Genomic DNA, 461,373 nt, shown 5'->3' on the forward strand with positions numbered 1-461,373 from the left:
CGGATCGGGCGCGCCCTCGGCGTCCCAGGCGTCGGTCCAGCGGCTCTTGAGCAGCCGGGCCGGCTTGCCGGTGTAGATCTTGCGGCGGACGGTGTCGGCCGAGGTCGCGTTCAGCATCGCCTGCTGCACAACGGAAACGCCCGATTCCAAGCGCACACCGAGGTCGTATTCGGCCGAGGTCAGGAACGCCGAGCCCATCCAGACGCCCTGTGCGCCCAGCGCCAGCGCGGCGGCCAGCTGCCGTCCGGTGCCGATACCACCGGCGGCGAGCACCGGGGCCGAATCACCAAGCGCATCAACGATTTCCGGCCACAGCACCATGGAACCGATCTCACCGGTGTGGCCACCGGCCTCGTGTCCCTGGGCGACGACGATGTCGACGCCGTTCTCCACGTGCCGTGCCGCGTGCTTGGCCGAGCCGGCCAGGGCCGCGACCGGGACACCGGCGGCGTGCGCCTGATCGATGACGTCCTTCGGCGGCGAACCGAGCGCGTTGGCGATCAGCTTGATCGGGTGCTTGAGCGCGACCTCGACGTGGCTGCGGGCCACCGAGTGCAGCCAGCCCAGCACACCCTCGTTCTTCTCTTCGTCCGCCGGCAGCGGCGGCACCCCGAGATCGGCGAGGGTCTTCGCGACAAAGTCCTTGTGCCCCTGCGGGATCAGCTTGTTGATGTCGACACTGGTGCCCTCGGTCGGGACCTTGGCCGGCATCACGATGTCGACGCCGTAGGGCTTGCCGAGAGTGTTGGCGTCCATCCACTGCAGGACGTTCTCGAGATCATCGGCGTCGTTGAACCGGACACAACCCAGCACGCCCATGCCGCCGGCGCGGCTCACGGCCGCGGCCACCTTCTCCGACGGCGTGAAGACGAAGATCGGGTATTCGATCCCAAAACGTTCGCAGAGTTCGGTTTTCATTCTGTTGTCCCTAACTAGGCTTGTGCGCCAGCATGTTTCGCGTGTACCTCGTCCGCCGGACGCGCCTCGGTCTGGTCTTTGGCCCACCGGTAGTCGGGCTTGCCGGCCGGGGACCGCTTGACTTCGTCCACCAGCCAGAGGCTGCGCGGGACCTTGTAGCCGGCGATCTCGCTGCGCACGAACGCATCCAGGTCGGCCAGCGACGGCTTGGTGCCCTCACGCGGGTGCACGACGGCGGCGACGTGCTGACCGAACCGCGGGTCCGGGACGCCGACGACCAACGCGTCGAACACGTCCGGATGTCCCTTGAGCGCGGCCTCGACCTCTTCGGGGTAGATCTTCTCGCCACCGGAGTTGATCGACACCGAGCCGCGGCCCAGCATGGTCACGCTGCCGTCGGCCTCGACCTCGGCGTAGTCGCCCGGGATCGCGTACCGGACTCCGTTGTAGATGCGGAAGGTCTCGGCGGTTTTCTTCTCGTCCTTGAAGTAGCCGACCGGGATGTGCCCGCACTTGGCGATGATGCCACGCACGCCCGAACCCGGAACCACCTCGTTGCCGTCCTCGTCGAGGACCTTGGTGTTCTTGTCGATGGTCACACGCGGGCCACCGGTGTGCGACTGTCCCTTCGCCACGATGCTGGTGCCACCGAAGCCGGTTTCAGACGAGCCGATCGAGTCGGTGATGATCCGGTTCGGCAGCAGCTCGAGGAATTTCTCCTTGAGGCTGGTGGAGAACAGCGCCGCGGTACTCGCGAGCAGGAAAAGCGACGACAGGTCATATTCATTGCCGGCGTCCTGATGCGCGAGCAACGCGTCCAGCAGCGGCCGGGCCATCGCATCACCGGTGAAGAACAGCAGATTCACCTTGTGCTCGTGGATCATCCGCCACGCGGCGTCAGCGTCGAACTCCGGCATCAGCACCACGGTGTGGCCGGTGAACAGGGCCATCCAGGTGGCCGACTGCGTCGCGCCGTGGATCATCGGCGGGATGGGGAGCCGGATCATCGGCGGGTTGGCGGCGGCTTGCTTGGACAAGTCGTACTCGTCGGCGATCGGCTCGCCGGTGGCGAAGTCGGTGCCGCCGAACAGGACTCGGTAGATGTCCTCGTGCCGCCACATGACGCCCTTGGGGAATCCGGTGGTACCGCCGGTGTACAGCAAGTAGATGTCGTCTTCGCTACGCGGACCGAAGTCGCGCTCGGGCGAGCAGTCGGCGATGGCGGAGTAGAACTCGACGCCGCCGTACCGCTGGAAGTCACCGTCCGACCCGTCCTCCACGACCAGGATGGTCTTCAGCAGCGGCAGCTCCGGCAGCACGTTGGCGACGCGGTCCGAGTACTGGCGCTCGTGGATCAGCGCGACCATGTCCGAGTTGTCGAACAGGTACTTCAGCTCACCCTCGACGTACCGGAAGTTGACGTTGACCAGGATGGCGCCGGCTTTGATGATGCCGAGCATGCCGATCACGATCTCGATGCGGTTGCGGCAGTACAGCCCAACCTTGTCGTCCTTTTTGACGCCCTGCGACTGGAGGTAATGAGCCAGGCGGTTGGCCTTCTCCTCCAACTCGGCGTAGGTCAGCTTTTCGTCGCCACAAATCAGTGCGACGCGGTCCGGCACAGCATCAATGGCGTGCTCGGCAAGATCTGCAATATTCAGAGCCACGTTACATAAACTAGAACGTGTTACATTTTGTGACAAGTCTAACGATCTCAAGGCCGGAAGTTGGTACCCGTGAGCGAATCCGAAAAGAGCCCCGACGCCCTCATTGAGCAGCGCGGACACACGCTGATCGTCACATTGAACCGGCCCGAGGCCCGCAACGCCCTCTCAGGCGAGATGCTCTCGATAATGGTCGAAGCGTGGGACCGTGTCGACAGCGATCCGGAGATCCGCACCTGCATCCTGACCGGCGCGGGTGGCTACTTCTGCGCTGGCATGGACCTCAAGGGCGCCACCAAGAAGCCGCCGGGCGACTCGTTCAAGGACGGCAGCTACGACCCGTCGCGCATCGACGGTCTGCTCAAGGGCCGCCGCCTGACCAAGCCGCTGATCGCGGCGGTCGAGGGCCCGGCCATCGCCGGTGGCACCGAAATCCTGCAGGGGACCGACATTCGCATCGCCGGGGAAAGCGCCAAGTTCGGCATCTCCGAAGCGAAGTGGAGCCTGTACCCGATGGGTGGCTCGGCGGTACGCCTGGTGCGCCAGATTCCGTACACCATCGCGTGCGACATGCTGCTGACCGGCCGGCACATCACCGCGGCCGAGGCGCTGTCCTACGGCTTGATCGGCTACGTGGTCCCGGACGGCACAGCGCTGGACAAGGCCCTGGAGATCGCCGAGGTGATCAACAACAACGGCCCGCTGGCAGTGCAGGCCATCCTGAAGACCATCCGCGAGACCGAGGGCATGCACGAGCTCGACGCCTTCAAGCCCGACACCGCCAACGGCATCCCGGTGTTCCTCTCCGAGGACGCCAAGGAAGGCCCGCTCGCGTTCAAGGAGAAGCGCGCACCGCAGTTCAAGATGCGCTGATGCACATCGCGGTGACGGGTGGCACCGGCTACGTCGGTGCCCACACCGTCCGCGCGCTGCTGGCAGCCGGGCACACGGTCCGGCTGCTGGTAATTCCAGGTGGCGGTGACGGCGCCGCGCTCGAGGCGCTGGGCCGGCTGGGGCCGCTCGAGGTGCTGACCGGCGACATCCGTGATCCCGCAACGGTTTCCGAACTGCTGACCGGCTGCGACGCCGCGCTACATGCGGCCGGTGTCGTCGGCACCGACAGCCGCCGGACCCAGCTGATGTGGGACATCAACGCCTACGCCACCGAGGCCCTGCTGACCCAGGCTTGTGAGCTCGGGTTGGATCCCGTGGTCTCGGTGTCGTCCTACAGTTCGCTGTTCCCGCCGACCGACGGTGTCATCGGCCCCGATACTCCCCCGGCGCCCGGCCGCAGCGACTACGCCCGCACCAAGGCCTACGCCGACAACGCGGCGCGGCGGCTGCAGTCCGAGGGCGCACCCGTCGTCGTCACCTATCCGTCGTCAGTGGTCGGGCCGGCCTTCCACACGGCAGTCGGTGTGACGCAACGGGGTTGGGACCCGATCGTGCGGTACCGCGTCGCCCCGCGCCTGCGCGGCGGCATGCAGATGGTCGATGTCGGCGACGTGGCCCGGGTGCACGCGGCGCTCATGCAGCCCGGTCGCGGACCGAAGCGCTACGTCTGCGGCGGCGTGATGCTGACGTTCGACCAGATGGTCGACGCACTGCAGTCGGCGCTGGGACGGCCGATTCGGCGGATTCCACTGTCGCCCGGCCTGTTTCGCGGTGTCGGCCGCATTTCGGATTTCGCCGGACGCTGGCTGCCGCTGGCCGAGGGCCTGAGCTACGAAGCGGCCCTGCTCCTGACGGCCGCGGTGCCCACCGATGACAGCACGACCTTGTCCGACCTGAGCCTGACCTGGCGCGACCCCCGGGAATCGATCGTCGAATCTTTTGCGTAATTCGTGCACGTTTTTCCGCGGCCATCGCGGAAAATCGTGCACACATCACGAAAGAAGTGCGACATGCCTGAACGCAGCGGGTCGCCGGGATCCGCACCGGTTGCCGACGTGTCTCTGTTGCGGGGCCTGCTGCTGCAGTTCGCACTCCGCGCGCTCCTGGCGGTCTTCATCGGGTCCGGCCTGCTGCTGCAACCGCCGAACGCCAACCGCTGGCTGCACTGGGGCATCTTGGCGGGCTACGGCGCGTCGGTCACGGTGTGGGGGTTGTGGGCGCAGCGCTCCGCCGATCGCTCGGACCAGCGCACCCAGCGCGCGGTTTCGCTGCTCATGCTGTGCGCGGATCTGACGGTGGTGGCCATCATCTCGGCGGATACCGGGCTCAGCTCGCCGGAGACCTGGACATCCGATGTGTTGCAGCACGGCCTGTTCCTGATCCCGTTGATCGCGGCAGCCCAGCTCGATCCTGTTGTCAGCGCCATGATCGCGATCCCGACCGTAGGCACGTTCTTCGTCGTCAACTGGATCGACCGCGAAGCCAACGGCCACGAGCCCTGGGGCTCGATCCTGTTGCGGACCGCGATCGTATTCGGGCTGGCCGCCGGGTCGGTCGCGCTGTCGTGGATCCAGCAGTCGAAGACCAGGACCATCACGGATCTGGCCCTGGAGCGGACCCGCCTGCTCGAAGAAGTCATCAGCCTCGAGAAGCGGGAGCGCCAGTCGCTCTCCGAACGCCTGCACGACGGCGCGCTGCAATACGTCCTGGTGGCCCGCCACGACATGGAGGACGTCCGCGACGGGTCGGTCGAGGGCATGGACCGCGTCGACTTCGCCCTGGCCGAGTCCTCCCGGCTGCTGCGCGACGTGGTGCGTGAACTGCACCCCGAGGTGCTGGCCCGCGCCGGGCTCAAGGCCGCGATCACCGCACTGGCCGACAGCATCGCCGCCCGGACCAGCATCGCGGTCCAGCTGGATGCCGACGGCTGGCCCGACAACCTGCGTACCGACGCCGATTATCTGCTCTACAGCGCGGCCCGGGAGTTCTCGACGAACGCGATCAAACACGCGCACGCCGACAATCTGCGATTCACGCTGGCGCACAACGGCAATCGCGCCGAATTGCGTATCACCGACGACGGCGTCGGCATCCCGCCGAACCGCCTCGCGCAGAGCATCGAGAACGGTCACATCGGGTTCGCGTCGATATGCACCAAGGTGCTCGCCACCGGTGGCGAATTCGCGGTCACGGGGTCACCCGGGACCGTCATCTCGATCGCGGTGCCGACCTCGCGAGCGTGAACCTGCTGTCACGTTTGCCGCATCTGATCGCAATGGCTTCACACTGGCGGGCTTGTCAGTGCTCGGCGGCACACTCCCGGCATGGGGGAACCATTTATCGGCAGCGAAGCCGTGGCGGCGGGGAGGCTGTCACCGTACGCGCTGCGCAGCAAGTTCGTCGCTCTCGCGCCGGACGTCTACCTACCCGGCAATGCCGAGGTGGACGCGCGCATCCGGGCAAAGGTCGCGTGGCTGTGGTCCCGGCGGCAGGGCATCCTCGCGGGCCGATCGGCGGCGGCGCTGCACGGCGCGCGCTGGGTCGACAACGCTTCACCCGCGCAGATCATCTACGAAAACCGGCATCGTCCGAGGAGCATCGAGACCTGGGCTGACCGCATCGAACCGGACGAGATCGTCGTCGTCGACGGCATCGCGGTAACCACACCCGCGCGCACCGTCCTCGATCTCGGTTGCCGGAACAGGCTGACGGCAGCAGTTGCCGCCATCGATGCCCTGACTGCCGCGACTCACGTCCCGATCAGCGATGTCGAAGCCCTGGCGTCCAGATATCGGGGACGGCGCGGCATCAAGACGGCGCGGCGCGCGCTGTCTCTCGCCGATGCCGGCGCCGAGTCGCCGCGCGAGAGCTGGCTGCGAATGCTCATCGACCGCAACGGCTTTCCGCGTCCCCAGACGCAAATTCAGGTGTACGACGCATACGGCCAATTCATCGCCCGGCTGGACCTGGGGTGGGAAGAGCACATGATCGCCGTCGAATACGAGGGCGACCACCACCGCACCGACCGTCGGCAATTCAACAGGGACATCCGCAGGTACGACGACCTCGCCGAGCTCGGCTGGCTCGTCATTCGGGTCACCGCGGAGGACACCGAAGGGACGATCGTCCGCCGGATAGCGGCCGCATTCGACCGCCGGAGCCCGCGAGTGTGAATCTATTGCGCGCGTTCACGTCGACCGTGACAGCAGGTTCACACTCGCGGAAACGAAGTCAGAGCACGCGGGCGGTCGGGGTGAACACCACCGGCATGGCTTCGGGGCCGCTGACGAAGTTGGCGGCACGCAGTGGCACGTCCGCCCCCTCGGCCAAGCGCAGGTCGGGTAGGCGCTGCAACAGCCGCTCTGTCATCAGGCGCAGCTCCAGCCGGGCCAGCTGGTTCCCCATGCAGAAGTGGGTTCCGAAGCCGAAAGCCAAGTGGCTGTTGGGAGTTCGGTCGATGTGGAACTCGTTCGGGTTCTCGAACTGGTCGCCGTCGAAGTTCGCCGACTCGAACATCAGCATGACCTTCTCGTCCTTCTTCAGCTCGGTGCCGTAGAAGACGGTGTCCGCGGTCAGGGTGCGACACATGTTCTTGACCGGCGAGGTCCAACGCAGCATCTCCTCGATGGCACCGGGCAACAGCTCGGGATCGGCGACCAGCGCATCCCATTGATCGCGGTGCCGCAACAGCTGTTCGACGCCGCCCGACAGGGTGTGCCGGGTGGTCTCGTCGCCGCCGATCAGGATCAGCAGTGTCTCCATCACGATCTCGTTGTCATCCATCCGCTGCCCGTGGACCTCGGAGTTGACCAGGACGGAGAACAGGTCGTCGGTGGGCTCGGCGCGCCGCTTGGCGATCACGTCCATGGTGAAAGCGGTATATGCCGCAAAGGTTTCCATCAGCATCTGAATCGACGACTCGTCGAGATGCGACGACAGGCCGCACACCAGATCGTCGGACCACTTGAGCAGCATCTCGCGCTCGGTCGGCAGCACCCCGAGCATGTCTCCGATGACCGCCATTGGCAGCGGAGCGGCGATATCCCGGACGAAGTCCGCCGACCCCTTCTCACAGACGTTGTCGATCAGCGCGTCGCACAGCCGCCCGATGGAGGGCACCTTGTCCATGACGCGCTTGCGGGTGAAACCGGCGTTGACCAGCTTGCGCCGCACCAGGTGCGCCGGATCATCCATGTCGATCATGTACGGCATCCCCGGCTGGTCGGGACGGATGCCGCCGGCGTTGGAGAACAGCTCGGCGTTACGTTCGGCGTCGAGCAGGGACTGGTAGGTCGTCACCGCGGCCTGCCCGGTGCGGTCGCGGAACACCGGCTCGTTGGCCCGCATCCAGCGATAGGCCTCATGCGCGGCCTCGCGATCGGCGTAGAACCGGCCGTCGGCCAGGTCAACGTCGGGCCGGGTGATAACACTTGTCACTTGATCTCCTGAGCGTCGGCGAAGGTCATGTCTACGTTGTCGGCGGAGCCCGAGAGCATCGCGCGCTTCGGCAGTCCGAGGGCAGCCAGTTCCCGGGCGTACGGATGGTCGCCCAGTCGCACCGTCACTCCCCCGGGCCGGTATCGCACCCCGCTCGGCTTCATGACGCCGACGGTCTCCCGGGTGATGCCATCGAGATGCGAATAGGTCGGGTGCGCTTGGGGTTTGGTCGGCGCGGGCACCGGCAAGCCGGGCCGGAAGTCCATCCCGACGGCGAACTGGCCGTCGATCGTGACGTCGAAGCCGAAGTTCCTACCCTCACGAAGAGTGAAGTCCGCCATCACCTTCGGGTAGCCCCAGATGGTCCGGCCGGCCTCCAGCGTGAAGGCCTGATCGACGGGCAGGTGGTGAATGAACGCACCGGCCGACTGCAGCGCACGCAAACCCGACGCATTCGAGCCCGGCGGGTTCACCATGATGTTGGTGCCGTACTCGTAGTACTCGCCCAGGTCACTGTCGACGTAGTGCATGAGCATCAGGACGGCCACCGCGCGGCGCGGGCGGTACCGGCAGACCCGCAGGCCGCTGTAGTCGATCATGCGTTGGGCGGCGTCGGCATCGACCGAGAACATGGCCATGCGCTGCGCCGCCTTGCGGACGCGCACCGGCATGGTCAGCACGGTGCCGGCAATGGTGTGCTGCGAGGGCCCGGTGGCGTCGGTCACAGCACGAATCTAGAACACGTTATAGACACTCCGCAATAAGTGTCTACTGCCGCATTCGCGAACGGCCGCAAAACTGCACTTCGCCACGGCAAATGCGCAGTTTTGCGCGTGCTCGCGGGAGAACTAGACCAACTCAGCCAACTGTTTGATCTGCTCGACCGACTTGGCCCCGACGACCATCATGGTGACGCCGGAGGCCTCCCAGGCCTTGATCTGTTCCTTGACGTAGTCGAGGTTCCCGACGATCGCGGAGTCGTCGACCAGCTCGTCCGGAATGACCTTGGCGGCCTCGTCCTTGCGGTCACTGCGGAACAGCTTGGTGACGTCGTCGACCACCTCGGAGTAACCCATGCGGCGGTACACCTCGGCATGAAAGTTGGTGTCCTCCGAACCCATGCCGCCCATGTAGAGCGCGAGGTGCGGCTTCATCATCTCCATGACCATCGGCCGGTCGTCGGTGACGATGATCTGCGCGGTGGCACAGATTTCGAACGTCTCGCGGGTGCGACGGGCACCGGCGCGGGCGAAGCCCTCGTCGAGCCATTCGTTGTACATGCCGGAGATGCGGGGAGAGTAGAAGATCGGCAGCCAGCCATCGGCGATCTCGGCGGCCAGTGCGACGTTCTTGGGCCCTTCGGCGCCGAGCATCACCGGGATATCCGCGCGCAGCGGATGGGTGATGGGCTTGAGCGGCTTACCCAGCCCGGTGGTGCCCTCACCCGACAGCGGTAGCGGGTAGTGCGGGCCGTCGCTGGTGACCGGTGCTTCGCGGGCCCAGACCTTGCGCAGGATGTCGATGTACTCGCGGGTGCGGGCCAGCGGCTTGGGGAACTTCTGTCCGTACCAGCCCTCGACGACCTGCGGTCCCGAAACGCCCAGGCCCAGGATGTGCCGGCCACCGGACAGGTGATCGAGGGTCAGCGCCGCCATGGCACACGCCGTGGGCGTGCGGGCCGACATCTGGATCACCGAGGTGCCGAGCCGCATCCGCGTGGTTTCCCGACCCCACCAGGCCAGCGGCGTGTACGCATCCGAGCCCCAGGCCTCCGCGGTGAAGACGGTGTCGAATCCCGCTTCCTCCGCGGCGGCGACGAGTGTCGCGTGATCGGTGGGCGGCTTGGCGCCCCAGTATCCGAGCTGCAAACCGAGTTTCATGGGGTTGCCTTTCCGCACCTGCTTGCCACGATTGTTAGAACCTGTTCTACTCGATGCCGTGAGCGCTAGCCAAAGCAGCCCAGCCCAGATGGCAGGCCACGAGCCGCCTCTTTCGGCCCCGCTGAAACTGTCATTCGACTACACCCGTTCAGTAGGTCCGGTCCTGAGTCAGTTCTTCACCGCGCTGCGCGGACGACGCATCGTCGGCACCCGCGGATCGGACGGCCGGGTACACGTACCTCCCGCCGAGTATGACCCTGTCACGTACGAGGCCCTGACCGAGGTGGTTCCCGTCTCCAGCGTCGGCACCGTGGTCTCATGGACCTGGCAGCCCGAGCCCCTCGAAGGCCAGCCCTTGCAGCGCCCGTTCGCCTGGGCCCTGATCAAGCTCGACGGTGCCGATACTCCGCTGTTGCACGCCGTTGACCTAGGCGAAGGCGCGCCCGCCGCTTCTTTGAAGGCCGGTGACCGCGTCCGCGCGCACTGGGTCGACGAGCCCGTCGGCGCGATCACCGACATCGCGTACTTCGTGCCCGGCGAGGACGCAGAAGCCGAAGCGGAGGCCGATGATCGCGATCCCGTGACCATGCTCGTCGTGCCGACGTCCATCGAAATCCAGCACACCGCATCGCATCCCGAGACCGTGTTCCTGCGCGGCCTGCAAGAGGGCAAGCTGCTCGGTGCCCGCACCAAGGCCGGCCGCGACGGCAAACCCGGCCCGGTGCTGTTCCCGCCGAAGGAGGCCGACCCGGCCACCGGTCTGGGACTCGACGAGTTCGTCGAGCTGGTCGACCGCGGCACGGTGACGACGTTCGCGATCATCAACATCCCGTTTGCCGGGCAGCGGATCAAGCCGCCCTACGTCGCGGCCTACGTGCTGCTCGACGGCGCCGATATCCCGTTCCTGCACCTGGTCACCGAGATCGACGCGGCCGACGTCCGGATGGGTATGCGGGTGGAAGCGGTGTGGAAGCCCCGCGAGGAATGGGGTCTGGGCATCGACAACATCTCGCACTTCAAACCGTCCGGTGAACCCGACGCCGACTACGACTCGTACAAGCACCACCTGTAAAGGGGACCACCGATGAGCGCTTGCGCGAAGAGAGAGAGAACAAATGACTTCCAGTGACGTAGCGGTCGTCGGGTTCGCGCATGCCCCGCATGTGCGCCGCACCGACGGCACCACCAACGGCGTCGAGATGCTGATGCCGTGTTTCGCAAAGCTGTACGCCGAGTTGGGCCTGAAGCAGACCGACATCGGCTTCTGGTGCTCCGGTTCGTCGGATTACCTTGCCGGCCGGGCATTCTCGTTCATCTCGGCCATCGACTCGATCGGCGCCATCCCGCCCATCAACGAATCACACGTGGAGATGGACGCGGCCTGGGCGCTGTACGAGGCCTACATCAAAATCCTGACGGGCGAGGTCGACACCGCGCTGGTCTACGGCTTCGGCAAGGGCAGCGCCGGCACTCTGCGCCGGGTACTGGCCCTGCAGACCGATCCGTACACCGTCGCGCCGCTGTGGCCGGACGCCGTGTCGATGGCGGGCCTGCAGGCGCGCTTCGGCCTGGACGCCGGCAAGTGGACCGCCGAACAGATGGCACAGGTGGCGCTGGATTCCTTCGCCGCCGGCGGCCGCACCGACCGCGAAGAAGTCACGGGCAGCATCGACGACCTGTTGTCTCGGCCGTTCTTCGCCGACCCGCTGCGTCGCCACGACATCGCCCCGATCACCGACGGCGCCTCCGCGATCGTGCTGGCATCGGCCGACAAGGCCCGGGAACTGCGCGAAAACCCGGCGTGGATAACAGGTTTCGAGCATCGCATCGAGACCCCGATCCTGGGTGCGCGCGATCTGACCACCTCGCCCTCGACTGCCGCGTCGGCGCAGATCGCCACCGGCGGCGACGCCGGTTCGATCGAGATCGCCGAACTGCACGCGCCATTCAGCCACCAGCAGCTGATCCTTACCGAGGCCATCGGTCTCGGTGCGTCGACCAAGATCAATCCGTCCGGTGGCGCGCTGGCCGCCAACCCGATGTTCTCGGCAGGCCTGGAGCGCATCGGCTTCGCGGCCGAGCACATCTTCAACGGTTCGGCGGGCCGCGTGCTGGCCCACGCCACCAGCGGCCCTGCGCTGCAACAGAATTTGATTGCCGTCCTGGAGGGTAAGAACTGATGGCGAAAAATCTCGCTGCCGTCCTCGGCACCGGACAGACCAAGTACGTCGCCAAGCGTTCCGACGTCTCGATGAACGGCCTTGTGCGCGAAGCCATAGATAGAGCGCTAGCGGATGCGGGCGTGTCGATGGCCGACATCGACGCCGTCGTCGTCGGTAAGGCTCCGGACTTCTTCGAGGGCGTCATGATGCCCGAGCTGTTCATGGCCGACGCCACCGGCGCCACCAACAAGCCGCTGATTCGCGTGCACACCGCCGGTTCGGTGGGTGGCTCGACCGCGATCGTCGCCGCCAGCTTGGTCAAGTCCGGCAAGTACCGCCGGGTGCTGACCATGGCCTGGGAGAAGCAGTCGGAGTCGAACGCCATGTGGGCACTCTCGATTCCGGTGCCGTTCACCAAGCCCGTGGGGGCGGGCGCGGGCGGCTACTTCGCCCCGCACGTGCGGGCCTACATCCGCCGCTCGGGCGCGCCGGAGTACATCGGCGCCATGGTGGCGGTCAAGGACCGGCTCAACGGCGCCAAGAACCCGCTGGCCCACCTGCACCAGCCCGACATCACCCTCGAAAAGGTGATGGCCTCGCAGATGCTCTGGGACCCCATCCGTTTCGATGAGACGTGTCCGTCGTCGGACGGCGCGGCCGCCCTGGTCATCGGCAACGAGGAAGCAGCCGACGCCCGTGTCGCCGAGGGCCATCCGGTCGCCTGGATCCACGCCACCGCGCTGCGCACCGAACCGCTGGCCTACTCGGGCCGCGACCAGGTGAACCCGCAGGCCGGCCGCGACGCGGCGGCTGCCCTGTGGCGCGACGCCGGGATCACCAGCCCGATCGACGAGATCGATTGCGCGGAGGTCTATGTGCCGTTCTCGTGGTTCGAGCCGATGTGGCTGGAGAACCTGGGTTTCGCACCCGAAGGCGAGGGCTGGAAGCTGACCGAGGCCGGCGAGACGGCCATCGGCGGCCGGATTCCGTTCAACGCCTCCGGCGGTGTGCTCAGCTCGAACCCCATTGGTGCGTCCGGAATGATCCGGTTCGCCGAGTCGGCCATCCAGGTCATGGGCAAGGCCGGCGACCACCAGGTCGAAGGTGCCCGTAAGGCGCTGGGACACGCGTATGGCGGTGGCGCACAGTACTACTCGATGTGGGTGGTCTCGAGCGACAAGCCGGCCAAGTAGCGCCTGGGCGTACTCCGTGAGTGTCGCACCGGACCCGATCGACGAAGTCGGGTTCGGCGCGACCTTTGACGCACCGATCGAAAAGAAGAAGGATTCTTCGAGGCGGTACGCCGACACCCCACATCCACTCCGGCTGGCAGGACTGACATGACAGTTTCCGATCCGAACCATCCCGCGCACCTGGCCGGCAAGCGCTCGCGTGATGCGGTGGCCGCCCGCGACAAGGAAGCCTGGCTGGCGAACTTCGCCGACGACGCCATCGTCCAGGACCCGATCGGACCTTCGTTCCTCGATCCCGAGGGCAAGGGGCACCGCGGCAAGGAAGCCATCTCGGCCTTCTGGGACAAGGCGATCGCGCCCACCGACAAGCTCGTGTTCAACTTCCTGACCACCTACCAGTGCGGTGACGAGGAAGCCAACGTCGGCAGCATCGTGACCACCATCGCCGGTCACGACTTCACCACCGAAGGCGTCTTCACCTACCGGGTGAACGAGGTCGGCCAGATGTCGGCGCTACGCGCCTTCTGGGAAGCGCCGCGTTCGTCGTGAACGTTGTCTAGAACGTCCAGGAGCCCGTGGGCTGCAGGACAAAGCCGTGGCCGCCGTCGGCCGTGTCGAGGCAGGCGGTGACACCACCCGGGGCGACCCCGCACGTCATCGTCGTGAGAGTCACCTTCTCGCCTGGCGCCAATAACGCGGCGCCGGCGAGATCGGTCGGGTAGTCACCACGGAAGCTGCCGATCGTGCCCTCGTTGGCCGCATGCAACTGTGCGATCCCGAATTCCCGGGGCGCCTTGGCGGTGGGATCGGTGGTGACGGCCAGGCCTGCCGTGCCTGGCACCGGCCCGTAGCACCGCACGATCGGTGCCACCCCGCCCAGCGCGCTCATGAGGCATGCCAGCCCATCGGGTGTGGAGAACTTCACCACCTGCTGATCGGTGCGCTGATAGGTCGCCAGATGGGTGGAGGTGACAACGTTGAAACCCGCGAAATCGGGAAAATTGGGTGGCGGCGCGGCGTGGGCAAGCGGGGCCGTGAGCACCACCGAGATGCCAGCCAGGACGAAGAGCGGCAGCTTCATCCGCCCAGTCTTGGCCGAACGTCGGCCGCTGTGTCAGATTTCGCGAAATCCGGCCCGGAAGCCCTCAAGCTCTTCCAATCCCGCCAGGTAGCGCTCGGCCAGCTCGCGGTAGGCCTGCGGGTTGGTGTTGATCCACGTCTCGGCGCCGGTCCCGGCGATCGGGCCGCGAATCTTTGCCGGCGACCCCACGACCAGCACCTCGTCGGGGATCTTGGTTCCGGCGACCACCAGCGAGTGAGCCGCGACCAGACTCCGCCGGCCGATCACCGCGCCGTCGAGGATGGTGCTGTTGTTGGCGATCAGCGCTTCGGCACCGACGTGTGCACCGTGTACGACGCACAGGTGGGCGATGGTCGCGCCGGGCCCGATATCGACCGGGATGCCGGGAGGGGCGTGCAGTACGGACCCGTCCTGCACGTTTGCGCCATTGCGGATGACGACAGGCGCGTAATCGGCACGTAGAACCGCGTTGAACCACACCGACGCGCCGGCCTCGACGCGGACATCGCCGATCAGGACGGCGGTGGGAGCGATGAAGGCCGTTGGGTCGACGACCGGGCTTCGGCCCTCGAAGGAGTAAAGCGGCATGACATAGATATACCGCAGGTCGGGACGCTCGCATTGCGCTGCACCGTGGAAAAACTGTAACGTGTTCTAGTTACTAGGCACAGATTGGGAGGCCAAGGTGAGCACCGAAACCGCGGGGGTTCGCGAGATCGATACCGGCGCGCTGCCGGACCGCTTTGCCCGCGGGTGGCACTGCGTGGGTCCTGTGAAGAACTTCCTGGACGGCAAGCCGCACGCGTTCGAGGCATTCGGCACCAAGTTGGTGGTGTTCGCCGACTCGAAGGGTGACCTGAAGATTCTGGACGGCTACTGCCGCCACATGGGCGGTGACCTGTCCCAGGGCACCATCAAGGGTGACGCGGTCGCATGCCCGTTCCACGACTGGCGCTGGGGCGGCGACGGCAAGTGCCAGCTGGTGCCCTACGCCAAGCGCACCCCGCGCCTGGCCCGCACCCGCGCCTGGCACACCGACGTGCGTGGCGGCCTGCTGTTCGTCTGGCACGACCACGAGGGCAACGCGCCGACCGACGAGGTCCGGATCCCCGAGATCCCCGAATTCCAGAGTGACAACTGGACCGACTGGCAGTGGAACTCGATGCTGATCGAGGGCAGCAACTGCCGCGAGATCATCGACAACGTCACTGACATGGCGCACTTCTTCTATATCCACTACGGCCTGCCGACGTACTTCAAGAACGTCTTCGAGGGCCACATCGCCAGCCAGTACCTGCACAACGTGGGCCGGCCGGACATCGGTGGCATGGGCACCCAGTACGGCGAGGCACACCTCGACTCGGAGGCCTCGTACTTCGGGCCGTCGTTCATGATCAACTGGCTGCACAACAACTACGGCGGCTACAAGGCCGAGTCGATCCTGATCAACTGCCACTACCCGGTCAGTCAGGATGCCTTTGTGCTGCAGTGGGGCGTGATCGTCGAAAAGCCCAAGGGCATGGACGAGAAGACCACCCAGAAGCTGGCCGACGCGATGACCGACGGGGTCAGCAAGGGCTTCCTCCAGGACGTCGAGATCTGGAAGCACAAGACCCGCATCGACAATCCCCTGCTGGTCGAGGAAGACGGCGCGGTTTACCAGATGCGTCGTTGGTACCAGCAGTTCTACGTCGACGTCGCCGACATCACGCCGGACATGACGGACCGCTTCGAATTGGAGATCGACACCACCGTTGCCAACGAGAAGTGGCAGGGCGAGGTCGCCGAGAATCTGCGTCAGCAGGCCGAGGCCAAGTCGGCTGAAAAAGAGACAGCGCAGTCCAACTGATGGCCCAGCACGACGAACGGACCCAGGCGCCCGACGCAGAGCGCCTGGCCCGTTCGATGCTGCAGCTGATGGGTCACGGCGAAGAACATGAGACCGATGACCACCCTCCGTCCGGTGCGCCGGCGAGCGGTTCCTGGTCCAAGGCACCGGATTTCGCCGGTGACCCGGTGCGGCTGGCCGCGGTTCGCGAGGCCACCGCGGCTGATCGTCAGCGGTACCTGACCTCAGGATTGGTCCCGGTGGACTGCCGGTTCTGCCACTCGACGGTGTCGGTAAAGAAGCTGGGCCCGGAACACACCGCGGTGCAGTGGAATTCGGCGGCGACAGAGCGGTGCGCCTACTTCAGCGAAATTCGCGCCGGAGGCGGCGATCCCAGCCGCAGCCGCTCGTGCCCGAAGATGTCCGACAGCATCAAGCATGCGGTCGCCGAGGGGTGCCTGGAGGAGTTCTCCACCGCCCCCTCCCCCGGCGACGGCTAGGTTTTCTCGCGAATAGACGTGAAAAACCCCTGAATCAAGTGATTCAGGGGTTTTCCCGGCTGCAGAGTAGCTACAGGTTGGCGAAGCGCTCCTTGACCTGCTCCTCGGTCAGCCCGTAGTCGGACAGCGAGTAGGTGTGCTTCGGCGCCCGCGGGCCCTGCTGGGTCTTGGCGTGGCTCTCGGTCATCGCCTGCCGCGCGGCGTCGGTGAACTCGATGCCGAAGGTGCGGTAGATGCCCTCAACGGCGCCGACCGGGTCCTTGATGAACTCGAAGTAGTCGACGTCGCAGAACTGCTTGGGATCATGCTTGGCCCGTTCCGCATTGAACAGCTCGAGGCCGCGTGACCACGTTTCCATCGAGTCGTCGCCGATCACCTTGCCGGTGAACGTGTTCGACCAGCCGGCCGTGGTGTGCTGCGCCAGGGAGCACATCGACGCCATGATGGTCTCGGCCGGCCGGTGGCACTGCACGACGAGCGCGTCCGGGTAGACCTTGAGCAGTGCCTCCAGCGCGAACAAGTGACTGGGATTCTTGAGCACCCAGCGCTTTTCGGGTTCGTTCAAGCCGATCAACTGTAGGTTCTGTCGGTGCCGCTGGTAGGACTTGGTCCAGTCCTGCCGGGCCAGCCATTGCGCGTAGGTCGGCACATGCGCCAGCGTCTCGTAGGACACCGAATGCAGTGACTGGCGCAGCAACTGCCAGCACTCCTCGACCTCGTCTGCCGTCATGAAGTGCAGGCCGGTGTAGTCCGGATTCTCCTCGTGGGCCTGCTTGAACCGCGCATCGAGCGCACTGAAAACCGGGTTCTCCGACCAGGTTTCGCGCGGCGGCCGCGGCTGCGGGAATTCCGCCAGCCACATCTCCAGACCCTGATGCATGGGGTCCGCGGTCAGCAGCCGGTGGATCACCGTCGTGCCGGTGCGCGGCAGACCGGTGACGAAGATGGGCCGCTCGATCGGCACATCGGCATGCTGCGGGTACTGCTTGAACGCGGCGTTGGACACCAGCCGGGCCACCAGCGCGTTGCGGGTGAAGAACCGCTGCATCTTGCTGCCGAGCTCGGTCAGGTCGGCCTCGCGCTGGTACGAATCCAGCAGCACGCCAAGAGCTTCCAGGTAGTTGTCGTCGTCGCCGCCGAAGTCATCCAGGCCACAGGCCTTGACGGCCGAGGCATGCAGATCCTCGACGGTACCCACGTTGGTGCGCAGCGTGCTCATGCCTTGTACTCCCCGCAGTTGACATCGAGCGACTGGCCGGTGATACCGCTGGACAGATCGCTGGCCAGGAACAGGATGGCCGAGGCCACCTCATCCTCGGTCGGCAGCCGCTTCAGATCGGAACCGGCAGCCGACGCGGCGTAGATCTGCTCGACGGTGGTGCCGTACTTCTGCGCCTGGTGGTTGAAGTATCCCTCCAGGGTCTCGCCCCAGATGTAGCCCGGCATCACAGAGTTGACCCGGATGCCCTTCTCCCCCAGTTCTGTCGACAGGGTCTGAGACATGGCCAGCAGCGCCGACTTGGCCATCTTGTAGGCGCCGTACTTCGCCTGCGAGTGCCGCACGACCATCGAGTTCACGTTCACCACAGCACCTTTGGCGGCTTCCAGCGCCGGGGTGAAGCCCTGGGTCATGCGCAGCGCGCCGAACACCGTCAGCTCGATCGCATCGCGCATGTGCGCAAAAGTGGTGTTGGCGAACGGCTTCATGGACGGCACCCGGAAGGCGTTGTTGATCAACGCGTCGGCCTTACCGAACTCCGCCACGGTGCGGGCCACCACATTGGCGACCTGCTCCTCGTCGGTGATGTCGGTGCCCACCGCCAGTGCGCGGCGACCCAACGCCGTCACCTCTTTGGCGACGTCCTCGAGGCGCTCCACCGTGCGGGCGGCCAATACCAGGTCGGCGCCGTTCTCCGCACACCGCCGGGCCAGCGTCGTCCCGAGCCCCGGCCCGACCCCGCTGATCACCACTACCTTGCCATCGAGCAGTCCGCTCACGGTCAGCCCACCATCCTCTCGCCAATCAGCTTTTGCCGCAGCGCGATCCGTGCGCGCCAGTCGTCGTCGGAAATCTTGTTGCTCTCGTAGAACGGCAGCTTCGACGCCACCTCATCGAGGCCCACGACCTCGCACGTCGGGCCGTCCTCGGCCGTCAGCTCACGGGACACCCGCTGCCAGCGGAACTGCAGGTAGCCCTTGGCGTGGCCCAGCGTCTCGCACCAGTTGGTCACGCCGGGGTTGTTCTCGGACACCACGATCCGGATCTTGCCGTCCGGATCCGCCTGCGCCTGAGTGCCGTTCAGGGACGTCTGGTGGTTGATGTAGTCCAGCGAGATGTACCAGAGGCTGCCCAGCTGGAAGCCCAGGTACGGTGCGTCCGACACCGGCAGCGTGATGACCATGGCCTGGTCCGGCGTCATGTCGTAGTGCCCGACGGCCGAGTACTGGGTCGCCAGCCCGCCCGGGGTGAGCCGCGGCGCGGTGAGGGTGTTGACCGGCAGGTTGTCGTAGAACCACTTCGGGAACTGCAGCCAGGTCTTGACGCGCTGCACCAGTTGCTTGCCGGCAACCGCGTACCGCTTCTCGATCAACTCACGGGTCAGCGGCTCCGGCGCGGTGCCGGCGGTGTCGGTGCGGGAGATCGCGAACGAACCGCGCTGTGCCGACCAGTCGTTGTAGACCTCGCGGATCACCAACTGCGCCGGCGTGGCCGGGGTGAATCGCCACTCGAAGGTCCCGTCCGCGGCGATGTCGAGCTTGCGGTCGTCGAACGCGGTCTCGCTGTCCGGCACGTTGGCGTCGGTGTACTCGCCGCCGAGCAGCTGGAAGCTGACGTCGGTGGTGGTGCCCCGGCGCCCGGTGACGACGTATTCGTGGCCCGGCTGCACACGGGTGCCGAAGTACATGGTGTCCGGGTTGTCGAGGCCCATCTTCTCGAACGGACCGGTGCCGCTGTGCAGGAACGGGTGGTCCTTGTCGTAGTCGAAGGCCACATGCGTGCACGACGCGATACAGCCGGCGAGATATTGCAGGCCTTCGAGCAGGTCGGCCTCGGATTCGATGAACGGCGCCGCGGCAACGAGGCGCTCGGCCTCGGCGACGGCGTCGACGAACGACTGCGAGAACATTCGGTAACCATCCTTTCGTTCCAATATTGGAACGCATCGGTAGATATTCCGAATGAAGACTAGAACGCGTTGCAGTCGTCGTCAATGCCGTGAGGCGCGCGGCCAGCGCAGCGGCGATCACCACATGCGCCGGCGCCAGACACCCTGACGCGCCGACAACGGTCCATATTTGGACCGATGTCGTACATTCCTTGCCATGACTGACACCGGTCGCGCGTCGCCGCCCACCGCCCGCGTCGTGGCGGTGCTGGACTTCCTGGCCAGTCACCCCCATGAACAGTTCGGGTTGTCCGAGCTGGCACGCCGGCTCGATCTCAGCAAGCCCACCTGCCTGGGCATCGTCACCACGCTCGCCGATGCCGGCTATCTGGTGCGGGATGCGGCCGAAAAGACCTACCGGCTGGGGCCGCGGCTGATCACGCTTGGACACACCGCGCAGGAGTCCATGCGGATCAGTCCGGCTGCACGGGCAGAGCTGCGCCGGCTCTCCGAGGCGTTCAATGCCACGGCGGCGCTGTCCGCGGTCATCGACGACCGCATCACACTGCTGGAACTCGTTGCGCCGCACGGTAGTCCGGAGCCAGTGCAGGTCGGGCAGAGCTATCCGTTCGCCCCGCCGGTCGGCCTCATGTTCGTGCTGTGGGACGAGCGCGCGGTGCGCGACTGGCTGGCCAAGGAGCCGACGATTCCGCTGCGCACCGACAGCGCCCGGCTGGAGCGGGTGATCGCCGAGTGCCGCGAGTCCGGCTATCTGGTGGAACGACTGACGCCGGGCGGGCGGCGGCTGTACGCCATGATGGCCGGCATGTCGAGCAACCTGCCCGACGAATTGCGGGTCCTGCTGGGCGAACTCGTCTCTGACATCGGCGAGCGCGTGTACCTGCCGAGTGAATCCAGCGGACGGACCAAGCACGACATCAGCGTCATCGCCGCGCCGGTGTTCGACCATCACCAACGGCAGGTGCTGGTGCTGTCACTGCAGATCGGTCGTGCGCTGACCGACGCGGAGATCAGTAAGCGGGCGCGTGGGCTGGTGGCCGCGGCGGCGACGCTGACGGCGCAGCTCGGCGGCTCCCAACCCGGCCGAACGTGAGGTCGTGTGCGAAAACCTGTGCTGGATTGACACATTCGCTCACGTTCGGCGGGTGATGACTAGACGCCATTGAGCACGGCCAGCGCGTCGGTCGGCGCGACCTGCAGGCCGCAGCGGTCCTTGAACGCGGCCAGCGGAGCCTGGATTCCGCGCAGCGCGTCGGCCTGGTCCGGGTGCTCCTTGAAGTAATTGTCGAACTGGCTCATGGCAGTGAACGCCGGCTGGCGGGTGGCATCGAGCAGCGAGCTGTCGGCATCCGGGTGCGCGGCGAAGTAGTCCGACAGCTGCAGGGTCACCGAGCTGATGGTCTTGGCCAGCGTCGCGGTGCTGCAGTCGGCGACGGTGGCAGCCGGGGCCACGGTGGCCGAGGTGGTTGGCGCCGCCGTTGCGGAGGCGGACGGGGCGGCCGACGTGGGCGGCACGGTGGGCGTCACCGGCGTCGGATCTGCCGACGCACGCGGCACGACCAGCGCGGCGCAGGCAGCGCCCAGAGCGATGAAGCCGAGGGTGGAACGGCCGAACGTCACGGCACAAGTCATGGAGTCCTCCTTGGTCTTGGCCGCATCGTTGTTCCCCGGCCTCTGTGGATATTTCGCTCGTCGCGGTACTGCTGTTACACACGCGACCAAAGTTGCAGGTCAAGCCGGTTCACTACGGGCAATATTCGCTTTCGCCGATTAGCTCGGGTGTGTTGGTATTGGGCATGCAGCATTCGCCGTGGCCGCTGGCTGAACTGGAGGTGATCACCCCAGTCCTTCGGTTGTGCCACGTCACCGACGATCTCGCCGACCAGTTGGCGCGGCTGGCGGCCGAGGGCATCCATGATCCGGCCACCATGCCGTTCGCGGTCCCGTGGACCGACGCGGTCCCGCCCGAGCTGGAGCGCAACACCGTCAAGTACTTCCAGCAGACCCGCGCCGAGGTGTCGACGGAGCATTGGGACATACCGATGGCGGTGATGATCGACGGCAAACCCGTCGGCGTGTGCGCAGTGACCGCCGACGGTTTCCCGGCCCGACGGACCGTGTCCACCGGGTCCTGGCTGGGGCGTCGCCATCAGGGGCAGGGCCTCGGCCGGGAGATGCGTGCGGCCGCCCTGCACCTGATCTTCAGCGGATTGGACGCCGACCTGGCGCGCACCGCCGCATGGCACGACAACGCGGCATCGCTCGGGGTCACGCGGTCGCTGCCCTATACGCAGGCTGGGACGTCCCGGCAGTCGCGGCGCGGTGTCCTCGAGGCCATGCTGGAGTTCACCATGACGCGTGACCAGTGGGAAACGGTGCGCCGCGGCGATATCCGGTTGGTGGGCGTCGATGCGGCGATCGACCAGCTGGGGCTGCGCCGGAGCTAGCTGACCGACGCGATCGCGAACGGCAGCACCGCAGGCGCCCCGGCGCCGCGCAGCACCTGTGTCGCCATCGTCATGGTCCAGCCGGTGTCGACCAGATCGTCCACCAGCAGCACCGGACCGGTGACGTCCAACGTCGGCACCTCCCACGAATCCACCAGCGCCGCAACCCGATACGCCGAGTTGGCCGCTGTCACCGGCCGCCGCTGCGGCCGGTAGTGCAGCGTGCCCAGGTTCTGCAGCCGGCCCAGTTCAGCCAGCCGGGTCACCAACGAGCCGATCAGCTGAGGGCGGCGCTCGGAATCCAGGCCGATCACCGCCACGGGGCGCGTATCCCAGTCCCAGGCCTTCAGGACCCCAACAGCGGCCTGCACCACGGCGTCGGGCACCTCGCCGTCGGGGCTGTCGAGCAGCTGGCGCAGGCGCGCGCCCCAGCCGAGGTCGGTCAGCCGCCCGATGACGCGGCCCGGCTCGGCCCCGCCGGAAATCCGGCCTGAGAGCCCAATACCCAAGGAACTCAGGCCTGTTGGCCATTGCTTGCGCGCGGTGATCTCCACGCCGGGTCGCATCAGTTGGTCACGCACCGCCGACGCCGCCCCCGCGTCGACTTCGGCGGGGTAGCGCGCACCGGCACAATTGTCGCACCGGCCGCAGCCGCTGCCGTCGAGCTCGGGATCATCAAGTTGCCTGCGGAGGAACACCATTCGGCACTCGGTCGTCGACTGGTAGTCCAGCATGGCCTGCTGCTCACGCTGCCGGGCGGCGTCCAGGTTCCGGTAGCGCTCCTCGTCGTACGACCACGGTTCGCCGGTACTGATCCAGCCACCCTTGACCCGGCGCACCGCGCCGTCGACGTCGAGCACCTTGAGCACCATCTCCAACCGGGAGCGGTTCAGGTCGACCAACGGCTCCAACGCTGCGGTGGACAGCACCCGGTCCGGTTCGAGTTCACCGATCACCTTGCGCACCAAAGCTTCCGACGGGAAGGCGACGGAGGCGAAGTACCGCCAGATGTCGGCGTCCTCCTTCCCCGGCAGCAGGATCACCTCAGCGCTGGACGTGGCACGGCCGGCGCGGCCGACCTGCTGGTAGTACGCGATGGGCGACGACGGGGCACCCAGGTGCACGACGAAGCCCAGGTCCGGTTTGTCGAACCCCATGCCCAGCGCCGACGTCGCGATGAGCGCCTTGACCCGATTGCTCAGCAGGTCGGCTTCCAACTGTTCGCGTTCGGCGGCCTCGGTGGAACCGGTGTACGAGGCGACCGGGCGCCCCTGTTCGCGCAGGAGCGCGGCGATGTCGTGGGCCTGCGACACCGTCAGGGTGTAGACGATGCCGGAGCCGGGCAACGAATCCAGATGCGCCGCAAGCCATGCCGCACGTTGCGCCGGTCCCCCGGCGTGCACCACCGAGAGCCGCAGCGACTCGCGGTCCAGCCCGCCGCGCAGCACCAGCGTGTCGCCCCCGCCACCCGGTCCATTGTCGGCACCGCCGACGCCCAATTGCGCGGCGATGTCCTGCACCACCCGGTCGTTGGCGGTCGCGGTGGTGGCGAGCACCGGTATGCCCGAACCCAACTCGCCGATCAGCGTGCGGATGCGCCGGTAGTCCGGACGGAAGTCGTGGCCCCAGTCCGAGACGCAGTGCGCTTCGTCGACCACGACCAGCCCGGCGTCGGCGGCCAGTGCCGGCAACACGGCGTCCCGAAAGTCGGGATTGTTCAACCGTTCCGGACTGACCAACAGGACATCGAGGTCGCCGGCGGAGACGCGCTGGTGCACCTGGTCCCATTCGGTGACGTTGCTCGAGTTGATCGTGGCGGCTCGGACGCCCGCTCGTTCGGCAGCAGCCACCTGGTTTCGCATCAACGCCAATAGCGGCGAGACGATGACCGTCGGGCCGCGCCCGGCCGCCCGCAGCAGCTTGGCCGCGATGAAGTACACCGCGGACTTGCCCCACCCGGTGCGCTGCACCACCAGTGCCCGGCGGCCCTGCACCACCAGTGCCTCGATGGCCACCCACTGGTCGTCGCGCAGGACAGCGCCCGGACCGGCGAGCTGTTCGAGCAGGGCCTGCGCGTCAGTACGCGTAGGTGTTGCGGGGCTTGGGAATCGGGTCGGCACTGGTCACTTCCATGGTCGGGACGAAATTCGTGGACGGGCTGGACGACCCGGGTATCACCTTGCCCTGCACCTTCAGCCAGGTGTCATTCGGGTGCGGACCGACCGCGCCGGTCAGGTGGACGCGAGCCAGTTGCGCGTCGGCGGCACAACACACAATGACGACTCGGGCCAGATCGTCTCCCATGGTGAATCCGGTGACGGTGATGGTTCGGCCCTCAAGGCTTTTCGTGGAATCGGCCGCTGCCCGCAGCACCACCTCCGGCAGCGACACCACGCCGTCGGCCGGCAGTGGTGGGAAGGCCCGTTTCGGCGGCGCGACCGCCGCGGTGACCGTCTCGGCGCCGACGGCGCTCATCGGCGGCACAGTGACGAACGCGGTCAGCGCCACCGGGATGAGCAGCAGCCACGCCAGCGAACCCCGATGGTGATGGCCGCTCGGCGGCCCACGGCGCAGGTCGCGCACCAGGCACACCACAGCCAGCGCCACCAGCAGGACGGCCGCCACCAGCAGCCATGGGAGCAGCGCCGGTTTCACGAAGTTCAGGTAGGTGCCCTTGACCGCGATCAGCCCCGTGCTCAGCCCGACGAGCAGCATCAGGATGTTCTGTGTTTCGCGACTCACTGCGCGCCCCCCAGCAGCAGCAGTCCGATGGCCGTCGCACAGGCAGTGGCCACAACCAAGGTCACCGGCGCGAAGCGCACCGCGAACGGCCGGCCGAAAACCCCGGCCTGCATCGCGAACAACTTGATGTCCACCGCCGGACCGACCACCAGGAACACCAGCCGCGGCACCAGCGGGACCATGGTGAGGCTGGCCGCGACGAACGCGTCGGCCTCCGAACACAGCGCCAGCACCACCGCCAGCAGTGCCATGGTGACGACGCCGACCACCAGGTTGCCGGCGACGTGCTCGAACACCCACGGCGGGACAGCCGCGCGCAGTACAGCCGCGGCGCCGGCGCCGACCACCAGGTAGGCCGCGGACTGCAGGAAGTCATGTCGGGCCGCCTCGGTGAACACCGTGAACCGGGACGCGTCCTCATCGTGATGCGCGGGCAGCGTCCTGGTCACCCATTCGGTACGGCCCCAGCGCTGCCACAGCAGGCCCATCACCACCGCGGTCAGCAGCGACGCCGCGCAGCGTGCCACCACCATCCGCGGTTGCCCGGGGAACGCGACCGCGGTCGCCACCAGCACCACGGGGTTGATCGCGGGCGCCGATAACATGAAGGTCAGGGCCGCCCCGGCCGTCGCCCGGCTGAACAGCCGGCGCGCCACCGGCACCGACCCGCACTCACATCCAGGCAGCGCGGCACCGCCGACGCCCGCCACCGCCACCGCCAGCGCCGGGCGGCGCGGCAACCAGCGGGCGAGCCGTTCCGGGGTCAGATATGCAGCCACCAGGCCGCTTACGATGACGCCCAGCACCAGGAAGGGCAGGGCCTGCACGAACACCCCGCAGAACACCGTGGCCGCGGTGGCCAGGCGGGCGTGGTCGGTCAGCAGGCCGCTGACCCACGAACCGGACAGCGCCAGGCCGATGAGGCCGACGAGCAACAGCTCCATCGACCCGGCCCGGCGCCGGCGGTCCGGCGCCAGTGTGGATTCTTCCCCGGCCATGCGCCCATCTTGCCGGGGCAGTCTGACAATCCGGTGTCCAGGCGAAAGGCAGGGGCCCACACGGCGCCTCTGGCCAACGTGCCTGAGTACCCCTGAACGCCCGCGGCGCCGCGCCGCGGGCGGCCGACTGCCGGCTAGTTCAGCGAGTCCACCGCGGCCACGATGTCGGCCACCTCGGTGCGCGTGGTGTAGTTGGGATGCACGTCGATCCAGCGGATCGTTGACGCGCCGTCGACAATCACGACTGTCGGCATGGGTACTCCGAAGCCCCCATCGGCATTGACGGCGGTCAGATCGAGGCCCAGTGCGCGCTGCGCGGTCCGGGAGCCCTCCGTGGGTGCGGTGAGCACCCCGAGCGCGGTGGCCAGCTGATTCGCTGGATCGGACAACACCGTGAAGGTCAGCTCGTTCTTTTCCTGCGTCGACAGCGAACCATCAGGCTTCTGCGGGCTCAGCGCCAGCAGCGGGATACCCCGCTGCTGCAGCTGTGGGACGAGGTTCTCCTGGTATGCCCGCAAGGCGAGGTTGCAATACGGGCACCATGCTCCTCGATAAAGAACGATGACCGCCGGGCGACCGTCGAGCTGGGCCGCGAGAGTGGTTGGTGCGCCGTGCACGTCGAGCAGCTGCACGTCGGGCACTGTGTCGCCGGGAGCAGCGATGTTCGCGGGGATTCCGCGGGCGTCCAGGACGGCCTGCTCGGCAGCGAAGACTGCCGACACCTCCTCGGGGAGATGACCCGCCATGTCGCGACGCATCTGATCGACGCGATCGGCGATGGTGGCAGGCTGAGCATCAGCGGTGGTCATACGAGACCCTTTCAAGGCGTGCCAGCTTGTCGCGCAAGGACATTGGCAGCAATTCGAGTTGAGACTTCTCGAGCCTGATCCCGCAAAAATGGAGTGTCAACTCCAAAACGGAAGTTGCCGACCGCGGCCTCACGACGTTCCCCAGCACCGGCACTCTTGGGCCCGCACCACTCACCACGACAGTTTTGGAGTTGACACTCCATTTTCTCGGCGGTGGAATGACCTCGTGGCATCGGCGAGAGCCTCTCGCCGATGCCGAGCGCGTCTTCGTGATGCAACGAATCCACAATTGATGGAAGGTCACCCACATGCCGCCGACTTCCGTCGAGAAGCTCACCGCCAAAGGCCGCGCGACCCGCGAGCGCATCGTTTGCGCCGCTGCCGACCTGATGTATCAGCGCGGCGTCGTCCGCACCACCATCGAGGACATCCAGGAAGCCGCTGCGGTGAGTACCTCGCAGATGTATCACTATTTCGCCGACAAGGGCGAATTGGTCGCGGCCGTCATCGATTTCCAGACCGACCGGGTACTCGCCGTCCAGCATCTCGGGCTGGACCGGCTCGAAAGCCTGGATGATCTGTACCGGTGGCGCGACATTCTGGTGGAAACGGTGCGCCAAGCGGGCGGCGTCGGTGGCTGCCCGATCGGCACACTGGCCAACGAACTCTCCGAAATCGACCCGCTCGCCCGGGCTCACTTGGCGCGTTCATTCAATCAGTGGGAACACCTGATTCGCGACGGGCTGGCTGTCATCGCGGCCCGTGGCGAACTACCGGCAGGCACAGACACAGACCAGCTCGCGATGGCAATGCTGGCCGCAATTCAGGGTGGACTGCTGCTGAGTCAGATCCGCCGCGACGCCGCACCGTTCGAAGCGGCCATTGACACCATGATCGGGTACCTCGCCAGCTTGGGTGTGAAGTAGCCCGGTATCCAAGTACGGCCCGATCAGGCGCGGTCCGCGGTCAATCGCTGTCCTGGTCGATGCCCGTCAGCATGAGCTCCGAGACCCGGCGCGGAGTCTCCGTCAGGTAAGCCATCGCCGCGATGCGCTTGGGCAGGATGACGTGCTTCTTCTCTTTCTCGATGGCGTCGGCGATGGCCTCGGCGACCAGGTCGGCGTCCAGCGGCTCCTGCGGGATCATCCGGAACTTGAGCGACCGCTCGATGGTGCGGCGTGCCGGCCCGAACGACCGGATGTGGTCGATCATGTCGGTCTTGACCTCACCGATCTGCACCAGCGTGGTGTTCACCGGCTTGCCCCGCAACTCGGAGCGGATGCCCGCGGTGAAGTGGCTGAGCCCGGCCTTGGACGCGCCGTACAGGGTGACGCCCGGCCCGGTGGAAATGGCGCCCATCGACGACACGTTGACGATGTGGCCGTGGCCGCGCTTCATCATCAGCGGCATCACCTGGCGACACAGCTCCATGGGAGCAATCAGGTTGACCTGCAACAGGTCTCGCACATCCTGGGACGACGCCTCATAGAAACGGCCGACGCGGTCCACCCCGGCGTTGTTGACAATGACGTCGACCGGGCCGTCGGCCTCCACGCGGTCGATCAGCGCTTCGACCGCCGCCGGATCCATCAGGTCGGTGGGATATGCCTTGCCGCCCAGCTCTTTTGCCAACTCTTCGAGCTGCTCGGCGTTGCGGGCGACGAGCGCGACCGCGGCGCCGCGGCGGGCCATCGCCCGGGCGATGTACTTTCCCAGACCGCGGCTGGCGCCGGTGACCAGGACCCGGCTGTTCCTCAGTTGCATGTCCCTGCTCCATTCACAATCGTGCTGACCCGGACCGGCGGAGCCCCGTCAGACTCCACGTCGCGACGCCGAATCAGCTCATGGTGAGCACGCTAAACGGGGCGCGAGCCGAACTTCAGAGGTAGTTCCCGATGAACGAGACAACATGTCCACTGCCTCACATTTTTGGCCTCATAGTGATGTATGCGACGTTTATCGGGCGAGGACAACAGCTTCCTGGCATGGGAGAGCGCCGTCCAGCCGCAGCACACCATCAAGGCCGTCGTGCTCGATCCCGCACAGGGCCACGAACCCATCACCTTTGCGGCCGTGCGGGCCGCGCTGCCCGGCCTCGTCGACCGCGTCGAGCCCTTGCAGTGGCAGCTGATGTCCCCGCGATTCGGCGCCGGCCGGCCATGGTGGATCACCCGCGCCCGCGGCGATCTCAACTACCACCTGAAGCGCGCGACGGCCGTAGCTCCCGGCACCGACCGCGAGCTGGGCGCGGAGATCGCCAAACTCGCCGAAGCGCCACTCGATCGGGACCGTCCGGCCTGGCAGATGTGGTACGTCGACGGCCTGGCCGACGGCCGTGTCGCGCTCGTGCTGAAGATCCACCACGCGGTGGCCGACGGCATGGCGTCGCTGAACCTGCTCGAGCAGTTCTACAGCCAGGACCCCGCCGACCGGCTGCCCGAGCCCTCGGGCCACCCGCTGCCCGACGAGCACCGGCCACCGGCCGCGCAGTGGTTCCCGATGGTGGTGCGCCAGCAGGTCACGTCACTCACCAAGTTTCCCAAGGTCCTGGCCCGCACGGCCAAGGTGACCCGCACCATCCAGCACCGGCAGCAGGCGGGAAAGCCCGGCTATGCCGAGGCCTTCATTCCGCCGGCCCTGCCGTTCAACGAGCCGCTGACCGCCAGGCGCGGCTTCGCTTTCGTCAACGTCGAGATGGACCACATCAAGCAGGTGTCGAAGACGTTCGGCGTCAGCGTCAATGACGTTTTCCTGTCGCTGTGCAGCACCGCCCTTCGCGAATACCAGGCCTCCCGCGGGCCCGTCGGCGACGACACCATGACCGCCGTGGTGCCGGTGTCGATGCGCCCGCAGGACGGCGACCGCTGGGGCAACAAGGTGGCCCGGTGGAACGTCGAGCTCGCCACCAACATCGCCGACGCCGTGGAGCGGCTCACGGTCATCTCCGCGAACACGGCGACCGCCCGCGAGGTGCAGAGCGAGCGTGACGCCTGGCTACAGCACGACTGGATGGAGTACTGGCCGCTGTTCAAGGTCTACTCGCGGGTACTGCCGACCATCGGGGCGCAGGTGAAGAAGCGCCCGATGTTCAGCATGATCGCGTCGAACATGCGTGGCCCGCAGCAGAAGCTGTACTTCGGTGGCGCACCGGTCGAGAAGCTGATCTCGACCGGCCCCCTGGTGTTCCCGATGGGCATGAACATCACGGGCTGGAGCTACGCGGGCAGCATGCAGATCTGCGTGCTCACCTGCACCGACCAGGTGCGGGATCCGCAGGCCATCGCCGACCGCCTGCCGGTGGCGCTGGCCGAGCTGGTGGCACGTTGCGAGACCGCCGCGGATTCCGTCCACAGCTGATCCGGCTAGCCGGCATGAATAGCGTTGGCCGACAACATAAATAAACGTCGAACCCGTCCCACAAACGACTCTGGGATGCGATATCAGGGGTGATATCGCATCCCAGGTACGTGTAGACCTACACGGACGCAGGCGATTACGTCACCTTCGTCCGCCGCGACCGGCCTCTGAATGTACGCGAAACACGGTGTGTCGCTGTACAAACACGCACACTCGCGGGAAGCGGGTCAGGCCTTGCCCTCGGCCCGCTCCCGCTGGATCTCCAGCGCGATGTCGATCAGCTGGTCCTCCTGGCCACCGATCAGCTTGCGCTGGCCGACGCGCAGCAGCAGCTCGTGGGCGGGCACGCCGTAGCGCTCGCCCTGGCGCACCGCGTGCTTGAGGAAGCTGGAGTACACCCCCGCGTAGCCCATCACCAGGGCGTTGCGGTCCAGCAGGCACTCGGCCGGCATCGCCGGGGCGACAACCTCTTCCGCGGCATCGGCGATGTCGAAGAAGTCGATGCCGGTCTTGACACCGATCTTGTCGAACACGCCGACCAGCGCCTCCACCGGCGCGTTACCCGCACCGGCACCGAACCGGCGGCAGGAGCCGTCGATCTGCTTGGCGCCGGCCCGCACGGCCTCGACCGAATTGGCAACGCCCAGACCGAGATTCTCGTGTCCGTGGAAACCGACCTGCGCATCGTTACCGAGTTCGGCCACGAGAGCCGAGACCCGGTCGGCGACACCTTCGAGCACCAGCGCGCCCGCGGAGTCCACCACGTAGACGCACTGGCAGCCGGCGTCGGCCATGATGCGCGCCTGCGCGGCGAGCTTCTCCGGGGAAATGGTGTGGCTCATCATCAGGAAGCCGACGGTCTCCAGGCCCAGTTCGCGGGCCAGGCCGAAGTGCTGGATCGAGACGTCGGCCTCGGTGCAGTGGGTGGCGATGCGGCAGATCGAGCCGCCGTTGCCCTGGGCTTCCTTGATGTCCTCTTTGGTCCCGACACCGGGCAGCATCAGGAACGCAATCTTGGCATTCTTCGCGGTCTCGGCCGCGATCTTGATCAGTTCCTGCTCAGGCGTCTTGGAGAACCCGTAGTTGAAGCTCGAACCACCGAGCCCGTCGCCGTGCGTGACCTCGATGACCGGGACGCCGGCGTTGTCGAGCGCACCGACGATCGCACGCACCTCGTCACCGGTGAACTGGTGACGCTTGTGGTGTGAGCCGTCACGCAGCGAGGTGTCCGTCAACCGGACGTCCCAGGCGGCATCAAAAAAGACGTCGTTGGAGGAGATTCCTCCCGACTCAAGTGCGGTACTCATGCTTTCGCTCCCACGATTTCTTTGGCGATCTCCTCGCCCACCTTGGTGGCCGCGGCGGTCATGATGTCCAGATTTCCAGCGTAGGGCGGCAGGTAGTCGCCCGCACCCTCCACCTCGACGAAGATGCTGACGACGTGCTGGCCGCCGTTGACCATCGACGGCTCGTCGAACTGCGGCTCGTTGAGCAGCCGGTAACCGGGCACGTAGGTCTGCACCTCGGCGGCCACGTCCTTGATGGATTGGACGACGGCAGCTCGATCCGTATCGGGGGGAATGGCGCAGAAGATGGTGTCGCGCATGATCATTGGCGGGTCGGCCGGGTTCAGGATGATGATGGCCTTGCCGTCCCTGGCGCCGCCGATGTCGCGCACGCCGGCGCTGGTGGTCTTGGTGAATTCATCGATGTTGGCCCGGGTGCCGGGACCGGCCGAAGCCGACGACACCGACGCCACGATCTCGGCGTAGGGCACGTCGACGACGCGAGACACCGCGTACACCATCGGGATGGTGGCCTGGCCACCACAGGTGACCATGTTGACGTTCATCGAATCCAGATGCGCCCGCAGGTTGGCCGGCGGGATCACGCCCGGGCCCACGGCGGCCGGCGTCAGGTCGATGGCCCGGATGCCGGCTTCCTCGTACCGCGGCGCGTACGCCTTGTGCACGTAGGCGCTGGTGGCCTCGAAGACGAAGTCGGGCTTCTCGCTCTGGGCCAGCAGCCAGTCCGCGCCTTCGTGGCTGGTCTCCAGCCCGAGCTTGCGGGCGCGGGCCAGGCCCTCGCTCTCCGGGTCGATACCGATCATCCATCGGGGCTCGAGCCAGTCCGACCGCAGCAGCTTGTACAGCAGGTCAGTACTGATATTTCCCGAGCCGACGATCGCGACGCTCGCTTTGGAAGGCATGCTCACTCCTATTGACGAATATCTGTAGAAACTTCGGCCACTACGCGAAAGACAGGTGGACGGAGCCCAATCCGGCGAACTCGGCGACGAAGTCGTCACCCGGCTTGGCATCGAACGCCCGCATACAGGCGCCGGGCAGCACCACGTCACCGGCCTTGAGGCGAACGCCGAACTGGTCGACCTTGCGGGCCAGCCAGGCCACCGCCGTGACCGGGTTGCCGAGGACCGCGTCGCTGCGGCCCTCGCCGAGCACCTCACCGTTGCACTTGAGCACGGCGTCGATGGCGCGGATGTCGATGTCTTTCGGAGAAACGCGCTCCTTGCCCAGCACCCAGCCGGCCGAGGAAGCGTTGTCGGCGATGGTGTCGCACAACTTGACCTGCCAGTTGGTGATGCGGGTATCGATCAGCTCGATGGCCGGCGCAAACGCCGCGGTGGCGGCCAGCACGTCGTCCTCGGTGCAGCCGGCGCCGGGGAGATCGTCGGCCAGCACGAACCCGACCTCGACCTCGACCCGCGGCAACAGGTACTTCGAGGTCAGCACGGGCTTGTCCTCGAATACCTCCATGTCGTCCAGGAGATGCCCATAGTCGGGTTCGTCCACATTCATCATTTTCTGCATGGCCTCGCTGGACAGACCAACCTTGTGTCCCACCACGCGGGCACCTTCTGCGACACGCTGACGAATGTTGAGCAGCTGAATCTCGTACGCGTCGACGACGTCGATGTCGGCGTAGGTGTCGGTCATCGGCGACATCGCGACCCGGCTGCGCTCGGCCTGGGCCAGCGAGGCGGCGAGCTCGGCACGCACGTTGTCGGACAGCATTCGTGAATTCCCCTAACTTCATGGACCGGCGCAGTTGTCCACAGGCCGGGCAATTCTATAACGTGTTCTACATGACTGGACAGGAGTACGACGTTGTCGTCGTCGGCAGCGGCGCAGCCGGCATGGTCGCCGCCCTCACCGCAGCCCATCAGGGCCTTTCGACAGTAGTCGTTGAAAAGGCCCCACACTATGGAGGTTCCACTGCGCGGTCAGGTGGCGGCGTCTGGATCCCGAACAATGAGATTTTGCAGCGTGCGGGGGTCAAGGACACCCCCCAAGCGGCCCGCACCTACCTGCACAAGATCGTCGGCGACGTGGTCCCCGCAGAGAAGATCGACACGTATCTGCAGCGCGGCCCCGAGATGCTGTCCTTCGTGCTGAAGAACTCGCCACTGAAGCTGTGCTGGGTGCCGAACTACTCCGACTACTACCCGGAGACCGAGGGTGGCCGCGCCGGCGGACGGTCTGTGGAGCCCAAGCCGTTCAACGCCAAGAAGCTCGGTGCCGACATGGCCGGCCTGGAGCCGGCGTACGGCAAGGTGCCGCTGAACATGGTTGTGATGCAACAGGATTACGTCCGGCTCAACCAGCTCAAGCGCCATCCGCGCGGCGTGCTGCGCAGCCTCAAGGTCGGCATCCGCGCCACCTGGGCCGGCGTCACCGGCAAGAACCTGGTCGGCATGGGCCGCGCCCTGATCGCACCGCTGCGCATCGGCCTACAGAAGGCCGGCGTGCCGGTGCAGCTGAACACCGCGCTGACCGACCTCTACTACGAGGGCGGCGCCGTCCGCGGTATCTACGTCCGCGACATGAACGCACCGGAAAGTGCTGAGCCGCAATTGATCCGAGCCCGCCGCGCGGTGATCCTGGGTAGCGGAGGCTTCGAGCACAACCAAGAGATGCGCACCAAGTACCAGCGTCAGCCGATCACCACCGACTGGACCGTGGGCGCCAAGGCCAATACCGGCGACGGCATCCTGGCCGCCGAAAAGCTCGGCGCTGCAATGGAAATCATGGAAGACGCCTGGTGGGGTCCGACAGTGCCGCTGCCCGACAACCCGTGGTTCGCGCTGTCCGAGCGCAACTCCCCCGGCTCGATCATCGTCAACATGAACGGCAAGCGGTTCATGAACGAATCCATGCCGTACGTCGAGGCCTGCCACCACATGTACGGCGGGAAGTACGGCCAGGGCGACGGCCCGGGCGAGAACGTGCCGGCCTGGCTGCTGTTCGACCAGCAGTACCGCAACCGCTACATCTTCGCGGGCCTGCAGCCTGGACAACGCATTCCGAAGAAGTGGACCGAGGCCGGCGTCGTCGTCAAGGCCGACACCCTGGAAGAGCTGGCGGAGCTGACCAATCTGCCTACCGACGCATTGGCCCAGACCATCGAGCGCTTCAACGGCTTCGCCCGCAGCGGCGTCGACGAGGACTTCGGCCGCGGCAACAGCGCCTATGACCGCTACTACGGCGACCCGACCAACAAGCCGAACCCCAACCTCGGCGAGATCAAGCACGGTCCGTTCTACGCGGCCAAGATGGTGCCCGGCGACCTGGGTACCAAGGGCGGCATCGTCACCGACATCCACGGCCGCGCACTGCGCGAGGACGGCTCGGTCATCGAGGGCCTGTACGCCTCGGGCAACGCCAGCGGACCGGTGATGGGTCACACCTACCCCGGCCCCGGCGGGACCATCGGCCCCGCCATGACCTTCGGATACCTGGCGGCACTCCACGTGGCAGGAAAGGGCTGACATGCCGATCAATCTCGACGAAGCCATCGGAGCCGAACTCGCACCGGTCGAATTCTCGTGGAGCAGCAGCGATGTGCAGCTGTACCACCTGGGTCTGGGTGCCGGCGCCGACCCGATGAGCGAGCGCGAACTGCGCTATCTGATCGACGACAAGCCGCAGGTCCTGCCGACATTCGGCAACGTGGCGCAGAGCTTCCACGAGACCAAGGCGCCGTCGGTCAAGTTCCCGGGCATCGATATCGAGCTGAGCCGGGTGCTGCACGCCAGCGAGGCCATCTACACCGACGCTCCGATCCCGCCGTCGGGCACCGGCCGGGCCGTCACCAGGTTCACCGAGATCTGGGACAAGGGCAAGGCCGCGGTCATCTGGTCGGAGACCACCGTGACCAGCCTCGACGGAGCGCCGCTGTGGAAGCAGAAGCGGTCCATCTTCGCCCGTGGCGAGGGCGGCTTCGGCGGTGACCGGGGTCCGTCGACCTCGGCAGCCGAGCCCGACCGCGCCCCGGATCTGCAGATCGAACTGCCCACGCTGCCGCAGCAGGCGCTGCTATACCGGCTCTGCGGTGACCGCAACCCGCTGCACTCGGACCCGGCGTTCGCCAAGGCCGCCGGCTTCGACCGCCCGATCTTGCACGGCCTGTGCACTTACGGCATCGGCTGCAAGGCCATCGTGGACAACGTGCTCGACGGCGACACCGGCCGGGTCCGGTCCTACGGAGCCCGCTTCGCGGGCACCGTGATTCCGGGTGAAACCTTGCAGGCCAACCTTTGGCGTGACGGTGAACGAATCACCGGCGTGCTGACGGCGCCGAGCCGAGACAACGTCGTCGTGCTTGCTGGAATCGAGTTAACCGCGTCCTGACCAGGACATATCCGGAGTCGGCCGCATTTTCAGCGGCCGATTCCGGCAAACCAGGGCCAGCGGTCGGGTCGCCGCTGCGGCGTCTATCTGTATCCACAGCTGACGCTTAACCTGCTAGCTTTCGTAGTAGTCAGTAATTATCCGATTACTCGTGACTCAACTTCCGTGGGGGAAGCCGCCCGTCGGACGACTTGGAGACAAAGGAGCCACTTCGCCATGAGTACCCGCAAGATCACCATCGCTATCGGCGCAGCCGCCACATTCGGCCTGATCGCCACACCGTTCGCGCTGGCGGACTCGACCCAACCCGCAGGTGTCGCGCCCGCTCCCACCACCGTGGCGTTCGGCAAGGACGGCAAGCTCGTGACCGGCAACACCGTCGCCGAATGGGAAATCAGCAACCTCAAGCCCAGCACCGATGCGCTGTCCGAGCACATCAACGGCACGCTCTGGGAAGCGACGGCAGAATACTCGGCTGAGCGCGGTAGCTCGCAGCCGTTCGTGCCGAACCTGAACGCCCGCGCCGCCGACGGTGAGAACTACCGCGTGCTGTGGGGCGTTGCCACGGGGCAGGGCATCAACCCTGCCGGCCTCTCCGAAGGACAAGAGTCCAAGGGCAAGGTCTACTTCGACGTGACGGGTGCCGCGCCGACCAGCGTCGTGTACGCCGACGGTGACCGCGACCTGATCAAGTGGCAGGGCACTGAAGCCACCGGCGCCGCGCCGGTCGCTGCCCCGGTCCGCGGTGCTGCCCCGGCCGCGACCCCGTCCGCGGCCCCGGCTGCTGCGCCCGCAGCCGCTCCTGCCGCCGCCCCGGCAGCCGCTCCGGCCGGCCTCGGCAGCGCCGTGCCGGGCGCCACCCCGGCGGGCACCACCCCGGCGGGCGCCACTCCGGCCGCGACGGGTGCGCAGCCTCCGGCCGGCACCAGCACCGGTGCGGTCCCGGCGGCGACGCCGAACGGTGAGACCCCTGCTGGCACCCCGGCTCCGGCGGGCACCCCGGCGGTTGCCCCGGCCCCGGCCGGTACCCCGGCAAGCACCCCGGCTCCGGCAGGCACCCCGGCGGTTGCCCCGGCCCCGGCCGGTACCCCGGCCGCTGAGGCTCCGGCCCCGGCCGGCGCCCAGGTTCCGGCGGGCACTCCGGCCACGGCTCCGGTCGCCGGCCAGGCTCCGGAAGCCGCTCCGGTTCCCACCGCCGCCGAAAGCGGCCCGGGCACCGCTGCCACCGCCGGTGGCGCCGTCTCGCAGGCTCCGCTGACCCCGGCTCCGGCTCCGGCTCCGAGCCAGGCAATCGCCGGCCAGCCGGCGTCCAGCGCGGGTCAGGGCACCGCCGCCCCGGCCGGCAACCAGCAGGCTGCTCCGGCCGCCCCGGTCACCCCGACCCCGGTGCCGGCTTCCTAAGAAACAACGAATTGGGGCCAGTCGCGATCACCGCGACTGGCCCCAATTTCTTTGTCTGGCCTGTTGTTTCAGTAACTACATCTGACGGCCGATGTCACCGCCGCGCTGCGGCGGCGGGGAAACCGGAGCGACCGGCGCCGGACCGGCATTGTGCGAGCCGGCGCCGGGACCGGCCACCGGAGGCGCCGCCTGCGACGGCGCGGACGTGCGCTGGCGGGACTCGCGGGCATCCTGCTGGGACTGCCGCTGATCCTGCTGCTGCTGACGCGCGTCCTGCTGGGACTGCCGGTCGTTCTGCTGGTTCTCCCGGGCATCCTGCTGCGCCTGGCGCTGCTCCGGCGACATGGGCGCACCGCCGCCGCCGCCGGCGCCGGCCGGCCCGCCGGGCTGGCCCTCTGTGGGTTCGCCGCCCGGCATGCCGCCTTCCTTGCCGCCGCCCTTGCCCATGGCCTGCTGGATCATCTGGCCGAACTGGCCGGCCTGCTGACCCATCTGACCCAGGCCGCCGCCCTGGCCGGCCATCTGACCCGCCTGCTGACCCATCTGACCGAGTTGGCCCAGCATCTGACCCATCTGGCCGACGCCCTGCCCGCCCTTGTCGTCGGCATTGTCATACGCCGATTGGGCCATGCCGACCTTGCCGGAGAACATGCCCTCCTTGGCCTGCAACGAGGCCACATTGGCGGTCATGTCCGCGGCCATGGCCGGCAGCACGGCAGCGATGGTCGCGCTCATCGCATCCTCACCGGGCTGGATCATCGGCATCTCGGGCAGCTCGACCGAGGCTGCGTTCCAGCTGATGTTGCCCGGTGTCTGCAACGGTGAACTCATCAGATATCCCCCTAATCACCAGTCGTCGTCGACGTCTTCGTCGTATGAGCCGTGTTCCAGTGCTTCGGGCACCGCCAGCTGGGTGATGCGACCACCGCCGCCGCCACCTTCGCGGTGCCCCATGCCGCCCATGGCACCCATCGCACCACCGGCACCCGCGGCGGCCGCCACCGGAGCCAGGCCGCCGGCACCCATGCCACCGGCCGCGCTTGCCGGCATCATCCCGGGCCCACCCGCACCGGGGCCGACCATCTTGGCCAGCAGCGGCGTCTGCACGGAGGCCGCGCCCACGCCGCCACCGCCGCCGGGCATGCCGCCCTTCATCAGGCCGGCGCCGTGGGCCGCTCCAGAACCGCCTGCCAGTGGATGGTTGGAGAACGCGCCGAACGGCGAGGCACCGAGGCCGGCCTTGCCCTGACCGCCGCCGGAGAACAGGGAAGTCAACTGCTGCAACGGCTGCGAAAGTTGTTGCAGCGGTTGCATGGCCTGCTGCGGCAACTGACCGAGCATCTGCGGGAGCTGTCCGGCCATCTGCATCATCTGGCCCATCATCTGGCCCATCTGATCGCCGCTTTTGCCCGCCGACTCCGCCGTCTTCTGCGCCGTCTGCTCCACCTGCGGCGGCATACCGGCGGTCGGGATGCTCGGCGGCGCGCCGACGAAGTTGGCCACCTCGGTGGCACTGGCCGTCACCGCGGCGATGTTCTGCGACAGACCCATCTTGATCCGGCTCTGGATCAGTTCCTGCACGTTCGGGAACGGCGCCGCCTGCAGGGCCATGCACTCCGCCTGGACTTCCTCGGCGGTGGCATTGACCAGGTTCTTGGTCTTGATGACCGCGGCCACCATGGACTGCAGCTTGGCAGCGATGGCGGCCGCCTGCGCGCCGTTGGCCTCATGGCCGCCGATGATGGTGGTCGCCTCACCGGCGGCGGCAACCGAACCAGCACCGGTCCACTGACCGGTCAAGTTCATCAACTGGCTGGTCTGCTGTGGCACCACGTGACCGGTGATCTTCGTGGCCAGCTTCGTATAGTGCGCAGCAGCTTCTTCGAGCTGTTCCTCATTGACGTTGGGCCACCCCGGCCCCGTCACCGTCTGCGAACCGAACGGACTGCTGTCCGGCTGAATCCCCATAGACACGGCCCCCTTCCCCAGACATACCGCGTCGGATCCGAGCCTACCGCCCCGAGGGCTGGCCACCCGACGCAAACTGACGGCGCGGTCGGGGGTGCGTCCCGGCTACGAATTCGGTTGATCCTGCCGGGCCAGTAACCGGGCATAGCCGGTCCCCATGGCCAACAGCACCAGGCCAACGACGATGAAAACCGCCACCCGGAACATGCCGCTCAGAGTCCCGAGATCGAACAGGAACAGCTTGGCCATCGCCGCGGCCACCAGTGCCAGGCCACCGCCGATGGGCAGCGACCGCTGCGCCTTCGGCCGGCGCGCCGCGTACCCGAACAACGCGGCCGCCACGGCGATCCAGCCGATCGTCGCGACCATGTGGCCCGCGAGGAATCCGCCGTTCACGCCGCCGATCAGCACCCCTGCGGTGACGGTCAGCATCGTGGACGCATAGGCGGTGACGGCGACCGCGCCCGCCCACATCAGCCGAATTTCGTCATCGTCACGTCTGCCGGTCCAGGACCAGACGACGGCCACCACACTGGCCACCACCAGGACGCTGGAGATCATGGTGGAGACTGCGCTACCCGTACTCAGTTCCACCGCGCGGAACAGCAGTTCCGGCGGCGAGTAGCCGAGGTAGATCGCACCGCCGACGGCCCCGAAGCCGGCAGCCACCCAGCGGGCGATCGCATCGCGGCGGCCGGCGACCGCCACCACGACGGACATGGCGAGCAGCACCGCGCCTCCGGTTCTGCCGTCGAAGGCCACCATTACCGCGAACAGCGCGCACAAGGCCGACACAGCTGACCAGATCTGTTGCACCGCACCGACAACCCCCGGCAGCCGGCTGCCGAGCTGCGCGATTGCGAGGAACAGCGCCGCCACCGCGGCGATGATCGCCCCAGCGATCGTCGGCCGGACCACCGCTGACACGAACAACACCGGCAGCGCACCGCCCGCGGTCGCCACGGCGAGCAGCGAACGGTTGGTTGTCGTGGACAACAGGATCAGCGCGCCGGCGACGGCCAGGACGGCTGCCGCCACGCAGGCGCCCGCGAGCGCCGGATTCCGGTTGGTTCCGAAAGATGCCGACGCCAGCGCCACGAGCAGCGGAAGTGTGCAAACCCCGGTCCGCGCCACGTACATCCAGACCCAGTCCTTGCCCAGTTGCACCGGCAGCGACGCCGCAGACAGCGCCAGCATGAACCCGATGAGCAACAGCGAGACGCCGTCGGCCACCACCGGGGCCAGCACGGCCAACGGCACCAGCACCAACAGCGCGAGTTGTTGGGAGTCCCAGCGCCGGGCCAGCGTCAGGCCGCCGCCACCGATCACCGCAGCCAGCACCAAACCGACTGGCGCAGAGAGCCATTCATAGATCGTGGTGGCCGCGACGACGTCGATGTACGCCGCGGCGATACCGGTGGCGGCCAGGGCAACCGCTCCCACCGTGCCCCCGGGCCGGGTCTTCAGGCGCGTCGCCCCGACCACGAGACCCGCCGCCAGGATCGCCCCCGCGCCGACGCGGAATTCCGGGCGCAACAGACCGGCCTGTGCGGCCAGCACCAACAACAAAACGACGCCGATGAGCGTCACCGCGACACCGGCTGCGGCCAGCGCCTTGCCGATCCAGCCGTCCGAGCGCTCCGGCCGCGGTGGCTGTGTCTGTTGCGGTTGCGGCGCTGCCATCGGCGGAAGCTGCGGTGCCGCGCCCGGGGCAGTCTGAGACGGCTGCAGATACTGCTGCGGGGCAACGTATGCGGCCGGCTGCGGCGTCGGCTGCGGTGGCACCAACGACCGATCGAGTTCAGTGAGGCAGGCCGACACCCAGGCCAAGTGGTGGGATATCGCCGCGACATCCTGCGAGAGCCGGGCCACCATCGCCCGCTGCGGTTCGGTCATGCCGTCATCATCGCGCCGAGCGGGCGTAGTTCGGATGAGTAGGACTACCTGACTACATGCCGAACCAAGGGCACCTCCCGCAAGCGGGAGGTGCCCTTGGTTCGTGAGGAAATTCAGCCCAGGATCAGACCCGACGTCGGGACGCCGGTGCCGGCGGTGACGAGCACGTGCTCCACGCCCGGCACCTGGTTGACGGACGTTCCGCGCAGCTGGCGAACGCCCTCGGCGATGCCGTTCATGCCGTGGATGTACGCCTCACCGAGCTGGCCGCCGTGGGTATTGATCGGCAGCTTGCCGCCCAGCTCGATCGCACCGTTCGCGATGAAGTCCTTCGCCTCGCCCTTGCCGCAGAAGCCGAGCTCTTCGAGCTGCAGCAGGGTGTACGGGGTGAAGTGGTCGTACAGGATCGCGGTCTGGATGTCGTCCGGCGTCAGGCCACTCTGGCCCCACAACTGCCGGCCGACCAGCCCCATCTCGGGCAGGCCGAGTTCGTCGCGGTAGTACGAGTACATCGTGAACTGGTCAACACCTGCGCCCTGCGCGGCCGCCTCCACGATCACCGCACGCTGCTTGAGATCCTTGGCCCGTTCCGGGGTGGTGACGACGATCGCAACGCCACCGTCGGTCTCCTGGCAGCAGTCCAGCAGCCGCAACGGATCGGCAATGAAGCGCGAATTCTGGTGATCCTCGATGGTGATCGGCTTGCCGTAGAAGTGCGCCTTGGGGTTGGTGGCCGCGTGCTTACGGTCAGCGACCGAAACCACACCGAAATCGGCACTGGTGGCGCCGTATTCGTGCATATAGCGCTGCGCGACCATGGCGACCGACGCCGCGGGTGTGCTCAGCCCGTGCGGGTACGACCAGCTGTACTCGACGCCGCGGGAGTCGGCGTTGACGGTCAGGCCCGTCATCACCTGACCGAAGCGGTGCTCGGAGCGCTCGTTGAATGCCCGGTACGCCACAACGCATTCCGCGATGCCGGTCGCCACCGCCAGCACGGCCTGCTGAACGGTCGCGGCCGCGGCGCCGCCGCCGTAGCCGATCTGGCTGAAGAACTTCAGTTCGCCGATGCCGGTGGAGCGGGCCACCGCGGTCTCCAGGTTGGAGTCCATGGTGAAGGTCACCAGACCGTCGACGTCCGTGGGCGACAGGCCCGCGTCGTTCAGCGCATCGGTGACAGCCTCGGCCGCCAACCGGATTTCGCTGCGGCCGGAGTTCTTGGAGAAGTCGGTGGCGCCGATACCGGCGATGGCCGCCTTGCCGGAGATGCTCACTCTGCGGCTCCCATGGTCAGCGTTGAGGTGGCGATGACGTGATCGCCAAGGCTGTTGCTGCCCACCACTTTCAGCGTCACCAGGTCGCCGTCGATGGCGGTCACCTCACCGCGGAAGGTGATGGTGTCGTAGGCGTACCACGGCACCCCGAGGCGCAGCTTGATCGACTTGATGACGGCGTTCGGGCCCGCCCAGTCGGTGACATACCGCCCCACCAGGCCGGTGTCGGTCAGGATGTTGACGAAGATGTCCTTGGAGCCCTTGGCCTGTGCCTTGTCCCGGTCGTGGTGCACATCCTGGTAGTCCCGGGTGGCGATGGCCGTCGAGACGATGAACGTCGGGTCACCGTAGATCGAGAGTTCGGGCAGCTTGGTGCCGATAGTGGTCACTTGGCTGATCCTTCCACTGCCGACCATGCGTAGAGGGTCCACGCCGGACTGACGTCGCTGTCCGGGAAGTCGAGATATGTTGCCTGGACCGGCATTCCGATCTTCACGTCGTCGTGCTCGACACCGCGCAGCTCACCGAGCATGCGCACACCCTCTTCGAGCTCGACGAGTGCGATGACGAACGGCAGGCTGCGGCCCGGCACCTTCGGCGCGTGATGCACGACGTAACTGAACACCGTGCCCCGCCCCGACGAGACGACGTAGTCGATCGGAGCATCTTTGTCCTGCCAGATCGCCGGCACCGGCGGATGCTGCAGGGAGCCGTCGGGCCGCTTCTGGATCCGCAGCTCATGCGCGTTGACCCCGTCCCAGAAGAACTGGGTGTCCCGCGACGACGACGGCCGCATCAGCTTGTCGGGGTCCAGATCGGCTGGGACCGAACCGGTTTCCGCGGCTTGCTGCCCCTGCTTGCCCGCCGGCAGGAACTTCATGATCCGCCAGTCCATGTCGGCGACTTCTTCGTCACCGACATGCCAACGGATCTTCTGGTTGACGAAGTAGCCCTCGCCCAGCGCGGTCTGCTTGGGGCCGACCACGTCGGTGACCTCTGCGCTGATGCTGACCCGCTCCCCCGGCTGCAGATAGCGGTGGTAGGTCTGATCGCAGTTGGTGGCGACGACGCCGACGTACCCGGCGTCGTCGAACAACTTCATGATCCGAGCGAGCGGATCGTCGTCGGACCGGGTACGACCCAGACCCATCATGGTCCACACCTGGATCATGGCCGGCGGCGCCACGATGCCTGGGTGCCCGGCAGCCTTGGCGGCTTCCTCGTCGACGTAGATCGGGTTCTTATCGCCGATCGCGTCGGTCCAGTGGTGAATCATGGGCTGGTTCACCGGATCCCGGCTCAGCGTCGGCTTGCTGCGCCCGGCGGCGACGATCTCGTCGATGCCGGCCTGAAGGTCACTCATCGCTTCTCTCCCTTACCGCGAGACCCGCGGCACCTTGAGGCCGGATGCCGCGATCATCTCGCGCATGACCTCGTTGACCCCGCCGCCGAAGGTGATGACCAGATTGCGCTTGGTCATCGTGTCGAGCCACACCAGCAGTTGGGCGGTGTCCGCGTCAGCCGGGTTGCCGTAGCGGCCGACGATCTCCTCGGCCAGCCGCCCGACTTCCTGAATGCGTTCGGTGGAAAAGACTTTCGTCGCTGCGGCGTCCGCTACGGCGATGGTCTCGCCGGAGGACGCGACCTGCCAGTTGAGCAGCTCGTTGACCCGCCAGATCGACTTGATCTGGGCGAGCAACCGGCGTACCTCGTCATGGTCGATCGGCGTGACGCCGTTCGAACCGGGCTTGGCGGCCCAGGAGTGCACCTGATCGTAGATTCCCGCGACCCGGCCGGACGGTCCCAGCCCCACTCGCTCGTGGTTGAGCTGGGTGGTGATCAGCTTCCAGCCGCCGTTCTCCTCGCCGACCAGCATGTCGGCGGGCACCCGCACGTCGTTGTAGTACGTCGTGTTGGTGTGGTGGGCACCGTCGGACAGGATGATCGGGGTCCAGGAGTAGCCCGGGTCCTTGGTGTCGACGATCAGGATCGAGATGCCCTTGTGCTTGGCCGCGGTCGGATCGGTACGACAGGCCAGCCAGATGTAGTCGGCATCATGGGCACCGGTGGTCCACATCTTCTGGCCGTTAACGATGTACTCGTCACCATGGCGCACCGCGGTGGTCCGCAGCGAAGCGAGGTCGGTGCCGGCCTCGGGCTCGGAGTATCCGATCGCGAAATGCACTTCACCGGAAAGGATTCCGGGGAGGAACTTCTTCTTCTGTTCCTCGGTTCCATACACCTGCAGGGTCGGGCCGACGGTCTGCAGCGTGACCAGCGGCAACGGAACGTCGGCCTGATTGGCCTCGTTGATGAAGATCTGCTGCTCGATCGGGCCGAAGCCCAGGCCACCGTATTCCTTCGGCCAACCCACGCCGAGCTTGCCGTCGCTGCCCATCCGCTTGATGACGGCTCGGTAGGCGTCGTTGTGGCGATTGGTTTCCATCGCCGCCGCCTCTTCGGGCGTGATCAGCGTCGAAAAGTACTCGCGCAGTTCGGATTGCAGCTTGCGCTGTTCCGGGGTCAGTTCGATGTACATCAGATTCCCACCAAGTCGAGACGATGCGAAGGGCCACCGAGCAGCCGGTTGAGGTCCTTGATCGAGGAGTAGTAGCGGTCCATCGGGTAGGTGATGTCCATGCCCATTCCCCCGTGCAGGTGATGGCACAGCCGCATGGCCGGCGGGGCCTGCGATGTCAGCCAGTAGCCCAGGATCGCCAGGTCCTCGGCCGCGTCGAGTCCTTCGGACAGCCGCCACACCACCGAGGTGGAAACCAGACCGATTGTCCGCGAAGCGATGTAGACCTCGGACAGCTGCGCTGCCACGGTCTGGAAGGTGGACAGCGGACGGCCGAACTGCTCCCGGGTTGCGGTGTAGTCGGCAGTGAGCCGCAGCGCTCCGGCCACCAGACCGGCACCGAAGGCGCCGATCATGGCCAGCGCCAACTCGTTCACCCGAGCCACGGTGGCACCGGCCAGCACGTCGTCATCGGTCACCTCGACGTCGGCGAAAGTGACGACGTATTCGTCCGACCCGTTGGCGGTCGGCGTCTTCTCGACCGTCACACCGGCCGCCTTGGGCGATACGACGACCACACCGCTGTCGGTGGTGACCAGCAGCCATTGCGCCATTTCGGCATACGGCACACCGATTTTGGTGCCGTTGAGCTTGCCGCCGGTGTAACTGGTCGACGGCTTCTCCGGCAGCTGGTTGCCGGCCTCGTTGAGGGCGGCGGAGACCACCGCGCCCGCCGCGACGCCCGCCAGGTACCGGTCCTGCTGTGCGTCGGTGGCCAGGTCGACCAGCGGCACCAGAGCGAGCCCGATGGTGGCCAGCGCCGGTCCGGTGGTGCCGCGCCGGCCGATCTCGGTCAGCGCGGTGGCCGCCTCCAGCAGTCCCAGCCCGTCACCGCCCAGGCGGTCCGGCACCGCAAGCGCCGCGACGCCACCGGAAACCAGTGCGTCCCAAGTGTTTTCCCGCTCGAGCACAGATGTCACCACATCGGCGACAGCCTGCTGCTCCGGGCTCGGTGTGAAATCCACCCGAATCCTCCTTGATTCGTGTTACCGGGCTACTCGCTCAGTTGTCGTCAGGCTCAGGCCTGATTTGCCGGCTCGCCGGCGACGGCCGAAATTGCCGGCTCGCCGGCGACCGGGCACTTGCCCGTGTAATCAACCTGCCAGTGCTTGATGCCGTTGAGCCAGCCCGACATCAGCCGCTCGGGCTCACCGATCGAGGCCAGGTCCGGCATGTGGTCGGCGATCGCGTTGAACATCAGGTTGATGGTCATGCGCGCCAGGTTGGCGCCGATGCAGTAGTGCGCACCGGTGCCACCGAAACCGACATGCTGGTTCGGCGTCCGCATGATGTTGAAGGTGTGCGGGTTCTCGAACACCGCTTCGTCGAAGTTGGCCGAGCGGTAGGACATGACGACGCGCTCACCCTTCTTGATCTTCACGCCGCCGAGCTCCACGTCCTCGAGTGCAGTGCGCTGGAACGCGGAAACCGGTGTGGCCCAACGGACGATCTCGTCCGCGGCACTCTCCGGGCGCTCCTTCTTGTACAGCTCCCACTGCTCAGGGTTCTGCGCGAAGGCGATCATGCCGTGGGTGATGGAGTTACGGGTGGTCTCATTGCCGGCCACCGCGAGCATCACCACGAAGAAACCGAATTCATCGTCCGAGAGCTTCTCGCCCTCGATATCGGCCTGCACCAGCTGGGTGACGATGTCGTCGGTCGGGTTCTTCGAGCGCTCCGCGGCCATGCCCATGGCGTAGCTGATCAGCTCGAACGACGATGCCGCCGGATCGATGTGCGCGTACTCCGGGTCTTCACCGGCCGTCATCTCGTTGGACCAGTTGAACAGCTTGTCGCGGTCTTCCTGCGGCACGCCGAGCAGACCGGCGATGGCCTGCAGCGGCAGCTCGCACGAGACCTGCTCGACGAAGTCGCCGGTGCCGGAAGCGGCCGCGGTCTCGGCGATCTTCTGGGCGCGCTCGCTCAGCTCGGCCTGCAGCCGGCCGATGGCACGCGGGGTGAAACCGCGCGAGATGATCTTGCGCAGCCGGGTGTGCTGCGGGGCGTCCATGTTGAGCAGCACCGCGCGCTGCACGTCGACGGCATCGCGGGTCATGGCCTGCGGCCACACCGGAATCGCACCGTCGGGCGCGCTGCCGAAGATATCGTTGCGCTTCGAGACCTCTTTGACGTCCTCGTAGCGGGTGACGAGCCAGTACCCCTTGTCGCCGAAGCCACCGGTGCCACCGGGCACGTCCACCCAGTGCACCGGCTCGGAACGACGCAGCTCCGCCAACTCTTCAACGGGCAGGCCTTGGAGGTTGAGGTTCGCGTCCAGCAAGTCGAAATCGGACGGGATCGGGCAGGGCATGGTGTCTCCTTGGGGAATCCAACGCCTCAGAACAAGGTTCCGAGACAAATCCTTCTAGTTCGGCGTTGCGACCATTGAAACACGCCTTCACCGCAGAGAAAAGGCACGTCCTGATCGTTGCTTGTCAGAGTAATGAAACGTGTTCTAGCCTGAGCTCATGGGTAATCCTGTCATCGTTGAAGCCACTCGTAGCCCGATCGGCAAGCGAGGTGGCTGGCTGTCCGGCCTGCACGCGACCGAACTTCTGGGTGCGACGCAGAGAGCTCTCGTCGAGAAGGCCGGCCTGGACGCCGGCGAGGTCGAGCAGCTCATCGGTGGCTGCGTCACGCAGTACGGCGAGCAGGGCAACAACATCACCCGGCAGTCGTGGTTGGTCGCCGGATTGCCCGAGCATGTCGGCGCCACCACCATCGACTGCCAGTGCGGCAGCGCCCAGCAGGCCAACCACCTGATCGCCGGTCTGATCGCCACCGGCGCCATCGACATCGGCATCGCCTGCGGTATCGAGGCCATGAGCCGGGTGCCCCTGGGCGCCAACGGCGGTGGCGCCCGCGCCGCGTCGTGGGACATCGACCTGCCCAACCAGTTCGAGGCCGCCGAGCGCATTGCGGGCCGGCGCGGCATCACCCGCGCCGACATCGACGCGCTGGGCTTCGCCTCGCAGGCCAAGGCCAAGCAGGCCTGGGCCGAGGGTCGCTTCGACCGTGAGATCTCGCCCATCCAGGCGCCGGTCATCGACGAGAACAAGCAGCCGACCGCCGAGCTGAACCTGGTCAGCCGTGACCAGGGCCTGCGCGACACCACCCTGGAAGGCCTGGCCGCGCTGAAGCCGGTGATCGAGGGCGGCATCCACACCGCCGGCACCTCGTCGCAGATTTCGGACGGCGCGGCCGCAGTGCTGTGGATGGACGAGGACAAGGCCAAGGCGCTCGGCTATACCCCGCGCGCCCGGATCATCGCGCAAGCCAACGTCGGTGCCGAGACCTACTACCACCTGGACGGTCCGGTGCAGTCCACCGCCAAGGTGCTCGAGAAGGCGCGCATGTCGATGGCCGACATCGACCTGGTCGAGATCAACGAGGCGTTCGCGTCTGTCGTGCTGTCCTGGGCTCAGGTGCACAAGGCCGACATGGATAAGGTCAACGTCAACGGCGGCGCCATCGCGCTGGGCCACCCGGTCGGTTCCACCGGCTCGCGGCTCATCACGACCGCGCTGCACGAGTTGGAACGGACCGGCAAGTCGACCGCGCTGATCACGATGTGCGCCGGCGGCGCGTTGTCCACCGGCACCATCATCGAGCGGATCTAGGAGCGGGGTCGCCAATATGGCCGAAGGGCAGCTGAACGCCAAGCAGATCAAGGCACTGAACTCGAAGGCGATGCTCGTCGGCTTCAAGTGGATGTCGCGGATCAACACCTGGGCGTTTCGTGCCACCGACGGCCGGTTGGGCGCCAAGTGGCGTCTCGGCTCCAAGCCGGTCGCCACCCCGCCCCCGGTCGGCATCTTGACCACCATCGGACGCAAGTCGGGCGAGCCCCGCGACAGCCCGCTGCTCTACCTGCGCGAAGGCGACCGGATCGTCGTCGTCGCATCCCAGGGCGGCCGCAGCACCCACCCGATGTGGTACCTCAACCTGGTCGCCAACCCGAAGGTGAAGTTCCAGGTTCGCGGCGAAACGCTGCAGCTGACCGCCCGAGAAGCCACCGACGCCGAACGGGACGAGTACTGGCCGAAGCTCGACGCCATGTACCCCGACTTCGTCGACTACCGCTCGTACACCGAGCGGAAGATTCCGATCATTTTCCTCGATCCGGCCTGATCACAGGCTGAAAAGCTCCCCTGGAACGCGCGTCTTACCAGGGGAGCTTTTTCGTGCGCGAGAAAGTCGCACCGGCGAATTCTCTCCGAATAATTGACGACGCAGACTAGACAGATTTGCAGATATGTACATAGCGTGGCGTGGCACACCTGCCGAGCAACAAATGGAGCCGTCTATGTCATCAACGTTCCGTCGGGGGACTCCTCGCAGACGAACACTCACACGGGTACTGCAGGGGCTGGCCGTCCTGGTCACCGCCACCTTCATGTTCCTGACCTCGGCCTTTGCCGCGTGGGCCGCCAACAACATCACCATCACGTTTGTCCGGCACGGGGAGTCCGAAGGCAACGTGTCGTGCTGCATCGACACCACGATTCCCGGCCCGAACCTGACCGCCAATGGCCAGGCCCAGGCGCAGGCCCGCGCCCAGCAACTGGCCAATGACGGCATCGCCTACGACGGGATTTACTACTCCGACATGGTGCGGACCCAGCAGACGGCCGCACCCTTCGAGACGCTGACCGGCCTGCCGCAGACCGAGCTGAAAGGCCTGCACGAAGTCCAGGCCGGCATCTACGAAGGTGCACCGCAGAACTCCGGATTCGAGCGCATCCTCTACGCGCTGCCGGCGTTGGCCTGGGCAGCCGGTCTCTACTTCGTGCCCATGCCCGGCTCGCCCGACCTGACCGGCGCCAACTTCCAGAGCCGGTACAACGGCGCGGTCCAGGACATCTACAACTCCGGTGACCAGCACCCGGTGGCGTTCTCACACGGTCTGTCGATCATGGCGTGGACGCTGATGAACGTCGACAACCCGGACCTGAGCCTCCTGCTGGGCCACCCGTTGAACAACACCTCGGTCGTCACCGTCAACGGGAACCCGTCCGACGGCTGGACCCTGGTCAGTTGGGACGGCATGGCCGTCTCGCAGAACCCGGCGCTGCTCACCAAGCTGTTCGTCGACACCCGCAACGTGATCACCGCGCCGCAGATGGCCGTATACAACGTCATTCAGGCCATCGGTACCCGGAACATCGCGACCATTGCCACAGCGATCAGGGACGGCGTCTTCGACACCGTCAAGACCGTCGCCAACTACCCGCTCGCCGTCGCCAAGAGCATCGTGAAGTCCGTCCAGACCGGCACCGTGTTCACGGCGGCGCCGCCGCCGGCACCCGCGCCGACGACCACCGCCGCGGTCGACTCGAAAGCCACTGTCGGCACTGCAAACACCGACACCGCCGACAAGCCGACGCTCGCCAAGCAGACGTCCACGCTCAAGCCTGCGGTCACCGGCACCAAGGACAAGACGGTCAAGGCCGTCGAAGCTACCAAGGTCGACGCCACGAAGAACGTCGACACGAAGACCGGGGACGCAAAGGTCGGGGACACAAAGGGCGGGGACACAAAGGGCGGGGACGCGACAGCTACGGACACCAAAGCTGACGACAAGGGCGCCGAAGGCACGGGCAGCAAGGCCACCAAGACAAAGAAGGACAAGACCGAAAAGGCTGACATGCCAAAGGTGGAGAAGCCGAAGAAAGACAAGGCCCCGAAGGCAGACGCCGCCAAGTAGCCGCATCAAAGAAGCTCCCCCAGAACGACTTATGTTCTGGGGGAGCTGAACGGAATCAGGGCCACACCGGGGTCGTTGTCGCTGGTATGCCAACTGGAGTTGTGCTCGACCCCGACCGTAGTTCCGCCAATCATGTCGCTGCCGCGATCGACCAGGCCCGCCGCGCCTACAACGCCGGCGTCCGCCAGTTGTGGATAGCCCAGCAGTTCGACCATGACGCCATCTCGCTGGCCGGATACGTCGGTGCCGCGGTGCCGGGCCTTGCCGTCGGCACCTTCGTCGTACCGATCAACCCGCGCCACCCGCTGACGCTCGCCTCCCAAGCGCTGACCGCCCAAGCTGCCACCGGCGGGAACTTCAGCCTCGGCCTCGGTTTGGGAGCGCATGCTCCCGAGCAGGTGGCCTTCGGGACCGCGTGGCCGAACACCATCGGCCGGCTGCGCGAACACCTGCAGATACTCCGATCGATCCTGGATACCGGCACCGTCGACTTCCACGGCGAAGAATTCACCGCCGCCCCGCAATGGCCGGTGACGGTCGCCGGCGGCACTCCCCTGCCGGTCTACGTCGCGGCCATGGGACCCAAGGCATTACGCGTGACGGGGGAACTGGCGGACGGCACGCTGCCTTATCTCGCAGGGCCGCGCACCATCGAGGAATTCATCGTGCCGACCATCACCGCAGCAGCCACCGCGGCCGGCAGGCGCGCACCGAAGGTCATTGCCGCGGTACCCGTTCTGGTGACCGACGACGTCGATGAGGGCCGGGCCCGCGCCGCCGAGGCTCTCGAGTTCTACGCGACCATCCCGTCGTACGCGCGGGTGATCGAACGGGAGGGCGTGGACTCGATCATCGACCTCGCGGCGGTCGGTACCGCCGCCCAGGTATCTGCACACCTGCGCCGCTACCTCGCCGCGGGCGCGACAGATATCGTGCTCAGCCCCCTCGTGCGCACCGGCATCGCAGCGCTGGAACCGATCTGGGATGTCGCTGCGGCACTGTAGCCAGCCAAAAAAGTGCCCCCGCAACGTCATTCGTTGCGGGGGCATTTTTGGCGATCGTGCCGTTACGAGCCGTAAACCGGCACCGCCGGCCGCGCCTTGGCGAGCAGATCGGCGACCACCGGGCCCAGCTCGGCCGGGTCCCACTTGGCGCCCTTGTCGATCTCGGGGCCATGTGCCCAGCCCTCGGCGATGCGGATTTTGCCGCCCTCGAGTTCGAACATCTTGCCGGTGACCGCACGCGACTCGACGCTCCCCAGCCACACCACCAGCGGCGAGATGTTCTCCGCGGCCATGGTGTCGAAGGCGGCGTCCTGGGTAGCCATCATGTCGGCGAAGACGGTCTCGGTCATTCGGGTCCGAGCCGACGGCGCGATGGCGTTGGCGGTGACGCCGTAGCGGCCCATCTCGGCCGCGGCGACCAGCGTCAGCGCGGCGATGCCGGCCTTGGAGGCGCTGTAGGTGGCCTGGCCGACGCTGCCCTGCAGGCCGGCGCCCGAGCTGGTGTTGATGATGCGCGCATCGACGGTTTCGCCGGCCTTGGACTTCGCCCGCCAGTATGCGGCCGCGTGCTTCATGGTGGCGAAGTGCCCCTTGAGGTGCACCGCGGTCACGGCGTCGAATTCCTCTTCGGTGGCGTTGGCGAACATGCGGTCACGCACGATGCCGGCGTTGTTCACGAGAACGTGTAGGTCGCCATATGCATCAATGGCCTGCTGGATCAGGGCCGCGGCCTGGTTCCAGTCGGCGACGTTCGAGCCGTTGGCGACGGCCTCGCCACCGGCCGCGACGATCTCGTCGACGACGTTCTGTGCGGCGCTGCCGCCACCGGCGGGCGAACCGTCCAGGCCGACTCCGATGTCGTTGACCACGACGCGGGCACCTTCGGCGGCGAACGCGAGCGCGTGCTCACGCCCGATTCCGCCACCGGCACCCGTCACGATGACCACGCGGCCGTCGAGCAATCCCATTGATATCTCCCTTATTTGTTGGCGCTGGACGTTTCCAGGTACTGCGGCGGCTCGCCACCGCCATGCACTTCGAGGGACGCACCGCTGACGTACGACGCGGCCTCGGAGGCCAAGAATGCTGCGGCCCAGCCGATGTCGGCCGGCTTGGCCAACCGCTTGAGTGGCACCGTCGCGGCCACGGCGGCGACCGACTCGGCGTCGCCGTAGAACAATTCGGACTGCTCGGTCTCGACCATGCCGACGATGATCGAGTTGACCCGGACCTTGGGCGACCATTCGACGGCGAGCGTCGTGGTCAGGCTGTCGACGCCGGCCTTGGCGGCGCCGTAGGCACCGGTGCCCGGGGTTGGGCGGTGCGCGCTGACGCTGGAAATGTTGACGATCACGCCGCCGGAGTCCTGCTGCTGCATCACGGCGTTCGCGTGGGTCGAAACCAGCAGCGGCGCAATGAGGTTGAGCTCGATGATCTTGGTGCTGAACTTGGCCGACGCATCAGCGGCCAGCGCGAACGGGGAACCACCGGCGTTGTTGACCACGATGTCCAGCCGGCCGTGCTTGGCGACGATGGCGTCGATCATGGCCTTGACCGCGGCGTCGTCACGAACGTCGCAGGCATGGAACTCGTAGGGCAGCCCCTCCACCTCGCGCCGCGCGCAGGTGATCACGGTGGCGCCCTGCTCGGCGAACACCGCGCTGATGCCGGCTCCGACGCCGCGCACACCGCCGGTGACCAGCACCACGCGCCCGGCCAATTGCAGATTGATTCCAGCAGTCACTGTGCTAGCGTACCAAGCAAGTGCTTGCTTAGGTACCCGTCCCCCAGGAAGTGACTGATGACCATCACCACCAAGACAGTCGAACCGGGCATCGTCTCGGTCACCGTGAACTACCCGCCGGTCAACGCCATCCCGTCGGCAGGTTGGTTCGAATTGGCTGACCAGATCACCGCGGCCGGGCGCGACAAGAGCACCCACGTGGTGATCCTTCGTGCCGAGGGACGCGGCTTCAACGCCGGCGTCGACATCAAGGAAATGCAGAACACCGAGGGCTTCGGCGCGCTGATCGACGCCAACCGCGGCTGCTACGAGGCGTTCCGCGCGGTATACGAATGCCAGGTCCCGGTCATCGCGGCGGTCAACGGCTTCTGCGTCGGTGGCGGCATCGGCCTGGTCGGCAACGCCGACGTCATCGTCGCGTCTGACGACGCCAAGTTCGGCCTGCCCGAGGTCGAGCGCGGCGCCCTGGGCGCGGCCACCCACCTGTCCCGCCTGGTCCCGCAGCACATGATGCGCCGGATGTTCTTCACCGCCGCCACGGTGCCCGCCTCGACACTGCAGCACTTCGGTTCGGTGCACGAGGTCGTCCCGCGCGAAGAGCTCGACGAGGCCGCGCTGCGCGTGGCCCGTGACATCGCCAGCAAGGACACCCGCGTCATCCGCGCCGCCAAGGAGGCGCTGAACTTCATCGACGTGCAGCCCGTCAACGCGCGCTACCGCATGGAGCAGGGCTTCACTTTCGAACTGAATCTGGCCGGCGTGTCCGACGAGCACCGCGACGAGTTCGCGGGGACCAACAAGGGAGCCAAATAGAATGGCAGACAAGACAACAACTCTCGAAGCCGCGGTCGCTGAGATCGAAAGCGGCATGACCATCGGTATCGGCGGCTGGGGCTCTCGACGCAAGCCGATGGCGTTCATCCGCGCGCTGCTGCGCACCGACGTCACCGACCTGACGGTGGTCACCTATGGCGGCCCCGACCTCGGATTGCTTTGTGCCGCAGGCAAGGTCAAGCGCGTCTACTACGGCTTCGTGTCGCTGGACTCGCCGCCGTTCTACGACCCGTGGTTCGCCAAGGCCCGCACCTCGGGCGCCATCGAGGCCCGTGAGATGGACGAGGGCATGCTGCGCTGCGGCCTGCAGGCTGCCGCACAACGTCTTCCATTCCTGCCCATCCGTGCCGGCCTCGGCAGCGACGTCCGCACCTTCTGGGGTGACGAGCTCAAGACCGTCACCTCGCCGTACGAAACCGACGGCGCGCACGAGGAACTCATCGCCATGCCGGCGCTGAACCTCGACGCCGCGTTCGTGCACATGAACCTGGGCGATGTGAAGGGCAATGCCGCCTACACCGGCATCGACCCCTACTTCGACGACCTGTTCCTGATGTCGGCCAAGCGCCGGCACCTGTCGGTCGAGAAGATCGTCTCCACCGAAGAACTGGTGAAGTCCGTTGTGCCGCAGCAGCAGATCATCAACCGCATGATGGTCGACACGGTGGTCGAGGCTCCGAACGGCGCCCACTTCACCACCAACGAGCCGGACTACCGGCGCGACGAGAAGTTCCAGCGTCACTACGCCGAGGCCGCCGGCTCGGAAGAGACGTGGGCCGAGTTCGTCAAGACCTACCTGTCCGGAACCGAAGCCGATTACCAGGCCGCGGTCCGTAAGTTTGCCGAGGCTCAAGCAGCCCAGAAGGAGGCCGCCAAGTGAGTGACGCAACCCGCGCCGAGGTCTGTGCCGTCGCCTGCGCCGAATTGTTCCGTGACGCAGGGGAAATCATGGCCAGCCCCATGACGACCGTCGTGCAGATCGGTGCCCGCCTGGCCCGGCTGACCTTCTCCCCCGACATCGTGATCACCGACGGTGAGGCCCGCATGCTGGCCGACACCCCGGCGCTCGGCGCTCCGTTCGCCGTCGAGGGCTGGATGCCGTTCAACCGTGTCTTCGAGACCCTGGCCTGGGGCCGTCGCCATGTGGTCATGGGCGCCAACCAGATTGACCGCTATGGCAACCAGAACCTGTCGGCCTTCGGTCCGATCCAGCACCCGACCCGCCAGATGTTCGGTGTCCGCGGCGCTCCCGGCAACAGCATCAACCACCCCACCAGCTACTTCGTGGGCAACCACACCAAGCGCGTGTTCGCCGATTCGGTCGACATCATCTCCGGAATCGGTTGGGACAAGGTCGATCCGGCCAACCCCGCGTACCGCTTCCTGAACGTCTACCAGGTGGTGTCCAACCTGGGTGTGTTCGACTTCAACGGCCCCGAGCACCAGATGCGCGCGGTGTCGCTGCACCCGGGTGTGACGGCCGCAGAGGTTGCCGACAACACCTCCTTCGAGGTGCACGGCCTGGACGCCGCCGGCGAGACCCGCCTGCCGACCGCCGACGAACTGCAGCTGCTGCGCGAGGTCATCGACCCGAAGTCACTGCGGGACAAAGAGGTTAAGGCCTAGGCATGTCCAAGCTGAAGACCCCGCTGACCGAACTGGTCGGCATCGAGTACCCGGTCGTGCAGACCGGCATGGGCTGGGTGGCCGGCGCGCGACTGGTCGCGGCCACCTCCAACGCCGGCGGGCTCGGCATTCTGGCGTCGGCGACGATGACGCTGGAAGAGCTGCAGACCGCCGTCACCAAGGTCAAGGCGGCCACCGACAAGCCGTTCGGCATCAACATGCGTGCCGACGCCGGCGATGCGGATGCCCGCTGCGACCTCCTGATCCGCGAAGGAGTCAAAGTCGCCTCCTTCGCCCTGGCTCCCAAGCCCGAGCTGATCGCCAAGCTGAAAGATGCCGGCGTCGTGGTGATCCCGTCGGTCGGCCTGGCCAAGCACGCCAAGAAGGTGGCTAGCTGGGGTGCCGACGCGGTGATCGTGCAGGGCGGCGAGGGCGGTGGCCACACGGGCCCGATCGCCACCACGCTGCTGCTGCCGTCGGTGCTCGACGCGGTCGCCGGCACCGGGATGCCAGTGATCGCCGCGGGTGGCTTCTTCGACGGCCGGGGCCTGGCGGCCGCACTGTCCTACGGCGCCGCCGGTGTCGCGATGGGCACGCGGTTCCTGCTGACCTCGGACTCGACGGTGCCCGACGCCGTCAAGCAGCGCTACCTGGACGCCGCGCTGGACGGCACCGTGGTGTCGACCCGGGTCGACGGCATGCCGCACCGCGTGCTGCGCACGGGTCTGGTGGAGAAGCTCGAAAGCGGTTCGCCGGTGCGCGGTTTCGTCGCCGCCGTCGGTAACGCCCAGAAGTTCAAGAAGATGTCGGGCATGACCTGGCGGTCGATGGTCAAGGACGGCCTGGCTATGCGCCACGGTAAGGACCTGACCTGGTCGCAGGTCGTCATGGCCGCCAACACCCCGATGTTGCTGAAAGCCGGTCTGGTGGAAGGCAACACCGAAGCGGGCGTGCTGGCGTCGGGTCAGGTGGCGGGCATTATCGACAGTCTGCCGTCGTGCGCCGAGCTGGTGCCGAGGATCGCCGCCGAGGCCATCGAGCACCTACAGGCTGCGACCAGCTACATCCAATAATGCTTCCCCGTGGGCGGTGGCGTCCCTGCCGCCCACGGGTGAAACCCGTGTGGGTGCCAATCTGTGTCGTCAATGACCTCGAGGTTCTGGGCACTTGGCAAGCAATTGCCAAGTGTGCGATACCTTTGCGTGTACGCGCTGTCAACCGGCAACAACCTCAGCCTTCTCCGTAGCAACATTCCCTCGCATCGTCCCCCGAGGGGATCGGTGTTGGCTCCTCGCGACAACACATCCGCGGAAATGCCGCAGATTTTCGGCCGCTGAGGATGACGCGACCGCCCTCAAGCCTCCGTAACGTAGCCATCGACCGCAGCAGCAAGCTTTCTACCTGCCATTACAGGCTCGAAAACCTGCGTCAGAGAGGTACCGGTCGAATGACTGTCAGCGGCGGTGTGGCGTATATCGTCACCGCCTTGCTCCCTGTCCTGGCCCTTGCCGCGATCAACGCCATGGTCCGCGCGGTCGGTAGGCGCCGCGGACGGCCAGACACCGCAAACGAGGACTCATGACCACGCCGACAGCTGTCGCCAACCCGGTGGCCAAGCGCCGCAGCTCCCCCGTTCTCGGGTGACCCGCGTCCGGCGGCGCCTCGATAGGCGCCGCCGATCACCTGCTCGGAATCTCCACTTTGACCGTCACTCCCCGGGTGCGACAACCTGATTGAGTCAGTCGTTCATCGATCGGAGTCGGCCCATGCGCACCGTCTATGTGCGCGTGCGCGTGGCCATGACTCCACCGAGGGCAGACCACCGTCCGGCATTGCGGGTCGCGCTCGGTTTGGCTGTCCCCGGTATCGCACTGCTGGCAGCGGGACGGCCGGACCTGATCATCTATGCGGTGTTCGGTGCGATCACCGGCATGTACGGCCGCACCGAAAGCCGCGCCCGACGGTTCGCCCACCAGACCCAGGGCGCCGTGATCCTGGTGCTCGGCGTGGCCATCGGGGTGGCTCTGGCCAATTCCCATGTGCCACCGGCGGTCCTGGTGATCGCCGCGGTAACGTTCGCCGCCGTTGGCTCCGTCGTGACCGACTACCTCGCGCTCAAACCCGAGGGGCCCTTCTACGGCGTCTTCGCGCTCGGTGCCATCGCCACGGTGCCCGCCGGCCGGGTGACACCGTCGTCGGCGATATTGCTCTGTGCGGCAACGGCTTTGTTGTGCATTGTGCTCGGTCTGCTTGACGCACCCCGGGCTGCGGCAACGGCGAACCGGCTTCCGCTGCCGAACCGACACGACGTGTTGATTCATGCCGGGCGCTATGCGCTCTCCATCACCGCGGCCGGCACAGCTGGATTGGCGCTCGGTGTCGACCACGCCAACTGGGCCATCGCCGCGGCAGCAGGACCGTTGGCCGCCGCCGACGCCCTTGGCCGCATCAAACGCGGAATCCACCGCCTTGGTGGCACTTTCATCGGCCTGGCCGTGGCGGCCGCGTTGCTCGTGCCGCAACCGAGCGAGTACGTCCTCGCAGTCTGCGTGATGGCGCTGCTGTTCCCCACCGAACTGTTCATGTCCCACCACCACGCGGTCGCGCTGGGCTTCTTCACTCCGCTGATCATGCTGATGACCGATCTCGCCTCGCCGACCGAACCGCTGGTCCTACTGGCCTATCGCGGCATCGACACCGTCATCGGCGTCACCGCCGCGATCTCGGTGTCGATGCTGTTATCGGGCAGCCGCGAATAGAGGCCGGGACACCAGTTCTGTTGGCGCCCCGCTTAGTTGGTCGACGGTGCTGGTGGTGGTTGGAAGGGTTGGTACCACCACCATTGGGCGCGTTCCCCGGTTGGTCCGGGGCACGGCGGCACGTCAGGACGCGCTGTGGTGGGTGGTCGCGCGAGTGATCCACCGCTGAGCTGTCGGCCCGCGGCATCAGTGACGACCAACCGGTCAGCGGGTCCGGTGATGGTGATGACGCGCTGGTGGTGCAGCCGGTGGTGATACGGGCACACCAGGACCAGGTTGTGCAGTTCGGTGACCCCACCGTTCTCCCAATGAATGATGTGATGCGCATGCAAGCCCCGGGTGGCCCCGCACCCCGGTACCCGGCAGCAGCCATCACGGTGTTCCAACGCGCGGCGCAGCCGGCGGCTGATGGTGCGGGTGCTGCGGCCGGCGCCGATCGGCTGACCATGCTTCTCGAGCCACACCTCGCAGGTCGCGTCGCACAACAGCAGCCGGCGTTCCTCCTCGGTGAGCACCGACCCCAGATGCAATGCGGCAGTGTCGTGGTCGAGATCCACATGCACCACTACGGTGGTGTGCTGACCATGCGGACGGCGTTCCACATCGCTATCCCAGCCTGCCTCGACCAGGCTCATGAACCCATCCACCTGGTTCGGGAACGGCGGCACCTCATCCGGCACCGGCCCACCGTTTTCCCAAGCGTCGTGGTCACGTTTCCAGTCCGCGACCAACGCATCCTGATGCGATGCCATCGCGGCGTCGAACTTCGCCGCCTCCAGCTTCGACAACCGGATCTTGTACGTCGTGGAACCGTCATCGTGGGTGGTCTTGGAGATCGACCGCTCAGGCTCAGGTTTCTGCGCGGGGTCCGGGCGCGGTTCTAGCTTCACCGCATCACGCAGCTGGGTGACCGTGGCGCTTTCGGCGAACTGCACGTAGTGCTCATCCGAACCCTCGCCGGCATGTTCGGCGATCACCCCGACCTGATCCAGCGACAACCGGCCCTCGCACATCGCCTCGGCGCAGCGCGGGAACTCCTCCAACCGGTGCGCAACCGCCACCATCACTTCCGCATTCCGCGGCGACACCCCGGTTTTCCACGCCACCAACGACGTGAGCGACCGAGCACCCGTGGCGCCCCACAACCCGTCACGATCGATCTCGGCCACGATTTCCGCCAGGCGGCCGTCGATCGCGTTGCGCTGACCGGTCAGCTCACCGATCTCCGCGAAGAACGCATCAAGACGCTCACACGGCGACGGCTCAACATCGAAAGCCGTTGCGGTGGTGGACATAACACCATCAAAGCAGAGGACACCGACAAGTTTCCGACGCCTCGGACGCAGCAAGCGAGAGGCCGGACCTGCCCTAGTCCACCGACTTCGTCACGGTGACTTTGGCGTTCTTCATGATGGGCTGGTCACTCTGCGAACTGAAATCGCCGATGGCACAGAGCACGTTCATTTCCGGCATGTACCCGGCCGCATTGCCGCGCGGGATGCGTCGACTCGCTGCTCGGCGGAGGAGGCCTGTGTCCAAGGGCAATTTCCGTGAGCCTGATTAGCAATGCCTATCAACCGTGGTCGAATAGTCCATGCTGTTTCGCCAGCTCGAATACTTCGTGGCCCTCGCTCGCGAGAAGCACTTCGCCCGCGCGGCCGCGGCCTGTTACGTCTCGCAGCCGGCACTATCCGAGGCGATCCGCAAGCTGGAGAACGAGCTCAAGGTTCCGCTGGTGCGGAGGGGACAGAACTATGAGGGTCTGACGCCCGAAGGCGAACGCTTGGTGTTGTGGGCGCGCCGGATTCTGGCTGATCACGACGCGCTCATCCACGAGGTCACCGCGTTGCAAACCGGCTTGACGGGCGAGCTGCGGCTCGGCGTCATCCCAGCCGCGTCCGGCACCGTGGCACTCTTGACCGATCCGTTCTGCCTCGAACATCCTTTGGTGCGAGTGCAATTGGAGAGCAGCCTGCGCTCGGCGGGCATCGTCGAGCGGATCCGCCGGTTCGAGCTCGACGCGGGAATCATCTACCCCGACGGCGTCGATACCACGGGCTTGACGGTCACGCCGCTGTACGAGGAGCGGCAGGTCCTCATCGTCGGCACCGAACTGCTTGCCAGCCAGGCGAACCCGATCACCTGGGCCGATGCGCTGGAACTGCCGTTGTGTCTGTTGAACACCGGGATGCGGGGGCGGCAGCTGCTCGGCGACGCGCTGGCCGCGCACGGTCTGACCGCGACACCGCGGCTCGAAGCCGATTCGGTGGTGTCCCTACTGGCCCACGTCAGCAGTGGCCGCTGGGCGAGCATCGTCCCCCAAACTTGGCTGCATACGTTGCGTCTACCGACCGGTGTGCGAGTGGTGCCGTTGGAGAACCCCCAGGTGACGGCGACCATCGCACTGGTCACCAGTGCTGCCGAACCGGGATCGGTGCTGGCGCGCGCCTTGGTCGCGACCGCGCACCGCACGCCGATCAACCCAGGCTAGCGGTACCGGTCGGGCAGCAGGCCGATCAGGATCGAGCCGAGCGCGCCAGACTTGTTCTGCGACAACGCCTGCGAAGCTCTCGTTGCCCGAACCACTCATCCGCTGAACACTAGAACCCGTCAGTACTCGTCGCCGGGCTGCACCATCCGGACCGGGCCGCGACGCCGCGCCGCGGGCTGCGGCTCCTGCGCCCATTCCGCACCGCTGGCCTCCATCAGCGCACTGATCTCATCGATGTGCACGTCCGCCAGGTCCCACACGTCGGGCACCAGGTCGCGGTCGACGATGAAACCGAAGTCCAGGCGGTCCAGGTAGCTCACGACCGTGATGTTGAGCCCCTGCCCTTCCGTGACGATCGACACCGGGAACTGATGGACCAGTTGCGCTCCCGCAAAATACAGCGGCTTGCGCGGACCGGGCACATTCGAGATCACCAGGTTGAACGGGGTGGCCGCGATCCGGTGGGCAAGCCCGAAGCGGGACGCCAACCGCATCGCCGACGTCGACAGCACCGGTGCCGAAACCTGAGCCATGTCGCCGAGCTGGCTGGCGGGCACCAGATCCAGCAGGCGCTTCGCGTCGAGCATGGCCGCGCGGCAGCGGGCCACCCGTTCCAGCGGGTCCTCGCAGTCGGTCGGTAGCTCGGGGAAGATCGCCGACACCCGGTTGGTCCACGGATCTTCTTCGTCACCGGTACGGATGGACACCGGCACCATGGCCCGCAGCGGGCCGTCGGGCAACGCATCGTGCGTCAGCAGGTACCGGCGCAGTCCGCCGGCGCAGATCGCCATCACAATGTCGTTGACCGTGCCACCGGTGGCCGTCTTGAGCTGTTTGACGTTCTCCAACGACGCCGTGCGCATGGCGAACCGGCGGTGCCCGGTGATGGGCCTGTTCCACGGGGTGGGTGGTGCGGGCGAGGTCGGCAACGGAATCCTGGGTCCATCTTCCTTGCCAAGGCGCGCAAGGGATTTGATGGCGGAACTCGCCTTGCTGGCAGCGCTGCCGAGGCTGTCGATGCCGGCGGCGTCGGCGAGCTGGCCAACCAGCCTGGTTTGGAACCGCAGCGCCTTCGCGGGATGGCCGGCGAGGTTGACCACCGCCTTGCGCAGCAGTTCGATGTTGCCCGGCAACGGTTCGGCTTCCCAGGCCGGACTCGGTCCCGGCGGCGCGGCGTCCGGATCGGTGTCGGTCAGGATGTTGAGCATCAACTGCCCGGCGGCCCCGTCGATGGTGGCGTGGTGGTACTTCGTCAGCATCGCCCAATTGCCGTCGTCCAGACCGTCGATGACATAGACCTCCCACAGGGGCCGGCTCCGGTCCATCGGGCGGCCGACGATGCGGGATACCTGGTCGGCCAACTGGTCGACCATTCCCGGTCGGGCCAAATGGATTTCGCGGATGTGGAAGTCGAGATCGAAGTTCGGGTCATCCACCCAGTACGGGTGGTCGAGCCCCAGCGGCACCTCGACCAGTCGCCGCCGCAGCGGTTCGAGTTCACCGATCAGCGACGCGTACTTCGCGTAGACCGCGGTGTAGGGGTCGAACTCCTCGCTGGGCCGCTCGAAGATCATCAGCCCGGTGACGTGACCGAAGGTCGTCGCCGTCTCCAGGTAGAGGAAGGTGGCGTCCATACCGCTGAGCTGCTTCACGAGTGTTTTTCTCCTTGGTGAGTTCCGGCGCTCAACTGGTGAGCAAGCCGCCTTCGACGGGCAGGGTGATGCCGGTGACGTAGCTACTGGCATCGCTGGCCAGGAAGATCAGAGCGGCGCTGAGTTCCTCGGTGCGACCGAGCCTGCCGACCAGGGTCCGGGGCAGCACGGCGGTCTCGAAATAGCCGTCTTCGTACTGCTCGGTCATCTCCGAGGCGAAGAAGCCCGGCGCCAGGGCGTTGACGCGAATGCCCTTGCGTCCCGTCCACTGCTGGGCCAGGTCGCGGGTCAGTCCGATCAAGCCGGCCTTCGATGAGGCATAGGCCGCCTGGGGCAGTCCGGCGGTCGTCAGGCCGAGGATGCTGCTGACGTTGATGATCGAGCTGCCCGGGCGCATATGGGCGGCGCATGCCTGCGCCATCCAGTAACTCCCGTTCAGGTTCAGGTCGATGACGGACCGGAACTGCTCGGGCGTTTCGCGCGACGCCGGGACGGCAGTGCCCACTCCCGCATTGTTCACCAGAATGTCGACGCGTCCGAAGGAATCGACAGCGGCCTGAGCCAAGGCTTTGCAGTCATCGGGTTCGGTGACGTCGGTGCGTACGGCGACCGCCCTGCGACCCGCGGCTTCCACGAGCGCCTTGGTCTCGGCGAGACGGTCTTCACGTCGCGCGCCAAGCACGACGTCGGCGCCGGCTTGGGCCAGTGCCTGCGCGAATCCGACACCAAGGCCACTCGAAGCGCCGGTGACGACCGCGACACGGCCATGGAGACGGAAGAGATCAAGGATCGAAGAAGCGTCGTCCTGGGTCATTTGTGCATCATATTCAAATATGTTGCACACACGAGACCGATCGAGATATATCTCACTCGAACGTCGACGGCTACCATGATGCAAGGCCGTCAGCGACACACAGGAGGTGCGGCATCACCGAGACACCGTTGGGCCGCATGCTCGCGTCCACCGACCGGCGCCCCGATCCGTTGGCGGCATTCCGCATCGCGCGCCGCTGGTTCCTCGAGGGCCGCCGCATCGAAATGCAAGAACTGGCAACCGAACTCGGCATCAACCGGGCCACGTTGTTCCGCTGGGTCGGCAGCCGTGACGAACTGATCGCCGAGATCCTGTGGTCACTGGCCGAACCCACGCTCAAGGTTTCCATCGGCGCCGCGCCCGGCCACGGCGCCGAACACATCGCGCGGGCCGTCGGCCACTACACCACCGTGATCGACGAGTCCGACTTCTTTCAGACGTTCCTGCGCCGCGAGCCCGAACGCGCCCTCCGGATTCTGGCCGGCCGAGCCGGGACGGTACAGAGCCGCCTGGTCGCGGCAATCGAAGAGCTGCTCAACACCGAGATCGCCGCAGGTCAACTGGACCCGCCCCTGCCCCCGCGCGACCTCGCGTTCCTCATCGTGCGCATCGTCGAGTCATTCCTATACGCCGACATCATCACCGGCGAACCGCTGGCGGCCGCCAAAGCCGAACAGGCGATCGGCGCCCTGCTGGGTCATCGACCTGGGTAGTTCCGCTACCGCCCAGGACCCATGTCGCCCCTACCCGGAGGAACGGGGATGACCGGCATCGGTGCCGGAATGGGGACAGTTCCAGAGGACGGCGGCACCATGACGGTGACGGTGCTGGTGCTGGCCCGCGTCGAGGGCGTCGTCGGCGGCGTTGACGGACCTACCGGAACTCCAGGGATGATCTCCGTTGAAGTCACCGTCGTGCTCGTGCTCGACGTGGGCTTCGAGGGCGGCGGCGACTCATTCGAACAGGCGCTGGCGCCGACGGCAGCTGCGGAGACGGCCATGACGACGATGGACTTCAACATGATTGCCAAATGCCCGTTGATCTGAACCGGTAAACCCAGACAGACACAAAACTGCCCCTCTCCCAGGGGAAAGGGGCAGTTTCGGCGTGTTGATGTCAGAGGCGCTCGATGATGGTGACGTTGGCGGTGCCGCCGCCTTCGCACATCGTCAGCAGGCCGTAGCGACCCTTGATGCGCTCCAACTCGTTCAGCAGGGTGGCGAACAGCTTGGCGCCGGTGGCGCCGAGCGGGTGGCCCAGCGCGATGCCGCCACCGTTCGGGTTCACCTTGGACAGATCGGCCTTCAGGTCCTTGGCCCAGGCCAGGACGACCGGCGCGAACGCCTCGTTGATCTCGATGACGTCGATGTCCTCGATGCTCAGCCCGGTCTTCTCCAGCGCGTACTTGGTCGCGGGGATGGGACCGGTCAGCATCTTCACCGGATCGTCGCCACGGCAGCTGATGTGGTGGATGCGCGCCCGCGGCGTGAGGCCGTGAGTCTTGACCGCGGCCTCGGACGCCAGCAGCGTCGCCGACGACGCGTCGGAAATCTGGCTCGCCAGGGCCGCAGTCAGGCGGCCGCCCTCGACGAGCGGCTTCAGCGAGGCCAGCTTCTCCATGGTGCTCTCGCGCGGACCCTCGTCGACCTTGAAGTCACCCACGGGGATGATCTCGTTGTCGAAGCGGCCCTCGCGGATCGCGGTGAACGCGCGCTGATGGCTGTTGAACGCGAACTCTTCCATCTCCTCGCGAGAGATGTCCCACTGCTCGGCAATCATCTCGGCGCCGCGGAACTGCGAAATCTCTTGGTCGCCATAGCGTTCCACCCAGCGCTTCGACTCGTTGGTCGGCGAGGTGAAGCCGAACTGCTCGCCCACGATCATGGCCGAGCTGATCGGAACCTGGCTCATGTTCTGGATGCCGGCAGCCAGGATCAGGTCCGCGGTGCCGGACATGATGGCTTGTGCGCCAAAGGAAATGGCCTGCTGCGAGGAACCGCACTGCCGGTCGACGGTGGTGCCGGGGACGGCCTCATCGTAGCCGGCGGCCAGCCAGGTCAGGCGGCCGATGTTGCCGGCCTGCCCACCGATGGCGTCGACACAACCGACGATGACGTCATCGAAGGCGCCGGGGTCGATGTCGTTGCGGGCGAAGATTCCGCGGTACGCCTCCACACCGAGGTCGATCGGGTGGTAACCCGAGAGGGCACCACCCTTCTTGCCGACGGCGGTGCGCACGGCATCGATGACATACGCCTCAGATGCAGCCATTTCTCAACTCCTTTGTTTCAGAAATCTATTTGTTCGCAATGCTTTTGGCGGGATCGGCGATGCCCCCGAGCACAATGGCCAGGTACTGCTCACCGACCTCGCGCGCACTCAACGGCCCGCCTGGCTGATACCAACGAACAGATACCCAGGTGGTGTCGCGGATGAATCGGTAGACCAGATCGAAGTCCAGGTCGGGCCGGAAGGCTCCTTGCGCCACACCCTCGTTGAGGATGTCGACCCACATCTTGCGCTGCTCGCGATTGCGCTCATCGACGAAATCGAACTGCGGCAGCGAACCCAGCCGTTTCGCCTCGTCCTGGTAGATGACAACCTGGGCATGCCGGTGCTCGATGGCGTCGAAGGAGGCCATGAACAGACCCTTGAGCCGTTCCATCGGATCGGACTCGGTGTCGATGATCTGGCGGTACTTTTCGAACAGCCAGTCGAGGAAATCACGCATGATCTCCTCCACCATTTGTTCCTTCGATTTGAAGTGGTGGTAGAGACTTCCGGAGAGGATTCCCGCGGAGTCTGCGATGTCGCGGACTGTGGTTGCCTTCAGCCCGCGCTCAGCGAACATCGCCGCGGCGAGCTCCAGAAGCTCGTCGCGCCTGCTCGCGGGTTGGCCGGGCGATTCGGGCGCCATCGTCACAGCATAGCAACCAAGCGCTTGCTAGGGTAAGTCGGGCCGGTGTTGACTTGGCCACTACGTACACAAAGATCGAGTGCTCACCTGGGTCGCGCACGTTGAGGCGATCGCGGCCCCGAGGGCGGGCGAGGTCACGCGCGCGGTTCTCGACCGCGACCGATAGATGGGGCACGATGTGAAATGGATGAGTATCAGGAGATCATGAGCACGACACAGCTTGCCCTGGAGGGTATCCGGGTCATCGACATGACCCGCGTCTTCGCCGGCCCGATCAGCGCGCAGATACTGGGCGACCTCGGCGCTGACGTCATCAAGGTGGAGCGACCGGGCAGCGGTGACGAAGGGCGCGGTTACGGTCTTGCCTCGGTCGAGGGCAAGGATGGCAAGGACCTTCGCCAGTCCGGCTTCTTCACCGCGTCGAACCGCAACAAGCGGTCGATCACGGTCAACCACTCCAAGCCGGAGGGGCAGGACATCCTGCGTGCCCTAGTCAAGACCGCGGACATTCTAATCGAGAACTACAAGGTCGGCGACCTCAAGCGGTTCGGGCTGGACTACGAGAGCCTGAAGGCGATCAATCCCCGCCTCATCTATTGCTCGATCACCGGCTTTGGCCAGACCGGGCCGATGGCGGCGCGCGCGGGCTACGACGGGTTGTTCCAGGCGAGCGGCGGCATGATGGCCGTGACTGGAATCCCCGAAGGCCAGCCCGGCGCGGGTCCGGTGAAGGCCGGTCCCAGCCTGGTCGATTTCGTGACCGGCCACAACAGCGCCATCGCGATCCTCGCCGCGCTGAACCATCGCAACAGCACGGGCGAGGGCCAGCACATCGACATGGCGCTGCTTGATAGTTCCGTAGCGATGGTCTGCCACATCATGCAGGACTATCTGATCAACGGCGTCCAGGCGGAGCGTCTGGGCAATGGCGGCAACGGCGGCGGACCCGCCGACCTCATCCATGCGCGCGACGGCATGACGTACATTACGGCCGGCAGCGACGCCCACTGGCGGCGCATGTCGGAGTTGATGGGCCGGCCCGAGCTCTACGCCGACCCGCGCTTCGACACCAACGCCAAACGGGCCAAGATCAATCGCGCGGAGTTGATCGACATCATCAACGTGTGGAGCCGGCAGTTCACGACGGAGGAGCTTCAGGCGAAGTTCGACAGCGTGGGCATCCCGGCCGCGCGCTATAACGATCTAGCGGAGGTCTGGGATGATCCGCAGGTGCAGCACCGGGGCCTGCGCGCCACGACTCCGCACATGTGGGCCGCCGCCGGATCGGTCGACCTGATCGGCAGCCCGCTGGCGGGCATGGGCGCGACGCCTGCGACGATCCGCCGCCCGCCGCCGCTGATCGGCGAGCACAGCGCAGAGATACTGGGCGAACTGGGCTATGACGCGGCGGGGATCGCGAGCTTGCAGGAGCAGGCGATCATCTGATCGAGAGGGTCCGCCACCAGGTCAGGCTCGCGAGATCGCGATCCAGCCACACATGAAAATGCCCGCCTAATTGCGACAACGTTGTCGCAATTAGGCGGGTAAGTGCATACATCCGAACCTCGCGGCCGGATGAAAACTACGCCCGCTGGCTCGACACCGAAATGATCTCACCGGTCAGGTAACTGGAGTAGTCACTGGCCAAATACGCGATGGTGGTGGCGATTTCCCACGGCTCGGCGGCACGGCCGAATGCCTCGTCGGAGGACAGCCTGTCCAGCAGCGCGGCATCGGCCGACTTCTCCAGGAACTTGTGCCGCGCGATGCTCGGGGACACCGCGTTGATCCGCACCCCGTACTCGACGGCTTCGATTGCGCTGCAACGGGTCAGGGCCATCACCCCGGCCTTGGCGGCGGCGTAGTGCGACTGCGAGTGCTGGGCGCGCCAGCCCAGGACACTGGCGTTGTTGACGATCACACCACCGTGCTCAGCACTGCGGAAGTACCGCAGCGCCGCCCGGGTCGCGCGCATCACCGAGTTCAGCGTGACGTTCAGGACACGGTCCCACTCGTCGTCGGTCATGTCGACCAGCGGTGTCTCGCCACCGAGGCCGGCGTTGTTGACCAATACGTCCAGGCGGCCCATCTTTTCGACGGCCGACGCAATCAGCGCGTCAACGGCCTCGGTCGACGTCACATCACACACCACAGCCTCAACCCGGCCCAGGCCAAGCTCCGCCAGCTGATCACGGGTCTCATTCAGACGCCGCTCGTGGTAGTCCGACACCACAACATCGGCACCTTCGAGAAGCGCACGACGCGCGGTCGACGAACCGATGCCTGTACCGGCGGCGGCAGTCACCAGAACGACCTTGCCCTTGAGCAGGCCGTGGCCCTCAATCTCGTTGGGAGCTACAGAAAGGTCCATCAGCCCTTAGCCTCTCGGGGTAGGCCGAGCACCCGCTCGGCAATGATGTTGCGCTGAATTTCGTTCGACCCGCCGTAGATGGTGTCCGAACGCGAGAACAGGAACAGGCGCTGCCACTCGTCGAACTCGCCACCCGGCAGCGTCAGACCGGCCATGCCCTGAATCTCCATGGCGATCTCGCCGAGTTCACGATGCCAGTTGGCCCACAACAGCTTTGACACGTTGTCCTGGCCAGGCTGCTCGACGTCCATGGTCGCCATCGCGTAGGACCGCATGGCCTGCAGGCCGGTCCAGGACTCGGTCAGCTTCAGACGGATCAGCGGATCCTCGATGGCGCCGGTGCGCTTGGCCACGTCGATCAGGCCCTCAAGCTCACGCTTGTAACGGATCTGCTGGCCCAGCGTCGAAACACCACGCTCGAAGGTGAGGGTGGCCATCGCCACGCCCCAGCCCTGCCCGGGCTCACCGACCACCAGCGACGCGTCGGTACGGGCGTCGTCGAAGAACACCTCGTTGAACTCGGAGTCACCGGTCAGCTGAACGATCGGACGGATCTCGACGCCCGGCTGGTCCAGCGGCACCAACAGATACGACAGGCCGTGGTGGCGCTTGGAGCCCTTCTCGGAGCGGGCCACCACGAAGCACCACTGCGCCCAGTGCGCCAGTGAGGTCCAGACCTTCTGGCCGTTGATCACCCATTCGTCGCCGACCAGTTCAGCCGACGTCGAGACGTTGGCCAGGTCGCTACCGGCGCCGGGCTCGGAGTAACCCTGGGCCCACAGCTCGGTGACGTTGAGGATGTTCGGCAGGAAGCGCTTCTTCTGCTCTTCAGTGCCGTACGCGATGAGCGTCGGCCCGAGCAGTTCCTCACCGAGGTGGTTGACCTTGTCCGGGGCGTCCGCCTTGGCGTACTCCTCATAGAAGGCGACGCGGTGCGCGACCGACAGGCCGCGGCCACCATGCTCCTCCGGCCAGCCCAGGCAGGTCAGCCCCGCCGCAGCCAGATGCTGGTTCCACGCACGTCGTTCTTCATAAGCCTCGTGCTCACGACCGGGGCCACCCAGGCCCTTGAGAGCTGCGAATTCACCGACGAGATTGTCTGCGAGCCATTGCCGGACCTCAGCCCGGAACGTCTGGACCTCTATCACCCTTGTAGGCTAACCTACCAAGCACTTGCTTTGTTAGAGGGAGTTCCGATGAGTGGGTCCGACGGCACCCAGCAGCCCGGTCGGCAGACCCCACCGCAGACCTACACCAAAGAACATTTGGCTAACTTCAAGACGCCGCGGTCGGTGGCGTTCCTCGAGACGCTGCCACGTAACCCTGGAGGCAAAGTGGTCAAACCTGCACTCAGGGCGAGCGGAGCAACGGGAAAGACTTCCAGGGCGAGCGAAGCGACGGGGAAGACTTCCAGGGCGAGCGAAGCGACGGGGAAGACAAACGAGAGATGAATCGGTAAATGGATCTGACATTCGACGACGAAACCGAGGAATTCCGGGCCGAGGTCCGCGGCTTCCTGGCGACCAACCGGGACAAGTTCCCGACGAAGTCGTACGACACCCTCGAGGGCTTCGAGCAGCACCGCGTCTGGGACAAGGTGCTTTTCGACGCCGGCCTGTCGGTCATCGCCTGGCCCAAGGAGTACGGCGGCCGCGACGCCACCATGTTGCAGTGGGTGGTGTACGAGGAGGAGTACTTCAAAGCCGGCGCCCCCGGCCGGGCCTCCGCCAACGGCACCGCGATGCTGGCGCCGACGCTGTTCGCGCACGGCACCAAGGAGCAGCTGCAGCGCGTGCTGCCGAAAATGGCTTCCGGCGAGGAGATCTGGGCTCAGGCCTGGTCCGAGCCCGAGTCCGGCAGCGACCTGGCCTCGCTGCGCTCGACCGCGACCAAGGTCGACGGCGGCTGGAAGCTCAACGGCCAGAAGATCTGGAGCTCGCGTGCCCCGTTCGGTGAGCGCGGTTTCGGCCTGTTCCGCTCCGACCCGGAAGCGCAGCGCCACAAGGGCCTCACCTACTTCATGTTCGATCTCAAAGCCGAGGGCATCACGGTCCGCCCGATCGCCCAGCTGGGCGGTGAGACTGGCTTCGGCGAGATCTTCCTCGACGACGTGTTCGTCCCCGACGAGGACGTCATCGGTCAGGTGCATGGCGGCTGGACCGCCGCCATGAGCACCTCGAGCAACGAGCGCGGCATGTCGCTGCGCAGCCCGGCCCGCTTCGTCGCGCCGGCCGAACGCCTTGTCGCGCAATGGAAGGTCGACCAGAACCCGGCCTACGCCGAGCGCGTCGCCGACGCCTGGATCAAGGCCCAGGCCTACCGCCTACACACCTTCGGCACCGTCACCCGGCTCGCCAATGGTGGCGAACTGGGCGCCGAGTCCTCGGTGACCAAGGTGTTCTGGTCCGACCTCGACGTCGCCCTGCACCAGACCGCACTGGACCTGCGCGGCGCCGACGCCGAGCTGTACGACCACTGGACCGAAGGATTGTTGTTCGCCCTGGGCGGCCCGATCTACGCCGGTACCAACGAAATTCAGCGCAACATCATCGCCGAGCGCCTGCTGGGCCTGCCCCGCAAATAAGAGGGATTGTTCACGTGTTCTTTGAATTGGACGAATCGCAGCGCGATTTCGCTGCGAGCATCGACGCCGCGCTGGGCGCGGCAGACGTGCCCGCCGCTGTTCGGGCGTGGGGCGGGGTCGAGAAGGCGGCCGACGCCGCTCCCGGCCGGAAAATCTGGTCGACCCTGGCCGACCTCGGCGTCACTGCGCTGAACGTGCCGGAAGAGTTCGACGGCATCGGCGCACACCCGGTGGATCTGGTTGTCGCCCTTGAGCGTCTGGGCTACTGGGCCGTCCCCGGTCCGGTCACCGAATCCATCGCCGTGGCCCCCGTGCTACTGGCATCGGAAGCCGGAGCTAAGCGGTCCGCAGAATTGGCCTCGGGCGAGCTCATCGCCACCGTCGCGCAGCCGCCACTGGCCCCGCGAGCCGTCGACGCCGACACCGCCGGTCTGATCCTGCTGGCCGGAGATGGTCAGGTGCAGGACGCCACGATTGGGACTCAGCACCAGTCCGTCGACCCGGCCCGGCACCTGTTCGACGTCACCGCGACCGGCGAGGCCCAAACCGCCGACACTGCAAAGGCTTTCGAGTTCGGCGCACTGGCCACCGCCGCGCAGCTGGTCGGCGCCGGCCAGGCGATGCTCGACATGGCTGTCGCGTACGCCAAGCAGCGCACCCAGTTCGGCACCGTGATCGGCTCCTACCAGGCCATCAAGCACAAGCTGGCCGACGTGCACATCGCCGTCGAGCTGGCCCGCCCGCTGGTCTACGGCGCCGCCCTGGCGCTTGCCGACGGCTCGCCGACGCTGGCCCGCGACGTCAGCGCCGCCAAGGTGGCCGCGGGCGAGGCCGCGCTGCTGGCCGCCCGCTCGTCGCTGCAGACCCACGGCGCCATCGGGTTCACGCAGGAACACGACCTGTCGCTGTTGCTGCTGCGCACGCAGGCGCTGCGCTCGGCGTGGGGCGACTCGACGTGGCACCGGACCCGCGTACTGGAAGGGCTATGACTGTGAGCGAAGAACGGGAGATGCTGCGCGCCACCGTCGCAGCGCTGGTCGAGAGGCACGCGGGCCCGGAGGCCGTGCGAGCCGCCATCGAGTCCGAGAAGGGCTACGACGAGAAGCTCTGGCAAATGCTGTGCGAGCAGGTCGGCGCCGCGGCGCTGGTCGTTCCCGAAGAACTCGGCGGCGCCGGCGGCGAATTGGGCGACGCCGCAGTCGTTCTCGAGGAGCTGGCCAAGGGCCTGGTCCCGACGCCGCTGCTTGGCACCACGCTGGCCGAACTGGCTCTGCTCGCCGTCGGCGAGGAAGAGCCACTGGAAGGCCTGGCCGAGGGAACGTCCATCGGCACCGTTGTTTTCGACGCCGGTTACGTCATCAACGGCGACGTCGCCGACGTGGTCATCGCCGCGCAGGACGGCCAGCTGAGCCGCTGGACCGACAACACCGTCACCCCGGCCACCGCGATGGACCCGACCCGTCGGCTCGCCGCGGTCAGCCCGGGCAGCACTGCTGCCCTCGGCGCCGACCCCGGCCTGGCGGACACCGCGGCCATCCTGATGGCGGTCGAGCAGGTCGCCGCCGCGAGCCGCTGCCTGGACCTGACCGTGGCCTACTCCAAGGACCGTGTGCAGTTCGGCCGCCCGATCGGCAGTTTCCAGGCCCTCAAGCACCGGATGTCGGACCTGTACGTCAAGGTGTCGGCCGCCCGGGCCATCGTCAACGACGCCATCGCCGACCCGACGCCCACGAACGCGTCGCTGGCGCGGTACCTGGCCACCGAGGCGTTCAATGCCGTTGCCGGCGAAGCGATCCAGATGCACGGCGGCATCGCGATCACGTGGGAAAGCGACATCCAGTTCTACTTCAAGCGGGCGCACGGCAGTGCGCAGCTGCTCGGGTCGTCGCGGGAGCACCTGCGTCGCCTCGACGCCGAAGTGCTGCGCTGACTTCCACCTCGTCTAACGTCAGAGCATGACCAATCCGGTAGCGCTGCGCGCAGGCATTCCACCGTTCTATGTGATGGACGTGTGGCTGGCCGCGGCCGAACGCCAGCGCAGCCACGGCGACCTGGTGAACCTGTCGGCGGGACAACCCGCCGCCAAGGCGCCGGCACCCATCCGGGCTGCGGCGGCTGAGGCGCTGGCCAACGACAACCTCGGATACACCGTCGCCCTGGGCATTCCGGAGCTGCGAGAGGCGATCGCCAAGTCATACCTCGACCGGTACGGCGTCGAGGTCGAACCGGACGCGGTCGTGATCACCACCGGGTCGACCGGCGGCTTTCTGCTGGCGTTCCTGTCGTGCTTCGACGTCGGTGACCGGGTCGCGGTGGCCAGCCCGGGCTATCCCTGCTACCGAAACATCTTGTCGGCCCTGGGCTGCGAGGTCGTCGAGGTGCCGTGTGGCCCCGAAACCCGTTTCCACCCAACCATTTCCATGTTGGCGCAGCTGGACCCGCCGGTGAAGGGCCTGATCATCGCCAGCCCCAACAACCCGACCGGCACAGTGCTGCCCGCCGAGGATCTGGCTGCCATCGCCACCTGGTGCGACGACAACTCCGTGCAGTTGATCAGCGACGAGCTGTACCACGGCCTCATCTACGACGACGCGCCCGCAACCAGTTGCGCCTGGGAGACCTCGCGCAATGCCATCGTGGTCAACAGCTTTTCGAAGTACTTCGCCATGACCGGCTGGCGGCTGGGCTGGCTGCTGGTGCCCGAACCGCTGCGTCGCGCCGTGGATTGTCTGACCGGCAACTTCTCCATCTGCCCGCCGACGCTGCCGCAGTATGCGGCGGTCGCCGCGTTCACGCCGGAGGCCATCTCCGAAGCCGACTCGCTCGTGCACCACTATGCGGAGAACCGGGCGCTGCTGCTCGCCGGACTGGCCGAGGTGGGGCTGGACAAGCTGGCACCTGCCGATGGTGCGTTCTACGTGTACGCCGACATCTCCAACTACTCGACGGACTCGCTCGCGTTCTGCGAGAAACTCCTCGCCGATACGGGTCTGGCGATCGCGCCGGGCGTGGATTTCGACACCCGGCACGGCGGATCGTTCGTGCGCTTGTCGTTCGCCGGGCCGAAGTCCGATATCGAAGAAGCGCTGCGCCGGCTGGGTCCGTGGCTCGCCGCGGGCCGGCAGGGGTAGCTGTCGCGTTTGCCACACAACCGGCGAGAACGAACGGCCGACCGGTACCATCGGTCCGCAATGTCCGAGGAAACCGACAACCCAGAACCGGAAGTTACTGACGACTTACCGGTGAACCGCGAGGGTCTCGAACGGCACGGCATCAAGCTGTCCACGCCCATCGGTGAGATTGCCATTGCGATCTCGACGCCGCGCGGTGGTTTGGCGATCCCGAAGCGATTCGATCCGCTCGGCCTGGCCAACCGCGCCCTCGGTGTCGCGAAGTTCGGTTTCAAGCTGGCCGCCTGGGGTGGCGAGCAGATTGCGATCGCCACCAAGACCACCGTCGAAGCCATCGAGATGGCCCCCGAGCGCACGCCCGCTCCGGCACCGCAGAAACAGCCGGCCGCGCAGTCCCTGCACGGCAAGCTCGGCGGACTCCTCGACCGCGCGCTCGACCAGAGCACCGCCGACGGGCGCACCGAGCTCTATCACCGACTGCTCGATCAGCTGGTTGCCGACGAGGCCCGCATCATCGGTGCGCTGTCCGACAACGAGTCGTCACCGCTGGTGAACATCTACCCGCGAAACCGCAGTGCCGCGACCCTGGAGAACGCGTGCCTCATCGGCCGCACCGCCAACGTTGCGCTGCCGCAAATGGTGCCGCAATACGTCAGCCACCTGCTGGCCCTCGGGTTGGTCGAGACCGTCCCCGAAGACCCGGACCTGAAGGCCGACTACGAAATCCTCAGCGCGGAGTCGATGGTGTTGAAGGCCATCAAGGACGCGTCACGAGGCCCCTTTCCGGCACGCGTCGAGAAGCTTGCGCTGCAGCTGTCGGAACTGGGCCGCGGGCTGTGGGAAGCGGCGATGCAGGACGGCTCGTAGCGTCCGACCTGGTCGCTACGGCACGAAGGTTGCCGTTGCCGACGCGTGGGTGACACCACTGCCGGACACCACCGTGAGCTCGGCGCCGTCAGCGGTGGGGGTGCCCTCGACCCGTACCACGTCGCCCATGAACACCGGCCTCTGCAAGCGGAACGTAAGTGCCGCGACTGCTCGGTCAGCAGCCTTCGCACGCACCAGTTCTGCCATGTGCACTGCGAGCAGCGGGCCGTGGACCACGAGCGCGGGGAACCCCTCGACGGCGGTTGCGTACTCGGCGTCATAGTGGATGCGGTGTGCGTTTGCTGTGAGCGCACTGAACCGGAACAACAGCGGCGACGACAACCGCGGATTCGATACCCACGGAGTGCGGCTCTCCCCCAACGGATTTCGATTGACATCTCCGGACAGTGCGCCACCGGCAGCACTGCGGTAGAAGAGGTCCTGTTCCTCGACGATTCGCACCACCCCACGTTGGCGGTACTCGTGGCGGACAGTGACGAACAGCATCTCGCCGCTGCGACCGTTCTTCACGGCGACGTCAACGACCTCGGCCTGGCGGTGAACCGGCTCACCCACCGTCAGCGGCTCGGTGATGCCGAGACGTCCCCCCGCGAACATCCGGCGCCGGTGCGGAATCGGCGGAAGGAACGGCCCGTCAGCGGGGTGGCCGTCCTCCCCGAGGTCCGAGGACAGCGGCCAGGGCGACTGGCAGTACAGCCAGTGCCACAACGGTGGCACCGTCCCGGCCGGAGACACGGCAAGGTCCAAGGTGGCGGCGAGCGAGTGCAGCCGGGCCGGGTCGACATGGTCGTCCACCTCTTCCCGGCCGGGCTGCCAGTTCCCGATCCAGTCGTGCATCGTCGGCGTCATCGTTGTCAAACGTCTCACCTTCTCCATCGGTATCCAACACGGTGACTCGACAACCGTTGCGCCACAGCGGCTTGAGCGACAATCAGGCGAAGCGTATGAACAGCCCGATCAGAGCTGACGCGACAACGATGATCCATGCATCGAAGACGGCGACCAACCCGAACGGCGCATGGCGTAACTCCATGAAATAGCGGCCGACGAAGCGCACCTTGACGAACGCGATCAGCAGGATCACCACCCCGGCAAATTCTTGCCCCAGTCCGTGCCCGACGCCGACGAACCAGGACGTCAATGTCGCCGCAATCAGGCCGAACCACACCAACGTCGTCTTGCTGCGAAAGAGGTTGAAAGTCATCACTTCACCAAGTAGAGGAGCGGAAAGATGATGATCCAGAGCAGATCGACCATGTGCCAAAAACAGGCCGCTCCATCGAGATAGGAGTGCTGCCATTCGGTCAGCTCGGATCGCCGCGTCAGCGTCACCATGAACCACAGCAGTCCGATTCCGACGGCGACGTGGACCAGGTGCAGGCCCGTCATGACGTAGAAGTACGTGAAGAATTGATCAGTGGCGGGCCCGAAACCCTGAGATATCTTCTGCGCGTATTCAACACCCTTGTTCACCACAAACAACGCGCCGCACGCCATGGCGCCGATGATCAACCGTCCGGCCAGGGCATTCGCCCGCTGCCGCACGGCACGCACCGCCGTGACGACCAGTAGCGAACTAGTCAGCAGGATCAGCGTGTTGGCCACTCCGAACGTCGGGTTCAACCGGGCCTGCGAGCCGTCGAACAACACCGGGTCGGCACCTCGGTAATAGAGATACACGCCGAACAAAACGGCGAACACCGTCATATCGCCGAAGAGGAAGACCCAGGTTCCCTCTTCGCCGGGCAGTCTCCGCGCCTGCCGGTCGGCCCTTCCGACTACTGCCACCATGCCAAAGAATTTAACATAGAATAGATTTTTGTCTATGCTGCTCGCATGACCACGCTCAGCACTGAAGAGGCCTTCCTGATCCAGACGGTGCGGGAGTTCATCGACCGCGAGGTAAAGCCGAGCGTGCAGGAGGTCGAGCACGCCAATGAATACCCCGACAAATGGATCGAGCAGATGAAGGCGATCGGGATCTACGGCTTGGCCGTCCCCGAAGCCTATGGCGGCGCCCCGGTTTCGATGCCGTGTTATGCCCGCGTCACCCAGGAGTTGGCGCGGGGCTGGATGAGTCTGGCCGGGGCGATGGGCGGACACACCGTCGTCGCCAAGTTGCTGACCCTGTTCGGCACCGAGGAACAGAAACAGACCTATCTGCCGAAGATGGCGACCGGCGAGATCAGGGCCACCATGGCGCTCACCGAACCGGGCGGCGGATCGGACCTGCAGGCCATGACCACCGTCGCGAAGCGCGACGGCGATGAGCTGGTGATCACCGGCGCCAAGACCTGGATCTCGAACGCGCGGCGCTCACAGCTGATCGCCCTGTTGTGCAAGACCGATCCGGCGGCACAGCCCAAACACCAGGGCATCTCGATCGTGCTGGTCGAACACGGGCCGGGGCTGACGGTGTCGCGCGACCTGCCCAAGCTCGGCTACAAGGGCGTGGAATCCTGCGAACTGGCCTTCGACAACTACCGCACCAGCACCTCAGCGATCCTGGGCTGCGCACCGGGCAAAGGCTTCGGCCAGATGATGAAGGGCCTGGAGACCGGCCGTATCCAGGTGGCCGCCCGAGCCCTCGGCGTCGCCACCGCCGCATTGGAGGACGCGTTGGCGTACGCGCAGCAGCGCGAGAGTTTCGGCCAGCCCATCTGGAAGCACCAGTCGATCGGCAACTACCTGGCCGACATGGCAACCAAGCTGACGGCGGCCCGTCAACTCACCTGGTACGCCGCCGAGCGCTATGACAGCGGCGATCGCTGCGACATGGAGGCCGGGATGGCGAAATTGTTCGCCTCCGAAACCGCCATGGAAATCGCGCTCAACGCCGTCCGCATCCACGGTGGATATGGCTACTCCACCGAATACGACGTGGAACGGTATTTCCGGGATGCCCCACTCATGATCGTCGGCGAAGGCACCAACGAAATCCAGCGCAACGTCATCGCCGCCCAACTGGTGTCCCGCGGCGGCATGTGACAGCTCGCCCATATCATCGGACAATGGCCCGAAGCAGCGGCAACGCCCGAACCCCGGATGAGTCCGACAGCAAGTCACAGCGGACGCGCGCCCGCATCCTCGATGCCGCCGCACATGTCCTGAGCGCCAAGGGCTACGCCGGCACCCGACTGACGGACGTAGCGAAGTACGCCGAGCTGCAGGCTCCGGCCATCTACTACTACTTCCCCTCCCGTGAGGACCTCATCGAGGAGGTGATGTTTGCGGGTATCAGCGATATGCGCCGGTATCTGCAAGAGGAATTGGACAAGCTGCCCGACGGCACCGCGCCGATCGACCGGATCCTGGCCGCGGTCGAGGCGCACCTGCGACACGAACTCGAATTGTCCGACTACGCGACGGCATCCATCCGTAACTCTGGTCAGGTTCCCGAACATCTGCGCGCCCGCCAGGAGAAGGAAACGGCGGCATACAACCGAATCTGGTTGCGCCTTTTCACCAAAGCCGCCGACGAAGGGCAGATCAGGAGCGATCTCGACACCCGCGTCGCCATGAACCTCGTCCTCGGCGCGCTGAACTGGGCCGCGGAATGGTGGAACCCCAAGCGGACATCCATCGACACCGTGGTCACCAACGCCCAGAGCATCGTGCGCGCCGGCATCTGCCCACCGGCATCACCAGCATCACCGGTGAAGCCGCACCGCGAGCGCAGCCCCAAGGCGTAACCACCCATTCCGCAGGCTCAGCCTGACGGCTGTGCGCAGTTTTGATTCTATGTTAAATTAATTTCATGACTGAGGCTTACATTGTTGACGCTGTCCGCACCCCCGTCGGGCGTCGACGCGGTGGATTGTCCGGTGCGCATCCCGCCGACCTGGCGGCACACGTCATCAAGACTGTGGTGGGGCGCCAGGATATCGACCCCGCCGCGATCGATGACGTCATCCTGGGCTGCCTGGACAACATCGGCTCGCAGGCCGGCGATATCGCGCGCACCGCGGCACTCGCCGCGGGATTGCCCGAGTCGGTTCCCGGTGTCACGATCGACCGCCAGTGCGGATCAGCCCAGCAGGCAGTGCATTTCGCCGCGCAGGGCGTGATGAGCGGCACCGTCGACCTCGTCGTGGCCGGCGGGGTGCAGAAGATGAGCCAGTTCCCGATCCTGTCGGCCTTCGCCGCCGGCGAGCCGTACGGTTCGACGGATCCGTGGACCGGGTGCGAAGGATGGCACGCCCGGTACGGCGATCAGGAGATCTCGCAGTTCCGCGGGGCGGAGATGATCGCCGCCCAATGGAAGCTGTCCCGTGAAGACAACGAGCGGTTCGCGATGACCAGCCATGAGCGCGCGCTCGCCGCCATCGAGCAGGGCTACTTCGCCCGGGAGATCACCGAATACGCCGGAATCAGCACCGACGAAGGCCCCCGCGCGGACACGTCGCCCGAGAAGATGGCGGCGTTGCCCACCCTCGTCGACGGTGGCGTTCTCACCGCTGCAGTGGCCAGCCAAATCTCTGATGGCGCAGCGGCATTGCTCATCGCCTCCGCTGACGCCGTGGACCGGTTCAACCTGACCCCGCGCGCCCGTATCCACCACATGTCGGTGCGCGGCGCCGATCCGGTGATGATGCTCAGCGCGCCGATTCCGGCCACCCAGCACGCGTTGAAGCGGGCCGGAATGTCCATCGACGACATCGATGTCGTGGAGATCAACGAGGCCTTCGCGCCGGTCGTCCTGGCCTGGATCACCGAACTCGGTGCCGACCCGTCGAAGGTCAACCCCAACGGCGGCGCCATCGCACTGGGTCACCCCATCGGCTGCACCGGAGCCCGGCTGATGACCTCGATGCTGCACGAACTGGAACGCACCGGCGGACGCTACGGCCTGCAGACCATGTGTGAAGGCGGTGGCCAGGCCAACGTCACCATCATCGAACGGATCTGACCCGATGCGGCGCGACCTGTACTCCCCCGATCACGAGGCCTACCGCGAGACCGTCCGCGAGTTCCTCGCCCGGGAAGTCGTCCCCTATCAGCATGATTGGGACAGGGAACGGTGGATCGACCGTAGTGTTTTCTCCCGAGCCGCCAAGGCCGGTATCTACGCGCTGCAGGTCGGGGAACAGTACGGTGGCTCCGGCGAACCCGATTACCGCTATCGCATGGTGGTGTGCGAGGAGATCGCGCGGATCAACGCCTTGTCCTTCGGCCTGACCGTCAGCCTGCAGGACGACCTGGTGCTGCACTACCTGCTCGACCTCACCAACGACGAGCAGAAGCGGCGCTGGCTTCCCGGTTTCGCCACCGGTGAGATCATCGGCGCTCTGGCGATGACCGAGCCGGGTGCCGGCAGCGATCTGCGGGGCCTGCGCACCACCGCTCGACGCGACGGCGAGCAGTGGATTCTCAACGGGCAGAAGACATTCATCTCCAGTGGCATCATGGCCGATCTGGTGGTGGTGGCGGCGCGCACCGGGAGCAGCGGAGGTTCCGGCGATCTGAGTCTGTTCGTGGTGGAGCGCGACACCCCCGGATTCGACCGGGGCCGCAAGCTGGACAAGATCGGGCTGCCGGCCCAAGACACCTCCGAGCTGTATTTCCGCGATGCCCGGGTACCCGCGGCCAACTTACTCGGTGAAGAGGGCCGCGGTCTGCAGTACCTGATGAGTCATCTCCCCCGCGAGCGCCTCGGGGTGACCGCCAAAGCCATTGCCACCACCCGGGCCATCTTCGAGATGACGGTCGAATACTGCAAGGGGCGGCACGCCTTCGGCGCCCCGCTGTCGGACAAACAGCACGTCCGCTTCGAGCTCGCCGAGATGGCTACCGAGATCGACATCGCGCAGTCCTATGCCGATCGGTCGGTATTGGCCTACAACGCAGGCGAACTCACCGCGGTGGATGCGGCAAAGGGCAAGTGGTACGTCAGCGAACTGCAGAAGCGGGTCGTCGACCGCTGTCTACAACTTCATGGCGGCTACGGCTACATGACCGAGTATCCCGTTGCCCGGGCCTATCTCGATACCCGTATACAAACCATCTACGGTGGCACCACCGAGATCATGAAGGAGATCATCGGCCGCGACGTGGTCGCCTGATCGAGGACTTCCGGGAGAGGGCGATATGGGGACCGACCTTCAGCACATCGTGGCAACCCGCCGTTCGGCAGGGCTGCCGGCTGATGCTGCCGAAACGCTCGAGCACCTGCTGGCCATCCGGGTCAGCCACCGCGCCTTTACTCCAACTCCGGTGCCCCGCAGCACCATTGAGGTGATCTTGCGCACCGCTCAGCTCACTGCCTCGTGGTGTAACAGCCAGCCGTGGCAGGTGACGGTGACCAGTGGTGCGGGGACCGCGCGCCTGCGCGATGCGCTCGGTGCCGCGGTCGACAGCGGCCAGGTGGAGACACCTGACATCGCGTTCCCACGGGAATATCGTGGGGTCTACCGAGACCGCCGCCGCGAGAGCGGGTATCAGCTGTACACCGCGCTCGGCATCGAGCGCGGTGACCGTCAACGTCAACGGCAGCAGACGCAGCAGAACTTCGCGTTCTTCGGGGCGCCGCACGTCGCGATCATCCACACCGATGAAGCACTGGGACCGTACGGCGCCGTCGATTGCGGCGGGTACGTCAACAGCTTCCTACTCGCCGCGACGGCCCACGGCGTCGGTAGCGTCGCCCAGGCGGCGTTGGCCATGTACCCCAGCGTGTTACGCCGCGAGCTCGGGCTCGGCGACGACCGCAACATAGTCTGTGGGATCTCGTTCGGCTATCCCGACCTCGATCACCCGACCAACCGCTACCGGACCACCCGGGCACCGCTGGACCAGGTCGTCGAATGGGTCACCGCGTGATCACCGGTCGAAGAGCTCGGTGAGCAACGCACGCCGCTGAACCCAGTCCGCGTCACGGAGATCCACGTGCCCACGCTCGGTGACGATCACATCCACATCGTGCGCCGGGGTCGACGCCGGGCGGCTCAAGCGCTCCACGAGCGGAGAGCGGCCGCCGAATCGGCTCGTGACAGCGATGATCGACAACCCGTCAGGGCTCAATCGCCCCGCGGTGCAGTAATCGGGGTGCCCGCCGATGCCGCCGACGACACGATCGCCGATGCCTTCGACATTGACCTGGCCGTACGGATCGATCTCAACGGCGGTGTTGACCGACACGAACGGTCCGCCGGTCGCGAGCCGCGTCACGTCGTGGGTGTGTTCGATACCGTGCAGAATCTCGCGTCCGTCAGCCCACGCGAACAGTTCGGCGCCGCCGAACAGGTATGTGGCAGAGGGAACTCCGACGAGCAGGCCCCGGCGATCGAGATCCACCACGGCGTCGGTGAGCAATCCGGTATCGATTGCCAAAGGAATCTCCGCACGCTGCAGGATTGCCGTTCCCAGTTGTCCGGGCCCGTATTGCAATCGGGCCCCCGGCGGTACGAGCCGGAGCACGTTGTCGGCAAGTGCCTCATGCACCGGCTCCGGCGCGCGTCCCGGCATCGGCGTCGGCCCGTCACTGCACAGGCCGACCACATCGATGTCAGCACTCGCCACGCCGCCGTGTACTGCGCTCGCCGCGGGAGCCGAACCGTCCACGACCGCCCACACCGGGACGCCGGCGGCGATCAGCCCCTGCTGCCACGACACCTCGGTGGACAAGGACAGCTTTCCGCTGCGTGCGACCATTCGGGTGATCAACAGATCGGGCCGCAACGGACCAGCGACCAACGCGGGGATCGCCGACATGCTGGTGGGAATGGACCGGGTCACCGCTGATGCGGCGAGTGCCCGTGCTCCCCAGCCCGGCATCAGGGTGATCACCCGGGCGAAGCCGTCCGGACGCAGGTCCGCCAACGGCAGCGGCGACCAACCGAGGATCAGGTTCACACCACCTACTTCGGTTGCGGCGCAGCTGATCTCAGTCAGTACAGAGGTGCCGTCGCCGAGTGTCCAGAGGCCACCCACACCATCACCGAGGGCTATCGTCATGCCCGGGCGCAGCGTGTGCCGCAGCCGGGAGGCGAAGCCGACGGTCATGCGTCGTGCGCGTCGAGGTCGACGTTGCGCATCGTCACTCCCATCACGACGAGGAAGACCGCATAGGTCGTCAGCGCGAGCCAGAACACCAAGATGCCGTTCCAGGCGAGCGGTCCACGGTGAAAAAAGAACGCCAGCACATCGGGCACAAAGGACGCCGCAACCCAGAAATTCACGTAGCCGACCCATCGCGGAACCCGACTGAGCGGGTCACGCAGGATGGTCACGCCGATGACGATGTTCTGAATCATGAACGGCGCGATCGGGGTAAGGAACAACAGCCAGGCGATGTCATTGAGGGTCACGGTGACCTCGGGGTTTCGATCGGGACGGAAGGAGATCACCGCCATCAGCAGCATCGGAATCAGCAGCAGAACTCCGGTCGCCGCCCCGATGACGAGTTGTACGACGGCCAACAACGGCGTTCGGCCCTCGATGCGGGCCATCACCAGACCGATGAGCGCGATCAGCGGAAACACCAGAGCAACTCCCAGCGACGCGATCACCAGACCGGCGAGGACGCGGGTGTCGTGACTGTAGAAACCGACGACCTCTTCGGTTGTACTACTGGGCCCCAACGGAATCGGCAATACACCGGCGATCAGCCAACCGATGAGCGAGACCAGGACCGTCGCCGGGCCGGACCAGGCACAGATGTGCTGCAGTGTTCTGGACATGGGTCACCTTTCGTGTGGAGACGAGCATCAAGTCGTGGGCGGCGCTATTCGCTCGCTACGCGCTCAGCGCGAGACAGAAGTCTGCGGGCGTGTTCCAGAACCGGCCGGTCGACCATCTTGCCGTCGAGTAACCCGGCACCACCCGCACCGGCGGCCGCGACCACAGCGCGCGCATGCGCGACCTGAGCGTCGGACGGGCTGAACCCCTCGTTCACCACACTCACCTGGTTCGGGTGCACACACAGCTTGCCGCCGAAGCCCAGCCGGGCCGCGGCGACCGCGTCCTTCCGGACCGCAGCGGTGTCGCGGACATCAACCGTGACGCCGTCGATCGGTGCGGGCAGACCAGCTGCCGCGGATGCCAGGACCAACGCACTACGCGCGGTATTCAGCGCCACGTAATCGTCTGGCGGGGTCCCGATTTCGGCGCTCAGATCGATGCTCCCGAAAGCCACCCGCACCACACCGGGCACCCGACACACACCGGCGGCACCCAGCACTCCACGAGCCGTTTCGATCAAGGCGATGACGGGCACATCCAAGGCCAGCGAGCGCAGCGTTTCGGCATCCGCCTTCGGCAGCATCACCGGACAGCCATACTCGGCGACCATCGCCAGATCGTCTGTACACCAGCGAGTATCGAATCCGTTGACCCGCACGATGCCGGCCCCGCCGCCGGCCAGCCAATCGCGGACGTGCCTGCGCGCCAGGGCTTTGAGCGCGGGCGCAACCGCGTCCTCGAGATCGAGGATGATCTGGTCCGCACCGCAGCCCGCAGCCTTGGTGAACCGTTCCGGCCGGTCACCGGGAACGAACAGGAGACTGCGGGCCGCCGCGAGGTCGGGCGCCTTCAGTGCGACACCGCCGGCCGATACGCGGCAACGATCTTGTCCGCCACCAGTTTTGCGGTCTCGGCACAGGCGGTGGTGCCGCCGTTGGCGTACTCCTTGACTCCGTCGCCCACATTCCACAGCCCGGTGAACGGGGTGTCGTGCGACAGGTCGAACCCGGCGACCGCCCGCTGCGGCGGCCAGCCGTCGCGGGTGATCGCGACGTTCAGAATGCGCGCCCGGGTGTCGAAGCCTTCGATGGTGTCGCGCAGATCCTGTAGCAGGAACTCGGTTTCGGCGGCCTCATCGAAATCGCCCGTCGGATTCTCGGGCACCGAGGTGCCGACGTAGAGGTGCCAGCCCTCCGGGGCCATCTCCGGGCAGACGTCGGTGAAGTTGGCGATGTAGGCCAGCCGGCGTGATTTGGCGAAGCTCAGCATTCCGGGGGCCTCGATCAGCCGTTCCCGGCTGGCGAAGTTGACCGAGATCATCGACGTCGGACGGTCGGCCGCCTTGACCAGCTCCTGGTAGTCCGGCGGGACGTTCTCCTGTCCGACCAGAGCGACGGTGGCGGCAGGCCCGACGTCGCTGACGACGACCTGGGCGTCGATCCGCACGGGCTGACCGCCGCGCTGCACCTCGATCCCGGTCGCCCTGTCACCGTCGGTGAAGATCTTGGTCACCGGGGTCGACAACCAAATCTGACCACCGTCGCGCTCGGCGGCACCGGCCAGGGCCTGCCACAGCCCGATGGTGCCCTTGGGATGGAAGCCGAAGCGCTTGAACGCGCTCTTGCGGGTGAAGTAGGTGAGGAACACCCGGGCCGGCAGATCCTCGGAACCCACGGCGAACACCGAGGCACACATATTGCGGAAAATGCCGTGTACGCCTTCATTTTTGGTGTATTTGGACACCCACTCGGCGGTGGACAACTCGTCTTCGGGCAACCCGGAGTCGTTGCGGGCCGCGCCGATCCCCTTGACCAGCTTGGCGCCCTGACGGGTCAGCTTGCCGAGCAGGAACCCCCAGCCGCCGCCGGTGACGTCGACGTCCTTGCCGGCGATGCGGTACAGGATGGGCGGTTGCGGTTCCCGGATATCGAACGGTGCCCCCACCTCGTCGCAGGTCTGCTGGGTGATGCCGCCGACCTCGATGACGATGGCCCCGTTGTTGACCTTGAAACCCTCGATGTCGTCGGTGGAAGCGCGGCCGCCGACCTTGTCGAGGCGTTCGACCACCAACGTCCGGTAACCCTGGTGCGCGAGGCGGGCCGCGGTGAACAGGCCACCCGCCCCGGCGCCGATGACGATCACATCAAACTGATTGTCTGCCATGTATTTTCCTTCAGTAGGAGCGGGGCAGGCCCAGCGAGGTCTGCGCGATGAAGTTGAGAACCATCTCCCGGCTCACCGGCGCGGTGCGCATCAGCCGGGTGACGAACCACAGCTCCGAGAGCCCGTATTCGTGCGACAGCCCGTTGCCGCCGTGGGTTTGGATGGCCTGGTCGAGCGCCTTGAGCGCAGCCTCGGATGCGGCGAACTTCGCGATATTGGCTGCCTCGCCGGCGGATTCGCCGGCGTCGAACAGTTCGGCGCTGCGTACGGTGGCCAGCCGGCCCAGTTCGACGGCGATGTGGGATTCGGCCAGCGGATGCGCCACCCCCTGGTGCGCACCGATCGGGGTGGACCAGACGGTGCGCTCCTTGGCATAGTCGGCGGCTTTGCCGATGGCGTAGCGGCCGATGCCACTGCACAAGGCGCCGACCAGGATTCGTTCCGGGTTGAGTCCGTCGAACACCTGGCGCAGGCCGTTGCCCGCCGTCCCGATCAGGGCGTCCTCGCCCACCTCCACGTCGTCGAGGAAGACAGTGAACTGCTTGTCCGGCGACACGATCGCCGTATCGATCCGTTGGAGGGTGAGCCCGGGCGCATCGGTGGGGACCACGAACAACGACAGCCTGGGCTTGTCGGGCGTGGAGTGCTCGGCATCGCGGGTGACGACCAGGACGGCGTCGCATTGATCGATGGCCGAGATGTAGTACTTGGCGCCGGAGATTTTCCAGCCCGTCGCGGTGCGCTCCGCGGTGGTCTTGACGTTGTGGCTGTTGGACCCCGCGTCGGGCTCGGTGAGCCCGAAGGCCATCTTGCGGGTGCCGTCGGCGATGGCGGGCAGCCACTGCTGCTTCATCTCGTGCGAGCCATGGTGGGCCAGGATGCTGCCGCAGATGGCCGGGGAGATCACCCAGATCAACAACGGCATGCCGTGCGCGGCAAGCTCTTCGACCACGACGACGGCCTCAGACATGCCGCCACCACCGCCGCCGTACTCCTCGGGCAGGTGCAGGCCCAACAGGCCGGCGACACCGAGGTCCTTCCACAGCTCCTCGATGTCTCCGCCCGTACGTCCGCGTTCCAGGAAGTACTGCGAGCCATAACGTTCCGCGATGCCGGCCACGGTTTCCCGTATGGCGCGGTGCTCTGGACTGTCAGAGGTCAATCCGGGCATGTCTGTCTACCTTCCGGTGAATTCGGGTGTGCGCTTGTCGGCGAACGCGGCGATTGCCGCTGCGGCGTCCGCGCTGTCGCCGGTGAATCTGATACCGCGCGATTCGGCAGCGAATTGCGCGGGCAAGTCGTTGGCCCACGTCTCCCGTAGCAGCTGACGCATCCGGCCGAAGGCCGCCGTTGGTCCGTTTGCCAGCTCCCGGGCCAAAGCCGTTGCCCTGTCGCGCAGTTCGCTGCCCGGGACGACCTCGTTGATCAGTCCCCAGGTCAGCGCCTCGGCATCGGTGATCGGCTGGTTGCGCAGGTAGGCCTGCGCGGCCCGGCGCGGGCCGATCAGCCTTGGCAGGTGCCACGTGCCGCCACCGTCCCCGGACAGCCCGATGCCGGCGAAGGCAGTGACAAACCGCGTGCCTTCGGCCGCCAGCACCAGGTCAGCCGCGTACACGTAGCCCAGCCCGCCGCCGGCCACCACTCCGTGCGCCGCGGTGACGATCGGGACATTGACCCGGCTGAGGATCTCGAAGCCTTGGTGGAACGGATCGGTCATCTTCTGAAAGAGGTCGCCGAACGCCTCGGAGCGGCCCGCCAAGAAATAGCCGATGTCCCCACCGACCGTCAGTGCCGGACCGTTTCCGCAGATCAGCACCGCGCGGACGGTGTCGTCAGCCGCGATCCGCCGGGCGACTTCGAGGGTCTCCTGCCCCATCCGCAGGTCGATCGCGTTGCGAACCTCGGGTCGGTCGAGGCAGACGGTCGCCAGGCCGTCGGCGACGGTGTACTCGATGGTCTGCAACGGAACCGGCCCGTTGAGGGCGGCGTGCCAAGCCGCGGTGTCGGTGAGCTGGCGCAGACTGACGATCCGCCCGTCCGCCGCGAAACCGAGGACGTGGATGAATGCGGCATCGAGCGCCTTGCCGGTGCGCCGGGCCGTCCCGACGTAGCTGCCGCCGACCATCAGCCGCCCGTCTTCGAGTCCCTCGAAGTGCCTCGGCTCGGCGCGGACCCGGAAGTGCTCCCCGATGCGCCACCACAGATTGGTCTGCATGGCTTGCGGGCCGACGTGTTGACCGCCCATCCCCAGCGGCATGCCTTCGGCGGCGTGGCCGATGAAATCGGGGTGCAGCAACACGTTCAATGCGTCGCGATCACCGGTCGCCAACGCCGTGTACAGCTGCTGCGCGGCAGCTACCCGCGCGTCGCGCGAGGTCTCAACCGACATAACGGATGATCGATTCGATGACGGCGGCAGGCTTTTCGGCGCCGTCGATTTCGATGGTCGTGGTCATGATCGCTTGCGTACCGCCGCTCACGGCAGAGACGTCGCCGACGACGCCGCGTGCCCGGATCTTGGCGCCCACCGGGACCGGCGAGATGAAACGAACCTTGTTGAGCCCGTAGTTGATCGCCATCGCGATGCCGTCCACCAGGTACAGCTGGTGCATGAAATGCGGCAGCAACGACAAGGTGAGCAGCCCGTGGGCGATGGTGCCGCCGAACGGTCCGGTCGCGGCCCGGTCCGGATCGACGTGGATCCACTGGTGGTCCCCGGTGGCGTCGGCGAACAGATCAACCCGGTCTTGGGTGATCTCCAGCCAGTCGGTCGGTCCGAGCTCGCGGCCGGCCGCCGACGCAAATTCGTCAAGGCTGCCAAAAACTTCCATGCCGTCTCCCTGGTTGTGCGCGACTGTCATCTCGTGGACGTTATCGAATTTAATATTGATTCGATTTTTTTTCAACCATCGACCCATGTCGCATACGACACTGGCCGACTTTTTCTATCTCCTGTTAGATTGAAGGCAAGGAGGCGACGTGACATCGCAGGTATGGAACTCAGCACAGCGGTCAGGTGCGCCCGAGACGCTGGCGGCTGCCCCGACGTACACGGTCGCTCGGATTCCGCTACCGCTGCCACTGCCTGACCTGACAGTGGTCAACGCGTACGCGGTCGGTACCGACGCCGGCATCACGCTGATCGATCCCGGCTGGGCCACCGCCGAATCGGAAGCGGCGCTGATCGCCGGACTGCACGCCATGGGATGCGGCGTCAGGGACGTGCGCCAGATTCTGGTCACCCATGCCCATTGGGACCACTACACCCAGGCTCTGAAGTGGCGCGCCGCGTTGGACATCGAAGTCATGTTGGGAGCCGAAGAGCGGCACAGCATCTCAGCATTCGATGCGCAGGCCGGAGTCCACCCCAACCAGGTCCCCGTGCTGCGCCGAGCCGGAGCCCCTGCGCTGGCCGACGCCGTGGCCGCGCTGCGGTGGGAGCCGTACGAGCAGGGCATGCCGTTCGCCGCCCCGGATCGCTGGCTGCGGGACGGCGACGTGATCGACGCCGGTGGGGTGCCGATCACCGTACGCGCCACACCGGGTCACACCCGCGGGCACATGGTGTTCGAAATCTCCGATATGGCGTTCACGGGGGATCACCTCCTACCTCGCATCACGCCATCGGTCGCCTTCGAACGCGCCCCGGAGAAACTGCCACTGCGGTCGTTCCTCCGGTCACTCCAGCTGTTCCTGGAACTGCCCGACGCCCGGATGCTGCCCGCCCATGGCGAGACCGAGCACCACACCCGCCGCCGCGCCCAGGAGTTGCTCGACCATCACGACGAACGGTTGTCGATCATCGCCGAGCTGATCTCCTCAGGTGCGACAACGGCGTTCGAGGTCGCTACCCGGATGCGCTGGACCCGCCGGGAGCGCACCCTCACCGAGCTGGAGACCGTCCATCAGATGACCGCGGTACTGGAGGTGCGGGCGCACCTGGATCTGCTCGTCACCCAAGGGTTGCTGAGGGTCGACGAGTCCGCGGACGTCAGCACTTTCACGGTCAGCTGAGCGCCTGGACCAACCGGAACTTCTGCACTTTGCCCGTCGGCGTGGTCGGCAGCGCATCAGCGGCGTAGAACACCACGCGCTTGGGCACCTTGAATCGCGCCAGATTGGCGCGGCAGATATCCAGCACGTCGCCTTCGGTCAAGGCCGCGTCCGCAATGGGAACCACTACGACACAACCGATTTCACCCCATCTTTCGTCGGTGAGGCCGAACGCGAAGGCCTGGCTGATGGCGGGGTGGGCCGCCAGCAGATCCTCGATCTCCTTGGGCATCACCAGTTCACCGCCGCTCTTGTAGAGCTCCTTGCTGCGCCCCGTCACCTCCAGGTAGCCATCGGAGCGCACGAACCCCAGGTCACCGGAGAACAGCCGGCCATCGCGCAGGGCCGCGGCGGTCTCGGCGGGTCTGCACCAATAGCCGACCATGGTGGTCGGCCCGCTCGACACGAGTTCACCGTCCACGACCTCGTACCGGACCAACGCGTCGGTCCCCGGCACCGACGCTGAGCCCGCGAGTTTGGGCCGGCCCACCGTCTCGGAGGTCAGATACAGCGCGTCCTCGGGGAGCGTGAGGGTCATGGCGCCGCCGCATTCGGTCATCCCATAGCCGGTGACGATCTCACTGACCCCGAAGTCGCGTTCGAGCTTCTCCCACAACCAGATCGGCGCGGGCGCCGAACCGCACAGCACCGCCTCCAGGGAACTCAGGTCGTAGTCGCCGCGGGCCGGTGATTGCGCCATCGCGACCGCCATGGTCGGCACACAGAGGATATCGGTGGCCCGGTGCCGTTCGATGCCGGCGAGATAGCCGTCTGCCGAGAACGACGGTTGCGGGATGATGGCTCCGCCGACGAACATCACCGACAACACGCCTTCGACGTAGCCGAACATGTGATAACACGGCAGCGAGAACAGGATTCGGCGCCCACTCTGGTATCCCCGGGTCAGCGCCGAGGCGTAACCAGTGCGCAGCACGGCATCGTGGGTGACCAGCACCCCCTTGGGTGAGCCGGTGGTGCCCGACGTGTACAGCATGTCCCCCGGCGCGTCGGGTGCCACCGCAACGGGCTGCGTCGCCGCGGTGGTGGCGGCCAAGTCGGCCACGGTGTGCACGCCGCGGCGGGCCCGTCCGTCGGTGTCGAGCACCACGACGTGACGCAGGTCCGGAACGCTATCCAGCGGGCGGTGCGCAAAGCCGGCCGAATCCCATTGCGGAACAATCTCATCCAGCATGCTCTGGTAGTCCAGAGCGCCGAATCCCGACATCGTGATCAGGACCCGGCAACCGGAGTCGGCGAGCACGAAGCCGAGCTCGGCGGTCCGGTACAGGTAGTTGAACGGGACCGCGATGGCTCCGGTGCGAGCGATGGCGAACTTGACGGCGATGAACTCCGGGTAGTTGGCCATCAGCATGCCGACACGGTCACCCGGCTGCACCCCGAGTCCGATCAGGCCCGCGGCAATTCGGCGAGACTGTTCGCAGACCTCGGTATAGCTCAGCGTCAGCTCGTCGGTGATCACGAAAGGACTTGTCCCGTACTGTTCGGCACAGTCATCGAGCCAGTCGGCCAAAGTGCGAGGCCGCCACACCGGAAACCGATCGCGCAACGCTTGTCGGCAGGCCTCGATCTGCGCGGCGGTTCTCACAGCTCCCTGATCTCTCCGCGCCGGATGGCGTCGCGCAGCGCGAACTTGCGTACCTTGCCGGTTGGGGTCACCGGCAATTCGTCGGCCAGGAACCACCTGGACGGCACCTTGAACGGCGCCAGTGTCGACTGTGCCCGGGCGACAAGAACTGCCCTGATATGCGCCGGTTCTCCGTCGGCGCGGACGACGGCGGCGACGATCTCGCCCCATCGATCGTCGGGAAGGCCGAGCACCGCGACGTCGGTGACCGCCGGGTGGCCGGCCAACTGCCGCTCGACGTCTGCCGGGGAGATGTTCTCACCGCCGCGGATGATGATGTCCTTGAGCCGTCCCGTGACGGTGAGATAGCCGCGTTCGTCGATGGTGCCCACATCGCCGGTGTGCACGAATCCGTCAGCGTCGACGGTGGCCGCGGTGGCGGCCGGATCGTGAAGGTAGCCGACGAATTGCTGATACCCACGGGCGCAGATCTCCCCCAGCTCGCCGACCGCAATCACCGCGTGCGACACCGGGTCGACGATCTTGCACTCCACCTGCGGGAGCGGCCGGCCCACTGTCGCGAGCCGGTCCGCGCGCGAATCGCCGGGACGGGTCATCGACAGCACCGGCGCCAGTTCGGTCTGGCCGAACAGATTGAGCACAGTGGATCCGAAAACCTCTGCGGCGCCGTCGATCAACTCGGGTGCGACAAGCGCCGCACCACCCATGATGATCGGGATCCGTGGCGCGGAAGTGCCCTCCGCCCGCTGCAGCGCCAGCAGCGCGTCAAGGATCGCGGGCACATAGAACAGGACGTCGGGGCGCTCGGCGCGCAGCACCTCCAACGCGCCGGCCGGCGTGAATCGATCGATGAGCACGGCAGTGCCGCCCAGCCACAACGGTCCCAGCGTGGCGATGACGCACCCAGCGGTGTGGAACAGGGGTAATGGATTGACGCACACCGCACCCATCGGCGCATCGGCCGCTTCCAGGGTCAGTTTCGCGACGTTCACCAATGCGCGGTGGGTGAGCGCCACGCCCTTCGGGCGCCCGGTGGTCCCCGATGTGTACTGCAGCATGGCCACCGTGTCGGGACTGACCTCCGGCAGTGCCGTCAGATCAGTGCCCGCGGCTTGCCATCGACCATCCGACAACGAAATACGCGTGAGGCCGGCGATGCGGTCGCCGACCCGTGCGGCCACCTCTGCCATCGGATAATCCCGGCTGACGTCTGCGTGCAGCAGCACCGTGGCGCCCGAATGGGTGAGGGCGTACTCCAGTTCGTCGTCACGCAACACGGGGTTGAGCGCGACCAGCACCAGGCCCGCCAACGCAGCCGCATATTGAATGACGGTCCACTCCAGCACATTCGGCGCCCACACCGCGATGGACCCACCCGGTTCGGCGAGCCGAGACAGCGCCGATGCCGCGCGGGCGGCCTCGGCGTGCAGCTGCCCATACGTCAGCCGCACCCGCTCCCCGGTACCGTGCCGCGTCCCCACCAGCGCCACCCGGTCGGGATGCTCGGCACACCGGCGCGCCAGCAGCATCCCGACGGGCATTTCGACCAGCTCGGCACTCGTGTCCGCCGGCCGGTAGGACTGCTGGAGTCGGTGCCCGACGGTCATGGCCTAGACCGGGTTGCTGCCGAGCTTGGCGTTGGCCATGTCGCGGATCTCGTTCCACCGCCCGGCGATTTCGGGCAGCGTCGGGCGCGCGGTGAACCTGACGCCGTCGTTCTGGAACTGCGCGACCCGCTGCACCAGGCCGCCGCCGACAACGAAAACCGATGAGGTGTCGTGGTTTTCCTCGGACACCAGGTAGCCGACCGCGGGTGCGACCAATTCGGGGTCGAGCTTGTCCAGAACGTCCTGGGGGGCGATGTCGGCGGTCATCCGGGTGGCGGCCAACGGCGCGATGGCGTTGGCGGTGATGTTGTGCTTGGCACCCTCGATGGCCAGGGTGTTGATCAATCCGACCAGGCCGGCCTTGGCAGCGCCGTAGTTGGCCTGCCCGAAGTTGCCGTACAGCCCGCTGGTGGAGGTGGCCACCACGATCCTGCCGAACTGCTGCTCCCGCAGGTGCGGCCAGGCGGCCCGGATCACGTGGTAACCGCCGTACAGGTGCACCCGCAGCACCGAATCCCAGTTGTCGTCGGACATCTTGTGGAAGGCACCATCGCGCAGAATCCCGGCGTTGCTGACGATTCCGTGCACTGCCCCGAATTCGTCGAGGGCGGTGGCGACGATCTCCGCGGCACCTTCGGCGGTGGCCACCGAGGAGTAGTTGGCCACGGCGCGGCCGCCCGCGGAGCGGATCTCGTCGACGACGGCGTCGGCCATGCTGGTTCCCGAACCCGATCCGTCACGGGCACCACCGAGATCGTTGACCACGACGAGCGCGCCGTTGGCGGCGAGGAAGCGGGCGTACGAACGTCCCAACCCGCCGCCGGCTCCCGTGACGATGACGACCTTGTCTGCTACACCTGGCATGTATTCAGCTCCCTTGTCTGTTGGTGACGATCGATACGAAGGACACGCAGCCGCCGGGGCGGCCGCCGAGATTGTGGGTGAGGGCGGTATGCGGGCCGTCCAGTTGGCGGTCACCGGCTTCGCCCCGGAACTGCAGCCACGCTTCGTACAACATGCGCAATCCGCTGGCACCGACGGGATGTCCGAAGCTCTTCAGCCCGCCGTCCGGGTTGACGGGCAGCCGGCCGTCGGCATCGAATTCTCCTGCCACGACGTCTTTTACGGCCTGCCCGGCCCCGGTGAAGCCGAGATCCTCCATCAGCACGATCTCGGTGGGGGTGAAGCAGTCATGGACTTCGGCGAAGGACAATTGCGTGCGGGGATCGGAGATGCCGGCCTGGGTGTACGCGTCCTTGGCGGAGCGGACGACCTCGGGGAACGTGGTGTAGTCGTAGCCGGGATCCATTGCACCGCGCCCGGATCCGGCCGTCAGGGCCAACGCGGACACATACATCGGGGTATCGGTGTAGAGGTGGGCACGGTCGGCAGGGACGATGAGGGCACAGGCGGCTCCGTCGGAGACTCCGGAGCAGTCGAACACCCCGAGCCGCCCGGCCACTTTCGGGGCGCCGTCGATGGTGTCCTTGGCCACCGGAGACCGGAACTGTGCCTTCGGATTCCGTGCACCGTTGGCGTGATTCTTCCAGGCGACATGCGTCATCGCCGCGCGCATCTCGTCGGCGTGCACGCCGTACTTGGCGCAGTACGCGGGGTCCAGCAGGGAGAACGCGGCGGGCGCCGTCATCGAAATCTCCGATGCGGTGCCGTCGCCGGGCGGGTCCTGACGCAGCAGCCCGGAGAATCCGGAGTCCTTCAGCTTCTCCACGCCGACGGCCATCACGACGTCATAGGCGCCGGCGGCGACCGCGTAGCAGGCATTGCGGAACGCTTCCGAGCCGCTGGCGCACATGTTCTCCACGCGGGTGACCGGCTTGTCATCCGAGCCCAGGGGACGGCTCAGGGTCAGCCCCGACATGCCGGAACTGAGGGTGCCGAGCCAGTAGGCGTCGACGTCGTCACGTCCGATGCCTGCCGACGTCAGGCATTCGGTGTAGGCCTCCAAGATCAGATCCTCGGTCGACACCTCCCAGCGTTCACCGAATCGGCTGCAGCCCATGCCGATTACCGCGACACGGCCGGCGATACCGTGGCTCGCCATCAGATCAGCACCGCCTTCCAGAAGTAGTCGTGGATGCCACCGGCGGTGAAGAGCCGGCGGAAGCTGAACCGCACCCGGGCACCCACCTGCAGCCGCTCCGGTTCGGCATCGGCGATCTCCACGGTGACGCGCCCGCCACCGTCGACATCCACCACTGCCTGCACCATCGGCGGCGACGGTGAGTACGCAAGACGGTCGAAGGTGAAGGTGGCCACGGTGCCGGTCGAGCTCGCGACCGGGGCAGGGCTCATCCGGTCGACGACGCCGCACCCCCGGCATACCCGTGCCGGCGGCAGGTGCACGAAACCGCAATCATCGCAGCGCGTTCCGGTGAGACCGAACTTCCACGACGTGCCGCGCGATGCCGGCGGTGCCCCTACCCGATCAGGTTCGGGCCGCCGCGGTGGTTCCAGTTCGATCAGCCCACGCCAGGACAGATAGGTCACCGGCGCCACCGGCAGGCCGCCGGTGAGCTGCCCGGCCAGCGGTGTGCGCTGCCTACTGTGAGCGAGCCGGTCGGTGGTGCGCAGTACGAGGGCGTCGCAGCCGTCGGTGGCCGAGAGCACCAGGATGCTGTCCTCCGGGTCGGCGATGTCGAGGACGGCGCACAACGCCATCGCGGCATCGACGCTGCCGCTGAACCCGATCGGTGAAACCTGCACCGACTTCTGGCCTTTCACCAGGGCGCCGGCCCGCTTCACGACGGCCGCGTTGGGACAGGCCACCACGACGTGATCGGCATCGGCCACCCCGGCGGCGTCCAGTGCGTCGGCCGCGGCCGCCCGAAGGAGCGGGGCGTAGCGTTCGAAGCCGAAGCGTTCCTCCCACTGCTGACCGGTCACCGCGCCCGGCGCGCGCCACCGATCCAGGAATTCCTCGGTACGGGAGGCGGTGGCCAGCACCTCGGCGATCGCCGGGCCGGCACCGAAAACCAGTGCGGCCGCACCGTCGCCGCCCAGTTTCTCGTCTGATGAGCCGGGCCGGCCGACCCGTACGTCTGAGGCCACGGCAACACCGCCGGACTGTGCGGCCAACGCCATCGCGGCAAAGGCGCTGCGCCCGGTGCCGCACAGATCGGCCGCGAACGCGGTGTCCGGCAGGGCCAGCGCGGCATGGACGGCCGTGGCATTGGTCTTGTCCGCATAGGCCGGGGTACTGGTCGCGAAATAGACGGCTGTCGTGTCGGTCCCGTTCAGCGCGGCAGTGGCCGCCGCGACGGCCATGGTGGTCGAGTCCTCGTCATAACCGGCGACGACGCGCCGGCCCAACCGGTACCGGGGCAGGTAGGCGGCATAGCCGAGCAGGCCGCTCATGACGCACCCCGGAACACCGCGGCCAACCCCTGCCCGCCACCGATGCACATGGTCTCCAGCGCCAGACCGCCCCCGCGCCGGCGTAGTTCGTGCAGCATGGTGGTGAGAATCCGCACCCCGGTCGCGGCGATCGGGTGCCCCAGCGAGATCCCGGAGCCGTTGACGTTCAGGCGGTCCTCGACATCGGCGAGCTTGACCCCCCACCCGGAGAGCACCGCAAGCACCTGCACCGCGAATGCCTCGTTGACCTCGATGAGGTTCAGGTCATCAAACGTCAATCCTGTTCTACTGAAGAGCTTTTCCACTGCGCCGACAGGGCCGATGCCCATCCGGGACGGCTCGCAACCGTACGCTGCCCAGCCCTCCAGGTAGCCGATCGGTTCCAGACCGAGGTCGTCCAGCCGGTCCTCGGCAACCACGAGGCAGGCCGCGGCGGCGTCGTTCTGCTGGCTCGAATTGCCGGCGGTGACGGTGCCGCCGGCCACGATGGTGCGCAACGCGGCCAGACTCTCGGCGGTGCTGTCGGGCCGGACTCCTTCGTCACGCTCGAAATGAACTGTCGCACCGCGGCGTTGGGGTACGTCGACGGGGACGATCTCGTCGGCGAACAACCCGGAATCCTGCGCCGCGGCCGCCCGTTGATGACTACGCGCGGCGAAAGCGTCGGCCGCATCCCGGCCGATGCCATAGTCGTCGGCCAAATTCTCGGCGGTCTCGATCATGCCGCTGATCGCACCGAATCGCCATGCCGGCTGCGACATTTCGCGCCCGCGGTCGAGCCGGTCGTACAGGGTCTGGTTGCCGGCGCGGGCCCCCCAGCGAGCGGTGGTGGTGTAGTGCTCGATATTGCTCATCGACTCGACACCTCCGGCCAGGACCACGTCGGCGGCACCGGTCTGCACTGTCATCGCCGCCGTGATCACAGCCTGCAATCCGCCACCACAACGCCGGTCGATCTGCAGTCCGGGCACCGTCACCGGCAGTCCGGCGTGCAGCGCCACCCACCGTCCGATGCACGGCGCCTCGGAGTTGGCATACGACTGCGCGAACACCACGTCCTCGATGCGCTCGGGATCGATGGCGCTGCGCTCCACGACCGCTGTGACGACCCGGGCGGCCAAATCCTCTGCGCGCAACGGCATCAGCGCGCCGCCAAAGCCACCGACCGCGGTGCGCAGCGGCGCGACGATTGCGGCCCGTCTCACGACTCGCCCCGCCATCGGTCTGCGGACGGGTCGAGCAGGCTGCTGAGCCGCTCGTCCGGCAGCCAGGTGATGGTTTCCAGTTCCAGCGCGTCGAGGAAACGCACGCGGCCCGTGCGCATGTCCTCCAGGCGTAACCGCGGCGAGTTGCCCTGTACGTCGAAAGCCACCGCCACCTCCGCGAATTCGTTGCCGACGAGCGGGCCGTGGGCGGGATCGAAGTGAATTCCCATCTTCGGCCTCAAATCAGGAAACCCATGGTCGGGATGGCCTTTTCGTTGTCCACGAGGACCACCTTCTTGTACGCCAGGCGCAGCTCCGCGCCGTCGCGGCGCAACCGATAGGTGGTGCGCCCGCCCCACAATTCGTTACCGCGGGCCCGCGATTCGATCACCAGGAAGTTCGCGCCGATCTCCAGGTCGAGGCCACCGACGGGGTTGGGGCGGCCACCGAGAAATTCGATGTTGGAGATGAGCCGGCGCAGGTGCGACTGGGGGGCCTGCGCGTACCGCCGTCCGGTGCGGGCCTGTTTGAGCCGCGTCGAGATTCGGTTGCGGTTGTCATGGATGATCGACATCTGCCGGCCCGGGTCGATGTCGGCCCCACCGGCGGGCACCCAGTACAGGGCATCGTCGGTCCACAACGCCTCCCAGGCGTCGTAGTCGCTTTCGTCGGCGAACCTGGCCTCCCGGTACACGAACTGCTCGACCTCGTGGCGGTCGAATCCTTCTGGTACGGCGACGAGTTCATCGCTCAGCGTGGTGGTCACGGTGTCTCCATCAGGTTCTTGTAGTGCGACCAGAATCCCCGCATCCCGGTTTCGTCGGTCGCGCTGCCGACGGGATGGCCCCTCTCGTCGACTGTTTCCCGGTTGATGCCACGGCGGACGTCCAGCCATTCCGGGTTCAACGCCGCCAGGCCGTGCTGGTTGCGTTCGTACATCTCGGTGTCGTCGGCCAGTAGCATCCCGGCCGGACCGACCGATCCGACACATTGGGAAACCATGCGCCGGTTGAGTTCCGGTGCGCCGGCCAGCTGCACCGCGGTGGCGTACTGGACGCATTCATCGACCGACACCGGCTGGATGTTGAACACCTGAATCTCGGCGATGAAAAGGTTGGGGAAGATCATCACGTGCGGGGCGCCCTCGATGAGGATCCGTTCGGCATCCGCGCCGCGCGCGGCTCTGATGGCGGCGACGTAGTCCGGCACCCGCGACTCGGTGGTGCCGAACCAGCGCATGGGCTCGGCGAACTTGCGGAACTCCGGACGCAGGTCGTTCTCGCTGTGCCCGTTGCCGAGGTCGCGGGTGACCGCCGTCGACGAATCGCTGTAGAGCGGTCCGATGGTGCTTCCGGTCACCCCGAATATGGAGCCGTGCACGAATTGGGGGTGGTAGCCGTCGGTCTCGTTTTCGGCCAACAGCTTCCAGTTCGCCCGTGTCGTGTGCTGCAACCATCCGGCGGTGAGTTCGACCCTGCCCTCCGGTGAGAGCCGGGTCAGCCGGTCGATCTCGCCCGTGGCGTCACCCAGGTGCTCGACGAGGCTGGGACCGTCGGCCGCGAAGCTGCCGAAGACGAATCCGCCGTACGAGTCCACCCGCGGCACCCGGCCCATGGCCAGATCGAGTTTCCGTTCCCCGTAACCCTTGAAGAACGGGAACCCGATGAGCTCACCGGTATTGCGAAACGTCCAGCCGTGGTACGGACAACGGAAGGTGCCGGAGTTCCCCTTGGCGTCATCGCACACCTGATTGCCGCGATGGGCGCACCGGTTGAGCAGCAGATGGATCTGGCCTTCGCGGTCGCGGGTCATGATCACGTCCTGCGGCCCGAGCTTCTTGCGCACGTAGTCGTTGGGCTGGGCGACCTCGCTTTCGTGGCCGACGAAAACCCAAGTGCGGTACCAGATTTTCGCCAGCTCCTCAGCGAAGATCGAGGGGTCGGTGTACAGCGATCCGTGCACCCGGTCGCGGTGGATCAACCGGTCGTACCGGCTTCCGATGACCGATGTCATGAGCGTGCTCCTAGAGTTCCTCCGAATACGGGACGGCGCTTCTCTTGAAAGGCGCGGATGCCTTCGGCGAAGTCGTCGCTGTCGAACAGGCGGGCCTGGTGGGCGGCCTCCTGATCGAGGGCGTCCAGCGGATGCAGGCCCGGCGCTTCCATCAACATTTCCTTGATGACACCGAGCGCCTGGGCCGGACCGTCAGCCAGTCGCCTCGCATCGGCGAGCGCAGCGGCCAGCACCGCGCCGGGTTCGGCAACGGCGTCGACGAGTCCCCAGACATGGGCCTGTTCCGCCGTGACCGGGGTGCCGAGCGTCAGCATCTGCCGGGTCCTCGGAATACCGATACGGCGCGGCAGCGAGACGAAGGTACCCATATCCGCGGCGAGTCCGACGTTGGTGAACGTGGTGGCGAACCGCGCGTCGGTGGCCGCCACGACCCGGTCACAGGCGGCAGCCAGCGCAACCCCGGCCCCATACGCGGCGCCTTCGACGGCCGCGAGCACCGGCTTGGGCGTGACCCAGATGGCTCGAATCACGGCCTGCGCCAGCCGGGCCCGCGCCAGTGCCACGTCCGGCGCCATGCGGCACATGGTCGAAACGTCCCCGCCCGAGCAGAACACCGGGCCCGCGCCGGTGAGCACGATGACCCGCACCGCCGGGTCGCCGTCGGCCTCCTCGAGCGCCTCGCGCAGAGCCAGCCGCAGTGGAATGTCGATGGCGTTGCGTACCTCGGGCCGGTTCAGCGTGAGAATCCGCACCGCGCCGTCGTCGGTGATCAGTACGGTCATTTCCCGGTGAACCTCGGCGCCCGGCGTTCGATCACGGCCCGCAGTCCTTCCAACGCATCAGCGGTGCCGGACAACTCCGAGACGGTGCGGGCTTCCTCGGCCAGCCGGGCTTCGACGGGCGCCCCGAGCCCGGACCACACCAGCCGCTTGGTGGACGAAAGGGCCTGCGGCGGCAGGGCTGCCAACTGACCCGCGAGCTGGTCGGCGCGTTCGGCGAGCAGCTCGTCGTCGACCACCTCGGTGATCAGGCCGATGCCCGCGGCTTCGTCGGCGGTCAGCGTCGGATTGGTCAACAGGATGCGCAGAGCGTGGCGCAACCCGACCAACTGGGTGAGCGTCACCGAGGATCCGCCGTCGGGTGCCATACCGACGCGTACGGCGCCGGAGAAGAACTTCGCCGAGCGCGCCGCCACCACGATGTCCGAGGCGCACACCAGCCCGAGCCCGGCCCCGCCGGCCGCGAAGCCCTGCACCGACGTGATCACCGGGGCCTTCAGCTGGATCAGGGCCGCGCTGGCCAATTGCAGCCACGCCGTGGCCTCCCGCAGATAGTCGGGCAGGCCCGCGCCTTTCGATTCGAAGGTTTTGACGTCGCCGCCGGCACAGAAATGCGGTCCGGCCCCCGACAACCGCACCACCCGTACCCGCGGATCGGCGTGGCAGCGCAGTACGGCGTCGTGCAGCGCCTTGAGCAACTCGACATCTACCCCGTTGGCGGAATCCGGCCGGTTGAGTCGCAGCCACGCGACGCCGGCGTCGTCAACGTCGAGCAGTACGGGGGCATCGATGGTGGTCGTCACGATCTGACCTCTCTGGAGTCGAATGCCGCGGTGCCGGATGCGCCGCTGCCGATGATGTGCCGCACGACGGCATCCGTTTCACTCGTCAACGCCGCATCCAGAGAGCCCGCCAGCCCGGTGCCGACGAGCCGTTTGATGCTGACGACGGCCTGCCGGCTCCGGCCGGCCAGTTCCCGCACGAACGTGTCGACCTCGTGCTCGAAATCCGTTGCCGGGCAGGAACGGTAGGCCAGGCCGCGGGTGACCGCCTCACCCCCGGACAGCCGGTCTCCGGACAGCAGCAGGGCCAGCGCCTGCTGGCGACCGACGAGCCGGGGCAGTCGGGCGGTGCTACCGCCGCCCGGAATCATGCCGAACCGGATGTGGTTGTCGGCGATCCGGGCGGTGTCGCTGACCAGGACGATATCGGCGGCCTGCATGAGCTCGAAACCGCCGGCGGCAGCGACTCCGTCCACCGCGGCGACGACGGGCACGTCGATCTCGGCGATCGTGTCGCAGGCTCGCCTGAACTCCGTGAACAAGAACTTGAGCGCCGCCGGCCCCTGCGCGCGCAGCTGCTCAACCTCATCGAAATCGCCACCCGCACAGAAGTTTCCGCCGGAACCCCGCAACACGATGACGTTGAGGTCGCGACGCCGGCCGAGATCATGCAAGGCGGCGGCCAATTCGGATGCCAGCGCGACGGTGACGGCGTTCATCCGTTCGGGCCGGTTCAGCGTGATCCGGCCGATCGCTCCGTCGATCACCGCCGCCACGGTGCACTCCGCGCCACTCACAGGCGTCTCCCTTGTCCGGTGGTTGTGGACAAATCTAATCACAATTTCTAATCTAGGTTAAATCAACGATCGGCGTTTGATCAACCACGCCGAGCAAGGAGCAGGCGGCATGGATCTGGGACTGCGCAATGCGCGCGTGGTGGTGACCGGTGGGGCCTCGAACATCGGGCGCGGCATCGTGCACGAGTTCGCCGCAGAAGGGGCACGCATCGTGATCAGCGACATCGACGGACCGCAGGCCGAGAAGGTACGCGCCGAGGCGCTGGCCAAGGGCGCGGCGGAAGTCGAGGTCGCGATCGGCGATCTGACCACGGCGGAGGGGGCGGACGCCGCCATCGGCACCGCGCTACGGGCCTGGGATGGAATCGACGTGCTGGTCAACAATGCCGGTTGGAGCGTGCCCGGTTTCATCGCCACCGACACCGACCGCGACAAGTGGCAGCGCACCATCGAGATCAACCTGTTCAGCGCTATTGGCACCACGCAGGCCGCCATCGGGCCGATGCAGGAGGCCGGCGGCGGCGCGATCGTGTTCATCGCGAGCGACGCCGCGTTCGGGCAGATCCGCCAGGGCGTCTATGGCGCGTCGAAGGCCGCGATGGTGGCCTTGGCGCGTACCACCGCCCGCGAGCACGGCCGGCACGGCATCCGGTCCAACATCGTGTGTCCGGGCCTGGTCATCCCCGACGGTCCCGACGCCGTCGGGGCCGACAGCCTATGGTCGGTCGGTCAGGACAACGTCTTCAACCAGTCCCAGATCGACTTCATGATCAAGGACACCCCGACACGGCAGCTGACCACGGCTGCCGATGTCGGACGGGCGGTGCTGTTCTTCTCTTCGCCGAGGGCAGCCAAACAGGTGACGGGACAGATGATCTCGGTCAGCGGTGGCTACACCATGCCCTGAGCTGCGCTCACCCGATCGCAGCACGCTCCCTGTCGGCGCGATCCACGTCGGCCAGGTCGATCCCCTTGGTCTCGCGCGCGAAAGCCAATGCCACCAGCGTCACCACGCACGCCCCGGCCAGATAGATCGCGATCGGCACCGATGAGTGGTAGTCCTTCAGCAACCGCACCGCGATGATCGGCGCGAGTGATCCGGCGAAGATCGCCGTCACCTGATAGCCAAGGGACACACCGGAATAGCGCATGCGGGTCGGGAACATCTCCGACATCAGGGCGGGCTGCGGCGCGTACATGAACGCATGCGCCACCAGGCCGGCGGTGATCGCGCTCATGATGACGACGTACTGCTTGCTGTCCATCATCGGGAACGCCACGAAGCCCCAGACAGCGGTGAGCAGCGTGCCGATCAGATAGACGGGCCTGCGGCCGATCCGGTCAGAGAGCTTCCCCACCAACGGGATTGCCACCAGATGCGCCGCGTGGGCCACCAGCAGATACCACAGGATCAGCGAAGTGCTCACCCCCGCGTGCACTTTCAGATAAGTGATCGAGAACGTGACCACCAGGTAGTACATGATGTTCTCGGCGAACCGCAGGCCCATCGCGGTCAGCACCTTGCCGGGGTAACGCCGGAGCACCTCGACCACGCTCAGTGACGATGCCTTGAATGCCTCGGCTTCTTCTTGTGCTGCAACGAAAATCGGCGCATCGGTCACCTTGGTCCGGATGTAGTAGCCGATCAGCACCACCACTGCCGAAAGCCAGAACGCCACCCGCCAGCCCCAGGACAGGAACGCCGACTCCGGCAGCGTCCCCGTCAACGTCAGCAGTACGACGGTGGCCAGGATGTTGCCCACGGGCACCCCGGCCTGCGGCCAGCTGGACCAGAATCCGCGGCTGCGCGCGGGACTGTGCTCGGCCACCAGGAGCACCGCGCCGCCCCACTCGCCGCCGACCGCGAAGCCCTGGATGAACCGCAGCACCACCAGCAGGGCCGGCGCCCAGTAGCCGATCTGCGCATAGGTCGGCAGACAGCCCATCAGGAAAGTAGCCGAACCGACGAGGAGCAGCGAGAACTGCAGCAGCGTCTTGCGGCCGAACTTGTCGCCGAAGTGGCCGAACACCACGCCACCGAGGGGGCGCGCGACGAAGCCCACGGCGTACGTGACGAAGGCCGCGAAGATGGCGTCGAGGTCACTGCCACTCTGCGCGAAAAACACCTTGCTGAACACGATCGTGGCAGCGGTGCCGTACAGGAAGAACTCGTACCACTCGACGACGGTGCCGGCCATGGAGGCCAGGACGACCCGACGCAATCCGGACCGGATCGGCGCGCTCATGGCGCGACTATAGCCAGGTGTCCTCGGTTGTCGTGGTCAAGAACGCTTCCAAATCATCGCGCCAGTGCGCCGGGGTGTTCTTGTCCGGTTCGATGCCGGTGTACTCGCCGCGGTAGAACAAGAGAGGGCGGGGCTTCATGGCCTGTGGCTCCGACATCGACTGCACCCCGCCGAACACCACAAAGTGGTCGCCGCCGTCGTGCACCGAGTGCACCGTGCAGTCGATGTGCGCAAGCGTGCCCTCGAGCACCGGGGAACCTAATTCCGAAGGGCGCCAATCGATGCCGGCGAACTTGTCCTCAGCCTTCGAGCCGAACTGCGCCGAAACGTGTTGCTGGTTCTCGTGCAGCATGTTGACGCAGAACTTGCCGCTGGCCTCGATGGCCTTCCATGCCCGCGAATGCTTCGTCGGACAGAACAGGACCAGTGGCGGATCCAGCGACAGCGCGGCGAACGACTGGCAGGCGAAACCTACCGGCACACCGTCATTCACGGTGGTGATGACGGTGATGCCGGTACAGAACTGCCCGAGCACATTGCGGAATGTGCGGGGGTCGATCTGCGGTGTCTGGGTCATGCCGCGCGAGCCTACTTGAACCCGACGCTGAAGTCGTGGCCCCAGAGACTGATGCCGACGCTCTCGCGGGCGATCCAGCTCTCGTCCTCGACTTCGAGTCCCTCGCAACCGAATTCCATGTCGAAGCCACCCGGCGTCTTCATGTAGAAGGACAGCATCTTGTCGTTGATGTGCCGGCCGAGGGTGGCCGACATCTTGACCTTCTTGCGGTTGGCGCGGTCCAGGCAGAGGCCGACGTCGTCGGAGTTCTCCACCTCGACCATCAGGTGCACGATGCCGGTCGGGTTGGGCATCGGCATGAACGCCAGCGCGTGGTGCCGCGGGTTGCAGCCGTAGAAGCGCAGCCACACCGGGTCGCCATCGGCGGGACGGCCCGCGATCTGCGGAGGCAGCCGCATCGAGTCACGCAGCCGGAAGCCCAAGACGTCCTGGTAGAACGCCTGCGCGGCGGCATCGTCGTTACAGGTCAGGACGACGTGGCCCAGGCCCTGTTCAGCGGTGACGAACTTGTGGCCGTAAGGGCTGACGAAACGACGACCCAGGTACTGGATGCCGTAGAACACCTCAAGGGTGTTGCCGGCGGGATCCTGGAAGCTGATCATGCCCTCGACCTTGCGGTCGAGCAGCTCGTCCTTGGTGCCCTCGGTGAACGCGACGCCGTGGGCGGTGAGGTTTTCCTTCACCTGCTCGAGGGCAGGCGCATCAGCGACCTCCCAGCCCGAGGCCAGCAGCCGGTCCTTCTCGCCCGGCACGATCACCAGGCGAGCCGCGACGTCGTCCATCCGCAGGTAGAGAGCGTCAGGGTTCGTGCCCTCGCCCGCCATCATGCCGAGCACCTTGAGCCCGAACTCGCGCCACGCGGCCACGTCGGTGGCCTCGATGCGCATGTAGCCGAGGGCCTTGATGACAGTCATCGACCGGATATCCCCTTAGACCATGGTGTCTGCGGGCGGCAGACCGAATTCGTTGTTGCCGAAGATCAGGTAGGCGCGCTCGGGCTCGTTGGCGGCGTGCACGCGACCGGCATGGGCGTCACGCCAGAACCGCTGCAGCGGAGTGCCGTTGGCCAGGGCGGTGGCGCCGGCGGCCTCGAAGAGCCGGTCGACCGACGCGATGGCGCGCCCGGTGGCGCGCACCTGGTCACGACGGGCACGGGCCCGCAACTCGAACGGGATCTCCTTGCCCGCGACCAGCAGGGCGTACTCGTCACCGACATTGCCGATCAGCTGACGCCAGGCGGCGTCGATGTCGCTGGCCGCCTCGGCGATCCGAACCTTGGCGAACGGGTCGTCCTTGGACTTCTCACCGGCGAACGCGGCACGGACCCGCTTGCCCTGGTGCTCGACGTGCGCCTCGTAGGCGCCGTAGGCCATCCCGACGATCGGCGCCGAGATGGTGGTGGGGTGCACGGTGCCCCACGGCATCTTGTACACCGGGGCGGTGTTGGTCAGGTAGCCGCCGGCGGTGCCGTCGTTCATCGACTTGTAGGACAGGAACCGGTGCCGCGGCACGAACACGTCCTTGACCACGATCGTGTTGCTACCGGTACCACGCAGGCCGACCACGTTCCACACGTCATCGATGGTGTACTCGGTGCGCGGGATCAGGAAGCTGCCGAAGTCGACCGGGCGGCCGTCCTTGATCACCGGGCCGCCGAGGAACGCCCAGGTGGCGTGCTCCGAGCCGGAGGACCAGTTCCAGGCGCCGTTCACGATGTAGCCGTCAGCGGTTTCGGTCACCACACCGGCACCCATCGGCGCGTACGACGAGGAGATGCGGACGGTCGAGTCGTCGCCCCAGACGTCTTCCTGGGCCTGCTGATCGAACAGCGCCAGGTGCCAGTTGTGCACGCCGATGATCGACGCAACCCAGCCGGTGGAGCCGCAGGCGCTCGCGATGCGGCGGACCGCCTCGTAGAACAGCGTGGGGTCGGCCTCGAGGCCGTCCCACTGGGCGGGCTGCAGCAGTTTGAAGAAGCCGATTTCGTTCAGACTGTCGATGGACTCCTGCGGCACCTGACGCAGGTCCTCGGTTAACTGTGCGCGTTCACGCAGCACCGGCAACAGGTCGTCGATACCGGCCAGCACGGTCTGCACGTCGCGTTGTTCAATGGACGTCACGGGTTGCCTCCAGAGAGTGGTCGTCTAGACAGAAGATTAGAACACGTTACGATTTGTGTCGAGCACGGTAGTCCTGCAGCAGGTAGACCCACAAAAGTGGCCATCTATAACCTGTTCTAGTTACCGACCACTGGCCGGAGTGAAAGAAGGGTGATGGGTGTGGACGAGCCGCTGGGCAGCCACGTGCTGGAACTTGTGGTGGCCGACGTCGTCGCAGAGACCGCGGACGCACGCGTGTTGGTGTTCGCGGTGCCGAACGGCGCCGGCGACCCTGTGATCCCGCCCGACCGGCTGAAGTACTCCCCCGGTCAGTTCCTGACCCTGCGCGTCCCGAGTACCCGCACCGGGTCCGTGGCCCGCTGCTATTCGCTGTGCAGCTCGCCGTACGCCGACGAGGCGCTGACCGTCGCGGTCAAGCGCACCGCGGACGGCTACGCATCGAACTGGCTGTGCGACAACGCGCACGTCGGTATGCGCATCCACGTGTTGGCACCGTCCGGCACCTTCGTCCCCAAGAATCTGGACGCCGACTTCCTTCTGCTGGCCGGCGGCAGCGGCATCACCCCGATGCTGTCGATCCTCAAGTCCGCATTGTCGGAGGGCACCGGCAAGGTGACGCTGTTCTACGCCAACCGCGACGAGAAGTCGGTGATCTTCAGCAAGGCCCTGCGTGAGCTGACCTCGCTGTATCCCGACCGGCTGTCCGTCGTGCACTGGCTGGAGTCGGTGCAGGGACTGCCCAACCCGACCATCCTGGCCACGCAGCTGGCGCCCTATGTCGAGCGCGAGGCCTTCATCTGTGGCCCGGCGCCGTTCATGGCCGCCACCGAGGAAGCGCTGCTCAAATCCGGCGCCGACAAGAGCAATGTCCATCTCGAGGTGTTCCAGTCACTGGACTCCGACCCGTTCGCCGCCGTCGTGCTCGCCGAAGATGACAGCGATGAGGGCCCGGCGACCGCAATCGTCACGCTCGACGGCGAGACGCACGAACTGCGGTGGCCGCGCAATGCCGTGCTGCTCGACGTGCTGCTCGACAAGGGACTGGACGCACCGTTCTCCTGCCGAGAGGGGCACTGCGGCGCATGTGCGGTGCTGATGAAGAAGGGCGATGTCGACATGGCGATCAACGACGTGCTGGAGCCGTCCGACCTCGAAGAGGGCCTCATCCTCGGTTGCCAAGCGGTGCCGAAGACGGATTCCGTCGAAGTCACCTACGACGAGTAGCGAACGGATTAGTTTCTTGACTGTGAACCGGCTTACTGCAGCAAGTGCGGCCGCTGTGCTGACCGCAACCGCCCTGATGTCCCCCGTGACAGCTGCTGCCGCGGTCAATTCGGCCGACGCATTCGTGCCGGTCGACGACGGCACCAAGATCCAGATTCACGTCACCGCGAACTGCGCCGGTGGTGCGTGCACGTTCAACACCGCCACCAACCTGGTGGTCGGGGGCAACCCGGTCCCGCTGCCGCCGAACACCTGGGCGCGCGAGAACATCACGCTGCGCAGCTCCAACCGCGATGTGTACCAGGATGTCTCGTACAGCGCGCCGACCGGCGCCCCGCCCATCAACCGCGGCTCATGGAATGGCCCGGTGAATTCGCGGCAGCTCAAGTCACAGAACAGCGCGCTCGTGTCGGTCACTTTCAACGGCGGCGGCACGTTCGAGGAATTCGCAGTCGACGGCACCTCACTGCCGCTCGACGTGCGGACCGGTCGGCCGAACACCGATGCCAATTTCATTGCGTGCGCGGACATTCAGGTCACCTACCCCGGAGTGAACCTCACGACGCCGACCGCGTGCGCCACCACTCACTTCTGAGCCACCGAAAGTGAAGTAGATCGCGAACTTTCGCGATTTCTTCGGCATCTGGTTCACGTTCGGCGGTCGGTCGCGTCCAACAGATCACTGAGCCGCTGCAGCGCGTCGACGACGCCGTCGACTTCGTCGACCCCGAAGGCCTCGTCGATATAGCCGTTGACGGTGGTAAGCGCAGCATCAAGGCGCCGAAGGGCATCGGTACCGGATTCGGTTGGCCACAGCTCCCAGGCGCGGCCGTCACGGTCGCTGATTCTTCGTTCGACGAATCCCGCCTTCTCCAGGCGGGAGACCATCGCCGTGACGGCCGACTCACGCTGGCCGAGTTGGGCCGCGATGAGCGACTGGCGGCATCCGGCTTGGCTCTCGATCAGCATCAGCGCCGCGGCCTGCGCCGTGGAGATGCCCGCCCCGTCGATGAACAACCGGTCGGCGGTGGTGCGCAGCCGCTGGGCCGCGGCCTGCAGATGGAAATACGCGCGCCGCCGACCTGCCGGTGATCTGTTCTTCGAAGCCACCCTTGCATTATTACTTCACTAGTGAAGTAATGGAACGATGACACGAGTGATCGACGCGTGGTCCCAACACCCAAATGAGGTGTTCGTGCGCCAGCCCTGGCTACAGCCGTTGCTGCGCTGGACCCGCCAAGAAGACCTGCCGGCGTTGCCCATCGACGTCACGCTCAAAGCGATGGACGACGCCGGCGTCGAGAAGTCGTTGTTGTGCGCCTGGGTCGGGCCGTGCGGGCCGCTGATCGACAATGACGAGACGGCGGCGCACGTACGGGCGCACCCAGACCGTTTCGCGGGCGTCGCCTCCGTGGACTTGACGCGGCCCGTCGAAGCCGTGCGTGAATTACGCCGTGCGGTAACCGATCTCGGCATGGTGGCATTGCGTGTCGTGCCGTGGCTGTGGAACCTGCCACCCAACGACCGCCGTTACTATCCGCTGCTGCAGACCTGCGCCGAACTCGGTATCCCGTTCTGCACGCAGATCGGGCACGCCGGGCCGCTGTGCCCGTCCGAGCCCGGCCGGCCGATCCCCTACCTCGAGACGGTCCTTCTCGAATTCCCCGAACTGGTGGTCATCGGTGGTCATGTCGGCGCACCGTGGATAGACGAAGTGCTGTTCCTGGCCAAGAAGTTTCCGAACTTCTACATCGACACCTCGGCCTATGCCGTGCATCGCCTGCCCCCGGCGCTGGTGGATTACCTGCGCGGATCCGGCCGCACCCGAGTACTTTTCGGGACCAACTGGCCGATGCTGTCCGCACAGCGGTGCCTGGAAAGACTCGACGAGTTGAGCCTCGACACCGAGGCGCGCGAACTCTATCTCGGCGGGAATGCCGCCCGGGTTTTCGGCGTCTGACGCCCCGACTGTTCGCGAATCAGCTTGTGCCACCGGCGATGCCGGTACCGAAAGATGCCGGCCGCGCCGAGGGCGACCAGGCCGGTGAACCACCCGGCGTCGATCTCGATGGTGTCGGCGTAGCGGCAGCGCCCCGGGCCGGTGGGCTCGACATGGAGCGTGTGATTCCACGATTTGATCCGCCCGCCGTACTCATGCGTGCGAATGGTGTGTGTGGCATGGTCGACCGACAGCACCTCGATGGTGTGCCGATATGCGGGCAGCACGTGAAAAGCCAGGAGCCAGCCGGCCCCTCGTTCGCCTGCCTGCAACGGCTCAGTGCGGCCGGCGAGCGCCGGCACCCCGAACAGGCCGCGACACACGTACAGGAACGTCGCCGGCAGCTGCATGGCGTGCCATACGCGTTCGAGATCGGCATCCAGTTCGGACTCGATGTGCACCTTCTTCACGGCGACGCTCCTTTGAGTTAGGGTCACCTAATCATCGACCGGCGAGAAGCCGGTGACTACTCGCTTTTTCGCGCGGAGGTGACCGTGGCACCACCGGACCGGTTTCGCGCCCGCAAGCAGCCCAAACAACAACGGTCAGTCGAGACTCGGCAGCGAATCCTCGAAGCCGCTGCTCACGTTTTCGCGGAGTTCGGCTACCGCGGCGGCACCACCAATCGCATTGCCGAGGCGGCGAGTATGTCGATCGGCTCGCTCTACCAGTACTTTCCGAACAAAGACGCAATCCTTGTCGCGCTCACCGATGCTCACGTCGATGCCGGGACGACGCTATTGGCGGCCCGGGTGGCAGCGGGACTGCCGTCCACGCTGGAGGGCCAACTTCGGCTGTTCACGCGCGCGACCATCGACAACCACCGCGACAATCCGCAGCTGCACCAGGTGCTGTTCGCGGAGGCGCCGCGGTCACCGGCGCTACTGGCCCGGCTGCGCGACGCCGAGGAATCCGCGGTGGCGACGGCGCACGAGCTCTTGGCTCAGCATCCCGAAATTCGCGTCCCCGATCTGAAATTCGCCGCGCGGATGACGGTCGCGACCATCGAGTCGCTGACTCACCGCCTCATCGCCTGCGCGGATCCCGCCGATCCACAACTGCTGGAGGATTCGACCGTCTCGATGCTGGCGACATATCTGCGAGGCCAGTAGTTCAGCTCTGCGCGACCGCCAGCTCTTGTCGCTGTTCCTCGGCCGCGGCCTGCCGTCCCCAGCGCCCGGCCAACGTCGCGCAGGTAATCAGCTGGATCTGGTGAAAGATCATCAGCGGCAACACAATCAGGCCCACCGGGTGCCCGGCGAACAACACCGTGGCCATTGGCAGCCCGGTAGCGAGGCTCTTCTTCGATCCACAGAAGATGATCACGATGCGGTCAGCGCGGTCGAACTTCAATAGCCGCGCCACCCCTGCCGTAATACCCAGCACCACCGCCAGCAGCACCACACTGACGGCAATCACCGCGAGCACGTTGGTGACCTTCATGCCGGTCCAAATATGTTCGGCCATCCCCGCACTGAACGCTGCGTAGACCACCAGGTAGACCGAGCCACGGTCGACGACCTTGGTGAGGGTGGTGTGGGCCAGCACCCTGTGCAGCTTGGACCGCAGTAGCTGACCGGCGAGGAACGGCAGCAGCAGCTGCACGACGATCTCCAGGATCGAGTTCGCCGACACCGTGGCGGCGCCGGTGGTCGTCATGAGCAGGCCCACCAACAACGGGGTGAGGAAGATGCCCAACAGGTTCGACGCCGATGCGCTCACGACGGCCGCTGCGACGTTGCCGCGAGCGATCGAGGTGAACGCGATGGACGACTGCACCGTGGACGGCAGCAGACACAGATACAGCATGCCGGTGTAGAGCTCGTCGGTCAGCATCGACGGCACCAGCAGCTTCATGGCCAGTCCGAGCAGCGGGAACAGGACAAAGGTCGCGGCCAGCACCGTGGTGTGCAGCCGCCAGTGCTTGAGCCCCTCAAGCGCCTCACGCGGGTGCAGGCGGGTGCCGTACAGCAGGAACAGCACAGCGATCGCGACCTTGGTCGCCGTCTCGACGGCCTGACCGGCGTCGCCGCGGGCCGGAAGCAGCACACCGATGGCCATTGCGGCGAACAGGCCCAGCAGGAAGCCATCGATCCGGAGTTTGGCGAGCATGTTCACCGGACAAACGTACTGTCGCAGCCACTCATAGCGATAGGCGATGGATTCGATATATCTAAACGGATATCGTGATGAATATGTTGGATCCCGAACTGCTGCGGACCTTCCTCGCAGTCGAGCGCGCCGATGGATTCACGGCCGCCGGACGGCTGCTGGGGCTCCGCCAGTCAACCGTCAGCGGACATATCTCCCGCTTGGAGCAGGCCGTCGGCCGCGAGCTGTTCCGGCGCGACACCCGCAATCTGGCTCTCACTGCCGACGGCGCGGCGATGGTCGGCTTCGCCCGCGACATCCTGGACGCGCAAACCAAGGCCGACCGCTATTTCTCCGAATCCCAACCCACCGGCCTGATCCGCCTGGGCGCCTCCGACGATCTGGTCGGCCGGATGCTCTCCGACGTGCTGGTCGAGTTCAGGCGGTCCTATCCCGGCGTCGACCTGGAGCTGGTGGTGGGCCTGAGCGAGAACCTCAAAACCCGAATGGCTGCAGGCGAATTGGACCTCATGGTGGCCAAACGGCTGCCCGGCGAGCAACACGGCGAGCTGCTGTGGCGGGACCGCCTGGTGTGGGCCGGGCGGCCCGGGCTGACCGACATCCCCGACCCGGTACCGATCGTGACCTATCCACCGCCGAGCCTGACCCGACACATCGCGCTACGCGAACTGGAACGCGAGCGCCGCGCCTGGCGCATCGCGTGCGTCAGCGACAGCCTGCTCGGCCTGCAGGCCGCGGCACTCGCCGGGCTCGGCATCATCGCGCATTCCGAATCGGTTCTGCCGCAGGGCCTTCAACCGATCACCGACGGCCGACTTCCCCGTCTGGGGCACCTGGAATTCGTTCTGCTGCACCGGCGCAGTACGCCGTCCGACGCCGAAGTGGCCCTGCACGACGCGATCGTCGCCGGCGCACACCGTATGCGGCGTTGACGGAGCAGGGGCCGCTAGCGCGGCAGGCCCAGCAGTCGCTCGCCGGCCACGGTCAGCAGAATCTGCTCGGTACCACCGGCGATGGACAGGCAACGGGTGTTGAGGAAGTACCGGACGTCCGGAGAATCCTGGATGCCCGACCCGTCGTGGGCGTCCATGATGGTCTCGGCCAGCGCCTGGCGGTAGCGCACGCCGATGAGCTTGCGCACACTCGACGGAGCTCCCGGATCGTGGCCACCGACGGCCATCTGCGCCGTCAGCTGATCCAGCAGCGAACCCACCTGGGCCGCAACGATCAGCGCACCAAGGCGTTCCGCGTGAGCGGCGTCCAGTTCCCGGTCGCCGAGCACGTCCAGCAGGTGCTCCATGCCCTTGTCCAGTGCGCCACCGGCGGCCATGGCGACGCGCTCGTTGGCCAGTGTGGTGCGGGCCAGCGCCCAACCGCCGTCGACAGGGCCGATAACACAGTCGTCCGGCACGAACAGGTCGTCCAGGAACACCTCGTTGAACAGCGCCTCACCGGTGATCTCCCGGAGCGGGCGAATGTCGATGCCGGGCGAGCTCATGTCGACGACGAAATAAGTGATGCCCTTGTGCTTCGGCGCGTCAGGGTTGGTGCGCGCCAAGCAGATTCCCCAGTTGGCGCGATGCGCGTTGGAGGTCCACACCTTCTGGCCCGTCAGCTTCCAACCGCCGTCGACCTTGACGGCCTTGGTCCTCAGAGCCGCCAGGTCGGAGCCCGCGCCCGGCTCGGAGAACAGCTGGCACCAGTACACGTCGCCGGTCAGGGTGCCCGGGATGAAGCGGTCGATCTGCTCGGGCGTGCCGTGGCCCAGGATGGTCGGCGCGGCCCACCAGCCGATCGAAATGTCCGGGCGCACAACGCTTGCGGCGCTGAGCTCATCATCGATCACCAGCTGCTCACCCGGCGACGCGGAGCGACCGTACGGCGCGGGCCAGTGCGGAGCCATCAGTCCGGCCTCGGCCAATGCGGCCTGGTGCTTCTCGACGGGGAGCGCGGCGATCTGGGCGACCACGGCGGCGATCTCGGGACGGATCGTCTCCGCCTCGCCGGTATCGACATGCAGCTGACGGCGCAGCCCCGAACGGGTCAGCGCGGCCACCCGGCGCAACCAGCTGCCGTGGCCGCCGAGAATCTGGGCGGTGGCGTACGCGCGGCGCAGGTACAGGTGCGCGTCGTGCTCCCAGGTGAAGCCGATGCCACCGAGCACCTGAATGCAGTCGCGCCCATTGTGTTTCGCGGCATCGATGGCGGCGGCAGCAGCCACGGCGGCGGCGATGGAGAGTTGTTCGGCGTCACCGTCTGAGACAGCACAGACGGCGGCCTCGGCGACGTCGCTCGCGGCCACCGCAACCTGCTGCGAACGCAGCAACATCTCGGCGCACATGTGTTTGACGGCCTGGAAGCTGCCGATCGGCTTGCCGAACTGCTCACGCACCTTGGCGTAGTCGGCGGCTGTCTCCAGCTGCCAGCGGGCCAGGCCCGCGGCCTCGGCGGCCAGCACGGTCACGGCCAGGTCGGCGACCGGGGCATCGATGACGGTCGCCGCGGCGCCGCGGCATTCGACACGGGCCAACGGGCGAGAGAAGTCGGTGGCCTCGAGCGGCGTGACGGTGACGGCGGACGCGGTGGCGTCGACCAGCAGCCAGACGTCGCCTGCCGGCAGGATCAGCAGCCCGTCGGGCAAGGCACCCAGCACGAACTTGGCGGTGCCGGTGGCGGACTGGCCGTCGAAGACGATGTCTGAGCTCAGCGCCAGACCGGCGGTGCGCTGACCGGACACCAGCGCCTCGAGCAGCGCGGCGTCGGTGATCACCAGAGTTGCCAGGGCGGTCGTGGCGACCGGTCCGGGAACCAGCGCGGCAGCGGCTTCGTCGACCATCACGCAGAGATCAGCAATGGATCCGCCGGCTCCGCCGAGGTCCTCGGGGACCGCGACGCCGAAGGTCCCTAGTTCGACCAGACCGTCATACGGGCCGCGCCAAGAATCAGCGGAACCCCCCGCTCCGGCTTCCAAAGCCCGGACCGCGGCGATGGAACCCGACGCGAGGGCCCAGCTACGGACCATTTCGCGGACCTCGGCCCGCTCGGAGTCGATAGTTGTGGAAGTGATGGACACCATGCGCTCCTAGCGTTTGGGCGAGAAGAACACGCTTCTCACTAGAACGTGTTCTAATGGTGACAGCAATCAGACGTCAAGTCGATCGCCATTACAGCAGGACACTCGGGTGTCCCGGGGCGCCTGGAGGTGGGAAATTACCGATCACATTGCGTATCGTTTTCACCCACTGCGCTACCCGAAGGAGTTGATGGGCGCATGGCCCGCGAGACAACCCTGCCAGCAACACCCGACTCCGATTCCGCCGTCCGCCCTAGGGAGGTGACGACCATGGCTGTACTCGCCGAGTCCGAACTGGGCTCCGAAGCGCAACGCGAGCGTCGTAAGCGCATTCTGGACGCCACCCTCGCCATCGCCTCCAAGGGCGGCTACGAGGCAGTTCAGATGCGCGCTGTGGCAGAACGCGCCGATGTCGCCGTCGGCACGCTGTACCGCTACTTCCCGTCCAAGGTGCACCTACTGGTGTCCGCGCTGGGCCGCGAGTTCGAGCGCATCGACGCCAAGACCGATCGCGCCGCGCTGACCGGCGGTACGCCGTACCAGCGGCTCAATGCGATGGTCGGCAAGCTGAACCGGTCGATGCAGCGCAATCCGCTGCTGACCGAGGCCATGACGCGTGCTTTCGTGTTCGCCGACGCGTCCGCGGCCGGTGAGGTTGATCACGTCGGCAAGCTCATGGACTCGATGTTCGCCCGCGCCATGAGCGACGGTGAGCCCACAGAGGACCAGTACCACATCGCCCGCGTCATCTCCGATGTGTGGCTGTCGAACCTGCTGGCCTGGCTGACCCGGCGCGCTTCGGCCACGGACGTGAGCAAGCGGCTCGATCTGGCGGTCCGGCTGCTGATCGGCGACGGCGAGCACCCTAAAATCTGACCGGTGCTCCCGGCTGATCTGATCACGGCGCTCGACGCAGTCGCCGCCACACCCCGCCTGCTCGTCACCTCCGATTTCGACGGCACCCTGGCGCCGATCGTCAACAACCCTGCCGACGCGCGAGCGTTGCCCGCCGGATCTGCTGCCGTACTGAATCTGGCGGAGCTCCCTGACACGTTCGTCGCGCTGGTGTCCGGCCGCGCGCTGGAGGTCCTTCGCGCGCTTTCCGGCATGCCCGCGTCGGTGCAGCTGGTGGGTAGTCACGGCGCCGAGTTCGACGACGGATTCACGCAAACCGTCGACGGCGTTCTGCTGGCCCGCATCGTCGATTCGCTCACCGAGATCGCAAGTCGATACCCGGGCGTGAAAGTCGAGACCAAGCCCGCCAGCGTTGCCCTGCACGTCCGGAACGCCTCGGCTGACGACGGCGAGGCCGCTTTGGCGGCCGCGCGCAGGGCCGGGACGGCGTGGCCCGCCGAAACCACCGAGGGCAAGGCGGTACTGGAGTTCGCGGTGATCACCACCAGCAAGGGCTCGGCCATCGACCTACTGCGCGAGCGCGACGGCGCGACCGCGGTGGTGTACCTGGGCGACGACGTCACCGACGAGAAGGCCTTCGCCCGGCTGCGCGACGGCGACGTCGGCGTGAAGGTCGGCCCCGGGCCGTCGGCCGCGCGGTACCGCATCGACTCCCCCGAGGACGTCGCAGAGGCGTTGGCGTACCTGGCGGCGCGCCGGGCAGGTTAAGCGGGCGGACCCGAGGTGCGGCCGCGGACCAGTTCGGTGTCGAGCACCTCGATGACCGGGATGCCGGACCGCGGCGGATTGTTCAGCAGGTATCCGGCCCGCCGACCTTTCTCCAGACTCGGCTGGGCCACGGTGGTCAACCCGCGGGCCAGCGCCTCGGGGACGCCGTCGAATCCGGTCACGGTCATCTGGCCCGGCACGTAGATACCGCGCGACCGGAGGTGGTCCATGGCCGACAGAGCCAGGACGTCAGCGGTGCACATCAGCGCTGTGATGCGCGGATTGGCTTGCAGCGCAACAGCGGCCGCGGCCCCGCCGGAACTCGGCAGGTGCTCGAACGTCTCGACCACCGTGAGGGCATCGGGATTCAGCCCGGCACCGGACATCGCGTCACGTACCCCGAGAATGCGTTCGCACTGCACGTGAAAATGCTGCGAGGTGAGCCGCTCCGGGTCCGCGACGGCCGACTGTGCGTTGCCGTGCGGCCAGTCCCGGCCGAGCCGCATGGTCAGCAGGCCGATCTCCCGATGACCAAGGCCGACAACATATTCCGCGATGCCACGCATGGCCGCCCGGTCATCGATGCAGACCCGCGAGGCGCCCTGGACGTCCTTGGGCTGGTCGACGATGACGATCGGCACGCCACGCTGCTGCACCACCGGCAGGTAGGGATCGTCGTCGGAGGCGGCGTAGACCACGAACCCGTCGACCCCGGCGGACAGCACCGCCGCGGTGCCGTCCTCGACCGACCGGTTCGGCCCGGCTGCCACCAGCAGCAGGCCCTGCCCCGCCTCCTCACACGATTCGGCAAGTCCGGCAACGAAATCCAGCGCCGCAGGGTCACGGAACGAGTAGTTGAGCGACTCGGTGATGATGAGCCCGAAGGCGCCGGCCTTGCGGGTACGCAGAGAGCGCGCCACCGGGTCGGGCCCGGGGTAACCCATCTCCTTGGCCGCGGCGAGTACCCGCTCACGAAGCTCCGGGGAGAGTTGGTCCGGCCGGTTGTAGGCATTGGAGATCGTGGTGCGCGAGACCTTCAGCTCGGCAGCCAGTGAGGCCAGCGTGGCCCGACGCCTCGGGTTGGGACTCCTCGGCATGTTGTGACGCTAGCGCATCCGATTCGCGCTGCGGGGCAGCGGTGCACTAGATTTATTGCAAACGGTTTTCATTAACACTAATTCGCAGGAGCACACATGACCCGGACCAGGCTCATCGCACTGTCCGCCCTGACCGCGCTGACCATCGCCGGCTGCGGGTCGGAAGGCGACTCCGGTCACCAGGCCAAGGTGGTCGCCACCACCAACGTCTGGGGCAGCGTCGCCACCGCGGTGGCCGGCGGGCACGCCGACGTCACGTCGATCCTCACCAACCCCGCCGCCGACCCGCACTCTTACGAGGCCACCCCGGCAGACGCCGCCGCCATCGCCGACGCCACCCTGGTCGTCATCAACGGCGGCGGCTACGACCATTGGGCCGACGACGTGCTTGCGGACCACAAGAATGCCACCACCGTGAACGCCTATTCGCTACTGCCGCACAGCGCCGCAGGTGAGGCCAACGAGCACGTCTTCTACAACATGGCGGTGGCCAAGGCCGTCGCCGCGAAGATCGCCGACGACCTGGCCGGTGCCGACCCCGCGCATGCCGATGCCTACCGCGCCAACGCGACGGAATTCGGCAAGCAGACCGACGCCATCGCGGCCACCGAACGCGCCATCGGCCAGAAGCACCCCGGTGCCGCCGTGGTCGCCACCGAGCCCGTCGCGCACTACCTGCTGGCCGCCGCCGGCGTCACTGACAGCACTCCGCACGGGTTCGCGGCCGCCGCCGAAGACGGCCACGACCCGGCCCCGGCCGACGTGGCCGCGATGCTGGACCTGATCAACGGCCACAAGGTGGACGCGCTGGTGGTGAACAAGCAGACCGAGACGGCCGTGACCAGGCAGCTGCAGGACGCGGCCAACAAGGCCGCGCTGCCCATCGTCGAGGTCACCGAGACGCTGCCCGCCGGACAGGACTTCCTGACCTGGCAGCGCCAGACCGCCGAGGCACTGGCACACCAGTTGGACACCGCACCCGTAGCGGCCCGATAGGCCGGGATAATTTGTAGCCGTGCCTTCCGATCCCTCGTCCGCTACGGCGGTCGCCGAGCTGACCGGTGCGCGGTTGTCATTCGGCGACCGCGTGCTGTGGGACCGATTGGATCTGACGGTCCGCCGCGGCGAGTTCATCGCGGTGCTCGGCCCGAACGGCACCGGCAAGACCTCCCTGCTGAAGGTGCTGCTGCGCCAGCAGCCGTTGACCGCCGGCCGCATGACCACCACCGGCGCCATCGGCTACGTACCGCAACACCGCTCGCTGGACACCGGCCTGACGCTGCGCGGCCGTGATCTGGTCGGCCTCGGCTGCGACGGACACCGCTGGGGTTTCGCCGGACCGCGGAAGCGGGCCCAGCGTCGCGCCGTGGTGACCCAGGCCCTGAGCCAGGTCGACGGAGCCCGGCTGGCCGACGTCCCCGTGGCCGTGATGTCGGGCGGCGAACTGCAACGGGTCCGGATCGCGCAGGCCCTGGCCTCCGACCCCGCGCTGCTGCTGTGCGACGAACCGTTGCTCAACCTCGACCCGGCCAACGCGAAACTCGTGTCGAGCCTCATCGACCAGCGCCGCAAGGACGCCGGCACTGCCGTCCTGTTCGTCACCCACGAGGTCAATCCCGTGCTGCCGTACGTGGACCGGGTGCTGTACCTGGTGGACGGGCGCTTCCGGATCGGCACCGTCGACGAGGTCATGACGTCCGAGACGCTGTCGGCCCTGTACCGCGCCGACATCCAGGTCGCCCGGATCGGCGGTCAGTACGTCGTGGTCGGCCAGGACGGTGCCGGCGTGGACAACTCCGAGCACGCGAGCGGGCACTGCTGTGAATAACTTCTTCAACCCCACGCTGACCGCGGACCTGCTCAGCCGCGACTTCGTCCAGCAGGCCGTGCTCGCCGCGGCGCTGTTGGCGCTTCTGGGCGGACTGATCGGGCCGTTCATCGTGATGCGGCAGATGTCGTTCGCGGTGCACGGGTCCAGCGAGCTGTCGCTGACGGGCGCCGCGTTCGCACTACTGACCGGGCTCAACGTCGGACTCGGCGCTCTGGTCGGAAGTGCCCTGGCGGCAATAGTTTTCGGCATTCTCGGGCAGCGGTCGAGGGAGCGGGACTCGGCCATCGGCGTGGTGCTGGCCTTCGGCCTGGGCCTGGCGGTGTTGTTCATTCACCTGTATCCGGGCCGCACCGGCACCAGTTTCGCGTTGCTCACCGGGCAGATCGTCGGCGTCGGATACTCGGGGCTGACGGTGCTTGCGGTGGTGACGGTGCTGGTGGTCGCGGTCCTCGCGGCCTGCTACCGCCCGCTGCTCTTCGCCACCGCTGACCCGGAAGTGGCTGCGGCCCGCGGGGTTCCGGTGCGGGCGCTGGGGATCGTGTTCGCCACGCTGGTCGGTGTCGCGGCCGCGCAGGGCGTGCAGATCGTCGGGGCGCTGCTGGTGATGTCGCTGTTGATCACGCCCGCCGCCGCGGCGGGCCGGGTGTTCAACTCCCCCGTCACCACCTTGGTGGCCTCGGTGGTCTTCGCCGAGATCGCCGCGGTCGGCGGCATCGTGCTGTCGCTGGCCCCGGGTGTGCCGGTGTCCGTGTTCGTGACGTCGATCTCGTTCGGCATCTACCTGCTGTGCTGGGGCGCCGGGAAGCTCAGTCTCCGGTAGCGCGCTACGCTCGCCCCACTGGGCGTCCCGGCTCGTTGCTCCACTGCGACCACGAGCCGGGGAAGAGCGCCACCTGACGGCCCACCGACGCCAGTGCGGCCACCGCCACCGCGGCGGTGACGCCGGACCCGCAATACACGCCGGACACATCCGGGCCATCGAGATCGGTCCGCACCGTGCCGTCGGCGGCCAGCATGCTCGGCAGATTCACCGCGCCCGGAATGTGCCCGGCCACCGGGTCCATCGGTTCGACGTCCCCACGGAACCGTTCCGGCGCGCGGACGTCGCCCAGCCGCGGACCCAGCGCGGCGGCCTCGTCGGCCGTCAGGGTCGGCATGGCGCCCACGTAGAGGTCCTCATGGGTCACCGTGACGTCGCCAGGCTCCGGTTCGACGTCGCCGCGGTCCAGCGGCCCACCCGAGGCGGTCCACGCCGCCAGCCCACCGTCCAGAATGCGCACGTTCTCGACACCCGCGGCCCGCAGCACCCACCAGGCGCGGGACGAGCCCGCACGGTTCCAGTCGTCATAGATGACGGTCGGCACGCCGTTTCTCATTCCCCAGCGGCGCGCCGCCTCCTGCAATGCCGACCCCGATGGCAACGGATGCCGGCCCCGCCCCGTCACGGTGTGATCCGACAGGTCGTCGTCCAGCGAGACATACACCGCGTCCGGGATGTGCCCGGCCCGGTAGTCGTCGCGGCCGTCGGGCTTGGCCAGCTGCCAGCGCACATCGAGCAGCGTCACGTCGCCCGCGGCGATCAGCTGGGCGAGACCGAAGGCGGTGATCAGAATGTCGTCACGAGTGGACATAGCGGCAAGCCTAGGCTGGCAGACATGTCTGCTGTGGATCTCAATGCCGATCTCGGTGAGAGCTTCGGGGTATGGCAGCTGGGCGACGACGACGCGATGCTCGATCTGGTCACCAGCGCCAACATCGCCTGCGGCTTCCACGCCGGCGATCCCGCCGGGCTGCTGCGGGTGTGTCACGCGGCCGCCGAGCGCGGAGTGCGGATCGGCGCGCAGGTGGGCTACAGCGACCTGGCCGGCTTCGGCCGCCGCTACATCGACGTCGCCCCCGAGGACCTCACCGCCGACGTGATCTACCAGATCGGCGCACTACAGGCCCTCGCGCAAGTCGCCGGGTCGGCCGTCAGCTACGTCAAACCCCATGGCGCCCTGTACAACACGATCGCCACCGACCACGTCCAGGCCCGGGCGGTGGCCGCCGCGGTCCACGCCGTCGACCCGGCACTGCCGGTGCTGGGGCTGGCGGGTTCGGCGTTCTTCGCCGCCGCCGAGGACCTCGGACTGCGCACTGTGCCCGAGGCTTTCGCCGACCGCTCGTACCGCCCAGACGGACAACTGGTGCCGCGCACGCAACGCAATGCGGTGCTGCACAACGTTTCGACCATCGCCGATCGGGTGGCCTCCATGGTGACCGCCGGCCGGGTCGGCGCCGTCGACGGCTCCACCATCAAGATCAGCGTGAAATCGATTTGCGTACACGGCGATTCGCCCGGCGCCGTCGACATCGCCCGCGCGGTCCGCGAACGCCTGACCGCAGAGAACGTACAGATCGAGGCCTTCTGCTGATGCGATTGAAACCAGGCCGGCCCGACCTCGCCTCCTATGCCCATCACTTCGACCAGCCGGCGGCAACCGCCGACTCTCCAGTGACCGTCACCTGGGCCGGCGTCACCACCATGTTGGTCGCCGCGACCGATCCTGCCGGTTCGTCGTCAGCCTTGTTGACCGACGGCTTCTTCTCCCGGCCAAGCCTGCTGTCGGTGGGGCTGGGCCGGTTGAGCCCCGCACTACCACGTATTGATGGCTGCCTGCACCGGCTCGGCATCGACCGACTGGACGCCGTGCTGCCGGTGCACACGCATTTCGACCACGCCATGGACTCCGCGGCGGTCGCCGCGCGTACCGGGGCACAACTCGTGGGTGGCACGTCGGCCGCCTACATCGGCCGCGGCGGCGGCCTCACCGACTCGCAGTTGACAGTCGCCGTGCCTGGTGAGTCGATGACGTTGGGCGCCTTCGACGTAACCCTGTTCACCGGCCACCACTGCCCGCCGGACCGATTCCCCGGCACCATCACCGCGCCCGTGGTGCCCCCGGTGCGAGCGTCGGCCTACAAGTGCGGCGAGGCCTGGTCGACGCTCATCGCGCACCGCGCCAGTGGCCGCAGCCTGCTCGCCGTCGGCAGCGCCGGCTTCGTGCCCGGTGCCCTGGCCGGGCAGCGGGCCGAGGTGGTGTACCTCGGGATCGGGCAGCTCGGGCTGCAGCCCGAGAGGTACCTCGTCGACTACTGGAAGGAGACGGTCCGCATGGTGAATGCGCGGCGCGTCATCTTGACCCATTGGGACGACTTCTTCCGGCCGCTGCACGAGCCGCTGCGCGCTCTGCCCTACGCGGGCGACGACCTGAACGTCTCGATGCGGGTGCTGAGCCGCCTGGCCGACGAAGATGGCCTGCCGCTGCACCTTCCGACGCTCTGGCAACGCGCCGACCCCTGGCTGTGAACACCGCACTACACGAGATCGGCAGGCTGCTGCCGGTCGTCGGATTCCTGGCCGCGGTCCTGGTGCTCGCCAAACTGTGTGACGACGAGGGGCTCTTCCACGCCGCCGGCATCTACATGGCCCGGCACAGCTGGGGCGCCGGACCATCCGCGGCCCGACGGCTGCTGACCACCGTGTTCCTCATCGCAGCCGGGACCACCGCCGTGCTGAGCCTCGATGCCACCGTCGTGCTGCTGACGCCTGTCGTGCTCTCGACCGCACGGACACTGGGCGTGCCGGCGCGACCACACGGCTACGCCGCTGCCCACCTCGCCAACACCGCGTCGCTGCTGCTGCCGGTGTCGAATCTGACCAATCTGCTGGCCTTTTCGACCGCGGGCCTGAGTTTCACCAGGTTCACCGCGGCGATGACGCTGCCCTGGCTCTTGGCCGTCGCGGCCGAATATGTGCTGCTGCGCCTGCTGTTCCGGCGCGAACTGCGGATCGGCGCGGTGGACCGGGAGGCCCCTCCCCCGCCGGAGGTGCCCTACTTCGTGCTGACCGTGCTGGTGCTGACGCTCATCGGCTTCGGTGCGACATCCCTGCTCGGACTGGCTCCGGCGTGGGCGGCCTTCGCCGGTGCCGCAGTGCTCGCGGTTCGGGCGGTCGTGCGCGGCCGCGAGACAGTGATGGGCATCGTGCGGGCGGCCAACGTACCGTTCCTCCTGGCCGTGTTGGCGCTCGGCGTACTGGTGAGCGCGGTACTGGACCTCGGCCTGGGTCGCGCGGTGTCGCAGCTGCTGCCGCACGGCACCACGCTGCCCGCTCTGCTCGGCATCGCTGCCGTGGCGGCAGTGCTGTCGAATCTGATCAACAACCTGCCCGCGGTGCTGGTGCTGTTGCCACTCGTCGCGGCCGGCGGCCCGGTCGCGGTGCTGGCCGTACTCATCGGGGTGAACATCGGCCCCAACCTGACCTATCCTGGATCGCTGTCGAACCTGTTGTGGCGCAACGTGGTCCGAGATGAGGTGCCCGCACCGGCGCGAGAGTTCACCGCCGTCGGCCTGGCGACGGTGCCGGTCACCCTGGTTCTGGCCGTGACGGGATTATGGTTGGGCTGTTCGCTGCTGGGGCTGCGGTGAGCGCGGTTACCTGAACGAGAACAGCAATCGGACATCGCACGTCGATTTGTGGCCCGGCGGCGTTGCCGCCTGACGGACCGGCCGCATCGTAGGCAGGATGGCTGTCGTGGACGTGAGCCGCAGAACGCTGATCGTGGGAGGTACGTCGGCTCTCGTCGGCGCGGGCGTCGGAGCCGCCGCCGGCGGGTACGTCACGACCAAGCGCTCCAGTCCGATGCTGTGGCAGCGCGCCGACGGCAGGGGCGCACCACCGGTCACCGGATTGCACACCCAGTTCGGCGCCGACGCAGCCACCGAGGTCGTGGTGTCCTGGCATACCGCCGCGGCAATCAAGAATCCGCACGTCATGGTGGGCACTCCCGAAGCCGGGGTCGGTACCGCCGTTGCGGCCGAGACAGTCACCTACCGAGATGCGGCTTCCCGCAGCGAGATTCGTATCCACCATGCCCGGTTGACCGGACTCGCACCCGATACCGACTACGTCTACGCCGCCGTGCACGACGGCGCCAGTCCCGAGCTGGGCACAGTGCGTACCGCGCCGCGCGGCCGGGCGCCGATCCGCTTCACCAGCTTCGGCGATCAGTCGACCCCCATGCTGGACGCCAAGGTGGCGGCATCCTTTGGCAGCGACCACGTCGGGTCCCCGGCTGCCGGTGACATCACGACCGCAGTCGAGCGGGTGGCCCCGCTGTTTCACCTGGTCAACGGCGACCTCTGCTACGCCAACCTCGCTCACGACCGGGTCCGTACCTGGTCGGAATGGTTCGAGAACAACACCCGCTCCGCGCGGAATCGACCGTGGATGCCGGCGCCGGGAAATCATGAGAACGAGTTGGGCAACGGCCCGATCGGCTACGGCGCCTACCAGGCCTACTTCGGGTTGCCGGACTCCGGTTCCGATCCCGAACTCCGTGGCCTGTGGTACGCCTTTACCGCGGGCTCGGTTCGCGTGATCATCCTCGCCAACGACGACGTGTGCTACCAGGATGGCGGTAACTCATACGTGCGCGGCTATTCGGGTGGAGCCCAGAAGCGTTGGCTCGAACAAGAACTCGAGCATACCCGGAGCAACAAAGAGATCGACTGGGTTGTGGTGTGCATGCACCAGACGGCGGTTTCCACCGGCAACAAGACCAATGGCGCCGACCTCGGTATCCGGGAGAACTGGCTGCCCCTGTTCGACCGGTTCAACGTCGACCTCGTGGTCTGCGGGCACGAGCACCATTACGAACGCAGCCATGCGATTCGCGGCACCTTACCGACCGACACGCTGACGCCGAATCCGGTTGACGCACAGTCCGGTCCGATCGATACCAGCCGAGGGACGGTACATCTGGTCATCGGCGGCGGTGGCACGTCGATTCCGTCGAACGCGATGCTTTTTCCCGAGCCGCGATGCCGCGTTCTCATGTCCGTGGGAGGGGTGAACCCCAGCACCGGAAGGAAGACGCCGAACTACATCGAGGAAGCGGCGCCGTGGTCCGTCTTCCGGGATCGCGACAATCCCTGCGGCTTCGTGGCTTTCGATGTCGATCCCGGTCAGCCGGGTGGCAACACGTCGATGGCCGCCACCTACTACGCGGTGAACGGTCCGTTCGGCGAGATGACGGCGGTCGACAGATTCACCCTGACGCGGCCCCGCACCGACCGCTAGCGCCTTCTCTGCCGGGCGATCTCGGCCAGCACCACGCCGGCGGCCACCGACGCGTTGAGCGACTCGGTGGGCCCGGCCATCGGGATCGAGACGATGTGGTCGCAGTTCTCCCGCACCAGCCGCGAGAGTCCCTTGCCCTCGGAGCCGACCACGACCACCATCGGTCCGGACGCGTCCAGCTCGTCCAGGGCGGTATCTCCACCCGCGTCCAACCCGACGACCGTCAGCCCGGCATCAGCCCAATCCTTCAGTGTCCGATTGAGATTCGTGGCCCGCGACACCGGCAGCCGAGCAGCGGCACCGGCGCTGGTGCGCCAGGCCACCGCGCTGACCGACGCCGAGCGCCGCTGCGGGATCACCACACCGTGCCCGCCGAACGCCGCGACGGAACGCACGATGGCGCCCAGGTTGCGCGGGTCCGAGATGTTGTCGAGTGCGACCAGCAGCGCCGGGGTGGAGTCAGTGGTCGCGGACTTCAGCAGATCGTCCGGGTGCACGTACTGGTACGGCGGCACCTGCAGCGCGATGCCCTGGTGCATACCATTGCTGGTGATGCGGTCCAGGTCGTGGCGCTGCACCTCGAGGATCGCGATACCGGCATCGGCGGCCCGCGTGACGGATTCGGTCAGCCGCTCATCGGCTTCAGTACCCAGCACCACGTAGAGCGCGGTGGCGGGCACACCGGCCCGCAGGCATTCCACCACCGGGTTACGGCCGACCACCACCTCGACGTCGTCGGTCTTCTTGTGCCGCCCCTGATTCGAGCGCGCCGTCTTCGCGGCCTGCTTGTAGGCCTTGTGGTTGGGCCGCTGGCTCGCGGGCGGCGTCGCACCTCGGCCCTCGAGGCCCCGGCGGCGCTGGCCACCCGAACCCACCGTCGGGCCCTTCTTTGTGCCCTCTTTACGAATTGCGCCGCGGCGCTGGGAGTTTCCAGCCATCGTCAGGCCCCATCAGTCAAGGCCCATTGCGGGCCGTCAGCGGTATCGGTGACTTCGATGCCGGCCAGCTTCAGCTGGTCCCGGATCGCGTCGGCGGCGGCCCAGTCGCGGTTCTCGCGGGCCTCGGTGCGGCTCTTGAGCGCCCACTGCACCAGCGCGTCAACAGCATTCAGCGCTGCCGACGTCTCGTCGCGGGTTTCCCAGCGCTCGTCGAGCGGATCGCAGCCCAGGATGCCCATCATGGCCCGGATCGACGTCGCCGCAGCCATCGCGCCGGCGTGGTCGCCGGAGTCCAGTGCCCGGTTGCCGTCGGCCCGGGCGGCGTGCACCTCGGCCAGCGCCGCGGGCACCGCCAGATCGTCATCCAGTGCGGCGGCGAACTTCTCGGTCCAGGTGCCGACCTCGACGGCACCCACGCGAGTGCGGACCCGGTGCAGGAATTCCTCGATGCCCGTGTACGCATTGGCGGCGTCCTGCAGCGAGTTCTCGGAGAACTCCAGCATGGACCGGTAGTGGGCGCTGCCCAGGTAGTAGCGCAGCTCGGCGGCCCGAACTCGTTGCAGCACAGCCGGAATCGCCAGGACGTTGCCCAGCGACTTGCTCATCTTCTCGCCGCCCATGGTGACCCAGCCGTTGTGCAGCCAGAAGCGCGCGAACTCGTCACCGCAGGCGTTGGCCTGCGCCGTCTCGTTCTCGTGGTGCGGGAAGATCAGGTCCATGCCGCCGGCGTGGATGTCGAATTCGGAGCCCAGGTACTCCTGGCACATGGCCACACACTCGGTGTGCCAGCCGGGGCGGCCCCGGCCCCACGGCGTCGGCCACGACGGCTCACCGGGCTTGGCGCCTTTCCACAGGGTGAAGTCGCGCGGATCACGCTTGCCGGTCGCCACACCCTCGCCCTGGTGCACGTCGTCGATGCGGTGGCCGGAGAGCTTGCCGTAGTCGGGCTGGCTGAGCACGTCGAAGTAGACGTCGCCGTCGGCGGCATAGGCGTGGCCGCGCTCGATCAGCTTCTCGATGACCTCGACCATCTGGGTGATGTGCCCGGTCGCCCGCGGTTCGGCGGACGGCGGCAGGACGCCCAGGGCGTCGTACGCGGCCGTGAACGCGCGCTCGAACGTGGCGGCCCACTCCCACCACGGCCGACCGGCCTCGGCGGCCTTGCCCAGAATCTTGTCGTCGATGTCGGTGACGTTCCGGATGAACGCGACGTCGTAGCCCTTGGCCGTCAGCCAGCGCCGCAGCACGTCGAACGCGACGCCGCTGCGCACATGGCCGATGTGGGGCAGGCCCTGCACGGTTGCGCCACACAGGTAGATGGATGCGTGTCCGGGCCGCACCGGGGTGAAGTCCCGCACGGCACCGGTCATGGTGTCGTAGAGCCGCAGGCCCTCGAGACGGTGTTCGGTCACGACGGGCCAGCTTACCGGCCTAATCGAGCGAGACCACCAGCGCCGTCGCAATCGCGGCCAGACCCTCGCCCCGTCCGGTGAGCCCGAGGCCGTCCGTGGTGGTCGCCGAGACGGAGACAGGAGCGTCCAGAAGCGCCGACAGCACGCGCTGGGCCTCTTCCCTGCGGGGCGCGATTTTGGGGCGATTGCCGATCACCTGGACCGCCGCGTTGCCCACCCGGAAACCGGCAGCGGTAACCAGCGTGGAGATGTGTTTGAGCATGTCGGTGCCCGTCACGCCGCGCCATTCGGGACGATCGGTCCCGAACACGCTACCCAGGTCACCGAGGCCGGCCGCACTCAGCAGAGCATCACAGAGTGCGTGCGCGGCCACGTCGCCGTCGGAATGCCCGGCACAGCCGTCAGCATCGTCGAACGACAAGCACAGCAGCCAACATGGCCGCCCTGCCTCGATGGGATGTACATCGGTACCGAGACCGATACGGAAGTTCACTGCTTCGTTGGGGATGGCGTTCAGGACGCCGCGGCGAGAACCTCGTCCAGGATGGTGGCGGCCTTCGCGTCATCGGTGTTCTCGGCCAGGGCCAGTTCACCGACGAGGATCTGACGAGCCTTGGCCAGCATGCGCTTCTCGCCGGCGGACAGGCCACGCTCCTGGTCGCGACGCCACAGGTCGCGAACGACCTCAGCGACCTTGTTCACATCACCGGAGGCCAGCTTCTCCAGGTTCGCCTTGTAACGGCGAGACCAGTTGGTCGGCTCCTCGGTGTGCGGGGCGCGCAGCACCTGGAACACCTTGTCGAGGCCTTCCTGACCGACCACGTCGCGAACGCCGACGTATTCAGCGTTTTCTGCGGGTACTCGAACGGTCAGATCGCCCTGCGCAACCTTAAGGACGAGATATTCTTTCTGCTCGCCTTTGATGGTCCGGGTTTCAATCGCCTCGATCAATGCTGCACCGTGGTGTGGGTAAACGACGGTGTCTCCGACCTTGAAAATCATCAGATTCGGGCCCCTTTCACATAGCAATGTTAGCACGGGCGCCAGACACCCGGGGATCAACAATGCAGGTCAGGGGCCATGCAGATGCGCGAAAGGGGTTGACAGCGCGGCGTTTACGTGCAGTGGCGAGGGCCACAATAAGGCCGAATTGCGCCCGATTCACGTCCCATTCACCGGTCGTTCGCGGCCGGAAATACGCCCGAACCAGGCCGATAGCGGGCCTCCGCTACCGCCGCCCATCGCCACCTACTACTCTGCATAGTCGAACGCCGGACCAGTCCGGGGAGCACCGCAGGACATAGCTGCAGACATATCCGAGGCCGTCACGCGCATCGCCGCTGGCGCCCAAGCAGGAGGCTTGAGTGAACCGCATGAAATCGCGCACTTCTGCCGTCACGCTGGCCGCCTTCGGGCTGGCCACCGCGGTGACGCTCACCGGCTGCAGCAGCGGCCAGGTCTCACAGAGCGCGAACCAGCTGCCTGCGGTCAACGGCACCGCCACCACCATCGGCAACGAGAAGGCCGGCGTGGACCTGCGCAACGTGTACCTGCGCGCACCCCAGACCCGCGACTTCGTCAAGCCCGGCACCATGGTCGAGCTGCTGTTCGTCGCGACCAACAAGTCGCCCGACAATGCCGACAAGCTCGTCGGCATCAGCTCGGACGCCGGTGAGGTGCTGATCAACGGCGGCACCACGGTGCCCGCGGGCGGCGTCCTGCTGGTCGGCACCCCGGACGGCCAGAAGGAGACCCTGCCGCGGTCCGAGGACGCCACGACCTCCATCGCGATGGTGGCGCTGACCAAGCCCATCAGCAACGGCCTGAACTACAACTTCACGTTCAAGTTCCAGAACGCCGGCGAGAAGACCATCGCCATCCCGATCTCCGCGGGCGACGCTCCGCGGCGCGACGCCGGCGGTGCCGCGCCGGCACCTGCCGGCGGCGAGGGACACCACTAAGCCGCCCTCCGCTGCGCCTGCCGGATTCTGAGTTCCTAACGGATGTCAAGCGATGTGTTGGCTCGTAGGGTGATTGGTGGCGGGCCTGGATGTTGGAGCGCTTGGCGACTCCTGTGACTCCTGGCCCGCCCCTTGGTTGCGGCGGTCGCGCATACGTTGGTGCCGGATGTTGTCTCGGCGGCGCGGCTCAATCTGGTAGCGCTCTTTAACGAGCACGCGGCCCTGAGCTTCGGTGATCGGGGTGCCGTCGATATCGCGTAGGGCGTAGGGCTGGCCGGTGCGCATGCACGTGGTGATCCTGGTGACCAGCAGGGTGGCCAGGTGGCATATCGCGGAGTCGTGGTGGCGGTCGCCGGCCATCAGTCGCTGGTATTTCGCCGCGATTTGCGGGTCGATCTTGCGGGCTTGATCGGCTGCGGTGCAGAGCATTTCGCGCAGCAGCGGGTCGCCGGCCTTGGTGATCGAGGATTCGACCTTGCTCACCCCGGACTGGCTGACCTTGGGGACCAGTCCGGTGTAGGCGCGGACCGCCGCCAGTGAGGTGAATCGGTGCGGATCACCGATCCGCCCAGCGATCACGGCGCTGATGACCGGTCCGACGCCGGGAGCAGAGGCAACGATGCCATCGGGGTCGGCCTCGGCGTAAAGGTTCGCGACTCGTTCGTCGATCTGCTTGATTTGCCGAGTTAAAAACAGCGCCTGTTCGGCTTCATGTGCGATGTCTTCGGACAATTCCGCGAAGTTCATCCCGTCCGAACCCCACAGCACGAGGGTTTCCTTGGCCGCGGCGATAAGGCCGGCGGCGTGGTCGCTGCGCCACGCGCCACGGGACCGGGCGATCAAGAACCTGCTCAGACGTCCGCGACCCAGCCGGAGCACCGCATGCGGATCGGCGTAACGGGCCAGGAACTCCAACGCCGCGATGCCGTAATTCGAACCGAGCACCGCATACCAATCCGGCCCGAGGAGCTCGACGAGTGCATCGAGTCGGGCGTAGACGGCGACCCGTCGTTTGACCATGGTGGAGCGCTGTTTGACCAAGCGCCGCAACGGGTCTGCTGGTCCCTGGCCGGAATACTCACGCAGGCCTTCGGGATGTAAAAGTGGCAGCCGGGCCAGCAACTCGGAGTCGATCCGATCGTTCTTGGTGTGCTTGGAGTAGTACTTGCGCAGATCCGCTGATTGGGTGGTGGGAACCATCACCACTCGGGCCCCGCGGCGGCGGAACCACTCCGCCACCACGATCCACGCGTTGCGGGTCGGCTCAACCACGACCGTCAGATCACCCGGATCAGCGAGGTTCAGGTCATCCCACAACCGTTCCAGCTCCGCCGGTCGGGTTGAGAACTTGCGGCCACGCCACACCGTGATTCCGTCGCGGGCCAGCGTCCCTTGGTGCGCCGCCCGCACTGCCACGTCGATACCCAACGTCAATGCCATCGTCGTTTTGCTCCTGTCAGCCCGATCCTGTCTTCCCAGGTGACTGACCATCGCGGCCACGGCCCAGACATTCTCTAAGCAGGAGTCCCACCCTCAGGCTGGCTCCAAGTTCCCGAACAAGGACACCGCTCGACCAGGCACCGAGCCCGCGGGCGGCCACTCAGACGTCAGGGATCACCGGGTGTCCCGGTCGGTGCCTCGACCTGCCCACGGACTCACTCAAAGGCTAAATGTCGGTGCCTGCGGCTAAGTTCGCCCCATGGCCAGAACCGGTTCGAAAGTACGTTCGCAGTTTCGGTGCTCGGAATGCCAGCACACGACGGCCAAATGGGTGGGCCGCTGCCCCGACTGCGGCACCTGGGGCACGGTCAATGAAGTCGCGGTTCTGAACTCACTGACGCCGGCAACGCACCGGGCCGTCGCACCCGCCTCCCCTGCCGTGCCGATCAGCTCGATCGATCCGGGCACCACCAGGCACTTCCATACCGGGATCAGCGAATTGGACCGCGTGCTGGGCGGCGGGGTGGTGCCGGGGTCGGTGACGCTGCTGGCCGGTGATCCCGGCGTCGGCAAATCGACGCTGCTGCTCGAAGTCGCACACCGCTGGGCCATGTCCGGCCGTCGTGCGCTCTATCTGTCCGGCGAGGAGTCTGCCGGACAGATCCGGCTGCGTGCCGAACGCACCGGCTGCACGCACGACGACGTCTACCTGGCCGCCGAATCCGACCTGCAGACCGCGCTCGGCCACATCGAAGCGGTCCAGCCCACGTTGGTCGTGGTGGATTCGGTGCAGACCATGTCGACCGCCGAGGCCGAAGGCGTCACCGGCGGCGTGACGCAGGTCCGCGCCGTCACCACCGCGCTCACCATGGCCGCCAAAACCACGGGCATCGCCATGGTCCTCGTCGGCCACGTCACCAAGGACGGCGCCATCGCCGGGCCGCGCTCGCTGGAACACCTGGTGGATGTGGTGCTGCACTTCGAAGGCGACCGCGCCTCCGCGTTGCGCATGGTCCGCGGCGTGAAGAACCGCTTCGGCGCGGCCGACGAGGTCGGTTGTTTCATGTTGCACGACAACGGAATCGAATGCGTCGCCGATCCGTCGGGCCTCTTCCTCGACCAGCGGCCGGCTCCGGTGTCCGGCACCGCGGTGACGGTCAGCCTGGACGGCAAGCGGCCACTGATCGGCGAGGTGCAGGCGCTGATCGGCTCACCGTCGGCCGGATCGCCGCGCCGCGCGGTCAGCGGCATCGACTCAGCCCGCGCGGCCATGATCACCGCGGTGCTGGAGAAGCGGGCCCGGCTGCCGGTCGGCACCAACGACATCTACCTGTCCACGGTGGGTGGTATGCGGTTGACCGATCCCTCGTCGGATCTGGCGGTCGCATTGGCCATCGCGTCGGCGTACACCGACCTGCCGCTGCCGGCCACCGCGATCGCCATCGGCGAGGTGGGTCTGGCGGGTGATCTGCGCCGGGTCACCGGCATGGACCGCCGGCTTGCCGAGGCCGCCCGACTCGGCTTCACGACAGCGGTGGTGCCCACCGGAACCGAGTCGCCGTCGCGAGGTCTTCGGGTGCTGCCGGCGGAGAACATCACCGCGGCGTTGCGGGTGTTACGCAAGATCACAGAGAATATGAACCGGACCGGGTAGAGCCCGGCCAGAACACCACCGAGGAGTACACCGATGTCGGTGAAAGCGGCGAATCGCGCCGAGCGGGGCAACGTCGTGCACCTGGCCCGACCGACATTGCGCGAGACGTTGGGCAAGCTGGCGCCCGGCACTCCCCTGCGGGACGGGCTGGAGCGCATCCTGCGCGGCCGTACCGGTGGGCTGATCGTGCTGGGCTACGACGACAGTGTCGAGGCCATCTGTGACGGCGGCTTCCCGCTGGACGTCCGCTTCGCGCCGACCCGGCTGCGAGAGCTGTCGAAGATGGACGGCGCCGTGGTGCTCTCCAGCGACCTCACCCGAATCCTGCGGGCAAACGTCCAGCTGGTGCCCGATCCCTCCATCCCCACCGATGAATCCGGCACCCGGCACCGGTCCGCCGAGCGCGCGGCCATCCAGACCGGTTTCCCCGTCGTGTCGGTCAGCCACTCGATGAGCATCGTGACGGTGTACGTGGCCGGTGAGCGGCACGTCGTCCCGGAATCGGCGACCATCCTGTCCCGTGCCAACCAGACCATCGCCACGCTGGAGCGGTACAAGTTCCGCCTCGACGAAGTCAGCAAGCAGCTGTCGATGGCCGAGATCGAGGACTTCGTGACGCTGCGGGACGTCATGACCGTCGTGCAGCGCATGGAGATGGTCCGCCGGATCAGCCTCGAGATCGACGCCGACGTCGTCGAGCTCGGTACCGACGGGCGTCAGCTCAAGCTGCAGCTCGACGAACTCGTCGGCGACAACGATGTCGCTCGCGAACTGATCGTGCGCGACTACCACGCCAACCCCGACCCGCCGGCCGCTGATCAGGTGACCGCCACGCTCGAGGAGCTCGACGCGTTGAGCGACAACGAACTGCTCGACTTCACCACGCTCGCAAGGGTTTTCGGTTATCCTTCGACTCCCGAGGCGCAAGATTCAGCGATGAGTTCGCGTGGCTACCGGGCCATGGCCGGCATCCCGCGCCTGCAGTTCGCGCACGTGGATCTGCTGGTGCGCTCGTTCGGATCGTTGCAGGGCCTGCTGGCCGCGAGCGCCGACGACCTGCAGTCGGTGGAAGGCATCGGGTCCATGTGGGCCCGCCACATCCGCGAGGGCTTGTCGTTGCTCGCCGAGTCGACTATCGCCGACCGCTTGGCCTGAGCTCAGTTGGCGGGGCCGGGCAGCGTCGGCTCGCCGGGCGCAGGTGCGGCCGGAGCAGGAGCCGGCGCCGGGGCCTCACCGGCCGGTGGCTCACCCGGCCCGGGCTGGTGCGCCTCTGATAGGACGAACGGCACCGGAGCCGACCGCAGGTTGCCAAGCTGGACGACCAGGTTGTACGTACCCGGGCCGATCGCCTGACGCGGCAGCGGGCAGTTGGGCGCCGAGCCCATGCCGGTCCACGTCACCTCGGTGGTCACCTGCTCGCCGGGCTTGAAGCTGCGGACAAGGGTCTCGTTCGACGGCGCGCAGTCCAGGTTGGACCACAGCCGGTTGTTGTCCAGCGAGTAGACGTAGGCGGCCAGCACCGCGGCACCGACGTCCCGCTTGCACTCGACCAAGCCGATGTTGGTGACCACCATGGTGAACTTCGGCTGGTCGCCGATCACGTAGGTGGGCTGGTTGGTAATGCCCTTGGCCGCGAGCGTGCTGTCCGGGCAGTCGTCACCGGCCTTGAGCACGGGCGGCGGGGTGACCGCCGTGGTCGGCGTGGGCGTCGGGGCCGGTGGCGCGTTCCCGGGCGGCGGCACGATCGGGCTCTTCACCCCGGGCGTCTCGCCCGGCAGCGGGGTCGCGGACGTCGACGTCTTCGCGGTGGACTGAGACTGTGTGGAATCGCCCGTGCTGTTGCTGAAGACCACAACGCCGATGATCACGACCAGCAGCAGGACGACCGCGCCGACACCGATGGCCAGCATCCGCCGTCGCCAATAGATTTGGGATGGCAGCGGGCCATGTGGTTCTAGATCCGGCACATTGTCACGGTAAGGGCACGAAACGTGGTGCGCCCTGACCCGGTGCGGCGTGTCGTCTGTGAACTGGGCCTCTGGCAATTCGCCACGTCGGGCCGACTACTCCCCGATGTCGCCGATGTGGTCGCGCTTGGTCACGCGGCCCTCGGCCAGGTGGTAGGTGGCGCCGACGATCGCGACCTTGCCCGACGCCAGCCGTTCGGCGATGACGTTGGACCGCTCGCTCAGCAGCCGCACGGTCTCGTTGACGTGCTTGGCCTCGAGCTCGTCGACCTCGAAGAGTCCTTCGCGCCGGCCGACGAGGATCGACGGCGTGACGCGCTCGACGATGTCGCGCACGTAGCCGCCGGGCACCGCGCCGTCGTCCAGTGCCGTAATCGTGGCCTGCACCGCGCCACAGCTGTCGTGGCCGAGCACGACGATCAGCGGTACTTCGAGGACCGCGACGGCGTATTCGATGGACCCGATCACCGCGGAATCGAGGACGTGGCCCGCGGTGCGCACCACGAACATGTCGCCGAGGCCCTGATCGAAGATGATCTCGGCGGCGACGCGGCTGTCTGCGCAACCGAACATCACTGCCGTCGGCTTCTGCCCACCGGCCAGCTGGGTCCGGCGTTCGATGCTCTGGCTGGGATGCGCTGGTTCACCGGCAACGAAACGCTCGTTACCCTCTTTCAGTGCTTTCCAGGCGCTTATCGGGTTCGAGTTGGGCATGCCGCCCATTGTGCCCTGCTCGCATAGTGGATGTGCAATGAGTTCAGGGCAAATTCTCATACCCGCCGGCGAGCTTCTGGGTTGGTATCGCACCGCGCAACGCGACTTACCGTGGCGCGCCCCGGATGTGACCGCGTGGCAAATCCTGGTCAGCGAGTTCATGTTGCAGCAGACCCCGGTTTCGCGGGTCGAACCGATCTGGCGGGACTGGATCGCCCGCTGGCCCACCCCGTCCGCGACCGCCGCAGCCGGCGCCGCGGACGTGCTGCGCGCCTGGGGCAAATTGGGTTATCCGCGCCGCGCCAAGCGTTTACACGAATGCGCCGAAGTCATCGCCACCGAGCACGACGACGAAGTGCCCCGCGACGTCGAGACCCTGCTGACACTGCCGGGCATCGGCGCCTACACCGCACGGGCCGTCGCCTGTTTCGCCTACCAGCAGGACGTTCCAGTGGTCGATACCAACGTGCGCCGGGTGGTCGCGCGCGCGGTGCGTGGCGTGGCCGACACCCCGGCGCGCACCCGCGATCTGGACGACGTCGCCGCGCTGCTGCCGAAAGATGGCACCGCACATGTGTTTTCGGCTGCGCTGATGGAACTCGGCGCAATCGTCTGCACTGCCCGCACACCGAAATGCGGGATATGTCCGCTGACCACGTGCGCCTGGCGGAGCGCCGGCCATCCCGAGATGTCCACACCAACGCGTCCCGTCCAGAAATACGCCGGCACCGACCGTCAGGTGCGCGGCCGGCTGTTGGATGTGTTGCGCGGCAGCGTGTCACCGGTGACCCGTGCCCAGTTGGACGTGGCGTGGCTGACCGACCCCGCGCAGCGGGACCGGGCTTTGGACTCACTGCTGGTCGACGGCCTGGTCGAGCAGACCGCCGACGACCGGTACGCCCTGGCCGGCGAGGGTGAGCGCACGGACTGACCGCCCGTTTACGTGAGAACGGTATGAAACCGGGTCCGTTCCAATGAGAACGGCATGAGTCCTTACCACATGCCAGAATCCTCGGATAGAACGGAAGCATGACCGCATACCGAATTTCAGGTGAACAGAACGTTAACAACCGTCGTCGCGGCCTCGTCATCGCCGGAGCCGCAGCAGCCGCTTTTGCCGCAGTGACCATCGCTCCGGCCGCGGCATCCGCGCTGCCGACCGGCGGCGGCTCGGCCGTCGACACCATCAACGAGCTGCAGGCCCGCGGCTACCACGTCCAGGTCAACACCAGCACCTCCGGACCGCTGTCCGCCTGCTCGGTGACCGACGTGCACGGGTTGTCTGGCAGCAACGTTGACGGCAGGGGCCAGCGGATCAACTCCGGCCAGTTCGACACCGTGTACGTCAACGTGCAGTGCAGGCCGCAGGGCTAGTCAACCGGTTGCGGCGCAACCAAATTAGGACAGGAGAAGCGCCGCCGGTAATCGGACGGATTGACGCCGACAACGCGCCGGAAATGGTGCCGCAGTAGCGTTGCGGTACCAAATCCGGCCCTGTCGGCCACCCGGTCCACATCGAGATCCGTCTCCTCCAGCAGCCTGCGTGCGTAGAGCACGCGCTGGTCGGTAACCCACTGCATCGGGGTCCGGCCGGTCTCCTCGACGAAGCGCCGCGCGAACGTCCGGCCGGACATGCTGGCCCGCTTGGCCAGGCTGTCCACCGTGTGCGGGTGACGCAGGTTGGTCAGAATCCAATCCAGGTGTGGCGCAAAGCCTTCCGAGCACCGCACCGGGATCGGCTGCTCGATGAACTGCCGCTGACCGCCGTCCCGCTGCGGCGGCACCACCATGCGGCGGGCGATCTTGTTGGTGATCTCGCTGCCCAGTTCGCGCCGCACCAGATGCAGGCAGGCGTCGATGCCCGCAGCCGTCCCCGCGCTCGTGATGAGATTCCCGTCGTCGACGAAGAGCACGTTGCGATCGACCCGGGCCGTTGGAAAGCGCCGGGCCAGCTTGTCGGCGTGCATCCAGTGCGTGGTGCATGCCCGCCCGTCGAGTAGGCCGGCCGCGCCCGCGACGAAGGCACCGGAGCAGATGGTCAAGACGATCGAGCCGGAGTCGGAAGCGTTCCGAACGGCTGCCAGCGCCTCCTGTGGATAGTCAGGACCCGCCACCGCCGGGATGGCGACGAGGTCAGCTCCCTGAAGTTGGTCGATGCCGTGATCGGGAACCAGTGCGGCGCCGACCGAGGTCCGCACCGGCCGCCCGGCCGCCGGCCCACACACCTTGAAATCGAAATTCGGCACGCCGTCGCCGGATCGGTCGATACCGAACACTTCGCACACCACGCCGAACTCGAACGGCGCCACCCCGTCCATCACCAGGACCGAGACACTCTTGATCATGGCAGCATTTTATCGATTGCCGTCCGAACTGCCACTGTTTATTCGGTTGCCGCCAATCCGAGAATTATCGATATGAACACTGTCCTGACCATGATCGCGATGGTCGCAATCATGGTCGCCCCATTCGCACTCGGCGCCGCGCTGAGCGCCATCACCCGAAATCCCGGTGCGCGCAATGGTTTCGGCAACTTCGACTGGACCGACGTCGGCGACAGCCGGGACCTGGCCCGCGCCGAGCATGACCTCGCCGCGGTGCGCTCCCGATTCGAATAGTCAGACGGACGCGAGAAAATCCTCGACCGCGCGGCGATAGACGTCAGGAGCGTCGTCGTGCACGAGGTGGCCGGCCCCTGGAACTTTCAAATATGTTGTCTGGTAACCGATCTCGGCCATCTTGCGCATCTGCCCCGGCGGTGCGACCGAGTTCCCCGCCTCGATGAGCAAGGTCGGCACCCGCACCGCCGCCCACTGCTGCCAGTAGTCCCGGGTGCCCCATTCCGCGGCGATGGCCACCCAGCGCCCGGCCTCGCCGTGCAGCCGCCAGCCGGTCTCGGTGCGGTCGAACGCGTCCAGGAAGTACTGGCCGGCAATGGGGCCGAACAGTTCCAGAACCTGTTGCGCCGAATCGAATTCGACCGGAAGCGAGTGCGCCCACGGGTCCCAGGCACCGATGGTGAAGCCGACGAAATCGGCTGCCATGTCCTCGACCACCAGCGCGGTGACCAGCTCCGGATGGGCCGCGGCCAGACACCAGCTGTGCAACCCGCCCATCGAGTGCCCGATCAACCGCGCCGGGCGCCCCAGTGAGCCGACCGCGTCGGCCAGATCGGCGACGAACCGCTCGGTGCTGATCGGCTCGCAGTCGTGGACGCCCCGGCCGCGGTGCCACGGCGCGTCGTAGGTGTACACCTCGCCCAGATCCGTCAACCACGGCAACTGCCGGTCCCAGGTGGTGCCGCGGCCCATCAATCCGTGCACCAGCACAATGGGCTCGCCGGTGCCACCTCGGGCGGTGAGCAGGTCCGTCGTCATAGCCCTATATTGCCTGCGAGGGCGGCCCTCCCGCACTGCGCCCATTGCGGGCCTCCGGCACGGCTGGGCAGCGCGGTAACCTGAACCACATGCCTGTGGTCAAGATCAACGCGATCGAAGTTCCGCCCAACGCCGGCCCCGAATTGGAGAAGCGGTTCGCGAACCGCGCCCACGCCGTGGACGGCCAGCCCGGCTTCCTCGGGTTCCAGCTGCTGCGCCCGGTCAAGGGCGAGAACCGCTACTTCGTGGTGACGCAGTGGGAGTCCGACGAGGCGTTCCAGGCCTGGGCCACCGGCCCGGCCGTCGAGGCCCATGCCGGGCAGCGGGCCAACCCCGTCGCCACCGGCGCATCCCTTCTCGAGTTCGAGGTTGTGTTGGACGTTGCGGGTTCCGGCCAGCACGCATAAGGCCCGTACTGCGCTGGCCACGGCCGGCACAGTGATCGTCGTCTTGGGTGGCTGCAGCACGCCTGCAGCCACCCCGCCACCATCGAGCGCCGCCTACGGCGCGCTGATAGACATGAGCACCCCGCAGGGCATGCGGTCCAGACAGACGATGGACATGCTCAACTCCGACTGGTCCATCGAGCCCGCCGGGGTCAAGACCCTTGCGGCGCCCGACCAGGTGGACGACATCACCTACCGGATGAAGTGGATCTGGTGGGACCGCCCGTTCAAGCTCACAGGCATCGACATCGGCGCCGGGCGGTCCACCCTGCACGTCACCAACTCCTATGGCGTGAACCAGGACATCCAGCTACATGTCGACGGCAAGGGCACCGTCGACCGCATGGAGGTCTCGCTGCGTCCGCCACCCGTCAAGTCATGGGCCGACGTCGACGCGCAGATCGCGAAGTCCGGCGCCCGCTACTCGTATCAGGTCGCCAAGGTCGTCGACGGCAAGTGCGTCAAGGTCGCCGGCACCAACGTCGACGAACCGATGCCGCTGGCGTCGATCATGAAGATCTACGTGCTGCTTGCCGTCGCCCGAGCGGTGTCTGCCGGCACCCTCAGCTGGGACGACAAGGTCACCGTCACCGCTGAGGGCAAGAAGCTCGGTTCGGCCGGCATGGACAACCTGGCGCCGGGCACGCAGGTGACGGTCCGCGAGGCCGCCCAGCAGATGATCTCGGTCAGCGACAACATGGCCACCGACATGCTGATCAACAAGGTAGGGCAGACCGCGGTCGATGAGGCTCTGGTCGTCGCCGGGCATCACGATCCGGCGAGCCTCACGCCCTACCCGACCATGCACGAGCTGTTCTCCATCGGCTGGGGCAAACCCGATGTCCGCGACGATTGGAAGAACGGCACCAAGGCGCAGCGCACAGCACTGCTGCAGCAGGTGAGCGCGCGTCCGTACGATCCGGACCCCTACCGCACCCGCACGCCGGCATCGAGCATCGGCGCCGAGTGGTACGGCAGCGCCGCCGATATCTGCCGCGAGCACGTCGCGGTGCAGACGGCCGCTGTCGGGGCCGCCGCGCCGGTACGCGACATCATGTCCAAGGTCTCCGGCATCGACCTGGACCGCACCAAGTGGCCCTACCTCGGCGCCAAGGGCGGCAACCTGCCCGGTGATCTGGGCTTCAGCTGGTATGCGGTCGACCACACCGGCCAGCCGTGGGTGGTGAACTTCCAGCTGACCTGGCCGACGTTCAAGGGTCAGACCGCGGCGCAGTGGCTGCTGAGCATCATCAAGCAGGCGTTCGACCTGATTCCGGTGCGGTGAGGACACAGTCGCCACAGCAGGCCGCGCGACCACCGGCCAGCCGGTAGATCAGACAGCAGCTGTTCCGCCGGAACGACGGCCCTGAGCGCAGTACTCCCCCGTCGACGCGTTGGTCCGCGAGCACCGCGTCTGCTGCTTCTCGGGCTTGCGTGGCCAAGTCGGATCGTGCCCGGACTATCTGCTGAGCCGCACTGTTGGCGGCCGATCCCACGTTGCCCCACAACACTTTTCGGCCGACGCCAAATCGCTCGAACGACTCGGTGAGCACCTCGACGGCGGGTGCACCGCCGACGGGTTCCGTCGAGACCGAAAGTGGGTACGGACCACCCAACCGGTCCTGCCAGGCCACGTCGGCCAACGACCACGTCACGGGTGCCCCGAGCGCCGCGGAGCCGATCATCGGCGCAATCAACCGCGCCACCAGCCCGAGGTGCGCGACCGACGCGGCGACCCGAATCTCCGGTTCCCCGTTGCCCATCAGCGCAGACCGCACCTTGTGCACGCGGGCGGTCAAGGCGTCCGGATCGCCGATCAGTTCGGCCATCGGCCGCCACGGCGCCGCCGGTGAATCATCGTGCCGCTCAACGGCAAAGAACGGACCGAAGGCGGCGAGCTCAGTCACTGCCGGGCCGTTGCACCAACCGGCGGGCAGCTTCCACGGCCGCCGCCCGACGCTCGGCGATGGTCTCCGCGGACATCGGCTGGTCGACGATGCGGTCGATACCGAACCCTCCAGCCGCCAGCGCGTACGTCATGTCATTGAGCAGCACCAGCAGGTCCATCGGGCGCCACGACGGATCGATGATCCCCTGCTCCTGAGCCTCGGCGATCCGGTCGAGCTTCGACTGGAAGATGCGTCGCAGCACGTGGTCGCCGAACATACCGTCGGCCGCTTCCAGTTCGATCCAGCGCTGCAACCGGGCACCGGCCGGATCGGCCACCATGTAGTCGAAGAGCGCGACGGTGTATCCGGGGACGTCGTCAGCTTTGAAGATCGCGTCGTACGGAGCGTCCTGAATCCACTGCTCCACCACCGCCTCGAACAGCTTCTGCTTGCTCGGAAAGTAGCTGTACAACCGCTCCTTGCTGGCATTGGCTTCGGCGGCAATACGATTCAACCGCGCACCGGCAAACCCGAGGGCAGAGAACTCCGCTTTCGCGGCAAACATGATGCGCTCACGTGTTGCATGTCCGGCCGCCCTCATAGCACCCGCCAGGGTAACAGCCAGCTACCTCACTGGTCGCGTTCGAGAAGAAAGTAGAACAGCTTGTCGGCGGTGCGCTGCCGCTTGCCATTCATGATGCCCATCAGGGTGTTGCCGTCGACCCTCTTGAAGTGATCGAAGATCGGCTGGCCGTCGTAGACCATGGTCGCCGTGGTCTCGCCGCGGAACTCGATGTCCCACAGTGATGCCCCACCGCGGCTGAGTTGGTGGTTGGAAAACAGCTGCCCCTCATCGTCATAACAGACGATCGGCTCGACATCGTTGAGCGAGTCGAAGAACTTTCCGTACCAGCGTGCCGCCTGGAGCTGACCGTTCATCTTGTGCCCGGTATGGAACTCGTCACCTTTCCAATGCCCAACCACATCCTCGGCACGGACGGTGTCCAGCGCCGACCAGATCTCGTCGAGTTCCGCGGTATCGACATCCGACTGACCCCGAAGTTCGGCAAAACGGCTCCGCGCGGTTTCGATGTTCACGAGCACTCCCGAGTCAGTTGGTTTGGATAACCAACCGTACTGCCAAACCAACTGGTTCGGCAAGACCCCGGACGGCCACGCAGTTCAGCCGAACGCGCGAGCTACATCAGTTGGCATCTGGTGAGTGGTTACGGCCGTCCGGCAGGCGAGTACGGCAGGTCGCTGCTGTTGTGCGGATCGACGTGCACCGGCCGGCCAATGTACGGAAACGCGCGCTGCGGGCACGCCGGGCGGTCGCAGATCTTGCAACCCGCCCCGATCGGCACCGCCGCGTCAGGATCGGCCAAATCGATCCCCGCCGCGTAGATCAGCTTCTCGGCATGAACCAGGTCACAGCCCAGCCCGATGGCAAAACGCTTACGCGGGCCGCGATATCGACTCGGGGCGGACGACGTGGTGCGGGCAATCCAGAAGTACGACCGGCCGTCCGGCATCTGCGCGACCTGGGTGATGAATTCGCCGGGCCGCTCGACGGCACGGTGGACCACCCACAGCGGACAGTTGCCACCCACTCGGGAGAAGTGAAAAGCCGTGGCGGACTGGCGCTTCGAGATATTTCCGGCACTGTCGGTGCGGACGAAGATAAAGGGCACGCCACGTGCGTCCGGCCGCTGCAGCGTCGAGAGGCGATGGCAGATGGTCTCGAACCCGACTTCGAACCGGCGCGCCAGTTGATCGATGTCGTAGCGCAGCTCCTCGGCCGCATCCAGAAACATCCGGTACGGCAGCAGCAGCGCACCGGCGAAATAGTTTGCCAGCCCGATGCGTGCGACTTCCCTTGCCTCGGAACTGAGTTGGTCAGCGGTGGCCACGATCGCGGAGATCAGTTCGGAGTGCCGAAGCAACGCCACCTGGGTGGCCATCTGGAACGCTCGCTGCCCGGGATGCAGCCAGCGCGCGACGTACAACACCCCGGTATCCGGCCGGTAGGACCGCTGCGCGTTGGGACCCAACACATCACCGTCGTCGATCACCACGGTGACGCCGAACTCGTCGGACAACAGGTCCGCGAGTTGCGCATCAAGCCCGCCCAGCCGCATCCGATGCTCCGCGAACAGCGCTTCCGCCGCCTCGTCCAGCTCACCGATGTAGTTCTTACGGTCGTAGAAGAAGTCCCGCACTTCCTCGAACGGCATCGGCTGTTGCCCGGGCACCGAGGCATCGACATTGGCCCGCGTATGCATCGCATCGAGTTCCGTTGTGGCGTCGAACAATCGGCGGTTCATGCTGACCAGCATCTGACCCACGGCCGGCATCCTGGCCACCAATTCCTCGATCTGGCCGGCGGTGGCCGGGGTGTCAGCCAGGATCTCGCGCAAGTCGGAAACCAGCCGCGCATCGGAATCGGGCGCGAAGTAATTGGTCGGCAGGTTGAACCGCTCAGCCAATGCCAGCAGTACCGGCACGGTCACGGGCCGCTGATCGTTTTCCAGCTGGTTGACATAGCTCGTCGACAGATCCAGGGCGCGCGCCAGCGCGACCTGGGTCAGGCCTTGTTCCTCGCGCAGCCGTCGCAGACGGGCGCCCACGAATGTCTTTGCCACTGCGGCCAGCGTAACCCGTAGCGCTTACACAAAGTTCGCAAACATCCGCGGCGAAGGACACAACATTACGCATTTACAGGGGGTTTCGGGCGAACATCGCGCTGCGTAGCGTGCGAATCATGCAGACACACGAGGTACGCACCCGACGCAGCGCCGAAGAGTTCCCCCGCTCGGAACACCTGGCCTGGAAGATCGCCGAAGTCGCCGCCGACCCGGTCGAGGTCACCCCCGAGGTCGAGGCGATGGTCATCAACCGCATCATCGACAACGCTTCGGTGTCTGCTGCGTCGGTGATCCGCCGCCCGGTGACTGTCGCCCGTACTCAAGCCCAGGCCCATCGCACCCCGCGCGGAGCGACCGTGTTCGGCATCGACGGCACCTACTCACCCGAATGGGCCGCCTGGGCCAACGGTGTGGCCGTGCGCGAACTCGACTTCCACGACACGTTCCTCGCTGCCGAGTACTCCCACCCGGGTGACAACATCCCGGCGCTGGTCGCGGTGGCCCAGCAGCTCGACGTCCGCGGCAGCGACCTGATCCGCGGCATCGCCACCGCCTACGAAGTCCAGATGGACCTGGTCCGCGGAATCTGCCTGCACGAGCACAAGATCGACCACGTCGCACACCTCGGCCCGTCCGTCGCGGCCGGCCTCGGCACCATGCTGCGCCTGGACCCCGACACCATCTACGCCGCCGTCGGCCAGGCGCTCCACCTGACCACCGCCACCCGGCAGTCCCGCAAGGGCCTGATCTCCAGCTGGAAGGCCTACGCCCCGGCGCTGGCCGGCAAGGTCGCCATCGAGGCCGTCGACCGCGCCATGCGCGGCGAGGGCTCCCCCGCTCCCATCTGGGAAGGCGAGGACGGCGTCATCGCCTGGCTGTTGTCCGGACCCGAGCACACCTACCAGGTGCCGCTGCCTGGTCCCGACGAGCCCAAGCTGGCCATCCTCGACAGCTACACCAAGGAGCACAGCGCCGAGTATCAGAGCCAGGCCCCGATCGACCTCGCCCGCCGGATGCGTTCGCGGATCGGTGATCTCGATCAGATCGCCACCATCGTGCTGCACACCAGCCACCACACCCACGTGGTCATCGGGACGGGCTCGAACGATCCGCAGAAGTTCGATCCGGACGCGTCCCGCGAGACGCTCGACCACTCGGTGATGTACATCTTCGCGGTGGCGCTGCAGGACGGCGAATGGCACCACGAACGGTCCTACGCGCCGGAGCGGGCACACCGGCCCGACACCATCGAGCTGTGGCACAAGATCTCCACCGTCGAGGACCCCGAGTGGACCCGGCGCTACCACTCGAATGACCCGGCCGAGAGGGCCTTCGGCGCTCGTGCCGTGGTGACGCTCAAGAGCGGCGAAGTGCTCGTCGACGAGCTGGCCGTGGCGGACGCCCACCCACTGGGTGCGCGCCCATTCGGGCGTGAGCAGTACCGCAACAAGTTCACGGTGCTCGCCGACGGTGTCATCGCCCAGGTCGAGCAGGAGCGGTTCCTGAACGTCGTGGACGGACTCGCCGGCCTGAAGCCCGGCAGCCTCGATGCGCTCAACCTGCGAGTCGAGCAGGTTGTCTTGGACAAGGCGCCGACGATCCCGAGCGGAATTTTCCGATGAGCGCCGGCCTGCTGGGCTCGACGGTCTCGGCCGCCGACAAGCGCGTCAACTTCCGGTCCGCACTGAATTCCGGCCGGCTGCAACGCTATCCGGGCGCATTCTCACCGCTGGTGGCAAAGCTCGTGTCGGAGATCGGATTCGAGGGGGTCTACGTCTCGGGCGCGGTGCTGTCGGCCGACCTCGGCCTGCCCGATATCGGATTGACCACCCTCAGCGAGGTCGCCGGCCGCAGCGCCCAGATCGCCGCGGCCACCGACCTGCCCACACTGGTCGACGCCGACACCGGTTTCGGTGAACCGATGAGCGCCGCCCGCACCATCACCATCCTGGAGGATGCCGGCCTGGCCGGCTGCCACCTCGAGGATCAGGTGAACCCGAAGCGGTGCGGCCACCTGGATGGCAAGGCCGTGGTACCCGCGGGCGAGATGATCAAGCGGTTGCGCGCGGCGGTGGCCGCGCGCCGGGACCCCAATTTCATCATCTGTGCCAGAACTGACGCGGCGGGCATCGAGGGCATCGACTCCGCCATCAACCGGGCGAAGGCCTATGCGGACGCCGGCGCCGATCTGATCTTCACCGAGGCGCTTTCCACCCCAGGTGAATTCGAGCGCTTCCGGGCAGCGGTCGATACGCCATTGCTGGCCAACATGACCGAGTTCGGCAAGTCCGAACTCGTCACGGCTCAGCAGCTGTCCGACATCGGATACAACATGGTGATCTACCCGGTCACCACGCTGCGCCTGGCGATGTACGCGGTCGAGGTGGGCTTGCGCGAAATCCACTCGGCTGGAACGCAAGCCGGGCTACTGGACCAGATGCAGCATCGCAGCCGGCTCTACGAGTTGCTGCGCTACGCCGAATACAACGAATTCGATTCAGACATCTTCAATTTCACCCTCCAGGACGGGACAGCATGACCACCACCGCACCGGATACACCGCGCATCCACAAGGGCCTGGCCGGCGTCGTCGTCGACACCACCGCCATCTCCAAGGTCGTGCCCGAGACCAACAGCCTGACCTACCGGGGTTACCCGGTACAGGATCTGGCGATGCGGTGCTCTTTCGAGCAGGTCGCCTACCTGCTGTGGCACGGCGAGCTGCCGTCCGACCAGGAGCTGGCCATGTTCAGCCAGCGCGAACGCGCATCCCGGCGGGTCGACCGGTCGATGTACTCGCTGCTGGCGAAGCTGCCCGAGAGCTGCCACCCGATGGACGTGGTGCGCACCGCGATCAGCTATCTGGGCGCCGAGGACCCTGAAGAGGACAACAGCACCGCGACAGCTAATTACGCCAAGTCGCTGCGGATGTTCGCCGTCCTGCCGACCATCGTCGCCGCCGACATCCGGCGTCGGCAGGGTCTGCCGCCCATCGCACCGCACAGCCACCTGGGCTACGCGGAGAACTTCCTGAACATGTGTTTCGGCGACGTGCCGGAGCCGGCGATCGTCGAGGCGTTCAGCCAGTCGATGGTGCTGTACGCCGAACACAGCTTCAACGCGTCGACCTTTGCCGCCCGCGTGGTGACCTCCACCCAGTCGGACATCTACAGCGCCGTCACCGCGGCCATCGGAGCCCTCAAAGGTTGTCTGCACGGCGGTGCGAACGAAGCCGTCATGCACGACATGCTGGAGATCGGCTCCGCCGACAATGCCGCGAAGTGGTTGCACGGCAAGCTGTCCCGCAAGGACAAGGTGATGGGCTTCGGCCACCGTGTCTACAAGAACGGCGACTCACGGGTCCCCACGATGAAGGCAGCCTTCGAGCGGGTGGTGGCGGCGCGGGGTGGGCAACAGTGGCTGGACATCTACCACGTGCTGGAGCGGGACATGTTCGCCGCCACCGGCATCAAGCCGAACCTCGACTTCCCCACCGGGCCCGCCTACTACCTGATGGGCTTCGACATCCCGGTCTTCACACCGCTTTTCGTGATGTCCCGGATCACCGGCTGGACGGCACACATCATGGAGCAGGCGGCGTCGAACGCATTGATCCGTCCCCTGAGCGAATACTCGGGCCAACCACAACGTTCCATTGCCTGAGCGCGCAATCCGCAAAGTCCTCGTCGCCAACCGCGGCGAGATCGCGATCCGGGCCTTCCGGGCGGCCTATGAAATGGGCATCGCGACGGTGGCGGTGTACGCACACGAGGACCGGAACTCCCCGCACCGATTGAAGGCCGACGAGTCCTATCAGATCGGCGAACCCGGGCACCCGGTCCGGGCCTACCTGTCCGTGGAAGAGATCATCCGGGTGGCCCAGCTGTCCGGTTCCGACGCCGTCTACCCCGGGTACGGATTCCTTTCGGAAAACCCGGAATTGGCGTCGGCCTGTGCGGCCGCCGGCATCACCTTCGTCGGCCCCGGCGCCGACGTGTTGGAGCTCACCGGCAACAAGGCCAGTGCCATCGCGGCGGCCCGGGCCGCCGGCCTGCCAGTGCTCGCCTCATCCGACCCATCGTCCTCGGTCGGCGATCTGCTCACGGCCGCAGCCGATATGGAATTCCCGCTGTTCGTCAAGGCGGTCTCCGGCGGCGGTGGCCGCGGCATGCGACGGGTGGCCGCACCCGCCGATCTGGCCGAGGCCATCGAAGCGGCTTCACGGGAAGCGGAATCGGCATTCGGTGACCCGATGGTCTACCTCGAGCAGGCGGTCCTCAATCCGCGCCATATCGAGGTGCAGATCCTGGCTGACGGCACCGGCGAGGTGATCCATCTCTTCGAGCGGGACTGCAGTGTGCAGCGTCGGCACCAGAAGGTGATCGAGCTGGCGCCGGCGCCCAATCTCACCGACGAACTACGGGCCCGTATCTGTTCTGACGCAGTGACATTCGCCCGCCACATCCGGTACTTCTGTGCCGGCACCATCGAGTTCCTTCTCGACGAGCGCGGGCACCACGTGTTCATCGAGTGCAATCCCCGCATTCAGGTCGAGCACACGGTCACCGAGGAGATCACCGATGTGGACCTGGTGGCTTCCCAGTTGCGGCTTGCTTCCGGCGAGTCGTTGACCGATCTCGGACTGAGCCAGGACACGCTCCGGATCCGCGGCGCCGCAATGCAATGCCGGATCACCACCGAGGATCCCGCCAACGGGTTCCGGCCGGACACCGGCCGCATCACCGCCTACCGCAGTCCCGGCGGCGCCGGAGTCCGATTGGACGGCGGCACCAACGTCGGTGCCGAGATCAGTGCGCATTTCGACTCCATGCTGGTCAAGCTCAGCTGCCGGGGCCATGACTTCGCCACCGCGGTCACGCGAGCCCGCCGGGCCCTTGCCGAGTTCCGCATCCGCGGGGTGTCGACGAACATCCCGTTCCTGCAGGCGGTTCTGGACGACCCGGACTTCGCTGCGGGCAACGTGTCCACCGCATTCATCGACCAACGGCCACAGCTGCTGACCGCCCATACCCCGAGCGACCGCGGCACCCGCATCCTCAACTACCTCGCCGATGTCACGGTCAACAAGCCGCACGGTGTGCGGCGGTCAACGGTGTATCCGCGCGACAAGCTGCCGGACATCGATCTGTCCATCCCGGCACCGGCGGGCAGCAAGCAGCTGCTGACCGAGTTGGGGCCAGCGGGCTTTGCGGCTGCGCTGCTGGAATCGCCGCGACTGTGGGTCACCGACACCACGTTCCGCGATGCCCACCAGTCGCTGCTGGCCACCCGGGTGCGGACGTCGGGCCTGGTGAAGGTGGCCCCATATGTCGCCCGCATGATGCCGCAGCTGCTGTCCGTCGAATGCTGGGGTGGCGCGACTTACGACGTGGCCCTTCGCTTCCTGAAGGAAGACCCGTGGGAGCGACTCGCCGCACTGCGGGAGGCGATGCCCAACATCTGCCTGCAGATGTTGCTACGCGGACGCAACACCGTCGGCTATACCCCGTATCCGGTGTCGGTCACGTCGGCGTTCGTGCAGGAAGCCACGGCCACCGGTGTCGATATCTTCCGGATCTTCGACGCGCTCAACAACGTCGAATCGATGCGCCCAGCCATCGATGCGGTACGCGAAACCGGTTCCGCGGTAGCCGAAGTGGCCATGTCGTACACCGGTGACCTGACCGACCCGAGCGAGACGCTGTACACGCTGGATCACTGGCTCAAGGTGGCCGAGCAGATCGTCGACGCCGGCGCGCATGTGCTGGCGATCAAGGATATGGCGGGGCTGTTGCGGCCACCTGCCGCGGCAGCCCTGGTGTCAGCGTTGCGGTCCCGGTTCGATCTGCCGGTGCACGTTCATACCCACGACACCCCGGGTGGCCAGTTGGCGACCTACCTTGCCGCCTGGCAGGCAGGCGCCTCAGCGGTCGACGGTGCCGCGGCTCCCCTGGCCGGGACCACCAGCCAGCCGGCGCTGTCGTCCATCGTCGCAGCCGCGGCTCACACCGAGCACGACACCGGCCTCTCGCTGACCAACGTCTGTGAGCTCGAGCCGTACTGGGAGGCGCTGCGCCGGGTGTACGCCCCGTTCGAGGCCGGGCTGCCGGCGCCGACCGGCCGCGTCTACACCCATGAGATACCGGGCGGTCAGCTCAGCAACCTCCGCACCCAGGCCGTTGCCCTCGGGCTGGGCGGCCGGTTCGAGGACATCGAGAACGCTTATGCCGGAGCGGATCACGTCCTGGGCCGGCTGGTGAAGGTGACCCCGTCGAGCAAGGTGGTCGGCGACCTGGCGCTGGCGCTGGTCGGTGCCGGGATAAGTGCCGAGGAGTTCGCGGCCGATCCCGATCGTTACGACATCCCGGACTCGGTGATCGGCTTCTTCCGTGGCGAACTCGGCGACCCGGCCGGTGGCTGGCCGGAGCCGCTGCGTACCAAGGCGCTTCGGGGCCGGGCGCAACAAAGGTCGAGTGCCGCACTCACCGTCGAGGACTACGCCGAACTCGCCGCGCCGGGACCCCGCCGCCGCGCCGCGCTGAACCGGCTACTCTTTCCCGGGCCGACCCGCGAATTCGTCTCGCACAGGGAGCAATTCGGCGATACCTCGAGCCTGAGCGCCAACCAGTTCTTCTACGGGCTGCGCCACGGCGAGGAGCACCGGGTCAGGTTGAAGAAGGGTGTCGAGCTGCTGATCGGGCTGGAGGCCATCTCCGAACCCGACGATCGCGGCATGCGCACAGTACTGTGCCTGTTGAACGGTCAGCTGCGCCCGATCCTGGTGCGCGACAGGCTGATCGACAGCGCCGTCCCGGCCGCCGAGAAAGCGGACCGGGGCAACCCAGATCATGTCGCCGCACCCTTCGCGGGCGTGGTCACCATCGGAGTGGCAGTCGGGGACGCCGTAGCGGCCGGTCAGACGGTGGCAACCATCGAAGCGATGAAGATGGAGGCCGCGATCACTTCACCGAAGGCCGGCACCGTCAAGCGGATCGCGGTGGCTCCTACCGCAAGCGTCGAGGGTAGTGACCTACTTGTCGTGGTGAGCTGACCGAGGCCATGGTCACGGCACGACGGCAAGCTTGCCGTGACCATGGCCCGTGGTGCTCGCGGACAGTGCGGCGGCAGCTTCGGTGAGTGGATAGGTCCGACTGATCGAGACGACGAGTCGGTCCTGCGCTGCGAGTGCGGCGAGTTCCCTGAGGGCGGAACCCAATTCGCTGCCCGCACCACCGGCATGTACTTGGATGCCGGTGCCGGCCGCGTCAAAGGCGACCAGCGTGAGAACGCGCGCCGGATTGCCCGTGAGTTCGATCGACAACGGAATCTCCCCGCGGCCAGAGGCATCGAGCACGGCGTCGACGCCCTCGGGCGCGACGGCCCGGACCCTTTCGAGCAGACCGTCGCCATAGGTGACCGGCGTCGCGCCGAGCGAACGCAAGTATTCGTGGTTGGATTCGCTCGCCGTACCAATGACATTGACGCCTTGCGCCTTGGCGATTTGGACGGCAAACGTGCCCACTCCACCCGCTGCCGCATGGATGAGCAGCGTCTCACCTGGCTTGACGTCAAGCTTCTTCAGCACGGCGTACGCGGTGCCCCCGGCGCCCGCCAGCGAGCCCGCCACCTCCCAGGCGACACCGGCGGGCTTGCGGACGATATCGGCAGATTCTGCCAGCGCATGATCGGCGAACGACCCGGTCGTCGACCGGCCCAGGACCTCGTCGCCAACCGCCCATTCGGTGACCTCAGATCCGACGGCATCAACGACACCAGCCACGTCGGACCCCACGCCTGCGGGTAGCTCAAGAGGCATCAGTTCACGCATGTAGCCGGCGACGATCTTCCAGTCGATCGGGTTGACCCCGGCGGCGCGTACCGCGATACGCACCTGAGTCGGTCCAGGCACCGGAGGCAGCACATCGACCACTCGCAGGACCCCGGGCGTGCCGTATTCGGCGAACTGCACAATTCTCGACATCTCTCCGTCTCCGATCAGGTTCCGATACCAGCCTATGAAGCAGAAGGCGTCGACCGTGAGATGTATTTCTGGTCATGCAGTAAACGGCAGTGCCCCGGAATCCGAATCAGATTCCGGGGCACTGTGTTTGAACTACCCCGTAGCGCGCACCAACCGCGCGGCCTGCACCATGTGCCGCAACGACTCGGTCACCTCATCGGTCTTACGGGTCTTCAGACCGCAGTCCGGGTTGACCCACAGCCGTTCCGCCGGAACGGCACCGAGCGCATGGCGCAACGACGTCACCATCTCGTCTGCGGTCGGAACGCGTGGCGAGTGGATGTCGTACACACCCGGACCGACGCTGTTCGCGAACCCGATCCCGTTGAGGTCGTCGAGCACCTCCATGTGCGAACGCGCCGCTTCGATGGACGTGACGTCGGCATCGAGGTCGGCGATGGCACCGATGACCTCACCGAACTCCGAGTAGCACAGGTGGGTATGGATCTGGGTGGCATCACTGACTCCCGAGGTGGAGAGACGAAACGCATCCACCGCCCACTTGAGGTAGGCCGCCTTGTCGGCGTCCCGCAGCGGCAGCAGCTCACGCAGTGCCGGCTCGTCGACCTGGATGATCGCGATACCCGCGGACTGCAGATCGACCGTTTCGTCGCGGATGGCCAGTGCCACCTGATTGGCAGAGTCGGCCAGCGGCTGATCATCGCGGACGAACGACCAGGCCAGGATGGTCACCGGACCGGTGAGCATGCCCTTGACGGGCTTGTCGGTCAGCGTCTGTGCATACGTCGCCCAGTCCACCGTCATCGGCTGCCTGCGGGTGACGTCGCCGAACAGGACCGGCGGGCGCACGCAACGACTGCCATAAGACTGCACCCAACCGTTCTTGGTGGCGAAGAAGCCGTCCAGCTGCTCGGCGAAGTACTGCACCATGTCGTTGCGCTCGGGCTCGCCGTGCACCAGCACGTCCAGGCCCAGGTCCTCCTGCAACCGGATGACGGTCTCGACCTCTGCCTTCATCCGGTTGGTGTACTCGGTCTCGTCGATCTCGCCGCCCACCAGTGCGGCTCGCGCCTTGCGGATCTCGACGGTCTGCGGGAACGAGCCGATGGTGGTGGTCGGCAGCGACGGCAGATCGAGCCGCGCGTCCTGCGCCTTACGCCGCTCGACTGCGGGGCCGCGGCCGAGACCGCCGGCCAGCACCGCATCCAGCCGGGTCCGGACCTCGTCGTTGTGCAGACGGGGGTCCCGCACCCGCGATGCGACTGCCCGGCTGGACGCCTCCAGCTCAGCGGCAACCGAGTCGCGGCCCGAGCGCAGCGCCGTCGCCAACGTCGCGACCTCTTCGACCTTCTCGGCACCGAATGCCAACCAGCTGCGCAGCGCATCGTCCAGTTCTGTCTCCGACTCGAGGGAGTACGGCACATGCAGCGTCGAGCACGACGTCGAAACCGCGACCGCCGCAGCACTTCCGACCAACCCATCCAGCCGGGCGAGGGCCGCGTGCAGGTCGGTGCGCCAGATGTTGCGACCATCGACGACACCTGCCACCAACAGTTTGTCCGCCAGGCCCGATATCGACTGGTCCCCACCGGCGACGAAATCGACTGCAACACCCTCGATCTGGGTACGGGCCAGCGCCGGCAGGACGGCGCCCGGTTCACCGAAGTACGTCGCCACCAGGATCGCCGGGCGCTTGGCTGCACCCGCGAGCGCGGTATAGACCTGCTCGGCCAGTTCAGGACCATTGTCGAGGATGTCGGTGACCAGCACCGGTTCGTCGACCTGGACCCACTCGGCTCCGGCATCGGCCAGCCGGCCCAACAAATCGGTGTACAACGGCAGCAGCTCACCGAGGCGCTCGATGGGCGCACCCGCGCCGTCGACCGCTTTACTCAGCGCCAGGAAGGTGATCGGCCCGATGATTACCGGGCGGGCCGGAACCCCTTGCGATCGGGCTTCTTTGAGTTCGGACAGCACCTTCTCCGGATGCAGCGTGAACGCGGTGTCGGGACCGATCTCCGGGACCAGGTAGTGGTAATTGGTGTCGAACCACTTGGTCATCTCCAGTGGGGCGATATCCGCGGTGCCGCGTGCCGCGGCGAAGTAGCGGTCCAGGTCGTCGGCAACGCCGCGCACCCGGTTCGGCAGAGCACCGAGCAGCGCCGCAGTATCGAGGAATTGGTCGTAGTACGAAAAGGTGTTGACGGGAACGGAATCCAGGCCGGCTCGAGTCAGCTCCGAGAGGGCATCGCGACGCAGTCCTGCGGCGATCTCTTCGAGCGCGGCCCGATCTATCCGGCCCGCCCAGTACCGTTCGACGGCCCGCTTCAGCTCCCGGTTCGGGCCGATGCGAGGCGCACCGAGAATGGTTGCGGTGAATGGTGTTGACAACTGACGTCCTTCACATGCGACGGAAGTGCGCACCGCCCAAGGACATCCATCGAGGGCAGCCGAGACCGCCCTCGGCGATCAGCCCATTCCACGAGGCGATGCACCGCCGGACGCGGCGCATCCGGCACAGCTGGCAGGTCTTCGGACTCGCAGGCGCGCACCCTCGGGTGCACCTAATGGCCGTCGCTTCCCAGTTCGGGGTGAACCAGTGCGGTTGACGGCGGTCGTTCCTGCATACCGCTGCGGGACAGTCCCGGATTCTCACCGGGTTCCCTCTCATGGCGATTACCCGCCATTCGATGCCTCAAACGCCGAAGCGCTGTTGGCAAACCAGCTGCGCTCCGGAGATTACCTTGTCACCTCGGACGACGACAGCCAGCTGCGTGACGGCGCCAGGCACAGCGCCGACACCCCTATGGCCGTGGCCCTTTCTGGGGGTCGGCTGTCAGTTTGAACGCACGGATTCCCATGCGGCAGGTCGAGTGCTACCTTGCGTATCGCAAATGACAATCATTTTCACATATCGGAGGCGTAGCCATGCACGGTTCGCGAAACCTTGGTCTTTCCATAGCTGCGGCCGGTGCGGTGGCGGCGATGCTCATGGTGTCGGGCTGTGGTGGTGGGAGCAGCCCCGCCACCTCGACCTCGAACTCGGCGGGCAGCAGCACCGCATCGCCGGTCAAGTTGGCGGTGGTGGCGACGATCAACGCGTGGGGCAGTATCGCCGCTCAGCTCGGTGGCGACCATGTCCAGGAGACGTCGCTCATCACGAATCCCGCTACCGACCCACATGATTACGAGCCCTCGGCCGCCGACGGTCGGGCGGTGGCAACTGCCGCCGTGGTGATCAACAACGGAATCGGTTACGACAGTTGGGCGGACAAGCTGGTGGCCGCCAATCCCAATCCCCAGCGGGCCCAAGTGACCGTCGGCCAGGTGGTCGGGGTGGCCGACGGCGGCAACCCCCATCAGTGGTACTCGCCCGCTTCGGTCGTCAAGGTCGTCGATGCCATCACAGCTGCCTACAAGAAGGCCGACCCGAACGACGCCGGCTACTTCGACCAGCAGCATGACCAGTTTCTGAACCAGGGTCTGGCCAACTACCACAACCAGATCGCGTCGATCAAGGCCAAGTACGCGGGCACGCCCGTCGGGGCCAGCGAATCGATCTTCGCACCACTGTCAGATGCGTTGGGCCTGAACCTCATTACCCCGCCGGATTTCCTCAAGGCGATCAGCGAGGGCACCGATCCCTCCCCGGCGGATAAGGCGACCGTTGATCAGCAGATCGCATCCAAGGCGATCAAGACGTACGTCTACAACACCCAGAACAGCACGCCGGACATCGCGGCCCAGGTGGACGCCGCACGCAAGCAGAACATCCCGGTCGCGACGGTGACCGAAACGCTTGCGCCGGCCAACGCGTCGTTCCAGGACTGGCAGACCGCACAGTTGTCTGGGCTCGCCGACGCATTGCACGCCGCCACCGGCAAGTAGAAATGGAACCGGCCACCGCTCGATTAGACGACGAATTGTCCACCGCACCAAAACAATCCGTACGCAGAGTCGTACAAATGCGCGGTGCGTCGGCGACCCTGGGTGGCCGCACCATCTGGTCCGATGTCAACATCGACATCGCTGCAGGCGAATTCGTCGCCGTGCTGGGACCCAACGGGTCCGGTAAGTCGACGCTCCTGCGAACACTGCTCGGGCTGACGCCCGTGGGCGGCCAGCTCGAGGTGCTGGATGAACGCCCCGGCCGTGCCAATCGTCGGATCGCGTATGTGGCGCAACGCCGTGCGTTCGATGCCAACCTGCGGATCCGGGGCGTGGACATCGTGCGGTTTGGACTGGACGGCACTCGCTGGGGAGTTCCGATTCCGTGGCTCACCCGATTGGTGCGGCCCCGGCAGTTTCAGCTGCAGCAGCGGCTGGTGGCCGAGGCGATCGAGCGGGTCGGCGGGGGTGACTACGCCCGCCGGCCCATCGGACAGTGCTCGGGTGGCCAACAACAACGGCTCTTGATCGCCCAAGCTCTGCTGCGCCGTCCGCAACTGATGCTGCTCGACGAACCACTCGACAGCCTCGACGTGCCCAGTCAGGCGGGCATCAGCGCGCTGGTGCGGGACATCTGCCGCGAGCAGGGCGTCGCGGTCATCATGGTGGCGCACGACGTCAACCCGATCCTGCCGTATCTGGACCGGGTGATCTATTTCGCCGGAGGCACGGCGGTCAGCGGCACACCTCAACAGGTGATCACCGCCGAGCAACTCAGCGCGCTGTACGGAATGCCGATTGAAGTGCTCCGGGACAGTTCGGGCCGGGTATTCGTCGTCGGCCAACCAGACGTGCCGCCGGAACACCGCGGAAGCATGACGTGAACAGCGTGGAACCGACCTGGGACCTGCTCGCCGACCTCCGACAGATGCTGGCGTACCCGTTCATCGTCACCGCATTGCAAGCCGGCACCATCGTGGCGATCGTGGCCGGGGTCATCGGCTGGATGATGGTGCTGCGTCGGGAGAGCTTCGCCGGACACACCTTGGCCATGGTGGGTTTTCCAGGGGCGGCGGCAGCGGCGTGGCTCGGCGTGGCGACCGGATACGGCTATTTCGTCGCGTGTATCGCGGCGGCGATTGCGATCGTCGCGTTCTCACCCGCGAACCGCGCCGGCGGTCTGGGCGGGTTCACCGAGGAATCCGCCGTGATCGGCACCGTTCAGGCCTTTGCGCTGGCCACCGGATTATTGTTTGTCAGTTTGTATCACGGCTTTTTGAGCGGGCTGACAAGTCTGCTGTTCGGCACGATCGCCGGGGTTACCGGGCAGCAGGTTGTGGTGTTGCTGGCCGCCGCGGTGGTGTGCCTGACGCTGATGGCGATCATCGGGCGGCCACTGTTGTGGTCCTCGATCGACCCGGACACTGCGGCCGCCGGCGGGGTCAGGACCAGGCTGCTGTCGGTGATGTTCATGGTGGTACTGGGCACCGCAGCGGCCGGCGCAAGCCAAATCACCGGCAGCCTGTTGGTTTTCGCGCTGCTGGTGGCCCCGGCGGCGGCAGCGTTCAGCATCACGGCCCACCCGGGGTACGGGATTGCGCTCTCGGTGGTGATCGCCTTGACCGTGACGTGGCTGGGTATCGGGTGCGCGTTCTTCTGGCCGTATCCGATCGGTTTCTGGGTCTCCACCTTTGCGTTCGCGATTTATCTGGCCGCAGCAGCCACCCGGGCGCTGGTGGATCGTAGTCGACAGCGCGCTGATCGATGCAGCACAACCATTGCCCCACAGCGGGTTTCAACCACAAAGTCGGCGGGAGACACGGCAACGTGCTGAGCCATCCGTTCATTGTTTATGCACTGGTCGCCGGGACAGCTGTCGCCGCACTGTGTGGTCTGGCCGGATATTTTCTGGTGCTCCGCGGGCAGGTGTTCGCCGGTGACGCGCTCGGCCACGTGTCCTATGCCGGTGCGATGGCCGCGCTGGTGGCGGGCGTGGACCTGCGGACCGGTCTCTTCGTGGCAACGATCGCCGTGGGAATCGCGCTGGGCATCGGCGGCGCGCGTGGTGCGGACGACGTCGCGATCGGTTCGTTCTTCTCGTGGATTCTCGGTCTCGGCGCATTGCTGCTGACGTATTACACCACCCACGCCAGCACCGGCAACGGTGCGGCCAACGTCAATGTGTTGTTCGGCAGCATCTTTGGACTCAATTACCGGTCGACGGCGGTGGCGGTGGCGGTAGCTGTAGCCCTGGTTCTACTCCTCATCGCGATCTCCCGGCCGCTGTTGTTCGCCACGGTCGACCCGGCCATCGCCGCGGCCGCCGGGGTCCCAACACGACTGCTCGCGGCAGTGTTTCTGGCGATCGTCGGCGCGACCGTCGCCGAAGCCACCCAAGTCGTCGGGGCGCTTCTGGTACTGGGGCTACTGGCCGCACCGGCGGCGGCCGCCGCCCGATTGACCACCCATCCATGGCGGGGTTTCTGGCTGGCCGGCGGACTGGCGGTCGCCTCGATCTGGATCGGCGTGACGCTGGCGTACGTCATCCCGAAAGCCCCGGCCAGCTTCACGATCATGACCACAGCCGCCGTCCTCTACGTCGCCGCGGCGGCCTGGCGGCGCGCCAGCACGTCGCGGCATGAGGTCGGTGTCGTTGCTGCCGGCCAGCGGTGAGCACGGTGGCGATGGGTGCCGAATCGACGCCGCGCAGGCGGCAGAGTTCGAAACGCGAAGCGGTCGTGGACCAACTCGGGCGCAGCGAGCGGTTCCGCAGCGCTCAGCAGCTGTTCCACGACATGTATCACGGTGAGCGTGGCTGCGACAGTGGCAAGATGGCCTTGACCACGATCTACCGGATCTTGCGCGCGCTGTCCGAGGACAACATCGCCGAAACTCAGCGTGCTGAGGACGGTGAGACCCTGTACCGCCTTCGGCGCGCCGATGGGCATCACCACTATCTGCTGTGCCGGCAGTGCGGCCGCGCGGTCGCATTCGCGGTGGAGGACGTTGAAAGCCATACCCGCCAATTGGCGCAAGCGCACGACTACACCGACATCACGCACTATCTTGACCTGTACGGCACGTGCCCACGATGTCGACCCGGTCCGCTGTGATCATCGCCGAGCAGCAGGCGTCGCCACCGAGCTGCGAGTGAAAACCACAACTGCACAACACATCACACGATGGAAGGGAACGCACTGATGTCCATACACCCCACACTGGTCAAAGCCGCACAGACCGTGGTCACCGGAGTCGTCGGCGTCGCCGCATACGATATGTTGCGTAAAGCGTTGCGCACAGCCCCAATTCACGAGGCGAGCGTCACGACCGCGTCATGGGCGTTGCGGGGCACCCGAAAAGCCGAGGAAGCCGCGGAGAGCGCCAGACTGAAGGTCGCGGATGTGATGGCCGAGGCCCGCGAACGCATCGGCGAGGAGGTCACCCCTCCCGCGGTGGCCGACACCGACCATGCGCATGAGCACTGACGTCCTGGTGGTGGCGGCCGACGCCCCGGCCACTGATGTCGCGTCAGAGCTGATGATGATATCCGTTGCAGCGGGACGTATTCGGGTCCACATGCCGTGGCTGCGGGGCGACGCGGTCCGGGCCGTCGCGGTCGAGGACACCGTCGACAAGATCACCGGTGTCCGCACCGTGCACGCCTATCCACGTACCGCATCGGTAGTGATCTGGTACGCACCGAAGCGCTGTGACACCGCCGCGCTCCTGCAAGCCATCGCGGCCGCACAGGCCATCCCGGCCCAGCTGGTGCCTACCCGTTCGCCGCGCTCGGCCGACATTCACAACGCCGACGTCCTGCGCATGGCGCTCGGCGCTGTGGCGTTGGGGCTCCTGGGAATCCGCCGCTACGGACTTTCCCGACCCCGGATCCTCGGGCCGACCAGCCGGACCTTCGCCACCGGTGCGACCATCATCACCGGATACCCGTTCCTGCGCGGCGCCCTTCGGTCGCTGCGGGGCGGGCGGTCGCCGGGGACCGACCTGCTGGTTTCGGCCGCCACCATCGCCAGCCTGATCCTGCGCGAGAACGTCGTCGCCCTCACCGTGCTCTGGCTGCTGAATATCGGTGAGTACCTGCAGGATCTGACGTTGCGCCGGACCCGCCGAGCCATCGCCGACTTGCTGCGCGGTGCCCAGGACACGGCATGGCTGCAACTCGACGACGGCAGTGAAGTCCAGGTCAGCACCGACTCGCTGCGCGTGGGCGACGTCGTCATCATCCACGAGCAGGTTGCCATCCCCATCGACGGCGACGTCCTGTCCGGAGACGCCGTCATCGATCAGTCGGCGATCACGGGAGAGAACCTCCCGGTGGCGGTGACAACCGGTGCGACCGTGCATGCCGGCTCCGTGGTGGTACGCGGCCGCGTGGTGGTCCGCGCCCGCGCCGTCGGCCACCACACGGTGCTCGGCCGGATCGTGGCCAGAGTCGAAGAGGCACAACGTGATCGGGCACCGATCCAAACCGTGGGCGAGAATTTCTCCCGCAGATTCGTGCCCGCTTCGTTCCTCCTGGCCACGGCGACGTTCCTGGCCACGGGGGACGTGCGCCGAGCGATGACCATGCTCTTGGTGGCCTGCCCATGTGCGGTGGGGCTGTCCACCCCGACGGCGATCAGCGCGGCGATCGGCAACGGGGCCCGCCGCGGCATTCTCATCAAAGGTGGCTCCCACCTCGAGGCGGCCGGCCGCGCGAACGCGGTGGTCTTCGACAAGACCGGCACACTCACCCTCGGCCGGCACATCGTCACCAATGTCGTGTCATTCCATGATGACTGGGCACCCGAAACCATCCTCGCCTACGCCGCGAGCTCGGAGATCCACTCACGACATCCGCTGGCGGAAGCGGTGATTCGCTCGACCGAAGCCAAACACATCGTGATTCCGCCACACGAGGAGTGCGAAGTTCTCGTCGGACTGGGCATGCGGACGCGCGCCGACGGCCGCACCCTGCTGCTCGGCAATCCGTCACTCCTCGCACGTGAGAACGTGGCCATGGACGGCGAAGCCGACCAGTGGGTGCGGCGGCTGCGGCGACAAGCCGAGACGCCGCTGCTGCTGGCCGTCGACGGTGAGCTCGTCGGATTGCTCAGCCTGCGCGACGAAGTGCGGCCGGAAGCGGCGAAAGTGCTTGCGCACCTGCGGTCCTCGGGCGTGGAACGAATAGTGATGCTCACCGGCGACCACGCGGATACCGCGCAGGCAGTTGCCGCGGAGCTGGGTATCACCGAGTGGAAAGCCAACGCGCTGCCCGAGGACAAGCTCGCGCTGGTGCAGGACTTACACGAGGCGGGCTATACCGTCGCGGTCGTCGGCGACGGCGTCAACGACGCCCCCGCACTCGCCGCCGCGGACATCGGCATCGCCATGGGGTTGGCCGGTACCGACGTCGCCGTCGAGACCGCCGACGTCGCCCTCGCCACCGACGATCTACGTCGCCTGCTCGAAGTTCGCGCTCTCAGCGACTGTGCCGTGGCGGTGATCCGGCAGAACTACGCCATGTCGATTGCGGTCAACGCCTTCGGGTTACTCCTCGGCGCATTCGGCGGCCTCTCCCCGGTTTTGGCCGCCATCTTGCACAACGCCTCATCCGTCGCCGTCGTCACCAACAGTTCCAGGCTGATTCAGCACGAGCTGGCCCAATCTGGCTGTCCCGACCGATAGTCCTGTGAATCGGCGCAATGGTCCACGCGCCTCCCCGGGGTACGGTCCAGCGGTGACACGATGGGCACCGTGACGGTCACCAGGTCGACCACAGCCGTGCGCGTCGCATCGGGGCGCGGGCCGCGGCCGATGCATGTGTTGGTGTTCAGCATCGTTGTGTTCGCGGCGACGAGCCGGTGGATGCACACCTTCGCTTCCAGCCATCCGAATCTCGCGACTGCCGGGACAGTGTTTTCGGGTGTGTTCGTCCAAGCCGTGCCGTTTCTGGTATTCGGCGTGGTGGTCAGTGGCCTGATCGCGGCATTCGTTCCAACGGAACGTCTTTCGCGGTGGCTGCCGAAGCATGAAGGTGCCGCTGTGCTGGTGGCGGCTGCCGGTGGCGCCATGCTCCCCGGCTGCGAATGTGGTTCGGTGCCGGTGGCCCGGCGGGTGTTCGGCGAGGGCGCCCTCGGCGCCGCGGCATTGACATTCATGCTGGCGGCACCGGCGATCAATCCGGTGGTGCTGGTGGCAACAGCGGTGGCCTTTCCCGGACAACCGATGATGGTGGTGGCCCGGGGTGCGGCGTCGCTGCTGACCGCACTGACAATGGGCGCGCTGTGGATACGTCTCGGCCGCCCAGAATGGGTCACGCGCGGGTTGTTCCATGAGCACGCAGCGGCCGGGGAATCACGCTGGGTCGCCTTCACCGAGGCGGCCCGCCACGATTTCCTGCACGCCGCTGGGTATCTGACCGTCGGCGCCACCGCTGCCGCGGTGCTGCACGTCGTGGTGCCGCCATGGGTTTTCGAGGGTCTGGCCGGTCACCTGGCGCTGGGCATCGTCACGATGGCCCTGCTCGCCGTTGTGCTGGCATTGTGTTCGGAGGCGGACGCTTTTCGTCGCCTCCAGCCTCAGCATGGTGCCGCTGTTGCCCAGGCTCGTATTTCTGGTCGTCGGCCCGGTCGTCGATGTCAAGCTGATCGCCATGCACGTGGGCATGTTCGGGCGGAGTTTCGCAATTCGGTTCGCGCCGTTGGCCTTTCTCGTGGCAGTGGCCAGCGCCAGTGTTGTCGGTGGAGCACTGATCGGAGGCGTGCGGTGAACCGCGAAGTCGAGAACACGGTGTTGCTGCTGGTGGGGATCAGCATGGCGACGGTGACGTTCACCGGCAGCTTCACCCGGTATGTCAAACCGTCGCTATATCCATGGTTGGCGGTGTCGGCGGTGCTGCTGGTGGGGCTCGCCCTTGTCGCGATCGCCCGGGACTGGCGGATGTCTCGTGTGGCCGTCGGCATCGACGACCACGAACACCATCACCACGAACACGGCCACCAGTCCACCGTGGTCTGGATGCTGGTACTTCCGGTCGTGGTACTGGCTTTCGTGGTGCCGCCCGCACTGTCGGCGCGTGCGGCAGCGCCGACTTCCGTTGTCGTGTCGAATGATGTGCTGCGGCGGGCCTATCCGCCGTTGCCGTCGGGCGTGACACCTGAGATGTCATTGCCGGACGTCGTGGCACGGGCCGACTATGACAGCACCGGTTCGCTGGTCAACCGCACGATCACCGTCGTCGGCTTCATTTTTCGGGACCACGACGTCTCGGATTTGGCCCGGGGAACCATCACCTGTTGTGCTGCCGATGCCCGCCTGTCCCGGCTCCATCTGACCGGGGCGCTTGCGAAACAGGCAGATACGTTGCCCGACGAGAGCTGGTTGCGGGTGCGGGGCGTGGTGACCACCACCGGCGATTCGACCGACCACGGTATTCCGACGCTGGCGGTGGCTGCCCTCGATCGGGTCGCCGCGCCGGCAGACGAGTACGCCTATCTGACCCGCTAGCACCCGAGCAAAAAGTCGGCTCAGCCGCCGTACCCCAGTTGCTGCGCGGTGTAGCGGGCGGCGTCGGTGACCGGGACCGCCTGCACCGCAGTGCCATACGCGCAGATCTCGGTCCACACATCGCCGATCTCGGTGGTGTCGAACCGCATCGCGATGATGGCGTTGCCGCCGCGGGCCTGACATTCCTGGATGAGCCGGCCCATGGCCTCGTTGCGGCTCTCTGCCAGGTTCTTGGTCATGCCCTGCAGCTCCCCGCCGAACATCGCCTTGAAGCCGGCGCCCATCTGCGCGAAGGCGTTCCGGGAGCGCACGGTCAGGCCGAACACCTCACCGCAGACGCGCTGAATCTCCCAGCCGGGCAAGTCATTCGTCGTGACAACCAGCATGTTGCAGCCTTTCTCCGTCGGTACGCGTCGAACTGTAGTGCGCAACGACCCGAATCGTCAGACGGCGGGTGCGACGTCCCGTGCCGTCGCGGCCTTCCTGCCGCCCCCGAGGTAACGCTCGACGAGCCCACCGAACACCAGCCCGATGACCGTCCAGATCAACGCCTGGTCGATCAACGAGTACCACCGGAACTTCCACAACAGGTCGGCGTCGAAGCCCGGGTAGACGAGCTGGCCGGGGGCGTAGACCTTGCCGTCGACCGTCACCGGAGTGGGGAACGTGTTGGTGATCGGCTGCGGCGTCTCGGTTGCGGCGCGCGCGAAGCCGAACTCGCCGGAGTGCTCGATGTTGGCCGACAGCTCACCCAGCGACGGCAGCGCCGCCAACAGCCCGCCGTACACCACGAAGAACCCGACCACCGCGATCGCGACCGAACGCGCCCAGCCGACCTTGCGGGACAGCTTGCGCGCCGTGAACACCGCGAGCCCCAGTAGGGTCAACGACCCCCACACCATGCCCAGGTACAGGAAGCCGCGGGCCTCCATGGTGAACTCGTGGCCGACTGCCGGCGGGTTCGACGGATATTTCACGAACGGCAGCAGGTATACGCCGAGAAAGCCGAAACCTGCGACGCTCCAGCCCAGCACCTTCGGCCGGACCTCGAACCGGCCGTGCAGCACCAGATACGCGACGGCGACCAAGGCACCCATCGCGACCGAGAAAGCGATGATTCCGGTGGCCGCGCCGATACCCGACTGAATGGATCGGCTGAACAACTCCGGCCCGTCCGGCTCGACGGGGTGCCCCATGGCCGCGTGGACAGTCGACAGCACATTCATGCGGCCGGACTCGTAGTCGATGGCCTTGTCGATGATGGGTTCGGCAAAAATCCAGGCGAACAGGAACCCCAAGATGCCGGCGAACAGGCCGGCGAGGGCTCCGCGCCCGATGACGCGGATTTCCACAAAAGTCCCCTGGATCAGTGGCAGGGGAAGCCGAGGAAGTGCCGCGAGTCATGCACCCACTCGTGGACCACGACGGTCTTGCCGAACATCGACATCATGCCCTCGTCGACACCGACGAGGTAGTACGCCAGCACCGCCAAGAAGATGGTGATCCCGAGCAGCACCGCCACCCGCGTGGCCGACAGTGCCCGGTGGGATTCGGCGGATATACCCGGCTTGGAAGAAACCGAAATGCTCGTCATGGTCAAACCTCCTATGGGGTCATGCGCCCCTACGTGTTCGGTTCTGTACGACGGCGAAAGATCTGACTCACCCCCGGGGGGGTTCACAGTGGCGCAACCGTGCCGGATTCTCACCGACTTCCATGCACCGCCATACCGGGATCAACATACACCCCACCGAAAAATACCCTCCCCGATGTTCGGGGAGGGTATTTTTCGCGATCCGTTATTCGGCAGCAGTAGTCGCCGCGGCCTCGGCCAAGTCGGCCGATTCCTTGCGACGGCCGGCGAAGGTGAACACCGCATCCTCGGTGTTGTTGCTCTCGCCGTCCCAGTTGTCGACGTCGACGGTGACCAACTGACCCGGGCCGACCTCTTCGAAGAGGATCTTCTCCGACAGCTGATCCTCGATCTCACGCTGGATGGTGCGACGCAGCGGCCGCGCCCCCAGCACCGGATCGAAACCACGACGGGCCAACAGCGCCTTGGCCTTCGGCGTCAGCTCCATGGCCATGTCCTTGGCCTTGAGCTGCTTGCCGACCCGACCGATCATCAGTTCCACCATCTGGACGATCTCGTCCTGCGTCAGCTGGTGGAACACGATGATGTCGTCGATACGGTTCAGGAACTCCGGGCGGAAGTGCTTCTTCAGCTCGTCGTGCACCTTGAGCTTCATCCGCTCGTAGTTGTTCTCGCCGCCACCCTGGGTGAAGCCGAGACCAACCGCCTTGCTGATGTCGCTGGTGCCGAGGTTCGAGGTGAAGATCAGCACGGTGTTCTTGAAGTCGACGGTGCGACCCTGACCGTCGGTCAGGCGGCCATCTTCGAGGACCTGCAGGAGGCTGTTGTAGATCTCCTGGTGGGCCTTCTCGATCTCGTCGAACAGCACCACGCTGAACGGCTTGCGGCGCACCTTCTCGGTGAGCTGGCCGCCCTCTTCGTAGCCGACGTAGCCCGGAGGGGCACCGAACAGCCGCGACGCGGTGAAGCGGTCGTGGAACTCGCCCATGTCGATCTGGATGAGCGCGTCGTCGTCGCCGAACAGGAATTCCGCCAACGCCTTGGACAGTTCGGTCTTACCGACGCCGGACGGGCCGGCGAAGATGAACGAGCCCGACGGACGCTTCGGGTCTTTCAGGCCGGCGCGGGTACGCCGGATGGCCTTCGAGACTGCCTTGACGGCGTCGACCTGCCCGATGATCCGCTTGTGCAGTTCGTCTTCCATGCGCAGCAGACGCGTGGTCTCGGCCTCGGTCAGCTTGAACACCGGGATGCCGGTCCAGTTGCCCAGAACCTCGGCGATCTGCTCGTCGTCGACCTCGGCGACCACGTCGAGATCGCCCGAACGCCACTGCTTCTCGCGCTCGGCGCGCTGGGCGACCAGCGTCTTCTCCGAGTCGCGCAGCCGGGCTGCCTTCTCGAAGTCCTGCGCGTCGATGGCCGATTCCTTCTCCCGGCGGGCGTCGGCGATCTTCTCGTCGAACTCGCGCAGGTCTGGCGGAGCGGTCATCCGGCGGATACGCATGCGGGCGCCGGCCTCGTCGATCAGGTCGATGGCCTTGTCCGGCAGGAACCGGTCGTTGATGTACCGGTCGGCCAGCGTCGCGGCAGCGACCAGCGCACCGTCGGTGATGGACACGCGGTGGTGCGCCTCGTACCGGTCGCGCAGACCCTTGAGGATCTCGATGGTGTGCTCGACTGTCGGCTCGCCCACCTGCACCGGCTGGAACCGGCGCTCCAGCGCGGCGTCCTTCTCGATGTACTTGCGGTACTCGTCGAGGGTGGTCGCACCGATGGTCTGCAGCTCGCCACGGGCCAGCTTCGGCTTCAGGATGCTCGCCGCGTCGATGGCGCCCTCGGCGGCACCCGCACCGACGAGCGTGTGCAGCTCGTCGATGAACAGGATGATGTCGCCGCGGGTGTTGATCTCCTTGAGCACCTTCTTCAGGCGCTCTTCGAAGTCACCGCGGTAGCGGCTGCCGGCGACCAGCGAACCCAGGTCGAGCGTGTAGAGCTGCTTGTCCTTGAGCGTCTCGGGGACCTCGCCGTGCACGATGGCCTGGGCCAGGCCCTCGACGACGGCGGTCTTACCGACGCCGGGCTCACCGATCAGCACCGGGTTGTTCTTGGTGCGGCGGCTCAGCACCTGCATGACCCGCTCGATTTCCTTCTCCCGGCCGATGACCGGGTCGAGCTTGCCCTCGGCGGCGGCGGCGGTCAGGTTACGGCCGAACTGGTCGAGCACGAGCGACGTCGACGGGTTGCCCGTCTCGCCACCGCGGCCACCGGTACCGGCTTCGGCGGTCTCCTTGCCCTGGTAGCCCGACAGCAGCTGGATGACCTGCTGACGCACGCGGGTCAGCTCGGCACCCAGCTTCACGAGCACCTGCGCGGCGACGCCCTCACCCTCACGGATCAGGCCGAGCAGAATGTGCTCGGTGCCGATGTAGTTGTGGCCGAGCTGCAGCGCCTCGCGCAGAGACAGCTCCAGCACCTTCTTGGCACGCGGCGTGAACGGAATGTGGCCGGACGGGGCCTGCTGCCCCTGGCCGATGATCTCTTCGACCTGGCTCCGCACACCCTCGAGCGAGATGCCCAGCGATTCCAGCGACTTGGCGGCTACGCCCTCGCCCTCATGAATGAGGCCAAGCAGGATGTGCTCGGTGCCGATGTAATTGTGGTTGAGCATCCGGGCTTCTTCTTGCGCCAGGACGACGACCCGACGGGCCCGGTCGGTGAATCTCTCAAACATCGGTGGTTACCTGCTCTCCCTCGTAGCCGCAGCTCCTGCCGCGTCACTTCGCGTGTCGCGACGCTGTGCGCCTACCGTCCACTCTAATGGGCGGCGAGCCTGCGTGCCCTGCGGTATCCCCTACTCGCAAGGCCGATCAGCGCTGCGAAAAGGCCAACGCGCAGCGGATATGAAACGTTTCCCGGATCGGCTCGCCGACGCTACGCCGAAAGCGAACAGAAGATCCGGGGGCAACACTGAATTGCGTTGCCCGGAGACCTACGTCGCGGCGTGGAACGCGTCGATGATCTCGGCCGGAATACGACCGCGGCTGGAGACATTGTGGCCGTTGCGACGAGCCCATTCCCGGATGGCGGCACTCTGCTCACGGTCGATCGAGGCCCGACCACGACCCGAAGCACCGGCGCTGGCGCGGCCACGACGGCGGCCACCGACGCGACGGCCGGCCTCCACCCATTTCTTCAAATCATTCCGAAGCTTGGCGGCGTTCTTGGTGGTGAGGTCGATCTCGTAGTTCACCCCGTCGAGCGCAAATTCGACCGTCTCATCCGCCGCACCTTCACCGTCGAAATCATCGACGAGCGTGACAGTCACTTTCTTTGCCATCGGCCCACACTAACCCTTCTGCCTCGATAAAACCGCAGAATCGATTCTGCCAGAACAATGCTGGCATAGGTCTGGAATTCCTTCAACAAGTTCCGGGTTACTACACCGTTCAGTCGGCCTGGCGGCGAACAATCGGGAACAAAACCGTGTCCCTAATCGTCAACCCCGTCAATGCCATCAGCAAGCGGTCGAGCCCCATTCCCGTTCCGGTCGTCGGCGGCATCGCATACTCCAATGCGATAAGGAAATCCTCATCAAGTCGCATTGCCTCGTCGTCACCGGCAGCGGCGGCACGAGCCTGGGCCTCGAAACGCTCACGCTGAATGACCGGATCGATCAACTCCGAATATCCCGTGGCCAGCTCGAACTTCCGGACATACAGATCCCATTTTTCTGTAACGCCCGGAATAGTGCGGTGGGCCCGAGTCAGCGGCGTGGTCTCCACCGGGAAATCCCGGACGAAGGTCGGCGCCCAAAGACGATCACCGACGGTGTGCTCCCACAGTTCCTCGATCAATTTCCCGTGGCCGTATCCGCGGTCCCGCGGAATCTCGGCACCGAGTCGTTCGGCGACCTTCCACAGGTACTCGGCAGAAGTATCGGGAGTGATCTCCTCACCCAGGGCTTCGGACAACGACGGATACATTTCGATGGTCGCCCATTCACCATCGAGGTCATAGGTGGAGCCGTCCGGCAGCGGCACCATTCGAGTGCCAATGGCCTCGTCTGCGACCTCCTGAATAAGCTCACGCGTCACAATGGCGGAATCGTCATATGTGCCATAGGCCTGATATGTCTCCAACATCGCGAATTCCGGGGAATGCGTGGAATCGGCGCCCTCGTTGCGAAAGTTCCGATTAAGCTCGAAAACCTTCTCGAAACCACCGACCAGGCAGCGCTTCAGGAACAACTCCGGCGCGATGCGCAGGTACAGATCCGCGTCGAGCGCGTTGGAGTGCGTGATGAACGGGCGCGCCGCGGCGCCACCGGGCAGCGTCTGCAGCATCGGAGTCTCGACTTCCAGAAAGCCGCGGCGCTCCAGTGCCGAACGCAACGCCCGCACGACCGCAATACGCTGCCGGGCGACAGTGCGGGCTTCCGGGCGCACGATCAGGTCGACGTACCGCTGCCGGACCCGGGTCTCTTCATTCAATTCCTTGTGCGCGACAGGAAGCGGCCGCAGCGCCTTCGACACAATTTGCCAGTTCTGGGCAAGCACAGACAATTCCCCGCGCCGGGAACTGATGACCTCGCCCTCGACGAAGACGATGTCGCCCAGGTCCACGTCGGACTTCCAGGCGTCGAGCGACTCCTGTCCCACCTTGTCCAGGCTCAGCATGGCCTGCAGCTGGGTGCCGTCGCCCTCCTGGAGCGTGGCGAAGCACAGCTTGCCCGAGTTCCGGGCGAACACAACACGGCCGGCCACGCCGACGATGTCGCCGGTGGCGGTGTCCGCGGCGAGCTCCGGATAGGCCGCCCTCAGCTCGGCGAGGGTGTGGGTGCGCGGCACCTCGACCGGATACGGGTCGCGCCCCTCGGCCAGCAGCCGCTCACGCTTGGCCTGGCGGATGCGGAACTGCTCGGGAATGTCGGGGCTGTCGGCTTCGCTCACGAAATGCCAGCTTAAATGAAGGCCATGGCCACCAGTTTGGAGCAGTCCACCGTCGATGCCCTGGACCACGAGCCGATCGACTGGAAATACAAGGGCCTGCCGTCCTCGTGGTGGGGCCAGACCCCTGCCCAGGTGTGCCGTCGGCGGCCCAGCCTGTTCGACGACGGCGCCGTGTCGCCGGTGTGCACGCTGCGCACGCAGCCGCTGGTGCACAACATGGTCACCATGGCGCGTTGGTGCCGACGGCGGGGCGTGCAACTCGCGCCACACGGCAAGACCCATATGTCCCCGCAGCTGCTGGCCCGTCAGCTCGGCGCCGGTGCGGTGGCCGTCACGGCCGCCACCATCAGCCAGGTCCGGGTATTCCGGGCCTTCGGGGTCCGCCGGATCATCCTGGCCAACGAACTTGTCGACGTCACCGGGCTGCGCTGGCTGGCCGCCGAGCTGGACGCCAATCCCGATTTCGAGCTGACGTGCTGGGTGGACTCGGTCCGGGGCGTGCAGCTGATGACATCCGCACTGACGGGCCGGCGCCGCCAGGTGGACGTCTGCGTCGAAGTCGGCCAGCCGGGTGGCCGCACGGGCTGCCGCTACGCCGAGACCGTGGACGCGGTGGCACGCGCGGTGGTGGACTCGGACCGGCTGCGGCTGGTCGGCGTCGCCGGATATGAGGCGGCCACCGGCCATGAGATCGGCGAGTCGGCGGTCGCTGCGGTGACCGCGTATTTGAACACCGTGCGCGACGCGGCAATTCGGCTGCGCCCGCTGTTCGAGACCGATGAGATTCTGGTGACCGCCGGTGGCAGCACCTACTTCGACCTGGTCGCCGACATCTTGACCGGCTGGCCCGACGGCATGTCCGTGCACACCGTGGTGCGCAGCGGCTGCTACCTGACCCACGACGACGGCCTCTACGCCCGGACGTCGCCGCTGGGCCGCACCGAAGGCGGCCACCTGCAACCCGCGCTGAGCGTATGGGCGCAGGTGCTCTCCCGGCCCGAACCCGACCTCGCCATCGTGGGGATGGGCCGCCGGGACGTGTCATTCGACCAGGACCTGCCCATGCCCTACGGACGGCCCGACAGCCGCGTCGAGAAGCTCAACGACCAGCACGCCTACCTGCGGCTGGCGCCGGCCGACCGGAGCCTGGATGTCGGTGACTGGCTCGAGTTCGGGATCTCCCACCCCTGCACGGTGTTCGACAAGTGGCAGCTCATCCCGGTGCTGGACGCCGACCACCGGGTGGTGGAACTGGTGCGGACCTTCTTCTAGGAGCGGCGCGAGTTGCGCTGGTTGCGCTCGAAGACCATGCGCAGGCCGTCGAGCGTGAGGTGCTTGTCGTAGTGCTGCACGGTCCGCAGGTCGGGCAGCACCAACTGCGCGGTGTGCCCGGTGGCCACCACGGTCACGTTGTGGCCGTCGGAACCGCGCAAGTCCTCGAGGTCCTCACGTACCCGGTTCACCAAGCCGTCCACCAGGGCGGCGAAGCCGAACACCGCACCGGCCTGCATGCACTCGACGGTGTTCTTGCCGATCACCGACCGGGGCCGGGTCAGCTCGACCCGGCGCAGTGCCGCCGAACGGGCCGCCGCGGCATCCGAGGACACCTGGACACCCGGAGCGATGGCGCCGCCGAGAAACTCACCCTTGGCCGAGACGACGTCGACGCAGATCGATGACCCGAAGTCGACGACGATGGCCGCCGTGCCGTACTTCTGGTACGCCGCAAGGCAATTGACGATCCGGTCGGCCCCGACCTCTTTGGGGTTGTCGACCAGCAGCGGGATGCCGGTGCGCACACCCGGCTCGATCAGGACGTGCGGCACCTTCGGCCAGTACTGGTCCAGCATCACCCGGATTTCGTGCAGCACCGACGGCACCGTCGACAAACCGGTTGCGCCGAGCAGGTTTTCGGCATCGTCACCGATCAGTCCGTCGATGGTCAACGCGAGCTCGTCGGCCGTCACTTCCGACTCAGTGCGAATCCGCCAGTTCTGCACCACTTTTGCGTGATCCCCGGAGCCGGAGATCAACCCGACGACGGTGTGGGTATTGCGGACATCGATTGCCAGCAGCACCGGCGTTACCGCGGCGAGAGCAGGCCGTCGACGCCGTCCGGGACGTGCGCGGCGTCGTGCGAGAAGTCGAGCTGCCGGTTCTGCGCGTCGACGAAGATCACGTTCGGCTGGTACGTGCGGGCCTCGGCGTCGTCCATGGTGGCGTAGGCGATCAGGATCACCAGGTCACCCGGGTGGATGAGATGCGCTGCGGCACCGTTGATCCCGATGATGCCGGTCCCGCGCTCACCGGTGATGGCGTAGGTGACCAGCCGGTTGCCGTTGTCGATGTCGACGATGGTGACCTGCTCGCCCTCGAGGATGTCTGCGGCGTCCATCAGATCGGCGTCGATGGTCACCGAGCCGACGTAGTGCAGGTCCGCCTGCGTCACTGTGGCGCGGTGAATCTTGGACTTCAACATGGTGCGAAACATCAATTCCTCCAAGGTAATTCGTGGCTCCCGTCCTGGTCGGCGGCAGACCCCACAGTGGGGTGACCGTCGATCCCTGCGGATGCGCCGATATCGATGGCGATGTTGTCCAACAATCTGGTCTTGCCGAGCCGGCCCACCACCAGCATCCGGGCCGGGCCCGAGGCCGGTGCCGGACCCAGCCAGGGGTCCCGGACCTCCAGATAGTCGACGTCGATGGCGGGTACCTCATCGAGGACCGCCCGGGCCGCATCGAGTGCGGCGGCCGCGCCGTGCGGCGCGGAGTACTTGCCGGCGAGTAGCGCCGCGGACAACGCCCCGGCCTGCTCGCGCTGTTCGGCGTCCAGGTAGCGGTTGCGCGACGACATGGCCAGACCGTCGTTCTCGCGCACGATCGGCACCGCCTGGACACGCACGTCGAGGTCGAGATCGTCGACCATCTGGCGCACCAGAACCAGCTGCTGATAGTCCTTTTCACCGAAGAACGCGCGATCGGGGCGCACGATGTTCAGCAGCTTGAGCACCACGGTCAGCATCCCGGAGAAATGCGTCGGGCGGGAACCGCCCTCCAGCTCGGCGCCCAGCGGCCCCGGCATCACCGTGGTGCGCTGACCGCCCGGGTACATGTCGGCCGCGCTGGGCGCGAAGACGATGTCGACGTCCTCACCCCGCAGCAGCTCGACGTCGGAATCCAGGGTGCGCGGGTAGGCGTCCAGGTCCTCGCCCGCACCGAACTGCAAGGGGTTGACGAAGATCGACACCACCACGACAGCTCCGGGCACCTTCTTGGCGGACCGCACCAGCTCCAGGTGACCGTCGTGCAGCGCACCCATGGTCGGCACGAGCATCACCCGGCGCCCGGTGGAGCGCAGCACCCGCGACACGTCCGACACGTCGGTCGGATTGGTGTAGAGGTTCAGCTCGCCGGCGGTGAACTTCGGCGGCCTGCGATCAGTCACTGCGCTCTCCCTGAGTCGTTCAACACGGCGAAAACCTCATCGGGCGCGTGGGCCCGTTGCGCGGTACGCAGCGACATGGCCCGATATGCCTGCGCCAGTTCAGGATTCGTTTCTACGAGGGCACCCAGATGTGCAGCGACGGCGGCGCCGTCACCGCGGGCCACCGGGCCCGTCAGCGCACTCTGCCCACGCTGCAGCGCGTTCTCCAGGGAAGCCCGGGCCAGCGGCGCGAGAATGCGTTCGGCGATGCCGGCCGGGTCACCCGTGACCAGCTCCTGGCCGAGCAGTTCCTGACCCGCCAGCGCACCGCGCAGGGCTTCGACGGCGTCGAGAACGACGGTGATGACGTGATTGCCGGCGTGCGCCAAAGCCGCGTGATAGAGCGTGCGGGCGTCTTCGCGAACCCGGAACGGTTCGCCGCCGATCTCGAGAACAAGAGACTGGGCGACGGCGTAGCCGATGTCGTCGGCCGCGGTGATCCCGAAACAGGTCTCCGACAGCCGGGTGATGTCCTCGTCCGAGCCGGTGAACGTCATGGCGGGGTGGATGGCCAGCGGGATACAGCCCTGCTCGGTCAGCGGGGCCAGCACCGCGATGCCGTTGGCGCCCGAGGTGTGTACGACGATGGTGCCCGGGCGGACCGATCCGGTGGCCGCCAGGCCGGCGACGACGGACGTCAGCTCCGCGTCCGGCACGGCCAGCAACAGGAGTTCGGCCTTGGCGGCGACGTCGTGGGCGGGCAGCACCTGGGTGTCGGGCAGTCGCCGTTCAGCACGGCCGCGGGACGCATGGGAGATCGCGCTACAGGCGACGACGACGTGGTCGGCGCGCTCCAGCGCAACACCCAGCGCACTGCCGACCCGCCCTGCGGAAATGATTCCGACAGTGAGCCGGGCCGGACGCAGTCCGTCGAGCTGCTTCATTGCAGCGACCTCACAATTGGTGGTTTCTCCTCGTTCCGGTCCTGCCTGGCAGGTACCGGACGGTCACCGCAGAGCGTAGCTCAGTCCTCGCGGCGACGTCGACGGCCACCGCCGCTGGTGTTGGCCTGCAGACGCGCCAGCAATTCGGCCGCCGGCTGCCCGCCAACGTGCTGACCTGCGGGTTCATCCTCGGGCTCGGCACGGCGCCGACGACCGGATGTGACAGGGGTCTCTGCCGCCGGCGGTTCCACGGGAGCGCCGTGGCGGCCCCGGCGCGGCGGTTCGGAGGCCGGCTCGGGCGCCGGCGGGACGACCGGCAGGGTCATGGTCGGTTCGGGGCCACGGTCCTGGACCGGCGGGACCGGCGGCTGCACCGGTTCGGGCGTCGCGGCTGCTGCCCAGTTGCTGCCCGGGTGACCTGCCGGGATCCACTGCCCCTCGGCCGGGGACGGTTGCCAGTCCGACGGTGCCGGCTGCGGGGGACGACGGTGCGCGCCGCCGAATGGCGGCTGCGGCGGCGGGGGCGGCGGTGCCCACGGGTCCGGCGGCACATGCGGCTCGGCCGCCACGTCGATGATCGGGCTCTCTTCGGTGTTCGGCTCCGACATCAGGTCCGGCCGGTCCTCGGTGTCGATTCGGCTGGCGACCACGCGGCCGACCGGCGCGGCCTGCCCGCTGCGGTCGGTCTCGAGCGCGGGGCGGTGCGCCAGATCGGTATCGAAGTAGAACTCGAGGTTGGCGCGGAGCGCGGCGAGCTCCGCGCGCAGCGCCGCGACCTCGTCGGACGACTGGGCACGCAGCTCGGAGGCCAGCTCACGGCGCAGGTGCGATTCCAGCGACAGTTCGTATTCGCGACGCGCCGCGATCTCGCGGTCCAGCTGCAGGTCGTAGACGAGCTTGAGGTCGCGGGCCCGGGCCTGGTCCAGATCGGCCTGGCGCCGGTACACGAACGACGCGAACGCCGCCGCCACCGCGGCCCACAAGGCAATGACGACAGCCAGTTTCAGCAACTCGACCTGATCGGTGAACACGAGTGCGGAGCTGGCGACGATGGCCAGCACCAGCAGTGCCGTCAGCAGCAACCAACCCGGCCTGCGGTTTGCGCGCCTGCCGCGCGCCGCCCGGGTCGGATCGATCATGGGCTGACTGTACCGTTTTGCGTTCCCATCGCAGGTCGCCCACGGCGGCGATTCCCCACATCCCCGCCGGATCGTTACTCATTCGGTTGCGCCGTCAGACTTCTCCGGCGGCTCCAGCGGGGCACGGCAGCAATGCTGCAACCACATGCCTGCCACCAGGAGAGCCAGCGCACTGACGGCCGCGGTCGTGGCGCCCGGGAAATCGGCTGCGGCCACCCGCAGCACACCCCGCCGCGGGATCACGTAGCCGAGTACGCCGAGCCACCAGCCGAGGGCCAGCGCACCGACCCAGGCCGACGCCTTGGCCACGACCACCGACCGGGCGACGGCCAGCGGATGGATCCGGCCGGCTCCCACCCCGACGGCGCCATCCCTGATCTTGGCCCGTAGGTAGAAGGCCCACCCTGCTTCGGCGGCGGCAAAAGCCAACAGCGACAACCCCGTCCACACCGTGATCGGGGGAAACCAGCGGTACACCAGGGTCACCAGCAGATAGGCGGCGATGGTGGCCAGCAGCGTGCCGATGGCGAGATCGCGTTTGCGGGTCGGTCCCATCAGGGCACCAGCGCCAGGTCGGTGCGGCGCACTCCATTGCGTTCCCCGGCATCGAGCACGGCCAGCAGATCAGTGACCGGCACCGGTCGCCCGTCCACGGTCAGCGCCGCATCGGGATCGGCAGCCAGCCACGGCACCAGCACGAAGGCGCGTTGATGAGCCAGTGGGTGCGGCAGCGTCAGGGTCGGATCGGCAGAGCGCACCTCGACCTCGCCGTCGTGACAGCTGACGATGTCGACGTCGAGAGTGCGTGGACCCCAACGCTGTTCGCGGACCCGGTCCGCGGCGTTCTCGAACTCGTGGGCCCGGCGCAACCAGCCCGGGCCGTCGAGGACGGGATCGTCGGCCAGCAGCACGGCGTTCAGGAACGGCCCCTGCTCGACGCCGCCCCAGGCATCGGTCTCGTAGACCGGCGAGATCGCCCGCACGGCATCACCCAGTCCGGAGACCACCGACTGCAGCTGGGCCAGCCGGTCGCCCAGGTTTGAGCCGATGGAGAGGACCACGCTAGCCACGGCCGCCCCGTCTGGACCTGCGCGCCACCACCGCAACGTCGTTGAACGCCAACGGGATCGGCGCACTGGGCTTGTGCAGCACCACCTCGACGGCATGCACGCGCTGGTCGTTCATCACCGAATCGGCGATCTCGCCGGACACCGTCTCGATCAGATTCCGCGGCGGCCCGGCGATGATGTCCGCGGCCTGCTGAGCCAGCGCACCGTAATCGAGGGTGTCCGACAACTCGTCGCTCAGCGCGGCGGCGGCCAAGTCGATCCACACGGTGATGTCGACGACGAAGTCCTGTCCGTCGCGACGCTCATGGTCGAAGACCCCGTGGTGCCCACGAACGGTCAAGCCCCGCAATTCGATTCGATCAGCCATGCCAGGCCTCCACCACTTTCAACGCGTCCACTGAGGCCTGCACATCATGCACCCGAACCCCCCAGACACCGTGCTGCGCGGCCAGCGCCGAGATGACCGCCGTCGCCGTCTCGCGGCCGTCGGGCTCGCGCGGTTTGCCGTCGGCATCCGCGAGGAGGGTGCCGAGGAATCGCTTCCGCGACGCCCCGACCAACACCGGGATCCCGGTGGCGACCAGCTCGGGCAGGGCCCGCAACAGCGCCCAATTGTGCCCCGCCGACTTGGCGAAGCCCAGACCCGGATCGATGATCAGGTTGCCCGGCTCCACCCCCGCCGCGACGGCGTCGTCGACCGCGGCGAGCAGCTCGGCCCGCACGTCCGCCACCACATCGGAGTACTCCGGGATCCGGTGCGGCTGGTCGGCATCGACCTCCCGCCAGTGCATCAGCACCCACGGCACCCGCGCGTCGGCCAGCAGCGGGGCCATGTTCGGGTCGGCCCGTCCGCCGGACACGTCGTTGACGATATGGGCGCCGCATGCCAGGGCGGCCTCGGCCACGTCGGCGTGCATGGTGTCGACGCTGACCGTGATGCCGTGCGCGACAAGCTCTCTGATCACCGGCAGGATCCGGCCGCGTTCGACCTCCGGGTCCACCCGGGCCGCACCCGGCCGGGTCGATTCCCCGCCGACGTCGATGATCTGGGCCCCCTGGGACGCCAACGTCAGACCGTGCGCGATCGCTCGATCGTGGTCCAGGAAACGTCCACCGTCGGAGAACGAGTCGGCGGTGACGTTGACGACGCCCATCACCTGAACTGGCAGTGCGCTCACTTCCGCAGGATCAGATCCAGCGCCTCGGCGCGCGACGACGCGCAGGTCTTGAACTGGCCGCGTACCGCCGACGTGGTGGTCACCGCGCCGGGCTTGCGGACCCCGCGCATCGCCATGCACAGGTGTTCGGCCTCGACCACCACGATGGCGCCCCGCGGGTTCAGCTTGCGCATCAGGGCGTCGGCGATCTGGCCGGTCAGCCGCTCCTGCACCTGCGGCCGCTTGGCGTACAGATCGACCAGCCGCGCGATCTTGGACAGACCGGTCACCCGGCCGTCCTCGCCCGGGATGTAGCCGACGTGTGCGACACCGTGGAACGACACCAGATGGTGCTCGCAGGTCGAGTACATCGGGATGTCCTTGACCAGCACCAGTTCTTCGTGGCCCTCGTCGAAGGTGGTGTCGAGGACGGCGTCGGGGTCGGTGTACAGCCCGCCGAAGATCTCCTCGAAGGCGCGCGCGACGCGGCCTGGCGTGTCCCGCAACCCGTCGCGGTCCGGGTCCTCGCCCACTGCGAGTAGCAGCTCACGCACCGCGGCTTCGGCTCGATCGTGATCGAACGTCGGCGGGGTGAGCCTGGCCGAGTGGATCTGCGACCGCGTCATCTGTGCGCCTACTCGTCGTTGGGCTGGGCCGGCGGCTGCGCCGGTTGCTGGGGGTAGGGCTGGTAGCCCTGCGGCGGACCGGGCTGACCCCATCCCGGCTGCGGGTACCACTGGCCCTGCGGCGCGTGGTGGCCGTGCTGAGGCGGTCCCTGCGGCGGCCAGCCCGGGGCCTGCCAGCCCGCGGGTGCGCCGTAGTTCGGCTGGGTCTGGCCGTGCGGCGGCTGACCATTCGGCACGCCGTGCGCACCGTTGGTGCCGTTCACCCCGGCCGCGGCCTGGCTGGCCGCGGCGATCGCCGCCTTGAACGCCGGCTCCTCGACCGGCGGGGGCCACGGCTCGCCGCGCTCGATGGCCAGCTCGCCGGGCGTCTTGATGGGTGGCTTCTCCGACGGAATCCGGCCGCCGAAGTCGTCGAACAAGGTCAGCCGGGGGCGTTTCTCGACGCCGGCCAGGATGACCTCGAGATCGGCGCGGTGCAGCGTCTCCTTCTCCAGCAGCTCACCGGCCAGTTTGTCGAGCACATCGCGGTAGTGGGTGAGCACATCCCAGGCCTCGGTGTGAGCGGCCTCGATGAGCTTGCGCACCTCGTCATCGATGAGCTGTGCGACCTCATGGCTGTAATCGGCCTGAGTGCCCATGGTGCGCCCGAGGAACGGGTCACCATGCTCGGTTCCGTAGCGGACCGCGCCCAGCCTGGCGCTCATGCCGAACTCGGTGACCATGGCACGGGCGATCTTGGTGGCGTTCTCGATATCGGACACCGCACCGGTGGTGGGCTCGCGGAAGATCAGTTCTTCAGCGGCGCGTCCGCCGATCGCCATCACCAGACGGGCGATCAGTTCGGAGCGCGTCTGCATGCCCTTGTCGTCTTCGGGCACCGCGACAGCGTGGCCGCCGGTGCGGCCGCGCGCCAGGATCGTGACCTTGTACACCGGGTCCAGGTGCGGCATGGCCCAGCCGGCCAGGGTGTGCCCGGCCTCGTGGTAGGCGGTGATCTTCTTCTCGTGCTCGCTGATGATGCGGCCCTTGCGGCGGGGCCCGCCGATCACCCGGTCGACGGCCTCTTCCAGCGCCGGCCCGGTGATGACCGAGGCGTTCTCGCGGGCGGTCAGCAGTGCGGCCTCGTTGATGACGTTGGCCAGGTCGGCACCGGACATGCCGACCGTGCGCTTGGCCAGGCCCTCGAGGTCCGCGTCGGGCGCGATGGGCTTGCCTGCCGAGTGCACCCGCAGCACGGCCCTGCGACCGGCCAGGTCCGGCGCTGACACCGGGATCTGCCGGTCGAAGCGGCCAGGCCGGAGCAGCGCCGGGTCGAGGATGTCGGGCCGGTTGGTGGCGGCGATCAGGATGACGCCCTGGCGGTCGCCGAAGCCGTCCATTTCCACCAGCAGCTGGTTCAGGGTCTGCTCGCGTTCGTCGTGCCCGCCGCCCAGGCCGGCACCGCGCTGACGGCCGACGGCGTCGATCTCGTCGACGAAGATGATGCACGGGCTGTTCTGCTTGGCCTGTTCGAACAGGTCGCGCACGCGGGAAGCACCGACGCCGACGAACATCTCGACGAAGTCCGAGCCGGAAATGGTGAAGAACGGCACGCCGGCCTCACCGGCGACAGCACGCGCGAGCAGGGTCTTGCCCGTACCAGGCGGCCCGTACAGCAGCACGCCCTTGGGAATCTTGGCGCCGAGGGCCTGGTAGCGGCTCGGGTTCTGCAGGAAGTCCTTGATCTCGTAGAGCTCTTCGACGGCCTCGTCGACGCCCGCGACGTCCGCGAACGTCGTCTTGGGCATGTCCTTGCCGAGCAGCTTCGCTTTCGACTTGCCGAAGCCGAAGCCCATCCGGCCGCCGCCCTGCATCCGGGAGAACATGAAGAACAGGCCGACGAGCAGCAGCAGCGGCAGCAGGTAGATCAGCAGCGAGCTGAGGATGCTGCCCTGGTTGACGACCGTCTTGGTCTTGACGTTCTTACCGTTGAGCACGTCGAACAGCGGCACCGCATAACCCGTCGGGAACGACGTGATGATCTTGTTGCTGTTGTCGGTGTCCGGGGTGACGCTCTTCAGGTCCAACCGGACCTGCTGTTCCCGGTCGTCGATCTGGGCGCCGGTGACGTTCCCGGCGTTGATCTGGGCGACGGCCACTGAGGTGTCTACCTGGTGATAACCGCGGGTGTCATCACTGAAATAGAAGAAAGACCAACCCAGCAGCAACACGACCGCGACGACGGTCAGGGTGCGGATGACATTTTTACGCTTCATCGACATATTTCGGCCGGCGAATACTCGTCGGCCAGGTCCTTCCGAGACACAGATGCGGGATAGTTCACAGGTTACCGCTATGCAAACGATCGGCAGTTCCCGGCAGTGGTACCTCCTTCCCGCCGGACGGCCGCTGTGCTTTGGTGAGACCGTGATCACGTCCACCAAGCGGTTAGTCGAGACAGGCGGCGTGCGGCTGCAGGTCACCGAAGCCGGGGACCGCGGCGCGCCCGTCGTCGTCCTCGCGCACGGCTTCCCCGAACTCGCGTACTCGTGGCGGCACCAGATTCCGGCGCTGGCCGCAGCCGGCTACCACGTGCTGGCTCCCGACCAACGGGGCTACGGCGGCTCGTCGCGCCCGCCGGCGATCGAGGACTACGACATCGTCCACCTCACCGCAGACCTGGCCGGGCTCCTCGACGACGTCGGAGCCGAGCGCGCGGTGGTCGTCGGGCACGACTGGGGCTCGCCGGTGGTGTGCAACTTCGCGTTGCTGCACCCCGACCGAGTGGCGGCCGTCGCCGCGCTGAGCGTGCCGCCGGTGCCGCGGGCGTCGGCCCCACCGACGCAGATCTGGCGCCGGCGGGTCGGCGACAACTACTTCTACATGCTGTATTTCCAGGAACCCGGGGTCGCCGACGCGGCCCTCGGGCGCGACCCGCGGAGCACGATGCGCCGGATGATCGCGGAGGAAGGCTTCGCCGCACCACCGGACTCGCTCGTCGGCACCCCACTGCCGGCATTGCCGGACTGGCTCACCGAAGACGAATTCGAGCCGTACGTAACGGCTTTCACCGAAACAGGCTTCACCGGTCCGCTGAACTGGTACCGCAACTTCGACCGGAACTGGGAGCTGACGGCGACCACCCCCGCCCCGACCATCACGGTGCCGACCCTGTTCCTGGCCGGCAGCGCCGACCCCGTGCTGAGTTTCACCCCGCGCGACCGGGTCCGCGACGTCGTCACCGGCGACTACCGGGAGGTCATGATCCCCGGCGCCGGGCACTGGCTGCAGCAAGAGCGCCCCGACGAGGTCAACGCCGCCCTCATCGACTTCATCGAAGGACTGAAATGACGGGTCGGCCGTTGAATTTCGGAGCTTTCCTCACGCCGTTCCACCCGGTCGGCCAATCCCCCACCACCGCACTGGAATACGACCTGGAATGCACCGTGCGCCTGGACCAGCTGGGCTACGACGAGGTGTGGTTCGGCGAACACCATTCCGGCGGTTACGAATTGATCGCCTGCCCCGAGGTGTTCATCGCGACCGCGGCCGAGCGCACGAAGAACATCCGATTCGGCACCGGCGTGGTGTCGCTGCCGTATCACCATCCACTGATGGTCGCCGACCGCTGGGTGCTGCTCGACCACCTGACCCGCGGCCGGGTCATGTTCGGCACCGGCCCCGGCGCGCTGCCGTCGGACGCCTACATGATGGGCATCGACCCCGTGAACCAGCGGCCGATGATGCAGCAGTCCCTGGAGGCCATCCTGGCCCTGTTCCGGGCCGGTCCCGATGAACGGATCTCCCGAGAGACCGACTGGTTCACCCTGCGCGACGCCGCACTGCACATCCGGCCGTACACCTGGCCCTATCCCGAGATATCCACGGCCGCAATGGTTTCCCCGTCAGGGCCCCGGCTGGCCGGGCAGTTGGGCACGTCGCTGCTGTCGCTGTCGATGTCGGTGCCCGGCGGCTACGCCGCCCTCGAGACCACCTGGGACATCGTGTCCGACCAGGCCGCGAAAGCCGGGCGTCCCGAACCGGACCGGCGGAGCTGGCGGGTCCTCGGCGTCATACACCTCGCCGACACCCGCGAGCAGGCCATCGAGGACTGCACGTACGGCCTGGAGGACTTCTCGAACTACTTCGGCGCGGCCGGCTTCGTCCCGCTCGGCAGCCAGACCGGTCCGGCACCGACGTCGCGGCAATTCGTCGAAGACTATGCGGCCAAAGGCAATTGCTGCATCGGCACGCCCGCCGATGCCATCGGCTACCTCCAGGACATGCTGGACCGGTCAGGCGGCTTCGGCACGTTCCTGATGCTCGGCCACGACTGGGCGCCGCCGGCCGCGACTATGCACTCGTACGAGTTGTTCGCCCGCGAGGTGATCCCCCATTTCAAGGGCCAGCTCACCGCGCCGCACGCCTCGCACGAGTGGGCCAAGGGCATGCGCGACCAGTTGTTCGGCCGGGTCGGCGAAGCCGTCGTGAACGCGATCGCCGAGCACACCAACGAGTCCTGAGCGATCGGTACGGTGGACGACATGCCATTTGTGACCCGACGTACCGCAGCCCTGACCCTCGCCGGACTCGCGATCGCCGGAGCCGTCGGCGTCGCCGGCTGCGGTTCCGACGGGAGCTCCGACGCAGCCAAGCCGGAGAACCGCCAGGTCACCGTCGTCGGCACCGGCAAGGTCCAGGGCACGCCGGACACCCTGAACGTCACGGCCTCCATCGAAGCCATCGCGCCGGACGTCACCGCCGCGATGAACCAGACCAGCAGCCGTCAGCAGGCGGTGATCGATGCACTGGCCGGGGCCGGCATCGACAAGAAGGACATCGCCACCAAGCAGGTCGAGCTGCAGCCCGACTACCGCGACTCCGTCATCACCGGCTACCGGGCCAGCAACACCATCGACATCAAGGTCCGCAAGCTCGACACCGCGTCGCAGGTGCTGGCGAAGATCGTCACTGCCGGCGGTAATTCCACCCGGATCAGCAATGTCGCCTACTCCATCGACGACGACTCGCAGCTGGTCAAGGACGCCCGCACCCGCGCCTTCAACGACGCGAAGGACCGCGCCCAGCAGTACGCCCAGTTGTCCGGCCTGAACCTCGGCAAGGTGGTTTCGATCTCCGAAGCGACCGGCGGCACTACTCCGACACCCATGCCCGCGCCGAGGATGGCCATGGCCGAGGCCGTGCCCCTGTCCCCGGGCCAGCAGACGGTCAACTTCTCGGTGACCGTGATCTGGGAGCTGGGCAGCTAGCCGGCGGGCGCAATTTCAACGGGAATGCCGTTCAGCACCGCGGTACCGGACAACCGGTCCAGGTGAGTGCCGTCGTTGAGCTGGTTGACGTTGACGCCCGGGTGGCTGCTCGCGAGCCGCTGACCGGTGCCGCCACGGTTGTGGCCCCAGCCGTGCGGCAGCGACACCACGCCGCGCCGCATCACATCGGTCACCTCGATCGGGGCCAGTAGTTCACCACCGGGCCCCTTGATGATGGCAACGTCGGTGAGACCCAGATCCGCGGCATCGTCGGGGTGAATCTGCAAGGTGCACCGATTGGTTCCGCCGGACAGCGCGGGCAGGTTGTGCATCCAGCTGTTGTTCGAGCGCAGGTGACGGCGGCCGATGAGCAGGAAGCCGCCGGCCGAGCGGCTCAGCGCCTCTCGCAGCCGCGCCACGTCGGCGATGATCGGCTCCGGCGCGAGTTCGATTCGCCCACTTGGGGTTCGGAGTACTTCGGGAATCCGCGGCCGCATCGCCCCCAGGTCGATGCCGTGCGGATTGGCCTTGACCTTTTCGAGGGTCAGCCCGTCGGGCTTGGTGCCGAATGCGTCGCCGTAAGGCCCGAGCCGCAGCATCAGGTCCAGCCGGCGCTCATAGCCGGGGCCCGCGGGGAGCATGCCGGTCAGTTCGTCGACGTCGCGCCCGGCGACCGGCGAATCGGGGTCCTGCGTTTCCTTGGCCAGCGTCGCGGCGATCACCTGGGCGTCGACGAGGGCCGGATCGGCTTGCGTCCCAACGCCGTACAACACCAACGCAATACGAGACAAAATCTCGGCCTCGTCCGGGCGGTTGTCGCGCGGCAGCACCGGTGGCGAGTAGCGGACGTTGTTGCGCACCGCGAGATTGTTCAGCAGGACATCGAAGTGCGGGCTCTGCGCGGGCGGTGGCGGCGGCAGGATCACGTCGGCGTGCCGCGTGGTCTCGTTCAGGTACGGGTCGACGGACAGCATGAATTCGACACTGTCCAAAGCCTTGTCGAGCCGGTCACCGTCCGGCGCCGACAGCACCGGGTTGCCGGCGATGGTGATCATCGCCTTGATCTGGCCGTCGCCCGCGGTGTCGATCTCCTCCGCCAGCGCGGCGGCCGGCAACTCGGACATCACTTCGGGGTAACCGGAGACCCGACTGGCCCACCGTCCGGTTCGGAACCCGCGGCCGGGCTGCCCGGCCTTCCGAGGCCGCGGCGCCGGGACGGCCGCACCGAGCGGGAACATCACGCCACCGGGCCGGTCCAGGTTGCCGGTGAGGACGTTGATCACGTCGACTAGCCAGCTGCCGATCGTGCCGAATTCGACTGTGGAGGTACCGATCCGGCCGTACACCGCGGCCGTCGGTGCCGCCGCGAGCTCACGGGCCAGTTGGCGAATCTCGCCGGCATCGATCCCGCAGGCCTGTTCGACCGCTTCCGGTGCGAAGTCGTCGGCCAGCGCCCGAACCTGTTCGACGCCGATGACGTGCTCGGCGTTCGCTCCGAGGTCGACCAGCCCTTCATCGAACAGCACGTGCACGACGGCGAGCAGTAGCGCCGCGTCGGTGCCCGGGCGCGGCGCCAGGTGCCGGTCGGCGAGTTTGGCGGTCTGGGTGCGGGCCGGGTCGATCACCACGAGCTTGCCGCCGCGCTTCTTGAGCGCCCGCAGCTTGCCGGGGAAGTCGGCAGCGGTGGTCACGCTGCCGTTGGACACCAGCGGATTCGCGCCGATGATCACCAGGTAGTCCGTGCGATCGAGGTCGGGCACCGTGAACGCGCCCGGGCTGCCGAACATCAGACCCAGCGCAACGTGTTTGGGCATCTGGTCGAGGGTGCTGGCGCTGAACACCTGGCGGGTGCCCAGGCCTTTGATGATCAGCGGGGCATAGAGCGCGCCCGCGATGGTGTGCGCGTTCGGGTTACCCAGGTACACGCCCACCGAGGCACCCCCGTGCGCGGCGATCACCGCGCCGAGCCGCTCGGCGACGACGGCGTAGGCCTCGTCCCAGTCGACCTCGGTCAGCACGCCGTCGCGGCGCACGAGCGGGCGCGTCAGCCGGTCGGGATCGTTGTCGAGCTCACCGAAGCTGGCGCCCTTGGGACAGATGAATCCCGCGCTGAAGACGTCGTCGTGGTCACCGCGCGCGCCGGTCACGCGACCGTCGTCGATGGTGAGGGTCAGGCCGCAGGTGGCTTCACAGAAGGGGCAGATCCGGAGTGCGGTGCTCATGCACGCGATTCTGCTCCGGCTACTGCTGTTCGTACACCTTCGGGTCGAGCGTGCCGATGTACGGCAGGTCGCGGTAGCGCTCGTCGTAGTCCAGGCCGTAGCCGACCACGAACTCATCGGGGATGTCGAACCCGATGTGGGCGACGTCGATGTCGGCGCGCATGGCGTCGGGCTTGCGCAGCAGCGTGCACACCCGCAGCGAGCGCGGTCCCCGGGTCGCCAGGTTGCGCAGCAGCCACGACAGGGTCAGGCCGGAGTCGATGATGTCCTCGACTATCAGCACGTCGCGGCCGCTGATGTCGCGGTCGAGGTCCTTGAGGATGCGCACTACGCCCGAGGACGAGGTCGACGACCCGTAGGAGCTGACGGCCATGAACTCCAGCTGCGTCGGCAGCGGGATCGCGCGCGCCAGGTCGGTCACGAACATGACCGCGCCCTTGAGCACGGTGATCAGCAGCAGGTCCTGATCGCCGGAGTCGGCGCGATAGTCCTCGGCGATCAGCTCGGCCATCTCGGCGATGCGCGCCTGAACCTGCTCCTGGGACAGGAGAACCGACTTGATGTCACCCGGGTACAGATCCACGGCAACAGCGTGCCACGCCTGCTCGCCCAGTACCAAGACCGTCCCGCTGCGTGGTCGCTCACACGGGCCGGGCGGCGACTGTGAGCATTCCGGCGCGGCGGGTGACCACGAGCCGCTGATACCGCAGCGACGAGGGCACCGCGGCGCCGCCCTGCCCGTGCCAGTCCCCGACCAGCGCGTCGACGGCGCGCAGCTGCCCGTCGGTGAGCGCCGTCGCTCCGACGTCCAGCAGCCATCCGCGGATGACCCGGCGCCGCAGGGCAGCGGGGAGTTCCTCGAGTCCGGCGACGGTCAGGCCGGCAGCGGTGCCATGTACCGAGTCGCTGCGCAGTGCGGCCAGATGGGTGGCGGCCAAGGCGTCGAGGGCATCGTTGTCCTCCCGCAGGGCGGCGGCGGTACGGGCCAGCGCCCGCGCGACCCCGCCGGACAACACCTCCTCGAGCAGCGGCAGCACCTCGGTGCGCAGCCGCACTCGGGTGTAGCGCGGGTCGGTGTTGTGCGGATCCCGCCACGGCGTGAGCCCCAGCTCGGCGCAGGCGGCCTCGGTGTCGGCACGCCGTACCTCAAGCAGGGGCCGGCCCCACGGCGGGTCCCAAACCCGCATGCCGGCAATGGATCTCGGACCCGAGCCCCGACCCAACCCGAGAAGTACCGTCTCGGCCTGATCGTCGAGCGTGTGCGCGAGTAGCACCGGCGCCCCGGCGCGGGCCTGGTTCAATGCGTCATACCGCGCGGTGCGGGCGGCAGCTTCCGGGCCGCCATCGGTGCCAACGTTGACGGAAATCACTTGGGCGTCAACACAACCCAGTTTCCTGGCTTGAGCTGCCGCCGTGGCCGCCACCTCCGCCGATCCGGGTTGCAGACCGTGGTCGACGATCAAAGCGGTGGTCGGCTTGAGGGCAGCGGCGACGGCCGTCAGCGCGAGCGAGTCGGCGCCACCGGAAAGCCCGACGCACCAGCGGTCGGCCGGATGCCGGCGCGCGAACGCCATGACCGCAGGGCGCAGTCTGCTCAAAGCACTCGATCGATCCATCGCCGCGGCTCGTCGATTTCGGTTGGCAGCGGCAGGGTTTCGGCGTCGGTCCAGATCGCGTTGAACCGCGTCATACCGACCGTCGACACCACCTCGTCGACGAACTTCTTGCCGCGGGTGTACTGCGCCACCTTGGCATCGACGCCGAGCAGGGCGCGGACGATCCGTTGCAGCGGCGAATGTTTGCGGTGCCGACGGTGGTCGAACCGGCTGCGGATGGTGACCACCGAAGGCACCACCGCCGGCCCGACGGCGTCCATCACGTGGTCGGCGTGACCTTCCAGCAAGGTCCCCAGCACCAGCAGCTGGTCCAGCGCGCGCTGCTGCTCATCGGACTGCACGATGCGCAGGACGCCCAGGATGCCTTGCGAATTCGGGTCGGCCTCGCCGCTGCGCTGGGTCCGCACGTACTCGGCCACCCGGCCGGCGATGTCACCGGCATCGAGACCGGATTCGTCCGTCAGAACCGCCAGCGCCTGCGACATGTGGCCGGCGAGCCACGGGTTGGCGCGGAACTGCACGCGGTGCGTCACTTCGTGCAGGCACACCCAGAGCCGGAAGTCGGCGGGATCGACCTTCAAGTGTCGTTCTGCGGCAAGCACATTCGGCGCGACCAGGAGGAGCTGACCCCCATTTGCCGCGAACGGGTCGTACTGCCCCAGGATGCCCGACGACACGAACGCCAGCACCGCACCCGTCTGCGCACCGGCGATGCGGCCGCCCAGTTTGGCGGCAAGACCTGTGGGACGTGATGTTTCGCCACCCGTCATCACCCGCATGGACTCCGTGGCGGCCCGCACCCAGTCCTGGCGGTCGACGACACGCGCTTCGGGCACCTCGGCACCCTCATTGAGCAGAGTCACTTCCCGCACCGGGAGCTCGGCGCGCCGAGCCGAGTCGGCGAGCTGCTCATACACCTGATTGCGGGTGTAGTCGGTGGTCGCCGGTTCCTGGCGGGTCAGCTTGGCACCGACCGTGGCGGCGAAGCTCCAGTCGACGGCCCGGCCGACGGTCGGCGTCTGGCTCACGAGCCGCACCCGCAGGACCGGAACGCCGCAGCCAGGGCGTCCAGTGCGGTGCGTCCTTCCGGACCGGCGTTGTTGGAGATCAGTGCGAAGGTCAGGACCCGTCCGCTCTGGTCGGTGACGATGCCCGCCAGCGCGTTGGTACCCGTCAGCGAGCCGGTCTTGGCCCGCAGATATCCGGCGGACGGGGTGTCGGCGTAGCGGTCCCACAGCGTGCCGCTGCCGCCGGCGATCGGCAGGACGTCCAGCAGCGGACGCAGGCGGGGCTCGCTGGTGCCCGCGGCGGCGTTGACCACGTCGTCCAGGACGGTCGCGGTGAGCCGGTCATTCACCGATAGGCCGCTGGCATCGAACAGCGTCGCACCCGAAGTCGTCAGTCCCGCCTTCGCCAGCTGGCCGAGGACAGCGCGGACCCCGCCGTCGAAACTCTGTGGCTGGTTCACCGCGGCGGCGACCTCGCGGCCGATCGATTCGGCCATGACGTTGTCGGAGGCGCCCATCATCTCGCGCAGGCGCTCGATCAGCGGCGGGGATTGCACCGCCGCGAGCTGCTGGCCGGCGGCCGGCGTGGTGCGGACCGTGACATTGGCGGGGTCGACCCGCAACGCCGCGGCCAGGGCCCGTCCGGCATCGAGCGCCGGGGTGGTCGACCGCCTGGATTCCACGGTGGTGGGCTGGATGCGGCCGGCATCGATCATCGCCGATTGGATCGGGGCCCAGTCACCGCCCTCGATGTCGGCGAGGTCCCAGCCTGGCGCCATCGTGGGACCCGAGTAGAGGCTGATGTCGACCTGCACGGCCGTCGGTGTGACGCCGGCCTTGCGGACCTGGTCGGCCAGGTCTGAGATGCGGGCCGCGTCGCCGTACCAGGTGTCGGTGCCGGGCGCCGCCGCGGACAGTGTCGGGTCGCCGCCACCCTTGAGCACCACGACGTCCGGGGTGTCACCCGACACGACCGTCGTGGTCAGCCTGGCGTTGCGATCGAGCGTGAGCAACGCCGCCGCAGCCGTCAGCGTCTTGTTCGTGGACGCGGGCTGCAGCGGGACGTTCGCGCCCTGTGCCCACAGCTGGGTACCGGTGACGGCATCGGTGACCCGGGCCCCCAGCATGCCGAGATTCGGGTTCGCCGCCAGCGGCGCCAGCACGGCGGCCAGCTGCCCGGGCACCGGTTGCGCGGCAGAGTCGGAGACGGGCTGCACCCCTGGTCGGGGTGTGACGAGCGCGGGTTGTGGCTTGACGGCGGTCCCGGCCGCGGGGGCGGCATCGTGATGCGTCAGCACTGCGGCCGCTGCCACCAGCGCGGCGACCAGCACCAGAACTGCCACACCGATCACCACGTGGGTCGATCGGCGCCACCGGGTGGGCCGCATGCTGCTCCTGAACTGCTCTGGGTCCGCTCTGGGTCCGCGTATGTCACTGAGCAGGGTATCGCTCGTCTAAGGTGTACCCGGTTATCAGCACAGAGCTAAGGAGCCTCCCGGTGGAGCACGAAGTCGTCATCGAGATCCCCAAGGGTTCGCGCAACAAGTACGAAGTGGACCACGAGACCGGCCGAGTGAAGCTCGACCGCTACCTGTTCACCCCCATGGGCTACCCCACCGACTACGGGTTCTTCGAGAACACCCTCGGCGAAGACGGCGACCCGCTGGACGCGCTGGTGCTACTGACCGAGTCGGTCTTCCCGGGCTGCATCGTCGACGCCCGCCCGGTCGCCATGTTCAAGATGACCGACGAGGCCGGCGGCGACGACAAGCTGCTGTGCGTGCCCGCCGGTGACCCGCGGTGGGACCACATCCAGGACGTCAGCGACATCTCGCAGTTCGAGCTGGACGCCATCAAGCACTTCTTCGTGCACTACAAGGACCTGGAACCGGGCAAGTTCGTCAAGGCCGCCGACTGGGTCGGTCGCAAAGAGGCCGAAGAAGAGCTGGCCCGCTCGATCGCCCGGTTCGAAGAACAAGAGCACTGACCCGCGGAGCCCTGTCGCCCGCCGTACCCTGAAGAGGTACAGCGGGGTCAGGTCGCCAGATGGAATGGTTCTCAGCGCCCGAGTACTGGTTCAGCCGGCTGGTGCTGGAGCGGGGCATCGCCGGCGTCTACCTGATCGCGTTCATCTGCGCCGCAAGGCAATTCCGCGCATTGCTCGGCGAACACGGCATGCTGCCGATTCCGCGCTATCTGGCAGCGGTGTCATTCCGGCAGGCGCCCAGCATCTTCCACTGGCACTACTCCGATAGGTTCTTCGCCACCGTCGCCTGGTTCGGGGCCGCACTCAGCGTTGCGCTGGTCGCGGGCGCCGGCGATCTCGTGCCGCTGTGGGTGGCGATGCTCATGTGGCTCCTGCTGTGGGTGCTGTACCTGTCGATCGTCAACGTCGGGCAGCGGTGGTACGCCTTCGGGTGGGAGTCCCTGCTGCTGGAGGCCGGGTTTCTGGCGGTGTTCCTCGGAAACGACGCCGTCGCGCCACCAGTGCTGGTGATCTGGCTGGCCCGATGGCTGGTTTTCCGCGCCGAGTTCGGTGCGGGACTGATCAAGCTGCGCGGTGACCGGTGCTGGCGCGATCTGACCTGCCTCTACTACCACCACGAGACGCAGCCGATGCCGGGTCCGCTGAGCTGGTTCTTCCATCACCTGCCCCGGCCACTGCACCGGGTCGAGGTGGCGGTCAACCACGTCACCCAACTCGTGGTTCCGTTCGGATTGTTCGCGCCGCAACCCGTGGCCACTGTCGCGGGCGGCATCGTGGTGATCACCCAGCTGTGGCTCGTGATCTCCGGCAACTACGCATGGCTGAATTGGTTGACGATGGTGTTGGCCTTCAGCGCGATAGCCGGGCCGGTGCCGGCGCCGTCCGCGCAGCCGGCAGCCCCGGCCTGGTTCATGGCGCTCGTCATCGCGTTCGGTGTGCTGGTCGTGGTGTTGAGCTACTGGCCGGTGCGAAATCTGATTTCGCCGCGACAGCGCATGAACGCCTCATTCAACTCGCTGCACCTGGTGAACACGTACGGCGCATTCGGCTCGATCGGCCGCATCCGGCGGGAGGTGGTGATCGAGGGCACCGACGAACCCGAAATCACCGATCACACGCTATGGAAGGAATACGAGTTCAACGGCAAGCCTGGCGCCGTCGGCCACTTGCCGCGCCAGTGGGCGCCCTACCACCTGCGTCTCGACTGGATGATGTGGTTCGCCGCCATCTCACCGACCTACGGGCGCCAGTGGTTCGCCGGCCTCCTGGAGCGGCTGCTACTGGGCGACCCGGCGACGCTGAAGCTACTGCGGCACAATCCTTTTCCCGATTCACCGCCCCGCTACGTGCGCGCGCAGACGTTTCGCTACCGCTACACCACTCCCCGCGAGCTCCGGCAGGACCGCGTGTGGTGGCGCCGCACCCTGGAAGGTCAGTACTTCCCGCCGGTTGCGCTCCCGACTTGATGCGGGGTCAGCGCGCCGCTTCGATCCGGCCCGCCAGCATCGCGGTCCAGTCCGCGATGTACTCCTCGTCAGGCGTATCCGACTGCGGGGCATGAAAGACGACGCGTGTGGCCTGCTTGCCCAGCAGCGCGTTGACCCCGACCACCGCGATCCGCCTGGCCTCGGCCGGATCGAGGCCAGGAGCACAGCCGCCGATCCAGTCCGCCAGTTCGCTGTAGAGGCCGTCGACCAAAGCGGCGTAGGCGGCGCCCGGCCGGTCCGATTGATCAGCCGGCGTGCGGGCCGCGACCTGCAGGAACTGGCTTTCCTGGTTCAGCACGCTCAGCACGTACCGGCCGAGCAGCGTGAGTTCAGTCCGCAGTTCCCCCTCACCGGCGAACAGGGCGCTGATGTCGTGCATCGCGCGGCGCCGGTCCAGTTGCCGGTCGATCCCCGCCGCGAGCAGGGCCTCTTTGGTCTTGAAGTGGTTGTAGAGGGCGCCGCAGCCGGGCACGAGGCCGGCCGCCTTCTCGATCTGAGTGATGCTGGTGGCTTTGTAGCCCTGCTCACCGAACAGCCGCATGGCCTCGGTGACCAGCCGTTCCTTGGTTGATGTCTCCACCGCCAACTCCCCGCCATTGACCTCATATAAGAAGGGACATATATTTCGTACTAGGTCACCATACAACGCTGGGAGGCGAAATGACCGGGAATGTGCCGCGCGGACGTATCCGCCGCACCATGCCGGTCGCCGGCTTCACCGCACGCGCCGCGGGTGGACGGATGGTCGCGGCCCTGAGGGAGAAGGCCGGCAACGCCGGCGCCGTCGAGCGTTTCCACGAGCGCACCGCCGAGCAGTACGCCGAACTTCTGGGTCACTCCAAGGGCGTGTTGATGAAAGCCGGCCAGTTGATGTCCATGGTCGACGCCAATGCCATTGGCGCCGGCGAACTCTCGCCGTACCAGCGGGCGCTCACCCGGCTGCAGGCCGACGCGCCGCCGATGGAGTCGGCCCTGGCCCGGCAGGTCGCCGAGGACGATCTCGGGCGCCCGATCTCGGCGGTGTTCGCGTCGTTCTCCGACGAACCGATCGCCGCGGCGTCCATCGGACAGGTCCACCGGGCCGTCCTGCACGACGGCCGCGACGTCGCGGTGAAAATCCAGTATCCCGGTGTGGCACAGGCCATTCGCGATGACCTGTCGAACACCGAACTGCTGGCGACGATGTTCCGGTTCGCAGCCGGTGCGGCGAGCACGATCGGCACCATACTGCCGGACGTCGCACCCATCGCCGCCGAGATTTCCGAACGCATCTCCGAGGAGATCGACTATCGCCGGGAAGCCGCCCACATCACCGCGTTCAGCGAGCTGTGGCGCGATCACCCGCACATCCGGGTGCCCGAGCTGGTCGGCGAGGCATCCGGCGACCGCGTCCTCACCATGACATACCTCGATGGATTAGACTGGGCCGCAGCACAAGACGCCGACCAGGAACTGAAGGACGCTTGGGCCGAGGTGATCACCCGATTCATTGCGGGCTCATATCGGCACGGCAATCTGTTCCACGCCGACCCGCACCCGGGTAACTATCGATTCGGCCTCGACGGCACAGTCGGCTTCGTCGATTTCGGCTGCGTGAAGGTGCTCACCGAAGCTCAGCGCCGGCTGATCGTGCGCATGATGCGGTCCGCCGTCGACGGACGTAAACACGACCTCCGGGCAATCATGATCGAAAGTGGCTTCTTCACAGCCGATTCCGTGTTGACAGCAGACGACGCGTACCAGTGGTATGAGGGCATCATCTACGAGATCCTGGCGCCTCAACCGGCGACCTACACCGAAGAGACGTCGCGGCGCGCGATCGCGTCATTCCTTGATGTACGAGACGCCGATCATCCGATGCGGCACATCACGGTGCCGCCCGACCTCGTCTTCTTCTCCCGGCTGAACCTATCGATGAATGCCATCTTCACCGCGCTGCGCGCGACGTTCCATGCCCGCGCCGCGGTGGACGACATGGATGGTGCCGCCGCACCGATTACCGACCTCGGCCAGGCACACGTTGCGTGGGTTCGCCAGCGCGGGTTGCCCTTTGGAATGGACGCCCATGTCTATCAATGACGTCGCAGCAGCCCGGCTGCCGTGGGACGCCGCTGACCCCTACCCGTTCTACGAGGCCCGGCGGCGCGCCGGAGATATCGTGTGGGACAACGTCGCCCAAGGTTGGCTGGTGCTCGGCTACGACGCGGCCCGACAGGTACTCGGCGGGTCCGACTGGACCAGCGATCCGCTGGCGAACCCGGTGGCACGCGCTTCCATGACCATGATGGCGCCGGAATTCGCCAAGGCCTCAATGCTTTTCACCGACGGCGCCGACCACGACCGCCTGCGCGGCGCGGTGCGGGACGCGTTCACGCGCAGCACGATTGCCGGATTGACCGAGGGCGTGGAGACGATTGCCACCGAGGTCATCGCGCAGGCGCCCACCGGTGAGCCGTTCGATTTCATGTCGCAGATCGCGCTGCCGTTGCCGATCGCGGTGGTCGGTGAGTGGCTTGATCTCGACCCGGGCCACGCGGCGTCGCTGCGCGAGCTGTCGCCGTCGATCATCCGCATGCTGGGCACCCTGGCCGATCCCGTCGAGGTGGCCGAGGGGTTCGGTGCCGCCGCCGCATTGATGGCGGAGTTCCTGCCACTTGCCGCCGATCGGCGGGCCCATCCCGGCGACGACCTGTTCAGCTTCATCGCCACCGATCCCGAACTGTCTCTCGATGATGTCGTGGTGACGGCCATCCTGATCGCGGTCGCCGGGCACGAGACCACGGCGAATCTCCTTGGCACAGGGCTGATTCGACTGGTCGGGGAACAGATCGAAACCGTCGACGGAGCCGTGATCACCGAGCTGCTGCGGCTCGACGGACCGGTGCAGTCGACGGTCCGGACCGCTACCGAGAACCACCGGCTGGCCGGCGTCGACATCGCCGCCGGAGACAGCGTTGTCGTCGCGGTGGCGGCCGCCAACCGCGACCCGTCGGTGTTCGACGAGCCCGACCGGTTCCGGTTGGGCCGCACCGGCCCCGCTCCCCTGGCCTTCGGTTACGGGGCCCACTACTGCCTGGGTTCAGCCCTGGCCCAACTGGAGTTGACGGTCGCGCTGCGGGAAGTCGTTGCCCGCCAACCTACTGTCAGTGGCCCTGTTGCCTGGCGTGATACCCCGGCCATTCGGGGGCCACAGACCTTGCCGGTGGTGTTCAACTGATGCGGTGTTCGTCACCGAGTTGCGAGCGCCGCCGAGGGATACCGCGCGATGGCGCAGCTACGCTGAAACACATTCCGACGGTGCGGATTCGCACCACGGCGTGACGCCGCGGAAGCGGTAACGGTGCGTCGCCACCCACCGGTAGACGTGCTCCTGCACCGCACCGACTCCTGGAACGCCGTAGACCCACAACGGCAATCGAGTGCCGAGCGCCGCGGACAACGCCGCGTTGGCCGCCTTTGCCGCGCCGAACACTTCGCCCGAGGAGTCCAGCCACCACACCGACTCCATGAGGTGTTCCGGTGCCACGCCAAGGCGCTCGGCGGTGCCGGGTTTCTGCAGCGGTTCGGTGCGGAGCCGACCAGTCCGGTTCATTCGCAGCAGCGCGTTACGCGCGCGGGTACACATCCCACACTTGCCGTCGAAGAACAGCACACCGTCCATGACTTCATCATGCGCCTAGTCACGCAGAACGCGAGGGCGCGACCCCTCATCGATGATCGCGAGGTGGACCCTGCGGGTCAGGATCTGCAGTCCCGTCGGCATCGGCGGCGCGGTGGAGGTATAGACGGCGCCTGTCGGGGTGGTGAATTCGGTCGTGTGACGGCCGTACCGGTCATAGGTGGTGCGAGAGCGCCAGCCGGGCTCTTCTTTGACGTAGTTGCAGTGCTCGCACAGGCCTTGGCCGTTAGCGCCGGCGGTGGGTCCATGGTGCGCATGCGGCGTGATGTGGTCGAGATGCCGGACCGGGGCGTTGCAGTACGGGGTCCGGCAGGTTTGGTCGCGGGTGGCGATGAACCGGGCCAGGCCCTTCGGGAAGGTCCGGGACTTCGATTCCATCGCCACCAGATTGCCCGTGGCCGGTTGCGCGTACAGCCGCCGCAATGACGCTTCGGCTTGCGTGTCGAGCACGGCGCGTTCGATGAGTTGGCGAGCCAAGATCGCAGGGATAGGACCATGGCCCTCCAGGTGCGCCGGTTCAGAGCCGCCGGCGAGCAGGGTCTCGTCAGAGAGCACCAGGTTGACTGCCACCGACGCCGGCGTGGCGAGGGGGTTGCGACCCGTGACACGTTCGACGACGGTGTCGGCCATGATCTGACTGCAGGTCCGCCCGTCGGCACGGCCATCGCGTGCGGCCTCGCCGGCGGCGGCCTTCAACGCCCCGTGCGTCTCGTAGGCCTCGACCACCGGCAGCACCACCGTCAGGTATGCCATCCCGTCGGGAGCGGGTCGGATGGTCGCCCGCCTCCCACTCGGGGCCTGCCGAATCTTGTCCAGCACGGCTTCCCGGTCGAGCCGATAGGCGATGCGCTTTGCCCGGGCCGCGATCTTCTTGTCGCCCAGCCCCTCCAGTTCCCCAGGCTCGGCGCACATCTGGGCATCTAACTTCGCTCGATCAGCCGGCGATAGGCAGGCCGCTTCGCGGCAGATCAACCCGGCCCGCCATTCCGAGAGCGCTCCAGATTCGAGCGCGGCCAGGGTGTGCGGCATGCCAGAGGTCAGCATTCGTGCCGTGGCCAGGTACTGCTTGCCCTGATGGGGCGACTGACGCCGGGCCAGCCCGACCTCGGTCCCCAGACCCCGCCGAGACGCCTTGCCGTCGGCCTGCCGGATCGCGTCCCACGCCGCGGTCACGCGCACCTGCTGCGCGGCGACCAGACCTTTGAGCCGTTCGAGTTCAACGAGCTGATCCCGCAGTGCCGCCTCCCCGGCGTCGGGATCGATCTCCGTCAAACTGTCGAACACATGTTCGATGTTATCGGATGCAGGTGATGCGCGCCAGACCCCAGATGAATGAATTTGCTCCGCTGTAACACGAGGAAATCTGCCTGTACCGTGCGGATTCGATGATGTCTGTGTGTTGATGCATCAGGGAATCGGTCTCGACGCGTTCAACGCCATGCCGAAGCAGCGGGCGGTGCACGCACTGTACGAATGCTGCTACAGCGTGCCCCTGGCCGGCAGCCTGGCCGACGGACGCGACTACGACGACCATGACCACCTGTTCCGGCGCGCCGACGACCTCCTGTTCGCGCTCGCCGACTCCTCGGTGGACGCGATCCTGCAGGCATACCCGCAGGTCGGCCGTCGGCCCGGCAGCGCCCGATCGCAGTTCGAACAGTGTGCGGTGTGCGACCGCGACCCCGATCTCATGGCGACGCTGACGATGAATGCGTCCACCTACCGCGACCACTTCGGCTTCGACTTCGTGATGTTCGTCGGCGCCATGGGCGCCGACGAGGTGCTGGCCCACATGGCCGACCGTATGCACAACGACCACGAGACCGAGCGCAAAGTGGTCCGTAATGAGCTGGCCCGCATCAACCGGACCCGGCTGGAGCGCATGCTCGGACCCGAGGGCGGCTACAACAACTGGTAACGAAGCCGCCACGGCGCGCCCGCCGTCAGGAACCGTTCGCCAAGCCTGAGTAGTTTGTACCCGTGCATCAGGAGATCCCCCCGCAGTACGTGCGTTCGGCAAACGCACCGCAGGCCCGGACACTCATCGACATCCTCTACGCCACGGCCGACCAGTATCCCGATGCGCCCGCCATCGACGACGGCACCGTTCAGCTCACCTATGCCGAGCTGATCGCCGACGTCGAGGAAAGCGTGGCCTGGCTGGCGGCGCGGGGTATCGGTCGCGGTGACCGCATCGGCATCCGCATGCCGTCCGGCAGCTACGCGCTCTATGTGTCGATTCTGGCGACCCTCGCAACCGGAGCGGCCTACGTCCCGGTTGACGCCGACGATCCAGAGGAACGCGCCGCGCTCGTCTTCGGCGAGGCCGGCGTCGTCGGCATCATCACCGAAGAAGGCCTGGTCCGCGGACCCGGCTCGACCCGCGGCTGGCAGGCCGGCAGGCCGCTGACCCGCGACGACGCCTGGATCATCTTCACCTCCGGCTCCACCGGTACCCCGAAGGGTGTCGCGGTGACGCACCGCAACGCCGCCGCGTTCGTGGACGCGGAGGCCGAGATCTTCCTGACGGACAACCCGCTGGGCCCGGGCGACCGGGTGCTGGCCGGCCTGTCCGTGGCGTTCGACGCGTCCTGCGAGGAGATGTGGCTGGCCTGGCGCTACGGCGCCTGCCTCGTCCCGGCACCGCGCTCGCTGGTACGCAGCGGCATGGACCTGGGCCCCTGGCTCGTCTCCCGCGACATCACCGTCGTCTCGACGGTCCCGACGCTGGCCTCACTGTGGCCGGCCGAGGCGCTGGAGGCAGTACGCCTGCTGATCTTCGGCGGCGAAGCCTGCCCGCCAGAACTCGCCGAGCGGCTGGCCGTCGAGGGCCGCGAAGTGTGGAACACCTACGGTCCTACCGAAGCCACGGTCGTCGCCTGCCTCGCGCCGCTCGGTGGTGGTCCGGTCAGTATCGGGCTGCCCCTGCCCGGCTGGGACCTTGCGGTCGTCGACAAGGACGGCCAGCAGGTCGGCTACGGCGATGTCGGCGAGCTGGTGATCGGCGGCGTCGGCCTGGCCCGCTATCTCGATCCGGAGAAGGACGCCGAGAAGTACGCGCCGATGGAGACCCTCGGCTGGAGCCGGGCCTACCGAAGCGGTGACCTGGTCCGGCTCGAGCCCGACGGCCTCTACTTCCAGGGCCGCGCCGACGATCAGGTCAAGGTCGGCGGCCGCCGCATTGAGCTCGGCGAGGTCGACGCGGCACTGGTCAACCTGCCCGGCGTCAGCGGCGGCGCCGCCGCGGTGCGCAAGACGGCCACCGGCACTCCCCTGCTGGTCGGGTACATCGCCAGCGCAGACCCCGAATTCGACGTCGCGAAGGCCCGCAAGGAACTGGCACAGTCGCTGCCCGCCGCGCTGGTGCCGCGGCTCGTGCTGGTCGACGAATTGCCCACGCGCACATCCGGGAAGGTCGACCGCAACGCGCTGCCCTGGCCCGTCGACTCGGCGGGCGACGACAGCCCCGACCTGGACGGCACCATGGGCTGGCTCGCCGGACTGTGGCGCGACGTCCTGGCCTCCCCTGTCGATGGCCCCGGCGCCGATTTCTTCGCCCTCGGCGGCGGATCGTTGTCCGCGGCGCAACTCGTCTCACTGCTGCGCGAGAAGTACCCGCAGGTCACCGTCGCCGACCTCTACGACCACCCGCGGCTGGGCTCACTGGCCGGGTACCTCGATGAGCTCGACCCGCCACCGGTGGTCGAAACCCGAAGCGTCACACCGGTCCCGCTGACAACCCAGTTGATCCAGACGCTCGCCGCAGTCCCGCTCGCCACCCTGGCCGGCATGCAATGGGTCGTCTGGCTGGCGCTGTTGAACAACGTCGCTGCCACGCTGCACCTGCTGCCCTGGGCCCACACCGTGAACTGGTGGGTGATCCTGGTCGGGTTCGGAGTGTTCGTCACGCCGATCGGCCGGATGGGGATCGCCGTGTCCTGCGCCCGGGCACTGTTGTCCGGGCTGGAACCGGGCACCTACAAGCGCGGCGGCTCCGAGCACCTGCGGGTGTGGCTCGCCGAACGCCTCGGCGAGGCCAGCGGCGCCGAAAACCAGGCCGGCGCACCGTGGTTGGTGTACTACGCCCGAGCGCTGGGCAACCAGGTCGGCGACGGCGTCGACCTGCACTCGGCCCCGCCGGTCACCGGCATGCTCACCCTCGGTGACCGCTGCTCGGTCGAACCCGAAGTCGACCTCACCGGGCACTGGATCGACGGCGACCTCTTCCACGTCGGACCCATCAGCATCGGCAACGACGCCACCATCGGCGCCCGGACCACGCTGCTGCCGGGTGCCGTGGTGGGCAAGAACGCCGATGTCGCACCGGGTTCCGGTGTGATCGGCAAGGTCAAGGCCGGGCAGTACTGGAAGGGTTCACCGGCGGTCAAGTCCGGCAAGGCCCATCACCCGTGGCCCGACGAGCGGCCGGGCCGCGCGCCGATCTGGGTGGCCATGTACGGGCTGACGTCGGTGCTATTGGGCGGGCTGCCGATCCTGGCCCTCGCCGCCGGACTGGCGGTGCTGATTCTGCCGGTGCGCCATACGCATTCACTGCCGGAGGCGATCGTGCCGGTCGCCTTGTGGACGCCCGTCGCTGCGGTGGTCGCCATGGCGGTGTACGCGGTACTGACCGTGATCGGGGTGCGCCTGCTTGCCCTCGGCCTGACCGAGGGGTACCACCCCGTGCGCAGCCGGGTCGGCTGGCAGCTGTGGGCCACCGAACGGCTCATGGACGCCGCCCGCAACTACCTGTTCCCCATCTACGCCAGCCTGTTGACGCCGTGGTGGCTGCGCATCCTCGGCGCGAAAGTCGGTAAGGACACCGAGATTTCGACGGCGCTGCTCACACCCAAATTCACCGAGGTGCTCGACGGCGCGTTCCTGGCCGACGACACCATGGTGGCGTCGTACGAACTCGGCGGCGGCTGGATCCACGTGGCAAAGGCGACCGTCGGACGCCGTGCGTTCCTGGGCAACTCCGGCATCACGCAGCCGGGACGTCGGGTCCCCGACGACGGTCTCGTGGCCGTGCTGTCGGCGACCCCGTACAAGGCCAAGGCCGGCTCGTCATGGTTGGGCAGCCCGCCGATCCGGTTGCGCCGCCAGCCAACTGAAGCCGACGCACTGCGCACCTTCCACCCGTCGATGCGCCTCAAGATCATGCGGTCGACGGTCGAGACGCTGCGGATCGTCCCGGTGATGGTGACATTCGGCATCGGTGTCGCGGTCCTCGGCGTCCTGCAGGCGCTGGCCGGCGAATTGGGCTGGCTGTGGGCATCATTGGGCGCCGGGCTCGTGCTGCTGAACGCCGGCGCTATCGCGGGGGCCATCGCGGTCGTGGCGAAATGGTTGATGGTCGGGCGGATTCGCGCCGTCGAGCATCCGTTGTGGTCGCCGTTCGTGTGGCGCAACGAGGTGTCCGACACATTCGTCGAGACCGTCGCCGGACCGTGGTTCGCCCGTGCCGCCAGCGGCACCCCGGTGATGAACCTGTGGCTGCGGGCCCTCGGCGCCGTGATCGGCCGTGGCGTGTGGTGCGAAACCTATTGGTTGCCAGAGGCGGATCTGGTGACGCTCGGCCGGGGCGCGACGGTGAACCGGGGCTGCGTCGTGCAGACCCACCTGTTTCACGACCGCATCATGCAGTTGGACACCGTGGTGCTGGAAGCGGGCGCCACCCTCGGCACCCACTGCGTGGCGCTGCCCGCGGCCAGCATCGGTGCCGGCGCAACGGTCGGTCCGGCCTCACTGGTGATGCGCGGCGACGCGGTGCCGGCCTCGACTCGCTGGCAGGGCAACCCGATTGCGCCGTGGATCGGCAAGAAGCGCAAGTCGGGCAACCGACAGAAAGCGCAGGCAGCGTGACCCGGACGAACAAGAAAGACCGCAAAGACGTTGCGCCGGTGATCGATCCGTACCTGCCGAACAACGGCAACTTCGGATACCGGGTGTCCCGTTACGAGCTGGACCTCGAATACCGGGTGGAGAGCAACCGGCTGACCGGTACCGCCAGCATCACCGCGGTCACCCTGGCGTCGCTGCACTGGTTCACCCTCGATCTGTCCGACGCCCTGTCGGTGGCCAAGGTGGAGGTCAACGGCCGCAGGCCGGCCAAGTACCGCACCGTCAACGGCAAGCTCCACATCACGCTGGCCAACCCGCTGCCCGCCGGGGCCGCGATGAAGGTGACGGTGCGTTACGGAGGCAACCCGCGCCCGATCAAATCCATCTGGGGCGCAGTCGGTTTCGAAGAGCTGACGGAGGGCGCCCTGGTCGCCGGGCAACCCAACGGCGCCGCGTCCTGGTTCCCGTGCGACGACCACCCGAGCAGCAAGGCCAGTTACCGCATCGCGGTCAGCACCGACAGCCCGTACCGCGTCGTCGCCAACGGCGAACTGACGAGCCGCAAAACCCGTGCGACACAGACCACTTGGGTGTACGAGCTCGCCGAGCCGACGTCGACCTACCTCATCACGCTGCAGATCGGCCGGTACGAGTCGATCCGGCTGCCCAGGTCTCCCGTGCCGATGTCCGCTGCCCTGCCGCAGCGGCTGATCCGCAACTTCGAATACGACTTCGGCCGCCAGCCGCAGATGATGCAGCTGTTCATCCGCCTGTTCGGGCCGTATCCACTGTCCAGCGGGTACAGCGTGGTGGTCACCGACGACGATCTGGAAATCCCGCTAGAGGCACAAGGTGTTTCCATCTTCGGGGCCAACCACTGCGACGGACGCCGCAGCGCAGAGCGACTGATCGCGCACGAGATGGCACACCAGTGGTTCGGCAACTCGGTGACGGTGCGACGCTGGCGCGACATCTGGCTGCACGAGGGATTCGCCTGTTACGCCGAATGGTTGTGGGCCGAGGAATCGGGCTGGCGCACCGCCGACCAACTGGCCGCGCACAATCTGCAGAAGCTCCGTAACCTGCCACAGAACCTGCTGCTGGCCGATCCGGGTCCCGAGGACATGTTCGACGATCGCGTATACAAGCGCGGCGCACTGACCCTGCATGCCCTGCGACGCGCCATCGGCGACGCGAATTTCTTTGCCCTACTGCGCGATTGGACCACCCGGTACCGGCACTCGACTGCCGTGACCGACGACTTCACCGGCCTGGCCGCGAATTACACCGACCAGTCCCTGCGCGGACTGTGGACCGCGTGGCTCTACACGACGGAGCTGCCGGCGCTGTGAACCCCAGCAGTGTGGCGAGGGTCGGAGTCGCGACGGTGCTCACCGCCCTCTGCGGCTACGCGATCCTGTACCTCGCCGCGCGCGACCTGGCCCCCGCGGGGTTCTCGGTGTTCAGTGTCTTCTGGGGCGCGTTCGGGTTGTTCACCGGCGCGGCCAACGGGCTGCTGCAGGAGGCCACCCGCGAGGTCCGCATCGCACGGGGCGCCGAGCCCCAGCCGGGACCGCACCTGCAGCCGATCCGGGTGGCCGCAGGGGTGGCCGTCGCCGCGGCGCTGCTGATCGCCGGCACCGCCCCACTGTGGGCGCCTCACGTGTTCGTCGAGTCCACCCCGCTGAGCGTGACGCTGCTGAGCGTCGGCCTGGCCGGTTTCTGCCTGCACGCCACCCTGCTGGGCGTGCTGGCCGGGGCCGACGGGTGGACCCAATACGGCACGCTGATGGTGACCGACGCGGGCATCCGGGTCGCCGTGGCGGTCGCCGCATTCGTCCTGGGCTGGGGACTGGACGGCTACCTGTGGGCCACCGTCGCCGGCTCGATGTCGTGGCTGATCCTGCTGCTGGCCTCCCACGTGGCCCGGTCCGCGGCGGCCATCCACACCCCCGGGACACCCCGGGCCTTCCTGACCGGCTCGGCGCATTCGATCGCTGCCGCCGGCGCCAGTGCCGTCCTGGTGATGGGCTTCCCCGTGCTGCTGCAGGCCACGTCGCGGGATCTCGGTGCCACCGGCGGCGTCATCATCCTCGCTGTGACGCTGACCCGCGCCCCGCTGCTGGTGCCGCTGACCGCGATGCAGGGCAATTTGATCGCGCATTTCGTCGACAACCGGCGGCTGCGGGCCCTACTCACCCCCGCGCTGGTGCTCGCCGGATTGGGCGCGCTGGCGGTGCTGGCCGCCGGGCTGGTCGGGCCGTGGCTGTTGCGCACGCTCTTCGGGTCCGAGTACGCCGCGAGCGGTGCGCTGCTGGCCTGGTTGACGGCCGGCGCCGTCGCCATCGCCTTCCTGACCCTCACCGGCGCCGCGACGGTCGCCGCCGCGCTGCACCGCGCCTACGCCGTGGGCTGGGTGAGCGCCACGGTGGCCGCGGCGCTGTTGCTGCTGCTGCCGTTGGACCTGCAGACCCGCACCATCGTGGCGTTGATGTGCGGTCCGCTGGTCGGAATAGTGGTCCATCTGGCCGCGCTGGGCGCGATCAGGCGCCGCTGAGCGTGTATTTTCGGCAGCAACATGTCCCTTTATCACGACGTCTGGATCGTCATCCCCGCCTACAACGAGGCGAGCGTCATCGCCGACGTCGTCGCTGATGTGCGCGCCGTCTTCCCCAACGTCGTCTGTGTCGACGACGGCGGACGTGACGACACCGGCGACCGCGCCTTCGCCGCCGGGGCTCACGTGGTGCGTCACCCGGTGAATCTCGGTCAGGGAGCGGCCATCCAGACCGGCGTCGAGTACGCCCGATCCCGTCCGGGGGCAAGGATTTTCGCGACGTTCGACGCCGACGGCCAGCACCGGGTCAAGGACGTCGTGCGGATGATCGACCGACTGCAGACCGAGGACCTGGACATCGTCATCGGCACCCGGTTCGCCGACCAGCCGCCCGACCGCATGCCGGTCCTCAAGCGGCTGCTGCTGCCGTTCGTCGCCAAAGTCAGTCCATCCAGCCGCAAGCTGCACCTGACCGACGCGCACAACGGACTGCGGGTGTTCAACAAGACGGTGGCCGACGGGCTGAACCTCACCATGAATGGCATGAGCCACGCCAGCGAGTTCGTCACCCTGATCGTGGAGAACCACTGGCGCGTCGCCGAACAGCCGGTACAAATCCTGTACACCGACTACTCGATGTCGAAAGGTCAGCCGCTGGTCAACGGCGTCAACATCATCGTCGACGGACTGCTGCGCGGGAGGTTGCGCCGATGATCTGGAGTCGCTCATGATTTGGACGAAAGCACTACTGATCGGCGCGGTCGTCCTGCTGCTGGTGTATCTGTTCCGCTCCCGGCGCAACGCGCAATCCCGGGCCTGGGTGAAGGTCGGCTACGTCTTTTTCGTGGTGGGCGCCATCTACGCCATCGTGCGGCCCAACGACACCACCGTGGTGGCGCACTGGCTCGGCATCGGGCGTGGCGCTGATCTGCTGCTGTACGCGCTGGTCATCGCGTTCCTGTTCACAACGATCAGCGCCTACACGCGCTTCAAGGACCTCGAACTGCGCTACGCGCAGCTGGCCCGTGCGGTGGCGTTGGAAGGCGCGCGGGTTCCTGAACCCGACCCGCCGACCCGTCAGGTCTGAGTCTGAACGCCCAGGCTGCCCAACATCGTGGCCAGCAGCTGGATGCGGCCGTCCTCGAGTTCAGGCTGCGGCAGCACGGCACGGACCAAGGCGGCGCCGTCGAACGTGTTGACCATGACGGCGACGATCAGCATCAGAAGTTCCGGCGGCAACTGATCCGCCCCGGGCATCTCCTGCGCGGTCTCGTAGATGTTGCGGCTGTACTCGACGAGTGCGCCCTGCAGCGTGCCCCGCAGCTTCTCGTCGGTGCGCGCCGCCACCATCAGCTCATACATCACCGCGTTGGTGGCGTTGCCGCTGATGTCCCGTAGCGCGATCAAGGCGCCTTCCAGGGCGGGCCGGTCCGACGGGATTTCGGCGATCTGCTTGCTGAACTGCTCCAGCTGCCGCCGCATGACTTCCAGCGCGGTCGCTGCCATGAAGTCGCCCATGGTGGCGAAATGCTTGAACAGCGCGCCGTCGGAGACCTCGGCCCGACGCGCGATCACCGCCGCCGAGGCGCGGGCATAGCCGACCTCGACGATGGTCGCGATCGCGGCGTCGAGCAGCCGAGCCCGCGTCTCTTCCCTGCGTTGCTGTTGCGTTCTGGCCATCTCAGACCGCTTGCGCCACCGGCAGTTTCGCCCCGCGTGCCGGCAGGTAATGGCCGGACTTCACGGTCTCGCCGTAGCCCTCGACGAACTCGCCGTCGCGGAACACCACCCGGCCTCCGACGCCGGTCGCGACGACAGCGGAGTCGCTGCGGTTGACCATGCGGCTCAGCCCGCCGTAGAACTCAACCGAATTCTCGTGGTACGCCTCGAGTTCGGCGTTCAGCCCGGCCGGGTCGATCACCACGAAGTCGGCGCGCTCACCCTGACGCAGCGTGCCGGCCTCCAGGCCGAACCAGTCGGCGACCTCGCCGGTGAGCCGGTGCACGGCGTGCTCGGTGGTCATGAACGGACGGCCGCCCTTGTCGGCGTCGTGCACGCGACGCAGCATCCGCAGCGCGTAGTTGTAGAACGCCATATTGCGAAGGTGCGCACCGGCATCCGAGAAGCCCATGTGGACCGACGGTTCCTTGGCCAGCTTGTCCAGCTGCTTGGGCCGGTGGTTGGCCACGATGGTGGTCCAGCGGGTGTTGCGCTCGCCGTGCTCCACCAGGACGTCCAAGAAAGCGTCGAGCGGGTGGCTACCGCGTTCGTCGGCGATCTGACCAAAGCTCTTGCCCACCAACGATTTATCCGGGCATTCGACGATGGTCGAGTCATGGAAGTCGCGGTGCCACAGGGTCGGGCCCAGCACCTTCTTGTCGAACGACTTGCGGAACCGGCGCCGGTATTCCGGGTCGGCCATCAGCTTGTTGCGTTCCAGCTGATCACGCAGGTGCAGCGCCGCGGTGCCCGCACCGAACTCCTCGAAAACCGGGAGATCGATTCCGTCCGAATACAATTCGAACGGCACCGGCAGGTGCTGGAAACGCACCTTCGAGTTCAGGAACTTGTTGGCCAGGCGGGTCACCGGGCCCAGCACGTACACGGCCGCAGGCGACGACTTCGCATCGGCCGACACCAGCAGGCTCATCCGCACACCGGGACGACGGCCGAACCAGCCGCTGCTCTCCAGGAAGAAGTTCAGCGCCTCTTGCAATTTGGCGACGTTGGGTGCGCTCTGCAGAATGCGGCCGCGTCCCCGCAGCACCTTGATCAAGCGGCGGCGTTCGCGCCAGGTGGCGAAGGTCGACGGCAGCGCGCGGGAGCGGAAGCGGTCACCGTCGAGCTTGTCGATGGCCGCGTCCATGCCGGACATGCCGAGCATGCCGGCGTCCAGCGCCGCCTCGAGCCGCGACGCCATGGTCTCCAGCTCGGCGTTGGTCGGGGTGACGTTCCGGGTCGTCGCGCGCTCCAGACCCAGCACCGAGGTGCGCAGATCGGAGTGGCCCAGCAGCGAGCTGACGTTGGGGCCGAGCGGCAACGCCTCGAGCGCCTGCACGTACTCCGCGGGCCCGGACCAGGACCGGTTCTGCTCCAGCGCACCCACGACGAACTGGCGCGGCACGGCCTCGACGCGGCTGAACAGGTCGGCGGCGTCGTCGTTCTCGGCATACACCGTCGACAGCGAACACATGCCGAGCAGCACGGTCGTCACGCCGTGCCGGACCGACTCGCGCAGGCCCGGATCGAGGAGCACCTCGGCGTCGTAGTGCGTGTGGACGTCGATGAAGCCCGGCGTCACCCACTTGCCCTTGGCGTCGATGACGTCGGGGCAGCCCGCCTCGTCGAGCGGCTGTGCCGACACCGTCGCGACGACGCCGTCGCGGATACCCAGATTGCGCAGTTGCGGCGTGCGGCCGGTGCCGTCGAACCACAGGCCGTCTTTGACGATCACGTCGTAGGTCATGACCTGAGACTAGGACAGAAAGTGAGTACTCACAATCTTTTTCTGCATATTCGCAGGTCAAACGCGGAAGAAGTCCACCGTCCGGGCCACGCCCTCGGCCAGCGCCACCTTGGGACTCCAGCCCAGCACCTGCTGTGCACGGGCGATGTCGAGCTGCGAACGGCGCAGGTCACCGAGGCGCGGCGGGTGGAACTCAGGGGCGTCCGGCACGCCGACCGCCGCGGCGATGGCAGTGTGCAGCTGCGCCACCGACGTCTCCACCCCGGTGCCGACGTTGAACCGCTGCCCGCCGCCCGCTTCCCCGCCGGCGCGCACGAAGGCGTCGACGACGTCGTCGACGAAGACGTAGTCGCGGGTGTCGGTACCGTCACCGAAAATCTTGGTGGGCCGGCCGGCCAGCAGAGCCTGGCTGAAGATCGCCACCACACCGGCTTCACCATGCGGGTCCTGACGCGGGCCGTAGACGTTGGCCGGCGCGATGTGCGAGCAGTCCAGGCCGTACAGGTTGCGGAACATGTTGAGGTACACCTCGCCGCACACCTTGCTCGCGGCATACGGCGACGACGGATCCACCGGCATGTCCTCATTGGTCGGGTAACCCGGCGGGACGCCGTAGATGGACCCGCCCGACGAGGTGTGCACGACCTTGCGCACGCCGTTGCTGCGCGCGGCTTCGGCCAGTCGCACGGTGCCGACGACGTTGACGCCGGCATCGAACGGCGCGTCGTTCACCGACCGTGCGACGGAGATCTGCGCGGCCAGGTGGAAGATCACCTCCGGCCGTTCTTCGGCCACGATGGCGTGCAGATCAGCGTCGACGATGTCGGCTTTGACGAACTCGAATCGCTCGTTCTGTTCGGCTTGGGCGAGGTTGTCGACCTTGCCGCTACTCAGGTCGTCGAGCCCGACGACATCGTGTCCTTCGGAGAGGAGCCGGTCGACGAGCGTCGACCCGATGAACCCGGCAGCACCAGTGACAAGTGTTCGCACGGGGCAACCATACCGACGGCCGCTGCCAAGCGGCCCGTACAGTCGACAAGAGTGAACTGGGTCGCCCGAACTGCCGCCACACTGGTGGTGTTGCAGCTGATACTGCGGGCAGTCCTGGCATTCGGCGGCTATTTCTACTGGGACGACCTGATCCTGATCGGCCAGGCGGGCACCCACTCCCTGCTGTCGCCCGACTTTCTCTTCAACGACCACGACGGGCATGTCATGCCCGCGGGATTCCTGTTCGCCGGGGTCCTGACCCGGCTGGCACCCCTGAACTGGTTCTGGCCGGCACTGAGTCTGGTGCTGTTGCAACTGGTCGCATCGCTGGCGTTGGTGCGGGCACTACGGGTGATCCTCGGCTGGCGTCCCGTGCTGCTGGTGCCGCTGACCTTCGCCCTCTTCACCCCGCTGGGCGTGCCGGCGTTCGCGTGGTGGTCGGCCGGGCTGAACGCGCTACCGATGGCGGCGGCCATGGCGTGGGTCTGCGCCGACGCCATCCTGCTGGTGCGCACCGGGAATCCGCGGTACGTGTGGACCGGCTGCCTGGGCTACCTGGGCGGGCTGCTGTTCTTCGAGAAGTCCGCGGTGATCCCGTTCACGGCGTTCGCGGTGTGCTGGCTGCTCTCGTACGTGACGGGCACGGGCGGGCTGAAGTCCGTGTGGCGTACCGGCCTGCGGCTGTGGCTCGGCCTGTTGACCATCACGATCGGCTGGGTCGGGGTCTACCTGCTGGTGGTCAACCAGAAGCGCTGGACTCTGGACTTGCCGATGACATGGGAGCTGCTGACGCGGTCCGTCACGCACGGTCTGGTGCCGACGCTGGCCGGCGGCCCGTGGGACTGGCAGCGCTGGGCGCCGGCTTCGCCATGGGCGACGCCCGGTCCGGTGGTCATGATGTTGGGCTGGCTGGTGCTGGCCGCGGTGGTTGCGGTGTCGCTGCTGCGGAAACAACGGCTCGGCCCGGTGTGGCTGGCCGCGGTGGGGTACGTGGTGGCGTGCCAGGTGCCGATCTATCTCATGCGGTCGTCGAAGTTCACCGCGCTGGAGTTGGCGCAGACGTTGCGCTACCTGTCCGACCTCGTCGTCGTGCTGGCATTGCTTGCGGCCGTCGCGTTCTGCGCGCCGAACCGCAGTGCGCGGTTCGACGACTCTGCCCGCCGGCGCATCGTGGTTGCTTCTGCCGCAACACTATTCGTGGCCAGCAGCCTGTACTCGTGGGCGACCTTCCTGCCCAGCTGGCGCGACAACCCGACCCGCGCGTATCTCGTCAACGCCGAGGCCGCGCTCGCGGCGGCGCCCCGCGACGTGCCACTACTGGATCAGGAAGTCGATCCCCTCGTGCTGCAACGGGTGGCCTGGCCGCAGAACCTGGCCAGCCACATGTTCGCTCTCTTGCGGGCACGGCCTGAATTCTCTTCCAGCACAACCTCTTTGCAGATGCTCACCGCGACCGGCCAGCTGGTGCCTGCCCAGGTGACGTGGACCCGCACCATCAAACCCGGCCCCGCGCCCAACTGCGGCTACCTGGTGCAGACCGACGCGCCGGTCACCATGCCGCTCGACGGCCCGCTGCTGCCGGCCGACTGGACCACCGAGCTCAACTACCTCGCCAACAGCGACGGCTCGCTGACCATGTCGCTGCCCGAGGGCCGCGAAGCGCGGGTTCCCGTGCACCCCGGCCTGAACCGGGTGTTCGTCCGGCTGCCCGGCGCCGGGGCTTCGATTCAGGTGAAGGCCAACACGTCAGCGCTGTCGGTGTGCGTGGCATCCGGGCCGGTGGGGTTCCTGGCGCCGCGATGAACAGTCGGGTCGCCACTCAAGGGCGACGTTGAGAGTGCAACCACGCAGACAAAGTGCGAGTGACGGTGTGCGTAGTCGCACGGCCAACGAAAGATGTGGAGCCACTGTCGGGCTTCGGTTGATGGGTGACGGATCTGTGTCGGTTGATCCTTGACACTCGTGTTGTTGGTCAGGCCTGTTCGCGGTTGCGGCAGGCCTTCTTGTTTCGTACCTCGCCGGTGCTGTTGCGGGCGGCGGTTTTGACTAATTGCTCACCGACCCAGAACCGCAGCAGGTCCCCGTCGACATGCACGTCGCAGCGTTGCCCGGCCCAGTGCCTGCCAATGCTGACCTGCTGCCACGACACGCACACCACTCCGTTGGTGGTGACTCGCCGCGAGACCCAATCCGAGCCGTGACGCTGGTGTTCACGCGCCGCCTTGGAGGTCGACGGCGCCGCTGCCGGCGCTGCCGCGGTGAACCGCGCAGCCGGGGTGGCCATCTTCAGCGACTGGTGCGGCCGGGTGGTGTTGTACTCGAGCACCCACGCATCCAAGGCCCGCTGCGCCGCGTTCAGATTGGGGAAAGGCGCTGCAGTGGAAAGGAATTCGGCCCGCAGGCTGCGGTGGAACCGTTCGATCTTGCCGGTCGTGGTGGGTGAGCGTGGCTGGGTCAACAAGTGCTCGATGCCGTGCTCGCGGCAGATTGCGTCAAAGAGCACTTCCACCGGTGGGTGATTGAACCGGCCGGTGAACACCTTGCCGTTGTCGGTCAAGATCTGCTCCGGAGACCCATACCTGGCCAACGCATCGCGCAGCCCGTCGCACACCGCGCGGGTGCGTTCGCGGGCCATCAACCGAGCGCACACACATCCGGGAGTGGTCGTCGATCCCGGTCAGCGCCTTCGCGCTGGTCCCGTCGGCCAGCGGGAATCCGCCCACGACATCCATCTGCCACAACTCCATCGGCGCGCCCCGTTCCCAACGTTTCCACTTGCGCGAACGCCGATCCCGCAGCGCCGGGTCGATCAAACCGGCCCGCACCAACGCCCGGTAGACCGCCGATTCCGACGGCACCGGGGACACCTTGCGTTTGGTCAGCTCGAACACCAACCGCCGCGGCCCCCAATACGGGCGTGAGCGCCGCAACTCCAGGACGGCCGCCTCAACCTGTGCCGGCATCTGATGCGGACACGACACCGGCCGATGCGACCGATCAACCAACCCGTCCAAACCCTCGGCCTCATACCGGGCCAACCAGCCATGCACCGTCTGGCGCGACACCCCAGCCTTCTCGGCCGCCTGCGTCACCGACAACCCATCACTGATCACCGCCAGCACCGTCTGATACCGCTGCTCAGCCACGCTCAACTCCCTCATCTAGGGAGTGTCAAGGATCAACCGACACAGGCGTAAAGCATCAGCCGAAACACTGTCAGCCATCAACCGAAGACGAAACGTCAACCATCAACCGACGTCATACAAAGATGTGGAGCCACCCAGGGGAATCGAACCCCTGACCTATTCATTACGAGTGAATTGCTCTACCGACTGAGCTAGGGTGGCGTGCCCCACCGAGGCGGGGCGGGACGAGTCTACGGGACAGGCCCTGAGCCGCCAAAGTCAGCTCCGCTGTCCGGCCCGCAGCGCCTGTCCCACCGTGGCCACCATGGCGTCGACGGCGAACTTCGGCTTGACGTTGGTGGCCAGCGCCTCACGGCACGCCAGCACCGCCTCGATGCAACGCAGCAGCTGATCAGCGGGCACGTGCGCGGCCATCGCGGCGGCTTTGTCGGCCATGTCCGGATGGTTGGCCGAGGCCATACCCGCCGCCCCCGAGGACACCAGCAGCGCGTCGCGGAAGTACGTGGCCAGGTCGATCAACGCCCGGTCCAGCGCGTCGCGCGACGCGCGGGTCTGCCGCGACTTCTGCCGCTTCTCCAGGTCTTTCAGCGCGCCCGCGGCGCCCCGCAGCGCGCCCGCCGCGCCCTTACCGGTGCCGCCGCCGCCCAACGCTGTCTTGAGCTCCTCGGTCTCGGCCTCGTTGCGGCCGGCCGTCAGGGCCACCGCCTCGGCTTCCGCCGAGGCGACGAGCTCCTCGACCGCCGCGTATGCCCGCGCGGGTGTCGCGGCGTCGCGGGCCAGGCCCAGGGCCCGTTCCCGGCGCGACCGGGCCTGCTCGTCGGTCGCCAACCGGCGAGCCCGTCCGACGTGTCCCCCACTGACCGACGCCGCCCAGCGCGCGTCGGACTCGGACAGGCCGTCGTTGTCGATCAACACCTGCGCGATGGCGTCGACCCGTGGCGTCGTCAGGGCCACGTGCCGGCACCGCGACCGCAGGGTCACCGCGATGTCCTCAGGATCGACGGACGGCGCGCACAGCAGGAACACCGTGGATGGCGGCGGTTCCTCGACGACCTTCAGCAGCGCATTGGCCGCGCCTTCGGTGAGCCGGTCGGCATCTTCGACCACGACGATCTGCCAGCGCCCGGTTCCGGGCCGCCGCGACGCGGTCTGCACGATGGCGCGCATCTCGTCGACGCCGATGGACAGCCCCTCGGGAATGACGCGGCGCACATCGGCGTGGGTGCCCGCCATCGTCGTCGTGCACGCCCTGCAGGCCCCGCACCCCGGACCGCCCTCAGCGGCCTCCGCAGTGCACTGCAGCGCCGCTGCAAAGCACACCGCGGCGATGGACCGGCCCGAACCGGGCGGACCCGTGATCAACCAGGCATGCGTCATGCTGCCGGTGGTGACACCGCTGTGAGCCGAATCACCCCGGGCCGCCCGCGCTGCGGCCACCAACTCGGCTTCCACGGCATCCTGGCCGACCAAACGCGAGAAAACTCCGCTCATCGGGCCCCACAGTAGCCGTCGCCGACGACACGAACCTGCGCGCAGCGGCAATGTCCGTCGGCCCGGCCGGATACGGTTAGCGGGTGGCCACCGATGTAAAGCACATCGGGCGAATCAGGGGGTTCGTCCGATGGGTGGCGCGCACGCCCTGGCCGGTGTTCACGCTGAGCCTCTTGCAGGCCGACATCATCGGCGCGCTGTTCGTGCTGGGCTTCCTCCGGTTCGGCCTCCCCACCGAAGACCGCATCCAGCTGCAGGACCTGCCGGCGGTCAACCTGGCGGTGTTCCTCACCGTCCTGTTCGTCTCGTTCGTGGTGGCCGCGTGGCTCAGTCTGCGGCTGCTGATTCCGGTGATCCGCTGGCAGCGGCGCGACACCCTGCACCCCGGCGCCGACGACCCCGCCTTCACCGAGCTGGCCCGGACCCGGGCCCTCAAGATGCCGTACTACCGGACCCTGATCAGTGTCGGTAACTGGTTTCTGGGTTCGGTGGTGTTCATCATCGCCAGCTGGCCGGTGGCCAGCCGCTCGGCTCCCTTCGTCTTGGTGGCCAGCGCGCTCGGGGCCACCGCGACCGCGATCATCGGCTATCTGCAGTCCGAACGGGTGCTGCGGCCTGTGGCCGTCGCCGCCCTGCGCGACGGCGTGCCCGAGAACTTCAAGGCGCCCGGCGTCATCCAACGTCAGGTGCTGACCTGGGTGCTGTCGACCGGCGTGCCGCTGCTGGCCATCATCGTGGCCCGGCTTGCCGGCCAGTACTCGATCCTGGTCACCGCGAACGACAGGCTCAACACCCCGATCCTGTTGCTGGCGATCACCGCCCTCGCGATCGGCCTGGCCGGCAACGTGCTGGTGGCCATGTCCATCGCCGACCCGCTGCGGCAGCTGCGGTGGGCCCTGGGTGAGGTGCAGCGCGGTAACTACAACGCGCACATGCAGATCTACGACGCCAGTGAGCTGGGCCTGCTGCAGGCAGGGTTCAACGACATGGTGCGGGACCTGTCGGAACGGCAACGTCTGCGCGATCTGTTCGGCCGCTACGTCGGCGAGGACGTCGCCCGCCGGGCGCTGGAGCGCGGCACCGAGCTGGGCGGCCAGGAACGCGATGTCGCGGTGCTGTTCATCGACCTCATCGGGTCGACGCAGCTGGCGTCCACCCGGCCCGCGGCCGAGGTCGTGTCGATCCTCAACGAGTTCTTCCGGATCATCGTCGACACCGTGAACCGGCACGGCGGCTTCGTGAACAAGTTCCAGGGTGACGCCGCGCTGGCCATCTTCGGCGCGCCCATCGAGCACCCCGATGCCTCGGGCGCAGCGCTGGCCGCCTCCCGCGAGCTGCACGACGAACTCGTGACGGTGCTGGGCACCACGGAATTCGGTATCGGCGTGTCCGCGGGCCGGGCCATTGCCGGCCATATCGGTGCGCTGGCCCGCTTCGAATACACCGTGATCGGCGATCCGGTGAACGAGGCCGCCCGCCTGACCGAGCTCGCCAAGCTCGAGGAGGGCCACGTGCTGGCGTCGGCGATCGCCGTCAGTGGTGCGCTGGACGCCGAGGCGCTGTGCTGGGACGTCGGCGAGACCGTCGAACTCCGCGGCAGGTCCGCGCCGACGCAGCTGGCGCGCCCGCTGTCGCTGGCCTCACCGCGGCCGGCTGCGGACCGGGAAGCCGAAGCCGCCAGCTAGTCCGGCCTAAGCCTTTTTCGCCTAGGCCTTCTTCGCGGCGGCCTTCTTCGCCGGCGCCTTCTTGGCAGCGGTCTTCTTGGCCACCGTCTTCTTGGCAGCGGTCTTCTTCGCGGCCTTCTTCACCGGGCCACGAGCACGCCGGTCGGACAACAACTCCGAGGCCCGCGCATCGGTGATCGACATGACGTCGTCACCCTTGCGCAGGCTCGCGTTGGTCTCACCGTCGGTGACGTACGGGCCGAACCGGCCGTCCTTGATCACCATCGGCTTGTTCGACACCGGGTCGGTACCCAGCTCGCGCAGCGGCGGGGTCGCCGCGCCCTGGCGCCCTCGACGTTTCGGCTCGGCGTAGATCTTCAGCGCCTCTTCGAGCGTGACGGTGAACATCTGCTCCTCGGTGGCCAGCGAACGAGAGTCGGTGCCGCGCTTGAGGTACGGACCGTAGCGGCCGTTCTGCGCGGTGATCTCCTCGTTGTTCTCCGGATCGACGCCGACGACGCGCGGCAACGACAGCAGCTTCAGTGCGTCATCGAGCGTCACCGTTTCCAAATCCATTGAGCGCAACAAGGATCCGGTGCGCGGCTTGGGTCCGGTCGGTTTCTTGGTCTTCTTCGCGCCGGTACCGGCGTCAGGCTCCTCCGGCGGCGCCGGCAGCACCTCGGTGACGTAGGGCCCGTAGCGCCCGTCCCTGGCGACGATCTCGTGCCCGGTCGCCGGATCGACACCCAGGACGCGGCCCTCTTGCGGTGTGGCGAAAAGCTTTTCGGCCAGCTCGAGGGTGAGCTCGTCGGGCGTCAGATCGTCATTCAGGTTGGCGCGCTGCGGCTTCAACTCGCCCGGGTTCTCGTCGTCGGCGATCATCCGCTCCAGGTACGGCCCGTTACGGCCGACACGGACGTTGATGGCGCGACCTTCGGCGTCATCGAACAGCTTGATGGAGTTGACTTCTCGCGCGTCGATACCTTCAAGGTTGACGCCGACGAGCTTCTTCAGGCCACCCTCACGGGCCACCGAGCCTTCGACGCCGTGCTCGCCGCCGAAGTAGAAATTCGACAACCAGTTGGTGCGCTGCTCGTTTCCGGCGGCGATCTCGTCGAGCTCATCTTCCATGGCAGCGGTGAAGTCGTAGTCGACCAGTCGCCCGAAGTGCTGTTCCAGCAGCCCGATGACGGCGAACGCCACCCACGCCGGCACCAGCGCGCTGCCCTTTTTATAGATGTAGCCACGGTCCTGGATGGTCTTGATGATCGACGAGTACGTCGACGGGCGACCGATGCCCAGGTCTTCCAGCGCCTTGATCAGCGAGGCCTCGGTGTACCGGGCCGGCGGGTTGGTGGTGTGCCCGTCGGCGGTGAGCTCGGCGGCATCCACGCGCTGACCCTGGGTCAGGTTCGGCAACCGGCTCTCGGCGTCGTCGGCCTCGCCGCCGGCCTGCTCGTCCAGGCTCTCCACGTAGGCCTTCAGGAAGCCCGCGAAGGTGATGGTGCGGCCGGAAGCGCTGAAGACGACCTGCTCGCCCGTCCGAGCTGTACCCGAGATCCGCAGCGACAGCGTCGTGCCACGGGCATCGGCCATCTGGGAGGCGACGGTGCGCTGCCAGATCAGCTCGTACAACCGGAACTCGTCGGTGTCCAGGGCGCCGTGCAGCTGGCCCGGGGTCTGGAAGACGTCACCGGCGGGGCGGATGGCCTCGTGCGCCTCCTGGGCGTTCTTGACCTTGCGGGTGTACTGCCGCGGCGTCGGGTGGACGTACTCCGGGCCGTAGAGCTGCCCGGCCTGGGTGCGCGCGGCGTTGATGGCCGACTCCGACAGCGTCGTGGAGTCGGTACGCATGTAGGTGATGTAGCCGTTTTCGTACAGTCGCTGCGCGATGCTCATGGTGCGCTCGGAGGAGAACCGCAGCTTGCGGCCGGCTTCCTGCTGCAGCGTCGATGTCATGAACGGCGCGTAGGGCTTGCGGGTATACGGCTTCTGCTCCACCGAGCTGACGGTCAGCGACTCGCCACGCAGCCCCGCGGCCAGCGCACCTGCGGCCGCCTCGTCGAGCACCAGCACCTCGTCGGGCTTCTTGACCGCGCCGAGGGAGTCGAAATCACGACCGGTGGCGACCCGGCGGCCGTCGACGGTGTTGAGCTTGGCGGTGAATCTGGGCGGAGACGCTTCGGGGTCGGACACGCTGGCGTCCAGCTCAGCGCTGACGTCCCAGTAGCCGGCGCTACGGAACGCCATGCGTTCGCGCTCGCGCTGGACGATGATCCGGGTCGCGACGGACTGCACCCGGCCCGCTGACAGCTTCGGCGCGACCTTCTTCCACAGCACCGGGCTGACTTCGTAGCCGTAGAGGCGGTCGAGGATGCGGCGGGTCTCCTGGGCATCGACCAGGGCAATGTCCAGGTCGCGCGGGTTCTCGGCGGCCGCGCGGATCGCCGGCTCGGTGATCTCGTGGAACACCATGCGCCGGACCGGCACCTTGGGTTTGAGCGTCTCGAGCAGATGCCACGCGATGGCCTCGCCCTCGCGGTCACCGTCCGTCGCGAGATAGAGCTCGTCGACGCCCTTGAGCAGGTCCTTGAGCTCGGTGACCGTGCTCTTCTTATCCGGGCTGACGATGTACAGCGGCTCGAAGTTGTCGTCGACGTTCACGCCGAGGCGGGCCCAGGCCTCACCTTTATATTTGGCCGGCACGTCCGCGGCGTTGCGCGGGAGGTCGCGAATGTGTCCGCGCGACGATTCAACGACATAGTTGGAGCCGAGGTAACCGGCAATCTTGCGCGCCTTGGTAGGCGACTCGACTATGACGAGTCGCCGGACCCGGCTGCCGCTACCGGCACCATCGAGGTCAGCCACCGTATCTATCCGCTCCACTTCTTAGGTCTGCGTTACGACACCGAATGAATGCCTAACGGTCATCCGGTTCTAAGGCAAGTCACAATTTGACACTCCGCGCAAGCCTACGCAAACCGGATGCGGCCAAAATATACGGTGTGCACCCGCTAAATCCGGGGCCATCGGAGAAACGCCTCGGTGAACCCGGGTGGCTCCCCCACGTTCTCTACCAGGCGCATCAACCTCCGGCGACCACTGATCCGCAGGGCCGGGTGATGGCCTCGGGTCCCGATCAGGGTCGGCGCGAGACCGACCCGCATCAGCGCCGACGCCAACGTCGAATGGGTATCCGGTGCGTGGGGATCCAAACCCAACAAGTAGCCGTTCGGCTCCGCGGTACCCGCGGCCAGCACCCAGGCTCGCAGCTCCCGCGGGCCCGGCAACCACCCTTCGGGCACGGTTTTGACCGCTCCGCGGGTCCAATCACGTGCCATCGGCGCCAGCCTGGCGTCGGCTTCGGTGCGCACCAGCGGGGTCTTCTCGTCGGTGTGGGTGATTTCCGGCTCCAGGCCCACTTCGGCGATCATCTCGGCCAGCGCCTCGGCCCGCCACAGCGCGTCGACGACGACCGACAACCGGACTCTTCTGCCGTCCGCCACATCGCCGGTCTGCACGACCTGTCCCGGCGCAGCGAGCAGCCCGGTCAGGTCGGTGACCGCGGGCGGCACCGACTCGGCCGAGAAGAAGGACAGCTGGCTCACCCTGCCGACAGTAGGCCAGCCCACAGAGAAAGACGTGGAGGCAGACCCACGCACCATGCAAGACGCCCCCACTTCGTCGCGGACGATGCGGGGGCGTTATGCGAGTCTCAGTACCTCAGATGGGGCGCACGTTGAGAGCCTGCGGGCCCTTGGCGCCCTGCTCGACCTCGAAGTCGACCTTCTGATTTTCCTCAAGGGTGCGGAACCCGTTGGACTGAATCTGCTTGTAGTGGACGAAGACGTCGCCTCCGCCGCCTTCCTGCTCAATGAAGCCGTAACCCTTTTCCGGGTTGAACCACTTCACGGTCCCCTGTGGCATTGTCCTTCATTTCCTTCTGTCACTGCGGGTGCGATCCACCGAGTCTTCCGGTGTACCGGGAACGCAGGCGACGCTCGCGGGTGTTGACACACGAACACAGAAGCTGCGACCAAGATCAGTCAACCATGTCGGGCGCAGTCGCAACAGTCACCCGGCGAACTGTGGTTAACAATTCATCTTGGCCGCTTTCAGCAGGCGGCGGCCAAGGCCGAGAAGGGATCACAGTGACGCACGCGGAATCCGATGACGCTGCAGCGCAGCCGAACTTCGGGCGTGAGCTGTTGGCCTCCGCGCTGGACGGTACCCCGGCCGACGAGCAACCGCTGCGGCATGTCGCTGATCTGGCCCCGCGTCAGGCTCGCCGAATGCCCTGGCCCGCTTGGGTTGGCGACGACGTGGTGCGGGCGTTCACCGATCGTGGTGTGGCGCAGCCGTGGTCGCATCAGGTATCCGCGGCCGAGTTGGCGTACGCCGGCCGGCACGTGGTGATCGCGACGGGCACCGCATCCGGCAAATCCCTGGCCTACCAATTGCCGATCCTGCACGCGCTGCAAACCGATGTGCACGCCCGGGCGTTGTATCTGTCTCCGACCAAGGCGCTGGGCCACGACCAGCTCCGCGCCGCGCAGTCGCTGTGCGACGCCATTCCCGGCCTCGTCAACATCGCCCCATCTGCCTACGACGGGGACAGCTCAACCGAGGCAAGGCAATTCGCCCGGGAACGGTCCCGGTGGATTTTTTCCAATCCGGACATGACGCACCTGTCGTTGCTGCGCAACCATTCCCGATGGGCCGTGTTCCTGCGTCAGCTGAAGTTTGTGGTGATCGACGAATGCCATTACTACCGAGGTATTTTCGGTTCGAACGTGGCGATGGTGCTGCGCCGGCTGATGCGGCTGTGCGACCGTTACGGGTCGACGCCCACGGTGGTGTTCGCCAGCGCCACCACCGCCGCCCCGGCGCAGACGGCATCCGAGTTGCTGGGCCAGACGGTCACCGCGATCACCGAAGACGGGTCGCCGCACGGTGGCCGCACGGTGGCGCTGTGGGAGCCGGCGCTGCTCACCGATCTGATCGGCGAGAACGGCGCCCCGGTCCGCCGGTCCGCGGGCACCGAGGCCTCTCGGGTGATGGCCGATCTGATCGCAGAGGGCGCCCGCACGCTGACCTTCGTCCGATCACGCATCGGCGCCGAGTTGACGGCGCTCGGGGCACGGGCCCGGCTCGAGAACGTCGCGCCCGAACTGGCCCCGCTGGTGGCGTCCTACCGTGCCGGATACCTGGCCGAGGACCGCCGGGCTCTGGAACACGCTCTGACGGAAGGGGAATTGCGGGGCCTGGCGACCACGAACGCACTGGAGCTCGGCGTCGACATCGCCGGACTGGACGCGGTGGTGCTGGCGGGGTTCCCCGGTACCGTGGCCTCGTTCTGGCAGCAGGCCGGCCGGGCCGGGCGGCGCGGCCAGAGCGCGCTGATCGTGCTGATCGCCCGTGACGACCCACTGGACACCTACCTGGTGCATCACCCCGCCGCGCTGCTCGACAAGCCCATCGAGCGGATCGTGATCGATCCCGGCAACCCGTACGTGCTCTCGCCGCAATTGCTCTGCGCGGCAACCGAACTCCCGCTGACACCAGCCGAGGTGCGGATGTGGGACGCCGAAGCGGTAGCCGAATCCCTCGTGGATGACGGCCTGCTGCGCAAGCGTCCCGCCGGCTACTTCCCGGCACCCGGCGTGGATCCGCATCCCGCCGTGGACATCCGGGGTTCATCGGGTGGGCAGATCGCCATCCTGGAGTCCGGCACCGGACGCATGCTGGGCAGCACCGGCGCCGGCCAGGCGCCGGCTTCGGTCCATCCGGGGGCGGTTCACCTGCATCAGGGCGAGACCTTTCTGGTCGACGCGCTGGACTTCGAAGCCGGCGTCGCCTTCGTGCACGCCGACAATCCCGGCTACACGACATCGGCCCGGGAGGTCACCGACATCTCGCTCCGTGGCACCGGTGAGATTCACCGCTTCGGGCCGGTCGCCATCGGCCTGGTCCCGGTGTCGGTATCCAACACCGTGGTCGGGTTCCTGCGCCGCGCAATGGACGGCGCGGTGCTCGACTTCGTCGACCTCGACATGCCGACCCGCACCCTGGACACCATGGCGGTCATGTGCACCATGACACCGGAGATACTGCTGGACAAGGGAATTGATCCACTGCGAGTCCCTGGATCTCTGCACGCGGCCGAGCACGCCGCGATAGGTCTGCTGCCGCTGGTGGCCAGTTGCGACCGGGGGGACATCGGCGGCGTGTCCACCGCGTCCGGACCGGCACCCGGCGACTTGTCCGGCCTGCCAACGATTTTCGTGTACGACGGCTATCCGGGTGGTGCCGGGTTCGCCGACCGCGGGTTCCGGCAGCTGTCCACCTGGTGGTCAGCCACGGCCGCGGCCATCGAAGCATGTGAGTGCCGTCACGGTTGCCCGTCCTGTGTGCAATCGCCCAAGTGCGGCAATGCGAACGATCCGCTGGACAAAGCCGGTGCTGTGCAGGTACTTCGCCTGGTCGTCGATACCGTGGCGGCCCACGGAAAGTAGTCCGCGGGCCGGTTCCGGGCGGGGCAAAGCGCACCGAAACGGATAAACTACGGCCATGGCAGACGACTGGCTTCTCGTCGAGACCCTCGGCGCCGAACCTGCCGTCGTCGCGCAAGGGCAGCAAACCCAAGACATGGTTCCCATCAGTGCTTTCCTGCGGCGCAACTCCAGTTTGATGGCGATCCAGTCGGCGATCGGCGAAACCGTGCGCGCCGGGCTGCCGCTGACGAGCATCACACCCAAGAGCGACCGGGTGATCCGGACCGAAGTGGTGCAGATGAACGACGGACGCATCCATGGCGTCCACGTATGGGTCGGCACGCCCGAGGCCGATCCGCCCGACCGGATGATCCCGGGTCCACTGAAGTGGGATCTGACCAACGGTATCGCGACCGACACCATGGAGTCGCTGGCCAACAGCGGACTCAACCCGGCGGCCGAGGCCACCCACGGCCGCGCATTCGCCGACGACCTGCAGACCCGCAAGCTCAACCCGAACGAGGCGCGGGTCATCTCGGCCGTCATCAAGCCGAAACCTGGTCAAACCTTCACCAGCACTTGGGAAATGACCGATTTCCGGGGCCGGCCCATCACCGTCGGATTCGCCGCGCGGGTACTCAACGAACCCGACGAGGATGGCCGCGACCGACTGGTCTGCCGGGCCATGAACTGGCGGGGCATCCGGGACCACTCGTCGGCCACACCACTCGACCGGGCGCAGCAGATCGCGGGCGGCCCGCCCGTGCCCGGGGTCTACCGGGCCATGGTGGATCTGAACAGCTGGACGCTCATCAAGTGGATCGGCGAACCATGTCCGCTCTTCGACTGGAGCGCCGACGCGTCGCGCGAGGTGGTGCACCCGAACGAGATCGCCGAGATGGCAGCCATGACGATCGAGTTCGGCAGCGGGCCGACCTCGCGGGTGCTGCGGTTGCGCGCGCACGACGGCGGGTGGGTCCCGATTCACGTCACCGCGCACCGGCTCCAGGTGGCCGACGACACCTTCGCCGGCCTGCTGTCCTTGCGCCTGCCCACCTACGGTGAGCTCATGGCCGCCGGGGACCGGCTGGGCGACGACGCAGCCGAGTCCTGATTACGAATCCCGTTCGGCGTCTGCCGGATTCGCTTCGTCGAAGGGAAGCAGCCGCCGCGCACCGGGCCCTTCGGCCGCGAGCTCGTCGCCGGGGTTGATGACCAGGCAGTGGTTGAGGGAAATACACCCGCACCCGATGCACTGGTCCATCTCCGACTGAAGCCGCGCCAATTCGAGCTGCCGTTCGCGGAGTTGCGCACGCCACCTCTTGTTGAGCCTGGTCCAGTCCCGCAATGACGGCATCCGATCATCGGGAAGCGTCCGAAAGTGCTCGGCGACCTCGCTGAGAGGAATGCCGAGCCGCTTCGCCACCTGGATGACGGCAATACGCCGCTCCAGGTGACGTGGATACAACCGCGTCCCGCCGGCCGTGCGTTCGGGGTGGATCAGCCCCTTCCGCTCGTAGAAGTGCAACGCTGACGCAGCGACGCCGGTCCGTTTCACGATCTCCCCGATGGTGAGGAGATCGGTCGGGCCCATTCGCTTGATCTCAACCATAGTTGAGATTCTACGGTAGCGATATGCCAAGTGACGCAGGGCGGCTCGCGGCCGCTCAGATCATCGTCGCGGTCGGACTACCCCTCGCCTGGTCCGGCGCGGGCCTGACCGTGCGCGACGCCGAGATTCCACCGGCCGAACCGCACCGGCACCTCCACGTCGACCACCACGTCCAACTGCCGCACCGAACACTGACCAACCCGGCTGCCCATGGCTTCGGCAACAGCGGCGGCGCGGCTACAGGACCGGCCGGGCCCTGAGGCCAACGCGCCGGCACCCGCCAGCGCGGCAAGATCGGCCGCCGACTGCGCGCGGTGGCGGCCGACCACCGCGGCGCCGATCGCGGCCGCCCCGGTCAGGAGCCCGATGAGCACCACGATCAGGGTGACGGCGAACACCGTCGCGGCACCACGCTCGTCACGCACCAGGTTCGGGCGCCGCCACCGCCTCCGCCCCCACCGTGATGCCGGGTAGCAGCGGTGACGGAGCACGGACCCGCGCGACGACCCGTCCGCCGTCGCGCCGCACCTCGACCGTGGCGCCGTCGGGTCCGGCACGACGGGCGGTTTCGATGGCGGCACGGTCATCGCCGCGGGCCGCGAGCCGGGCCGCTTCCCGGGCCGCGTCGATGCAGCGGACCTGTATCGAGACCGCCGCGAGGCCACCGATACCGAGGATGGTGACCGCGATGAGCGCGGCAACCGCGAATGCCGCCTCGACGGTGACGCCGCCTCTGTCATCCCCTGGTGGTGAGGGCACGAGAGATGATGTTGGTCAGCGCACTGACGATCGAGTCCCCGGTGACCACGGTGTACAGGATGGCGCCGAACGCGGCAGCGGCCACCGTGCCGATGGCATATTCGACGGTGGACATCCCGCTCTCATCGGTGAGCAGCATGGTCGCTCGGGCTTCGAGTGTGCGAAAGCTGTTCAATGTCATGGTTTTTCCTCCCTTGTCGCGACGCCGGCCGGCGTCGGAAATCGTCGTCCGTCACAGCAGCCCGGACCGGAACACGTCACCCGCCAGACCAGCGACGACGGGCACGATGCCGAGACAGACGAATGCCGGCAGGTAGCAGAGCCCCAGCGGACCGGCGATCAGGACATTGGCCCGCTCGGCGGCAGCGTCCGCCGCGTCACCGGCGTCAGCCCTGGCCTGCTCGGCCAGTTCGGCGACGCCCTGAGCCATCGCAGCGCCCGAGGACGCCGACCGGCGGGCCAACCGCAGCAGCGCGATCACGTGCGGATCAGTACCCCCACCCCGATCCGACCAGGCCGTCGCCGGACTTGCCCCCAAAGCCAGCAGTTCGGCCGCGCGACGCAGCACACCGGCCAATCCGGCCGGCGCCGACGGCACCGCAGCCGAGGCCGCGGCGCTGGTCGCCATGCCCGCCGACAGACAGGCCGCCAGCACGTCCAAGCTCGACGGCACCGCCAGCGCGTCGTCGTTCGACATCGCCGGGGGCGACGACCGGTCCGGCACCCGCGGCCGGATTCGGTGCGCCGGCGTGGCCGGGATCAGCAGAATGGCCAACGCGAGCAGAAGCAGCGACGCCGCGCTCATCGCTGCGCCCGCGCGATGATCCGGTCCGACCACAACAGCCCGAGGCAGCACAGCATCACGCCGACCGCCAGCACAGCCGCCCCGTCGCCGAGCAGGAAGCGCACGGGATGCGCACCGATCAACTGCCCCAAGACAATTCCGAGCGCAGGCAAGGCGGACAGCACCGCCGCCGTCGTCCGGGCTCCGGCCATACCCGCTCTGATCCGCGACGCGAAGCGTTCGCGCGCAACGACGTCCCGCTCCGCGGCACGCATGAGCGGGGCGATGGCCAGGCCGTGGTCGAGCGCCAGTTGCCAGTACACGGCCAGCCGCTGCCAGTGCGCCGGCAGCGCCGACGACCCCGCGACGGCGCGCAGCCCGGCCGCGACATCGGCACCCAGCCGGGCGCGTGCCGCGACCTCCCCCAGCGCCGCAGAGACCGGTCCGTCCACCTCATGAGCCGCGGCGTCGAACGCCGCCACCGGATGTGCCCCGGCACGCAGTTCTCCGACCAGAATGCCGAGCGCACCCTGCAGCGTCTGCGCTTCCCTGGCACGTGCGGCCTCCCGTCGCGAGCGCTGCCACCGCAGCCCAGCGGTCCCGACCAGAGCCGCACCCGCCAGCGTCACCGGCAGGGGTAGCGCGACCAGCGACACCACGGCAACCGCCGCCGATACCCACAGCATCCGCGGACCACTGCCAGACCCCAATCCCGCCAATCGTTTTCGATGCCCCAACCGCTTCAGCCCGCCTGGCTGGGGCGCCACCAGCACCGCCAGCGCCAACATCAGCGCGGGACTCATGACCGACCCCGAGCCGCAAGCAGCTCGCCCAGCGCCGCCATTCCAGGTCCGGCGCCCCGATCGACGTGCCATGCGGTCACGGCCGTGACGATCCCGTCGGAAGCACGGCGCAGCACCGCGATCTCACTCAAGTGCCGGCGCCCGTCACGGGCACGCGCGGTGTGCAGCACGAGCTGGCACGCGGCCGAGAGTTGCGAATGCAGTGCTGCCCGCTCCAACCCGCCGACCGCCGCCAACGCCTCCATGCGGGCGGGCACCTCGGCGGGGCTGTTGGCATGGACCGTCCCGGCCCCGCCCTCGTGGCCCGTGTTGAGTGCGGCGAGCAGATCCACGACCTCCGCACCGCGAACTTCGCCGACCACGATGCGGTCGGGACGCATCCGCAGCGCCTGCCGCACCAGGTCGCGCACCGTCACCTCGCCCACGCCTTCGACGTTGGCGCCGCGAGCGACCAATCGGACCAGATGCGGATGTTGCGGAGCCAGCTCGGCAGCATCCTCGACGCAGACGATCCGTTCGTCCGGGCCGACGGCCCCGAGGAGCGCCGACAACATGGTGGTCTTGCCGGCGCCGGTCCCGCCTGAGACCAGGAAGGCGAGCCGCGCCGCCACGATGTCGGCGATCAATGCGGCGGCAGGCGGTGCGATGGCTCCGGCCCCGACGAGAGCGGCCAGGTCCTGGGTCGCGGGCCGTAGCACCCGCAGCGAGAGGCAGGTGCCTGCCGCGGCGATCGGCGGCAGCACGGCATGCAACCGGACGCTCAAGCCGCCACCGACACTATCCAGGTGACCGTCGACCCACGGTTGCGAATCATCCAGCCGACGACCGGCAGCCAGCGCCAGCCGTTGCGCCAAGCGCTGTACGGCGGCCTCGTCCGGAAAGCGGACCATGCTGCGGCGCAACCCGTTTCCATCGTCAACCCACACCTCGTCGGGCGCGCTCACCAGCACGTCGGTGGTACCCGGCGCCCGCAGGAGCGGCTCCAGAATCCCGGCACCGGTCAGTTCGGTCTGCAACAGCCGCATGCCGGCCAGTACGTCACTGTCGGCAAGCACGCCGCCGGACTCGGCGCGAATGGCTGCGGCCACCGAGTTGGGATGCAGCGCGCCGCTGTTCTGTGCGGCCAGTCGCTCCCGGACGCGATCCACCAACGACGACGTCATGTGCGATCCGCCTCTGGCTGCTCGCTGCGTGTCATGCCGCCTCCCCCGGCTGCCCGCGCAGCACCGCGAGCACGCGGCGGGCGGCCATCGCCAGCGGTGACCTGTTCCGCAGACTGCGGCCGAGACCGCCCCGCTCCAGCGCATCGTCGAGACTGCTCTCCGCGCGCATGGTGGCCAGCAGCGGTAACCCCAGGATCGTCGATATCTCGGCAGCGCGGAGCCCCCCGGGCGCCGGACCCCGAACCACCACACCGACGTTCGGATTGAGCGCCGCCACCCAATCCGCCACCACGCGGGTGGCTGCACAGGCCCGCACCTCCGCCGGCACCACCAACACCACGAGATCGGCTGCGACAAGGGCCGTCTCCGCCGCAGCCGACGCCTGCCGCGGCACATCGCAGATCACGGTCGCACCAGCCCGGCTCCCGGCCTCGACAACGGCGGCCAGCGCCGCCGGCCTCAACTCGACGCCGGTGCGCCCGGCTGACAGCATCACCACGCCGCGCCGGCGCGGCAGCGCATCACGCAGCGCCGCATAACTGAGCCGTCCGCCCGCTGCCGCCAGGTCCGGCCAGCGCAGGCCGGCATCGCCCTCGGCGCCGAGGGCCAGATCGATGCCGCCGCCCCAGGCGTCGACATCAACCAACAGACATTCGTGGCCCGGGTCGCCCGCGGCCTGCGCCAAGGCGATCGCAAACACCGATGCACCGCCACCCCCGCGGCCACCGATCACCGCGACGACGGCACCTCGGCGACCGTCCGATTCACCGGCCGCAGCGTCGGCCAGGACACCGACCAGATCGGATTCCTGGCCGGGCAAGGTGATGACCTCCTGCGCGCCGATCACCATCGCGGCCTCGAACTCGCGAGTGCCCGGCGCTTCGGCGGCGATCAACACCACGGCGGGCCGCCGTGGCATCCCGAGCTCGCGACAGCGCCGCGCGGCCGCGACATCGAGCAGTACCGCCGCCGCTCCGACCCACGCATTCCGGCCGGACGGCTCTGCCGCGTACACCACCCTGATGCCCGCCGCCGCCGCGATGCGCTCGATGTCGTCGCGCAGTCCGGCGTCGGAGATCAGCGCCAGCGCCCCGGTTGTTGTCATGGATCCACCGTGATCGGCAGCAGGCCGCGACACCAGAGCGCGCACGCAGAATGTGGATGGATCGCAAACTGTGGACAACTTTATTGACGGAGTCGTGAGAATGTCGTTCCGCAACTTTTTGCGAACTTCGAGCGACATTCGGCGAGCCAGGATCGCGACGGTTGCGCCACACACAGAAGAGAAAGAACCGGCGCCGACAGAAACGCGTCGGAGAGGTTTCGCCGGGAGGAAATCTGACCTCCCCCGAAAAAGGGACGACCCCCGCCAGGGGGGGAGGAGGCGGAGGTCGTCGTGGATCAGCCCCGGGGGGTCGGGCTGATGCACACCCGGCGCTAGCCGGGTAAGGCCCACTATACACACGTCAACAGGGCTCTGCGCAACTGTTGATTGTCTGTGAAAGGGGCGTGTCAGCACGTCAATCGCCGCGGCGGTCATGCCACCGGCGACCGACACGGCGGCGCCGGCGTCCACCCGGCGACGGTATTCCGGAGCATATGCTGGGAGCCGTGACCGCTACCGATCCGGCCGCCGGGGCCGCGGCCGCGCCGCGCCAGGAGGCCGAGTCCAGCGGTCCCGTGCGCACCGCAGCCTTCTTCGATCTCGATAAAACTGTCATCGCCAAGTCGAGCACCCTCGCTTTTAGCAAACCTTTCTTCAACCAGGGACTACTGAATCGGCAAGCTGTGCTCAAGTCCACTTATGCACAGTTTCTGTTCCTGATGTCGGGCGCCGACCACGATCAGATGGACCGCATGCGGTCGTACCTGACCAACATGTGCACCGGCTGGGACGTCGAACAGGTCAAGTCGATCGTCGCCGAGACGCTGCATGACATCGTCGACCCACTGGTCTTCGCCGAAGCCGCCAACCTGATCGCCGATCACAAGCTGTGCGGCCGCGACGTCGTCGTGGTCTCGGCGTCCGGCGAGGAGATCGTGGCGCCGATCGCCCGCGAACTCGGTGCCCACCATTCGATGGCAACACGCATGGTGGTCACGGACGGCAAGTACACCGGCGACGTCGACTTCTACTGCTTCGCCGAGGGCAAGGTGCGGGCCATCGAGGAACTCGCCGCCCGCGAGGGCTATGCGCTCGAGCACTGCTACGCGTACTCGGACTCCATCACCGATCTGCCGATGCTCGCGGCCGTCGGCCACCCGGCCGTGGTCAATCCGGATCGCGCACTACGCAAGGAGGCCGTCGCGCGCGACTGGCCGGTACTGACCTTCAACCGCCCGGTCTCGCTGCGAGACCGCCTCTCGGCGCCGTCGGGAGCCGCCGTCGCCACGACGCTGGCCGTCGGCGCCAGCGCCCTCGCAGCCGGCGCCGTGACGTACTCGCTGCTCCGTCGGCTGAACTTCTGAAAGCTACCGACGAGTTGCTGACGGCCCGTCCGTAACAATCACAAATCACCGCCGATTGACCCTTGATGTGACTGCGGTCACGTAGTACAAAGGAAGCACGGAAGCCCCCAAGGCCAAGACCGAGCCGGAAGAGAAGGTTCGACCTCCCGAAGCGGGCATCCCAGCACGGAATGCCGGCACCCACGCGGAGCACATACCGCGACAATGGTAAAAGCGTTGTGGGCCTGCGTAATTGCGAAAAGCGAACGGCTAAGAGAATTCCTTGGGTGGAGTTGTAGCCGCAGCGCATTGCAGGGACGCCGAGGCCACCCACACAACCCAAGAAGCACGCTTGGTAACCGGGGTTCCGTGCTAGCGGGCGGCGAGCCGAGTCAGATATCTGACGACGGAGCGCCGCCTGCTTTTATGTTTGACCGTTTGCTGGAGCCAGTGCCGGCCGAACCGCTACTTGGCGGAAGCCTGCGCGATGGACAGCGCCTCGCGCGCCCCGGAATGCAGGCCGCGGCTGCTGCAGATGAGCCACGCCGTCAGGCCGTCAGCGGTCCCCGACGCGAAGCCCCGTGCCGCGGCACGGTATTCGCCGACCTCACGCATCCAGTACATCTCGGGCACGCCGAGACCGTGCGGGTCCAGCCCGCTGGCCATGGTGATCAGCCGCGACACCGCGCGCGCCACCACACCGTCGGCCACCCCGAACGGAGCCAGGCTCAGGAGTTCGCCATGAGCGACGGCCGCGAGCACTGTCGCCGGCACGCGGCTCCCCAGTCCCGTTTCGCTCCTCGCGTGCGCACCACCCACGATCTCGCCGAGCAGTTCCAGCCGCCGACCCACGTCCGGATCATCGGTGCGGGGGCGGCCGAGGTGGTCCTCATCCGCCAGATCCGCGGCCGCCAGTGTGTGCAGCCGGGCGATCGCCTGCAAGGGTGCCCGCTGCCAGACCCCGATCAGCGCCGTCGCGCCACCTTCGAGAGCCTCGGCCACCCGCAGCGCGCCGGCCAGCACGGCATCAGCACGCTCCCCCTTTGCGGGAGCCTCACCCTCTTTGCTGAAACTCAGCGCGCCACCGTCCAGCACTGACGACGCCCGGGCCGCCCGCATCGAGGCCTCGGCTGCGGTGGCGGGCCAACCGCGCAGGTTCACCTTGTGTCGATGGGCTCTACCGAGCGCTTCACGCGCCTCGTCTCCCGCCTCGGCCACGCCGGGCAGTTCTGCCAAAGGAGCCAGCGGGTCAGGTGCAGCCACGTCCGCACAGGGTAGTGCCACGAGGTGGCCACCACCAACGTCCCGGTGGCGAGCCACCACCAACGTCCCGGTGGCGAGCCACCACCAACGTCCCGGTGGCGAGCCACCACCAACGTCACGGTGGCGAGCCACCACCAACGTCACGGTGGCGAGCCACCACCAACGTCATTGCAACGTGTCAGTGACTACGCTCACAGCCATGACACAAGACACCGCTGTGCCACAGGCTTATCCGCCGCCTGCCGAGTTCGCCGCGCAGGCCAATGCCACTGCTGCGTTGTATCAGGAGGCCGACGCCGATCGCCTGGAATTCTGGCGCCGCCAGGGCGAGCGGTTGTCCTGGGCCACCCCGTTCACGCAGGTTCTGGACTGGTCAAATGCCCCGTTCGCCACGTGGTTCGGCGACGGGAAACTCAATGTCGCCTACAACTGCGTCGACCGCCATGTCGAGGCCGGCAACGGTGACCGTGTCGCGATCCATTGGGAAGGCGAGCCCGTCGGTGACGCCCGCGACATCACCTACGCCCAGCTCAAGGACGAGGTCAGCAAGGCCGCCAACGCCCTGACCGCCCTCGGCCTGGTCGCCGGCGACCGCGTCGCCATCTATATGCCGATGGTGCCCGAGGCCATCGTGGCGATGCTGGCCTGCGCCCGTCTCGGTGTCATGCACTCGGTCGTGTTCGCCGGGTTCTCGGCCACCGCCCTGGGCGCGCGCGTCGAGGACGCGCACGCCAAGCTGGTCATCACCACCGACGGGCAGTACCGGCGCGGGCAGGCCGCCTCGCTCAAGACCGCCGTCGACGAAGCCGTCGCGGGACAACCGAGCGTGGAGCACGTGCTGGTGGTCAAGCGCACCGGCATCGACGTCGACTGGACCGAGGGTCGCGACGTCTGGTGGCACGAGATCGTCGACGCGCAGTCAACCGAGCACACTCCCGAGGCGTTCGACGCCGAGCAACCGCTGTTCCTGCTGTACACCTCCGGCACCACCGGCAAGCCCAAGGGCATCGTGCACACCAGCGGCGGCTACCTGACCCAGGCGTCCTACAGCCACCACAACGTCTTCGACATCAAACCCGACGACGTGTACTGGTGCACCGCCGACATCGGCTGGGTCACCGGGCACACCTACATCGTCTACGGCCCGCTGTCCAACGGCGTCACGCAGGTGGTCTACGAAGGCACCCCCACCTCACCGACCGAGCACCGGCACTTCGAAATCATCGAAAAGTACGGCGTCACCATCTATTACACCGCCCCGACGCTGATCCGCACCTTCATGAAGCTGGGCCACCAGATTCCCGCGTCCCACGAACTGTCGAGCCTGCGGGTGCTGGGCAGCGTCGGCGAGCCCATCAACCCCGAGGCCTGGCGCTGGTACCACGAATACATCGGCGCCGGTGAAGCCCCCATCGTGGACACCTGGTGGCAGACCGAGACCGGCGCCATCATGATCTCCCCGCTGCCCGGCGTCACCGCCGCCAAGCCCGGCTCGGCCATGACCCCGCTGCCCGGCATCAGCGCCAAGATCGTCGACGACGACGGCAACGAACTGGTCCCCGGCGCCGACGAAGCCGAGCACGTCACCGGCTACCTGGTCCTCGACAAGCCGTGGCCGGCGATGCTGCGCGGCATCTGGGGAGACGACGAGCGCTTCAAGGACACCTACTGGTCCCGGTTCGCCGAGCAGGGCTGGTACTTCGCCGGTGATGGCGCCCGCTACGACGCCGACGGCAACATCTGGGTCCTGGGCCGCATCGACGACGTCATGAACATCTCCGGCCACCGCATCTCCACCGCCGAGGTCGAATCCGCGCTCGTCGGGCACTCCGGTGTGGCCGAGGCCGCCGTCGTCGGCGCCACCGACGCCACCACCGGCCAGGCCATCTGCGCGTTCGTCATCCTCAAGGAAAGCGCGCACGGCGGGCCGGAGAACATGATCGAGGAACTGCGCGCCCAAGTGGCGCGGGAGATCTCCCCGATCGCCAAACCGCGCGAGATCCACGTCGTGCCCGAGCTGCCCAAGACCCGCAGCGGCAAGATCATGCGCCGACTGCTACGCGATGTCGCCGAAGGCCGCGAACTCGGCGACACCTCGACCCTGGTCGACCCCAGCGTCTTCGAGGCCATCCGCGCCAGCAAGTAACCCGGAACGCGAAAGGCCCCCAACATCACGTTGGGAGCCTTTTTCGTATCGTCAGGCGATGGGGACGTAACCCGCGCCCGGGCGGTTCTTGGCGTCGAGGTCAGAGATCACCGCATTGATCGACACCGTCACGGCTGGGGTGTGCAGCGGCACGTACTTGACGACACACGTCGGCAGGTCATCGCTGAAGGCCCCGTGGATCATGCCGACCAGCTTGTTGTTCACGGTGACCGGTGCACCCGAGTCGCCTGGTTGGCCGCATACCTGGTCGACGATGGTGCCCGGGTCCTGTCCCGGACCCCAGGTGACGCCACAGGTGTAGCCCGTCGTGCGGCCCAGTTTGCACGCCACTTGGCCGAACGCCGGGTCCGGACCGATGCCGTCGATCTGGAATCCGTTGACGTTGTTCAGCGGCTGCACCTTGGCCGGGTCGAATTCGATGACGGCGTAATCCAGGGGCTGGCTGCCGGCCACCATGACGCCCAGATTGCCGCGGTTCTCGGCGCCCTCGGCCGCCACTTCGTGGCCCGGGCCGCCGCAGTGCGCCGACGTGAAGCCGACGAGCTTGCCGCGGTTGTCGTGCCCGATGGTGGTGAGGGTGCAGAAGGTATCGCCATCGACGACGATGCCCGAGCCACCGCCGAGCGGCACCGGTGCGTCGGCGTGTGCCGGCACCCCGGCCGACGCGCCAAGCAGGGCAATGGCCGTCGCGAACAGGGCTGCCAGACGCATCGTGAACCTTCTCCGAGTTGTGGTGACGACAGCGCCGTCGCCAAGCCGGGCCATTCTAGCCCGCGCCTTTCGCTGGCCGGGATCGTTAAGCGGCGCCCCACGTGGCAACATATGCCAGGACTACACCGACGCCGGGAGGACGTGTTCGTGAGCAATGGCGATCGCAAGAATGGCGCAGTTCCAGCCACGGTGACCTCGATCCCGCTGGTGGATCCGCATGCGCCCAAGGCTGATCCGTCGATCGGCGATCTGGTCAAGGAAGCCACCGCGCAGATGTCGACGCTGGTGCGCGCCGAGGTCGAACTGGCGCGTGCCGAGATCACCGCCGACGTGAAGAAGGGCCTGACCGGCAGCGTCCTGTTCATCGCCGCACTGGTGGTGCTGTTCTACTCGACGTTCTTTTTCTTCTTCTTCCTCGGTTCGCTACTCGAGCTGTGGCTGCCCAGCTGGGCGTCGTACCTCATCGTCTTCGCACTCATGGTGCTGACGACCGGTGCGCTCGCGTTCCTGGGCTTCCTCAAGGTGCGCAAGATCCGCGGGCCGCGGGACACCATCGCCACGGTCAAGGAGGCCAAGGTGGCGCTGACGCCGGGCCACGACAAGTCCTCGAGTCAGAGCATCGCCCGCACGGCTTCTAGCGACACCTCAGGCTGGTAGTGCCGCCACCTGATCCGTCGGTCGTCCGGATCGACGGTCCGTGGCGACACCTCCAGGTGCACGCGAACGGGATCCGCTTCCACGTCGTCGAGGGCGAAGGTTCGGAGCCCGACCAGCGGAACGCGGACGGTTCCTCCAACGCGGAGCGCCCGTTGGTGATCCTGCTGCACGGATTCGCCTCGTTCTGGTACTCGTGGCGCCATCAGCTGCGCGACCTCCGCGGTGCCCGGGTGGTCGCGGTGGACCTGCGCGGCTACGGCGGCAGCGACAAACCACCGACCGGCTACGACGGCTGGACGCTGGCCGGGGACACCGCCGGCCTGGTGCGCGCGCTGGGACACCATTCCGCGGTACTGGTCGGGCACGCCGACGGCGGCCTGGTCTGCTGGGCCACGGCGATGCTGCATCCGCGGGCGGTGCGGGGTATCGCGCTGATCAGTTCACCCCATCCGATGGCGCTGCGGTCCTCGACGCTGACCGATCGGGCCCAGCGCGCGGCCCTGTTGCCCGCGATGCTGCGCAACCAGGTGCCGTGGTGGCCCGAACACGTCCTCACACGCCAGAACGGCGCCGCCGTCGAGCAGCTCGTCCGCAGCCGCGCCGGCGCCGCCTGGCCGGCGTCGGAGGATTTCGCGCAGACGGCTACCCACCTGCGTACCGCGATTCAGATCCCGTCGGCCGCGCACTCGGCGCTGGAGTACCAGCGCTGGGCGGCGCGCAGTCAGGTCCGCAGCGAGGGCCGGCGCTTCATGCGCGCGATGAAACAGCGCACCACGGTACCGATCCTGCATCTGCACGGCACCGCCGATCCCTACGTGCTCGACGACCCGGTCCGCCGGACCCAGCGCTACGCTCCGCAGACCCGCTTCGTATCCGTCACCGGCGCAGGGCATTTCGCGCACGAAGAGCAGCCGTCGAGCGTCACCTCGGAGCTGTCGACATTCCTGCACCAGCTATCCGGCTGAGATGCACCGTCCGGTCGGGACCGCGTCCTGGTTGTCGACCTTGGCCATCTGCTTGGCCACCTCGTCGGCGGTGAGCACGAAGCCGGTGTCGGCGTCGTCGACCGCGGCGCCGAACACGACACCGAGCACCTTGCCATTGCCGTCGATCAGCGGACCGCCCGAATTGCCTTGGCGGACATTGCCTCTGATGGTGTAGACCTCACGCGTGACGGTCGTGGAGTGGTAGATGTCCGGCCCGTTGAGTTTGATGATCTCGCGGATGCGGGCCGGGGTCGCGGCGAATTCACCGCCGCCCGGGTAGCCCATCACCACCGCCCCGGTGCCGGTCTGGGCTTCCTGCATGTCGAACTTCAGCGGCGCCGCGGGCAGGTCGGGCGCATCGAGAATCGAGATGTCGGCCTCGGGGTCGTAGGAGACGACCTTGGCGTCATAGCTCTTGTCGTCGACCTGGACGGTGACGCTGTTGGAGCCGGCCACCACGTGGGCGTTGGACATCACCCGGCCGGGCGCCACCACGAATCCGGTGCCCTCGAGCACCTTCTGGCAGCTCTGCGCCACGCCGCGGATCTTCACAACACTGCCCTTGGCGGCGGCCACCGCCGGATCGCCCACGAGCGCGGGATCCGGAGCCGAGACGCTGACGATCGGGGTACGGCCGAACGGCTGCAGCACCGACGGCAAGCCGGAGGTGTTCAGCAGCGCCGAGAGCCGGGTCGGCACCCGCTTCAGCCAGGCCGGCGCGACATCGTTGACCTCTGACAGCACGCGCGAGCCGTTCACCGCCGCAGCCAGATTCGGCTGGTCCGACGACGTCAGCGGGGTGGCCAGCAACCAGGCGGCGACCAGGACCGCGACCAGTTGCAGGGCCATGCCGACCACCGAGTCGAATCCGCGCACCACGTCGTTGCGCATGGCACCGCGGACCGCGCGGCCCAGCACCACACCGGCGATCTCGCCGACGACGACCAGGCCCAGGATCAGGAACAGGGCGATGAAGAGCTTGCTACGCGCGCCGTCGACATGCGCCACCACATGGGGCGCGAGCAGCACACCGGCCACCGCGCCGAGCACCACACCGAGAAAAGACAGCAGAGAGCCCAACGCCCCGGACCGCCAGCCCGAGACGGCGGCGACGAATGCGACGGACAGAACGGCCAGATCCAGCCATTGTGAAGGTGTCATGGTTGATCCACACGGTAGCCGCTGGAGTCCCCCAGCAGCGCCATTGCCGCATCCAGTTCCTCGATGACGTCGGTGTTCCACGGCTCGGCCCAGCCTGCGACGTCGAGCATCGCGGAGATCACCTGAGCGGTGAAGCCCCACACCAGCATCTGGTTGAGCAGAAATGCCGGGCCGGCGAACCGCCGCGTGTTCTCCTTGCGGTACACCATCAACCGATTCTCGGGATTGACGAAGGCGCGCACCGGAACCCGCGCGGCGATGGCCGTCTCCGCCGGGTCGACAGCGAGGACGTGACCGGGGTCGGGTGAGTACGCGAGCACCGGGACCACGTGAAAACCCGAGGGCGGGATGAACATTCGGTCCAATGTCGCCAGCACGTGCAGCCGCGAGGTGTCGATACCGGTCTCCTCGGTCGCCTCGCGCAGCGCGGTGCCGACGGGACCGCCGTCCTCCGGATCGGACGCGCCACCCGGGAAGGCCGCCTGCCCGGCATGATGCCGCAACGTCGACGCGCGGACGGTGACCAGCAGGTCGGCATCGGGCGGCAGCGCACCAGCCGGGGCGTCGGGCGCCCCCGAGAACAGCACCAGGACCGCCGCGTCCCGTTTGGTGCCGGTCAATGTCGCGGTGGCCCCTGCGGCGGTGATGGCCGCCAACACGCTCGCCGGCACCCGGCGGCGGTAGGCCTGCGGCAGGTCTGCCGCGTTGTCGACCAGCGGCCGCAGCCAGGCCGGGGCGGCCTGCGGGTTCAGCACGTTCACCCCGACACTCCTAACGCTTGACGATTCACCATTGTGAATTCACTGCACTGGCGATCTCATCGGCACTGGTGAACGGCCGGGGCAGGACGTGCGCCACGCTACCGTCCGGGCGCAGCACCACGGTCGCAGGCATCACGTTGGGCACGCCCAGCGCGGCCGCGACCAGCCGGCGGCCGTCTTGCAGCATCGGCAGCTTGACGCCCAGGTCGGCCAGCCGCAGCAGCCCGGCGGTCTCGTTCTCGTCCTGATGAACCGTCACCACGGTCACCCGGGTACCCATCCGGCGCTGATACTCGGCCAGGGCCGGCAGTTCGTCGGCGCAGGGTCCGCACCAGTAGGCCCACAGGTTCAGCACCACGGCCCGGCCGGCGAGGGCCTTCGCGACGTCGACGGGCGCGCCGTCAGCCGCGCAGTCCACCGTGATGCCCTGCAGGGCCCCCGGCCCGGGTCCGCCCTGCGGGGCGGGACAGGGCGGCAGCGCCGCTTCGGCCCGTGGCCCGGCCAGCGCCGCCGGGGTATCGGCGTCGCGATGCGCCCGGGCCCCGTTGAGCTGGCCGGCCTGCCGGCCCGCCGGCCCGGACGCGGTCTGGTTGTCGCCCAGCTGCCGCCACAGCGCCACGCCGAGAACGGCGAACACGGCCAGCACCACCACGGTCCAGCGGGTCGATCGACTCACTCGGTGATCCCGGCCAGTGCCAGCAGATGCTCGGTCTCCGGCCCCTTGACCAGCGCCGCCGCGGTCGCCAGGTCCGTCGGCCCGATGCCGTAGGACGGGCAGTCGCGGGCCAGGACGCACACGCCGCAGGCCGGCGTGCGGGCGTGGCAGACCCGGCGCCCGTGGAAGATCACGCGGTGCGACAGCAGGGTCCACTCCTTGCGCGGGATCAACTCCCCGACCGCGTGTTCAACCTTGACCGGGTCCTCTTCGGCGGTCCAGCGCCAGCGCCGTACCAGCCGCCCGAAGTGGGTGTCCACGGTGATGCCCGGGATGTCGAAGGCGTTGCCGAGGATGACGTTGGCGGTCTTGCGGCCCACGCCGGGCAGCGTGACCAGCTCGTCCAGGGTGTCCGGCACCTCGCCGTCGAAGCGGGCCACCAGTGCCTGGCCCAGCCCGATGATCGACGTCGCCTTGTTGCGGTAGAAGCCGGTGGGCCGGATCAGTTCCTCGAGCTCGGTCCGGTGGGCCTGCGCATAGTCCAGCGCGGTCGGGTACTTGGCGAACAACGCCGGCGTCGTGAGGTTCACTCTCTTATCCGTGCACTGCGCCGACAGGATGGTGGCCACCGCGAGCTCCAGCGGATTGGTGAAGTCCAGTTCGCAGTAGACGTGCGGAAATGCCTGCGCCAGTTCACGATTCATCCTCCGCGCGCGACGCACCAGACCGAGGTGGGTTTCGCGGTCGTATTTTGCGGTGGATCGTCGCGCAGGCACGCCGGTAAGCGTACTGAGAGAAGTGGGTAAGGATACTTTGACCGGCGTCGTTTCGTGACCACCCTGAGACATTCGGCGTGTTTACTTCTGCGTGTGTCCTGGTTGCTGGTTGTGTGCATTCCCGGGTTGCTCATGGTGGCAACCTTCGGGTTGAGCCGCCTCGAAGCCATGCTCGATACATCCAAGGAGACCTACACCGCCGCGGACGTCAAAGCGTTCGTCGACAAGGTCAAAACGGCCTGGTCACAGCAGGCTGCAGCCGCGGACACACTGCCGCACCGATCGGCACCCCGATTCGAGGAACCCCGTGCGCTGGCGGCCCCGTCGCCGACGCGCGACAACCCACTCGGAGCCTTCGGCGAACCCGAATTACCCAGCCGCGCGTATGCCCACTATGCGAGCAATCCGCAATTTCGCGAGACTCGCCAGGCGAATCGTGTGTAGCGTGGCTGGTTGCGAAACGGCTTACCACTAGACTGACTTTGTTAACCAGTTCACTGGCTAGCTTGCGCGCGTTTTTGATCACTCACCAGCCTTAGGGAGCAACGTGGACGAGATCCTGGCGAGGGCCGGAATCTTCCAGGGTGTCGAGCCCACCGCGGTATCCGCACTGACCAAACAGCTGCAACCGGTCGACTTCCCCCGCGGACACACCGTGTTCGCCGAGGGCGAGCCGGGTGACCGCCTCTACATCATCATCTCCGGCAAGGTGAAGATCGGCCGCCGGTCACCGGACGGCCGGGAAAACCTGCTGACCATCATGGGTCCGTCGGACATGTTCGGTGAGCTGTCGATCTTCGACCCGGGTCCCCGGACCTCGAGCGCCATCACCATCACCGAGGTGCGGGCGGTCTCGATGGACCGTGAAGCGCTCCGTGCGTGGATCGCGGACCGTCCGGAGATCGCCGAGCAGCTGCTGCGCGTGCTCGCGCGCCGGTTGCGCCGCACCAACAACAACCTGGCCGATCTGATCTTCACCGACGTGCCCGGTCGGGTGGCCAAGCAGCTGCTGCAGCTGGCCCAGCGGTTCGGCACGCAGGAGGGCGGCGCCCTGCGCGTCACCCACGACCTGACCCAGGAAGAGATCGCGCAACTCGTCGGCGCCTCGCGCGAAACCGTGAACAAGGCACTCGCCGACTTCGCGCACCGCGGCTGGATCCGGCTCGAGGGCAAGAGCGTGCTGATCTCCGACTCGGAGCGGCTGGCCCGCCGAGCGCGCTAGTTTTCCCGCCGAAACGGCATTCCAGCAGAGCAGTTCTCGAACTTCTCCTGCTGGAATGCCGTTTCGTTGTTAAGCAGTCCGCAGGTAGTCCAACTGGGCCTGAACCGATTTCTCCGCGGCGTCCCACAGCTTCTGGTCGACGTCGGTGTAGACGTGCTCGACCACCTGCCGCGCCGACGCCTCGTCACCGAGCACCTGCAGGGCGCCCCGCACCTGGTCCAGCCGTTCCTCGCGGTGCGCGAGGTACATCGCCGTCACCTTGGATAGATCAGGCAGATCGGCACCATGCCCGGGCAGGACGGTCCGTCTGCCCAGCCCCTGCAGCCGCCGCAGTGATTCCAGGTAGTCGCGCAGGCTGCCGTCCTCGTTGTCGATGACGGTGGTGCCACGGCCCAAGACCGTGTCCGCGGTCAAGACGGCCTCGTCGACGAGGAAAGACAGCGAATCGGCCGTATGCCCCGGCGTAGCCATGACCTTGATCCGCAGGCCCGCGGCGTCGATCACCTCGCCGTCGGCGAGCGGTCCGCCCAGGCCGCGCAGAAAGCCGCTACCCACCGACCGCACCACTGCCCCGGTCATGCCGACGAGTTTGTCGATGCCACCGGTGTGGTCGTCGTGCTTGTGGCTGATCAGCACCAGCGGAATCTTGCCCAGCGCGGCGATCCGCTCCAGGTGCGCATCGTCGTCAGGCCCCGGGTCGACGACGACCATCTCGTCGCTACCGGGCCCGCGCAGCACCCAGGTGTTGGTGCCGTCGAGCGTCATGATGCCCGGGTTGTCGCAGAGTAAGACGCCGGCCGACACTGTGTCTGTTTCCAACACCGGCCGCAGCACGCCATACGCAGGATGATTCATAAGGACACAACCGCCCTCCCGATGGTCGATCGCTTACGCGATCTCCACGATCAGCTCCACCTCAACAGGAGCATTCAACGGCAACTCGGAGACCCCGACCGCCGACCGGGCGTGCGCGCCGGCCGGGCCGAACACCTCGCCCAGCAACTCGGACGCCCCGTTGATCACCGCGGGCTGGCCGTTGAACCCCGGCGCCGAGGCGACGAATCCGACGACCTTGACCACGCGCACCACCGAGTCGATGCCGACCAGCGCGTGCACCGCGGCCAGCGCGTTGAGTCCACAGATCCGAGCCAGGGCCTTGCCGTCGTCGGCGCTGACCTCAGCGCCGACCTTGCCTTCGGCCGGCAGCGTGCCGCCCTGCATGGGCAACTGCCCCGAGGTGTAGACGAGATTTCCGGTGCGGACCGCGGGCACATACGCCGCCAGTGGCGCAACGACTTCCGGGAGCTCGATGCCGAGTTCGGCCAACCGGTCGGAAATACTCACTTCGGCCGCTTCAGGTAGGCGACATGCTGCTCACCGCTCGGGTTGGCCAGTACCGACACCAACTCCCACCCGTCCTGGCCCCACTGGTCCAGGATCTGTTTGGTGGCGTGGATCAGCAACGGGACGGTGGCGTACTCCCACCGGGTCGGTTCGCTCATGCCGCCGAGCTTATCGGCCGAGGGGTACCGCATGGTTAACATGCTGGGGTGACCTCCGAATCCACGGGCCAAACCCATACCGGTTGGCCCGCGCGCCTGGACCAGGCGCGCCTCCACTTCGTCACCGGCAAGGGCGGGACTGGCAAAACCACCGTCGCCGCCGCGCTGGCGCTGGCGCTGGCCGCCGGTGGCCGCAGCGTCTTGCTGGTCGAGGTCGAGGGGCGCCAGGGCATCGCTCAGCTTTTCGACGTGCCGCCACTGCCGTACGGAGAGCAGAAGATCGCGACCGCCGAGGGCGGCGGGCAGGTCAACGCGCTGGCCATCGACACCGAGGCCGCGTTCCTGGAATACCTGGACATGTTCTACAACCTCGGCATCGCGGGCCGCGCCATGAAGCGCATCGGTGCCGTCGAGTTCGCCACCACGATCGCGCCCGGCCTGCGTGACGTCCTGCTCACCGGCAAGATCAAGGAGGTCGTGGTCCGTAACGGCAAGTCCGCCAAGGAACTCAAGGGACAGCGTCCCTACGACGCCGTCGTGGTCGACGCCCCGCCGACGGGCCGCATCTCCCGCTTTCTCGACGTCACCAAGGCCGTCTCGGATCTCGCCAAGGGCGGCCCGGTGCACTCCCAGGCCGATGGCGTCGTGAAGCTGCTGCACTCGGAGCTCACCGCCATCCATCTGGTCACGCTGCTCGAGGCGCTGCCGGTGCAGGAGACCCTGGAGGCCATCGAAGAATTGCGGGAGCTGGACCTGCCGATCGGCAGCGTCATCGTCAACCGCAACATCCCGGCGTACCTGTCGGTGGACGATCTGGCGAAGGCCGCCGAGGGCGTCGTCGACGCCGATGCGGTGCGCGCCGGCCTCTCCGACGCCGGAATCACCCTGTCCGACAGCGACTTCGCCGGACTGCTCACCGAGACCATCCAGCACGCGACGCGCATGATGGCACGCGCCGAGAGCGCCGAGGCGCTCGACGCCCTCGAAGTGCCCCGCCTCGAACTGCCCGCCCTGCCCGACGGGGTCGACCTGGGCAGCCTGTACGAACTCGCCGAAGCGCTCGAGCAGCAAGGGGTTGGCACCAAATGAGCGGCAAGCCAGGCCATAACCTGTTGAAGCTGGATATGCACGCGATCCTGTCGGACACCGCGAATCGCGTCGTGGTGTGCTGCGGCGCGGGCGGCGTCGGCAAGACCACCACGGCCGCCGCGATGGCGCTGCGCGCGGCCGAGTACGGCCGCACCGTCGTGGTGCTGACCATCGACCCGGCCAAGCGGCTGGCGCAGGCCCTCGGCATCAAGGACCTCGGCAACACCCCGCAGCGGGTGCCGCTGGCGCCGGAGGTGCCGGGCGAGCTCTACGCGATGATGCTGGATATGCGTCGCACCTTCGACGAGATGGTGGTGCAGTACTCGGGCGAAGACCGCGCCGACTCCATCTTGGAGAACCAGTTCTACCAAACCGTCGCGACGTCGCTGTCGGGCACGCAGGAGTACATGGCGATGGAGAAACTCGGCCAACTGCTGGCCGAGGACAAATGGGATCTGGTCGTCGTCGACACCCCGCCGTCGCGCAACGCGCTGGACTTCCTGGATGCGCCGAAGCGGCTGGGCAACTTCATGGACAGTCGCCTGTGGCGCCTGCTGCTCGGACCGGGCCGCGGCATCGGCCGGCTGGTCACCGGGGCCATGGGCCTGGCGATGAAGGCGCTGTCGACCGTGCTCGGTTCGCAGATGCTCTCCGACGCAGCCGGTTTCGTGCAGTCCCTGGACGCGACGTTCGGCGGGTTCCGCGAGAAGGCCGACCGCACCTACGAACTGCTCAAGCGGCCCGGCACCCGGTTCGTCGTGGTCTCGGCTGCCGAGCCCGACGCGCTGCGCGAGGCGTCGTTCTTCGTCGACCGGCTGTCGCAGGAGCAGATGCCGCTGGCCGGCCTGATTCTCAACCGCACGCACCCGATGCTGTGCGATCTCACCGCCGATGCCGCCGACGAGGCCGCGGGCAAGCTCGAGCAGTCCGGTCAGGACGGCGACGCGCTGGCCGCGGCCACGCTGCGGATCCACGCGAACCGCTCCGTCATCGCCAAGCGCGAAGTCCGGCTGTTGTCGCGATTCACCGGCGCCAACCCGCACGTGGCGTTGGTGGGCGTGCCCTCCTTGCCGTTCGAGGTGTCCGACCTCGAGGCCCTGCGGGCGATCGCCGATCAGATCACGGGCGACGTCGTCAAGGCCTGAGCCCCGGATATCCCGCAGAGAGCCGCCGGAAACCGCGGTTGATGCGTTGCGCCAGAAGAGGTTTAGACCGCGTTGCGGTGCTTGCGCTGAGTAGCGAAGAACTCCGCCCAGGACACCACCTCGGGGTGCTGCTTGAGCAGGGCACGGCGCTGGCGCTCGGTCATGCCGCCCCAAACACCGAACTCGACGCGGTTGTCGAGGGCGTCGGCACCACACTCGACGATCACCGGGCAATGTCGGCAGATGACGGCGGCCTTGCGCTGCGCGGCGCCGCGGACGAACAGCTCATCCGGGTCGGCCTGCCGGCACCGGGCTTGAGAGACCCAGGCGATTCTGGCTTCTGCTTCAGGTTGGACCACACCCGGTATCGCGCCGTTTCCGGCCTGGGGGGCGACTGTTGCGCGAACTACTGGCTGTGTACCTGTCACCAGCGATCCCTTCGTCACACCGTCTCCCGACGGCCGAATCCACCCGGGTAGGTCGCTGATGCGATCTACGCCACATTGCGGCTAGTAGTGTTACCTAGATCGCATTGTGTGTTCAAGTTAGGTGGTCACCGGCCTTTTGCGCAATGGGTCAACGGCCGCTTTTTTGGGACGTGTGTCCAAACGTCAATTTTTGCCCGTGTCGCAGCCCCCTGGTTGCCCAGATGACGTGGTAATCGACCAGCACTCGGCTGCTGGCTACGACGGTCGCTACGCTGTACCCCATGTCCGAGCGACCGCAGAATCGTCCGCCGACCGCGGTCACCGTCATCAAGATGACGTGGTGCTGTCTGCTCGCTGCCGTGGTGCTCGCCGCGATGATGTTCCCGCTCATTGGGGGTGTCGGCCTGATGTCCAACCGGGCGTCCGATGTGGTGGCCAACGGTTCGGCCCAGCTGGTCGAAGGCGACGCGCCCGCCGTATCCACCATGGTGGATGCCAAAGGCAACCCGATCGCCTGGCTGTATTCGCAGCGCCGTTTCGAGGTCCCGAGCGATCAGATCGCCAACACCATGAAGCTCGCCATCGTCTCGATCGAGGACAAACGGTTTGCCGAGCACAACGGGGTGGACTGGAAGGGCACTCTCACGGGCCTGTCCGGCTACATGTCCGGTGCCGCCGATACGCGCGGTGGATCCACCATCGAGCAGCAGTACGTCAAGAACTACCAGCTGCTCGTGGTCGCCCAGAGCGACGCCGAACGACGGGCCGCCATCGAGACCACCCCGGCCCGCAAGCTGCGTGAGATCCGCATGGCGCTGACGCTCGACAAGACCTTCACCAAGTCCGAGATCCTGACGCGCTACCTGAACCTGGTGTCGTTCGGCAATGGCGCGTTCGGCATCCAGGACGCCGCCCAGACGTACTTCGGCATCAACGCCTCGCAGCTGAACTGGCAGCAGGCCGCGCTGCTGGCCGGCATGGTGCAGTCCACCAGTGGGCTGGACCCCTACGTCAACCCCGACGGCGCCCTGGCACGTCGAAACCTGGTGCTGGACACCATGATCCAGAATGTCCCTCAGGAGGCTGACGCGCTGCGGGCCGCAAAGGCGGAGCCCCTCGGTATCCTGCCGCAGCCCAATCAGCTGCCTCGCGGCTGCATCGCCGCCGGGGACCGCGCCTTCTTCTGCGATTACGTGCTCGACTACCTCTCGAAGGCGGGCATCAGCAAGGACCAGGTTGCCAAGGGCGGCTACCTGATCCGCACCACGATCGACCCGGACATCCAGAACTCGGTCAAGTCGTCGATCGACGGCATCGCCTCCCCGACCATCGACGGCATCGGCAGCGTCATGAGCGTCATCCGGCCCGGCAAGGACAACCACCAGGTGGTGGCGATGGCCAGCAACCGGACCTACGGGCTGAACACCGCGGCCGGGGAAACCATGCAGCCGCAACCGTTTTCGCTCGTGGGTGACGGCGCGGGCTCCATCTTCAAGCTCTTCACCACCGCAGCGGCCTTGGATATGGGGATGGGCATCAACGCCCAGCTGGACGTGCCCGGCCGCTTCGAGGCCAAGGGCCTGGGCAGCGGCGGCGCGAAGGGCTGCCCGAAGGACAAGTGGTGCGTCGAGAACGACGGTAAGTATCGAGGCAGTATGAACGTCACCGAAGCGCTGGCGACGTCGCCGAATACCGCGTTCGCCAAGCTGATCTCGCAGGTCGGCGTCGCCCGCGCCGTCGACATGGCGGTCAAGCTGGGTCTGCGCTCCTACGCCGACCCGGGCACCGCCCGTCCGTACGACCCGAACAGCAACGAGAGCCTGTCCGACTTCATCAAGCGGCAGAACATCGGTTCGTTCACCCTCGGCCCGTTCGAGGTGAATGCCCTCGAACTGTCGAACGTCGCGGCCACGCTGGCCTCGGGCGGCACCTGGTGCCCGCCGAACCCGGTGGACAAGGTGTTCGACCGGCACGGCAACGAGGTCTCGGTGACCACCCAGACCTGTGAGCAGGCGGTCCCCGAGGGTCTGGCCAACACCCTGGCCAACGCGATGAGCAAGGACGCCATCAGCGGCACCGGCGCCGGCGCCGCGCAGTCGGTGGGCTGGACGTTGCCGGTGTCCGGAAAGACGGGTACCACCGAGGCCCACCGGTCGTCCGCGTTCCTCGGCTTCACCAGCGCCTACGCCGCCGCCAACTACATCTACGACGACTCCACCACGCCGTCCGACTTGTGCTCGTTCCCGCTGCGCCAGTGCGGCCGTGGTGATCTCTACGGCGGCCACGAGCCGGCCCGGACCTGGTTCACCGCCATGAAGCAGTTCACCCCACCCAACGTGGTGCTGCCACCGACCGACCCGCGCTACGTCGACGGCGGACCGGGTTCGAAGGTGCCGAGCGTCGCGGGTATGGACCTCGACCTGGCGCAGAACCGCATCAAGGAGGCCGGCTTCCAATTGGCCCCGCAGCCGTCGTGGGTCAACAGCACAGCACCGTCGGGCCAGGTGGTCGGCACCTCCCCGTCGGGCCAGACCATCCCCGGCTCGATCGTCACGATCCAGGTCAGCAACGGCATCGCGCCGCCGCCTCCGCCGCCTCCGCCGGTGGGGATTCCGGGAATCGATGGCCTGCCTCCGGTGCAGATCGGGTCGACGGTCGTGGAGATTCCAGGCCTGCCGCCCATCACCGTGCCGGTCCTCGGTCCGCCGCCCCCATAGACCCGGCCGAAACCTCAGAACGACCTAAGCCAACCCTGTGGGCTTTCTAACGATGACCAGCGACAACGGGTCAACTGCAACACTGAGCAAGTAGGCTGCCTGCATGTCTGCGATCGTCCGCAATGCTGCCGTCACCGTCGCCGGATCACTGACTGCAGGCCTCGCCTACGCGTCGCTCATCGAGCGCAACGCGTTCGTGGTCCGCGAGGTCACCATGCCGGTGCTGACGCCCGGTTCGTCGCCGCTGCGGGTGCTGCACCTGAGCGATCTGCATATGATGCCGGCGCAGCGTCGCAAGCAGGCGTGGCTGCGCGAGCTGGCCCGCTGGGAACCGGATCTGGTGGTCAACACCGGCGACAACCTCTCGCATCCGAAATCGGTGCCGGCCGTGGTGCAGGCGATGGGCGATCTACTGGCGGTGCCCGGCGTGTTTGTGTTCGGCAGCAACGACTACTTCGCACCGAAGCCGAAGAACCCGGCCAACTACCTGTTCAGCAAGCACAAGCGGATCACCGGCCGGCCGCTGCCGTGGCAGGACCTGCGCGCGGCGTTCACCGAGCGCGGCTGGCTGGACATGACCCACACCCGGCGCGAGATCGAAGTCAACGGCCAGCTCATCGCCGTGGCCGGCGTCGACGATCCGCACTTGGACCGCGACCGCTACGACACCATCGCCGGGCGGCCCAACCCGGCGGCCAATCTGTCGCTGGGCGTCGCGCACGCGCCGTACACCCGCGTGCTGGACCGCTTCGCCGACGACGGCTACCAGCTGGTGCTGGCCGGGCACACGCACGGCGGGCAGCTGTGCGTCCCGTTCTACGGCGCGCTGGTGACCAACTGCGACATCGACACCTCCCGGGTGAAGGGCCCGTCCCGCTGGGGCACCCATACGCAGCTGCACGTCTCGGCGGGCCTCGGCACGTCGCCGTACACGCCGGTGCGCTTCTGCTGCCGGCCCGAGGTGACACTGCTGACCCTCGTGGCCGCACCGACCGGCGGCGGGCACGCCGGCATCGGCGCCGATATGACGCAGCCGGCCGTCTCCGCACGGTGACCTCACCGGTGGCGGCCCGCAGCGTCGACCGAGACTGGGTGGCGGGCGCGGTCCGCCTGATCGAGGCCGACGCCCGGCGCAGCGCCGACACCCACCTCCTGCGTTATCCATTGCCTGCCGCGTGGAGCGCCGCTGTCGACGTCCAGCTGTATCTCAAGGACGAGAGCACGCACATCACCGGCAGCCTCAAGCACCGGCTGGCCCGGTCGCTGTTCTTGTACGGGCTGTGCAACGGCTGGATCGGCCCGCAGACGACCGTCATCGAGGCGTCGTCCGGTTCGACGGCAGTGTCCGAGGCGTATTTCGCGGCGCTGTTGGGCCTGGAGTTCATCGCGGTGATGCCGTCATCGACCAGCGTGGCCAAAGTCGAGCTGATCGAAAACCAGGGTGGCCGTTGCCATTTCGTCGAGCAGTCATCTCAGGTGTACGCCGAGGCGGAAAGGCTGGCGCAGCAGACCGGCGGCCACTACCTGGATCAGTTCACCAACGCCGAGCGGGCCACCGACTGGCGGGGCAACAACAACATCGCGGAGTCGATCTTCTCGCAGCTGCGTGACGAGACGCATCCGATCCCGGAGTGGATCGTGGTCGGCGCAGGCACCGGCGGCACCAGCGCGACGATCGGGCGGTTCCTCCGTTACCGACGCCACGCCACCCGGCTGTGCGTGGTGGATCCGGAGAATTCGGCGTTTTATCCGTCCTGGGCCACCGGCGACCGAGACGTGTTCACCGGCGCGTCGTCACGTATCGAGGGCATCGGCCGGCCTCGGGTGGAGCCGTCGTTCCTGCCCGGCGTAGTGGACGCCATGGTGTGTGTGCCGGATGCCGCCTCAGTGGCCGCAGCGCGGCATGTGAGCAAGGTTCTGGGCCGCCGGGTGGGTCCGTCCACGGGCACGAATATCTGGGGTGCGTTCGGGCTCCTGGCCGAGATGGTGGCACAGGGGCGCAGCGGATCGGTGGTGACACTCCTGGCCGACAGCGGGGACCGCTACGCCGACACCTACTTCGACGACGCGTGGGTCAGTAGCCGCGGGCTCGACTCCATCGAAGCCGTGGCAGCACTGGCGGAATTCGAGCGCTCCGGCCGCTGGGAGTGACCAATCCGCATGGCTGCGCGGTAGTCAGAGGTGAAGAACAGCCACAGCGCCGCGAGACCGAAAAATCCGCAGTAGAGCAGGGCTCCCAATCCGGTCATGATCGTTCCTCGCTTTCTCGTGTTCAGCCGTCGTTCACCACGGTTACTTGATTAAACCCACGATGCGCGAAATTCCATCCCTCCAGCGGACGTGATCTTCGCCGCTGCACCCATCCACCTGCAGTTACCTCACCTCACAAGGGCCGTTTGGCTTCTGAGGGTCCCCGTGCGATACGCTGTCGTGGCTTCACGCGGGGTGTGGCGCAGCTTGGTAGCGCGCTTCGTTCGGGACGAAGAGGTCGTGGGTTCGAATCCCGCCACCCCGACAAGTGAGCAAGGCCCTGACCAGGGAAATCTGGTCGGGGCCTTCTTGTTTCAGGAGGCCGCGGCAGATCACCCGCCCATGCGGTTACGGCCCGCGTCGCAAAACCGACCCGAGAAACTCGCGCGTGGGCCTTATGCGCAGATGCTGACGAACGGCACGGTCACACATGGCGGCGGCCATCCGGGGCCGCCGCCCCAGCCACGATGGCCCCAGCCCCAGCCGTGGTGGTTGTCCCAGTCGCCGCCGCCCCAACCGTGGTCCATCGGGATCATGCCGGGATCAAGCGCCGGCGACGCGCCGGCGCTTCCCGAACCGATACCCAGAACCGCGGCCACCAGGCCTGCGGCGAATGCTGTTGTCGATGCAATCTTCCTGTACGTGGCCATGGCCCGCCTCCGGAAACAACCCAACATAATCAGTAATAGATACCGTCAAGTGTAGTTTTTTTGAGCTGCAGATGACATTGCCCGAGTACCCCAGGGCGCCGGATTTGAACCCGATTCCGCAGCCAACCGCCGCGCGAAAATCCCATTCAAGCAGCGTCATCCGGTGTTTTGGCACACAACTGTCCCATTTTGGGCCGCATTGCGCTACCTTTGATACATGGCTGAAGTGCAATCGCTCGACACCGGTGTGCGTTCGCGCACCCGCAAGGCGATCCTCGATGCCGCCACCGCTGTACTGGCGACCAACCCCGCGGCGTCGTTGAGCGATATCGCCACCGCCGCCGACGTGGGCCGCAGCACGCTGCACCGGTACTTCGCCGAACGCTCCGAGCTGATCCGTGCCGTCGCGCTGTACGTCCACGAGATGAGCAACGCCGCCATCGACAAAGCCGAACCCGCGTGCGGTCCCCCGCTCGCCGCGCTGCGTCGGGTGGTCGAATCCCAGCTGGACCTCGGACCCATCGTGCCCTTCGTCTACAACGAGCCGACCATCGTGGCCGACCCGGACTTGTCCGCGATCCTCGATACCGGCGACGAGGCGATAGCCGAAGTGCTGGCGCGGGTTTCGGCACGACCGCAGACCAGCCCTCCGGAGTGGCCGCGCCTGGTTTTCTGGGCCCTACTCGACGCCGGATACGAGGCACTGCGCCGGAACATCGCGCCGCGGGTCGAGATCGTCGACGCCATCATGGCCAGCCTGACGGCGGGCACCATCACCCCGGATCAGTCGTGATCCACCCGAATTTGCTTTTATCTCAACAATTTTCATGCTGACCGCGGCTTGGACAGCCGACCGCATGAACAGCTAAGGAGTTCTCATGTCCACCAGTCTCGTCACCAACGAGGTGACGAACCGGACGCCCCAACGCCATTGGTGGGCGCTGGCAGTGCTGATGCTGCCCGTGCTGCTCATCTCCATCGACAACACAGTGCTCGCCTTCGCACTGCCCAGCATCGCCCAAGATTTCCGCCCGTCGGCTGCGACCCAGTTGTGGCTCGTCGACATCTATTCACTGGTCCTGGCAACGCTTTTGGTGACCATGGGCAGCCTCGGCGACCGGTTCGGCCGGCGTCGGATGTTGCTCATCGGCGCCGTCGGGTTCGCCGCCGTCTCGGCCGCCGCGGCATTCGCGCCCAGCGCCGGCTATCTGGTGGCGGCACGTGCCACGCTCGGCGTGTTCGGCGCCATGCTGATGCCGTCGACGTTGTCGCTGATCCGCAACATCTTCACCGAAGCCACGTCGCGCCGGCTCGCCATCGCCATCTGGGCGTCGTGTTTCGCGGCCGGCTCGGCGCTGGGGCCCATCGTCGGCGGTCTGCTGCTGCAGCACTTCCACTGGGGTGCGGTGTTCATGATCGCCGTTCCGATCCTGCTGCCGCTGCTGGTGCTGGCACCCAAACTGGTGCCGGAATCGCGAGATCCGAATCCGGGCCCGGTCGACGCGCTCAGCGTGCTGCTGTCCCTGGTGGCCATGCTGCCGGTGGTGTGGGCGATCAAGACCGCCGCGCACGACGGCATCTCGACGCTGACGCTGGCGGCCGTCGCCCTCGGCATCGCCGCGGGCATCTGGTTCGTGCGCCGGCAGAACCGCAGTGCCACACCGATTCTCGACATGCAGCTGTTCGGACACGGACCCTTCACGGCGTCCATCCTGGCCAACTTCCTGTCGATGGTCGGTCTGATCGGATTCCTGTTCTTCGTCTCGCAGCACCTGCAGCTGGTGCTCGGGCTGGACCCGCTGACCGCCGCACTGGTCATGCTGCCGGGTGCGGCGGCGTCGACGATCGCGGGTATCGGTGTGGTGCGGCTGACCAAGCGGTTCGCGCCGCAGACGTTGATGGTGGCCGGCCTGCTCCTGGTGGCCGCCGGCTTCCTGCTGATCCTGCTGTTCCGCCACGACCTGACCGTGGTTGGGGTCATCGCGTCGTTCATGGTGCTCGAGTTGGGCGTCGGTGTGTCGCAGACGATCTCGAACGACACCATCGTGGCATCGGTGCCACCCGAGAAGGCCGGCGCGGCGTCAGCGGTGTCGGAGACCGCCTATGAACTGGGTGCAGTGATCGGCACCGCCGGGCTGGGCACCATGTTCACCGCGTTCTACCGTGCGAATGTCGAACTGCCCGGAGCGCTTTCGCCCGGACAGTCGGCGGACGCCGGAGAGAGCATCGGTGGCGCCATCGCGGTGGCCCGGACCCTGCCGACCGAACTCGGCAGTCACCTGATGGAGTCGGCGCGCATCGCCTTCGATTCGGGGATCGGCGCCACCGCAGCGACCGCGGCGGCACTGGCCCTGGCGGCCGCGGCGATCGTGGCCGCCGCCTTCCACGGGAAGCAATAGTCGTTGAATACACTGTGGCCCCACCGCCTTTCGGCAGTGGGGCCACAGTCAGGTAATCGATTACTTGCTGCCGTCCTTGCCACCCTTGGTGGCATTCTTGATGGCGCCGCTGATGGCCTTCGCCACCTTGGCCCCGGGGTTCTGCTCCTTCTTCGCCTTGGGCGCGCTGTCCTTGGACGTCGTCGCCTTGTCGGCGCTCGCGGTGTCCGTGCCCTTGCTGTCGGCGCCCTTGCTGTCCGTGGCCTTGGTACCCGTGGCCTTGGCACCCGTGGCCTTGCTGTCGGTGGCCTTGGTCTCGGTGGCCTTGGTCTCGGTGGCCTTGGTCTCGATAGCCTTGGTCTCGGTAGCAGGCTTGCTGTCGGTGGCCTTGGTTTCGGTAGCAGGCTTGGTGTCGGTGGCCTTGGTCTCCGTGGCCTTGGTCTCCGTCGCCTTGGCGTCGGTGGCAGCCTTGGTATCCGCCGCCTTGGTCTCCGCAGGCTTGGTGGAGGTGTCCTTTGCCGTATCGGTGGCCGGTGCCGCCTCGGTCGAGGTCGCGGCGGTTGCCGTAGCCGCCTTCTTCGTCGTCGTCGCCGCGTCAGCCGACCCGGCGGCGGAAGACTCCGTTGCCGTCTTGGCGGTCTCGGCCGCCGTGGTTGCCGCCAGCGCCGCAACCGGCGTCGCGGCAGCGGGCACGGTGACGCCGCCGGGCGCGTTCGGATTCACGTTCAGCGCGGTGATGATCCGATTCACGATGTACGGAACGGTCCCGGTTTCGAAATCCGTGACATTCTTCTGAATGTTCTGCACCAGGCTCACGACATTGTTGAGGACGCCGTTGTAAATGGTGCCCGGATTCAGGGTGAGTACCGACTGCAGAATTCCCGTCACACTGTTGACCACCTGCTGAACCACCGGAGTGGTGCCGGTGCACGATCCGCATCCGATTCCGACGGTCGAAATCGCGAGACCGGCGACCAATGCGGTAACCGAATCGAGTACCGCGGGCACCAATGCCTCACCAACCGCCAGCGGTTGCTGCAGGAGGTTCTGCACCGGGCCGTTGATTCCGGTGATCAATTGCAGGCCGCCCGGAAGCAGACCGCCCACCAGCGAGTCGATGGCACCGTTGACATTGAGGGTGCCCAGGTTCCCCACCACGTTGGCGAGCGTGCCCGGCAATGCGCCGCCCAGGGTGAACGTCGCGCCGGTGATATTGCCGATCAACTGCATGCCCTGTTGCACACCGTAGTTCGCGTCGAGCACCACCTGGCGCACCAACGGATTCACCGTGGTCTCCACCATGTAGCTGGTTTGCCCGACCGTCTCGGCGAGGGCGTTGTAGATGTTGCCCAGCGCCACGATCGGGTTGACCAATGCCGTCAACTGCACATCCGCGACCTGCACCTGCGGAACTGCCGGCAGATGCGTTGCAGTCTGCGGCACCACCGGTGCCACAGCAATCACGCTTGCTCCTGCCAGGGCAACGCCCGCCGTGAGATACGGCTTCATTGTGAGCTGCATTTCGATCCTCCCAGTTATCGCAACACCCGTGTGAGGCGGAAACTTACCCCTTGTAAATGGCCGTTTTTGACCATCTGCGGCATTTTTCAGCTAATCAAAATTGGCGGATCACAAAATTGTCAATTGCGTTAGATTGCTGTTTTAGCAGCCCAGTTAGCGCTTCTACAGAATCAGCAAATTTGGCCAGTTGCCCCGCCCAAATCAGCCCAGCCCATGTCACAGGCACTTCACAGAGTGGAGAGGCGCACGTCACATGGCGGTATACATTGCGGTCCGCAAAGCGAATGCGCGGAAAAATTGCGCATCCAGCAAATTTCGCTACGGGCAACTTGCGCGCGCGTCAGTCATAGCCCCGGACTCGACCTGAAGAGCGCCCTCCGCCCAACCGGAGTCCACATGCTGAGACAGCGCGTCGAGCCGGATGAGACCGTGCGATTCAGGACGCGACCGTTTGCCCACGCTTGGCAATAGTGCCGGCCACAGATGTCCCCGCGACGGTCAACAACGCGCCGAGAATCAACGCCGACGGCTCCCCCGGACTCAGCAGATGCTGCTGGGTCCCCAACGTGGCGGCAGCCACCGGCACACCCAACTGCGCCGCCGCCAGCACCCCGAGCGACAGCGGTTGCCCGAACAACCGGCCGCTGAGATGCGCGAGCACCGCCCCGCCACCCAGCGCCACGCCGAGCCCGATCAGCCCCGGGTGCTCGCCCAGTTCGCGCACCTGCAATGAGGCGCCCAACCAGACGAAGAACAGCGGCGCGAAGAACCCTTCGGTGATGCCGAACAGTTGCCGCGCCAGCCGACGGGGCTCGCCGACGGCCGAAAGGCACAGGCCCAGGGCAAAACCCGCGAGCATGATCGACACGTGCGTCGACTTCGCCAGCGCCGCCAGGCCGAACAGCACGATCAGGCTGATCCTCAGTTCCAGTGCCAGGTTCCGGCGGCGTGAGTACCTGTGCATCCGTTTCAGCCAGCCCCGCTTGGCCTCGTACCGCAGAAAGACATACAGCAGGACGGCACACGCGGCGATCGCCAGTGCCCCCATCGCCGCGCGCGGCGCGCCGGCTGGATTGATCGCCAACGGCAACAACACGATCGATGCGGCGTCGGCTATCGCAATCTGGGCGGTGACGGCCAACACCGGAGGCCCCGACAGGCCCAGGGACTGGATGACCGGCAGCGCCAGTGCCGCCGAGGACGAGGCCATCAGGACGGCGTACAGCGGGGCATGGCCCGTGCCGAACAGATGCGCGACGACAGCGCCGAACACCGCCGCGAACGCGCCCACCACGATCGCCCGCAACAGTGCTCTGGGTATGTCACCGCGTAATGACTGGTCGCGCACCGGCACATGGGTGCCGACGATGAACATCACCAGCGCAAAGCCGATGTCCGCCAGCAGCATGAACGTCGGGTTGCCCGCGTCGAGGATGCCGAACCCGGTCCGCCCCACCACGATTCCGGCCGCGAGTTCGCCGACGATGACCGGCACCCGCAGCTTCGGCACTGCCGCAAGCAGCGGTCCCACCAGTCCGATGACGGCCAGCAGAGCCAGGGCATGGAATCCGAAGTCGCCCATAGGTCAGCCGGTCTGCGCAGCGGTCAGGACTGCCACGACACGAGCCGGCACGGAATATCGGTGTTCTCGTCGGTCAGGTAGCTGGCACACACCCTGTGGTAGCCGTCGGCGATCTGCAATGGGGCACCATTGTGAACGTCGCCGCGTACCAACAGGATTGGCGAAAGCTTCTTGCCGTCGCTGATCTTGCTCAGGTCCGCCCTGACATGGGCGTTGGACTCCGGCAACAAGGGCAGCTGCGCCGCGCGCAGGATGTCTTTCGCTTTCCGCGTCGTCCTCTTCGCGGTTTTCAACGCCGCCACCACGCTGGCCACCTCGTCCGCGGCGGCCACCATGGTCAGGTAGTCGGCCGCTGCGTCGTAGTCATGATCCTCGGGGTCGTCCAGCCACTTCACCGCCATCGCCACACCTTAATCGCGACCGCGCCCAGCGCGGGCTGCCTGCAGCCAACTCTCAGCGAGCTGTTGCCATCCGATAGTTGCCGATATATCGTTAATGCATCGGAAGCGCGCAAGGCGCCTCCTGCCGAAAGAGAGAACACATCTATGGACACCCCATTCACCCCACCCGACCGCCCGTTCGACGGTCCCGGCTTCGGTTTCACCCCACCGCATCGCGGGTTCGGCGGCCCCGGCGGCCCCGGCCGTCGCGAGATGCGCGAACAGTTCCGCGCCCACCTGCGGGAACACCGCGGCGACGCAGGTTTCGGTTTCGGACCGGGCTTCGGCCCTGGTTTCGGCTTCGGTCCCGGGTTCGGCCCCGGCTTCGGTGCCGGACCCTTCGGGCCGGGCGGTCCCCGCGGTCGACGTCACGGCGGCCGCGGCCGCGCCAGTGGCCGCAGCCGGCGTGGCGACGTCCGCGCCGCCATCCTCAAGCTGCTCGCCGAGCGGCCGATGCATGGCTACGAAATGACCCAGGAGATCGCCGCACGCAGCGACGGTCTGTGGAAGCCCAGCCCCGGCTCGATCTACCCGACCCTTCAGCTGCTGGAGGACGAGGGCCTGATCGCGCCGACCGAAAGTCATGGCAGCAAGAAGACTTTCGAACTCACCGCCGAGGGACACACGGTTGCCGACGCGATCGAGACGGCGCCCTGGGAAGAGATCGCCGAAGGCGCCGACCCCGCCGCCCTGAACCTGCGAAACGCGCTCGGTCAGTTGTTCGGCGCGGTCGGCCAGTCGGTGCATTCCGCGAACGACGAACAGCAGCAACGCATCCTGGATATCGTGAACAACGCCCGTCGCGAGATCTACCAGATTCTCGGCGAGTCCGACTAGGGATAGCCTGGCTGCATGACGACGTTCGCGCTCGGCGATTACCACGTCCACCGGGTCGGATTCGGCGCCATGCAGCTGCCCGGCCCCGGCGTATTCGGTCCACCACGTGACCATGAGCAGGCCATCAATGTGCTGCAACGTGCCGTCGCGCTCGGTGTCAACCACATCGACACCGCACAGTTCTACGGCCCCGACGTCGCCAACCAGCTGATCCGCGAGGCCCTGCACCCATACCCGCAGGGCCTCGCGCTGGTCAGCAAGGTCGGTGCGCGCCGGGACCAGACCGGCGGCTGGTTACCGGCGCAGCAACCCGACGAGCTGCGAGCTGCCATCGAGCAGAATCTGGAAACCCTTGGCACGGACCGGCTGGCCGCGGTGAACCTGCGCGTGATGGGTCCGGACGGCGACCCCAGCGCGCCCGGCGAGGTCGACCGTGAGCTGTTCGACAGCCAGCTCAGCGCGATGATCACGGCCCGTGACGAGGGGCTGATCGGCGGAATCGGCCTCAGCAGCATTTCCCTCGAGCACCTCGAGATCGCTCTGGACCGCACCGATGTCGCGTGCGTCCAGAACGCCTACAACCTGCTCGACCGGTCCTCGCAGCCGGTGCTGGACGCCTGCACTGCACGCGGCATTGCGTTTGTCCCTTTCTTCCCACTCGGCTCCGCTTTCGTACCGGAGAACCCCGTCCTCGGTCATCCCGAAATCCGCAAAGCAGCAAGTGAACTCGACCGCACACCCGCACAGGTCGCGTTGGCCTGGACGCTGGCGGCAGCGCCCAACGTGCTGTTGATCCCCGGTACGTCGTCCGTCGCGCATCTGGAGGAGAACCTCGCCGTCGCCGACATCGACGTACCCGCGACTCTGACAGCGGCACTCGGGTGAGTACCGACATCGACCGGATGCCCCGCGGCGGTCCACAGGCTTCCTGTCTGGACCGGGCATTGCAGACGGATCAGCCCGAGTATCTCGACCGCGACGACCTCGACCCGGCGATCAAACGCAGTGTGGTGCGCGCCCTGGAGCTCGCCGGCAATTGGTTCGGGCTGCATGAACGGTTCGCGCTCATCGTCATGGACGAAGTTGCCGACGTCCCCGATCCCCGGATACTGGAGCTCGGAGCCGGCCACGGCGGGCTGTCGAAGAAGGTGCTGGAGATGCACCCCACGGCGACCCTGACGGTGACCGATCTGGAGCCGGACTCGGTCGCGGCCATCACCGCCGGTGACCTGGGTTCCGATCCTCGGGTGACGGTGCGCGACATGGACGCCACCGCCATCGATGCGGCCGACAGTGCTTATGCCCTGGCCGTTTTCGCGTTGTCGTTCCACCACCTGCCCCCGCCCGCCGCGGCCCGGGTGCTCGCCGAGGGGACCCGCGTGGCGGACAAGCTGCTCATCATCGACCTACCCAGGCCACCGGCCCCACTGCACCTGATGCGGCTGGCCACGATGCTGCCGCTGGCCCCGTTCGTACCGTTCGTGCATGACGGCGTCATCAGTTCGCTGCGGGCCTACAGCCCGGCGGCACTGCGGGCACTGGCCGACCATGCCGGCGTCGACATCGAACTGCGCGGCGGCCTGTGCACGCCGCAAATCGCCATCGCCACCCGACGTTAGATTTGCGGCCAAATCCGCGGCGTACGTTGGAGCCATGACGGACTCCAATGAAGTGATGGACTGGGACAGCGCCTATCGCGAAGAAGGCGGATTCGACGGACCGCCGCCATGGAATATCGGTGAGCCACAGCCTGAATTGGCCGCTCTGATCGAGGCCGGCCAGGTCACCGGCGAGGTGCTCGACGCGGGCTGCGGCCACGCCGAACTGGCCCTCACCCTCGCCGCTGCCGGCCACCCGGTGGTGGGTATCGAGCTCTCGCCCACGGCGGTCGCGGCAGCGAAACAGGCTGCTGCCGAACGGAATCTGACCAACGCGACGTTCGTCGAGGACGACATCACCTCGTTCACCGGCTTCGATGGCCGCTTCGAGACCATCATGGATTCGACGTTGTTCCACTCGATTCCGGTGGACGCCCGCGACGCCTACCAGCAGGCGGTGTTCCGCGCAGCCGCGCCGGGCGCCAAGTACTTCATTCTGGTGTTCGCCAAAGGCGCGTTCCCGGCAGAGGCCGAACAGAAGCCCAACGAGGTCACCGAGGACGAGTTGCGCGAGGCCGTCGGAAAGTACTGGGCCATCGACGAGATTCGGCCGGCCTTCATCCGTGCGAGCATGCCCACTCGGATGCCCGCCGGCCCCGGTCAGCCCACCTTCGAAATGCCGCCCCACGCCCTGGACGAGAAGGGCCGGATGAAGATGCCGGCGTTCCTGCTCACGGCGCACAAGGCCTGACGGCTCCGCTCAGGCCGATGCAGCAGTCAGCGCACCGGCGAAGGACTCCAATTCTTCGCCGGTGACGTCGACATGCGGCGATACCCGCAGCACCGGAATCTTCATCTCGAACGGTGCCCGGTCGATCCCCGCCACGGTGGTGACGACGCGGTGTTCGGCAATCAGCTTGGTACGCACGGAGTTCGGATCGGCGCCGCGAGTCGGCTCCAGCGTGGTGATCGCCGTGGGCTCGTCAACATTCTCGACCACCCGCCAGCCGGGCAAGCCCGCCAGTGCGGTCCGAGTGTGCCGTCCCACCTCGGCCAGCCGGGCACGCACCAGCTCCGGCCCGGCCACCAGATGTTCCTCAAGCGCCATCGAAAAGGCCACGCGGGCAGCAATATTGGCCTCACCGAGGTCCAATCGTTTCAGGACCGGCAACGGTGTGCCCCATTCCGGCAGTGGAATGCGCGGCCGAAGCCGGTGTGACACAGACGAACTGATGGCCAGCACCCCGACGCCGCGCGGTCCGGCCAGCCACTTGCGCGACGACGCGTAGATGACGTCGGGCGACACGGCGCAGTCCAGGTGGCCCAGCGCCTGAGCCGCGTCCACCGCCACCGGCACGCCGAGCGTGTGGCACGCCGCGACGAACTCGGACAACGGCTGTGCCACGCCGCGGTGACTGCCGAGCGCCGTCAGATGGGCCAGCGCCGGCGGGTCGTCCTGCATCACCGCGACCGCCACCTCGACGTCGAGCCGCCCTTGATCGTCGACCGGGAGCTCCCGGACGGTGAATCCGTTGGCTTCCATGATCACCAGGTTGGGGCCGTACTCGCCCGGCAGGCAGGCGACAGTCTTTTCGCCGTCCCAACTGCTCAGCAGAAGGTTGAGCGCGTTGGCCGAACCCGTGGTGAATACGACGTCGCCGGCGGACATCCCGGTCAGCGCAGCCACCGCGGCGCGTCCGGCCTCCAGCGCGGGTTCCGCGGCTTCGGCGGCGACATAACCGCCGACCTGTGCCTCCAGCCTGGCATGCTGGGCAGCGGCGTCGATGACGGCGAAGCTCTGCCGCGAACAGGCGGCGTTGTCGAAATGCAGACCCAGCGGTTTGGGCCGGGCAGCGCGCCACAGGTGCGCGACGGCGAGATCGGCCCCGCTCACGTCCGCAGGTCCGGCTTGACCGCCAGCGACAGGCCGAAGTCCCCTGCCGGATCGGTCCACCAGTCCGTCTGACGCAGCCCGGCGGCCGCCAACTCGGCCGCGACGCCCTCGGGGCGGAACTTGCACGACACCTCGGTCAACATCTCCTCACCCGCCTCGAACTCCACCGACAGATCCAACTCGCGTATCTGAACCCGTTGCGCGGCAACGGACCTCAGCCACATCTCGATACGCTCGTGTTCGGGGTTCCATCGTGCCACATGTTCGAAGCGGTCGAGATCGAAATCAGCGTCCAGCTCGCGGTTCACCACCGCCAGGACGTTGCGGTTGAACCGCGCGGTGACTCCGGCGCCGTCGTCGTACGCCGCCACCAACCGAGTGGTGTCCTTCACCAGGTCGGTGCCGAGCAGCAGCGTGTCATTCGGCCGCATCGCGTCGGCCAAGCTCGCGAGGAACTCGGCCCGCGGGCCGGCTGTCAGGTTGCCGATCGTCGACCCGAGGAACACGATCAACCGGCGGCCCGCGACGGGCAGCTCACCCAGGTGTTGTTCGAAATCGCCTCGCACCCCACTGATCTCGACACCGTCGTACTCGTCGGACAGCTGGGCGAGCGCCGCGCTGAGCACGTTCTCGTCGACGTCGAACGCCACGAACCGGCGCAACGCGGCGGCGTCGCGGAACGCATCGAGCAGGATGCGCGTCTTCTCCGACGTACCACTGCCCAACTCGACCAGCGTGTCCGCACCGGAAGCGCCCACGATGGCGCCGGCCGCCTCCTGCAGGATGTGCGCCTCGGTACGGGTCGGGTAGTACTCGGGCAGGCGGGTGATCTGATCGAACAGATCGCTTCCGACGGCGTCGTAGAACCACTTGGGCGGCAACGATTTCGGCGACTGCGACAGGCCCTCCCGGACGTCGCGTCGCAGCGCCCGGGGCGCCCAGTCGGCAGCGAGATGGTTGATCAGCAGCGGTGCCGTCTTGCTCGGTGTCATTGCGGTCCTCTTCTCCAGTTCAGGCCGGGCCAGTTCAGGTCAATGGCGTCATCGCGACCCCGGCGGCCGTCACCTCGACGAGATGACGATCCGGGATGTCCTGCCAGTCGGGTTGGTCGTCGTAGGGCTCGCTGGCCACCACAACCCCGTCGGGGCGACGCAGTACCGACAACGTGTCGCCCCACACGGTGGCCAGCAGTCGGGAACCGTTGGCAGCCAGGATGTTCAGCCGCGCCGCCGGGTCGGATTCCCCGACCTCGCGCACGGTGTCCGCCAGGGCGTCCAGTCCCCGGGCGAAGATGTGAGCGGCCAGGATCGCGCTGTCCACGGTCGATTCCGCCGTCCGGGACACGGGCAGCACCGCGCGGTCGACGACACCGTTGTGCGACAACAGCCACTCTCCGTCGGTGAACGGCGCCGACGCCGAGGGCTCGATGGGCATCCCGACTGTCGCCGAGCGGACGGCGGCGACCACGCACCCGCTGCGCAGCGCCGGGGCCACCGAAGCGAGTGACGCATCACCCCACAGAGGGGCGGCACTGCGCCAGCGTCGCGGCGTCGCGCCATCGAAGAAGCCGACGCCCCAGCCATCGGCGTTGACCAACCCGTGCTTCTGCCGCCGGGGCGAATAAGACTGCACCAGAAGCCCGTTCGCAGGTTCCAAGATCAGCGACGACACCGAGACGGGGTCACCGAGCCAGCCGAGGTGGCGACACATCAGCCGCGCTCGCTCTCGACGGACCAGGCCAGCCGCACGCCGGAGAAGATCTGCCGGCGGATCGGATGGTCCCAGTTACGGAAGCTGGGTCGCAGGATGTCGCCTGCCACCGCCCAAGAGCCGCCGCGTAGCACCCGGTAGTCACCGTTGCCGGTGCCCTCGAAGAACGGCTTTGAATAGCGGTCGTAGATCATCGGGGTGAAACCCGGCCACGGCCGCAGCGGCGACGTGGTCCACTCCCACACGTCGCCGACCAATTGTTCGACACCGTAAGCCGAGGCGCCGTCGGGGTACGCCCCCACCGGTGCCGGACGCAGCGCGCCGCCGTCGAGGTTGGCCCGCTGCGCGTCGGGCGCGGTCGCGCCCCAAGGGAATCGGCGCCGCGCTCCCGCTGCGGGATCCCAGGCGCAGGCCTTCTCCCACTCAACCTCGGTGGGTAGCCGCGCACCCGCCCAGGCAGCGTAGGCCTCGGCTTCGTAGAAGCTGACATGCTGCACAGGTTCGTCGGGTGGCAGTTCCTCAACATGGCCGAACCGCACCCGCCCGGTGGCGTCGGCACTCCAGAACTGCGGTGCCACCAGGCCCGCCTGCTGCCGGTGCTCCCATCCGGCCGCGGACCACCACCGCGGGTGCCGATACCCGCCGTCGGCGACAAACTCACGCCACTCGGCGTTGGTGACCGGCACCCGGCCGATCCGGAACGACGGCACGTCGACGAGGTGCGCCGGTCTCTCGTTGTCGAGCGCGAATGGCTCGTCGGCTGCATCGACACCGAGCACGAACGGTCCGCCGGGCACCAGTACCGAGGTGCCCGCCACCCCGCCGCGCCCCTGCGGCAAGGCGGTGCCCGGCCCCAGCAGTGGTGGGCCGCTGCGCATGTTCAATGCCTGCAGCATGGTCTCGTCGTGCTGGTTCTCGTGGCTGATCACCAGAGCGAAGGGAAACTCGGCGCCGGCCTCGTCAGACAGGCGGTCAAGGGCGTCAAGGGCTTTGGACCGGATGGTGCGGCAGAAGGCACGCGCATCGGTCGGCGGCAGCAGCGGCAGGGACACCCGGCTGGCGCGCGAATGCACGAACGCGTCGTAGAGGCCGTCCACCTCCGGCGACAGCAGCCCCGGCCGCTTCGGGTCGCCACTGCGCAACAGCCAGAACTCTTCCTGCTGACCGATATGCGCCAGATCCCACACCAGCGGGCTCATCAGCGGGTCGTACTGGCGCAGCAGCTCGGCGTCGTCGAACTCGACCAGGGCCAGCGTCCGGTCCCGGGCTCTGGCCAGCCCTCGGGCCAACAGCTCGCGCGTACTCACACCCCACCTTTCAGCCGGTCATCATGTGCCAACCCGGTGATGGCCGAATCGATTCCGTGCGCGACAACCCGGTCCGCGAAATCGTCGGCCGCGCTGCGCCCGTGCGTCACCTGCCGCAGCAACCGGTCCATCGACCCCGCCACGTCAGCCGGTGCGACCTCGGCGGCGGCTTGCACACATCGCACGGCCGAGGCTCGCAGCCGCGGATCGGCCAGCCCCACCCGCGCCGCCTGATCCCACGCGGTGGCCACCGATTCGGTTGCCTCCCAGGCGATCTCCGACAGCCGGGCATCATCGAGCAGCGACACGAGGGTGAACACCACAGCGGGCCAGAGGTCGTCGGACAAAGCATCGAGGTAGCGGATCTCCAGCCAGCGCCGCGGCCGGACCGGCGGGAACAGCGTCGTCAGGTGGTAGTCCAAGTCGGCCTCGGTCGGCCGGCGGCCCCCGAGCAGCGTCCGCCCGTCCGCCCAGTCGGCGAACGGTACCCATTCGGTGATCGGCTCCGCCTCCGGCGTGTGCACCAGCATCACCGGTGCCTTCAGGGCATAGCGCGCCCAGTCGCTGGCCGGATCGACACCGCTGGCGCCGAGGATCGGCCCACAGCGCGCGGTGTCCAGCTGGCCCCAGATCCGCTGACGCGTGCTCTGCCAACCGGTGAACTCGCCGCCCAGCATCGGCGAGCTCGCCGACACGGCGATCATGGTCGGGCCCAGGGCGTGGGCCAGCCGAACCCGATCAGCCCATCCGTCCCGCGGGCCGGCGTCGACGTTGATCTGCAGCGAGGCGGTCGACGTCATCATCGCCGCCCCGGCCGCACCCGTCCCGCCGGCCGCGAAGAATGCCTCCATGGCCCGGTACCGACCGCCGGGGTTGACGCGGGCCTGCGGCCGGAGCGGATCCACCCCGACCTGCAAGAGGCCCAACCCGCGGCGCCGCATCGATTCCCGTAGTACCGCCTGATCCGCCTGCATCGCCGCGATCGCGGCTCCCGCACCGTCCAGTGGTGGCCCCGACAACTCGATGGCGCCGCCGGGTTCCATGGTGATCGCGCTGCCACCGGGCAACTGCGGCACCGCCGCGACCGCTTCGGTCAACTCATCCCAAGCGGGCCGCCGCGACAGGTCGGAGAGATCGAAGCAGTGCGCCTCGATCTCGAGGCCGACGCGGCCCACCGGGCCGTCCCGCAGACAACCGCCACCGGCCAGCAGGGCGGCGGCGTACGCGCTCGACAACTCGGGGTATTCGGCGTGCGGACGGCGCACGGCGGTAGCGGTGCCCATCTGAACATCCCCTTCCGAGATTCGGGGTGGCCCCCGTCAACCGTTGGTTGGTGTTCCCGGACCAAGTCTGGATTGCCTAGTTCAGACGCGTCCCGAGCATTTCGTGTTCGTCCGACGATGCCATGAGGCACCGACAAAAGTCTGCGCGATATTTGTGCGATGCCTGGCTCCAACCCGACAACGTCATTGCCCCAGAGCGTTCTGCATGGCCCCGGCCAGCACGTTGACCGCGGGGCCGGCGTTGCCGGATTGGCAGACTTTCGCCTGCAGCAGAACGTTCTCCCGCAGCCGGGTCTGCACAAAACAGCGGCGATCGGTGTCCGCCTCCTGCTTGACCCACGCCGAGTCGACCGGGCCGGCCTGCTCACCCGCGAAACTCCAGACCTGGGTCCGGCCGTCCTCCAAGTGCATCGCGGTGGTCTGCCCCGAGCATCCGACGGTGCGGTCGACGACCCGGTGAAATGCGCGGGTCGCAGCCTCTGCGGTCGCGAACACTCCCACTGCCTGCTTGGCCGAGTGGCTGTCGTCGGTGGCCGTCGTCTGTGTCACGGCGCCGTTGAACGACGCCAGGTCCGGGTCGCCGTACACCTCGGGCAGCCCGATGTCACCCCAGTTGTTGCACACCGGAAGGTCGACGAAGAAGCCCTGATACGGCGTGGTGAACGTGGACTCCCAGCCCATCGGGGCGCCGACCACATTGCCGACCGATCCCTTGCCGAGGACCGCGTACGACACCACGCCCGGGTCCGACGGTTTGGCGGCCGCAGCGGGCGGGGCGACCAGTGCCGCGATGACGCAGGCGGTGAACCAGAGCGGGCGCGCAGTCATGACTCCGATGATGCCAGTGACCGGCCGCGTTCCCGAACAGACGACAGGCCGCACCCCGATCGGGCACGGCCTGTCGTTTGATGCGGGACTGGTGGGGTCAGCGTCCGGGCTGGGCCGGACCGGGCTGGCCGGGTGCTTGCGGGCCGGGGCCGCCGGGACCCTGCCAACCGGGGCCGCCCTGGCCTGGTCCACCGGGACCCTGCCAGCCGGGGCCGCCCTGGCCCTGCCAGCCCGGACCGCCGGGGAACATCGGGTGCCACATACCGCCGCCGCGCGGACCCTGGTGACCCTCGCGGAATTCGGACGTGTCTTGTCCGCGGTGGTGCTTGTGCCAGCCGTGGTGGCCACCGCCGGAATGCGCGCCGAGAACGAAGCCGGAGAAGAAGATCGTCGCGACGATGAACACGATGCCGGCGACGATGCCGACCCATGCCAGCACCTTGTTGAGCTTGCTGTGCTTGTGCTCGGCGGGCGGTGCGGCCACTGCGGTGGCCGTTGCTACAGGCGGGAACGAGTCCGTCGGGGTATCCGGCGTCTCGGGTGTTTCTTTAGGGGTTTCGTCACTCATGTCATCGATGATCCGTCCGTCAACCACTGCGGTGGCTAGGTTGCGCGTAAGAATCAGCTATGAGGCGCGCGGCGCGGTAGCGTGGCCTTTGTAGCGGAGCATCGGCCGGGCTTTGGGGGCCGGCCGACGCTCCGATTTCAGAACGCGGCAGAAAAGGTGCGATGTCCAGAACCACCCTGCGCGCCGTGGTCTTCACGTGCGGCACCGCGTTGCTGCTGACCCTCGCCCCGGCGTGTGCGAAGCAGTCCGCCACGCCCACCGGGCCGAGCCCGACGGCCAAGAGCACGTCCGGGCTGCCCGTCTGCCAGCTGTCATCGCTGCCGGCCGAGGCCGGTACCACCGTCAATCTGATCCACCACGGCGGGCCGTTCCCCTCCTCGCGGGACGGCATAGTGTTCGGCAATTTCGAGCACCGACTGCCCAACCAGCAGCGCGGCTACTACCACGAGTACACGGTGCCCACACCGGGCGCGAAGACCCGCGGCACCCGGCGGGTCATCACCGGCGGGGAACCGCCGACCAGCCCGCCGGAGTTCTACTACACCGGCGATCACTACGAGACGTTCTGCCAGATCGGAGGAGCGTGAAGACCTTCACCGTGCGCGGTGCGCGGATCCATTCCCGCGCAGACCTTTTCACCGAACTGGGCCACGCGGTGGGCGGCCCCGGCGGCTACTTCGGCAGCAATCTCGACGCGCTGGCCGACTGCCTCGGCGGCAGCTACGGCACCCCGGACGACGAGCCGTTCCGCTTCGTGCTGACCGACAGCTCAAAAGCCAAGAAAGCCTTGGATTCCCACACCTGGACCGGACTGCTCGAGGTGTTCGACAGCGCCGGCGTCGACTTGGTGCTGAGCTGACGCCGCCTACGACTTCACCGGGTTCACCGCGAACTGGATGACGCGGTACGGCGCGGTGTCGCGAGGCTTGGTGTTCCACTGGCTGACCAGAATCCGCAGTTCCTCGAGTGTCGAGCCCGGCGAGATGTAGCCGCCGTACGGCTGGGCCAGCTGATTGTCTTGCGGCGCAGGCAGTTCGTCGGCCTGCTCTGGCCAGTCGCCGGCGACGACGACTGTCGTGACCGGTGCCGAACCGAGCCCGGTCGGAGTGTTCGCGACCCGTACCTCCATGTTGCCGGTGCTGCTGTTGAAGTAGGACAGCACGGTCTTGCCGTCGACCTGCTTCATGCTCATCTCACCGATTCGGTCGCCCCACAACGGAGTTGGCGGTTTGCCCCAGCCCGTGGCGGCGGACCAGCCCTGCCAGCTGGACCGGTCGGTGAACGACTGCGGCGTCGCGCGATAGAGGAAGACCGGGCTGCTGCGGTCGAAGTTGTTGGCGACGAGGTACACCCAGCCACGCGGCGAGTCTGCGGTGGGCACCGGGTCGTAGTACCCCGTGATCTGGCTCTGCGCTCCCCCGGCGTACCCGGCCGGCCGCACCGAGCCGGGCACGGTCGGCCAGGCCCCACGCACGGGGTCCGCCTTAACCAGCCGCGAACTGGCGGGCACCAGGTTCTTGGTGGTGGTGATCAGCAGGTAGTTTTCCCTGTTGATACTGACCACACCAGCCGGAAGTTGGGACGTGCCAGGCACTTTGGGGTCAGCCAGCAGTGGCTTGTCGATGCCCGTGGCACCGCGGTAGCGAAGTCCGTCAGGTGAATTGACGGAGTCGGTGTCCACATGCAGCGCGACGGGCGCGTACCAGCCGCCGAATCCGACACCCTGCCCGGCGAAGCTGTCGCCGCAGATTTGCAGGATGCCGCTGGGGAACTCCATGAACTCGCAGAGATCGGTGGCCCCGATGCCGTAATCAGCTGTCGGCGTACCGGTTCCGGCCACCGGACCGATGCGCGTCACCTGGCCCGGCACCAACGGCCTGAGCACCGGAGTGGGCACCGGCGCGGGCGGATCAGCCTGCGCCGGCGGCAGCTCCAGACCGAGCCCGAACACCAGCGCCGAGAGCGACGCGATGGCGGCCCGCAAGGTCAACGGGTCGCGAGCAGCTCGGCGATCTGAACAGTGTTGAGCGCCGCACCTTTTCTCAGGTTGTCACCCGAGACGAACAGTGCGAGGCCACGACCGTCGGGCACACCCGGGTCCTGGCGGATGCGGCCCACCAGCGAGTCGTCGGCGCCGGCGGCGGCCAGCGGCGTCGGCACGTCGACCAGCGAGACACCGGCCGCGTCGGCCAGCAGCTCGCGGGCCCGCTCCACCGAAAGCGGCCGCGCGAACTCGGCATTGATCGACAGCGAGTGCCCGGTGAACACCGGCACGCGCACGCAGGTTCCACTCACCAAAAGCTCCGGGATGCCGAGAATCTTGCGGCTCTCGTTGCGCAGCTTCTGGTCTTCGTCGGTTTCACCCGAGTCGTCGTCAACCAGCGAGCCGGCCAGCGGAATCACGTTGAAGGCAATGGGCGCAACGTATTTCACGGGCGCGGGGAACTCCAGCGCCGATCCGTCGTGCACCAGCTGCTCGGCGCCGTCGACGACAGCGCGAGCCTGCGAAGCCAGCTCGTCGACACCGGCCAGGCCGCTGCCCGACACCGCCTGATAGCTCGACACGATCAGCCGGGTCAGGCCGGCCTCGTCGTGCAGCGGCTTGAGCACCGGCATGGCGGCCATGGTGGTGCAGTTCGGGTTGGCGATGATGCCCTTGACCAACTGCTTGCCGCGCACGTCGCGGTCGAAGTTGACCTCCGAAACCACCAGCGGCACATCAGGATCCTTGCGCCACGCCGACGAGTTGTCGACGACGATGGCACCGGCGGCGGCGAAGCGCGGCGCCTGCACCCGCGACATGGTCGCACCGGCGGAGAACAGCGCGATGTCCAGGCCCGACGGGTCGGCGGTCTCGCTGTTCTCGACCTCGATTTCCTGGCCGCGGAACGTCAGCTTCTTGCCCTCGGACCGCGCCGAGGCGAAGAACCGCACGGAACTCGCCGGGAAGTCGCGCTCTTCGAGGAGTTTGCGCATGACCTGGCCGACCTGGCCGGTCGCACCTACGACACCGATCGCAACCATGACTAGCGCCCCGTCCCGCCGTACACCACCGCGGCTTCTTCGCTGGCGAAGCCGAAGGCCTCGTGCAGCGCCGCGACAGCCTTGTCCAGCTCAGTGTCCTTGACCAGCACCGAGATTCGAATCTCGGAGGTGGAGATCAGGTCGATGTTGACGCCGACCTCGGCCAGCGTCTCGCAGAACTTGGCGGTGACTCCCGGGTGGCTGCGCATGCCGGCGCCGACCAGCGACACCTTGCCGATGTGGTCGTCGTACAGCACCTGCGAGAAACCGATCTCGTCCTTCAGCGACGTCAGCTTCTCGACGGCTCCGGGACCGTTCTCGCGCGAACAGGTGAAGGTGATGTCGGTCTTGCCGTCCTCCACCTTCGAGATGTTCTGCAGCACCATGTCGATGTTCACGTCAGCGTCGGCGACGGCGCGGAACACCTTGGCGGCGTAGCCGGGCACGTCAGGCACACCGACGACGGTGACCTTCGCCTCGCTGCGGTCGTGGGCAACTCCGGTGAGAATGGCGTCTTCCATGGGGATGTCCTCGATCGATCCTTTGACGATGGTGCCGGTCTTGTCGGAGTACGACGACCGGACGTGAATCGGAACGTTGTAGCGGCGGGCGTATTCCACGCAGCGCAGCATCAACACTTTGGCGCCGCAGGCCGCCATTTCCAGCATCTCCTCGAAGGAGACGGTGTCCAGGTGGCGGGCATTGGGCACGATGCGCGGATCGGCGGTGAAGATGCCGTCCACGTCGGTGTAAATCTCGCACACGTCGGCGTTCAGCGCGGCGGCCAGCGCCACCGCGGTGGTGTCCGAGCCACCACGGCCCAGCGTGGTGACGTCCTTGCTGTCCTGGCTGACGCCCTGGAAGCCGGCGACCAGCACGATCTGGCCCTCGTCGAGAGCTTCCCGCAACCGGGTTGGCGTGACGTCGATGATCTTGGCGTTGCCGTGCGTGCCAGTGGTGATCACGCCGGCCTGTGAGCCGGTGAACGACCGGGCCTGCGCGCCGAGGGACTCGATGGCCATGGCAACCAGCGCGTTCGAGATGCGCTCACCTGCGGTGAGCAGCATGTCCATCTCGCGGGCAGGTGGCGCCGGGGACACCTGACGGGCCAGATCCAGCAGATCATCGGTGGTGTCGCCCATGGCCGAGACCACGACGACGACGTCATTGCCGGCCTTCTTGGTTTCGACGATCCGCTCGGCGACTCGACGGATTCGCTCGGCGTCCGACACCGAGGATCCGCCGTACTTCTGGACGACGAGCGCCACTGTTCGCGTTTCCTTCTCTGAATTGGCCAGCTTGCATTCGCATCAATGCTGCCCACAAGGATAAGGGAGGGGTGAAGCCAATTTTGTTGCCCGGTAGCTTGGCAGTCGTGCATCGCGCGTCTGATCGACTCGCCGCGACGTCGGTCCCGATCCATCCCGACATCGCCGCTCGCTGGAGCCCACGTGCTTTCGACCCCAATGCCGCACTGCCGCATGAGGATCTGGCCGCACTGCTGGAGGCGGCACGGTGGGCGGCCACCTGGGGCGGGCGCCAACCCGTGCGGTTCATCGTGGGGGTTCGGGGTGACGAGACGTTCGTCACCCTGGCCGGACTGCTGCGGCGCGGTAACAGCTACGCCCGGGCCGCGTCGGCGCTGATCCTGCTGTGTGCCGACGCGGGGCCCGACGAGAGAACCGCGCTGTACAGCACGGTGGACGCCGGTTCCGCGATGGCGAATCTGTCGGTCGAGGCAGTGTCCCGCGGCCTCATCGTCCATCCGATGGCCGGCTTCGACGTACCGGGCACCGTCGAGGCGTTCGGCCTGCCCGAGACGTTGCGCCCGCTGATGGTCATCGCCGTCGGCACCCTCGGTGACTACGCCGCGGCCGGTCCCGACATCGCCGAGCGCGACGGCCGGCCCCGTGCGCGGCTGCCGCTCGACGAAGTCGTCCTGAATTGGCCCGTCTAGAAGATGTCGGTCAGCTTGCGCTGTGCCGGGCAGGCGTCGGTCAGTGCCTTCATCTGCTCCGTGATCTGCGCGTTGATCGCTGACAGCTGGTAGGCCTCGGTCGGCGCGGGTGCCCCGGGCGCCCGGCCCTGTGCCGCGATCCGGTAGGCGTCCAGCGCCGAGGCGAATTGCGACGCCAGCGTCGCCAGCTGCACCGCGTGGGCCGCGACCTTGTCGCCCGTGACCTTCTGCGCCCGCTCTGCCATGCCGTCGGCCCAGGCCCGGTACGCCGTCTCCTCGGCGATGGTCGGAACTCCGTTGCCGTTCTTGTCGATCTTCGACTCGATCTGCACGGCCTGCGCCTTGTTGTAGTCGAGCATCTCGCGCACCGGCTTGCACTCCGGCGTCGGCCCGCGGAACTCGGTCTGCCACACCACGAGGCCGATGACGACGGTGAGCGCGACCGCGATGCCGATCTTCCAGCTCCGGTCCAGGCTCAACAACCATCTCGTCAACACGGACGAACTGTATCGGCACAGTCGGCGCCGCGGCCATTTCACCTGGCCAGGAACTTGGCAGGAGACACTCTGACCGGGTTTTGGCGAACTACTGGACCGGAGTAAACTCGGCACTGATGTTTATCGCGCGGGTGCTCCTCCTCGGACGCCGCGACGGGGTCTGATCCGACCGGCCTCCCGTCGCGGGGGTTGACGATGCGCCGGTCCTGACCTTCTAGGTCCCATCCAGACAGACCGGAGCAAAACACCGTGACCACCTACTCTCCCGATTCTTCTGCCGACTCCTTCTCGTCGGTACGCGCCATCACCACCCCGTCCGGCCCGCGCCGCGAAGGCCAGCCGTCCTGGAACACCCAACGCAATTCCGCGATGCCCGTCAGCCGGTACCGCAGCTTTGCCGACGAGGTCCCGGGCGGGAGCCCGGCATCCGGCTCGGTGACCGTTCCGCCGTTCGACCGCACCTGGCCCGACAAGGTCGCCACCGTCGCACCCGGTTGGTGCGCCGTCGACCTGCGGGACGGCAACCAGGCCCTGATCGACCCCATGAGCCCGGAGCGCAAGCGCCGGATGTTCGACCTGCTGGTCCGCATGGGCTACAAGGAGATCGAGGTCGGCTTCCCGTCTGCCAGCCAGACCGATTTCGACTTCGTCCGCGAGATCATCGAGCAGGGCGCCATCCCCGACGACGTCACCATCCAGGTGCTGACGCAGTGCCGGCCGGAGCTGATCACGCGCACCTTCGAGGCGTGCAACGGCGCCCCGCGCGTGATCGTGCACTTCTACAACTCGACGTCCATCCTGCAGCGACGCGTGGTCTTCCGCGCGGACCGCGAAGCCGTCAAGAAGATCGCCACCGACGGTGCGCAGCTGTGCGTCGAGGAGGCCAAGAAGCACCCCGGCACGCTGTGGCGTTTCGAGTACTCGCCCGAGTCGTACACCGGCACCGAGCTGGAGTACGCCGTCGAGGTCTGCAACGCGGTGGCCGAAGTGGTCCAGCCGACCCCCGACTGGCCGCTGATCGTGAACCTGCCGGCGACTGTAGAGATGGCCACCCCGAACGTCTACGCCGACTCGATCGAGTGGATGAACCGGCACCTGGCCCCGCGCGACTCGATCATCCTGAGCCTGCACCCGCACAACGACCGCGGCGAGGGCGTCGCGGCCGCCGAGCTGGGCTATCTGGCCGGCGCCGACCGCATCGAGGGCTGCCTGTTCGGCAACGGTGAGCGCACCGGCAACGTGTGCCTGGTGACGCTGGGCCTGAACCTGTTCAGCCGCGGCGTCGACCCGCAGATCGACTTCTCGAACATCGACGAGATCCGCCGCACGGTCGAGTACTGCAACCAGCTGCCGGTCGCCGAGCGGCACCCCTACGGCGGTGACCTGGTGTACACCGCGTTCTCGGGCAGCCACCAGGACGCCATCAACAAGGGCCTGGACCAGATGAAGGTGGACGCGGATGCCGCCGACGCCGACGTCGACGACATCCTGTGGCAGGTGCCGTATCTGCCCATCGACCCGAAGGACGTCGGCCGCACGTACGAGGCCGTCATCCGGGTGAACTCGCAGTCCGGCAAGGGCGGCGTCGCGTACATCATGAAGGCCGACCACGGGCTGGTGCTGCCGCGCCGGCTGCAGATGGAGTTCAGCCAGGCCATCCAGAAGATCACCGACGGCGAGGGCGGCGAGGTCTCCCCGAAGGAGATGTGGGACGTCTTCAACGAGGAGTACCTGACGCCCATCACCCCGCTGGAGCGCATGCGTCAGAAGGTCGACGCATCCGAGGAGGACGGCGGCACCGACACCATCACCGCGATCGTCAAGATCGACGGTGAAGAACGCGAGATCGTCGGCGCCGGCAATGGCCCGCTGGCCGCCTTCATCGACGCGCTGGGCGCCGTCGGCTTCGACGTCGACGTGCTGGACTACTCCGAGCACGCCATGTCGGCCGGCGAGGAAGCCCAAGCCGCGGCGTATGTCGAGGCCTCGATCGGTGGCAAGTCGGTGTGGGGTGTCGGCATCGCGCCGTCGATCACCACGGCGTCACTGCGGGCCGTGGTATCTGCCGTGAACCGTGCCGCGCGTGATTAACTGACGGTCGCGTAGCTTTCGCGCGATCGCCGACACGGAGGGAAACCATGAACTGGGGATCTAGCTGGGATTTTCTGTGGCACTTCCTGATCATCTTCGCCTGGATCGCGTACCTGCTGGTGCTGTTCCAGATCCTTGGCGATCTGCTCTGGCGTGATCACAAAACGTCGGGCTGGGCCAAGGCGATGTGGGTTGTCTTCCTGATCTTGTTCCCGTGGTTGACGGCTCTGATCTACCTGATCGCGCGTGGGCCCGGGATGGCGGAGCGCGCGCGCGAAGCGGCCGCCGCGGCCAAGTCAGAGACCGACGCCTACATCCGGGAGGCGGCAGGCCATTCTCCGGCCCAGGAAATCGCCGACGCGAAAGCCCTACTGGATGCCGGGACAATCAGCCAGGCCGAGTTCGACGCGCTCAAGGCCAAAGCGCTGTCCTGATCACCTTTCTGGGACGCCCGGATCTTCGACGACGCTGAAGATCCGGGCGCACCACCGCACCGCCTGCTCGGCAAAGTCTTCTGCGGTAACGGTTTTCGCGGGGTCGAGCAGCCGCTCATTGAGCAGTATCGCGACTCCGCCGACGCAGAACAGCGCCGCATCGAAGCTCTCCTGATCAGCATCCTTGTTGGGCTGCAGTAAGGCCAGGACCGCGGCGGCCACCCGATGTTGGGCGACCCGAATGTGTTCGGCGACGGACTCGATATGCCGGGCATCGGTCAGGAAGATGCGCACTGCCAGCGGATCGTTCTCGGCGTGCTCGATGAAGGCGGCCAGGCCGAGCGTCAGCCGGGTCTGCACGGTTGCCGACTCGGGCGCGCTCCCGCTGGCCAGCATCGCGGCGAAGGGCCCCTCGAGCACGTCATCGATCACGGCGCCGATCAGCGCACTGAGGCCGGCAAACTGCTCGTAGAAGTAGCGGTCGGTGAGTTTGGCGCGGGCCGCGACGGCGCGGACGCTCAATGCCGACAGCCCGCCTTCGCGCCACAGGGACTCTGCCGCGTCCAGCAGCAGCCGCCGCCGATCGGCCCGCCGCTCCTCCGCTGACCTGCCGGAATACCTGCGTTGCGGCGCGGCGCCTGAACCGGTGCCCGATCTGTCGTCAGCCATCTGGCGCAACCTCTCCCTCCGACTGGCTCATGATGTCAAAATCCGAGGAAGAAGACGGATTCCCGTTTCAAACGCGGTCTTCTGGCAATATTACCGACGAGTAAGGTTCAGGTTCATCTACATAGTGGGGTGGAACATGGCAGCACAGCTCGCCGAGCAGGTCACCGTGGTGGCCGCGGCCGGAACCGAAGGCGGGGGCGCTGCCCTCGACCAGGTCATCGGGATGTCCGTGGCAACGGGCATCATCACCGCGGGCCTGTTGTGGATCGGCTATCTGCATCGGCAACGCCGCATCACCTGGCTGCAGGACCTGGCCGAGGCGGCCGGCCGCAAGATGAACCGGCCCAGCTGGGTGGCCCTACCCTCACTGCTGTTCATCTCGACGATCATCTGCGCGATGTTCGGCTTCATCTGGGATGTCAGCCTGCACATCGGTAAGGGCCGCGATGCCGGCCCGCTGGCCAACCCCGCGCACTACTTCATCCTGGTCGGTCTGTTCCTGCTGTTCATCGCCGGATCGCTGTCGATCATCCTGCCGTACGACAAGCCCGGCCCGGCGGCCATCAAGATCACAAAAACCTGGTACGCGCCCGTCGGCGGCATCCTGATGGCCGGCTGCGGCCTGTACGCGCTGATCGGTTTCCCCCTCGACGACATCTGGCACCGCATCTTCGGCCAGGACGTCACGCTCTGGGGCCCAACACATTTGATGCTCATCGGCGGTGCCGGACTGTCCCTGGTCGCGATGTTGCTGTTGGAACGCGAGGGCGATATCGCGATGGGCGCCGATGCACCGCCCGCCCGCAACAAAGTGTTGCCGTACTTCGCCTTCGGCGGTCTGGTGATCGGCCTGTCGGTGTTCCCCGTCGAATACGACTTCGGTGTCGAACAGTTCCGGCTGGTGTTCCACCCCATGCTGATCGCTGCCGCGGCGTCGATGTCGCTGGTGGCCACCCGGCTCACCCTGGGCCGCTACTCCACATTCGGCGCCATCGCCTTCGCGTTGTTCATCCGCGGACTCGTCGCACTGGCTGTCGGACCCGTGTTGGGTTCCCCGTACAGCTGGTGCGCGCTCTACCTCGGCTCCGCGATCGTCGTCGAGCTGATCGGGCTGACGCCAATTGTCAATCGCCCCATCCTGTTCGGCGCGGTCGCCGGCCTGGGCGTGGGCACCGTCGGCATGTGGCTCGAGTCGTTCTGGGTCGACGCCATGTTCCGCACCCCGTGGCCCACTAGCATGTGGGGTGAGGCACTGTCGATGTCGACGCCGGTCGCCATCTTCATGGGCATGTGCGGCGCGCTGCTGGCCGTCGTGCTGTCCGGCCAGCGCCTGCCCGCACGTCCGATCGGTATCGGCATCGTGGTCGCCACCGTTCTGGTCATCGGCGGTGCCGTCGCCAACGGCCTGAACATCACCGTGCCAGAGCACGCCCGGGCGCAGATCACCCTGACCGATGCACCGAGCCCGCAGGGTCAGCGCCTGGTGAACGCCGACATCCAGATCACGCCTGCCAACCTGATCAGCGACAACCCAGAATGGGTGACGCTCATGGCGTGGCAGGGCAAGCTCGCCTATGACCGCGGACTGGTGGTCGATCACCTGCAGCAGGTCGGTCCCGGCCATTACCGGTCGACGCGGCCGATCCCCGTTTGGGGCACCTGGAAGACGGTGCTGCGCGTGCAGGACGGCCGGACCATGGCCGCCGTCCCGGTCTTCCTGCCCGCCGACCCCGGCATCGGTGCCCAGGAGACGCCTGCGCTGTCGACGACCCGCGATTTCACCGACGAGATCAAGGTCCTGCAGCGCGAACGCAACCTCGACGTGCCGTCGTGGCTGTACCCCGCAGCCTCCATGATCGTGCTGGTGTGCTCTCTGATCCTGGTCGCGTTGCTGAGTTGGGGTGCGGGACGGATCAATTCGCGCGAGGAATTCAGCACCACCGAGGCCAGGGAACCCGTCGGACAGCCGTGACCTATCTGGCCGATCACTCGCTATTGTTGGCACTGCCGGCGTTTGCCCCGGCGTTCGTCGTGGCCGGGGTGGTGGCCTGGGTGGCCATGAAGGACCGGCGGGCACACGACAGCTCCAACTCCGACGGTGCCGCGACCGATGCTGATGTCGACGGGACATCAGGTTCAACCGATAAGGATGGTTCCGCGTGACCTTTGTGAAGACCTTCGCCGTGGCCGGCGTCGTGGCGCTGGCGCTCGCCGGCTGCGGCAAGAACGAGCCGTCGTCCGGCAGCTCTTCGAGCGCCGGCGCCACGGGCACCACACAACTGAGCAACCCGCAGGCCCCGCCGGCACGCGTCTACATCGACGTGACCATCGCGGGCGGCACCGCGACGCCGATCAATCAGCAGGTGCAGGCCAAGCTGTCCCAGCCGATCATCGTCCGCGTCAACAGTGATGCCGCCGACCAGCTGCATGTGCACTCCAACCCCGAGCACACTTTCGACATCAAGCCGGAGAAGGACCAGGAGTTCCAGTTCACGGTGGACGTGCCGGGCAAGGTCGACGTCGAACTGCACCACCTGGACAAGACGGTCGCCACCATCACGGTGCAGTAAGCACTGTGCGTCCCGACGCAGTAACCCAGACCGTCCTGGCTCACGGGCTGGGCGGGTCAACTGATCTGCCCATCCCTGTGACCTATGCGCTGATCGGCGCGGCGTGGGCGTTGACCTTCACCTTCGCGGTGGTGGCACTGGCTTGGCGCAAGCCGCGGTTCGATCCGGAGAAGCCAGGACTCGCCTTGCCGCGCTGGGTGACGACGGCCGTGGACGCTCCCGCCACCCGATGGACGGTCGGGCTGCTGGCCCTGGCGTTCGCCGGCTGGGTCGCGGTGGCCGCGGTCGTCGGACCGCCGGGTTCCGGCAATCCGCTGCCGGGCGTGTTCTACGTGTTGCTGTGGGTCGGAATCGTTGCCCTGTCAGTGTTTTTCGGCCCGGTGTGGCGGGTGCTGTCACCGGTACGGACCATCATGCGGCTGCTGCGGCTGAGCCGGGATGCGTATCCCCCACGGCTCGGCTACTGGCCCGCGGCGGCCGGGCTGTTCGCGTTCGTCTGGCTCGAACTGGCCAGCCCCGACCCGGGTTCGGTTGGCGCCGTGCGGATCTGGCTGTTGGTGTACCTCGCGGTGACGCTGTCCGGGGCCGCGGCGTGCGGCACCCGGTGGTGCTCGCACGCCGACCCGTTCGAGGTGTACAGCGTCGTGGCCTCGCGGTGCGCCCCGGTGCGGCGGGGCGCCGATGGACAGATCGCCATCGGCAATCCGTTCAACCACCTGCCCACCTTGCCGATTCGGCCCGCCACGGTGACGGTGCTCGCGGTGCTGCTGGGCTCGACAGCTTTCGACAGCTTCTCGGCCACGCCGACATGGCGCGGGTTCGTGGCGGCGCACGCGACCGGCACCTGGCAGGTCACGTCGCTGAAAACTGTTGGACTGGCTGTGTTTGTCACGACGGTCGCGCTGTCATTCAGCCTCGCCGCCCGCGCCACGGGCGGGGTGGACCGGGCCCGGCGCCGGCAACTGCCCGGATTGATGGCGCACTCCCTCATCCCGATCGTCATCGGCTACGTGTTCGCGCACTATCTGACCTACCTCGTCGAAAAGGGCCAGCAGACCGTCTTCCAGCTTCTGGGCAGGCATGACGCGCACGTGTACTACGTGCTGTCCATGCACCCTTCGGCGCTGGCCACGACCAAGGTGCTGTTCGTGGTGGGCGGGCATATCGCCGGGGTAATCGCCGCGCATGACAGCGCGCTGCGCATCCTGCCGAAGCGGCATCAACTCACCGGGCAACTGGCGATGATGCTCGTGATGGTCGGCTACACGTTCACCGGCCTGTATCTGCTGTTCGGCGCATAACTCGCCGGCACCACCCCGCCGAGTGCCCATTCGCCACGACCCCTTGACAGCGATGCCCCGCGGATCAAAACTGAGGACACCCGTCATCAGATTGGAGTCCCATGACTGCCACAGTGCCCGCGGAACCGACGCTCAAGCAGCTCCATGGCCGCGCGTTCGCGTCCCTGTACGACGAAATGGACTACCAGGTCCGGCACATCGACGGCACCCTGCCGGAGGAATTGACCGGGACTCTGTTCCGCATCGGGCCCGGCAAGTTCGAGGTCGGCGACACCGTGTTGAAGACCATGTTCGATGCCGACGGCATGGTGTCCCGGTTCATCCTCGATGGCAAGACCCTCCGCTTCACCAACCGTTACGTGCGCACCAAGCAGTACCGCGGCGGCGACGTGATGAGCCAGCGCGGCATCACCACCAACGCCCCCACGCTGCGCGGCAATCTGCTCCCGCCGGCCAACACCGGCAACACCAATATGGCCACCATCTGCGGTGAACTGCTCGCCATGTGGGAGGGCGGCCCGCCGTACAAGATCGATCCCGACTCACTGGACACCTTGGGGTACAAGCGCTTTGACGGTGACCGGCTGGGCTACCTCGGTTCCTTCTCCGCCCATCCCAAGTGGGATCCGCACACCGGCGAGGTATACAACTTCGGCCTCGACCTGCTGCCCACGCCGCGGCTCCGGTGTTTCAAGGTGGACCGCGCCGGCCGCAGCCACCAGATCAGATCGCTGCAGCTGTGGGACATGGTGTGGAACCACGACTTCGCGCTCACCGAGAACCACATGGTGTTCGTCCTGGATCCGCTGCGACCCAACATCCCGACGCTGTTGCGCACCCGGTCCTTGGCACAGTCGCTGGATTACCAAGTCCGCAACGGCTCGACGCGGTTTGCCCTGGTCCCCCGCGACGGCTCCAAGCCGCGCGTCATCGAGCACGAAGCGCTGACGCACGTCCACGTCACCAACGCCTTCGAAGACGGCTCGGACACCGTGGTGGAGTTCTTCCGGTTCGAGGACTCGGACATCTTCCACAAGCTCGGCAAGGCCTGGCAGGACCCGGCCGACCCCACCGACCCCCGCGCCCACCTGACCATCGACGAATGGCCGCGCGGGCACCTGTCACGGTTCCGCATCAGCAAGTCCGGACGCATCACCGAGACCGTGCTATCGGCAACGGCGCCAATGGAATTCCCCCAGTACGACTGGCGCTGTTCCACACAGGAGCACAACGTCACCTACGCCTGCAAGGCCACCGAGGACGTGGGCCACTACAACGCGGTGACGCGCATCGACCACCGCACCGGCGTCCAGAGCACCTTTGATTTCGGGCTGGCCCAGACCGGCGAGCCGTTGTTCGTGCCTCGCTCCCGCACTTCCGCCGAAGACGACGGCTGGCTACTGGTGCTCAATCACGATCTGCGGAGCCATCATTCGCAATTGGTGATCTTCGACGCCCGCACCATCGAGGACGGTCCGCTGGCCACCGCGCACCTGGAACACCATCTGCCGATCGGGTTCCACGGCACGTTCAGCCGGCGGATCGCTGGCTGAACCGCACTTCCAGCGCTGGACACCGTTGCGCTACGCCGTACCGCGCTCGGTAGCGGCAACGACGAATCATCTTGCAGGACTGTGACTTTTGCCATCGGTGTCCTCACCCTCGGTCGGGTAGAGCGTCGGATGGTGGTACTGGTTGGTTCGTGGTTGGCCGACGTCCAACAGTGGTGGTGGGGTCCAGTGGGTGCGGCCGTCGGGGCCGGCGGATCCGGCGTCGGGCATCCTCGCTGCCGATATGCAGCCGGATGCGCAGCACATCGGCCCAGTTTTTCGCGCCGATCTCTTTCGGCGTGCTTTGAGCATGTAGGCCGGCCAACAGAGCGTGGTCGGCGACGGGGAACCGGCGCAGTAGCGCTTCCCGGCGGGAGAGCAGTTCGAGTTGATAGGCGGCCGATAGGCCGCTGTGTAGTCGAACCCGTTGAGCTCGGTGACAACATCCTCGGCCGCTGTATAGGCGGCGAAGATGGTGGCCCGATCACTAACACTAGTTCGAAGCACTGACAAGAAGCCGTCGCGGCGTGTGACGCTAGTTACCCACCGTGAACAGCGAAAACAAAGTGACCAAAGTTTTTTGGCGGCCGGCTAGCTAGAACAACATGAACTGATCGCCTGCCGGCGTCCGGTCGACGAATTCCTCGACATCCGACCCGCCGACGACGTGGCCGAGCAGCGTCATGAAGTCCGTGTCGGAAACCAGCGGCACCCCGAGCTCCCTCGCCTGGTAGCCCTTGCCCTGAGCAGGCACCGGGTCGTTGCAGATGACCAGCGACGTCTGGGCGTCGACGCTGTCGGAGTAGGACAGCCCGACATGCACGATGCGCTCGATCGCTTCTTCGTGGGTGCGCACCATCTCGCCCGACAGCGCCACTCGCATGCCCTGCACCAACGGCTGGCCCGGCACGAACCGGCCGGGGTTGGTATAGGCACAGGGCAGCCGCGAGGCCAGCACCTTCAGCGGCCGAAGTTCGTCGTGGGTGATGGCGCCGCTGGGCCAGCGCTTGCGCCCCACATTGCGGATCGGCAGCCAGCGCCGGTGCTCGCGCGCCGCGGCCAGTGCCGGTTTGAGGATCTGGGCCAGCACCATGGCGTCGTCCAGCGCATCATGCGGGCGAATCTGCGTCGCGCCGTAGTACGTCGCCAGGGTCTCCAGGCGAAGGTTCTCAGTCCCGAGGTTGAGACGGCGCGTCAGCTCGACGGTGCACATGACGCTGTCGACGGGCAGCACGGCGCCGACGCGTTCGCATTCGGCGGCCAGGAAGGAGTAGTCGAATCCGGCGTTGTGGGCCACCAGCGTGCGGCCGGACAGCACGGCGACCAGATCACCGACAACGTCACCGAAGGCGGGCTGACCCGCCAGCATCTCGGAGGTCAATCCGTGCACGTGGGTGGGGCCGGGATCCACTCCCGGATTCAGCAGGCTGCTGAAGGAGTGCTCGACGTTCCCGTCATCCCCGAGGGCCAGCGCGGCGACGCTGATGACCCGCGCATGGCCGGGATCGAAACCCGACGTCTCGACATCGACGACAGCCCAACCCGCGCCCGGCTCGGTGGCCGGTCGGCCCCAGCCGAGGTTGGTTTCGCCCACGTGGCAAGGATGGCACGGCGCCCCGACAAGTCGAGCGATATCCCACGGCCGCCGCAGCGTGTCGCCCCATCGGTTCACGTACGATCCACCCACCCGAGAGGCGGTCGCCGCTATCGTCACCACCATGACCGCAACCACGATCGACCCGAGTGCACCGGTACTCGTCACAGGCGCCAGCGGGTACATCGGCAGCTGGATCGTCCGGTACCTGCTCGAAGCCGGGCACACCGTGCACGGCACGGTGCGCAATCCGCAGAAGCCGACCGGCCTGGAGCACCTCCACAAACTGTCGGCCGACCACCCCGGCAAGCTCACACTCTTCAAGGCCGACCTGCTTGACATCGGCAGTTTCGACGAGGCGATGGCCGGCTGCCAGCTCGTCATGCACACCGCGTCGCCATTCCTCCTCCAGGGAGTCACCGACCCGCAGGAGTCGCTCGTCCGCCCGGCGCTGGAAGGCACCCGCAACGTGCTGGATTCGGTGAACCGCACCGAGAGCGTCAAGCGCGTGGTGCTGACCAGCAGCGTGGTCGCGATCTACGGCGATGCCCGGGAATCACGCGACGTGCCTGGCGGCGTCTTCACCGAGGACCAGTGGAACACCACCAGCAGCGTCGACCACCAGCCGTATTCGTATTCCAAGACCGTGGCCGAGCAGGAGGCCTGGCGCTACCAGAAGGCGCAGGACCGCTGGGACCTCGTCACCATCCACCCCGGCCTGGTGCTCGGCCCCGCACTGACGAGCGCCAGCGACTCGGCCAGCCTGGCCACCATGAAGCAGTTCGCCGACGGCACGATGCTGACCGGTGCACCCGAGTTGACCATGGGCGTGGTGGACGTCCGCGATGTCGCAGATGCGCACCTGCGCGCCGGCTACACCCCCGAAGCGCACGGCCGCTACCTCGTCAATGCCGCCTCGCTCAGCCTGCTGGAGATCGGCCAGATCCTGCGCGCCAAGTTCGGCGTGCTCTATCCGTTCCCGTGGCTGAACGTGCCCAAGGTCGCCGTGAAGGCCGTCGCACCGGTCATCGGGCTGACGCGCGAGTTCGTCGACACCAACGTGGGCTACCCCCTGGTCTTCGACGCCAGCCGCAGCCAGAGCGAGCTCGGGTTGGTGTACCGGCCCATCGAGCAGACCGTCACCGACCACTTCCAGCAGATGCTCGACGACGGCATCGTGCGCAAGCGTCCGAGTGTCCGTCTGCCGTAGGACTCGAGTGGGCGCCCTCACACGTGTCGTCACATTCGGGGCCGTCCTCCTAGAATTCCGGGGATGATCACCGCACGAGGACGCGTCGCGCTGGGCGCGGGCGCCGCCGCCCGGTGGGCGTCGCGCGTGACGGGGCGCGGTGCGGGCGCCATGATCGGCGGGCTCGTCGCCATGAAGCTGGACCCCTCGATTCTCGGACAACTCGGTTCCGGACGGCGCTCTGTCGTCGTCACCGGCACCAACGGCAAGTCCACGACCACGCGAATGACGGCCGCGGCGCTGACGACCATCGGGCCCGTGGCCTCCAACAGCGAGGGCGCCAACATGGACGCCGGGCTGATCGCCGCGCTGGCCGGGTCGCGCACGGCGACCCTGGCCGCGCTCGAGGTCGACGAGATGCACGTGCCGCACGTGTCCGATGCGGTGGACCCCTCGGTGATCGTGTTGCTCAACCTGTCTCGCGACCAGCTGGACCGCGTCGGCGAGATCAACCACATCGAGCGGACGTTACGGGCCGGGCTGACCCGTCACCCGAATGCCGTGGTGGTCGCCAACTGTGACGATGTGCTGGTGACCTCGGCGGCATACGACTGTCCCAACGTGGTGTGGGTGGCCGCCGGCGGCGGTTGGTCGGGCGACTCGGTGAGCTGTCCGCGCAGCGGCGAGGTGATCGTCCGGGAGAACGGGCACTGGCATTCGACCGGCACCGACTTTTCCCGGCCGACACCGCAGTGGTGGTACGACGAGACGAACATCTATGGGCCGGAAGGCTTTACCGCGCCGATGACGCTGGCCTTGCCGGGCACGGTGAACCGCGGCAACGCCACGCAGGCCGTGGCCGCGGCGGTCGCGTTGGGCGCGTCGCCCGCCGCCGCGGTGGCCGCTGTGTCGACGGTCGACGAGGTCGCCGGACGGTACCGGACCCTGCAGGTCGGCGAGCACACCGTCCGCATGCTGCTGGCCAAGAACCCCGCCGGCTGGCAGGAGGCGCTGTCTATGGTCTCCAGTGATGTTGCGGGAGCGGTTATCTCGGTGAACGGTCAGGTGCCCGACGGCGAGGACCTGTCCTGGCTGTGGGACGTGAACTTCGAGCACTTCGTCGACTTCCCGGCGCCCATCGTGTCGGCCGGCGAGCGCGGCACCGATCTCGCGGTGCGGCTGGGCTATGCGGGTGTCGACCACACGCTGGTGCACGACACCGTGGCCGCCATCAAGTCGTGCCCGCCCGGGCACGTCGAGGTGATCGCGAACTACACGGCGTTCCTGCAGTTGAACCGGGAGCTGGCATGACTCCGGACGCGAGGAGCAAAACGGCCCCCGTTCAGATCGGCCTGGTATTACCCGACGTCATGGGCACCTACGGCGACGGTGGCAATGCCGTCGTCCTGCGACAGCGCTTGCGGCTCAGGGGAATTGACGCAGAGATCGTCGAGATCACCCTGAACGACCCGGTGCCGGATTCGATGGACCTCTACACCCTCGGCGGCGCCGAGGACTACGCGCAGCGCCTCGCGACCCGGCATCTGCTGCAGTACCCGGGTCTGCAGCGCGCGGCCGAGCGCGGCGCGCCGGTGCTGGCCATCTGCGCCGCCATCCAGGTGCTCGGACACTGGTATGAAACGTCGTCGGGCGAGCGCGTCGACGGCGTCGGGCTGCTCGACGTCACGACCTCCCCCCAGCCCGAGCGCACCATCGGCGAAGTGACCTCCGTTCCAGTGATCGACGGGCTTGCCCAGAAGCTCACCGGCTTCGAAAACCACCGCGGCGGAACCGATCTCGGGCCGCTGGCCCAGCCGCTGGCCCGCGTCGAGAAGGGCGCCGGCAACCGCGCGGGTTCCGGCTACGACGGCGTCGTGCAGGGCAGCGTGGTCGCCACCTACCTCCATGGCCCATGCCTGGCCCGCAACCCGGAGCTGGCCGACTACCTGCTGTCCCAGGTCGTCGGCGACCTGCCGCCCCTGGAACTCCCCGAGGTCGACCTGCTCCGCGGCGAGCGCCTCGCCGCGCCCCGTCGCGCTTGATCCGCGCGGTGTAGGCGCTCCAACGCCGTTGCTGTGAACTGACTGCCAACCAGCACACGCGCGGTTTCGCCGTGCGGACAGCCGGGTAGAGACGTGCCACCACTGTTCCCTCAGAGAGGCACGCCACATGCTCGACTTCTTCTGCCCCCGGTGCGGCGACTTCACCTTCGAGACGGTCACCTGCCTACGCTGTGCGGTCTCGGCAGAAGTGGAGCCTGCTCAGGTTGCGTGAAAAGCAATGTCACAGTGCCCATTTCATGCCGACCCTCGCCGACGTGCAGCGGATTGTGCACATGGTTAGGCAACCCTTCCGCGCCACGGAAAGTCGCGCAACTGGTTCATGTGCCGCGAGTTCGCGATGCGCCGCACGCGCTGGTGGCGCATCATGAACCGCACGTTCTGACGGAAAGCGAGGAACCTACGCGCACCTTCTGATGGGCAGACGCGGGCGGCACAGCCACGACGAGGAACGGCCACATGACTGAGTGCTTTCTGGCTGGTGAAGATATCCACCAGCTCAATCGGGACCTGCGGATACTCATAGCGACAAACGGCACCCTGACCCGGATTCTCGGCGTCGTCACCGACGAAGAGATCGTTGTGCAGATCATCGAGCAGCAGATTCATTCACGCGAAATGGCGGCGTGGGAGCAGTTGTCGGGCAGCAGAATCCTGCAACGCCGGATCCTGCTCAACGGCCGCAACTCGGGGCGCCGATTCGTGGGAGCCGAGTCGCTCATCGCCATCGATCTGCTGCCCGGCTCGATTGCGGCAGCCTTGATGACCACGAACTCGCCCATCGGCGAAATCATGGCCGCCAGCCGCCTCGAAACGTTCAAGGAGCCGGCCGAGGTCTGGATCGCGGAACCACCCGCTTGGCTCGCCGCCGCCACCCGACAGACGTCGCCACCGAAAACCGTTGGCCGCCGGTATCGCATCCTCATCGGAGGACATCCCGTCATCGTCGTCACCGAGTACTTCCTCGACTTCTCCCCGGAGACGTCATGACGGAGACCGCAATGCCGAACGGAAATCTGGCGGAGCTGCTGGCCGAACGGGCGTCGCAAGCAGGATGGCGGGACAGGCCGGCCTACCACGGGCCGCACGTCGTCACCCATGGTCAAATCCATGACGGGGCAGCACGTTTCGCGACAGTGCTGCAGCGCCGTGGCCTCTCGGGCGGAGACCGCGTCCTGTTGTGTCTACCGGATTCGCCGGAACTCGTACAGCTGATGCTGGCGTGCCTCGGTCGAGGCATCGTGGTGTTCCTGGCGAATCCCGAACTCAATCGCCGCGATCACGCATTCGCCGAAAAGGACGCGGAGCCGGCGCTTGTCATCACCACACGCACTCTCCTCGACCACTTTCGGCAGGCGGCGGCCACCGAAGCCGCGGAGCTGGTGTCCGAAGCCGCCGATGTCGAGCCGGCCGCCTACGCGCAGCTGAGTGCCGATGCCCACGCCTACGCCACCTACACTTCCGGCACGACAGGCGCACCGAAGGCCGCGATCCACCGTCACGGCGACGTGTGGGCCTACGTCGACGCCATGTGCGGCCGAGCGTTGCGGCTCACCTCCCGTGACATCGGACTATGCAGCGCCCCCATGTATTTCGCATACGGGCTGGGGAACTCCGTCTGGTTCCCGCTTGCCACAGGCAGTTCGGCGGTGATCAACCCCCGGCCGGTGACCGCGGCGGCCACGGCCGACCTGTGTACGACGTTCGGCGCATCGGTGCTTTACGGCGTACCAACGTTTTTCGCACGGATTGTCGATACATGCTCCCCGGACTCATTCCGTTCGCTTCGTGCCGTGGTATCGGCGGGCGAGGCTCTGGACATTCGTCTCGCGGAGCGGATGACGGAGTTCTTCGGCGGTATCCCGATACTGGACGGAATCGGCTCGACCGAAGTCGGACAGACCTTCGTGTCGAACACCATCGAGGACTGGCGGCCGGGAACCATTGGAAAAGTTCTTCCGCCCTACGAGATTCGGGTCGTCACAGCTGAGGGCACCGCCGCCGGACCTGGCGTCGAGGGCGTCCTCTGGGTACGGGGTCCGTCGATACCGCCGGGCTACTGGAACCGTCCGCCAGGTCTTCTCCGGCGAGATGGCCAGTGGCTCGATACCCGGGACCGGGTGTCCGTCGACACCGACGGGTGGGTCACGTATTGCTGCCGCGCCGACGACACCGAGATCATCGGAGGCGTCAACGTCAATCCACGGGACATCGAGCGACTCCTCACCGAGGATGACAGAGTCGCCCACGCCGCGGTCGTCGCCGTAGCGGAATCGGTCGGCGTCTCGACACTGCAGGCGTTCCTCGTCCCCGCCGACCATGCCGTCATCGACGAATCGGCCATCCGAGACCTCCACCAGCGGTTGCTTTTTCAGCTGTCCGCCGTCCAGGTGCCGCACCGGTTTGCCGTTGTCGAGCAGCTGCCCCGAACGCCGACCGGCAAGCTTCTCCGCACCGAATTGCGCACCGAAAGCCCGGTGCCGCCGATTTGGGAACTTCCCACCGTCGAGCCTCCGTCGGGTCCGTCGGCGGCCAGTGCCGAACGCGTGTCGAACGACCCGAACGTCGACGCGGGCGTCAGCGACGTGACGCTCAGCGAGCGGCTCGCTGTCCTGCGGCAGGAACAGCACCGACTCGTGGCGGATACGGTGTGCGCCGAGGTTGCGAAGATGCTGGGGCTGCCCGGCCCGCAGTCGCTGAATCGGGATCTCGCGTTTTCTGAACTCGGGTTCGACTCGAAAATGACGGTGGAACTTCGTAATCGACTGGCGGCGGTTACGGGGCTGCACCTTTCGGACACGGTGGGCTGGGACTACGGTTCGATCTCGCGACTGGCTCAGCATGTGGAAGCGCAACTGTCCTCGGGGAGCAGCCCGATCGCGCCGACCCCGTCAACGCCGGTTGACGAGCCGGTGGCAATAGTCGGCATGGCGTGCCGGTTCCCCGGCGGGGTGGATACGCCACAGGGCCTGTGGGACATGGTCGCGAACGCCCGGGACGTAGTGTCGGAATTTCCGACCGATCGTGGTTGGGATGCGAAGGGTCTGTTCGACCCGGACCCCGATGCGCCGGGCAAGACCTATACGCGCTGGGGTGGTTTCCTCACGGACGTGGCCGGATTTGATGCCGGGTTCTTCGGAATCGGGCCCAGTGAGGCGCTGGCGATGGATCCGCAACAGCGGTTGATGCTGGAGTGTTCGTGGGAAGCCTTGGAGCAGACCGGGATTGACCCGACATCGCTGGAAGGGTCGAGCACCGGGGTGTTCACCGGAGTCTTCGCACAGCGATACGGCGCGGCGGGCACCGACCGGTTGGAAGGCTATGGGCTGACCGGTTCGGCGTTGAGCGTCGCCTCGGGTCGGGTGGCTTACGTGCTCGGACTCCAGGGACCCGCGGTGTCGGTGGACACCGCGTGCTCCTCGTCGTTGGTGTCGCTGCACTGGGCCGCGCAGTCGTTGCGGTCGGGGGAATGCGACCTGGCATTGGCCGGTGGCGTGACCGTGATGACGTCGCCGGAGACTTTCATCGGGTTCAGCCGGCAGCGGGGACTGGCGCCCGATGGGCGGTGTAAGGCCTATGCCGGAGCCGCCGACGGGACGGCGTGGGGCGAAGGCGCCGGAGTGCTGGTGCTGGAACGGTTATCGGATGCCCGGCGGTTGGGGCATTCGGTGTTGGCGGTGGTGCGCGGTAGTGCGGTCAACCAGGATGGCGCCTCCAACGGTCTGACCGCGCCCAACGGGCCGTCCCAGCAGCGGGTCATTCGGGCAGCGCTGGCCAGCGCGCGGTTGACCGCCGCCGACGTGGACGTGGTGGAGGGTCATGGCACGGGCACCACGTTGGGCGATCCCATTGAAGCGCAAGCACTTTTGGCGGCCTACGGACAAGAGCGCCCACCCGGCCGGCCGTTGTGGGTGGGCTCGATCAAATCGAACATGGGGCATACCCAGGCCGCCGCAGGCGTGGCCGGGGTGATCAAGATGGTGCAGGCGATGCGCCACGGCATGATGCCCGCGACCCTGCACGTGGACGTGCCCTCCCCTCGCGTTGATTGGGACCGCGGGGCGGTTTCGGTGCTGACCGAGGCCCGGGCTTGGCCGCGCGATGGGCGACCGCGCCGGGCCGGGGTGTCGTCGTTCGGGATCAGCGGCACCAACGCGCATGTGATCGTGGAGCAGGGCCCGGTCGACGAGCCCGATACCGCAGCGCGGGCAGCCGCCGGCCGCTTGTCGGTGCTCCCGTGGGTGATTTCGGGCAAATCAGCCGAGGCGCTGACGGCACAGGCGGCCCGGTTGTCGGCCCATCTGCGAGCTGATCCGCGGCTTGAGCCGGTCGATGTGGCCTACTCGTTGGCACGGCGTTCGACGTTCGAGCATCGAGCGGTGGTGCTGGGTGCCGATCGTCCGGTGCTCACGGCGGGACTGGCCGGGTTGGCCGGCGGCGCGCCGGATGCGGTCGTGGTGACCGGCCGCGCTGGCCCGGTGGGAAAGTCGGTGGTGGTGTTCCCCGGGCAGGGGTCCCAGCAGCTCGGGATGGGCCGGCAGTTGTACGAGCAATTGCCGGTGTACGCCAAGACTTTTGACGCAGTGGCCGATGAGCTGGATCGGCATCTGCGGTTGCCGCTGCGGCAGGTGCTCTGGGGTTCTGACAGCAGTCTGCTCGAGCTGACGGAGTTCGCGCAGCCGGCGCTGTTCGCCGTGGAAGTCGCGTTGTTCGCGGTGCTGCGGAGTTGGGGGGTGACACCGGATTTCGTGATGGGGCATTCGGTGGGCGAATTCTCGGCGGCATACGTCGCCGGAGTGTTGACGTTGCCCGACGCCGCGCTGTTGGTGGCGGCACGGGGACGTCTGATGCAGGCGCTTCCGCCCGGTGGTGCGATGACTGCGGTGAGCGCCGCTGAACACGAGGTGGCGCCGCTGCTGGCAGAGGGCGCGGCGATCGCGGCGATCAATGCTCCCCAATCCGTGGTGATCTCGGGCGTGCAGAGCGCCGTGACCGCAACCGCGCAGCGGCTGGCCGCCCGGGGCCGCCGGGTGCACTCGCTCGCGGTATCGCATGCCTTCCACTCGCCGTTGATGGAACCGATGCTCGACGAGTTCGCCCGGATAGCGGCCCGAGTCCAGGTGCGGGAGCCCCAGATTGCGCTGATCTCGAACGTGACGGCTCAGCCGGCGGCCGCCGACAGCGGCTTCGGCTCGGCGCAGTACTGGGTAGAGCACATCCGCCGGCCCGTGCGTTTCGCCGACAGTGTCCGCAATCTGCGGGCACCCGGAGCAACCCATTTCGTCGAGGTCGGTCCCGGTAGCGGCCTGACGGCGTCCATCGAACAGTCGCTGTCACCGGCCGAGCCGGTCGTGGTGTCGTTGCTCGGCAAAGGTCGCCCGGAATTGGACGCATTGATGGGCGCCGCCGCTCGGCTGTTCACCACCGGGATGGCAGTGGCGTGGCCGGCAGCGCTTGCCGGAGGGGGCGGGCGCCGGATCGAGTTGCCTACGTATGCATTTCAGCGGCGGCGCTTCTGGTCGGTACCGGCCGCCACTGGCCCCCAGGACACCGCCGATCTGGGTCTGGGTGACGCACACCATCCATTGTTGAGCGCGGTCATCGAGCGGCCTGACTCTGGCGGAGTGGTCCTGACCGGGCGACTGTCGCCGGCCGATCAACCATGGCTGGCCGATCACGTGGTCGGCGGTGTGATGCTGTTTCCCGGGACCGGTTTTGTAGAGCTGGTCATCCGAGCGGCTGATGAGGTGGGTTGCGGAGCCATCGAGGAGTTGGTACTGGCCGCGCCGCTGGTCCTGGACGACGACACCGGGACCCAGCTTCAGGTGCTGGTGGGTGCCGCCGCGGAGACGGGCAGCCGCGCGGTCTCGGTGTACTCACGTCGCGACGAATCCGAGGCGGACTGGCTGCTGCACGCTGAGGGCACGCTGATGGTCACTGCCGTGGCGCCTTCGGCGGAACTGTCGGTGTGGCCGCCGCCCGGGGCGGAGAGCGTGGACATCGCGGACGCCTATGCGCGGCTGGCCGGACGCGGATATGAGTACGGACCGGCTTTCCAGGGATTGGTCGGGGTCTGGCGACGCGGCACCGAGCTCTTCACTGAAGTCGCCGCACCCGCGGAGATCGGCGTGCCGGGCGCTGAGATGGGAATCCATCCAGCTGTCTTGGATGCGGTGCTGCACGCCACGGGGCTGGCCGTCGACACCACGCAGACCGTGCTGCCGTTTTGCTGGCGGGGAGTGTCACTGCATGCCGGCGGCGCCGGGCGGGTGCGTGCCCGCATCACGGCACGTGGACACGATGAGATGTCCGTGGACGTTGTCGACAGTGCCGGTTCGCCGGTGCTGACGGTGCGCTCGCTGGTAACCCGTCCGATGAGCGCCGGCCAATCGCCCACCGCCGCCGGTGGTGCCGATCACGGGCCACTGGAAGTGATCTGGACACCGATATCGGTGAACCACAACACCATTGACCGCGTGCTCCCGCGCTCGACGCAGTCCTGGGCGGACTTCCGGGCCGACGCTGGGGCGGACCACGATGTGGTGGTGTGGGAGTGCGAGTCTGCCCGTGACGACGTGGTGGGTGCGGTGCATGACGCCACCCGCGCCGCCCTCGAGGTGTTGCAGCACTGGTCGGCCGAGGAGCGGACAAGCACGTTGGTGGTGTCGACCCATGGTGCGGTGGCATTGCCCGGGGAGGATGTCGGCGATCTGGCCGCCGCGGCGGTGTGGGGTTTGGTGCGTTCGGCGCAAGCCGAGAACCCGGGCCGGATCATGCTGCTCGACTCGGACACGACGGTGGATATGGCAGCGCTGGTCGCCGCCGGGGAGCCACAACTGGTGGTGCGGGCCGGCACGGTGCATGCCGCCCGGTTGGCCTCGGCCCCTGCACTTTTGGCGCCGCCGGCAGCTGAATCGGCGTGGCGGTTGACGGTCGGCGGTGGTGGCACCCTGGAGAATCTCGTGATCCGGGCCTGCCCCGAGGCGACGGCACCGCTGCGGGCCGGCCAGGTCCGGGTGGCGGTGGCGGCGGTCGGGGTCAATTTCCGCGACGTGATGGCGGCGCTGGGAATGTATCCCGGGCAAGCCCCGGTGCTCGGTGCAGAAGGCTCCGGGGTGGTGGTCGAGACCGGCCCCGGCGTCACGGGGGTGGCGATCGGGGATGCGGTGATGGGCTTGATGGCCGGCACGGGGCCGGTGGCGGTGGTCGACGAACAGTTGTTGACCACGGTGCCACCGGGCTGGTCACTCGAGCAGGCCGCGGGCGTGCCGGTAGCTTTCCTGACCGCCCTCTACGCGCTGACGGATTTGGCCGGGATCTGTGCCGGGGAATCGGTGCTCGTGCACGCGGGCACGGGCGGGGTGGGCATGGCGGCCGTGCAACTGGCTCGCCACTTCGGGGCGGAGGTCTTTGTGACCGCGAGCCCCGGTAAGCAGAGCACGTTGCGCGCCATGGGTTTTGACGACGATCACATCGGCGATTCACGCACAGTGGACTTCGAGGCCAAATTCCTGGCCACCACCGGCGGCCGCGGAGTCGACGTGGTGCTGGACTCGTTGGCCGGTGACTTCGTCGATGCGTCGCTGCGGTTGTTGGTCCACGGTGGGCGCTTTATCGAGATGGGCAAGACCGATATCCGCGACGCGGAGGCAGTTTCCGCAACCTACCCCGGTGTTCGGTACCAGGCGTTCGATCTCTCCGAAGCCGGACCGCAACGGATGCAGGCGATGCTGTGCGAGTTGACGAAGCTCTTCGAAACTGAGCAGCTTCGACCCCTGCCCGTCACCACCTGGGACGTCCGTTGCGCGGTAGAGGCCTACCGGTTCATCAGTCAGGCGCGCCATATCGGCAAGGTGGTCTTGACCATGCCGACGGCGCTGGCTGATCGGCTCGGCGACGGCACGGTGTTGATCACCGGTGCCACCGGAATGGTCGGTGCACACCTGGCGCGGCATCTGGTCGGTGTCTACGGGGTCCGCCACCTGGTGCTGGCCAGTCGACGCGGCGACCGTGCCGAAGGCGCCGCGGCGCTGGCCGCCGAATTGGAAAGTGCCGGCGCCCAAGTGGAATTGGTGGCCTGCGACGTGGCCGATCCGGATGCGGTGGCCGCGATGGTGGCGCAATTGTCGCAGCGCTGCCCACCATTGCGCGGAGTGATTCATGCCGCCGGGGTGCTCGACGACGCAGTGCTGGCCTCGCTGACCCCCGACCGGCTGGCGACAGTGTTACGGGCCAAGGTCGACGCGGCATGGAACCTGCACGTGGCCACCCGTGAGCTGGATTTGTCGATGTTCGTGCTGTGTTCCTCGATCGCCGCCACCGTGGGCGCGCCGGGTCAGGGCAATTACGCAGCCGCGAACGCTTTCCTGGACGGCTTCGCCGCTCACCGGAGAGCCCTTGGACTGCCCGGCATGTCGCTGGCGTGGGGGCTGTGGGAACAGCCCAGCGGCATGACGGCTCATCTGAATGACCGTGACCTGGCTCGGATCAGCAGTAGCGGACTCGTTCCGATGAACCCCGGGCAGGCCCTGACGTTGTTCGACGACGCGCTGACGATCGGTCACCCCGTGGCGGTGACCGCGCTCCTGAACCGGGCCGCGCTGAACACCCAGGCGCGAAGCGGTGGTTTGCCGGCGCTGTTCAGTGGGTTGGTGCGCAGTCCGCGGCGGCGGCTGACCGCCAACCCTGTGGCGGCCGGCGGATCGACGTCGGCGCTGACCCAGCGCCTGATTGCGTTGTCCCGGGGCGAACAACACGAGCTGCTGACCGCGATGGTGTGTGCGCACGCGGCGGCGGTGGTGGGCCACCCCACGCCCGAGGACATCGACCGCGACGCCGCGTTCGAAGACCTGGGCTTCGATTCCCTGACCGCTGTCGAACTACGCAACCGCCTCAAATCCGTTACCGGCCTGGCCCTGCCGCCCACTCTGATCTTCGACCACCCCAGCCCCCGGGCGCTCGCCGACCACCTAGCCGGATCGCTCACCGACACGGCCGCGCCCCCGGCGCCGACGGTGGCTCACGTCGGCTCGCGCGACGGTGCGCCGGTGGACGACCGGCTCGCCTACCTGGACCAGACCGCGTTCCTCGCGCTTCGCGCGAGCCACGGCACGGTTCTGCAGATGACCTGGATCTACGACCGGGCCGTCGACGTCGCCGCGTTGCGGCGGTTTCACCGCAACCTCGGCCAGGGACTGCTGGGGCGCCGGATCGAGCGGTCGTCACTACCGTTCGCGCGTGATCGCTGGGTCTTGTCGCCGGCGGCGCCGGACATCGACGTCGCCGCCGTGCCGCGGCCTCGCGCCGACGTGAGCGCATGGTCCGATGAACGCGCACGCCTGCCCCTCGATCCCGAGCACGGCCCCGGCTGGCATCTCGGCGTGCTGCCGCTCGAGGGCGGCGCAACCGCGGTCAGTCTCGTGGCGTCGCATCTGATCGTCGATGCCATCGCCTTCGGGCAGGCGGTCGCCGACGCGGTCGAGGGCAGGACGCACGACCTGGGTTATCTGTCCCCGGGGTCACGGCCTCGCAGTCGTGCGCTGCGCGAGGATCTGCGGCAGACGGTCAAGGATCTGCCCGACATGGCGCACGCCGTGGCCGCCGTGGCGCGAATGGCTCGGCGCGAACGGGGTGAAGTTCGACCGCCGGCCACGGCAGCACCGGCTTCCCCGCACCGGACCGACACCGATCAGCGGGTCGACGTTCCCGGTCTCACCGCACAGATCGACCTGAACGAATGGGATGCGCGCGCGAAAAGCCTTGGTGGGAGCAGCAACTCGCTCATCGCCGGAATCGCGTGCCGAATCGCGGTGGCGACGGGGCGCGTTCAGGAGGACGGCACCGTCACCCTACGTTTCGTGCTGTCGCGGCGGACCGAGGGCGATACCCGTGCCAATGCGCTGACGAGCGTCGATGTCATCGTCGACCCTACGCACGTGGCAAAGGACCTCGGCGAGATACGCGCCAAGGTCACGCGCGCGACCCTCGAGACCATCGAGAACCCCGACGACGAGTCCCTGGCGCCAACAGCGCTGGCGTCGATCACGCCGAAGTGGGCCGTCCGGAAGGTCGCCGCGATGGCAGCAGGTGGCGCCATCCTCCCCGTCACCTGCTCCAACGTCGGCGACGTGCCGCCGGCGGTGAACCGGCCCGACGGCACCGACGCCGCCTATCTGTCCATGCGATCCGTCGAGCCCGATATCACGAAGGGCTTGCTCGAGGCCATGGGCGGACAACTGTTCCTGTCCTCTGGCCGGGCGGCCGGGAAGATGTCGATCAGAATCTCTGCCTATCTACCTGGTCGGCTCAACACCCGAGAAGCGTTGCGCGACACGGTGTCACGCACCCTCACCGAGTTCGGGCTGGACGCGCAGATCGACTACTGACCAGCCGCCTCGGCTCGTTCCCGAGCAGCGCGTGCCACCGGCGAGTACTCCAGGTAATCCAGCGCCATCTGCGTCGACGCCTCCTGGTTCGGGTGATAACCGGGCCGGATGTAGCGGAACGGCACGATGACCATGAGCAGCCAGGGACCCGGCACCCGGTACTGCCGCGAGGCGCGCAACCAGTCACGCCAACGAGGCTTGGCCGAGATGGTCGGATCTGCCGCCATCAGATAGCGCACTCCCCGGTACCAGGTGAACAGAAAACCGGGTGCGGTGAGCAGCATGGTCACCGCCCTCATGGCGTAGTTGCCGCACAGGTACTGATAGATGTCGAACACCAGCGCGCGGTGTTCGATTTCCTCTGCCCCATGCCAGCGCAGCAGATCCAGCATGGTCGGATCGGCTCCGGCGTAATCGAGGCCGCGGTTCTGAATCGTCCATTGCCCCAGTGCCGCGTTGAAAGGTTCGAGTGCCGCGGCAACCGCAAGGCGCTGGTACAGCGACCACCGCTGCAGTACCCGTGGCAATCGCGACTGTTTGTCGCCCACCGTGGGCAGTTCCGTGTGTACCTCGCCGGTGAAGGGCGTGCTGTCGATTCCCTGCTCCGCCAGATGCTGAAGAACCATCTGGTGCGCCTGGGCGTGCCAGCCCTCCTGCTGTACAAACGGCTTGATCGCGGCTTTCATCTCCGGATCATCGACAAGGGGTTCCGCCTCGTTGACGACCTGGATGAACCAGCGCTCGCCTGCCGGCAGCATGAGATGCAACACGTTCAGCATGTGAGTGGAGAACGGGTCTCCGGGAACCCAGTGCAGCGGCGTGTCCGACCAGTCGAAGCGGACTTTTCGGCGATGTGTCGGGTATCCGTCGTGGTGGACCTCGTGATCAGTCATCCCCACTCTTTTCCCAGTTGGAGCCGCGTTCAACCCTCTGTCGCGCTCCGTAGTACCCCTAGGGCCAGCACCGTGCAACCGCACTGCCGGTTCGGCGAGAACTAGGAGAGCAAGCCGGCACCCTGGGCCACGAACGCCAGGCCGACGAGCGTCACGATGGCCACCACGATCTGCTGTCGGTAGCCGCCCACCCAGTCGTGCACATTCCGCAGCGCCGCTTGGGTTTTCGTCGGGGTGACGACGTTGCAGAGCAGCACCACCTCAACCACGGCGAGACTCACCACGATGAACACCATCGCAACGCCGAGCTGCGTACCGATGGCGGCGCCCGACGCCAGGATGGTCGTGAGGGCGAACAGCACCAGCGACGGATTGGGGCCGGCCCAGAAACCGATCACCGCCGCGACCCACAGTGCCCCGCTCTCCCAGGCCCGTTGTGCACGCCCGAGCAATCCGGCCCGCGCCGGCGCGTCCGGGTCCCGCTGCAACAGCTTCGAGATGGGCGAGACGTCCGCATCGGGAGTGCGTTTGCGCGTCACCATCCGCACCGCCGTCAGCGCGGCAATGGCCAGCAGCAGCACCCCGACGACGACCTGCACGTGTCGCATGGTCGCGCTCGCGGTGGTCCGCGGGTTGGCCAGGTCGTGCACCCACGCCACGTCCGTGAAGTGCAGCGCCAGCAGCGGGAGCAACAGCAGCATCACGCTCGCGGTCACACAGCCGACCCAGTAGACCAGCAGGTTCTGCGCCGGGCGCGGCCGCGAGATGAGCAACAGGTTGACGCCGAGGCGCACCGGATCGAACGCGATTGGCAGCGCAAGTACCGCCACAGAACCCCACATTGCCGCCAACTTACCCGGCGCCGCCGGGCGCTAGCTCGGCCGCAGCACCGGGATCAGCGCGTCGATCACCGAACTGTCCTCGATGGTCGACGGGACGACGTAGTCCGTCCCTTCGGCGATCTGCCGCATGGTCTTTCGCAGGATCTTTCCCGACCGGGTCTTGGGCAGGGCGCCCACGACCGTGACGTCACGGAAGGTGGCGACGGCGCCGATCTGGTCGCGGACCATCCCGGCGAGTTCCTGCTGCAGCACGTCATGGCCGATATCGACACCGGACTTCAGCACCACGTAACCACTCGGGCGTTGCCCCTTGAGGTCGTCGTGGATGCCGATGACGGCACACTCGGCGATGGCCCGGTGCCCGGCGATGACGGCCTCGATACTCCCGGTCGAAAGTCGATGGCCCGCAACGTTGATCACGTCGTCGGTGCGGCCCAGCACCGTCAGGTATCCGTCGTCGTCGACGTAGCCGAAGTCGCCCGTCAGGTAGTAGCCCGGAAACGCCGACAGGTAGGACTGCACAAATCCCGAGTCGTTCTGCCACAACCCCGCCAGGGTGCCCGGCGGCAGCGGCAGCTTGATGACGATGTTGCCCTCGACGCCGGCCGCGACGGGGTTGCCGGAGGCGTCGACGATGCCGACGCGGTAGCCGGGCACGGGGACGGTCGGCGAACCGGCCTTGATGGCCATCGGTTCGAGACCGCGCAGGTTGGCGCAGATGGCCCAACCGGTTTCGGTCTGCCACCAGTGGTCGACGACGGGGCGCTGCAGGACGGTCGATGCCCACTCGTAGGTGTCGGGGTCCAGCCGTTCACCGGCGACGAACAGGGTGCGCAGCGACGAAATATCTTGTCCGGCAAGCATCGCCGCGTTCGGGTCGGCCTTGCGGATGGCGCGAAGCGCGGTCGGCGCGGTGAACAGCGCGTCGACCTTGTGCTGTTCGATGACCCGCCAGAAGGCACCGGCGTCGGGAGTGCCCACGGGCTTGCCTTCGTAGAGCACCGTGGTGGCACCGGCGATCAGCGGCCCGTAGACGATGTACGAGCTGCCGACGACCCAGCCGATGTCCGAGGCGGTCCACATCACCTGGCCGGCGCTGATGTCGTACACGTGCTTCATCGACCACGACAGCGCGACGGCGTGCCCACCGTTGTCACGCACGACGCCCTTGGGCTTACCCGTGGTACCCGAGGTGTAGAGGATGTAGAGCGGGTCGGTGGCGGCCACGGGTACGGCGGCGACGGGTTCGGCAGCCGCCACCAGCTCATCCCAGTCCAGGTAGCCCGGATAGTCGGTGGCCTCGCCGGCGATCTCGCCGCGGTTCTTGACGATCACCGTCGCCGGCGCGGCGCTGGTCAGCGTCAGAGCCTTGGCGACCACGGGCAGGTACTCGACGGTGCGTCCGGGCTCCAGACCACCCGAGGCGGTCAGCAGGGCCACCGGGTGAGCGTCGTCGATGCGCGCGGCAAGCTCATTGGCCGCGAACCCGCCGAAAACCACCGAATGCACAGCGCCGATCCGGGCGCAGGCCAGCATCGCGATAACCGCGTCGGGGATCATCGGCAGGTAGATCACGACCCGGTCGCCCTTGGCGACCCCTTGCGCGGCAAGCACTCCGGCGAAGCGTGCCACGCGATCGAGGAGTTCGGCGTAGGTGAAGGACTGTTGGACACCGACCATGGCGGAGTCGTAGATCAGCGCGGTGCGGTCCCCGTTGCCGGCCTCGACATGCCGGTCCAGGGCGTTGTAGCAGGTGTTGAGCTGCCCGTCGGGAAACCAGCGATAGTGCGGCGCCGCGGATTCGTCGAGTGCGCGGGTCGGCGGGACGGTCCAGTCGATGGCGCGGGCGGCCGTCAGCCAGAACTCGTCGGGCCGCTGGGCCGCGGCCTCGAACGCTTCGCGATAGGCGCTCACGCGAGCTCCTTCACGACGGCGGCGAACACCGTCATGAACCAGTCCAGGTCCGACATCGAGAACACCAGAGGAGGGCGCACTTTGAGGATGTTGCCATGCCCACCGCAGACGGAGATCAGAACGCGGTTTTCCCGCATCATGTCGACGATGCGCTGCGCTGCGCCCCTGTCGTGCTCCTTGGTGTCGGGGTCGGTGACGATCTCGATTCCGGTGTACAGCCCAGTGCCGCGAATGTCGCCGAGGAACGGGTAGTCCTTGGCCAAGGTGCGGAGTTCGGATCGCCATTGATCGCCCACGGCAGCGGCATGTTCGGCGAGATCGTCGCCCTGGATGACATCCAGGACGGCCTGTGCGGCCGCCATGGACACCGGATTTCCGCCAAAGGTGTTGAAGTAGGGGGTTTCCCGGGCGAAGGCGTCGAGAATCTCCGGGCGCGCCGCCATCGCGGCGACGGGAATGCCGTTGCCCATGGGTTTACCCATGGTCACCAGATCGGGCACCACGCCGTGCCGCTGGAAGCCCCACATCGCCTCGCCGGTCCGGGAGAAGCCCGGCTGCACCTCGTCGGCGATGAACACGCCGCCGGCGCGGTGGACCACCTCGACCGCCGGCCCCAGCACCGATGGGTCGACGTAGATGCCGTCGGAGGAGAAGATCGAATCCAGCAGCAGCGCACTGAATTTGTGACCGTGCCGTTCGAGATCGGCGATCGCGGCGCTGACCTGGTCGGCGAACCAGCGGCCCAGTGCCGCCGGATCGATGCGGTAGGAGTCCGGCGCGGGCACCGTGCGGACGTTGGTGCCCAGCGGCACACCGACACCGAGCGAGGGCGACATCGCCGAGATCAGCGCGCTGTTCCCGTGATAGGCCTCCTCGGTGACGATGACCCCGGTGCCGCCGCTGTACTGCTCGGCGACGCGGACGGCCAGGTCGTTGGCCTCGGATCCCGTGCAGGTGTACATGATCGACGATATTTCCGCCGGGAACGTGGCGAGCAACTGCTCCGAGTAGTCGAGGATGCCGCCGTGCAGATAGCGGGTGTGGGTGTTCAGCTCCGCCATCTGGCGCGCCACGGCCTCGATGACCCGCGGATTGCAGTGCCCGACGCTGGCCACGTTGTTGTAGGCGTCGAGGTACTTGTTGCCCTCGGCATCAAATAGGTGGGCACCGCTGCCCCTCACCAGGTGGACGGGCCGGTTGTAGAAGAGCCGGTACGACGGGCCCAGCGTCGATCGCCGCTTCTCGACCATGGCATCGGTGGTGGGGTCGAGTTCTCCCCCGCCGGTGTAGCTGTTGGAGTCCATGATTGTGGAGAAAGCCATGTTCGTTGTCCTTGCGTTGGTAGCGATCGGCGCTGGGTCCGGGCGTAATGTCAGCGTTCTTCGTCGAGCACGACGCGTCCCAATCGGTCGTAACGGTGCGGGGACCGGGCCCGAAGGACAAGGGCGACCACGATTCCGGCGATGGCGGTGCCACCGACCACCCAGGGAATCGACGCGAAGACGATGTCGTCCTTGGCCGTGCCTGCCGCGAACGAGGCGTTCTTGATCAGCAGGTAGATGACGTACAGCATGCCGATGCCGCCGAGCCCGGGGGCGACCAAGGTGCGGAACCAGTGCGCGGTCTCCGGATGTTGTTTCCGCACATGGAAATACGAGACGACAGAGAACGCGGCCAAGGCCTGCACGATGAGAATGGCCGCGGTGCCCAGCAGCGCGATCACGCCGTACAGATCACCGTACGGATCGCGTCCGGTGCCCGCGAACCACAGCACGATCGCCAGGGCGACTGCGCTCTGGACGAAGCCGGCGACGTGCGGCGAGCCGTGGACGCGGTGCGACCGCCCGACCGTTTTCGCGGTGCCGGGCAGGACGTCTTCGCGGCCGATGGCGTAGATGTAGCGGGCTGCGCAGTTGTGGAACGCCATGCCACAGGCATACGAACCCGTGGTCAACAGAATCTGGAACAGCGTCACCGCCCAGTTGCCCAGATGCTCGCGCACCGGAATCATGAAGATCTCGCTGGCGGTGTCCGTATTCTGCGCCAGGGCAATGGATTTGGTGGGACCGGTGCCCACGATCGCCAGCCACGACACCACCACGTAGAAGGCACCGATGCCCAGCACCGACGACATGATGGCGATGGGAATGATCTTCTTCGGGTTCTTGGACTCTTCGCCGTACATGGCGCTGGATTCGAAACCGACCCACGACCAGAATGCGAAGAACAAACCGACACCGGCCGAGCCCACGGCGACCACGGTGCCGCCACCGCTCAGATTCGGGACGACGGCGTTTAGTCCCTTCAGCCCGTTGACCGGGTTGAGCGATCCGAGCGACCAGCCCTCCGGACCACCGCCGGTGACAACGACCGAGCCGGCCAGCAATGTCAGCATGATGATCTCGGTAATCAGCAGCACGCCAAGCACTTTCGCGGCCAGATTGACGTCGAAGTAGGTCAAGACGGCGTTGACCAGGATCATCGTCACCGCGAACACCACCCACGGCACGTGCACGTTGAACAGCGAGACGAACAGGTCTCTGGAGAAGAAGGAGAAGATGCCGACCAGTGCGGCTTCGAACACCATGTAGGCCATCGCGGTCAAGAACCCGGCAGACAGCCCGACAACCCGACCGAGGCCATGGGAGATGTAACCGTAGAACGCTCCGGTGGCGGTGATGTGCCGAGACATCGCCGCGTAGCCGACGGCGAACAGCCCCAGCACGATGGTGGCGATGAGGTAGCCGGCAGGAGCGGCGGCGCCATTGCCGGCCCCCACGGCGATCGGGACGTTGCCGACCATCGCCGTGATCGGGGCCGCGGTGGCCACGGCCATGAACAGCACGCCGATCAGGCCGACGGCATTGGGTTTGAGGCGCTGCACGCCGGTGCCGGTGTCCGGCGGCGCCGACGTCGGCGGGGCGGTTCGTGGGTAATCGTCGATCTCACTCATGGGTGCTAACCGATCCGATCTGATGGGAGACGGGTCCGGCCGGCGGTGGCCGGTTTTTGGTTTATTTGGTCTGCTCTAACGAGCAGCAGTTCGGCTGTCCAGTGGACCAATGGACCCCCAGGCCATCGGCACAGCGCTATTGGTACCAGACCGGTCCAGCCCGGTCAATACCCTTACTACCTGCGCACTCGTGGCAGAACCGTGTCGCAACTCCCAGCATTTCCACAGCGTAAATCCGTTGTTACCAATTTTCGGATTTGGTTCACTTTCGCCCGACGATGGGGTAGAACTGACCAGACCAAAACGTGACCGTGCCCACACCGCAGTTCAGGAGAGCCACAATGAGCGACATGGCCCGCGACCTAGCCGTAGCCGACTACGAACGCTTCGCGCGTGTCGCGCTTCCGCAGTACCAGCTCGACTCGGCGACAGTCACGCTGCTCAGCTATTCGGAGAACGGGACGTTCCTCATCGAATCGGAGGCCGCGACCGGCACCGAAGCGGGCCCGCAGCGTCAGGTCCTGCGCGTGCACCGGCCCGGATACCACTCGCTGGCCGCGATCGAATCCGAACTCGACTGGATGGAAAGCCTGCGGGCCGACTCCGCCATCACGACGCCCCAGGTGATCCCCGCTCCCGACGGCCGGCGCGTGGTGGAGGCCCGCATCGGCGACGAGGTCTACCTGGTCGACATGTTCACCTTCGTCGAGGGCACCATCGCCGAGGACGATGCCTCGGACATCAGCTTCAGCGAGCTGGGCGCGATCACCGCGACGCTCCACGAGCACGTCCAGCGCTGGCAGCGACCGGAGACCTTCACGCGGTTCCGCTGGGATCTGGACACGATGCTCGGCGCCGCCGGCCGCTGGGGCAACTGGCGTGACGCCCCGGCGCTCAGCGCCGAAGACGCCACGATCATCGAAGAGGCCGAACGCAAGGTCATCGAGCGGCTCACGGAATACGGCATGGGGCCCGAGCGCTTCGGGCTGGTCCACGCCGACCTACGGATGTCCAACCTGATGGTCCACGACGGCAAGATCACCGTCATCGACTTCGACGACTGCGGCTGGTCGTGGTACCTCGCCGATCTCGGTGCCGTGGTGTCGTTCGTCGAGGACACCCCCGACGCCGCGCGCATCATCGACGAATGGCTCGCCGGCTACCGCAGCGTCCGGGACCTCCCCGCCGCCGACCTCGTCGAGATCCCCACGTTCGTCATGCTGCGCCGGCTGATGCTGACGGCCTGGATCGGCAGCCATCCAGAATCGGGACCGGCACAGACACTCGGGCACCGATACGCCGCCGGCACTGCACAATTGGCACAGGCCTACCTCACCGACCCGTCGTGGTTCCGGGTCGATGTTCCTGCCGCCGCTCCGACTCTCACCCACTGACAGGACACGCGCACCATGTTCGATCTCGCCAACAAGAACGTCGTCGTCACCGGCGCCACCAAGGGCATCGGCTACGGCATCGCCGCCGTCTTCGCCACCGCGGGGGCCAACGTCGCCGTCGCCGCCCGGTCGCCGCACGACCTCGATACCGCGGTCGCCGGCCTCGACGGGCTCGGGTCCGGCAAAGTCATCGGCGTCTCCGTCGACGTCGCTGATCCCCGGTCCTGTCAGGCCATGGCCGAGGCCGCCGTCGACGCCTTCGGCGGTATCGACGTCCTGTGCGCCAACGCCGGCATCTTCCCCGAGGCGCCACTGGCCACCATGACGCCCGACGACCTGGCCACCGTGCTCGACGTCAACGTCAAGGGCACCATCTACAGCGTGCAGGCCTGCCTCGACGCGCTGGCCGGCAGCGGTGCCGGACGCATCGTCATCACGTCGTCGATCACCGGCCCGGTCACCGGCTTCCCCGGCTGGTCGCACTACGGTGCGTCCAAGGCCGCCCAGCTGGGCTTCATGCGGACGGCCGCAATCGAACTCGCGGCCAAGCGCATCACCGTCAACGCCATCCTGCCCGGGAACATCCTCACCGAGGGACTGCAGGAGATGGGCGAGGACTACATCGCCGGCATGGCCCGTTCCATCCCGGCCGGCACGCTGGGCACTCCCGAAGACATCGGCCACCTCGCCGCGTTCCTCGCCAGCGACGAGGCCCGCTATCTCACGGGGCAGGCCATCGTGGTCGACGGCGGGCAAATCCTGCCCGAATCCCTGGACGCTCTCGCCGGGTGACGGTCGGTCGGTACGGTGAACCACATGGACGAGTCCGAGGGCGGCCCGGTAGCCGAGGATGTGCGGCGCCGCATCGTCAGCATGCTCGACGCCGGCACGCTTCGCCCGGGTGACCGCCTCGGCTCCGAACGTGAGATGGCCGAGCAATTCGCGGTGTCCCGCGCGACCCTGCGCAGTGCGCTCGTCCCCCTGAGCCGCGCCGGGATCCTGGAGCGGCGCAGCGGGCGCGCGGGCGGCACGTTCATCAAGACCGTTCTCGTGGAACGCAACGTCGCCGAGCTGTCCGGCCTGCCGAACCGGCTGAGGCAGGGCGGGCACTCCACCACGCGCAGCCGGGTGCTCGCCACGGCCCTGCGCGGAGCGACAGCCATCGAGGCACAGCGCCTGGGGGTCAAGCCCGACACCGAACTCGTCGTCGTGCAGCGGTTGCGCTACGCCGACGGCTTCCCGCTGTCGGTCGACTGCGCGCACTTCCCCGCCGACCGGGTGCCCGACCTGCTGGAGCAGCCCCTCGGCGGCTCGCTCTACGACATCCTGGCTGTCCGTTACGATCTCGCGCCCGTGACGTCGGTCGAGAGCATCGAGGTCGTCAGCGCCAACCCCCGTGAAGCTGCTTGGCTCGAAATCCCCACGCGCACTCCCCTACTGGCGATGACGCGGGTTGCCTCGGACGCCGGCGGTCAGCCGTTCGAATACTCCGAAGACCTGTTCCGGGCCGACCGGGTCCGGCTCGTCGCCAAGACCTCCGCGCTGGCCGAGCGCGAAACCCTCGGTACCGACGGCCGCGTCGAGCTCACCGTCACGGCGTAACGGTCGACCGACGCGACGGCCACCAGTTGTACTTGCCGACCAGCACGGCCAGCGCCGGCACCGTGACGGTGCGCACGATCAGGGTGTCGATCAGCAGGCCGACGCCGATGATGAAGCCGCCCTGCACCATGGAGCCGATGCTGCTGAACAGCATGGCGAACATCGGTGCGGCGAAAATCATGCCGGCAGAGGTGATCACGCTGCCGGTGCTCCGTACGGTGCGGATGACGCCGGATCGGATGCCATGTGGGGATTCGTCGCGGATCCGTGAGATCAGCAGCATGTTGTAGTCCGCGCCGACCGCCACCAACACGATGAACGCCATACCCGGCGTGCTCGCCGCCATCGGTTGACCGCCGAGGATCTGCAACACGATGACGCCGATACCGAGGGACGACAGGCACGAAAGAATCACGGTGCCAACGAGATACAGCGGTGCGACGACGGCCCGCAGCAGCAGCACCAGGATCAGGAAGACCACCACGACGGTCATCAGCACGATGTACCGCAGGTCCTTGTTGAAGTAGTCGCGCAGCTCCGCGTAGTACGGGGTCATGCCCGACATCGCGATCTTCGCGTCGGCCAGCGACGTATTGGCCTGCGCACCTTGTGCTGCCGCGAGGATCGCCTTGACCTGGTCCATGGCCTTGGTGTCATACGGATTCAGCTTGGACTCGACCAGGTACCGTGCCGAATGCCCATCCGGCGACATGAAAACCCTTGCCAGGTCTTTGAATTTGTCGTTGTCCAGGATTTCCGGCGAGATGTAAAAGCCCGCCGCGCCCGGCTCGGAGGCGTGCAGCTTCATCGCCAGCAGGAACGCCGAGGCGTGTGACAGGCCTTCGCCGAGCTGTTTGGTCTGGTCATCGAGGACACGCAGCCCTTCGGCAATCTTCCGGCTGCCCTCGGCCAGCGCGTTGGCACCCTCCTGCAGGGACGCCATGTTCTGCTTCATCCCACTCGGGTTACTGCCCCCACCACTCCCGCCAAGGGACCGAAGGGCTTTCGCTGCCGCGTCCAGTGAGGGCTGCATCTTGTGCAGGCCATCGGACAGCCGTTGCAGCTGGTCCCGCTGGCCCGCGCAATCCGGATCACTGTCGCAGTTGGGGTTGTTCTTCCGCTGCTCCAGCAGTGCATCGGCCATGGCGACCATGTCCTGGAAATTCTGGCTACCCGAGCGCGGCGGGATGTTCGGCACGTCGCCGGAATTGCGCACAGCATCCAATTCCCGCTGCGCGTCCTGGAAGTCCTGCGAACTCTCCAGCTGGTCTTTGATGCTCGCCATGCTCTTGTTCAGGCTGTCCATCACGCCCATGGTCTTGGTCAGCTGGGTGCGCACGGTAGCCAGGCTGTCGGCGAGCTTGCCGGCCCCACCGACCAGGGCCTCGCGTTGATCGACGCTGCCGGTGATCTTGTTGGTGGCCTCGGCGAGTTTGTCGCCGATCTCACCGGCCTGGAAACTCAGCGTGGCCTGTTCCAGCGGGGCACCGGTGGGCCGGGTGACGCCGCGGACGGCCGCGATGTCGGGCAACTGCGCGACGCGCTGTGCCATCTGCTCGAGGTCGGCCAGCCCTTTCGTCGTCCGCAGGTCGTGCGGCGACTGGACGAAAAGATATTGCGGTGCCGTCACACTCGCCGGGAAATGCCGCTCGATGGCGGCCATGCCGATGTTGCTCTCGGCCGTCGCAGGCAGCGCGGTGCGGGCGTCGTAGCTGGTGTGCAACCACGCCACCCCGGCGGCCAGCGCGATCAGCACGACCAGGCTGCCGACCAGATGGACCACCGGGCGCCGCACGATGTTGATCCCGGACCGGTGCCAGAAGCGGCTGGTGAGTTCCTTCCGGGGCCTGGCCCAGCCGCGCCGTCCCACGAGCGTCAGGATCGCCGGCAGCAGCGTGATCGACGACAGGAACGCGACCGCGATCGTGACCGCCAGTGCCGGACCGGTCGTGGAAAAGACCTTGAGGCTCGTGAAACTCATGCCCAGGAACGTCACCGCGACGGTGGCCGCGGACGCCGCGATCACCTTGCCGATGGCGGTCAGCGCCCGCGCCACCGCATCGTCGGAATCCAGTCCCTGCCGGAGATATTCGTGGTAGCGGCTGATCAGGAAGACGGCGTAGTCCACGCCGGCGCCGATCATCATGGCGCTCATGAAGACAACGGTCTGCTGCGAAATGGGCAGCCCCCACGTCGCCAGGGCCGCCACCCCCTGCGTCGCAGCGGCCTGCGAGACCGTGATGGTCGCCAGCGGCACCAGAATGGTGACGATATTGCGGTACACCACAAAGAGAATCAGCAGCACCATGCCGATGGTGGCTGTCTCGATGACCCGCAGATCACGCAACCCGAGTTGTTCACGTTCGGCGACGGTGGCGGTCAGGCCCGTCATGTGGTACTTGAGCGACGAGCCTGCTGTGTCTTGACCGACGGTGTGGTCGACGATGCCGACGACGCGCTTGTACGCCTCACTGGATTCCGGTGACCCGAGCTCGCCACGGATACCGACGGGGATGAACCAGGCCTTGTTGTCCTTGCTGGCCAACACTTCTCGCATCGGCGGCTGGGAGATGAAGTCCTGCACCATCACGACGTCGGCCGTATCGCGGTGCAGGCTGTCGACCAGGGTGCGGTAGACGTCCTCGTCGGCTTTGGTCAAGCCGTTCTCGTCGGTGAGCACCACCAACGCGATGTTCTGGATTCCGGGTTCGTGGAACGCCGCCGTCATGTCCCGCGTCGCCGCCATCACCGCCGAGTTGCTCGGCAGCAGTTCCTGGTTGCGGTCGCTGGCCAGTTTCATCAACGGCGGGACGGCCACCGACAACGCCACGACGAGCAGCAGCCAGGCGCCGATCACCGCCCACGGCCGACGCAGCACCACCCGCGCCAGCAGCTCGAAAGCCCCGGCGAACACGCCCTTGCCCGACCGAACTTTCACCGCGCCTCACCGCCCAGATGCCCGCCGTACCCGGCAAGCGCTTCGACGGTCAGCATCTCATGGTGCCCACACGGCACCATGTGGACCGTGATGTCGCCGGCCACATGCGGGCGCCAGCTCTGCTCGAGGAAGGCGCCGCGCTCGGCGTCGCCCCGGGTGGCCGCGACCACCACGACATCACCGTCGAACTGCCCGGCCTGATGTTCGCGGTACAGCGCGACGTTGGTGTCGAAGTTGCGCACCAGCAGGTCCGTCAGCCCGTCATCGATCAGGCCGGCCAGCTGATCCCGGTCGACGGCCTGATTGGCGACGCGCAGACTCGGCTCGGCGTCGAGCAGCACCAGCCGCTCGACGGCGGCCCCGCGCCGCCGCAACTCGACCGCGACCGCATGCGCCACCACACCGCCGAACGACCAGCCCAGCAGGTGATACGGACCCGACGGCTGTTCGGCCTGGATCCGGTCGGCGTACGTCGCCGCCATCTCGTTGATGGACCGCGGCACGTCCGGCGCCGCCTGCTGGATGCCGATGATGGGGGCGCCGACGTAGCCGCCGAGCACTTGGTACGGCCAACTGACGCCGCTGACCGTATGCAGGCAGAAAAGTGGGACGCCCGTACCGGTCTGCAGAACCTGCACCGGCGCGATCTCCGCTGCGGCGGCACCGTCCGTCATCAGGCACGCACTGAGCTCTTGCACGGTCGGTGCCTCGAACACGGTCGCGACCGACAGCTCGATCCCGAGCTCCGCGCGGACCGCCGCGACCAGACGCATTGCGGAGATGCTGTCGCCGCCGAGGTCGAAGAACGACTCGTCGATCCCAACGCGTTCGATCCCGAGAACCGCGCCGTAGACCGCCGCCAGTGCGGCCTCGGTGGCGGTGTCCGGGGCGCGGTAGGTGCCGGCCCGGTACTCGGGCGCGGGCAGGGCGCGGACGTCGAGCTTGCCGTTGACCGTCACGGGCAAAGCGGACACCCCGGCCAACCTGACGATGGCGGCCGGGACCGCGTGTGCGGGCAGCACGTCGGCCAACCGGGCGCGGAGCTCCGCGGCGTCGGCGGTGCCGGTGATGTAGCCGACGAGACGTTTGTCGCCGGTGCGGTCCTCGCGCGCGATCACGGCCGCCTGATCCACGCCGTCGAGCGTCGCCAAAGCCGCTTGTACTTCACCGAGTTCGATGCGGAAGCCGCGAACCTTGACCTGCTCGTCGGCCCGGCCGACGTAGTGCAGGCGACCGTCGGTGTCCCACCGCACCAGGTCCCCGGTGCGGTACATCCGCTCCCCTGCCGCCCGGAACGGGCAGGCCACGAACCGATCGGCGGTCAACCCCGCGCGGCCGGCGTAGCCGACGCTCACGCCGTCGCCCGCGACATACAGTTCACCGACGACATCTGCCGGGACCGGGCGCAACCAGCCGTCCAGCACGAACAGTGCCGTGCCGGGCACCGGTACGCCGATCGGCACCGAACCCTGTCCCGCGGTGAGCGGTTCGGTCATCGACGCGTACACCGTCGTCTCGGTGGGACCGTAGGCGTTGATCATGGTGTGCCCGCACGACGTCCACCGGTTGACCACGTCGTTCGGGCACGCCTCGCCACCGACCAGCAGCGCCAGGGGCGCCAGCTCCTCAGGAACCAAAACCCCAGCCGCGGAGGGTGTTTGCGTGAGCACGTTGATGTGTTCGGCCACGAGTAGCCGCTGGAACTCGACCGGAGCAGCGGTGACCGCTTCCGGCACGATCACCAGCCGGCCGCCGTGCAACAGCGCGCCCCAGATTTCCCATACCGAGAAGTCGAACGCGTACGAATGGCACTGCGTCCACACCGGATCCGCCGGCAGGCCCGCGAGTGGCACGCCGAACTGCCGGGCCACATTGCGGTGCGCCACCGCAACGCCCTTCGGTACCCCGGTGGTACCCGAGGTGTAGATCAGGTACGCGACACTGTCCGGATCGGGTGGCGAAAGCCTGGTGGCGGGCAGGTTTTCGCGGGCGCTGTCGACGACGACCGGGCCGTCGAATCCGGCCAGCCGGCCCACCAGGTCCGCTGTGGTGACCGCGGCGGTCGGCGCCGCATCGGACAGCAGGAACGCCAGCCGCTCGCCCGGTAGTGCCGGATCGATCGGGAGATACGCCGCCCCCGTCTTGAGGACCGCGAGGATCGCCACGACCGCCTCGATCGATCGGCCGAACAGCAGCGCGACCGTCTGACCTGGCGCTGCGCCGAGTTCGATCAGCAAGTGCGCCAACCGGTTCGAGGCCTCGTCCAGGTCACGGTAGGTCAGGGAACGGCCCGGTCCGGTCAACGCGGTGGCCCCTGGAGTGCGGTCGACCTGAGCGGTGAAGAGCTCGGGAATCGACGCCGGTGCAACGGAGCCGGTCGCGGCCGCCCGGTTGCCGATCCGGTCCAGCCGCGAGTGCTCTTCGGCGTCAAGCAGATTCACCGAGGAGAGTCGCGAGGTGGGTGCGGCGGTCATCGCCACGAGCACCCGCTCGAACCGGCCGACCAGCGCGTCGATGGCGGCCGCGTCGAACACACCGGTGTCGTACTCGACGCGTAGGCCCAGTTCCTCGCCCGGCATGGCCTGCACCGTCAACGGGTAGTGGTTCTGCTCGTGACTGCTGAACTCGGTGATGGTCAGCTCCCCGACGCCCCCTGATGCGGCGGCGCCCAACGGGTAGTTCTCGTACGCGAACAGCGTGTCGAAGAGCCTGTCCTGACCGGTGATCCGGTGCATCTCGGACAATGAGAGGTGCTGGTGATCGAGCGTGCGGTTGTGGGCGCCCTGCATCTGGTCGAGCAGGTCCGCCGGGGTGGTCAGCGCGGTCGCGGTGGCCCGCACCGGCACTGTGTTGATCATCAGGCCCACCATCTCGTCCGCCCCGGCCACGTCGGTCGGGCGACCCGACACCGCGGTCCCGAACACCACGTCGTGCCGGCCGGTCAGCTGCATCAGCAGCTGGGCATAGGCGGCCTGGAGCACGACGTTGACGGTCGTCTGGCTCGAGCGGGCCAGCTCGCCGACGGCGTGTGTCGTTTCCGCGGACAAGCCAACGGATTTCACGCCGCGGCCACCGGTCCCCGGTCGGGACGCGACCAGCGTCGGGGTGTCGAATCCGGAGAGCACCTCGGACCAAGCGGCACGCGCGGCATCGCGGTCACGCTCGGCCAGCCAGGTGACGAAGCGGCGGTACGGCACGGCAGCAGCCAGCCGGTACCCGTGATAGCCGGCGAAAATCTCCCGCAGCAGGATCGGCAGCGACCAACCGTCCATGACGACGTGGTGGTTGGTCAACACCAGCCGGTGCCGGTGTTCGCCGATGCGGATCAACGCGACCCGGAACGCCGGTTGGTCGGCCAACTCGCAGACCGCCGCGCGTTCCGCCGCACAGATACGCTTGACCTCGGCGTCGGCGCCGTCGGCCACGGTCAGATCGATGACCTGCCAAGAGATTTCGGGCGTCGTCGGGATGACCTGCACATCGAGTTCGGCATGGAAGCGCGCCGCGAGATTCGGGTGCCGCTCGGCCACCATCTGCACGGCGTCGCGCAGCCGGCCTGGGTCGAGTGGGCCGGCCAGGGTCAGGTCCAGCTGCACCGCATACAGGTCGGCGCCGGCGCCGGACTGCGCGGCGTGGAACAGCAGGCCCTGCTGCAGCGGGGTCACCGGCAGGATGTCGGCGATCGGCTGCCGGCGCTCCAGCTCGTCGATCTGCTTTTGGTTCAATGCGGCCGGTGCGATATCCGACGGGGTCAGACCGCCGCCGCCGGCGCGGACCAGTGCGCAGATGCCGGTCAGCGCTTCGAACCACAACCGGCTGAGTCGTTCGACCTGGTCGTCGTCGAGCGCTGACCGTGCCCACGTCCAGTTGGCGTGCAGTTGCGGACCGGCGTCGGTGTCCACGGTGCCCGCGTTGAGCTCCACGGTGTGCATCAGCGGCATCGGCACCGCGGTCGCCACCCCGGTGGTCTCAGCTGCGGCCGAGCCGTCCCGGCCGACCCGCCACAGCTCCTCGGACAATTCCGGTCCACCGCCGAGGCGGCCCAGGTAGTTGAATCCGATTGCTGGATCCGCTGTTTCGAGGTCGACGTCGTCGTTCAGGTAGCGCAGTAGACCGTACGTGAGCCCTTCCGGCAGCGCCCGCAGTTGCTCCTTGGCGTCCTTGACCACCGCACCCAGGGCCGCATCCCCGGACGCCACGTGTGCCCAGGGCAGCTCACCGACCGTGACGGCCACGGGGTACTTGGTGGTGAACCAGCCGACGGTGCGCGACAGGTCGAGGTTGTCGGCGATCTCGTCGTGCCGCCCGTGGCCCTCGACGTCGATGCCGATCGCGCGACCGCGACCCACGAATTCGGCTACCGCCAAGGCGAATCCGATCAGCAGGACGTCGTTGATACCGGCATGGAACGCCGCCGGCGCCTCCCGCAGCAGCGTCTGCACTGTGTCGACGTCATCGAGCGTGACCGACAACTGCCCAGCGGTGGCGAAGGTGTCCTGGTCCGGCTGGACGGCCGGCAACAGCGCGGGCGTCGACGCCACCTGCCGCCAGGCGTCCGCCTGTGCGACGACCTCGGGCGCTGCGGCGTGCTCGGCAAGGACCTGGGCCCAGCGCTGGAACGACGTGCCGGTCGCGGAAATCTCGACCGGCTGCCCCGCGCGGGACTGCAGCCATGCGACGTTCAAGTCTTCCAACAGGATTCGCCAGGACACGCCGTCGACGGCCAGGTGGTGGATGATCAGCACCAGCTGGCGCGCGGGCGCCACCCACAATGCGCTGAGCATCACGCCGGCCGCCGGGTTCAACCGCGCCCGCGCGGCGAGCACCGCGTCTTCGGTCAATTCGTCGGCGGTGCGCAGGCACTCACGGGCATCGACCGCGCCCGCGCCGGGCACCTGCAGAGACCAGTCGGTCCCATTTCCCGTCGCTTCGCTCGCCCCGCCGTCGACCTGCAGCCGCAGCATGGCGTGCCGGTCCAGCAAGGCCTGCAACAACATTGCGACATCGGTCTCGGTGACGCCGGCCGGGGCCTGCACCACCATGGTCTGGTTGAACTGGCCCGTCGGGCCGTTCACGTTCGCCAGCCACCGCATGATCGGGGTGGCGACCACCGGGCCGACCCCCTCGTCGATGACATCGGTTGCGTCACTGACGGTTCCGACCACCAAGGCCAGCCGGGCCACCGTCTGCTCGACGAAGACGTCACGCGGGCGGCACGTCAGTCCCGCCGCCCGGGCCCGGGCCACCACCTGCATCGACATGATGCTGTCGCCGCCCAGTTCGAAGAACGAATCATCGACGCCGACCCGCTCGACCCCGAGCACATCGGCATAGACGGCCGCCAGTGTCTCTTCGACCGGCGTGCCCGGTGCCCGGTACTGGTCGGCGTCGCCGTACGTCGGGGCCGGCAACGCGCGCCGGTCCAACTTGCCGTTGGGGGTGAGCGGCAGCGTCGCGATCGCCACCACCGCAGCCGGAACCATGTACGCCGGAAGGTGTTTGGCCACCGCGGTGCGGGCCTGCGCCGGGTCGGCGGTGCCGGTGATGTAGCCGACCAGCCGCTTGTCGCCGGGGCGGTCCTCGCGCACGATCACCGCGGCTTGGCGGACTCCGTCCAGGCCGGCCAATGCCGCTTGCACATCACCCAATTCGATGCGGTAGCCACGAATCTTGACCTGTTCGTCGGCGCGGCCGAGGTACTGCAGCTGGCCATCGGCACCCCACCGGACGAGGTCACCGGTGCGGTACATGCGTTGTCCCGGGGTGCCGAAGGGACACGCCACGAACCGCGCCGCAGTCAGTCCACCGCGACGCACGTAGCCCGCCGCGACGCCAGAACCCGCCACGTACAGCTCACCGACAACACCGATCGGCACCGGTCGCAACCGCTCGTCGAGGACGAAAGCCGCCGCACCCGACGCCGGGGTACCGATCGGCACGGCGGGTGACCCCGACGTGAGCGGCGCACTCACCGCGGCGTAGATCGTGGCCTCGGTGGGGCCGTAGGCATTGATCATGACGCGGCCCGCGGTGTTGCCGTCGGTCGCCCAGCGGTCCACCAACTCCGTCGGACACGCCTCACCGGCCACCACCAGCGACGTCGACTCCAGGCCCTCCGGAGACAACATCAGTGCGGCAGAAGGGGTTTGCGTCAGCATCGTCACGCCCTCGGCCACCAGCAGCTCGTGCAGGTCCTCCGGCGAACGGGCCATCGTCTCGGACACGACGACCAGGCGGCCGCCGTGCAGCAGCGCCCCGAAGATCTCCCATACCGAGACGTCGAAGGCCAGTGAGTGCCACTGAGACCACACCCGGGCCGTCGGCAATTGGTCTCTCAGTCGTCCCAGCAGTCCGACCACGTTGCGGTGGGTGATGGCGACACCCTTGGGCACACCGGTGGTGCCGGAGGTGTAGATCAGATAGGCGATGTCGCCCGCATCCGGCGCGGGAGGTGTTGTGGTGGGCTGGTTTTCGATGCCGGCGTCGGCCACGTCGAGCACCGGGCCACTGAATACGGCCAACCGCTCGACCAGATCGCCGGTGCTGACGGCGGCGACCGGCATCGCGTCGCCGAGCATGAAATCAACCCGGGCCGGCGGCAGCGCCGGGTCGATCGGTAGGTACGCCGCCCCGGTTTTGAGGACCGCGAGGATCGAAACGATGGCCTCGGCCGACCGGTGGAACAGCAGGGCCACCGTCTGCCCCGGGCGCGCGCCATGGCCGATCAAGCAGTGCGCCAACTGATTAGCCGCCGCATCCAGTTCCGCATACGTCAGCGTTCGGCCCGCCCACGTGAGCGCCCCGGCATCCGGCGTGCGGGCGACCTGGGCCGCGAACAACTCCGGCAGCGACGCGCCGGCACCGGCCGGGGCGGCCAGCACCGCACGATGGCCGAGCTCGTCAAGCCGGGCCTGTTCGACGTCGTCGACCAGGCTGACCGACGACAGTGGCCGCTGCGGGTCGGCCGTCATGGCCGTCAGCAGCAGCTCCATCCGATTGACCAGAGCCGCAACGGTTTCGGCATCGAACACGTCGGTACGGAACTCGACCTCGCCGCCGATACCGGCGGATTGCCCCGTCTCGGTCCAGCGTTCGGACAGCGAGAACGTCAGGTCCATGCGGGCGGACTGCGTGCCCAGTGATACGGCCGTGACGTCTATGTCTTTGAGGATGCCGCCCTTCAACCCGGAACCGGCAGCCGGATCGGTCAGGCCGGTGAAGTTCTGCCAGGACAACATGACCTGCACCAGCGGGTGGTGGGTGAGGGTGCGCGCCGGATTGAGACGTTCCACCAGCACCTCGAACGGCACGTCCTGGTGTTCGAAGGCCTCGAGACTGCGGGTCCGGACCTGGTTCAGCAGCTCGGTGAACGTCGGATCACCGGTCAGGTCGGCGCGCAGTACCAGGGTGTTGACAAAGAAGCCGACGAGGTCGTCGAGCGCCGGATCGCGTCGTCCGGCGATCGGGAAGCCCACGGCGACATCGGCGTTCGCACTGACTTTCGCGAGCAACGCCAGCAGTGCGGCCTGCACGACCATGAATGTCGTCGCATTGTGCTCGCGGGCCAGCCGGGCCACCTGCTCCTGCAACTCGGCAGGCCACTGCACGGCCACGGTCGCGCCGGCCATATCGGCGACCAGGGGGTACGGCCGGTCGGTGGGTAGCTGCACGCGGTCGGGCAGCCCGGCAAGCGCATCCTCCCAGTACGCGAGCTGGGCGGCCACCCGACTCGAGCTGTCGTCGAGCCGGCCGAATTGTGCGCGCTGCCAGAGCGTGTAGTCGATGTACTGCACCGGCAACGGCGCCCAGTCCGGCGCCTGACCGGCGCACCGGTTGGCGTAGGCGACGCCCAGATCAGCGACCAGCGGCCGCAGCGACCAGCCGTCCGCGGCAATGTGGTGCACGACTGCCACCAGGACATGTTCGTCGGCCGCGACGCGGAACAGGCGCGCCCGCAACGGGATATCGGTGGCCAGGTCGACGGTGCCCCGCGCCGCCACTTCGAGTGCGTCCTGCAGCCGGCTCGCCGGCCACTGCGTCGCATCGATGACGCCCCAGCCGAAATCTGCTTGCGCCGCCGGGATCACCACTTGCTGCGGCGTGCCGTCCGGCGCGATGAGCAGCGTGCGGAGGATCTCGTGCCGGTCGACAACATCGGCCATCGCGGCACCGAGCGCATCGACATCCAGACTTCCGCCCAGCCGCAAGGCCGTCGCCATGTTGTAGACCGGTGACGGCCCCTGCACCTGGTCGACAAGCCACAGCCGGTTCTGCGCGAATGACAACGGCACCACGTCGGGACGCGCTGCCACGGTCAGGGCTTGCAGGCCCCGCTCGCCCGCGGCGATCCGCGGCGCCAGCTGGGCAATGGTGGGCGCCTCGAACACCGCGCGCACCGGAAGGTCGACGTCCAGTGCGGAATTGATCGCCGCGACCAACCGCATCGTCGACAGCGAGTCGCCGCCCAGGTCGAAGAACGAGTCATCGACACCGACCCGCTCGACGCCCAGCACCTGCGCGTAGACGCCGGCCAGGATCTCCTCGGTGAGGCTGCCCGGTGCCCGGTACACGCCCGCAACGTATTCCGGTTCCGGCAGCGCGCGGGTGTCGAGCTTGCCGTTGACGGTGACGGGCAGTTCCGTCAGCCCGATCACGGCCGCCGGGACCATGTAACCCGGCAGGCGCTGCGCCAGCGTCGCCCGCACCTCGGCCGGATCAGCGGACCCGACGAGGTAACCCACCAGCCGCTTGCCGCCGGTCTGGTCCTCGCGAGTGATCACCACCGCCTGTTCGACACCGTCGATGGCCGCCAATGCTGAACGCACTTCGCCCAATTCGATGCGGTGGCCGCGAATCTTGACCTGCTCGTCGGCCCGGCCGAGGTAGCGCAGCTGTCCGTCGGGGCCCCAGCTCGCCAGGTCACCGGTGCGGTACATCCGCGTTCCTGGTGCGCCGAACGGGCACGCCATGAAACGTGTTGCGGTCAAGTCTGCCCGGCCCCAGTAGCCGACGCCTACGCCGCGGCCCGCCACATACAGTTCGCCGATGGCACCGGGTCGCACCGGCCGCAGCCAGTCGTCGAGCACGAACAGCGCCGCACCCGGGACCGGCGAACCGATCGGCGGCGCACCGGAACCCGCGGCCAGCGGCGTGCTCTTGGAGACCCACATGGTCGTCTCTGTCGGGCCGTAGACGTTGAGCATCACGCGCCCCGGTGCCCATCGATCCACCAACTCCGGCGGGCACGCCTCGGCGCCGATCAGCAGCGCCATCGACTCCAGGCCGTCCGGTGACAACACGCTCACCGCGGACGGCGTCTGCGCCAGCACCGTGACGCCCTCGCGAACGAGCAAGGCGTGGAACTCATCTGCCGAGCGGACCACCGCATCGGGCACCACCACCAGGCGCCCGCCATGCAGCAGCGCGGCCCAGATCTCCCACACCGAGAAGTCGAACGAATACGAGTGGAACTGCGCCCACACCTGTCCCGGCGCCAGCGGCACCCCGATGTCGAGGCCCGCGAACAGCTGTGTCACGTTGCGGTGGGTGACCGCGACGCCCTTGGGCAGCCCCGTGGTTCCGGACGTGTAGATGAGGTGTGCGATGTCGTCGGGTCCCGGTCCCGAAAGTACTGTCGCGACGCCATTATCGCTCTGAGTCGCGGCCGCCACGTCCAGGACCGGCACGCCCAGTCCCGACATCTCGCCGGCCAGGTCCGTGGTGGTGAGTACCACCACCGGCGCCGCGTCGGCGAGCATGAACTCGATGCGTTCCGTGGGCAGCGCCGGATCGATGGGCAGGTACGCCGCCCCGGTCTTGAGCACCGCCAGGATCGCCATGACGGCCTCGGCAGAGCGGGGGAACACCAGCGCCACAGCCTGTCCCGGGCCGGCGTCCCCGGCCGCGAGCGCACGCGCCAACCGGTCAGACGCTTCGTCCAGTTCACGGTATGTCCACGACGACGCCTGGTAGGTCAGGGCCACCGCATCGGGCGTCCGCGCCACCTGGCCGGCGAACAGGGCCGGAACAGTCTCCCCGGCAACAGGTTCCGTGAGGACGGCCCGGCCGCTCCACTGATCCACGGCGATCTGCTCGTCGGGCTCGAGGGCTCCGGTACCCGATATCGGTCGTGCCGGATCGGTGGTCATGGCGACCAGCACGGCCTGCAGCCGCTCGATCATCGCCGCGATGTCGGCCACCCCGAACACCGTGGTGTCGTACTCGATGCGGATCGTGAGTTGGCGGCCCGGCTGGGCCTGGACGGTCAGCGGATAGTGCGTGGACTCGTGCGTCGCGACATCGGTGACAGCCAGTTCTGCGTCACTCGACAGCGCTGCGGCGTCGACGGGATAGTTCTCGAACGCGAACAGCGTGTCGAACAGCTGATCCTGACCGGTGATGCGATGAATCTCGTTCAGCGCCAGGTGCTGATGGTCCAGCGTGTCGTTGTAGCCGCCCTGCAGCTGGTCGAGCAGCTCGACCGCTGTCGTCGTCGCGCTCAGGTGGGCACGGACCGGCACGGTGTTGATGAACAGGCCGACCATGGATTCGACACCGGAGACTTCCGCGGGCCGGCCGGAGACCGTGGTGCCGAACACCACGTCGTGGCTGCCGGTCAGCCAGCACAGCAGCTGGGCGTACGCCGCCTGCAGCACGGTGTTGACCGTGGTGTGCCGCGCGCGCGCCAATTCGCTGACCGCCGTGGCGATTTCCGCGGGCAACGTCACTGTCTCGACGTCCCGCGGCCCCGACTCCGTGCGGCCGGCGGGTCCGACCAGCGTGGGCGTGTCGATGCCACGGAGCAGTTCGCCCCAGGCCGCGGTCGCCGCGTCGTGGTCCCGGTCCACCAGCCAGCTCACGTAGTTGCGGTACGGCGTCGCCGGGGGCAGCCGGTGGCCGTGATAATTGGCGAAGATCTCCGCCAACAGGATCGGCATCGACCAGCCGTCGAGCACGATGTGGTGATTCGTCAGCACAAACCGGTACCTACCGGGTGCGACCCGGATCAGCGCGGCGCGGAACACCGGGCCGGTGGTCAGGTCGCACACGGCGGCGCGCTCGGCGGCACGGACGTCCGCGAGCCCGGAATCACCGTCGAGTTCCAGGTAACGCCAAGCGGTTACGGGATCGGACGGGATGACCTGCACCGGCTGGGCGAACTTCGGGTGGAAGTTCGCCACCAGATGCGGATGCCGGGCGACCACGGCGCGCACCGCGTCGTGCAGCCGGGCGACGTCGACCTGCCCGCTGACCCCGATGTCCAGCTGCCCGGCATAGAGGCTGTCACTGCCCTGCGCGGTGGCGGCATGAAAGAGCAAGCCCTCCTGCACCGGGGTGAGCGGCAGCACGTCCGCAACGCCGTGCTGCGCCGTCAACTCGTCGAGCTGCTGCTGACTCAGGCGGGCCGGCGCGACGTCGGACGGCGTGAGTCCGCCCCCACCCCCGGAGACGTGGGCACAGATGCCGGACAATGCCTCGAACCACAGCCGGCTCAGCCGGGCCACCTGTTCCCGGTCGAGCGCCGATGGCGCCCAGGTCCAATTTGCCTGCAGCCGTGGGCCGTCCGCCGTGTCGACGGCACCGGCACCAAGTTCCAGCGTGTGCATCAGCGGCATGGGAATCGCCATGGCCCCCGTTGTCACCGCGGTGGACGAATCCCCGATTCGCCAGAGGTCCGCTGAGAGTTCGGCGGTACCGCCCTGGCGCCCGAGGTAGTTGAATCCGACGGCCGGATCCGGTCCTGCCACAACCGCATCCGCATTCAGGTACCGCAGCAGTCCGTAGGTCAGCGGGTTCGGTAGCGCGCGGAGCTGCTCCTTGGCGTCCTTGATGACAGCCCCCAGCGCCGTATCACCGGCGGTCACCTGCGCCCACGTGATGTCACCGAGAGCGATTGACACCGGGGACTTGGTGGTGAACCAGCCGACAGTCCGGGTCAGGTCGACACCGGAGCCGAGCTCTTCGTGTCGCCCATGCCCCTCGACGTCGATCCCGATCGGCCTGCCATGCGCACCGGAGAACTCCGCCAGTGCCAAGGCGAATCCGATCACCAGAATGTCGTTGATGCCGGTGTGGAAAGCCGCCGGGACGGCGCCCAGCAGCGCCGCGGTGGTGCCGGCGTCCAGCTCGGCGGCCAGGTGCTCCGCAGCGGCGAACGTGTCGACAGCGGGCTGCACAGCGGGCAGTACGGCCGGGGCCTGCTCGACGCGCTGCCAGGTGGCAGCGTGCTCGACGACCTTTGGATCCTGAGCATGCTCGGCGAGCAGTTCCGCCCAGCGCCGGAACGACGTACCACCCGGCGGCAGCGCGATGGGCTGTCCGGCCCGGTGCCGCATCCACGCGATATTCAAGTCTTCCAACAGGATCCGCCACGACACCGCATCGACGGCCAGGTGGTGGATGATCACCGCGAGCTGCCGGGTGTCCGACACCCACAGCGCGCTGAGCATCACCCCGGCGGCAGGGTCCAGGTGCGCGCGGGCGGCCGCCAGCGCGTCGTCGGACCAAGTGTCCGTGGTGTGCAGGCAGTCGTGGGCAGCCGCGGCGCCGGGCTCGGCCGCGGTCAGCGACCAGCCGCCGGTGCCGTCGTCCTCGACGCGCATCCGCAGCGTCGCGTGGCGATCCAGCAAGGCCCGCAACAGGATTGCCGCGTCGGATGCGGTGGCATCCGCAGGGGCCTGCACCAGCACCGTCTGGTTGAACTGGTCGGTGGGGCCGTCGACGCGGCGTAGCCATTCGACGATCGGGGTGGCCGGCAGCGGCCCGACGCCCGAATCCCTTTCGCGGCCGCTGTTGTCCCCGCCTGAATTCTCGCCGATCTCGACGACCCGGGCCAACCGGGCGACGGTCTGCTCGACGAACAGGTCCTTGGTCCGGCAGGTCAGACCCGCCGCCCGCGCCCGCGTCACCACCTGCATCGACGAAATACTGTCGCCGCCAAGGTCGAAGAACGAGTCATCAACACCGACCCGCTCGACACCGAGCACCGCCGCGTAGATGCCGGCGAGAATCTCCTCGATCGCGTTCGCCGGCGCACGGTAGTCGCCCGCGGCGTACTCCGGCGTCGGCAGCGCACGGGTGTCGAGCTTGCCGTTGGCCGTCAACGGCAGCTGCGGCATGACGACCACTGCGGCCGGAATCATATACGCCGGCAATCGATCTGCCAGCGCGGCGCGGACCGCCGCCGGATCGGCCGATCCGGTGACATAGCCGACCAGGCGCTTGTCGCCGGGCCGGTCTTCGCGAGCAACCACGGCGGCCTGGTCCACTCCGTCGAGATCCGCCAAAGCTGCTTGGATGTCGCCCAATTCGATGCGGTAGCCGCGAATCTTGACCTGGTCGTCGACCCGGCCCAGATAGTCCAGCTGCCCGTCGGCACGCCACCGCACCAGGTCCCCGGTGCGGTACATGCGCGCGCCGGCCCCACCGAACGGGCAGGCCACGAAGCGCGAGGCGGTCAGCCCGCCGCGGCGCAGATATCCGGCCGCGACGCCGCCACCGGCGAGGTACAGCTCACCGACGACGCCGATCGGGACCGGCCGCAAGTGGCTGTCGAGCACGAAGGTCGAGCCGCCCGGCACCGGCGAACCGATCGGCACCGTCGGCTGTCCCGGCGTCAGTGGCGCGCTGATCGCGGCATAGACCGTGGCTTCCGTCGGGCCGTAGGCGTTGATCATGACGCGGCTACCGCGTTCTTGCTCCTCGCGTCCGCGGCGTGCCCAGCGGTCGACCAATTCGGTGGGGCACGCCTCGCCCGCCACCACGAGCGTGACACCGTCCAGCCCGGCGGGCGAAAGTGCCCCTGCCGCAGAGGGAGTCAGGCTCAGCACGGTGACCTGCTCGGCGAGCAGCAGCGCATGCAGGTCCTCCGGCGCCCGCGCCACCGATTCGGGCACGACGACCAGCCGGCCGCCGTTCAGCAAGGCGCCGAAGATCTCCCACACCGAGACGTCGAACGCCAGCGAGTGCCACTGGCTCCAGACACCGAATGTCGGCAGGCCGGAGTCGGGGGTGCCGATCAGCTGGGTCACGTTGCGGTGGGCAACCGCAACGCCTTTGGGCACGCCGGTGGTGCCCGAGGTGTAGATCAGGTACGCGATGTCGTCCGCGGCCGGCCCCGCCGGTGCGGTGTCGTACCGGGCCGTGTCGTCGGTGTCGTCCACATCGATGACCGTGACGTCCAGACCGGAGACCCGGTCCGCCAGGTCACCCGAGGTGATCACCGCGACCGGTGTGGCATCGCCCAGGACGAACTCGATACGCGCGGCCGGCAATGCCGGATCGAGCGGAACGTACGCCGCCCCGGTCTTGAGCACCGCCAGGATCGCCACGATGGCCTCGGCAGACCGCGGAAGCAGAAGTGCCACAGTCTGTCCCGGTGCGGCACCGTGGCCGGCAAGCAGATGTCCCAACCGGTCCGCGTACTCATCGAGTTCCCGGTAGGTCAGGGTGCGGCCATCGCAGCTGAGCGCCACCGCATCCGGGGTGCGCGCCACCACCGCGGCGAACAGTGCGGGGATCGACACGTCGTGAACGGGCCGGTCCACGGCCGCCCGGTTGCCGATGGTGTCGATGCGGGCGCGCTCGGCGGCGTCGAGGATCTCGACCGCGGACACCCGTGCCGTCGGGTCGGCGCTGACTGCGGCCAGCACGCGCTGCAATCGTCCGATCAGCGTCTCGATGCTTGCGGCATCGAACACGTCGGTGCGGTATTCGACGGTCCCGGCGATGCCGTCCGGGGCACCGTCGGCGGTCCAGCGCTCGCCGAGCGAGAACGTCAGGTCCATGCGGGCGGTCTGGGTGTCGACCGGGACCGGCGTCACCGCCAGGTCACCGAGGATGAGTTGCCCGCTGCGATCGCCCTTTCTGCTCCTCGCGTCCGCGTGCCCCGGCAGGTTCTGCCACGCCAGCAGCACCTGCACCAGCGGGTGATGGGTCAGGCTCCGGGCGGGGTTGAGCCGCTCGACCAGCACCTCGAACGGCACGTCCTGGTTCTCGTACGCCGCGAGGCTGCGCTGCTGCACCTGCGCCAGCAGGTCGGCGAACGTGGGATCGCCGGTCAGGTCGACCCGCAGCACGAGGGTGTTGACGAAGAAACCCACCAGATCGTCGAGCGCCGGGTCGGTACGACCGGCGATCGGGAAGCCCACGGCGACATCGGAACTCGCGCTGATGGTGGACAGCAACAGAGCCAGGGCGGCCTGGATCACCATGAAACCGGTGGCGTTGTGCGCACGGGCCACGTGCGCGATCTGCTGCTGCAGCGCGGCCGGCCAGTCGATGGCGACCGTCGCACCGTGCTGATCTGCCACCAGCGGGTAGGGCCGGTCGGTGGGCAGTTGCAGCCGTTCGGGCAGCCCCGCCAACGCGTCCTGCCAGTACGCGAGCTGCGCCGCGATCGGGCTGTCGCCGTCGTGCAGATCTCCGAATTGTGCACGCTGCCAGAGCGTGTAGTCCACGTACTGCACCGGCAGATCCGGCCACTGCGGTGCCTGCCCGGCGCACCGGCTCGCGTAGGCCACGCCGAGGTCACGCGCCAGTGGCGTGATGGACCAGCCGTCGGCGGCGATGTGGTGCACCGCGGCCACCAGCACATGCTCATCGGCGGAAACCCGGAACAGGCTGGCGCGCAGGAGAATCTCGGATGACACGTCGAAGGCGTACCGCGCCGCGGCAGCCACGGCGTCGTCCAACTGGTCCGCCGTCCAGCCCGTGGCATCGGTGCTGTCCCAACCGATATCGGCCGCCGATGCCGACAGCACCACCTGCTGCGGTACGCCGTCGGGCGCGACGAACACGGTACGCAGCGCCTCGTGCCGGCTCACCACGTCAACCAGCGCGGCGTGCAACGCCTCGGTATCGAGGCGTCCGGCGAGCCGCAACACCGTGGAGAGGTTGTAGGTCGCGGACGGCCCCTGCAGCTGCTCCAGGAACCACAAGCGATTCTGCGCGAACGACAGCGGGATCGCGGTCGGCCGTTCGTGCGCCGGGATGGCCACCAGTGGATCCCGCCGCGCCGCGGACGTCCCCAGCCGCGGCGCCAGCTGCGCGATGGTCGGCGCCTCGAACACCGTGCGCACCGCCAGATCCGTGTCCAACGCGGCGTTGATCGCCGCGATCAGGCGCATCGCCGCGATGCTGTCGCCACCGAGATCGAAGAACGAATCATCCACGCCCACAGGCGCCGACGTGATCCCCAACAGATTCGCGAAGATGCCGGCCAGAATTTCCTCGACCGCCGTCGCCGGTGCCCGGTAGTCGCCGGCCACATAGTCGGGAGCGGGCAGGGCACGCGTGTCCAGCTTGCCGTTGGCCGTCAACGGCAACCGATCCAGGGTCACAATCGCCGCGGGCACCATGTAGGCCGGAAGTCGCTGCGCCAGTTCGGCGCGCGCCGCAGCTGGATCAGCGGTCCCGGTCACGTACCCGACGAGGCGCTTGTCACCGGGCCGGTCCTCCCGGGCGATCACCACAGCCTGCCGCACTCCGTCCAGCGCAGCCAATGCCGTTTGCACGTCGCCGAGTTCGATGCGATAGCCGCGGATCTTGACCTGCTCGTCGGCACGACCCAGGTACGTCAGCTGTCCGTCGGCGCCCCACCGCACCAGGTCGCCGGTGCGGTACATGCGGGTGCCCGGCGCCCCGAACGGGCACGCCACGAAGCGCGAGGCGCTCAGCCCGGCGCGACGCAGATAGCCGACACCCAGCCCGGCACCGGCGACATACAGTTCGCCGATCACGCCGGGCGGCACCGGCCGCAACGAGGCGTCGAGCACGAACAACGCGGCGCCGCCCACCGGCGAACCGATCGGCACGACAGCGGATTCCGACACCGAATCGGCCATCAGCGGCGCACTCATCGCCACGCACATCGTCGTCTCGGTCGGCCCGTAGGCGTTGACCATCACGCGGCCACCGGCCGCCCAGCGCTGCACCACCTCGGGTGGGCAGGCCTCACCGACCGCGACGAGCACCGCGCGCTCCAGTCCGACGGGCGACAATACCGCTGCCGCCGTTGGGGTCTGGGTCAGCACGGTGACACCTTCGGCGACCAGGGTCCGATGCAGATCCGCCGACGATCGGGCCACCGCATCCCCGATCACCACGACCCGGCCGCCGCGGAGCAGCGCGCCGAAGATCTCCCACACCGACACGTCGAACGCCAGCGAGTGCGCATGGCTCCACACGCCGGCGGCAGGCAGCCGCATGTCGAGGGTGCCGAGGAGCTGGGTCACATTGGCGTGGGTGAGTCCGACGCCCTTGGGCGTGCCGGTGGTTCCCGAGGTGTAGATCAGGTAGGCAAGCGCGGCGGCGTCCGGCATCGGCAACGCTGAATCAGACTGCGCGGCAGCATCAGCGACCGTGAGGACGGCGCCGTCGAAGCCGGACAGCAGATCCGGATCGGCACTGATCGCCGCCACCGGTGCCGCATCGTCGAGCACGAAGGTGATGCGCGACGACGGCCATGACACGTCGATCGGCAAGTACGCCGCCCCGGCCTTGAGCACGCCCAGCATCGCGACGATAGCGTCGGTCGAGCGGGAAAGCAGCAGCGCGACAACCGAACCCGCACCGACGCCGTGGCCCGCCAACAGGTGGGCCACCTGGTTCGACGCGGCATCCAGTTCCGCGTACGTCATCGATGCGCGAGCGTCAGTCGTGGCTGGTGTACCCGTGTCTGTGATCGCGACCGCCTCGGGTGCGCGCACGGCGTGTGTGGCGAACAACTCCGGAATCGACACCTGACTCGACGGCCGGGTCAGGACGTCCCGGTGCCCGGTCTCCTCGACCCGGGCCCGCTCGTCGGCGGTCAACAGGTCGACCGTGGACAGCGCCCGGGTGGGATCGGCGGTGATGGCCGCCAATACTGCATGCAGCCGGCGCACCAGGGCTTGGACGCTCGCCGCATCGAACACGTCGGTACGGAACTCGACGATACCGCCGATGCCCGCGGGTTCGCCTGTCGCAGTCCAGCGTTCGGACAGCGAGAAGGCCAAATCCATGCGGGCGGACTGGGTTTCAACGGGCAGCGGAGTGACGGTCAGGTCGCCGAGGGTCAGACCCGTGGTGCCCTTGCCCTTTCCGCTCCTCGCGTCCGCGTGTCCTTGCCACGGCAGGTTCTGCCAGCCGAGCATCACTTGCACCAGCGGGTGGTGGGACAGCGAGCGCGTCGGATTCACGCGCTCGACCAGTACCTCGAACGGCACGTCCTGATGTTCATAGGCAGCGAGGCTGCGCGTCCGAACCTGCGCCAAAAGCTCTTCCACAGTGGGGTTTCCGGTCAGGTCGACCCGTAGCACCAACGTGTTGACGAAGAAGCCCACCAGGTCGTCCAGCGCGGGGTCGCGCCGCCCGGCGATCGGGAAGCCAATGGCGACATCGGAACTCGCGCTGAGCTTGGCCAGCATGACGGCCAGGGCGGCCTGCACCACCATGAAGCTGGTCGCGTTGTGCTCACGCGCCACGCGCGCGATCTCCCGCTGCAACTCGGCGGGCCAGTCGATTTCGATCGTGGCGCCCGCCAGGTCGGCCACCGCGGGATACGGCCGGTCAGTCGGCAGATCGATCCGGTCCGGAATGCCGGCCAGCGCGTCGGCCCAGTAATTCAGCTGGGCCGAGACCTCGCTGTCGGGCGCCTCGAGTTCCCCGAGCTGCCCACGCTGCCACAGGGTGTAGTCGACGTACTGCACCGCGAGCGGGGCCCAGCCCGGCGCTTCTCCGGCGCAGCGGCTGACGTACGCCGCGCCCAGATCGGTGACCAGCGGCTGCAACGACCAACCGTCCGCGGCGATGTGATGCACCACGGCCACCAGCAGGTGTTCGTCGTCGCCCAGCCGGAACAGGCTGGCGCGCACCGGGATTTCGGTGGCCAGATCGAACGCGTACTGTGCGGCCGCACGCACGGCGTCGGCCCGTTGCCCGTCGGCCCACGCCTCGGCATCGACCACATCCCAGCCGAGCTCCACGTGAGCGGCGGGAACGATCACCTGCTGCGGCGTGCCGTCGGTCGCGGTGAACACGGTGCGCAGGCTCTCGTGCCGGCCGACCACGTCGGCCAGTGCCGCGCACAGCGCCTCGGCGTCGAGCCGGCCCTGCAGGCGCAGCATCACCGGCATGTTGTAAAGCGCTGACGCACCCTGCAATTGGTCGACGAACCACAGCCGGTTCTGGGCATACGACAGCGGGATGGGGTCGGGCCGCTCGTCGGCCGGGATGGCCACCAGTGCCTCACGCCGCGTCGCGCCATCGCCGATCCGTGCTGCGAGCTGAGCCACGGTGGGCGCCTCGAAGACGGTGCGCACCGGCAACTCGACATCGAGCGCCGCGTTGATCCCGGCGATCAACCTCATGGTGGACAACGAATCTCCACCGAGGTCGAAGAAGGAATCATCAACGCCCACAGTCGCCGACTCGAGCCCGAGGAGCTCCGCGAAAATAGCCGTCAGGGTCTCTTCGACCGCTCCCGACGGGGCGCGGTACCGCGCAGCATCCTGATAGTCCGGGGCGGGCAGTGCACGCGTGTCCAGCTTGCCGTTGACGGTGACGGGCAGTGCCGGCACCGCGATGACGGCGGCCGGGACCATGTAGCCCGGCAACCGGTGCGCCAGCGCCGTGCGCGCCTCGGCCGGGTCCACCGCGCCGACGATGTAGCCGACCAGTCGCTTGTCGCCGGGCCGGTCCTCGCGGGCGATCACCGCCGCATGTTCCACGCCGGGCAGCTCGGCCAATGCCGAACGGACATCGCCCAATTCGATGCGGTAGCCGCGCACCTTGACCTGCTCGTCGGCGCGCCCGAAGTAGTCCAGCTGCCCGTCGGGCCGCCACGACACCAGGTCACCGGTGCGGTACATGCGGGTGCCCGGCGCCCCGAACGGGCAGGCCATGAACCGCGTTGCGGTCAGGCCGGACCGGCGCCAGTAGCCGATGCCGACGCCGCGCCCGGCGAGATACAGCTCGCCGACCACCCCTGGCGGAACGGGACGCAGCGACTCATCGAGGACGAAGAATGCGGCGCCCGCCGTGGGCGAGCCGATGGGAGGCGCACCAGAGCCCGCGGTCAGCGGCAGGCTCTTGCACAGCCACATGGTCGTCTCGGTCGGGCCATAGACGTTGACCATCGTGCGGCCCGGCGCCCAGCGGTCGACCATCTCGGGCGGGCAGGCCTCGGCGCCGATGACCAGAGCGGCTGCATCCAGCCCCTCGGTGGACAACACCGCTGCCGCCGAGGGGGTTTGGGTGAGCACGGTGACCTGCTCGCGCACCAGCAGGTCGTGGAAGTCGTCGGCGGAACGGGCCACCGCGTCGGGAACCACCACCAGTCGCCCGCCGTGCAGCAGCGCGCCCCAGATCTCCCACACCGAGAAGTCGAAAGCGTAGGAGTGGAACTGCGTCCACACCTGCACATCTCCCGTCGCTCCGCTCGCCCCGGCGGCCGGTGACAGGTCGATCCCGATCTCCAGGCCCTGGAACAGCTGGACGACGTTGTACTGCGTGACCGCAACGCCTTTCGGCACGCCGGTGGTGCCCGAGGTGTAGATCAGGTGCGCCATATCGTCGGGCGCGGGTCCTGGCGGCGGGGTGCTCGGCCGCGTCGCGACCCGCGGATCGGCCACGTCGATGACCGCGCCGCCGAATCCATCGAAGCGGTCCGCCAGGTCACCGGTGGTCACGACGGCAATCGGCGCGGCGTCGCCGAGCATGAACTCGATACGTGCCGCGGGCAGTGCCGGATCGAACGGCAGATATGCCGCGCCGGACTTCAGCACGGCGAGGATCGCCACGATCGCTTCGGCCGAGCGCGAAAACAGCAGCGCGACAATCTGTCCGGGCGCGGCACCCTGCTCTGTGAGCAGGTTCGCCAATCGATTCGACGACTCGTCGAGTTCCCGGTATGTCAGGGACCGGTCGCCGCAGACCACCGCGACCGCATCCGGGGTGCGGGCAGCTTGGGCGGTGAACACCTCCGGCACGGTCGTCACCGCTGACGGCCGGCCCAGCACCTCGCGGTTCCCCCAGCGGTCCAGCCGGGCCTGCTCGATCTCGTCGAGCAGATCGACCGACGACAGCCGCTGCTCCGGATCGGCGCTGAACGCGGACACCATTCGCTCGAACCGGCCGACGAGCGCCTGGATGCTCTCGGCGTCGAAGATGTCGGTGCGGAACTCCACCATCACGTCGAGTCCGTCAGGCTCCCCGTCTGTGTCCCACCGCTCGCCCAGCGAGAACGCCAGGTCCATCCGGGCGGTCTGGGTGTCCACCGTCAGCGGGGTCACCTGCAGATCTCCGAGGGCCAGTCCGGCCGCGTCCCCGGCCTGCCAGGAGAAGTTCTGCCAGCCCAGCAGCACCTGGACCACCGGATGGTGGGTCAGGCTGCGGGTGGGATTCAGCCGCTCGACGAGCATCTCGAACGGCACGTCCTGGTGCTCGTACGCGGCCAGGCTCCGCCGGCGTACCTGCGCGAGGAGGTCGACGAACGTGGGGTCACCGCCCGGGAACTCGCCCAGGTCGACCCGGAGAACGAGGGTGTTGACGAAGAACCCGACCAGATCGTCGAGCGCCGGGTCGCGCCGGCCCGCGATCGGAAAGCCCACCGCCACATCAGAAGTCGAGCCGATCCGCGCCAGCAGAGCGGCGAACGCCGCCTGGATCACCATGAAGCTGGTCGAGTTGTGCTCACGGGCGACGCGGCGGATCTGCTGCTGCAGAGCGACCGGCCACTGTACGGTCACCCGGGCGCCATGGTGGTCGGCCGTCGGCGGGTACGGCCGGTCGGTCGGCAGGTCGAGGCGCTCAGGCAGTCCGGCGAGGGTCTCCTGCCAGAAGTCCAGCTGTGCCGCAATGGGGCCGTCGGCATCATCGAGTTCGCCGAATTGTGCACGCTGCCACAGCGTGTAGTCGACGTACTGCACCGGCAGCGGCGCCCATTCCGGGGCCCGCCCGGCGCACCGGCTGGCATAGGCCAGGCCGAGGTCACGCACGAGCGGGGTGACCGACGAGCCGTCGGCAGCGATGTGGTGCACCACCACGACCAGGATGTGGTTGTCGTCGCTGACGCGGAACAGCTTGGCGTGAAACGGAATCTGCGTCGACAGATCGAAGGTGTGCCGCGCAGCCGCGCCCACGGCATCGTCCAGGCGGCGCGCCGTCCAGCCGGCGGCGTCGACGGTCTCCCAGCCGATGTTTGCTCGGTCCGCGGGGATGATCACCTGCTCGGGCGCGCCCTCCGGCGCCACGAACAAAGTCCGCAGACTTTCGTGGCGGGCCACCACATCGGCCAAGGCGCGGCCGAGCGCGTCGGTATCGATGCGCCCGCGCAGCCGCAGTGCCACGGCCAGGTTGTAGATGGCCGAGGGGCCCTGCAACTGGTCGAAGAACCACAACCGGTTCTGGGCGAAGGACAGCGGCAGCACCTCGGGCCGCTGCCCGGCCACCAGCGGAGCCAGCCGCGTGGCGTCCCCGCCGATCCGGGGCGCCAGCTGCGCGACCGTGGGCGCCTCGAAGAGCGCGCGCACCGAAAGGTCCACCGCCAAGCTCGAATTCACCGCACTGATCAGACGCATCGCCGACAACGAGTCGCCGCCCAGATCGAAGAACGAGTCGTCGACACCGACCCGCTGCACACCCAGTACCTGGGCGTAGATGTCCGCGAGAATCTCCTCCACGACCCCGGCCGGCGCCCGGTAGCCGTCGGCGTCGGAGTACTCCGGCGCCGGCAGCGACTTGCGATCGAGCTTGCCCGACGTGGTCAGCGGCATCTCGTCGAGCACCACGATGTGCTGCGGGACCATGTAGTCGGGCAGCCACGCGCTCAGCCGGTTCCGCACCGCGCTGATCTTCGTGCTGCTGTGCGGCTCGTTGGCGTGCACGCCGGTGTGCGCGTGCGGCCGGTAGAGGTCCGTCATCGGCACCGCAGCCGAATCGTCGTCGCCAGGCCTGACGAAGACGGCGTCGACGCTACCGCGCACCGCGCCCCACGTCACCGCGACCTGGTATCCCGCATCTTCACCGATGCGATGGAGTTCTTCCGTTGTGGCCTCGGCTGTTTCGGAATCGCGCGCCGCTCCGGCGAGCTCCGCTTCCAGCCGGACGTCGATGCTCACGCCGGTGCGGGGAATGTCGGTGATCCGGATTGCCTCCGGCTGCAGGTCGGTCAACCGGCGCTGCAAGCCGGTGAGGTCGGCGCACTCGTCCCACGTCCAGGAGGGGACGTCGGCGACCGAGCGGCCCGCCACGGGCGCCTTGTGAATGGTGACGTCGTACCGGTAGCGGTTGAGCTCGTTGTCCGCGGTACCGCGCTTGATTCGAACGCCAAGTCCGACAGCCGATTCCCGGCGCTCTGCCCAGGTCGTGAAGAATTCCGGCGCCAGCAGCAGTTCGGCTTCACCGAGCACGGCATGTTCGACACGCTGACGGATCACCGCGGCATCGGCACCGGAGGTCGCCTCGCCGGCACTGCGGCCCAGCACGATGGCGGTCTGGAAGGCGTGCTGCAGCGTGTGATTTCGGATGTCGCCGAGGAACAGCGTGCCGCCGGGCGCCAGCAGCTCCACCGCGTTGTCGATGACCTCGGTCAGGTACGCCGCGTTGGGAAAGTACTGGACCACCGAGTTCACGATGATGGTGTCGAAGTGGCCACGCGGCAGCCCGTCGGTGACGTGCGCCGCCCGCGCCATGAACTCGACCCGGTCGCGCCACGGAATCTGCAACTGCTGCAGCGAACGCGCCAGCTTGTCGACCGCAGCCGACGACACGTCGGTTGCGACATATTGCTCGCAGTGCGGCGCGATCTGGGACAGGATCAGACCGGAGCCGGCACCGATCTCCAGCACCCGCCGGGGACGCAGCTCCATGATGCGGTCGACCGTGGCGCCCCGCCATTGCTCCATCTCGGCCAGCGGAATCGGCTCACCGGTGTAGCTGCTGTTCCAGCCCCGGAAGTCCGAACCGAACTCGGGCGCTTCACCTTCCGCGTCGTCGGCGGCGTACAGCTCGTCGTAGATGTCCTGCCACTCCCCGACGATCTCCGCGTCATGCGCGGTGTCACGCTTGCCGTCGGTGGCGTGCTCGAAGGTGATGTAACCGACCAGCTGGGCGCCGCCGGTGCCTTGGTGCACCGTGGCCGCGGCCTGGCTGACCTGCGGGCAGGCCAGCAGCGCGCTTTCGATCTCGCCCAGCTCGATGCGCTGACCGCGCAGCTTGATCTGGGTGTCGGCCCGGCCCAGGTAGTCCAGCGTGCCGTCGCTGTTCCAGCGTGCCAGGTCGCCGGTGCGGTACATGCGGCTGCCGGAATCATCCGGCCCGCCATGCGGATTGGCGACGAAGCGTTCGGCGCTCAGGGTCGGCCGGCCCACATAGCCGAGCGCGACCGCGGGACCGGCCAGGTACAACTCGCCTGTCACGCCCACCGGCACAGGGTTGAGCTGCGCGTCCAGCACCAGGGTCCGAGTGCCCACGATGGGCCTGCCGATATTCACCTGCTGCCCTGGTGTCAACGGCGTACCGGTGGCCCAGATGGTGGACTCGCTGGGGCCGTAGGCATTGAACATGCTGCGGCCGGGCGCCCAGGCGTGCACCAGTTCGTCAGGGCAGGCCTCACCGCCGGTGATCAGGGTGGTCAGTCCGTCGAGCCGGTCCCGGTCCAGTGAGGCCACGACCGTCGGGGTCAGCAGGGTCGCGCTGACCCGCTGCCGCTGCATCAGGTCGGCGAGCGCCTCGCCCGCGTACACGTCCCGCGGTGCCACCACGAGTGCGGCCGCCGCACCGGTCGCCATCAGCATCTCGAAAAGAGACGCATCGAAGGTCGGAGCGGCGACCATCAGCACGCGCGAGTCGGCGACCAAGTCATACGAAACACGTTGTGCCGCAGCCGCCCCCAGCAGCCCCGCGTGGCTGACCGCGACGCCCTTGGGCTCACCCGTCGAACCCGAGGTGAAGATGACGTAGGCGGTGTTGCCCACCGTCAGCGGCAGCGTGCGCTCGGCGTCGGTGATCGGGTCGGCGCGGTATCCCGACAAGTCGACGTCTGCCCGGAACACCGGGCGGGACCCCGCGCCGCCGATCTGGTCGACATCGCGGGTGAGCACGCACGTGGCGGCCACCGAATCCAGCACCGTGGCAATACGTTCGACGGGATGGGTGCGATCCACCGGCACGTACACGCCGCCCGCCTTGAGCACGGCCCACCACGCCACCACCAGTTCGGCGCACCGGTCCATCGCCACGCCCACCGCGCGTTCGGGTCCGACTCCGCCCTCGATCAGCAAGCGCGCCAATCGATTCGACGCCTCGTCGAGCTCGCGGTAGGACATGACCCGCGCGCCGTCGACCACAGCGATCGCATTCGGGTCGACCGCGACGGCAGCGGCCAGCAGTTCTGGCCCGAGCCCGACCGGCGCGCATGTCCCGGCACCGGACCACCGCTGTAGCTCGTTCCGTTCCGCCGCATCAAGCAAGTTGATGGACAACAACTTCCGCGACGGGTCCGCGGTCATCGCCGCCAACAGCCGGCTCAGTCGGCCGATCAGCGACTGGATGCCGGCCTCGGTGAACACCTCGGTGTCGTATTCGATGTGCAGGCCGAGCTCGTCGCCCGGGAATGCCTCGACGGTCAGCGGATAGTGGTTGAACTCGCGGTTCGCGAAAGCCGAAATCGTGAGTTCGGCACCATCTTCACCACCGACCGACATTCCTGCTTCGACCGGATAGTTCTCGTAGACGAATAGTGTGTCGAAGAGCTGGTCGTGGCCTGCGACGCGGTGAATCTCGCCCAGCGCCAAGTGCTGATGATCGAGCGTGTCGTTGTGCGCGGCCTGCAGCTGGTCGAGCAGGCCGGTGACGGTCGTGCCCGCGGCGAGGTTGGCCCGCACCGGCACGGTGTTGATCAGCAGACCGACCATCGATTCGGTGTCGCCCACATCGAGCTGGCCGAGCCGGGAGCGCGCGGTACCGAAGGCGACGTCATGCTTGCCTGTCATCGACGCCAACAGCACGGCCCACGCGCCCTGCAACACGGTGCTGACGGTGGTCTGGCATGAGCGCGCGAGCTCGCCGAGGGCGCGCGTGGTCTCTGCCGAAACCTGGAACGACGCGAAGCCGCGGTGTCCGCGGCCCAACCGGTCCTGCAGCCGGTCCTGCGGCCCCACCAGCGTCGGTGTATCGAAGTCCGCGAGCACCTCACCCCACGCCGCGCGCGCCGCGTCGAGGTCGCGATCGGCGAGCCAGGTGATGAACTTCCGGTACGACGCCGCGGGCGGCAACCGGTGCCCGCCATACCCGGCGAAGATCTCGCGCAACAGGATCGGCAGCGACCAACCGTCGAGCACGATGTGGTGATTGGTCAGCACGAAGCGGTGCTGGTCGTGCGCGATCCGGATCAGCAGCGCCCGGAACGGCGGCTCACCGGCAAGGTCGCCGACGGCAATACGTTCCGCGGCGCACAGCCGCTGAATCTCGTCCTCGTCCAGTACGCCCGTCGCGCTGAAATCGAGGAATCGCCAGGCGATTTCCGGCTCGGCCTGAATCACCTGCACCGGCTCGTCGAATTGCTGGCAGAAGACGGCAGCCAGGTGCGGGTGCCGATTGACAGTGCTGTGCACCGCATCTCGCAGTCGCTGCGGATCGAGGGCGCCGGCGAGCGTGAAATCCAGTTGCACCGAGTACATCTCGGCCGCGACGTCGGCACGCTCATGCGCCGTGCTGCTGTGGAACAACAGCCCCTGCTGCAATGGTGTCAGCGGCAGGATGTCGGCGACCCGGTACTGCTGCTGCAACTGATCGATCTGGTGCTGCCCCAGCCGTGCGGGCGCGATATCCGATGGTGTCAGGCCGCCGCCACCGGCCCGTACGTGTGCGCAGATGCCGGCCAGTGCCTCGAACCACAACCGGCTCAACCGGTTCAGCTGGGCTTCGTCGAGCACGGACGTCGCCCACGTCCAGTCGGCCTGCAGTTGCGGTCCGGCGTCGGTGTCGACGGTGCCGGCGTTGAGTTCGACGGTGTGGAACAGGGGCAGGGGCGCCGCGGCGCCATCCAGAGACAGTTCGTCCCGGCCCAGCCGCCACAGCTCTTCGACCCCGGCGATGTGCGGGAAGCCCAGGCGGCCAAGGTAGTTGAACCCGATGGTCGGGTCGGCGGAACCCAGGTCGGCGGACGTGTCTGCAGCGGCCAGGTACCGCAGCAACCCGTACGTCAGACCTGGCGGCTGCGCGCGGAGCTGCTCCTTGGCCGCCTTGACAACGGCGCCCAGCGCCTCGTCACCTTCGACGATCTGCGTCCACGACAACTCGCCCAACGTCAGCGCCACAGGGTATTTGGCGGTGAACCAGCCCACGGTCCGCGACAGGTCGATATCGTCGGCCAGATCTTCGTCGCGCCCGTGGCTTTCGACGTCGATGCCGACGGGTGTTCCGGCGGTGCCCAGGAATTCCGCGACCGCCAGCGCGAACCCGACCAGCAGGATGTCCTGCACGCCGGCGTGAAATGCCGCCGGTACCTCGCCGAGCAGCGCGCGGGTGTGGTCGGCGTCCAGCGTGACCGACAGCCGGCCCGCGGTGGCATAGGTGTCCACATCTGGATCCGCGACCGGCAGCGCCGCGGGTGCCGATGTCACCTGATGCCAGGCCGTCGCCTGCGCCAGCACATCCGGATGCTGTGCATGTTCGCTGAGCAGCGCGGCCCACCGCTGGAACGACGTGCCTGTCGTGGTCAGCTCGACGGGTTGGCCGGCGCGGTGCTGAGCCCACGCGATATTGAGGTCTTCCAACAGGATTCGCCACGACACCCCGTCGACCGCGAGGTGGTGGACCATGAGGACCAGCTGTCCGGCGGTGTCGACCCACAAACCGCTGACCATCACCCCGGCGCTCGGGTTCAGCCGGCCCCGCGCCGCGGCCACCGCGGCTTCGGTCAGTTCGTCGACGGCGGCCACGCATTCCCGGGCCGCGACGGACCCGGTTTCGGGTACCTCCAGTGCGCCATCGGCGTCGACCCGCAGCCGCAGCATCGCGTGCCGATTCATCAAGGCCTGCAACAACATCACCGCGTCGGCCTCGGTGGCACCCTGCGGCGCCTGCAGCACGAGGGTCTGGTTGAACTCGGCGACGGCGCCCTCGATCGCGGCAACACTCGAGAGCCACCGCATGATCGGGGTCGCCTGCACCGCACCGACGCCCTCGTCGACCACGTCATCCGCGTCGTCGGTCACGGTCACGGTCTGCGCCAGCCGCGCCACCGTCTGCTCGACGAACACGTCGCGCGGGCGGCACGCCAGACCGGCGGCGCGAGCGCGCGCCGCCACCTGCATCGCGAGAATGCTGTCGCCGCCCAACTCGAAGAACGAGTCATCGACGCTGACGGCCGCCGAGTCCAGGCCGAGGATTTCGGCGTAGATGGCGGCCAGGATCTCCTCGACCGGGTTGTCCGGCGCGCGGTAGTCGTCACCGCTGTATTCGGGCGCCGGCAGGCTGCGGGTATCGAGCTTGCCGCTGGTGGTCAGCGGCAGTTCGGGCAGCACCACGATCACGGACGGGACGAGATACGCCGGCAGACGATCCGCGAGGGCGACCCGCGCTTCGACCGGATCGACGGTACCGGTGACGTAGCCGACGAGGCGCTTGTCGCCGGGACGATCCTCCCGGACAATCGCCGCGGCCTGCACGACGCCATCGAGGGCCGCCAAAGCTGTTTGTACTTCGCCCAATTCGATGCGGTAGCCACGAATCTTGACCTGAGCATCGGCGCGGCCCACGTACCGCAGCTGTCCGTCGTCGCCCCAATACACCAGATCGCCGGTGCGGTACATGCGCTCGCCCGGCTTACCGAACGGGCATGGCACAAAACGGGATCCGGTCAATGCGGTCCGGTGCAGATATCCGACGCCCACGCCGGCACCGGCCACATACAGTTCCCCGACCACCCCGGGCTGCACCGGCTGCATCCAGCCGTCCAGCACGAACAGTGCCGCGCCGCTCGGCGGAGCTCCGATCGGGGCCGCACCACCGCCGGCCGTCAGCGGAGCGCTGATCGCCGCGTAGATCGTGGTCTCGGTCGGGCCGTAGGCGTTGACCATCGTCCGCGCAGAGCCGTTTTGCTCCTCACGTGCGCGGGGCGCCCACTGCTCGACCACCTCGGCCGGGCATGCCTCGCCGCCCATCACCAGCGCACAGGACTCCAGGCCCGCCATGTCCAACATCCCGATGGCAGAGGGGGTTTGGGTCAGGACGGTGACTCTCTCCGCGATGAGGAAGTCGTGGAACTCGGCCGGGTCAGCGGACACCGACTCAGGAACCACCACCAGTCGGCCGCCACGGAGCAGCGCGGAGAAAATCTCCCACACCGAGAAATCGAAGGCATACGAATGCCAATGCGACCAGGCCTGCTCGGCCGGCAGGCCGGCATCCTGCGAAGCGATCAGCTGCGTGAGGTTCTGGTGGGCAATCGCAACGCCTTTCGGCGTCCCGGTGGTACCCGAGGTGTAGATGACGTAGGCGACATCGTCGGGTTCGGGCCCGGCCGCGGCCGGCCAGTCGGCGGGCCCGTCGAATGCGTCGCGCTCGCGCACGTCGATGACGACACCGTCGAACCCGTCGAACCGGTCGGCCAGCGCAGTGCTGGTGACGGCCGCGAACGGCGCGGAATCGCCCAGCATGAAGGCGATCCGGGACGCCGGCAACGCCGGGTCGATCGGCAGGTAGGCCGCGCCGGTCTTGAGCACGCCCAGGATCGTCACGATGGCCTCGGTCGACCGCGGGAGCATCACCGCCACGCGCCGGCCCGGCCCCGCACCGCGGTCGGCAAGGAGCTGCGCCATGCGGTTCGATGCGCGGTCCAGCTCCTGGTAGGTCAATGTCCGGCCGTCGCCGCTGAGCGCCACCGCCGCCGGTACGCGGGCCACCTGATCGGCGAACAGCGCCGGGATCGACACCGGCGCGGCGGTGTCGATATCGAGCGCCGCCCAGTTTCCGAACTCCGCCAGCCGGTCCTGCGCCGGAGAACCGAGCAGCGGCAAGGCGGACAGGCGCTGTGCCGGATCTGCCGTCATCGCGGTCAGGACGCGGTCCAGCTGGTCCGCCAGCTGGACGACGTCGAGCCGGCGGGTGCCGAACGTCGTGACCGACAGCTCGTCGCCCGTGCCGGAGAACGCCAGTCCGGAGCCGCGCCCGAGACCCGAGATCAGCTGCGCCGCCGCCGTGGCCTCACCCAGCGGCACGGTGAACCCCGAGGGGAGAAAGTCGACGACGATCCGGTCGGCGCCCGGCCCATGGCGCTTGCGTTCCAGGGCCTGTACCGGAAATCGCTGATGACGCACCGCTTCTCGGGTGCGGGTGTGCACATGCGCGCAGAACTCGGCGACGGTGACATCGGGGGAAACCTGCAGCACCAGCGGCACCACCCCAGCGACCATGCCGGGCAACGTCTTCGACACCTGCAGGACGCGACGGGTCACCGGCAGGTCGAGCACCACCTCGTGTCCCACCGCCGCCCGGCTCCGCAGGACCAGCGCGCACGCCGCGATGAGCACCGTCGACCGGCGCACGTCCCAGGCCTCACACAGTCGTTCAACCTGCGCCAACAACGCGGGGTCCAACTGGATCGGCTCCGACGAGCCATCGACGGCGCCCGCGGCGTCATCCGACTCGAGCTCGCGGGTGGTTTCCGCCGGCAGATTCGCCGTCCAGTACGCCTCGTCCTCGGCGTAGTCCGCGGAGGCTTCGTAGGCTTCTTCGCAGTCGAGCAGGTCTTGCAGGGAACTGAAGTAGGACGGCTGAATCGCCAGACCCGCAACAGCTTCCGAGTAAACCGCGGCGATCCGCTGCAAGACCAACGCCAGCCCGATGCCGTCGGCAACGATGTGGTGGCAGCAGGCGAAGAAATAGGACTCGTCTGGCCCGGCGCGGAAGTACGCGAAGCGCAGCAGCGGACCGTCGAGCGGCATGGGGGTGCGCTGCAGCGCCGAGGCCGCTGCACGCGCCTCGGTCATCAGCTCGTCTGCGCGCGTCAGGTCGGCACGGGCCAGATCGTGAAAGGCCACTTCGATGTCGGCGACATCGAGCAGGCGCTGGCGCACCTGGCCGTCGGACTCCGAGAAGGTCGCGAGCACCGGATCGGCTTCGCCGACGACGCGGCGGATGGATTGCTCGAAGAGCTCGAAATCAACCGGGCCGTCAATTTTTACGAAGATGCCGAGCTGCCATTCCGCAGCCGATTGACCCGTTTCCTGCGCAAGCCAGATATCCAACTGCCCACGCGTGACAGGCAACGACGAATCGCCGAGATCCATCCCGAAACCAGAAATGCCGAACTACCCCTGAATCACCGAGCGATCAGAGCCGCTGCCCCACCGCCAGTCGGTCCCGCAAGCTCTTCGGCCGGATGTCCGTCCATTCCCGCTCGATGTACTCCAGGCACGAGGCACGGTCCGCCTCGCCAAAGACGACCCGCCAGCCCGCCGGAACGTCAGCAAACGTCGGCCACAGGCTGTGCTGCTCTTCGTCGTTGATCAGCACGAAGAAAGAACCATTGTCGTCATCGAACGGGTTGGTGCTCATAGTGCTCCCAAAAGAATTGACGCTCAAGATAATTGGGCGTGGCGATTTCCGCCCGTCCCGTGGGCGAATGCTACATGCCCACACTATGTCCGCAAACGGGCGTCAATAAACCAACCCCGGCGCGCCGCGATCGAGCAACCCATCCGAAATCCCCGATGCCGTAACGACTTTCGCGACATTCTTTGCCCGATGCCAACGGCCGTACCGACTTCGCAGGGCAAACCCACCGTCCACCATTTCTGATAGTTAGCTGTACCGCCGAAAACGGGGCCCGAGCGCAAAAAGTGCGAATAACCGCCGGACGGGATGTGGTTTCGACGCAGCGCAGAGTCAGACCACCGCGGCCGAGCCGCGAATCAGACCACCGCGGCGAGCCGCGAATCAGACCACCGCGGCGAGCCGCGAATCAGACCATGGCACGGCGGCCGGCGAGGGCCCGGCCCAGCGTCAGCTCATCGGCGAATTCCAGGTCGCCACCCATCGGCAGACCCGACGCGATGCGCGTCACCGTCAGCCCCGGGATGTCCCGCAGCATGCGCACCAGGTACGTGGCAGTGGCCTCGCCCTCGGTGTTGGGGTCGGTCGCGATGATCACCTCGACGATGTCCACGCCGTCGACCCGCTGCCCAATCCTGTTGAGCAGCTCACGAATTCGCAATTGCTCCGGCCCGACGCCGGACAGCGGATCGAGCGCCCCACCCAGGACGTGGTAGCGCCCGCGGAATTCGCGCGTGCGCTCCACCGCCTGGACGTCTTTGGGCTCCTCGACCACACACACCAGCGAGCCGTCGCGGCGCGGGTCGCTGCAGATGCGGCACCGGTCGTCGTCGGACACATTGCCGCACACCGCACAGAACTTGACGCCGTCGCGCACCCGGTTCAGCACCGCGGTCAGCCGGTCGATGTCCGGCGGCTCCACCGACAACAGGTGGAACGCGATGCGCTGGGCACTCTTCGGCCCGATACCCGGCAGCTTGCCGAGCTCGTCGATCAAATCCTGTACTGGTCCTTCAAACACATCAGAACCCGGGCAGGCCCGTGCCCTGCATGCCGCCGGCCAGCGGGCCGAGGCGCTGCTGCGCCATCAAGGTCACCTGCTCGGAGGCGTCGCTCAGGGCACCCACGACGAGGTCCTGCAGCGTCTCGATGTCATTCGGGTCGACGACCTTGGGGTCGATGGTCAGCGCGGTGATCTCGCCGCTGCCCATCATGGTGACCTTGACCAGCCCACCGCCGGCCTGACCGACCACCGACGAGCTGGCCAGGGACTCCTGCGCAGCCATGAGCTGCTGCTGCATCTGCTGCGCCTGAGCGAGCAGCGCGGACATATCGGGCTGGCCACCGGGTTGCATGAGGATCCCCTCGGGTTTCGATGATCGGGTGTGCGCGCCAGCCTAGTCGCCCGGCGCCATCGCCGGGCGACGGGCGCGCCGTCGGGCAGTTAGCCCTCGACAACCTTCTTAAGGTTGCCCAGCACCTCGTCCTGAATCTTGCGCAGACCCAGCGGCGCGAAGGTCTTCTCGAAGAAGCCGCCGATGCCACCGGCACCCTGCCACGCGGTCTTGACGGTGACGGTCGAACCGGTGCCGGCCGGGGCAACGGTCCAGGTGGTCACCATCGACGAGTTGGCGTCCTTCTCGATGACGCTCTTGCCTGCGACGTCGACCGTGGCCTTGACCTCACGCGAGCGCTTCTTGGTGGCCTGCAGTTTCCACGTCGCGACGGTGCCGGCACCCTGTCCGCCTTCGAGCACCTGGTAGCCGCTGTAGTTCGACGAGAGGATCTTCGGGCGCACGGTCTGGTAGTCGGCGACCGCCTCGAGCACCTTCTCCGGCTCGGCGAGAATCAACACGGTGCTGGACGCACTGACCTGTCCCATCAGGCAAAACTCCTGTTCGTGGCTTCACTGGTGCGGTCGCGAGGACCGCGGTCTCGGTCTAGCGTATATGTGTGACCGCTGTCGCGACCGACGCGACGACCGCCCACGAGGCGGCCGTGCAGCGACTCGTGGACAGCTACCGCGCCATCCCGCAGGGTGCGACGGTGCGACTGGCGAAACCGACATCGAACCTGTTCCGCGCCCGGTCACGCACCAAGACCAAGGGTCTGGACGTCTCCGGGCTTGATGGTGTCCTCGCCGTCGACACCGAGTCCCGTACCGCCGACGTCCAGGGCATGTGCACCTACGAGACGCTGGTGGCGGCGACGCTGCCGTTCGGCTTGGCGCCGATGGTCGTTCCGCAACTCAAGACCATCACCCTCGGGGGCGCCGTCACCGGGCTGGGCATCGAGTCGACGTCCTTCCGCAACGGCCTGCCGCACGAGTCCGTGCTGGAACTGGACATCCTCACCGGAGCCGGCGAACTGATCCGGGCGTCCCCGCACACCCATTCCGACCTGTTCTACGCCTTCCCGAATTCCTATGGCACGCTGGGCTATTCGGTGCGGCTACGGATCGAGCTGGAACCCGTGCGACCGTTCGTCAAGCTGAGACACCTGCGCTTCCACCGGCTCACCGATCTGGTCGGCGAGCTGCAGCGGATCCTCGACACCGGCGGCCATGACGGCGTCCGCGTCGACTATCTCGACGGCGTCGTCTTCGGCCCCGATGAGAGCTACCTGTGTCTGGGAATGAAGACCGGGACGGACGGTCCGGTCAGCGATTACACCGGACAGCGCATCTTCTACCGGTCCATCCGGCACGACTCCGGCGAACAGCAAGACCGGCTGACCACCCAGGACTATCTCTGGCGCTGGGACACCGACTGGTTCTGGTGTTCCGAGGCCTTCGGCGCGCAGCGTCCGCTCGTCCGGCGGTTGTGGCCCCGGCGGTACCGGCGCAGCAGCGTGTACTGGAAGCTGGTCGGCCTGGACCAGCGCTTCCACATCGCCGACCGGATCGAGCGGCGCAGCATCTTTGCCCCGGAGCAGCCCCTGCGCGAGCGGGTGGTGCAGGACGTCGAGGTGCCGGTCGAGCGCGTCGTCGACTTTCTCGAGTGGTTTCTCGAGCGGGTGCCCATCACCCCGATCTGGTTGTGCCCGTTGCGGTTACGCGGTGACACCGGGTGGCCGCTGTATCCGATCCAGCCCCACTGCAACTACGTCAACGTCGGGTTCTGGTCATCGGTACCGGCCGGCCGGGAGGCCGGGGAGACGAACCGGTTGATCGAGAGCAAGGTCGACGACTGCGGCGGCCACAAATCCCTGTACTCCGAATCGTTCTATTCGCCCGAGGATTTCGACAGGCGTTACGGCGGCGCGGAGTACCGGAAGGTCAAGGACGTTTACGACCCCGAATCGCGGCTACTAGGTCTCTATGAGAAGGCGGTACAAGGGCAATGACGACAACTGACGACCACAGTACGACCGACGGCAAGCTGACTCTGGCTGAGGTCCTGGAGAGCTTCTCAAGCGGAAGGCTGCCCCTGAAATTCGAGGCGTACGACGGCAGTTCGACGGGCCCCGAGGACGCCGAACTGGGACTGAACCTGCTCACTCCGCGCGGCACCACCTACCTGGCGACCGCACCCGGGGACCTGGGCCTGGCGCGCGCCTACATCGCGGGCGATCTCGCGGCGCTCGGCGTGCATCCGGGCGACCCGTACGAGCTGATCAAAGCCCTGGGCGACAAGGTGCAGTTCAAACGTCCGCCGATCCGGGTGCTGGCGAACATCGTCCGGTCCATCGGAATCGAGCACCTGCTGCCGATCGCGCCACCACCGCAGGAGGCCCTGCCGAAATGGCGCCGGATCGCGGAAGGGCTGCGGCACAGCCGAATCCGGGACGCCGAGGCCATCCACCATCACTACGACGTGTCCAACACGTTCTACGAGCGGGTGCTCGGCCCGTCGATGACCTACACCTGCGCCTGCTACCCGCGCCCCGACGCCACGCTCGAGGAAGCCCAGGAGAACAAGTACCGGCTGGTGTTCGACAAGCTGCGGCTGCAGCCCGGCGACCGGCTGCTCGACGTCGGCTGCGGCTGGGGTGGCATGGTCCGGTACGCCGCTCGGCACGGTGTCCAGGCCACCGGCGTGACACTGTCCGCTGAGCAGGCCGACTGGGCCCAGCGCGCCATCGCCGACGAGGGCCTGGCCGACCACGCCCGCGTCGTCCACGGCGATTACCGCGACGTCCGGGCGGGGAACTTCGACGCGGTGTCCTCCATCGGCCTGACCGAGCACATCGGCGTCGCCAACTACCCCGCGTACTTCCGGTTCCTGCGCGACCGGCTCCGGCCCGGCGGGTTGCTGCTCAACCACTGCATCACCCGGCCGCACAACCATCCCGGGAACGTCGGCGGATTCATCGACCGCTACGTCTTCCCCGACGGGGAACTGACCGGCTCGGGCCGCATCATCGCCACGGCCCAAGACGCCGGGCTGGAGGTCCTGCACGAGGAGAACCTGCGCCAGCACTACGCCCTGACGCTGCGCGACTGGTGCGCCAATCTGGTCCGGAACTGGGACGACGCGGTGGCCGAGGTCGGCCTGGCCACGGCCAAGGTCTGGGGCATGTACATGGCCGGCTCCCGGGTGGGCTTCGAGACCAATGTGGTTCAGCTGCACCAGGTTCTGGCGGTCAAGCTGGACGAGCACGGCGCCGATGGCGGGCTGCCGCTGCGGCCGTGGTGGACGCCCTGACTACTCCCCGATGGGACGGGCGCCCAGCTCACTCTTGAGCAGTTCCAGCGCCACTTCTTCGGGATCGCGCCGTGGCACGTCCGTACCGCGGTCGTTGGCGGCGTCGGCCAGCATGTCCTCTTCTTCGGCGCGCTCCACGGCGGCCTGCTGCTCGGGCGTCGGCGCGTCGGATCGTGGCGCCGACGCCGCCGGCGGGGCACCGGCCGCACCCGCGGGCGCCGCACCGGCATCGCACCGCACCCGCCAGTTCACCCCGAGCGCGTCCTTGAGCGCCTCGCGGATGACGTCTGCGTTGTGCTGTTCGCTGAGCCGTTTCGCCAACGGCGGGGCCGGGTGCGCCAACACCAGGGTGTCGGCCTCGATGCCGCGCACCGTCGCCTCCATCAGCATGGCTTCCAGCGAGCGACTGCGGGCACGGACCTTCTCACGCACCGTCGTCCACATGGCGCGTACCGCGGCTGCGTCGGGCTCACCGGGCGTCGCCGCGGCCGGTGCCGCCGGCGCCGGAGCTGCCGGCTCGGGAGCCGGCGGAGCGACGGGTTCAGGCGATGTTTCACGTTGAACCGGCGCGGGTTCGGGGGCCGGACGCGGCTCGGGCCTTGCCACCGGGGGCGCCGGCGCCGGTTCCGGTTCTGATGACGAAACCGACTGTGGTGCTTGGCTTCTCCGCATGAACTGCCGACTGCCCGCTTGAGCCGATGGGGCGGCAAGAGCCGATGGGGCCTCCGGGTACGACTCGGCGGCAGCAGTCGCCACCGGGGCCGGCGCGGCCACCGGAGCGGGACGCGGTGCGGCGGCGACCCCACCCTCAGACGCCGGGATCGAGACGTTCATCCGCGTCTCGATCCGCTCGATGCGTTGCAGCAGAGCCGCTTCGGTGTCGCTGGCCGACGGCAACAGCAGCCGGGCGCACACCACTTCGAGCAGCAGCCGGGGTGCCGTCGCGCCGCGCATCTCCCCCAGCCCGGCATGCATCACCTCGGCGTAGCGAGTGAGCGTCGCAGTGCCGATCTGAGCGGCCTGGTCCCGCATGCGTTCCATGACGTCGTCCGGCGCGTCGACCACTCCGCGGGCCGCGGCGTCCGGAACCACTTGCAGCACAATCAGATCCCGGAAGCGCTCCAGCAGGTCGGTGCCGAAGCGGCGCGGGTCGTGCCCGGCGTCGATCACCGCCTCGACAGCGCCGAAGAGCGCCGCACCGTCGCCCGCGGCCAGCGCGTCGACCGCGCGGTCGATCAGCGCGAGGTCCGTCGCTCCCAGCAGCGACAGCGCCCGCTGGTAGACCACGCGGTTCTGCTCGGCGCCGGCCAGCAGCTGGTCGAGCACCGACAAGGTGTCACGGGGCGAGCCGCCGCCGGCCCGGATGACCAACGGGTACACCGCGTCGTCGACGCCGACGTCCTCCTGGGCGCAGATTTTCTCCAGTAGCCCGCGCATGGTCTTCGGCGGCAGCAACCGGAACGGGTAGTGGTGCGTGCGCGACCGGATGGTCGGCAGCACCTTCTCCGGCTCCGTGGTGGCGAACACGAAGATCAGGTGCTCCGGCGGCTCCTCGACGATCTTCAGCAGCGCGTTGAAACCCGCGTTGGTCACCATGTGCGCTTCGTCGATGATGAAGATGCGGTAGCGCGACTGCGCCGGTGCGTAGAACGCGCGGTCCCGGAGTTCACGGGTGTCGTCGACACCACCGTGGCTGGCCGCGTCGAGCTCGACGACGTCGATGTTGCCCGGCCCGTTGGGAGCGAGCGCCACACACGAATGGCACACCCCGCACGGGTTGGCCGTCGGGCCCTGCTCGCAGTTCAGTGACCGGGCCAGGATGCGCGCCGACGACGTCTTACCGCAGCCCCGCGGCCCGGAGAACAGGTAGGCGTGGTTGATCCGGCCTGATTCCAGCGCGTTGCACAGCGGCTCGGTGACATGCTCCTGCCCGACTACCTCAGCGAAACTGGCCGGTCGGTACTTGCGGTAGAGAGCCACGGGAGAAGGCTACCGAGCCGGTCCGACGGTCCGCATGCCACGGCCCGATGCGATCGGCCACACTGGCGGGCATGGCACTATCCGGGCGCTCCGGCGACGTTTCTTACGACGATCTACTGAATCGGATATCCGATCTGGAGCGCCGGGTCGCGCTCTTGGAACGCGCCGGCCACGGCGGCACAGTGAGCCCGCCGCCGCCGGCCAGACCGCAACCGTCCGCCGTCGCGGGGGTCAGCCAGGAAGTCTGGCGGCTGGCGGCCTCCGGACAGAAGATCCAAGCCATCAAACGTCTGCGCGAGGAAACCGGGATGGGCCTGAAAGCGGCCAAGGACGTCGTCGACCGGCTGTAGCGCCCCGAACCGTTGACCCTGACGTGGCGGCGGGAAATCCGCCCGTGGATCGCCGTGCAGTCAGGGTCGACTCCAGTTCAGCGCCAATTGCCGCTGATCCTGACGTCACGGCGCACCCCATTCGAACAAATGCACCGTGAGTACCGGGTCAACGCAAGAACGGTCAGCCTTTCAGCAGCACCTCGGTCGCAGCCAGCAGCGCGCACGTCGCCAGGCCGTCGATGGCGACCCGCAGGTCCGGCAGCGACGGGAATGTCGGCGCGATCCGGATGTTCTTGTCGTCCGGGTCCTTTTTGTACGGGAACGACGCACCGGCCGCGGTCACCGCGATGCCGGCGTCTTTCGCCAGGGCCACGGTGCGCTTGGCGGTGCCCGGCCACACATCGAGGCTGACGAAGTAGCCCCCCTTGGGGTCGGTCCACGACGCGATCTTCGACTCGCTGAGCCGGTCGTCGAGAATTTCGGCGACCGCCGCGAACTTCGGCGCCATCAGCGCCTGGTGCCGCTGCATGTGCAGCCGCACGCCGTCGGCGTCGCCGAAGAAGCGGACATGCCGCAGCTGGTTCACCTTGTCCGGACCGATGGTCTTCTTCTCCGCGTGCTGCAGGTACCACGCGATGTTGCCGAGCGAGCCACCGAAAAAGCTGACGCCGGCTCCGGCGAAGGTGATCTTGGACGTCGAGGCGAACACGTAGGGCCGGTTCGGGTTGCCCGCGGTCGCGGCCAGCCCGACGATGTCGATGTTCGGCACCGATTCGTGCGTCAGCGTGTGCACGGCGTAGGCGTTGTCCCAGAACAGCCGGAAATCCGGTGCGGCCGTTTGCATCTGCACCAGCCGCCGGGTGACCTCCCAGGAGTAGGTGACGCCGGTCGGGTTGCCGAACACCGGCACGCACCACATGCCCTTGATCGCCGGGTCGGCGGCGACCAGTTCCTCGATGAGGTCGACGTCGGGGCCCTCCTCGAGCATGGGAACCGGGATCATCTCGATCCCGAAGCTCTCGGTGATCGCGAAGTGGCGGTCATACCCCGGCGACGGGCAGAGGAACTTGACGCCGGATCCTGAAACTTCCTCGCTCCAAGGCCGCGGCGAATCGACGCCACCGTGCAGAAGCGAGAACACGATGACGTCGTGCATCAGCTCCAGGCTGGCGTTGTTGCCGGCAATCAGGTTCGACACCGGCAGGCCGAGCAGTTCGCCGAAGATGGCCCGCAGCTCGGGCAGGCCGTGGAGACCGCCGTAGTTGCGGGTGTCGGTGCCGGTGGAATCCAGGTAGGAGCCCGGGGTGTCCCCCGGCAGGCCCAGCATGGCGTTCGACAGATCAAGCTGCTCCGCTGACGGCTTACCCCGAGTCAGATCGAGAGTCAGATTGCGGGCCTGCAGCTCGGCGTAATTGCGCTGCTGCAGTTCGAGCTGGGCCTGCAATTCGTCACGGCCGAGGGACAGAAACGACACGGCGCGCCTTTCGCATCAGATCGCGAAAACATAGGGGACCCCGCGCACCCGCCAGAGCCCATTGACCCTTGCTGCCTTCCGGCCCTGGGGGAGTTCACAGGATGGACGCCGCGCGGGGTCCGGCCATGAGTGTAGTACCCACCCAGTGGCACGCCGGTAGGGCGTCGGATCCGGGTCGGGTACCCTTGTCGACGGAGGATTCGCCTAGTGGCCTATGGCGCTCGCCTGGAACGCGGGTTGGGTTAACAGCCCTCAGGGGTTCAAATCCCCTATCCTCCGCACTCGTCCGGGGTGCGACCAGCTGAGAAGCCGGTCGCACCCCGGACCCACATCGGAGCGAAAAACCTCGAGGAGCAGCATGCGGCGGCCGGTAGCGATCCTTTGGCACGCGTCATTCCTGGTACTCGCCGGGCTGCTCTTCTTCTTCTTCGTCCTGCCCCGCTGGAATGAACTGACCGGCGACTGGTCGCACACCCTCGGCACCTCGATGCGCATCGTCTGCGGCCTCGTCGTCGCGTTGTCGGCACTGCCGGTCCTGTTCACCCGCCAGCGCACCGCCCAGCCCGAGTACGGCACCCCCGAGTTGGCGCTGTCTCTGCGCACCTGGTCGATCGTCCTGCACATCGTCGCCGGCGTACTGATCATCGGTGCCGCGATCAGCGAAATCTGGCTGACCCTGGATCAGGCGGGCACCTGGCTGTTCGGTATCTACGGTGGCGCGGCCGGGCTGGCCCTGCTCGCCGCCCTGGCGTTCTACCTGGCCTTTGTCGCCGAACTGCCGCCGCCGCCCCCGGCCCCGGTGAAGGTCAAGGACGGCACTCGCCGCGGCCGTCGCAAGAACGACGAGGCCGGCGACGAGGCCGGCGTAGAGGCCCCAGCCGGCACCGCCGAAGCAGGCGACGAGGCAGCCCCCGAGACCGCATCCGAGGCCCCCGTAGAGGACGGCAAAGAGGCTGCTGAAGAGGCAACCGAGACCGACGACGCCGGTAACGCCGACGACGCCGAGTCCGATGAAGCCGCCAAGACGTCCGGCGAAGAGACCGCCGGCACCGAAGAGGACGAGGCTGAAGAAAAGGCCACTGATGACGCCCCCGCCGGTAAGCTGCGCAACCGCCGCTCCGGCAAGGGTTCCGGGTTGTTCGGGCGCGGAGCCTAAGGGTCCGGTCACAGGGCCATCACCTCGCAGTCCGGAGGACAGCACATGGGCGGGTTCCGCTTCTGCGGTCGGTTCGGCACCGCGGTCGTCGCGGCAGCCGTCGGCCTGGCCACCATCAGCGTCGCTCCAGCCGCACACGCGGACCCGTCCGCTGGCGAAGCCGCCGTCGAACCCGCGACCGCGCGCGTCGACACCATCATCAATTACCAGCACGCCATCGGCGCCGGGACCGGCTTCGTGCTGGACCCGGGTGGCGGGCTGCTGACGAACTTCCACGTCGTGCAGGGCGCCGACAAGGTGACAGCCACCGTCGGCGGGCGGCCGTACCGCGCGGACCTGGTGGGCTACGACCGGCATCACGACATCGCTGTGCTGCAGCTGCGCGGCGCAGCCGATCTACCGGTCGCCCCGATCGGTGACTCCTCGCAGTTGGGTGTCGGCGACGAGGTGGTTGCGCTGGGCAACGCGGACGGCAGCGGCAGTTCCCTGACCCACGAGGCCGGACACGTGATCGGGCTCAACCGCACCATCAGCGCAAAAGATGAGCTGACGGGCAGTTCTGAGCAGGTGACGGGCCTGATCCAGTTCGCGGCCCCGGTGCGGGCCGGCGATTCGGGCGGCCCCTTGGTCGCCGCCGACGGCCGGGTCGTCGGGATGACGACGGCGGCGACGCTGAACTACCGCATGGGTCCGGGCGGCGAGGGTTTCGCGATCCCGATCAACGAAGCACTGGCAACCGCTGCGCAGATCCGGGCAGGCGCTGTCTCGAACGACATCCACATCGGGCAGCCGACGCTGCTCGGCGTCGGTGTCGGTGGCATGGATGAGCACTCTCAGCTGCCCGGCGTGCTGATCCGCGACGTGATCAGCGGCGGACCCGCGCAAATCGCCGGGATGCTCCCCGGCGACGTGCTGGTGAGCATCGATGCCGTCACGGTGAGCTCGGCGGGCGCGCTTACCAGCGTGCTGGATCGGCACTATCCCGGCGACGTCGTCGACCTGTTCTGGATCGACCGCGCCGGGCAGCAACACACCGGCAAGGCCGTGCTGACGTCCTGACACGCAGATTTCTGGCAAAAATAAACTACTAGCCCGTCAAAGTAGCTGGCCAGCAGTACTGCCGGGTCCTTCCGTTATGGCGATTTGCCACCGCTCCTCGACGTACCGTAATGCCGCATTACTGGCCGCCGAAGCCCTTGGCGAGGTCCTTTTCGCGAGTTAGATTGACGACACATTCAGCATGTCAATGAGCCTTCGGTCACAGCTGTTAACCCGGCGGTTACCCGGTCAAAGGGAGTAGCCCAGTGTTCCACCTCTATGTGGAGGCGTACACAGCGATTTGGGCTGTGGTGGCCCTGGCGACGTATCAGGTCGGCCGGCGGTTGAGCAGTGACGAGCAACCGCCCGACCATCCCCTGCTCACCAGCATTCTGGCCGGCGTGTTGTGGCCCGTCGTCGTGGCCGGCCTCATGGAGGCGTTCACCATCACGTTGATGTCCGGTAGCCATGCGTGGCGCGACCCGGCTCCCGTCGGGCCGGCCTACGTCGCCACCGTCGCGCCCCTGCCGTAACGCTCAGGCCACGCCCCGAAGGTGGGATGCAGACGCCCCGACGGTGGCCTGGTCCGCGCCGGTCATCGTCCGCAGCAGCGTTTTTTGTTCACGTGACCCGCGGTCGGCCGCTCGCCGTGAACCGCCGGGCAGGACCAGCGCCGCAACGCTGCGGACGCCGTTGACGGGAATGCGGAGCAGCGGATACCACGGCGGCATGTAGGTCGGCAGCCCTAGCGTGCGCATCACCCGCGGACCCAGGAAGGCGGTCGTGACCGACAGGTGCTGCGCCCAGGCCAGCCGTTGACGAAGACCGGCGGCACCGCGGTAATGCCAGGTCAGCGGGTCGCGCGCCATCGGCACCGACAATTGCCTGGTGGTCTCGTCGGAGACCGCCAGGGCCGTGGACGTGTGATAGAGGATGCGGACGCTGTCACGGAAGGACCGTGGCAGCCACTCGTCCTGCACACCCATCAGCCAACCGACGTACCGGGTCAGGTGGGCAATGCTGCTCAACTCGGCGGGCGTGGCCACGATGCCCATGGCCAGGCCACCGAGAACGGGCGCGATCAACGCACCGACCAGCGTGGCTGCCATGTCGGTCTGATTGACCGGCAGGCCCCACTGCTCGGGGCGCCAGTCCGGCAACGCCTGCACGTGCCTGCGCACCATGGCATGCACGAACCTCACGCGGATCGTGGACCGGTATCCCGAACCGAACTTGTCCAGGCCACCGTCGTCGATCACATCGAGTGCCCACTGCATGGTCTCGGCGAACCGCTGGTTGGACCCTTTCTCCAGAGCTCCGGTCCGCAGCAGGGTCTGGTTGAACCCGGAGAACTGGTAGCCACCCAGCAGTGCCACGTCGCGGGCGATGTACATGCCATCGGCGCCGCCGCGCCGCAACGTCCGCTGCCCGATGCGCAGCGCTTCGTGGTCGACCCAGTCCGGCGTGGCCTCGACCGATTCAAAGATGCGGCGCAGCGGCTCGGGCGCCTCCGGCACACTGGCGATGCCGTCGGCGAGCGCGCGGTCGAACAGCGGCCGCAGCTGCTTGGTTCCCGCCTCCGACATCCAGGCAACCAACGAATCCATGGGCTCGTCGCCCGCGTTGAGGCGCTCACCCAGCCGCTGCCACCCCGCCGAATCGGGCTTCCCGATGGCCAGCATGGCGGCGAACGAACTGATCGCCACGGGTACCGGTTGCGGCCGGTCGGGATGACGCGCCGGAATCGGCAGGGACATGTTCGCACTCCTTGTCGCCTTTGACAACGTATGTAGTCAAACTAGGCGGTACCGCAGGTCTCGTCAATGGCGAAGCGAAGACGAACGCCTACTCTGGTGCTCATGTGGCGGGGAGAACAGTCCAAGCATCAGGGCCGGAACACATGGGCGGCCGCGATCACCGCGCTCGGGATCGGCGCGGGCGCCGCACTCGGCGTGGCACCAACCGCGATGGCGGCCGACGCACCTGACCAGGTGGCGATGACGGCGATCGACGACATCGCGGCGGGCAACTACGCCGCCGTCACCGCCCGTTTCGACCCTGAGTTGCAGAAACGCTTGTCCCCCAAGTCATTACAGCAGGCATGGGACGGCTACCAGCGGACGTTCGGGGCGTTCCAGTCCCACGGCGGCCCCGAGGACACGGCCCGTGGCGACCTGACGGTGGTCAATGTCCCGCTCCAGATGGATCGCATGCCCGGCCAGTTCCGGGTCAAGATTCACCCCGACGGCACCATCGCCGGCGTCTACTTCCTGCGGGAAGGCGTGCCCGTCCCCTGATCGTCAGGGCTGCCGCGGGTCGATCAGCGTGACGCCGACCGGGCTGGCGGCACCGAACTCCGGCAGCAGGCGGGCGCCTTCGGCCAGCCCCACCACCCGCTCGACCAGCGCCTGCGGGCGCAGCTTGCCCGCGGCGACCAGTTCCAGCATCTCGGGGTAGTCGGCACTGGACATACCGTGCGAGCCCAAAACATCCAATTCCCAAGCAATTACGCGATCCATGGGCACCTGCGGGTGCCCATCCACGTTGGGCAGCAGACCCACCTGGACGTGACGCCCCTGCCGTCGCAGGCTGTGAATGCCATCGGCACACGTCCCCGCGGTGCCGACCGCGTCGACCGCGACATGGCTGCCACCGCCGGTGATCTCGTGGACCGCGGTAGCCACGTCAGAACCGTTGGCCAGCACGGTTTCGGTGGCGCCGAGGCTCCGCGCGAGTTCCAGCGCCGCCGGGGTGCGGTCGACGGCGATGACGTTGGCGCCGGCGGCGGCCGCCACCTGCACCGCGCTCAGCCCCACCCCTCCGACGCCGATCACCGTGACCCACTCACCGGGCCGCACGTCGGCACGGGCCCGCAGCGCCCGGTAGGCGGTGGCGAAGCGGCAACCCAGCGCCGCCGCCGCGGCGTCTTCGATAACCTCCGGCACCGCAACGAGATTCGTGTCGGCCGCGTGCAGGGCGACGTATTCACCGAAGGAACCCCAGTGAGTGAAACCCGGCTGGGTCTGGTCAGGACACACCTGCGCCTGACCGCCGGCGCACCATTCGCAGGTTCCGCACCCACACACGAACGGTGTGGTCACCCGGTCACCGACATGCCAGCGCCGAACGTCGGCGCCCACCGCGACCACATCCCCGACCAACTCATGCCCGGGAACGTGAGGGAGAGCGACACCGTCGTCGTGGCCGGCCCAGGCGTGCCAGTCGCTGCGGCACAACCCGGTCGCGTGCACCTGCACCACCACGCCGCCGGGCGACGGCGTCGGGTCCGCGACCGACCGGACATCCACTGGCCCGCCGAACTGCTCGAAGATCACCGCGCGCATGAGCCAATCGTCCCCGGTCGGTCACGATGCCGGGTAGGCACCCGCCGAATGTGGAACGACACGTCTTTCACCGCGTGAACAACCATCCGCCCGTCGGTGTGACCACGGGAGAGAAGTAGGCGCTGGTCTTCTGAGGGTCTAGCTGGTCGGGCTCGCCGGAAATCGCGGCGATCAGATAGCCCGCGTCCCGGCCCAGGTCAACGCGGTGCGCGGGCGTACAGGCGACCGCAAAAAGGACGAAAACCGCTGCGCACACGGCCGCAACCAGTCGCATGTCCGTCACTTCCGGGCCGGGCCGGCAGCGGGTGGAGGCCGGCATACTCCTGTGCGTTTCCCATACCCGCCGAACCACCCATTCACACCCGACATCGATATGCGCTGTTCAGGGTGCACAGACGCAACTGTCTGAGCTAAGATTCCGGGCGGACGTTTCTTCCTAACGTCCTGCTCTACATGAGAGAAGTTGGTATATGCCACAGGGAACTGTGAAATGGTTTAACAGTGAGAAGGGCTTCGGCTTCATCACTCCGGACGACGGCAGCAAGGATCTGTTCGTCCACTACTCGGAGATCAAGAGCAACGGCTTCCGCACCCTCGATGAGGGCCAGCGGGTCGAGTTCGAGGTCGGTCAGGGCAGCAAGGGCCCGGCTGCGACCGGAGTTACTGCGGTCTAACTGAGCTGCAAAGCTCAGCGGGCTGGTGCGGAACGTTTCGCGCCAGCCCACAATTCTTTCTCCACGCTGTCGGCGGATGCTCAGGCCTCTGACCTGGGCATCCGCGCGACGGTGCCCACGGGAACCTTTGCCGCCGACAGTCTGCGCAATCGGCCCATGCGGCAGCACGCGCGCCCCGCGGTTCGACGACGGCACGCGTGCTCTGTGCCGGTTGTCAGGTCGCGGTGTCGGTACCGCAGCTGCATTCCGAACCGCATTCGCAGTTCTCACAGGTGCAATTCGGGTTCCCGCAGCCGGTGGCTTCCTGCGTTTCATCGCTGGTCATGCATCTGATGCTAGGCCTGCGTCGGCGGACCGAGAAGGCCCGCGCGAGGTCCTGTCGAGTGCCGCGGTCGCGGTTGACGGCCGATGCCGATTCCCGCTGTTCTACCGGCCGGCGGACCCAGCCGCCCAGCGCCGTTCGACACCGCCGAGATGCCAGTACCCGATCGCGACCAGCCAGGTGACCGCGAACAGACCAACGATGATGAAGCCGACGTTGTTCAGGTCCAGGCCACTGATCCAGTCGCTCACCGGATTGACCCAAACCCCGTTGTTGTGCAGCACCCCAACGAGTTCGATGGTGCCGATCAGCAGCGCCACCGCGATCGACAGACCGGTGATGGTGAGGTTGTAGAAAATTTTGCGGACGGGTTCGGCGAACGCCCAGTCGTAGGCCACGGTCATGAACAGGCCGTCCGCAGTGTCCATCAGACTCATCCCGGCAGCGAAGAGCACGGGCAGCGTCAACACCGCGTACCACGGCAGACCGGCAGCGGCGCCGGTCCCGGCCAGCGCCAACAAGGTCACTTCAGTCGCGGTGTCGAAGCCCAACCCGAACAGCAACCCGACGGGCAGCATATGGATCGGGCGGGTGATGCGATTGGTGATCGGGCGCAGGATACGGGCCAGTAAGCCGCGGCTATCCAGCTGCTTTTCGAGGTCGTGTTCGTTGAACTCGCCGCGGCGCAGCTTGGTGAACACCCGCCAAATCCCGGCAAGGGCAACGATGTTGACGATGCCGATGAGCCACAGGAACAAACCCGAGGCGAGGGTTCCGGCGATGCCCAGGTCGTGCCGGGCCGCCGAGTCGTCGTCTTCGAGCACCCCGGCGACGGTGGTGGCCGCCAAGACCAGCAGCGCCATGATCAGCACGGTCATCGAGTGGCCCATGGCGAACCAGAAGCCGACCGATTTGGGCCTGGCGCCGTCGGCGGTCAGCTTGCGGGTGGTGTTGTCGATCGCCGCAATATGGTCGGCGTCGAAAGCGTGCCGCAGCCCGAAGGTGTACGCGGTGACGCCCAGTCCGACCCCGAACACCTGAGTGCCCACTTGGTAATGGTGCGGCGCCACCAGCAGCACCAGCGAACCGAACCCGACCAAGTGCAAGGCGCCGATGGCGGCGGCCAGGGCCGCGAACTCCCGCCAATCGCGGCGCTCCCACGCCTGAGTGATTCGGCGAAACGCCCTGGGCGACAACTGGACTGACTCAGACACGCGGTTCCTCCGTGGGGATCACGCGTCCCCGTCGTGGGCGATGCAGGCGGACGGGTCTGGCTCCCACCCGCCACGCAAGCCGCAACGCGGGTGGTCACAGTGGCGCGACCGCACCGGAATTGCACCGGATTCCGCGCCGCCTACGACTTTCAGATGCGCAACGTATCACCGCGAACCAGCGGTGGCCAGCAGCCGAAACAGCCTGCGGCACCCGCCCGAACGGGTGACTGGGGCATCCAGGGACGCGATCGCGTGATCCGGGAACCAGACCAGGCCCGCAGACGACTAATACAAGCCATACGTTTCATGAGTGCAGACACCAACGCCGAAGGAGTACCCATGGGAACACGTCAACGGAGCGTGGCCGCCGCGGTGGCGGTGGCCGCGGCGATATTGGCGCCCGCCGGCTCGGCAGCAGCGCACGTGAAAGTGTCCGGAACCGACACCACACCGGGCGGTTTCGGTGTTCTGACGTTCCGGGTGCCCACCGAATCAGCCACCGCATCCACCACCGGCCTGGTCGTGACCCTGCCGGCCGATCACCCGATCATTTCGGTCACCGCGCAGGACAAACCGGGCTGGATTGTGACCGTCACCCACAAGACGTTGCCCACACCGCAGAAAGATGACGACGGCAACGAAGTCAGCGACTACATCGCCACTGTCGAATGGAAAGCCGCGCCAGGGCACCCTGGTATCGCACCAAACCTGTTCGATACCTTCAGCCTCGCCGCGGGCCCCCTCCCCAAAGCACCGTCGATCATCATGCCCACAGTCCAGACGTATAGCGATGGCACGGTGGTGAACTGGAACGAAACGACCACAGTCGGCGGCGCTGAGCCGGAACACCCCGCACCGGTGCTGACCCTGACCGCCGCCGGCACCAACAGCGGAGCTCCGACCCCCACCACCGCACCCTCGCAGGCGGGGCCGGCACCGTCATGGCTGCCCATCACCGCCCTGGGGGTGGCGCTGGTCGCACTCCTGCTGGGCGTGGCCAACCTCGCGGTGGCACGCCGCAAGAACTGACCGCCGCGCGGTGGTGTCGCGGGCGGTGCCGGTCGTGGACACCGGCCGATGATCACGTTCCCAGCAAACTGACAGCTCGGTCGCGGAACTAACCATCCGACCACGCCGACTATCCGACGTGGCGAACTGTGGCATGCCCCCGGTTCACCACCGTTTGAACCGCTACCGGGCCCGACGGGCTGCCCCAGAACGAAAGTGATCCCACATGAAACCCCTGCGCTGGATGACCGCCGCGACGGTCATGACCGCAACGGCCGTGCTGACCCCGGCAATCGCGTCCGCGCACGACTGGGTGGTGGCCACCACCCCGGCGGAAAGCTCCACCGGACCGTCCCCGACCCAGGTGTCGATCACTTACAACGAAGCGGTGAAGAACCCCGAAATCTGGGTGATCGGGCCTGACCACGCGGAATGGACCACCGGCCCACTGAACGGGTCCGGAGCGACCTACAGCGTGGCGCTGCGACCCGCGCTGATCCCGGGCGAGTACACCGTGCACTGGCACAACACCGCCGCCGACGGCGACGAGGTCCACAGCCAGTGGTCGTTCACCGTCGGCTGATCACTGGCGGTCCCTGAGGGGACACCAGCGGACGAGAAAGGACGGTGGCCCGTGACATTGCCTCAGCAGCTGCCCGGCCAATACACCGACGTGTGGGACTGGCAACTGCGGGCCTCCTGCCGCGGTGCTGACTGGCGCACTTTCTTCTCACCCGACGGCGAACGGGGACGGGCCCGTTCAGCCCGCGAGAACCGCGCCAAACAGATGTGCCGGCAATGCCCGGTCATGGCCGAATGTCGCGCCCACGCCTTGCGGGTGCAAGAACCGTACGGCACCTGGGGCGGACTCAGCGAGGCCGAACGGGCCTGGATCACCGGTGGCACCGGCAATCGACGCCCCTATCGCCGCCCTACCTCACCCGGTCCGGACAAGACCTTGCCGCCCGGTGATCACCATAGAACGACGGCCACAACCGCGTCCCAACGCGCCGGCAACCACGTAGCGCGCAACCGCGATCACCCAACACCGTTATGAGAGAACAGTTTTCGGACCGGCATGCGCGCAGAAATGCTCGAGGTTTCAGAGCCACCCGAGCGCACGCGCGCCGTTGTGAAGCACCATCGCGCCGATGACGACCATGATCACGGCCATCAACGCGACGTTGTTCTTTTCCATCCAGTCCTTGAGCCGTCGCATCGTGTCATCAAGTCGATCACCGGCAATCGCGTAAGCCAGCGTCGGAATCGCCACCGTCGACGCGGCGACGATCACGAAGAAGGCCGCCGCCAACCAGTCGCCCTCGAGCCCTAGCCCGGCGGTGCCGATCGCCAATCCGGCCGGCACACAGATCAATACGACGTCGGGGCGCACCACCACCAGCGCCGCACCCATCGCTGCCGCACGCGCGGGGGTGACCGTCGCGATCTTCTTCATCCAGCCCGGCGAGTCCGTACTGTTGTGCCGCGTGAACCAGCGATAGATGCCGAAGACGATGAGTGCCGCGCCCAGCACCACCCGTAGCCACGAAGCCCACTCCGGCGGCGACTTGTGCGCGTCGCTGAGCGAATGCGACAACTGGACGCACACCGCGATCACCGCCGCCAGGCCCACCGCCCAGCCGGCGAGAAACGCCAGGCCCGTCGGCCGGGGTCGCGACGCCTGCAGGACCAACACCGCCGGAATGACAGTGATCGGCGACAGTGCCACCACCAGCCCAAGCGGAACAAGCCCGGTCAACACCGTGCCCCAGCTTCCAGTCATGGGCAGCAATCTACCCAGTGAACCGCATCAGAACAGCGGCGATCGTCAATATCCGTCAGCATGCGTCAGCGACTCATCGGGACATCACGTACATACCCGTCATTCGCCCCGCAAGCCACTCCGGTACCGCACTGCACCGGCACCCGAGTTCCCTGTGAGGTTCTAGGAACCTTTCAAGTCGCGGTCTTTACTCGGCTGTACCCGCTTCGGTTCACCCGGCATCTTCGGGTAGTTCGGCGGGTAAGGCAGGTCGCCCAGTCCGCGGTCCTCGTCGGCCTGCACCATCTCGAGCAGCGGCTCCAGGGAGTATGCGACGTCGTCGATACCGGCCCACGGATCGTCGCGCTGCGCAAGCAGTTTCGGCACGGTGGCCATGGTGTAGTCGTCGGGATCGGCGTCGGCGAGCTCAGCCCACGACAGCGGCGTCGACACGGTGGCGATCGGCGTCTTGCGCACCGAGTACGCAGATGCGAAGGTCCGGTCCCGCGCATTCTGGTTGTAGTCGATGAACAACCGCTCGCCTCGCTCTTCCTTCCACCATGACGTCGTCACCGCGTCGGGCGCACGCCGCTCCACCTCGCGGGCGAGCGCGATACCGGCCCGGCGCACGGCGATGAAGTCCCACTCCGGTTTGATCCGGACGAAGACGTGCACCCCGCGCCCGCCGGAGGTCTTGGGATAACCGGTCAGGCCCAACTCGTCGAGGATCGGCTTGAGCACACCGGTCGCGATCTCGCGGGCGTCTTTGAAATCGGTGCCCGGCTGCGGGTCCAGGTCGACGCGCAACTCGTCAGGGTGCTCGACGTCCGGGCAGCGGACCTGCCACGGGTGCAACGTGACGGTGCCCATCTGCGCGGCCCAGATGATGGCCGAGGGGTGCGTCACCTTCAGCGCATCGGCGGTACGGCCGGACGGGAAGGTCACCCGGCAGGTCTCGAGATAGTCGGGATGCTTTACCGGGACGCGCTTCTGGTAGATCTCCTCCCCTTCGATGCCGTCCGGGAACCGTTGCAGGTGGGTGGGCCGGTCCCGCAGCAGCCCCACCATCCGGTCGGCGACGGCCAGGTAGTAGTCGACCATCGTCCGCTTGGTGCCTTTGCTCCCCAACTGCGGGAAGTACACCTTGTCAGGGTTGGTGAACCGGACGGCTACGCCGTCGACATCGAGTTCTTCTGCGGCGCTTGCCATCATGAATTCTCCAGCACGTCGTACAGGTCGTAGTTGAGTGGCACGTCGAGTTGATCGAAGGTGCAGCTCTCCGGATCACGGTCCGGACGCCAGCGCCGGAACTTCACCGTGTGCCGGAATCGTCTGCCGTGCAAGCTATTTCCTTCCATCTGGTCGTACGCCACCTCACACACCTTCTCCGGACGGATCGGAATCCAGGTCTTGTCGGCCGCCGAATTCCAGCGACTCGGCTCGCCGTCCTGCGCGTCACCCGTTCGCAGCGGCTCCAGTTCAGCGAGCAGTGCGATCCGGTCTTTGACGCTGAAAGATGCTGCGCCACCGACCATGTGGAGGTCATTGTCGCTGTAGAGACCCAGGAGTATCGACCCGATGCCTTCGCCGCTCTTGTGGATCCGATAGCCGATGGCCACGCAATCCGCGTCACGGGCGTGCTTGACCTTGACCATCTCCCGCTTGCCCGGCAGGTAGGCGCCGTCGAGGCGTTTGGCGATCACACCGTCGAGACCGGCGCCTTCGAAGGTGGTCAGCCAGTGCGCGCCCTGTTCCGGGTCCTCGGTAGTCCGCGTGACATGGCACCACTGCTTCTCACTCACCAGCTCTTGCAGGGCGGCCCGGCGGACGCGGAACGGCTCGGCCAGTAGGCTCCGGCTGCCGTCGGCCAGCGCGTCGAATCCGATGAAGTGCGCCGGCGTCTGTTCGGCGAGCATCTGTACCCGGCTGGCCGCAGGGTGGATGCGCTGGCTCAGCGACTCCCAATCCAGCCGGATGCGGCCGTGGATCTCCCGGGGCACCACGACTTCGCCGTCGAGCACGCAGCGCGGCGCGATCTCGTCCCGCAGCGCCGCGAGCAGTTCTGGGAAGTACCGGCCCAGTTCTTTCCCGTTGCGCGACTGCAGCACCACCTCGTCGCCGTCGCGGAAGACCAGGGCCCGGAAACCGTCCCATTTGGGCTCATAGGACCACTGCCCAGCCTCATCCGGTACTTTCGCGGCGGCCTTGGCGAGCATGGGGTCTATCGGTGGCTGCACGGGTAGGTCCACAGTTTCCATACTCACGTAGACCGGCGCGGGTGGGCAATCTCATCGCCCGGCGCGTTACATTGCGGTCGTGTCCCACTCCCCCGCCGGCCGGTTCGCGCCGAGCCCGTCGGCCGACTTGCACATCGGCAACGTGCGCACCGCGGTGCTGGCGTGGTTGTTCGCGCGGTCCACGGACCGCCGCTTTCTGGTGCGCGTAGAGGACTTGGACGATCGCACGTTCGCCGATGTGGCCCAGCGGCAGTTGGACGATCTGGCGTCCGTCGGACTCACGTGGGACGAGCCGCCCGAATATCAGACCGCACACGAGACCCGCTACCTCGCGGTCATCGACGCGCTGACCCAACGCGGCCTGACGTTCGAATGTTTTTGCAGCAGAAAGGACATCCTGCAGGCGCCCCGGGCACCGCACGCTCCCGAAGGCGCCTATCCCGGCACGTGTCGAAATCTCAGTGCCGACGAACGCGCCCGACGCCGCGCCGCGGGCCGACCGCCCGCCATCAGATTACGTTCGGACACCAACGAATACACCGTCACCGATCTGCTGTACGGCACGTACACCGGGGTCGTCGACGACTTCGTCCTGCGCCGCGGCGACAACGTGCCGGCCTACAACCTGGCCGTGGTGGTCGACGATGCCGCGCAGGGCGTCGACCAGGTGGTGCGTGGCGACGACTTGTTGCCGTCGTCCCCAAGACAGGCCTATCTGGCTGCGCTGCTGGGATATTCGCAGCCCATCTACGCGCACGTCCCGCTGGTACTCAACGCCGATGGCAAGCGGCTGGCCAAACGCGATGGCGCGGTGACGGTTTCGGAGATCGGCCCGGAATCCGCCATGGCGCAGATCGCGGAGTCACTCGGATTCACCGCCACCAGCCTCGACGGCATGCTGGCCGAGTTCGATCCCGAACGACTTCCCCGCAAGCCGTGGGTTTTCCGGCCTTAGCCCAGGCACGTTGACTGTGCGTCTACGCACATCGCTACTCGAACTTTTGCTGCGTCAGCGCAATCTCAACTGCCACAGGGGATTTGCTAGTCGAGTGCTCAGCGGGTGGATTGGAAGACCCTCTAGCTGCCGGGGACCCGGCGAGACAAGTACGCGCGACTGCACTCAGGTACTTCAGCAGACCCTCACACCCGGCGAGGCACTCCGAAGACCTTGGCCAGCACGAATCCCCGCACCGACGCCGGGATGTTCGTCATCAGCGCAGCCTGAAGCTTGGGCCCCAACCCGACGATGTATCGCGCCTTGGGTCGCCGCGCGGTGAGCGCCTCCTCCACCACCGCAACGACTTTCGCCGGATCGACGGCCATCTTCTGCGACAGCGGAATCATCTTCTTCATCCCGGCGATGTGCCGGCTGTACAAGGCTTGGTGCGCCGACGAGGTGGCATCTTCCAACTCGGCGACCATGTCGTCGGCCTTGCGCCACATGTCCGTATCGGTCTGTGCGGGCTCCACGACCACCACCGGAACGCCCCAGGGTCGCAGTTCGATTCGCAGTGCTTCGGCGCCGGCCTCCAACGCGAACTTCGACGCCGCGTAAGCACCCAGCATCGGCGCCGACAGTTGTCCGTTGACGCTGGAGATGAACACCACCCGGCCTCGAGAGGCCCGCAACTTGGGCAGCACCGCCGCAGTCACGGCGAACTGACCAACCACGTTGACGTCAAACTGCTTCCGCCAATCCGCGGGCGTCAGCGTCTCCACGGGACCGGCCACGACGATGCCCGCATTGTTCACCACGGCATCCAACCGGTCCGGCAGAGCCGCTGCCAGTGCATCGATATCGTCGTCAGAAGTGACATCGAGGATCACGGCCGAAATCCGCTGCGGGGCCAGCGCCACGACCGCTGCGGCGTCGGCCTCGGAGCGCACCCCGGCGATGACGTCCCACCCGGTCGCGGCGAGGTGCTGGGTGATGGCCAGCCCGATGCCTCGGCCGGCACCTGTGACGAGAACTGAAGGCATATGCGCGAGAGTAGCCGGGATCAGACTGCGACCGGCAGGGTGGCCAGACCCCGCAGGGTCAGGTTGGGCTTGTAGACGGGCTCGCCCGCCAACTGCGCGTTGGGGAACCGCGCCGCCAGCGCCGAGAGCGCGACGGACGCCTCCAGCCGGGCCAGCGGCGCACCGAGACAGAAGTGCGGGCCCTTGCCGAAGGCAAGGTGCTTGATCACGCCGCGATCCGGGTCGAATTCGCGAGGCCTGTCGAACACTCGCGGATCCCGTTGCGCGGCAGCCAGCAGCAGCATCATGATGTCGCCCTTCGGCACGGCGACGTCACCGATCTGGATGTCCTCGACGGCGACTCTGCTGGTCAGCTGCACCGGAGGGTCGAAGCGCAGCGTCTCCTCGACGATGGTCGACGCGCGCGCGGGATCGGTTGCCAACTCCGCCCAGTACCGCGGGTGCCGCAGCATGGCCAGCGCCGCGTTGGCGATCAGATTCACCGTCGTCTCGTGTCCGGCGATCAGCAGCAGGTTGCAGGTCGCCACGATCTCTTCGGAGGTCAACTGGTCGCCGTCCTCTTCGGCGGCGATGAGCGCGGAGATCAGGTCCTCTCCCGGCGAACTGCGGCGCTCGGCGATCAGCTCCCGCAGATACCCGCGCAACCAGAGCCCGGCCTCCATCAGGTCGGTGTTGTCCTCGGCCGTCTCATCGTTCACCGCCACGAACGGGTCCAGGCCATGGGCCAGCAGCGCCGAGGCCCGGCTGAACTGCGGCTCGTCGGCCATCGGCACCCCGAGCAGCCGGCAGATCACCGCGACCGGCAGCGGATAGGCCAGGTCGGCCACCACATCCATGGTGCCCGTGACGCCCTCGAGCAATCCGTCCACCATGGTCACGATGTCGGCCTCGAGTGCCTTGATCACCTTGGGCGCGAACGCCTTCTGCGCCAGTCCGCGCAGCCGGGTGTGGTCCGGCGGATCGAGGAACAGGAAGCCCGGTTCGCCGAACGGCCGAGCCTGACGCTGTCCTGCGGCGATCTGCTTCTGCGACACCGTCGATTTCAGCCTGTCGTTGGCCGACGCCGGGTGCCGCAGCACCTCGTCGCACTCGGCGAAGCCCGGGAACACCACCAAATTCGCGTCGGGCAGCACCAGCGGCCCACTGACCAGGAATCGGTCGTACAGCGGGTACGGGTCAGCCCGATTGCCCGGATCCATCAACCCCAGTAGCAGTGTCTGCGGGTCGATCAGTCCAGGTGCGCCAGTCATACAAGCAATTGTGCACAGCGCGGGATCGTCGCAGGTGGCTCCCTATCTGGACCCGTAGTAACGCCCCAACACGTGGTCGCGCAGCTCGTCGAACTCCCCCGCCCCGATCGCCGCCCGGATCTGGTCGACGAGCCGGATGATGAACCGTTCGTTGTGGATGGTGCCCAGCGTGGACGCCAGGATCTCCTTGGCCTTGAACAGGTGGTGCAGATATGCCCGGGTGTAGTTGGCGCAGGTGTAGCAGTCACATTCGGCGTCAATGGGATTGAAGTCGCGCTTGAACCGCGCGTTGGTGACGTTGAAGCGGCCGGTCGCCGAATACATCGCCGCGTTGCGGGCGACCCGCGACGGCGACACACAGTCGAAGGTGTCGGCGCCGGCCTCGATGGCGGCGAACAGGTCGTCCGGCTCACTGATGCCCAGCAGGTGCCGAGGCTTGTCAGCGGGCAGTTCGTCCGTGACCCAGCCGACGATCGTGGCCAGGTTCTGCTTCTCCAGCGCGCCGCCGATGCCGTAGCCGTCGAACCCCCGGCCGTCCTCGTCGACGATTCCGACCAGCCCCTTGGTGGCCTGCCTGCGCAGGTCCTCGTACTGCGCTCCCTGCACCACCCCGAACAGCGCCTGGGCCGGCTTGCCGGCACGTTCGATGCTCAGTCGCCGGTGTTCGGCCAGGCAACGCTCCGCCCACCGGTGGGTGCGTTCCACCGAACGTTCCTGGTAAGCGCGGGTATTCACCAGCGTGGTCAATTCGTCGAAGGCGAAGATGATGTCCGCGCCGAGCTGGTGCTGAATACCGATCGACACCTCGGGCGTGAAGCGAAGCTTGTCACCGGTGCGGTGCGAGCGGAACGTCACCCCGTCCTCGTCGACGTGGGCGAGGCGCTCTTTTCCTTCGGCGATGATGTCGTCAGCCTGCAAGCGAGCCGTGTCCATGGCCAGCACCTTCTTGAAGCCCACGCCGAGTGACATCACCTGGAAGCCACCACTGTCCGTGAAGGTCGGCCCGGGCCAGTTCATGAAGGCACCGAGACCTCCGGCCTCGTCCACCACGTCGGGTCCGGGCTGGAGGTACAGATGATAGGCGTTGGCCAGAATCGCTTGCGCCCCAAGTGATTTCATGGTCTCCGGGAGGACGCCCTTGACGGTGGCCGCGGTGCCGACGGCGATGAACGCGGGGGTCTGGATGTCACCGTGCGGGGTGTGGATCACCCCGGCCCGGCCACGCCGGTCCGGCAGTTCGGCGGTGACTTCGAAGTACTGCTCACTCACCGCTGTATTCAATCAATTCCCTCGCCGGACACCAATTCCCCGAGCGGACACCCGAATGCCGGCCAACAACGCGGAAACAAACAGGTCAGGGCGGTTATAGGGATTTTCTGTGAATACCCGCGAACAGTCGGTTGGCGAACCTCATAATGCACTGGATGACCCGCCGATCGCGACGGTTCGCACTACAAAGGAGCACAAGTTATGAAACGTGGTTTGGTTATCGCCATCGCTGGCGCCGCGGTTCTGGCCGCCGGCCTGACCGGCTGTTCCAAGGACGACAAGAAGTCGTCCAGCTCGTCGGCCACCGCGTCGGCTTCGGCTTCGTCGGCTGCGGGTAACTCCAGTGCGGGCTCCGGCACCGCGAAGGTCAGCATCGACGGCAAGGCCCAGGACGTCCAGGGCCAGATCGGTTGCACCACGGCGGCCGGCAACGTGGTCATCGCCATCGGCAACGCCTCGGGCGGCCTGGGCGTCACCCTGACCGACGCCGACCCGCCGGTCGTCAAGACTGTCGGCCTGGGCGCCGTCAACGGCGTCACCCTCGGCTACACCGACGGTGTCCCGGGCGGCGATGCCAAGGCCACCAAGGACGGCAAGACCTACAAGATCAGCGGCACCGCGACCGGGGTCGACATGGCCAACCCGATGGAGCCCACCAAGAAGCCCTTCGAGATCGAGGTGACCTGCCCCTAGCAGCAGGTATTACCCCGTTGCGGGCGGTGCTCCGGACTCCGGAACACCGCCCGTTCTTTGCTACGGACGAACTTGCAAAATCCCGTCTGAAGCCCGACACGCGGGAGTAGCGTCCGGATTGGCGTTGTCACACGCCTAGTCGGGGGTGCGTAGATGTCCGTCCAGATGTGGCCGACCACCAGTCCTGCTGTTCGCGGCATGCCACGCGTCTTCTTGTTGTTCGCCATGTGCTGCGCGCTGATCATGGGCCCCGCCACGAACATCACGGCGGGGCTGATCGTCGGCTTGATCCACACATCGTCGGTGCTCGGCACGGTGATCGGCATCGGCGGGAAGGACGACCCGACGTCCGCCAACATCCCCGCGAAACTCAACGGCACCGTCGTGCCGCCGGGCTACGTCTACGACCCGATCAACTACCCCGCGTCGATTCAGCTGTCGGCGAGCACTGCTATCTCAGGCCCCAAGACCTACAACGAAATCCTCACGCAGACCACGCCGATCATCGTCGCCGGCTACTCCGAGGGCACGCTGGGTGCCGAATTCGCGAAGCGTCAGTTGCTGGCCAACAAGACCGGTCCCGTTCCGTCGCAGCTGTCGTTCCTGATGATCGCGTCGCCGTTCGCGCCCAATGGCGGCATTTTCGAGCGGTTCCCCGGCATCAGCGTGCCGTTCATCGTGGACAACATGGGCCCGGCTGCGCCGTCGGCCTACAACAGCACGTTCATCACCAACGAGTACGACCCGTATGCCGATTTCCCGGCCTACTTCAATCCGCTCGCGTTGGCCAACAGCCTGCTCGGCGTCATGTATGCGCACCCCGACGTGTACTACGACTCATACCTCCCCGGCACCACCCCCGCCATCACCACGACGGTGACCAACAGCGCCGGAGGCCAGGACACGTACGTGTTCATCAAGAATCCTGACCTGCCGCTGTTGGTCCCGCTGCGTATCGGCGCCGGCGCCATCGGGCTGACGCCACTCGTCAAGCCGGTCCTCGACGCCGTAGAGCCGCTGCTGCGGGTCCTCATCGACATGGGCTACACCGACCGCCAGAACCTGAATCCGGCCACGAATACCCCGTTCTCGCTGTTCACGCCGCTGCCCAAGATCATCGAAGCGCTGGACGCGATACCCGGCGCACTGCAACAGGGCGCCACCAACTTCATCACCGATGTGCAATCGGAGCTGCACCTGCCACCTCTCGCAGCCACTTCGGCTGTCTCTCCGCCCGTTACTCCGCTGGACGCGGCCGCCAAGAAGCCCGCGGCCTTGGCGCCGGTGTCAGCGACTGCCGAGGTCGTGCCGGCGATCCCTCAACAGAAGGCTGCGACCAGCCAGCCGGCGGTGGAGGCGAAGGTCGATGAGAAGACCGACCTGTTGGCCGGGCTGTCTCCGGCACCATCGACGTCGAACACCGACCAGAAGCCGGCAGGGTCCGACGCGCCGCACGTGAAATCACCGGCGCCGCAAGCAGATCCTGACGCATCACCGGCCAAGTCGACCACACCGAAGAAGGATTCCGACACGCCACCGGTGAAGGTGACGAAGCCGAAGAAAACCAAGAACGTCCCCGGCGCGGACGCCGACACCGCGAAGGCGAATCCGGAGCCGAAGGCCGGCGGGTCCGATGCCGGGCAGAGCACTCACTCGGAGAAGTCGGCCGCCTGACAACCGCCCACCAACGGCCGTGGGACAGATCGCGATCCCCCGCCAATCGCGATCTGTCCGCACTTCGGCGGCGCTGATCCGACTCCCAGCAACCACCAAGGGAACACTTTACATACCTTTGGTCTTGAATTGTGATTTCGGCAGTACCTGACATACGCCTGTGGGTACATCACGTCGCGCAGCGCTTCGACGTGTACTGCGCTCCACTGGGCGGGCAGCAGCGCACGCCTACTCAGCCAGTGACAGCTCCGGCGGCGGGACGCGCAGACCACGGGTGAGGACCAGGAGATAGACCACACCGATGCTCATCCAGATCACCCCGAGAGTCAGTGCGGCACTGCCGAGTTGGGTGAGCAGGTAGACGTCCACCACCGCGCCGGTCAACGGAATCACCACATACGTCAGCGGATTCAGCCGTTGTTCGTCGCGATGCCGGACGAAGTAGCCGATCACCGACACGTTCACCAGCGTGAAGGCCGTGAAGGCGCCGAAGTTGATGAACGACGTCGACGTGGCGACGTTGAGGAACACCGCACCCAGCCCGATCAGCCCGCACAGCACGATGTTGAAGACAGGCGTGAAGTGCCGCCGCGAGAGCCGGCCGAAGAATCTGTTGGGCAACACCGAGTCTCGGCCCATCGCATACAGCAACCGGGACACGCTGGCCTGCGCTGCCAGGCCCGAGGTGAACTGACCGATGATCAAACCGGCCACGAAGAACGCGGCGAACAGTGCCCCGCCGATGGTCCGGGCCGTGTCCGCAGCCAGCGAATCAGCGTTCGAGAATGTGCCGCCGGGCTGAACCAGCGTCAGGACGTACGCGACCGCCACGAAGACCACCCCGCCGATGAGGGCGACGAGCATGATCGCGCGCGGGATGTTGCGCTGCGGATTCTTGGTGTCCTCCGTGAGCGTGCTGACGGCGTCGAAGCCGAGAAAGGAGTATGCCGCGATGGCCGCACCCGCGGCGATCGCCGAGAAGCCACCGGTACCGCTGAACGGAGTGACGGACAGCAGCGAGCCACCGCCATGGTGGGACACCAGATAAGCCACCGCGAAACCGACGAACAGTGCGATCACCAGGAACTGCAAGGCCATCAGGACCAAGTTGGCCTTGTCCGCCACCTTGAGTCCGATGATGTTCAGCGCGGTCGTCACGACGATGAACGCCACGATCCAGACCCACGCCGGCACCGACGGAAACTCACCGGTCAGGTACGCGGCGCCGATCAACCAGATGACCAGCGGCAGGAACAGGTAATCGAGCAGGATCGTCCAGCCGACCAGGAATCCGAGCCGCGAATCCAGGGACTTGCGGACGTACGTGTACGACGAGCCAGCGACCGGATAGTGCACCGACATCTTCGCGTAGCTCGCGGCCGTGAACAGCATGGCCACGGTGGCCAGCAGATACGAACCGGCACTGGCTCCCGCGGACGCCTCGGCGATCACGCCGAAAATGCCCAGGACGATGATCGGCGCCATATAGGCGAGGCCGAACAGCGTCACGCCACCCAAGCCGAGCGTGGCGTTGAGGTGGCCGGCCTCGCTGTGCTGCTGGGCAGTTTCGGTCATGAGCGTCCTTCGGGGTTGACGGTCTGCGGCTGCCACCGCTGGTGGACCAGCTGACCGCCGTAGACGGGCAGATCGATCGGGTCGTCATCGGCGTGCAACTGCTCCCACATCCGATTGACCCCGGCGGTGCCGTGAGTGCGCACCGCGGTCACCCGGTCGAGGTCGAGCGTCAGATGCGTGACCTCCGGCTCGGCGTGCGCCGCCTGCGCGAGGACCTCACCCTCCGGTCCGGCGTAGATGCTCTGCCCTCGCCCGAGCGGCCCGGCGGCGTTGACGCTGAGGTAGTAGATCTGGTTCGTGATCGCGTTGGCGCGGGCCAGGACGAGTTCCTGCTCGCGGTCGTCGGACGTCGTCTTGACGATGTTGAACACCACCTCCGCACCGAGCCATGCGATCTGCCGGGTCGCTTCGGGGAACCAGCTGTCGTAGCAGATGTTCACGCCCATCCGGCCGACACCGGGTACGTCGAATGCCGTGAAGCCGGCGCCTGACGCCCACGGCTCGTACGGGCGCCAGGGGAACACCTTCCGGTACGACGACACCAGACGACCGTCGGGATCGAAGACGAGCGCGGTGTTGTACACCCGGCCGTCGTCGCCGCGCTCGGCGATGGAGCCGGGCACCAGCCAGACGCCGGCGTCCGCGGCCACGGCGCCGAGCGCCTGCACGAGCGGTCCGGTGAGCGGCTCGGCGACCGCGTCGAAATAGGACCGGGGATCGGCAGCGGCGTCGCTCGCGCCCAGCAGATGAATCTCGGGGAACACCACCATCTCGGTGTCCGGGCGCTCGGCGAGGATCGCCGCGAGGTCAGCAGCCAGCTCGGCCACCGGATCGTCGCCCTGTAACGGGCTGGCCTGGGCGAGGGCAACCCGCCATTGTCGACTCATCTCACCTCACCGTCGGCGGTCACGGCCCTCAGTGTGCGCCAGGACACACCCGCCATGCTCGGACAATCCGGGGATTTTCCGAGTGATTATTCGACATTCCGTACATTCGCGCAGTTCTCAGCGCGGGTGCGCGGCGAAGAACTGCCAGATGGTGTCGGTGGCGTTCAAGGCGCTCGACGGCGGCGGCAGGTCACCGAGCCGTTGCGCCAGCGGGCTCGGGACCCCGCCGGGCCACTGATGGCCGGCGCCGGCGACGCTGATCAGCTCGACGGCGCGGCCGCCGGGGCAGTCGGCGGTCTGCGTCGTCACGGCGCCGGCGGTGGACGTCGCGGGCGCCCCGCAGCCGTCGATGCCGCGCCACGTCGCGTTCACCGCGGGCACCGACGGTCCGTCGACATTCGGCGCGCCGGCAATGGTTTTCGCCTTGCCCGGGCCGCCGTCGAAGGGCACGCGATCATCGGCAGTGCCGTGGATCTGCAGGAGCGAGGTCGGGACGGCCCGCGAGCAGTCGGTCAGCAGTGTCCCGGCGACCGGCGCGATAGCGGCGAACAGGTCCGTCTGACAGCCGAGGCGCAGCGCCATCATGGCGCCGTTGGACATGCCGGTCACATAGATGCGGGCCGGGTCGATCGGCACCTGCGACTCGATCGCTCCGACCATCGCGGTGATGAATCCGACGTCGTCGATATCGCGGTTCTTCGGTATGCCGCAACAGGTTCCGGCGTTCCACGCACGATCCATGCCGTCGGGGTAGGCGACCAGGAAACGCCCCGCGTCCGCTTGGCCATCCCAGTTGTAGGCACGCTCGGCTTGCGCTCCGTCACCGTAGCCACCGTGCAACATGACGACCAACGGGGACGCGCCGCTGAGCCCGTCAGGGCGGTACATGTGGAAGGTCCGCGTCAGCCCGCCGGCCTGCACCGAGTGATTCGACTGCCCGGTGGGTATCCCGCTTTCCGGCGCACCCGTTGCCGACTGGCGGCCGAGACAACCGCCGATCACCGCGACCACGCCGACAACAAGCACGAATAGCAAGGCCCGCCGCACAGACTGGAACATGCCTCACATCGTGCACCTACCCCGATTAATTGACAAGTAACTTGTCAATTAACGGATGGTGGCACACTCGATTGGTGGCGGACGCATCCTCTGATACCGGCTGGCAGCCGACGACGCCCGCCCTGCTGCACATGGTCGCGGGCCTCGCCGCACCACGGTTGCGGGCGGCATTCGACAGTGCCGGCTTGACGGGGATCCGGCCGGCACAGGCCGTCGCGCTCGTGCCGTTGGCCAGCGGCCCGCTGCATGCTTCCATGCTGGCCGACCGCCTCGGCGTCACCAGACAGGCCGTGGCCCAGGCAATCCGGGCTCTGGAGCCACACGGTTATGTGACCAGGACCCGCGACCCCTCCGACGCCCGGACGTTGCTCATCGAGCTGACCCCACAAGGCAGGCAGGCACTGGCAGTGATGCGCACCAACGCCATTGCGATCGAAGCCGATTGGCTGAAGATTCTGGGGCAACGGCGTCTGGCCGCACTTCGCGAAACCCTGCAGCTGCTGCTCACACAGCAGAGTCCCCGATGAGCGGATAGCCGGGGCTACCTGGCGAGCCGGGCCAATGCCACGGCGGCGGCGTTGGCCCCGCACATGCCGTGTCCACCCGGACCGGGCGGGGTGGCCGCCGAGCAGATGTACATCCCAGGCACGCCGATGGTGTACGGCGACAACGTGGTTCGTGGGCCGAAGGCCAGCTGGCGGATGTCCTTGGCGCCGGTGTTGATGTCACCGCCGACATAATTGGTGTTGTAGACGGACATTTGGGTGGTCGACCGCACGGCCTGCCCGACGATACGATCGCGGAACCCGGGAGCGAACCGCTCGATCTGCGCGATGATCGCCTCGGTGGCATCGCCGCCGTAACCATTGGGCACGTGTGCATATGCCGAGACCGGGTTGACGGTGCCGACCGAACGATCCGGGTCAGCCAGGTACTGCTGAAACGCCAGCACGAAGGGACGCTGCGGCATCCGACCCGCGTGGATGTCTCGCTCCGTCGCGGCGATCTCACCGAAATCACCGCCCAGGTGGACGGTGCCGGCCCGGCGGGCCGCGGGGTTGGCCCACGGCACATCGCCCTCGACCGCGAAGTCGACCTTGAAAGCGCCTGGGCCGTAACGGAACCGGTCGAAGGCGCGGCGCACCCGCTTCGGCAGCCGATCCCCCAGAATCCCGGCGATGGCGGTGGGCGACAGATCGAAGACGGTGATGTCAGCGGGTGGCAGCTGGGACGCGGTGGTCACCCGCACGCCCGTCTCGATCTTGCCGCCCAGCTCGGTCAGCACCGCCTCGAGAGCGTTGGTGATCGCCTGCGATCCGCCCGCCGCCACCGGCCAGCCGTTGGCGTGCCCGGCGGTGATGATGCCCAGCCCGATCGCGGAGGTGAGCGGGCGGTGCAGCGGTTGAAAGGTGTGCGCGGCAACGCCTCCGAAGAGGGCGCGGGCCTGCGGCGTACGGAACACCCGGGCCAGTGCGGCCGCCGGCAGCACTGTCGGCGCGCCGAACCGGGCGAGCCCCAATGGATGCCGCGGTACCCGCAGCAGCGGGCCCATGATGTCCTCGGACAGGGTGTCGAACCGGCGGGACGGTCCGCCGAACAGCAGCTGCCACCGCGATCCGTCGACCCCGAGGCCGGTCGCCGTGGTCTCGACCGAGCGGTAGAGCGCCCCGGCGCTGCCGTCGTCGAGTGGGTGGACGCAGTCGATCTCGGTCCACTTCCATTGCAGGCCATAACGGTCCAGGCCGAAGTCCTTGATGAACGTGGAACCGGCCGGCATCACGTGGATGGCGGCGCAATCGTCGAACACCAGTCCCGGGAGGACGTACTCACTGGAGCGAACACCGCCACCGATCCGGTCCGCGGCCTCCAGCACCGTGACGTCGACCCCCTTGGCGGCCAGGGTGATGGCGGCGGCGAGCCCGTTGGGCCCGCCGCCAACCACAACCGCGGTGCTCATCAGTGGTTGACTCCGGCACGCTGCCAGGTGACGTTGAGCGGAATCGGCCCGTTGGGCAGCCACGGCTGCTCGTCGACCAGGTCCTTCACGTTCCAGGTGCCGCGCTCGATGACGCCCAGTGCCGCATCGATCACCTTGTACTCCTGCGTCATCTTGTGGATCGGCTGCGATTCGACCCAGGCGATGACGAACTCGCCCGGCTCGAATTGCGCCTCGGACTGGATTGCCCGGATCAGATCCTCATTGTGCAGGTGCCCGTCGCCGAAGTTGAAGCCGATGATGGTGTTGCACGACATCTCGCCTTCGCGGACCACGCGAGTATCGATGTCGGGCAGGCATTTCAGCAGCACCGAGTACAGGCCTCGCCCCTGGCTGTGCATGGCCCGCCACGCCGTCACCTGCTGGGTGAACACCTCGGCGGTGATCGGGTCCCAGCCGAAGGCGACGTACTGGTCGGCCGAGTTGGGCGACGACCGGGTGACGCGGTTGAGCTTCTGCTCGGCCCCGGGTGTGAAGGTCCACACCGCCGAGGCCCAGTTGCCGGCGTACTGGCGCATGGCCGGCAGGAACGACACCAGGTCGGGGCGCAGGTTGCCGAGGATCGGGAAGAAGGACAACGCAGCAGCGAGCACGATGGCCAGCCACCCCGGGTTCATGTCCCACACCGCGTAGCCGTCCCCGTTGGGGAAACCCAGGAACAGGAAGATGGTGGCGTAGGCGAACAGCACGTTCCATTCGACCGGTACCGCCAGCGGGAATGTCGAGATGATGAACAGGTGGAAGCTGACCATGATGGCGGCGGCCGCGATCGACAGCCACGGCCACGGCGAGAACAGCAGGGCCAGTGGCGCCGCGATTTCCACGATGCTGCCCGGGCCGTGCGCCATGAAGGTGGCCAGGTGCGAGGGACGCAGGTCCTCGGGGAAGTTGCGGTAGTGGGCCCGCTTGAGCCACGTGAACGGGATCGCGGGGCTGTTGCTCACCATCGGCGGAATGACGTTGGTGAAGTGCAGGCCGAACTTCGAGACACCGGCCCAAATCCAGACCGTGCCGATCAGCAGCTTGCCGGCGATGATCATGTTGACGAACGGCAACGTGGCGAAGAAGATCAGCGCCGGCAGGTACTGCTCGCCGCGGCCGGCCAGGAAGATCGTCTTGTCCCGCAGCCCGATCAGCACGAACAGGATGATCGGCGCCACGAAGAGGGCCGGGTTCACCAGGCCGGAGGTGTTGTTCGGCAAGGCTTTTGACAATGATTCACTGGGCACCCCGGGCAGCACCATGGCGACGAACACGGTGGCCATCAGGGCCAGGTACACGATGATGTCGAACCAGGTGCGCCGGTCGCCGTTCGTGAACGGCACCGCCTTCCACGGCCGTAGCCGAATGGTGTTGGGCTTGGCCCAGAACCGGAACCCGCCCGTCATCGGCTTGGTCTTACCGGCCAGCGGACCCCAGGAGCCCGCGAACCCGATGAGTTCCAGGAGGACGGTCCACAGGATCACCTTCTGGTACACGATCGGCTGGTTCCACCACAGCGACACGTGCCAGAACGCCGGCAGGTGTGACGTCCAGGTGGCGATCGCTACGCCACCGATACCGTAGAAGAACACGAGCTTGACGATGTACAGGACGTGGATCATGCGCGGTGCGCCGTACCCCTCGTCCACCCATTTCAGGCACATGATTCGCAGCCGGTCCCGCAGGGGCATCCGGAGAAACTCTTCCAGGTCGACCTTCGGCAAGGTCGGTTCGATGAATCCCATGATGTGAGCTCCTTTGGCGGTATCAGGCTAGATTCGCGGATCGGTGGTGGTGAGGGCTTTGCGCAGGGACGGCTTGTCGATCTTGCCGACGGGGTTCTTCGGCAGTGCCTCGAGCATGGTGATGTCCACGGGCAGTTTGTATTTCGACAGTGACGCCGTCAGATGTGCGGCGATGCCCTCGACGTCGAGGTCGGCACCGGGATGCGCGGAGACGAACAGGACGGGTTCTTCGCCATACAGGCCGCTGGCCCGTCCGACGACGGCGGCCTCGGCGACCCCGGCCACCTGGTAGACGACGGTCTCGATCTCTTTGGGATAGATGTTCTCGCCGCCGCGGATGATCATGTCCTTGGCCCGGTCGACCAGGACCAGGTAGCCGTCCTCGTCGAACCGGCCGACGTCGCCGGTGTGCAGCCAGCCGTCCTTCAGGGTCTTCTCGGTCTCCTCGGGGCGGTTCAGGTAGCCACGCATGACGTTGGGCCCCTTGATGACCACTTCGCCGAGCTCGCCCTGCGGCACCTCTGCACCGGCCACGTCGACGATGCGAATTTCCTGTCCCGGTAAGGGAATTCCGACAGTGCCGACCTTGCGCGGCCCATTCAGCGGGTTGCCTGTGCTGGCGCACGACCCCTCGGATAGTCCGTAGCCCTCGACCAGGGGAATGCCGTAACGCCTTTCGAATCCCTCGAGCAGCTCGATGCTGGCCGGCGCGGCACCGCAGACGGCAAACCGCACCGCCGAGGTGTCGGGTCGCACCTCCGGCGGCAGGCCCAAGAGCATGGTGTAAATAGTTGGCACGGCGGAGAAGTAGGTGGCGCGGCTGGATTCCAGGCGCTCGAAGAACGTCGCGGGATTGAACCGGCCCGCGATCGTGGCCCGTCCGCCGGCGAGCAGCGGCGACAGCACGCTGACCACGATGCCGTTCACGTGGAACAACGGCAGGATGAGCAGGCTGTGGTCGGATTCGGACAGCTCGAACCCTTCGATCACCATGGCGCACATGGCATTCAGGTTCGCCTTGTCGAGCATGACGCCCTTGGGTCGCCCCGTCGTGCCGCTGGTGTAGATCAGCAGGGCCAGGTCGTCGTCGGTACCGACCACGGGGTCGGTGGTCCGGGGCTCGCCACCCATGTCGTCGACGTGCAGGACGGGGATGTCGGAGTCGACGTCGCGATCGACGACGAGTACGACGGCGCCGGCGTCGGCCACTTGGTAGGCAACCTCCGCGGGCACCAGCGTCGGGCTGATGGGCGTCGCGACGGCGCCCAGCCGCCAGGTGGCGAACAGGGTCACCACGAAGGCCGCGCAGTTGGGCAGCATGATGCCGACGACGTCTCCGGCGCGTACGCCACGCTGATGCAGCGCCCCGGCAGCGCGCCGGACGGCGTCGAGGAAAGCGGTGTTGTCGAGGTTCGTGTGGTCGTCAGCGACAGCCGGCGCGTGCGGCGCCGCGGCGGCGCGGCGGTCGGGCAGGGAGGCGAGATTCATGTCACAACAATAGAAATCGAGTGGCGTTCGCCACCCCGTTCTGCGCCGATTAACTTTATCCGCGGATTTGTACGCTCAGCACAAAGATTGGCCCTACAGTCGGCACATGGATCCGGCGGTCAGCGAGGCCAACACCACGATCATGGCCCGTCTCATCGCCCGCCAGGCTGAGGTGGCGCGCTCCGTCGGGCACCGCCTGGCCAGCGATATCACCGAACTACGTGGCGATTCCGAGATAGTCGAACTGCTCCGCGCCAGCGTCGCGGGCAACGTCGACACCATATTTCACGCACTGCGCTACGACATATCTCTGGACAACATCGAAGCGCCGACCGCCGCGCTGGAATACGCCCGTCGGCTCGCGCAGCGCGGGGTGCCGATGAACGCCCTCACCCGGGCCTACCGCATCGGCCACGCGCTGGTACTCGACGTCGCGGGCGAGGAGATCAACCGGGCCGGCTTCGCGCCGCAGACCAGCCTGGCGATCTTCGAGCGGCTGACGTCGGTGACGTTCCGTTACATCGACTGGATCTCACAGCAGGTCGTCACGGTCTACGAGGACGAGCGCGATCGCTGGCTGGCCAACCGCAACAGCACTCAGGCACTCCGGGTGCGGGAAGTGCTGTCCGGCAACGACTCCGACCCCGAGGCCGTGACGGCCGCGATCCGCTATCCGATGCGCCGCCACCATCTGGCCGTCGTGCTGTGGTGGCCTACCGACGGTGGGCACGTCGCCGGGCACGACGATGCGCTGGCCAAGCTCGAACAGTTCCTGCGCGCGGCCGCCGATCATGTTGGTACGCAGGGCAGCCCACTGTTTTTGGCCGTCGACCAGCGGACCGGCTGGGGCTGGCTGCCACTGTCCGGCGCCACCGCGCCGGACGCATCGGGACAGCTGCGGCAGTTCACGGACTCCCACCCCGGCGCGCCCGCCATCGCGGTCGGCACCCCACTACCGAACGTCGACGGTTTCCGCCGGTCGCACCGGCAGGCCCTTCGCGCACACAGCGTCGCAGTGGCGGCCAACCTGGCCGGCGTCACGGCGGCCGACGCCCCGGGCTTCGCCGCGGCCGCGCTGATGGGCGAGAACCAGGACGACGCGCGGGAGTTCGTCCTCGCGGTCCTCGGCCCGTTGGCCGGGTCCAGCGCCAACGACGCCCGCCTGCGGGAGACGTTGCAGGTGTTCCTGCGGCATGGCGGTAGCTACACCGCGGCGGCCGACGAGCTGGTGGTGCATTTCAACACCGTGAAGTACCGGGTCGGCCGGGCCCTCGAACGCCGGGGACGCCCGCTCGGTGCCGATCGTCTCGACGTCGAGATGGCCTTGCTGTTGTGCCAGTGGTACGGGGTAGCGGTTCTGCAGGCTCACTGACCCGGCGCGACGCGAATAGCGGAGTTTCTCTACAGCGAACCGCGCAGACGGCCACTTTCTCCAGCATATTCCCAGTGCACGTGACCAAATTGGAACGCTCGGCAAATTGTTTTGTGTTAACCAGCTGCTTTGCTGATGTAACGGGGGAACCGGGGTCGGCGATATCAGGGCTGTGGTCGGGCAACCGACATGACCTTCTATCGTCCACCGGCCACATGCGATAGAACCACGATTGGAGTACCTCTTGACGAGCACCTCAGGACGCCGCGGTCTTTTGGCCGGATTCGTTGCCGCCTCGGCCTTCGCGCTGATCCCCCTCGCTGCCGCGGGCGCGGCTTGGGCCGACGACGACTTCGCCGGCGACAGCGGCGCTGCAGTGACCACCCCGGTCGGCAACAGCAACATCGGCGGCGGAGCCGACCTCGGCCTGCCCAACCCGCTCGACATGCTCCCCACCTTCGGCGACGGAGCCAACGCCGGCGGCGGAACCGACCTCGGCACCGGCGGCGCTGACGTCACCTCCGGTACCGGTGCCGCGGTTGCGACCCCGGTCGGCCAGAGCAGCTTCACCACCGGCACCTCGAGCAATATCGATGTGCCGAACCCGCTCAGCATGATCCCCATCTTCGGCGAGGGAGCCAACGCCGGCGGCGGCGCCGCGATCAACACCCCACTCGGGGGCAGCAGCTTCAACACCGGCGGCGGAACCGACCTCGGCATCGGCGGTGCCGGCTTCAATTCCAACACCGGCGCCGGAGTGAACACCCCGGTCGGCGGCGGCAACGTCGGCGGTGGCACGAACTTCAACGTCGGCCACTGATTCTGCTCAGCAGACGCGAAGGCCAGACCCCGTCCGGGGTCTGGCCTTCGCGTTTTCGGCGGCTCTGCAGTCCCAGGGCGGCGACCTATCGGGCCTGCAGCACCGGACCGAGCCGCCAGGCGCCGCCGCCCAGCAGCTCCAGCTGGTTCTGGTGCTGAGCCACCAACGACCGGTGGTGGCTGACACTGACCACGACGGCATCGCTGAGCTCGGTGCTCAGCAGTTCATACAGCGCGAAGGCCAGGCCCTCATCCAGCGCCGAGGTCGCTTCATCGAGGAACACGGCTGCGGGTCTCGTGAGCAGCACCCGGGCGAACGCGATGCGCTGCTGTTCCCCCGGCGACAAGACCTTGGCCCAGTCCTGCTCCTCGTCGAGCCGATCACGCAAGTGCGGCAAGGAAACTCGGGTGAGCACATGCCGCAGCGACTCATCAGCGATGTCGCCGGATTCGGCGGGATACGAAACCACCGTGCGCAGATCGCCGAGCGGCAGGTACGGCATCTGCGAGACGAACATCGTGCCGGAACCGTCGGCTGGCCGCTGCCACTGCCCGGTCGCGGCCGGCCACAACCCGGCAAGACTCCGCAGCAGGGTGGTCTTCCCGCTGCCGGACGCGCCCGTGATGGCGATGGACTCCCCCGGCTCCAGACGCAGATCGAGGCCACCGATCAACGGTTCTCCCGCGGGCGTGGACACCTCGACTCCGGTCAATACGACTGCGCCGCCGGCACTCGGCAGTGCCTCGAGCACCGGCAGCCGGCGGGCGCGTTCGTTGGCCTCGATCAGCCCGTCCAGTCGAATGATCGCGGCTTCGTAGCTCGCGAACTGACTGTACGCATTGCGGAAGAACGACAGCCCTGACTCGATCTTGCCGAAGGCACCGGCGGACTGGGTCACGTCACCCAACTTGATCGTGCCGGCGAACAGCCTGGGGGCCTGCAGCACGTACGGTAGCGGCAGAATCGTCTCGGTCACCGAGTAGTTCCAGCCGATCAGCCCGAGCGTCCTGCGGACGTAGCGTCGGTAGTTCGCGATGACCGCGGAAAACCTGTGCTCCAACAACTTTCGCTCGGCACGTTCGCCGCGATAGAAGCCGACTGCCTCGGCAGCATCCCGCAACCGCACCAACGCGTACCGGAATGCCGCGTTCGTCTGTTCGTTGCGGAAGCTGAGCCGGATGAGCGGATGGCCGATCCGGAATGCGATCAACGACGCGGTCACCACATACACGATGACGATCCAGAACAACGCCTTGGGAATGCCGACGCCGAATACGGTCAGGGTGCCCGAAAGGCGCCACAGGATCACGGCGAAGGACGCCACCGACACCACCGAGTTGATCGCGCCGAACAACAACATGCTCTGGGAGTAGTAGGTGGGGACGTTGGGGCCGGTACCCACCCCGGTGGTGAACATGTCGATGTCCTGCTGGATGCGCTGGTCGGGGTTGTCCACGCTGGGCTCGACGAACCGGTTGCGGTAATAGGCCCGGTCGGTCAGCCAGTCCGCGGTCAGCCGGCGAGTCAGCCATACCCGCCAGCGGATGATGAATCGCTGAGTCAGGTAGGTGTCGAACACGATTCGCGCGATGTGGATCGCGGCGAGGATGCAGAAGGTGACGATCGCCATCCAAAAGCCGTGTATGCCCGAGTTGCGCTCGGCGGCGTTGTGCGCGCCCGCGCCGTGGAACGCGACTTGCAGCGCCGAGAACAGGTCGTTGTTGTAGTAGCTGAGCAGGACCGCGATCCGCACTTCGAGGATCACCGAGAGCAGTAGCACCCCGAGCATTCCCCACACCGGCCAGCTGTCTGCGCCGGTGAAATAGCCACCGGTGACGCGCCAGAACCGCTTCGCCCAGCCGACACGGCGGATCAGCAGAAGCGCCAGCACGAGCACGCACGCCGCGCTGATCGCCCAGGCTTCGATGACCCACCAAGCCGACTCGGCGAGCTGATTGCCCCAATTGATCGAGGTCTTGAACATCTCCACCGGACGCTCCCTCCGGGCGATTGCGCTGTTGCACGAGTATCGGTCGTTACCTCGGAAGATGTCGATTGAACAATGTCCCAACAAGCACCGCCGGCGATGCCGCGCGCTGCTACGGTTCGGCTAATCGCACTGCTCACAGGAGACGACCTGCCGTGCCCCCTCTTCTTCGCGAACTCTTGAAGGCCCATCGGCAACTGATTGCGGTCATTCTGGGAGCCACCCTGGTGTCGATGCTCATGAGCCTGGCCATGCCCTGGCCGCTGAAGGTGGTGCTGGACAACGTCGTCGCCGGCGACCCGCCGCCGAAATGGATCGCCTGGCTGGTGCCGATGATGGGTGGCCACCAGAAGGCGCACATCGCGGCCGCTGCCGGAGTGGCCACGGTGGCGATCGCATTGGTCAGTGGCGCGGCCTTCTACGTCGCCAGCTATACGACCGAACGGCTGGGGCAGTGCATCGGAAACGATCTGCGCGTGCGGCTCTACCACCATCTACAAGAACTGTCGCTCGCGTATTACGACACCAACCGGGTCGGCACCATTTTGAGCACCCTCACCACCGACGTGCAGACGATCCAGAGTTTCGCGTCGACGTCGACGCTCAACATGCTCACCGACACCATGACCCTCGTCGCGATGGTCGTGGTGATGCTCATGCTGCGTTGGGATTTCGCTCTCATCGCACTCGCCGTGGCTCCGCTTCTGATCATCTTCCTGATCCGCGTCAACAAGGCGATCAAAACGTCGGTCGCCGAGGTTCGCACGCGGCAGTCGGACCTGCTCTCCACGTTGCAGGAAGGGCTGCAGTCGATCGAGGTGGTGCAGGCGTACTCCCGCGAGGACTACACCGATCAGAAGGTGCAGGCCGTCAGCCGGGACACCGTCACGGCCTGGCTGAAGACCCGACGGGTCTCCGCGCTGCTCTCGCCGGTGGTGAGTGTGATCGTCGCGGCATGCACGGGGCTGGTGCTGTGGCGCGGCGCACTGCTCGTTCTGCACGGCGGGATGACGGCAGGTGCGCTGACCGTGTTTCTCTCGTACCTTGCCCGCTTCTTCCAACCGGTGCGGACGCTGTCGCAGATGACGAACACCCTCGCCCAGGTGTCGGTCGGGTTCCAACGCGTCACGGCGGTGTGCGACGCCGACGTCACGATCCCCGAGCGCCCCGCACCACTCGACCCGCCGCCCTTCAAGGGCGCGATCACGTTCGACCACGTGTCGTTCAGCTACGACTCGAAAACACCTGTGCTCAAGGATATTTCGTTCAGCGTCGAGCCCGGACAGATGGTGGGCATCGTGGGCCCCACCGGTAGCGGCAAATCCACGCTGGTCAGCCTCATCCCGCGGTTCCGGAACCTGGACGGCGGCCGGATCACCATCGACGGCGTTGATACCGCCGACTACACCTTGCACGGGCTGCGCACCCAGATCGGTTTCGTCCTGCAGAACACGGTGCTGTTGCGCGGGACCATCCGGGAGAACATCGCCTTCGGTTGCCCGGACGCCACCGAGGACGACATCATCCTGGCCGCCAAAATGGCCAATGCGGACGAGTTCATCGATCGCATGCCTGACGGCTACTGCACCTTGGTGGGCGATCGGGGCTCGACGCTCTCCGGCGGCCAGCGCCAGCGCATCGGGATCGCGCGGGCGCTCATCCGCAACAATCCGATCCTCATCCTCGACGAACCGACCGCGGCACTGGACGCCGAGTCCGAGCATCTGGTGATCGAAGCCCTCGAACGACTCATGGAGGGCCGCACCGTGATCACCATCGCCCACCGACTCAGTACATTGCGTGGCGCAGACAAGATCATCGTCGTCAAAGAGGGCGTCGTGGTGGAAGACGGCTCGCACGAGGAACTGATGCGACTCGATGGCGTCTACGCCCAGCTGCACCGGCTGCAGTTCGAGCAGTCCCACTGACCCGGGCCGCTACGCAGCGCTCAGCGGCAGTCGTCGGCCAGCCAAACGTCAGGTGAACGGTTGGTATGCGCCACGTCGCGGCGGCCGGGGTCGGCTCAAACCCCGCGCGAAACCCGTTGCTGTTGTTTAACATCGGCTTGTCCACCGACTGGTTGGAATTCTCTTCGACAATCACATATCTAAGGAGCGTGCGATGCTGGTAATGCGTGACCATGATGTTGAGGATTACGAGGCGTTGCGCGACATGGACGCCACCGACGTCGGCGAATTGCGCGCCGACGACCAGGCCTGCCTCGAGGACCTGGGCAAGTATCTGGTGACCACCGAGGCGTGGCAGCGTTTCGGAATCTGGTTGCTGCACAAGCACTTCAACCCCGAGCCCGGCGAGGTGTTCGTCGAACACCTCGTGCGTTCTCCGCGCGGGACCAAGACCTCGCCGATCGACCGTTCGGCATTATCCGACCTGAGCGGCACCGCGTTCCGGTTCGACGAGTCGGCAGCGAGTGGACTGGGTCTCGTCGGCATGGAGTTCGCCGAGCCCGACGACTTCGGTGACACCGAGCCGCTGTCCGACGACGACGCGATCGTCCTGGCCGGCATCGCCGAGCGGCTGCACGCTCACGACAAGACCGAGCGCTTCGGGGTGCGGCTGATCCGCAACCCGCTCGGGCTGACCGAGAACGAGCTGCTGCACGAGACCAGCGACTCCGGCGACCGCTCGATGAACTGCACCGTCGGTGACCGTGCCGAGGTACTCGTCGAGCAGAACATCATCCAGACCGCGTGGAAGTGGCGGGTGGTGCACGGTGGACCGGAGACCATCGTGATGCAGGACTGCACCGCCGGCTGCGTCCGGGTCGGCGAAGGCCACGACATCTCGCACACCGCATCGGGTACCGACGACTTCGACAACCCGACCGAGGGCGGGCCTGACAACCCGTTCTGATCCCTCGGCACGCCGCCGCAGGCGCCAGGGCTGACGACGATGTCTTCCCTGGCACCGCGGCCTGCGGCGGCAACCCCGATCGGCGGCGGCCACACTCACGGCGGATGGTCCGACACTGGTATTTCAACTTTGAGTTCCTGGTAGCGCAGTGTCGTCAACGGTGGAAGAGCATGAACGCGATGCAATCTGAGGAACACAGCCGCGACGAAGACCACGTGGTGACAAAGGCCAGTCCCCGGTCAGTCACCGATACCCTGGCCCGCCTGATGACCGAGATCGCCGCACGGAACATGAAGGTTTTCTCCGTCATCGACCACAGCGGCGAAGCTGCCGAGGTCGGGCTCGAAATGCGCGACACCAAACTTGTCGTCTTCGGCAGTCCCCTTGGCGGCACCCCGGTGATGGTGGCCAATCCGCTCGCAGCACTCGATCTACCCCTGAAAATTCTGGTGTGGAGCGACGGGACCGCCACAAAGATCAGCTACACCGCGCCGAGAGCCCTAGCCACTCGGTATCGGCTGACCGCCGAACTGACACAGCGGCTGGCCGGCATCGACGCATTGGCACAGGCAGTGATCGACAACTAGCCGGGCCTCACAGCAACTGGTGAGTCGAACTGCACCGCAATGGCATACGGGTCTGATCGCCGCAGCCTGGCCACGCGGGACATACCCACTGGACCATTCTTCAGGACGGAGTTGCCGATGACCACGATCGCAGCGGTCAACCAGAAACTCGCCCAGATCTTCCACAGCGCGTTGCTGCATCGGGACTGGGATCAACTCGCCACGATCCTGCATTCCGACGTCGCATGGGTCCTCCCCGGCGACAACCACATCTCAGGGGCCGCGGAAGGATTGACCGACGTGCTCGCCCGAGCAGCCTTGATCGCCAGCTACGGACCCAGCTTCACCCTCGAACACGTACTGTTCAGCAGAGACAATTTTGCCCTCGCAATACACAATCAGGCCACCCGCGGCGACCTTGTCCTCGACGAGCACCTGGCCACCGTATGCACCGTCAAGCAGGGCAAAATCAGCAGGATCGAGACGTACCTGTCCGACATCGAGGGCATGGACGCATTCTTCGCCAGTCCCCCGGAATGAGGTGGAGCCCCGAAAGAACTTTCGTTCTCCGGGGCTCCATCACGTACAACGTGGCGGTGGCGGAGGGATTTGAACCCTCGGTGGGGGGTTACCCCACACACGCTTTCGAGGCGTGCTCCTTAGGCCGCTCGGACACGCCACCGTGTGGCAGCTTACCGGCCACACGGTGTCTCGCCCTAATCGGGCTCTGACCAGCTGATCCGGTCGCCGATTACCGCTGGCGCTCGAAGAACCCCTCCATCAACGCCGCACACTCGGCCTCCAGCACCCCACCGCGGACCTCCGGTCGGTGCGTCAGCCTCCGGTCCCGGACCACATCCCACAGCGAGCCGACGGCGCCGGTCTTGGGCTCCCACGCCCCGAATACCACCCGGGCCACGCGGGACATCACGAGCGCGCCCGCGCACATGGTGCACGGCTCGACGGTGACCGCCAGCGTCGCACCCTCGAGCCGCCAGCCGTCGCCGTGTACCGCGGCAGCCGCGCGCAGCGCCAGGATTTCCGCGTGCGCGGTCGGGTCACCCAATGATTCGCGGGCGTTGGCCGCCCGGGCCAGCTCGGCCCCGTCCGCTGAAACAACCACTGCGCCGATCGGAACGTCGTCGGCACCGGCGAGTTCGGCGGCCTCCAGCGCCAGCCGGATCAGCCGTTCGTCGGCGGAGCTCACCGCCCCATCTTGTCCAGCACCGCCACGAGTTCGTCGTTGAAGCCCATCTCCTGGGCGATGCGGCTGAGTTGTTCGTCGGCGTATTCGTCGTCGGCGAGGATGACGCCGAGTACGGCCTCCGGCAGGCCCAGGTCGGACAACAGTCCGAGGTCGCCCTCTTCGAAGGGGTCGTCTTCTTCCAGCTCTTCCAGGCTCAAGTCGGCGTCGAGCTTCTCCAGCACGTCGGCCGCGATGTCGTAATCCAGCGCCGCGGTGGCATCCGACAGCAGCAGGCGAGCGCCGGACGGGGCCGGGCGGACAATCACGAAGAACTCGTCGTCAACGTTGAGCAGTCCGAAAACCGCACCGGCGGAACGGAGTTCACGAAGTTCGGTCTCCGCGGCGGTCAGATCCACCAGCGCGGTGCGCTTCAGCGGGGCGCAGCGCCATGCACCGTCTTCCCGCACGACCGCGACACCGAAGCCGTCGGGGAGATCGGCAACCTGCTGCTGTGCCTGCGCGCGCTGTACTCCCATGCGGACAACGCTAGTCCGCACTCTGCCACTTGACCAGCGGTCCCGTATGTACCCGAACCGGGCCATGTGCCAACCTTGGAAGGTGACGACTCCGGTGTGCGTGCTCGGTTTGGGACTCATCGGCGGTTCGCTGATGCGAGCCGGCCAGGCCGCAGGCCGCGAGGTCTTCGGGTACAACCGTTCGATCGACGCGGTCAAGTGCGCGGCTGCCGACGGCTTCGACGCGACCGACGACCTCACCGCCGCCCTGAAACGCGCCGCTTCGAGTGAGGCCCTCATCGTCCTGGCGGTGCCGGTGCCCGCGCTGCCGATCATGCTCGAACACGTCCGCGACACCGCCCCGGACTGCCCGCTCACCGACGTCGTGAGCGTCAAAGGCAATGTGTTGGAACAGGTTCGGCAGTACGGACTGCTGGCCAACTTCGTGGGCGGCCACCCCATGGCCGGTACCGCGCATTCCGGCTGGGCTGCGGGGACTGCCGAACTGTTCGTCGGGGCACCGTGGGTGTTGAGCGTCGACGACCACGTCGACCCCCACGTGTGGGCACAGGTGATGCAACTGGCGCTGGACTGCCGCGCGGTGATCGTCCCGGCCCGCTCCGACGAACACGACGCCGCGGCCGCCGCCATCTCGCACCTGCCGCACCTGCTGGCCGAGGCGCTGGCCGCGACGGCCGGCGAGGTTCCGCTGGCCTTCGCCCTCGCCGCGGGGTCGTTCCGGGACGGCACCCGAGTCGCGGCCACCGCACCCGACCTGGTCCGGGCCATGTGTGAGGCGAACGCCACGGAGCTGACGGTCATGCTGGACCGCACCCTGGAGCTGCTGAGCCAAGCGCGGTCGTCGCTGGTCGAGGCCCAATCGGTGGCCGAACTGGTCGAAGGCGGCCATGCCGCCCGGGTCCGCTACGACAACTTCCACCGCCCGCAGATCATGACGACGACCATCGGGGCCGACGGCTGGCGCGAGGAACTGGCCGCGCAGGGCCGGGCCGGTGGGGTGATCAGATCCGCTCTGCCAGTCCGGGGTAGCCGAGGATGAATCCGTCGTCGTCGACGGTGATCGAGGTGTCGGCGACAGGCGAGTCCAGCTTGATCGGCTGGCCGGGACCGGCGCCCGTGTATCCGATCGTGACCGGTTCGACCGTCAGATCCGGCACCCGGACGTAGACGACGGGTAGCGACACCGACGCGGTCCGGTGGTGTAGCCCGGTACGGCGGATGGGCAGCGCGTTGAAGAACGGGCTGAAAACGACGTCGACGTCCAGCGCGCCGTTGTAGGCCGCCCGACGGGCCTGGTTCTGGTGATCCTGCACCAGCCACATGTTCTCTTCGTCGCGCGCGATGGACAGCTGCCGCTCGCGCTGCGCGAGAGTGACGGTGAGGGACAGGCGTTTGGTCGCGCCACTCTCGTCGGTGACCAGGTCATAGGACGCGCTGAACGCGGGATGAATCTCGGTGGCAGCGGCCACGATCCGGCCATAGGCCTTGATCCGATTGCCGGACAACTGGACCCGGACCGACTCCATGCGCGATACATCCTGCGCGCGCCAGGTCAGAATCGCCGGCCAGGCGGGTTCGGTGGCATCGGACTGGGCTGCGCTCACCCGTATACCGTAGGCGACGAAGGCCCGCCGTCGTAGTCACGATTGCGACTGGAGGACGGACCGGGCCGCGATGCCCGCCCAGCCAGCGCCAAGGCGGCGTCCAGAGCCAGGGCGAGGACGGCCACCAACAGTGCCCCGACCAGCGCGAGATAGAACTGGCGCACCTTGATGCCGTCGATCAGGAACCGGCCCAGCCCGCCCAGACTGGCGTACGCGGCGACGGTCGCCGTGGCCACCACCTGGAGCGTCGCGGTCCGCAGGCCGCCGATGATCAGCGGCAGCGCGCCCGGTACCTCGGCGCGCAGCAGGACCTGACGTTCGGTCATGCCCATGGCGCGAGCGGCGTCGACCACCACGGGATCGACGTTGGCGATACCGGCGTACGTCCCCGCGAGCAGCGGTGGGATGCCCAGCAGCATCAGGGCGACGGTCGGCGGCAGCAGGCCCAGGCCCCACAGCAGGACGCCGAGCAGCAGGACTCCAAGGGTGGGCAGTGCACGCAGGGCGTTGACCCCGCCCACTACCAGGGCCGTACCGCGACCGGTGTGCCCGACGTACATGCCCACCGGAACGGCGACGAGTGCACTGCACAGCACCGCGATGCCGGTGTATTCGAGATGTTCCAGCATCCGCATGCCGAGCCCTGCCGGACCGGTCCAGTGGGCCGCGGTGAAGATGTAGACCAGGGCCTGGTGCAGGAAGTTCATGCCGGAGCCTTCGCCCGGGTCCACGGGGTGGCCAGCCGGCCGACGGCGAGGATGACCATGTCGACCACCACCGCCAGCACGAAGATCGCGATGATGCCGGCGATGATCTGGTCGCTCTTGTCCGCTTGATATCCCTCGGTGAACCAGGTACCCAACCCGCCGATGCCGATCACCGACCCCACCGACACCATCGAGATGTTCGTGACGGCAACCACGCGTATACCGGCGGTGAGAACCGGAATCGCCAGCGGCAGTTCGACTCTCAACAGCCGCGTGCGTGGCCGATAGCCCACGGCGGTGGCTGCCTCACGGGTGTCCGCCGGCACGGCGTCGAGCGCCTCGGGCACCGTCCGCATCAGCAGTGCCACGGTGTACAGGGTCAGCGCGACGATGACATTGGCCTCATCGAGGATTCGCGTCGGAATCACCAACGGCAGCACCACGAACAGCGCCAGCGACGGGATGGTGAAGACGATGCTGGCCGTGATGGTGCTGACCCGGCGCAGCCGTGGCCGTTGCTGTACATAAGCGCCCAGCGGCACGGCGATGAGCACCCCGATCAGCAGCGGCAGCAGGGCCAGCCGGAGGTGAATCTGCGTGAGCACCCATGCGGTCTCGAGGTGGGTCAGCAAGTATCGCATTGGTGATCTTTACGTTTCTTGACCAATGCCATGACGTCGTCGAGGCTCACGCCGCCGACCACGCGGCCCCGTTCGTCGACCGCAACCCCCAGGCCGGACGGTGACGACAACGCCGAGTCGAGTGCCAGCCGCAGGGTGCCATCGGGCCGGAACAGCGAACCACCCGCGATGGTGCTGTCGTACAAGGACTTTCCGATGCGGTGCAGGCCCACCCCGTGGGCGTTGATCCATGCGTACGGGCTGCCGTCGGCGTTCACCACCAGGGCCCATTGGCCGCCGTCGAGTTCCAACGCGTCGACCGCCGGCTCGGCGACCGTGCGGATGTCGCGGAGCCGGAGTCCGTCGGTGTCACGGAACTGCAGGCCGCGGTAGCCACGGTCGGCACCGACGAACCCCGCGACGAATGCGTTGGCCGGGTTGGACAACAGGCGTTGTGGCGCATCGTACTGCTGCAGGCTGCCACCAGGTCCGAACACCCCGACACGGTCGCCGAGTTTGACTGCCTCGTCGATGTCGTGGGTGACGAAGACGATGGTCTTGCGCAGATCGCTTTGCAACCTGAGGATTTCGGCTTGCAGCTCTTCACGGACGACGGGGTCCACCGCACTGAACGGCTCGTCCATCAACAAGATCGGGGGGTCGGCGGCCAGCGCCCGGGCCACCCCGACCCGCTGCTGCTGCCCGCCCGACAACTGGGCTGGGTAGCGGTCGGCGAGCTTGACGTCGAGCCCGACGCGCTCCAAAACGCCCAGCGCCTTTTTCCTTGCGCTACGGCGGGATTCGCCCTTCAGGACCGGCACGGTGGCGACGTTGTCCACCACTTTCAGGTGTGGCATCAGCCCGGCGCTCTGCAGCACGTACCCGATGCCGAGTCGCAGCCGTACCGGGTCGACGGTGGCAACGTTGGCACCGTCGACGGTCAGTGTCCCCGAGGTGGGGTCGATCATCCGGTTGATCATCCGCATGGAGGTGGTCTTGCCGCAGCCGGACGGCCCGACGAACACCACCAGCGCGCCCTCGGCGATCTCAAGGCTCAGCTCGTCGACGGCGACGGCATTGCCGTAGCTCTTGGTGACCTTGTCGAACGTGATCATCGGCCCACCGGCTTGTCGAACCCGTTGTCCTGCACCCATTTCTTCGCGGCTTGATCCGCGTCGACGCCGCCGTTGCCGGACACCGCGGTGTTCATGTCGATGAGCGCCTTCGTGGTGAGTTTCGCGCTGACGGAGTCCAGCACGGTCTTCAGCAGATCGGACTTCTTCTGCGACGCCACCAGCGGCACCACGTTGGCGGCCAGGAAATTGTGCTTCGGATCGTCGAGCACCACCAGGTTGTTCTGCACGATGGCCGGTGAGGTGCTGAAAATATCTGCCGCGGTGACGGTTCCGTCGACCAAGGCCCGGACTGTGGCCGGTCCCCCACCGTCACTGATGGCGATGAAGTTGGCCGGTGCGATATCGAGGCCGTACTTGGCCTTCAATCCGGGCAGGCCCTCGGTCCGCTGCAGAAACTCCGACGGCGCACCGAATTTCACCTGGGCCGAATGCCCGGCCAGATCACCGATGGTCTTCAGATTCCACTTCTTGGCGGTTTCCGCCGACACTGCCACGGTGTCGGTGTCGGCGGCCGGGGAGGGAGTCAGGATCGACAGATCGCCCGGAAGCGCTCGGGCGAGCGCCAATTCGACGTCATCGGCGGCGGTGGCCGTGGTCTTCGGGTCGAAGTACTGCAGCAGGTTGCCGGTGTACTCGGGGATGAGGTCGATCGAATGATCTTTCACCGCAGGGACGTAGGTCTCCCGGCTACCGATGCCGAACTGCTTGGCGACGGTAAAGCCGTTGGCTGCCAACGCCTGCGCATAGATCTCGGCGATGATCTTCGACTCGGGGAAGTCGGCGGACCCCACCACGATCGACTTGAGATCACCCGAGATGCTGCCCCCGCCGAGGGGATTGGCACTGCCGCACCCGGTCAACAGGACAGCGAGCAGCAGGGCCAGAGCAGCGAGAAGTCGGCGGGGTGCGGCAGCGCGCACCCCGGCTCCCCGAAACTCCATCCGAACGTCCTCTCGGCGTCGTGCACTGAGGCCGACCCTAGCGTTATTCGAAAATTGGTGCCGCAGTTCCCAGCATCCGGGCCCCATAACCGTCAAGATGGACCGTATGAGTAGCGATCACGCGTCGACCCCCGAGCCGACCGGGCCAACGGCCAAGGCCGCACCTAACCCACGCCGAACCGCCGACGCCCGAGTCCCCCAAGTCGGGCTCGTCCCCCGCCAAGGCGCCCAAGTCCGCGGTCAAATTCACCCGTACCGCAGCACTGTGGTCGGCGCTGGTCCTCGGCTTCCTGATCCTCATTCTGCTGCTGGTCTTCGTCCTGCAAAACGGCGATGACGTCACGCTGCGGCTGTTCGGCTGGCAGTTGACGATCCAGAAGGGTGTGGCGATCCTGCTTTCGGCCATCGCCGGCGGTCTGCTGACCTTCGCGGTGGCGAGCATCCGGATCCTGCAGCTCCGCCTGGCCGCGCGAAAGAACCTCAAGGCCGGGCTTTAACTTTCTCCCGCGAGCGTGCGTGTCTGCCCCCGACACGCCGCCCCCGGTGTGCAAAAACGTCATACTCAACGGCTGCGAGCGTGACGCTCCCGCACAAAATTCACGGAGTGTCGCGGACAAACACGCACACTCGCGGTAGTGGGAACCGCGCGCTAGGTGAGGACCGCGAGTCCGGCGGCGATGAGCGGCGCGACGGCTTCCCCGACCGGGTCGTCGTGGCCCGCCGCACCGGCGGCCATCCGGGCGCGGAAGTCGATGCCGGCCGCGATGATCGCGAGCTTGAAGTACGCCAGCGCCAGATAGAACTCCCAGTGATCCAACGACTGTCCCGCGGCGACCGCGTACTTCTGGGCCAGCGCGTCCATCTGCGGAATCTTGTCCGAGGACCAGGCCGCGTCGGCATGCACCATGGAGAACATCGGGTGCCGGTAGACGCACATCAGCGCGGCGTCGGACAGCGGGTCGCCCAGCGTCGACATCTCCCAGTCCAGCACTGCCCGAACCTTGGTGGCATCGACGGCGTCGAGCATGGTGTTGTCGATGCGGTAGTCGCCGTGCACGATCGCGCTGCGGCTCTGCGGCGGCAGCTTCTCAGCCAGCAGGCCGTGCAACCGGCGCACATCAGCATCGCGCGAATCGTCCTGCAGCCGCACCAGATCCCACTGCGAACCCCAGCGCCGCACCTGCCGCTCCAGGTACCCATTGGCCTTCCCGAAGTCCCCGAGCCCGACGGCCTCGGGGTCCAGGGCATGCAGGTCGGCGAGCACCGTGATCAACGCGTCCACACACGCGTTGATGGTCTGCTGGTCCCCCAGCGCGTCGAGCTCGGCCGAGTGCCGAACCACGCGACCGGGCACGAATTCCACCATCTGGAACGGCGCGCCGAGCACCGAGTCGTCGCCCCGCATCGTCACCGGGTGGGCCACGGGCACCGTCGTACCTTCAAGGGCGGCAACGACTTTGTACTCGCGGGCCATGTCATGCGCCGAGGGCGTGAGGCCGTGCAGCGGCGGCCGGCGTAGCACCCACTTGGCGGCGTCGTCGAACACCAGGAACGTCAGATTCGACCGGCCCCCGGCGATCAGCTCGGCGCGTAGCTCACCGGTGCGGGCCACCCCGATCTCGCGCAGATGTCGGTCGAGGGCGGTCAGGTCAAGGCCGTCGAGGCTCGTCACATCTTCTCCCGTCGCTTCGCTCGCCTGCCACCCGACCTGTCTACCACCGCTGGTTGCGCGGCAGCAGGTCCCACACGTGGTCCACGCTGTTCACTCCGGCGACCGCCAACCGGCCGGTGCGCGAGGCCAGCAGCCGAGTGATGCCGGTGTAATCGACCTGGAACGACAGGATGCGCTCGGTCGGCACGATGTCGTGCAGCAGGCCGTTGATCACGCCGCCATGGCTGAAGATCGCGACGGTGTCGTCGGCCTCGGCCTCGCTCGCGATATCCATGACGGCCTCGGTGATGCGGGCCAGGAACGCCTCTTCATCGACACTGCTGGGCAGGTGACCGGTCATCAGCCGGGCCATCTCCTCCGGGCGCTCGGCCGCGATCTGCTCGATCGGGATGTACTGCTCCATGTCCCGGTCGTACTCGGCCAACCGGTCATCAACCTCGATGGCCAGCCCGAGCGCGTCGGCCACCGGCTGACCGGTCTGGATGGCGCGCTTCTGCGGGCTGCTGATCAGCCTGGCGATCGGGTACCGCTTGAGGGCGTCGGGCAGCCGCATCGCCTGCGCGATGCCTTCCTCCGACAGGTCGGGGTCGGCGCCTTCGCCGGGCTCGTTGCGCAGCGGCAGGGCGTGGCGGATCAGAAGCAATTGCACCGTGTCACCATAAAGCCATGGGGTATGCCGACGAACTCTTCGACCTCACCGACCGGGTGGTTCTGATCACCGGAGGCAGCCGCGGGCTCGGCCGGGAGATGGCCTTCGCCGCGGCCCGCTGCGGCGCCGACGTCATCATCGCCAGCCGGAATCTGGAGTCGTGTCAGTCCACTGCCGACGAGATCGTCGCGGCAACCGGACGGGCCGCACTGGCACACCAGGTGCACGTCGGACGCTGGGATGAGCTCGACGGTCTGGTCGATGCCGCCTACGAGCGCTTCGGCAAGGTCGACGTACTCGTGAACAACGCCGGGATGTCCCCGTTGTACGAGTCACTGGGCTCGGTGCCCGAGAAGCTTTTCGACGCGGTGGTGAACCTGAACTTCAAGGGGCCGTTCCGATTGTCAGCGCTGATCGGTGAGCGAATGGTGGCCGACGGCGGCGGGTCGATCATCAACATCAGCTCGTCGGGCTCATTGCGCCCGGATGCCTACATGCTGCCCTACGCCGCCGCCAAGGCCGGATTGAACACGCTCACAGAGGGTTTCGCGAAGGCGTTCGGCCCGACAGTGCGGGTGAACACCCTGATGGCCGGGCCGTTTCTCACCGACATCAGCAAGGCCTGGGGCGAGGATACGGCGGATGCCTTCCGCTCCCTGCCTCTGCAGCGTGCGGGCCGGCCCCGCGAAATCGTCGGCGCCGCACTATTTTTGATGTCCGACGCGTCCAGTTTCACCACCGGGTCCATCCTGCGCGCCGACGGCGGGTTCGCCTAGCTCACAGGTGGCCACTCGCGAGCAGAGCTGCGGCCGCGGTGGCGAGTGACGCGTTGACGCGGTCCCGGTCGTCACCCATTCCGACAAGAAAGTCGACGGTCAGCGGGCCGAGAATTTCGCGGAGGCCATGACCTTCCGTGCCGAAGAACCCCGCCATCTCGAGCGTCACCGCCCCGTGGCAGATACTCCAGATTCGTCCTGCGACAGCGGCTTCGCTGTCACCGCGGATGCGGCCGGCATCGACCATCCGACGTACCGATGCACACAGCGTCTGGAATGACGCGTCGCGCGACGTGGCATGGCCGGTCACCGTCAAATCCGTGCGGCTGCTCGACAGCGAAGCGGGTACCGCGGTACCGAACATCAGTTGGTAGTGCTGCGGATTCTTCAGCGCGAACCGGCGGTAGGCCGCGCCCATCGAGAAGAAGTCCGCCACCGGATCATCGGTGTGCGGTACGGACGCGAGCGCCTCGCCGAACCGGGCGAAGATCTCGGCCGACAGGGCATCGACAACACCGGTCATCGACCCGAAGTGGGTGTACACCACCATGGTTGATGTGCCGACCTCTGCGGCGAGCTTGCGCACGCTCAATGCCTGGAGGCCGTCACGCTCCAAGATCGCAATGCCGGCGTCCACCAACTGCCGGCGAATTTCGTCGCTCACCCTTGCACACCGTCCATAACAGTGTTATACCAGTAACCGCAGCTAATAACACTGTTATGGAGGTTTGGGATGACCAACCGCTATCTGGAAGGCGCGTTCGCGCCACTGCACGACGAATACACCCTGACCGACCTGGCCGTCACCGGCACGATTCCGGACTACCTCGACGGTCGCTATCTACGCAACGGCCCCAACCCGATCGGCGAGGTCGACCCCGAGCTGTATCACTGGTTCATCGGCGACGGCATGGTCCACGGCATCCGCATCCGCGACGGCAAGGCCGAGTGGTACCGCAATCGCTGGGTGCGCGGCCCGATGACGGCGCGCGCACTCGGCGAACCCGCACCCGCCGGGCATTTCGGCCCGTCGGGCATCGGCGCCAACACCAATGTGCTGGGCCATGGCGGCAAGACCCTGGCGTTGGTAGAAGGCGGTCTGGCCAACTACGAACTGACCGACGAGCTGGACACCGTCGGTGTGTGCGATTTCGACGGCACGCTCAGCGGCGGCTACACCGCACACCCCAAACGCGACCCGGAAACTGGTGAACTGCACGCGGTTTCGTACAGCTTCACCCGCGGCAACACCGTGCAGTACTCGGTGATCGGCACCGACGGGCGGGCGAAGCGCACCGTCGACGTCGAAGTGCACGGCAGCCCGATGATGCACGACTTCTCCCTCACCGAGCGGCACGTGATCTTCTACGACCTGCCCGTCACCTTCGACGTCGGCATCGCCACGGAGATGACGGTACCGCGCGCCCTGCGCCTGCCCGCGCGACTTGTCTTGTCCTCGTTGATCGGTCGGGTCAAGATCCCCGATCCGGTGACGGCGCGCCAGCCGAACCTCAACTCCCGGGACCGGCGGATGCCCTACTCGTGGAACCCCAAGTACCCCGCCAGAATCGGCGTCATGCCGCGCGACGGCGGCAACTCCGACGTCCGCTGGTTCGACGTCGAGCCGTGCTACGTGTTCCACCCCATGAACGCCTACGACTCCCCCGACGACAACACCATCGTCCTCGACGTCGTAAGGCACCCGAAAATGTTCGACACCGATCAGCTGGGACCGAACGAGGGATCGCCGACCCTGGAACGCTGGACTGTCGACCTGGGCGACGGCAAGGTCCGAGAAGAACGGTTCGACGACCATCCACAGGAGTTCCCCCGCGTCGACGAACGCTTGACCGGCAAACGTCACCGCTACGGCTACGCGCCGACCGTCCGTGAGGGCGCGGGCGGTAGCGACACCCTGCTCAAGCACGACCTCGTCGGCGGCAACACCGCCACCCGCCACTTCGGCGCCGGGAAAGAGCTGGGCGAGTTCGTCTTCCACCCGTCGTCGGCGACGGCCGCCGAGGACGACGGGGTGCTGATGGGCTTCGTCTACGACGCCGCGACGGACCGCAGCGAGCTGGCGATCGTCGACGCGCAGACCCTCGATGACGTCGCGAGCATCAAGATTCCGCACCGGGTGCCGGCAGGATTCCACGGCAACTGGGTGCCCACCGACTGACGCGTCGACCGGCCCGGCTACGGCGTGATGATGTTGAACGCCGGGTCGGGCCGGTCGATCACGCTCAGCAGCGTCGGTAGCGCCGTGGTGTCACCGGCCACCTCGACACCTGGCGAACTGGTGTCGCCGGCCGCAAAGGCCAAGAGCCGCAACTTGTTCACGAGCGTGACGGTGGCGTGCGCAGTGGCCGGATCGGCAGCGACCCGGCGGTGCACGAGCACTCCGTTCCGCAGCGCCAGCCGGTAGTTCACCGCCACGTCCTGGAACGTCACGTCGATGGCGAGGTTCAGGTCCCAGGCCCGCGGGCCGTTGACGTTGATCGCGAGGGTGTCGAACATCTGGTCGGGGGTGAGTTGCGCCAACATCGACGGTGATGCGGACTGGGTCGGGGTGCCGAACTTGCCGACCCGCAGTTCGGTGGCACCGGACAGGAAGAAGTTGCGCCACACCGCGTTCTCGGCGCCGTAGGCCAGCTGTTCCAGGGCGTCCGCATACAGGTCCCGGGCCGCCGCGTGGTTCTCGTCGGTGAAGATGACGTGATCCAACAAGGTTACCGCCCAACGGAAGTCACCCTCGTCGAACGCGGTCTGCGCCAGCTCGACCACTCGGTCGATGCCGCCCATGGCTGCCACGTAGCGGGACGCTGATGCGGCCGGCGGGTGCTGCCAGAGCCGTCCCGGATTGCCGTCGAACCAGCCCATGTAGCGCTGGTAGACCGCCTTCACATTGTGGCTGACCGAGCCGTAATAGCCGTGGGTGTGCCAGGCCTTCTCCAACGCCGGTGGCATCTGGAAGGTTTCGGCGATCTCGATGCCGGTGTAGCCCTGATTGAGTTGACGCAACGTCTGGTCGTGCAGGTAGGCGTACAAATCCCGTTGCAGCGACAGGTACTCGACGATGTTGTCCTGTCCCCAGGTGGGCCAGTGGTGGGACGCGAACACCACGTCGGTCCGGCCCGAGAACGTGTCGATGGCCTCGGTGAGGTAGCCGGCCCAGCCGTGCGGGTCCCGCACCAGCGCTCCGCGCAGCGTCAGGAGGTTGTGCAGGTTGTGGGTGGCGTTCTCGGCCATGCACAGCGCGCGGAATTGCGGAAAATAGAAGTGCATCTCGGCCGGCGCCTCGGTGCCCGGCGCCATCTGGAACTCGATCTCGACGCCGTCGATCGTGTGCGTCTCACCCGTGACCGTGATATCGACTGTCGGCACGATCAACGCGACCTCGCCCGTCGACCCGACCTGCCCCAGACCACAGCCGACCTGCCCTTGCAGACCCCGGTCCAGCGCAGCCCCGTACATGTAGCCGGCCCGCCGTGCCATTGCCGTTCCGGCGTAGACGTTCTCCTGGACCGCGTGCTGGGTGAAGCCCTCGGGCGCGAGGATCGCGACCTTGCCGGCATCGACGTCGGCCTGGGATGTCACGCCGAGCACGCCGCCGAAATGGTCGACGTGGCTGTGCGTGTAGATCACGGCGCGGACCTCGCGCTCGCCGCGGTGCGCGCGGTACAGCGCGAGGGCCGCGGCCGCGGTCTCGGTGGAGATCAGCGGGTCGATGACGATGACGCCGGTGTCGCCCTCGATGAAGCTGATGTTCGACAGGTCCAGACCGCGGACCTGGTAGATGCCCGGCACCACCTCGTAGAGGCCCTGCTTGGCGCACAGCTGCGACTGGCGCCACAAGCTCGGATGCACGCTGTCCGGGGCGTCACCGCCCAGGAAGCTGTAGGAGTCGTTGTCCCACACCACTCTTCCGTCGGCAGCGGTGACGACGCACGGCTCCAGGGCGGCGATGAAGCCGCGGTCGGCGTCATCGAAATCCCGGGTGTCCCCGAATGGCAGCGAGTGGATGTGCGCGCGGTTGGCAGCGGCGATGGCGGCTGTGGGCGGCTTCTGCTCCATATCCACCACCTTTCCACCTCACAGCGCGTGCAACACCACTTCCGCGAGAACACCGTGGTCAATCGTCGCGGTCATGTACGTGCAGTGCGGCTGACGGCGCCGGTCGGTGGGTGAGCCCGGATTCAACAGCCTCAGTCCCGTACTCGCTGAGCTGTCCCAGGGAATGTGGCTGTGCCCGAACACCAGAACGTCGGTGTCGGGGTACAGCCGGGCCATGCGGGCGTCGCGGCCGGCCGACGCACCGGTCTCATGCGTGACGGTGAGCCGGACGCCGTCGAGCGTCACGTCGGCGCGTTCGGGCAGCCGGGCGCGCAGCTCGGCGCCGTCGTTGTTACCCCAACACGCGACCAGCCGTGTGGCCCGCTGCTCGAGTTCGTCGAGCAGCGCGACATCCACCCAGTCTCCGGCGTGCACCACCACGTCGGCCCGGGCCACCTCATCCCAGACCCGGGCCGGCATGTCCCGGGCCCGCTTGGGCACGTGGGTGTCAGCGATCAGCAACAGGCGCATCGCTGAAATACCGGCGCGGGTTGTCCACCAGCATGGTGGTGATCTGTTCGTCGGTGACGCCACGTCGCCGCAGTGCAGGCAGTGCGTCGTCACTGATGTGTGTCAGTTTCCAGTTCGGCACCGCAGCCAGTTTTCCCTCGTGTGAGAACCAGTCGATGAAACACGCGGTGTCGTGCGCCAGCACCATCTTCTCGGCGTAGCCGCGCTTGGCCATCGCTGCGACGGTGTCGACCCGCTGCTCGAACGGCAGCAGGATGTCGAGTCCGAACCGGTCCATGCCGAGGTAGGACCCGGCGTCGGCGAGCGTGCACAGGTAGTCCAGATCCGTGCTGTCCCCGGAGTGTCCGATGACCACCTTCGTCAGGTCGACGCCCTCCTCCGCGAAAACCCGCTGCGCGACGAGACCGGAGCGGCCGTGTGCGTCGGTGTGCACGGTGATCGGTACACCGGTCTGCACGTGCGCCTGACCGACCGCGCGCATCACCCGCTCCACACCTGGCGTCAGCCCCTGGCGCTCGATGGCGCATTTCAGGAACGCAGCCCTGACCCCGGTGCCACCGATGCCCTCGCGAATGTCTCTGACGAACAGCTCGACCATGGGCTCCGGGGTGTCGAAGAGCAGGCCCGGGCCGTTGTGCAGGAATTGGAACGGCACGTCGTTGTAGGTGTAGATGCCGGTCGCCACGATGATGTTGATGTCGACCTGCTCGTTGATCCGCTGGATGCGCGGCAGGTAGCGGCCCAGGCCGATCACCGTGGGGTCGACGATGGTCTCGATACCCCGCGATTTGCATTGGCGCAGTTGGTCTATCGCGTCCGCGACGCGGACCTCCTCATCCCACGGCGACGGATAGTCCGGGAAGTTCTGCCGGATTTCGTCGCCCAGGATGAACACATGCTCATGCATGAGCGTGGCCCCGAGTTGGTCGACTGGCAACGGGCCCCTGACCGTCTGCACGTGCGTCATCACCGCCAGTCTGTGCCATCGATGGTCCGGCATCAAGACCTCATGTCAATCGAGTTGACACCAGGCGCGCATTGCCAGTTAGCTGAGGTAACGTCCCGCCCATCCAGAACTGCGAAGGAGTGCTCGAATGGATTGGAACTTCCTCGGCACCGACTGGCACCTGTTCGGCAAGCTGGCCGACGTCGCGCTGTTGACTTTGCTATTCGGCGCAACGGTGATGTTCTTCTATATCCAGCGCCTGCGAAAACAACCGCAACTGCCGATGGCGGAGGACGTTCGGGCCAAGCAGACGGTGCTGGGCAAGGTACGCAAGCGCCAGCCGATGACGGCAGCGGAACTCGAGTACGCCACCCAGGTGATCGACAACCAGCGGACGTTGTTGACCTTTGCGATTCCCCTCACGATCTTCTCGCTGGGCTGCTTCTACGTACTCGGCAGCTTGGAACAGTTGCACGGCGCCACGCCATCGGAGCGCACCTTCCTCGGCATCATCGCAATGCTCTCGTCCATCAATGTCACCACCCAGATCTTCCGCGTGATCAAGCTGAAAAGGCGTCTCCCCCAGGTGACCCTGATCGATTCTGGGAATTAGCTGGACGCTCTCACCACTCCTTTTCGCGCTGTGGAATATCTCAAATTCCCCCGTTGTCGATTGACTGATAGCGTTTACGCCGACTCATCTCAATCTAATTGATATATGACGTCCCTGTCGAAAGGTGATCGAGTGAGCCAGCGCTCTGCCGGTAGACGGTTTCTTGCCCGCGCCTGGATGCCGGTGGTCGCCCTGATCGCGATCGGCGTCGGGGTCCTATGCATGGTGAAAGTGCACGAGTTCTCCGAGCCAGGACCCGTCCTGGCCGTCAACCCGCCGCAGGCGCCACCGGAGTTCACGCCGAAGACACTCACCTATGAGGTGTTCGGCAACCTCGGCTCGGGCGGCCTGTTGTCCTACATCGACATCAGCGGCCACCCGCACACGGTCGACCTAACCGAACTGCCGTGGTCGCATACCGAGACCACCACGCTCACCGTGGTCTCCGGCAGCATCTCGGTCCAGGTGCACGGCGGTAGCGTCGGCTGCCGAATGAAAGTGAATGACGTTGTCCGCGACGAACAATCCGACGATCACGGCAACGCCGACGTCGCCTGCCGGGTGAAGTCCGCGTGACCGACACCGACACCGCCCCGATCACCCGGCCCGCACACAGCGCGCCAAAGCGGCCCTTCGTCCCCAGAATGGTTCGCCTGCTGGCGATCCCGATCATCGTCTTCTGGGCTCTGCTCGCGGTGGTCACGAACACCTTCGTGCCGAAAATCGAAGACGTCGCCCAGGAACTCGCCGGCCCGATGGTGCCGACCTACGCACCGTCGCAGGTGGCGATGCTGACCATCGGCAAGGAATTCCACGAGTCCACCTCGACCAGCCTGACCATGCTGGTGCTGGAGGCCGACCGTGGCCTCACCGAACAGGACCGCGACTACTACGCGGGCCTGGTCCGCACGCTCAAGGCGGACAGCACTCACGTGCAGTACGTCATGGACACCTGGGGCAAGCCGATCACCGCAGCCGGCGCGCAGAGCCTCGACGGCAAATCCGCCTACGTCCTGCTCCGCCTGGCCGGTGACATCGGGCAGATGGAGGCCAACAACTCGGTCAACGCCGTCAGGCACATCGTCGACACCTCCAATCCGCCTGCCGGACTGAAGGTTTACGTCAGTGGCGCGGCGCCGCTCGCCGCCGACACCGTCCTGATCGCCAACTCCAGCCTGAACAACATCACCATCGCGACGATGTTCCTGATCATCTTCATGCTTTTGCTGGTGTATCGCTCCGTCGTCACGATGCTGGTGCCGTTCTTCGGGGTGATCCTGCTGATGCTGTCAGTCAAGGGCGTGATCTCCGCGTTCGGGCACTACGGCGTCATCCCGTTGTCGTCCTTCGCCACCAACATGGTCATCTCACTGACCCTCGGCGCGGGCACCGACTACGGCATCTTCCTCATCGGCCGATATCACGAAGCCCGCCTGGCCGGCGAGAGTCGTGAAGACGCGTATTACACCGCCTACAAGGGTGTTTCGCACGTCATCGTCGGCTCCGGACTGACCATCGCGGGCGCCTGCGCATGTCTGACGTTCGCCAGGCTCAACTACTTCCACACCATGGGTCCCGCCGTGGCGGTCAGTATGTTGATCACCATCGCAGGCGCGCTGACCATCGGACCGGCGCTGCTCAGCGTCGGCAGCCTGTTCGGCCTCTTCGACCCGAAGCAAGCGGTCAGGGCAAAGCTGTACCGCCGCATCGGCACCGCCGTCGTGCGGTGGCCCAAGCCGATCCTCGTGGCCAGCGTCGCGGTCGTCTCGGCGGGCGCGGTGTTCGTCCCGACGTACCGGGTCAGTTTCGACGATCGCACCTACCAGCCGTCAGATGCCCCGGCCAATCAGGGATTCCAGGCCGCCGACCGGCACTTCCCCAAGAGCAAGCTGTTCAGCGAGATGCTGATGGTCCAGGCCGACCACGACATGCGCAACTCGGCGGACTTCATCTCGCTGGACCGCGTGGCGAAGGCGCTGATTCGGCTGCCCGGCGTGGCAATGGTGCAGAGCATCACCCGCCCCATGGGCCGGGCCCTCGAGCATGCCTCCATCCCTTACCTTTTCACGACGCAGGGCAGCGGCAATGGCCAGCAGTTGCCGTTCACCCAGCACAACAACGAGAACACGGCGAAACAGGCCAAGATCACCGCGCACAGCATCGAGGTGCTGCAGAAGACGGCCGATCTGACCCAGCGACTCGCCGACGAGTTGCACAACACGGTGTTGACCCTGGAGGACATGGAGCAGGTCACCAACGACATGCGTGACGCGGTCGCCAACCTCGACGACTTCATGCGCCCGCTCCGTGCGTATTTCTATTGGGAGCCACACTGTTTCGATATTCCGGTGTGCTGGTCGTTCCGGTCGCTGTTCGACGTGATCGACAAGGTCGACAACCTGGCCGCCGACATCGGCAAGGCAGTCGGCTCGTTCCAGGTGATCGACAGCCTGATGCCGCAGATGGTCTCACTGCTCCGGCAGACGGTGTCCGACAATCAGGCACTACTGGCGTTGATCGTCAACAACTACGGCCCCACCGATATTCAGAACAAGAACACCGACCAGACCTTCGACGACATGATCAACGTCGGCAACGACTTCGACGCGTCACGCAGTGACGACTTCTTCTACATCCCGCGCGAAGCGTTCGACAACGACGACATCAAAACCGGTATGGCACTGATGATGTCGCCCGACGGCCATGCCGCGCGCTTCATCGTCACCCACGAGGGCAATGCGATGGGGCCAGAGGGCATCGAGCACGTCGAACAGTTCCCCGACGCGATCAAGATCGCGCTCAAGGAAACGTCGCTGGCCGGGTCGAAGATCTACATCGGTGGCTCGGGGTCCAACAACAAGGACATCCAGCTGTACTCGAAGAACGACCTGATGATCGCGGCCATCGCGGCCTTCGTCCTGATCTTCCTGATCATGATGATCATCACCCGATCCCTGGTGGCCGCCTTGGTCATTCCCGGCACCGTGGCCTTCTCCTATGCCGGCGCCTTCGGGTTGTCGGTGCTCATCTGGCAACACCTGATCGGCCTCCATCTGCATTGGCTGATCCTGCCGCTGACCTTCATCGTGCTGGTGGCCGTCGGCTCGGACTACAACCTGCTGCTGGTCGCCCGACTCAAAGAAGAAATTCACGCCGGTCTGAACACTGGACTCATCCGCGCGCTGGGCAGCACCGGTGGTGTCGTGACATCGGCCGGTCTGGTGTTCGCGTTCACCATGCTGGCCATGCTCTCCAGCGATCTGCGCACCATCGGCCAGATGGGTTCGACCGTCTGCATCGGTCTGCTGCTGGACACGCTGGTCGTCCGGTCCTTCATCGTGCCGTGTCTGGTGCGGCTACTGGGTCCGTGGTTCTGGTGGCCGACATTCGTCCGGCAGCGGCCGCTGCAGCCGTACAAGCCGGGCGTGATGATTGAGCACTAGCTCGCCTGATCAGCGAGCGACCACATCGACGTGGCGATCAGATCGCCCCGGTCGAGCGCTGCGGCCCGATGCTCGTGGACCTTGGCGTACTCGTCGGTGGTGACCATCTCGATAAATGCTGCCGGCGTGGGGTATTCGACGATCAAGATCGCGTCCCACCAAGGTTGTTCACCGTCGCCGATGACGACCGCGGGCGCGGTGCCGCCGTAGACGACGCAGGCACCGACGCGCTCGAGGTGCGGGGCCACATCCCGCCCATATTGCAGGTAGCGCTCGATCCCTCCCGGCTTCTTGAACTGCAGCAGATTCACCATCACCACCGGAGCATCGGTGGGCCGCGCCATCAGGGTCGCGAACTGTTCGGGTGTGGTTTCTACCGTGGTATTCATTCGAATCTCCTTGATGTCGTGGTTCACGATCCCGCGCCGACCCCGCCGCAGTCTTGACACTTCACGACGAATCTTTGACATTTAGTGCCATGTCCGTGGTACGAGGAACGTCGCTGTCGAACTATCCGCGGCTGGTACGTGAATTGGGCGGCGATCCGCTCGAACTGCTGCGCTCTGCCGGCATCCGGCCCGAAGACGTCGGCATGTATGACCTCTTCGTACCATTCCGAAGCGTGGTCGCGGCGGTTGAATCAGCCGCAACCGCGACTGCGACACCGAATTTCGGGCGCTTGCTCGCTCAGCGCCAGGGCATCGAGATCCTCGGGCCCGTCGGCGTCGCAGCGCGGACTACGGCGACCGTCGCGGATGCCTTCACCATCTTCGAAAACTTCATGGCCGCCTACAGTCCGGCGATTTCCGCGACCGTTACGCCGCTGGACGACCCAACGCGAGCGTTCTTTGAGTTCCGTTTGTTGCTCGACGGGTCGCCGCCGATCCCACAATCGATCGAGCTGACGCTCGGAGTCGCACTTCGGGTACTACGACTCATGCTCGGCGCCGACTACGCGCCGTTGGATGTTCATGTCCCTCACGAACCGCTGACCGCGGAAGCCGACTATCGCACATACTTCGGCTGCACAACGTACTTCGCCTCGGGGACAGCCGGATTCACCTTGTTGACCACAGACCTCGCACAGCCACTCGACCATGATCAGCTGGCGAATCAGACTGCCGTGCAATACCTCAAGCTGATCACCGCCCGCGACTCACGAATCTCTCAGTCGGTGCGCACGATGGTTCGCCAGCTTCTACCGACCGGTACTGTCACGGTGGAGCTGATCGCCGCCCAATTCACTATGCATCCACGAACCTTGCAGCGCAGGCTGACCGACGAAGGATTGCCATTTCGCGAGTTACTGGACGACGTCCGTCGCCAAACTGCCGAGCGCTACCTTCGCGATACCAGCATGACGCTGTCCCACCTCACTCGCGAACTGGGCTATGCCGAACAGAGCGTCCTGACCCGATCTTGCCGCCGATGGTTCGGCACCGGGCCGGCCGATTACCGCCGAGCTACCCGGCTGCCCGCCGGAACAGCTGCGGGTCGTGAGCGTTGACGATCATCAGGTCCGGTTGGCCGGCGGCCCAAAGTTCGCTCAGGCGATGATGATTGGCCTGAACCTTCTTCCAGTCGAAAGCGACAGAGCGTTCCATCAGCCGCAGTGCACGCGGCGCGGTGCCGCTACCGTCGAGCTGACCATGGTGATAGAAACTGTCGCCGACGTGCAGTATCCAGCGATTGCCGGCATCGACCGCGACCGCGGCGTGCCCACGCGTGTGGCCGGGCAGGCTGATCAGGACGATCCCGTCGGCGATCTCGGACAGTTCCTTGGCACCGGCGAAACCGCGCCAGGACTCCGCCTCCGCGGGCGAGTGCTCGACGAGGATCGGGCCGTGCGCGCGCCCGGCCGGCAGGTACCGCTGCTTCTCCACCAAGGTCTTCGGGTGCAACGCGGCGAATACCTCACCGTTGGTGAGATGCACTTGAGCCCAGGGAAAATCGGCCAGACCGCCGACATGGTCTGCGTCGAAGTGGGTCACGACGATGTGCCGGACGTCAGTGGGGTCGAACCCAAGTCTGCGAATGTGATTGATAGCGGCTTCATTCGGGTCGAACACCGGGCGCACGTAGAAGCGCGCCGGACCGAAACGACTGGCGGGCGAATCGGCGTCCTGCAGCCCCAGACCGGAATCGACGAGCACCAGACCGCCTGGCGTTTCCACGAGCAAGACGTGGCAGACCAACCCGTCGGGAACGAAATGCGGTCGCATCGTGCCGCAATTCAGGTGGTGGACCCTCATGCCAGGTCGGCGGGCGGGGTGTCGATGAGCCGGACGTCGGGCTGACTGGACATGGCCAGCAAGCCTCGCAGCCCCCGGACGACCGTGGGCCAGTTTCGCGGATCACGCAGATTCAGGCCTCCCACAAGCTGTTTCAGCATCGTGAGCGTGTCGAAGTAGATGCGTTCGGTCACCAGGTTCTCGTTCTCGTCGAAGACGAAGTACGCCGTCATCCGGGTGCGGTGGCGCGAGCCCGTGGCCGGGATGCCGCCCAGCGGGCCGAGATGCGTTCCGAGTAGCCAGAATTCGACGATCACCGCATCAGCACTGTGGCGCAGCGCGATGATCTCGTGGTCTTGATCAGGGAATGCCACCCGGGTGTCGCGATAGTAGCCACGCACGTCGGCGTCGCCGTCGTGGACCGTCAGCGTCGGAATGATCTCGTAGTGCGGATGCGGGAACGTGGCCAGCACGCCGCCCCAGTCCTGGCGGACCTCATCGTGAAAGTGGTCCAGGACAAGCTTCTCGCGAGCCTGCAACACCTCGAGGGAAGGAATATCGAAGCGCAGCGTCATGCGCCCTCCTGTTCAAACGATGGATTATTTCCACACCGTGGGATTAAGCCAGGTTAATCCCACGGTGTGGAAATTTGCAAGAGTCTGGGCGAGAATGGGGCGCATGAACGCGGTCACGCCGGCACCACGACGCGGACGACCGCCAAAAGCCCTGGCACAGCTGACCCGAGCGGCGATTCGCGAGGCAGCGCTGACCGTGATCGACGATGACGGCATCGCCGCGGTGAGCATGCGCTCGGTCAGCCGACTACTCGGTGTCGACGCGAAAAGCCTGTATCACCACGTCGCCGACAAGGACGATCTACTGGACGCCGTCGCCGAACATCTGCTCGGGCAGCTGCGGCCGCCGACACCCACCGGCGAACTGCGGACGGATCTGACGGCCCTCGCCTACGAATTTCGGCGGGTGACACTCGCACATCCCGAGGCCGCGACTCTCGTGTTGACCCGGCAGATGTCGACGTCGGCCGGACTCGCACCCGTCGACGCCCTGCTGTCGATACTGCGCCGGGCCGGCGCCGCCCCCGAGCAAGCCGTGCGACTCACCCGCGCACTTGTGGCGGCAGTCGTCGGGATGCTGCTGCGCGAGGTGTCGGCCGGCCCCACGTTCGGCAGCGCGAACCCCGCGGACATCGCCGCCCGGCAGGCGGAACTCCAAAGTTCCTCATTATCGGAAGTCGTTGCGTGCGCACCTTTTCTCGCCCGATTCGATCGGGACAAAGAATTCGCAGCGGGTGTGGATCTGGTGGTGGATTTCGTCGCGTTCCGGCTGGCGAACCTGACATAGTGCTGCCATGCGGTTGTTGAGTGCTGTCGACACCATGTTCTACCGGATGGAGTCCGACCGGACGCCGATGCACATCGGCGCCCTGCTGACGTTCCGGCTGCCGGACGGCGCCGGCCCCGGCTACGTTCGCAGCCTCTACGACGCGTTCTCCCGACTGTCGTTCCTGCCGTTCCCCTTCGACAGCGAGGTGGTCGACGGCCTGCTGCCCGAGTGGCGCACCGTCGCCCCCGACCCGGAGTACCACGTTCGACTGTCCGCGCTGCCGTATCCGGGCAGCGAGGCCGACCTGGGCACGCTGGTGGCCCGGTTACACGCGCACCCGCTCGACACGCGCCGGCCACTCTGGGAGGCGCACTTCATCGAGGGCCTGTGCGACGGTCGCTTCGCCATGTACTTCAAGGCCCACCATTGCGCGGTGGACGGCATGGGCGCGATCAACACCATCAAGAAGTGGCTGAGCACCGAGCCCGACCGCTACGTGCCGCTGTCCGAGGCCGGGCCGAAAGCCGAGGTGCCCGAACGCAACCGGGTGGCGTCGGTCGCGTACGAGCTGTGGAACCGGGCGGCAGACGGTGTCACCGGCTCGGCCGAGTTGGTGAAGAGTCTCGTCGGGATGATCGGGGGCGACAACAGCCATGTGGGCGCCACGCTGGGCACCCCGCGGGCGCCGTTCAACGCCACTCTCACGCCGCAGCGTCGGCTGGCGGTCGAGGTTCTCGAGCTTTCCCGCCTGAAGGCCATCGCCAAAGCCACGGAGACGACGGTCAATGACGTCACGCTTGCGGTGTGCGGCGCGGCCCTGCGCCGCTACCTCGATGAGCAGGGCGAGCTACCCGAGGAAACCCTGACCGCCTCGGTGCCGGTCGGTTGGGAGCGCGACGAGGACACGTTGAATGCCGCCGCCGGATTCGTCTGCCCTTTGGCGACAACGGAATCCGACCCGCTGGAACGGCTGGCGGTGATCAACGCCTCGACCACGCGCGGCAAGAAGGAACTGCTCGCGATGTCGCCGAACGCGTTGAACCACTACACATTGATGGGTCTGCTGCCACTGACCATCGGACAGAAGACCGGTGCCCTCACCAAGATTCCGCCGTTGTTCAACCTCACAGTGTCCAACGTGGTGCTGACCAAAGAGCCGCTATACCTCGGCGGCGCCCAGTTGGAGCTGATCGCCCCGGTCTCCTTCTTGTGCGACGGGTACGGCCTGAACATCACCGTGGTCGGCTACACCGACAAAGTCATCCTCGGGTTCGTCGGCTGCCGTGACACCATGCCTCACCTGCAGCGTCTCGCGGTCTACTCGCGCGAAGCGCTCGACGAACTCGAGCAGGCCGCCGGCTAGCGTCTGCCGACCAGATACCAGGTGTGCATCACGCCTTTGCCCTTGACCTCGACCGCGCCCCGCTCCTCGAGCACGAAGCTGTCCTTGAGACGCTCATAGACGTTCTGCGGCACCTGGATTCGGCCGACGACGTCGGTGGTCTCCATCCGCGCCGCGACATTGACCGCATCGCCCCACACGTCGTAGAAGAACTTGCGCGCACCGACCACACCGGCGACCACCGGGCCGGCCGCCAGGCCGATCCGCAACGGCACCGGCTGCCCTTTGGGATCCGTCAACGCGGCCACCACATCAACCATGTCCAGGGCCAAGGATGCGAGCGCCTCGAGATGATCGGGCCGCGGCTCCGGCACCCCGCTGACCACCATGTAGGAATCGCCACTGGTCTTGATCTTCTCCAGACCGTGTCGGTCGACCAGGGTGTCCAGTCCGGTGTACAGCTCGTCAAGAAACCGGACCAATTCGGTGGGGGTGGAATCGCTTGCGCGCTGGGTGAATCCGGCAACGTCGGCGAACAGCACGGAGGCATCCTCGTACCAGTCGGCAATGATGTCCCGGTGTGGAGCCTTCAACCGCTGTGCGATCTTCGCCGGCAGGATGTTGGCCAGCAACGACTCGGAGCGACCGTATTCAACCGCCAAAGCCGCTTCTGCGCGGTCGATTTCGCGCATCGCGTACCAGATGGTCGCGACCACCAGGACCCACGACGAAATCACCGCGGCAACGAACCCGACCGTCGTGACCCACTGCGGCTGCACCCCGGTATCGGCGGGCACCAGGAACTGCAGCGCGATGATGATGCCGGCACCTACTGCCGCCACCACCGAGGCGACGACGATGTGCTCGATCCCGAGCACCAGCACGATCAACGACGCGGCGACAAGGAAGTACAGCTGCTGGCCTGGTCCCCGCCCCACGTAGGCCGTCACGAGAGTCGTCAGGAAGTAGGCGATGCCGATGAAGGTCAACGGCGCGAGCAGCTCACCGAACCGGTACAACTTCGGGATCGCCAGATAGACCGGGGCGCACACGACGGCCAGGCTCCCGATCCAGATGCCGGCCTCGCCGGCGAACATCGACAACGCGCCGAGGAAGGCCGCAACAACCGCGCCGATTCGGGCGGCCACCGTCAACACCCGCCGACGGCGCTCCAGGCTCTCTGCGGACGTGGTCCCGGGCGACATGTCCGGCAGCGTATCGCTGAAGGCGCACGTCATCGGCCGCATCGAGAGGAACACTTAGGCGCTCGAATGACGCGACCATTGTCCCGCCCGACCCCGCACGTCGGGGACCATCCAGCTGCGGCAGGCGTGCCAAAGTCCAGCGAAAGTCAAAATTTGTTGGACCTTGACTTTTATGCCCTCCGGCGTGGGCTGTTACGGACCATCCCCCTTCTGGTTGGGGGTCCGCTCAAGCGCCGCCAGGAGATCCGATTTCGGCACCCAGGCAAATTGCCGCCCAATCTTCAAGCGTTCCAACAGCCCCCGCCGCTCCAAGTCGTACAAGTCATTGCGCGCCGTCTGCTTCGACACCGAGTGATAGTTCATATGCGACTCAGCGGTGTAGTAGTTGGACGAGTCCCGAGCAGCAGACTGCAACAGCGCTGCCTGGCGATGATTAAATCCTCCGAGGCCACCAGCCAGTAGCGACCGTGCATGTTGCAACTCGAGAGCCTTCTTGTGCAGGTACCCATCGAGCGAGAGCAGCGCCCGGCGGATGACCTCGAGGTGATAGATCAAGAAGTAGGTGAGATCCCCGTCGTCTTGTTCGGTGTAGACGAAGGACCGCGCATACCTGGATGGCGCATCCTTCAGAATCAGCGAGATGGCGAGATGCTCCGTGAGCCAATAGCCTTGTTTGAGCATGCTCCAGTAGAAGAGAGCGCGCGCGGTGCGACCGTTCCCATCCTCGAAGTAGTGGTCGTAGCCAGCCATAAAGTGAACCGTCAGCGCACGGACCACCGGAGGCACATACGGCATCGAGACCGGGTCTGCATTTGCGAAGTCGCACAACGCTTTTAGGCGACCCGGCAATTGATCTAGCGGGGGCGGCTGATGCAGCAACTCATCGTCTTCATCGAGAATCTTGACTCGGTCAGCCGGATCAGCGTTGGACTGAATTCGTCCAGCAGCTGAGGGATCATCAAGCGTGCCGTCAGTTACGATCCGATGCAATTCGCATATCCGCTCGGGTGTGAACGGTTGGTCTTTGACCTCACGCACGTATTGCATGGCCCGGTAGTTGTTGAGAATCATTTGTTGGCTGCGGTTTTTTGGCTCCTCCTGGTAGTTCAGCATCCGGCGAGCTTCCTTGCGAGTTGTGGATGCCCCCTCAAGTTGGCTGGAGCTGATCGCCTCCTCGATCAAAGACTGAACGACGTACCTGTCGCGCGACGCTCCCGATACGACGGCGTCAGGTAACGCAAGGTTTCCACTTGCGCGTTGTGCGACGTAGTCGAGCTCACGCAACACGGTGTCGGGCAACGTATAGCTGAACTGCCGACCATCGATCAGGTGCAGAGGTAACGGACGACGGTTGCCACGCCTCCGAAACTTGAGCCCAAGCCACCATTCCTCATGGGTTAGCCCCGCTGGCGGTTCCCTATACCTCAGCTTGTCCCATGCGAGGTATTCGTCGTCATCGCCGACATCGGCGAGCACCTCCAACAGCCGCTTCGGCCGCTCGGCAACCCTCTCCATGACGGCCGCAAAATCAGGCGGCGGCATCGGCATCTTCACAGCGAGCATCCTTTGGACTAGCCAAAGTCAAAATGGCTGACGTTTGACTTTTCGACCAGCGTACGCGCGAAAGTCCAACCAAAGTCAAATTATCTTTGACTTTGACTTTCTAACGGCGCTGCGACGATCCGCGATAGCTCGGCCCGAAACGACAACAGGCCCGAAGCTTCAGCTTCTGGCCTGTTGTTTGTTGTGCGCCCGAAGGGACTCGAACCCCTAACCTCCTGATCCGTAGTCAGGTGCTCTATCCATTGAGCTACGGGCGCATGGTTACAACTTATTAAGTTATGTGGCGGAGGCGAGAGGATTTGAACCTCCGGTCCCCTGTAAGGGGGACAACTCATTAGCAGTGAGTCCCATTCGGCCGCTCTGGCACGCCTCCTGAACGATCCGAGGTTACCGGACTCTTGCACCCCGGAACCGCCGAGGGCATACGGTACACAGTGAACACCGCGAAAGGCAAAGCGCGACGCCAGAGGGCCATCTGCCGGACACCTAGACTGTCCCGGTGACCGCCCGCCTGCGCCCCGAGATGGACGCTCTGCCCGCCTACACTCCCGGCCGCACCGTGCCCGGCGCCATCAAGATCGCCAGTAACGAGACCGTCGACGGACCGCTGCCCAGCGTGCGCGAAGCGATCGTCGCGGCGATGGACAACATCAACCGCTACCCGGACAACGGGTACGCGGCGCTGCGCGAGCGGCTGGCCAACTATGTCGGGTTCGCGCCCAACCAAATTTCGGTGGGCTGCGGGTCGGTGAGCCTGTGCCAACAGCTCATCCAGATCACCGCCTCGGTCGGCGACGAAGTGCTGTTCGCCTGGCGCAGCTTCGAGATCTACCCGCTACAGGTCCGTACCGCCGGCGCAACACCAGTCCCGGTACCGCTCACCGATCACGTGCACGACCTGGACGCCATGCTGGCCGCGATCACCGACCGCACCCGGCTCATCTTCGTCTGCAACCCCAACAACCCGACGTCGACGGTCGTCGACCCGGTCAAGCTGGCCGAGTTCGTCGCCAAAGTGCCGCCGCACATCCTGGTGGTCCTGGACGAGGCGTACGTCGAGTACGTTCGCGACGGCCTGCTGCCGGACAGCCTGACGCTGGTACGCAAGCACCCGAACGTCGTAGTTCTGCGCACCTTCTCGAAGGCCTACGGCCTGGCCGGACTGCGGATCGGCTACGCCGTCGCGCACGAGGACATCGTCACGGCCCTGGGCAAGGTGTACGTGCCGTTCACCGCGACCAGCGTCAGCCAGGCGGCGGCCGTCGCTTGCCTGGATGCCGCCGACGAGCTGCTGGCCCGCACCGATGCCGTGGTGGCCGAACGCTCCCGCGTGAGCTCCGCATTGCGGGACGCCGGCTTCGAACTCCCCGACTCGCAGGCCAACTTCGTCTGGCTGCCCTTGAGCCCGGCGGACACCGTCGACTTCGTCGACGCCGCTGCCGACAACAAATTGCTGGTCCGGCCCTATGGCCAGGAGGGTGTGCGCGTCACCGTCACGGTGCCGCAGGAGAACGACCTGTTCCTGGACTTCGCCGTCAGTTGGCGCGGCGGCCGGTAAAGCCGATCAATTGAGCCAGCGGGCCGGCGTCTGCGGGGACCTCGACGGGATCGTCGAACCCGACCGCGGCGCGAGCCGCCGGGCTGACGGCAGCCCGGGTCAGGCCGAGGACGTACTCGGCCAGGTCGTCGGAGGCATTCACCTGGCGGCCGACCGCCGTCGCGTAGTCCCACGCGTGCACCAGAAATTCCAGCGGCAGGATGCCGGCAATCTGCAGGGCGGGCATCTCCCCTGGCCCCGCCGTCACGGTGCCGTCGAGACCCCTGGCGCGCCACGCGGCAAGTGCCGGCCGCGCCGCGGCGCTCACCTGGTCGACGATTGGCGCGCCGGCATCGCGATCGGGCAATTGCGCGCCCGCGATCCCACCGATCACCGTGATCGAGTTCATCAGGTGATCAGTGAGGGCCGCCACATCGAACTCGCGGCATGGTGTCTGCCGCACTGCGTCGTCGGGCCCCAGACCTGAGAGCACCTGTTCGAGAACATCCAGACTGGCCTCGCCGGCCTCGATCACATCGGACGGAATGGTCATAGGCGAGACGCTACGCCCAGGTTCACCCGCTAGCCTTCCGATTCATGGGTGCTACCTACGAATCTCTAACCGTTGAGGTCAATGATCACGTCGCACAGGTGACGCTGACCGGCCCCGGCAAGGGCAACGCCATGGGCCCGGCCTTCTGGGCCGAGCTGCCGGTGGCCTTCGCCGCGCTCGACGCCGACCCGGATGTGCGGGCCATCGTGCTCACCGGATCAGGCCGCAACTTCAGCTACGGCCTCGATCTGGCCGCGATGGGCGGCACCCTGACGCCGATGATGGCCGACGGGGCGCTGGCCAAGGAGCGTGCCGATTTTCATACCAAGCTGCGGGCCATGCAGCAAGCGATCACCGCGGTCGCCGACTGTCGCACCCCGACCATCGCCTCTGTTCAGGGCTGGTGCATCGGCGGCGGCGTCGACCTGATCTCGGCGGTCGACATCCGCTACGCCAGCGCCGACGCGAAGTTCTCGGTGCGTGAGGTCAAGCTGGCCATCGTCGCCGACGTGGGCTCGCTGGCCCGGTTGCCGCTGATCCTGAACGACGGGCATCTGCGCGAATTGGCGTTGACGGGCAAGGACATCGACGCGGCACGCGCCGAGAAGATCGGTCTGGTGAACGACGTCTTCGCCGACGCCGAGGCGTCCCTGGCCGCCGCTCACGAGACCGCCCGCGAGATCGCCGCCAACCCGCCGTTGACCGTCCGCGGCGTCAAGGATGTGCTGGACGAGCAACGCACGGAACAGGTTTCGGCCAGCCTGCGATATGTCGCAGCGTGGAACTCGGCGTTCATCGCGTCGAAGGATCTGACCGAAGGCATCACCGCGATGTTCGAAAAGCGGCCGCCGCAGTTCAAGGGCGAGTAGGGCGAACCACCGTGAGCCTCAACTACATCGAAGCAATTGTCGTCGGCGCCTTCCAGGGCGTCACCGAGCTGTTCCCGGTGTCGAGCCTGGGCCACTCGATCCTGGTGCCGGCCCTGGTCGGTGGCCAGTGGGCCCAGGACTTGAGCATGACCGCCGAGAAATCGCCGTACCTGGCGTTCCTGGTCGCCGTGCACGTCGCGACCGCGGTCGCACTGCTCGTGTTCTTCTGGCGGGACTGGGTCGCGGTGATCGGCGGGTTGATCACGTCGATCAAGAACCGGCGGGTCAGCACCTCCGCCGAGCGCCTCGCGTGGCTGCTGATCCTGTCCACCATCCCCGTCGGAATCGCGGGCTTGGCGCTGGATCATGCGCTGCGCACGACGTTGGGCAAACCGGTGCCGGCAGCGGCGTTCCTGGCCATCAACGGCGTCGTTCTCTTTGTGGGCGAACGCCTTCGGCGTCGCACGGCCTCAGCGGTACCCGCTGCTGCGCACTCCGAAGGACTCAACGAATCCGACGAACGGCTGGCCCGGCTACCCATCCCGGAGGCCATGGGCATCGGTGCCGCGCAGATACTCGCGCTGTTGCCCGGCATCAGCCGCTCGGGCGCGACCATGGTCGCCGGCGTGCTGCGCGGACTGTCCCACGAAGACGCCGCACGGTTCTCGTTCCTGTTGGCGACCCCGGTGATCCTGGCCGCCGGCGCATTGAAGATTCCGGAGCTGTTCGGCCCGGCCGGCGACGGCATCGGCGGCCAGGTGCTGGCCGGTAGTGCCGCCGCGTTCATCGCGGCGTATCTGTCGGTGCGGTTCCTGGTGAAGTACTTCGAAACCCGCACGCTCACACCGTTCGCGATTTATTGCTTGGTGGCCGGCCTGGGCAGTTTGGCCTGGCTGACCCTGCACTGAGCGCGGGCGATCTCTTCGCCTGACGACGACATTGCCGTGGGCTGTAACCCGGCTGCCTATCTGTTAGTGGCAGCCAGCCCACGGCAATTCGTCTCAAGGTGAAAGAAATCCGAAGTGCCCCAACTCAATCACGTGCGCATCGCCACCATCGCGGTCGCGGGTATCGGCCTTACCTACCTCGCCGCCTGCTCCCGCGTCGATGCCGCCAAGCCCCTGCCCACTCTCACCACCTCCACCTCGCCGCCCGCAGCCGCCAAGCTGACCAGCGCGGACTTCATGTCCGTGTGCCAGGGCGCAACCCAATCACGCGCCACCGGCTACAACCCGGATGCGCTGTCCCACAAGACGATTCTGTTCATCCCGCTGAATCACGGACTCGTCGAGGACACCAGCACGCTGCCGTCCGACTGGACAGTGCAGTTCGACGCGAACCGCGACACCTACGCCGCCATCGACACCGTCGTGTGCGTTGAAACGAAAGACGAGCAGTCCGTCAAGGAATGCACCGGTTACGAGGACAACGGGCACTCCACTGCGAACAAGGTCGACCTGCGCGCCACCACCTACACCATCACGGTCCGGGTGGCCACCACCGGCAAGGAGCTCGCGACTACGGAGCTGTCCGGCACGGACACCACGTGTCCGATGTTCATGTCTTTCGACGACGACACGCAGACCAAGCCGTACAACGTGCCGCCCCCGAAGGACGACCTGATCGCCTTCATCAAGCAGTTCGTTCAGGCCTGACGCCGACATCCTCTGCAGCCCAACCGCGCTGTCGCGCAATCGGAGTATTCGCATGCCCACAATCAGCCAGGCGGTCGGCATCGTTGCCGCGGGCGCCCTCATCGCCGCGGCAACTGCCGTGACCGCAATGGCGGGTGCCGTTGGCGGTCCCGGCGGCTTCGGCAACGCTCAAGACACCATCAATGCGCTTCAGGCGCAAGGCTTCAACGTCCTCATCAACGGCGCCGTGGTCTATCCCCTGTCGGGATGCAAGGTCCTCGGAATCGAGGGCCTGCGCAACGACAACATCGACGGCTCCGGTGCCATCATCGACCGCACGAAAATGACCACGGTATGGGTGGACATCTCCTGTAAAGGCGGCTAGTTCAGGGTCCCGTGCAGATTCTTCGCCGTCGGGCTCGTCTCGACCGACGCGGGATCCGGGTAGGTGCCGAGCACCCGGTCGGACGTGCCCGACGTGGTGACCGAGAACCAGTAGTGCTCATTCTTGAAGTGGTGCAACCGATGTCCGCGCCACACCGCTCTGTACAACGTCGTCCGCGGCTTGTAGTCGGTGTGCACGAGGTAGTGAATCCACTCGTAGGTCATGAGGATCAGCGACTCGACCACGACGAACGACAGCGTGGCCGATACGGGCACGCCGACCGCAGCGCCGATGCCCAGCGGCAGCGCCACAATCGCCAGGATCAGCCATGGCAGCGTCGGCGTCGGAATGAACACCAGGTCGACGTCGCGCGGGTCCGCGTGGTGTCGGCGATGGTCGCGCGCGACGAGCGTGTCCACGGTGATCCGCCCCAGCTTCCGCGGCCGCCAGTGCAGGATGAAAACGTGAATCACCCACTCCACGAACGGAAATAGCAGCACCAGCGCCAGCGGGGCCCACAGGTCGGCCAGACTGATGCCACCGACCACCACGCGGGCGACGGCCGCCCCGACCACCAGCGCCAGAATCATCCACGGCGTCGGGTGCCGCCAGAACTCGCGGGCTGCCTGGCCGAGCGTCACGCCTCGGGTACCGGTGGTCGTCACTGCGCCTCCATCTGGTCGAGAAAATCCGTGAGTACCGCGGTGGCGCCACCGAGCACGACGGCCGCGGCCCGACGGGCTTTCGGCGCGGCGCCCGACGTCACTGCCGCCGCGAGCTTTCGGTAGGCGTCCACGGGTTCAGCGGCCGCAACGGCGTCGGCCACCACCGCGAGCATCGGCTCGTACACCCGGCGCATCCCGTTGAAGATCAATGTCATCGCGATCGAATCTGCCCCCACCACAAGACATTCCCAGAACGTGAGCGCGGCGAGTTGCTGCTCGGCGCCGGTCTGCGCGCGCTCGATGTCCACGAGCGCCCGGGTCAGCGGTCCGGTGAGCCCCTCCGCCGAGCGCGCCGCGGCCCGCTCCGCGATCCACGGCCCGAGGTACTCGCGCACCTCCAGCACGCTGCGCACTACCGACGGATTGACCATCGCCCCCTCGGGCGCGTCGACCAGCAGATGCGGCAGCAGGTCGAGCCCACCGGTGCGCATGATGTCGTTGACGACGGCGCCGTCACCCTGCCGCACCTCGAGATGTCCGGACGCAACGAGGCGCTGGATCGCCTCACGCACCACGGGCCGTGAAACTCCCAGCACCTCCGCCAGTTTTCGCTCACTCGGCAGGCGCGAGCCCGGCGGCGGGGCGCCCGCGACGAGCTGCTTGAGCAACTGGTCGTGCACCTCATCGGCAGCCGAGCGTCGCTTGATTGCCATCAGCTCCATGGCACGACCCTAACCTGATAGAGGTAAGAGGTCTAGTGGTATTACCAATTAATCTGGAGCGGGTGTGATCTCGATGTACGCCATCGGGATGTCGAACGCGGAGCTGCCCTTCTCGAGCGTTCGCTCGAACACCTTCATGGCCGGCGACCAGTTCGCGGCAATCGCGGCGTCGGCGCGGGCGTGCTCAGCCTCGGGCAGAATCCGCGCGATACCCGCGACCGGCTGCCCCTTCGGTCTGCCCCGCAGGTTGCACGGCACCACGACCACCCGTGGGTCGTTCCGAATCCGCTTGACCTTGCCCGTCGACGCATCGGTGCGCACGTACAGCTTGCCGTCGGCGACACCGTGGTTGATGGGGCTGGGCATGGCCTCACCAGAGCGCTTGAACGTGACGAGGACGATCTGTCGGGCCCGGTCGAAGCCCGTGAAATCCGACCCCGTCGGCTCCCCGATGCCGAAGGCCTCCCGGTGGCGTAACTTGTCCATGCCCCGAAACATCAACCGGCCCATGGCCGCGGCGAGATCACCAGCCATCTATTCGACCTCCGGCTCGACAGACAGCAGCCACGTCTTCACGGTCCATCCGGTCACCGCGCCGCCGACGACGAAGGGGTCGGCCCCCGCGAATCGCTCGGCCGCGTCCTTGTCTGTGAACACAGCCAGCGCACCAAACTCGCCCGGCACGGCGTCCTGAACCGGGCCGAGCATCAGCAGGACCCCCGGATGTGCCCGGCGATACCGATCGGCGTACTCCTGGTGTGCCGGAAACAATTCAGGCACCTTCGCGCGTCCCTCCTCCGTCGAGGAGTAGATCAGCAGGTAGCGCGGCAGCCACTGAGCCGTCATCACCGAAGCCTAATGCCGAAATTGGACTCATCGTGGGCACAACGGTCGGATTCCGGCGCCAGCCTCAATAGCGTCGCGCAGGTGACTGCTTCCGTGACTTCTCTCAACGCGATCACCGACGCCACCCGCGCGGCCGTCGCTGACAATCCGGCCGCCGCAGCGGTGGTGTTCAAGGCCTCCGCCCGGCCCGAAGGCACCGTCGGCAGTGAGATCACGCTCGGCAAATACCGCGTGTACGTCGATGAGCCACCCAGCCTCGGCGGGCAGCACACCGCACCCAACCCGGTCGAGTTCCACCTCGCGTCGCTGCTGTCCTGCCAGGTGGTGACCTATCGATTCTGGGCGGAGCGACTCGGCATCCAGGTCGACTCCCTGAGCGCCACCGCGGAAGGAGATCTCGATGTGCGCGGCTTCTTCGGCCTTGACGACAATGTCCGCCCCGGCTTCCAACAGATCCGGGTCACCGTCACGGTCACCGGCCCCGATACCGACGAGCGGTACCGCGAACTGCAAGATGCGGTGGACGCACACTGCCCGGTACTGGATCTGACAACTGGGGCGACGCCGGTCCATACCCAGCTGATCAAGGGATGACAACCCACCGGACGTGGCGGACCTAGGTCGCGTCCTTCGGGGCAGGGGGTCTGTCCCGCTCAGGATTGCGCTTGCGCGCTCATCGACGTACGTCGTGACCACATGCTGCTGGGCGCCGAAGACCACAGCGAATAGTGCGAGTGCCGGAAACGTCGTCGATGCCGAGCCTGTGCGGGAACAGCACGGCGGCGGGCGGGCAACAGACCCGATCGGGAACACGGTGTTAGTGCGCTCGGGCTAAACCAGAGGCTCCACCGCGTGCTGCTGGCGCCAGGCGATCGGCGGCATACCGTGATGGCGGCGGAACGCCGCGACGAACGAGTACGGCGAGCCGTAGCCCACGCGACTCGCGATCCCGGACAGTCCGAAGTCGGTGGTACGCAACAGGTCACGGGCGAGCGACATGCGGTGCTCCGTCAGGTATTGCAGCGGCGGCTGGCCCAATACCTCACCGAAGGTCCGCGCGAAGGCCGCGCGCGACAGCCCCGCCACCGCGGCCAACTCGTCCACCGTCCACGGCTGAGCGGGGTCGTCGTGCATGGCCTGCAACGCGTCACGCAGCCGCGGATCGGCCGCCGCGCGGTACCAACGCGGCGCGGTGGGACTGTTCCTGAAGTCGCTGCGCAGGGCGAGCACCAACAGCACGTCGAGGAGCCGGTCCAGCACGGTCTGCTGCCCCGCTTCGACCACCGCGAGTTCGCGGGACAGCAGGCTGATGACTTCCCGCAGCGGATCGTCAGCCGCCGAGGACAGGGTCAGCACCGTCGGGAGGGCATCGATCACCCCGCCGGTGACGTCGCCGGCGAACCGGTACGCGCCACACAGGAACACCGTGGAACCATGCTCCGGGTCGGTGGTCTGTGGCAGCCGCCTGCGGAACTCGTCCGGGTCCAGACATGGGGCGCCGGGCTCATGCGCCAGATGATGCGGCACCCCACCGCGCACCAAGGTGATCTCCCCCGGGATCAACTCGATCGCCTCGCTGGCGTCCTCACGCCACAGCCAGGCGCGACCGCGGGTCACCATGTGCACCGCCAACTCGATGGAACCGCCGAGCAACAATCCCCATGGCGGTGCCACCACGGTGCGGGCGAACACCGCGCCCGTGGCTCGAGCGCGCATCAGATGGTCGTAGAGCAGGTCCACCCGTCCAGAGTGCGCGAGACACTCCCGATCGACAAGCAGATGAGACGCTCGCGCAATGAATCGAGCTTCCCGCGCATTGAAACACCCAGCGCCGGCGCGGAACAGTTGCCTCATGGACAACGCAGGAGCAGTACTGGTTCTCGGCGGCACCGGCCGCACCGGATCACGTATCGGCCGGGCACTGATCGATCAGGGGGCGGCGGCGCGCACCGCCTCCCGCAGCGGCAGCGCGACGAAGTTCGATTGGGACGACCAGCAGACCTACCGGCCGGCGCTCGACGGCGTCGATCGCGTGTACCTCGTGCCGCCCAACCTGCGAGTACGGTTCGCCGACCAGGTCGCCGCATTTCTGGAGACGGCGGTCGATGCCGGTGTCCGTCACATCACCCTGCTCAGCGCGTACGGCGCAGACCGGGCACCGGCCGTGATCGACCTGGCGGCAGTGGAGCGGCTGGTGGCCGAGTGCGGCGGCATCACTCACACGATCTTGCGGCCGGCGTGGGTGATGCAGAACTTCACCGACGAGCACCTGCCTCTGATCGACGACTCGCTCACCGTCCCAAGCGGCGGCGGCGCCGAGGCCTTCGTCGACGCCGACGACATAGCGGCGGTGGCCGTACGCACAGTGCTGGAACCAGCCGCGCACGACGGAGCGACCTACACGTTGACCGGCCCGGCCGCGCTCACCTTCGAGGACGTCGCGGCGGTGATCGCCGATGTCAGCGGCCGGCCGGTGAAGCATGTCGACGTCGACCAGCAGGTATGGATCGACGGGGCGGTGGCGGCCGGCGTACCCGCTGACTACGCGGTGATGCTGCGCTGGCTGACCGGCACAATCATCGACGGCCACGGTGCCACGCCCACCGGCGACGTCGAGAAGGTACTGGGGCATCCGGCAACCGATCTCGCCACCTTCGCGCGCCGCAACGCTGCGACCTGGACCCACTGAACCGACAGGAACCGAGACATGACCAAGTACATCGACGACGCGTCCAACTTCGGCGCCAACGGGCCGTTCTTCCACGTCATCCGCACCGGACTCGACGGCTTGGTCGACGGCGAAGACTTCTTCGACCTACTCGCCGACGACGTGGTGTTCGAGTTCGTGATCTCGGTACCCGGCTATCCGCGCCGGGTCGAAGGCCGGGACGCGGTGCTGGAGCTCTACCGCGACTACGACAACTACATGAAGGTGCACAGCGCCGATGGACTGCGCGTATACCGAGATCCGGCGGCGTCAGTCGTGGTGCTGGAGTATGAGGTGCACGGGCACCCTGTACACGGCGGTTCTGCCTACAACAACCGTTTCGTCTCCATCGTCACCATCACTGACGGGAAGGTGACGCACTGGCGGGACTACCTGGATCCGATCGCGGTGTTCGATGCCACCGGCTGGCCCGCTATGGACTGATCGACGCCGAAATCCCTTTTGAGCTGCGGTGGCGGAGGGATTTGAACCCCCGGTTGGGTTTAACCAACTCTCGCTTTCAAGGCGAGTGCATTAGGCCGCTCTGCCACGCCACCGCCGAACAGCCTAAGGGGTCCAGCGCCGTGCGAGCCCCTCGGGTCTCTGTGTAGCGTTGCGGCTATGCACGCCATTGTCGTCGAATCCCCAGGTCAACTGGCATGGTCCGAGGTACCGGACGTGACGGCGAAGGGTGGCGAAGTCGTCATCGCCGTCACGACCGCCGGGGTGAACCGGGCCGACCTGCTGCAAGCCGCCGGCCTGTACCCGCCGCCGCCGGGCGCCAGCGACATCCTGGGGCTGGAGGTCTCGGGTGTCATCGCAGAGGTCGGCGCCGGCGTCGAGAATTGGTCCGCCGGCGACCAGGTGTGCGCACTGCTGTCGGGCGGCGGCTACGCCGAGAAGGTGGCCGTGCCCGCGGCCCAGGTCATGCCGATCCCGGCTGGTGTGAGCCTGCATCATGCGGCCGGTCTGCCGGAGGTCGCGGCCACGGTGTGGTCCAACCTGTCGATGACCGCCCACCTGCGGTCCGGCCAGCTGGTGCTGCTGCACGGCGGCGCCAGCGGCATCGGCACGCATGCCATCCAGGTCGCCCACGCCATGGGCGCTCGCGTCGCCGTCACCGCGTCACTCGAAAAGCTCGAACTCTGCCGCGAGTTGGGGGCCGACATCCTGGTCAACTACCGCGACGAAGACTTCGTGGAGCGCGTGACGGAGGCAGGCGGCGCCGACGTCATCTTCGACATCATGGGTGCCTCGTACCTGGACCGGAACATCGACGCGCTCGCGCCCGACGGACGCATCGTGATCATCGGCATGCAGGGCGGCGTAAAGGGCGAACTGAACGTCGCCAAGCTCGTGGGCAAGCGCGCCGGCGTCATAGGCACCGCGCTGCGCTCCCGCCCCGTCGAGGGGGAATCCGGCAAGGCGGCGATCATCAACGAAGTGGTGCAGCATGTTTGGCCCATGATCGCCGACGGTCGCGTGCGCCCGATCATCGGCGCCGAGTTGCCCATCGAGCAGGCAGCGGCCGCCCATCAGCTCCTGCAGGCGGGTGCCGTGTCCGGGAAAGTACTTCTGCGAGTACGGGATTAGCCTCCGCCAGCCTGACCACAGGGCGGTTTCGAGGCCGGTTTTCCGCCACCAGGTCAGGCTCGCGCGACGCTTGCACAGCTGCTACTCGACGCGCTGGGCTGCAGGTAACTAACCGAGCGAGGCCAACGTCCGGACAAGCTGGTCGACCTCGGCGGTCGTCGTGTAGTGGCCCAGGCCAACCGTCACGGCACCACCGATGTCGTTGACGCCGATGGCCTCCAGCACGCGCGAGTTACCGTCCGACACCGCCAGTACGCCGTTGTCGGCCAGGCGGCTGATCACGCGGTCGGCAGGCACGCCCTGCACCGCGAAGCTCAGCACCGGAATGGCCGCCTCAGGAGCGCCGAGCACCATGACCAACGGCAGCGACCGCAGCGAGTTACGCAGGTACGCGAACACCCGGCCCAGGTAGGCCTCGGCCGATTGCATGGAGCGCGCGAGCCTCTCGCGGCGGGAGCCCGTGGCCGCGTCATCGAGGTTGGCCAGGTATTCGATGCTGGCCACGACCCCACCGAGCAGTCCGAACTGATGGGCGCCGACTTCCAACCGGGCGGCGCCTGTCGCGTTCGGGTCCAGCGAGACCGTCGCCAACGTGTCGATGATCGAGGGGTCGCGGAACACCAGCGCACCGATCGGCGGGCCGCCCCACGCAATCGCGTTGAGCGCGACCACATCGGCATCGACGTCGTTGATGTCCAGCAGACGGTAGGGCGCGGCCACCGAGTGGTCGACGACGACCATGCCACCGTTCTCCCGCGCCATCTTGGTCACGGGACGCAGATCGGTGACGGTGCCGAGCTTGGACGATGCCGACGTGATCGCTATCAACCGGGTGGGCCGGGTGATGAGGGTCTCCCACTGCCAGCTGGGCAGTTCGCCGGTCTCGATGTCGACCTCGGCCCACTTCACCTTGGCGCCATAGCGATTCGCGGCCCGCAACCACGGTGCGATGTTGGCTTCGTCATCCAGGCGGGTGACGACCACTTCGTAGCCCAGGCCCGACCGCGACGCCGACGCCTCGGCCAGCGAGTTCAGCAGGACGGCACGATCAGCGCCGAACACGACACCGCGCGGGTCACCGCCGACGAGATCGGCGACCGCTTGCCGTGCGGCCGTGAGGACCGCGGCGCTGCGCTGGGCGGCCGGGTGCGGCCCAGCGGCCGACGACATGGAACCGCGGAAAGCGGTCGAAACGGTGGTCGCTACCGAGTCCGGCAGCAGCATTCCGGTCGGGGCATCGAAGTGCACCCAGCCGCCGCCCAGTGACGGGTGCAGACCGCGCACCCGGGCGACGTCGTATGCCATGCCATGCCAACCTTCAAGTGATTCAGGCCTGCCAGCCAAAATTATCCGGCGGGCGTGCCCCGCTGCACACCGGCGAAAGCCGGGCCACCCGAACAGCCATACTAGTGCAGTGAGCTTGGCGTCTGGCGTCCTTGTCGCCCTGTTGATCATGGTGCTCCCTGGAGCAATCACCGCTCGTGTAGCACAGCTAACCTGGCCCGTTGCCATCGCAGTCGGCCCCGCAGTGACCTACGGCATCGTAGCTTTGGCCGTCGTTCCACTCGGTGCCGTCGGCGTCCCGTGGAACGGCTGGACGGCGTTGCTGGCGTTCGTCATCGTGGTCGCAGTGGTTGCCGGGCTTCGTCGTGCCCTGCGGCGCTACGCGGACACCGCTGCCGAAGCACTCGCGATCACGCGTGGCCCGGCCCTGGTCGTCGCCGCCGGCATTCTCGTCGGCGCGTCGGCAATTGCAATTTCAGCAATCCTCGGTATGCCGCATTGGCAATCCATTCCGAGCACCTGGGACTCGGTCTGGCACGCCAACACCATCCGCTGGATTCTCGACGTCGGTCAGGCCTCGCCAATGCACATGGGCGAGCTTCGCAATGTCGAGACCCACGCGTTGCTCTACTACCCGTCGACCTTCCACGCGCTCGCCGCGGTGTTCTGCCAACTCACCGGCACGGCCGCGACAACCGCGTACACCCTGCACTCGCTGGCGGCCTCGACCTGGCTGTTCCCCGTCAGCGCGGCGAGCCTGACGTGGGCCATGGTGCGGCCGCACACGTGCCAGCGCTGGAGCGCCGGGGCGGCGGCCACCGCGGGCGCACTGGCGGCGTCCTTCACCGCTGTTCCCTACGTCGAGTTCGACGTCGCCGCCGTCCCCAACCTGGTGGCCTATGGCCTCGCCGGGCCGACGACGGTGCTGGTCATGTCGTGCCTGCGGCACCGCAATCGCATTCCCCTCGCCGTCATCGCCCTGGTCGGAGTGTTCTCCACCCACATCACCGGCGGTGTCGTCGTCGCCACCTTCGTCGGCGTCTGGTGGCTCTGCGACACGCTGTGGCATCCGGTGCGCGGCCGGCTCTCCGACTTCCTGAGCCTGCTCGCCGTCGCGGTGCCGTCGCTGGTGCTCCTGCTGCCGCAGTTCATCGGGGTGCTCGCGCAGGCGGACATCATCGTCGGGCACGCGTTCGTCACCCATCAGAGCCGGCTCCGGGTGCTGTTCAACGCGGTCGTGCAACACACGCGCCACCTCAACGACTACCCGATCCAGAACATCCTGATCCTGCTCGGCGGCGTCGGCGGGCTGATCCTGCTCGTCAAGCGGGTCTGGTGGCCGCTGACGGTCTGGCTACTGCTGATCGTCGCGATCGTGCACTCCGGTGCGCCGTTCGGCGGTCCGCTCGGCTTTGTCATCGGCAAGTACTCCGACCTCTACTACAGCGATCCGCGCCGGTTGTCCGCCGTCGTGACCATGCTGATCACGCCGTTCGCCGGGATCGCGTTGTTCGCCGTCATCGCCTTCGCCGTCGGCTGGCTGCAGAAGCGGACGCCCCGGACCGAACGGTTCTGGGCCGCCACCACCGCCGCGCTGTTGCTGCTGTCGACGGTCGGGCTGGCCTGGCACTACTTTCCCCGGCACCGTTACCTCATCGGCCAGAAGTACGACCAGGTCATGGTCAACGACAAGAACCTGGAGGCCTTCGCCTACCTGGCGACGCTGCCGGGCGCCAAGGACACGTTGATCGGCAACGCCAACACCGACGGCACCTCCTGGATGTATGCCGTCGCCGGACTGCACCCGCTGTGGACCCACTACGACTATCCGCAGCAACAGGGACCGGGCTACCACCGCTTCATCTTCTGGGCCTACGCCAACAAAGCGGACACCGATCCGCGCATCGCGGAGGCCGTGCATGCCCTCAACATCCGGTACGTGATCACCAGCTCGACCATCGTCAGAGGTTTCGTCATGCCCGACGGACTAGTGTCGCTGGATAAGTCGAAGTCGTGGGCAAAGATCTACGACAACGGGCGGTCCCGCATCTATGAATGGCGCGGCGACACCGCCGCCCCGGCGAAGAGATAGGAACAGTGCAGCTATGACGCTGAACCCAGCAGACGACGACAGCATCGAGGTCATCGGCGGAGACCTCGCGTTGGGTGGGGCCCCCGCAGGCGACCCCGAACAGGCCGACGACGGTAAGTCGCTGACCGACCTGGTCGAGCAGCCGGCCAAGGTGATGCGAATCGGCACCATGATCAAGCAGCTGCTGGAAGAAGTGCGCTCCGCGCCGCTGGACGAGGCCAGCCGGAACCGCCTGCGCGACATCCACCGGTCGAGCATCCAGGAGCTCGAAGACGGCCTGGCTCCGGAGCTGACCGAGGAGCTCGAACGGTTGTCGTTGCCGTTCTCCGAGGAGAAGGTGCCGTCGGCCGCCGAGCTGCGCATCGCGCAGGCCCAGCTGGTGGGCTGGCTCGAAGGCCTGTTCCATGGCATTCAGACCGCGCTGTTCGCGCAGCAGATGGCGGCCCGCGCACAGCTGGAGCAGATGCGCCAGGGCGCCCTGCCGCCTGGCGCCGAGGGCGGTCGCGGCCCGTTCCACCCCGGCACCGGCCAGTACCTGTAGCCCGTGAGCGAACCGCACATCTCCACGCAGAACGCGTGGGTCGAATTTCCGATCTTCGATGCGAAATCCCGTTCGCTGAAGAAGGCCTTTCTCGGCAAGGCCGGCGGTGGCATCGCCCGTAACGAGTCGAATGTCGTTGTGATCGAGGCACTTCGGGACATCACGATGTCGCTCAACATGGGCGACCGCGTGGGCCTGGTCGGGCACAACGGCGCAGGCAAGTCGACGCTGCTGCGCCTGCTATCGGGCATCTACGAGCCGACGCGTGGTTCCTCGACCGTGCGCGGCCGCGTGGCCCCGGTCTTCGACCTCGGTGTCGGCATGGACCCGGAGATCTCCGGTTTCGAGAACATCATCATCCGCGGCCTGTTCCTCGGGCAGACCCGTAAGCAGATGCTGGCCAAGGTCGACGAGATCGCCGAGTTCACCGAACTGGGCGAGTACCTCTCGATGCCGCTGCGCACGTACTCCACGGGTATGCGCGTGCGCCTGGCCATGGGCGTCGTCACCAGCATCGATCCCGAGATCCTGCTGCTCGATGAAGGTATCGGGGCGGTCGATGCGGATTTCCTGAAGAAAGCCCGCACCCGGTTGCAAGCCTTGGTGGAGCGCTCCGGAATCCTGGTCTTCGCCAGCCATTCCAACGAATTCCTGGCTCGGCTCTGCCAGACCGCGATGTGGGTCGACCACGGCACCATCCGGATGACCGGCGGCATCGAGGACGTCGTCCGCGCCTACGAGGGCGAGGATGCGGCACACCACGTGCGCGAGGTGCTCGAAGAGAACGAGCGCGAGCGCCAAGCGTGACCGAGCGGCAAGCATGACAGAGACACTCTGCGCGGTCATTGTGACCCACCGACGACCCGAGCTGTTGGCGAAATCCCTTGCCGTGGTGTGTACTCAGACGCGCCTACCGGATCACGTGATCGTCGTCGACAACGACAACGACCCAGCAGTCCGGGCGCTCGTGGAGTCGCAGCCAGTGGCGACGACCTATCTCGGCTCTGCCCGAAACCTGGGCGGCGCAGGCGGTTTCGCGCTGGGCATCCTGCACGCGCTGGCCCTGGGTGCGGACTGGGTATGGCTGGCCGACGACGACGGACGTCCCGCTGATTCGTCGGTACTGGCGACGCTGCTGGACTGCGCGGCCAAGCACGACCTGGCCGAGGTATCGCCCATGGTGTGCGACCTGAATGAACCTGAGCGGCTGGCCTTCCCGCTGCGCCGCGGGCTGGTATGGCGCCGACATGTCTCGGAGTTGCAGGTGGACAAACAGGCCGGCGTCGATCTGTTGCCGGGCATCGCGTCGTTGTTCAACGGCGCCCTCTTCCGGGCATCGACGCTGGAAGCCGTTGGCGTGCCTGATATCCGGCTGTTCGTCCGCGGCGACGAAGTCGAGGTGCACCGCCGGCTCGCCCGTTCCGGCCTGCCGTTCGGCACGTGTCTGAACGCGGTGTACCTGCACCCGCAGGGTTCCGACGAATTCAAGCCGATCCTCGGCGGCCGCATGCACACGCAGTACCCCGACGACGCCACCAAGCGCTACTTCACCTACCGCAACCGCGGATATCTGCAGTCCCAGCCCGGTATGCGCAAGCTGGTCCCCCAGGAGTGGGTGCGGTTCGGCTGGTACTTCCTCGTCACGCGACGTGATCCGGCCGGGCTGCGCGAGTGGATGCGATTGCGCCGCTTGGGACGAGACGAGAAGTTCAGCAGGCCCGGTTCGGGCGGACCCAATTCAGGAGGACAGCGATGACGTTCACCGACGCGGCCGCGCAGTCCAAGACGCTGCGGCGCGCCTGGGCTGACCTGGTGACCGGCTTCGGCAAACGCGAACTCTGGCTGCACCTGGGCTGGCAGGACATCAAGCAGCGCTACCGGCGCTCAGTGCTCGGCCCCATCTGGATCACCATCGCCACCGGCACCATGGCTGTGGCTCTCGGCGGTCTGTATTCCCAGCTGTTCCATCTGCCGCTGGCCGAGCATCTGCCGTACGTGACGCTGGGCCTGATCATCTGGAACCTGATCAACGCGTCGATCCTCGAAGGCGCTGACGTGTTCATCGCCAATGAGGGCCTGATCAAACAGCTTCCGACGCCGCTGTCGGTGCACGTCTACCGGTTGGTGTGGCGCCAGGTGTTGTTGTTCGCGCACAACATCATCATCTTCGTCATCATCGCGATCATCTTCCCCAAGCCGTGGTCCTGGGCCGACCTCTCGGTCATCCCGGCGCTGGCGCTGATCGTGGCCAATTGTGTCTGGGTCGCATTGTGTTTCGGCATCCTGGCGACGCGGTACCGGGACATCAGCCCACTGCTGGCCAGCCTGGTGCAGCTGCTGTTCTACATCACCCCAATCATCTGGAACGACCAGACGCTCCGCCTCCAGGGCGCGGGCACCTGGTCGAAGATCGTTGAGCTGAACCCACTCCTGCACTACGTGGACATCGTTCGCGCGCCGTTGCTGGGTCAGCCTCAAGAGCTACGGCACTGGCTCGTGGTGATCACGTTGACCGTCGCAGGCTGGGTGGTCGCCGCGATCGCGATGCGCCAGTACCGCGCGCGCGTGCCGTACTGGGTGTAGGTCGCCCCAGCGCTGATCCGGTGCGGTGACCGCGACGGGCCGGGTGTCACGCAGGTCACTCCTCCGGGCTTAGCTCGTTGTCTGCGGGGATCCGGCCGGCCATCTGACCGTCACCTCGGGTTCGGCGGCGCGGAGTTCAATTGCGGCGACCGGCTTTCCGCGTCCCACAGGAGCAATCATGACCATCACCGAAACCCCCACCACCAACGACATTGCGAACGGGCAGGTCATCGAGGCCGAGCTCGTCGAGACCGCTGACGCCGCCGAAGAAACCGGCCTCGCCATCCGCGAGGTGCTGAGCGGTGTGCTGGAGCGTCAGCTCGACGCCGGCCACAGCCTCACCCGCCAGCTGGTCAGCGCCACCTCCGCGGCCGCCGAGGCTGTCGTCGAGTCGCCGGCCAAGGTGATCTCCTCCGTGCGCGACGGCGCCACCCTGCCGCACGCGGTGAATGAGACCGGCTCGGCCGTTCAGGACGTGCTGGCCGAATCGGGCCGCGACATCCGCAGCGCTGTCGGCGAATACGTCGGCCGCAACGCCGTCGGCCCGAACGCCATCATCGCTGGAGCGTCGCAGGTGGCCGGCTCGCTGGTTCGCGCCCAGGGCGCTCTCACTGCGACCGCTGTGGACGGACTGTTCACCGTGGCCGGCACCGCCGCCCAGGGCGACGACGTGCGCGAGGTCGCCACCCGCGAGTGGAGCGAGTTGCGCACCACCGCCTCGTCGGCCCGCGAAGCGGTCGAGACCGAGATCACCACCGCCCGCGAGAGCATCCGGGACGCTTTCGACACCACTGCTTGATCACTGCCACGCTCGGGATCGGTCGGAGTACGGGCCGATCCCGAGCACCAGCATGTCTGGGCAGCAGGTCTGCGCTCAGAACTCCACCTGACCCTTATTCACCGCCGGGCCGAGCACGAGATTGCTGCACGATCGGCCGGTCCGGGACGTCCCCTCACGCACCGAAGACCGATCGGACGACGGCCTCATCGCCGTCGACCTCGATGAGACCGAGCGCGCGGGCGTCGCCGACGGCGAGAGCACCCGCGGCGAGACCGAGGATGCAGGCAGGGCCGGCGGTGACGGAGGCATCCAACCTGCGGCCGTCGTGCGGACCGACCGCAACGCCGGACCGGGTTGCGCACAGCTGCAAGGTCTGGTCGCCGACCACGAGGCCGATCGCCACTGCGGAGCGGACCTTGACCCGGCCGTCGAGCAGGGCCGGAACGGCGAGGGTGAGCCACTCGGGGCGGAAGGAGTCACCGCCGGCGGGGCCATTGATCATCAGCGGAGTGGACCAGCGGAGCAGGCTCTCGATAGGCCGGCGCAACTCCGCGCCCCACGGGGTCAGCGTGTACTCGACGGCACTCCCCTCGCCGGCCAGCCTCCGCTCGACCACACCCGCGGCTTCAAGGTCGCGGAGCCGGTCGGCGAGCAGATTCGTCGCGATGCCCGGGAGTCGCTCGATCAGGTCGCGATACCGGGCCGGTGCGATGAGGAGTTCTCGGACGATGAGCAAGTTCCACCGGTCGCCGACGATCTCGAGGGAGCGAGCGAGCCCACAGTATTGGTCGTAGCTTCGCATTGCCCGCCCTCCTGCTTGAGTTTCTCAAGTAACTATGAGATGTTCAAGTATACCCGGAAGCTGATCCGACGAGGGGTTGCCATGACCAACACCGCTGCAACCACACGGCCCGCCTGGGTCGACGACGACCTGTTCCCGTTCGAAAGCCATTTCATCGAGATCGACGGCCACACCGTGCACTACGTCGATGAAGGGTCCGGCCCCACACTGCTGATGCTGCACGGGAACCCGACCTGGTCGTTCCTGTTCCGCGACGTTATCAACTTGCTGTGCAAAGACTTTCGATGCATTGCCCTCGACTACCCCGGTTTCGGATTGTCGACGCCGAGGCCCGGTTACCGCTACCTGCCCGAGGAGCACGCCGAGGTCGTGACCGCATTTGTCGATGCTCTCGGCCTCAAGGACGTCACGCTGGTCGGGCAGGACTGGGGCGGCATGATCGGCCTGGCGGTGGCGCAGCGGCGGCCGGGTGTCTTCAATCGGCTGGTGCTCGCCAACACCTGGGCCTGGCCGGTCAACGGGGACCTGCACTTCGAGGCCTTCGGTCGCATCGTAGGTGGTCTCCCGATGCGCTTCCTGGTCCGGCAGTTCAATCTGCTCGTCAAAGCCTTCATTCCCACCGGCCATCGGAGGCGAACGCTCACCGATGCCGAGCTGGACCACTATCGCCGCGCACTCGACACCGCCGAACGGCGCCAGGCGTCTGCTGTCCTTCCGGGCCGGGTCCTCGCAAGCCGGGAGTTCTTCGCCGAGGTCGAGGCCGCGCTGCCGGATGTGGCCCACCTGCCGACGCTGATCATCTGGGGCGACGCCGACATCGCTTTCCGCGCCCAGGAACGCGAGCGGCTGGAAGCGACGTTCCCCAACCACACGACGGTGATCGTCGAGGGCGCCGGAACCTATGTCGAGTCCGACGCCCCCGACGAATTCGCCGACGCGATCAGCTCATTCAGCGCCGGCGCGCGACGGCCTTCCGAGTAGCAGCGTTCAGTCGGTTCCACGAGTTGATGACGGTGGCCATTCCCACGACGTGCGCGAGCTCGCGCTCGGTGAACACGGCAGCGGCCTGGGCGTAGACGTCGTCGGGAACGGGGCCGTGGCTCAGGTCGGTGATGGCTTCGGTGATGGCGAGCGCCGCACGCTCGCGGTCGGTGAACAGGTCGCCGGCTTCCTCCCACGCCGCAACCAGCGCCAGGCGCTGCTCGGTCTCGCCGAAACGTCGGGCGTCATGGACATGCATGTCGAGGCAGAAGGCGCAGTGGTTCATCTGCGAGGCGCGAATCTTGATGAGCTCGCCGATGGTCGAATCGAGCTCCTTGGCCGCGGCGTTGCTGAAGGCCATCATCCCGGCGTACAGCTCGGGAGCGACGTCGTAGATCTCGATGCGCTTGGCGTGGGTGGCGGTGGTCGGTGCGTTCAGTGTCTCGGTCATGCCATCAACGTTAGCCACCAAAAACCCGCGTACATGGTTCAATTGATGCGTGGTTTCGTGGGCCAATTCTGCGGTGAACGGTGCCGGACTGGACTTGCACCTGGACCTGGGCCAGTCGGTGCATCCTGGCCGCCGCGGTACCCGTGACCAGCTGATCCGGGCACTGAGGGACGCGGTTCGCACAGGCCGGTTACCGGCCGGCACCATGCTGCCACCGTCCCGATCGCTGGCCGCCGACCTCGGATTGGCCCGCAACACCGTCGCCGAGTCCTACGCCGAACTCGTCGCCGAAGGCTGGCTGGGTTCCCGCCAGGGCGCCGGCACCTGGGTCGTCGGCTCGCACACCGAATCGACGCCGGCCACTCAGCGCGCGGGGCCGTGGACCCCGACCCACAACCTCATGCCCGGATCGGGAAACGTCGCGGCGTTCCCTCGCCAGGCCTGGCTGGCGTCGGCCCGTCGAGCGCTGACCAACGCCCCCACCGAAGCGCTGCGCACGGGCGACGCCCGCGGGCGGCTGGAACTGCGCGCCGCGTTGGCCACCTATCTGGCCCGGGCCCGCGGCGTCCGCACCACGGCCGAGTCGATCGTCATCTGCGCCGGGACCCGTCACGCCGTCGAGCTGCTGTCGAAAGTGTTCGCTCCCAACATTATTGCGGTGGAGAGCTACGGGCTGTTCCTGTTCCGCGACGCCATCGCCGCGGCCGGCGCCGGCACCGTGCCGATCCAGATCGATGACCGTGGCGCCGTCGTCGACGACCTCGAAAAGACCAGCGCCTCAGCGGTTCTGCTCACCCCGGCGCATCACTTCCCGCACGGTGTGCCACTGCATCCTGCGCGTCGCACCCAAGCCCTCGACTGGGCCACCCGCACGAAAACCTACGTCCTGGAAGACGATTACGACGGCGAGTTCCGCTACGACCGGCAACCGATCGGCTCGATGCAAGGTCTGGATCCCGAGCGGGTGGCCTATCTCGGCTCGGCCAGCAAGAGCCTGGCACCCGTGCTGCGACTGGGCTGGATGGTGTTACCCGACAGCCTGATCGATCCCGTACTGGCCGCGGCGGGCGGACAACAGTTCTACGTCAACGCCATCGAGCAGCTGACCATGGCCGACTTCATCGAGTCCGGCCAGTACGACAAGCACATCCGCCGCATGCGCAACAGCTACCGGCGCCGGCGCGACGCGCTGGCGGAGAAGCTCTCCGGTCTGGATGTCGAGATCAAGGGACTGTCCGCCGGAGTGCATGCCCTGATCCGCCTGCCGGAGGGCACCGAACACGAAGTGATACGGCGCGCAGCCGACGCCGGCATCGCGCTGTCCGGGTTGGCGCTGCTCCGGCACCCCGACGCACCATCGGCTACCTCGCACCAGGACGGAGTGGTGGTGAGTTTCGGCACGCCTGCCGACCATGAGTTCAACGCGGCGCTCGACGCACTGCATGACGTGCTGAAGGCCGTCAGCCGCTGAGCGCCGCCAGTTCGGCCTCGAGATTGGTCCGGGCCGCGTCCTCCCACAGCCGACGCCCCGCCACCGTGCGGTAGAGCGACGGTCCGGCGAGCATCGCTGCGATCATCCGGCCCCGCCACAGACCAAAATCCGCATCGCTGACGTGGCCGTACTCGGCCCGCACCCGGGCGGTGTTGTGTTGGTAATCCACCGGCGGCACCGCCAGCACCGCCAAGTCGGCGTCAGACAACACCTGGCCGTTGTGGTCGTCGGCCGCTGGGTCATGGGTGATGGTCACCCGCACCAGGCGCCCCACCTCGGCCACCAAAGCCGGGTCCACACCCAGACCGGTCAACTCCGACTCGGCGAGCAGGGCGCTGTTCTCCTCGTCGTCGGACTGCCCCGCGTACACCGCGTCGTGGTACCAGGCCGCCAGGCGCACCGCGTCAGGATCGTCTGCGAACTCCTCCAGAGCGTCCACTCCGGACAGGATCCCGCGCAGATGACTCAGGTCGTGGTAACTGCGGTGCGGCTCGGCCCAGCGGCTCAGCAGGGCCGCTCCGACGTCGTCCGCCCGGGGCGACTGAGAATGCCGCGCCAGCAGCATGTGCCATGCCTGGAGCAAATCGGTCACGTGTCCATGGTGCACGTAAGCTGCCCGGGTGGCCGAGCCAGTGGACATCCCCGCCGAACACCATGCCGAGCACAGTGCCGAGAAAGCCGTCGAGGCGTCCTTGGGCCTGGTGACCCAGGCGTGGCGGTTCGTCGTCACCGGCGGCTTGTCCGCAGTGGTCGACTACGGTTTGTACGCACTGCTCAGCGCGGTTTTCGTGGCGAACGGCATGCCGGACGCGCGGGCCACGCTCATCGCGAAGACAATCAGCTTCATCGCCGGCACGACGACGGCGTACCTCATCAACCGGCGCTGGACTTTCCAGGCCGAACCCAGCCGGGCCCGATTCATCGCGGTTGTGACCTTGTACGCAGTCACCTTCGGACTGCAGGTCGGCATCAATCAGCTGTTCTATCTGCAATTCGCCGGCGAGTCCTGGCGGCGGCCGGTGGCCTTCGTCATCGCCCAGGGCACGGCGACAGTGATCAACTTCGTGGTGCAGCGAGCCGTGATTTTCCGGCTGAAGTGATGTTGGCCGGTACCCTTTGACCGTTATGTCTACCCAGCCTGACGCCACGCTGCCCCTGACGCGCCGCGCCCTCACCGGGTTCGGCCGCACGGCACCGTCCGTGGCAAACGTGCTGTCCACACCCGATGTGTCACTGATCGCCGAGGCGGTCAAGCGGGTTGCGGACGCGAACTCTTCCAGCCCCTCTCACCTGCGCCGCGGCATCCTCGGCCGCGGTCTCGGCCGCTCCTACGGCGACCAGGCCTGCAACGGCGGCGGCATCGTCGTCGACATGACGGCGCTGAACCGGATCCATTCGATCAGCTCCGAGACCGCCATCGCCGACGTCGACGCCGGCGTCAGCCTGGACCAGCTGATGAAAGCCGCGCTGCCCTTCGGGCTGTGGGTTCCGGTGCTGCCGGGCACCCGGCAGGTCACCGTCGGCGGCGCCATCGCCTCGGACATCCACGGCAAGAACCACCACAGCGCGGGCAGCTTCGGCAACCACGTGGTGTCGCTGGACCTGCTGATGGCCGACGGCGAGGTGCACACCATCGCTCCCGACGGTCCCGACAGCGAGCTGTTCTGGGCCACCGTCGCCGGAAACGGATTGACGGGCATCGTGATCCGGGCCCGTATCAAGATGACCCGCACGGAGACCGCATATTTCATCGCCGACGGCATCGCCACCCGCGATCTGGAAGAGACCGTCGCGGTGCACCAGGACGGCAGCGAGGACAACTACACGTACTCCAGCGCCTGGTTCGACCTGATCAGTCCGGAGCCCAAGCTCGGCCGCGCCGCGGTGAGCCGCGGCAGCCTGGCCAAGTTGGATCAGCTACCGGCCAAGCTGGCGAAGGATCCGCTGAAGTTCACCGCACCCCAACTGCCGGCGATCCCGAACGTCTTCCCGGTGAGCTTCATGAACAAGCTGTCGCTGTCCATGATCGGCGAGGCGTTCTACCGGATGAGCGGCAACTACCAGGGCAAGATCGTCAACCTGACGCAGTTCTACCACATGCTCGACATCACCTCGGGCTGGCAATATGCCTACGGCCCAACGGGTTTCGCGCAACACCAGTTCCTGGTTCCGCCCGACGCCCTCGAGGAGTTCAAGGGCATCATCCGCTGGATGCACACCCAGAAGCAGTACTCGGCGCTGAACGTCTTCAAGCTGTTCGGCCCCGGCAACAAGGCGCCGCTGAGCTTCCCGATGCAGGGCTGGAACGTCGCCCTGGACTTCCCGAACCGGCCGGGCGTCAACGAGTTCCTCAACGAACTCGACAAGCGCGCAATGGAATTCGGCGGCCGCGTCTACACCGCCAAGGACTCCCGCGTCAGCGCCGAGAGCTTCCACCGCATGTACCCGCGGATCGACGAGTGGATCGCCATTCGCCGCAAGGCCGACCCGAACGGCGTGTTCGCCTCCGACATGGCCCGCCGGCTCGAGCTCCTCTGAATCTTGAAAAGGAAACCCATGATTGACGCAACCGGCAACCCGCAGACCATCCTGCTGTTCGGTGGTACCTCGGAGATCGGCCTGGCCATCGTCGAGCGCTACCTCAAGAACGCCAAGGCGCGGGTGATCCTCGCCGACCTGCCGAACGCCCCCAAGCGCGAGGCCGCCATCGCACAGATCGAGGCGGCCGGCGCCAAGGAGGTCGTGTACCTCGATTTCGATGCACTGGACACCAAGTCACACCCGGCGATCATCGAATCCGCTTGGGCACAGGGCGATGTCGACGTCGCGATCGTTGCGTTCGGCATTCTCGGCGACGCCGAGGAACTGTGGCAGAACCAGTCGAAGGCCGTGCTGACCGCCCAGATCAACTACACCGCAGCGGTTTCCGTCGGGGTTCTGGTCGGCGACAGGATGAAGGCACAGGGCTTCGGACAGATCATCGCGATGTCGTCGGTCGCCGGTGAGCGAGTCCGGCGCTCCAACTTCGTCTACGGCTCAACCAAGGCCGGCCTCGACGGTTTCTACCTGGGCCTGGGAGAAGCCTTGCGGGAGTTCGGGGTTCGCGTGCTGGTCATCCGGCCCGGGCAGGTCCGCACCACCACGACGCTGGAGCACTGGAAGGCGACCGGCGCCAAGGAGGCCCCCTTCACGGTCGACAAAGAAGACGTCGCCAACCAAGCCGTCGCTGCCGCCGCCAAGGGCAAGGAGCTCATCTGGGCACCGGGCCCGGTGCGTTACCTGATGGCCGTCATCCGGCACATCCCGCGGTCGGTCTTCCGCAAACTCCCGCTCTGATGCGCAGCGCGCTGGCCGCGGGTGCCAGGGTGAGCGGCCAGATGCTGGCCGCCATGGCACTGGCGGTGGTCATCGCGGTCATTGCGCTGCAAGCGATTGCGCGCGTGCAGTGGCCGGCGTTCAACTCGTCGAACCAGTTGCATGCCCTGACCACCGCAGGCCAGTGCGCCGTCCTGATCGGGTTGCTGCTGACCGGGTGGGCATGGCGCCGCGGCTGGCACAAGAGCGCCAAGCTGGCGGGCACGTCGCTGCTGGCGGCCTTCTCGGTCGTCACCCTCGGCATGCCGTTGGGCGCCACCAAGCTGTATCTGTTCGGCATCTCGGTCGACCAGCAGTTCCGCACCGAGTACCTGACGCGCCTCACGGATACCGCCGTCCCGCACGACATGACGTACCTGGGTCTGCCGCCGTACTACCCGTCGGGGTGGTTCTGGCTCGGCGGCCGGGTGGCCGCACTGACCGGCACGCCGGCGTGGGAGATGTTCAAGCCGTGGGCCGTCATCACGATCACGGCGGCGATCGTCGCCGCATTCGTGTTGTGGGCGAACATGATTCGGTTCGAGTACGCCCTGGCCGTCACCACCGCGACCGCCGCGGTGACGCTGGCCTACGCGTCGACCGAGCCGTACTCGGCCGTCATCGTGGTCCTGATGCCGCCGGTAATCGTGCTGGCCTGGTCGGGACTGAAAGCCACCGCGCGGGAAGCAGGCGGGGGCCGGCGCAGCGGCTGGGCCGCGGTCATCGGCACCGGACTGTTCCTCGGCATCGCGGCCCTGTTCTACACCCTGTTCCTCGGCTATCTAGCCCTCACGCTGACGCTCATGGCGTTGCTGCTGGCCGCGACCGGGCGGCGCTGGGAACCGCTGTTGCGGGTGGCCGTCATCGCCGTCATCTCCGGCGTCATCGCCGCCATCCACTGGGGCCCCTATCTGCTGGCCACCCGGCACCACCCCGCGGACAAATCCACGGCGCTGCACTATCTGCCGATGTCCGGCGCGCAGCTGACCTTCCCCATGCTCGACGCCACGCTGCTGGGCGTCATGTGCCTCATCGGAACACTGTGGCTGGTGGTCCGTGCCCGCAGCTCGACGCGAGCAGGTGCGCTCGCGATCGCCGTCGTCTCGGTATATGCCTGGTCCCTGCTGTCGATGCTGGCCACCCTGGCCCGCACCACGCTCCTGTCCTTCCGATTGCAGCCCACCCTGCTGGTGCTGCTCGTCACGGCCGGTACGTTCGGCTTCCTCGAGGTCGCGCGCGGACTGGCGCACCGGTATGCGCAGCCGACCACCAACCGGATCATCGCGGTGGCCGCCACCATCGGCGCGATCGGCGCGGTGTCGTTCAGCCAGGCGATCCCCGACATCCTGCGGCCCGACATCGCCGTCGCCTATACGGACACCGACGGCTACGGCCAGCGCGCCGACCGTCGCCCCCCGGGCTCCGAGCGGTTCTACCAGGAGATCGACCGGAAGATCACCGCCGCGACGGGCAAGCCCCGCAACGAGACCGTGGTGATGACCGCCGACTACAGCTTCATGTCCTACTACCCCTACTACGGGTTCCAGGGCCTGACGTCGCACTACGCGAACCCGCTGGCGCAGTTCAAGGAACGGTCCGCCGCCATCGAGAGCTGGGCGACCATGACCAACCCGGAGGACTTCGTCAAAGCGCTCGACACGCTGCCCTGGCAGGCGCCGACGGTGTTCCTGATGCGCCACGGCGGCACCGGCACGTACACGCTGAGGCTGGCCGAGGACGTCTACCCCAACCAGCCCAACGTGCGCCGCTACCAGGTGGCACTCGACGAGCGACTGTTCGACAGCAAGCACTGGCAGGTGACCGATATCGGCCCGTTTGTGCTGGCCATCCGTAGCGGCCACTAACATCTAGCCCCGTGGCCGGGGAACCTGAGGTAGAGCGCAATCACCGCACAGCGCGGTGGATCGCGATCGTCGCCGGACTGCTCGGCGCGTTCCTGGCGATGGCGACGCCGCTGCTGCCGGTCACCCAGACCACGGCACAGCTGAATTGGCCGCAGGCTGGTGTGCTCAAGAGCGTCGACGCGCCGCTGATCGGCTACGTGGCCACCGACCTCGACATCACCATCCCGTGCTCGGCGGCCGCCGGCCTCACCGGCCCAGCCACCACGCTGCTGTCCACGGTGCCCAAGCAGGCCCCCAAGGCCGTCGACCGCGGTCTGCTGATCGAGCGCGTCGGCGGCGACCTGCTGGTCATCGTGCGCAACACCCCGGTGGTCAGCGCACCGCTGACCCAGGTACTCAGTGCCGCGTGCAAGGAACTGAAGTTCAGCGCGCACGCCGACAAGGTCACCGGCGAACTGGTCGGCCTGGTCCAGGGACCCGGCAACAAGGAGGGCCAAGAACCCAATAAACCCCTGCGTGGCGAGCTGAGTGGCTACGACTTCCGCCCGCAGATCGTCGGCGTCTTCACCGACCTGTCCGGGGCGGCCCCTCCCGGTCTGACGTTCTCGGCCACCATCGATTCGCGCTACAGCACGTCGCCGACGCTGCTGAAGATGCTCGCGATGATCTTCGGCGTGGTGCTGACCGTCGTCGCACTGAGCGCCCTACACGTGCTGGACCGCGCCGACGGCGTCACGCACAAGCGCTTCCTGCCGTCGCGCTGGTGGTCGGTGACCCCGCTGGACGGTCTGGTGACCCTGACCCTCGTCTGGTGGCACTTCGTCGGCGCCAACACCTCCGACGACGGCTACATCCTGACCATGGCCAGGGTCTCGGAGCACGCCGGCTACATGGCCAACTACTACCGCTGGTTCGGCACCCCGGAGGCGCCGTTCGGCTGGTACTACGACCTGCTGGCGCTGTGGGCGCACGTATCCACATCGAGCATCTGGATGCGGCTCCCCACACTCCTGATGGCGCTGGCCTGCTGGTGGGTGATCAGCCGCGAAGTGCTTCCCCGCCTCGGCCACGCCGTCAAGAACAGCCGCGCCGCGGCGTGGACCGCCGCCGGCATGTTTCTCGCATTCTGGCTGCCCCTGAACAACGGCATCCGCCCGGAACCGATCATCGCCCTGGGCATCCTGCTGACGTGGTGCTCGGTCGAGCGCGGCGTCGCCACCAGCCGGCTGCTTCCGGTGGCGATCGCCATCATCATCGGTGCGCTCACCTTGTTCTCCGGTCCGACGGGAGTCGCCGCGATCGGCGCCCTACTGGTCGCCGTCGGACCTCTGAAAACGATTGTGGCGCGGCATACTTCGCGCTTCGGCTACCTGGCGCTGCTGGCCCCGATCCTGGCGGCCGGCACCGTGACAGCGATCCTGATCTTCCGCGACCAGACGCTGGCCGCCGAGATCGACGCCAGCTCCTTCAAGACCACCGTCGGCCCCGCGCTGAGCTGGTTCGACGAACACATCCGCTACGAGCGGCTGTTCACCACCAGCCCGGACGGCTCGGTGGCCCGCCGGTTCGCGGTGCTGACACTGCTGCTTGCGCTCGCGGTCTCGGTCGCAATGTCGTTGCGCAAGGGGCGGATTCCGGGCACCGCCGCTGGGCCGGCCCGGCGCATCGTCGGGATCACGATCATCTCGTTCCTGGCCATGATGTTCACGCCCACCAAGTGGACGCACCACTTCGGCGTGTTCGCCGGGCTGGCCGGATCATTGGGCGCGTTGGCCGCGATCGCCGTCGGCACGGTCGCCATGCGGTCGCGCCGTAACCGGGCGATGTTCGCGGCGGCCGTCCTGTTCGTCATGGCGCTGTCGTTCGCCACGGTGAACGGCTGGTGGTACGTCTCCAACTTCGGGGTGCCGTGGTCGAATCAGTTCCCCGCGTGGCACTTCGGCTTCACTACGTTCCTGTTCGGGCTGTCGTTCCTGACGCTGCTCTGGGCGGCATGGCTGCATTTCTACGACCGCGATCCCGAGAGACCGGTCAGTCGCCGGATTCCTCAGGCGCCCTTGGCAATCGCGTCATGGCTCGTGGTGTTCTTCGAGGTGCTGTCCCTGACTCTCGGTATGACGCAGCAGTGGCCGGCCTGGTCGGTGGGCCGCTCCAACCTGCAAGCGCTCACCGGCAAGACCTGCGGCCTGGCCGACGACGTCATGGTCGAGCAGGATCCCAACGCCGGCAAGCTCATCCCACAGTCCGGGACCGTCGGTGACACGCTCGGCGCCGGTGGCGCAGAAGGCTTCACGCCCAACGGAATCCCCGCGGACGTCTCCGCTGACCCTGTGATGGAACCGCCGGGCGGCACCAACTTCGCCGACAACGACGGCGGTGTCGTCTCGGGATCCGAGCCGGGCACCGAGGGCGGCACCACCGCCGGGATGGGCGTCAACGGTTCCCGGGCCAAGCTCCCCTACAACCTCGACCCGGCGACCACCCCGGTACTGGGCAGCTGGCGCCCCGGCGTCCAGATCCCCGCGCGGATGCGCTCGGGCTGGTACCGGCTGCCGGCGCGCGATCAGGCCGGACCGCTGCTGGTCGTCGCGGCCGCGGGCCGCTTCAACCAGGGTGAGGTTCGCGTCGAATACGCCAACGACGCTCAGGCCGCGGCCGGCAAGATCGCCGGGGCTGTCGGCTTCGCCGATGTCGGCGCGGCACCCGCCTGGCGCAACCTGCGCGCACCCATGGCCGCCATCCCGCCCGACGCCACCGTGATCCGCGTCGTCGCCACCGACGACGACCTCGCACCTCAACACTGGATCGCCCTGACCCCGCCGCGTATCCCGAAGCTGCGCACCCTGCAGGACGTCGTCGGCTCCACGGACCCGGTGTTGCTGGACTGGCTCGTCGGCCTGGCATTCCCGTGCCAGCGCCCGTTCGGTCACGACAACGGAGTCACCGAGGTGCCCAAGTGGCGCATCCTGCCGGACCGCTTCGGCGCCGAGGCCAACTCGCCCGTCATGGACTACCTCGGCGGCGGCCCGCTGGGCATCACCGAGCTGATGTTCAAGGCCACCCCGGTGCCGACCTATCTGAAGGACGACTGGTTCCGGGACTGGGGCTCGCTGCAGCGGTTCACGCAGTACTACCCCGACGCGCAGCCGGCCCGGATCGACCTGGGGACCGCCACCCGCAGCGGCTGGTGGGCCCCGGCGCCGTTGCGGCATTCCTGACAAGTTGCGTCCTGGCGCGAATACGGAGCCTTTACGCCGAACTCGATCAGGCCTGGTCCGGGATCAGTGCGAATTCGGTTAGCAGTTCGCCGATCTCGCTTTGATCCAATCGTTGCACGATTCGCTTGCGGAGAAGTTCTGGTCCGGGTACCGAAAGCTGTTGCCCGTCACGCAGCCGCGCGGTGGCGAACAATAGTTTGCGTATGTCGTAGGTGGAGTTGAACACCTCAGGCACACCGCGTTCGATGCCCAGGAGCTTGTACGCGGCTTCCATACCGGTCCGCACCGAGTATTCAGTGGTGAAGATGGTGTCACGGGTGGTCTCCGCGAACTGCCCGATGAACGCGAAGTTCACCGCACCCTCGGGCACGACGTCTGGGCGGTCACCTGCACGGCGAGGAAGGAAGAAGGAGGTGACGTAAGGCATCATCACAGGCACGCATTTGGCGCCAGTAGCTGCCAATCCGGCGATGTCGGCTTCCGGTACACCCAGGTGGTACAGCCATTCCTGGGTTATTTCTTCGCCGGTGCAGTCCTGCATCGGCTTCTTGACGTAATCGCCTGGGCGGTCGACAAACAAGCCATACACCCACACCACGATCTGGTCGGGCGGTTGCTGCTTGAAGTGCGGCTGGCGGTTGACGGTCCAACTCAGTAGCCAACTCGAGTCGCGGACGGTGACGATGCCGCCCGTGACGACCTTGCCGCTGAACGGGTCCCGCTTGCAGATCTTTTGGATGTACTCGGGTATACGAAGATCGAGTGTGGTGACCGTCGCGGATTCCCATTTGCTCTGAGCAATGTTGTCGCAGAAGACTTCTGGTCGTCCGAACGATGAGTCATGCTGTGCGATGCGTCGCCACAGTTCCCATGCCGGCGCGCGGCCGGTGTCCAGTTTGGCCGGCGTGTGGTGGTCACCGTTGTCGGAGTTTTCGGTCAGTGAGCCGATGGTGGTGAAGACCAGGTCATTCTCAGTGAGATTCACCCCTCCCGGTGATCCGTCGGGGCCAATCCAGTGAATTCGGTTGGCCAGTTTGTGCTCGGCGGTGATTTCGAAATCGATGTCCGTGACTTCGGTTTCGAAGCGAATGGTCACCCCCTGGTCGAGCAGCCAATGGGTCAGCGGCAGAACCAGCGACTCGTACTGGTTGTATTTGGTGAACTTCAGCGCCGTGAAATCGGGCAGTCCACCGATATGGTGCACGAAGCGGTGCAGGTACAGCTTCATCTCCAGCGCGCTGTGCCACTCCTCGAAGGCGAACATGGTGCGCCAGTACAACCAGAAGTTACTCGCCAAGAAGTCCTTACCGAATACCTCGTCGATCCGTTTGCCTTCCATCTCTTCGCGGGTGGCCAAGAAGACCTTGACGATGTCCTTCTGCGCACGGTCGCTGAGACCGAAGAGCCCGTCAGTGTGCGCGTCCTGCCCCTGGCGTTCGGTAACCCGTTGCAGCGAGTAATTGGGGTCGTCCTTGTTCAGCCAATAGAATTCATCGAGGACGGACGCACCGTCGATCTCGAGCGACGGGACCGACCGGAACAGATCCCACAGGCACTCCATGTGGTCTTCCATCTCACGACCACCGCGAATCACGAAACCCCGCTGGGGTTCCTTGATGCCGTCAAGTGCCCCGCCAGCCAGCTTGAGTCGCTCCACGATGGTGATCCGCGATCCCGGTAGTTGTCCGTCGCGGATGAGGAACGCGGCACCCGACAGGGACGCCAGTCCCGCTCCGACGAACCACGCAGTCTTTTCCTCCACCCCTTCGGGTTTGCGTGGACGGGCGAACGCTTCATAGTTGCCGCTGCTGTAGTACATGGCCCTCCTCGAATTTCGTCTGAGAGTGTTTGGTGTTGCGCGTATTCAGCGGCTCGGATAGCTGTAGAAGCCCTGCCCGGTCGCAACGCCGAGGTGGCCCTTGTCGATGTAGTTCTCTTTGAGCCAGCCCGCGATGCGCTGTGCGTCCTCGTCGCCGTGCGACATCAGGTTGTAGGGAGTCATCAAACCGATCACGTCGAAGATCTGGAACGGGCCGACCGGTGCACCGGTCGCGATTTTCCAGGTCTTGTCAACGGTTTCGGGGTCGGCATAGCCACCGGCCGCCAAACCCGCTGCTGCGTTCAGAAACGGCACCAGAAGCGAGTTCAGCACGTAACCTGCCTTCTCGCGATGCAGTTCGATCGGCACCATTCCGATGTCCTTGGCGAACTGGACCACTCGGGCAAAGACAGCGGGATCCGTATCAGCAGTGCCCATGATCTCCGCGGTGTTGAGCCGCCAGATCTGGTTGGCGAAGTGCAAAGCCAGGAATCGGTCCGGACGCCCGGTGTGTCGTTTGAGATCGCTGGGCAAGAGCGTCGAGGAGTTGGTGGCAAAGATGGTGCGTTGCGGTGCCACTGCCGCGAGCTTCTCGTACGTGTCCTGTTTCACGGACAGAATCTCCGGTACTGCCTCGATGACCAGGTCCGCGTCGACGACGGAGTCGGCCAAGTCCGACGTGAGTCGGATACGCGAAAGCGCTTCATCGGCTTTACCCGCCACTCCCCCAGCCAATTCCCGCGTGTACGTCGTCGCCAAGCCGGCGAACCGTTGCCGGGCGCCGGCAAGAGCCGCGTCGTCTATGTCATAGGCCGTCACGTCGAAACCGTGGAACGCAGTCTGGAATGCGATCTGCGATCCCAACACACCGGTGCCGAGAACGGTTACGTTGGCAATATGGTCAACCATTCCAAATCCCCTCGAATACATTCTGCAACAACATGATTCAGCGTTCATCTGATGACGGACGCAACGGCACGACGGCTCCTGGCGAGCACTCGTGGCCGGTTGTGCCGCGAGCAGCCGCACAACGGCGATCAGTCCACCAGGCCTGACAAACGACATCTAGGGCCGCAATACTCTGCCGCGATGGGCAGGAAGGCCCGACCGAGAAGTCGGCACAGGCGCGTCGTCGGCGAGGCCGTTGTCCCCTACCAGCCGCCAATCCCGACATGCCAGCCTGATGTGTGCAATCAACAACTGAATGAGGTAGCTGGTGAGGTTCTCGAAATGGTCAATCCTCATACCGAAGGCCACCGCGGCGAACACACCGACTGGTTTTTGCGTGCGGCGGTGCTCGGCGGCAACCACGGTCTGGTCTCACCGCCGGCCTCATATCGGCGTCACCATCATCGGCCTGGCCGTCGCCGGAATCCTGGGCGCATGGATCGCCGGTACCAGCGTGGCCCGACCCACCGCTATGCGGCGTGTTCGGCGGCGGGTTGGCCATGCTGGTAGCTGCCCTCGCCGGTCAACTGGTCCACGTCTCCGGCATCTGAACACGGCGCCCAACGCGTCAGATAGAAACCATCACATTCCGGCTACTACCTCGACATTCCCCGTCAGTGCGCTAGGCCACATATAACTGTCGCCTAGTCTTGAGCCTCGTGCCTGCCAGGACTGCCCGACTCGTCGCGATCATCGCGGGCCTTGCCGGTCTGCTGCTCTGCGCGCTGACCCCACTGCTGCCCGTCAAGCAGACCACCGCGACCGTGCTGTGGCCGCAAGGCCCCGGAGCCGCCCCGGCGGCGACATCCGGCCCGAGCACCAGCGGTCTGATTTCTGACCTCACCGCCCCGCTGGTGTCCGGTGCGCCGCTGGCGCTGGATGTCTCCATCCCGTGTCAGGCCATCGCGAGCCTGCCGCCGGCCGGTGGTCTGGTGTTCTCGACGATCCCACCCAACGGCATCGACGCCAGCCGCAACGGCCTGTTCGTCCGGGCCAACGCGACCGACGTCGTCGTGGCCTTCCGGGACACCGTCGCCGCGGTCGCGAAGCGCTCGGACATCGCCGCCGGAAAGTGCAGTGGCCTGCACCTCTGGGCCAACAACGGCGGCGTCGGCGCCGACTTCATCGGCCTGCCCGGTGCGACCGGCACCGGCAGCGTGGAGAAGAAGCCCCAGGTGGCCGGCCTCTTCACCGAGCTCAAAGTGCCTGCGCAGCCGGGTCTGTCCGCGCGCATCGACGTCGACACCCGGTTCATCGTCGTCCCGACGGCTCTGAAGTCGGCCGCGATGGCGCTCGGTGTGCTGCTGACGCTGGTTTCGATCGTCGCGCTGGCGGTGCTGGACCGGCAGGACGGCCGTCGGGTACGCGACGGCTGGCAGCGCTTCTGGAAGGTCAGCCGCTGGCACTGGCTGGCCGACATCGCGGTGTTCACGGGCCTCATCGGATGGCACCTGATCGGCGCAATCTCCTCCGATGACGGCTACAACCTGACGATCGCCCGGGTCTCGAGCCAGGCCGGCTATGTCGCCAACTACTTCCGCTACTTCGGTACCTCTGAGGCGCCGTTCGACTGGTACCAGTCGGTACTCGCGCACCTGGCCGCCGTCAGCACCGCCGGGGTCTGGATGCGGCTGCCCGCGCTGCTGGCCGGTATGGCCACGTGGACGTTGCTGTCCCGCTGGGTGCTGCCGCGGCTCGGCCCCGGCGCCCGCGGAGTGTCGGCGAATGCGATCGCCGTATGGACCGCGGCGGCGGTGTTCCTCGCCGCCTGGTACCCGTTCAACAACGGCCTGCGCCCCGAACCGCTCATCGCCTTCGGCGTGATCGCGACCTGGGTGCTCATCGAATACGCCATCGCCACCCGGCGCCTGGCCCCCGCGGCCGTCGCCATCATCGTCGCCGCGTTCACCGCGACCACCGCACCGCAGGGCCTGATCGCGCTGGCCCCGCTGCTGGTCGGGTCCCGTGCCCTGGTCCGCACGGTGCGGAGCCGCCGGGCCGGCACCGGCCTGCTTGCCCCGATCGCGACACTGGCCGCGTCGGCGTCACTGATCCTGACCGTGGTCTTCCGGAACCAGACCCTGGCCACCGTCGCCGAATCGGCCCGCATCAAGTACACGGTGGGCCCGACCATCTCCTGGTATCAGGAATTCCTGCGCTACTACTTCCTCACCGTGGAAGATTCAGTGGACAGTTCCCTGACCCGCCGCTTCTCGGTGCTGATCCTGCTGCTGTGCCTGTTCGCCACGCTGACCCTGCTGCTGCGCAAGGGCCGCGTGCCCGGTCTGGCCAGCGGGCCGGTGTGGCGCCTGCTCGGCAGCACCATGCTGGGGCTGCTGCTCCTGCACTTCACCCCGACCAAGTGGGCCGTGCAGTTCGGTGCGTTCGCCGGGCTGTCGGGCGCGTTCGGCGCCATCATCGCTTTCGCGTTCGCGACGGTGGGACTGCACAGCCGACGGAACCTGGCGCTGTACGTGACGGCGCTGCTGTTCGTGTTGGCCTGGGCGACGTCCGGGATCAACGGCTGGTTCTACGTCGGCAACTACGGCGTGCCGTGGTTCGACCGGCAGCCTGTGCTGGCCGGCCACCCCGTCACGTCGATGTTCCTGGTCCTGGCGATCATCACCGCGCTGCTCGCGGGCTGGCTGCACTTCCGCATCGACTACGCCGGCCACACCGAGGTCGCCGAGACCCGCCGCAACCGGGCGCTGGCGTCGACACCGCTGCTGATCGTCGCGATCATCATGGTCGTGCTCGAGGTCGGCTCGATGGCCAAGGGCTTCGTGCAGCGCTACCCGCAGTACACGACGGCGCGGGCCAACCTGGACGCAATGGGGTTGTCCGACAAGACCTGCGCCATGGCCGACGACGTGCTCGTCGAGGCCGATACCAACGCCGGCCTCCTGCAGCCCGTCCCGGGCCAGACCTGGGGCAAGTACGGCCCGCTGGGCGGCGAGAACCCGGTCGGTTTCACACCGAACGGCATCAGCGACTCACTGGCCCCGCCGCACCCCGTCGTCGCCAACCCGGGCACGGTGAACTCCGACGGCTCACCCAACAAGCCCAACGTCGGCATCGCGTTCGCGGCCGGTACCGGTGGCGGTTACGGCCCGACCGGCGTCAACGGCTCCAACGTGTTCCTGCCGTTCGGCCTCGACCCGGCCCGCACGCCGGTGATGGGCAGCTACAAGGAGAACGGCGTCGCCGCCAAGGCCACGTCGGCCTGGTACCAGTTGCCGCCACGTAGTGCGGACCGACCGCTGGTCACCGTCGCCGCGGCGGGCGCCATCTGGTACTACGACGAAGAGCACGAGTTCCACTACGGCCAGTCGCTCAAACTGCAGTGGGGTGTGCACCGGCCCGACGGCAGTTACCAGGCCCTCGCCGAAGTTCAGCCGATCGACACGTTCGCCCAATACGCTTGGCGCAACCTGCGATTCCCGCTGAAGTGGGCGCCGCCGGAGGCCAACGTCGCCCGCATCGTCGCCGACGATCCGAACCTGTCCGAGGATCAGTGGTTCGGCTTCACGCCGCCGCGCGTCCCGACCCTGCAAACCGCACAGCAGTTCCTCGGGTCGCAGACGCCGATCCTGATGGACATCGCCACCGCCGCGAATTTCCCGTGCCAGCGCCCGTTCTCCGAGCATCTCGGCGTCGCGGAGCTGCCGCAGTACCGCATCCTGCCCAACACCAAGCAGGTCGTGGTGTCGTCGAACATGTGGCAGTCGGCGCAGAAGGGTGGCCCGTTCCTGTTCATCCAGGCGCTGCTGCGCACGTCGACCATCCCGACCTACCTGCGGGGCGACTGGTACCGGGACTGGGGCTCGATCGAACGGTACGACCCGGTGGTGCCGCCGTCAGTGGCCCCGCCCGCGTTGATTGACCAAGGCACCATGACCGTCAACGGTTGGAGCCGCCGCGGCCCGATCCGGGCCCTGCCATGACCGGGACGGGAATGAACGCACAGCAAGTAGAAGTCGCCCACCCGGTGGCCGAAGGACACCGGATTTGGCAGCGCGTGGCGATCGTCGCGGGCCTGATCGGCTTCGTGCTGTCGGCGCTGACGCCGCTGTTGCCGGTGGTGCAGTCGACGGCGCAGCTCAATTGGCCCCAGCAGGGCCAGTTCGGCAACGTCACCGCACCGCTGATCTCGCAGACTCCGGTGTCGATGACGGCGACGATCCCGTGCGGCGTGCTGCGGACGCTGCCGCCTTCGGGCGGTCTGGTGTTCGGCACGGTGCCCAAGGACGGCAAGCAGGCTGCGCTGAACGGGCTGCTGGTCAACGTGTCCAGCAGCCGCGTCGACGTCACCGACCGCAACGTGGTGATCGCCAGCGTGCCGCGGCTGAAAGTCATTGGCAGCCCCGGTTGTTCGCGTATCGAGATCATCTCCGACAAGAACGGGACGTTCGCTACGTTCGTCGGCCTGACGGGAACCGACGGCAAGGAGCTGCGCAGCGGTTTCGCCGACCCCAACCTGCGGCCGTCCGTCGTCGGCATTTTCACCGATCTGAAGGGCGCCGCGCCGCAAGGCTTTTCGGTCTCTGCGACGATCGATACCCGGTTCATCAACCGGCCGACCGTCATCAAGTACACCGCCATGTTCGGCGGCATCACCGCGACCATCGTTGCGCTGCTGGCGCTCTGGCGACTGGACCGACTGGACGGGCGCCGTATGCAGCGGCTGATACCCAGCCGCTGGCGGACCTTCAATCTCGTCGACGGCGTCGTGATCGGCGGGTTCCTGCTGTGGCATGTGCTGGGCGCCGGCTCTTCTGACGACGGCTACATCCTGGGCATGGCGCGCGTCGCACCGCACGCGCAATACATGATCAACTACTTCCGCTGGTTCGGCAGCCCTGAGGATCCGTTCGGCTGGTACTACAACGTGCTGGCGCTGATGACGCACGTCAGCGACGCCAGCATCTGGATCCGGTTGCCGGACTTGATATGCGCCCTCGTCTGCTGGCTACTGCTGTCCCGCGAGGTGCTCCCGCGGCTCGGCCCCGCGGTGGCGGGTAGCCGCGCTGCCATGTGGTCGGCGGGCCTGGTGCTGATGGCCGCGTGGATGCCGTTCGACAACGGCCTGCGCCCGGAAGGCCAGATCGCCACCGGCGCGCTCATCACCTACGTACTGATCGAACGCGCCATCGGCACCAGCCGGCTCACCCCGGCCGCCCTGGCCATCATCGCCGCGGCGTTCACCTTGGGTATCCAACCGACCGGCCTCATCGCCGTGGCGGCCCTGCTGGCCGGTGGCCGCCCGATCCTGCGCATCCTGGTGAAGCGGCGCCGTGAGGTCGGCACCTGGCCACTGGTGCTGCCGCTGTTGGCCGCCGGCTTCGTGGTCCTGACGGTGGTGTTCGTCAACCAAACCGCGGCAGGGGTGTTGGAGGCCACCAGGATTCGCACCGCCATCGGCCCGAGCCAGGCCTGGTACACCGAGAATCTGCGGTACTACTACCTGTTCCTGCCGACGGTCGACGGCTCGATGACCCGGCGCTTCGGCTTCCTGCTGACCGCGCTGAGCCTCTTCACGTCGATGTTCATGATCCTGCGGCGCAAGCGGATCCCCGGCATCGCGCGCGGTCCGGTGTGGCGCCTGATGGGCATCATTTTCGCCACCATGTTCTGCCTGATGTTCACCCCGACCAAGTGGGTGCACCACTTCGGCCTGTTCGCCGCCGTGGGCGCCGCCATGGCCGCGGTGGCCACCGTGCTGGTGTCGCGGTCGGTGCTGAAGTCGGCACGCAACCGCATGGCCGTCACCTCCGCGGTGCTGTTCCTGCTGGCGCTGGTTTCGGCCACCACCAACGGCTGGTGGTACGTGTCGAGTTACGGTGTGCCGTTCAACAACGACATGGTGGCTGTCGGCGGAATCAAGCTCAGCACAATCTTTTTGGCGCTGTTCGTGATCACGGCGCTGTGGGCGTTCTGGCTGCACTTCAACAGCGACCGCCCCGAAAGCCGGCTCACCCGGCTGGTCACCGCGGCACCCATCACGCTGGCCGCCGCGTTCATGGTCGTGGTGTGTGTGGCGTCGATGGCCATCGGTGCGGTGCGCGAATACCCGACGTACTCGAACCTGGCCAGTAACGTCCGAGCACTGAAGGGCGGCTGCGGGCTGGCCGACAACGTGCTCGTGGAACCTGATTCGAATGCCGGGTTCCTGACCCCGCAGGCCGGTGACTACGGCCCGCTGGGCGCCCTGGGCGGTGTCGAACCGGTCGGCTTCACCGCCAACGGTGTACCGGATCACATTGTCGCCGAAGCGATTCGACTGGACTTCCCGATGCCGGGCACCGACTCGGACTGGGACGCCGCAGTGAAGCTCAAGACACCGGGGATCAATGGCTCCACGGTGCCATTGCCCTACGGACTGGACCCCGCACGGGTGTCGGTCGCCGGGACCTACACCACCGGTCCGCACTCACAGGCCAAGCTGACCTCGGCCTGGTACGGCTTGCCCGCCGCCGATGCCGCACATCCGCTGATGGTTGTCACCGCCGCGGGGAGCATCACCGGCAACAGCTCGCTCAAAGGCCGCACCGAAGGCCAGACCGTCGAGCTGGAGTACGGCCGCACCGGCCCCGACGGCCACCCCATCCCGGGCGGGCGGTTGGTGCCCTACGACATCGGCCCGACACCGTCGTGGCGCAACCTGCGCTTCGACCGTCGTCAGGTTCCGGCCGATGCCACCTACGTTCGTGTTGTGGCAGTGAACCTTTCGCTCAACGAGGGCGACTGGATCGCCGTCACTCCACCGCGCGTGCCTGAGGTAAAGACCATCCAGGAATTCATCGGCATGACCCAGCCGGTGCTGATGGACTGGGCCGTCGGCCTGGCGTTCCCGTGCCAACAGCCGATGCTGGTGCGCAACGGCGTGACCGAGGTGCCCAAGTTCCGCATCACGCCGGACTACACCGCCAAGAAGCAGGACACGGACACCTGGCAGGACGGCATCAACGGCGGCCTGCTCGGCATCACCGACGTGCTGCTGAAGGCCCACGTGATGTCGACGTATCTATCCGACGACTGGGGCCGGGACTGGGGCTCGCTGCGCCAGTTCACGACCGTCGTGGACGCGACGACCGCCGAGCTCGACCTGGGCACCGCGGTCCACAGCGGACTGTGGTCGCCGGGGCGGATGCGGATCAAGCCCTAGCCGTACCCGCCGAGTGGCCGGTTATGACACGCTTTTCGCGAAAAGTTGTGTCGTAACCGGCCATTCGGCGTTTTGGGCCGAACCCGGCCGCCGGCACGGCAGATCATGCTTGACAGATTCCCAATCAAACGCAATCATTAGCAATCAAATCCAAGTGGTGCAGATCACAAACCAAGGGAGGTGTAGTGACATCCACCGGGCCGGCTTCCCGCGATACGGCGGGCGCCCTCTACGCCGACCAGCGCAAACAGCACTTGCTCGAGGCGCTGCGCCGCGATGGCCGAATCGACGCCGCCCGTACCGCGTCCGAGCTTGGGGTGACGGGCGAGACCATCCGCAAGGACCTCATCCTCCTGGAGCGCCAAGGTTTGTTGCGGCGGGTGCACGGTGGAGCGGTGCCGGTCGACTACCTCTCCTACGAGCCGGCCGTCGAGACCCGGACCGAGTTCCTCGCCGAAAAGGCTCGCATCGCAAAGGCCGCGCTGGCACATCTTCCGGAACGTGGCTCGGTTCTGATCGACGCCGGTTCCACCACGGCACAGCTGGTCGAACTGTTTCCCGGCGACCGCGAACTCACCGTTTACACGAACTCGCTGCCGCAGGCACTGGGCCTGCTCAGCCGACCACAGCTGACGGTTTACACCTTGGGCGGACGAGTTCGATCGAAAACCTTTGCCGAGGTTGATGATTGGGCTGCCCGCGCGCTCGCCGAGATCAACGTCGACGTCGCCTTCCTGGGGGCCAACGGCATCAGCGTCGACCGTGGCCTCACCACCCCGGCCCCGTCCGAAGCCGCGGTGAAGCGACGCATGCTCGCGTGCGCGCACCGACGCATCCTGCTCGCCGACCACAGCAAGTTCGGGACCGTCAGCGGAGCCCAGTACGGCCGGCTGGAGGACATCCACCTGTTGATCACCGACACCGGCGTGGACAGCCAGCAGCTCTCCGAACTATCCGCCGCCGGCCTGACCGTGGAGCAGGCGTGATATCCACCCAAACCTCAACAGCTTTCGCGAATCGCTGAGTTCACCAGTCACCAATATCGCCACCCCGGACGCGCCTTCACCAGTGTGCGGTCGGTAACCCCATCGCGTCGTCGCGCTGCCCAAAAGGAGAAACCCACATGGCCGATCGGAAGATCCTCGGCCTGGTACCGGCCGGAGGCAAGGGCCAGCGGGTCACCGCGTGACCGCCAACTGATCAGGAAAGCACGAGGTACGACATGATCGGGAAACGAACAGCACTGCCAGTGCCCGCGCCGGCGATCCGACCGGTGGCCGACGAATGGGAATGGCAGGACTCAGCTCGTTGCCGCACGATGGATTCCAACATCTTCTTCCACCCCGATAACGAGCGGGGCCGGGCACGCAGACAACGCGAACAACAGGCCAAACAAATCTGTCACCAATGCCCCGTGAAGGCGCCGTGCGCTGCCTTCGCCCTGCTGTCCGGCGAGCCGTACGGCATCTGGGGCGGCGTGTCCGAATCCGAACGTCGTTCCGCACTGGGCATTTCGGATCCTCGCACCGCCGGAAACCTGAGCACGACGAAGCGCCGGGAGGCCCGGCGAACCGATCTGGCCGCCGCAAGCGGCGAATAGAAACAACTCACGCCCACCCTCGACAGTTGCCCAACCAACACAAGGAGATAACACATGTCCAACGCAGCACACCACACCTCGCCAGTAGTCCGCATGGTCGCGGCGGTCATCGGCGGCAGCGCTCTGGCGATCATGGGAGCCCTTACGGTTACCACCGCCCACCACGATCAATCGGTTCTGGAAGCATCCGGCGGGCCGGCGACCATCACCAGCACCACCCCGCCGTCGACGCCGCTGATCGCTTTCGCATCACCGACGGTCACCGCGACGTACTTCGGGAAACACTAAGGCCCTCCTGCTCGATGACGGCCGTGCCCAGTGCCGCGAGGCAGAAGTCGATATCGGGTTGCTTCCCCTCCGCCACGCCGACGACCACGTGACCGATCTCGAGCTGAACTCGGCTGACCCGCACAGCAATTAGCCGGCTAGGGCGCTCCGATGAAGTCGACGCCGGCGACGATGGCCGGGCGGTGCCGCAGAATCCGGTAGTGCGCGAGCCGGCCCAGGCCCTTGGTGGTCTCGAGCCGGGCATCCGGCCACACCTGCACAATCTCTTCGCTTTCGGAATAGAGCGCATCGGGATCGTCCGGATCGTGAATCACCAGCAGCGGCCGGTCACCGGCGTGAGCCGCCAGCTTGGCAATGTCGGTTTCGAGCAGCGGCATTCCGATCCGCTTGTCCAGCCGCCGGTGCAGCCGGTCCCGGATGCGCCGCCCGAAATTGTGGCGCTCGGCGAAAACATCCAGGTACCAAGAGAATTCACCCATCGGAGCGAGGAACACCAACTTCCCGGCCGCCGCGCCCCGCGCGACCGCCAGTGCGGCCGCCTTGGCACCGAGGGAATGCCCGATGACCGCGTGCGCCGGACCGTGCTCGGCGATCACAGCCCGCACCGCCTCCGCGCACTCGACGATGGTGCTACGCCCCGGCGCGAGGGCGCCGGGCTCGGAATCGTTGTGACTTGGCAAATCGAAGGCGATGACCCGATATCCGGCCGCGACAAGAGGTTTGACGAACACGGCCATGTGCGCCCGGCACCCGCCCCACCCGTGCACCAGGTACACCAGCGGCCCCGAACCCCAGGATTGCCCGGCGAGTCGGTGGCCGTCCCACGACGCCTCGACGGGAGTGCTGTCCGGCAGCCCCGGCGGCATCTTGGTGCTCAGGTCGACATCGGGCACCGTGCACCACAATTCGGTGGCCCAGCGGGCGCCGATCGCCGGCGCGAAACGCTCCAACCACCAGAACGCCCGGCGCGTCGCGGCCGGGACAGGTGGATGTACTCCGGATTCGCCACCCGGATCCGTCAGTGCCATGCGTAAACCACCTTGGTGCGAAATATGATGTCCTGCAACGAACGTCGTCGCGCATCGACGACGACCCACAGCAGGCCTACCGGAAACAGTACGCAGGCCACGGCCCGCAGGGAGGCGCGGACCGGCGACAGTCGCTCGCGGCGCAGGCCGGTGACCCGCAGCCCCATCACGACCGAACCCACCGTGCTACCCGACACGGCCCAGCAGGCCGTCAGGTACAGCACCGACACGATGCCAGTCGCCGCGGTCGAGTAGACGAACGACAGCGCCGGCACGTGGAACATGATGGGACGGAACATGAACTCGGCCAGCCGCAATCCACCGTAGAGCAGCCCCAGCAGTGCGCCGACCACCAGGAAATCCATCACGGCAGCCGCACCACGGCTGACGATCCCGGCGCTACGGTCGGTCATGTGCGGTCCCGCCCCAGCAGGCGGTCGACGAATCCCGAGATCGCATCGTCGGCCCGCTCCCCCTGACTACGAACGTCGGACATCACCTCGGCGGTCATCGAGTCGGTGGACTGCCGGATGACGGCCTCCAGGTCGATGCCGTCGATCACCTCGTTGGCCAGCCCGATCAGATCGACCCGCTGCCGCACCAATTCGGTGAGATCGAGTTCGTCGAGAACGAGCTCGACGACCTGACCGGCGACGTCGGCGACCAGCGCCTTGATCGGTCCCAGCGCCCGTTCCCCGCGCGCCATCACGCCGGAACGAGTGCGGTGCAACAGATCTCCGACGACCGGTAGCCGTTCCACGCCGCGATAGACAGCCACGGCGCCACCGACGGCCGTCGCCGCCACCCCGGCGACGAGCAGTACCGCGGGATTCGGCGGCGACGCAGCCGGTTCAGTCACCGCGCGTCACCCACTCTTGCCGAAAGACGCAGATGTCCCCCAAACATAGTGTGTCGGGGGACATTTGCGTCGGCTCGCGAAGAATTACAGCGGGGTCAGGCCGTGCTTGCGGGCGATGCGATCGTGCTTCTGCTTGTCACGCAACAACTTCAGCGACTTGCGCAGCAGCAGGCGGGACTCGTGCGGCTGGATGACCGCGTCGATGTAGCCGCGCTCGGCCGCCGTCCACGGGATCGCCATGTTGGCGTTGTAGCCCTCGATGAAGTCGGCCTTGATCTTCTGCACCTCGGGCGCAGTCGGATCGGGGAAGCGCTTCACCAGCAGCTGCGCCGCACCCTGGGCGCCGATCACCGCAATACGCGCCGTGGGCCAGGCGAAGTTCAGGTCGGCCGACAGCTGCTTGGAGCCCATGACGGCGTAGCCGCCGCCGTAGGCCTTGCGGATCACGAACGTCACCTTCGGCACGTCGGCCTCGACGATGGCGTTGAAGAAGCGGCCACCGCGCTTGATGATGCCGCCCGTCTCCTCGGCGACACCCGGCAGTGCGCCGGGTGTGTCGACGACGAAAACCAAAGGCAGGTTGAAGGAGTCGCAGAACCGGATGAACCCGGCAGCCTTGTCGGAGGCTTCGTTGCCGATCGCGCCCGCCATGAACAGCGGCTGGTTGGCGATGACGCCGACCGGCCGGCCGTCGACCCGGGCGAACGCCGTGATCATCTCAGGAGAACGCTGCTCGGCGATCTCGAAGACGTCGCCGTCGTCGAACATGCGCAGCAGGATGTCGTGCATGTCGTAGCCGGCGTTGTCGGCGTCCGGCACGATCTTGTCCAGCTCGAAGTCGCTCGGCGTCAGCTCGGGCTCCAAGCCCGGGTTGACGATCGGCGGGTCGTCCCACGTGTTGGCGGGCAGGAAGCTCAGGTAGTCACGGACGTACTGGAACGCTGCCGCTTCGTCCTCGACGACCTTGTGGATATTGCCGCGCTGCGCCTGGACGTCCGCGCCACCGAGTTCGTCGAAGGACACGTCCTCGCCGGTGACATCCTTGATGACGTCTGGGCCCGTGATGAACATGTAGCCCTGGTCACGCACCGCTACCAGCAGGTCGGTCTGGATCGGCGAATACACCGCACCACCAGCACACTTACCGAGAATGATCGAGATTTCCGGCACCGTACCGCGGAGCATCTCGTGCCGGCGGCCCAGCTCGGCGTACCACGCCAGCGAGGTCACCGCGTCCTGGATGCGGGCGCCCGCAGAGTCGTTGATACCGATGATCGGGCAGCCGACCATGGCCACCCACTCCATCAGTTTCGCGACCTTGCGGCCGAACATCTCGCCGACCGAACCCTGGAACACCGTCTGGTCGTGACTGAACACCGCGACGGGACGACCGTCAATGGTGGCGTGGCCGGTCACCACGCCGTCGCCGTACAACGCGTTCGGGTCACCGGGCGTCTTGGCCAGCGCGCCGATCTCGAAGAAGCTACCCGGGTCGACGAGGGCATGGATACGCGCGCGGGCCGAAGGGATGCCTTTTTTGTCGCGGCGCGCCTTGGCCTTCTCGTCGCCGGGATCCGCTGCCCGCTCGAGCTTTTCGCGGAGCTCGGCGAGCTTCTCAGCCGTGGTGGCAGGGCTGCGCGTTTCGGTAACTTCAGTCACGGTTCTCCTACTACTTCCCAGCCTGGATCTGGTTGATGGCTTGGCTCATATGCGCCCCAACCTTGGCAATGTACGGCTCATCGATCGCCTGGATGTGCTCGCCGCCGATATTCACGACCTCGAGATCCGGGGCGAACTCACCCCAACCACCGTCGGGCTGACGGGTCGCGTACGCGGGTTCGAACACGATGGCGTCGTCGTGGTAGCGGTCCGCCATGTAGAGCACGACGTGGCCTTCGTACGGCTGGATGTCGATGGTGTCCAGCGCGCGGTTGTCGAGATACGACGTCCGCTGGTGCTCGATGATGCCGCCCGGAATCTGCACGCCGCTCTGCGCGACGATATCCAGCACGAACTTCACCTGGCCCTCATCGTCGAGCTTCTCCAGTTCCTCGTACGGAATCTCCGGAACCTCGACGTTGAAGGTGCGCTCGGCGAAGCGGGCGTAGCGATCCCAGCGGGCCCGCATGCCGGCTTGCGTCTTGTCGATCGGCACACCGGGCCGCACGCAGTCGATCAGTCCGACGTACCGGACATCGGCACCGGCCTGCTTGAGCCCGATGGCACACGCGTAGGCCAGTGCCCCACCCAGCGACCAGCCGGCCAGGATGAACGGACCCTTGTGCATCTCCAGCAGCTTCGGCACGTACTCGGCGGCGCGCTCCTCGATGGAGCCCTCGACACGTTCGATGCCGTAGACCGGGATGTCCTCCGGCAGGCGCTTCAACAGCGGTTCGTAGACCACCGTCGAGCCACCGGCGGGGTGGAAGACGAACAGCGGAACCTGCGGGCCACCTTGCTTCGCCGGCCGGAGCGTGCGGACGAACCCGTCCACCACACCGTCTTCGAGCTGATCACGCACGATGGTCGACAACGCTTCGATGGTCTTGGCCGCACGCACCTGCTCGACCGTCACGATGCCCTCGGCGCGCTCGGAGAGCCGCTCGGACAGCTTGGTCGCGGTCGCGTCGTCGACGGCCGGCAGCTCGTTGAAGATGCCGCCCGGCGACTTGCCGGTGACGATCGCCCACGTCGCGAAGGTGACTCGCTCAGCCGCATCGCGCGGGGGCACGTCCGCGCCCAGCGCCTCGGTGACCGCCTCCTGCGTCAGCACCTTGGCCGCAGCGGCGGCCGCGGTGGCCTGGCTCGGTCCGGCGGGTCCCGACGGGTTGGTCGGCGGCGGCGGGACGGCCGGGCCGGCGGGGTTCGTCGGGGGCGGTGGAACCTCGAGTGCGGCTGCAGAATCCGTGGCGATGTCGACCGCCGCCGGCTTGGCATCGTCCTTGTCGGCCAGCGGGTGTCCGGCCTCGGCCAGCTTGGCCTCCAGCTCCGCGACAGTCGTTGCGCCACCCAGCATCTCGGCCTGCGCGGCCGCGATCTCCTCGGCGGTCTGCCCCTTCTGCGCCTCGGCCAGCTGGTCGACCTCGTCGCGGTGCTCGATGGCGTAGTGGATCAACTTCTCCACCGCGTACAGGTTGGCGTCCCGCACCGCGGTCAGCTGGATGGGCGGCAGGTCGAAGTCGTACTCGACCCGGTTCTTGATCCGGACCGCCATGAGCGAGTCCAGACCCAGCTCGATCAGCGGCACCTCCCACGGCAGGTCCTCGGGCTCGTAGCCCATGGCACCACCGACGATGGCACCCAGCCGGTCTGCGATGGTCTCACCGGAATCCGGCGACCACTTCTTGAAGCCGGCGGCCAGGCCCGCGCCTGCAGTCAGATCGTCCTGCAGGATGGCGGCGTCATCTTCGACGGGTTCCGGTGCGGCAACAGCGGTTTCGGCCACCGAAGCGCCGACGGCCGCCGGCAGCGCCGTGCCACCGAGAGCGACCGGCAGAGCCGCGCCGTCACCGCCGCGGCTGACGACCGCGTCGTAGACCAGGGTGAACGACTCACCCATGCGGGCGTGCACCTGCACCGTGCCGCCACCGGGGTGGCGGGTCAGGGTGGTGACCAGGCGGGCACCCTCACCCGGAATGGCGCGCTGTTCGAAGGCCGCCAACCGGGCGTCCGGAAGCACCTGCGCCGCAGCGGCTTTCACGAGCTTGGCCAGGGCGGCTGCATCGACCTCGCCGCGCGGGGCGAACTCCCACACATGGCGGCCGTCCGGGGTGGCGACGTGGCTGCCCGGCTCGATGGCCGAGCTGTCGGCGGTGAAGTGCGCGTCCAGCCAGTGCGGCTTGCGCTTGAAGCGCGTCGGCGGGATCGGCGCGTAATCGACGGCCGGGTCCTGGGCCGGCGAGAACAACGTCCGGAAGTCCAGGTCATGGCCGTGCACGAACAGCTGGGCCATGGCATTGGTCATCGAGTCGACCTCGTCCTGCTTACGGGCGAGGGTCGGGATCAGCTGGCCGTCATGCAGGCCGGCCGACATGGTGGTGAGCCCAACCTGCATGAGCGCCACCGGGTTCGGCGCGAGCTCCAGGAAGGTGGTGTGCCCGTTGTCGACGGCGTTGCGGATGCCGTGGGTGAAGTAGACGCTGTGGCGCAGCCCCTTCTTCCAGTACTCGACATCGTGGATCGGCTCGGCGCCGGCGCGGATCAGCTGGCCCTCGTGCACCGTCGAGTAGTAGGCCGTCTGCAGCGGGTGCGGCTCGATGCCCTGGATCTCCGCGGACAGCTCGCCGAGCAGCGGGTCCATCTGCTGGGTGTGGCTGGCGCCCTTGGTCTGCATCTTGCGCGCGAACTTGCCCTCGGATTCGGCGCGGGCGATGATCGCGTCGACCTGCTCCGGCGGGCCGCCGATGACGGTCTGGGTCGGGGCGGCGTAGACACACACCTCGAGGCCCGGGAAGTCGGCGAAGACCGTCTTGATCTCCTCGGCCGAGTACTCGACGAGCGCCATCAGGCGGATGTACTCGCCGAACAGCATGGCCTCGCCCTCACCCATGAGGTGAGCGCGCGAGCAGATGGTGCGGGTGGCGTCGGCCAGCGACAGGCCACCGGAGAAGTACGCCGCGGCCGCTTCACCCAGCGACTGGCCAACCACCGCACCGGGTTTCGCGCCGTGCGCCTTCAGCAGCTCACCGAGGGCGATCTGCAGCGCGAAGATCACGGTCTGGACGACCTCGATGGGGTATTCGCACGTCTCGTTGGTGTAGTCGATCGCGTCGTCGAGGATCAGTTCGACAACGGAGTAGCCGCGCTCGTCCTGAATGTGGGCGTCGACCTTGTTGATCCACTCGGCGAAGATCGGATCGTTCAGGTAGAGGCTCTTGCCCATCTTGCGGTGCTGGGCACCGAAACCGGCCAGCACCCACACCGGGCCGTTGGTGACCGGGCCGTCAGCGGCCAGCACCAGCGGGTTCTGCTTGCCCTCGGCCAGCGCCCGCAGACCCTTGACCGCTTCGTCGTGGTCGTGCGCGAGAATCACGGCGCGCGAACGGCCGTGGTTACGCCGGGACAGCGAGCGACCGATCGATTCCAGCGAGTAGGACCGGCCCGTTTCACTGTCGATCCAGTCCGCCAGCTCTGCGGCAGCAGCCTTCTTGCGCGAGGTCAGGAAGCCTGAAACCGCAAGCGGCACAATGCGCTTGACCGGCTCGGCCGCGTCCAGCTCGGCACGCGCGGCCTCGATCAGCTCCAGCGCCCGCTCGGTCAGGCCGGGAAGCTCAGGCTCGTCGCCGGTCTCGTAGCCGAAGAAATCCGCGTCACCACGCTTGTCGTCTTCATCATCGACGAACTCGCCGTACTCATCCATCTTGACGCCGCCGACGTACACGGCATTGGCATCGGAAGACGGCTTCTCTTCAACCACAACCTCTTTGGGCTCCGGCTCGACGAGATCGCTGGGCAGCACCTGGCGCATGACCAAGTGGGCGTTGGCGCCACCGAAACCGAAACCGGACACTCCGGCGACGGCGTGACCGCTGTAGCGCGGCCAGTCCGACAGCTCGGCGTTGACCTTGAGGTGTTCCTTGTCGAAGTCGATGTACGGGTTGGGGCCCGCGTAGTTGATCGAGGCGGGCAGCTTGTCGTGGTACAACGCCAGCGTCATCTTCGCGACGCTCGCGGCACCCGCGGCCGACTCCAGGTGTCCCACATTGGATTTCACGGCGCCCAGCAGCGCCGGCTTGTCGGCGGCGCGGCCACGGCCCACGACGCGGCCGAGCGCGTCGGCCTCGATCGGGTCACCCAGGATGGTGCCGGTGCCATGCGCCTCGATGTAGTCGACGGTCTTGGGGTCGATGCCGGCGTCCTTGTAGGCCTTGCGCAGCACCGCTTCCTGAGCGTCAGGGTTGGGGGCCAGCATGCCGTTGGACCGGCCGTCGTGGTTGATGGCCGAACCGGCGATGATGGCGAGGATCTCGTCACCGTCGCGACGGGCGTCGGCGACGCGCTTGAGCACGACCATGCCGCCGCCCTCGGAACGGGCGTAACCGTCGGCGTCCGAGCTGAACGACTTGATGCGGCCGTCCGGCGCCAGGACGCCGCCGACCATGTCGAAGCCGACCGTCACCATCG

The 461,373-nt window shown here is 67.1% G+C and carries 401 protein-coding genes, 7 tRNA genes, 1 other RNA gene, 5 pseudogenes and 2 riboswitches (2 of these 416 cut by a window edge); of the genes and pseudogenes, 190 read left to right on the forward strand and 224 right to left on the reverse strand.

From position 1 onward, the window contains the following. On the reverse strand, positions 1 to 918 hold the 5' portion of the coding sequence (locus G6N59_RS12975) for an NAD(P)H-dependent flavin oxidoreductase (protein WP_138232661.1). The gene continues 204 nt to the left of window position 1, outside the view; only the first 918 of its 1,122 coding nucleotides appear in the window; its start codon is at positions 916 to 918; the stop codon falls past the left edge of the window. Between the two features lie 14 nt (positions 919 to 932). Beyond that, positions 933 to 2,585, reverse strand: a complete 1,653-nt coding sequence (locus G6N59_RS12980) for a medium/long-chain-fatty-acid--CoA/3-oxocholest-4-en-26-oate--CoA ligase (protein WP_138232662.1) — start codon at positions 2,583 to 2,585, stop codon at positions 933 to 935. Between the two features lie 69 nt (positions 2,586 to 2,654). On the opposite strand from G6N59_RS12980, the gene G6N59_RS12985 reads away from it, so the two are divergent. The 4 genes from G6N59_RS12985 to G6N59_RS13000 all read left to right on the forward strand — a co-directional run bounded on the left by G6N59_RS12985 (position 2,655) and on the right by G6N59_RS13000 (position 6,649). Further along, on the forward strand, positions 2,655 to 3,455 hold the full coding sequence (locus G6N59_RS12985; protein ID WP_138232663.1) for a crotonase/enoyl-CoA hydratase family protein: 801 nt from the start codon (positions 2,655 to 2,657) through the stop codon (positions 3,453 to 3,455). Continuing rightward, on the forward strand, positions 3,455 to 4,423 hold the full coding sequence (locus G6N59_RS12990; RefSeq protein ID WP_138232664.1) for an NAD-dependent epimerase/dehydratase family protein: 969 nt from the start codon (positions 3,455 to 3,457) through the stop codon (positions 4,421 to 4,423). Before G6N59_RS12985 ends, G6N59_RS12990 begins: the two co-directional genes overlap by 1 nt. Positions 4,424 to 4,486: 63 nt before the next feature. After that, entirely contained in the window at positions 4,487 to 5,719 is a 1,233-nt protein-coding gene (locus G6N59_RS12995) for a sensor histidine kinase (RefSeq protein WP_138232665.1), read from the forward strand. Between the two features lie 81 nt (positions 5,720 to 5,800). Next, positions 5,801 to 6,649 carry a hypothetical protein gene (locus tag G6N59_RS13000; protein ID WP_138232666.1) on the forward strand — a complete coding sequence of 283 codons (849 nt, stop codon included), beginning with the start codon at positions 5,801 to 5,803 and terminating at the stop codon, positions 6,647 to 6,649. 58 nt (positions 6,650 to 6,707) lie between these two features. Here the strand turns inward: G6N59_RS13000 and G6N59_RS13005 are convergent, their stop codons facing one another. From G6N59_RS13005 to G6N59_RS13015, 3 genes are all read right to left on the reverse strand, one after another. Beyond that, complete coding sequence (locus tag G6N59_RS13005; RefSeq protein ID WP_138232667.1) at positions 6,708 to 7,913, reverse strand: cytochrome P450; 1,206 nt, start codon at positions 7,911 to 7,913, stop codon at positions 6,708 to 6,710. Next, the gene (locus G6N59_RS13010; RefSeq protein ID WP_138232707.1) at positions 7,910 to 8,584 is read right to left on the reverse strand and encodes an acetoacetate decarboxylase family protein; all 675 of its coding nucleotides are present in this window, start codon (positions 8,582 to 8,584) and stop codon (positions 7,910 to 7,912) included. Before G6N59_RS13010 ends, G6N59_RS13005 begins: the two co-directional genes overlap by 4 nt. 177 nt (positions 8,585 to 8,761) lie before the next feature. Beyond that, positions 8,762 to 9,793 (reverse strand): LLM class F420-dependent oxidoreductase, encoded by a 1,032-nt coding sequence (locus G6N59_RS13015; protein ID WP_064858530.1) that lies wholly within the window; start codon positions 9,791 to 9,793, stop codon positions 8,762 to 8,764. 58 nt (positions 9,794 to 9,851) lie between these two features. Here G6N59_RS13015 and G6N59_RS13020 point away from each other — a divergent pair, with 58 nt between their 5' ends. The 4 genes from G6N59_RS13020 (at position 9,852) to G6N59_RS13035 (ending at position 13,697) form a co-directional block, all read left to right on the forward strand. Continuing rightward, positions 9,852 to 10,865 carry a Zn-ribbon domain-containing OB-fold protein gene (locus G6N59_RS13020; protein ID WP_138232668.1) on the forward strand — a complete coding sequence of 338 codons (1,014 nt, stop codon included), beginning with the start codon at positions 9,852 to 9,854 and terminating at the stop codon, positions 10,863 to 10,865. Positions 10,866 to 10,908: 43 nt separating this feature from the next. Beyond that, on the forward strand, positions 10,909 to 11,973 hold the full coding sequence (locus tag G6N59_RS13025) for a thiolase family protein (protein ID WP_138232669.1): 1,065 nt from the start codon (positions 10,909 to 10,911) through the stop codon (positions 11,971 to 11,973). Beyond that, positions 11,973 to 13,148, forward strand: a complete 1,176-nt coding sequence (locus tag G6N59_RS13030) for a thiolase family protein (RefSeq protein ID WP_138232670.1) — start codon at positions 11,973 to 11,975, stop codon at positions 13,146 to 13,148. The genes G6N59_RS13025 and G6N59_RS13030 overlap by 1 nt, the downstream gene beginning before the upstream one ends. 147 nt (positions 13,149 to 13,295) lie before the next feature. Next, positions 13,296 to 13,697, forward strand: coding sequence for a nuclear transport factor 2 family protein (locus G6N59_RS13035; RefSeq protein WP_138232671.1), 402 nt, complete (start codon positions 13,296 to 13,298; stop codon positions 13,695 to 13,697). 7 nt (positions 13,698 to 13,704) lie between these two features. Here the strand turns inward: G6N59_RS13035 and G6N59_RS13040 are convergent, their stop codons facing one another. Together G6N59_RS13040 and G6N59_RS13045 are read right to left on the reverse strand one after the other, a co-directional pair. Further along, positions 13,705 to 14,229, reverse strand: coding sequence for a hypothetical protein (locus tag G6N59_RS13040; RefSeq protein WP_138232672.1), 525 nt, complete (start codon positions 14,227 to 14,229; stop codon positions 13,705 to 13,707). A 33-nt stretch (positions 14,230 to 14,262) separates the two neighbouring features. Next, entirely contained in the window at positions 14,263 to 14,817 is a 555-nt protein-coding gene (locus tag G6N59_RS13045; protein ID WP_138232673.1) for a gamma carbonic anhydrase family protein, read from the reverse strand. 97 nt (positions 14,818 to 14,914) lie between these two features. Between G6N59_RS13045 and G6N59_RS13050 the strand changes: the two genes are divergently transcribed. Both G6N59_RS13050 and G6N59_RS13055 read left to right on the forward strand, forming a co-directional pair. Continuing rightward, positions 14,915 to 16,078 carry a 3-ketosteroid-9-alpha-monooxygenase, oxygenase component gene (locus G6N59_RS13050; RefSeq protein WP_138232674.1) on the forward strand — a complete coding sequence of 388 codons (1,164 nt, stop codon included), beginning with the start codon at positions 14,915 to 14,917 and terminating at the stop codon, positions 16,076 to 16,078. After that, on the forward strand, positions 16,078 to 16,557 hold the full coding sequence (locus tag G6N59_RS13055) for a hypothetical protein (protein ID WP_138232675.1): 480 nt from the start codon (positions 16,078 to 16,080) through the stop codon (positions 16,555 to 16,557). Before G6N59_RS13050 ends, G6N59_RS13055 begins: the two co-directional genes overlap by 1 nt. A gap of 70 nt (positions 16,558 to 16,627) precedes the next feature. Here the strand turns inward: G6N59_RS13055 and G6N59_RS13060 are convergent, their stop codons facing one another. The 3 genes from G6N59_RS13060 to G6N59_RS13070 are packed head-to-tail and all read right to left on the reverse strand — an operon-like array spanning position 16,628 to position 19,685. Beyond that, entirely contained in the window at positions 16,628 to 17,776 is a 1,149-nt protein-coding gene (locus G6N59_RS13060) for a sulfotransferase family protein (protein WP_138232676.1), read from the reverse strand. Continuing rightward, positions 17,773 to 18,555, reverse strand: coding sequence for an SDR family oxidoreductase (locus G6N59_RS13065; protein ID WP_138232677.1), 783 nt, complete (start codon positions 18,553 to 18,555; stop codon positions 17,773 to 17,775). Before G6N59_RS13065 ends, G6N59_RS13060 begins: the two co-directional genes overlap by 4 nt. A gap of 2 nt (positions 18,556 to 18,557) precedes the next feature. Then, entirely contained in the window at positions 18,558 to 19,685 is a 1,128-nt protein-coding gene (locus G6N59_RS13070; protein ID WP_138232678.1) for a hypothetical protein, read from the reverse strand. Positions 19,686 to 19,881: 196 nt separating this feature from the next. Between G6N59_RS13070 and G6N59_RS13075 the strand changes: the two genes are divergently transcribed. Further along, on the forward strand, positions 19,882 to 20,778 hold the full coding sequence (locus tag G6N59_RS13075) for an IclR family transcriptional regulator (protein ID WP_138232679.1): 897 nt from the start codon (positions 19,882 to 19,884) through the stop codon (positions 20,776 to 20,778). Between the two features lie 59 nt (positions 20,779 to 20,837). Here G6N59_RS13075 and G6N59_RS13080 read toward each other — a convergent pair whose 3' ends face one another. After that, positions 20,838 to 21,317 carry a hemophore-related protein gene (locus G6N59_RS13080; RefSeq protein ID WP_234884417.1) on the reverse strand — a complete coding sequence of 160 codons (480 nt, stop codon included), beginning with the start codon at positions 21,315 to 21,317 and terminating at the stop codon, positions 20,838 to 20,840. Between the two features lie 164 nt (positions 21,318 to 21,481). Between G6N59_RS13080 and G6N59_RS13085 the strand changes: the two genes are divergently transcribed. Next, on the forward strand, positions 21,482 to 22,132 hold the full coding sequence (locus tag G6N59_RS13085) for a GNAT family N-acetyltransferase (RefSeq protein WP_138232680.1): 651 nt from the start codon (positions 21,482 to 21,484) through the stop codon (positions 22,130 to 22,132). On the opposite strand, the gene G6N59_RS13090 is transcribed toward G6N59_RS13085, so the two are convergent. From G6N59_RS13090 to G6N59_RS13105, 4 genes are all read right to left on the reverse strand, one after another. Further along, complete coding sequence (locus tag G6N59_RS13090; protein WP_138232681.1) at positions 22,129 to 24,252, reverse strand: RecQ family ATP-dependent DNA helicase; 2,124 nt, start codon at positions 24,250 to 24,252, stop codon at positions 22,129 to 22,131. The two genes, G6N59_RS13085 and G6N59_RS13090, sit on opposite strands and share 4 nt — an antisense overlap. Beyond that, a complete protein-coding gene (locus tag G6N59_RS13095; RefSeq protein WP_138232682.1) occupies positions 24,209 to 24,874 on the reverse strand; it encodes a TIGR03943 family putative permease subunit in 666 nt (221 codons plus the stop codon). The genes G6N59_RS13090 and G6N59_RS13095 overlap by 44 nt, the downstream gene beginning before the upstream one ends. After that, complete coding sequence (locus G6N59_RS13100; protein WP_138232683.1) at positions 24,871 to 25,872, reverse strand: permease; 1,002 nt, start codon at positions 25,870 to 25,872, stop codon at positions 24,871 to 24,873. Before G6N59_RS13100 ends, G6N59_RS13095 begins: the two co-directional genes overlap by 4 nt. A gap of 134 nt (positions 25,873 to 26,006) precedes the next feature. Next, positions 26,007 to 26,681: a peroxiredoxin-like family protein gene (locus G6N59_RS13105; protein WP_197907919.1), complete on the reverse strand. Its 675-nt coding sequence runs from the start codon at positions 26,679 to 26,681 to the stop codon at positions 26,007 to 26,009. 308 nt (positions 26,682 to 26,989) lie between these two features. Between G6N59_RS13105 and G6N59_RS13110 the strand changes: the two genes are divergently transcribed. Further along, positions 26,990 to 27,607 carry a TetR/AcrR family transcriptional regulator gene (locus tag G6N59_RS13110; protein ID WP_138232684.1) on the forward strand — a complete coding sequence of 206 codons (618 nt, stop codon included), beginning with the start codon at positions 26,990 to 26,992 and terminating at the stop codon, positions 27,605 to 27,607. Positions 27,608 to 27,647: 40 nt separating this feature from the next. Here G6N59_RS13110 and G6N59_RS13115 read toward each other — a convergent pair whose 3' ends face one another. Further along, a complete protein-coding gene (locus G6N59_RS13115; RefSeq protein ID WP_138232685.1) occupies positions 27,648 to 28,445 on the reverse strand; it encodes an SDR family NAD(P)-dependent oxidoreductase in 798 nt (265 codons plus the stop codon). 183 nt (positions 28,446 to 28,628) lie between these two features. On the opposite strand from G6N59_RS13115, the gene G6N59_RS13120 reads away from it, so the two are divergent. After that, positions 28,629 to 30,038, forward strand: a complete 1,410-nt coding sequence (locus tag G6N59_RS13120) for a wax ester/triacylglycerol synthase family O-acyltransferase (protein WP_138232686.1) — start codon at positions 28,629 to 28,631, stop codon at positions 30,036 to 30,038. A gap of 227 nt (positions 30,039 to 30,265) precedes the next feature. Here the strand turns inward: G6N59_RS13120 and dmpG are convergent, their stop codons facing one another. The 3 genes from dmpG to G6N59_RS13135 are packed head-to-tail and all read right to left on the reverse strand — an operon-like array spanning position 30,266 to position 33,073. Beyond that, the gene (gene dmpG, locus G6N59_RS13125) at positions 30,266 to 31,345 is read right to left on the reverse strand and encodes a 4-hydroxy-2-oxovalerate aldolase (RefSeq protein WP_138232687.1); all 1,080 of its coding nucleotides are present in this window, start codon (positions 31,343 to 31,345) and stop codon (positions 30,266 to 30,268) included. Then, positions 31,342 to 32,247, reverse strand: a complete 906-nt coding sequence (locus tag G6N59_RS13130; protein ID WP_138232688.1) for an acetaldehyde dehydrogenase (acetylating) — start codon at positions 32,245 to 32,247, stop codon at positions 31,342 to 31,344. Before G6N59_RS13130 ends, dmpG begins: the two co-directional genes overlap by 4 nt. A 40-nt stretch (positions 32,248 to 32,287) precedes the next feature. Further along, positions 32,288 to 33,073, reverse strand: coding sequence for a 2-keto-4-pentenoate hydratase (locus G6N59_RS13135; protein WP_138232689.1), 786 nt, complete (start codon positions 33,071 to 33,073; stop codon positions 32,288 to 32,290). 71 nt (positions 33,074 to 33,144) lie between these two features. Between G6N59_RS13135 and kstD the strand changes: the two genes are divergently transcribed. The 3 genes from kstD (at position 33,145) to G6N59_RS13150 (ending at position 37,090) form a co-directional block, all read left to right on the forward strand. Beyond that, entirely contained in the window at positions 33,145 to 34,827 is a 1,683-nt protein-coding gene (gene kstD, locus G6N59_RS13140; RefSeq protein WP_138232690.1) for a 3-oxosteroid 1-dehydrogenase, read from the forward strand. A gap of 1 nt (position 34,828) precedes the next feature. After that, on the forward strand, positions 34,829 to 35,689 hold the full coding sequence (locus G6N59_RS13145) for an enoyl-CoA hydratase ChsH3 (protein ID WP_138232691.1): 861 nt from the start codon (positions 34,829 to 34,831) through the stop codon (positions 35,687 to 35,689). A 216-nt stretch (positions 35,690 to 35,905) separates the two neighbouring features. Further along, positions 35,906 to 37,090 carry a DUF1942 domain-containing protein gene (locus tag G6N59_RS13150; RefSeq protein ID WP_163911293.1) on the forward strand — a complete coding sequence of 395 codons (1,185 nt, stop codon included), beginning with the start codon at positions 35,906 to 35,908 and terminating at the stop codon, positions 37,088 to 37,090. Positions 37,091 to 37,165: 75 nt separating this feature from the next. Here the strand turns inward: G6N59_RS13150 and G6N59_RS13155 are convergent, their stop codons facing one another. The 9 genes from G6N59_RS13155 to G6N59_RS13195 all read right to left on the reverse strand — a co-directional run bounded on the left by G6N59_RS13155 (position 37,166) and on the right by G6N59_RS13195 (position 47,117). Continuing rightward, positions 37,166 to 37,921 carry a hypothetical protein gene (locus tag G6N59_RS13155; RefSeq protein ID WP_138232710.1) on the reverse strand — a complete coding sequence of 252 codons (756 nt, stop codon included), beginning with the start codon at positions 37,919 to 37,921 and terminating at the stop codon, positions 37,166 to 37,168. Between the two features lie 15 nt (positions 37,922 to 37,936). Continuing rightward, a complete protein-coding gene (locus tag G6N59_RS13160) occupies positions 37,937 to 39,058 on the reverse strand; it encodes a hypothetical protein (protein WP_138232711.1) in 1,122 nt (373 codons plus the stop codon). A gap of 105 nt (positions 39,059 to 39,163) precedes the next feature. Then, positions 39,164 to 40,954 (reverse strand): DUF2339 domain-containing protein, encoded by a 1,791-nt coding sequence (locus tag G6N59_RS13165; RefSeq protein WP_138232712.1) that lies wholly within the window; start codon positions 40,952 to 40,954, stop codon positions 39,164 to 39,166. 113 nt (positions 40,955 to 41,067) lie between these two features. Next, positions 41,068 to 42,222, reverse strand: coding sequence for a 17-hydroxy-3-oxo-4-pregnene-20-carboxyl-CoA lyase (locus G6N59_RS13170; RefSeq protein ID WP_179970358.1), 1,155 nt, complete (start codon positions 42,220 to 42,222; stop codon positions 41,068 to 41,070). A 2-nt stretch (positions 42,223 to 42,224) separates the two neighbouring features. After that, a complete protein-coding gene (locus G6N59_RS13175; protein WP_179970310.1) occupies positions 42,225 to 42,617 on the reverse strand; it encodes a MaoC family dehydratase in 393 nt (130 codons plus the stop codon). Next, on the reverse strand, positions 42,614 to 43,591 hold the full coding sequence (locus G6N59_RS13180) for a bifunctional MaoC family dehydratase N-terminal/OB-fold nucleic acid binding domain-containing protein (protein WP_138232715.1): 978 nt from the start codon (positions 43,589 to 43,591) through the stop codon (positions 42,614 to 42,616). Before G6N59_RS13180 ends, G6N59_RS13175 begins: the two co-directional genes overlap by 4 nt. 12 nt (positions 43,592 to 43,603) lie before the next feature. Beyond that, a complete protein-coding gene (gene fadE29 / locus G6N59_RS13185; RefSeq protein ID WP_138232716.1) occupies positions 43,604 to 44,767 on the reverse strand; it encodes an acyl-CoA dehydrogenase FadE29 in 1,164 nt (387 codons plus the stop codon). Continuing rightward, complete coding sequence (locus G6N59_RS13190; RefSeq protein WP_138232717.1) at positions 44,767 to 45,771, reverse strand: acyl-CoA dehydrogenase family protein; 1,005 nt, start codon at positions 45,769 to 45,771, stop codon at positions 44,767 to 44,769. The genes fadE29 and G6N59_RS13190 overlap by 1 nt, the downstream gene beginning before the upstream one ends. 53 nt (positions 45,772 to 45,824) lie before the next feature. After that, positions 45,825 to 47,117 carry a cytochrome P450 gene (locus G6N59_RS13195; RefSeq protein ID WP_138232718.1) on the reverse strand — a complete coding sequence of 431 codons (1,293 nt, stop codon included), beginning with the start codon at positions 47,115 to 47,117 and terminating at the stop codon, positions 45,825 to 45,827. 157 nt (positions 47,118 to 47,274) lie between these two features. Between G6N59_RS13195 and G6N59_RS13200 the strand changes: the two genes are divergently transcribed. From G6N59_RS13200 to G6N59_RS13215, 4 genes are all read left to right on the forward strand, one after another. Further along, positions 47,275 to 48,426, forward strand: a complete 1,152-nt coding sequence (locus G6N59_RS13200; protein WP_138232719.1) for a steroid 3-ketoacyl-CoA thiolase — start codon at positions 47,275 to 47,277, stop codon at positions 48,424 to 48,426. Positions 48,427 to 48,442: 16 nt separating this feature from the next. Next, on the forward strand, positions 48,443 to 48,937 hold the full coding sequence (locus G6N59_RS13205; protein ID WP_138232720.1) for a nitroreductase family deazaflavin-dependent oxidoreductase: 495 nt from the start codon (positions 48,443 to 48,445) through the stop codon (positions 48,935 to 48,937). 175 nt (positions 48,938 to 49,112) lie between these two features. Continuing rightward, on the forward strand, positions 49,113 to 50,513 hold the full coding sequence (locus G6N59_RS13210) for a histidine phosphatase family protein (protein WP_163911296.1): 1,401 nt from the start codon (positions 49,113 to 49,115) through the stop codon (positions 50,511 to 50,513). A gap of 86 nt (positions 50,514 to 50,599) precedes the next feature. Further along, on the forward strand, positions 50,600 to 51,517 hold the full coding sequence (locus G6N59_RS13215) for a TIGR03564 family F420-dependent LLM class oxidoreductase (RefSeq protein ID WP_138232722.1): 918 nt from the start codon (positions 50,600 to 50,602) through the stop codon (positions 51,515 to 51,517). A gap of 62 nt (positions 51,518 to 51,579) precedes the next feature. Here G6N59_RS13215 and G6N59_RS13220 read toward each other — a convergent pair whose 3' ends face one another. Together G6N59_RS13220 and G6N59_RS13225 are read right to left on the reverse strand one after the other, a co-directional pair. Beyond that, on the reverse strand, positions 51,580 to 52,485 hold the full coding sequence (locus G6N59_RS13220; protein ID WP_138232723.1) for an SDR family oxidoreductase: 906 nt from the start codon (positions 52,483 to 52,485) through the stop codon (positions 51,580 to 51,582). 11 nt (positions 52,486 to 52,496) lie between these two features. Then, positions 52,497 to 53,261 carry an SDR family oxidoreductase gene (locus tag G6N59_RS13225; RefSeq protein WP_138232724.1) on the reverse strand — a complete coding sequence of 255 codons (765 nt, stop codon included), beginning with the start codon at positions 53,259 to 53,261 and terminating at the stop codon, positions 52,497 to 52,499. Between the two features lie 57 nt (positions 53,262 to 53,318). On the opposite strand from G6N59_RS13225, the gene echA20 reads away from it, so the two are divergent. The 5 genes from echA20 (at position 53,319) to G6N59_RS13250 (ending at position 58,480) form a co-directional block, all read left to right on the forward strand. Then, positions 53,319 to 54,074, forward strand: a complete 756-nt coding sequence (echA20, locus tag G6N59_RS13230; RefSeq protein WP_138232725.1) for a (7aS)-7a-methyl-1,5-dioxo-2,3,5,6,7,7a-hexahydro-1H-indene-carboxyl-CoA hydrolase — start codon at positions 53,319 to 53,321, stop codon at positions 54,072 to 54,074. A 1-nt stretch (position 54,075) separates the two neighbouring features. After that, a complete protein-coding gene (gene ipdA / locus G6N59_RS13235) occupies positions 54,076 to 54,975 on the forward strand; it encodes a cholesterol ring-cleaving hydrolase subunit IpdA (protein WP_138232726.1) in 900 nt (299 codons plus the stop codon). Then, positions 54,972 to 55,721 (forward strand): cholesterol ring-cleaving hydrolase subunit IpdB, encoded by a 750-nt coding sequence (gene ipdB, locus G6N59_RS13240; RefSeq protein ID WP_138232727.1) that lies wholly within the window; start codon positions 54,972 to 54,974, stop codon positions 55,719 to 55,721. The genes ipdA and ipdB overlap by 4 nt, the downstream gene beginning before the upstream one ends. 2 nt (positions 55,722 to 55,723) lie before the next feature. Continuing rightward, positions 55,724 to 56,794 (forward strand): (3aS,4S,5R,7aS)-5-hydroxy-7a-methyl-1-oxo-octahydro-1H-indene-4-carboxyl-CoA dehydrogenase, encoded by a 1,071-nt coding sequence (gene ipdC, locus G6N59_RS13245; protein WP_138232728.1) that lies wholly within the window; start codon positions 55,724 to 55,726, stop codon positions 56,792 to 56,794. A 693-nt stretch (positions 56,795 to 57,487) separates the two neighbouring features. After that, a complete protein-coding gene (locus G6N59_RS13250) occupies positions 57,488 to 58,480 on the forward strand; it encodes an FUSC family protein (RefSeq protein WP_138232729.1) in 993 nt (330 codons plus the stop codon). Positions 58,481 to 58,512: 32 nt separating this feature from the next. Here the strand turns inward: G6N59_RS13250 and G6N59_RS13255 are convergent, their stop codons facing one another. Next, positions 58,513 to 59,775, reverse strand: a complete 1,263-nt coding sequence (locus G6N59_RS13255; protein WP_138232730.1) for an HNH endonuclease signature motif containing protein — start codon at positions 59,773 to 59,775, stop codon at positions 58,513 to 58,515. A gap of 73 nt (positions 59,776 to 59,848) precedes the next feature. Then, entirely contained in the window at positions 59,849 to 60,019 is a 171-nt protein-coding gene (locus tag G6N59_RS13260) for a hypothetical protein (protein WP_163910718.1), read from the reverse strand. 55 nt (positions 60,020 to 60,074) lie between these two features. Between G6N59_RS13260 and G6N59_RS13265 the strand changes: the two genes are divergently transcribed. Next, on the forward strand, positions 60,075 to 60,971 hold the full coding sequence (locus tag G6N59_RS13265) for a LysR family transcriptional regulator (RefSeq protein ID WP_138232731.1): 897 nt from the start codon (positions 60,075 to 60,077) through the stop codon (positions 60,969 to 60,971). A gap of 119 nt (positions 60,972 to 61,090) precedes the next feature. Here G6N59_RS13265 and G6N59_RS13270 read toward each other — a convergent pair whose 3' ends face one another. Both G6N59_RS13270 and G6N59_RS13275 read right to left on the reverse strand, forming a co-directional pair. Beyond that, a complete protein-coding gene (locus tag G6N59_RS13270) occupies positions 61,091 to 62,623 on the reverse strand; it encodes a WS/DGAT/MGAT family O-acyltransferase (protein ID WP_138232732.1) in 1,533 nt (510 codons plus the stop codon). Positions 62,624 to 62,654: 31 nt separating this feature from the next. Continuing rightward, positions 62,655 to 63,437, reverse strand: a complete 783-nt coding sequence (locus G6N59_RS13275; protein WP_138232733.1) for an SDR family NAD(P)-dependent oxidoreductase — start codon at positions 63,435 to 63,437, stop codon at positions 62,655 to 62,657. Positions 63,438 to 63,574: 137 nt separating this feature from the next. Here G6N59_RS13275 and G6N59_RS13280 point away from each other — a divergent pair, with 137 nt between their 5' ends. Beyond that, complete coding sequence (locus G6N59_RS13280; protein WP_138232734.1) at positions 63,575 to 64,150, forward strand: QsdR family transcriptional regulator; 576 nt, start codon at positions 63,575 to 63,577, stop codon at positions 64,148 to 64,150. A 48-nt stretch (positions 64,151 to 64,198) separates the two neighbouring features. Beyond that, entirely contained in the window at positions 64,199 to 64,483 is a 285-nt protein-coding gene (locus G6N59_RS13285; RefSeq protein ID WP_138232735.1) for a hypothetical protein, read from the forward strand. A gap of 70 nt (positions 64,484 to 64,553) precedes the next feature. Here the strand turns inward: G6N59_RS13285 and G6N59_RS13290 are convergent, their stop codons facing one another. Next, positions 64,554 to 65,708: an acetyl-CoA C-acetyltransferase gene (locus G6N59_RS13290; protein ID WP_138232736.1), complete on the reverse strand. Its 1,155-nt coding sequence runs from the start codon at positions 65,706 to 65,708 to the stop codon at positions 64,554 to 64,556. 25 nt (positions 65,709 to 65,733) lie between these two features. Further along, entirely contained in the window at positions 65,734 to 66,354 is a 621-nt protein-coding gene (gene kstR2 / locus G6N59_RS13295) for a TetR family transcriptional regulator KstR2 (protein WP_138232737.1), read from the reverse strand. 183 nt (positions 66,355 to 66,537) lie between these two features. Between kstR2 and G6N59_RS13300 the strand changes: the two genes are divergently transcribed. Then, on the forward strand, positions 66,538 to 67,800 hold the full coding sequence (locus G6N59_RS13300; protein WP_234884421.1) for a CaiB/BaiF CoA transferase family protein: 1,263 nt from the start codon (positions 66,538 to 66,540) through the stop codon (positions 67,798 to 67,800). Positions 67,801 to 67,936: 136 nt separating this feature from the next. On the opposite strand, the gene ipdF is transcribed toward G6N59_RS13300, so the two are convergent. Both ipdF and ipdE1 read right to left on the reverse strand, forming a co-directional pair. Next, a complete protein-coding gene (ipdF, locus tag G6N59_RS13305) occupies positions 67,937 to 68,725 on the reverse strand; it encodes a (5R,7aS)-5-hydroxy-7a-methyl-1-oxo-2,3,5,6,7,7a-hexahydro-1H-indene-carboxyl-CoA reductase (protein ID WP_138232738.1) in 789 nt (262 codons plus the stop codon). Further along, complete coding sequence (gene ipdE1 / locus G6N59_RS13310; RefSeq protein ID WP_133763927.1) at positions 68,725 to 69,873, reverse strand: acyl-CoA dehydrogenase IpdE1; 1,149 nt, start codon at positions 69,871 to 69,873, stop codon at positions 68,725 to 68,727. Before ipdE1 ends, ipdF begins: the two co-directional genes overlap by 1 nt. Before the next feature lie 311 nt (positions 69,874 to 70,184). Here ipdE1 and G6N59_RS13315 point away from each other — a divergent pair, with 311 nt between their 5' ends. Genes G6N59_RS13315 through G6N59_RS13335 form a run of 5 tightly spaced genes read left to right on the forward strand, consistent with a single transcriptional unit; the run spans position 70,185 to position 75,307 of the window. Next, positions 70,185 to 71,309 (forward strand): acyl-CoA dehydrogenase family protein, encoded by a 1,125-nt coding sequence (locus G6N59_RS13315; protein WP_138232740.1) that lies wholly within the window; start codon positions 70,185 to 70,187, stop codon positions 71,307 to 71,309. A 14-nt stretch (positions 71,310 to 71,323) separates the two neighbouring features. Then, positions 71,324 to 72,298, forward strand: coding sequence for an acyl-CoA dehydrogenase family protein (locus G6N59_RS13320; RefSeq protein WP_138232741.1), 975 nt, complete (start codon positions 71,324 to 71,326; stop codon positions 72,296 to 72,298). Positions 72,299 to 72,300: 2 nt separating this feature from the next. Beyond that, complete coding sequence (ipdE2, locus tag G6N59_RS13325; RefSeq protein WP_138232859.1) at positions 72,301 to 73,239, forward strand: acyl-CoA dehydrogenase IpdE2; 939 nt, start codon at positions 72,301 to 72,303, stop codon at positions 73,237 to 73,239. A gap of 25 nt (positions 73,240 to 73,264) precedes the next feature. Continuing rightward, positions 73,265 to 74,440, forward strand: coding sequence for a pyridoxal phosphate-dependent aminotransferase (locus tag G6N59_RS13330; protein ID WP_138232742.1), 1,176 nt, complete (start codon positions 73,265 to 73,267; stop codon positions 74,438 to 74,440). A gap of 60 nt (positions 74,441 to 74,500) precedes the next feature. Next, the gene (locus G6N59_RS13335; protein WP_179970311.1) at positions 74,501 to 75,307 is read left to right on the forward strand and encodes an Abi-alpha family protein; all 807 of its coding nucleotides are present in this window, start codon (positions 74,501 to 74,503) and stop codon (positions 75,305 to 75,307) included. Positions 75,308 to 75,322: 15 nt separating this feature from the next. On the opposite strand, the gene G6N59_RS13340 is transcribed toward G6N59_RS13335, so the two are convergent. From G6N59_RS13340 to G6N59_RS13350, 3 genes are all read right to left on the reverse strand, one after another. Beyond that, a complete protein-coding gene (locus G6N59_RS13340) occupies positions 75,323 to 76,177 on the reverse strand; it encodes an HTD2 family dehydratase (protein WP_234884428.1) in 855 nt (284 codons plus the stop codon). An 82-nt stretch (positions 76,178 to 76,259) separates the two neighbouring features. Next, positions 76,260 to 76,532 (reverse strand): cytochrome C oxidase subunit IV family protein, encoded by a 273-nt coding sequence (locus G6N59_RS13345; RefSeq protein ID WP_138232743.1) that lies wholly within the window; start codon positions 76,530 to 76,532, stop codon positions 76,260 to 76,262. Then, positions 76,532 to 77,119 carry a cytochrome c oxidase subunit 3 gene (locus G6N59_RS13350; RefSeq protein WP_138232744.1) on the reverse strand — a complete coding sequence of 196 codons (588 nt, stop codon included), beginning with the start codon at positions 77,117 to 77,119 and terminating at the stop codon, positions 76,532 to 76,534. Before G6N59_RS13350 ends, G6N59_RS13345 begins: the two co-directional genes overlap by 1 nt. A gap of 45 nt (positions 77,120 to 77,164) precedes the next feature. Here G6N59_RS13350 and G6N59_RS13355 point away from each other — a divergent pair, with 45 nt between their 5' ends. The 5 genes from G6N59_RS13355 (at position 77,165) to G6N59_RS13375 (ending at position 82,147) form a co-directional block, all read left to right on the forward strand. Further along, positions 77,165 to 78,316: an acyl-CoA dehydrogenase family protein gene (locus G6N59_RS13355; protein ID WP_138232745.1), complete on the forward strand. Its 1,152-nt coding sequence runs from the start codon at positions 77,165 to 77,167 to the stop codon at positions 78,314 to 78,316. A gap of 23 nt (positions 78,317 to 78,339) precedes the next feature. Then, positions 78,340 to 79,020: a TetR/AcrR family transcriptional regulator gene (locus tag G6N59_RS13360; protein ID WP_138232746.1), complete on the forward strand. Its 681-nt coding sequence runs from the start codon at positions 78,340 to 78,342 to the stop codon at positions 79,018 to 79,020. Positions 79,021 to 79,085: 65 nt separating this feature from the next. Continuing rightward, entirely contained in the window at positions 79,086 to 80,237 is a 1,152-nt protein-coding gene (locus tag G6N59_RS13365) for an acetyl-CoA C-acetyltransferase (protein ID WP_138232747.1), read from the forward strand. Positions 80,238 to 80,241: 4 nt separating this feature from the next. Then, complete coding sequence (locus G6N59_RS13370) at positions 80,242 to 81,390, forward strand: acyl-CoA dehydrogenase family protein (protein ID WP_138232748.1); 1,149 nt, start codon at positions 80,242 to 80,244, stop codon at positions 81,388 to 81,390. Between the two features lie 25 nt (positions 81,391 to 81,415). After that, a complete protein-coding gene (locus G6N59_RS13375; RefSeq protein ID WP_138232749.1) occupies positions 81,416 to 82,147 on the forward strand; it encodes a nitroreductase in 732 nt (243 codons plus the stop codon). Here G6N59_RS13375 and G6N59_RS13380 read toward each other — a convergent pair whose 3' ends face one another. Genes G6N59_RS13380 through G6N59_RS13410 form a run of 7 tightly spaced genes read right to left on the reverse strand, consistent with a single transcriptional unit; the run spans position 82,148 to position 89,001 of the window. Continuing rightward, complete coding sequence (locus tag G6N59_RS13380; protein ID WP_138232750.1) at positions 82,148 to 83,329, reverse strand: acetyl-CoA hydrolase/transferase C-terminal domain-containing protein; 1,182 nt, start codon at positions 83,327 to 83,329, stop codon at positions 82,148 to 82,150. Beyond that, complete coding sequence (locus G6N59_RS13385) at positions 83,326 to 84,006, reverse strand: hypothetical protein (protein WP_138232751.1); 681 nt, start codon at positions 84,004 to 84,006, stop codon at positions 83,326 to 83,328. The genes G6N59_RS13380 and G6N59_RS13385 overlap by 4 nt, the downstream gene beginning before the upstream one ends. A gap of 44 nt (positions 84,007 to 84,050) precedes the next feature. Continuing rightward, positions 84,051 to 84,926 (reverse strand): HpcH/HpaI aldolase/citrate lyase family protein, encoded by an 876-nt coding sequence (locus G6N59_RS13390; RefSeq protein ID WP_456153852.1) that lies wholly within the window; start codon positions 84,924 to 84,926, stop codon positions 84,051 to 84,053. After that, entirely contained in the window at positions 84,857 to 86,170 is a 1,314-nt protein-coding gene (locus G6N59_RS13395; protein ID WP_138232752.1) for a phytoene desaturase family protein, read from the reverse strand. The genes G6N59_RS13390 and G6N59_RS13395 overlap by 70 nt, the downstream gene beginning before the upstream one ends. 10 nt (positions 86,171 to 86,180) lie before the next feature. After that, positions 86,181 to 87,341, reverse strand: coding sequence for an acyl-CoA dehydrogenase family protein (locus G6N59_RS13400; RefSeq protein ID WP_138232753.1), 1,161 nt, complete (start codon positions 87,339 to 87,341; stop codon positions 86,181 to 86,183). Between the two features lie 6 nt (positions 87,342 to 87,347). Continuing rightward, on the reverse strand, positions 87,348 to 88,559 hold the full coding sequence (locus tag G6N59_RS13405; protein ID WP_138232754.1) for an enoyl-CoA hydratase-related protein: 1,212 nt from the start codon (positions 88,557 to 88,559) through the stop codon (positions 87,348 to 87,350). Then, a complete protein-coding gene (locus G6N59_RS13410) occupies positions 88,549 to 89,001 on the reverse strand; it encodes a MaoC family dehydratase (RefSeq protein WP_138232863.1) in 453 nt (150 codons plus the stop codon). Before G6N59_RS13410 ends, G6N59_RS13405 begins: the two co-directional genes overlap by 11 nt. A gap of 148 nt (positions 89,002 to 89,149) precedes the next feature. Between G6N59_RS13410 and G6N59_RS13415 the strand changes: the two genes are divergently transcribed. After that, the gene (locus G6N59_RS13415) at positions 89,150 to 90,184 is read left to right on the forward strand and encodes an MBL fold metallo-hydrolase (protein ID WP_234884422.1); all 1,035 of its coding nucleotides are present in this window, start codon (positions 89,150 to 89,152) and stop codon (positions 90,182 to 90,184) included. On the opposite strand, the gene G6N59_RS13420 is transcribed toward G6N59_RS13415, so the two are convergent. Genes G6N59_RS13420 through G6N59_RS13475 form a run of 12 tightly spaced genes read right to left on the reverse strand, consistent with a single transcriptional unit; the run spans position 90,177 to position 102,387 of the window. Then, positions 90,177 to 91,829, reverse strand: a complete 1,653-nt coding sequence (locus G6N59_RS13420) for a class I adenylate-forming enzyme family protein (RefSeq protein ID WP_138232755.1) — start codon at positions 91,827 to 91,829, stop codon at positions 90,177 to 90,179. The genes G6N59_RS13415 and G6N59_RS13420 overlap by 8 nt on opposite strands. After that, a complete protein-coding gene (locus G6N59_RS13425; RefSeq protein WP_138232756.1) occupies positions 91,826 to 93,436 on the reverse strand; it encodes a class I adenylate-forming enzyme family protein in 1,611 nt (536 codons plus the stop codon). Before G6N59_RS13425 ends, G6N59_RS13420 begins: the two co-directional genes overlap by 4 nt. Before the next feature lie 3 nt (positions 93,437 to 93,439). Continuing rightward, entirely contained in the window at positions 93,440 to 94,300 is an 861-nt protein-coding gene (locus tag G6N59_RS13430) for an SDR family oxidoreductase (RefSeq protein ID WP_138232757.1), read from the reverse strand. Between the two features lie 4 nt (positions 94,301 to 94,304). Beyond that, positions 94,305 to 95,498: an acetyl-CoA acetyltransferase gene (locus tag G6N59_RS13435; protein ID WP_138232758.1), complete on the reverse strand. Its 1,194-nt coding sequence runs from the start codon at positions 95,496 to 95,498 to the stop codon at positions 94,305 to 94,307. After that, positions 95,498 to 96,811 (reverse strand): OB-fold domain-containing protein, encoded by a 1,314-nt coding sequence (locus G6N59_RS13440; protein ID WP_138232759.1) that lies wholly within the window; start codon positions 96,809 to 96,811, stop codon positions 95,498 to 95,500. The genes G6N59_RS13435 and G6N59_RS13440 overlap by 1 nt, the downstream gene beginning before the upstream one ends. Next, entirely contained in the window at positions 96,808 to 98,016 is a 1,209-nt protein-coding gene (locus tag G6N59_RS13445; RefSeq protein ID WP_138232760.1) for an acetyl-CoA C-acetyltransferase, read from the reverse strand. The genes G6N59_RS13440 and G6N59_RS13445 overlap by 4 nt, the downstream gene beginning before the upstream one ends. Further along, on the reverse strand, positions 98,013 to 98,246 hold the full coding sequence (locus G6N59_RS13450) for a hypothetical protein (RefSeq protein ID WP_138232761.1): 234 nt from the start codon (positions 98,244 to 98,246) through the stop codon (positions 98,013 to 98,015). Before G6N59_RS13450 ends, G6N59_RS13445 begins: the two co-directional genes overlap by 4 nt. Positions 98,247 to 98,254: 8 nt before the next feature. Further along, entirely contained in the window at positions 98,255 to 98,782 is a 528-nt protein-coding gene (locus G6N59_RS13455) for an aromatic-ring-hydroxylating dioxygenase subunit beta (protein ID WP_138232762.1), read from the reverse strand. Beyond that, positions 98,779 to 100,029, reverse strand: a complete 1,251-nt coding sequence (locus G6N59_RS13460) for an aromatic ring-hydroxylating oxygenase subunit alpha (RefSeq protein WP_138232763.1) — start codon at positions 100,027 to 100,029, stop codon at positions 98,779 to 98,781. Before G6N59_RS13460 ends, G6N59_RS13455 begins: the two co-directional genes overlap by 4 nt. Next, positions 100,026 to 100,811 carry an enoyl-CoA hydratase/isomerase family protein gene (locus tag G6N59_RS13465; protein WP_138232764.1) on the reverse strand — a complete coding sequence of 262 codons (786 nt, stop codon included), beginning with the start codon at positions 100,809 to 100,811 and terminating at the stop codon, positions 100,026 to 100,028. Before G6N59_RS13465 ends, G6N59_RS13460 begins: the two co-directional genes overlap by 4 nt. Continuing rightward, entirely contained in the window at positions 100,808 to 101,611 is an 804-nt protein-coding gene (locus G6N59_RS13470; protein ID WP_138232765.1) for an enoyl-CoA hydratase/isomerase family protein, read from the reverse strand. Before G6N59_RS13470 ends, G6N59_RS13465 begins: the two co-directional genes overlap by 4 nt. Beyond that, positions 101,608 to 102,387, reverse strand: a complete 780-nt coding sequence (locus G6N59_RS13475; protein ID WP_234884423.1) for an enoyl-CoA hydratase/isomerase family protein — start codon at positions 102,385 to 102,387, stop codon at positions 101,608 to 101,610. Before G6N59_RS13475 ends, G6N59_RS13470 begins: the two co-directional genes overlap by 4 nt. Positions 102,388 to 102,496: 109 nt before the next feature. Here G6N59_RS13475 and G6N59_RS13480 point away from each other — a divergent pair, with 109 nt between their 5' ends. Then, the gene (locus G6N59_RS13480) at positions 102,497 to 103,294 is read left to right on the forward strand and encodes an SDR family NAD(P)-dependent oxidoreductase (RefSeq protein ID WP_138232766.1); all 798 of its coding nucleotides are present in this window, start codon (positions 102,497 to 102,499) and stop codon (positions 103,292 to 103,294) included. A 7-nt stretch (positions 103,295 to 103,301) separates the two neighbouring features. On the opposite strand, the gene G6N59_RS13485 is transcribed toward G6N59_RS13480, so the two are convergent. From G6N59_RS13485 to hsaA, 4 genes are read right to left on the reverse strand one after another with little or no spacing between them, the layout of a single operon-like run. Next, positions 103,302 to 104,633, reverse strand: a complete 1,332-nt coding sequence (locus tag G6N59_RS13485; RefSeq protein WP_138232767.1) for an MFS transporter — start codon at positions 104,631 to 104,633, stop codon at positions 103,302 to 103,304. A 7-nt stretch (positions 104,634 to 104,640) separates the two neighbouring features. Continuing rightward, positions 104,641 to 105,210 (reverse strand): 3-hydroxy-9,10-secoandrosta-1,3,5(10)-triene-9,17-dione monooxygenase reductase subunit, encoded by a 570-nt coding sequence (gene hsaB / locus G6N59_RS13490; protein WP_138232768.1) that lies wholly within the window; start codon positions 105,208 to 105,210, stop codon positions 104,641 to 104,643. A gap of 11 nt (positions 105,211 to 105,221) precedes the next feature. Then, positions 105,222 to 106,124, reverse strand: coding sequence for an iron-dependent extradiol dioxygenase HsaC (gene hsaC, locus G6N59_RS13495; protein WP_138232769.1), 903 nt, complete (start codon positions 106,122 to 106,124; stop codon positions 105,222 to 105,224). Between the two features lie 15 nt (positions 106,125 to 106,139). Further along, entirely contained in the window at positions 106,140 to 107,330 is a 1,191-nt protein-coding gene (hsaA, locus tag G6N59_RS13500; RefSeq protein ID WP_138232770.1) for a 3-hydroxy-9,10-secoandrosta-1,3,5(10)-triene-9,17-dione monooxygenase oxygenase subunit, read from the reverse strand. Between the two features lie 153 nt (positions 107,331 to 107,483). Here hsaA and G6N59_RS13505 point away from each other — a divergent pair, with 153 nt between their 5' ends. Together G6N59_RS13505 and G6N59_RS13510 are read left to right on the forward strand one after the other, a co-directional pair. After that, complete coding sequence (locus G6N59_RS13505) at positions 107,484 to 108,554, forward strand: ferredoxin--NADP reductase (protein WP_138232771.1); 1,071 nt, start codon at positions 107,484 to 107,486, stop codon at positions 108,552 to 108,554. Between the two features lie 22 nt (positions 108,555 to 108,576). After that, positions 108,577 to 109,149 (forward strand): hypothetical protein, encoded by a 573-nt coding sequence (locus G6N59_RS13510; protein ID WP_138232772.1) that lies wholly within the window; start codon positions 108,577 to 108,579, stop codon positions 109,147 to 109,149. 53 nt (positions 109,150 to 109,202) lie between these two features. Here the strand turns inward: G6N59_RS13510 and G6N59_RS13515 are convergent, their stop codons facing one another. Continuing rightward, positions 109,203 to 109,664, reverse strand: coding sequence for a MarR family winged helix-turn-helix transcriptional regulator (locus G6N59_RS13515; protein WP_138232773.1), 462 nt, complete (start codon positions 109,662 to 109,664; stop codon positions 109,203 to 109,205). 37 nt (positions 109,665 to 109,701) lie between these two features. Between G6N59_RS13515 and G6N59_RS13520 the strand changes: the two genes are divergently transcribed. Beyond that, complete coding sequence (locus G6N59_RS13520; protein WP_138232774.1) at positions 109,702 to 110,514, forward strand: amidohydrolase family protein; 813 nt, start codon at positions 109,702 to 109,704, stop codon at positions 110,512 to 110,514. Here G6N59_RS13520 and G6N59_RS13525 read toward each other — a convergent pair. Then, on the reverse strand, positions 110,475 to 110,963 hold the full coding sequence (locus G6N59_RS13525; protein ID WP_138232775.1) for an Rv1443c family protein: 489 nt from the start codon (positions 110,961 to 110,963) through the stop codon (positions 110,475 to 110,477). The genes G6N59_RS13520 and G6N59_RS13525 overlap by 40 nt on opposite strands. A gap of 84 nt (positions 110,964 to 111,047) precedes the next feature. On the opposite strand from G6N59_RS13525, the gene G6N59_RS13530 reads away from it, so the two are divergent. Beyond that, the gene (locus tag G6N59_RS13530; protein WP_138232776.1) at positions 111,048 to 111,665 is read left to right on the forward strand and encodes a TetR/AcrR family transcriptional regulator; all 618 of its coding nucleotides are present in this window, start codon (positions 111,048 to 111,050) and stop codon (positions 111,663 to 111,665) included. Between the two features lies 1 nt (position 111,666). Here G6N59_RS13530 and G6N59_RS13535 read toward each other — a convergent pair whose 3' ends face one another. Beyond that, complete coding sequence (locus G6N59_RS13535; RefSeq protein WP_407665887.1) at positions 111,667 to 112,665, reverse strand: bile acid:sodium symporter family protein; 999 nt, start codon at positions 112,663 to 112,665, stop codon at positions 111,667 to 111,669. 77 nt (positions 112,666 to 112,742) lie between these two features. On the opposite strand from G6N59_RS13535, the gene G6N59_RS13540 reads away from it, so the two are divergent. Further along, positions 112,743 to 113,597 (forward strand): LysR family transcriptional regulator, encoded by an 855-nt coding sequence (locus G6N59_RS13540; protein ID WP_163911302.1) that lies wholly within the window; start codon positions 112,743 to 112,745, stop codon positions 113,595 to 113,597. Positions 113,598 to 113,611: 14 nt separating this feature from the next. Here the strand turns inward: G6N59_RS13540 and G6N59_RS13545 are convergent, their stop codons facing one another. Further along, complete coding sequence (locus G6N59_RS13545) at positions 113,612 to 115,741, reverse strand: acyl-CoA dehydrogenase family protein (RefSeq protein ID WP_138232779.1); 2,130 nt, start codon at positions 115,739 to 115,741, stop codon at positions 113,612 to 113,614. Positions 115,742 to 116,008: 267 nt separating this feature from the next. On the opposite strand from G6N59_RS13545, the gene kstR reads away from it, so the two are divergent. Together kstR and otsB are read left to right on the forward strand one after the other, a co-directional pair. After that, a complete protein-coding gene (gene kstR, locus G6N59_RS13550) occupies positions 116,009 to 116,614 on the forward strand; it encodes a cholesterol catabolism transcriptional regulator KstR (protein ID WP_407665858.1) in 606 nt (201 codons plus the stop codon). 3 nt (positions 116,615 to 116,617) lie between these two features. Further along, positions 116,618 to 117,361: a trehalose-phosphatase gene (gene otsB, locus G6N59_RS13555; RefSeq protein ID WP_138232780.1), complete on the forward strand. Its 744-nt coding sequence runs from the start codon at positions 116,618 to 116,620 to the stop codon at positions 117,359 to 117,361. Here otsB and G6N59_RS13560 read toward each other — a convergent pair. Next, complete coding sequence (locus tag G6N59_RS13560) at positions 117,358 to 118,458, reverse strand: Rv3575c family transcriptional regulator (protein WP_138232781.1); 1,101 nt, start codon at positions 118,456 to 118,458, stop codon at positions 117,358 to 117,360. The two genes, otsB and G6N59_RS13560, sit on opposite strands and share 4 nt — an antisense overlap. Before the next feature lie 96 nt (positions 118,459 to 118,554). Here G6N59_RS13560 and G6N59_RS13565 point away from each other — a divergent pair, with 96 nt between their 5' ends. The 3 genes from G6N59_RS13565 to G6N59_RS13575 are packed head-to-tail and all read left to right on the forward strand — an operon-like array spanning position 118,555 to position 121,109. Beyond that, positions 118,555 to 119,454, forward strand: coding sequence for a metal ABC transporter solute-binding protein, Zn/Mn family (locus G6N59_RS13565; protein ID WP_138232782.1), 900 nt, complete (start codon positions 118,555 to 118,557; stop codon positions 119,452 to 119,454). A gap of 19 nt (positions 119,455 to 119,473) precedes the next feature. Next, positions 119,474 to 120,286, forward strand: coding sequence for a metal ABC transporter ATP-binding protein (locus G6N59_RS13570; protein ID WP_138232783.1), 813 nt, complete (start codon positions 119,474 to 119,476; stop codon positions 120,284 to 120,286). After that, positions 120,279 to 121,109, forward strand: coding sequence for a metal ABC transporter permease (locus G6N59_RS13575; RefSeq protein WP_138232784.1), 831 nt, complete (start codon positions 120,279 to 120,281; stop codon positions 121,107 to 121,109). Before G6N59_RS13570 ends, G6N59_RS13575 begins: the two co-directional genes overlap by 8 nt. Positions 121,110 to 121,113: 4 nt before the next feature. Here G6N59_RS13575 and G6N59_RS13580 read toward each other — a convergent pair whose 3' ends face one another. Then, entirely contained in the window at positions 121,114 to 121,920 is an 807-nt protein-coding gene (locus G6N59_RS13580; RefSeq protein ID WP_138232785.1) for a sulfurtransferase, read from the reverse strand. A 24-nt stretch (positions 121,921 to 121,944) separates the two neighbouring features. On the opposite strand from G6N59_RS13580, the gene G6N59_RS13585 reads away from it, so the two are divergent. The 4 genes and pseudogenes from G6N59_RS13585 to G6N59_RS13600 all read left to right on the forward strand — a co-directional run bounded on the left by G6N59_RS13585 (position 121,945) and on the right by G6N59_RS13600 (position 126,413). Beyond that, entirely contained in the window at positions 121,945 to 122,703 is a 759-nt protein-coding gene (locus G6N59_RS13585) for a LamB/YcsF family protein (RefSeq protein WP_138232786.1), read from the forward strand. Beyond that, positions 122,703 to 123,638: an MBL fold metallo-hydrolase gene (locus tag G6N59_RS13590; protein ID WP_138232787.1), complete on the forward strand. Its 936-nt coding sequence runs from the start codon at positions 122,703 to 122,705 to the stop codon at positions 123,636 to 123,638. The genes G6N59_RS13585 and G6N59_RS13590 overlap by 1 nt, the downstream gene beginning before the upstream one ends. Continuing rightward, a pseudogene (locus tag G6N59_RS13595) lies at positions 123,578 to 124,759 on the forward strand (SLC13 family permease); the annotation flags it as partial. The gene G6N59_RS13590 and the pseudogene G6N59_RS13595, both read left to right, overlap by 61 nt. 97 nt (positions 124,760 to 124,856) lie before the next feature. Then, positions 124,857 to 126,413 carry a purple acid phosphatase family protein gene (locus tag G6N59_RS13600; protein WP_138232789.1) on the forward strand — a complete coding sequence of 519 codons (1,557 nt, stop codon included), beginning with the start codon at positions 124,857 to 124,859 and terminating at the stop codon, positions 126,411 to 126,413. Here the strand turns inward: G6N59_RS13600 and rlmB are convergent. From rlmB to carD, 4 genes are read right to left on the reverse strand one after another with little or no spacing between them, the layout of a single operon-like run. Beyond that, positions 126,410 to 127,351, reverse strand: coding sequence for a 23S rRNA (guanosine(2251)-2'-O)-methyltransferase RlmB (rlmB, locus tag G6N59_RS13605; RefSeq protein ID WP_138232790.1), 942 nt, complete (start codon positions 127,349 to 127,351; stop codon positions 126,410 to 126,412). The genes G6N59_RS13600 and rlmB overlap by 4 nt on opposite strands. Before the next feature lie 2 nt (positions 127,352 to 127,353). Then, positions 127,354 to 128,763 carry a cysteine--tRNA ligase gene (gene cysS / locus G6N59_RS13610; RefSeq protein ID WP_268815831.1) on the reverse strand — a complete coding sequence of 470 codons (1,410 nt, stop codon included), beginning with the start codon at positions 128,761 to 128,763 and terminating at the stop codon, positions 127,354 to 127,356. A 19-nt stretch (positions 128,764 to 128,782) separates the two neighbouring features. Next, positions 128,783 to 129,256: a 2-C-methyl-D-erythritol 2,4-cyclodiphosphate synthase gene (ispF, locus tag G6N59_RS13615; protein WP_138232791.1), complete on the reverse strand. Its 474-nt coding sequence runs from the start codon at positions 129,254 to 129,256 to the stop codon at positions 128,783 to 128,785. Between the two features lie 20 nt (positions 129,257 to 129,276). Beyond that, positions 129,277 to 129,765: an RNA polymerase-binding transcription factor CarD gene (gene carD, locus G6N59_RS13620; protein WP_020100886.1), complete on the reverse strand. Its 489-nt coding sequence runs from the start codon at positions 129,763 to 129,765 to the stop codon at positions 129,277 to 129,279. A gap of 371 nt (positions 129,766 to 130,136) precedes the next feature. On the opposite strand from carD, the gene G6N59_RS13625 reads away from it, so the two are divergent. Continuing rightward, entirely contained in the window at positions 130,137 to 130,724 is a 588-nt protein-coding gene (locus G6N59_RS13625; RefSeq protein WP_179970312.1) for a copper chaperone PCu(A)C domain-containing protein, read from the forward strand. A 45-nt stretch (positions 130,725 to 130,769) separates the two neighbouring features. Here G6N59_RS13625 and G6N59_RS13630 read toward each other — a convergent pair whose 3' ends face one another. Further along, positions 130,770 to 132,164: an IS110 family RNA-guided transposase gene (locus G6N59_RS13630; RefSeq protein WP_138232793.1), complete on the reverse strand. Its 1,395-nt coding sequence runs from the start codon at positions 132,162 to 132,164 to the stop codon at positions 130,770 to 130,772. 259 nt (positions 132,165 to 132,423) lie between these two features. Between G6N59_RS13630 and radA the strand changes: the two genes are divergently transcribed. Both radA and disA read left to right on the forward strand, forming a co-directional pair. After that, the gene (gene radA / locus G6N59_RS13635; protein WP_138232794.1) at positions 132,424 to 133,818 is read left to right on the forward strand and encodes a DNA repair protein RadA; all 1,395 of its coding nucleotides are present in this window, start codon (positions 132,424 to 132,426) and stop codon (positions 133,816 to 133,818) included. Positions 133,819 to 133,851: 33 nt separating this feature from the next. Continuing rightward, positions 133,852 to 134,973 (forward strand): DNA integrity scanning diadenylate cyclase DisA, encoded by a 1,122-nt coding sequence (disA, locus tag G6N59_RS13640; protein WP_138232795.1) that lies wholly within the window; start codon positions 133,852 to 133,854, stop codon positions 134,971 to 134,973. Positions 134,974 to 134,975: 2 nt separating this feature from the next. Here disA and G6N59_RS13645 read toward each other — a convergent pair whose 3' ends face one another. Both G6N59_RS13645 and G6N59_RS13650 read right to left on the reverse strand, forming a co-directional pair. Further along, complete coding sequence (locus tag G6N59_RS13645) at positions 134,976 to 135,785, reverse strand: hypothetical protein (RefSeq protein WP_163911309.1); 810 nt, start codon at positions 135,783 to 135,785, stop codon at positions 134,976 to 134,978. 96 nt (positions 135,786 to 135,881) lie between these two features. Further along, entirely contained in the window at positions 135,882 to 136,499 is a 618-nt protein-coding gene (locus tag G6N59_RS13650) for a carbonic anhydrase (protein WP_138232796.1), read from the reverse strand. 37 nt (positions 136,500 to 136,536) lie between these two features. Here G6N59_RS13650 and G6N59_RS13655 point away from each other — a divergent pair, with 37 nt between their 5' ends. Together G6N59_RS13655 and G6N59_RS13660 are read left to right on the forward strand one after the other, a co-directional pair. Beyond that, positions 136,537 to 137,430 (forward strand): iron-sulfur binding domain-containing protein, encoded by an 894-nt coding sequence (locus tag G6N59_RS13655; RefSeq protein WP_138232797.1) that lies wholly within the window; start codon positions 136,537 to 136,539, stop codon positions 137,428 to 137,430. Between the two features lie 98 nt (positions 137,431 to 137,528). Continuing rightward, on the forward strand, positions 137,529 to 137,873 hold the full coding sequence (locus G6N59_RS13660; protein WP_138232798.1) for a hypothetical protein: 345 nt from the start codon (positions 137,529 to 137,531) through the stop codon (positions 137,871 to 137,873). On the opposite strand, the gene G6N59_RS13665 is transcribed toward G6N59_RS13660, so the two are convergent. Continuing rightward, positions 137,870 to 138,844 (reverse strand): GlxA family transcriptional regulator, encoded by a 975-nt coding sequence (locus G6N59_RS13665; protein ID WP_138232799.1) that lies wholly within the window; start codon positions 138,842 to 138,844, stop codon positions 137,870 to 137,872. The two genes, G6N59_RS13660 and G6N59_RS13665, sit on opposite strands and share 4 nt — an antisense overlap. A gap of 72 nt (positions 138,845 to 138,916) precedes the next feature. Between G6N59_RS13665 and G6N59_RS13670 the strand changes: the two genes are divergently transcribed. Beyond that, positions 138,917 to 139,117 carry a hypothetical protein gene (locus G6N59_RS13670; protein WP_138232800.1) on the forward strand — a complete coding sequence of 67 codons (201 nt, stop codon included), beginning with the start codon at positions 138,917 to 138,919 and terminating at the stop codon, positions 139,115 to 139,117. Here G6N59_RS13670 and G6N59_RS13675 read toward each other — a convergent pair whose 3' ends face one another. Then, positions 139,118 to 139,876 carry an alpha/beta fold hydrolase gene (locus G6N59_RS13675; protein WP_138232801.1) on the reverse strand — a complete coding sequence of 253 codons (759 nt, stop codon included), beginning with the start codon at positions 139,874 to 139,876 and terminating at the stop codon, positions 139,118 to 139,120. Between the two features lie 89 nt (positions 139,877 to 139,965). On the opposite strand from G6N59_RS13675, the gene mhuD reads away from it, so the two are divergent. Both mhuD and G6N59_RS13685 read left to right on the forward strand, forming a co-directional pair. Further along, positions 139,966 to 140,283 carry a mycobilin-forming heme oxygenase MhuD gene (gene mhuD, locus G6N59_RS13680; RefSeq protein WP_138232802.1) on the forward strand — a complete coding sequence of 106 codons (318 nt, stop codon included), beginning with the start codon at positions 139,966 to 139,968 and terminating at the stop codon, positions 140,281 to 140,283. After that, positions 140,258 to 141,607 carry a serine hydrolase gene (locus tag G6N59_RS13685; protein WP_138232803.1) on the forward strand — a complete coding sequence of 450 codons (1,350 nt, stop codon included), beginning with the start codon at positions 140,258 to 140,260 and terminating at the stop codon, positions 141,605 to 141,607. The genes mhuD and G6N59_RS13685 overlap by 26 nt, the downstream gene beginning before the upstream one ends. Here G6N59_RS13685 and G6N59_RS13690 read toward each other — a convergent pair. The 4 genes from G6N59_RS13690 to G6N59_RS13705 all read right to left on the reverse strand — a co-directional run bounded on the left by G6N59_RS13690 (position 141,573) and on the right by G6N59_RS13705 (position 144,862). After that, on the reverse strand, positions 141,573 to 142,229 hold the full coding sequence (locus tag G6N59_RS13690; protein WP_163911313.1) for a (2Fe-2S)-binding protein: 657 nt from the start codon (positions 142,227 to 142,229) through the stop codon (positions 141,573 to 141,575). The genes G6N59_RS13685 and G6N59_RS13690 overlap by 35 nt on opposite strands. Further along, positions 142,222 to 142,776 (reverse strand): TetR family transcriptional regulator, encoded by a 555-nt coding sequence (locus G6N59_RS13695; RefSeq protein WP_138232805.1) that lies wholly within the window; start codon positions 142,774 to 142,776, stop codon positions 142,222 to 142,224. The genes G6N59_RS13690 and G6N59_RS13695 overlap by 8 nt, the downstream gene beginning before the upstream one ends. A 65-nt stretch (positions 142,777 to 142,841) precedes the next feature. Continuing rightward, positions 142,842 to 143,309 carry a DUF4334 domain-containing protein gene (locus G6N59_RS13700; protein ID WP_138232806.1) on the reverse strand — a complete coding sequence of 156 codons (468 nt, stop codon included), beginning with the start codon at positions 143,307 to 143,309 and terminating at the stop codon, positions 142,842 to 142,844. A 128-nt stretch (positions 143,310 to 143,437) separates the two neighbouring features. After that, entirely contained in the window at positions 143,438 to 144,862 is a 1,425-nt protein-coding gene (locus G6N59_RS13705; RefSeq protein ID WP_170212461.1) for a short-chain fatty acyl-CoA regulator family protein, read from the reverse strand. 110 nt (positions 144,863 to 144,972) lie between these two features. Here G6N59_RS13705 and prpD point away from each other — a divergent pair, with 110 nt between their 5' ends. From prpD to G6N59_RS13725, 4 genes are read left to right on the forward strand one after another with little or no spacing between them, the layout of a single operon-like run. Then, positions 144,973 to 146,478 carry a 2-methylcitrate dehydratase PrpD gene (gene prpD / locus G6N59_RS13710; protein WP_179970314.1) on the forward strand — a complete coding sequence of 502 codons (1,506 nt, stop codon included), beginning with the start codon at positions 144,973 to 144,975 and terminating at the stop codon, positions 146,476 to 146,478. Beyond that, positions 146,475 to 147,395, forward strand: coding sequence for a methylisocitrate lyase (gene prpB / locus G6N59_RS13715; protein WP_138232809.1), 921 nt, complete (start codon positions 146,475 to 146,477; stop codon positions 147,393 to 147,395). Before prpD ends, prpB begins: the two co-directional genes overlap by 4 nt. Then, a complete protein-coding gene (locus G6N59_RS13720; protein WP_138232810.1) occupies positions 147,392 to 148,519 on the forward strand; it encodes a bifunctional 2-methylcitrate synthase/citrate synthase in 1,128 nt (375 codons plus the stop codon). Before prpB ends, G6N59_RS13720 begins: the two co-directional genes overlap by 4 nt. Next, the gene (locus G6N59_RS13725; RefSeq protein ID WP_138232811.1) at positions 148,512 to 151,907 is read left to right on the forward strand and encodes a pyruvate carboxylase; all 3,396 of its coding nucleotides are present in this window, start codon (positions 148,512 to 148,514) and stop codon (positions 151,905 to 151,907) included. Before G6N59_RS13720 ends, G6N59_RS13725 begins: the two co-directional genes overlap by 8 nt. Before the next feature lie 12 nt (positions 151,908 to 151,919). Here the strand turns inward: G6N59_RS13725 and G6N59_RS13730 are convergent, their stop codons facing one another. Together G6N59_RS13730 and metE are read right to left on the reverse strand one after the other, a co-directional pair. Beyond that, positions 151,920 to 152,837, reverse strand: a complete 918-nt coding sequence (locus G6N59_RS13730; protein ID WP_138232812.1) for an NADP-dependent oxidoreductase — start codon at positions 152,835 to 152,837, stop codon at positions 151,920 to 151,922. A 132-nt stretch (positions 152,838 to 152,969) separates the two neighbouring features. Beyond that, complete coding sequence (gene metE, locus G6N59_RS13735) at positions 152,970 to 155,228, reverse strand: 5-methyltetrahydropteroyltriglutamate--homocysteine S-methyltransferase (RefSeq protein WP_138232813.1); 2,259 nt, start codon at positions 155,226 to 155,228, stop codon at positions 152,970 to 152,972. Positions 155,229 to 155,343: 115 nt separating this feature from the next. Continuing rightward, positions 155,344 to 155,536: riboswitch (cobalamin riboswitch) on the reverse strand. A gap of 229 nt (positions 155,537 to 155,765) precedes the next feature. Here metE and G6N59_RS13740 point away from each other — a divergent pair. The 9 genes and pseudogenes from G6N59_RS13740 (at position 155,766) to G6N59_RS13780 (ending at position 164,231) form a co-directional block, all read left to right on the forward strand. Beyond that, positions 155,766 to 156,725, forward strand: coding sequence for a metal ABC transporter solute-binding protein, Zn/Mn family (locus G6N59_RS13740; RefSeq protein ID WP_138232814.1), 960 nt, complete (start codon positions 155,766 to 155,768; stop codon positions 156,723 to 156,725). Positions 156,726 to 156,802: 77 nt separating this feature from the next. Continuing rightward, complete coding sequence (locus G6N59_RS13745; RefSeq protein WP_234884424.1) at positions 156,803 to 157,609, forward strand: metal ABC transporter ATP-binding protein; 807 nt, start codon at positions 156,803 to 156,805, stop codon at positions 157,607 to 157,609. Then, positions 157,606 to 158,559, forward strand: coding sequence for a metal ABC transporter permease (locus G6N59_RS13750; RefSeq protein WP_234884425.1), 954 nt, complete (start codon positions 157,606 to 157,608; stop codon positions 158,557 to 158,559). The genes G6N59_RS13745 and G6N59_RS13750 overlap by 4 nt, the downstream gene beginning before the upstream one ends. Further along, positions 158,553 to 159,398 carry a metal ABC transporter permease gene (locus G6N59_RS13755; RefSeq protein ID WP_234884426.1) on the forward strand — a complete coding sequence of 282 codons (846 nt, stop codon included), beginning with the start codon at positions 158,553 to 158,555 and terminating at the stop codon, positions 159,396 to 159,398. Before G6N59_RS13750 ends, G6N59_RS13755 begins: the two co-directional genes overlap by 7 nt. Before the next feature lie 11 nt (positions 159,399 to 159,409). Then, positions 159,410 to 159,838, forward strand: a complete 429-nt coding sequence (locus G6N59_RS13760; RefSeq protein WP_138232870.1) for a Fur family transcriptional regulator — start codon at positions 159,410 to 159,412, stop codon at positions 159,836 to 159,838. A gap of 87 nt (positions 159,839 to 159,925) precedes the next feature. Further along, positions 159,926 to 160,210: a DUF1490 family protein gene (locus G6N59_RS13765; protein WP_138232817.1), complete on the forward strand. Its 285-nt coding sequence runs from the start codon at positions 159,926 to 159,928 to the stop codon at positions 160,208 to 160,210. Positions 160,211 to 160,262: 52 nt separating this feature from the next. Next, on the forward strand, positions 160,263 to 162,410 hold the full coding sequence (locus G6N59_RS13770; RefSeq protein WP_407665888.1) for a heavy metal translocating P-type ATPase: 2,148 nt from the start codon (positions 160,263 to 160,265) through the stop codon (positions 162,408 to 162,410). A gap of 180 nt (positions 162,411 to 162,590) precedes the next feature. Then, positions 162,591 to 163,494, forward strand: a pseudogene (locus G6N59_RS13775) (permease). A 20-nt stretch (positions 163,495 to 163,514) separates the two neighbouring features. Then, a complete protein-coding gene (locus G6N59_RS13780) occupies positions 163,515 to 164,231 on the forward strand; it encodes a TIGR03943 family putative permease subunit (protein WP_306789640.1) in 717 nt (238 codons plus the stop codon). A gap of 20 nt (positions 164,232 to 164,251) precedes the next feature. Here G6N59_RS13780 and G6N59_RS13785 read toward each other — a convergent pair whose 3' ends face one another. The 6 genes from G6N59_RS13785 to lysS all read right to left on the reverse strand — a co-directional run bounded on the left by G6N59_RS13785 (position 164,252) and on the right by lysS (position 170,774). Continuing rightward, on the reverse strand, positions 164,252 to 164,617 hold the full coding sequence (locus G6N59_RS13785; RefSeq protein WP_138232820.1) for a YbjQ family protein: 366 nt from the start codon (positions 164,615 to 164,617) through the stop codon (positions 164,252 to 164,254). Between the two features lie 57 nt (positions 164,618 to 164,674). After that, positions 164,675 to 165,583: a CbtA family protein gene (locus G6N59_RS13790; RefSeq protein WP_138232821.1), complete on the reverse strand. Its 909-nt coding sequence runs from the start codon at positions 165,581 to 165,583 to the stop codon at positions 164,675 to 164,677. A 14-nt stretch (positions 165,584 to 165,597) separates the two neighbouring features. Next, a complete protein-coding gene (locus G6N59_RS13795; RefSeq protein WP_138232822.1) occupies positions 165,598 to 165,825 on the reverse strand; it encodes a CbtB domain-containing protein in 228 nt (75 codons plus the stop codon). A gap of 2 nt (positions 165,826 to 165,827) precedes the next feature. Continuing rightward, a riboswitch (adenosylcobalamin (AdoCbl) riboswitch) is annotated at positions 165,828 to 165,975 on the reverse strand. 55 nt (positions 165,976 to 166,030) lie between these two features. Beyond that, on the reverse strand, positions 166,031 to 168,556 hold the full coding sequence (gene clpC1 / locus G6N59_RS13800) for an ATP-dependent protease ATP-binding subunit ClpC (protein ID WP_138232823.1): 2,526 nt from the start codon (positions 168,554 to 168,556) through the stop codon (positions 166,031 to 166,033). A 258-nt stretch (positions 168,557 to 168,814) separates the two neighbouring features. Beyond that, positions 168,815 to 169,162: a histone-like nucleoid-structuring protein Lsr2 gene (lsr2, locus tag G6N59_RS13805; RefSeq protein ID WP_138232824.1), complete on the reverse strand. Its 348-nt coding sequence runs from the start codon at positions 169,160 to 169,162 to the stop codon at positions 168,815 to 168,817. A gap of 109 nt (positions 169,163 to 169,271) precedes the next feature. Beyond that, positions 169,272 to 170,774, reverse strand: coding sequence for a lysine--tRNA ligase (lysS, locus tag G6N59_RS13810; protein ID WP_138232871.1), 1,503 nt, complete (start codon positions 170,772 to 170,774; stop codon positions 169,272 to 169,274). 24 nt (positions 170,775 to 170,798) lie between these two features. Here lysS and G6N59_RS13815 point away from each other — a divergent pair, with 24 nt between their 5' ends. Then, entirely contained in the window at positions 170,799 to 172,046 is a 1,248-nt protein-coding gene (locus tag G6N59_RS13815) for an alanine racemase (RefSeq protein WP_163911316.1), read from the forward strand. Here G6N59_RS13815 and G6N59_RS13820 read toward each other — a convergent pair. The 11 genes from G6N59_RS13820 to ftsH form a co-directional block, all read right to left on the reverse strand. Further along, a complete protein-coding gene (locus tag G6N59_RS13820) occupies positions 172,043 to 172,852 on the reverse strand; it encodes a type III pantothenate kinase (protein WP_138232826.1) in 810 nt (269 codons plus the stop codon). The two genes, G6N59_RS13815 and G6N59_RS13820, sit on opposite strands and share 4 nt — an antisense overlap. A gap of 5 nt (positions 172,853 to 172,857) precedes the next feature. Beyond that, complete coding sequence (panD, locus tag G6N59_RS13825) at positions 172,858 to 173,265, reverse strand: aspartate 1-decarboxylase (RefSeq protein WP_138232827.1); 408 nt, start codon at positions 173,263 to 173,265, stop codon at positions 172,858 to 172,860. After that, positions 173,265 to 174,221 (reverse strand): pantoate--beta-alanine ligase, encoded by a 957-nt coding sequence (gene panC, locus G6N59_RS13830; protein WP_138232828.1) that lies wholly within the window; start codon positions 174,219 to 174,221, stop codon positions 173,265 to 173,267. The genes panD and panC overlap by 1 nt, the downstream gene beginning before the upstream one ends. Continuing rightward, entirely contained in the window at positions 174,218 to 175,144 is a 927-nt protein-coding gene (locus G6N59_RS13835; RefSeq protein WP_138232829.1) for a Rossmann-like and DUF2520 domain-containing protein, read from the reverse strand. Before G6N59_RS13835 ends, panC begins: the two co-directional genes overlap by 4 nt. Before the next feature lie 80 nt (positions 175,145 to 175,224). Next, a complete protein-coding gene (locus G6N59_RS13840; protein WP_138232830.1) occupies positions 175,225 to 176,283 on the reverse strand; it encodes a DUF6779 domain-containing protein in 1,059 nt (352 codons plus the stop codon). A 78-nt stretch (positions 176,284 to 176,361) separates the two neighbouring features. Beyond that, positions 176,362 to 176,838: a DUF3180 domain-containing protein gene (locus G6N59_RS13845; RefSeq protein WP_138232831.1), complete on the reverse strand. Its 477-nt coding sequence runs from the start codon at positions 176,836 to 176,838 to the stop codon at positions 176,362 to 176,364. Then, positions 176,838 to 177,353, reverse strand: coding sequence for a 2-amino-4-hydroxy-6-hydroxymethyldihydropteridine diphosphokinase (gene folK, locus G6N59_RS13850; RefSeq protein WP_138232832.1), 516 nt, complete (start codon positions 177,351 to 177,353; stop codon positions 176,838 to 176,840). Before folK ends, G6N59_RS13845 begins: the two co-directional genes overlap by 1 nt. Further along, a complete protein-coding gene (gene folB, locus G6N59_RS13855; protein ID WP_138232833.1) occupies positions 177,346 to 177,720 on the reverse strand; it encodes a dihydroneopterin aldolase in 375 nt (124 codons plus the stop codon). Before folB ends, folK begins: the two co-directional genes overlap by 8 nt. Continuing rightward, entirely contained in the window at positions 177,713 to 178,507 is a 795-nt protein-coding gene (gene folP, locus G6N59_RS13860) for a dihydropteroate synthase (protein ID WP_138232872.1), read from the reverse strand. The genes folB and folP overlap by 8 nt, the downstream gene beginning before the upstream one ends. Before the next feature lie 20 nt (positions 178,508 to 178,527). Then, positions 178,528 to 179,136 carry a GTP cyclohydrolase I FolE gene (gene folE, locus G6N59_RS13865; RefSeq protein ID WP_138232834.1) on the reverse strand — a complete coding sequence of 203 codons (609 nt, stop codon included), beginning with the start codon at positions 179,134 to 179,136 and terminating at the stop codon, positions 178,528 to 178,530. A gap of 8 nt (positions 179,137 to 179,144) precedes the next feature. Further along, on the reverse strand, positions 179,145 to 181,391 hold the full coding sequence (gene ftsH / locus G6N59_RS13870; RefSeq protein WP_138232835.1) for an ATP-dependent zinc metalloprotease FtsH: 2,247 nt from the start codon (positions 181,389 to 181,391) through the stop codon (positions 179,145 to 179,147). Positions 181,392 to 181,524: 133 nt separating this feature from the next. Here ftsH and G6N59_RS13875 point away from each other — a divergent pair, with 133 nt between their 5' ends. Genes G6N59_RS13875 through G6N59_RS13885 form a run of 3 tightly spaced genes read left to right on the forward strand, consistent with a single transcriptional unit; the run spans position 181,525 to position 184,385 of the window. Further along, the gene (locus G6N59_RS13875; protein ID WP_138232873.1) at positions 181,525 to 182,466 is read left to right on the forward strand and encodes an alpha/beta fold hydrolase; all 942 of its coding nucleotides are present in this window, start codon (positions 181,525 to 181,527) and stop codon (positions 182,464 to 182,466) included. Further along, positions 182,463 to 183,638 (forward strand): LLM class flavin-dependent oxidoreductase, encoded by a 1,176-nt coding sequence (locus G6N59_RS13880; protein ID WP_138232836.1) that lies wholly within the window; start codon positions 182,463 to 182,465, stop codon positions 183,636 to 183,638. The genes G6N59_RS13875 and G6N59_RS13880 overlap by 4 nt, the downstream gene beginning before the upstream one ends. Before the next feature lie 21 nt (positions 183,639 to 183,659). Next, complete coding sequence (locus G6N59_RS13885) at positions 183,660 to 184,385, forward strand: SIMPL domain-containing protein (protein WP_138232837.1); 726 nt, start codon at positions 183,660 to 183,662, stop codon at positions 184,383 to 184,385. On the opposite strand, the gene G6N59_RS13890 is transcribed toward G6N59_RS13885, so the two are convergent. Genes G6N59_RS13890 through dacB form a run of 5 tightly spaced genes read right to left on the reverse strand, consistent with a single transcriptional unit; the run spans position 184,382 to position 190,618 of the window. Beyond that, entirely contained in the window at positions 184,382 to 186,607 is a 2,226-nt protein-coding gene (locus G6N59_RS13890; protein ID WP_138232838.1) for a molybdopterin oxidoreductase family protein, read from the reverse strand. The two genes, G6N59_RS13885 and G6N59_RS13890, sit on opposite strands and share 4 nt — an antisense overlap. A 19-nt stretch (positions 186,608 to 186,626) precedes the next feature. Then, a complete protein-coding gene (gene hpt, locus G6N59_RS13895; RefSeq protein ID WP_179970315.1) occupies positions 186,627 to 187,190 on the reverse strand; it encodes a hypoxanthine phosphoribosyltransferase in 564 nt (187 codons plus the stop codon). 58 nt (positions 187,191 to 187,248) lie between these two features. Continuing rightward, positions 187,249 to 188,223, reverse strand: a complete 975-nt coding sequence (tilS, locus tag G6N59_RS13900) for a tRNA lysidine(34) synthetase TilS (protein WP_138232840.1) — start codon at positions 188,221 to 188,223, stop codon at positions 187,249 to 187,251. Continuing rightward, entirely contained in the window at positions 188,202 to 189,260 is a 1,059-nt protein-coding gene (locus tag G6N59_RS13905) for an Rv3626c family coenzyme F420 biosynthesis-associated protein (protein ID WP_138232841.1), read from the reverse strand. Before G6N59_RS13905 ends, tilS begins: the two co-directional genes overlap by 22 nt. Continuing rightward, the gene (dacB, locus tag G6N59_RS13910) at positions 189,248 to 190,618 is read right to left on the reverse strand and encodes a D-alanyl-D-alanine carboxypeptidase/D-alanyl-D-alanine endopeptidase (RefSeq protein WP_138232842.1); all 1,371 of its coding nucleotides are present in this window, start codon (positions 190,616 to 190,618) and stop codon (positions 189,248 to 189,250) included. The genes G6N59_RS13905 and dacB overlap by 13 nt, the downstream gene beginning before the upstream one ends. A 110-nt stretch (positions 190,619 to 190,728) precedes the next feature. Here dacB and G6N59_RS13915 point away from each other — a divergent pair, with 110 nt between their 5' ends. Together G6N59_RS13915 and G6N59_RS13920 are read left to right on the forward strand one after the other, a co-directional pair. Next, a complete protein-coding gene (locus G6N59_RS13915) occupies positions 190,729 to 191,217 on the forward strand; it encodes an inorganic diphosphatase (RefSeq protein WP_138232843.1) in 489 nt (162 codons plus the stop codon). Positions 191,218 to 191,276: 59 nt separating this feature from the next. Continuing rightward, positions 191,277 to 192,683, forward strand: coding sequence for a lipase maturation factor family protein (locus G6N59_RS13920; RefSeq protein ID WP_138232844.1), 1,407 nt, complete (start codon positions 191,277 to 191,279; stop codon positions 192,681 to 192,683). 7 nt (positions 192,684 to 192,690) lie between these two features. Here G6N59_RS13920 and G6N59_RS13925 read toward each other — a convergent pair whose 3' ends face one another. Next, complete coding sequence (locus G6N59_RS13925) at positions 192,691 to 193,245, reverse strand: TetR/AcrR family transcriptional regulator (protein WP_138232874.1); 555 nt, start codon at positions 193,243 to 193,245, stop codon at positions 192,691 to 192,693. A 119-nt stretch (positions 193,246 to 193,364) separates the two neighbouring features. On the opposite strand from G6N59_RS13925, the gene G6N59_RS13930 reads away from it, so the two are divergent. Further along, positions 193,365 to 194,783, forward strand: a complete 1,419-nt coding sequence (locus G6N59_RS13930; protein ID WP_138232845.1) for an ABC1 kinase family protein — start codon at positions 193,365 to 193,367, stop codon at positions 194,781 to 194,783. Beyond that, the gene (locus G6N59_RS13935; protein WP_138232846.1) at positions 194,770 to 195,921 is read left to right on the forward strand and encodes a cytochrome P450; all 1,152 of its coding nucleotides are present in this window, start codon (positions 194,770 to 194,772) and stop codon (positions 195,919 to 195,921) included. The genes G6N59_RS13930 and G6N59_RS13935 overlap by 14 nt, the downstream gene beginning before the upstream one ends. Before the next feature lie 57 nt (positions 195,922 to 195,978). Here G6N59_RS13935 and G6N59_RS13940 read toward each other — a convergent pair whose 3' ends face one another. Continuing rightward, positions 195,979 to 196,365: a thiol-disulfide oxidoreductase DCC family protein gene (locus G6N59_RS13940; RefSeq protein WP_138232847.1), complete on the reverse strand. Its 387-nt coding sequence runs from the start codon at positions 196,363 to 196,365 to the stop codon at positions 195,979 to 195,981. Between the two features lie 15 nt (positions 196,366 to 196,380). Then, positions 196,381 to 197,667 carry an HNH endonuclease gene (locus tag G6N59_RS13945; RefSeq protein WP_138232848.1) on the reverse strand — a complete coding sequence of 429 codons (1,287 nt, stop codon included), beginning with the start codon at positions 197,665 to 197,667 and terminating at the stop codon, positions 196,381 to 196,383. A 112-nt stretch (positions 197,668 to 197,779) separates the two neighbouring features. Here G6N59_RS13945 and G6N59_RS13950 point away from each other — a divergent pair, with 112 nt between their 5' ends. The 6 genes from G6N59_RS13950 to G6N59_RS13975 all read left to right on the forward strand — a co-directional run bounded on the left by G6N59_RS13950 (position 197,780) and on the right by G6N59_RS13975 (position 205,871). Next, positions 197,780 to 198,301 (forward strand): 2-oxo-4-hydroxy-4-carboxy-5-ureidoimidazoline decarboxylase, encoded by a 522-nt coding sequence (locus G6N59_RS13950; protein ID WP_179970316.1) that lies wholly within the window; start codon positions 197,780 to 197,782, stop codon positions 198,299 to 198,301. Between the two features lie 62 nt (positions 198,302 to 198,363). Then, the gene (locus G6N59_RS13955) at positions 198,364 to 202,248 is read left to right on the forward strand and encodes a Pls/PosA family non-ribosomal peptide synthetase (RefSeq protein WP_138232849.1); all 3,885 of its coding nucleotides are present in this window, start codon (positions 198,364 to 198,366) and stop codon (positions 202,246 to 202,248) included. Beyond that, positions 202,245 to 203,579, forward strand: coding sequence for a M1 family metallopeptidase (locus G6N59_RS13960; RefSeq protein ID WP_138232850.1), 1,335 nt, complete (start codon positions 202,245 to 202,247; stop codon positions 203,577 to 203,579). Before G6N59_RS13955 ends, G6N59_RS13960 begins: the two co-directional genes overlap by 4 nt. After that, a complete protein-coding gene (locus tag G6N59_RS13965; RefSeq protein WP_138232851.1) occupies positions 203,576 to 204,784 on the forward strand; it encodes a hypothetical protein in 1,209 nt (402 codons plus the stop codon). Before G6N59_RS13960 ends, G6N59_RS13965 begins: the two co-directional genes overlap by 4 nt. Positions 204,785 to 204,805: 21 nt before the next feature. Continuing rightward, the gene (locus tag G6N59_RS13970; RefSeq protein ID WP_138232852.1) at positions 204,806 to 205,498 is read left to right on the forward strand and encodes a polyprenyl-phospho-N-acetylgalactosaminyl synthase PpgS; all 693 of its coding nucleotides are present in this window, start codon (positions 204,806 to 204,808) and stop codon (positions 205,496 to 205,498) included. A gap of 13 nt (positions 205,499 to 205,511) precedes the next feature. Then, positions 205,512 to 205,871, forward strand: coding sequence for a DUF2304 domain-containing protein (locus G6N59_RS13975; RefSeq protein WP_138232853.1), 360 nt, complete (start codon positions 205,512 to 205,514; stop codon positions 205,869 to 205,871). Here G6N59_RS13975 and G6N59_RS13980 read toward each other — a convergent pair. The 3 genes from G6N59_RS13980 to G6N59_RS13990 are packed head-to-tail and all read right to left on the reverse strand — an operon-like array spanning position 205,862 to position 209,240. Next, positions 205,862 to 206,464: a TetR/AcrR family transcriptional regulator gene (locus G6N59_RS13980; protein ID WP_138232854.1), complete on the reverse strand. Its 603-nt coding sequence runs from the start codon at positions 206,462 to 206,464 to the stop codon at positions 205,862 to 205,864. The two genes, G6N59_RS13975 and G6N59_RS13980, sit on opposite strands and share 10 nt — an antisense overlap. A 1-nt stretch (position 206,465) precedes the next feature. After that, positions 206,466 to 208,250 carry an N-acyl-D-amino-acid deacylase family protein gene (locus G6N59_RS13985; RefSeq protein WP_138232855.1) on the reverse strand — a complete coding sequence of 595 codons (1,785 nt, stop codon included), beginning with the start codon at positions 208,248 to 208,250 and terminating at the stop codon, positions 206,466 to 206,468. Positions 208,251 to 208,307: 57 nt separating this feature from the next. Continuing rightward, on the reverse strand, positions 208,308 to 209,240 hold the full coding sequence (locus tag G6N59_RS13990) for an NAD-dependent epimerase/dehydratase family protein (protein WP_138232856.1): 933 nt from the start codon (positions 209,238 to 209,240) through the stop codon (positions 208,308 to 208,310). A gap of 51 nt (positions 209,241 to 209,291) precedes the next feature. Between G6N59_RS13990 and G6N59_RS13995 the strand changes: the two genes are divergently transcribed. Then, on the forward strand, positions 209,292 to 211,043 hold the full coding sequence (locus G6N59_RS13995; RefSeq protein WP_138232857.1) for a hypothetical protein: 1,752 nt from the start codon (positions 209,292 to 209,294) through the stop codon (positions 211,041 to 211,043). Between the two features lie 169 nt (positions 211,044 to 211,212). Here G6N59_RS13995 and G6N59_RS14000 read toward each other — a convergent pair. From G6N59_RS14000 to G6N59_RS14010, 3 genes and pseudogenes are all read right to left on the reverse strand, one after another. Further along, a pseudogene (locus G6N59_RS14000) lies at positions 211,213 to 212,401 on the reverse strand (IS481 family transposase). A 110-nt stretch (positions 212,402 to 212,511) separates the two neighbouring features. Then, a tRNA-Thr gene (locus tag G6N59_RS14005) sits at positions 212,512 to 212,587 on the reverse strand. A 57-nt stretch (positions 212,588 to 212,644) separates the two neighbouring features. Further along, positions 212,645 to 213,877 (reverse strand): DNA polymerase III subunit delta', encoded by a 1,233-nt coding sequence (locus G6N59_RS14010; protein ID WP_138232876.1) that lies wholly within the window; start codon positions 213,875 to 213,877, stop codon positions 212,645 to 212,647. A gap of 83 nt (positions 213,878 to 213,960) precedes the next feature. Between G6N59_RS14010 and G6N59_RS14015 the strand changes: the two genes are divergently transcribed. Next, positions 213,961 to 215,562, forward strand: coding sequence for an adenylate/guanylate cyclase domain-containing protein (locus tag G6N59_RS14015; RefSeq protein ID WP_138232877.1), 1,602 nt, complete (start codon positions 213,961 to 213,963; stop codon positions 215,560 to 215,562). Between the two features lie 21 nt (positions 215,563 to 215,583). Here G6N59_RS14015 and topA read toward each other — a convergent pair whose 3' ends face one another. From topA to G6N59_RS14030, 3 genes are all read right to left on the reverse strand, one after another. After that, complete coding sequence (gene topA, locus G6N59_RS14020) at positions 215,584 to 218,409, reverse strand: type I DNA topoisomerase (protein ID WP_138232878.1); 2,826 nt, start codon at positions 218,407 to 218,409, stop codon at positions 215,584 to 215,586. Between the two features lie 146 nt (positions 218,410 to 218,555). Beyond that, positions 218,556 to 219,149, reverse strand: a complete 594-nt coding sequence (locus G6N59_RS14025) for a hypothetical protein (RefSeq protein ID WP_138232879.1) — start codon at positions 219,147 to 219,149, stop codon at positions 218,556 to 218,558. A 115-nt stretch (positions 219,150 to 219,264) separates the two neighbouring features. Beyond that, positions 219,265 to 219,468: a cold-shock protein gene (locus G6N59_RS14030; RefSeq protein WP_043397302.1), complete on the reverse strand. Its 204-nt coding sequence runs from the start codon at positions 219,466 to 219,468 to the stop codon at positions 219,265 to 219,267. A 224-nt stretch (positions 219,469 to 219,692) separates the two neighbouring features. On the opposite strand from G6N59_RS14030, the gene G6N59_RS14035 reads away from it, so the two are divergent. Both G6N59_RS14035 and G6N59_RS14040 read left to right on the forward strand, forming a co-directional pair. Next, positions 219,693 to 222,056: a DNA 3'-5' helicase SftH gene (locus G6N59_RS14035; protein ID WP_138232880.1), complete on the forward strand. Its 2,364-nt coding sequence runs from the start codon at positions 219,693 to 219,695 to the stop codon at positions 222,054 to 222,056. A 55-nt stretch (positions 222,057 to 222,111) separates the two neighbouring features. Then, positions 222,112 to 223,149 carry a PAS domain-containing protein gene (locus G6N59_RS14040; RefSeq protein ID WP_138232881.1) on the forward strand — a complete coding sequence of 346 codons (1,038 nt, stop codon included), beginning with the start codon at positions 222,112 to 222,114 and terminating at the stop codon, positions 223,147 to 223,149. Here the strand turns inward: G6N59_RS14040 and soxR are convergent, their stop codons facing one another. From soxR to ssd, 8 genes are all read right to left on the reverse strand, one after another. Beyond that, a complete protein-coding gene (soxR, locus tag G6N59_RS14045; protein ID WP_138232882.1) occupies positions 223,150 to 223,647 on the reverse strand; it encodes a redox-sensitive transcriptional activator SoxR in 498 nt (165 codons plus the stop codon). Between the two features lie 77 nt (positions 223,648 to 223,724). Continuing rightward, a complete protein-coding gene (locus G6N59_RS14050; protein ID WP_138232883.1) occupies positions 223,725 to 224,072 on the reverse strand; it encodes an Rv3654c family TadE-like protein in 348 nt (115 codons plus the stop codon). Further along, positions 224,065 to 224,406: a TadE family type IV pilus minor pilin gene (locus G6N59_RS14055; protein ID WP_138232884.1), complete on the reverse strand. Its 342-nt coding sequence runs from the start codon at positions 224,404 to 224,406 to the stop codon at positions 224,065 to 224,067. Before G6N59_RS14055 ends, G6N59_RS14050 begins: the two co-directional genes overlap by 8 nt. After that, positions 224,384 to 224,587, reverse strand: coding sequence for a DUF4244 domain-containing protein (locus G6N59_RS14060; RefSeq protein WP_138232885.1), 204 nt, complete (start codon positions 224,585 to 224,587; stop codon positions 224,384 to 224,386). Before G6N59_RS14060 ends, G6N59_RS14055 begins: the two co-directional genes overlap by 23 nt. Positions 224,588 to 224,638: 51 nt before the next feature. Further along, complete coding sequence (locus G6N59_RS14065) at positions 224,639 to 225,211, reverse strand: type II secretion system F family protein (protein WP_138232886.1); 573 nt, start codon at positions 225,209 to 225,211, stop codon at positions 224,639 to 224,641. Further along, positions 225,208 to 225,993: a type II secretion system F family protein gene (locus G6N59_RS14070; RefSeq protein ID WP_138232887.1), complete on the reverse strand. Its 786-nt coding sequence runs from the start codon at positions 225,991 to 225,993 to the stop codon at positions 225,208 to 225,210. Before G6N59_RS14070 ends, G6N59_RS14065 begins: the two co-directional genes overlap by 4 nt. Next, positions 225,990 to 227,156 carry a TadA family conjugal transfer-associated ATPase gene (locus G6N59_RS14075; RefSeq protein ID WP_138232888.1) on the reverse strand — a complete coding sequence of 389 codons (1,167 nt, stop codon included), beginning with the start codon at positions 227,154 to 227,156 and terminating at the stop codon, positions 225,990 to 225,992. Before G6N59_RS14075 ends, G6N59_RS14070 begins: the two co-directional genes overlap by 4 nt. Positions 227,157 to 227,187: 31 nt before the next feature. Continuing rightward, positions 227,188 to 228,261: a septum site-determining protein Ssd gene (gene ssd, locus G6N59_RS14080; RefSeq protein WP_138232889.1), complete on the reverse strand. Its 1,074-nt coding sequence runs from the start codon at positions 228,259 to 228,261 to the stop codon at positions 227,188 to 227,190. Between the two features lie 494 nt (positions 228,262 to 228,755). On the opposite strand from ssd, the gene G6N59_RS14085 reads away from it, so the two are divergent. Continuing rightward, positions 228,756 to 229,625 (forward strand): HAD-IB family hydrolase, encoded by an 870-nt coding sequence (locus tag G6N59_RS14085; RefSeq protein WP_138232890.1) that lies wholly within the window; start codon positions 228,756 to 228,758, stop codon positions 229,623 to 229,625. Positions 229,626 to 230,069: 444 nt separating this feature from the next. Here the strand turns inward: G6N59_RS14085 and G6N59_RS14090 are convergent, their stop codons facing one another. Then, positions 230,070 to 230,867, reverse strand: a complete 798-nt coding sequence (locus G6N59_RS14090; protein ID WP_138232891.1) for a Fic family protein — start codon at positions 230,865 to 230,867, stop codon at positions 230,070 to 230,072. Positions 230,868 to 231,066: 199 nt separating this feature from the next. Between G6N59_RS14090 and acs the strand changes: the two genes are divergently transcribed. Continuing rightward, the gene (gene acs / locus G6N59_RS14095; protein ID WP_138232892.1) at positions 231,067 to 233,013 is read left to right on the forward strand and encodes an acetate--CoA ligase; all 1,947 of its coding nucleotides are present in this window, start codon (positions 231,067 to 231,069) and stop codon (positions 233,011 to 233,013) included. Between the two features lie 51 nt (positions 233,014 to 233,064). Here the strand turns inward: acs and G6N59_RS14100 are convergent, their stop codons facing one another. Then, complete coding sequence (locus tag G6N59_RS14100; RefSeq protein WP_138232893.1) at positions 233,065 to 233,745, reverse strand: S1 family peptidase; 681 nt, start codon at positions 233,743 to 233,745, stop codon at positions 233,065 to 233,067. A gap of 147 nt (positions 233,746 to 233,892) precedes the next feature. On the opposite strand from G6N59_RS14100, the gene G6N59_RS14105 reads away from it, so the two are divergent. Together G6N59_RS14105 and G6N59_RS14110 are read left to right on the forward strand one after the other, a co-directional pair. Continuing rightward, positions 233,893 to 234,402 (forward strand): phage holin family protein, encoded by a 510-nt coding sequence (locus tag G6N59_RS14105; RefSeq protein WP_138232894.1) that lies wholly within the window; start codon positions 233,893 to 233,895, stop codon positions 234,400 to 234,402. Further along, on the forward strand, positions 234,402 to 235,367 hold the full coding sequence (locus tag G6N59_RS14110; protein ID WP_138232895.1) for an alpha/beta fold hydrolase: 966 nt from the start codon (positions 234,402 to 234,404) through the stop codon (positions 235,365 to 235,367). Before G6N59_RS14105 ends, G6N59_RS14110 begins: the two co-directional genes overlap by 1 nt. Here the strand turns inward: G6N59_RS14110 and marP are convergent. Genes marP through nth form a run of 4 tightly spaced genes read right to left on the reverse strand, consistent with a single transcriptional unit; the run spans position 235,356 to position 238,741 of the window. Next, on the reverse strand, positions 235,356 to 236,549 hold the full coding sequence (gene marP / locus G6N59_RS14115) for an acid resistance serine protease MarP (protein ID WP_138232896.1): 1,194 nt from the start codon (positions 236,547 to 236,549) through the stop codon (positions 235,356 to 235,358). The genes G6N59_RS14110 and marP overlap by 12 nt on opposite strands. After that, positions 236,546 to 237,310 (reverse strand): NUDIX hydrolase, encoded by a 765-nt coding sequence (locus G6N59_RS14120; protein ID WP_138232897.1) that lies wholly within the window; start codon positions 237,308 to 237,310, stop codon positions 236,546 to 236,548. Before G6N59_RS14120 ends, marP begins: the two co-directional genes overlap by 4 nt. Positions 237,311 to 237,335: 25 nt before the next feature. Further along, a complete protein-coding gene (locus tag G6N59_RS14125; protein ID WP_163911320.1) occupies positions 237,336 to 237,986 on the reverse strand; it encodes a TlpA family protein disulfide reductase in 651 nt (216 codons plus the stop codon). Further along, on the reverse strand, positions 237,983 to 238,741 hold the full coding sequence (nth, locus tag G6N59_RS14130) for an endonuclease III (protein ID WP_138232899.1): 759 nt from the start codon (positions 238,739 to 238,741) through the stop codon (positions 237,983 to 237,985). The genes G6N59_RS14125 and nth overlap by 4 nt, the downstream gene beginning before the upstream one ends. A gap of 93 nt (positions 238,742 to 238,834) precedes the next feature. Between nth and G6N59_RS14135 the strand changes: the two genes are divergently transcribed. After that, on the forward strand, positions 238,835 to 239,185 hold the full coding sequence (locus G6N59_RS14135) for a hypothetical protein (protein ID WP_138232900.1): 351 nt from the start codon (positions 238,835 to 238,837) through the stop codon (positions 239,183 to 239,185). Positions 239,186 to 239,288: 103 nt separating this feature from the next. After that, positions 239,289 to 239,963 carry a cAMP-activated global transcriptional regulator CRP gene (gene crp, locus G6N59_RS14140; RefSeq protein ID WP_020100982.1) on the forward strand — a complete coding sequence of 225 codons (675 nt, stop codon included), beginning with the start codon at positions 239,289 to 239,291 and terminating at the stop codon, positions 239,961 to 239,963. A gap of 69 nt (positions 239,964 to 240,032) precedes the next feature. Here crp and G6N59_RS14145 read toward each other — a convergent pair whose 3' ends face one another. Genes G6N59_RS14145 through G6N59_RS14155 form a run of 3 tightly spaced genes read right to left on the reverse strand, consistent with a single transcriptional unit; the run spans position 240,033 to position 241,465 of the window. Next, positions 240,033 to 240,818, reverse strand: coding sequence for an MBL fold metallo-hydrolase (locus tag G6N59_RS14145; RefSeq protein WP_138232901.1), 786 nt, complete (start codon positions 240,816 to 240,818; stop codon positions 240,033 to 240,035). A 33-nt stretch (positions 240,819 to 240,851) separates the two neighbouring features. Then, complete coding sequence (locus G6N59_RS14150; RefSeq protein ID WP_138232902.1) at positions 240,852 to 241,307, reverse strand: RidA family protein; 456 nt, start codon at positions 241,305 to 241,307, stop codon at positions 240,852 to 240,854. Beyond that, a complete protein-coding gene (locus G6N59_RS14155) occupies positions 241,304 to 241,465 on the reverse strand; it encodes a Sp36 family protein (RefSeq protein ID WP_090562576.1) in 162 nt (53 codons plus the stop codon). Before G6N59_RS14155 ends, G6N59_RS14150 begins: the two co-directional genes overlap by 4 nt. A gap of 48 nt (positions 241,466 to 241,513) precedes the next feature. Between G6N59_RS14155 and G6N59_RS14160 the strand changes: the two genes are divergently transcribed. Together G6N59_RS14160 and G6N59_RS14165 are read left to right on the forward strand one after the other, a co-directional pair. Beyond that, positions 241,514 to 242,554: an ATPase BagA gene (locus G6N59_RS14160; RefSeq protein WP_138232903.1), complete on the forward strand. Its 1,041-nt coding sequence runs from the start codon at positions 241,514 to 241,516 to the stop codon at positions 242,552 to 242,554. Further along, positions 242,551 to 243,699: an ATPase BagB gene (locus tag G6N59_RS14165; RefSeq protein ID WP_138232904.1), complete on the forward strand. Its 1,149-nt coding sequence runs from the start codon at positions 242,551 to 242,553 to the stop codon at positions 243,697 to 243,699. Before G6N59_RS14160 ends, G6N59_RS14165 begins: the two co-directional genes overlap by 4 nt. Positions 243,700 to 243,761: 62 nt before the next feature. Here G6N59_RS14165 and G6N59_RS14170 read toward each other — a convergent pair whose 3' ends face one another. Further along, on the reverse strand, positions 243,762 to 244,067 hold the full coding sequence (locus G6N59_RS14170; protein ID WP_138233296.1) for a WhiB family transcriptional regulator: 306 nt from the start codon (positions 244,065 to 244,067) through the stop codon (positions 243,762 to 243,764). 341 nt (positions 244,068 to 244,408) lie between these two features. Here G6N59_RS14170 and ponA2 point away from each other — a divergent pair, with 341 nt between their 5' ends. The 4 genes from ponA2 (at position 244,409) to G6N59_RS14190 (ending at position 249,359) form a co-directional block, all read left to right on the forward strand. Continuing rightward, a complete protein-coding gene (gene ponA2, locus G6N59_RS14175) occupies positions 244,409 to 246,844 on the forward strand; it encodes a transglycosylase/D,D-transpeptidase PonA2 (protein WP_138232905.1) in 2,436 nt (811 codons plus the stop codon). 103 nt (positions 246,845 to 246,947) lie between these two features. Beyond that, on the forward strand, positions 246,948 to 247,898 hold the full coding sequence (locus tag G6N59_RS14180) for a metallophosphoesterase (RefSeq protein WP_138232906.1): 951 nt from the start codon (positions 246,948 to 246,950) through the stop codon (positions 247,896 to 247,898). Further along, entirely contained in the window at positions 247,895 to 248,995 is a 1,101-nt protein-coding gene (cds1, locus tag G6N59_RS14185) for an L-cysteine desulfhydrase Cds1 (protein WP_138232907.1), read from the forward strand. Before G6N59_RS14180 ends, cds1 begins: the two co-directional genes overlap by 4 nt. Positions 248,996 to 249,285: 290 nt before the next feature. Continuing rightward, positions 249,286 to 249,359 (forward strand) — tRNA-Pro (locus tag G6N59_RS14190). Between the two features lie 130 nt (positions 249,360 to 249,489). On the opposite strand, the gene G6N59_RS14195 is transcribed toward G6N59_RS14190, so the two are convergent. Further along, entirely contained in the window at positions 249,490 to 249,744 is a 255-nt protein-coding gene (locus G6N59_RS14195; protein ID WP_138232908.1) for a hypothetical protein, read from the reverse strand. Between the two features lie 217 nt (positions 249,745 to 249,961). On the opposite strand from G6N59_RS14195, the gene G6N59_RS14200 reads away from it, so the two are divergent. Both G6N59_RS14200 and lfrA read left to right on the forward strand, forming a co-directional pair. Next, complete coding sequence (locus G6N59_RS14200) at positions 249,962 to 250,537, forward strand: TetR/AcrR family transcriptional regulator (protein WP_138232909.1); 576 nt, start codon at positions 249,962 to 249,964, stop codon at positions 250,535 to 250,537. 85 nt (positions 250,538 to 250,622) lie between these two features. After that, a complete protein-coding gene (lfrA, locus tag G6N59_RS14205; RefSeq protein ID WP_138232910.1) occupies positions 250,623 to 252,143 on the forward strand; it encodes an efflux MFS transporter LfrA in 1,521 nt (506 codons plus the stop codon). A gap of 60 nt (positions 252,144 to 252,203) precedes the next feature. Here lfrA and G6N59_RS14210 read toward each other — a convergent pair whose 3' ends face one another. The 3 genes from G6N59_RS14210 to G6N59_RS14220 all read right to left on the reverse strand — a co-directional run bounded on the left by G6N59_RS14210 (position 252,204) and on the right by G6N59_RS14220 (position 255,626). After that, complete coding sequence (locus tag G6N59_RS14210; RefSeq protein WP_138232911.1) at positions 252,204 to 253,586, reverse strand: hypothetical protein; 1,383 nt, start codon at positions 253,584 to 253,586, stop codon at positions 252,204 to 252,206. Between the two features lie 493 nt (positions 253,587 to 254,079). Beyond that, on the reverse strand, positions 254,080 to 255,225 hold the full coding sequence (locus tag G6N59_RS14215; protein ID WP_138232912.1) for a cation:proton antiporter: 1,146 nt from the start codon (positions 255,223 to 255,225) through the stop codon (positions 254,080 to 254,082). 23 nt (positions 255,226 to 255,248) lie between these two features. After that, positions 255,249 to 255,626, reverse strand: coding sequence for a hypothetical protein (locus G6N59_RS14220; protein WP_138233297.1), 378 nt, complete (start codon positions 255,624 to 255,626; stop codon positions 255,249 to 255,251). 144 nt (positions 255,627 to 255,770) lie between these two features. On the opposite strand from G6N59_RS14220, the gene G6N59_RS14225 reads away from it, so the two are divergent. The 4 genes from G6N59_RS14225 to G6N59_RS14240 are packed head-to-tail and all read left to right on the forward strand — an operon-like array spanning position 255,771 to position 258,851. Next, complete coding sequence (locus G6N59_RS14225) at positions 255,771 to 256,502, forward strand: PadR family transcriptional regulator (protein WP_138232913.1); 732 nt, start codon at positions 255,771 to 255,773, stop codon at positions 256,500 to 256,502. 15 nt (positions 256,503 to 256,517) lie between these two features. Next, positions 256,518 to 257,387, forward strand: a complete 870-nt coding sequence (locus tag G6N59_RS14230) for an oxidoreductase (RefSeq protein WP_138232914.1) — start codon at positions 256,518 to 256,520, stop codon at positions 257,385 to 257,387. A 17-nt stretch (positions 257,388 to 257,404) separates the two neighbouring features. Then, positions 257,405 to 258,121, forward strand: coding sequence for a methyltransferase domain-containing protein (locus G6N59_RS14235; protein WP_138233298.1), 717 nt, complete (start codon positions 257,405 to 257,407; stop codon positions 258,119 to 258,121). Between the two features lie 34 nt (positions 258,122 to 258,155). After that, positions 258,156 to 258,851 carry a class I SAM-dependent methyltransferase gene (locus tag G6N59_RS14240; RefSeq protein WP_138232915.1) on the forward strand — a complete coding sequence of 232 codons (696 nt, stop codon included), beginning with the start codon at positions 258,156 to 258,158 and terminating at the stop codon, positions 258,849 to 258,851. Positions 258,852 to 258,860: 9 nt separating this feature from the next. On the opposite strand, the gene egtE is transcribed toward G6N59_RS14240, so the two are convergent. From egtE to G6N59_RS14275, 7 genes are all read right to left on the reverse strand, one after another. Then, positions 258,861 to 259,994, reverse strand: coding sequence for an ergothioneine biosynthesis PLP-dependent enzyme EgtE (gene egtE / locus G6N59_RS14245; protein WP_138232916.1), 1,134 nt, complete (start codon positions 259,992 to 259,994; stop codon positions 258,861 to 258,863). Further along, the gene (egtD, locus tag G6N59_RS14250) at positions 259,991 to 260,986 is read right to left on the reverse strand and encodes an L-histidine N(alpha)-methyltransferase (protein ID WP_138232917.1); all 996 of its coding nucleotides are present in this window, start codon (positions 260,984 to 260,986) and stop codon (positions 259,991 to 259,993) included. The genes egtE and egtD overlap by 4 nt, the downstream gene beginning before the upstream one ends. A 34-nt stretch (positions 260,987 to 261,020) precedes the next feature. Beyond that, a complete protein-coding gene (gene egtC / locus G6N59_RS14255) occupies positions 261,021 to 261,704 on the reverse strand; it encodes an ergothioneine biosynthesis protein EgtC (protein WP_138232918.1) in 684 nt (227 codons plus the stop codon). Further along, positions 261,704 to 263,011, reverse strand: coding sequence for an ergothioneine biosynthesis protein EgtB (gene egtB / locus G6N59_RS14260; RefSeq protein ID WP_138232919.1), 1,308 nt, complete (start codon positions 263,009 to 263,011; stop codon positions 261,704 to 261,706). The genes egtC and egtB overlap by 1 nt, the downstream gene beginning before the upstream one ends. Beyond that, the gene (gene egtA, locus G6N59_RS14265; protein WP_138232920.1) at positions 263,008 to 264,294 is read right to left on the reverse strand and encodes an ergothioneine biosynthesis glutamate--cysteine ligase EgtA; all 1,287 of its coding nucleotides are present in this window, start codon (positions 264,292 to 264,294) and stop codon (positions 263,008 to 263,010) included. The genes egtB and egtA overlap by 4 nt, the downstream gene beginning before the upstream one ends. 183 nt (positions 264,295 to 264,477) lie before the next feature. Next, a complete protein-coding gene (locus G6N59_RS14270; protein WP_138232921.1) occupies positions 264,478 to 265,122 on the reverse strand; it encodes a sensor domain-containing protein in 645 nt (214 codons plus the stop codon). 97 nt (positions 265,123 to 265,219) lie between these two features. Next, positions 265,220 to 265,690 (reverse strand): hypothetical protein, encoded by a 471-nt coding sequence (locus tag G6N59_RS14275; protein WP_163911323.1) that lies wholly within the window; start codon positions 265,688 to 265,690, stop codon positions 265,220 to 265,222. A gap of 161 nt (positions 265,691 to 265,851) precedes the next feature. On the opposite strand from G6N59_RS14275, the gene G6N59_RS14280 reads away from it, so the two are divergent. Together G6N59_RS14280 and G6N59_RS14285 are read left to right on the forward strand one after the other, a co-directional pair. Beyond that, positions 265,852 to 266,277 (forward strand): guanyl-specific ribonuclease, encoded by a 426-nt coding sequence (locus G6N59_RS14280; protein WP_138232923.1) that lies wholly within the window; start codon positions 265,852 to 265,854, stop codon positions 266,275 to 266,277. Next, entirely contained in the window at positions 266,274 to 266,549 is a 276-nt protein-coding gene (locus G6N59_RS14285; RefSeq protein WP_138232924.1) for a barstar family protein, read from the forward strand. Before G6N59_RS14280 ends, G6N59_RS14285 begins: the two co-directional genes overlap by 4 nt. A 6-nt stretch (positions 266,550 to 266,555) precedes the next feature. Here the strand turns inward: G6N59_RS14285 and G6N59_RS14290 are convergent, their stop codons facing one another. The 3 genes from G6N59_RS14290 to G6N59_RS14300 are packed head-to-tail and all read right to left on the reverse strand — an operon-like array spanning position 266,556 to position 269,982. Beyond that, positions 266,556 to 267,674 (reverse strand): DUF4185 domain-containing protein, encoded by a 1,119-nt coding sequence (locus G6N59_RS14290; protein ID WP_138233299.1) that lies wholly within the window; start codon positions 267,672 to 267,674, stop codon positions 266,556 to 266,558. 2 nt (positions 267,675 to 267,676) lie between these two features. Then, complete coding sequence (locus tag G6N59_RS14295; RefSeq protein ID WP_138232925.1) at positions 267,677 to 268,714, reverse strand: aspartate-semialdehyde dehydrogenase; 1,038 nt, start codon at positions 268,712 to 268,714, stop codon at positions 267,677 to 267,679. 2 nt (positions 268,715 to 268,716) lie between these two features. After that, positions 268,717 to 269,982: an aspartate kinase gene (locus G6N59_RS14300; protein ID WP_138232926.1), complete on the reverse strand. Its 1,266-nt coding sequence runs from the start codon at positions 269,980 to 269,982 to the stop codon at positions 268,717 to 268,719. A 107-nt stretch (positions 269,983 to 270,089) separates the two neighbouring features. Here G6N59_RS14300 and G6N59_RS14305 point away from each other — a divergent pair, with 107 nt between their 5' ends. After that, the gene (locus G6N59_RS14305; protein WP_138232927.1) at positions 270,090 to 270,671 is read left to right on the forward strand and encodes a nitroreductase family protein; all 582 of its coding nucleotides are present in this window, start codon (positions 270,090 to 270,092) and stop codon (positions 270,669 to 270,671) included. On the opposite strand, the gene G6N59_RS14310 is transcribed toward G6N59_RS14305, so the two are convergent. Beyond that, a complete protein-coding gene (locus G6N59_RS14310) occupies positions 270,668 to 271,168 on the reverse strand; it encodes a hypothetical protein (RefSeq protein ID WP_234884432.1) in 501 nt (166 codons plus the stop codon). The genes G6N59_RS14305 and G6N59_RS14310 overlap by 4 nt on opposite strands. Positions 271,169 to 271,417: 249 nt before the next feature. On the opposite strand from G6N59_RS14310, the gene leuA reads away from it, so the two are divergent. Then, positions 271,418 to 273,259, forward strand: a complete 1,842-nt coding sequence (gene leuA, locus G6N59_RS14315) for a 2-isopropylmalate synthase (protein WP_138232928.1) — start codon at positions 271,418 to 271,420, stop codon at positions 273,257 to 273,259. Between the two features lie 47 nt (positions 273,260 to 273,306). Then, a complete protein-coding gene (locus G6N59_RS14320; RefSeq protein ID WP_138232929.1) occupies positions 273,307 to 273,693 on the forward strand; it encodes an SHOCT domain-containing protein in 387 nt (128 codons plus the stop codon). Here the strand turns inward: G6N59_RS14320 and G6N59_RS14325 are convergent, their stop codons facing one another. Continuing rightward, positions 273,694 to 274,362, reverse strand: coding sequence for a TetR/AcrR family transcriptional regulator (locus tag G6N59_RS14325; protein WP_138232930.1), 669 nt, complete (start codon positions 274,360 to 274,362; stop codon positions 273,694 to 273,696). It lies immediately after the preceding gene. 136 nt (positions 274,363 to 274,498) lie between these two features. Here G6N59_RS14325 and G6N59_RS14330 point away from each other — a divergent pair, with 136 nt between their 5' ends. The 5 genes from G6N59_RS14330 (at position 274,499) to G6N59_RS14350 (ending at position 279,786) form a co-directional block, all read left to right on the forward strand. Beyond that, the gene (locus G6N59_RS14330; RefSeq protein WP_138232931.1) at positions 274,499 to 276,334 is read left to right on the forward strand and encodes a hypothetical protein; all 1,836 of its coding nucleotides are present in this window, start codon (positions 274,499 to 274,501) and stop codon (positions 276,332 to 276,334) included. Continuing rightward, the gene (locus G6N59_RS14335; RefSeq protein WP_138232932.1) at positions 276,331 to 276,525 is read left to right on the forward strand and encodes a hypothetical protein; all 195 of its coding nucleotides are present in this window, start codon (positions 276,331 to 276,333) and stop codon (positions 276,523 to 276,525) included. The genes G6N59_RS14330 and G6N59_RS14335 overlap by 4 nt, the downstream gene beginning before the upstream one ends. Continuing rightward, complete coding sequence (locus G6N59_RS14340) at positions 276,522 to 276,932, forward strand: hypothetical protein (RefSeq protein ID WP_138232933.1); 411 nt, start codon at positions 276,522 to 276,524, stop codon at positions 276,930 to 276,932. Before G6N59_RS14335 ends, G6N59_RS14340 begins: the two co-directional genes overlap by 4 nt. Before the next feature lie 5 nt (positions 276,933 to 276,937). Continuing rightward, positions 276,938 to 278,233, forward strand: coding sequence for a hypothetical protein (locus tag G6N59_RS14345; protein ID WP_163911326.1), 1,296 nt, complete (start codon positions 276,938 to 276,940; stop codon positions 278,231 to 278,233). A gap of 101 nt (positions 278,234 to 278,334) precedes the next feature. Further along, the gene (locus G6N59_RS14350) at positions 278,335 to 279,786 is read left to right on the forward strand and encodes a carotenoid oxygenase family protein (RefSeq protein WP_234884433.1); all 1,452 of its coding nucleotides are present in this window, start codon (positions 278,335 to 278,337) and stop codon (positions 279,784 to 279,786) included. A 592-nt stretch (positions 279,787 to 280,378) separates the two neighbouring features. Here G6N59_RS14350 and G6N59_RS14355 read toward each other — a convergent pair. Next, entirely contained in the window at positions 280,379 to 281,377 is a 999-nt protein-coding gene (locus tag G6N59_RS14355) for a DEDDh family exonuclease (protein WP_138232934.1), read from the reverse strand. Positions 281,378 to 281,501: 124 nt separating this feature from the next. Between G6N59_RS14355 and G6N59_RS14360 the strand changes: the two genes are divergently transcribed. From G6N59_RS14360 to G6N59_RS31590, 5 genes are all read left to right on the forward strand, one after another. Continuing rightward, positions 281,502 to 282,587, forward strand: a complete 1,086-nt coding sequence (locus G6N59_RS14360) for an SDR family oxidoreductase (protein ID WP_197907920.1) — start codon at positions 281,502 to 281,504, stop codon at positions 282,585 to 282,587. Between the two features lie 63 nt (positions 282,588 to 282,650). Then, positions 282,651 to 283,877: a Mur ligase family protein gene (locus G6N59_RS14365; protein ID WP_138232935.1), complete on the forward strand. Its 1,227-nt coding sequence runs from the start codon at positions 282,651 to 282,653 to the stop codon at positions 283,875 to 283,877. Continuing rightward, complete coding sequence (locus G6N59_RS14370) at positions 283,874 to 284,608, forward strand: type 1 glutamine amidotransferase (protein ID WP_138232936.1); 735 nt, start codon at positions 283,874 to 283,876, stop codon at positions 284,606 to 284,608. The genes G6N59_RS14365 and G6N59_RS14370 overlap by 4 nt, the downstream gene beginning before the upstream one ends. A gap of 477 nt (positions 284,609 to 285,085) precedes the next feature. Then, positions 285,086 to 285,616 (forward strand): chorismate--pyruvate lyase family protein, encoded by a 531-nt coding sequence (locus G6N59_RS14375; RefSeq protein ID WP_138232937.1) that lies wholly within the window; start codon positions 285,086 to 285,088, stop codon positions 285,614 to 285,616. Then, positions 285,613 to 295,011 carry a type I polyketide synthase gene (locus G6N59_RS31590; RefSeq protein WP_234884434.1) on the forward strand — a complete coding sequence of 3,133 codons (9,399 nt, stop codon included), beginning with the start codon at positions 285,613 to 285,615 and terminating at the stop codon, positions 295,009 to 295,011. The genes G6N59_RS14375 and G6N59_RS31590 overlap by 4 nt, the downstream gene beginning before the upstream one ends. Here the strand turns inward: G6N59_RS31590 and G6N59_RS14385 are convergent. From G6N59_RS14385 to G6N59_RS14405, 5 genes are all read right to left on the reverse strand, one after another. Then, the gene (locus G6N59_RS14385; protein ID WP_138232938.1) at positions 295,005 to 295,904 is read right to left on the reverse strand and encodes a metal-dependent hydrolase; all 900 of its coding nucleotides are present in this window, start codon (positions 295,902 to 295,904) and stop codon (positions 295,005 to 295,007) included. The genes G6N59_RS31590 and G6N59_RS14385 overlap by 7 nt on opposite strands. Positions 295,905 to 296,005: 101 nt before the next feature. Continuing rightward, positions 296,006 to 296,746 (reverse strand): GAP family protein, encoded by a 741-nt coding sequence (locus tag G6N59_RS14390; protein WP_138232939.1) that lies wholly within the window; start codon positions 296,744 to 296,746, stop codon positions 296,006 to 296,008. Between the two features lie 30 nt (positions 296,747 to 296,776). After that, on the reverse strand, positions 296,777 to 298,660 hold the full coding sequence (locus G6N59_RS14395; RefSeq protein WP_138232940.1) for an acetate--CoA ligase: 1,884 nt from the start codon (positions 298,658 to 298,660) through the stop codon (positions 296,777 to 296,779). Next, the gene (locus G6N59_RS14400) at positions 298,657 to 299,982 is read right to left on the reverse strand and encodes an aspartate aminotransferase family protein (RefSeq protein WP_138232941.1); all 1,326 of its coding nucleotides are present in this window, start codon (positions 299,980 to 299,982) and stop codon (positions 298,657 to 298,659) included. Before G6N59_RS14400 ends, G6N59_RS14395 begins: the two co-directional genes overlap by 4 nt. 50 nt (positions 299,983 to 300,032) lie before the next feature. Continuing rightward, positions 300,033 to 301,613, reverse strand: a complete 1,581-nt coding sequence (locus G6N59_RS14405; RefSeq protein ID WP_138232942.1) for an APC family permease — start codon at positions 301,611 to 301,613, stop codon at positions 300,033 to 300,035. A gap of 350 nt (positions 301,614 to 301,963) precedes the next feature. On the opposite strand from G6N59_RS14405, the gene G6N59_RS14410 reads away from it, so the two are divergent. Genes G6N59_RS14410 through G6N59_RS14420 form a run of 3 tightly spaced genes read left to right on the forward strand, consistent with a single transcriptional unit; the run spans position 301,964 to position 304,609 of the window. Continuing rightward, positions 301,964 to 303,007 carry a phosphotransferase enzyme family protein gene (locus G6N59_RS14410; protein ID WP_138232943.1) on the forward strand — a complete coding sequence of 348 codons (1,044 nt, stop codon included), beginning with the start codon at positions 301,964 to 301,966 and terminating at the stop codon, positions 303,005 to 303,007. Positions 303,008 to 303,022: 15 nt separating this feature from the next. Next, entirely contained in the window at positions 303,023 to 303,799 is a 777-nt protein-coding gene (fabG, locus tag G6N59_RS14415; RefSeq protein ID WP_138232944.1) for a 3-oxoacyl-ACP reductase FabG, read from the forward strand. A gap of 24 nt (positions 303,800 to 303,823) precedes the next feature. Then, positions 303,824 to 304,609: a GntR family transcriptional regulator gene (locus G6N59_RS14420; RefSeq protein ID WP_138232945.1), complete on the forward strand. Its 786-nt coding sequence runs from the start codon at positions 303,824 to 303,826 to the stop codon at positions 304,607 to 304,609. Here the strand turns inward: G6N59_RS14420 and G6N59_RS14425 are convergent. From G6N59_RS14425 to G6N59_RS14450, 6 genes are all read right to left on the reverse strand, one after another. Then, entirely contained in the window at positions 304,599 to 307,547 is a 2,949-nt protein-coding gene (locus tag G6N59_RS14425) for an MMPL/RND family transporter (protein ID WP_234884436.1), read from the reverse strand. The genes G6N59_RS14420 and G6N59_RS14425 overlap by 11 nt on opposite strands. Beyond that, positions 307,544 to 338,821 carry a non-ribosomal peptide synthase/polyketide synthase gene (locus G6N59_RS14430; protein WP_138232946.1) on the reverse strand — a complete coding sequence of 10,426 codons (31,278 nt, stop codon included), beginning with the start codon at positions 338,819 to 338,821 and terminating at the stop codon, positions 307,544 to 307,546. The genes G6N59_RS14425 and G6N59_RS14430 overlap by 4 nt, the downstream gene beginning before the upstream one ends. Positions 338,822 to 338,864: 43 nt before the next feature. Beyond that, the gene (locus G6N59_RS14435; RefSeq protein ID WP_071286520.1) at positions 338,865 to 339,089 is read right to left on the reverse strand and encodes an MbtH family protein; all 225 of its coding nucleotides are present in this window, start codon (positions 339,087 to 339,089) and stop codon (positions 338,865 to 338,867) included. Positions 339,090 to 339,495: 406 nt separating this feature from the next. Further along, positions 339,496 to 340,107, reverse strand: a complete 612-nt coding sequence (gene recR, locus G6N59_RS14440; RefSeq protein WP_029105128.1) for a recombination mediator RecR — start codon at positions 340,105 to 340,107, stop codon at positions 339,496 to 339,498. 1 nt (position 340,108) lies between these two features. Next, entirely contained in the window at positions 340,109 to 340,441 is a 333-nt protein-coding gene (locus G6N59_RS14445; protein WP_138232947.1) for a YbaB/EbfC family nucleoid-associated protein, read from the reverse strand. An 89-nt stretch (positions 340,442 to 340,530) separates the two neighbouring features. Then, positions 340,531 to 340,968: an SRPBCC family protein gene (locus G6N59_RS14450; RefSeq protein WP_138232948.1), complete on the reverse strand. Its 438-nt coding sequence runs from the start codon at positions 340,966 to 340,968 to the stop codon at positions 340,531 to 340,533. Positions 340,969 to 341,039: 71 nt separating this feature from the next. Here G6N59_RS14450 and G6N59_RS14455 point away from each other — a divergent pair, with 71 nt between their 5' ends. Both G6N59_RS14455 and G6N59_RS14460 read left to right on the forward strand, forming a co-directional pair. After that, positions 341,040 to 342,431, forward strand: a complete 1,392-nt coding sequence (locus G6N59_RS14455) for an FAD-binding oxidoreductase (RefSeq protein WP_138232949.1) — start codon at positions 341,040 to 341,042, stop codon at positions 342,429 to 342,431. Continuing rightward, positions 342,428 to 343,732: a class I SAM-dependent methyltransferase gene (locus tag G6N59_RS14460; protein WP_138232950.1), complete on the forward strand. Its 1,305-nt coding sequence runs from the start codon at positions 342,428 to 342,430 to the stop codon at positions 343,730 to 343,732. Before G6N59_RS14455 ends, G6N59_RS14460 begins: the two co-directional genes overlap by 4 nt. Here the strand turns inward: G6N59_RS14460 and G6N59_RS14465 are convergent, their stop codons facing one another. Continuing rightward, positions 343,733 to 345,712: a DNA polymerase III subunits gamma/tau gene (locus G6N59_RS14465; protein WP_138232951.1), complete on the reverse strand. Its 1,980-nt coding sequence runs from the start codon at positions 345,710 to 345,712 to the stop codon at positions 343,733 to 343,735. A gap of 71 nt (positions 345,713 to 345,783) precedes the next feature. Between G6N59_RS14465 and G6N59_RS14470 the strand changes: the two genes are divergently transcribed. Next, positions 345,784 to 346,062, forward strand: coding sequence for a ribosomal protein L7/L12 (locus G6N59_RS14470; RefSeq protein ID WP_138232952.1), 279 nt, complete (start codon positions 345,784 to 345,786; stop codon positions 346,060 to 346,062). Between the two features lie 163 nt (positions 346,063 to 346,225). Here the strand turns inward: G6N59_RS14470 and G6N59_RS14475 are convergent, their stop codons facing one another. Together G6N59_RS14475 and ffs are read right to left on the reverse strand one after the other, a co-directional pair. Continuing rightward, the gene (locus G6N59_RS14475) at positions 346,226 to 347,518 is read right to left on the reverse strand and encodes an aspartate aminotransferase type Ic (protein WP_138232953.1); all 1,293 of its coding nucleotides are present in this window, start codon (positions 347,516 to 347,518) and stop codon (positions 346,226 to 346,228) included. Positions 347,519 to 347,546: 28 nt separating this feature from the next. Then, positions 347,547 to 347,643: signal recognition particle sRNA small type (gene ffs, locus G6N59_RS14480), an RNA gene on the reverse strand. A gap of 68 nt (positions 347,644 to 347,711) precedes the next feature. Between ffs and G6N59_RS14485 the strand changes: the two genes are divergently transcribed. The 4 genes from G6N59_RS14485 (at position 347,712) to G6N59_RS14500 (ending at position 350,245) form a co-directional block, all read left to right on the forward strand. Continuing rightward, positions 347,712 to 347,797: transfer RNA gene (locus G6N59_RS14485), tRNA-Ser, on the forward strand. Between the two features lie 79 nt (positions 347,798 to 347,876). Continuing rightward, complete coding sequence (locus tag G6N59_RS14490) at positions 347,877 to 348,674, forward strand: lipid uptake coordinator LucA (RefSeq protein ID WP_138232954.1); 798 nt, start codon at positions 347,877 to 347,879, stop codon at positions 348,672 to 348,674. Positions 348,675 to 348,719: 45 nt separating this feature from the next. Continuing rightward, entirely contained in the window at positions 348,720 to 349,733 is a 1,014-nt protein-coding gene (locus tag G6N59_RS14495; protein WP_138232955.1) for a S1C family serine protease, read from the forward strand. Between the two features lie 245 nt (positions 349,734 to 349,978). Continuing rightward, positions 349,979 to 350,245 (forward strand): hypothetical protein, encoded by a 267-nt coding sequence (locus tag G6N59_RS14500; protein ID WP_138232956.1) that lies wholly within the window; start codon positions 349,979 to 349,981, stop codon positions 350,243 to 350,245. Positions 350,246 to 350,248: 3 nt separating this feature from the next. On the opposite strand, the gene G6N59_RS14505 is transcribed toward G6N59_RS14500, so the two are convergent. Beyond that, positions 350,249 to 351,469 (reverse strand): oxygenase MpaB family protein, encoded by a 1,221-nt coding sequence (locus tag G6N59_RS14505; protein WP_138232957.1) that lies wholly within the window; start codon positions 351,467 to 351,469, stop codon positions 350,249 to 350,251. A gap of 102 nt (positions 351,470 to 351,571) precedes the next feature. Between G6N59_RS14505 and G6N59_RS14510 the strand changes: the two genes are divergently transcribed. Then, the gene (locus G6N59_RS14510; protein WP_163911330.1) at positions 351,572 to 352,009 is read left to right on the forward strand and encodes a DUF3887 domain-containing protein; all 438 of its coding nucleotides are present in this window, start codon (positions 351,572 to 351,574) and stop codon (positions 352,007 to 352,009) included. Positions 352,010 to 352,012: 3 nt separating this feature from the next. On the opposite strand, the gene G6N59_RS14515 is transcribed toward G6N59_RS14510, so the two are convergent. Next, positions 352,013 to 353,056, reverse strand: a complete 1,044-nt coding sequence (locus G6N59_RS14515; RefSeq protein ID WP_138232959.1) for a zinc-binding dehydrogenase — start codon at positions 353,054 to 353,056, stop codon at positions 352,013 to 352,015. 109 nt (positions 353,057 to 353,165) lie between these two features. Beyond that, positions 353,166 to 353,330, reverse strand: a pseudogene (locus G6N59_RS14520) (ABC transporter substrate-binding protein); the annotation flags it as partial. Between the two features lie 196 nt (positions 353,331 to 353,526). On the opposite strand from G6N59_RS14520, the gene cspE reads away from it, so the two are divergent. Further along, on the forward strand, positions 353,527 to 353,730 hold the full coding sequence (gene cspE, locus G6N59_RS14525; protein ID WP_043402873.1) for a transcription antiterminator/RNA stability regulator CspE: 204 nt from the start codon (positions 353,527 to 353,529) through the stop codon (positions 353,728 to 353,730). A gap of 426 nt (positions 353,731 to 354,156) precedes the next feature. On the opposite strand, the gene nicT is transcribed toward cspE, so the two are convergent. Beyond that, complete coding sequence (gene nicT, locus G6N59_RS14530) at positions 354,157 to 355,266, reverse strand: Nickel transporter NicT (protein ID WP_138232960.1); 1,110 nt, start codon at positions 355,264 to 355,266, stop codon at positions 354,157 to 354,159. Between the two features lie 339 nt (positions 355,267 to 355,605). Between nicT and G6N59_RS14535 the strand changes: the two genes are divergently transcribed. From G6N59_RS14535 to G6N59_RS31140, 3 genes and pseudogenes are all read left to right on the forward strand, one after another. Next, positions 355,606 to 356,295: a YcnI family protein gene (locus tag G6N59_RS14535; protein ID WP_138232961.1), complete on the forward strand. Its 690-nt coding sequence runs from the start codon at positions 355,606 to 355,608 to the stop codon at positions 356,293 to 356,295. Between the two features lie 205 nt (positions 356,296 to 356,500). Further along, positions 356,501 to 356,857, forward strand: coding sequence for a copper resistance CopC family protein (locus G6N59_RS14540; protein ID WP_138232962.1), 357 nt, complete (start codon positions 356,501 to 356,503; stop codon positions 356,855 to 356,857). Between the two features lie 51 nt (positions 356,858 to 356,908). Further along, positions 356,909 to 357,205, forward strand: a pseudogene (locus G6N59_RS31140) (WhiB family transcriptional regulator); the annotation flags it as partial. 171 nt (positions 357,206 to 357,376) lie between these two features. Here G6N59_RS31140 and G6N59_RS14550 read toward each other — a convergent pair. The 3 genes from G6N59_RS14550 to G6N59_RS14560 form a co-directional block, all read right to left on the reverse strand. Further along, the gene (locus tag G6N59_RS14550; RefSeq protein ID WP_138232964.1) at positions 357,377 to 358,057 is read right to left on the reverse strand and encodes a GAP family protein; all 681 of its coding nucleotides are present in this window, start codon (positions 358,055 to 358,057) and stop codon (positions 357,377 to 357,379) included. Positions 358,058 to 358,219: 162 nt separating this feature from the next. Beyond that, positions 358,220 to 359,245 carry a non-homologous end-joining DNA ligase gene (ligD, locus tag G6N59_RS14555; protein WP_163911333.1) on the reverse strand — a complete coding sequence of 342 codons (1,026 nt, stop codon included), beginning with the start codon at positions 359,243 to 359,245 and terminating at the stop codon, positions 358,220 to 358,222. Beyond that, positions 359,245 to 360,294: an ATP-dependent DNA ligase gene (locus G6N59_RS14560; protein ID WP_163912011.1), complete on the reverse strand. Its 1,050-nt coding sequence runs from the start codon at positions 360,292 to 360,294 to the stop codon at positions 359,245 to 359,247. The genes ligD and G6N59_RS14560 overlap by 1 nt, the downstream gene beginning before the upstream one ends. Positions 360,295 to 360,352: 58 nt before the next feature. Here G6N59_RS14560 and gluQRS point away from each other — a divergent pair, with 58 nt between their 5' ends. After that, a complete protein-coding gene (gene gluQRS, locus G6N59_RS14565) occupies positions 360,353 to 361,228 on the forward strand; it encodes a tRNA glutamyl-Q(34) synthetase GluQRS (RefSeq protein ID WP_138232967.1) in 876 nt (291 codons plus the stop codon). A gap of 185 nt (positions 361,229 to 361,413) precedes the next feature. On the opposite strand, the gene G6N59_RS14570 is transcribed toward gluQRS, so the two are convergent. Genes G6N59_RS14570 through tgt form a run of 3 tightly spaced genes read right to left on the reverse strand, consistent with a single transcriptional unit; the run spans position 361,414 to position 364,772 of the window. After that, a complete protein-coding gene (locus G6N59_RS14570) occupies positions 361,414 to 362,253 on the reverse strand; it encodes an SDR family NAD(P)-dependent oxidoreductase (protein ID WP_138232968.1) in 840 nt (279 codons plus the stop codon). Between the two features lie 20 nt (positions 362,254 to 362,273). Next, positions 362,274 to 363,503 carry a cytochrome P450 gene (locus tag G6N59_RS14575; protein WP_138232969.1) on the reverse strand — a complete coding sequence of 410 codons (1,230 nt, stop codon included), beginning with the start codon at positions 363,501 to 363,503 and terminating at the stop codon, positions 362,274 to 362,276. 42 nt (positions 363,504 to 363,545) lie between these two features. Beyond that, positions 363,546 to 364,772 carry a tRNA guanosine(34) transglycosylase Tgt gene (tgt, locus tag G6N59_RS14580; protein ID WP_138232970.1) on the reverse strand — a complete coding sequence of 409 codons (1,227 nt, stop codon included), beginning with the start codon at positions 364,770 to 364,772 and terminating at the stop codon, positions 363,546 to 363,548. Positions 364,773 to 364,973: 201 nt separating this feature from the next. Between tgt and G6N59_RS14585 the strand changes: the two genes are divergently transcribed. Both G6N59_RS14585 and G6N59_RS14590 read left to right on the forward strand, forming a co-directional pair. Next, positions 364,974 to 365,465, forward strand: a complete 492-nt coding sequence (locus G6N59_RS14585) for a lipoprotein LpqH (protein WP_138232971.1) — start codon at positions 364,974 to 364,976, stop codon at positions 365,463 to 365,465. Positions 365,466 to 365,618: 153 nt separating this feature from the next. Then, positions 365,619 to 367,139 (forward strand): PE-PPE domain-containing protein, encoded by a 1,521-nt coding sequence (locus G6N59_RS14590; RefSeq protein WP_138232972.1) that lies wholly within the window; start codon positions 365,619 to 365,621, stop codon positions 367,137 to 367,139. A 228-nt stretch (positions 367,140 to 367,367) separates the two neighbouring features. On the opposite strand, the gene G6N59_RS14595 is transcribed toward G6N59_RS14590, so the two are convergent. The 3 genes from G6N59_RS14595 to G6N59_RS14605 form a co-directional block, all read right to left on the reverse strand. Beyond that, positions 367,368 to 368,714 (reverse strand): APC family permease, encoded by a 1,347-nt coding sequence (locus G6N59_RS14595; RefSeq protein WP_138232973.1) that lies wholly within the window; start codon positions 368,712 to 368,714, stop codon positions 367,368 to 367,370. Continuing rightward, positions 368,711 to 369,601, reverse strand: a complete 891-nt coding sequence (locus G6N59_RS14600; protein ID WP_138232974.1) for a carbon-nitrogen hydrolase family protein — start codon at positions 369,599 to 369,601, stop codon at positions 368,711 to 368,713. Before G6N59_RS14600 ends, G6N59_RS14595 begins: the two co-directional genes overlap by 4 nt. Before the next feature lie 117 nt (positions 369,602 to 369,718). Beyond that, a complete protein-coding gene (locus G6N59_RS14605; protein ID WP_138232975.1) occupies positions 369,719 to 370,660 on the reverse strand; it encodes a CE1 family esterase in 942 nt (313 codons plus the stop codon). A gap of 131 nt (positions 370,661 to 370,791) precedes the next feature. Between G6N59_RS14605 and G6N59_RS14610 the strand changes: the two genes are divergently transcribed. After that, complete coding sequence (locus G6N59_RS14610) at positions 370,792 to 371,187, forward strand: MarR family winged helix-turn-helix transcriptional regulator (RefSeq protein ID WP_138233306.1); 396 nt, start codon at positions 370,792 to 370,794, stop codon at positions 371,185 to 371,187. A gap of 14 nt (positions 371,188 to 371,201) precedes the next feature. On the opposite strand, the gene G6N59_RS14615 is transcribed toward G6N59_RS14610, so the two are convergent. Genes G6N59_RS14615 through G6N59_RS14625 form a run of 3 tightly spaced genes read right to left on the reverse strand, consistent with a single transcriptional unit; the run spans position 371,202 to position 375,871 of the window. After that, complete coding sequence (locus G6N59_RS14615; RefSeq protein WP_138232976.1) at positions 371,202 to 372,617, reverse strand: phytoene desaturase family protein; 1,416 nt, start codon at positions 372,615 to 372,617, stop codon at positions 371,202 to 371,204. Then, a complete protein-coding gene (locus tag G6N59_RS14620; protein ID WP_138232977.1) occupies positions 372,617 to 374,383 on the reverse strand; it encodes a DUF3556 domain-containing protein in 1,767 nt (588 codons plus the stop codon). Before G6N59_RS14620 ends, G6N59_RS14615 begins: the two co-directional genes overlap by 1 nt. Before the next feature lie 27 nt (positions 374,384 to 374,410). Then, the gene (locus G6N59_RS14625) at positions 374,411 to 375,871 is read right to left on the reverse strand and encodes a class I adenylate-forming enzyme family protein (RefSeq protein WP_138232978.1); all 1,461 of its coding nucleotides are present in this window, start codon (positions 375,869 to 375,871) and stop codon (positions 374,411 to 374,413) included. A 106-nt stretch (positions 375,872 to 375,977) separates the two neighbouring features. Between G6N59_RS14625 and G6N59_RS14630 the strand changes: the two genes are divergently transcribed. Both G6N59_RS14630 and G6N59_RS14635 read left to right on the forward strand, forming a co-directional pair. After that, the gene (locus G6N59_RS14630; RefSeq protein WP_138232979.1) at positions 375,978 to 377,243 is read left to right on the forward strand and encodes a PucR family transcriptional regulator; all 1,266 of its coding nucleotides are present in this window, start codon (positions 375,978 to 375,980) and stop codon (positions 377,241 to 377,243) included. A 244-nt stretch (positions 377,244 to 377,487) separates the two neighbouring features. Then, complete coding sequence (locus tag G6N59_RS14635) at positions 377,488 to 378,063, forward strand: hypothetical protein (RefSeq protein WP_138232980.1); 576 nt, start codon at positions 377,488 to 377,490, stop codon at positions 378,061 to 378,063. 85 nt (positions 378,064 to 378,148) lie between these two features. Here the strand turns inward: G6N59_RS14635 and G6N59_RS14640 are convergent, their stop codons facing one another. After that, entirely contained in the window at positions 378,149 to 380,047 is a 1,899-nt protein-coding gene (locus tag G6N59_RS14640; RefSeq protein WP_138233307.1) for an ABC transporter ATP-binding protein/permease, read from the reverse strand. A gap of 158 nt (positions 380,048 to 380,205) precedes the next feature. On the opposite strand from G6N59_RS14640, the gene G6N59_RS14645 reads away from it, so the two are divergent. The 4 genes from G6N59_RS14645 (at position 380,206) to G6N59_RS14660 (ending at position 384,030) form a co-directional block, all read left to right on the forward strand. Further along, positions 380,206 to 381,978 carry an ABC transporter ATP-binding protein gene (locus G6N59_RS14645; protein ID WP_138232981.1) on the forward strand — a complete coding sequence of 591 codons (1,773 nt, stop codon included), beginning with the start codon at positions 380,206 to 380,208 and terminating at the stop codon, positions 381,976 to 381,978. Between the two features lie 193 nt (positions 381,979 to 382,171). Beyond that, entirely contained in the window at positions 382,172 to 382,924 is a 753-nt protein-coding gene (locus G6N59_RS14650) for a hypothetical protein (RefSeq protein ID WP_138232982.1), read from the forward strand. A 266-nt stretch (positions 382,925 to 383,190) separates the two neighbouring features. Continuing rightward, complete coding sequence (locus G6N59_RS14655; RefSeq protein WP_163911336.1) at positions 383,191 to 383,511, forward strand: DUF302 domain-containing protein; 321 nt, start codon at positions 383,191 to 383,193, stop codon at positions 383,509 to 383,511. A gap of 117 nt (positions 383,512 to 383,628) precedes the next feature. Continuing rightward, positions 383,629 to 384,030, forward strand: a complete 402-nt coding sequence (locus G6N59_RS14660; RefSeq protein ID WP_138232984.1) for a nuclear transport factor 2 family protein — start codon at positions 383,629 to 383,631, stop codon at positions 384,028 to 384,030. A gap of 51 nt (positions 384,031 to 384,081) precedes the next feature. Here G6N59_RS14660 and G6N59_RS14665 read toward each other — a convergent pair. From G6N59_RS14665 to G6N59_RS14675, 3 genes are all read right to left on the reverse strand, one after another. Beyond that, positions 384,082 to 384,172 (reverse strand) — tRNA-Ser (locus G6N59_RS14665). A 69-nt stretch (positions 384,173 to 384,241) separates the two neighbouring features. Continuing rightward, complete coding sequence (locus G6N59_RS14670) at positions 384,242 to 384,697, reverse strand: nucleoside deaminase (RefSeq protein WP_138232985.1); 456 nt, start codon at positions 384,695 to 384,697, stop codon at positions 384,242 to 384,244. Then, positions 384,694 to 385,212 (reverse strand): tRNA adenosine deaminase-associated protein, encoded by a 519-nt coding sequence (locus G6N59_RS14675; protein WP_138232986.1) that lies wholly within the window; start codon positions 385,210 to 385,212, stop codon positions 384,694 to 384,696. Before G6N59_RS14675 ends, G6N59_RS14670 begins: the two co-directional genes overlap by 4 nt. A gap of 94 nt (positions 385,213 to 385,306) precedes the next feature. On the opposite strand from G6N59_RS14675, the gene G6N59_RS14680 reads away from it, so the two are divergent. After that, positions 385,307 to 386,251: a prephenate dehydrogenase gene (locus tag G6N59_RS14680; protein WP_234884454.1), complete on the forward strand. Its 945-nt coding sequence runs from the start codon at positions 385,307 to 385,309 to the stop codon at positions 386,249 to 386,251. Here the strand turns inward: G6N59_RS14680 and G6N59_RS14685 are convergent. From G6N59_RS14685 to G6N59_RS14705, 5 genes are read right to left on the reverse strand one after another with little or no spacing between them, the layout of a single operon-like run. Then, a complete protein-coding gene (locus tag G6N59_RS14685; protein WP_138232987.1) occupies positions 386,214 to 386,816 on the reverse strand; it encodes a putative glycolipid-binding domain-containing protein in 603 nt (200 codons plus the stop codon). The two genes, G6N59_RS14680 and G6N59_RS14685, sit on opposite strands and share 38 nt — an antisense overlap. Next, positions 386,813 to 387,523 carry an ABC transporter permease gene (locus tag G6N59_RS14690; protein ID WP_138232988.1) on the reverse strand — a complete coding sequence of 237 codons (711 nt, stop codon included), beginning with the start codon at positions 387,521 to 387,523 and terminating at the stop codon, positions 386,813 to 386,815. The genes G6N59_RS14685 and G6N59_RS14690 overlap by 4 nt, the downstream gene beginning before the upstream one ends. Beyond that, entirely contained in the window at positions 387,520 to 388,164 is a 645-nt protein-coding gene (locus G6N59_RS14695; RefSeq protein ID WP_138232989.1) for an ABC transporter permease, read from the reverse strand. Before G6N59_RS14695 ends, G6N59_RS14690 begins: the two co-directional genes overlap by 4 nt. Continuing rightward, positions 388,149 to 389,258, reverse strand: coding sequence for an ABC transporter ATP-binding protein (locus G6N59_RS14700; RefSeq protein ID WP_138232990.1), 1,110 nt, complete (start codon positions 389,256 to 389,258; stop codon positions 388,149 to 388,151). Before G6N59_RS14700 ends, G6N59_RS14695 begins: the two co-directional genes overlap by 16 nt. Next, positions 389,255 to 390,220, reverse strand: a complete 966-nt coding sequence (locus G6N59_RS14705; RefSeq protein ID WP_138232991.1) for an ABC transporter substrate-binding protein — start codon at positions 390,218 to 390,220, stop codon at positions 389,255 to 389,257. Before G6N59_RS14705 ends, G6N59_RS14700 begins: the two co-directional genes overlap by 4 nt. 365 nt (positions 390,221 to 390,585) lie before the next feature. Between G6N59_RS14705 and G6N59_RS31595 the strand changes: the two genes are divergently transcribed. Next, positions 390,586 to 390,717 carry a hypothetical protein gene (locus tag G6N59_RS31595; RefSeq protein WP_341871143.1) on the forward strand — a complete coding sequence of 44 codons (132 nt, stop codon included), beginning with the start codon at positions 390,586 to 390,588 and terminating at the stop codon, positions 390,715 to 390,717. A gap of 152 nt (positions 390,718 to 390,869) precedes the next feature. Here the strand turns inward: G6N59_RS31595 and G6N59_RS14715 are convergent, their stop codons facing one another. Both G6N59_RS14715 and G6N59_RS14720 read right to left on the reverse strand, forming a co-directional pair. Beyond that, entirely contained in the window at positions 390,870 to 391,892 is a 1,023-nt protein-coding gene (locus G6N59_RS14715) for a phosphotransferase family protein (protein WP_138232993.1), read from the reverse strand. Between the two features lie 40 nt (positions 391,893 to 391,932). Further along, a complete protein-coding gene (locus tag G6N59_RS14720; protein ID WP_138232994.1) occupies positions 391,933 to 392,541 on the reverse strand; it encodes a histidine phosphatase family protein in 609 nt (202 codons plus the stop codon). Positions 392,542 to 392,558: 17 nt separating this feature from the next. Between G6N59_RS14720 and G6N59_RS14725 the strand changes: the two genes are divergently transcribed. Further along, positions 392,559 to 393,317 (forward strand): SDR family NAD(P)-dependent oxidoreductase, encoded by a 759-nt coding sequence (locus G6N59_RS14725; protein WP_138232995.1) that lies wholly within the window; start codon positions 392,559 to 392,561, stop codon positions 393,315 to 393,317. Position 393,318: 1 nt separating this feature from the next. Here G6N59_RS14725 and G6N59_RS14730 read toward each other — a convergent pair whose 3' ends face one another. Continuing rightward, positions 393,319 to 393,981 carry a TetR/AcrR family transcriptional regulator gene (locus tag G6N59_RS14730; RefSeq protein WP_138232996.1) on the reverse strand — a complete coding sequence of 221 codons (663 nt, stop codon included), beginning with the start codon at positions 393,979 to 393,981 and terminating at the stop codon, positions 393,319 to 393,321. A 69-nt stretch (positions 393,982 to 394,050) separates the two neighbouring features. On the opposite strand from G6N59_RS14730, the gene G6N59_RS14735 reads away from it, so the two are divergent. After that, on the forward strand, positions 394,051 to 395,496 hold the full coding sequence (locus G6N59_RS14735; protein WP_138232997.1) for a carotenoid oxygenase family protein: 1,446 nt from the start codon (positions 394,051 to 394,053) through the stop codon (positions 395,494 to 395,496). 17 nt (positions 395,497 to 395,513) lie between these two features. Here the strand turns inward: G6N59_RS14735 and G6N59_RS14740 are convergent, their stop codons facing one another. Genes G6N59_RS14740 through G6N59_RS14750 form a run of 3 tightly spaced genes read right to left on the reverse strand, consistent with a single transcriptional unit; the run spans position 395,514 to position 398,868 of the window. Beyond that, positions 395,514 to 397,391: an alkyl/aryl-sulfatase gene (locus tag G6N59_RS14740; protein ID WP_138232998.1), complete on the reverse strand. Its 1,878-nt coding sequence runs from the start codon at positions 397,389 to 397,391 to the stop codon at positions 395,514 to 395,516. A gap of 18 nt (positions 397,392 to 397,409) precedes the next feature. Then, the gene (locus tag G6N59_RS14745) at positions 397,410 to 397,901 is read right to left on the reverse strand and encodes a metallophosphoesterase family protein (protein WP_138232999.1); all 492 of its coding nucleotides are present in this window, start codon (positions 397,899 to 397,901) and stop codon (positions 397,410 to 397,412) included. Continuing rightward, positions 397,879 to 398,868, reverse strand: a complete 990-nt coding sequence (locus G6N59_RS14750; RefSeq protein WP_138233000.1) for a phosphotriesterase family protein — start codon at positions 398,866 to 398,868, stop codon at positions 397,879 to 397,881. Before G6N59_RS14750 ends, G6N59_RS14745 begins: the two co-directional genes overlap by 23 nt. Before the next feature lie 127 nt (positions 398,869 to 398,995). Between G6N59_RS14750 and G6N59_RS14755 the strand changes: the two genes are divergently transcribed. The 3 genes from G6N59_RS14755 (at position 398,996) to G6N59_RS14765 (ending at position 402,903) form a co-directional block, all read left to right on the forward strand. Beyond that, a complete protein-coding gene (locus G6N59_RS14755) occupies positions 398,996 to 399,460 on the forward strand; it encodes a hypothetical protein (RefSeq protein ID WP_138233001.1) in 465 nt (154 codons plus the stop codon). Positions 399,461 to 399,637: 177 nt separating this feature from the next. Then, on the forward strand, positions 399,638 to 400,036 hold the full coding sequence (locus tag G6N59_RS14760) for an MmpS family transport accessory protein (RefSeq protein ID WP_163912014.1): 399 nt from the start codon (positions 399,638 to 399,640) through the stop codon (positions 400,034 to 400,036). 68 nt (positions 400,037 to 400,104) lie between these two features. Then, positions 400,105 to 402,903 (forward strand): MMPL/RND family transporter, encoded by a 2,799-nt coding sequence (locus G6N59_RS14765; RefSeq protein WP_138233309.1) that lies wholly within the window; start codon positions 400,105 to 400,107, stop codon positions 402,901 to 402,903. Here G6N59_RS14765 and G6N59_RS14770 read toward each other — a convergent pair. Beyond that, positions 402,900 to 403,292: a DUF1330 domain-containing protein gene (locus G6N59_RS14770; RefSeq protein ID WP_138233003.1), complete on the reverse strand. Its 393-nt coding sequence runs from the start codon at positions 403,290 to 403,292 to the stop codon at positions 402,900 to 402,902. The genes G6N59_RS14765 and G6N59_RS14770 overlap by 4 nt on opposite strands. 89 nt (positions 403,293 to 403,381) lie before the next feature. Here G6N59_RS14770 and G6N59_RS14775 point away from each other — a divergent pair, with 89 nt between their 5' ends. Beyond that, positions 403,382 to 404,410 (forward strand): AraC family transcriptional regulator, encoded by a 1,029-nt coding sequence (locus G6N59_RS14775; RefSeq protein WP_138233004.1) that lies wholly within the window; start codon positions 403,382 to 403,384, stop codon positions 404,408 to 404,410. Here the strand turns inward: G6N59_RS14775 and G6N59_RS14780 are convergent. After that, a complete protein-coding gene (locus G6N59_RS14780) occupies positions 404,367 to 405,155 on the reverse strand; it encodes an MBL fold metallo-hydrolase (RefSeq protein WP_138233005.1) in 789 nt (262 codons plus the stop codon). The genes G6N59_RS14775 and G6N59_RS14780 overlap by 44 nt on opposite strands. After that, positions 405,152 to 405,709 carry an ester cyclase gene (locus G6N59_RS14785; RefSeq protein WP_138233006.1) on the reverse strand — a complete coding sequence of 186 codons (558 nt, stop codon included), beginning with the start codon at positions 405,707 to 405,709 and terminating at the stop codon, positions 405,152 to 405,154. Before G6N59_RS14785 ends, G6N59_RS14780 begins: the two co-directional genes overlap by 4 nt. A 103-nt stretch (positions 405,710 to 405,812) precedes the next feature. On the opposite strand from G6N59_RS14785, the gene G6N59_RS14790 reads away from it, so the two are divergent. Next, positions 405,813 to 406,496 (forward strand): TetR/AcrR family transcriptional regulator, encoded by a 684-nt coding sequence (locus G6N59_RS14790; protein ID WP_138233007.1) that lies wholly within the window; start codon positions 405,813 to 405,815, stop codon positions 406,494 to 406,496. Positions 406,497 to 406,503: 7 nt separating this feature from the next. Beyond that, on the forward strand, positions 406,504 to 407,841 hold the full coding sequence (locus G6N59_RS14795; RefSeq protein WP_138233008.1) for a WS/DGAT/MGAT family O-acyltransferase: 1,338 nt from the start codon (positions 406,504 to 406,506) through the stop codon (positions 407,839 to 407,841). Here G6N59_RS14795 and G6N59_RS14800 read toward each other — a convergent pair. The 4 genes from G6N59_RS14800 to G6N59_RS14815 all read right to left on the reverse strand — a co-directional run bounded on the left by G6N59_RS14800 (position 407,838) and on the right by G6N59_RS14815 (position 410,961). Further along, positions 407,838 to 409,025 carry an adenylate/guanylate cyclase domain-containing protein gene (locus G6N59_RS14800; protein ID WP_234884437.1) on the reverse strand — a complete coding sequence of 396 codons (1,188 nt, stop codon included), beginning with the start codon at positions 409,023 to 409,025 and terminating at the stop codon, positions 407,838 to 407,840. The two genes, G6N59_RS14795 and G6N59_RS14800, sit on opposite strands and share 4 nt — an antisense overlap. A gap of 192 nt (positions 409,026 to 409,217) precedes the next feature. Continuing rightward, on the reverse strand, positions 409,218 to 410,573 hold the full coding sequence (locus G6N59_RS14805) for a Fic family protein (protein ID WP_234884456.1): 1,356 nt from the start codon (positions 410,571 to 410,573) through the stop codon (positions 409,218 to 409,220). Between the two features lie 199 nt (positions 410,574 to 410,772). Then, positions 410,773 to 410,845: transfer RNA gene (locus G6N59_RS14810), tRNA-Arg, on the reverse strand. A gap of 24 nt (positions 410,846 to 410,869) precedes the next feature. Next, a tRNA-Ser gene (locus G6N59_RS14815) sits at positions 410,870 to 410,961 on the reverse strand. 126 nt (positions 410,962 to 411,087) lie between these two features. Between G6N59_RS14815 and hisC the strand changes: the two genes are divergently transcribed. After that, positions 411,088 to 412,146, forward strand: a complete 1,059-nt coding sequence (hisC, locus tag G6N59_RS14820) for a histidinol-phosphate transaminase (RefSeq protein ID WP_138233011.1) — start codon at positions 411,088 to 411,090, stop codon at positions 412,144 to 412,146. Here the strand turns inward: hisC and G6N59_RS14825 are convergent. Then, positions 412,124 to 412,678, reverse strand: coding sequence for a TIGR03086 family metal-binding protein (locus G6N59_RS14825; protein ID WP_138233012.1), 555 nt, complete (start codon positions 412,676 to 412,678; stop codon positions 412,124 to 412,126). The genes hisC and G6N59_RS14825 overlap by 23 nt on opposite strands. Before the next feature lie 44 nt (positions 412,679 to 412,722). On the opposite strand from G6N59_RS14825, the gene G6N59_RS14830 reads away from it, so the two are divergent. The 4 genes from G6N59_RS14830 to G6N59_RS14845 all read left to right on the forward strand — a co-directional run bounded on the left by G6N59_RS14830 (position 412,723) and on the right by G6N59_RS14845 (position 415,566). Then, a complete protein-coding gene (locus tag G6N59_RS14830) occupies positions 412,723 to 413,547 on the forward strand; it encodes a crotonase/enoyl-CoA hydratase family protein (protein WP_138233013.1) in 825 nt (274 codons plus the stop codon). Positions 413,548 to 413,558: 11 nt separating this feature from the next. Continuing rightward, the gene (locus G6N59_RS14835; protein WP_138233014.1) at positions 413,559 to 414,455 is read left to right on the forward strand and encodes an undecaprenyl-diphosphate phosphatase; all 897 of its coding nucleotides are present in this window, start codon (positions 413,559 to 413,561) and stop codon (positions 414,453 to 414,455) included. Between the two features lie 114 nt (positions 414,456 to 414,569). After that, positions 414,570 to 415,202: a hypothetical protein gene (locus G6N59_RS14840; RefSeq protein ID WP_138233015.1), complete on the forward strand. Its 633-nt coding sequence runs from the start codon at positions 414,570 to 414,572 to the stop codon at positions 415,200 to 415,202. A gap of 52 nt (positions 415,203 to 415,254) precedes the next feature. Beyond that, entirely contained in the window at positions 415,255 to 415,566 is a 312-nt protein-coding gene (locus G6N59_RS14845) for a hypothetical protein (protein ID WP_138233016.1), read from the forward strand. Here the strand turns inward: G6N59_RS14845 and G6N59_RS14850 are convergent. The 4 genes from G6N59_RS14850 to G6N59_RS14865 are packed head-to-tail and all read right to left on the reverse strand — an operon-like array spanning position 415,563 to position 417,799. Continuing rightward, positions 415,563 to 416,231 (reverse strand): sterol desaturase family protein, encoded by a 669-nt coding sequence (locus G6N59_RS14850; protein WP_234884438.1) that lies wholly within the window; start codon positions 416,229 to 416,231, stop codon positions 415,563 to 415,565. The two genes, G6N59_RS14845 and G6N59_RS14850, sit on opposite strands and share 4 nt — an antisense overlap. Next, positions 416,228 to 416,953, reverse strand: a complete 726-nt coding sequence (locus G6N59_RS14855) for a FadR/GntR family transcriptional regulator (protein WP_138233017.1) — start codon at positions 416,951 to 416,953, stop codon at positions 416,228 to 416,230. Before G6N59_RS14855 ends, G6N59_RS14850 begins: the two co-directional genes overlap by 4 nt. 48 nt (positions 416,954 to 417,001) lie before the next feature. Next, positions 417,002 to 417,487 carry a PPOX class F420-dependent oxidoreductase gene (locus tag G6N59_RS14860; protein WP_138233018.1) on the reverse strand — a complete coding sequence of 162 codons (486 nt, stop codon included), beginning with the start codon at positions 417,485 to 417,487 and terminating at the stop codon, positions 417,002 to 417,004. Next, positions 417,488 to 417,799: a YciI family protein gene (locus tag G6N59_RS14865; RefSeq protein ID WP_138233019.1), complete on the reverse strand. Its 312-nt coding sequence runs from the start codon at positions 417,797 to 417,799 to the stop codon at positions 417,488 to 417,490. Positions 417,800 to 417,880: 81 nt separating this feature from the next. On the opposite strand from G6N59_RS14865, the gene G6N59_RS14870 reads away from it, so the two are divergent. Next, complete coding sequence (locus tag G6N59_RS14870; protein ID WP_138233020.1) at positions 417,881 to 418,393, forward strand: OsmC family protein; 513 nt, start codon at positions 417,881 to 417,883, stop codon at positions 418,391 to 418,393. Between the two features lie 237 nt (positions 418,394 to 418,630). Here the strand turns inward: G6N59_RS14870 and G6N59_RS14875 are convergent, their stop codons facing one another. Further along, on the reverse strand, positions 418,631 to 419,539 hold the full coding sequence (locus G6N59_RS14875; RefSeq protein WP_138233021.1) for an AraC family transcriptional regulator: 909 nt from the start codon (positions 419,537 to 419,539) through the stop codon (positions 418,631 to 418,633). A gap of 112 nt (positions 419,540 to 419,651) precedes the next feature. Here G6N59_RS14875 and G6N59_RS14880 point away from each other — a divergent pair, with 112 nt between their 5' ends. Both G6N59_RS14880 and G6N59_RS14885 read left to right on the forward strand, forming a co-directional pair. Then, a complete protein-coding gene (locus G6N59_RS14880) occupies positions 419,652 to 420,488 on the forward strand; it encodes an NmrA family NAD(P)-binding protein (RefSeq protein ID WP_138233022.1) in 837 nt (278 codons plus the stop codon). Between the two features lie 18 nt (positions 420,489 to 420,506). Beyond that, complete coding sequence (locus G6N59_RS14885; RefSeq protein WP_138233023.1) at positions 420,507 to 420,950, forward strand: nuclear transport factor 2 family protein; 444 nt, start codon at positions 420,507 to 420,509, stop codon at positions 420,948 to 420,950. A 26-nt stretch (positions 420,951 to 420,976) separates the two neighbouring features. On the opposite strand, the gene G6N59_RS14890 is transcribed toward G6N59_RS14885, so the two are convergent. Further along, positions 420,977 to 421,063 (reverse strand) — tRNA-Ser (locus tag G6N59_RS14890). A gap of 64 nt (positions 421,064 to 421,127) precedes the next feature. Between G6N59_RS14890 and G6N59_RS14895 the strand changes: the two genes are divergently transcribed. Then, a complete protein-coding gene (locus G6N59_RS14895; protein ID WP_138233024.1) occupies positions 421,128 to 422,099 on the forward strand; it encodes an NAD(P)H-quinone oxidoreductase in 972 nt (323 codons plus the stop codon). A gap of 108 nt (positions 422,100 to 422,207) precedes the next feature. Here the strand turns inward: G6N59_RS14895 and G6N59_RS14900 are convergent, their stop codons facing one another. After that, positions 422,208 to 423,404, reverse strand: a complete 1,197-nt coding sequence (locus G6N59_RS14900; protein WP_138233025.1) for a cysteine desulfurase-like protein — start codon at positions 423,402 to 423,404, stop codon at positions 422,208 to 422,210. Positions 423,405 to 423,513: 109 nt separating this feature from the next. On the opposite strand from G6N59_RS14900, the gene G6N59_RS14905 reads away from it, so the two are divergent. From G6N59_RS14905 to G6N59_RS14930, 6 genes are all read left to right on the forward strand, one after another. Beyond that, on the forward strand, positions 423,514 to 425,475 hold the full coding sequence (locus G6N59_RS14905; protein ID WP_407665688.1) for a DUF6541 family protein: 1,962 nt from the start codon (positions 423,514 to 423,516) through the stop codon (positions 425,473 to 425,475). Between the two features lie 13 nt (positions 425,476 to 425,488). Beyond that, a complete protein-coding gene (locus tag G6N59_RS14910) occupies positions 425,489 to 426,016 on the forward strand; it encodes a bacterial proteasome activator family protein (RefSeq protein WP_138233026.1) in 528 nt (175 codons plus the stop codon). A 3-nt stretch (positions 426,017 to 426,019) separates the two neighbouring features. Further along, positions 426,020 to 426,823 carry a galactan export ABC transporter ATP-binding subunit Wzt/RfbE gene (gene wzt / locus G6N59_RS14915; RefSeq protein WP_138233027.1) on the forward strand — a complete coding sequence of 268 codons (804 nt, stop codon included), beginning with the start codon at positions 426,020 to 426,022 and terminating at the stop codon, positions 426,821 to 426,823. Between the two features lie 13 nt (positions 426,824 to 426,836). Then, on the forward strand, positions 426,837 to 427,772 hold the full coding sequence (gene glfT1, locus G6N59_RS14920; protein ID WP_138233028.1) for a galactofuranosyltransferase GlfT1: 936 nt from the start codon (positions 426,837 to 426,839) through the stop codon (positions 427,770 to 427,772). Beyond that, complete coding sequence (wzm, locus tag G6N59_RS14925; RefSeq protein WP_138233029.1) at positions 427,769 to 428,599, forward strand: galactan export ABC transporter permease subunit Wzm/RfbD; 831 nt, start codon at positions 427,769 to 427,771, stop codon at positions 428,597 to 428,599. Before glfT1 ends, wzm begins: the two co-directional genes overlap by 4 nt. 178 nt (positions 428,600 to 428,777) lie before the next feature. Further along, positions 428,778 to 429,398 carry a hypothetical protein gene (locus G6N59_RS14930; RefSeq protein ID WP_138233030.1) on the forward strand — a complete coding sequence of 207 codons (621 nt, stop codon included), beginning with the start codon at positions 428,778 to 428,780 and terminating at the stop codon, positions 429,396 to 429,398. A 154-nt stretch (positions 429,399 to 429,552) separates the two neighbouring features. Here G6N59_RS14930 and G6N59_RS14935 read toward each other — a convergent pair whose 3' ends face one another. Then, entirely contained in the window at positions 429,553 to 430,182 is a 630-nt protein-coding gene (locus tag G6N59_RS14935) for a winged helix-turn-helix transcriptional regulator (protein ID WP_138233031.1), read from the reverse strand. An 81-nt stretch (positions 430,183 to 430,263) separates the two neighbouring features. Here G6N59_RS14935 and G6N59_RS14940 point away from each other — a divergent pair, with 81 nt between their 5' ends. Then, positions 430,264 to 431,163, forward strand: a complete 900-nt coding sequence (locus G6N59_RS14940) for an alpha/beta fold hydrolase (RefSeq protein ID WP_138233032.1) — start codon at positions 430,264 to 430,266, stop codon at positions 431,161 to 431,163. Here the strand turns inward: G6N59_RS14940 and G6N59_RS14945 are convergent. Next, positions 431,132 to 431,614, reverse strand: a complete 483-nt coding sequence (locus tag G6N59_RS14945) for a carboxymuconolactone decarboxylase family protein (protein ID WP_138233033.1) — start codon at positions 431,612 to 431,614, stop codon at positions 431,132 to 431,134. The two genes, G6N59_RS14940 and G6N59_RS14945, sit on opposite strands and share 32 nt — an antisense overlap. A 49-nt stretch (positions 431,615 to 431,663) precedes the next feature. Between G6N59_RS14945 and pdxR the strand changes: the two genes are divergently transcribed. Beyond that, positions 431,664 to 433,085 carry a MocR-like pyridoxine biosynthesis transcription factor PdxR gene (gene pdxR, locus G6N59_RS14950; RefSeq protein ID WP_138233034.1) on the forward strand — a complete coding sequence of 474 codons (1,422 nt, stop codon included), beginning with the start codon at positions 431,664 to 431,666 and terminating at the stop codon, positions 433,083 to 433,085. Here the strand turns inward: pdxR and G6N59_RS14955 are convergent. After that, a complete protein-coding gene (locus tag G6N59_RS14955) occupies positions 433,075 to 433,698 on the reverse strand; it encodes an HD domain-containing protein (RefSeq protein ID WP_138233035.1) in 624 nt (207 codons plus the stop codon). The genes pdxR and G6N59_RS14955 overlap by 11 nt on opposite strands. Before the next feature lie 46 nt (positions 433,699 to 433,744). Here G6N59_RS14955 and G6N59_RS14960 point away from each other — a divergent pair, with 46 nt between their 5' ends. The 5 genes from G6N59_RS14960 to G6N59_RS14980 are packed head-to-tail and all read left to right on the forward strand — an operon-like array spanning position 433,745 to position 441,543. Continuing rightward, positions 433,745 to 434,206, forward strand: coding sequence for a GtrA family protein (locus G6N59_RS14960; protein WP_138233312.1), 462 nt, complete (start codon positions 433,745 to 433,747; stop codon positions 434,204 to 434,206). A gap of 25 nt (positions 434,207 to 434,231) precedes the next feature. Then, positions 434,232 to 435,644, forward strand: coding sequence for a decaprenylphosphoryl-beta-D-ribose oxidase (locus tag G6N59_RS14965; protein ID WP_138233036.1), 1,413 nt, complete (start codon positions 434,232 to 434,234; stop codon positions 435,642 to 435,644). A gap of 18 nt (positions 435,645 to 435,662) precedes the next feature. Then, positions 435,663 to 436,442: a decaprenylphospho-beta-D-erythro-pentofuranosid-2-ulose 2-reductase gene (locus G6N59_RS14970; protein ID WP_138233037.1), complete on the forward strand. Its 780-nt coding sequence runs from the start codon at positions 435,663 to 435,665 to the stop codon at positions 436,440 to 436,442. Further along, positions 436,442 to 438,325, forward strand: a complete 1,884-nt coding sequence (locus tag G6N59_RS14975) for a galactan 5-O-arabinofuranosyltransferase (protein ID WP_138233038.1) — start codon at positions 436,442 to 436,444, stop codon at positions 438,323 to 438,325. Before G6N59_RS14970 ends, G6N59_RS14975 begins: the two co-directional genes overlap by 1 nt. Before the next feature lie 11 nt (positions 438,326 to 438,336). Next, entirely contained in the window at positions 438,337 to 441,543 is a 3,207-nt protein-coding gene (locus G6N59_RS14980; protein WP_138233039.1) for an arabinosyltransferase domain-containing protein, read from the forward strand. Positions 441,544 to 441,589: 46 nt separating this feature from the next. Here G6N59_RS14980 and G6N59_RS14985 read toward each other — a convergent pair whose 3' ends face one another. Then, the gene (locus G6N59_RS14985) at positions 441,590 to 443,362 is read right to left on the reverse strand and encodes an oleate hydratase (protein ID WP_138233040.1); all 1,773 of its coding nucleotides are present in this window, start codon (positions 443,360 to 443,362) and stop codon (positions 441,590 to 441,592) included. Between the two features lie 45 nt (positions 443,363 to 443,407). Then, positions 443,408 to 444,271 (reverse strand): 3-hydroxyacyl-CoA dehydrogenase, encoded by an 864-nt coding sequence (locus tag G6N59_RS14990; protein WP_138233041.1) that lies wholly within the window; start codon positions 444,269 to 444,271, stop codon positions 443,408 to 443,410. A gap of 698 nt (positions 444,272 to 444,969) precedes the next feature. Here G6N59_RS14990 and G6N59_RS14995 point away from each other — a divergent pair. The 5 genes from G6N59_RS14995 to G6N59_RS15015 all read left to right on the forward strand — a co-directional run bounded on the left by G6N59_RS14995 (position 444,970) and on the right by G6N59_RS15015 (position 453,363). Then, complete coding sequence (locus G6N59_RS14995) at positions 444,970 to 448,254, forward strand: arabinosyltransferase domain-containing protein (RefSeq protein WP_138233042.1); 3,285 nt, start codon at positions 444,970 to 444,972, stop codon at positions 448,252 to 448,254. Further along, the gene (locus tag G6N59_RS15000) at positions 448,251 to 451,475 is read left to right on the forward strand and encodes an arabinosyltransferase domain-containing protein (RefSeq protein ID WP_179970203.1); all 3,225 of its coding nucleotides are present in this window, start codon (positions 448,251 to 448,253) and stop codon (positions 451,473 to 451,475) included. The genes G6N59_RS14995 and G6N59_RS15000 overlap by 4 nt, the downstream gene beginning before the upstream one ends. A gap of 185 nt (positions 451,476 to 451,660) precedes the next feature. Further along, on the forward strand, positions 451,661 to 452,461 hold the full coding sequence (locus G6N59_RS15005; RefSeq protein WP_170212463.1) for a DeoR/GlpR family DNA-binding transcription regulator: 801 nt from the start codon (positions 451,661 to 451,663) through the stop codon (positions 452,459 to 452,461). A 257-nt stretch (positions 452,462 to 452,718) separates the two neighbouring features. Beyond that, positions 452,719 to 453,075 (forward strand): WhiB family transcriptional regulator, encoded by a 357-nt coding sequence (locus G6N59_RS15010; protein ID WP_407665890.1) that lies wholly within the window; start codon positions 452,719 to 452,721, stop codon positions 453,073 to 453,075. Positions 453,076 to 453,129: 54 nt separating this feature from the next. Beyond that, a complete protein-coding gene (locus tag G6N59_RS15015; protein ID WP_234884439.1) occupies positions 453,130 to 453,363 on the forward strand; it encodes a hypothetical protein in 234 nt (77 codons plus the stop codon). Between the two features lie 137 nt (positions 453,364 to 453,500). On the opposite strand, the gene G6N59_RS15020 is transcribed toward G6N59_RS15015, so the two are convergent. From G6N59_RS15020 to pks13, 5 genes are all read right to left on the reverse strand, one after another. Next, positions 453,501 to 454,391 (reverse strand): alpha/beta fold hydrolase, encoded by an 891-nt coding sequence (locus tag G6N59_RS15020; RefSeq protein WP_138233045.1) that lies wholly within the window; start codon positions 454,389 to 454,391, stop codon positions 453,501 to 453,503. Next, a complete protein-coding gene (locus tag G6N59_RS15025) occupies positions 454,382 to 454,804 on the reverse strand; it encodes an RDD family protein (RefSeq protein ID WP_138233046.1) in 423 nt (140 codons plus the stop codon). Before G6N59_RS15025 ends, G6N59_RS15020 begins: the two co-directional genes overlap by 10 nt. Next, positions 454,801 to 455,250 carry a hypothetical protein gene (locus G6N59_RS15030; protein ID WP_138233047.1) on the reverse strand — a complete coding sequence of 150 codons (450 nt, stop codon included), beginning with the start codon at positions 455,248 to 455,250 and terminating at the stop codon, positions 454,801 to 454,803. Before G6N59_RS15030 ends, G6N59_RS15025 begins: the two co-directional genes overlap by 4 nt. A gap of 84 nt (positions 455,251 to 455,334) precedes the next feature. Next, a complete protein-coding gene (locus G6N59_RS15035; protein ID WP_138233048.1) occupies positions 455,335 to 456,909 on the reverse strand; it encodes an acyl-CoA carboxylase subunit beta in 1,575 nt (524 codons plus the stop codon). A gap of 10 nt (positions 456,910 to 456,919) precedes the next feature. Then, a protein-coding gene (gene pks13, locus G6N59_RS15040; RefSeq protein WP_268815834.1) for a polyketide synthase Pks13 crosses the window boundary here: on the reverse strand, positions 456,920 to 461,373 show its 3' portion. 997 nt of this gene lie beyond the right edge of the window; only the last 4,454 of its 5,451 coding nucleotides appear in the window; its start codon lies off the right edge, out of view; its stop codon occupies positions 456,920 to 456,922.

It is taken from the genome of Mycolicibacterium aubagnense, from assembly GCF_010730955.1.
Taxonomy (GTDB): domain Bacteria; phylum Actinomycetota; class Actinomycetes; order Mycobacteriales; family Mycobacteriaceae; genus Mycobacterium; species Mycobacterium aubagnense.

What these genes read in the sequence shown, in the direction of transcription:
- G6N59_RS12990 (WP_138232664.1), top strand. Translation starts at nt 3,455, where the DNA reads ATGCACATCGCGGTGACGGGTGGCACCGGCTACGTCGGTGCCCACACC.
- G6N59_RS12995 (WP_138232665.1), top strand. Translation starts at nt 4,487, where the DNA reads ATGCCTGAACGCAGCGGGTCGCCGGGATCCGCACCGGTTGCCGACGTG.
- G6N59_RS13000 (WP_138232666.1), top strand. Translation starts at nt 5,801, where the DNA reads ATGGGGGAACCATTTATCGGCAGCGAAGCCGTGGCGGCGGGGAGGCTG.
- G6N59_RS13010 (WP_138232707.1), bottom strand. Translation starts at nt 8,584, where the DNA reads ATGCCGGTGCGCGTCCGCAAGGCGGCGCAGCGCATGGCCATGTTCTCG.
- G6N59_RS13015 (WP_064858530.1), bottom strand. Translation starts at nt 9,793, where the DNA reads ATGAAACTCGGTTTGCAGCTCGGATACTGGGGCGCCAAGCCGCCCACC.
- G6N59_RS13025 (WP_138232669.1), top strand. Translation starts at nt 10,909, where the DNA reads ATGACTTCCAGTGACGTAGCGGTCGTCGGGTTCGCGCATGCCCCGCAT.
- G6N59_RS13030 (WP_138232670.1), top strand. Translation starts at nt 11,973, where the DNA reads ATGGCGAAAAATCTCGCTGCCGTCCTCGGCACCGGACAGACCAAGTAC.
- G6N59_RS13035 (WP_138232671.1), top strand. Translation starts at nt 13,296, where the DNA reads ATGACAGTTTCCGATCCGAACCATCCCGCGCACCTGGCCGGCAAGCGC.
- G6N59_RS13040 (WP_138232672.1), bottom strand. Translation starts at nt 14,229, where the DNA reads ATGAAGCTGCCGCTCTTCGTCCTGGCTGGCATCTCGGTGGTGCTCACG.
- G6N59_RS13045 (WP_138232673.1), bottom strand. Translation starts at nt 14,817, where the DNA reads ATGCCGCTTTACTCCTTCGAGGGCCGAAGCCCGGTCGTCGACCCAACG.
- G6N59_RS13055 (WP_138232675.1), top strand. Translation starts at nt 16,078, where the DNA reads ATGGCCCAGCACGACGAACGGACCCAGGCGCCCGACGCAGAGCGCCTG.
- G6N59_RS13060 (WP_138232676.1), bottom strand. Translation starts at nt 17,776, where the DNA reads ATGAGCACGCTGCGCACCAACGTGGGTACCGTCGAGGATCTGCATGCC.
- G6N59_RS13070 (WP_138232678.1), bottom strand. Translation starts at nt 19,685, where the DNA reads ATGTTCTCGCAGTCGTTCGTCGACGCCGTCGCCGAGGCCGAGCGCCTC.
- G6N59_RS13075 (WP_138232679.1), top strand. Translation starts at nt 19,882, where the DNA reads ATGACTGACACCGGTCGCGCGTCGCCGCCCACCGCCCGCGTCGTGGCG.
- G6N59_RS13080 (WP_234884417.1), bottom strand. Translation starts at nt 21,317, where the DNA reads ATGACTTGTGCCGTGACGTTCGGCCGTTCCACCCTCGGCTTCATCGCT.
- G6N59_RS13085 (WP_138232680.1), top strand. Translation starts at nt 21,482, where the DNA reads ATGCAGCATTCGCCGTGGCCGCTGGCTGAACTGGAGGTGATCACCCCA.
- G6N59_RS13100 (WP_138232683.1), bottom strand. Translation starts at nt 25,872, where the DNA reads ATGGCCGGGGAAGAATCCACACTGGCGCCGGACCGCCGGCGCCGGGCC.
- G6N59_RS13105 (WP_197907919.1), bottom strand. Translation starts at nt 26,681, where the DNA reads ATGACCACCGCTGATGCTCAGCCTGCCACCATCGCCGATCGCGTCGAT.
- G6N59_RS13110 (WP_138232684.1), top strand. Translation starts at nt 26,990, where the DNA reads ATGCCGCCGACTTCCGTCGAGAAGCTCACCGCCAAAGGCCGCGCGACC.
- G6N59_RS13115 (WP_138232685.1), bottom strand. Translation starts at nt 28,445, where the DNA reads ATGCAACTGAGGAACAGCCGGGTCCTGGTCACCGGCGCCAGCCGCGGT.
- G6N59_RS13120 (WP_138232686.1), top strand. Translation starts at nt 28,629, where the DNA reads ATGCGACGTTTATCGGGCGAGGACAACAGCTTCCTGGCATGGGAGAGC.
- dmpG (WP_138232687.1), bottom strand. Translation starts at nt 31,345, where the DNA reads ATGAGTACCGCACTTGAGTCGGGAGGAATCTCCTCCAACGACGTCTTT.
- G6N59_RS13130 (WP_138232688.1), bottom strand. Translation starts at nt 32,247, where the DNA reads ATGCCTTCCAAAGCGAGCGTCGCGATCGTCGGCTCGGGAAATATCAGT.
- G6N59_RS13135 (WP_138232689.1), bottom strand. Translation starts at nt 33,073, where the DNA reads ATGCTGTCCGACAACGTGCGTGCCGAGCTCGCCGCCTCGCTGGCCCAG.
- kstD (WP_138232690.1), top strand. Translation starts at nt 33,145, where the DNA reads ATGACTGGACAGGAGTACGACGTTGTCGTCGTCGGCAGCGGCGCAGCC.
- G6N59_RS13145 (WP_138232691.1), top strand. Translation starts at nt 34,829, where the DNA reads ATGCCGATCAATCTCGACGAAGCCATCGGAGCCGAACTCGCACCGGTC.
- G6N59_RS13150 (WP_163911293.1), top strand. Translation starts at nt 35,906, where the DNA reads ATGAGTACCCGCAAGATCACCATCGCTATCGGCGCAGCCGCCACATTC.
- G6N59_RS13155 (WP_138232710.1), bottom strand. Translation starts at nt 37,921, where the DNA reads ATGAGTTCACCGTTGCAGACACCGGGCAACATCAGCTGGAACGCAGCC.
- G6N59_RS13160 (WP_138232711.1), bottom strand. Translation starts at nt 39,058, where the DNA reads ATGGGGATTCAGCCGGACAGCAGTCCGTTCGGTTCGCAGACGGTGACG.
- G6N59_RS13165 (WP_138232712.1), bottom strand. Translation starts at nt 40,954, where the DNA reads ATGACCGAACCGCAGCGGGCGATGGTGGCCCGGCTCTCGCAGGATGTC.
- G6N59_RS13180 (WP_138232715.1), bottom strand. Translation starts at nt 43,591, where the DNA reads ATGAGTGACCTTCAGGCCGGCATCGACGAGATCGTCGCCGCCGGGCGC.
- fadE29 (WP_138232716.1), bottom strand. Translation starts at nt 44,767, where the DNA reads ATGTACATCGAACTGACCCCGGAACAGCGCAAGCTGCAATCCGAACTG.
- G6N59_RS13195 (WP_138232718.1), bottom strand. Translation starts at nt 47,117, where the DNA reads ATGCCCTGCCCGATCCCGTCCGATTTCGACTTGCTGGACGCGAACCTC.
- G6N59_RS13200 (WP_138232719.1), top strand. Translation starts at nt 47,275, where the DNA reads ATGGGTAATCCTGTCATCGTTGAAGCCACTCGTAGCCCGATCGGCAAG.
- G6N59_RS13205 (WP_138232720.1), top strand. Translation starts at nt 48,443, where the DNA reads ATGGCCGAAGGGCAGCTGAACGCCAAGCAGATCAAGGCACTGAACTCG.
- G6N59_RS13210 (WP_163911296.1), top strand. Translation starts at nt 49,113, where the DNA reads ATGTCATCAACGTTCCGTCGGGGGACTCCTCGCAGACGAACACTCACA.
- G6N59_RS13215 (WP_138232722.1), top strand. Translation starts at nt 50,600, where the DNA reads ATGCCAACTGGAGTTGTGCTCGACCCCGACCGTAGTTCCGCCAATCAT.
- G6N59_RS13220 (WP_138232723.1), bottom strand. Translation starts at nt 52,485, where the DNA reads ATGGGATTGCTCGACGGCCGCGTGGTCATCGTGACGGGTGCCGGTGGC.
- echA20 (WP_138232725.1), top strand. Translation starts at nt 53,319, where the DNA reads ATGACCATCACCACCAAGACAGTCGAACCGGGCATCGTCTCGGTCACC.
- ipdA (WP_138232726.1), top strand. Translation starts at nt 54,076, where the DNA reads ATGGCAGACAAGACAACAACTCTCGAAGCCGCGGTCGCTGAGATCGAA.
- ipdC (WP_138232728.1), top strand. Translation starts at nt 55,724, where the DNA reads ATGTCCAAGCTGAAGACCCCGCTGACCGAACTGGTCGGCATCGAGTAC.
- G6N59_RS13250 (WP_138232729.1), top strand. Translation starts at nt 57,488, where the DNA reads ATGCGCACCGTCTATGTGCGCGTGCGCGTGGCCATGACTCCACCGAGG.
- G6N59_RS13255 (WP_138232730.1), bottom strand. Translation starts at nt 59,775, where the DNA reads ATGTCCACCACCGCAACGGCTTTCGATGTTGAGCCGTCGCCGTGTGAG.
- G6N59_RS13265 (WP_138232731.1), top strand. Translation starts at nt 60,075, where the DNA reads ATGCTGTTTCGCCAGCTCGAATACTTCGTGGCCCTCGCTCGCGAGAAG.
- G6N59_RS13275 (WP_138232733.1), bottom strand. Translation starts at nt 63,437, where the DNA reads ATGACCCAGGACGACGCTTCTTCGATCCTTGATCTCTTCCGTCTCCAT.
- G6N59_RS13280 (WP_138232734.1), top strand. Translation starts at nt 63,575, where the DNA reads ATGCTCGCGTCCACCGACCGGCGCCCCGATCCGTTGGCGGCATTCCGC.
- G6N59_RS13285 (WP_138232735.1), top strand. Translation starts at nt 64,199, where the DNA reads ATGACCGGCATCGGTGCCGGAATGGGGACAGTTCCAGAGGACGGCGGC.
- G6N59_RS13290 (WP_138232736.1), bottom strand. Translation starts at nt 65,708, where the DNA reads ATGGCTGCATCTGAGGCGTATGTCATCGATGCCGTGCGCACCGCCGTC.
- kstR2 (WP_138232737.1), bottom strand. Translation starts at nt 66,354, where the DNA reads ATGGCGCCCGAATCGCCCGGCCAACCCGCGAGCAGGCGCGACGAGCTT.
- G6N59_RS13300 (WP_234884421.1), top strand. Translation starts at nt 66,538, where the DNA reads ATGGATGAGTATCAGGAGATCATGAGCACGACACAGCTTGCCCTGGAG.
- ipdF (WP_138232738.1), bottom strand. Translation starts at nt 68,725, where the DNA reads ATGGACCTTTCTGTAGCTCCCAACGAGATTGAGGGCCACGGCCTGCTC.
- G6N59_RS13315 (WP_138232740.1), top strand. Translation starts at nt 70,185, where the DNA reads ATGGATCTGACATTCGACGACGAAACCGAGGAATTCCGGGCCGAGGTC.
- G6N59_RS13330 (WP_138232742.1), top strand. Translation starts at nt 73,265, where the DNA reads ATGACCAATCCGGTAGCGCTGCGCGCAGGCATTCCACCGTTCTATGTG.
- G6N59_RS13335 (WP_179970311.1), top strand. Translation starts at nt 74,501, where the DNA reads ATGTCCGAGGAAACCGACAACCCAGAACCGGAAGTTACTGACGACTTA.
- G6N59_RS13340 (WP_234884428.1), bottom strand. Translation starts at nt 76,177, where the DNA reads ATGACGCCGACGATGCACGACTGGATCGGGAACTGGCAGCCCGGCCGG.
- G6N59_RS13345 (WP_138232743.1), bottom strand. Translation starts at nt 76,532, where the DNA reads ATGACTTTCAACCTCTTTCGCAGCAAGACGACGTTGGTGTGGTTCGGC.
- G6N59_RS13350 (WP_138232744.1), bottom strand. Translation starts at nt 77,119, where the DNA reads ATGGTGGCAGTAGTCGGAAGGGCCGACCGGCAGGCGCGGAGACTGCCC.
- G6N59_RS13355 (WP_138232745.1), top strand. Translation starts at nt 77,165, where the DNA reads ATGACCACGCTCAGCACTGAAGAGGCCTTCCTGATCCAGACGGTGCGG.
- G6N59_RS13360 (WP_138232746.1), top strand. Translation starts at nt 78,340, where the DNA reads ATGGCCCGAAGCAGCGGCAACGCCCGAACCCCGGATGAGTCCGACAGC.
- G6N59_RS13365 (WP_138232747.1), top strand. Translation starts at nt 79,086, where the DNA reads ATGACTGAGGCTTACATTGTTGACGCTGTCCGCACCCCCGTCGGGCGT.
- G6N59_RS13370 (WP_138232748.1), top strand. Translation starts at nt 80,242, where the DNA reads ATGCGGCGCGACCTGTACTCCCCCGATCACGAGGCCTACCGCGAGACC.
- G6N59_RS13375 (WP_138232749.1), top strand. Translation starts at nt 81,416, where the DNA reads ATGGGGACCGACCTTCAGCACATCGTGGCAACCCGCCGTTCGGCAGGG.
- G6N59_RS13380 (WP_138232750.1), bottom strand. Translation starts at nt 83,329, where the DNA reads ATGACCGTCGGCTTCGCCTCCCGGCTGCGGCACACGCTGCGCCCGGGC.
- G6N59_RS13385 (WP_138232751.1), bottom strand. Translation starts at nt 84,006, where the DNA reads ATGTCCAGAACACTGCAGCACATCTGTGCCTGGTCCGGCCCGGCGACG.
- G6N59_RS13395 (WP_138232752.1), bottom strand. Translation starts at nt 86,170, where the DNA reads ATGGCAGACAATCAGTTTGATGTGATCGTCATCGGCGCCGGGGCGGGT.
- G6N59_RS13400 (WP_138232753.1), bottom strand. Translation starts at nt 87,341, where the DNA reads ATGCCCGGATTGACCTCTGACAGTCCAGAGCACCGCGCCATACGGGAA.
- G6N59_RS13405 (WP_138232754.1), bottom strand. Translation starts at nt 88,559, where the DNA reads ATGTCGGTTGAGACCTCGCGCGACGCGCGGGTAGCTGCCGCGCAGCAG.
- G6N59_RS13410 (WP_138232863.1), bottom strand. Translation starts at nt 89,001, where the DNA reads ATGGAAGTTTTTGGCAGCCTTGACGAATTTGCGTCGGCGGCCGGCCGC.
- G6N59_RS13425 (WP_138232756.1), bottom strand. Translation starts at nt 93,436, where the DNA reads ATGACCGTCGGGCACCGACTCCAGCAGTCCTACCGGCCGGCGGACACG.
- G6N59_RS13430 (WP_138232757.1), bottom strand. Translation starts at nt 94,300, where the DNA reads ATGCCAGGTGTAGCAGACAAGGTCGTCATCGTCACGGGAGCCGGCGGC.
- G6N59_RS13435 (WP_138232758.1), bottom strand. Translation starts at nt 95,498, where the DNA reads ATGGCGAGCCACGGTATCGCCGGCCGTGTCGCGGTAATCGGCATGGGC.
- G6N59_RS13440 (WP_138232759.1), bottom strand. Translation starts at nt 96,811, where the DNA reads ATGAGCGGCCTGCTCGGCTATGCCGCCTACCTGCCCCGGTACCGGTTG.
- G6N59_RS13450 (WP_138232761.1), bottom strand. Translation starts at nt 98,246, where the DNA reads ATGGGAATTCACTTCGATCCCGCCCACGGCCCGCTCGTCGGCAACGAA.
- G6N59_RS13460 (WP_138232763.1), bottom strand. Translation starts at nt 100,029, where the DNA reads ATGACATCGGTCATCGGAAGCCGGTACGACCGGTTGATCCACCGCGAC.
- G6N59_RS13465 (WP_138232764.1), bottom strand. Translation starts at nt 100,811, where the DNA reads ATGACCGTACTGATCACCGACGACGGCGCGGTGCGGATTCTCACGCTG.
- G6N59_RS13480 (WP_138232766.1), top strand. Translation starts at nt 102,497, where the DNA reads ATGGATCTGGGACTGCGCAATGCGCGCGTGGTGGTGACCGGTGGGGCC.
- G6N59_RS13485 (WP_138232767.1), bottom strand. Translation starts at nt 104,633, where the DNA reads ATGAGCGCGCCGATCCGGTCCGGATTGCGTCGGGTCGTCCTGGCCTCC.
- hsaB (WP_138232768.1), bottom strand. Translation starts at nt 105,210, where the DNA reads ATGACCCAGACACCGCAGATCGACCCCCGCACATTCCGCAATGTGCTC.
- hsaC (WP_138232769.1), bottom strand. Translation starts at nt 106,124, where the DNA reads ATGACTGTCATCAAGGCCCTCGGCTACATGCGCATCGAGGCCACCGAC.
- G6N59_RS13505 (WP_138232771.1), top strand. Translation starts at nt 107,484, where the DNA reads ATGGGTGTGGACGAGCCGCTGGGCAGCCACGTGCTGGAACTTGTGGTG.
- G6N59_RS13520 (WP_138232774.1), top strand. Translation starts at nt 109,702, where the DNA reads ATGACACGAGTGATCGACGCGTGGTCCCAACACCCAAATGAGGTGTTC.
- G6N59_RS13535 (WP_407665887.1), bottom strand. Translation starts at nt 112,665, where the DNA reads ATGCTCGCCAAACTCCGGATCGATGGCTTCCTGCTGGGCCTGTTCGCC.
- G6N59_RS13540 (WP_163911302.1), top strand. Translation starts at nt 112,743, where the DNA reads ATGAATATGTTGGATCCCGAACTGCTGCGGACCTTCCTCGCAGTCGAG.
- G6N59_RS13545 (WP_138232779.1), bottom strand. Translation starts at nt 115,741, where the DNA reads ATGGTGTCCATCACTTCCACAACTATCGACTCCGAGCGGGCCGAGGTC.
- kstR (WP_407665858.1), top strand. Translation starts at nt 116,009, where the DNA reads ATGGCTGTACTCGCCGAGTCCGAACTGGGCTCCGAAGCGCAACGCGAG.
- G6N59_RS13560 (WP_138232781.1), bottom strand. Translation starts at nt 118,458, where the DNA reads ATGCCGAGGAGTCCCAACCCGAGGCGTCGGGCCACGCTGGCCTCACTG.
- G6N59_RS13565 (WP_138232782.1), top strand. Translation starts at nt 118,555, where the DNA reads ATGACCCGGACCAGGCTCATCGCACTGTCCGCCCTGACCGCGCTGACC.
- G6N59_RS13580 (WP_138232785.1), bottom strand. Translation starts at nt 121,920, where the DNA reads ATGTCCACTCGTGACGACATTCTGATCACCGCCTTCGGTCTCGCCCAG.
- G6N59_RS13585 (WP_138232786.1), top strand. Translation starts at nt 121,945, where the DNA reads ATGTCTGCTGTGGATCTCAATGCCGATCTCGGTGAGAGCTTCGGGGTA.
- G6N59_RS13590 (WP_138232787.1), top strand. Translation starts at nt 122,703, where the DNA reads ATGCGATTGAAACCAGGCCGGCCCGACCTCGCCTCCTATGCCCATCAC.
- G6N59_RS13600 (WP_138232789.1), top strand. Translation starts at nt 124,857, where the DNA reads ATGGCTGTCGTGGACGTGAGCCGCAGAACGCTGATCGTGGGAGGTACG.
- rlmB (WP_138232790.1), bottom strand. Translation starts at nt 127,351, where the DNA reads ATGGCTGGAAACTCCCAGCGCCGCGGCGCAATTCGTAAAGAGGGCACA.
- carD (WP_020100886.1), bottom strand. Translation starts at nt 129,765, where the DNA reads ATGATTTTCAAGGTCGGAGACACCGTCGTTTACCCACACCACGGTGCA.
- G6N59_RS13625 (WP_179970312.1), top strand. Translation starts at nt 130,137, where the DNA reads ATGAAATCGCGCACTTCTGCCGTCACGCTGGCCGCCTTCGGGCTGGCC.
- G6N59_RS13630 (WP_138232793.1), bottom strand. Translation starts at nt 132,164, where the DNA reads ATGGCATTGACGTTGGGTATCGACGTGGCAGTGCGGGCGGCGCACCAA.
- radA (WP_138232794.1), top strand. Translation starts at nt 132,424, where the DNA reads ATGGCCAGAACCGGTTCGAAAGTACGTTCGCAGTTTCGGTGCTCGGAA.
- disA (WP_138232795.1), top strand. Translation starts at nt 133,852, where the DNA reads ATGTCGGTGAAAGCGGCGAATCGCGCCGAGCGGGGCAACGTCGTGCAC.
- G6N59_RS13650 (WP_138232796.1), bottom strand. Translation starts at nt 136,499, where the DNA reads ATGCCCAACTCGAACCCGATAAGCGCCTGGAAAGCACTGAAAGAGGGT.
- G6N59_RS13655 (WP_138232797.1), top strand. Translation starts at nt 136,537, where the DNA reads ATGAGTTCAGGGCAAATTCTCATACCCGCCGGCGAGCTTCTGGGTTGG.
- G6N59_RS13660 (WP_138232798.1), top strand. Translation starts at nt 137,529, where the DNA reads ATGACCGCATACCGAATTTCAGGTGAACAGAACGTTAACAACCGTCGT.
- G6N59_RS13665 (WP_138232799.1), bottom strand. Translation starts at nt 138,844, where the DNA reads ATGATCAAGAGTGTCTCGGTCCTGGTGATGGACGGGGTGGCGCCGTTC.
- G6N59_RS13670 (WP_138232800.1), top strand. Translation starts at nt 138,917, where the DNA reads ATGAACACTGTCCTGACCATGATCGCGATGGTCGCAATCATGGTCGCC.
- G6N59_RS13675 (WP_138232801.1), bottom strand. Translation starts at nt 139,876, where the DNA reads ATGACGACGGACCTGCTCACCGCCCGAGGTGGCACCGGCGAGCCCATT.
- mhuD (WP_138232802.1), top strand. Translation starts at nt 139,966, where the DNA reads ATGCCTGTGGTCAAGATCAACGCGATCGAAGTTCCGCCCAACGCCGGC.
- G6N59_RS13695 (WP_138232805.1), bottom strand. Translation starts at nt 142,776, where the DNA reads ATGTTTGCCGCGAAAGCGGAGTTCTCTGCCCTCGGGTTTGCCGGTGCG.
- prpD (WP_179970314.1), top strand. Translation starts at nt 144,973, where the DNA reads ATGCAGACACACGAGGTACGCACCCGACGCAGCGCCGAAGAGTTCCCC.
- prpB (WP_138232809.1), top strand. Translation starts at nt 146,475, where the DNA reads ATGAGCGCCGGCCTGCTGGGCTCGACGGTCTCGGCCGCCGACAAGCGC.
- G6N59_RS13720 (WP_138232810.1), top strand. Translation starts at nt 147,392, where the DNA reads ATGACCACCACCGCACCGGATACACCGCGCATCCACAAGGGCCTGGCC.
- G6N59_RS13730 (WP_138232812.1), bottom strand. Translation starts at nt 152,837, where the DNA reads ATGTCGAGAATTGTGCAGTTCGCCGAATACGGCACGCCCGGGGTCCTG.
- G6N59_RS13740 (WP_138232814.1), top strand. Translation starts at nt 155,766, where the DNA reads ATGCACGGTTCGCGAAACCTTGGTCTTTCCATAGCTGCGGCCGGTGCG.
- G6N59_RS13745 (WP_234884424.1), top strand. Translation starts at nt 156,803, where the DNA reads ATGCGCGGTGCGTCGGCGACCCTGGGTGGCCGCACCATCTGGTCCGAT.
- G6N59_RS13760 (WP_138232870.1), top strand. Translation starts at nt 159,410, where the DNA reads ATGGGTGCCGAATCGACGCCGCGCAGGCGGCAGAGTTCGAAACGCGAA.
- G6N59_RS13765 (WP_138232817.1), top strand. Translation starts at nt 159,926, where the DNA reads ATGTCCATACACCCCACACTGGTCAAAGCCGCACAGACCGTGGTCACC.
- G6N59_RS13770 (WP_407665888.1), top strand. Translation starts at nt 160,263, where the DNA reads ATGATGATATCCGTTGCAGCGGGACGTATTCGGGTCCACATGCCGTGG.
- G6N59_RS13785 (WP_138232820.1), bottom strand. Translation starts at nt 164,617, where the DNA reads ATGCTGGTTGTCACGACGAATGACTTGCCCGGCTGGGAGATTCAGCGC.
- G6N59_RS13795 (WP_138232822.1), bottom strand. Translation starts at nt 165,825, where the DNA reads ATGACGAGCATTTCGGTTTCTTCCAAGCCGGGTATATCCGCCGAATCC.
- clpC1 (WP_138232823.1), bottom strand. Translation starts at nt 168,556, where the DNA reads ATGTTTGAGAGATTCACCGACCGGGCCCGTCGGGTCGTCGTCCTGGCG.
- lsr2 (WP_138232824.1), bottom strand. Translation starts at nt 169,162, where the DNA reads ATGGCAAAGAAAGTGACTGTCACGCTCGTCGATGATTTCGACGGTGAA.
- G6N59_RS13815 (WP_163911316.1), top strand. Translation starts at nt 170,799, where the DNA reads ATGGCCACCAGTTTGGAGCAGTCCACCGTCGATGCCCTGGACCACGAG.
- panD (WP_138232827.1), bottom strand. Translation starts at nt 173,265, where the DNA reads ATGTTTCGCACCATGTTGAAGTCCAAGATTCACCGCGCCACAGTGACG.
- G6N59_RS13835 (WP_138232829.1), bottom strand. Translation starts at nt 175,144, where the DNA reads ATGAAGCAGCTCGACGGACTGCGTCCGGCCCGGCTCACTGTCGGAATC.
- G6N59_RS13840 (WP_138232830.1), bottom strand. Translation starts at nt 176,283, where the DNA reads ATGATCGATCCGACCCGGGCGGCGCGCGGCAGGCGCGCAAACCGCAGG.
- G6N59_RS13845 (WP_138232831.1), bottom strand. Translation starts at nt 176,838, where the DNA reads ATGGGACCGACCCGCAAACGCGATCTCGCCATCGGCACGCTGCTGGCC.
- folB (WP_138232833.1), bottom strand. Translation starts at nt 177,720, where the DNA reads ATGGCTGATCGAATCGAATTGCGGGGCTTGACCGTTCGTGGGCACCAC.
- folP (WP_138232872.1), bottom strand. Translation starts at nt 178,507, where the DNA reads ATGGGCGTCGTCAACGTCACCGCCGACTCGTTCTCCGACGGTGGACGT.
- folE (WP_138232834.1), bottom strand. Translation starts at nt 179,136, where the DNA reads ATGACGCGGTCGCAGATCCACTCGGCCAGGCTCACCCCGCCGACGTTC.
- ftsH (WP_138232835.1), bottom strand. Translation starts at nt 181,391, where the DNA reads ATGAAGCGTAAAAATGTCATCCGCACCCTGACCGTCGTCGCGGTCGTG.
- G6N59_RS13880 (WP_138232836.1), top strand. Translation starts at nt 182,463, where the DNA reads ATGACGGGTCGGCCGTTGAATTTCGGAGCTTTCCTCACGCCGTTCCAC.
- G6N59_RS13885 (WP_138232837.1), top strand. Translation starts at nt 183,660, where the DNA reads ATGCCATTTGTGACCCGACGTACCGCAGCCCTGACCCTCGCCGGACTC.
- G6N59_RS13890 (WP_138232838.1), bottom strand. Translation starts at nt 186,607, where the DNA reads ATGAGCACCGCACTCCGGATCTGCCCCTTCTGTGAAGCCACCTGCGGC.
- tilS (WP_138232840.1), bottom strand. Translation starts at nt 188,223, where the DNA reads ATGGATCGATCGAGTGCTTTGAGCAGACTGCGCCCTGCGGTCATGGCG.
- dacB (WP_138232842.1), bottom strand. Translation starts at nt 190,618, where the DNA reads ATGCGGCCCACCCGGTGGCGCCGATCGACCCACGTGGTGATCGGTGTG.
- G6N59_RS13920 (WP_138232844.1), top strand. Translation starts at nt 191,277, where the DNA reads ATGGAATGGTTCTCAGCGCCCGAGTACTGGTTCAGCCGGCTGGTGCTG.
- G6N59_RS13925 (WP_138232874.1), bottom strand. Translation starts at nt 193,245, where the DNA reads ATGCGGCTGTTCGGTGAGCAGGGCTACAAAGCCACCAGCATCACTCAG.
- G6N59_RS13930 (WP_138232845.1), top strand. Translation starts at nt 193,365, where the DNA reads ATGACCGGGAATGTGCCGCGCGGACGTATCCGCCGCACCATGCCGGTC.
- G6N59_RS13935 (WP_138232846.1), top strand. Translation starts at nt 194,770, where the DNA reads ATGTCTATCAATGACGTCGCAGCAGCCCGGCTGCCGTGGGACGCCGCT.
- G6N59_RS13940 (WP_138232847.1), bottom strand. Translation starts at nt 196,365, where the DNA reads ATGGACGGTGTGCTGTTCTTCGACGGCAAGTGTGGGATGTGTACCCGC.
- G6N59_RS13970 (WP_138232852.1), top strand. Translation starts at nt 204,806, where the DNA reads ATGTCCCTTTATCACGACGTCTGGATCGTCATCCCCGCCTACAACGAG.
- G6N59_RS13975 (WP_138232853.1), top strand. Translation starts at nt 205,512, where the DNA reads ATGATTTGGACGAAAGCACTACTGATCGGCGCGGTCGTCCTGCTGCTG.
- G6N59_RS13980 (WP_138232854.1), bottom strand. Translation starts at nt 206,464, where the DNA reads ATGGCCAGAACGCAACAGCAACGCAGGGAAGAGACGCGGGCTCGGCTG.
- G6N59_RS13985 (WP_138232855.1), bottom strand. Translation starts at nt 208,250, where the DNA reads ATGACCTACGACGTGATCGTCAAAGACGGCCTGTGGTTCGACGGCACC.
- G6N59_RS14010 (WP_138232876.1), bottom strand. Translation starts at nt 213,877, where the DNA reads ATGAGCGGAGTTTTCTCGCGTTTGGTCGGCCAGGATGCCGTGGAAGCC.
- G6N59_RS14030 (WP_043397302.1), bottom strand. Translation starts at nt 219,468, where the DNA reads ATGCCACAGGGGACCGTGAAGTGGTTCAACCCGGAAAAGGGTTACGGC.
- G6N59_RS14040 (WP_138232881.1), top strand. Translation starts at nt 222,112, where the DNA reads ATGGCAGACGACTGGCTTCTCGTCGAGACCCTCGGCGCCGAACCTGCC.
- soxR (WP_138232882.1), bottom strand. Translation starts at nt 223,647, where the DNA reads ATGGTTGAGATCAAGCGAATGGGCCCGACCGATCTCCTCACCATCGGG.
- G6N59_RS14060 (WP_138232885.1), bottom strand. Translation starts at nt 224,587, where the DNA reads ATGACATTGAACAGCTTTCGCACACTCGAAGCCCGAGCGACCATGCTG.
- G6N59_RS14065 (WP_138232886.1), bottom strand. Translation starts at nt 225,211, where the DNA reads ATGAGCGCGGCGTCGCTGCTTCTGCTCGCGTTGGCCATTCTGCTGATC.
- G6N59_RS14070 (WP_138232887.1), bottom strand. Translation starts at nt 225,993, where the DNA reads ATGAGTCCCGCGCTGATGTTGGCGCTGGCGGTGCTGGTGGCGCCCCAG.
- G6N59_RS14075 (WP_138232888.1), bottom strand. Translation starts at nt 227,156, where the DNA reads ATGACGTCGTCGTTGGTGGATCGCGTCCGGGAGCGACTGGCCGCACAG.
- ssd (WP_138232889.1), bottom strand. Translation starts at nt 228,261, where the DNA reads ATGACAACAACCGGGGCGCTGGCGCTGATCTCCGACGCCGGACTGCGC.
- G6N59_RS14085 (WP_138232890.1), top strand. Translation starts at nt 228,756, where the DNA reads ATGCTGGGAGCCGTGACCGCTACCGATCCGGCCGCCGGGGCCGCGGCC.
- acs (WP_138232892.1), top strand. Translation starts at nt 231,067, where the DNA reads ATGACACAAGACACCGCTGTGCCACAGGCTTATCCGCCGCCTGCCGAG.
- G6N59_RS14100 (WP_138232893.1), bottom strand. Translation starts at nt 233,745, where the DNA reads ATGCGTCTGGCAGCCCTGTTCGCGACGGCCATTGCCCTGCTTGGCGCG.
- marP (WP_138232896.1), bottom strand. Translation starts at nt 236,549, where the DNA reads ATGACACCTTCACAATGGCTGGATCTGGCCGTTCTGTCCGTCGCATTC.
- G6N59_RS14145 (WP_138232901.1), bottom strand. Translation starts at nt 240,818, where the DNA reads ATGAATCATCCTGCGTATGGCGTGCTGCGGCCGGTGTTGGAAACAGAC.
- G6N59_RS14155 (WP_090562576.1), bottom strand. Translation starts at nt 241,465, where the DNA reads ATGAGCGAACCGACCCGGTGGGAGTACGCCACCGTCCCGTTGCTGATC.
- G6N59_RS14165 (WP_138232904.1), top strand. Translation starts at nt 242,551, where the DNA reads ATGAGCGGCAAGCCAGGCCATAACCTGTTGAAGCTGGATATGCACGCG.
- ponA2 (WP_138232905.1), top strand. Translation starts at nt 244,409, where the DNA reads ATGTCCGAGCGACCGCAGAATCGTCCGCCGACCGCGGTCACCGTCATC.
- G6N59_RS14180 (WP_138232906.1), top strand. Translation starts at nt 246,948, where the DNA reads ATGTCTGCGATCGTCCGCAATGCTGCCGTCACCGTCGCCGGATCACTG.
- G6N59_RS14195 (WP_138232908.1), bottom strand. Translation starts at nt 249,744, where the DNA reads ATGGCCACGTACAGGAAGATTGCATCGACAACAGCATTCGCCGCAGGC.
- G6N59_RS14200 (WP_138232909.1), top strand. Translation starts at nt 249,962, where the DNA reads ATGGCTGAAGTGCAATCGCTCGACACCGGTGTGCGTTCGCGCACCCGC.
- lfrA (WP_138232910.1), top strand. Translation starts at nt 250,623, where the DNA reads ATGTCCACCAGTCTCGTCACCAACGAGGTGACGAACCGGACGCCCCAA.
- G6N59_RS14215 (WP_138232912.1), bottom strand. Translation starts at nt 255,225, where the DNA reads ATGGGCGACTTCGGATTCCATGCCCTGGCTCTGCTGGCCGTCATCGGA.
- G6N59_RS14220 (WP_138233297.1), bottom strand. Translation starts at nt 255,626, where the DNA reads ATGGCGGTGAAGTGGCTGGACGACCCCGAGGATCATGACTACGACGCA.
- G6N59_RS14225 (WP_138232913.1), top strand. Translation starts at nt 255,771, where the DNA reads ATGGACACCCCATTCACCCCACCCGACCGCCCGTTCGACGGTCCCGGC.
- G6N59_RS14230 (WP_138232914.1), top strand. Translation starts at nt 256,518, where the DNA reads ATGACGACGTTCGCGCTCGGCGATTACCACGTCCACCGGGTCGGATTC.
- G6N59_RS14235 (WP_138233298.1), top strand. Translation starts at nt 257,405, where the DNA reads ATGCCCCGCGGCGGTCCACAGGCTTCCTGTCTGGACCGGGCATTGCAG.
- G6N59_RS14240 (WP_138232915.1), top strand. Translation starts at nt 258,156, where the DNA reads ATGACGGACTCCAATGAAGTGATGGACTGGGACAGCGCCTATCGCGAA.
- egtD (WP_138232917.1), bottom strand. Translation starts at nt 260,986, where the DNA reads ATGACACCGAGCAAGACGGCACCGCTGCTGATCAACCATCTCGCTGCC.
- egtC (WP_138232918.1), bottom strand. Translation starts at nt 261,704, where the DNA reads ATGTGTCGCCACCTCGGCTGGCTCGGTGACCCCGTCTCGGTGTCGTCG.
- egtA (WP_138232920.1), bottom strand. Translation starts at nt 264,294, where the DNA reads ATGGGCACCGCTACCGCCGTGCGCCGTCCGCACGCCGAATACCCCGAG.
- G6N59_RS14270 (WP_138232921.1), bottom strand. Translation starts at nt 265,122, where the DNA reads ATGACTGCGCGCCCGCTCTGGTTCACCGCCTGCGTCATCGCGGCACTG.
- G6N59_RS14275 (WP_163911323.1), bottom strand. Translation starts at nt 265,690, where the DNA reads ATGAGTGACGAAACCCCTAAAGAAACACCCGAGACGCCGGATACCCCG.
- G6N59_RS14280 (WP_138232923.1), top strand. Translation starts at nt 265,852, where the DNA reads ATGTCCAGAACCACCCTGCGCGCCGTGGTCTTCACGTGCGGCACCGCG.
- G6N59_RS14295 (WP_138232925.1), bottom strand. Translation starts at nt 268,714, where the DNA reads ATGGTTGCGATCGGTGTCGTAGGTGCGACCGGCCAGGTCGGCCAGGTC.
- G6N59_RS14320 (WP_138232929.1), top strand. Translation starts at nt 273,307, where the DNA reads ATGAACTGGGGATCTAGCTGGGATTTTCTGTGGCACTTCCTGATCATC.
- G6N59_RS14325 (WP_138232930.1), bottom strand. Translation starts at nt 274,362, where the DNA reads ATGGCTGACGACAGATCGGGCACCGGTTCAGGCGCCGCGCCGCAACGC.
- G6N59_RS14330 (WP_138232931.1), top strand. Translation starts at nt 274,499, where the DNA reads ATGGCAGCACAGCTCGCCGAGCAGGTCACCGTGGTGGCCGCGGCCGGA.
- G6N59_RS14350 (WP_234884433.1), top strand. Translation starts at nt 278,335, where the DNA reads ATGACTGCCACAGTGCCCGCGGAACCGACGCTCAAGCAGCTCCATGGC.
- G6N59_RS14360 (WP_197907920.1), top strand. Translation starts at nt 281,502, where the DNA reads ATGACCGCAACCACGATCGACCCGAGTGCACCGGTACTCGTCACAGGC.
- G6N59_RS14365 (WP_138232935.1), top strand. Translation starts at nt 282,651, where the DNA reads ATGATCACCGCACGAGGACGCGTCGCGCTGGGCGCGGGCGCCGCCGCC.
- G6N59_RS14370 (WP_138232936.1), top strand. Translation starts at nt 283,874, where the DNA reads ATGACTCCGGACGCGAGGAGCAAAACGGCCCCCGTTCAGATCGGCCTG.
- G6N59_RS14375 (WP_138232937.1), top strand. Translation starts at nt 285,086, where the DNA reads ATGACTGAGTGCTTTCTGGCTGGTGAAGATATCCACCAGCTCAATCGG.
- G6N59_RS31590 (WP_234884434.1), top strand. Translation starts at nt 285,613, where the DNA reads ATGACGGAGACCGCAATGCCGAACGGAAATCTGGCGGAGCTGCTGGCC.
- G6N59_RS14385 (WP_138232938.1), bottom strand. Translation starts at nt 295,904, where the DNA reads ATGACTGATCACGAGGTCCACCACGACGGATACCCGACACATCGCCGA.
- G6N59_RS14390 (WP_138232939.1), bottom strand. Translation starts at nt 296,746, where the DNA reads ATGTGGGGTTCTGTGGCGGTACTTGCGCTGCCAATCGCGTTCGATCCG.
- G6N59_RS14400 (WP_138232941.1), bottom strand. Translation starts at nt 299,982, where the DNA reads ATGGCTTTCTCCACAATCATGGACTCCAACAGCTACACCGGCGGGGGA.
- G6N59_RS14405 (WP_138232942.1), bottom strand. Translation starts at nt 301,613, where the DNA reads ATGAGTGAGATCGACGATTACCCACGAACCGCCCCGCCGACGTCGGCG.
- G6N59_RS14410 (WP_138232943.1), top strand. Translation starts at nt 301,964, where the DNA reads ATGGCCCGCGACCTAGCCGTAGCCGACTACGAACGCTTCGCGCGTGTC.
- fabG (WP_138232944.1), top strand. Translation starts at nt 303,023, where the DNA reads ATGTTCGATCTCGCCAACAAGAACGTCGTCGTCACCGGCGCCACCAAG.
- G6N59_RS14420 (WP_138232945.1), top strand. Translation starts at nt 303,824, where the DNA reads ATGGACGAGTCCGAGGGCGGCCCGGTAGCCGAGGATGTGCGGCGCCGC.
- G6N59_RS14430 (WP_138232946.1), bottom strand. Translation starts at nt 338,821, where the DNA reads ATGGATCTCGGCGATTCGTCGTTGCCTGTCACGCGTGGGCAGTTGGAT.
- G6N59_RS14435 (WP_071286520.1), bottom strand. Translation starts at nt 339,089, where the DNA reads ATGAGCACCAACCCGTTCGATGACGACAATGGTTCTTTCTTCGTGCTG.
- G6N59_RS14445 (WP_138232947.1), bottom strand. Translation starts at nt 340,441, where the DNA reads ATGCAACCCGGTGGCCAGCCCGATATGTCCGCGCTGCTCGCTCAGGCG.
- G6N59_RS14450 (WP_138232948.1), bottom strand. Translation starts at nt 340,968, where the DNA reads ATGGGACAGGTCAGTGCGTCCAGCACCGTGTTGATTCTCGCCGAGCCG.
- G6N59_RS14460 (WP_138232950.1), top strand. Translation starts at nt 342,428, where the DNA reads ATGACGACAACTGACGACCACAGTACGACCGACGGCAAGCTGACTCTG.
- G6N59_RS14470 (WP_138232952.1), top strand. Translation starts at nt 345,784, where the DNA reads ATGGCACTATCCGGGCGCTCCGGCGACGTTTCTTACGACGATCTACTG.
- G6N59_RS14490 (WP_138232954.1), top strand. Translation starts at nt 347,877, where the DNA reads ATGCGGCGGCCGGTAGCGATCCTTTGGCACGCGTCATTCCTGGTACTC.
- G6N59_RS14495 (WP_138232955.1), top strand. Translation starts at nt 348,720, where the DNA reads ATGGGCGGGTTCCGCTTCTGCGGTCGGTTCGGCACCGCGGTCGTCGCG.
- G6N59_RS14505 (WP_138232957.1), bottom strand. Translation starts at nt 351,469, where the DNA reads ATGTCCCTGCCGATTCCGGCGCGTCATCCCGACCGGCCGCAACCGGTA.
- G6N59_RS14510 (WP_163911330.1), top strand. Translation starts at nt 351,572, where the DNA reads ATGTGGCGGGGAGAACAGTCCAAGCATCAGGGCCGGAACACATGGGCG.
- G6N59_RS14515 (WP_138232959.1), bottom strand. Translation starts at nt 353,056, where the DNA reads ATGCGCGCGGTGATCTTCGAGCAGTTCGGCGGGCCAGTGGATGTCCGG.
- cspE (WP_043402873.1), top strand. Translation starts at nt 353,527, where the DNA reads ATGCCACAGGGAACTGTGAAATGGTTTAACAGTGAGAAGGGCTTCGGC.
- G6N59_RS14535 (WP_138232961.1), top strand. Translation starts at nt 355,606, where the DNA reads ATGGGAACACGTCAACGGAGCGTGGCCGCCGCGGTGGCGGTGGCCGCG.
- G6N59_RS14540 (WP_138232962.1), top strand. Translation starts at nt 356,501, where the DNA reads ATGAAACCCCTGCGCTGGATGACCGCCGCGACGGTCATGACCGCAACG.
- G6N59_RS14550 (WP_138232964.1), bottom strand. Translation starts at nt 358,057, where the DNA reads ATGACTGGAAGCTGGGGCACGGTGTTGACCGGGCTTGTTCCGCTTGGG.
- ligD (WP_163911333.1), bottom strand. Translation starts at nt 359,245, where the DNA reads ATGGCAAGCGCCGCAGAAGAACTCGATGTCGACGGCGTAGCCGTCCGG.
- G6N59_RS14560 (WP_163912011.1), bottom strand. Translation starts at nt 360,294, where the DNA reads ATGGAAACTGTGGACCTACCCGTGCAGCCACCGATAGACCCCATGCTC.
- G6N59_RS14570 (WP_138232968.1), bottom strand. Translation starts at nt 362,253, where the DNA reads ATGCCTTCAGTTCTCGTCACAGGTGCCGGCCGAGGCATCGGGCTGGCC.
- G6N59_RS14575 (WP_138232969.1), bottom strand. Translation starts at nt 363,503, where the DNA reads ATGACTGGCGCACCTGGACTGATCGACCCGCAGACACTGCTACTGGGG.
- G6N59_RS14585 (WP_138232971.1), top strand. Translation starts at nt 364,974, where the DNA reads ATGAAACGTGGTTTGGTTATCGCCATCGCTGGCGCCGCGGTTCTGGCC.
- G6N59_RS14590 (WP_138232972.1), top strand. Translation starts at nt 365,619, where the DNA reads ATGTCCGTCCAGATGTGGCCGACCACCAGTCCTGCTGTTCGCGGCATG.
- G6N59_RS14595 (WP_138232973.1), bottom strand. Translation starts at nt 368,714, where the DNA reads ATGACCGAAACTGCCCAGCAGCACAGCGAGGCCGGCCACCTCAACGCC.
- G6N59_RS14600 (WP_138232974.1), bottom strand. Translation starts at nt 369,601, where the DNA reads ATGAGTCGACAATGGCGGGTTGCCCTCGCCCAGGCCAGCCCGTTACAG.
- G6N59_RS14605 (WP_138232975.1), bottom strand. Translation starts at nt 370,660, where the DNA reads ATGTTCCAGTCTGTGCGGCGGGCCTTGCTATTCGTGCTTGTTGTCGGC.
- G6N59_RS14610 (WP_138233306.1), top strand. Translation starts at nt 370,792, where the DNA reads ATGGTCGCGGGCCTCGCCGCACCACGGTTGCGGGCGGCATTCGACAGT.
- G6N59_RS14615 (WP_138232976.1), bottom strand. Translation starts at nt 372,617, where the DNA reads ATGAGCACCGCGGTTGTGGTTGGCGGCGGGCCCAACGGGCTCGCCGCC.
- G6N59_RS14620 (WP_138232977.1), bottom strand. Translation starts at nt 374,383, where the DNA reads ATGGGATTCATCGAACCGACCTTGCCGAAGGTCGACCTGGAAGAGTTT.
- G6N59_RS14625 (WP_138232978.1), bottom strand. Translation starts at nt 375,871, where the DNA reads ATGAATCTCGCCTCCCTGCCCGACCGCCGCGCCGCCGCGGCGCCGCAC.
- G6N59_RS14630 (WP_138232979.1), top strand. Translation starts at nt 375,978, where the DNA reads ATGGATCCGGCGGTCAGCGAGGCCAACACCACGATCATGGCCCGTCTC.
- G6N59_RS14640 (WP_138233307.1), bottom strand. Translation starts at nt 380,047, where the DNA reads ATGTTCAAGACCTCGATCAATTGGGGCAATCAGCTCGCCGAGTCGGCT.
- G6N59_RS14650 (WP_138232982.1), top strand. Translation starts at nt 382,172, where the DNA reads ATGCTGGTAATGCGTGACCATGATGTTGAGGATTACGAGGCGTTGCGC.
- G6N59_RS14655 (WP_163911336.1), top strand. Translation starts at nt 383,191, where the DNA reads ATGACCGAGATCGCCGCACGGAACATGAAGGTTTTCTCCGTCATCGAC.
- G6N59_RS14660 (WP_138232984.1), top strand. Translation starts at nt 383,629, where the DNA reads ATGACCACGATCGCAGCGGTCAACCAGAAACTCGCCCAGATCTTCCAC.
- G6N59_RS14675 (WP_138232986.1), bottom strand. Translation starts at nt 385,212, where the DNA reads ATGGGAGTACAGCGCGCGCAGGCACAGCAGCAGGTTGCCGATCTCCCC.
- G6N59_RS14690 (WP_138232988.1), bottom strand. Translation starts at nt 387,523, where the DNA reads ATGAACTTCCTGCACCAGGCCCTGGTCTACATCTTCACCGCGGCCCAC.
- G6N59_RS14695 (WP_138232989.1), bottom strand. Translation starts at nt 388,164, where the DNA reads ATGCGATACTTGCTGACCCACCTCGAGACCGCATGGGTGCTCACGCAG.
- G6N59_RS14700 (WP_138232990.1), bottom strand. Translation starts at nt 389,258, where the DNA reads ATGATCACGTTCGACAAGGTCACCAAGAGCTACGGCAATGCCGTCGCC.
- G6N59_RS14705 (WP_138232991.1), bottom strand. Translation starts at nt 390,220, where the DNA reads ATGGAGTTTCGGGGAGCCGGGGTGCGCGCTGCCGCACCCCGCCGACTT.
- G6N59_RS14725 (WP_138232995.1), top strand. Translation starts at nt 392,559, where the DNA reads ATGGGGTATGCCGACGAACTCTTCGACCTCACCGACCGGGTGGTTCTG.
- G6N59_RS14735 (WP_138232997.1), top strand. Translation starts at nt 394,051, where the DNA reads ATGACCAACCGCTATCTGGAAGGCGCGTTCGCGCCACTGCACGACGAA.
- G6N59_RS14740 (WP_138232998.1), bottom strand. Translation starts at nt 397,391, where the DNA reads ATGGAGCAGAAGCCGCCCACAGCCGCCATCGCCGCTGCCAACCGCGCG.
- G6N59_RS14745 (WP_138232999.1), bottom strand. Translation starts at nt 397,901, where the DNA reads ATGCGCCTGTTGCTGATCGCTGACACCCACGTGCCCAAGCGGGCCCGG.
- G6N59_RS14750 (WP_138233000.1), bottom strand. Translation starts at nt 398,868, where the DNA reads ATGACGCACGTGCAGACGGTCAGGGGCCCGTTGCCAGTCGACCAACTC.
- G6N59_RS14755 (WP_138233001.1), top strand. Translation starts at nt 398,996, where the DNA reads ATGGATTGGAACTTCCTCGGCACCGACTGGCACCTGTTCGGCAAGCTG.
- G6N59_RS14760 (WP_163912014.1), top strand. Translation starts at nt 399,638, where the DNA reads ATGCCGGTGGTCGCCCTGATCGCGATCGGCGTCGGGGTCCTATGCATG.
- G6N59_RS14765 (WP_138233309.1), top strand. Translation starts at nt 400,105, where the DNA reads ATGGTTCGCCTGCTGGCGATCCCGATCATCGTCTTCTGGGCTCTGCTC.
- G6N59_RS14770 (WP_138233003.1), bottom strand. Translation starts at nt 403,292, where the DNA reads ATGAATACCACGGTAGAAACCACACCCGAACAGTTCGCGACCCTGATG.
- G6N59_RS14775 (WP_138233004.1), top strand. Translation starts at nt 403,382, where the DNA reads ATGTCCGTGGTACGAGGAACGTCGCTGTCGAACTATCCGCGGCTGGTA.
- G6N59_RS14780 (WP_138233005.1), bottom strand. Translation starts at nt 405,155, where the DNA reads ATGAGGGTCCACCACCTGAATTGCGGCACGATGCGACCGCATTTCGTT.
- G6N59_RS14785 (WP_138233006.1), bottom strand. Translation starts at nt 405,709, where the DNA reads ATGACGCTGCGCTTCGATATTCCTTCCCTCGAGGTGTTGCAGGCTCGC.
- G6N59_RS14790 (WP_138233007.1), top strand. Translation starts at nt 405,813, where the DNA reads ATGAACGCGGTCACGCCGGCACCACGACGCGGACGACCGCCAAAAGCC.
- G6N59_RS14795 (WP_138233008.1), top strand. Translation starts at nt 406,504, where the DNA reads ATGCGGTTGTTGAGTGCTGTCGACACCATGTTCTACCGGATGGAGTCC.
- G6N59_RS14800 (WP_234884437.1), bottom strand. Translation starts at nt 409,025, where the DNA reads ATGTCGCCCGGGACCACGTCCGCAGAGAGCCTGGAGCGCCGTCGGCGG.
- G6N59_RS14805 (WP_234884456.1), bottom strand. Translation starts at nt 410,573, where the DNA reads ATGCCGATGCCGCCGCCTGATTTTGCGGCCGTCATGGAGAGGGTTGCC.
- G6N59_RS14825 (WP_138233012.1), bottom strand. Translation starts at nt 412,678, where the DNA reads ATGACCATTCCGTCCGATGTGATCGAGGCCGGCGAGGCCAGTCTGGAT.
- G6N59_RS14830 (WP_138233013.1), top strand. Translation starts at nt 412,723, where the DNA reads ATGGGTGCTACCTACGAATCTCTAACCGTTGAGGTCAATGATCACGTC.
- G6N59_RS14845 (WP_138233016.1), top strand. Translation starts at nt 415,255, where the DNA reads ATGCCCACAATCAGCCAGGCGGTCGGCATCGTTGCCGCGGGCGCCCTC.
- G6N59_RS14855 (WP_138233017.1), bottom strand. Translation starts at nt 416,953, where the DNA reads ATGGAGCTGATGGCAATCAAGCGACGCTCGGCTGCCGATGAGGTGCAC.
- G6N59_RS14860 (WP_138233018.1), bottom strand. Translation starts at nt 417,487, where the DNA reads ATGGCTGGTGATCTCGCCGCGGCCATGGGCCGGTTGATGTTTCGGGGC.
- G6N59_RS14865 (WP_138233019.1), bottom strand. Translation starts at nt 417,799, where the DNA reads ATGACGGCTCAGTGGCTGCCGCGCTACCTGCTGATCTACTCCTCGACG.
- G6N59_RS14880 (WP_138233022.1), top strand. Translation starts at nt 419,652, where the DNA reads ATGGACAACGCAGGAGCAGTACTGGTTCTCGGCGGCACCGGCCGCACC.
- G6N59_RS14885 (WP_138233023.1), top strand. Translation starts at nt 420,507, where the DNA reads ATGACCAAGTACATCGACGACGCGTCCAACTTCGGCGCCAACGGGCCG.
- G6N59_RS14895 (WP_138233024.1), top strand. Translation starts at nt 421,128, where the DNA reads ATGCACGCCATTGTCGTCGAATCCCCAGGTCAACTGGCATGGTCCGAG.
- G6N59_RS14900 (WP_138233025.1), bottom strand. Translation starts at nt 423,404, where the DNA reads ATGGCATACGACGTCGCCCGGGTGCGCGGTCTGCACCCGTCACTGGGC.
- G6N59_RS14910 (WP_138233026.1), top strand. Translation starts at nt 425,489, where the DNA reads ATGACGCTGAACCCAGCAGACGACGACAGCATCGAGGTCATCGGCGGA.
- glfT1 (WP_138233028.1), top strand. Translation starts at nt 426,837, where the DNA reads ATGACAGAGACACTCTGCGCGGTCATTGTGACCCACCGACGACCCGAG.
- wzm (WP_138233029.1), top strand. Translation starts at nt 427,769, where the DNA reads ATGACGTTCACCGACGCGGCCGCGCAGTCCAAGACGCTGCGGCGCGCC.
- G6N59_RS14930 (WP_138233030.1), top strand. Translation starts at nt 428,778, where the DNA reads ATGACCATCACCGAAACCCCCACCACCAACGACATTGCGAACGGGCAG.
- G6N59_RS14935 (WP_138233031.1), bottom strand. Translation starts at nt 430,182, where the DNA reads ATGCGAAGCTACGACCAATACTGTGGGCTCGCTCGCTCCCTCGAGATC.
- G6N59_RS14940 (WP_138233032.1), top strand. Translation starts at nt 430,264, where the DNA reads ATGACCAACACCGCTGCAACCACACGGCCCGCCTGGGTCGACGACGAC.
- G6N59_RS14945 (WP_138233033.1), bottom strand. Translation starts at nt 431,614, where the DNA reads ATGACCGAGACACTGAACGCACCGACCACCGCCACCCACGCCAAGCGC.
- G6N59_RS14965 (WP_138233036.1), top strand. Translation starts at nt 434,232, where the DNA reads ATGTCTACCCAGCCTGACGCCACGCTGCCCCTGACGCGCCGCGCCCTC.
- G6N59_RS14970 (WP_138233037.1), top strand. Translation starts at nt 435,663, where the DNA reads ATGATTGACGCAACCGGCAACCCGCAGACCATCCTGCTGTTCGGTGGT.
- G6N59_RS14975 (WP_138233038.1), top strand. Translation starts at nt 436,442, where the DNA reads ATGCGCAGCGCGCTGGCCGCGGGTGCCAGGGTGAGCGGCCAGATGCTG.
- G6N59_RS14985 (WP_138233040.1), bottom strand. Translation starts at nt 443,362, where the DNA reads ATGTACTACAGCAGCGGCAACTATGAAGCGTTCGCCCGTCCACGCAAA.
- G6N59_RS14990 (WP_138233041.1), bottom strand. Translation starts at nt 444,271, where the DNA reads ATGGTTGACCATATTGCCAACGTAACCGTTCTCGGCACCGGTGTGTTG.
- G6N59_RS15000 (WP_179970203.1), top strand. Translation starts at nt 448,251, where the DNA reads ATGACCGGGACGGGAATGAACGCACAGCAAGTAGAAGTCGCCCACCCG.
- G6N59_RS15015 (WP_234884439.1), top strand. Translation starts at nt 453,130, where the DNA reads ATGTCCAACGCAGCACACCACACCTCGCCAGTAGTCCGCATGGTCGCG.
- G6N59_RS15020 (WP_138233045.1), bottom strand. Translation starts at nt 454,391, where the DNA reads ATGGCACTGACGGATCCGGGTGGCGAATCCGGAGTACATCCACCTGTC.
- G6N59_RS15025 (WP_138233046.1), bottom strand. Translation starts at nt 454,804, where the DNA reads ATGACCGACCGTAGCGCCGGGATCGTCAGCCGTGGTGCGGCTGCCGTG.